General features: G+C 67.3%; 431 protein-coding genes, 6 tRNA genes, 1 other RNA gene and 4 pseudogenes (2 of these 442 only partly in view). 251 read left to right on the top strand and 191 right to left on the bottom strand.

Translation table 11 applies throughout. The features are described 5' to 3' along the window. A protein-coding gene (gene pepN / locus G6N32_RS18215; RefSeq protein WP_115320784.1) for an aminopeptidase N crosses the window boundary here: on the bottom strand, positions 1–2,395 show its 5' portion. 167 nt of this gene lie to the left of the window's left edge; 2,395 of the gene's 2,562 nt are visible here — the first part of the coding sequence; its start codon is at positions 2,393–2,395; its stop codon lies beyond the left edge, outside the window. An 85-nt stretch (positions 2,396–2,480) separates the two neighbouring features. Between pepN and G6N32_RS18210 the strand changes: the two genes are divergently transcribed. From G6N32_RS18210 to G6N32_RS18195, 4 genes are read left to right on the top strand one after another with little or no spacing between them, the layout of a single operon-like run. Continuing rightward, entirely contained in the window at positions 2,481–3,089 is a 609-nt protein-coding gene (locus tag G6N32_RS18210; RefSeq protein ID WP_115320783.1) for a mycothiol-dependent nitroreductase Rv2466c family protein, read from the top strand. 49 nt (positions 3,090–3,138) lie between these two features. Next, on the top strand, positions 3,139–4,548 hold the full coding sequence (locus tag G6N32_RS18205; protein WP_115320782.1) for a purine-cytosine permease family protein: 1,410 nt from the start codon (positions 3,139–3,141) through the stop codon (positions 4,546–4,548). Then, positions 4,545–4,991 (top strand): nucleoside deaminase, encoded by a 447-nt coding sequence (locus G6N32_RS18200; RefSeq protein WP_115320781.1) that lies wholly within the window; start codon positions 4,545–4,547, stop codon positions 4,989–4,991. The genes G6N32_RS18205 and G6N32_RS18200 overlap by 4 nt, the downstream gene beginning before the upstream one ends. Next, the gene (locus tag G6N32_RS18195; RefSeq protein ID WP_115320780.1) at positions 4,988–5,941 is read left to right on the top strand and encodes an isopenicillin N synthase family dioxygenase; all 954 of its coding nucleotides are present in this window, start codon (positions 4,988–4,990) and stop codon (positions 5,939–5,941) included. Before G6N32_RS18200 ends, G6N32_RS18195 begins: the two co-directional genes overlap by 4 nt. On the opposite strand, the gene G6N32_RS18190 is transcribed toward G6N32_RS18195, so the two are convergent. Continuing rightward, positions 5,894–6,826, bottom strand: a complete 933-nt coding sequence (locus G6N32_RS18190; protein WP_410432622.1) for an aldo/keto reductase — start codon at positions 6,824–6,826, stop codon at positions 5,894–5,896. The genes G6N32_RS18195 and G6N32_RS18190 overlap by 48 nt on opposite strands. Before the next feature lie 80 nt (positions 6,827–6,906). Between G6N32_RS18190 and G6N32_RS18185 the strand changes: the two genes are divergently transcribed. The 4 genes from G6N32_RS18185 to G6N32_RS18170 are packed head-to-tail and all read left to right on the top strand — an operon-like array spanning position 6,907 to position 10,459. After that, a complete protein-coding gene (locus G6N32_RS18185; RefSeq protein WP_115320779.1) occupies positions 6,907–7,449 on the top strand; it encodes a TetR/AcrR family transcriptional regulator in 543 nt (180 codons plus the stop codon). A gap of 10 nt (positions 7,450–7,459) precedes the next feature. Continuing rightward, positions 7,460–7,939, top strand: coding sequence for a ribose-5-phosphate isomerase (locus G6N32_RS18180; RefSeq protein WP_115320778.1), 480 nt, complete (start codon positions 7,460–7,462; stop codon positions 7,937–7,939). A gap of 3 nt (positions 7,940–7,942) precedes the next feature. Continuing rightward, positions 7,943–8,734 (top strand): Fpg/Nei family DNA glycosylase, encoded by a 792-nt coding sequence (locus tag G6N32_RS18175; protein WP_115320777.1) that lies wholly within the window; start codon positions 7,943–7,945, stop codon positions 8,732–8,734. A gap of 36 nt (positions 8,735–8,770) precedes the next feature. Further along, the gene (locus G6N32_RS18170; RefSeq protein ID WP_115320776.1) at positions 8,771–10,459 is read left to right on the top strand and encodes a cation:proton antiporter; all 1,689 of its coding nucleotides are present in this window, start codon (positions 8,771–8,773) and stop codon (positions 10,457–10,459) included. 63 nt (positions 10,460–10,522) lie between these two features. On the opposite strand, the gene G6N32_RS18165 is transcribed toward G6N32_RS18170, so the two are convergent. Together G6N32_RS18165 and G6N32_RS18160 are read right to left on the bottom strand one after the other, a co-directional pair. Beyond that, positions 10,523–11,377: a DUF1542 domain-containing protein gene (locus tag G6N32_RS18165; protein ID WP_115320775.1), complete on the bottom strand. Its 855-nt coding sequence runs from the start codon at positions 11,375–11,377 to the stop codon at positions 10,523–10,525. A gap of 51 nt (positions 11,378–11,428) precedes the next feature. After that, on the bottom strand, positions 11,429–12,613 hold the full coding sequence (locus G6N32_RS18160; protein ID WP_115320774.1) for a serine hydrolase domain-containing protein: 1,185 nt from the start codon (positions 12,611–12,613) through the stop codon (positions 11,429–11,431). A gap of 228 nt (positions 12,614–12,841) precedes the next feature. Here G6N32_RS18160 and G6N32_RS18155 point away from each other — a divergent pair, with 228 nt between their 5' ends. Next, positions 12,842–14,470 (top strand): metallophosphoesterase family protein, encoded by a 1,629-nt coding sequence (locus G6N32_RS18155; RefSeq protein ID WP_232077797.1) that lies wholly within the window; start codon positions 12,842–12,844, stop codon positions 14,468–14,470. A 300-nt stretch (positions 14,471–14,770) separates the two neighbouring features. Continuing rightward, entirely contained in the window at positions 14,771–15,025 is a 255-nt protein-coding gene (locus G6N32_RS18150; protein ID WP_147292048.1) for a hypothetical protein, read from the top strand. Positions 15,026–15,169: 144 nt separating this feature from the next. Here the strand turns inward: G6N32_RS18150 and G6N32_RS18145 are convergent, their stop codons facing one another. After that, the gene (locus tag G6N32_RS18145; protein ID WP_115320772.1) at positions 15,170–16,522 is read right to left on the bottom strand and encodes a flavin monoamine oxidase family protein; all 1,353 of its coding nucleotides are present in this window, start codon (positions 16,520–16,522) and stop codon (positions 15,170–15,172) included. 83 nt (positions 16,523–16,605) lie between these two features. Here G6N32_RS18145 and G6N32_RS18140 point away from each other — a divergent pair, with 83 nt between their 5' ends. Next, entirely contained in the window at positions 16,606–17,976 is a 1,371-nt protein-coding gene (locus G6N32_RS18140) for a hypothetical protein (protein WP_115320771.1), read from the top strand. A 92-nt stretch (positions 17,977–18,068) separates the two neighbouring features. After that, entirely contained in the window at positions 18,069–19,382 is a 1,314-nt protein-coding gene (locus G6N32_RS18135; protein WP_115320770.1) for a hypothetical protein, read from the top strand. A gap of 6 nt (positions 19,383–19,388) precedes the next feature. On the opposite strand, the gene G6N32_RS18130 is transcribed toward G6N32_RS18135, so the two are convergent. After that, positions 19,389–20,060: a hypothetical protein gene (locus G6N32_RS18130; RefSeq protein WP_147292047.1), complete on the bottom strand. Its 672-nt coding sequence runs from the start codon at positions 20,058–20,060 to the stop codon at positions 19,389–19,391. 137 nt (positions 20,061–20,197) lie between these two features. Between G6N32_RS18130 and G6N32_RS18125 the strand changes: the two genes are divergently transcribed. Then, positions 20,198–20,908, top strand: a complete 711-nt coding sequence (locus tag G6N32_RS18125; protein ID WP_115320768.1) for a hypothetical protein — start codon at positions 20,198–20,200, stop codon at positions 20,906–20,908. Positions 20,909–20,918: 10 nt separating this feature from the next. Here the strand turns inward: G6N32_RS18125 and G6N32_RS18120 are convergent. Beyond that, positions 20,919–20,992, bottom strand: a tRNA-Gly gene (locus G6N32_RS18120). Between the two features lie 133 nt (positions 20,993–21,125). Between G6N32_RS18120 and G6N32_RS18115 the strand changes: the two genes are divergently transcribed. The 6 genes from G6N32_RS18115 (at position 21,126) to G6N32_RS18090 (ending at position 26,033) form a co-directional block, all read left to right on the top strand. Beyond that, positions 21,126–21,199 (top strand) — tRNA-Pro (locus G6N32_RS18115). 52 nt (positions 21,200–21,251) lie between these two features. Further along, positions 21,252–22,679, top strand: coding sequence for a trigger factor (gene tig / locus G6N32_RS18110; RefSeq protein WP_163789333.1), 1,428 nt, complete (start codon positions 21,252–21,254; stop codon positions 22,677–22,679). Between the two features lie 105 nt (positions 22,680–22,784). After that, complete coding sequence (locus G6N32_RS18105; RefSeq protein WP_115320766.1) at positions 22,785–23,372, top strand: ATP-dependent Clp protease proteolytic subunit; 588 nt, start codon at positions 22,785–22,787, stop codon at positions 23,370–23,372. Beyond that, positions 23,365–24,027: an ATP-dependent Clp protease proteolytic subunit gene (locus tag G6N32_RS18100; protein WP_071943034.1), complete on the top strand. Its 663-nt coding sequence runs from the start codon at positions 23,365–23,367 to the stop codon at positions 24,025–24,027. Before G6N32_RS18105 ends, G6N32_RS18100 begins: the two co-directional genes overlap by 8 nt. A gap of 441 nt (positions 24,028–24,468) precedes the next feature. After that, positions 24,469–25,749, top strand: a complete 1,281-nt coding sequence (clpX, locus tag G6N32_RS18095; protein ID WP_083120235.1) for an ATP-dependent Clp protease ATP-binding subunit ClpX — start codon at positions 24,469–24,471, stop codon at positions 25,747–25,749. Between the two features lie 20 nt (positions 25,750–25,769). Continuing rightward, entirely contained in the window at positions 25,770–26,033 is a 264-nt protein-coding gene (locus tag G6N32_RS18090) for a hypothetical protein (protein ID WP_115320765.1), read from the top strand. Positions 26,034–26,039: 6 nt separating this feature from the next. On the opposite strand, the gene fdhD is transcribed toward G6N32_RS18090, so the two are convergent. The 3 genes from fdhD to G6N32_RS18075 are packed head-to-tail and all read right to left on the bottom strand — an operon-like array spanning position 26,040 to position 29,959. Continuing rightward, the gene (fdhD, locus tag G6N32_RS18085; protein ID WP_115320764.1) at positions 26,040–26,864 is read right to left on the bottom strand and encodes a formate dehydrogenase accessory sulfurtransferase FdhD; all 825 of its coding nucleotides are present in this window, start codon (positions 26,862–26,864) and stop codon (positions 26,040–26,042) included. After that, positions 26,852–29,194 (bottom strand): FdhF/YdeP family oxidoreductase, encoded by a 2,343-nt coding sequence (locus G6N32_RS18080; RefSeq protein WP_115320763.1) that lies wholly within the window; start codon positions 29,192–29,194, stop codon positions 26,852–26,854. Before G6N32_RS18080 ends, fdhD begins: the two co-directional genes overlap by 13 nt. A 36-nt stretch (positions 29,195–29,230) precedes the next feature. After that, positions 29,231–29,959 carry a hypothetical protein gene (locus G6N32_RS18075; protein ID WP_163789328.1) on the bottom strand — a complete coding sequence of 243 codons (729 nt, stop codon included), beginning with the start codon at positions 29,957–29,959 and terminating at the stop codon, positions 29,231–29,233. A gap of 523 nt (positions 29,960–30,482) precedes the next feature. Between G6N32_RS18075 and G6N32_RS18070 the strand changes: the two genes are divergently transcribed. The 3 genes from G6N32_RS18070 (at position 30,483) to G6N32_RS18060 (ending at position 33,839) form a co-directional block, all read left to right on the top strand. Continuing rightward, positions 30,483–32,657: a glutamine synthetase III family protein gene (locus G6N32_RS18070; RefSeq protein ID WP_115320761.1), complete on the top strand. Its 2,175-nt coding sequence runs from the start codon at positions 30,483–30,485 to the stop codon at positions 32,655–32,657. Positions 32,658–32,805: 148 nt separating this feature from the next. After that, positions 32,806–33,174 (top strand): carboxymuconolactone decarboxylase family protein, encoded by a 369-nt coding sequence (locus G6N32_RS18065; RefSeq protein WP_115320760.1) that lies wholly within the window; start codon positions 32,806–32,808, stop codon positions 33,172–33,174. 38 nt (positions 33,175–33,212) lie between these two features. Further along, positions 33,213–33,839 carry a DsbA family oxidoreductase gene (locus G6N32_RS18060; RefSeq protein ID WP_115320759.1) on the top strand — a complete coding sequence of 209 codons (627 nt, stop codon included), beginning with the start codon at positions 33,213–33,215 and terminating at the stop codon, positions 33,837–33,839. 38 nt (positions 33,840–33,877) lie between these two features. Here the strand turns inward: G6N32_RS18060 and G6N32_RS18055 are convergent, their stop codons facing one another. After that, on the bottom strand, positions 33,878–34,210 hold the full coding sequence (locus G6N32_RS18055; RefSeq protein WP_115320758.1) for a rhodanese-like domain-containing protein: 333 nt from the start codon (positions 34,208–34,210) through the stop codon (positions 33,878–33,880). A gap of 368 nt (positions 34,211–34,578) precedes the next feature. On the opposite strand from G6N32_RS18055, the gene G6N32_RS18050 reads away from it, so the two are divergent. From G6N32_RS18050 to G6N32_RS18035, 4 genes are all read left to right on the top strand, one after another. Continuing rightward, on the top strand, positions 34,579–35,958 hold the full coding sequence (locus G6N32_RS18050) for an MBL fold metallo-hydrolase (RefSeq protein WP_115320757.1): 1,380 nt from the start codon (positions 34,579–34,581) through the stop codon (positions 35,956–35,958). Positions 35,959–35,980: 22 nt separating this feature from the next. Further along, positions 35,981–37,183 carry an NAD(P)/FAD-dependent oxidoreductase gene (locus tag G6N32_RS18045; RefSeq protein ID WP_115320756.1) on the top strand — a complete coding sequence of 401 codons (1,203 nt, stop codon included), beginning with the start codon at positions 35,981–35,983 and terminating at the stop codon, positions 37,181–37,183. A 34-nt stretch (positions 37,184–37,217) separates the two neighbouring features. Further along, positions 37,218–37,598, top strand: a complete 381-nt coding sequence (trxA, locus tag G6N32_RS18040; RefSeq protein WP_115320755.1) for a thioredoxin — start codon at positions 37,218–37,220, stop codon at positions 37,596–37,598. Positions 37,599–37,766: 168 nt separating this feature from the next. Beyond that, positions 37,767–38,540: a sulfite exporter TauE/SafE family protein gene (locus tag G6N32_RS18035; RefSeq protein ID WP_115320754.1), complete on the top strand. Its 774-nt coding sequence runs from the start codon at positions 37,767–37,769 to the stop codon at positions 38,538–38,540. A gap of 12 nt (positions 38,541–38,552) precedes the next feature. Here G6N32_RS18035 and G6N32_RS18030 read toward each other — a convergent pair whose 3' ends face one another. The 8 genes from G6N32_RS18030 to iolC all read right to left on the bottom strand — a co-directional run bounded on the left by G6N32_RS18030 (position 38,553) and on the right by iolC (position 46,795). After that, complete coding sequence (locus G6N32_RS18030) at positions 38,553–39,251, bottom strand: dienelactone hydrolase family protein (protein ID WP_115320753.1); 699 nt, start codon at positions 39,249–39,251, stop codon at positions 38,553–38,555. A gap of 26 nt (positions 39,252–39,277) precedes the next feature. Continuing rightward, positions 39,278–40,045, bottom strand: a complete 768-nt coding sequence (locus G6N32_RS18025; protein ID WP_115320752.1) for an SDR family oxidoreductase — start codon at positions 40,043–40,045, stop codon at positions 39,278–39,280. Positions 40,046–40,123: 78 nt separating this feature from the next. Next, positions 40,124–41,155 (bottom strand): Gfo/Idh/MocA family protein, encoded by a 1,032-nt coding sequence (locus tag G6N32_RS18020; RefSeq protein ID WP_115320751.1) that lies wholly within the window; start codon positions 41,153–41,155, stop codon positions 40,124–40,126. An 18-nt stretch (positions 41,156–41,173) separates the two neighbouring features. Beyond that, positions 41,174–42,076, bottom strand: coding sequence for a sugar phosphate isomerase/epimerase family protein (locus G6N32_RS18015; RefSeq protein ID WP_115320750.1), 903 nt, complete (start codon positions 42,074–42,076; stop codon positions 41,174–41,176). Between the two features lie 12 nt (positions 42,077–42,088). Beyond that, complete coding sequence (iolD, locus tag G6N32_RS18010; protein WP_115321379.1) at positions 42,089–44,038, bottom strand: 3D-(3,5/4)-trihydroxycyclohexane-1,2-dione acylhydrolase (decyclizing); 1,950 nt, start codon at positions 44,036–44,038, stop codon at positions 42,089–42,091. A 2-nt stretch (positions 44,039–44,040) separates the two neighbouring features. After that, entirely contained in the window at positions 44,041–44,916 is an 876-nt protein-coding gene (gene iolB, locus G6N32_RS18005) for a 5-deoxy-glucuronate isomerase (RefSeq protein ID WP_115320749.1), read from the bottom strand. Between the two features lie 6 nt (positions 44,917–44,922). Beyond that, entirely contained in the window at positions 44,923–45,801 is an 879-nt protein-coding gene (locus tag G6N32_RS18000) for a Cgl0159 family (beta/alpha)8-fold protein (RefSeq protein ID WP_115320748.1), read from the bottom strand. Further along, positions 45,794–46,795, bottom strand: a complete 1,002-nt coding sequence (gene iolC, locus G6N32_RS17995; RefSeq protein ID WP_115320747.1) for a 5-dehydro-2-deoxygluconokinase — start codon at positions 46,793–46,795, stop codon at positions 45,794–45,796. Before iolC ends, G6N32_RS18000 begins: the two co-directional genes overlap by 8 nt. A 103-nt stretch (positions 46,796–46,898) precedes the next feature. On the opposite strand from iolC, the gene G6N32_RS17990 reads away from it, so the two are divergent. From G6N32_RS17990 to G6N32_RS17980, 3 genes are all read left to right on the top strand, one after another. Continuing rightward, positions 46,899–47,681, top strand: a complete 783-nt coding sequence (locus G6N32_RS17990) for a GntR family transcriptional regulator (protein WP_272871113.1) — start codon at positions 46,899–46,901, stop codon at positions 47,679–47,681. Positions 47,682–47,916: 235 nt separating this feature from the next. Continuing rightward, positions 47,917–49,332, top strand: coding sequence for a DHA2 family efflux MFS transporter permease subunit (locus G6N32_RS17985; RefSeq protein ID WP_232077158.1), 1,416 nt, complete (start codon positions 47,917–47,919; stop codon positions 49,330–49,332). Then, positions 49,329–50,084, top strand: coding sequence for a dihydrofolate reductase family protein (locus tag G6N32_RS17980; RefSeq protein WP_115320746.1), 756 nt, complete (start codon positions 49,329–49,331; stop codon positions 50,082–50,084). Before G6N32_RS17985 ends, G6N32_RS17980 begins: the two co-directional genes overlap by 4 nt. Before the next feature lie 11 nt (positions 50,085–50,095). Here G6N32_RS17980 and G6N32_RS17975 read toward each other — a convergent pair whose 3' ends face one another. Further along, positions 50,096–50,869, bottom strand: a complete 774-nt coding sequence (locus G6N32_RS17975) for a TIM barrel protein (protein WP_172507302.1) — start codon at positions 50,867–50,869, stop codon at positions 50,096–50,098. A gap of 132 nt (positions 50,870–51,001) precedes the next feature. On the opposite strand from G6N32_RS17975, the gene G6N32_RS17970 reads away from it, so the two are divergent. From G6N32_RS17970 to G6N32_RS17960, 3 genes are read left to right on the top strand one after another with little or no spacing between them, the layout of a single operon-like run. Further along, the gene (locus tag G6N32_RS17970) at positions 51,002–51,988 is read left to right on the top strand and encodes a substrate-binding domain-containing protein (protein WP_115320745.1); all 987 of its coding nucleotides are present in this window, start codon (positions 51,002–51,004) and stop codon (positions 51,986–51,988) included. Next, on the top strand, positions 51,988–53,043 hold the full coding sequence (locus G6N32_RS17965; RefSeq protein ID WP_115320744.1) for an ABC transporter permease: 1,056 nt from the start codon (positions 51,988–51,990) through the stop codon (positions 53,041–53,043). Before G6N32_RS17970 ends, G6N32_RS17965 begins: the two co-directional genes overlap by 1 nt. 17 nt (positions 53,044–53,060) lie before the next feature. Beyond that, entirely contained in the window at positions 53,061–53,864 is an 804-nt protein-coding gene (locus G6N32_RS17960) for an ATP-binding cassette domain-containing protein (RefSeq protein WP_276047723.1), read from the top strand. A 1-nt stretch (position 53,865) separates the two neighbouring features. On the opposite strand, the gene G6N32_RS17955 is transcribed toward G6N32_RS17960, so the two are convergent. Genes G6N32_RS17955 through G6N32_RS17935 form a run of 5 tightly spaced genes read right to left on the bottom strand, consistent with a single transcriptional unit; the run spans position 53,866 to position 58,418 of the window. Continuing rightward, entirely contained in the window at positions 53,866–54,372 is a 507-nt protein-coding gene (locus tag G6N32_RS17955) for a nitroreductase family deazaflavin-dependent oxidoreductase (protein ID WP_410432621.1), read from the bottom strand. A gap of 41 nt (positions 54,373–54,413) precedes the next feature. After that, entirely contained in the window at positions 54,414–55,391 is a 978-nt protein-coding gene (locus tag G6N32_RS17950) for a Gfo/Idh/MocA family protein (protein WP_115320741.1), read from the bottom strand. After that, positions 55,388–56,260, bottom strand: coding sequence for a sugar phosphate isomerase/epimerase family protein (locus tag G6N32_RS17945; RefSeq protein ID WP_115320740.1), 873 nt, complete (start codon positions 56,258–56,260; stop codon positions 55,388–55,390). Before G6N32_RS17945 ends, G6N32_RS17950 begins: the two co-directional genes overlap by 4 nt. Then, a complete protein-coding gene (locus G6N32_RS17940) occupies positions 56,257–57,261 on the bottom strand; it encodes a Gfo/Idh/MocA family protein (RefSeq protein ID WP_115320739.1) in 1,005 nt (334 codons plus the stop codon). The genes G6N32_RS17945 and G6N32_RS17940 overlap by 4 nt, the downstream gene beginning before the upstream one ends. Continuing rightward, positions 57,258–58,418 carry a phytanoyl-CoA dioxygenase family protein gene (locus tag G6N32_RS17935; RefSeq protein ID WP_115320738.1) on the bottom strand — a complete coding sequence of 387 codons (1,161 nt, stop codon included), beginning with the start codon at positions 58,416–58,418 and terminating at the stop codon, positions 57,258–57,260. The genes G6N32_RS17940 and G6N32_RS17935 overlap by 4 nt, the downstream gene beginning before the upstream one ends. An 81-nt stretch (positions 58,419–58,499) precedes the next feature. Between G6N32_RS17935 and G6N32_RS17930 the strand changes: the two genes are divergently transcribed. From G6N32_RS17930 to G6N32_RS17900, 7 genes are all read left to right on the top strand, one after another. Then, entirely contained in the window at positions 58,500–59,504 is a 1,005-nt protein-coding gene (locus G6N32_RS17930; protein ID WP_115320737.1) for a LacI family DNA-binding transcriptional regulator, read from the top strand. A 134-nt stretch (positions 59,505–59,638) separates the two neighbouring features. Beyond that, positions 59,639–60,454 (top strand): PfkB family carbohydrate kinase, encoded by an 816-nt coding sequence (locus tag G6N32_RS17925; protein ID WP_115321371.1) that lies wholly within the window; start codon positions 59,639–59,641, stop codon positions 60,452–60,454. 280 nt (positions 60,455–60,734) lie between these two features. After that, entirely contained in the window at positions 60,735–62,681 is a 1,947-nt protein-coding gene (locus G6N32_RS17920; protein WP_115320736.1) for a 2-oxoacid:acceptor oxidoreductase subunit alpha, read from the top strand. Beyond that, on the top strand, positions 62,678–63,754 hold the full coding sequence (locus G6N32_RS17915; protein ID WP_115320735.1) for a 2-oxoacid:ferredoxin oxidoreductase subunit beta: 1,077 nt from the start codon (positions 62,678–62,680) through the stop codon (positions 63,752–63,754). Before G6N32_RS17920 ends, G6N32_RS17915 begins: the two co-directional genes overlap by 4 nt. 9 nt (positions 63,755–63,763) lie before the next feature. Beyond that, on the top strand, positions 63,764–64,342 hold the full coding sequence (gene mobA / locus G6N32_RS17910) for a molybdenum cofactor guanylyltransferase (RefSeq protein WP_115320734.1): 579 nt from the start codon (positions 63,764–63,766) through the stop codon (positions 64,340–64,342). A gap of 758 nt (positions 64,343–65,100) precedes the next feature. Then, a complete protein-coding gene (locus G6N32_RS17905; protein ID WP_115320733.1) occupies positions 65,101–65,436 on the top strand; it encodes a transglycosylase family protein in 336 nt (111 codons plus the stop codon). A gap of 181 nt (positions 65,437–65,617) precedes the next feature. Beyond that, complete coding sequence (locus tag G6N32_RS17900; protein ID WP_115320732.1) at positions 65,618–66,109, top strand: transglycosylase family protein; 492 nt, start codon at positions 65,618–65,620, stop codon at positions 66,107–66,109. 26 nt (positions 66,110–66,135) lie between these two features. Here the strand turns inward: G6N32_RS17900 and G6N32_RS17895 are convergent, their stop codons facing one another. Beyond that, positions 66,136–67,302: an FAD-dependent oxidoreductase gene (locus tag G6N32_RS17895; protein WP_115320731.1), complete on the bottom strand. Its 1,167-nt coding sequence runs from the start codon at positions 67,300–67,302 to the stop codon at positions 66,136–66,138. A gap of 36 nt (positions 67,303–67,338) precedes the next feature. Here G6N32_RS17895 and G6N32_RS17890 point away from each other — a divergent pair, with 36 nt between their 5' ends. From G6N32_RS17890 to proB, 12 genes are all read left to right on the top strand, one after another. Continuing rightward, positions 67,339–69,327 (top strand): S9 family peptidase, encoded by a 1,989-nt coding sequence (locus G6N32_RS17890; protein ID WP_115320730.1) that lies wholly within the window; start codon positions 67,339–67,341, stop codon positions 69,325–69,327. 24 nt (positions 69,328–69,351) lie between these two features. After that, positions 69,352–70,611 carry a saccharopine dehydrogenase family protein gene (locus G6N32_RS17885; RefSeq protein WP_115320729.1) on the top strand — a complete coding sequence of 420 codons (1,260 nt, stop codon included), beginning with the start codon at positions 69,352–69,354 and terminating at the stop codon, positions 70,609–70,611. 44 nt (positions 70,612–70,655) lie between these two features. Further along, positions 70,656–71,249, top strand: coding sequence for a DUF937 domain-containing protein (locus tag G6N32_RS17880; protein ID WP_115321369.1), 594 nt, complete (start codon positions 70,656–70,658; stop codon positions 71,247–71,249). A gap of 62 nt (positions 71,250–71,311) precedes the next feature. Further along, complete coding sequence (locus G6N32_RS17875; RefSeq protein WP_115320728.1) at positions 71,312–73,969, top strand: valine--tRNA ligase; 2,658 nt, start codon at positions 71,312–71,314, stop codon at positions 73,967–73,969. Beyond that, positions 73,966–75,396 (top strand): bifunctional tetrahydrofolate synthase/dihydrofolate synthase, encoded by a 1,431-nt coding sequence (folC, locus tag G6N32_RS17870; RefSeq protein ID WP_115320727.1) that lies wholly within the window; start codon positions 73,966–73,968, stop codon positions 75,394–75,396. The genes G6N32_RS17875 and folC overlap by 4 nt, the downstream gene beginning before the upstream one ends. Then, positions 75,393–75,785 (top strand): DUF4233 domain-containing protein, encoded by a 393-nt coding sequence (locus G6N32_RS17865; RefSeq protein ID WP_115320726.1) that lies wholly within the window; start codon positions 75,393–75,395, stop codon positions 75,783–75,785. The genes folC and G6N32_RS17865 overlap by 4 nt, the downstream gene beginning before the upstream one ends. A gap of 70 nt (positions 75,786–75,855) precedes the next feature. Then, on the top strand, positions 75,856–76,269 hold the full coding sequence (gene ndk / locus G6N32_RS17860) for a nucleoside-diphosphate kinase (protein WP_102805783.1): 414 nt from the start codon (positions 75,856–75,858) through the stop codon (positions 76,267–76,269). 284 nt (positions 76,270–76,553) lie between these two features. After that, positions 76,554–79,484 (top strand): ribonuclease E, encoded by a 2,931-nt coding sequence (gene rne / locus G6N32_RS17855; protein WP_115320725.1) that lies wholly within the window; start codon positions 76,554–76,556, stop codon positions 79,482–79,484. A 158-nt stretch (positions 79,485–79,642) separates the two neighbouring features. After that, positions 79,643–79,954 (top strand): 50S ribosomal protein L21, encoded by a 312-nt coding sequence (gene rplU / locus G6N32_RS17850; RefSeq protein ID WP_115320724.1) that lies wholly within the window; start codon positions 79,643–79,645, stop codon positions 79,952–79,954. Between the two features lie 9 nt (positions 79,955–79,963). Next, on the top strand, positions 79,964–80,227 hold the full coding sequence (gene rpmA / locus G6N32_RS17845) for a 50S ribosomal protein L27 (protein ID WP_036344398.1): 264 nt from the start codon (positions 79,964–79,966) through the stop codon (positions 80,225–80,227). Between the two features lie 85 nt (positions 80,228–80,312). Beyond that, positions 80,313–81,761 carry a GTPase ObgE gene (gene obgE / locus G6N32_RS17840; protein ID WP_115320723.1) on the top strand — a complete coding sequence of 483 codons (1,449 nt, stop codon included), beginning with the start codon at positions 80,313–80,315 and terminating at the stop codon, positions 81,759–81,761. Further along, entirely contained in the window at positions 81,758–82,858 is a 1,101-nt protein-coding gene (gene proB / locus G6N32_RS17835; RefSeq protein WP_115320722.1) for a glutamate 5-kinase, read from the top strand. The genes obgE and proB overlap by 4 nt, the downstream gene beginning before the upstream one ends. On the opposite strand, the gene G6N32_RS17830 is transcribed toward proB, so the two are convergent. From G6N32_RS17830 to G6N32_RS17815, 4 genes are all read right to left on the bottom strand, one after another. Then, positions 82,855–83,691 carry an NAD-dependent protein deacetylase gene (locus G6N32_RS17830; protein WP_115320721.1) on the bottom strand — a complete coding sequence of 279 codons (837 nt, stop codon included), beginning with the start codon at positions 83,689–83,691 and terminating at the stop codon, positions 82,855–82,857. The two genes, proB and G6N32_RS17830, sit on opposite strands and share 4 nt — an antisense overlap. Positions 83,692–83,710: 19 nt before the next feature. After that, on the bottom strand, positions 83,711–84,286 hold the full coding sequence (locus G6N32_RS17825; RefSeq protein WP_115320720.1) for a YdcF family protein: 576 nt from the start codon (positions 84,284–84,286) through the stop codon (positions 83,711–83,713). Between the two features lie 76 nt (positions 84,287–84,362). Continuing rightward, complete coding sequence (locus tag G6N32_RS17820) at positions 84,363–84,620, bottom strand: hypothetical protein (RefSeq protein ID WP_115320719.1); 258 nt, start codon at positions 84,618–84,620, stop codon at positions 84,363–84,365. Between the two features lie 126 nt (positions 84,621–84,746). After that, entirely contained in the window at positions 84,747–85,286 is a 540-nt protein-coding gene (locus tag G6N32_RS17815; protein WP_115320718.1) for a cysteine hydrolase family protein, read from the bottom strand. Positions 85,287–85,385: 99 nt separating this feature from the next. Here G6N32_RS17815 and G6N32_RS17810 point away from each other — a divergent pair, with 99 nt between their 5' ends. Then, entirely contained in the window at positions 85,386–87,428 is a 2,043-nt protein-coding gene (locus tag G6N32_RS17810; RefSeq protein WP_115320717.1) for an NAD(+) synthase, read from the top strand. Here the strand turns inward: G6N32_RS17810 and G6N32_RS17805 are convergent, their stop codons facing one another. Genes G6N32_RS17805 through G6N32_RS17790 form a run of 4 tightly spaced genes read right to left on the bottom strand, consistent with a single transcriptional unit; the run spans position 87,429 to position 90,116 of the window. Continuing rightward, positions 87,429–88,043 carry a cation efflux transmembrane domain-containing protein gene (locus G6N32_RS17805; protein ID WP_115321367.1) on the bottom strand — a complete coding sequence of 205 codons (615 nt, stop codon included), beginning with the start codon at positions 88,041–88,043 and terminating at the stop codon, positions 87,429–87,431. Beyond that, positions 88,043–88,366: an ArsR/SmtB family transcription factor gene (locus G6N32_RS17800; RefSeq protein WP_115320716.1), complete on the bottom strand. Its 324-nt coding sequence runs from the start codon at positions 88,364–88,366 to the stop codon at positions 88,043–88,045. The genes G6N32_RS17805 and G6N32_RS17800 overlap by 1 nt, the downstream gene beginning before the upstream one ends. Before the next feature lie 43 nt (positions 88,367–88,409). Next, a complete protein-coding gene (locus tag G6N32_RS17795) occupies positions 88,410–89,231 on the bottom strand; it encodes an enoyl-CoA hydratase/isomerase family protein (protein ID WP_115320715.1) in 822 nt (273 codons plus the stop codon). A 33-nt stretch (positions 89,232–89,264) separates the two neighbouring features. Then, a complete protein-coding gene (locus G6N32_RS17790; protein WP_115320714.1) occupies positions 89,265–90,116 on the bottom strand; it encodes a ribokinase in 852 nt (283 codons plus the stop codon). A 55-nt stretch (positions 90,117–90,171) separates the two neighbouring features. On the opposite strand from G6N32_RS17790, the gene G6N32_RS17785 reads away from it, so the two are divergent. From G6N32_RS17785 to G6N32_RS17775, 3 genes are read left to right on the top strand one after another with little or no spacing between them, the layout of a single operon-like run. After that, positions 90,172–91,458 (top strand): glutamate-5-semialdehyde dehydrogenase, encoded by a 1,287-nt coding sequence (locus G6N32_RS17785; RefSeq protein WP_115320713.1) that lies wholly within the window; start codon positions 90,172–90,174, stop codon positions 91,456–91,458. A 19-nt stretch (positions 91,459–91,477) separates the two neighbouring features. Beyond that, complete coding sequence (locus G6N32_RS17780) at positions 91,478–92,356, top strand: AAA family ATPase (protein ID WP_102805656.1); 879 nt, start codon at positions 91,478–91,480, stop codon at positions 92,354–92,356. Positions 92,357–92,360: 4 nt separating this feature from the next. Beyond that, the gene (locus G6N32_RS17775; protein WP_115320712.1) at positions 92,361–93,806 is read left to right on the top strand and encodes a vWA domain-containing protein; all 1,446 of its coding nucleotides are present in this window, start codon (positions 92,361–92,363) and stop codon (positions 93,804–93,806) included. On the opposite strand, the gene G6N32_RS17770 is transcribed toward G6N32_RS17775, so the two are convergent. Next, positions 93,803–95,014: a PE-PPE domain-containing protein gene (locus tag G6N32_RS17770; RefSeq protein WP_163789325.1), complete on the bottom strand. Its 1,212-nt coding sequence runs from the start codon at positions 95,012–95,014 to the stop codon at positions 93,803–93,805. The two genes, G6N32_RS17775 and G6N32_RS17770, sit on opposite strands and share 4 nt — an antisense overlap. Positions 95,015–95,164: 150 nt before the next feature. On the opposite strand from G6N32_RS17770, the gene nadD reads away from it, so the two are divergent. Genes nadD through G6N32_RS17745 form a run of 5 tightly spaced genes read left to right on the top strand, consistent with a single transcriptional unit; the run spans position 95,165 to position 98,475 of the window. Then, complete coding sequence (gene nadD / locus G6N32_RS17765) at positions 95,165–95,830, top strand: nicotinate-nucleotide adenylyltransferase (protein ID WP_264028701.1); 666 nt, start codon at positions 95,165–95,167, stop codon at positions 95,828–95,830. Then, positions 95,827–96,210 carry a ribosome silencing factor gene (rsfS, locus tag G6N32_RS17760; RefSeq protein WP_115320709.1) on the top strand — a complete coding sequence of 128 codons (384 nt, stop codon included), beginning with the start codon at positions 95,827–95,829 and terminating at the stop codon, positions 96,208–96,210. The genes nadD and rsfS overlap by 4 nt, the downstream gene beginning before the upstream one ends. Continuing rightward, a complete protein-coding gene (gene gpgP / locus G6N32_RS17755; protein WP_115320708.1) occupies positions 96,207–96,875 on the top strand; it encodes a glucosyl-3-phosphoglycerate phosphatase in 669 nt (222 codons plus the stop codon). The genes rsfS and gpgP overlap by 4 nt, the downstream gene beginning before the upstream one ends. Next, complete coding sequence (gene octT, locus G6N32_RS17750; RefSeq protein ID WP_115320707.1) at positions 96,865–97,608, top strand: diglucosylglycerate octanoyltransferase; 744 nt, start codon at positions 96,865–96,867, stop codon at positions 97,606–97,608. The genes gpgP and octT overlap by 11 nt, the downstream gene beginning before the upstream one ends. Before the next feature lie 3 nt (positions 97,609–97,611). Continuing rightward, positions 97,612–98,475, top strand: a complete 864-nt coding sequence (locus tag G6N32_RS17745; protein ID WP_115320706.1) for a DegV family protein — start codon at positions 97,612–97,614, stop codon at positions 98,473–98,475. Here G6N32_RS17745 and G6N32_RS17740 read toward each other — a convergent pair. Together G6N32_RS17740 and G6N32_RS17735 are read right to left on the bottom strand one after the other, a co-directional pair. Then, the gene (locus tag G6N32_RS17740; protein WP_115320705.1) at positions 98,462–99,010 is read right to left on the bottom strand and encodes a YceI family protein; all 549 of its coding nucleotides are present in this window, start codon (positions 99,008–99,010) and stop codon (positions 98,462–98,464) included. The genes G6N32_RS17745 and G6N32_RS17740 overlap by 14 nt on opposite strands. A 91-nt stretch (positions 99,011–99,101) precedes the next feature. After that, on the bottom strand, positions 99,102–100,160 hold the full coding sequence (locus G6N32_RS17735) for an NAD(P)H-dependent amine dehydrogenase family protein (RefSeq protein WP_115320704.1): 1,059 nt from the start codon (positions 100,158–100,160) through the stop codon (positions 99,102–99,104). A 120-nt stretch (positions 100,161–100,280) separates the two neighbouring features. Here G6N32_RS17735 and G6N32_RS17730 point away from each other — a divergent pair, with 120 nt between their 5' ends. Genes G6N32_RS17730 through holA form a run of 3 tightly spaced genes read left to right on the top strand, consistent with a single transcriptional unit; the run spans position 100,281 to position 103,550 of the window. Continuing rightward, entirely contained in the window at positions 100,281–101,087 is an 807-nt protein-coding gene (locus G6N32_RS17730) for a ComEA family DNA-binding protein (RefSeq protein ID WP_115320703.1), read from the top strand. Next, positions 101,084–102,616 carry a ComEC/Rec2 family competence protein gene (locus G6N32_RS17725; protein ID WP_115320702.1) on the top strand — a complete coding sequence of 511 codons (1,533 nt, stop codon included), beginning with the start codon at positions 101,084–101,086 and terminating at the stop codon, positions 102,614–102,616. The genes G6N32_RS17730 and G6N32_RS17725 overlap by 4 nt, the downstream gene beginning before the upstream one ends. Then, a complete protein-coding gene (holA, locus tag G6N32_RS17720; RefSeq protein WP_115320701.1) occupies positions 102,576–103,550 on the top strand; it encodes a DNA polymerase III subunit delta in 975 nt (324 codons plus the stop codon). The genes G6N32_RS17725 and holA overlap by 41 nt, the downstream gene beginning before the upstream one ends. Position 103,551: 1 nt before the next feature. On the opposite strand, the gene rpsT is transcribed toward holA, so the two are convergent. Further along, positions 103,552–103,812: a 30S ribosomal protein S20 gene (rpsT, locus tag G6N32_RS17715; RefSeq protein ID WP_036344424.1), complete on the bottom strand. Its 261-nt coding sequence runs from the start codon at positions 103,810–103,812 to the stop codon at positions 103,552–103,554. A gap of 149 nt (positions 103,813–103,961) precedes the next feature. Between rpsT and G6N32_RS17710 the strand changes: the two genes are divergently transcribed. Genes G6N32_RS17710 through G6N32_RS17700 form a run of 3 tightly spaced genes read left to right on the top strand, consistent with a single transcriptional unit; the run spans position 103,962 to position 107,466 of the window. Continuing rightward, a complete protein-coding gene (locus G6N32_RS17710; protein WP_172507301.1) occupies positions 103,962–105,650 on the top strand; it encodes a circularly permuted type 2 ATP-grasp protein in 1,689 nt (562 codons plus the stop codon). Further along, positions 105,650–106,627, top strand: coding sequence for an alpha-E domain-containing protein (locus G6N32_RS17705; protein WP_115320700.1), 978 nt, complete (start codon positions 105,650–105,652; stop codon positions 106,625–106,627). Before G6N32_RS17710 ends, G6N32_RS17705 begins: the two co-directional genes overlap by 1 nt. Next, complete coding sequence (locus G6N32_RS17700) at positions 106,627–107,466, top strand: transglutaminase family protein (protein ID WP_115320699.1); 840 nt, start codon at positions 106,627–106,629, stop codon at positions 107,464–107,466. The genes G6N32_RS17705 and G6N32_RS17700 overlap by 1 nt, the downstream gene beginning before the upstream one ends. Here G6N32_RS17700 and G6N32_RS17695 read toward each other — a convergent pair. Continuing rightward, positions 107,406–108,959, bottom strand: coding sequence for a PepSY-associated TM helix domain-containing protein (locus tag G6N32_RS17695; RefSeq protein WP_115320698.1), 1,554 nt, complete (start codon positions 108,957–108,959; stop codon positions 107,406–107,408). The two genes, G6N32_RS17700 and G6N32_RS17695, sit on opposite strands and share 61 nt — an antisense overlap. A 55-nt stretch (positions 108,960–109,014) precedes the next feature. After that, positions 109,015–109,845 carry a ribonuclease Z gene (locus tag G6N32_RS17690; RefSeq protein ID WP_115320697.1) on the bottom strand — a complete coding sequence of 277 codons (831 nt, stop codon included), beginning with the start codon at positions 109,843–109,845 and terminating at the stop codon, positions 109,015–109,017. 219 nt (positions 109,846–110,064) lie between these two features. Between G6N32_RS17690 and glnT the strand changes: the two genes are divergently transcribed. The 3 genes from glnT to G6N32_RS17675 are packed head-to-tail and all read left to right on the top strand — an operon-like array spanning position 110,065 to position 112,909. Continuing rightward, on the top strand, positions 110,065–111,432 hold the full coding sequence (gene glnT, locus G6N32_RS17685; RefSeq protein WP_115320696.1) for a type III glutamate--ammonia ligase: 1,368 nt from the start codon (positions 110,065–110,067) through the stop codon (positions 111,430–111,432). After that, positions 111,432–112,175: a creatininase family protein gene (locus tag G6N32_RS17680; protein WP_115320695.1), complete on the top strand. Its 744-nt coding sequence runs from the start codon at positions 111,432–111,434 to the stop codon at positions 112,173–112,175. The genes glnT and G6N32_RS17680 overlap by 1 nt, the downstream gene beginning before the upstream one ends. Then, positions 112,172–112,909 (top strand): TetR/AcrR family transcriptional regulator, encoded by a 738-nt coding sequence (locus G6N32_RS17675; RefSeq protein WP_115320694.1) that lies wholly within the window; start codon positions 112,172–112,174, stop codon positions 112,907–112,909. Before G6N32_RS17680 ends, G6N32_RS17675 begins: the two co-directional genes overlap by 4 nt. On the opposite strand, the gene G6N32_RS17670 is transcribed toward G6N32_RS17675, so the two are convergent. Further along, a complete protein-coding gene (locus G6N32_RS17670) occupies positions 112,872–113,876 on the bottom strand; it encodes an aldo/keto reductase (protein ID WP_115320693.1) in 1,005 nt (334 codons plus the stop codon). The genes G6N32_RS17675 and G6N32_RS17670 overlap by 38 nt on opposite strands. Before the next feature lie 118 nt (positions 113,877–113,994). Here G6N32_RS17670 and G6N32_RS17665 point away from each other — a divergent pair, with 118 nt between their 5' ends. Then, a complete protein-coding gene (locus G6N32_RS17665) occupies positions 113,995–114,429 on the top strand; it encodes a CBS domain-containing protein (RefSeq protein WP_115321363.1) in 435 nt (144 codons plus the stop codon). Here the strand turns inward: G6N32_RS17665 and G6N32_RS17660 are convergent. Next, positions 114,426–115,022, bottom strand: a complete 597-nt coding sequence (locus tag G6N32_RS17660) for a type II toxin-antitoxin system PemK/MazF family toxin (protein WP_115321361.1) — start codon at positions 115,020–115,022, stop codon at positions 114,426–114,428. The two genes, G6N32_RS17665 and G6N32_RS17660, sit on opposite strands and share 4 nt — an antisense overlap. 4 nt (positions 115,023–115,026) lie before the next feature. Between G6N32_RS17660 and lepA the strand changes: the two genes are divergently transcribed. From lepA to G6N32_RS17645, 3 genes are all read left to right on the top strand, one after another. Beyond that, entirely contained in the window at positions 115,027–116,997 is a 1,971-nt protein-coding gene (gene lepA, locus G6N32_RS17655) for a translation elongation factor 4 (protein WP_232077156.1), read from the top strand. Positions 116,998–117,068: 71 nt separating this feature from the next. Then, entirely contained in the window at positions 117,069–117,755 is a 687-nt protein-coding gene (locus tag G6N32_RS17650) for a sensor domain-containing protein (protein ID WP_163789322.1), read from the top strand. A gap of 56 nt (positions 117,756–117,811) precedes the next feature. After that, the gene (locus G6N32_RS17645) at positions 117,812–118,504 is read left to right on the top strand and encodes a sensor domain-containing protein (RefSeq protein WP_115320691.1); all 693 of its coding nucleotides are present in this window, start codon (positions 117,812–117,814) and stop codon (positions 118,502–118,504) included. 55 nt (positions 118,505–118,559) lie between these two features. Here the strand turns inward: G6N32_RS17645 and G6N32_RS17640 are convergent, their stop codons facing one another. Beyond that, positions 118,560–119,771 carry a multidrug effflux MFS transporter gene (locus tag G6N32_RS17640; protein ID WP_115320690.1) on the bottom strand — a complete coding sequence of 404 codons (1,212 nt, stop codon included), beginning with the start codon at positions 119,769–119,771 and terminating at the stop codon, positions 118,560–118,562. 70 nt (positions 119,772–119,841) lie between these two features. Here G6N32_RS17640 and G6N32_RS17635 point away from each other — a divergent pair, with 70 nt between their 5' ends. Continuing rightward, complete coding sequence (locus G6N32_RS17635) at positions 119,842–120,270, top strand: MarR family winged helix-turn-helix transcriptional regulator (protein WP_115320689.1); 429 nt, start codon at positions 119,842–119,844, stop codon at positions 120,268–120,270. Positions 120,271–120,309: 39 nt separating this feature from the next. On the opposite strand, the gene G6N32_RS17630 is transcribed toward G6N32_RS17635, so the two are convergent. Then, a complete protein-coding gene (locus G6N32_RS17630) occupies positions 120,310–122,316 on the bottom strand; it encodes a glycoside hydrolase family 15 protein (RefSeq protein ID WP_115320688.1) in 2,007 nt (668 codons plus the stop codon). Positions 122,317–122,424: 108 nt separating this feature from the next. Here G6N32_RS17630 and G6N32_RS17625 point away from each other — a divergent pair, with 108 nt between their 5' ends. From G6N32_RS17625 to G6N32_RS17605, 6 genes are all read left to right on the top strand, one after another. Then, on the top strand, positions 122,425–122,619 hold the full coding sequence (locus tag G6N32_RS17625; protein ID WP_115320687.1) for a hypothetical protein: 195 nt from the start codon (positions 122,425–122,427) through the stop codon (positions 122,617–122,619). Continuing rightward, a complete protein-coding gene (locus tag G6N32_RS29300) occupies positions 122,552–122,839 on the top strand; it encodes an Ms4533A family Cys-rich leader peptide (RefSeq protein WP_410432620.1) in 288 nt (95 codons plus the stop codon). The genes G6N32_RS17625 and G6N32_RS29300 overlap by 68 nt, the downstream gene beginning before the upstream one ends. Before the next feature lie 122 nt (positions 122,840–122,961). After that, entirely contained in the window at positions 122,962–123,999 is a 1,038-nt protein-coding gene (locus G6N32_RS17620) for a sulfate ABC transporter substrate-binding protein (RefSeq protein WP_115320686.1), read from the top strand. After that, positions 123,996–124,877: a sulfate ABC transporter permease subunit CysT gene (gene cysT, locus G6N32_RS17615; RefSeq protein ID WP_170310601.1), complete on the top strand. Its 882-nt coding sequence runs from the start codon at positions 123,996–123,998 to the stop codon at positions 124,875–124,877. Before G6N32_RS17620 ends, cysT begins: the two co-directional genes overlap by 4 nt. After that, entirely contained in the window at positions 124,874–125,686 is an 813-nt protein-coding gene (cysW, locus tag G6N32_RS17610; protein WP_115320685.1) for a sulfate ABC transporter permease subunit CysW, read from the top strand. The genes cysT and cysW overlap by 4 nt, the downstream gene beginning before the upstream one ends. Before the next feature lie 22 nt (positions 125,687–125,708). Next, positions 125,709–126,731 carry a sulfate/molybdate ABC transporter ATP-binding protein gene (locus G6N32_RS17605; protein WP_115320684.1) on the top strand — a complete coding sequence of 341 codons (1,023 nt, stop codon included), beginning with the start codon at positions 125,709–125,711 and terminating at the stop codon, positions 126,729–126,731. On the opposite strand, the gene G6N32_RS17600 is transcribed toward G6N32_RS17605, so the two are convergent. From G6N32_RS17600 to G6N32_RS29295, 4 genes are all read right to left on the bottom strand, one after another. After that, the gene (locus G6N32_RS17600; protein ID WP_115320683.1) at positions 126,728–127,486 is read right to left on the bottom strand and encodes a sirohydrochlorin chelatase; all 759 of its coding nucleotides are present in this window, start codon (positions 127,484–127,486) and stop codon (positions 126,728–126,730) included. The two genes, G6N32_RS17605 and G6N32_RS17600, sit on opposite strands and share 4 nt — an antisense overlap. Further along, positions 127,465–128,178 carry a phosphoadenylyl-sulfate reductase gene (locus tag G6N32_RS17595; protein WP_115320682.1) on the bottom strand — a complete coding sequence of 238 codons (714 nt, stop codon included), beginning with the start codon at positions 128,176–128,178 and terminating at the stop codon, positions 127,465–127,467. The genes G6N32_RS17600 and G6N32_RS17595 overlap by 22 nt, the downstream gene beginning before the upstream one ends. 28 nt (positions 128,179–128,206) lie before the next feature. Then, the gene (locus G6N32_RS17590) at positions 128,207–129,874 is read right to left on the bottom strand and encodes a nitrite/sulfite reductase (RefSeq protein ID WP_115320681.1); all 1,668 of its coding nucleotides are present in this window, start codon (positions 129,872–129,874) and stop codon (positions 128,207–128,209) included. A 120-nt stretch (positions 129,875–129,994) separates the two neighbouring features. Beyond that, positions 129,995–130,087: an Ms4527A family Cys-rich leader peptide gene (locus G6N32_RS29295; protein ID WP_410432619.1), complete on the bottom strand. Its 93-nt coding sequence runs from the start codon at positions 130,085–130,087 to the stop codon at positions 129,995–129,997. Between the two features lie 93 nt (positions 130,088–130,180). On the opposite strand from G6N32_RS29295, the gene hemW reads away from it, so the two are divergent. Next, on the top strand, positions 130,181–131,356 hold the full coding sequence (gene hemW, locus G6N32_RS17585; protein WP_115320680.1) for a radical SAM family heme chaperone HemW: 1,176 nt from the start codon (positions 130,181–130,183) through the stop codon (positions 131,354–131,356). A 77-nt stretch (positions 131,357–131,433) separates the two neighbouring features. Here hemW and G6N32_RS17580 read toward each other — a convergent pair whose 3' ends face one another. Together G6N32_RS17580 and G6N32_RS17575 are read right to left on the bottom strand one after the other, a co-directional pair. Next, positions 131,434–131,667: a hypothetical protein gene (locus tag G6N32_RS17580; RefSeq protein ID WP_115320679.1), complete on the bottom strand. Its 234-nt coding sequence runs from the start codon at positions 131,665–131,667 to the stop codon at positions 131,434–131,436. 148 nt (positions 131,668–131,815) lie between these two features. Beyond that, complete coding sequence (locus tag G6N32_RS17575) at positions 131,816–134,044, bottom strand: SulP family inorganic anion transporter (protein WP_115320678.1); 2,229 nt, start codon at positions 134,042–134,044, stop codon at positions 131,816–131,818. Between the two features lie 370 nt (positions 134,045–134,414). Between G6N32_RS17575 and G6N32_RS17570 the strand changes: the two genes are divergently transcribed. Together G6N32_RS17570 and G6N32_RS17565 are read left to right on the top strand one after the other, a co-directional pair. Continuing rightward, on the top strand, positions 134,415–135,194 hold the full coding sequence (locus G6N32_RS17570; protein ID WP_115320677.1) for a response regulator transcription factor: 780 nt from the start codon (positions 134,415–134,417) through the stop codon (positions 135,192–135,194). Between the two features lie 89 nt (positions 135,195–135,283). Then, on the top strand, positions 135,284–136,726 hold the full coding sequence (locus tag G6N32_RS17565; RefSeq protein WP_115321356.1) for a sensor histidine kinase: 1,443 nt from the start codon (positions 135,284–135,286) through the stop codon (positions 136,724–136,726). Here the strand turns inward: G6N32_RS17565 and G6N32_RS17560 are convergent. Next, complete coding sequence (locus G6N32_RS17560; RefSeq protein ID WP_115320676.1) at positions 136,681–137,004, bottom strand: type II toxin-antitoxin system VapB family antitoxin; 324 nt, start codon at positions 137,002–137,004, stop codon at positions 136,681–136,683. The genes G6N32_RS17565 and G6N32_RS17560 overlap by 46 nt on opposite strands. Before the next feature lie 193 nt (positions 137,005–137,197). Here G6N32_RS17560 and hrcA point away from each other — a divergent pair, with 193 nt between their 5' ends. The 3 genes from hrcA to G6N32_RS17545 are packed head-to-tail and all read left to right on the top strand — an operon-like array spanning position 137,198 to position 140,176. Next, positions 137,198–138,235 (top strand): heat-inducible transcriptional repressor HrcA, encoded by a 1,038-nt coding sequence (gene hrcA, locus G6N32_RS17555; RefSeq protein ID WP_115321354.1) that lies wholly within the window; start codon positions 137,198–137,200, stop codon positions 138,233–138,235. A gap of 26 nt (positions 138,236–138,261) precedes the next feature. Next, positions 138,262–139,404 (top strand): molecular chaperone DnaJ, encoded by a 1,143-nt coding sequence (gene dnaJ / locus G6N32_RS17550; protein ID WP_115320675.1) that lies wholly within the window; start codon positions 138,262–138,264, stop codon positions 139,402–139,404. A 13-nt stretch (positions 139,405–139,417) separates the two neighbouring features. After that, positions 139,418–140,176 carry a 16S rRNA (uracil(1498)-N(3))-methyltransferase gene (locus tag G6N32_RS17545; RefSeq protein ID WP_115320674.1) on the top strand — a complete coding sequence of 253 codons (759 nt, stop codon included), beginning with the start codon at positions 139,418–139,420 and terminating at the stop codon, positions 140,174–140,176. A gap of 3 nt (positions 140,177–140,179) precedes the next feature. On the opposite strand, the gene G6N32_RS17540 is transcribed toward G6N32_RS17545, so the two are convergent. After that, complete coding sequence (locus tag G6N32_RS17540) at positions 140,180–141,331, bottom strand: LuxR C-terminal-related transcriptional regulator (RefSeq protein ID WP_410432618.1); 1,152 nt, start codon at positions 141,329–141,331, stop codon at positions 140,180–140,182. A gap of 144 nt (positions 141,332–141,475) precedes the next feature. Here G6N32_RS17540 and G6N32_RS17535 point away from each other — a divergent pair, with 144 nt between their 5' ends. The 6 genes from G6N32_RS17535 (at position 141,476) to era (ending at position 146,987) form a co-directional block, all read left to right on the top strand. Continuing rightward, on the top strand, positions 141,476–142,714 hold the full coding sequence (locus G6N32_RS17535) for a cytochrome P450 (RefSeq protein WP_115320672.1): 1,239 nt from the start codon (positions 141,476–141,478) through the stop codon (positions 142,712–142,714). Continuing rightward, the gene (locus G6N32_RS17530; protein WP_115320671.1) at positions 142,711–143,121 is read left to right on the top strand and encodes a nuclear transport factor 2 family protein; all 411 of its coding nucleotides are present in this window, start codon (positions 142,711–142,713) and stop codon (positions 143,119–143,121) included. Before G6N32_RS17535 ends, G6N32_RS17530 begins: the two co-directional genes overlap by 4 nt. A gap of 81 nt (positions 143,122–143,202) precedes the next feature. Further along, positions 143,203–144,231 carry a PhoH family protein gene (locus G6N32_RS17525; protein WP_115320670.1) on the top strand — a complete coding sequence of 343 codons (1,029 nt, stop codon included), beginning with the start codon at positions 143,203–143,205 and terminating at the stop codon, positions 144,229–144,231. Positions 144,232–144,242: 11 nt separating this feature from the next. Then, complete coding sequence (gene ybeY, locus G6N32_RS17520; RefSeq protein ID WP_115320669.1) at positions 144,243–144,779, top strand: rRNA maturation RNase YbeY; 537 nt, start codon at positions 144,243–144,245, stop codon at positions 144,777–144,779. After that, positions 144,776–146,068: a hemolysin family protein gene (locus G6N32_RS17515; protein WP_115320668.1), complete on the top strand. Its 1,293-nt coding sequence runs from the start codon at positions 144,776–144,778 to the stop codon at positions 146,066–146,068. Before ybeY ends, G6N32_RS17515 begins: the two co-directional genes overlap by 4 nt. Beyond that, positions 146,061–146,987 (top strand): GTPase Era, encoded by a 927-nt coding sequence (gene era, locus G6N32_RS17510; protein WP_115320667.1) that lies wholly within the window; start codon positions 146,061–146,063, stop codon positions 146,985–146,987. Before G6N32_RS17515 ends, era begins: the two co-directional genes overlap by 8 nt. Here era and G6N32_RS17505 read toward each other — a convergent pair. After that, complete coding sequence (locus tag G6N32_RS17505; RefSeq protein WP_115320666.1) at positions 146,984–148,435, bottom strand: amidase; 1,452 nt, start codon at positions 148,433–148,435, stop codon at positions 146,984–146,986. The genes era and G6N32_RS17505 overlap by 4 nt on opposite strands. A gap of 64 nt (positions 148,436–148,499) precedes the next feature. Between G6N32_RS17505 and recO the strand changes: the two genes are divergently transcribed. Genes recO through G6N32_RS17490 form a run of 3 tightly spaced genes read left to right on the top strand, consistent with a single transcriptional unit; the run spans position 148,500 to position 150,580 of the window. Beyond that, a complete protein-coding gene (gene recO / locus G6N32_RS17500) occupies positions 148,500–149,321 on the top strand; it encodes a DNA repair protein RecO (protein ID WP_115320665.1) in 822 nt (273 codons plus the stop codon). Beyond that, positions 149,281–150,195, top strand: a complete 915-nt coding sequence (locus G6N32_RS17495; protein WP_172507300.1) for a decaprenyl diphosphate synthase — start codon at positions 149,281–149,283, stop codon at positions 150,193–150,195. The genes recO and G6N32_RS17495 overlap by 41 nt, the downstream gene beginning before the upstream one ends. Before the next feature lies 1 nt (position 150,196). After that, positions 150,197–150,580 (top strand): hypothetical protein, encoded by a 384-nt coding sequence (locus tag G6N32_RS17490; protein ID WP_115320664.1) that lies wholly within the window; start codon positions 150,197–150,199, stop codon positions 150,578–150,580. A 133-nt stretch (positions 150,581–150,713) separates the two neighbouring features. Here the strand turns inward: G6N32_RS17490 and G6N32_RS17485 are convergent, their stop codons facing one another. The 3 genes from G6N32_RS17485 to G6N32_RS17475 are packed head-to-tail and all read right to left on the bottom strand — an operon-like array spanning position 150,714 to position 152,173. Beyond that, complete coding sequence (locus G6N32_RS17485) at positions 150,714–151,400, bottom strand: GIY-YIG nuclease family protein (RefSeq protein ID WP_232077154.1); 687 nt, start codon at positions 151,398–151,400, stop codon at positions 150,714–150,716. A gap of 48 nt (positions 151,401–151,448) precedes the next feature. Beyond that, positions 151,449–151,871 (bottom strand): Fur family transcriptional regulator, encoded by a 423-nt coding sequence (locus tag G6N32_RS17480; RefSeq protein WP_115320663.1) that lies wholly within the window; start codon positions 151,869–151,871, stop codon positions 151,449–151,451. Further along, positions 151,868–152,173, bottom strand: coding sequence for an ArsR/SmtB family transcription factor (locus tag G6N32_RS17475; RefSeq protein WP_102805607.1), 306 nt, complete (start codon positions 152,171–152,173; stop codon positions 151,868–151,870). The genes G6N32_RS17480 and G6N32_RS17475 overlap by 4 nt, the downstream gene beginning before the upstream one ends. A gap of 128 nt (positions 152,174–152,301) precedes the next feature. On the opposite strand from G6N32_RS17475, the gene G6N32_RS17470 reads away from it, so the two are divergent. Continuing rightward, on the top strand, positions 152,302–153,696 hold the full coding sequence (locus G6N32_RS17470; protein ID WP_272871112.1) for a glycine--tRNA ligase: 1,395 nt from the start codon (positions 152,302–152,304) through the stop codon (positions 153,694–153,696). 7 nt (positions 153,697–153,703) lie between these two features. Here the strand turns inward: G6N32_RS17470 and G6N32_RS17465 are convergent, their stop codons facing one another. Beyond that, positions 153,704–155,716, bottom strand: a complete 2,013-nt coding sequence (locus G6N32_RS17465) for a TPM domain-containing protein (RefSeq protein ID WP_115320662.1) — start codon at positions 155,714–155,716, stop codon at positions 153,704–153,706. A gap of 44 nt (positions 155,717–155,760) precedes the next feature. Here G6N32_RS17465 and G6N32_RS17460 point away from each other — a divergent pair, with 44 nt between their 5' ends. Genes G6N32_RS17460 through G6N32_RS17450 form a run of 3 tightly spaced genes read left to right on the top strand, consistent with a single transcriptional unit; the run spans position 155,761 to position 159,334 of the window. Continuing rightward, positions 155,761–157,029, top strand: a complete 1,269-nt coding sequence (locus G6N32_RS17460; RefSeq protein WP_115321346.1) for a deoxyguanosinetriphosphate triphosphohydrolase — start codon at positions 155,761–155,763, stop codon at positions 157,027–157,029. A 9-nt stretch (positions 157,030–157,038) separates the two neighbouring features. Further along, positions 157,039–158,967, top strand: coding sequence for a DNA primase (gene dnaG, locus G6N32_RS17455; protein ID WP_115321344.1), 1,929 nt, complete (start codon positions 157,039–157,041; stop codon positions 158,965–158,967). Between the two features lie 55 nt (positions 158,968–159,022). Beyond that, positions 159,023–159,334 (top strand): DUF7155 family protein, encoded by a 312-nt coding sequence (locus G6N32_RS17450; protein WP_115320661.1) that lies wholly within the window; start codon positions 159,023–159,025, stop codon positions 159,332–159,334. Between the two features lie 85 nt (positions 159,335–159,419). On the opposite strand, the gene G6N32_RS17445 is transcribed toward G6N32_RS17450, so the two are convergent. Further along, positions 159,420–159,668, bottom strand: a complete 249-nt coding sequence (locus G6N32_RS17445; protein WP_036344477.1) for a hypothetical protein — start codon at positions 159,666–159,668, stop codon at positions 159,420–159,422. A 151-nt stretch (positions 159,669–159,819) separates the two neighbouring features. Here G6N32_RS17445 and G6N32_RS17440 point away from each other — a divergent pair. After that, positions 159,820–159,892 (top strand) — tRNA-Asn (locus tag G6N32_RS17440). Between the two features lie 23 nt (positions 159,893–159,915). Here the strand turns inward: G6N32_RS17440 and G6N32_RS17435 are convergent. From G6N32_RS17435 to G6N32_RS17420, 4 genes are all read right to left on the bottom strand, one after another. Next, complete coding sequence (locus tag G6N32_RS17435) at positions 159,916–160,179, bottom strand: cytochrome C oxidase subunit IV family protein (protein ID WP_115320660.1); 264 nt, start codon at positions 160,177–160,179, stop codon at positions 159,916–159,918. Beyond that, entirely contained in the window at positions 160,179–160,760 is a 582-nt protein-coding gene (locus G6N32_RS17430; protein ID WP_115320659.1) for a cytochrome c oxidase subunit 3, read from the bottom strand. Before G6N32_RS17430 ends, G6N32_RS17435 begins: the two co-directional genes overlap by 1 nt. Continuing rightward, positions 160,757–161,413, bottom strand: coding sequence for a hypothetical protein (locus tag G6N32_RS17425; protein ID WP_115321342.1), 657 nt, complete (start codon positions 161,411–161,413; stop codon positions 160,757–160,759). The genes G6N32_RS17430 and G6N32_RS17425 overlap by 4 nt, the downstream gene beginning before the upstream one ends. Before the next feature lie 97 nt (positions 161,414–161,510). Then, positions 161,511–163,427, bottom strand: a complete 1,917-nt coding sequence (locus G6N32_RS17420) for an acyl-CoA dehydrogenase family protein (protein ID WP_115320658.1) — start codon at positions 163,425–163,427, stop codon at positions 161,511–161,513. 102 nt (positions 163,428–163,529) lie between these two features. Between G6N32_RS17420 and G6N32_RS17415 the strand changes: the two genes are divergently transcribed. Together G6N32_RS17415 and G6N32_RS17410 are read left to right on the top strand one after the other, a co-directional pair. After that, the gene (locus G6N32_RS17415) at positions 163,530–164,258 is read left to right on the top strand and encodes a VIT1/CCC1 transporter family protein (RefSeq protein WP_115321340.1); all 729 of its coding nucleotides are present in this window, start codon (positions 163,530–163,532) and stop codon (positions 164,256–164,258) included. Positions 164,259–164,274: 16 nt separating this feature from the next. Continuing rightward, complete coding sequence (locus G6N32_RS17410; protein WP_115320657.1) at positions 164,275–165,162, top strand: bestrophin family protein; 888 nt, start codon at positions 164,275–164,277, stop codon at positions 165,160–165,162. A 27-nt stretch (positions 165,163–165,189) separates the two neighbouring features. Here the strand turns inward: G6N32_RS17410 and G6N32_RS17405 are convergent, their stop codons facing one another. Together G6N32_RS17405 and G6N32_RS17400 are read right to left on the bottom strand one after the other, a co-directional pair. After that, a complete protein-coding gene (locus G6N32_RS17405; RefSeq protein WP_115320656.1) occupies positions 165,190–166,437 on the bottom strand; it encodes an MFS transporter in 1,248 nt (415 codons plus the stop codon). A 17-nt stretch (positions 166,438–166,454) separates the two neighbouring features. Continuing rightward, the gene (locus G6N32_RS17400; RefSeq protein WP_115320655.1) at positions 166,455–166,931 is read right to left on the bottom strand and encodes a MarR family winged helix-turn-helix transcriptional regulator; all 477 of its coding nucleotides are present in this window, start codon (positions 166,929–166,931) and stop codon (positions 166,455–166,457) included. Positions 166,932–167,067: 136 nt separating this feature from the next. On the opposite strand from G6N32_RS17400, the gene G6N32_RS17395 reads away from it, so the two are divergent. Both G6N32_RS17395 and G6N32_RS17390 read left to right on the top strand, forming a co-directional pair. Continuing rightward, a complete protein-coding gene (locus G6N32_RS17395) occupies positions 167,068–169,134 on the top strand; it encodes a DUF2232 domain-containing protein (RefSeq protein WP_115321338.1) in 2,067 nt (688 codons plus the stop codon). Beyond that, positions 169,131–169,955 carry a CbiQ family ECF transporter T component gene (locus G6N32_RS17390; protein ID WP_115320654.1) on the top strand — a complete coding sequence of 275 codons (825 nt, stop codon included), beginning with the start codon at positions 169,131–169,133 and terminating at the stop codon, positions 169,953–169,955. Before G6N32_RS17395 ends, G6N32_RS17390 begins: the two co-directional genes overlap by 4 nt. On the opposite strand, the gene G6N32_RS17385 is transcribed toward G6N32_RS17390, so the two are convergent. The 3 genes from G6N32_RS17385 to G6N32_RS17375 are packed head-to-tail and all read right to left on the bottom strand — an operon-like array spanning position 169,952 to position 172,879. Next, entirely contained in the window at positions 169,952–171,226 is a 1,275-nt protein-coding gene (locus G6N32_RS17385; protein ID WP_115320653.1) for an ABC transporter substrate-binding protein, read from the bottom strand. The genes G6N32_RS17390 and G6N32_RS17385 overlap by 4 nt on opposite strands. After that, a complete protein-coding gene (locus G6N32_RS17380) occupies positions 171,223–172,035 on the bottom strand; it encodes a carbohydrate ABC transporter permease (RefSeq protein WP_163789316.1) in 813 nt (270 codons plus the stop codon). The genes G6N32_RS17385 and G6N32_RS17380 overlap by 4 nt, the downstream gene beginning before the upstream one ends. Beyond that, positions 172,022–172,879: a carbohydrate ABC transporter permease gene (locus G6N32_RS17375; protein WP_163789314.1), complete on the bottom strand. Its 858-nt coding sequence runs from the start codon at positions 172,877–172,879 to the stop codon at positions 172,022–172,024. The genes G6N32_RS17380 and G6N32_RS17375 overlap by 14 nt, the downstream gene beginning before the upstream one ends. A gap of 62 nt (positions 172,880–172,941) precedes the next feature. Between G6N32_RS17375 and G6N32_RS17370 the strand changes: the two genes are divergently transcribed. From G6N32_RS17370 to G6N32_RS17360, 3 genes are read left to right on the top strand one after another with little or no spacing between them, the layout of a single operon-like run. After that, positions 172,942–174,456: a TldD/PmbA family protein gene (locus G6N32_RS17370; protein ID WP_115320651.1), complete on the top strand. Its 1,515-nt coding sequence runs from the start codon at positions 172,942–172,944 to the stop codon at positions 174,454–174,456. Positions 174,457–174,493: 37 nt separating this feature from the next. Continuing rightward, on the top strand, positions 174,494–175,867 hold the full coding sequence (locus tag G6N32_RS17365; protein WP_115321334.1) for a metallopeptidase TldD-related protein: 1,374 nt from the start codon (positions 174,494–174,496) through the stop codon (positions 175,865–175,867). A 7-nt stretch (positions 175,868–175,874) separates the two neighbouring features. Then, positions 175,875–176,717, top strand: a complete 843-nt coding sequence (locus G6N32_RS17360) for a carboxymuconolactone decarboxylase family protein (protein ID WP_115320650.1) — start codon at positions 175,875–175,877, stop codon at positions 176,715–176,717. On the opposite strand, the gene G6N32_RS17355 is transcribed toward G6N32_RS17360, so the two are convergent. Then, positions 176,699–177,739, bottom strand: coding sequence for a threonine aldolase family protein (locus tag G6N32_RS17355; protein WP_115320649.1), 1,041 nt, complete (start codon positions 177,737–177,739; stop codon positions 176,699–176,701). The two genes, G6N32_RS17360 and G6N32_RS17355, sit on opposite strands and share 19 nt — an antisense overlap. Positions 177,740–177,800: 61 nt before the next feature. Here G6N32_RS17355 and G6N32_RS17350 point away from each other — a divergent pair, with 61 nt between their 5' ends. The 3 genes and pseudogenes from G6N32_RS17350 (at position 177,801) to G6N32_RS17340 (ending at position 179,725) form a co-directional block, all read left to right on the top strand. Beyond that, on the top strand, positions 177,801–178,298 hold the full coding sequence (locus G6N32_RS17350) for a GAF domain-containing protein (protein WP_115320648.1): 498 nt from the start codon (positions 177,801–177,803) through the stop codon (positions 178,296–178,298). Positions 178,299–178,353: 55 nt separating this feature from the next. After that, positions 178,354–178,427 (top strand) — tRNA-Ile (locus tag G6N32_RS17345). Positions 178,428–178,540: 113 nt separating this feature from the next. Next, positions 178,541–179,725: pseudogene (locus G6N32_RS17340) on the top strand (IS481 family transposase). Between the two features lie 189 nt (positions 179,726–179,914). Here G6N32_RS17340 and G6N32_RS28470 read toward each other — a convergent pair. Together G6N32_RS28470 and mbp1 are read right to left on the bottom strand one after the other, a co-directional pair. Then, entirely contained in the window at positions 179,915–180,070 is a 156-nt protein-coding gene (locus G6N32_RS28470) for a hypothetical protein (RefSeq protein ID WP_096311763.1), read from the bottom strand. Between the two features lie 186 nt (positions 180,071–180,256). After that, the gene (gene mbp1, locus G6N32_RS17335) at positions 180,257–180,487 is read right to left on the bottom strand and encodes a microaggregate-binding protein 1 (RefSeq protein WP_115320646.1); all 231 of its coding nucleotides are present in this window, start codon (positions 180,485–180,487) and stop codon (positions 180,257–180,259) included. Between the two features lie 183 nt (positions 180,488–180,670). Between mbp1 and G6N32_RS17330 the strand changes: the two genes are divergently transcribed. From G6N32_RS17330 to G6N32_RS17320, 3 genes are all read left to right on the top strand, one after another. After that, the gene (locus tag G6N32_RS17330; protein WP_115320645.1) at positions 180,671–181,810 is read left to right on the top strand and encodes a zinc-binding dehydrogenase; all 1,140 of its coding nucleotides are present in this window, start codon (positions 180,671–180,673) and stop codon (positions 181,808–181,810) included. 135 nt (positions 181,811–181,945) lie between these two features. After that, positions 181,946–182,572: a cupin domain-containing protein gene (locus G6N32_RS17325; protein ID WP_115320644.1), complete on the top strand. Its 627-nt coding sequence runs from the start codon at positions 181,946–181,948 to the stop codon at positions 182,570–182,572. Positions 182,573–182,747: 175 nt separating this feature from the next. Then, the gene (locus G6N32_RS17320) at positions 182,748–184,118 is read left to right on the top strand and encodes a PE-PPE domain-containing protein (RefSeq protein WP_115320643.1); all 1,371 of its coding nucleotides are present in this window, start codon (positions 182,748–182,750) and stop codon (positions 184,116–184,118) included. Here the strand turns inward: G6N32_RS17320 and G6N32_RS17315 are convergent. Genes G6N32_RS17315 through G6N32_RS17305 form a run of 3 tightly spaced genes read right to left on the bottom strand, consistent with a single transcriptional unit; the run spans position 184,054 to position 189,594 of the window. Next, positions 184,054–187,425 (bottom strand): ATP-binding protein, encoded by a 3,372-nt coding sequence (locus G6N32_RS17315; protein ID WP_115320642.1) that lies wholly within the window; start codon positions 187,423–187,425, stop codon positions 184,054–184,056. The two genes, G6N32_RS17320 and G6N32_RS17315, sit on opposite strands and share 65 nt — an antisense overlap. Next, positions 187,418–188,125, bottom strand: coding sequence for a DUF4194 domain-containing protein (locus G6N32_RS17310; RefSeq protein ID WP_115320641.1), 708 nt, complete (start codon positions 188,123–188,125; stop codon positions 187,418–187,420). The genes G6N32_RS17315 and G6N32_RS17310 overlap by 8 nt, the downstream gene beginning before the upstream one ends. Beyond that, on the bottom strand, positions 188,122–189,594 hold the full coding sequence (locus G6N32_RS17305) for a DUF3375 domain-containing protein (protein WP_115320640.1): 1,473 nt from the start codon (positions 189,592–189,594) through the stop codon (positions 188,122–188,124). Before G6N32_RS17305 ends, G6N32_RS17310 begins: the two co-directional genes overlap by 4 nt. A gap of 1,034 nt (positions 189,595–190,628) precedes the next feature. Between G6N32_RS17305 and G6N32_RS17300 the strand changes: the two genes are divergently transcribed. Both G6N32_RS17300 and purU read left to right on the top strand, forming a co-directional pair. Next, on the top strand, positions 190,629–192,248 hold the full coding sequence (locus G6N32_RS17300; RefSeq protein WP_163789312.1) for a PGRS repeat-containing protein: 1,620 nt from the start codon (positions 190,629–190,631) through the stop codon (positions 192,246–192,248). A gap of 109 nt (positions 192,249–192,357) precedes the next feature. Next, positions 192,358–193,278, top strand: a complete 921-nt coding sequence (gene purU / locus G6N32_RS17295; protein ID WP_115320638.1) for a formyltetrahydrofolate deformylase — start codon at positions 192,358–192,360, stop codon at positions 193,276–193,278. 17 nt (positions 193,279–193,295) lie between these two features. Here the strand turns inward: purU and G6N32_RS17290 are convergent, their stop codons facing one another. The 6 genes from G6N32_RS17290 to G6N32_RS17265 all read right to left on the bottom strand — a co-directional run bounded on the left by G6N32_RS17290 (position 193,296) and on the right by G6N32_RS17265 (position 203,086). Then, positions 193,296–196,163 carry an MMPL/RND family transporter gene (locus G6N32_RS17290; RefSeq protein WP_115320637.1) on the bottom strand — a complete coding sequence of 956 codons (2,868 nt, stop codon included), beginning with the start codon at positions 196,161–196,163 and terminating at the stop codon, positions 193,296–193,298. A gap of 30 nt (positions 196,164–196,193) precedes the next feature. Further along, positions 196,194–199,055: an MMPL/RND family transporter gene (locus G6N32_RS17285; RefSeq protein WP_115320636.1), complete on the bottom strand. Its 2,862-nt coding sequence runs from the start codon at positions 199,053–199,055 to the stop codon at positions 196,194–196,196. Between the two features lie 153 nt (positions 199,056–199,208). Continuing rightward, entirely contained in the window at positions 199,209–200,402 is a 1,194-nt protein-coding gene (locus tag G6N32_RS17280) for an SfnB family sulfur acquisition oxidoreductase (RefSeq protein ID WP_115320635.1), read from the bottom strand. Then, the gene (locus G6N32_RS17275; RefSeq protein ID WP_115320634.1) at positions 200,399–201,223 is read right to left on the bottom strand and encodes an ABC transporter ATP-binding protein; all 825 of its coding nucleotides are present in this window, start codon (positions 201,221–201,223) and stop codon (positions 200,399–200,401) included. The genes G6N32_RS17280 and G6N32_RS17275 overlap by 4 nt, the downstream gene beginning before the upstream one ends. Next, the gene (locus G6N32_RS17270; protein WP_115320633.1) at positions 201,207–202,241 is read right to left on the bottom strand and encodes a taurine ABC transporter substrate-binding protein; all 1,035 of its coding nucleotides are present in this window, start codon (positions 202,239–202,241) and stop codon (positions 201,207–201,209) included. The genes G6N32_RS17275 and G6N32_RS17270 overlap by 17 nt, the downstream gene beginning before the upstream one ends. Continuing rightward, on the bottom strand, positions 202,238–203,086 hold the full coding sequence (locus tag G6N32_RS17265; RefSeq protein ID WP_115320632.1) for an ABC transporter permease: 849 nt from the start codon (positions 203,084–203,086) through the stop codon (positions 202,238–202,240). Before G6N32_RS17265 ends, G6N32_RS17270 begins: the two co-directional genes overlap by 4 nt. A gap of 158 nt (positions 203,087–203,244) precedes the next feature. On the opposite strand from G6N32_RS17265, the gene G6N32_RS17260 reads away from it, so the two are divergent. From G6N32_RS17260 to G6N32_RS17250, 3 genes are read left to right on the top strand one after another with little or no spacing between them, the layout of a single operon-like run. Then, on the top strand, positions 203,245–204,558 hold the full coding sequence (locus G6N32_RS17260; protein ID WP_232077152.1) for a glutamine synthetase family protein: 1,314 nt from the start codon (positions 203,245–203,247) through the stop codon (positions 204,556–204,558). Further along, positions 204,555–205,583 (top strand): LLM class flavin-dependent oxidoreductase, encoded by a 1,029-nt coding sequence (locus G6N32_RS17255; RefSeq protein WP_115320630.1) that lies wholly within the window; start codon positions 204,555–204,557, stop codon positions 205,581–205,583. The genes G6N32_RS17260 and G6N32_RS17255 overlap by 4 nt, the downstream gene beginning before the upstream one ends. Further along, positions 205,580–206,815, top strand: a complete 1,236-nt coding sequence (locus G6N32_RS17250) for an acyl-CoA dehydrogenase family protein (RefSeq protein WP_115320629.1) — start codon at positions 205,580–205,582, stop codon at positions 206,813–206,815. The genes G6N32_RS17255 and G6N32_RS17250 overlap by 4 nt, the downstream gene beginning before the upstream one ends. Before the next feature lies 1 nt (position 206,816). Here G6N32_RS17250 and G6N32_RS17245 read toward each other — a convergent pair whose 3' ends face one another. Next, positions 206,817–207,203 (bottom strand): DUF2237 family protein, encoded by a 387-nt coding sequence (locus G6N32_RS17245; RefSeq protein WP_115320628.1) that lies wholly within the window; start codon positions 207,201–207,203, stop codon positions 206,817–206,819. Positions 207,204–207,291: 88 nt separating this feature from the next. Here G6N32_RS17245 and G6N32_RS17240 point away from each other — a divergent pair, with 88 nt between their 5' ends. Next, positions 207,292–209,994, top strand: coding sequence for a helix-turn-helix transcriptional regulator (locus G6N32_RS17240; protein WP_115320627.1), 2,703 nt, complete (start codon positions 207,292–207,294; stop codon positions 209,992–209,994). 122 nt (positions 209,995–210,116) lie between these two features. Next, complete coding sequence (locus tag G6N32_RS17235; RefSeq protein ID WP_147292045.1) at positions 210,117–211,274, top strand: hypothetical protein; 1,158 nt, start codon at positions 210,117–210,119, stop codon at positions 211,272–211,274. Here G6N32_RS17235 and G6N32_RS17230 read toward each other — a convergent pair. The 4 genes from G6N32_RS17230 to G6N32_RS17215 all read right to left on the bottom strand — a co-directional run bounded on the left by G6N32_RS17230 (position 211,271) and on the right by G6N32_RS17215 (position 215,034). Continuing rightward, entirely contained in the window at positions 211,271–211,999 is a 729-nt protein-coding gene (locus tag G6N32_RS17230; protein WP_115320625.1) for a TVP38/TMEM64 family protein, read from the bottom strand. The two genes, G6N32_RS17235 and G6N32_RS17230, sit on opposite strands and share 4 nt — an antisense overlap. Beyond that, complete coding sequence (locus G6N32_RS17225) at positions 212,000–212,812, bottom strand: acyl-CoA thioesterase (RefSeq protein ID WP_115320624.1); 813 nt, start codon at positions 212,810–212,812, stop codon at positions 212,000–212,002. Further along, positions 212,809–213,300: a winged helix-turn-helix transcriptional regulator gene (locus tag G6N32_RS17220; protein WP_115320623.1), complete on the bottom strand. Its 492-nt coding sequence runs from the start codon at positions 213,298–213,300 to the stop codon at positions 212,809–212,811. Before G6N32_RS17220 ends, G6N32_RS17225 begins: the two co-directional genes overlap by 4 nt. Positions 213,301–213,375: 75 nt before the next feature. Next, positions 213,376–215,034 carry a glycoside hydrolase family 183 protein gene (locus G6N32_RS17215; protein ID WP_115320622.1) on the bottom strand — a complete coding sequence of 553 codons (1,659 nt, stop codon included), beginning with the start codon at positions 215,032–215,034 and terminating at the stop codon, positions 213,376–213,378. Between the two features lie 320 nt (positions 215,035–215,354). On the opposite strand from G6N32_RS17215, the gene G6N32_RS17210 reads away from it, so the two are divergent. Then, the gene (locus G6N32_RS17210; RefSeq protein ID WP_115320621.1) at positions 215,355–215,630 is read left to right on the top strand and encodes a hypothetical protein; all 276 of its coding nucleotides are present in this window, start codon (positions 215,355–215,357) and stop codon (positions 215,628–215,630) included. Here the strand turns inward: G6N32_RS17210 and G6N32_RS17205 are convergent. Next, the gene (locus G6N32_RS17205) at positions 215,614–216,087 is read right to left on the bottom strand and encodes an SRPBCC family protein (RefSeq protein WP_115320620.1); all 474 of its coding nucleotides are present in this window, start codon (positions 216,085–216,087) and stop codon (positions 215,614–215,616) included. The genes G6N32_RS17210 and G6N32_RS17205 overlap by 17 nt on opposite strands. A 91-nt stretch (positions 216,088–216,178) precedes the next feature. Here G6N32_RS17205 and G6N32_RS17200 point away from each other — a divergent pair, with 91 nt between their 5' ends. Continuing rightward, the gene (locus tag G6N32_RS17200) at positions 216,179–217,303 is read left to right on the top strand and encodes a phosphotransferase family protein (RefSeq protein WP_115320619.1); all 1,125 of its coding nucleotides are present in this window, start codon (positions 216,179–216,181) and stop codon (positions 217,301–217,303) included. Between the two features lie 2 nt (positions 217,304–217,305). Here G6N32_RS17200 and G6N32_RS17195 read toward each other — a convergent pair whose 3' ends face one another. From G6N32_RS17195 to G6N32_RS17185, 3 genes are all read right to left on the bottom strand, one after another. Next, entirely contained in the window at positions 217,306–217,593 is a 288-nt protein-coding gene (locus tag G6N32_RS17195) for a hypothetical protein (protein WP_115320618.1), read from the bottom strand. Positions 217,594–217,735: 142 nt separating this feature from the next. Then, on the bottom strand, positions 217,736–220,624 hold the full coding sequence (locus tag G6N32_RS17190; RefSeq protein ID WP_115320617.1) for an MMPL/RND family transporter: 2,889 nt from the start codon (positions 220,622–220,624) through the stop codon (positions 217,736–217,738). After that, complete coding sequence (locus G6N32_RS17185; RefSeq protein ID WP_115320616.1) at positions 220,621–221,052, bottom strand: MmpS family transport accessory protein; 432 nt, start codon at positions 221,050–221,052, stop codon at positions 220,621–220,623. The genes G6N32_RS17190 and G6N32_RS17185 overlap by 4 nt, the downstream gene beginning before the upstream one ends. Positions 221,053–221,388: 336 nt before the next feature. On the opposite strand from G6N32_RS17185, the gene G6N32_RS17180 reads away from it, so the two are divergent. Together G6N32_RS17180 and G6N32_RS17175 are read left to right on the top strand one after the other, a co-directional pair. Then, positions 221,389–221,727, top strand: a complete 339-nt coding sequence (locus tag G6N32_RS17180) for a DUF732 domain-containing protein (protein WP_168214834.1) — start codon at positions 221,389–221,391, stop codon at positions 221,725–221,727. A 10-nt stretch (positions 221,728–221,737) separates the two neighbouring features. After that, the gene (locus G6N32_RS17175; protein ID WP_115320614.1) at positions 221,738–222,193 is read left to right on the top strand and encodes an SRPBCC family protein; all 456 of its coding nucleotides are present in this window, start codon (positions 221,738–221,740) and stop codon (positions 222,191–222,193) included. Here the strand turns inward: G6N32_RS17175 and G6N32_RS17170 are convergent. The 6 genes from G6N32_RS17170 to G6N32_RS17145 are packed head-to-tail and all read right to left on the bottom strand — an operon-like array spanning position 222,190 to position 228,318. Beyond that, entirely contained in the window at positions 222,190–222,930 is a 741-nt protein-coding gene (locus G6N32_RS17170; RefSeq protein WP_115320613.1) for an SDR family NAD(P)-dependent oxidoreductase, read from the bottom strand. The two genes, G6N32_RS17175 and G6N32_RS17170, sit on opposite strands and share 4 nt — an antisense overlap. Positions 222,931–222,945: 15 nt before the next feature. Beyond that, positions 222,946–223,395 (bottom strand): RodZ family helix-turn-helix domain-containing protein, encoded by a 450-nt coding sequence (locus tag G6N32_RS17165; RefSeq protein ID WP_115320612.1) that lies wholly within the window; start codon positions 223,393–223,395, stop codon positions 222,946–222,948. A gap of 12 nt (positions 223,396–223,407) precedes the next feature. After that, a complete protein-coding gene (locus tag G6N32_RS17160) occupies positions 223,408–225,000 on the bottom strand; it encodes an ABC transporter ATP-binding protein (protein WP_115320611.1) in 1,593 nt (530 codons plus the stop codon). Then, on the bottom strand, positions 225,000–225,854 hold the full coding sequence (locus G6N32_RS17155; RefSeq protein WP_115320610.1) for an ABC transporter permease: 855 nt from the start codon (positions 225,852–225,854) through the stop codon (positions 225,000–225,002). The genes G6N32_RS17160 and G6N32_RS17155 overlap by 1 nt, the downstream gene beginning before the upstream one ends. Then, the gene (locus G6N32_RS17150) at positions 225,851–226,792 is read right to left on the bottom strand and encodes an ABC transporter permease (RefSeq protein ID WP_410432636.1); all 942 of its coding nucleotides are present in this window, start codon (positions 226,790–226,792) and stop codon (positions 225,851–225,853) included. The genes G6N32_RS17155 and G6N32_RS17150 overlap by 4 nt, the downstream gene beginning before the upstream one ends. Next, positions 226,792–228,318: an ABC transporter substrate-binding protein gene (locus tag G6N32_RS17145; RefSeq protein WP_115320609.1), complete on the bottom strand. Its 1,527-nt coding sequence runs from the start codon at positions 228,316–228,318 to the stop codon at positions 226,792–226,794. Before G6N32_RS17145 ends, G6N32_RS17150 begins: the two co-directional genes overlap by 1 nt. 254 nt (positions 228,319–228,572) lie before the next feature. Between G6N32_RS17145 and crtI the strand changes: the two genes are divergently transcribed. From crtI to G6N32_RS17120, 5 genes are all read left to right on the top strand, one after another. Then, a complete protein-coding gene (gene crtI, locus G6N32_RS17140; RefSeq protein ID WP_115320608.1) occupies positions 228,573–230,096 on the top strand; it encodes a phytoene desaturase family protein in 1,524 nt (507 codons plus the stop codon). Positions 230,097–230,098: 2 nt separating this feature from the next. After that, complete coding sequence (locus tag G6N32_RS17135; RefSeq protein ID WP_115320607.1) at positions 230,099–231,019, top strand: phytoene/squalene synthase family protein; 921 nt, start codon at positions 230,099–230,101, stop codon at positions 231,017–231,019. Positions 231,020–231,084: 65 nt separating this feature from the next. Further along, positions 231,085–231,810 (top strand): class I SAM-dependent methyltransferase, encoded by a 726-nt coding sequence (locus G6N32_RS17130; RefSeq protein WP_115320606.1) that lies wholly within the window; start codon positions 231,085–231,087, stop codon positions 231,808–231,810. Then, a complete protein-coding gene (locus G6N32_RS17125; RefSeq protein WP_115320605.1) occupies positions 231,807–233,342 on the top strand; it encodes an FAD-dependent oxidoreductase in 1,536 nt (511 codons plus the stop codon). Before G6N32_RS17130 ends, G6N32_RS17125 begins: the two co-directional genes overlap by 4 nt. Continuing rightward, on the top strand, positions 233,339–234,334 hold the full coding sequence (locus G6N32_RS17120) for a Rieske (2Fe-2S) protein (RefSeq protein WP_115320604.1): 996 nt from the start codon (positions 233,339–233,341) through the stop codon (positions 234,332–234,334). Before G6N32_RS17125 ends, G6N32_RS17120 begins: the two co-directional genes overlap by 4 nt. Here the strand turns inward: G6N32_RS17120 and G6N32_RS17115 are convergent. Continuing rightward, the gene (locus G6N32_RS17115) at positions 234,331–235,266 is read right to left on the bottom strand and encodes an NADP-dependent oxidoreductase (protein WP_115320603.1); all 936 of its coding nucleotides are present in this window, start codon (positions 235,264–235,266) and stop codon (positions 234,331–234,333) included. The genes G6N32_RS17120 and G6N32_RS17115 overlap by 4 nt on opposite strands. Before the next feature lie 94 nt (positions 235,267–235,360). On the opposite strand from G6N32_RS17115, the gene G6N32_RS17110 reads away from it, so the two are divergent. From G6N32_RS17110 to G6N32_RS17100, 3 genes are all read left to right on the top strand, one after another. After that, positions 235,361–235,855, top strand: coding sequence for a MarR family winged helix-turn-helix transcriptional regulator (locus G6N32_RS17110; protein ID WP_115320602.1), 495 nt, complete (start codon positions 235,361–235,363; stop codon positions 235,853–235,855). Between the two features lie 44 nt (positions 235,856–235,899). Continuing rightward, on the top strand, positions 235,900–236,970 hold the full coding sequence (locus tag G6N32_RS17105; RefSeq protein ID WP_115320601.1) for an NAD(P)H-dependent amine dehydrogenase family protein: 1,071 nt from the start codon (positions 235,900–235,902) through the stop codon (positions 236,968–236,970). Between the two features lie 85 nt (positions 236,971–237,055). Further along, positions 237,056–238,783, top strand: coding sequence for an Hsp70 family protein (locus G6N32_RS17100; protein ID WP_115321330.1), 1,728 nt, complete (start codon positions 237,056–237,058; stop codon positions 238,781–238,783). Here G6N32_RS17100 and G6N32_RS17095 read toward each other — a convergent pair. Both G6N32_RS17095 and G6N32_RS17090 read right to left on the bottom strand, forming a co-directional pair. Continuing rightward, complete coding sequence (locus tag G6N32_RS17095; protein ID WP_170310600.1) at positions 238,780–239,886, bottom strand: class I SAM-dependent methyltransferase; 1,107 nt, start codon at positions 239,884–239,886, stop codon at positions 238,780–238,782. The two genes, G6N32_RS17100 and G6N32_RS17095, sit on opposite strands and share 4 nt — an antisense overlap. 1 nt (position 239,887) lies before the next feature. Further along, complete coding sequence (locus tag G6N32_RS17090; protein WP_102805551.1) at positions 239,888–240,127, bottom strand: DUF1049 domain-containing protein; 240 nt, start codon at positions 240,125–240,127, stop codon at positions 239,888–239,890. A gap of 101 nt (positions 240,128–240,228) precedes the next feature. Between G6N32_RS17090 and G6N32_RS17085 the strand changes: the two genes are divergently transcribed. Continuing rightward, the gene (locus G6N32_RS17085; RefSeq protein WP_115320600.1) at positions 240,229–240,951 is read left to right on the top strand and encodes an SHOCT domain-containing protein; all 723 of its coding nucleotides are present in this window, start codon (positions 240,229–240,231) and stop codon (positions 240,949–240,951) included. Between the two features lie 11 nt (positions 240,952–240,962). Then, on the top strand, positions 240,963–242,117 hold the full coding sequence (locus G6N32_RS17080) for a zinc-binding dehydrogenase (RefSeq protein ID WP_115320599.1): 1,155 nt from the start codon (positions 240,963–240,965) through the stop codon (positions 242,115–242,117). Here G6N32_RS17080 and G6N32_RS17075 read toward each other — a convergent pair. Then, positions 242,114–242,737, bottom strand: a complete 624-nt coding sequence (locus tag G6N32_RS17075) for an MBL fold metallo-hydrolase (protein ID WP_115320598.1) — start codon at positions 242,735–242,737, stop codon at positions 242,114–242,116. The genes G6N32_RS17080 and G6N32_RS17075 overlap by 4 nt on opposite strands. Continuing rightward, positions 242,734–243,819, bottom strand: a complete 1,086-nt coding sequence (locus G6N32_RS17070) for an S-(hydroxymethyl)mycothiol dehydrogenase (protein WP_115320597.1) — start codon at positions 243,817–243,819, stop codon at positions 242,734–242,736. The genes G6N32_RS17075 and G6N32_RS17070 overlap by 4 nt, the downstream gene beginning before the upstream one ends. Before the next feature lie 69 nt (positions 243,820–243,888). On the opposite strand from G6N32_RS17070, the gene G6N32_RS17065 reads away from it, so the two are divergent. The 3 genes from G6N32_RS17065 (at position 243,889) to G6N32_RS17055 (ending at position 246,301) form a co-directional block, all read left to right on the top strand. Further along, the gene (locus G6N32_RS17065; protein ID WP_147292044.1) at positions 243,889–244,842 is read left to right on the top strand and encodes a tetratricopeptide repeat protein; all 954 of its coding nucleotides are present in this window, start codon (positions 243,889–243,891) and stop codon (positions 244,840–244,842) included. 10 nt (positions 244,843–244,852) lie between these two features. After that, positions 244,853–245,680, top strand: a complete 828-nt coding sequence (locus G6N32_RS17060; protein ID WP_115320595.1) for a serine hydrolase domain-containing protein — start codon at positions 244,853–244,855, stop codon at positions 245,678–245,680. A gap of 108 nt (positions 245,681–245,788) precedes the next feature. Continuing rightward, complete coding sequence (locus G6N32_RS17055; protein WP_036344566.1) at positions 245,789–246,301, top strand: DUF3145 domain-containing protein; 513 nt, start codon at positions 245,789–245,791, stop codon at positions 246,299–246,301. Here G6N32_RS17055 and G6N32_RS17050 read toward each other — a convergent pair. Together G6N32_RS17050 and G6N32_RS17045 are read right to left on the bottom strand one after the other, a co-directional pair. After that, entirely contained in the window at positions 246,298–248,859 is a 2,562-nt protein-coding gene (locus G6N32_RS17050; RefSeq protein WP_115320594.1) for a beta-propeller fold lactonase family protein, read from the bottom strand. The genes G6N32_RS17055 and G6N32_RS17050 overlap by 4 nt on opposite strands. Positions 248,860–248,985: 126 nt before the next feature. Next, complete coding sequence (locus tag G6N32_RS17045) at positions 248,986–250,428, bottom strand: HNH endonuclease signature motif containing protein (protein ID WP_232077150.1); 1,443 nt, start codon at positions 250,426–250,428, stop codon at positions 248,986–248,988. 84 nt (positions 250,429–250,512) lie between these two features. Here G6N32_RS17045 and G6N32_RS17040 point away from each other — a divergent pair, with 84 nt between their 5' ends. Then, positions 250,513–250,947 carry an SRPBCC family protein gene (locus G6N32_RS17040; protein WP_115320592.1) on the top strand — a complete coding sequence of 145 codons (435 nt, stop codon included), beginning with the start codon at positions 250,513–250,515 and terminating at the stop codon, positions 250,945–250,947. On the opposite strand, the gene G6N32_RS17035 is transcribed toward G6N32_RS17040, so the two are convergent. Together G6N32_RS17035 and G6N32_RS17030 are read right to left on the bottom strand one after the other, a co-directional pair. Further along, entirely contained in the window at positions 250,944–251,846 is a 903-nt protein-coding gene (locus tag G6N32_RS17035; RefSeq protein ID WP_115320591.1) for a diacylglycerol kinase, read from the bottom strand. The two genes, G6N32_RS17040 and G6N32_RS17035, sit on opposite strands and share 4 nt — an antisense overlap. Continuing rightward, on the bottom strand, positions 251,843–253,420 hold the full coding sequence (locus G6N32_RS17030) for an FAD-binding oxidoreductase (protein WP_115321326.1): 1,578 nt from the start codon (positions 253,418–253,420) through the stop codon (positions 251,843–251,845). Before G6N32_RS17030 ends, G6N32_RS17035 begins: the two co-directional genes overlap by 4 nt. A 50-nt stretch (positions 253,421–253,470) precedes the next feature. On the opposite strand from G6N32_RS17030, the gene G6N32_RS17025 reads away from it, so the two are divergent. The 3 genes and pseudogenes from G6N32_RS17025 to G6N32_RS17015 all read left to right on the top strand — a co-directional run. Further along, the gene (locus G6N32_RS17025) at positions 253,471–254,052 is read left to right on the top strand and encodes a TetR/AcrR family transcriptional regulator (protein ID WP_115320590.1); all 582 of its coding nucleotides are present in this window, start codon (positions 253,471–253,473) and stop codon (positions 254,050–254,052) included. Further along, a complete protein-coding gene (locus G6N32_RS17020) occupies positions 254,049–255,623 on the top strand; it encodes a glycerol-3-phosphate dehydrogenase/oxidase (RefSeq protein ID WP_115320589.1) in 1,575 nt (524 codons plus the stop codon). Before G6N32_RS17025 ends, G6N32_RS17020 begins: the two co-directional genes overlap by 4 nt. Before the next feature lie 77 nt (positions 255,624–255,700). Further along, positions 255,701–257,044 (top strand): annotated as a pseudogene (locus G6N32_RS17015) (amino acid permease); the annotation flags it as partial. A 57-nt stretch (positions 257,045–257,101) separates the two neighbouring features. Here the strand turns inward: G6N32_RS17015 and G6N32_RS17010 are convergent. After that, a complete protein-coding gene (locus G6N32_RS17010) occupies positions 257,102–258,184 on the bottom strand; it encodes an aldo/keto reductase (protein ID WP_115320587.1) in 1,083 nt (360 codons plus the stop codon). Between the two features lie 118 nt (positions 258,185–258,302). Between G6N32_RS17010 and G6N32_RS17005 the strand changes: the two genes are divergently transcribed. Further along, on the top strand, positions 258,303–259,187 hold the full coding sequence (locus G6N32_RS17005; protein ID WP_115320586.1) for an AraC family transcriptional regulator: 885 nt from the start codon (positions 258,303–258,305) through the stop codon (positions 259,185–259,187). On the opposite strand, the gene G6N32_RS17000 is transcribed toward G6N32_RS17005, so the two are convergent. The 7 genes from G6N32_RS17000 to aceE all read right to left on the bottom strand — a co-directional run bounded on the left by G6N32_RS17000 (position 259,188) and on the right by aceE (position 268,784). Next, complete coding sequence (locus tag G6N32_RS17000) at positions 259,188–260,609, bottom strand: acyl-CoA carboxylase subunit beta (RefSeq protein ID WP_115320585.1); 1,422 nt, start codon at positions 260,607–260,609, stop codon at positions 259,188–259,190. A gap of 54 nt (positions 260,610–260,663) precedes the next feature. Further along, a complete protein-coding gene (gene kasB / locus G6N32_RS16995; protein ID WP_163789308.1) occupies positions 260,664–261,926 on the bottom strand; it encodes a 3-oxoacyl-ACP synthase KasB in 1,263 nt (420 codons plus the stop codon). A 34-nt stretch (positions 261,927–261,960) separates the two neighbouring features. Continuing rightward, positions 261,961–263,211: a 3-oxoacyl-ACP synthase KasA gene (kasA, locus tag G6N32_RS16990; protein WP_115320584.1), complete on the bottom strand. Its 1,251-nt coding sequence runs from the start codon at positions 263,209–263,211 to the stop codon at positions 261,961–261,963. Beyond that, positions 263,208–263,504, bottom strand: a complete 297-nt coding sequence (gene acpM, locus G6N32_RS16985; RefSeq protein ID WP_005144687.1) for a meromycolate extension acyl carrier protein AcpM — start codon at positions 263,502–263,504, stop codon at positions 263,208–263,210. The genes kasA and acpM overlap by 4 nt, the downstream gene beginning before the upstream one ends. A 74-nt stretch (positions 263,505–263,578) precedes the next feature. Beyond that, entirely contained in the window at positions 263,579–264,499 is a 921-nt protein-coding gene (locus G6N32_RS16980) for an ACP S-malonyltransferase (RefSeq protein WP_115320583.1), read from the bottom strand. A 151-nt stretch (positions 264,500–264,650) separates the two neighbouring features. Continuing rightward, a complete protein-coding gene (locus tag G6N32_RS16975) occupies positions 264,651–265,934 on the bottom strand; it encodes a PucR family transcriptional regulator (protein WP_115320582.1) in 1,284 nt (427 codons plus the stop codon). A 60-nt stretch (positions 265,935–265,994) separates the two neighbouring features. After that, complete coding sequence (gene aceE / locus G6N32_RS16970; RefSeq protein WP_115320581.1) at positions 265,995–268,784, bottom strand: pyruvate dehydrogenase (acetyl-transferring), homodimeric type; 2,790 nt, start codon at positions 268,782–268,784, stop codon at positions 265,995–265,997. 148 nt (positions 268,785–268,932) lie between these two features. On the opposite strand from aceE, the gene G6N32_RS16965 reads away from it, so the two are divergent. The 4 genes from G6N32_RS16965 to G6N32_RS16950 all read left to right on the top strand — a co-directional run bounded on the left by G6N32_RS16965 (position 268,933) and on the right by G6N32_RS16950 (position 270,558). Further along, entirely contained in the window at positions 268,933–269,502 is a 570-nt protein-coding gene (locus G6N32_RS16965) for an Rv2240c family protein (protein WP_232077146.1), read from the top strand. Positions 269,503–269,586: 84 nt separating this feature from the next. Further along, positions 269,587–270,015 carry a DUF3052 domain-containing protein gene (locus G6N32_RS16960; protein ID WP_083121930.1) on the top strand — a complete coding sequence of 143 codons (429 nt, stop codon included), beginning with the start codon at positions 269,587–269,589 and terminating at the stop codon, positions 270,013–270,015. Then, positions 270,012–270,470 (top strand): peroxiredoxin, encoded by a 459-nt coding sequence (locus G6N32_RS16955; protein ID WP_115320580.1) that lies wholly within the window; start codon positions 270,012–270,014, stop codon positions 270,468–270,470. Before G6N32_RS16960 ends, G6N32_RS16955 begins: the two co-directional genes overlap by 4 nt. A gap of 13 nt (positions 270,471–270,483) precedes the next feature. Beyond that, positions 270,484–270,558 (top strand) — tRNA-Val (locus G6N32_RS16950). Between the two features lie 7 nt (positions 270,559–270,565). Here G6N32_RS16950 and G6N32_RS16945 read toward each other — a convergent pair. The 3 genes from G6N32_RS16945 to G6N32_RS16935 are packed head-to-tail and all read right to left on the bottom strand — an operon-like array spanning position 270,566 to position 272,894. Continuing rightward, positions 270,566–271,324: an MBL fold metallo-hydrolase gene (locus tag G6N32_RS16945; protein ID WP_115320579.1), complete on the bottom strand. Its 759-nt coding sequence runs from the start codon at positions 271,322–271,324 to the stop codon at positions 270,566–270,568. Then, positions 271,321–272,211 carry an alpha/beta fold hydrolase gene (locus G6N32_RS16940; RefSeq protein ID WP_115320578.1) on the bottom strand — a complete coding sequence of 297 codons (891 nt, stop codon included), beginning with the start codon at positions 272,209–272,211 and terminating at the stop codon, positions 271,321–271,323. The genes G6N32_RS16945 and G6N32_RS16940 overlap by 4 nt, the downstream gene beginning before the upstream one ends. Then, positions 272,208–272,894 (bottom strand): HD domain-containing protein, encoded by a 687-nt coding sequence (locus G6N32_RS16935; RefSeq protein ID WP_115320577.1) that lies wholly within the window; start codon positions 272,892–272,894, stop codon positions 272,208–272,210. Before G6N32_RS16935 ends, G6N32_RS16940 begins: the two co-directional genes overlap by 4 nt. Before the next feature lie 100 nt (positions 272,895–272,994). Between G6N32_RS16935 and G6N32_RS16930 the strand changes: the two genes are divergently transcribed. The 3 genes from G6N32_RS16930 to G6N32_RS16920 all read left to right on the top strand — a co-directional run bounded on the left by G6N32_RS16930 (position 272,995) and on the right by G6N32_RS16920 (position 275,078). Beyond that, positions 272,995–273,954 (top strand): GlxA family transcriptional regulator, encoded by a 960-nt coding sequence (locus G6N32_RS16930; RefSeq protein WP_115320576.1) that lies wholly within the window; start codon positions 272,995–272,997, stop codon positions 273,952–273,954. A 76-nt stretch (positions 273,955–274,030) separates the two neighbouring features. Further along, positions 274,031–274,411, top strand: coding sequence for a VOC family protein (locus G6N32_RS16925; protein ID WP_115321320.1), 381 nt, complete (start codon positions 274,031–274,033; stop codon positions 274,409–274,411). A 67-nt stretch (positions 274,412–274,478) separates the two neighbouring features. Continuing rightward, positions 274,479–275,078: a hypothetical protein gene (locus tag G6N32_RS16920; RefSeq protein ID WP_115320575.1), complete on the top strand. Its 600-nt coding sequence runs from the start codon at positions 274,479–274,481 to the stop codon at positions 275,076–275,078. Here G6N32_RS16920 and G6N32_RS16915 read toward each other — a convergent pair. Then, entirely contained in the window at positions 275,075–275,755 is a 681-nt protein-coding gene (locus G6N32_RS16915; RefSeq protein WP_115320574.1) for a FadR/GntR family transcriptional regulator, read from the bottom strand. The two genes, G6N32_RS16920 and G6N32_RS16915, sit on opposite strands and share 4 nt — an antisense overlap. A 46-nt stretch (positions 275,756–275,801) precedes the next feature. Here G6N32_RS16915 and G6N32_RS16910 point away from each other — a divergent pair, with 46 nt between their 5' ends. Together G6N32_RS16910 and G6N32_RS16905 are read left to right on the top strand one after the other, a co-directional pair. Beyond that, positions 275,802–277,022: a CynX/NimT family MFS transporter gene (locus tag G6N32_RS16910; protein ID WP_115320573.1), complete on the top strand. Its 1,221-nt coding sequence runs from the start codon at positions 275,802–275,804 to the stop codon at positions 277,020–277,022. Positions 277,023–277,034: 12 nt separating this feature from the next. Continuing rightward, positions 277,035–278,015 (top strand): NAD(P)H-dependent flavin oxidoreductase, encoded by a 981-nt coding sequence (locus tag G6N32_RS16905; RefSeq protein ID WP_115320572.1) that lies wholly within the window; start codon positions 277,035–277,037, stop codon positions 278,013–278,015. Here G6N32_RS16905 and G6N32_RS16900 read toward each other — a convergent pair. Together G6N32_RS16900 and G6N32_RS16895 are read right to left on the bottom strand one after the other, a co-directional pair. Next, positions 278,003–279,448: an aldehyde dehydrogenase gene (locus tag G6N32_RS16900; RefSeq protein WP_115320571.1), complete on the bottom strand. Its 1,446-nt coding sequence runs from the start codon at positions 279,446–279,448 to the stop codon at positions 278,003–278,005. The two genes, G6N32_RS16905 and G6N32_RS16900, sit on opposite strands and share 13 nt — an antisense overlap. Before the next feature lie 89 nt (positions 279,449–279,537). Beyond that, positions 279,538–279,774 carry a hypothetical protein gene (locus tag G6N32_RS16895; RefSeq protein ID WP_147292043.1) on the bottom strand — a complete coding sequence of 79 codons (237 nt, stop codon included), beginning with the start codon at positions 279,772–279,774 and terminating at the stop codon, positions 279,538–279,540. 204 nt (positions 279,775–279,978) lie between these two features. Between G6N32_RS16895 and G6N32_RS16890 the strand changes: the two genes are divergently transcribed. Together G6N32_RS16890 and G6N32_RS16885 are read left to right on the top strand one after the other, a co-directional pair. Continuing rightward, positions 279,979–281,418 carry a glycoside hydrolase family 183 protein gene (locus G6N32_RS16890; protein ID WP_115320569.1) on the top strand — a complete coding sequence of 480 codons (1,440 nt, stop codon included), beginning with the start codon at positions 279,979–279,981 and terminating at the stop codon, positions 281,416–281,418. Between the two features lie 140 nt (positions 281,419–281,558). Further along, complete coding sequence (locus tag G6N32_RS16885) at positions 281,559–281,816, top strand: hypothetical protein (protein ID WP_147292042.1); 258 nt, start codon at positions 281,559–281,561, stop codon at positions 281,814–281,816. Here the strand turns inward: G6N32_RS16885 and G6N32_RS16880 are convergent. The 3 genes from G6N32_RS16880 to G6N32_RS16870 are packed head-to-tail and all read right to left on the bottom strand — an operon-like array spanning position 281,807 to position 284,775. Further along, positions 281,807–282,208 carry a VOC family protein gene (locus G6N32_RS16880; RefSeq protein WP_115320567.1) on the bottom strand — a complete coding sequence of 134 codons (402 nt, stop codon included), beginning with the start codon at positions 282,206–282,208 and terminating at the stop codon, positions 281,807–281,809. The genes G6N32_RS16885 and G6N32_RS16880 overlap by 10 nt on opposite strands. 24 nt (positions 282,209–282,232) lie before the next feature. Continuing rightward, complete coding sequence (locus tag G6N32_RS16875; protein ID WP_115320566.1) at positions 282,233–283,942, bottom strand: amidohydrolase; 1,710 nt, start codon at positions 283,940–283,942, stop codon at positions 282,233–282,235. Positions 283,943–283,959: 17 nt separating this feature from the next. Next, positions 283,960–284,775 carry an oxygenase MpaB family protein gene (locus tag G6N32_RS16870; protein WP_197935739.1) on the bottom strand — a complete coding sequence of 272 codons (816 nt, stop codon included), beginning with the start codon at positions 284,773–284,775 and terminating at the stop codon, positions 283,960–283,962. A 45-nt stretch (positions 284,776–284,820) separates the two neighbouring features. On the opposite strand from G6N32_RS16870, the gene G6N32_RS16865 reads away from it, so the two are divergent. Continuing rightward, positions 284,821–285,783, top strand: coding sequence for a cobalamin biosynthesis protein (locus G6N32_RS16865; protein ID WP_115320565.1), 963 nt, complete (start codon positions 284,821–284,823; stop codon positions 285,781–285,783). Here G6N32_RS16865 and G6N32_RS16860 read toward each other — a convergent pair. Genes G6N32_RS16860 through G6N32_RS16850 form a run of 3 tightly spaced genes read right to left on the bottom strand, consistent with a single transcriptional unit; the run spans position 285,737 to position 287,722 of the window. Next, positions 285,737–286,555, bottom strand: a complete 819-nt coding sequence (locus G6N32_RS16860) for an SURF1 family cytochrome oxidase biogenesis protein (protein WP_115320564.1) — start codon at positions 286,553–286,555, stop codon at positions 285,737–285,739. The two genes, G6N32_RS16865 and G6N32_RS16860, sit on opposite strands and share 47 nt — an antisense overlap. After that, on the bottom strand, positions 286,555–287,058 hold the full coding sequence (locus G6N32_RS16855) for a low molecular weight protein-tyrosine-phosphatase (protein WP_115320563.1): 504 nt from the start codon (positions 287,056–287,058) through the stop codon (positions 286,555–286,557). The genes G6N32_RS16860 and G6N32_RS16855 overlap by 1 nt, the downstream gene beginning before the upstream one ends. After that, positions 287,051–287,722, bottom strand: a complete 672-nt coding sequence (locus tag G6N32_RS16850) for an HAD-IA family hydrolase (protein WP_163789306.1) — start codon at positions 287,720–287,722, stop codon at positions 287,051–287,053. The genes G6N32_RS16855 and G6N32_RS16850 overlap by 8 nt, the downstream gene beginning before the upstream one ends. A gap of 44 nt (positions 287,723–287,766) precedes the next feature. Between G6N32_RS16850 and G6N32_RS16845 the strand changes: the two genes are divergently transcribed. Genes G6N32_RS16845 through G6N32_RS16835 form a run of 3 tightly spaced genes read left to right on the top strand, consistent with a single transcriptional unit; the run spans position 287,767 to position 290,731 of the window. Beyond that, positions 287,767–288,915, top strand: coding sequence for a Nif3-like dinuclear metal center hexameric protein (locus G6N32_RS16845; RefSeq protein ID WP_115321316.1), 1,149 nt, complete (start codon positions 287,767–287,769; stop codon positions 288,913–288,915). Then, positions 288,912–289,643 carry a zinc ribbon domain-containing protein gene (locus tag G6N32_RS16840; protein ID WP_115320561.1) on the top strand — a complete coding sequence of 244 codons (732 nt, stop codon included), beginning with the start codon at positions 288,912–288,914 and terminating at the stop codon, positions 289,641–289,643. Before G6N32_RS16845 ends, G6N32_RS16840 begins: the two co-directional genes overlap by 4 nt. A gap of 2 nt (positions 289,644–289,645) precedes the next feature. After that, positions 289,646–290,731 carry a bifunctional RNase H/acid phosphatase gene (locus tag G6N32_RS16835; protein WP_115320560.1) on the top strand — a complete coding sequence of 362 codons (1,086 nt, stop codon included), beginning with the start codon at positions 289,646–289,648 and terminating at the stop codon, positions 290,729–290,731. 1 nt (position 290,732) lies between these two features. Here the strand turns inward: G6N32_RS16835 and G6N32_RS16830 are convergent, their stop codons facing one another. Further along, positions 290,733–291,302 (bottom strand): type II toxin-antitoxin system RelB family anti-toxin, encoded by a 570-nt coding sequence (locus G6N32_RS16830; protein ID WP_115320559.1) that lies wholly within the window; start codon positions 291,300–291,302, stop codon positions 290,733–290,735. 47 nt (positions 291,303–291,349) lie between these two features. Between G6N32_RS16830 and G6N32_RS16825 the strand changes: the two genes are divergently transcribed. Beyond that, positions 291,350–291,970: an SAM-dependent methyltransferase gene (locus G6N32_RS16825; RefSeq protein ID WP_115321314.1), complete on the top strand. Its 621-nt coding sequence runs from the start codon at positions 291,350–291,352 to the stop codon at positions 291,968–291,970. Positions 291,971–291,989: 19 nt separating this feature from the next. Next, an RNA gene (rnpB, locus tag G6N32_RS16820) (RNase P RNA component class A) lies at positions 291,990–292,405 on the top strand. A gap of 9 nt (positions 292,406–292,414) precedes the next feature. On the opposite strand, the gene G6N32_RS16815 is transcribed toward rnpB, so the two are convergent. From G6N32_RS16815 to G6N32_RS16800, 4 genes are read right to left on the bottom strand one after another with little or no spacing between them, the layout of a single operon-like run. After that, on the bottom strand, positions 292,415–293,935 hold the full coding sequence (locus G6N32_RS16815) for a CYTH and CHAD domain-containing protein (RefSeq protein WP_115320558.1): 1,521 nt from the start codon (positions 293,933–293,935) through the stop codon (positions 292,415–292,417). Between the two features lie 35 nt (positions 293,936–293,970). Further along, a complete protein-coding gene (locus G6N32_RS16810; RefSeq protein ID WP_115320557.1) occupies positions 293,971–295,971 on the bottom strand; it encodes a 5-oxoprolinase/urea amidolyase family protein in 2,001 nt (666 codons plus the stop codon). Beyond that, entirely contained in the window at positions 295,968–296,579 is a 612-nt protein-coding gene (locus G6N32_RS16805; protein ID WP_115320556.1) for an urea amidolyase associated protein UAAP2, read from the bottom strand. Before G6N32_RS16805 ends, G6N32_RS16810 begins: the two co-directional genes overlap by 4 nt. Beyond that, positions 296,576–297,310 carry a DUF1989 domain-containing protein gene (locus G6N32_RS16800; protein WP_115320555.1) on the bottom strand — a complete coding sequence of 245 codons (735 nt, stop codon included), beginning with the start codon at positions 297,308–297,310 and terminating at the stop codon, positions 296,576–296,578. The genes G6N32_RS16805 and G6N32_RS16800 overlap by 4 nt, the downstream gene beginning before the upstream one ends. A gap of 150 nt (positions 297,311–297,460) precedes the next feature. Between G6N32_RS16800 and G6N32_RS16795 the strand changes: the two genes are divergently transcribed. Both G6N32_RS16795 and G6N32_RS16790 read left to right on the top strand, forming a co-directional pair. Then, positions 297,461–298,069 (top strand): TetR/AcrR family transcriptional regulator, encoded by a 609-nt coding sequence (locus tag G6N32_RS16795; protein WP_115320554.1) that lies wholly within the window; start codon positions 297,461–297,463, stop codon positions 298,067–298,069. A gap of 10 nt (positions 298,070–298,079) precedes the next feature. Beyond that, positions 298,080–298,862 carry an enoyl-CoA hydratase/isomerase family protein gene (locus tag G6N32_RS16790; protein ID WP_115320553.1) on the top strand — a complete coding sequence of 261 codons (783 nt, stop codon included), beginning with the start codon at positions 298,080–298,082 and terminating at the stop codon, positions 298,860–298,862. Here G6N32_RS16790 and panB read toward each other — a convergent pair. After that, entirely contained in the window at positions 298,859–299,701 is an 843-nt protein-coding gene (panB, locus tag G6N32_RS16785; protein WP_115320552.1) for a 3-methyl-2-oxobutanoate hydroxymethyltransferase, read from the bottom strand. The two genes, G6N32_RS16790 and panB, sit on opposite strands and share 4 nt — an antisense overlap. Before the next feature lie 173 nt (positions 299,702–299,874). On the opposite strand from panB, the gene G6N32_RS16780 reads away from it, so the two are divergent. From G6N32_RS16780 to G6N32_RS16750, 7 genes are all read left to right on the top strand, one after another. Next, a complete protein-coding gene (locus tag G6N32_RS16780) occupies positions 299,875–301,269 on the top strand; it encodes a WS/DGAT/MGAT family O-acyltransferase (RefSeq protein WP_115321312.1) in 1,395 nt (464 codons plus the stop codon). A 58-nt stretch (positions 301,270–301,327) separates the two neighbouring features. Beyond that, positions 301,328–302,872 carry an alpha/beta hydrolase gene (locus G6N32_RS16775; RefSeq protein ID WP_115321310.1) on the top strand — a complete coding sequence of 515 codons (1,545 nt, stop codon included), beginning with the start codon at positions 301,328–301,330 and terminating at the stop codon, positions 302,870–302,872. Between the two features lie 82 nt (positions 302,873–302,954). Continuing rightward, positions 302,955–304,496: an alpha/beta hydrolase gene (locus G6N32_RS16770; protein ID WP_410432631.1), complete on the top strand. Its 1,542-nt coding sequence runs from the start codon at positions 302,955–302,957 to the stop codon at positions 304,494–304,496. Positions 304,497–304,554: 58 nt separating this feature from the next. Beyond that, positions 304,555–305,895 carry a type I glutamate--ammonia ligase gene (gene glnA / locus G6N32_RS16765; RefSeq protein WP_115320551.1) on the top strand — a complete coding sequence of 447 codons (1,341 nt, stop codon included), beginning with the start codon at positions 304,555–304,557 and terminating at the stop codon, positions 305,893–305,895. Positions 305,896–305,957: 62 nt separating this feature from the next. Beyond that, on the top strand, positions 305,958–308,930 hold the full coding sequence (locus G6N32_RS16760) for a bifunctional [glutamine synthetase] adenylyltransferase/[glutamine synthetase]-adenylyl-L-tyrosine phosphorylase (RefSeq protein ID WP_163789304.1): 2,973 nt from the start codon (positions 305,958–305,960) through the stop codon (positions 308,928–308,930). Between the two features lie 26 nt (positions 308,931–308,956). Continuing rightward, positions 308,957–309,619: a PaaI family thioesterase gene (locus tag G6N32_RS16755; protein ID WP_115320549.1), complete on the top strand. Its 663-nt coding sequence runs from the start codon at positions 308,957–308,959 to the stop codon at positions 309,617–309,619. Next, positions 309,616–310,476 carry a TIGR03619 family F420-dependent LLM class oxidoreductase gene (locus tag G6N32_RS16750; RefSeq protein ID WP_115320548.1) on the top strand — a complete coding sequence of 287 codons (861 nt, stop codon included), beginning with the start codon at positions 309,616–309,618 and terminating at the stop codon, positions 310,474–310,476. The genes G6N32_RS16755 and G6N32_RS16750 overlap by 4 nt, the downstream gene beginning before the upstream one ends. Before the next feature lie 27 nt (positions 310,477–310,503). Here the strand turns inward: G6N32_RS16750 and G6N32_RS16745 are convergent, their stop codons facing one another. Further along, entirely contained in the window at positions 310,504–310,800 is a 297-nt protein-coding gene (locus G6N32_RS16745) for a helix-turn-helix transcriptional regulator (RefSeq protein ID WP_115320547.1), read from the bottom strand. Positions 310,801–310,948: 148 nt separating this feature from the next. On the opposite strand from G6N32_RS16745, the gene G6N32_RS16740 reads away from it, so the two are divergent. From G6N32_RS16740 to G6N32_RS16725, 4 genes are read left to right on the top strand one after another with little or no spacing between them, the layout of a single operon-like run. Then, the gene (locus G6N32_RS16740) at positions 310,949–312,430 is read left to right on the top strand and encodes a proton-conducting transporter transmembrane domain-containing protein (protein ID WP_163789301.1); all 1,482 of its coding nucleotides are present in this window, start codon (positions 310,949–310,951) and stop codon (positions 312,428–312,430) included. After that, positions 312,427–314,991 carry a DUF2309 domain-containing protein gene (locus G6N32_RS16735; RefSeq protein ID WP_115320545.1) on the top strand — a complete coding sequence of 855 codons (2,565 nt, stop codon included), beginning with the start codon at positions 312,427–312,429 and terminating at the stop codon, positions 314,989–314,991. The genes G6N32_RS16740 and G6N32_RS16735 overlap by 4 nt, the downstream gene beginning before the upstream one ends. Beyond that, on the top strand, positions 314,988–315,311 hold the full coding sequence (locus G6N32_RS16730; protein ID WP_115320544.1) for a P-II family nitrogen regulator: 324 nt from the start codon (positions 314,988–314,990) through the stop codon (positions 315,309–315,311). Before G6N32_RS16735 ends, G6N32_RS16730 begins: the two co-directional genes overlap by 4 nt. Before the next feature lie 28 nt (positions 315,312–315,339). After that, the gene (locus G6N32_RS16725; protein WP_163789299.1) at positions 315,340–315,951 is read left to right on the top strand and encodes a carbonic anhydrase; all 612 of its coding nucleotides are present in this window, start codon (positions 315,340–315,342) and stop codon (positions 315,949–315,951) included. A 13-nt stretch (positions 315,952–315,964) separates the two neighbouring features. Here the strand turns inward: G6N32_RS16725 and G6N32_RS16720 are convergent, their stop codons facing one another. Together G6N32_RS16720 and glnA (G6N32_RS16715) are read right to left on the bottom strand one after the other, a co-directional pair. Then, positions 315,965–316,372 (bottom strand): DoxX family protein, encoded by a 408-nt coding sequence (locus tag G6N32_RS16720; RefSeq protein ID WP_115320542.1) that lies wholly within the window; start codon positions 316,370–316,372, stop codon positions 315,965–315,967. 121 nt (positions 316,373–316,493) lie between these two features. Continuing rightward, positions 316,494–317,930, bottom strand: coding sequence for a type I glutamate--ammonia ligase (glnA, locus tag G6N32_RS16715; protein ID WP_036344627.1), 1,437 nt, complete (start codon positions 317,928–317,930; stop codon positions 316,494–316,496). Positions 317,931–318,109: 179 nt separating this feature from the next. On the opposite strand from glnA (G6N32_RS16715), the gene G6N32_RS16710 reads away from it, so the two are divergent. Both G6N32_RS16710 and G6N32_RS16705 read left to right on the top strand, forming a co-directional pair. Further along, the gene (locus G6N32_RS16710) at positions 318,110–318,574 is read left to right on the top strand and encodes an RDD family protein (protein ID WP_115320541.1); all 465 of its coding nucleotides are present in this window, start codon (positions 318,110–318,112) and stop codon (positions 318,572–318,574) included. A 36-nt stretch (positions 318,575–318,610) separates the two neighbouring features. Then, a complete protein-coding gene (locus tag G6N32_RS16705) occupies positions 318,611–319,891 on the top strand; it encodes an HNH endonuclease (protein WP_115321307.1) in 1,281 nt (426 codons plus the stop codon). A 1-nt stretch (position 319,892) separates the two neighbouring features. Here G6N32_RS16705 and G6N32_RS16700 read toward each other — a convergent pair whose 3' ends face one another. From G6N32_RS16700 to sucB, 6 genes are read right to left on the bottom strand one after another with little or no spacing between them, the layout of a single operon-like run. Continuing rightward, positions 319,893–321,689 (bottom strand): amidohydrolase, encoded by a 1,797-nt coding sequence (locus tag G6N32_RS16700; RefSeq protein WP_115320540.1) that lies wholly within the window; start codon positions 321,687–321,689, stop codon positions 319,893–319,895. 18 nt (positions 321,690–321,707) lie between these two features. Beyond that, positions 321,708–322,460, bottom strand: a complete 753-nt coding sequence (locus G6N32_RS16695; protein WP_115320539.1) for a DUF4191 domain-containing protein — start codon at positions 322,458–322,460, stop codon at positions 321,708–321,710. Positions 322,461–322,502: 42 nt separating this feature from the next. Further along, positions 322,503–323,435: a lipoyl synthase gene (gene lipA, locus G6N32_RS16690; RefSeq protein WP_115320538.1), complete on the bottom strand. Its 933-nt coding sequence runs from the start codon at positions 323,433–323,435 to the stop codon at positions 322,503–322,505. After that, a complete protein-coding gene (gene lipB, locus G6N32_RS16685) occupies positions 323,432–324,091 on the bottom strand; it encodes a lipoyl(octanoyl) transferase LipB (protein WP_115320537.1) in 660 nt (219 codons plus the stop codon). Before lipB ends, lipA begins: the two co-directional genes overlap by 4 nt. A 13-nt stretch (positions 324,092–324,104) precedes the next feature. Beyond that, positions 324,105–325,025: a TIGR01777 family oxidoreductase gene (locus G6N32_RS16680; RefSeq protein ID WP_115320536.1), complete on the bottom strand. Its 921-nt coding sequence runs from the start codon at positions 325,023–325,025 to the stop codon at positions 324,105–324,107. Positions 325,026–325,029: 4 nt separating this feature from the next. Further along, a complete protein-coding gene (gene sucB, locus G6N32_RS16675; RefSeq protein ID WP_115320535.1) occupies positions 325,030–326,835 on the bottom strand; it encodes a 2-oxoglutarate dehydrogenase, E2 component, dihydrolipoamide succinyltransferase in 1,806 nt (601 codons plus the stop codon). A 165-nt stretch (positions 326,836–327,000) separates the two neighbouring features. On the opposite strand from sucB, the gene G6N32_RS16670 reads away from it, so the two are divergent. Both G6N32_RS16670 and G6N32_RS16665 read left to right on the top strand, forming a co-directional pair. Continuing rightward, positions 327,001–327,336, top strand: a complete 336-nt coding sequence (locus tag G6N32_RS16670) for an oxidoreductase (protein ID WP_115320534.1) — start codon at positions 327,001–327,003, stop codon at positions 327,334–327,336. Continuing rightward, positions 327,336–329,084: an SDR family oxidoreductase gene (locus G6N32_RS16665; protein ID WP_115320533.1), complete on the top strand. Its 1,749-nt coding sequence runs from the start codon at positions 327,336–327,338 to the stop codon at positions 329,082–329,084. The genes G6N32_RS16670 and G6N32_RS16665 overlap by 1 nt, the downstream gene beginning before the upstream one ends. On the opposite strand, the gene G6N32_RS16660 is transcribed toward G6N32_RS16665, so the two are convergent. Further along, positions 329,081–330,604, bottom strand: coding sequence for a leucyl aminopeptidase (locus tag G6N32_RS16660; RefSeq protein WP_115320532.1), 1,524 nt, complete (start codon positions 330,602–330,604; stop codon positions 329,081–329,083). The two genes, G6N32_RS16665 and G6N32_RS16660, sit on opposite strands and share 4 nt — an antisense overlap. 40 nt (positions 330,605–330,644) lie before the next feature. On the opposite strand from G6N32_RS16660, the gene gcvT reads away from it, so the two are divergent. Both gcvT and G6N32_RS16650 read left to right on the top strand, forming a co-directional pair. Continuing rightward, positions 330,645–331,748, top strand: a complete 1,104-nt coding sequence (gcvT, locus tag G6N32_RS16655) for a glycine cleavage system aminomethyltransferase GcvT (RefSeq protein ID WP_172507298.1) — start codon at positions 330,645–330,647, stop codon at positions 331,746–331,748. Between the two features lie 22 nt (positions 331,749–331,770). After that, positions 331,771–332,877, top strand: coding sequence for a branched-chain amino acid aminotransferase (locus G6N32_RS16650; protein WP_115320530.1), 1,107 nt, complete (start codon positions 331,771–331,773; stop codon positions 332,875–332,877). On the opposite strand, the gene G6N32_RS16645 is transcribed toward G6N32_RS16650, so the two are convergent. The 5 genes from G6N32_RS16645 to G6N32_RS16625 are packed head-to-tail and all read right to left on the bottom strand — an operon-like array spanning position 332,874 to position 336,302. After that, positions 332,874–333,317: a pyridoxamine 5'-phosphate oxidase family protein gene (locus G6N32_RS16645; RefSeq protein WP_115320529.1), complete on the bottom strand. Its 444-nt coding sequence runs from the start codon at positions 333,315–333,317 to the stop codon at positions 332,874–332,876. The two genes, G6N32_RS16650 and G6N32_RS16645, sit on opposite strands and share 4 nt — an antisense overlap. Next, entirely contained in the window at positions 333,307–334,056 is a 750-nt protein-coding gene (locus tag G6N32_RS16640; protein ID WP_115320528.1) for an adenosylcobinamide-GDP ribazoletransferase, read from the bottom strand. Before G6N32_RS16640 ends, G6N32_RS16645 begins: the two co-directional genes overlap by 11 nt. 2 nt (positions 334,057–334,058) lie before the next feature. Further along, entirely contained in the window at positions 334,059–335,108 is a 1,050-nt protein-coding gene (cobT, locus tag G6N32_RS16635) for a nicotinate-nucleotide--dimethylbenzimidazole phosphoribosyltransferase (protein WP_115320527.1), read from the bottom strand. Next, entirely contained in the window at positions 335,108–335,635 is a 528-nt protein-coding gene (locus G6N32_RS16630; protein WP_115320526.1) for a bifunctional adenosylcobinamide kinase/adenosylcobinamide-phosphate guanylyltransferase, read from the bottom strand. Before G6N32_RS16630 ends, cobT begins: the two co-directional genes overlap by 1 nt. A 13-nt stretch (positions 335,636–335,648) precedes the next feature. Next, on the bottom strand, positions 335,649–336,302 hold the full coding sequence (locus tag G6N32_RS16625; RefSeq protein WP_179964167.1) for a DUF3043 domain-containing protein: 654 nt from the start codon (positions 336,300–336,302) through the stop codon (positions 335,649–335,651). A gap of 23 nt (positions 336,303–336,325) precedes the next feature. Here G6N32_RS16625 and G6N32_RS16620 point away from each other — a divergent pair, with 23 nt between their 5' ends. Both G6N32_RS16620 and G6N32_RS16615 read left to right on the top strand, forming a co-directional pair. Next, complete coding sequence (locus G6N32_RS16620) at positions 336,326–337,381, top strand: glycerate kinase family protein (protein WP_115320524.1); 1,056 nt, start codon at positions 336,326–336,328, stop codon at positions 337,379–337,381. A gap of 94 nt (positions 337,382–337,475) precedes the next feature. Then, positions 337,476–337,841 (top strand): HesB/IscA family protein, encoded by a 366-nt coding sequence (locus G6N32_RS16615; RefSeq protein WP_102805467.1) that lies wholly within the window; start codon positions 337,476–337,478, stop codon positions 337,839–337,841. Between the two features lie 30 nt (positions 337,842–337,871). Here the strand turns inward: G6N32_RS16615 and G6N32_RS16610 are convergent, their stop codons facing one another. Further along, positions 337,872–338,513, bottom strand: coding sequence for an Rv0361 family membrane protein (locus tag G6N32_RS16610; RefSeq protein WP_115320523.1), 642 nt, complete (start codon positions 338,511–338,513; stop codon positions 337,872–337,874). A 146-nt stretch (positions 338,514–338,659) separates the two neighbouring features. On the opposite strand from G6N32_RS16610, the gene G6N32_RS16605 reads away from it, so the two are divergent. After that, positions 338,660–339,634 (top strand): carbohydrate kinase family protein, encoded by a 975-nt coding sequence (locus G6N32_RS16605; protein WP_115320522.1) that lies wholly within the window; start codon positions 338,660–338,662, stop codon positions 339,632–339,634. Here the strand turns inward: G6N32_RS16605 and asnB are convergent. Beyond that, entirely contained in the window at positions 339,631–341,562 is a 1,932-nt protein-coding gene (asnB, locus tag G6N32_RS16600) for an asparagine synthase (glutamine-hydrolyzing) (protein WP_115320521.1), read from the bottom strand. The two genes, G6N32_RS16605 and asnB, sit on opposite strands and share 4 nt — an antisense overlap. Before the next feature lie 147 nt (positions 341,563–341,709). Between asnB and ctaC the strand changes: the two genes are divergently transcribed. The 4 genes and pseudogenes from ctaC to G6N32_RS16580 all read left to right on the top strand — a co-directional run bounded on the left by ctaC (position 341,710) and on the right by G6N32_RS16580 (position 344,873). Continuing rightward, entirely contained in the window at positions 341,710–342,753 is a 1,044-nt protein-coding gene (gene ctaC, locus G6N32_RS16595) for an aa3-type cytochrome oxidase subunit II (RefSeq protein ID WP_115320520.1), read from the top strand. Positions 342,754–342,763: 10 nt separating this feature from the next. Next, a complete protein-coding gene (locus G6N32_RS16590) occupies positions 342,764–343,183 on the top strand; it encodes a cytochrome c oxidase subunit 4 (protein WP_115320519.1) in 420 nt (139 codons plus the stop codon). A 172-nt stretch (positions 343,184–343,355) separates the two neighbouring features. Further along, positions 343,356–344,181, top strand: a pseudogene (locus G6N32_RS16585) (MmpS family transport accessory protein). Then, complete coding sequence (locus G6N32_RS16580) at positions 344,181–344,873, top strand: DUF2561 family protein (protein ID WP_115320517.1); 693 nt, start codon at positions 344,181–344,183, stop codon at positions 344,871–344,873. Before G6N32_RS16585 ends, G6N32_RS16580 begins: the two are co-directional and overlap by 1 nt. A gap of 236 nt (positions 344,874–345,109) precedes the next feature. Here the strand turns inward: G6N32_RS16580 and qcrB are convergent, their stop codons facing one another. The 4 genes from qcrB to ctaE are packed head-to-tail and all read right to left on the bottom strand — an operon-like array spanning position 345,110 to position 349,417. Beyond that, positions 345,110–346,804, bottom strand: a complete 1,695-nt coding sequence (qcrB, locus tag G6N32_RS16575) for a cytochrome bc1 complex cytochrome b subunit (RefSeq protein WP_115320516.1) — start codon at positions 346,802–346,804, stop codon at positions 345,110–345,112. Next, positions 346,801–347,955, bottom strand: a complete 1,155-nt coding sequence (qcrA, locus tag G6N32_RS16570; protein ID WP_115321305.1) for a cytochrome bc1 complex Rieske iron-sulfur subunit — start codon at positions 347,953–347,955, stop codon at positions 346,801–346,803. Before qcrA ends, qcrB begins: the two co-directional genes overlap by 4 nt. Next, on the bottom strand, positions 347,952–348,761 hold the full coding sequence (gene qcrC / locus G6N32_RS16565) for a cytochrome bc1 complex diheme cytochrome c subunit (protein WP_115320515.1): 810 nt from the start codon (positions 348,759–348,761) through the stop codon (positions 347,952–347,954). The genes qcrA and qcrC overlap by 4 nt, the downstream gene beginning before the upstream one ends. A 44-nt stretch (positions 348,762–348,805) precedes the next feature. Further along, entirely contained in the window at positions 348,806–349,417 is a 612-nt protein-coding gene (gene ctaE / locus G6N32_RS16560; protein WP_083122827.1) for an aa3-type cytochrome oxidase subunit III, read from the bottom strand. A 112-nt stretch (positions 349,418–349,529) separates the two neighbouring features. Between ctaE and trpD the strand changes: the two genes are divergently transcribed. Then, complete coding sequence (gene trpD / locus G6N32_RS28870; protein ID WP_163789297.1) at positions 349,530–350,612, top strand: anthranilate phosphoribosyltransferase; 1,083 nt, start codon at positions 349,530–349,532, stop codon at positions 350,610–350,612. On the opposite strand, the pseudogene G6N32_RS16550 reads toward trpD, so the two are convergent. Next, positions 350,550–352,334 (bottom strand): annotated as a pseudogene (locus G6N32_RS16550) (DEDD exonuclease domain-containing protein); the annotation flags it as partial. The gene trpD and the pseudogene G6N32_RS16550 overlap by 63 nt on opposite strands. Before the next feature lie 157 nt (positions 352,335–352,491). Here G6N32_RS16550 and G6N32_RS16545 point away from each other — a divergent pair. The 5 genes from G6N32_RS16545 (at position 352,492) to G6N32_RS16525 (ending at position 356,735) form a co-directional block, all read left to right on the top strand. Beyond that, the gene (locus G6N32_RS16545) at positions 352,492–352,713 is read left to right on the top strand and encodes a hypothetical protein (protein WP_115320512.1); all 222 of its coding nucleotides are present in this window, start codon (positions 352,492–352,494) and stop codon (positions 352,711–352,713) included. Between the two features lie 177 nt (positions 352,714–352,890). After that, positions 352,891–354,063, top strand: coding sequence for a peptidoglycan hydrolase RipC (ripC, locus tag G6N32_RS16540; protein ID WP_115320511.1), 1,173 nt, complete (start codon positions 352,891–352,893; stop codon positions 354,061–354,063). 34 nt (positions 354,064–354,097) lie between these two features. Beyond that, positions 354,098–354,913 (top strand): hypothetical protein, encoded by an 816-nt coding sequence (locus tag G6N32_RS16535; RefSeq protein WP_115320510.1) that lies wholly within the window; start codon positions 354,098–354,100, stop codon positions 354,911–354,913. Positions 354,914–354,924: 11 nt separating this feature from the next. Further along, on the top strand, positions 354,925–356,073 hold the full coding sequence (locus G6N32_RS16530) for a glycosyltransferase family 4 protein (protein ID WP_115320509.1): 1,149 nt from the start codon (positions 354,925–354,927) through the stop codon (positions 356,071–356,073). An 11-nt stretch (positions 356,074–356,084) separates the two neighbouring features. Next, a complete protein-coding gene (locus tag G6N32_RS16525) occupies positions 356,085–356,735 on the top strand; it encodes a cutinase family protein (protein WP_115321303.1) in 651 nt (216 codons plus the stop codon). On the opposite strand, the gene G6N32_RS16520 is transcribed toward G6N32_RS16525, so the two are convergent. Further along, positions 356,732–357,211 carry a hypothetical protein gene (locus tag G6N32_RS16520; protein WP_174901047.1) on the bottom strand — a complete coding sequence of 160 codons (480 nt, stop codon included), beginning with the start codon at positions 357,209–357,211 and terminating at the stop codon, positions 356,732–356,734. The two genes, G6N32_RS16525 and G6N32_RS16520, sit on opposite strands and share 4 nt — an antisense overlap. Next, complete coding sequence (locus G6N32_RS16515) at positions 357,201–359,000, bottom strand: AMP-dependent synthetase/ligase (protein WP_115320508.1); 1,800 nt, start codon at positions 358,998–359,000, stop codon at positions 357,201–357,203. Before G6N32_RS16515 ends, G6N32_RS16520 begins: the two co-directional genes overlap by 11 nt. A gap of 65 nt (positions 359,001–359,065) precedes the next feature. Here G6N32_RS16515 and G6N32_RS16510 point away from each other — a divergent pair, with 65 nt between their 5' ends. From G6N32_RS16510 to G6N32_RS16490, 5 genes are all read left to right on the top strand, one after another. Continuing rightward, a complete protein-coding gene (locus tag G6N32_RS16510) occupies positions 359,066–359,455 on the top strand; it encodes a polyketide cyclase / dehydrase and lipid transport (RefSeq protein WP_115320507.1) in 390 nt (129 codons plus the stop codon). A 94-nt stretch (positions 359,456–359,549) separates the two neighbouring features. Then, the gene (locus G6N32_RS16505) at positions 359,550–359,984 is read left to right on the top strand and encodes an SRPBCC family protein (RefSeq protein ID WP_115320506.1); all 435 of its coding nucleotides are present in this window, start codon (positions 359,550–359,552) and stop codon (positions 359,982–359,984) included. Beyond that, complete coding sequence (locus tag G6N32_RS16500) at positions 359,985–361,238, top strand: ArsA family ATPase (protein WP_115320505.1); 1,254 nt, start codon at positions 359,985–359,987, stop codon at positions 361,236–361,238. It begins immediately after the preceding gene. Continuing rightward, positions 361,235–361,600 carry a hypothetical protein gene (locus G6N32_RS16495; protein WP_115321301.1) on the top strand — a complete coding sequence of 122 codons (366 nt, stop codon included), beginning with the start codon at positions 361,235–361,237 and terminating at the stop codon, positions 361,598–361,600. The genes G6N32_RS16500 and G6N32_RS16495 overlap by 4 nt, the downstream gene beginning before the upstream one ends. A 106-nt stretch (positions 361,601–361,706) precedes the next feature. Then, positions 361,707–362,450, top strand: a complete 744-nt coding sequence (locus tag G6N32_RS16490) for a lysophospholipid acyltransferase family protein (protein WP_115320504.1) — start codon at positions 361,707–361,709, stop codon at positions 362,448–362,450. Here G6N32_RS16490 and G6N32_RS16485 read toward each other — a convergent pair. Then, positions 362,392–363,702, bottom strand: a complete 1,311-nt coding sequence (locus G6N32_RS16485) for a glycosyltransferase 87 family protein (protein WP_115320503.1) — start codon at positions 363,700–363,702, stop codon at positions 362,392–362,394. The two genes, G6N32_RS16490 and G6N32_RS16485, sit on opposite strands and share 59 nt — an antisense overlap. 148 nt (positions 363,703–363,850) lie before the next feature. Between G6N32_RS16485 and G6N32_RS16480 the strand changes: the two genes are divergently transcribed. From G6N32_RS16480 to G6N32_RS16470, 3 genes are read left to right on the top strand one after another with little or no spacing between them, the layout of a single operon-like run. Beyond that, the gene (locus tag G6N32_RS16480; protein ID WP_232077789.1) at positions 363,851–364,666 is read left to right on the top strand and encodes a hypothetical protein; all 816 of its coding nucleotides are present in this window, start codon (positions 363,851–363,853) and stop codon (positions 364,664–364,666) included. 10 nt (positions 364,667–364,676) lie between these two features. Beyond that, entirely contained in the window at positions 364,677–365,186 is a 510-nt protein-coding gene (locus G6N32_RS16475; protein ID WP_115321299.1) for a polyadenylate-specific 3'-exoribonuclease AS, read from the top strand. Between the two features lie 32 nt (positions 365,187–365,218). Next, positions 365,219–366,607 carry a class II 3-deoxy-7-phosphoheptulonate synthase gene (locus tag G6N32_RS16470; RefSeq protein ID WP_115320501.1) on the top strand — a complete coding sequence of 463 codons (1,389 nt, stop codon included), beginning with the start codon at positions 365,219–365,221 and terminating at the stop codon, positions 366,605–366,607. On the opposite strand, the gene G6N32_RS16465 is transcribed toward G6N32_RS16470, so the two are convergent. Beyond that, complete coding sequence (locus G6N32_RS16465; protein WP_115320500.1) at positions 366,604–367,836, bottom strand: protein kinase domain-containing protein; 1,233 nt, start codon at positions 367,834–367,836, stop codon at positions 366,604–366,606. The two genes, G6N32_RS16470 and G6N32_RS16465, sit on opposite strands and share 4 nt — an antisense overlap. 37 nt (positions 367,837–367,873) lie before the next feature. Between G6N32_RS16465 and G6N32_RS16460 the strand changes: the two genes are divergently transcribed. Then, positions 367,874–368,278 (top strand): Rv2175c family DNA-binding protein, encoded by a 405-nt coding sequence (locus G6N32_RS16460; protein ID WP_115320499.1) that lies wholly within the window; start codon positions 367,874–367,876, stop codon positions 368,276–368,278. Here the strand turns inward: G6N32_RS16460 and G6N32_RS16455 are convergent. The 4 genes from G6N32_RS16455 to G6N32_RS16440 are packed head-to-tail and all read right to left on the bottom strand — an operon-like array spanning position 368,196 to position 372,233. Then, complete coding sequence (locus G6N32_RS16455; protein WP_115320498.1) at positions 368,196–369,761, bottom strand: alpha-(1->6)-mannopyranosyltransferase A; 1,566 nt, start codon at positions 369,759–369,761, stop codon at positions 368,196–368,198. The genes G6N32_RS16460 and G6N32_RS16455 overlap by 83 nt on opposite strands. A 4-nt stretch (positions 369,762–369,765) precedes the next feature. Further along, on the bottom strand, positions 369,766–370,887 hold the full coding sequence (gene idsA2 / locus G6N32_RS16450; RefSeq protein WP_232077141.1) for a bifunctional (2E,6E)-farnesyl/geranyl diphosphate synthase: 1,122 nt from the start codon (positions 370,885–370,887) through the stop codon (positions 369,766–369,768). 36 nt (positions 370,888–370,923) lie between these two features. After that, positions 370,924–371,610, bottom strand: a complete 687-nt coding sequence (locus tag G6N32_RS16445; RefSeq protein ID WP_170310599.1) for an LppM family (lipo)protein — start codon at positions 371,608–371,610, stop codon at positions 370,924–370,926. Between the two features lie 23 nt (positions 371,611–371,633). Beyond that, positions 371,634–372,233 carry a GNAT family N-acetyltransferase gene (locus G6N32_RS16440; RefSeq protein WP_163789568.1) on the bottom strand — a complete coding sequence of 200 codons (600 nt, stop codon included), beginning with the start codon at positions 372,231–372,233 and terminating at the stop codon, positions 371,634–371,636. A 271-nt stretch (positions 372,234–372,504) separates the two neighbouring features. Between G6N32_RS16440 and G6N32_RS16435 the strand changes: the two genes are divergently transcribed. The 21 genes from G6N32_RS16435 (at position 372,505) to G6N32_RS16335 (ending at position 395,641) form a co-directional block, all read left to right on the top strand. Then, the gene (locus G6N32_RS16435) at positions 372,505–372,909 is read left to right on the top strand and encodes an SCO2097 family morphological protein (protein WP_083122832.1); all 405 of its coding nucleotides are present in this window, start codon (positions 372,505–372,507) and stop codon (positions 372,907–372,909) included. A 364-nt stretch (positions 372,910–373,273) separates the two neighbouring features. After that, positions 373,274–373,705: a division/cell wall cluster transcriptional repressor MraZ gene (gene mraZ / locus G6N32_RS16430; protein ID WP_115321291.1), complete on the top strand. Its 432-nt coding sequence runs from the start codon at positions 373,274–373,276 to the stop codon at positions 373,703–373,705. Continuing rightward, a complete protein-coding gene (gene rsmH / locus G6N32_RS16425) occupies positions 373,680–374,876 on the top strand; it encodes a 16S rRNA (cytosine(1402)-N(4))-methyltransferase RsmH (RefSeq protein ID WP_115320497.1) in 1,197 nt (398 codons plus the stop codon). Before mraZ ends, rsmH begins: the two co-directional genes overlap by 26 nt. Further along, entirely contained in the window at positions 374,876–376,051 is a 1,176-nt protein-coding gene (gene ftsL / locus G6N32_RS16420; RefSeq protein WP_232077139.1) for a cell division protein FtsL, read from the top strand. The genes rsmH and ftsL overlap by 1 nt, the downstream gene beginning before the upstream one ends. Beyond that, complete coding sequence (locus G6N32_RS16415; RefSeq protein WP_115320496.1) at positions 376,048–377,967, top strand: peptidoglycan D,D-transpeptidase FtsI family protein; 1,920 nt, start codon at positions 376,048–376,050, stop codon at positions 377,965–377,967. The genes ftsL and G6N32_RS16415 overlap by 4 nt, the downstream gene beginning before the upstream one ends. Before the next feature lie 37 nt (positions 377,968–378,004). Next, on the top strand, positions 378,005–379,546 hold the full coding sequence (locus tag G6N32_RS16410; RefSeq protein WP_115320495.1) for a UDP-N-acetylmuramoyl-L-alanyl-D-glutamate--2,6-diaminopimelate ligase: 1,542 nt from the start codon (positions 378,005–378,007) through the stop codon (positions 379,544–379,546). Then, positions 379,543–381,024, top strand: a complete 1,482-nt coding sequence (locus G6N32_RS16405; protein WP_115320494.1) for a UDP-N-acetylmuramoyl-tripeptide--D-alanyl-D-alanine ligase — start codon at positions 379,543–379,545, stop codon at positions 381,022–381,024. The genes G6N32_RS16410 and G6N32_RS16405 overlap by 4 nt, the downstream gene beginning before the upstream one ends. Next, entirely contained in the window at positions 381,021–382,100 is a 1,080-nt protein-coding gene (mraY, locus tag G6N32_RS16400; protein WP_115320493.1) for a phospho-N-acetylmuramoyl-pentapeptide-transferase, read from the top strand. Before G6N32_RS16405 ends, mraY begins: the two co-directional genes overlap by 4 nt. After that, a complete protein-coding gene (gene murD, locus G6N32_RS16395; RefSeq protein WP_115321289.1) occupies positions 382,084–383,562 on the top strand; it encodes a UDP-N-acetylmuramoyl-L-alanine--D-glutamate ligase in 1,479 nt (492 codons plus the stop codon). The genes mraY and murD overlap by 17 nt, the downstream gene beginning before the upstream one ends. A 14-nt stretch (positions 383,563–383,576) precedes the next feature. Next, positions 383,577–385,244, top strand: coding sequence for a putative lipid II flippase FtsW (gene ftsW / locus G6N32_RS16390; RefSeq protein ID WP_232077788.1), 1,668 nt, complete (start codon positions 383,577–383,579; stop codon positions 385,242–385,244). After that, entirely contained in the window at positions 385,220–386,347 is a 1,128-nt protein-coding gene (murG, locus tag G6N32_RS16385; RefSeq protein ID WP_115320492.1) for an undecaprenyldiphospho-muramoylpentapeptide beta-N-acetylglucosaminyltransferase, read from the top strand. Before ftsW ends, murG begins: the two co-directional genes overlap by 25 nt. After that, positions 386,344–387,807, top strand: coding sequence for a UDP-N-acetylmuramate--L-alanine ligase (murC, locus tag G6N32_RS16380; RefSeq protein ID WP_115320491.1), 1,464 nt, complete (start codon positions 386,344–386,346; stop codon positions 387,805–387,807). The genes murG and murC overlap by 4 nt, the downstream gene beginning before the upstream one ends. Further along, a complete protein-coding gene (locus G6N32_RS16375) occupies positions 387,804–388,745 on the top strand; it encodes a cell division protein FtsQ/DivIB (protein WP_115320490.1) in 942 nt (313 codons plus the stop codon). Before murC ends, G6N32_RS16375 begins: the two co-directional genes overlap by 4 nt. Before the next feature lie 188 nt (positions 388,746–388,933). Continuing rightward, positions 388,934–390,091: a cell division protein FtsZ gene (gene ftsZ, locus G6N32_RS16370; protein ID WP_115320489.1), complete on the top strand. Its 1,158-nt coding sequence runs from the start codon at positions 388,934–388,936 to the stop codon at positions 390,089–390,091. Positions 390,092–390,121: 30 nt separating this feature from the next. Continuing rightward, positions 390,122–390,826: a peptidoglycan editing factor PgeF gene (gene pgeF, locus G6N32_RS16365; protein WP_115320488.1), complete on the top strand. Its 705-nt coding sequence runs from the start codon at positions 390,122–390,124 to the stop codon at positions 390,824–390,826. Beyond that, complete coding sequence (locus G6N32_RS16360; protein ID WP_115320487.1) at positions 390,823–391,569, top strand: YggS family pyridoxal phosphate-dependent enzyme; 747 nt, start codon at positions 390,823–390,825, stop codon at positions 391,567–391,569. Before pgeF ends, G6N32_RS16360 begins: the two co-directional genes overlap by 4 nt. Positions 391,570–391,632: 63 nt before the next feature. Next, entirely contained in the window at positions 391,633–392,313 is a 681-nt protein-coding gene (locus G6N32_RS16355; RefSeq protein WP_115320486.1) for a cell division protein SepF, read from the top strand. Positions 392,314–392,426: 113 nt separating this feature from the next. Beyond that, positions 392,427–392,717, top strand: coding sequence for a YggT family protein (locus G6N32_RS16350; protein ID WP_115320485.1), 291 nt, complete (start codon positions 392,427–392,429; stop codon positions 392,715–392,717). Between the two features lie 205 nt (positions 392,718–392,922). After that, positions 392,923–393,747: a DivIVA-like cell division protein Wag31 gene (wag31, locus tag G6N32_RS16345; protein ID WP_115321285.1), complete on the top strand. Its 825-nt coding sequence runs from the start codon at positions 392,923–392,925 to the stop codon at positions 393,745–393,747. A 26-nt stretch (positions 393,748–393,773) separates the two neighbouring features. Next, on the top strand, positions 393,774–394,226 hold the full coding sequence (locus tag G6N32_RS16340; protein ID WP_115320484.1) for a phage holin family protein: 453 nt from the start codon (positions 393,774–393,776) through the stop codon (positions 394,224–394,226). A 62-nt stretch (positions 394,227–394,288) separates the two neighbouring features. Continuing rightward, on the top strand, positions 394,289–395,641 hold the full coding sequence (locus G6N32_RS16335) for a TIGR01777 family oxidoreductase (RefSeq protein ID WP_115320483.1): 1,353 nt from the start codon (positions 394,289–394,291) through the stop codon (positions 395,639–395,641). A 1-nt stretch (position 395,642) separates the two neighbouring features. Here G6N32_RS16335 and G6N32_RS16330 read toward each other — a convergent pair whose 3' ends face one another. Then, positions 395,643–397,457: a pyruvate kinase gene (locus tag G6N32_RS16330; RefSeq protein WP_115320482.1), complete on the bottom strand. Its 1,815-nt coding sequence runs from the start codon at positions 397,455–397,457 to the stop codon at positions 395,643–395,645. Positions 397,458–397,585: 128 nt separating this feature from the next. Here G6N32_RS16330 and G6N32_RS16325 point away from each other — a divergent pair, with 128 nt between their 5' ends. Further along, entirely contained in the window at positions 397,586–398,392 is an 807-nt protein-coding gene (locus G6N32_RS16325; RefSeq protein WP_115320481.1) for a C39 family peptidase, read from the top strand. On the opposite strand, the gene G6N32_RS16320 is transcribed toward G6N32_RS16325, so the two are convergent. The 8 genes from G6N32_RS16320 to G6N32_RS16285 are packed head-to-tail and all read right to left on the bottom strand — an operon-like array spanning position 398,389 to position 406,207. Further along, positions 398,389–399,102 carry a type 1 glutamine amidotransferase gene (locus G6N32_RS16320; protein ID WP_115321283.1) on the bottom strand — a complete coding sequence of 238 codons (714 nt, stop codon included), beginning with the start codon at positions 399,100–399,102 and terminating at the stop codon, positions 398,389–398,391. The genes G6N32_RS16325 and G6N32_RS16320 overlap by 4 nt on opposite strands. Positions 399,103–399,128: 26 nt before the next feature. Continuing rightward, on the bottom strand, positions 399,129–399,878 hold the full coding sequence (locus tag G6N32_RS16315) for an SDR family NAD(P)-dependent oxidoreductase (RefSeq protein WP_115320480.1): 750 nt from the start codon (positions 399,876–399,878) through the stop codon (positions 399,129–399,131). Next, the gene (locus G6N32_RS16310) at positions 399,875–401,077 is read right to left on the bottom strand and encodes an alkyl sulfatase dimerization domain-containing protein (protein ID WP_232077787.1); all 1,203 of its coding nucleotides are present in this window, start codon (positions 401,075–401,077) and stop codon (positions 399,875–399,877) included. Before G6N32_RS16310 ends, G6N32_RS16315 begins: the two co-directional genes overlap by 4 nt. A 49-nt stretch (positions 401,078–401,126) precedes the next feature. Beyond that, positions 401,127–402,395: a sulfotransferase family protein gene (locus tag G6N32_RS16305; protein WP_115320478.1), complete on the bottom strand. Its 1,269-nt coding sequence runs from the start codon at positions 402,393–402,395 to the stop codon at positions 401,127–401,129. Positions 402,396–402,452: 57 nt separating this feature from the next. Then, positions 402,453–402,857: a RidA family protein gene (locus G6N32_RS16300; protein WP_115320477.1), complete on the bottom strand. Its 405-nt coding sequence runs from the start codon at positions 402,855–402,857 to the stop codon at positions 402,453–402,455. Next, on the bottom strand, positions 402,854–403,888 hold the full coding sequence (locus G6N32_RS16295) for an acetamidase/formamidase family protein (RefSeq protein WP_115320476.1): 1,035 nt from the start codon (positions 403,886–403,888) through the stop codon (positions 402,854–402,856). Before G6N32_RS16295 ends, G6N32_RS16300 begins: the two co-directional genes overlap by 4 nt. A gap of 47 nt (positions 403,889–403,935) precedes the next feature. Beyond that, complete coding sequence (locus tag G6N32_RS16290; protein ID WP_115320475.1) at positions 403,936–404,601, bottom strand: response regulator; 666 nt, start codon at positions 404,599–404,601, stop codon at positions 403,936–403,938. Continuing rightward, positions 404,594–406,207, bottom strand: coding sequence for a sensor histidine kinase (locus G6N32_RS16285; RefSeq protein WP_115320474.1), 1,614 nt, complete (start codon positions 406,205–406,207; stop codon positions 404,594–404,596). Before G6N32_RS16285 ends, G6N32_RS16290 begins: the two co-directional genes overlap by 8 nt. Positions 406,208–406,309: 102 nt before the next feature. Here G6N32_RS16285 and G6N32_RS16280 point away from each other — a divergent pair, with 102 nt between their 5' ends. From G6N32_RS16280 to G6N32_RS16260, 5 genes are read left to right on the top strand one after another with little or no spacing between them, the layout of a single operon-like run. Continuing rightward, on the top strand, positions 406,310–407,299 hold the full coding sequence (locus G6N32_RS16280; RefSeq protein WP_115320473.1) for a Bug family tripartite tricarboxylate transporter substrate binding protein: 990 nt from the start codon (positions 406,310–406,312) through the stop codon (positions 407,297–407,299). Continuing rightward, positions 407,296–407,814 (top strand): tripartite tricarboxylate transporter TctB family protein, encoded by a 519-nt coding sequence (locus tag G6N32_RS16275; RefSeq protein ID WP_115320472.1) that lies wholly within the window; start codon positions 407,296–407,298, stop codon positions 407,812–407,814. The genes G6N32_RS16280 and G6N32_RS16275 overlap by 4 nt, the downstream gene beginning before the upstream one ends. Beyond that, entirely contained in the window at positions 407,815–409,356 is a 1,542-nt protein-coding gene (locus tag G6N32_RS16270) for a tripartite tricarboxylate transporter permease (protein WP_115320471.1), read from the top strand. Further along, positions 409,353–409,739 carry a universal stress protein gene (locus G6N32_RS16265; protein ID WP_115320470.1) on the top strand — a complete coding sequence of 129 codons (387 nt, stop codon included), beginning with the start codon at positions 409,353–409,355 and terminating at the stop codon, positions 409,737–409,739. Before G6N32_RS16270 ends, G6N32_RS16265 begins: the two co-directional genes overlap by 4 nt. Positions 409,740–409,757: 18 nt before the next feature. Further along, the gene (locus tag G6N32_RS16260) at positions 409,758–410,756 is read left to right on the top strand and encodes a TerC family protein (protein WP_115320469.1); all 999 of its coding nucleotides are present in this window, start codon (positions 409,758–409,760) and stop codon (positions 410,754–410,756) included. Here G6N32_RS16260 and G6N32_RS16255 read toward each other — a convergent pair. From G6N32_RS16255 to G6N32_RS16225, 7 genes are all read right to left on the bottom strand, one after another. Further along, positions 410,753–411,274 (bottom strand): hypothetical protein, encoded by a 522-nt coding sequence (locus tag G6N32_RS16255; RefSeq protein ID WP_115320468.1) that lies wholly within the window; start codon positions 411,272–411,274, stop codon positions 410,753–410,755. The genes G6N32_RS16260 and G6N32_RS16255 overlap by 4 nt on opposite strands. A gap of 1 nt (position 411,275) precedes the next feature. Then, complete coding sequence (locus G6N32_RS16250) at positions 411,276–412,538, bottom strand: molybdopterin-dependent oxidoreductase (RefSeq protein ID WP_232077786.1); 1,263 nt, start codon at positions 412,536–412,538, stop codon at positions 411,276–411,278. An 80-nt stretch (positions 412,539–412,618) separates the two neighbouring features. After that, positions 412,619–412,927: a hypothetical protein gene (locus tag G6N32_RS16245; RefSeq protein ID WP_115320466.1), complete on the bottom strand. Its 309-nt coding sequence runs from the start codon at positions 412,925–412,927 to the stop codon at positions 412,619–412,621. A 103-nt stretch (positions 412,928–413,030) separates the two neighbouring features. Further along, a complete protein-coding gene (locus tag G6N32_RS16240; protein WP_115320465.1) occupies positions 413,031–413,270 on the bottom strand; it encodes an anti-sigma factor family protein in 240 nt (79 codons plus the stop codon). Further along, on the bottom strand, positions 413,267–413,902 hold the full coding sequence (locus G6N32_RS16235) for an RNA polymerase sigma factor (protein ID WP_115320464.1): 636 nt from the start codon (positions 413,900–413,902) through the stop codon (positions 413,267–413,269). Before G6N32_RS16235 ends, G6N32_RS16240 begins: the two co-directional genes overlap by 4 nt. A gap of 20 nt (positions 413,903–413,922) precedes the next feature. Continuing rightward, the gene (locus G6N32_RS16230) at positions 413,923–414,639 is read right to left on the bottom strand and encodes a flavodoxin family protein (protein ID WP_115320463.1); all 717 of its coding nucleotides are present in this window, start codon (positions 414,637–414,639) and stop codon (positions 413,923–413,925) included. Positions 414,640–414,695: 56 nt separating this feature from the next. Beyond that, entirely contained in the window at positions 414,696–415,607 is a 912-nt protein-coding gene (locus tag G6N32_RS16225; protein ID WP_115320462.1) for a LysR substrate-binding domain-containing protein, read from the bottom strand. A gap of 92 nt (positions 415,608–415,699) precedes the next feature. On the opposite strand from G6N32_RS16225, the gene G6N32_RS16220 reads away from it, so the two are divergent. After that, on the top strand, positions 415,700–416,368 hold the full coding sequence (locus G6N32_RS16220) for an O-methyltransferase (protein ID WP_115320461.1): 669 nt from the start codon (positions 415,700–415,702) through the stop codon (positions 416,366–416,368). 5 nt (positions 416,369–416,373) lie between these two features. Here G6N32_RS16220 and G6N32_RS16215 read toward each other — a convergent pair whose 3' ends face one another. Both G6N32_RS16215 and G6N32_RS16210 read right to left on the bottom strand, forming a co-directional pair. Further along, positions 416,374–417,192: an alpha/beta hydrolase gene (locus G6N32_RS16215; RefSeq protein ID WP_115321281.1), complete on the bottom strand. Its 819-nt coding sequence runs from the start codon at positions 417,190–417,192 to the stop codon at positions 416,374–416,376. A 102-nt stretch (positions 417,193–417,294) separates the two neighbouring features. Further along, positions 417,295–418,317, bottom strand: a complete 1,023-nt coding sequence (locus G6N32_RS16210) for an alpha/beta fold hydrolase (RefSeq protein WP_115320460.1) — start codon at positions 418,315–418,317, stop codon at positions 417,295–417,297. Positions 418,318–418,399: 82 nt separating this feature from the next. Between G6N32_RS16210 and G6N32_RS16205 the strand changes: the two genes are divergently transcribed. Then, entirely contained in the window at positions 418,400–419,317 is a 918-nt protein-coding gene (locus G6N32_RS16205; protein WP_115320459.1) for a LysR family transcriptional regulator, read from the top strand. Here G6N32_RS16205 and G6N32_RS16200 read toward each other — a convergent pair. Beyond that, positions 419,299–419,384 (bottom strand) — tRNA-Leu (locus G6N32_RS16200). The two genes, G6N32_RS16205 and G6N32_RS16200, sit on opposite strands and share 19 nt — an antisense overlap. Positions 419,385–419,526: 142 nt before the next feature. After that, positions 419,527–420,216 carry a sensor domain-containing protein gene (locus tag G6N32_RS16195; RefSeq protein ID WP_115320458.1) on the bottom strand — a complete coding sequence of 230 codons (690 nt, stop codon included), beginning with the start codon at positions 420,214–420,216 and terminating at the stop codon, positions 419,527–419,529. 114 nt (positions 420,217–420,330) lie between these two features. Between G6N32_RS16195 and G6N32_RS16190 the strand changes: the two genes are divergently transcribed. The 4 genes from G6N32_RS16190 to G6N32_RS16175 are packed head-to-tail and all read left to right on the top strand — an operon-like array spanning position 420,331 to position 424,744. Next, positions 420,331–421,656, top strand: a complete 1,326-nt coding sequence (locus tag G6N32_RS16190) for a M20/M25/M40 family metallo-hydrolase (protein WP_178059274.1) — start codon at positions 420,331–420,333, stop codon at positions 421,654–421,656. 22 nt (positions 421,657–421,678) lie between these two features. Next, positions 421,679–422,209 (top strand): YbhB/YbcL family Raf kinase inhibitor-like protein, encoded by a 531-nt coding sequence (locus G6N32_RS16185; RefSeq protein ID WP_115320456.1) that lies wholly within the window; start codon positions 421,679–421,681, stop codon positions 422,207–422,209. Continuing rightward, on the top strand, positions 422,175–423,683 hold the full coding sequence (locus G6N32_RS16180; RefSeq protein ID WP_179964166.1) for an alpha/beta hydrolase: 1,509 nt from the start codon (positions 422,175–422,177) through the stop codon (positions 423,681–423,683). Before G6N32_RS16185 ends, G6N32_RS16180 begins: the two co-directional genes overlap by 35 nt. After that, a complete protein-coding gene (locus tag G6N32_RS16175) occupies positions 423,677–424,744 on the top strand; it encodes a hypothetical protein (RefSeq protein WP_115320455.1) in 1,068 nt (355 codons plus the stop codon). Before G6N32_RS16180 ends, G6N32_RS16175 begins: the two co-directional genes overlap by 7 nt. Here the strand turns inward: G6N32_RS16175 and G6N32_RS16170 are convergent. Genes G6N32_RS16170 through G6N32_RS16160 form a run of 3 tightly spaced genes read right to left on the bottom strand, consistent with a single transcriptional unit; the run spans position 424,702 to position 427,084 of the window. Continuing rightward, positions 424,702–425,796: a quinone-dependent dihydroorotate dehydrogenase gene (locus G6N32_RS16170; protein ID WP_115320454.1), complete on the bottom strand. Its 1,095-nt coding sequence runs from the start codon at positions 425,794–425,796 to the stop codon at positions 424,702–424,704. The genes G6N32_RS16175 and G6N32_RS16170 overlap by 43 nt on opposite strands. Further along, on the bottom strand, positions 425,796–426,050 hold the full coding sequence (locus tag G6N32_RS16165) for a DUF5703 family protein (protein WP_083122611.1): 255 nt from the start codon (positions 426,048–426,050) through the stop codon (positions 425,796–425,798). The genes G6N32_RS16170 and G6N32_RS16165 overlap by 1 nt, the downstream gene beginning before the upstream one ends. Next, positions 426,047–427,084, bottom strand: coding sequence for a YncE family protein (locus tag G6N32_RS16160; protein WP_115321278.1), 1,038 nt, complete (start codon positions 427,082–427,084; stop codon positions 426,047–426,049). The genes G6N32_RS16165 and G6N32_RS16160 overlap by 4 nt, the downstream gene beginning before the upstream one ends. 135 nt (positions 427,085–427,219) lie before the next feature. On the opposite strand from G6N32_RS16160, the gene G6N32_RS16155 reads away from it, so the two are divergent. The 7 genes from G6N32_RS16155 to mshC all read left to right on the top strand — a co-directional run bounded on the left by G6N32_RS16155 (position 427,220) and on the right by mshC (position 432,687). After that, positions 427,220–427,531: a hypothetical protein gene (locus tag G6N32_RS16155; protein WP_115320453.1), complete on the top strand. Its 312-nt coding sequence runs from the start codon at positions 427,220–427,222 to the stop codon at positions 427,529–427,531. A gap of 46 nt (positions 427,532–427,577) precedes the next feature. Further along, positions 427,578–428,411 (top strand): undecaprenyl-diphosphate phosphatase, encoded by an 834-nt coding sequence (locus G6N32_RS16150; protein WP_115321277.1) that lies wholly within the window; start codon positions 427,578–427,580, stop codon positions 428,409–428,411. Continuing rightward, positions 428,408–429,100, top strand: coding sequence for a histidine phosphatase family protein (locus G6N32_RS16145; protein WP_115320452.1), 693 nt, complete (start codon positions 428,408–428,410; stop codon positions 429,098–429,100). The genes G6N32_RS16150 and G6N32_RS16145 overlap by 4 nt, the downstream gene beginning before the upstream one ends. A gap of 54 nt (positions 429,101–429,154) precedes the next feature. Further along, positions 429,155–429,739 (top strand): Rv2134c family protein, encoded by a 585-nt coding sequence (locus tag G6N32_RS16140; RefSeq protein ID WP_115320451.1) that lies wholly within the window; start codon positions 429,155–429,157, stop codon positions 429,737–429,739. Next, on the top strand, positions 429,736–430,569 hold the full coding sequence (locus G6N32_RS16135; protein ID WP_115320450.1) for an Rv2133c family protein: 834 nt from the start codon (positions 429,736–429,738) through the stop codon (positions 430,567–430,569). The genes G6N32_RS16140 and G6N32_RS16135 overlap by 4 nt, the downstream gene beginning before the upstream one ends. A gap of 17 nt (positions 430,570–430,586) precedes the next feature. Next, positions 430,587–431,348 carry a 3'(2'),5'-bisphosphate nucleotidase CysQ gene (locus tag G6N32_RS16130; protein ID WP_115321276.1) on the top strand — a complete coding sequence of 254 codons (762 nt, stop codon included), beginning with the start codon at positions 430,587–430,589 and terminating at the stop codon, positions 431,346–431,348. 100 nt (positions 431,349–431,448) lie between these two features. Further along, positions 431,449–432,687, top strand: coding sequence for a cysteine--1-D-myo-inosityl 2-amino-2-deoxy-alpha-D-glucopyranoside ligase (mshC, locus tag G6N32_RS16125; RefSeq protein ID WP_115320449.1), 1,239 nt, complete (start codon positions 431,449–431,451; stop codon positions 432,685–432,687). 3 nt (positions 432,688–432,690) lie between these two features. On the opposite strand, the gene G6N32_RS16120 is transcribed toward mshC, so the two are convergent. Together G6N32_RS16120 and G6N32_RS16115 are read right to left on the bottom strand one after the other, a co-directional pair. Further along, the gene (locus tag G6N32_RS16120) at positions 432,691–433,794 is read right to left on the bottom strand and encodes an acyl-CoA dehydrogenase family protein (RefSeq protein ID WP_115320448.1); all 1,104 of its coding nucleotides are present in this window, start codon (positions 433,792–433,794) and stop codon (positions 432,691–432,693) included. 9 nt (positions 433,795–433,803) lie between these two features. After that, complete coding sequence (locus G6N32_RS16115) at positions 433,804–434,979, bottom strand: acyl-CoA dehydrogenase family protein (protein WP_102809019.1); 1,176 nt, start codon at positions 434,977–434,979, stop codon at positions 433,804–433,806. A gap of 137 nt (positions 434,980–435,116) precedes the next feature. Here G6N32_RS16115 and G6N32_RS16110 point away from each other — a divergent pair, with 137 nt between their 5' ends. Continuing rightward, a complete protein-coding gene (locus G6N32_RS16110; protein ID WP_115320447.1) occupies positions 435,117–436,394 on the top strand; it encodes an HNH endonuclease signature motif containing protein in 1,278 nt (425 codons plus the stop codon). Position 436,395: 1 nt separating this feature from the next. On the opposite strand, the gene G6N32_RS16105 is transcribed toward G6N32_RS16110, so the two are convergent. Beyond that, entirely contained in the window at positions 436,396–437,286 is an 891-nt protein-coding gene (locus G6N32_RS16105) for a PAC2 family protein (protein ID WP_115320446.1), read from the bottom strand. Positions 437,287–437,530: 244 nt separating this feature from the next. On the opposite strand from G6N32_RS16105, the gene metH reads away from it, so the two are divergent. Continuing rightward, positions 437,531–441,280 (top strand): methionine synthase, encoded by a 3,750-nt coding sequence (gene metH, locus G6N32_RS16100; RefSeq protein WP_419538668.1) that lies wholly within the window; start codon positions 437,531–437,533, stop codon positions 441,278–441,280. Here metH and G6N32_RS28640 read toward each other — a convergent pair. From G6N32_RS28640 to gnd, 4 genes are read right to left on the bottom strand one after another with little or no spacing between them, the layout of a single operon-like run. Beyond that, complete coding sequence (locus G6N32_RS28640; RefSeq protein ID WP_197935723.1) at positions 441,262–442,980, bottom strand: MGH1-like glycoside hydrolase domain-containing protein; 1,719 nt, start codon at positions 442,978–442,980, stop codon at positions 441,262–441,264. The two genes, metH and G6N32_RS28640, sit on opposite strands and share 19 nt — an antisense overlap. Next, positions 442,866–443,930, bottom strand: coding sequence for a hypothetical protein (locus G6N32_RS28635; protein ID WP_197935721.1), 1,065 nt, complete (start codon positions 443,928–443,930; stop codon positions 442,866–442,868). The genes G6N32_RS28640 and G6N32_RS28635 overlap by 115 nt, the downstream gene beginning before the upstream one ends. Further along, entirely contained in the window at positions 443,927–445,321 is a 1,395-nt protein-coding gene (zwf, locus tag G6N32_RS16090) for a glucose-6-phosphate dehydrogenase (protein WP_115320443.1), read from the bottom strand. Before zwf ends, G6N32_RS28635 begins: the two co-directional genes overlap by 4 nt. After that, positions 445,321–446,334 carry a phosphogluconate dehydrogenase (NAD(+)-dependent, decarboxylating) gene (gene gnd / locus G6N32_RS16085; protein ID WP_115320442.1) on the bottom strand — a complete coding sequence of 338 codons (1,014 nt, stop codon included), beginning with the start codon at positions 446,332–446,334 and terminating at the stop codon, positions 445,321–445,323. The genes zwf and gnd overlap by 1 nt, the downstream gene beginning before the upstream one ends. Positions 446,335–446,411: 77 nt before the next feature. Here gnd and G6N32_RS16080 point away from each other — a divergent pair, with 77 nt between their 5' ends. Both G6N32_RS16080 and G6N32_RS16075 read left to right on the top strand, forming a co-directional pair. Next, the gene (locus G6N32_RS16080) at positions 446,412–447,095 is read left to right on the top strand and encodes an HAD family hydrolase (protein ID WP_115321275.1); all 684 of its coding nucleotides are present in this window, start codon (positions 446,412–446,414) and stop codon (positions 447,093–447,095) included. A gap of 87 nt (positions 447,096–447,182) precedes the next feature. After that, positions 447,183–448,649, top strand: coding sequence for a sugar porter family MFS transporter (locus G6N32_RS16075; protein WP_115320441.1), 1,467 nt, complete (start codon positions 447,183–447,185; stop codon positions 448,647–448,649). Between the two features lie 6 nt (positions 448,650–448,655). Here the strand turns inward: G6N32_RS16075 and G6N32_RS16070 are convergent, their stop codons facing one another. Then, complete coding sequence (locus tag G6N32_RS16070) at positions 448,656–449,243, bottom strand: hypothetical protein (protein WP_115320440.1); 588 nt, start codon at positions 449,241–449,243, stop codon at positions 448,656–448,658. A gap of 54 nt (positions 449,244–449,297) precedes the next feature. Here G6N32_RS16070 and G6N32_RS16065 point away from each other — a divergent pair, with 54 nt between their 5' ends. From G6N32_RS16065 to G6N32_RS16050, 4 genes are all read left to right on the top strand, one after another. After that, complete coding sequence (locus tag G6N32_RS16065; protein ID WP_115320439.1) at positions 449,298–449,579, top strand: phosphoribosyl-ATP diphosphatase; 282 nt, start codon at positions 449,298–449,300, stop codon at positions 449,577–449,579. A 9-nt stretch (positions 449,580–449,588) separates the two neighbouring features. Next, positions 449,589–450,443 (top strand): ATP phosphoribosyltransferase, encoded by an 855-nt coding sequence (hisG, locus tag G6N32_RS16060; protein ID WP_115321274.1) that lies wholly within the window; start codon positions 449,589–449,591, stop codon positions 450,441–450,443. Between the two features lie 69 nt (positions 450,444–450,512). Further along, positions 450,513–450,995, top strand: a complete 483-nt coding sequence (locus tag G6N32_RS16055) for a DUF4126 family protein (RefSeq protein ID WP_115320438.1) — start codon at positions 450,513–450,515, stop codon at positions 450,993–450,995. Beyond that, entirely contained in the window at positions 450,992–452,362 is a 1,371-nt protein-coding gene (locus G6N32_RS16050; RefSeq protein WP_115320437.1) for an FAD-containing oxidoreductase, read from the top strand. Before G6N32_RS16055 ends, G6N32_RS16050 begins: the two co-directional genes overlap by 4 nt. Here the strand turns inward: G6N32_RS16050 and G6N32_RS16045 are convergent. Beyond that, positions 452,355–453,185: a hypothetical protein gene (locus G6N32_RS16045; RefSeq protein ID WP_115320436.1), complete on the bottom strand. Its 831-nt coding sequence runs from the start codon at positions 453,183–453,185 to the stop codon at positions 452,355–452,357. The genes G6N32_RS16050 and G6N32_RS16045 overlap by 8 nt on opposite strands. Before the next feature lie 84 nt (positions 453,186–453,269). Between G6N32_RS16045 and G6N32_RS16040 the strand changes: the two genes are divergently transcribed. The 3 genes from G6N32_RS16040 to gltB form a co-directional block, all read left to right on the top strand. Next, the gene (locus tag G6N32_RS16040; RefSeq protein ID WP_115320435.1) at positions 453,270–453,683 is read left to right on the top strand and encodes an NINE protein; all 414 of its coding nucleotides are present in this window, start codon (positions 453,270–453,272) and stop codon (positions 453,681–453,683) included. Continuing rightward, positions 453,676–454,086: a DUF2752 domain-containing protein gene (locus G6N32_RS16035; protein ID WP_115320434.1), complete on the top strand. Its 411-nt coding sequence runs from the start codon at positions 453,676–453,678 to the stop codon at positions 454,084–454,086. Before G6N32_RS16040 ends, G6N32_RS16035 begins: the two co-directional genes overlap by 8 nt. Before the next feature lie 149 nt (positions 454,087–454,235). Continuing rightward, positions 454,236–455,312: the 5' portion of a glutamate synthase large subunit gene (gene gltB / locus G6N32_RS16030; RefSeq protein ID WP_115320433.1), read on the top strand. It continues 3,486 nt past the right edge of the window; only the first 1,077 of its 4,563 coding nucleotides appear in the window; the start codon lies at positions 454,236–454,238; the stop codon falls past the right edge of the window.

The following is a 455,312-nucleotide window of genomic DNA, read 5'->3' as shown; positions in this document are numbered from 1 at the left end:
TCTGTGCGACCTCGCTGGAGCGCCGCTCCCACACCCCGGGGATCGCCGCGAAGTAGCGCTCGGTGAACGGCTTCAGCAGCGCGCTCTGCCCGGTCTGGACGAACCCGCCGATGATCGCGCGTGCGGTGATGTTCGGCAGGGTGTCGTCCTCGATCACCTGCTGCCACGCCGCATTCTTGACGTCGAGCTGCGGGCGGGCCGCTGCCGCCGCGGCCGCGTGCCTGCGACCGGCGGCGGTCGGATCACGCTGGGCTTCGGCGTCGAGGAACGGTGTCTGTACGCCGTCGCCGTCGATGTCGCCGGACGCGGCGAGTGCGGTGACGATGCGCCACCGCAGATCGGTGTCGATCACCAGGCCGGGTAGATTCACCTCGGCCGGCTCGTTGTCCAGCAGGGTCGCCAGCACCGCGACGTGATGCAGCTGCAGCACCGATGTGCACAGCGCGTTGACGAACGCGAGCTGATGGTCCGACCCCGGGGAGGACTCCCGCGCCAGGTCCAGCAGCCGGTCGGCGAACGCCGGCCACCCGTTGGCGCACGCCCACTGTGGATCGGCGTAGGAATTCAGTGCGGTCTGCGCCTGCAGCAGCAGCCGCTGGGCCACCCCGACCTCGGTCTCGGCCTGCACACCACTCATCACCAGCGCCACGAAATCGCGGGCCTTCAGCTCGGCGTCGCGGGTCATCTCCCACGCCGCCGACCACACCAGCGTCCGCGGCAGCGGCTCCTCGATGTCGGCGATGCGGGTCAGGGCGGTCCGCAGCGAATCGTCGTCCAGCCGCAGCGAGCAGTAGGTCAGGTCGTCGTCATTGACCAGAACCAGCTTGCCGCGTGAAACGCCCTGCAGCGCAGGGACTTCGGTGACGGATCCGGAGATGTCGAGCTCTTCGCGGTGCACCCGGACCAGCTTGCCGGTCGTCGGGTCGTCGTCGTAGATGCCGACCGCCAGGCGGTGCACCCGGGTCTCGCCGGCTCCCGGTGCCGCACCGCCCTGATTGATAGCGAACCGGGTGAACCGGCCCTCGTCGTCGACGTCGAAGTCGGCGCGCACGGTGTTCAACCCGGTGGTCTTCAGCCACTGGCGGCCCCAGTCGGACAGGTCGCGCCCGGAGGCCTTCTCCAACGCACCCAGCAGATCGTCGAACGTGGCGTTGTCGAAGGCGTGCGCGGCGAAGTAGTCACGCAGTCCGGCCAGGAAGTGCTCCAACCCGACGTAGGCGACGAGCTGCTTGAGCACGCTGGCGCCCTTGGCGTAGGTGATGCCGTCGAAGTTGACCTCGACGGCGTGCAGATCCGGGATGTCGGCGGCGACCGGGTGGGTCGACGGCAGCTGGTCCTGGCGGTAGGCCCACGACTTCTCCACATTGGCGAAGGTGGTCCACGCCTGGTCGTACTCGGTGGCCTCGGCCTGGCACAGCACCGAGGCGAACGTGGCGAACGACTCGTTGAGCCACAGGTCGTCCCACCATGTCATCGTCACCAGATCGCCGAACCACATGTGCGCCATCTCGTGCAGCACGGTCTCGGCGCGGCGCTCGTAGCTGTAGCGGGTCACCTTTGACCGGAAGACGTAGTCCTCCAGGAACGTCACCGCGCCGGCGTTCTCCATTGCGCCGGCATTGAATTCGGGCACGAACAGCTGGTCGTACTTGCCGAACGCGTACGGCACCCCGAAGTTGCGGTGGTAGAAGCCGAAGCCCTGCTTGGTTTCGGTGAACAGCCGCTCGGCGTCCATGTACTTGGCGAGCGACGAGCGGCAGAACAGCCCGAGCGGGATCTCGCCGTGCTCGTCGGTGTAGACGTCGTCCCAGCGCGCGTACGGGCCGGCGATCAGGGCCACCAGGTAGGTGCTCATCCGCGGGGTGGTGGCGAAGGTGTGCTTACCGTCTTCGGCGGACACCGTGGCGCCGTTGGAGATCACCCGCCAGTGCGACGGTGCGGTGACCGTCACGTCGAAGGTGGCCTTGAGATCGGGCTGGTCGAAGCAGGCGAACATCCGCTTGGCGTCCGCGGTTTCGAACTGCGAGTACAGGTACACCTCACCGTCGACCGGGTCGACGAAGCGGTGCAGGCCCTCACCGGTGTTGGAGTAGCGGCAGTCGGCGTCGACCACCAGGACGTTGGTCTTCTCCAGGCCCTGCAGCGCGATGCCGGTGGACTCGTCGTATCCGGACACGTCGATGTCGTGGCCGTTGAGCACCGCACTGTGCACGGTGTCGGCGGCCAGGTCGATGTAGGTGTCGGCGCCGGGCAGCGCCTCGAATTCGACGGTGGTCGTGGATCGGAAAGTCGTCTCGGATCCGGTCGTCAGATCGAGCGCGATGGAGTAGTTGCCGACGGTGACCAGAGCAGCGCGCTCGATGGCCTCGTCACGAGTGAGGTTGGGTAGTGCCACGCGTCCAACCTAGCGGCAGTGGGAACAGTGTTCTATTGGAAGGAGTTGAGTTGGAAGTCTGCGTCCATCGCTGGGAGGAGCCCGCATGTCCGAGAAGTCAGTAGCCGGTTTTTGGTTCGATCCGCTGTGCCCGTGGTGTTGGATCACCTCCCGCTGGATTCTCGAGGTCGAGAAGGTTCGCGATATCGACGTCGACTTCCGGGTGATGAGCCTGGCCGTGCTCAACGAAGGTCGGGACCTGCCCGAGGAGTACCAGGAAATGATGAAGAAGGCGTGGGGCCCGGTCCGCGTCGCGATCGCCGCCGAGCAGGCGCATGGCCGCGAGATCCTGTCGCCGCTGTACACCGCGATGGGCACCCGGATCCACGATCAGGACAACAAGGATTTCGATGTCGTGATCGCCGAGTCGCTTGCCGAGGTGGGATTGCCCGCCGAGCTCGCTGAGGCAGCCACCTCCGACAAGTACGACGACGAACTGCGCAAGAGTCATCACGAGGGCATGGACGCCGTCGGCGAAGACGTCGGCACCCCGACCATCCACATCAACGGCGTGGCGTTCTTCGGCCCCGTCCTGTCCCGCATCCCGCGCGGTGAGGAAGCCGGCAAGCTGTGGGACGCCTCGGTCACGTTTGCGGCCTACCCGCACTTCTGGGAGCTGAAGCGGACGCGGACCGAAGCCCCGCAGTTCGACTGAAATTTCCCCTCCGGTTGCGCGCCGGCTCGGTAGGGACAATTTTTAGTCCATGACAGTGGCTGACCCGACCGAGCCGAGCGTGCAATCCGACGGCACCTACCGCGACAAGCTGGTGGCCGTCGAGCCCGGTGGCAACGAGTTCATCGCGCACGAGGATCGGCACGGGCAGCCGCGTCAGCTGTTCTGGACGTGGACCTCACCCAACCTGGAATTCGCGACGATCTTCGTCGGCGTGCTCGCGGTTGCCGTCTACGGAATGACCTTCTGGCAGGCCGTCGCCGGCATTGTGATCGGCACCGGGCTGGGCGCGATCGCGCACTATTTCCTGTCCGCCCGCGGCCCCCTGCACGGCGTGCCGCAGATGGTGTTGGGCCGGTTGGCATTCGGGTTCAAAGGCAATGCGGTTCCGGCCGTGCTCATGTCGGTGACCGCCGGGGTCGGCTGGTTCGCCACCAACAGTGTCAGCGGCGCCTTCGCGCTGTCCACCCTGTTCGGCATCGGGCCGCTGGCGGCACTGGTCATCGTCGTGTTGATCCAGACCGGGTTCGCTTTCTTCGGCCACAATCTCGTTCAGGCCTTCGAGCGCTGGTCTTTCCCGGTGCTGGCGGTGATCTTCGCGGTCGCCTCGGTCGTGATCCTCACCAAGTCCCACTTCGACGCACCCGCGATCGACGGCGGCGTCGGCGGTCTGGGCGGGTTCCTGCTGACCGTGGGTACCGCGTTCGGCTACGCCGCAGGCTGGACGCCCTATGCCGCCGACTACACCAGGTATCTGCCGGCCACCGTGTCGACCGCGCGCACCGGACTGTTCGCCTCGCTGGGGCTGTTCCTGTCGTGCACGATCCTCGAGATCGTCGGCGCCGCATCGGTGACCATCGGGCCGGCATTGTCCGACAACCCCACCGAAGCGTTCACCAGCGAGCTGGCTTCGCCGCTGGCCAAGGCCACCCTGCTGGCCATCGCGGTGGGTGCGATCGCCGCGAATGCGATCAACATCTATTCCGGCGCAATGGCTTTCGTCACCATCGGCGTCAAGCTGCCGCACCATATCGCCCGCGCCCTGGTCACGGTGTTCTTCGGCGTCGCGGGATTCTGCATCGCGTGGTGGGCGCTGGCCGACGCCGCCGCGAGCTACGAGGCCTTCCTGCTGATCATCGCGTACTGGATCGGACCCTGGCTGGGCGTGGTGTTCGCCGACCAGTATCTGCGCCGGGGCCAGCCCATCGCCGGATTCCTCTACGACCGCAGCTACGCCAACTGGGGCGGATTCGCGTCGTTCGGCCTCGGCCTGGTGGTGTCGGTGCTGCTGTTCTCCAACCAGGAGAAGTTCGTCGGCTACATCGCCAGAGCGGTGCCTACCCTCGGTGACATCACCTTCTTCGTCGGCTTCCTGATCGCCGGGGCAAGTTATCTTGTGCTATGCCGATCCAAGATCACCGCCGAACGCACCACGGTATGACGCCGGAAGCGATGCTCGACGTCGCCTACCAGGAGGCTCGAAAGGGCTTGGCGGAGGGCGGGATTCCGATCGGTGCCGCGCTGTTCAGCGCCGACGGGGAGTTGCTGGGCAGTGGCCACAACCGCCGTGTCCAGCAGGGTGACCCGTCGCTGCACGCCGAGACCGACGCGTTCCGCGCGGCCGGCCGCCAGCGCGACTACCGTTCCACGATCATGGTGACGACGCTCTCGCCGTGCTGGTACTGCAGCGGGCTCGTGCGCCAGTTCAACATCGGTGCGGTGCTGATCGGGGAGAGCCGGACGTTCGTCGGCGGCCACGACTGGTTGGCGGAATCCGGCGTCGACGTCACACTGTTGGACGACGAACGCTGTGTGGCGATGATGACCGATTTCATCGCCGAGAACCCGGAACTGTGGAACGAGGACATCGGAGTCGCCGAGTGATCGCCACCATCGACATCTCCCGCTGGTACGCCGGGGGAGAGCAGGCCGACGCTGTCGCCGCCGAACTCGACGCGGGGCTGCAGCAGGCCGGTTTCATCCTGGTGACCGGGCACGGCATCGATCCGGACCTGGCCGCAGGCGTTCGGGCCGCGTCGCGGAAGTTCTTCAGCCTGCCCGACGACGTCAAGCGCCGGTACTCGGTGCCGGTCGGCGGCCACGGCTGGATCGCTCCCGGTGCGGAAGCCAATGCCTACGCCGAGGGCACCGAGACGCCGCCCGACCTCAAGGAGAGCTACAGCCTGGGCGCGGAAACGGCCGTCGGCGACCCCGAGGTCGACCGAATCTGGTTCGCGCCCAACGTCTGGCCCGCCGAGGTGGCCGAGCTGCAGCCGCTGGTCGACTCCTACACCTCGGCCGTGCGCCGGCTGGCCGACGACCTGCTGGCCCTGATGGCGCACGCGCTCGGACTGACCGAGAACCCGTTCGTGGCCCTGGCCGACCGGCCGACCTGGACGATGAACATCAACCACTACCCGCCGGTCAGCGTCGTCGGCGAGCCCGAACCCGGCCAGTTCCGGATCGGCCCGCACACCGACTTCGGCACCGTGACGATCCTGGACCGCGAGCCCGGAGCTGGTGGGCTGCAGGTCTTTTCCGAAGCCGACGGATGGGAAGACGCGCCGTATGATCCCGCGGCGCTGACCATCAACATCGGCGATCTGCTCGAGTACTGGAGCGGACGGCGCTGGCCGTCGGGCCGGCACCGGGTGCTGCCCCCGCAGCCGCACGCACCCGAAGAGGACCTGATCTCGCTGATCTACTTCTACGAGGCCAACTACGACGCCCTCGTCACGCCGCTGGAGCCGCCGGTCGGGCGCGTGCCCGGGTTGTCGCCGGTGACGTCATCGGCGTTCATCAAGGAACGGCTGGACGCCATCACCGTTGGCTGACGTTTGACCGGGAATCGCATCGAGATCGGCAATTTCCCTCTTGCTCAACGTGATAGCGCCGGCATCGGCATTCTCCTCGAGATGCCCGACGGATCCCGTGCCGGGGATCAGCAGAACGTTCGGCGCATGGGCGAGAAGCCACGCCAGACCGACCTGAGCGGGCGTCACGCCACGTTCGGCGGCGATCCGAACCACGACAGTGTTGTTGGCAACCTTGGGGAAACCAGGAAAGCCGGACCCCAGAGGAAAGTACGGGACCCACGCGATGTCGTTGGCCGCGCAAAACTGCAGGCAGTCTTCGTGGGTCCGGTCGAGCAGACTGTAAGCGTTTTGAACACAGGCGATTTCAGCGGCCAGGGCTTGCTGCACTGTCTGCAGCGGGACGTTGCTGATCCCGATCGCGCCGATCTTGCCTTCGTCGCGAAGCGTGATCAGCTCGGCGAGCTGATCGTCGAGGTTGACGACCTGGTCGCCGTCGGCGATCAGTCCGGGCCCGATGTCGGCGCGGCGTAGGTTCACCACAGGAATCTGGTCGAGGCCGAGGCTATCGAGGTCGAGTTCGACGGAAGCGCGCAATTCGGCAGGTTTCTGCGCCAGCGTCAGTGGCACCTCGGCGCCCGGTGCTGCGCGCGCACCGACCTTGCTCACGATCACCACGTCCTCGCGATAGGGCGCGAGAGCACGCCGGATCCGCCGGTTCACCTCGCCGTCGCTGTAGAACGACGCCGTGTCGATGTGGTTGATGCCGAGTTCGACCGCTCGGTGAAGCAACGACACAGCGTCGTCGACGGCGACGCTTTCGAGGCTCATGGCGCCGTACCCGACGCGGGCTACCGAACGATCGCCCAGCCGGGCTGTGCCTCCGGGCTCTGCTGCCGCCATCATGGCGCTCCTCACATGTCATACTCGGCGATGCGGAGGTACCTCCGCTTAATCGACGATAACAAAACGGAGGAGCCTCCGCTATGGCTGAGCGGTCGGACGCGCTGCGCAATCGCGAACGGCTGCTGGCCGCCGCCGCGGCGGCGTTCGCGGCAAACGACGGGCCGGTGTCGCTGGAGGGCATCGCTCGCGATGCCGGCGTCGGGATCGGCACGTTGTACCGACATTTCCCGAACCGGGAGGCGCTCACCGAGGCCGTCTACCGCACCGAACTGGCCGAGGTCGCGGCGTCCGCGGCGAAACTGCTGGACAGGCATCCGCCGACGATCGCGCTGCGCCGATGGATGGACCGGTACGCCGAGTTCGTCGCCGCCAAGCGCGGCATGGCCGAATCGCTGCGCGTGGTCTTCGAGTCCGGCGCCGTGGTGCCCAGTGACACCAGGGCCAGCATCCTGGGCGCGGTCGATCTTCTGCTCACCGCCGGCGCGGCCGACGGCAGTGTGCGTACCGAGGTGCGCGCCGACGACCTCGTCTCCAGCTTGTTGGGCATCACTCTGGCGAGTAGTTCGACCGAGCAGACTCAGCGGATGCTGGACCTTCTCGCGGCCGGGGTGGCTGCCCGTTAGGGTTACGGCCATGCGTGTCTACCTCGGCTCTGACCATGCCGGATACGAACTCAAGCAAGCCGTCATCGAGCACCTGAAAAACGGTGGTCACGAGCCGATCGACTGCGGCGCCTACAGCTATGACGCCGACGACGACTACCCGGCCTTCTGCATCGCCGCCGCGGTGCGCACTGTCGCCGACCCGGACAGCCTGGGCATCGTGCTCGGCGGCTCCGGCAACGGTGAGCAGATCGCTGCCAACAAGGTGCCCGGCGCCCGCTGCGCGCTGGCCTGGAGCACCGAAACCGCATCGCTGGCCCGCGAGCACAACAACGCTCAGCTGATCGGCATCGGCGGCCGCATGCACACCCAAGAGGAGGCGTTGGCGATCGTTGACGCGTTCCTGTCCACCCCGTGGTCGAAAGCGCCACGGCACCAACGCCGTATCGACATCCTTGACGAGTACGAGCGCACCCACGTCGCGCCGCCGGTGCCCGGCGCCCCAGCCTGACCTGTGCCGGAAGGGCATACCCTGCACCGGCTCGCGCGGCTGCATCAGCGCCGGTTCGCCGGCGCCCCGGCGGCCGTCTCGAGCCCTCAGGGCAGGTTCACCGATGCCTCGATCGTCGACGGCCGGGTGTTCACCCACGCGTCGGTCTGGGGCAAGCACCTGTTCCACCACTACGACGGCGGTCCGATCGTGCACGTGCACCTGGGGCTGTACGGCACCTTCACCGAGATGCCGGTGCCGATGCCGCTCCCGGTCGGTCAGGTGCGCATGCGGATCGTCGGCGACGAGTGGGGTACCGACCTGCGCGGTCCGACGGCCTGCGAGGTGCTCGACGAGGCGCAGGTTTCGGCCATCGTGGCCCGGCTCGGGCCCGACCCGCTCCGCCGGGATGCCGATCCGGCGCTGCCGTGGTCCCGAATATCCAAGTCCCGCAAGACTATCGGCGCATTGCTGATGGACCAGAGCGTGATCGCCGGCGTCGGAAACGTGTACCGCAGCGAATTACTGTTTCGGCATCACCTCGACCCGTATCGGCTGGGCCGGGACGTCTCCGAGGCCGAGTTCGCCGATGCCTGGACCGACCTGGTCGCGTTGATGAAGGTCGGCGTGCGGCGCGGCAAGATCGTGGTGGTGCGGCCCGAGCATGATCACGGTGCGCCGTCATACGCCCCGAACCGTCCGCGCACCTACGTATACCGGCGCGCCGGTGAGCCCTGCCGGGTGTGCTCGACCCCGATCCGGACCGCCGAATTGGAAGGTCGCAATGTGTTCTGGTGCCCCACCTGCCAGGTGTGATCAGCGCCGCCGGTCCGCACCCGCGAGAATGCTTGTATGGAACTGATTCTCGTCGTCGTCGGTGCCATCGTCGTCGCGGCGATCGCCAAGAACCGTGGCCTGGAACCCGCGCTGATGATCGTCGTCGTGGGTATCGCCGCATCGTTCCTGCCCGGGTTCACCGCGCCTGAACTGGACTCCCACGTCCTGCTGTCGGTGGTGCTGCCACCGCTGCTGTATTCGGCGGCGCTGGGCTTCTCGTTTCCGGCGTTCATGCGCAACATCAAGCCGATCCTCGGCCTCGGGGTGGGCTTGGTCGTGGTCACCGCGTTCACGGTGGCCGCGGTGTCCGCGACGCTGGTCGTCGTTCCGCTGACGTTCGCGACCGCGCTGGTTCTCGGTGCCATCGTCGCGCCGCCCGACGCGGTCACCGCGGTCGCCGTCGGCCGCAAGCTGGGACTGCCCAAGCGGGTGATGACGATCCTGACCGGCGAGAGCCTGATCAACGACGCCGCCGCGCTGGCGTTGTTCTCCATCGCCGTCGCGCAGGTCGCAGGCACCCACACCTTTATCGCCAACCCGTTGCTGCTGTTCGGCTACAGTGCGCTGCTGGGTCCGATGGTGGGCGTGGCGCTTGGCTACGTGACCCTGTGGATTCGCGAACGCCTCAACAGCGCCAGCTTGGAGACGATCCAAGGTCTGGTGGTGCCATTCGCCGCGTACATCACCGCCGAGCGATTCCATGCCTCCGGCGTGCTGGCCGTGGTGGCTGCCGGGTTCATCGTCGGCAGCGGCACCCTCAGCGCCGGGTACCAGACCCGGCTGCAGGAGCGCTATGTCTGGCACTCCGTCGACGTGCTGCTGGAGGCGTTCGTCTTCGCCTATATCGGTCTGCATCTGCGGTTCGTGCTGGAGGATCTGCGCGACGCCCACGAGTCGCTGGCGGAGATCGGCATCGCGGCGCTGGTGGTGCTGGCGATCGTGCTCGTGATCCGTCCACTCTCGGTGTTCGTGATGTTCGGCCGCGGGGTGCTGTCCCGTCACGTGGACCGCAGGCTGAGTGTGCCGGTCCCCGAACGTGGCCGCGGTGCACTCGGCGTTCGCAAAGCAGACAAACCAAAAGGCAAGTGGCGCTCGATGATCGACCACACAGCGCTGACGTGGCAGGAGAACGTCGTGGTGTCGTGGACCGGCATGCGTGGCGTGGTGACGTTGGCCGCCGCGGCTGGTATCCCGCCGACTGTTGCCAGCGGCGAGCCGTTCCCGGAGCGGGCCACCATCCAGGCGATCGCGTTCGCCGTCGCCGTCGGCACGCTGCTGCTGCAGGGGTGGACGCTGCCGCCGCTGATCCGCCGTCTGCATCTGTCCTCCCGGGAGGACGACCGGATCTACGACCGCGAGGAGACCTACAAAACCGAGCACACCGTGCACATGGCGGCCGACGAGGTGCTGGCCCGGTTCGAGGCCGAACCGCCGGCGGGGCTCGATCCGCACGTGCTCACCGAGATTCGCAACTGGATCGCTCGGCATTCCAAGGATGCCGACGAGATGCCCGACCCCGAGGAACACGATCTGCGCGCGGAGGTGTTCTCGACGCTGTACCGCAATGTGCTTGCCGCACAACGTGCTGCGTTGATCGCCGAACGCGACGAGGGGCGCATCGACGACGAGGCGGTGCGCGCGATGCTCGACCGGCTGGACTTGCAGGAGGCCAGCGTGACCGCCCGGATGGAGAGCCGGATCTAATTCCCCGGGTCGCTACGCTCGCCCCCTCGCCTGCGGCCGGGCGGTACCCCCAGCCCACCGGACCTAGAAGTCGCCGAACCCGCCGCCGAAGTCACCGCCGCCGAAGTCGCCACCGCCCCAGCCGCCGCTGTCGCCGAGGCCGCCGCCATCCCAGCCGCCCCCGTCGCCACCCCAGCCGCCGCCGTCGCCGCCACCCCAGCCGCCGTCCTGACCGCCGGCGTCCAGACCCTGGTCAAAGCCCTGGTCGTAGCCTTGGTCGAAACCCGACCCGAAGCCGTTCTCGAATCCCGAAGCGCCGTAGTCGACGCCGTGCATGCCGGAGAACAGTGCGTCGAACAACAGCACCGATCCGACACCCCAGGCGCCGGCCACCAGTGCCGTCTTCCACCACGGCTCGGAGTACCAGCCCGCCGGCACCGGACGCCCCGCGACCCGGCCGCCGGGATAGTAGTTCGGGGTCCGCTGGCTCGGCGTCGGGGAGGCCTCGATCTCGCGGCCCTCGAACTGCACCTTGCGGTCCTCGGTCACCGCGCCCGCGGCCTTCTGGCCGGACACCGTCTCCAGCTCGGGGCCTGGATCCATGCCCATCGCGGTGCGGGCGGCGCGCACGTAGTACAGCCCTTCGATCGCGCTCTCTTTGGCCAGCATCGCCTGCTTGGCGGTGGTGGCCTGATCGATCTGAGAGGAGGCGGCGGTGAACCGCTCGGAGGCGTCGGCCAGCGCCTGGGTGGCGGCCTCGTTGTTGCCGGACAGATTGAGCACCTGGCCGCCGAGACGCTCGATCACCCGGCGGGCATCGGCCTTGGCGTCGGCCAGCGCGGCCGCATTGCGATTGCCCGAGGCCCGCGACGAACTCACCACCGCCAGCACGATCACACCGATGACGACCAGGATGAGCACGACCAGCACACCATTCATGGCGTCCACAGTACCGATCCTGTGAAAGTGCTCCGGAGAACGAGAATTAGCTCATCGAAGCACGCCGAGGGTGCGGTACACCTCGTCGCTGAGCGCGGTGCTGCGCGGGTCGGCATTGCACTTGGTGGCGTCGAAATAGTTCATCACGTAGGCATATCCGATGCGGTGCTCGAGGTCGACGAAGCCGTAGGAGCCGCCCGAGCCGCCGTGGCCGAAGCTGCGCAGATTGGGGCCGGCCACACCGCGTTGATTGAGCATGTAGCCCAGGCCCCAACCGTGATCGGCGACGCGGGGACCGAGCACGACGTCGGGATCGAAGCCGCCCTGCGACACTCGCACCGCCTCCAGATGATCACGGCTGAGCAGCTTTTCCTGCGCAAGCCCGTTGTAGAACGTGGCCAGACCGAGCGCCGAAACGTGGGCGTTGGTGCTCGGGAACTCACTGACACGCCACCGCTCGAGCTCGTTGGAGCCCAGCTCGTCGTCGGGGACGAAGCCCATCGCGACGGCCATCCCGGCCATCGGATGCTCGGCGAGCGAGGTGGGATACCCCGGTGCCTGGCCGTTGGCCAGGACATCGCGAATGTGGGGCTTGTTGATCATCTCCGCGCAGCGGTGGTGTTCGGCGGCGGGCAGACCGATGTGGACGTCGACACCCATCGGCTCGGCGATCTCGGTCCGCAGATACTGGCCGATCGTGCGGCCGGTGACGCGGCGGACGACCTCGCCGAGAATGAACCCGAAGCTCACCATGTGGTAGCCCTGGGCCGTGCCGGGTGGCCACCACGGTTCGGCGGCGGCCAGCTCGGCGCACACCCGGTCCCAGTCGGCGGTATCGCTCCAATGCATACGGGTGCGAGGTCCGATCACCCCGGAGCGGTGCCCGAGCACCGACGCGATCGTGATGTCCTGCTTGCCGTTCGACGCGAACTCCGGCCAGTACCGGGAGACCGGGGCGTGTAGGTCGAGCTCGCCCCGATCGGCGAGCAGATGCACACACGTGCTTGTCAGCCCTTTGGTGCCGGAGAACACGCTGGCAAGCGTGTCCTGGCGCCACCGTCGGCGCCTGCGGGCATCGGCGTAGCCGCCCCACAGATTGACCACCAGATCCCCGTCGACCCACACGGCCACCGCGGCGCCGACCTCATCGCGGGAGGTGAAGTTCGCCTCGAATGCGTCGCGCACCGCGCCAAAACCCGCGGCGCACGCACCGCCGATGGGGATGTGGTCGCTCAACGCGCCTCCTGGCCGCCGGGTATCGCCTGAATCTACGGCGGTCAGATTAGCCAGCAAAGTTGTGAGGACGATTGGAGCGGAATCGAAACCACCCTGTAATTAGCGCCGATGACGGCGGATGTGTTCACCTGGATTTTCCGGCCGGTTTGGCGTTCTCGCAGGACCGTACGTCACGATCCGGATGTGGAGATTCCCGATACGGGCATTCCGCCGGCTCTCGCGAGCCGGATGACGATGGCCGAGCAGTACGAATGGCATCAGAGCTATCTGCGCGCCCGCCCGGTGTCGCGGCGCAACTTCCTGCGCGGATCGGCTGCCGCGGCCGCCGTGGCGGCGGTGGGGGCCGCCCCGTTCGGGCGACGCGCCTACGCCCAGGATGCGCCGCTGGCGGTGGCCGGCCGACGGGTCGGCTACGGCGCCGACGCATCGAGTCAGCTGCGGCTGGCCGGCCAGTTGTCGCGCAATCCGGGCGCCACCAAGGTCTTCCTCGACCACGGTCCGACGCCCGGGCTCGGCGCGACGGTCGAGGCGGAGGTGCGCAACCTGGTGACCCAGATCCCGGACAGCAGCGGCGGGGTGCTGTCGGCCGAGCAGTTCTACGTCCACGCGCCTGTGGACGGGCTGCCCGGGCGAACCCCGCATTTCTATCGGTGGCGCACCGACGACGGCTTCGTCAGCGACGTCCGGTCCGCGGCTACTGCCATGCCCAGTGCGCGAAATGCGTTGGGCTGGTTCCGGTTCACGATGATGGGGGACCAGGGCACCGACGAGACGCCGCTGGCTCCACCCGGTCTGACCCGCGGTGACTACGACGACAGCTATTACAAATCCGACAACGACCCGACCGTATCGCACACCGGCAACGTGCTCGATCAGATCGTGGCGGCGCGTCCGGACTTCCATGTGCTCGCCGGCGACATCGCCTACGCAGATCCGTCCGGGGCGGGCAAGCCGCCGCAATTCGTCCGAAAGGGTGAGCCGCCCAAAGGTTTCGACAAGTTCAATCCGTACGTCTGGGATGTGTATCTGAACTCCATCGAGGCCAGCGCCTCGACGACGCCGTGGATGTTCGCGACCGGCAACCATGACATGGAAGCGGCCTACCCGGTGCACGGCTACGGCGGCCACCTCGCACGGCTCGACTTTCCGGGCAACGGTCCGTCCGGCTGCCCGTCGGTCTACTCGTTCATCTACGGCAACATCGCGGTGCTCTCGCTGGACGCCAACGATGTCAGCTATGAGATCACCGCCAACCAGGGTTACTCCGGTGGTGCTCAAAATAGTTGGGTGGAAAGGACTTTGGCGGCGCACCGGGCCGACCCCGACATCGACTTCATCGTCTGCTTCTTCCATCACTGTGCCTACTCGACCACCGAGGCGCATGCCAGCGACGGCGGGGTGCGGGCCGCGTGGGCGCCGCTGTTCGATCGCCATCAGGTCGATCTGGTGTTGCAGGGCCACAATCATGTGTTCGAGCGGTCCGATCCGATCCGGGGCGGCACACCGACGCGGGCGGCCGAAGACAATGCGATCGTGTACCCGGAAAGCGATGGCACCGTGTACTACACGGTGGGGTCAGCCGGCCGGCCGCGGTACAACTTCCAGCCCGGTGAACCCGAGAGCTACCGCGGCAACGTGGCACCTGACACGTTCGTTCCCAACAGCTACGTCTGGACGGCCGACGGCCACAAGCAAACCGAAGCGGTCGGCTGGTCGAGGGTGCGGTTCCGCAACTACGCCTTCATCCGGGTCGATGTGCGGCCCGGCAACATGTTGAGCGAGATGGATGTGACAGCCGTCGACGAATACGGCCGCGAGTTCGACAAGCTGACCTACCGCAGGCAGGTACAGACGTAGCCGACAGCGATAGCCGGACGTTCTGACATGTAGCCGAACTCCGCATTCCCCGCCGTACGCAACAGGTGCGCTGAGCAGACCCTGCCGTGTGTCTTCGCCTGGCCGATCAGGCCAGTGGCTTGTGACGCGGCAGTGGGCGACCCGAGCAGTCCCGCCAGAGGGACGGTCAGATCGGCGGCAACGACGGGCGCGGCGGCCTGTTTCTGGGCATTGGTGGTGATGGCGGCGTGGTCCCAGTGGAACGACGTAGATATACCCCATGGGGTATGATTGAGTCATCTGGAAAGAAGGAGGGTCAGGATGGCTGAGAGGCTGACGCAACTGGCCGGCGCACTGGTGGCGATCGCGGTTTCCGCGGTCATCTCGGCTCCGGTCTCAGCTGCTGCTGAGAGCAACTCGACCTGCGTGACAACCGGAGGATCGACCGATTGTCAGGCGCCGGACAATGCCCAGATTTACGCGGCCCCGCACGCCCTGCCCACCTCTGGGGGCCATTCCGATCCCAAGTGGCAGCCGCTTGGTTACAACCCGAAGTGGAATGGCTTCCAGCCTTGAGATCGGGTTCCGCTCGGTCACGCCATGTGTTGGCCGCCCGAGGGCCGCGTCGAACTACACGCCAGTGCACAGTTCGGTTATTCGTGATCCGACCGATGCTGAGCCCGATGTGACGTGGTCGCACTCGCGGCATGCGCGGCCTCGTCAGCCTCCCTTTGCCAGCACCTCCTCGGCCACGCGTTCTCCGGAGCGGACCGCACCGTCCACCCAGCCGTGCATGACTCCGGATGTCTCGGTGCCCGCCCAGTGGATGCGGCCGCAGGGTTCGGTGATGGCCGGCCCGAACTCGGTGAGCACACCCGGCGGGCAGTGGCTGAGCATGCCTCCGCCCGAATATCTTTCGACGCTCCAGTCCTGGTCGAGGTAGGCCACCGGCGTGGCTGCCCGGTGACCGAAGCGCGCCACCAGTTGGGCCAGCACCTCTTTTTTGCGAGCGTCCGGATCCATCTTCGAATACCGGCGGCCTTCTGGCCCCTCGGTGATCACACACATCACCCCGGGCCGGGGCGCGTCGGTGGAGGCGTCGATGGTCAACGTCGCCAGCGTCCCGGGTGCGAATGTCTGACCCGTCAACCCGTCCTGTCTCCAGAACGGTTCGTCATACACGATGTTGATCTTCACCACAGCACCGCTCGGGATGCGCTGGTGCAGGAAGGCCCGGTCCACCGGAAGCATCGGTTCGTAGAGGATGTGGCTGGCGATCGCGATCGGTACGGCCACGATCACCCGCTGCGCGCGAACGGTCATGCCGTCGGCCTCGACGGTGACCCCGTCGTCGTTCTGAATGATCCGCCGCACAGGCTGATTCAGGTGCACTGAGTCTCCGAGCGCGGCGGCCATCTTGCCGGACACCGCGCCCATGCCGCCGATGATGCGAGAATCCTGCGACCCGTCCTTGATTCCGAGCACGAAGGACGGACCGCCACCGGACGCCAACTGGCGCAGCACGAACAACATCGACGTCTCGGACGCTGCCGACGTATACAGGCCGGCGATGGCCGCTTCCAGCAAGGTGTGCGCGGGCTTGGAGAGTGTGCGGTCGCTGAGCCAGGAGGCGTAGGTGATGCGGTCGAGCTTGTCGGCGTTCTTCGCTTCCCACGGCGCCTCGAGGGGGATCGTCTTGCACAGCCGGGTCAGGTCGAGGAAGACCGCGCCCATGTTGAGCGCCGCCCACGGGCTCATCGTCAACGGGATGGTGCCCTCGTAACGGTAGTGCTTGCCGTCGACTACCATCATCGCCTCGCCATCGGTGTACTGCTTGTAGCTGCCGACGCCGAATTCCTTCATCAACCCGTAGATGGCATCCTGGCCCGGTCCGATCCAGGCGCCGCCCCGGTCGATCCAGACACCCTCGGGGCCGTCGACGGTGAAGGTGCGCCCCCCGACCCGATCGCGGGCTTCCAGCAGAGCCACCGATCGGCCCGCCTGGCTGAGTCGCAAGGCGGCAGTAAGCCCGGCAAAGCCGGCGCCGACCACGCAGAAATCCACAGCGGCCATGGCTTATGGTGCGCTTCGCGGTATACATCCTGTGGGCGTTTGGCAAAGTATTGGCCTGCCCGCCACACGGTCCTGGGAGGACGATGAGCACCGATGAGTCCGTACGAACCGCTGTGGTGTTCGTACACGGTTTGCTCGAACGCCGCCCCATGGACGTCTTCGACGATTTCGCCAGGACGGCACTGACGCCGGACGATGGCCGCTGGGACTACGTAGCGCAGCCCATGGAGATCACCGACTCCTACGAGGCACGTCGCTACGTCGCGCCGTCGGGCGTCGACCTCTTTGAATACGACTGGTCGTTCCTGATGACGAGCGCTCGGTATGCGGGCTTCATCGCCGCCTTGGCGCGGGTCGTCTTACGTCGTCCCCGCCACGTGCCCGATCAACTGTTCGGCATCTGGCGTGTGGTCGTGCTGACCGTGCTCATCCCTCTGGCCGTGATCGTGGCGCTGTTCGTCGTAGGAGGGTATTTCCTGCACACCGGGGTGGCCGGCTGGATCATCGGCGTCGCCACCAGCGTGGTGGTCCTGACGGTCGCGTTGACCGTGTTCCGTCTTCTCCCGCGGGCGTTGACCCGCAGCTTTCTGACCACGGGCTTCGTCAACGTCGCCCGCTACTTCGACATAGCGCCGGAATCCCGCGCCGCGCGGCGGGCGATCCGCGGCGGGCTCGTCGACCTGCTGTACACGCTGCAGCAGGGGCGTTATGCGCGGGTGGTCGTCGTAGGGCACGGCATCGGTGGCTACATCGCCTACGACGCCCTCACTGCCTTGTGGGCCGAGATGCACGAGCTGCGGGCCGCGCCAGGTCCGGCCCCGAGCTGGTCGACGGAGGTTGGCGGCTCGACCGACGAGTTCCAACGGCAGCAGTTTTCTCGGTGGCAGGATCTCCGAAGACTGGGAAACCCCTGGCGGATAACCGATTTCGTGACGATCGGGACACCGCTGGCGTTGGCCGACCTGTTTGTGGCCCGGCCGCCGATTCTCGGCGGCTGCGGTCGCGTCGACAGACGGCACGCACTGTTCGGCTCATTGATGCGTCGGGGCGTCGTGTGTAGTTGTCCGCCACTGGACCATCACGCCGGTGAGCCGACGACGCTGGGAGGCTTGTCGCCGTTCGCGGTGACCCGGTGGACCAACATCTGGTTCCCGGTGCGGCGGGGCGCAATTCGTGGCGACTGGTTCGGCGGGGCGCTGGCACCGTTGTTCGGAGCGGGCATCCGCGATATCGCTGTCGGCGGCAACCTCCCCGAACGGTTGACACCCGGGCTCTCGCACACCCGGTATTTCAAGTATCCCGAGCGTGACGCTGAAGGTGACGTGGCATTCGAGCTTCGGAAAGTCCTTGCACTCGGCGACCATTCGGGTCTGGATGTGTCGGTCAGCGCACCCGAACCCGATCCAGCGACAGTCGGCCGGGTGGTGTATCCGTCGTGGCAGCGCAGCATGTGACGTAGATCACTCGAATGCTGTGAACCATCTGTACCGTTCCTGTCGTGAACCGAGGGAGTCGATGAAGACGAATCCCACGGAAGGTCGGGGCGATGGCGCATGCCACAACGATGGTGATCACGGTAACGGCGGTGAACGTACTCGCCACGGCTGCAATGCATTTCCCGGGCGATCCACCGGCAGTAGCACCCGCGTTGCACACCCGGTCCATTGCGGTGGCGGCATCGGTGCACACCGAACCCGCGGCGCCCACGCCCAACCAACTGATCGCGTCCGGTAGCGAAAGTAGTTCGGTCACAACGCGATCGACTGCCGGGGTGGTCGGCTCGCACCCCGAGTCGGCACCGAACAGCACGCTGAAGCGGATCCGGGCGGTCAGCGCGACGCCGAGCCCCGTGCTCGCCATTCATCCCCGGGTGAGCAGTGCGAACCCGGGTGGGCGTCGTCAGGCCACTGCTATCCCGGCACTGCCGACCCCGGAGGCTGTCGCCGGCCAGGTCCGCGCGTTCGTCGCCGTCTACATCAGCAACGGCACCGCCGCTCATCCTGACGCAGGACTATTGATAGGCAACGGATTTGACGGTGGAATCGGCCAGGACGGTGGACGTGGCGGCATGCTGTTCGGCAACGGCGGGCGCGGTGGCGACGGGCTGTTGTCGGTCGAAAACGGCCGGGCGGGCAACGGCGGCAGCGCGGGTTTGTTCGGCAACGGGGGCGACGGCGGCCGGGGCGGCGATTTCACCGGCACGCAGGGAACCGCATCCATCGGTCGTCAAGGGGGTAAGGGCGGCAACGGCGGACTACTGATCGGCAACGGCGGAAAGGGTGGCAACGGCGGCACCGGTCAAAACCTCGATACCGGTGGCGCCAACGGAGGCCGTGGCGGACAGGGCGGCAACGCCGGGGTGCTGGGGCGCGGAGGCGACGGTGGCCAGGGCGGAACGGGCAATGCCGGAACCGGTACCGCCCGCGGGGGAGCGGGCGGCAATGGCGGTCGCGCGGGAAACATCGGGGGCGGCGGTGCCGGCGGCGCCGGTGGAAACGGCTCCAGTAAAGGCAATGCGTTCGGCGGTGACGGGGGCACCGGGGGCGAGGGTGGGCGGATAACCGGCCGGGGCGGCGACGGCGGAACCGGCGGTGCGGCCGGCAGCAATGTCGTCACCAGCACAGCCACCGGTGGCCACGGTGGCAACGGCGGCGACAGCCATGGGATCCGCCAGACCGGCGGCGCCGGCGGCCAGGGGGGCAACGGTCAGTCCATCCCGGGCACCGGCATCGGCGGCGACGGTGGCAGCACCGGCCGCAGTGGGCCCGGCGGCAGGCGAGGCCCGGCCGGATTGGGCGGCGAGGGTGTGGGGAGCACCCCGGGCAGCCATAACGGCAACGCGGGCGCAGGCGCCCCGTAGCCCGCGCTACGAGGAGCGACCGCCGCGCTTGCTGCCGCCCTTGCCGGGCCCCGCTGCGGCGGACGCGGTCGGCTTCTTGGCGCCGCGAACCTTCGCGGCCCCAGAAGCGGTGCGGCCGCTCGACGCGGTGGAACGCCCGGTGCTGCCGGTGGCCCGGGTCGGTGCCTCGACACGGCCGGCCGGCTTGAGCCGCGCCTGCGCCGAGGCTGAGCCGCTGCAACTCTGGCCGGCAAAACACACCGGGAACTTCGGCACTCGCGGAACGTGGAACACCCTGAGCACCGGATTGACGAGGTTGGCGAAGCCGTTCCAGGCGTAGGCCGTGGCGGCGAACGCCACGACGACGCCGCTGAGCCCGATGGCCGCCAGGCCGGGGCCAGGGCCGAGACCAAGGCTGTTGAGGTACTCCAGGATCGACGCCGCGAACGCGAGGAAGTCCGGGGGAGCGGCGCTGTCGTTGGCGGTCTGGCTCGACGATGCCGGCCGGGGCGTGGGCGCCGGAGTGGTGGCGAAGGCGCTGGCGTCGACCACATCGACGGACGCCAAGGCGACCGCGTGAACTTCACTGCGGGGGACAGCGATGCTCGGCGGCGCCGTCACCACGCCGAGGGCAACGATTGCGGCGGCGGCTGCCGCGACATACGGACGAACAATCCTGCTCTGGATTTCGGGGCGCATCATCACCTTTGGTCGTCGGCCACGAACGGCGAATCGATCATGGCACCGGCACATCCGGGCGGAGTCGCTTTGCCGAACAATATTTGCGCATCCCACACTGCAGTTTGGGCGCTCACCGAATTGGACATGATGGGACGGTGAAACTGCTTCCGACACCCGAGGTGGCGCTCGCCGACTCCGACGTCGAAGACGCACTGAGCCGGGCCGTCGCGGTCATCAATCCGCTGCTCGACGTGCTGTGGTGGACCGACCCTCTCGGAATCAAGCGGCAAGACCCGCCGAACGTCGTATCCCGGGTCCTCAACGCGGCTGACCTGCCCGGCACCCTGGCGTGGGACGACCTGGACACCGACGACCGGATCGCGTGGTGGGTGTGGCGGGTCGGTGCGCTGAACACCGTCGTGGTGGCAGTGCCCGGGCTGCTGGGAGTCATCGGACGACGACTGCCGATCCAGGACCTCCTCGGCTTCGCCAACCAGGCCATCGTGCTGTGTGCCGTGGCCCGCGAATTGGGCGTCACCGACTATCGGCGGCAGACCCGGATGCTCGCCTCGGTGCTGTGCGAGCGGGATCTGGCGGTGGTGGTGCACGACCCGGGCCGGGCCTCGGCGATGGCCATCCCGTTCACGCCGCAGGGCATCGCCTCGGCGGTCTGGAAGTTGGTCGGGGTCCTCGATGCCGTCGGCGATGAACTCGGGAAGCGGCCGCACCCTCGGGCGCCGTTCCGGTACCTGGCCATGCTGCCGGGCCTGGGCGCGGTGGCGTCGTACCTCGGCGAAATCGGTGCGCTGTCCCGGGCCGCCAAGCGGGGCCGAAAATGGGTCGACCAGCAAAAACCGCCCGGATAGGGCGGTGAGGTGGAGCGGGCGACGGGAATCGAACCCGCGTAATCAGTTTGGAAGACTGAGGCTCTACCATTGAGCTACGCCCGCATGTTTGCGCGAGCCCAAATGTACCGGTCGACCTGATCAAATCCGAATCGGCCCACCTGGAAGCGCGTCGCCGAGGTCGATTGCCGCTGAGCAGGCACTGGGCCGTAGGATTCGGGCGCAAGAAACACAGCACCGGGGTGTAGCGCAGCTTGGTAGCGCATCCGCTTTGGGAGCGGAAGGCCGCAGGTTCAAATCCTGTCACCCCGACACGCCCAACGAAGTCCCGCACGAGAACAAGACTGAACCGAGGAGTACCGCCGTGAAGAGCACCGTCGAGAAGTTGAGCCCGACCCGGGTTCGCATCAATGTGGAGGTGCCCTTCACGGAATTGCAGCCCGACTTCGACCGGGCATACAAGGAACTCGCCAAGCAGGTCCGGCTGCCCGGCTTCCGCCCGGGCAAGGCACCCGCCAAGCTGCTCGAGGCCCGTATCGGCCGCGGCGCGGTGCTGGAGCAGGTCGTCAACGACGCGCTGCCCAGCCGCTACAGCGAAGCCGTCACCGCCACCGAGGTGACGCCGCTGGGCCAGCCCGAGATCGAGGTCACCAAGATCGAGGACGGCGAAGAGCTGGTGTTCACCGCCGAGGTCGACGTGCGGCCCGAGATCGACCTGCCCGATCTGAGTGCGCTCAAGATCGAGGTCGAGGCGATCGAGATCAACGACGAGGAAGTCGACGCCGAACTGGAGTCGCTGCGCGCCCGCTTCGGCACCCTCAAGGGCGTCGAACGTCCCGCCCAGACCGGTGACTTCGTGTCGATCGATCTGTCCGCCACCGTCGACGGCGAAGAACTTCCCGACGCCGCCACCGAAGGCCTCTCCCACGAGGTGGGCTCCGGTCAGCTGATCGACGGTCTTGACGACGCCATCGTCGGGCTGTCCGAGGGCGAGTCGAAGGTGTTCACCACCAAGCTGGCCGCCGGCGAGCACGCTGGTGCCGACGCCGAGGTCACCGTCACGGTCAAGTCGATCAAGGAGCGCGAGCTTCCCGAGGCCGACGACGAGTTCGCCCAGCTGGCAAGCGAGTTCGACACCATCGAGGAGCTGCGCGAGAACCTCGTCGAGCAGGTGAAGCGCGTCAAGCGCATCCAGCAGGCCGAGAAGATCCGCGACAACGCCCTCGAGCTGCTGCTGGAGAAGACCGAGGTCCCGCTGCCCGAGGCGATCGTGCAAGCCCAGGTCGACCAGACCGTGCACAACGCGATCCACGGTCTCGACCATGACGAGGACAAGTTCGCCGAGACCCTCGAAGCCGAAGGCAGCTCGCGCGAGAAGTTCGACGCCGAGACCCGCGAGGCCGCCGAGAAGGCCGTCAAGACTCAGCTGCTGATGGACGCGATCGCCGACGACCTCGACATCCAGGTCGGTCAGAACGATCTGACCGAGCGCCTGGTGCTGATGTCGCGGCAGTACGGCATCGAGCCTGCGCAGCTGCTGCAGATCCTGCAGCAGAACAACCAGCTGCCTGCGATGTTCGCCGACGTGCGCCGTGGCCTGACCGTCGCCGCGGTGGTCGAGGCGGCCACCGTCACCGACAGCGAGGGCAATGTGGTCGACACCGCCGAGTTCTTCGGCCCGCCGGCCGGAGCCGAGGACGACGAAGTGGTGGCCGACGCTGACGACGTCAACGTCGACGAGGTCGCCGAAGACGCCGAGGCAGTTGAACAGCAAGCCGAGAAGTCCGAGTAACGCCGACAGCGAAAGCGCACTCTCCCGGGAGTGCGCTCCGCTGTGGGTTCGTTAGGGTCGGGTAGAACCAAGTCTGTAGAAAGCAGGTATCAAGTCGTGACTCATATGCGTTCGGGCGCGCCAGGGCTGAACCTCACTGACTCGGTGTACGAGCGATTGCTCGCCGAGCGCATCATCTTCCTGGGGTCCCAGGTCGATGACGACATCGCCAACAGGTTGTGCGCGCAGATCCTTCTGCTGGCCGCCGAGGATCCGACCAAGGACATCAACCTCTACATCAACTCGCCGGGTGGCTCGATCAGCGCCGGCATGGCGATCTACGACACCATGGTGCTCGCGCCGTGCGACGTCGCCACCTACGCGATGGGCATGGCCGCCTCGATGGGCGAGTTCCTGCTCGCGGCGGGCACCAAGGGCAAGCGCTACGCGCTGCCGCACGCCCGGATCCTGATGCACCAGCCACTGGGCGGCATCACCGGCGGCGCGGCCGACATCGCCATCCAGGCGGAGCAGTTCGCGCTCATCAAGAGGGAGATGTTCCGGCTCAACGCCGAGTTCACCGGCCAGACGATCGAGCGCATCGAGGCCGACTCCGACCGTGACCGTTGGTTCACGGCTCAGGAAGCGCTCGAATACGGCTTCGTCGACCACATCATCACCCACGCGAACTTCAACGGAGTGACCAATGCCTGATACAACTCCCTTTTCCCAGGCAGATCCTCGCCTCGCGCCGCAGGGCCGCTACATCCTGCCGTCGTTCGTCGAGCACTCCAGCTGGGGCGTGAAGGAATCCAACCCCTACAACAAGCTGTTCGAGGAACGCATCATCTTCCTGGGTGTCCAGGTCGACGACGCCTCGGCCAACGACATCATGGCCCAGCTGCTGGTGCTGGAGTCGCTGGATCCCGACCGCGACATCACCATGTACATCAACTCGCCGGGTGGCTCGTTCACCTCGCTGATGGCGATCTACGACACCATGCAGTACGTGCGCGCCGACATCCAGACGGTGTGCCTGGGGCAGGCCGCGTCGGCCGCCGCGGTGCTGCTGGCCGCGGGCACCCCGGGCAAGCGCCTCGCACTGCCCAACGCGCGCGTGCTGATCCATCAGCCGTCGCTGGGCGGCGTCATCCAGGGCCAGTTCTCCGACCTGGAGATCCAGGCAGCTGAGATCGAGCGCATGCGGACCTTGATGGAAGAGACGCTGGCCCGCCACACCGGCAAGGATCCGGCCGTGATCCGCAAGGACACCGACCGCGACAAGATCCTGACCGCCGCGGACGCCAAGGAATACGGGATCATCGACACGGTCCTGGAGTACCGCAAGCTGTCCGCTCAGAACGCTTGACCACGGTCGCTGCCGGGCTAAGCCGGTGGCGTCCGATGTTCGCGCCCGCCGCGGCCCACCGGGGTCGCGGCGTTCGCGTCGAGGCCGCCGGCGCGTTCGGCTTCGCGCTCGGCGAACCCGACTCGGTGACGGGCCGCCGGTCCGAGGCCGGACGGTATCGTGGAGAACGGCGAAGACCAGGACGAAACTCCACGGTCGGCGCAGCTCAACGCCTCTCGGTTGGGTAACGGCGGCGACACGCCAGAAACACGGCGGCGCGTTCCGAAGCGACGAGAGCGGCGTCAGGGGATATGTTCACCATCACGCACGAATACCACTGGCGCGATTCGTCTTTATCTGTCGCACCACGACGGAGCAAGCGGGTAGCGTCGGGACAGAGCCCAACGCGGACTTGATAGCAACGATCGAAGACCCGGCGAAGGAAAGTAGGACCCCACCACCATGGCGCGTATCGGAGACGGCGGTGACCTGCTGAAGTGCTCGTTCTGCGGTAAGAGTCAGAAGCAGGTGAAGAAGCTCATAGCGGGGCCGGGCGTCTACATCTGCGACGAGTGCATCGACCTCTGCAACGAGATCATCGAGGAGGAGTTGGCCGACGCCGACGACGTCAAACTCGATGAGCTGCCCAAGCCGGCCGAGATCCGCGAGTTCCTGGAGAACTACGTCATCGGCCAGGACACCGCCAAGCGCACCCTGGCTGTCGCCGTCTACAACCACTACAAGCGCATCCAGGCACAGGAGAAGCACCGTGACTCCCGCGCCGAGCCGGTGGAGCTGGCGAAGTCGAATATCTTGATGCTCGGCCCGACCGGCTGCGGTAAGACCTACCTGGCGCAGACGCTGGCCAAGATGCTCAACGTGCCCTTTGCGATCGCCGACGCCACCGCGCTGACCGAAGCCGGCTATGTCGGCGAGGACGTCGAGAACATTCTGCTCAAGCTGATCCAGGCCGCCGACTACGACGTGAAGCGCGCCGAGACCGGCATCATCTACATCGACGAGGTCGACAAGATCGCCCGCAAGAGCGAGAACCCGTCGATCACGCGCGACGTGTCCGGCGAGGGTGTGCAGCAGGCGCTGCTGAAGATCCTCGAGGGCACCCAGGCTTCGGTGCCGCCGCAGGGCGGCCGCAAGCATCCGCACCAGGAGTTCATCCAGATCGACACCACCAACGTGCTGTTCATCGTTGCGGGTGCGTTCGCCGGGCTGGAGAAGATCGTCTCCGACCGCGTCGGCAAGCGCGGTCTGGGCTTCGGTGCCGAGGTGAAGTCCAAGGCCGAGATCGACACCCAGGACCACTTCGCCGAGGTGATGCCCGAGGATCTGATCAAGTTCGGGCTGATCCCGGAGTTCATCGGTCGTCTGCCGGTGGTGGCCTCGGTGACGAACCTGGACAAGGAATCGCTGGTGCAGATCCTGTCCCAGCCGAAGAACGCCTTGGTCAAGCAGTACACCCGGTTGTTCGAGATGGATGGTGTCGAGCTCGAATTCGCCGACGACGCGCTCGATGCCATCGCCGATCAGGCGATCCATCGCGGCACCGGTGCCCGCGGTCTGCGCGCGATCATGGAAGAAGTCCTGCTGCCGGTGATGTACGACATCCCCAGCCGTGACGACGTCGCCAAGGTCGTGGTGACCAAGGAGACCGTCCAGGACAACGTCCTGCCGACGATCGTGCCGCGCAAGCCTGCGCGTCCCGAGCGCCGCGACAAGTCCGCCTAGGCGTCGTACCGTCTCTTTCTATGAACAGACTCCGCCACCGATCCGCGGTGGCCGCGGTAGCCGTCACTGTTGGCATGCTGGGTATCACCACGGCGTGTAGCTCCAACGAGAAGCCCGCGCCGACTACCAGCACGACGACGACCACCACCACGACGCCGGCCAGCAGCAGCGTGCCTGCGCCGCCGTCTCCGACGGAAAAAGGTTCGGACGGCGGAGGCCCCAACAGCTTCTCGCCGACGGTGAAGGCCCCACCGCCACCGACGGCGATTCCCGGCAACAACTGACCCCGGTCAGTGACGGATGCGGTCGGCCCGACTGTAGACGTTCATCGACTCACCACGCAGAAACGCGACCAGCGTCAGCCCCGACTGGGTGGCGAGGTCGACGGCCAGTGACGACGGCGCGGACACCGCGGCCAGCACCGGGATGCCGGCCATCACCGCCTTCTGCGTCAGCTCGAATGATGCGCGGCCGCTGACCAGCAACACTGTGCCGCTCAGCGGGATGTGCTTGGCTTCCAGCGCCCACCCGATGACCTTGTCGACGGCATTGTGCCTGCCGACGTCCTCGCGGACGGCGAGCAGCGCGCCGCCCGTCGTGAACAGTGCCGCCCCATGCAGACCGCCGGTGCTGGCGAAAACCTTTTGCGCCGAGCGCAATTGGTCCGGCATCGCGGTCAGCACCGAAACCTCGACCGTCGACGGGTCATCGCCGGGGGAGTGCCGGCTGGTCAGTCGCACCGCATCGATCGAGGCCTTGCCGCACACCCCGCACGACGAGGTGGTGTAGAAGTTCCGGGTCACGTCCACCTCCGGCATCGGCACGCCGGGGCGTAGCGTCACGTCGAGGACGTTGTAGGTGTTCACCCCGTCGGCCTCCGCGCCGCGGCAATACCGCACGGTGAGCACGTCGTCGCGATGGGCGATGACGCCCTCGGTGAGCAGAAAGCCCTGCGCCAGTTCGACATCGGATCCCGGTGTTCGCATGGTGACAGTCAGCGGTGTCCCGTTCACCCGGATTTCCAGCGGCTCCTCGACCACCAGTGTCTCCGGACGCTCGGTGGCGGTGCCGTCGTAGACGTGACTGGCCCGCCGCCGCGCGGTCACCCGGCCCATGCCGCGCCGCCCTCGGGGTTCTGGCCGCCCGGTTCGAGCCGGATGACGACCGCCTTCGACACTGGCGTATTCGAGCGGGCGGCAACGTGATCCAGCGGTACGAGAGGGTTGGTCTCGGGGTAGTAGGCGGCGGCGTTACCGACCGGGGTGGAGTAGGGCACGACCAGGAAGTCCTTGGCGCGGCGCTCCTGCAGCTGGCCCGACCCGTCGGTGAACTCCGACACCAGGTCGACGCGGTCACCCTCGGCGAGGCCCAGGGACTCGATGTCGTCGGGATTGACGAACACGACGCGGCGGCCGCCCTTGACCCCGCGATAACGATCGTCCAGGCCGTAGATGGTGGTGTTGTACTGGTCGTGGCTGCGCAGTGTCTGCAGCACCAGACGCCCCGGCGGCACCGGCACCCACTGCATCGGGTTGACCGCGAAGTTCGCCTTGCCCGTCACGGTGGGGAACTCACGGGAATCCCGTGGCGGATGCGGCAATTGGAAGCCGTCGGGCTGACGCACCCGGGTGTTGTAGTCGGCGCAGCCCGGCACCACCGCGGCGATCGCGTCGCGGATCGTGTCGTAGTCGGCGGCGAAACGCTCCCACGGCACCGGGTGATCGGCGCCCAGCACGGTGCGGGCCAGCTGACAGATGATCGCGACCTCGCTGCGTACCTGGTCGCTTGGCGGTGTCAGGCTGCCGCGGGACAGGTGCACCATCGACATCGAATCTTCAACCGAGACAACCTGTTTGTGACCGTTCACCAGGTCGCGGTCGGTGCGGCCCAGGGTGGGCAGGATCAACGCCGTGCGGCCGTGCACCACGTGGCTGCGATTGAGCTTGGTCGAGATCTGCACGGTCAGCGCGCAGGTGCTCAGTGCGGACTCGGTGACCGGGGTGTCCGGGGTGGCCGACGCGAAGTTGCCTCCCATCGCGAGGAACACCGAGGCTCGGCCGTCCCGCATCGCCCGGATTGCGTCGACGGTGTCGAAGCCGTGCTTGCGGGGACTGACGATGCCGAATCGAGTGTCGAGCGCGGCAAGGAACGGTTCGGGCGCCTTCTCCCAGATCCCCATCGTGCGGTCGCCCTGGACATTGGAGTGGCCACGCACCGGGCATACCCCGGCACCGGGCTTTCCGATCATGCCGCGCAACAACAGCAGGTTGGTCATCTCGGCGATCGTGGCGACCGCGTGGGTGTGCTGGGTGATACCCATGGCCCAACACACGATCGTGCGCTGCGACCCCGCGAGCATGCCGGCGACCCGCTCCAATTGCGCGCGGGCGATGCCGGTGGCTTCGGTGACGGTGTCGAGGTCGACCGTGCGGGCTTCGTCGAGATACTCGTCGAATCCATGGCAATGCGCGTCGACGAACTCGCGGTCGATCACGCTGCCGGGGGCGCGGTCGTCGGCCTCGACCAGCAGCCTGCCGAGGCCCTTGAACAAGGCGAGGTCGCCACCGAGGCGGATCTGGACGAACTCGTCGGCGATCGGCACACCGTGGCCGACCACGCCGTGGACCTTCTGTGGGTCCTTGAACCGGATGAGCCCGGCCTCGGGAAGAGGGTTGACCGCGATGATCTTGGCGCCGTTGGCCTTCGCCTTCTCCAGCACGTACAGCATCCGCGGATGGTTGGTGCCGGGATTCTGTCCGGCGATCACGATCACGTCGGCGTGCTCGATGTCGTCGACGGTCACCGAGCCCTTGCCGACGCCGATGGAATCCATCAGCGCGGTGCCCGATGATTCGTGACACATGTTGGAGCAGTCCGGCAGGTTGTTGGTGCCGAAGCTGCGCACCAGCAGCTGGTAGAGAAACGCGGCCTCGTTGCTGGTGCGGCCGGAGGTGTAGAACACCGCCTCGTCCGGGGACGCCAGCCCGGTGAGATGCTCGGCGATCAGCCGGTAGGCGTCATCCCATTCGATCGGGGTGTAGTGCTGCGCACCGGGGCGAAGGACCATCGGGTGGGTGAGCCGTCCCTGCTGGGACAGCCAGTACTCGGGCTTGGCGGCCAACTCGTCCACCGAATGGCGGGCGAAGAACTCGGGAGTGACCCGGCGCTTGGTGGCCTCTTCGGCCACCGCCTTGGCGCCGTTCTCGCAGAACTCGGCCAGCTTGCGGTTGTCGTGTTCCTCGGGCCATGCGCAGCCCGGGCAGTCGAAGCCGTGGCGCTGGTTGATGCGGGCCAGGGTCGACAGGGTGCGCAGGGGACCCATCTGCTCGAGGGCGCGCTGCATGGTGACCGCCACCGCCTTCACCCCGGCGGCCTCGTCTTTTCGTTCGCTGACGGTGACCGCTTGTTCGTCGTAATCGGCGGGGATGTCGCGGCCGTTGCTCATGCCTTCAAATCTAGGCCGCCATGTGGACCGCCGACACTAACGGGCGGACTTGGCAGTCCCCTTGCTACCTGCCGGGCGGGCGTCGCGCGTACCGGAGGCCCGGGCCGAAGGGGCGGGCCGGCTGTTGGCTGTGGCCGTGGCGGGCTCCGCGGCGGGGGCCGAATGCCTTGGGCGCGGGCCGGCGACGCCTCTCGCTGGAGCGGCGGTGGCCCGCTTGGTGGTCGTGTCGACCTTCGTCGTGTCACCGGATACGGGCACGCCGCTCGTGTCGCGGACACTGCGGGCTGCGGATGGGACCGCGATAGCCGAGGCAGATCCGACAGTCATGCTGGCCGAGATGGAGTGCAGCACGTTCCTGACGACGTCGACCATCATGGCTATGCCCTTGGCCGCGGCCGCGAACACCTCGGTGATGCCGGCCTGAACGGCAGCACCGAAACCATCCGAACCCGCTGCGGCAGCGGTCTTGATGAAGGCGTCCACCACCGCCCCGACGACCGGTAACGCCGCCTCGGGAATGGCGGCGAGAACCGTGATGGCACCGCCGATCACGGTGGGCGCCAATGCAATCATCGGGCCGATCTGCGTCAGGATGCCGGAGAGCGGTGAGCTCAGGTCGCCGCCGACCGGCGGGGACAGGAGCAGGCTGACGTTGACCATCGCCTCGCCCAGCGGCGTGCCTTGCGCCAGTTGATCGAGCAGTTCCGTGTTGATGAACTGCATCGTTGCCGCAGCGTCCGGATTGAACGCGGCCAGCGCGGTCATGATCGCCAGAACCTGTGGCAGGCCGAAGGGCAACGACGCGCCGGGAACCGCGGCTGCCGACGTGGGAGGCAATGCGTTCCAGGCGGCGCTGTCCAGGCTGGTGAGGTGAATCGCGTTGGTTCGGATGGCCGCCGATGGCGTCGGCGAACTGTACGGACTGAGTGACGCCGACCCCGCGACGACGGCGCATACGGCTAAAGGTGCGATGACGATTGAGCGAGACATAACTACCCCCAGAGGTTGAATTCAAATCTCCCTGTACCCCGGTATACGACGTTCGAATCCTTGCTGAACAAAAATTTGGGAACTCGTCAATTTTTCTTTTTCAGCCTGTCTACGTGCATAAACCCAGGCTGCACAGGGGAGTTGTTTGCTCAATTTGAGTTTGCGAAAAGTTGTTGCGGATCAGCCCGCATTCTGTCGTTGACGCAGACGTAACGAGATCGGCATGGAAGCGACCTAACGTGGGCCGGTCACACGCCCGCGAGCAGACGCGGGCGTCTTGGGTGCAGAGGAAAGACAGTTGAGCGGAAACGCGGCCCGCCTTCAGGCGATCGTCAATGTCGAGGCGTACGAGCCTCCCCCCTTCAGCTTCGATCCGGGCGAAGCGCCAGGCGAGATCTTCGGCGCCAATGTCTTCACCCTGGCCGAAATGCGGCTGCGGTTGCCGAAGTCGGTGTACAAGTCGGTCGTCGCGACCATCGAGAAGGGCGCGAAGCTCGATCCGGCGGTCGCCGACGCCGTCGCCTCGGTGATGAAGGACTGGGCATTGTCGAAGGGCGCGACCCACTACGCGCACGTCTTCTATCCGATGACCGGTCTTACCGCCGAAAAGCACGACAGCTTCCTGGAGCCTGTGAGCGACGGCGCGACGCTCGCCGAATTCGCGGGTAAGACCCTGATTCAGGGCGAGCCGGACGCGTCGAGCTTCCCGTCGGGCGGTCTGCGCAGCACGTTCGAGGCGCGCGGCTATACCGGCTGGGACGTCACCAGCCCGGCCTACATTCTGGAGAATCCGAACGGCAACACCCTGTGCATCCCGACGGTATTCGTGTCGATGACCGGTGAGGCACTCGACTTCAAGACGCCGCTGCTGCGTAGCCAGCAGGCGATGGGTGCGCAGGCTGAGCGAATCCTGAAGTTGTTCGGCCACAAGGATTTCGACCACATCGTGTCGTTCTGCGGGCCTGAGCAGGAGTACTTCCTGGTCGACCGGCACTTCTTCCTGGCTCGTCCCGACTTGATCAACGCCGGCCGCACGCTGTTCGGTGCGAAACCGCCCAAGGGCCAGGAATTCGACGACCACTACTTCGGCGCCATTCCCGACCGGGTACTGGCCTTCATGATGGACACCGAGCGGGAGCTGTTCAAGCTCGGCATCCCGGCCAAGACCCGCCACAACGAGGTCGCGCCGGGCCAGTTCGAGATCGCGCCGATGTTCGAGCGGGCCAACATCGCCGCCGACCACCAGCAGCTGCTGATGACGACGTTCCGTAACATCGCCAAGAAGCACGGCATGGAGTGTCTGTTCCACGAGAAGCCGTTCGCCGGTGTCAACGGTTCCGGTAAGCACGTCAACTTCTCGATGGGCAACGCACAATTCGGCAGCCTGTTGGTGCCTGGTGATACCCCGCACGAGAACGCCCAGTTCCTGGTGTTCTGTGCCGCGGTGATCCGTGCCGTTCACAAGTTCGGCGGGCTGCTGCGGGTTTCGGTGGCCTCGGCCACCAACGATCACCGCCTTGGCGCCAACGAGGCTCCGCCGGCCATCATCTCGATCTTCCTCGGCGCTCAGCTGGCCGACGTGTTCGAGCAGATCGCCAAGGGAGCGGCCACCTCGTCAAAGGGCAAGGGCGTCATGCACATCGGTGTCGACACGCTGCCCGAGCTGCCGACCGATCCGGGCGACCGCAACCGCACCAGCCCATTTGCGTTCACCGGCAACCGATTCGAGTTCCGGGCGCCGGGCTCGGGGCAGACGATCAACGTCCCGATGATCATCCTCAACACGATCATGGCTGATTCGCTCGACTACATGGCCACCGTGCTGGAGACAGCGGTCGCAGCCGGCGAGAGCTTCGATGAGGCAGTGCAGAAGCTGCTCACCGAGATCATCACCGAGCACGGCGCGGTCGTGTTCAACGGTGACGGATACTCGGAGAACTGGCAGATCGAGGCCGCCGAGCGCGGCCTGCCGAACCTCAAGACGACGCTCGACGCCATTCCGCAGCTGGTGACACCGGAGGCGATCGAGGTCTTCGAGAAGTACGGGGTGTTCAACGCTCGGGAGCTGCACAGCCGCGAAGAGGTGCGGTACGAGACCTATGCCCTGACGGTCAATGTCGAAGCCAAGTTGACACTCGAAATGGGATCGACCGTGATCCTGCCTGCAGCCGTCCGCTACCAGACCGAGCTGGCGCAGAATGTCGCGGCGCTGAAGGCGGCCGGGGTGGAGGCGGACACCGCATTGCTGGAGACCGTGTCCACGCCGATTGCGGAGCTGACCGCTGCGTTGGCCGCACTCAAGGACGCCCTTGGTGCGCACGGCGGCGACACCGCCAAGGAAGAAGCCGAGCACGCGGCGAGCTTGTTGCCGTTGATGGATGCGGTGCGTGCGGCTGCGGACACCTTGGAAGGCGTTGTCGCCGACGACCTCTGGCCGCTGCCGACCTACCAGGAGATGCTCTACATCCTCTGAGTTGGCTGTCGTTTTGGCCGGTGCCGGCGCCTCTGATCTCCGAGGCGTCGGCACCGCCTTTGGACCCTGACCGACGCGTTGACTGTCAACCACATCAGGGCCGAAAGTCTCTGCTGCTCCGTATCTTCGGCGGCCTACGTTTGGGACCATGACGGATCACGGTCACCATTCCGATGTGCTCGCCGAGTTGAACCCACAACATCGGGCGTTACGGCAGATGATTCCCGAGGTATATGACGGGTTCGGTGCGCTGAGCCGGGCCGCTATGGGTACCGGTGCGGTCGAGGCCAAGGTCAAGGAACTGATGGCGATGGTGATCGGAGTCGTCCAAGGGTGCGATGGCTGTATCGCATCGCATGCCCGGGGTGCCGTTCGCGCGGGTGCCACCAGGCAGGAGGCCGCTGAGGTCATCGGTGTCAGCATCATGATGCACGGTGGTCCGGCAACGATTTACGGCGCACGTGCCTACACAGCGTTCTGCGAGTTCGCCGACGCCGCGCAAGGTAGCCCGTCATGACGTCGACGGTCTGCTAGCCGGCCGGTACCCTCGCCGCCATGCGCACCGTCGAGGTCTTCGCCGACATCCTGTGCCCGTTCACCCACGTCGGGCTCAGGACCCTGATCGACCGGCGCACCGAGCGCGGCCTCACTGAACCACGCCTGCGCATCCGATCCTGGCCACTGGAGCTGATCAACGGCAGTCCGCTTGATCGCCACCACGTGGGTGCCGAGATCTCGGCGCTTCGCGCGTCGGTGCGTCCCGACCTGTTCGCGGGCTTCTCCGTCGAGGCATTCCCGGAAACGTCGATGACGGCATATGCGCTGAGCGCTGCTGCCGACCGCGCCGGCGATCCCGTGCTGGTCGAAGAGGTCGGGTTGGCGTTGCGGAATGCGCTATTCGAAGAGGGCCTTGATATCGGGCGGCCCGAGGTCATCGGGCCCATCGCAGCCCGGTTCGGCCTCGAACCGCTTGACGCAGAGACCACGTCCGCTGCGGTCCAGGCCGATTGGGACGCGGGCCGCGCTCGCGGCGTGGTCGGATCGCCGCACTTCTTCACCGAGGACGGCGCGGACTGGTTTTGCCCTGGCCTGGCGATCAGTCGCGATGATGTTGGCAACTTCATCGTTGCCTGGAAGGCCGGCGCGGAGGCCTTCGTCGATCGTGTCTTCACTTCAGCCTGAACGAATTACGACAGGTTGGCAGCATCGAGGCTTCTCGATCAGATAACGGTGCCTGCGGCGCCGTCCTCGCGAATCACCGGGCGCCCGGCGCGCTGCCAGGCCCCCATCCCGCCGGCCAAGTTGTAGACGGTTAGCCCGGCCGCTGCAAGTTTCGTTGCCGCCACGCTGGATCGGTTTCCCGAGCGGCAGACCGCAACGATCGGGGCGGCGGCCTCGAAGAGGTGCGCGTCAAGATCGCCGAGTCGTACGTGAACAGCGCCGGGAGCATGCCCGGCGGTCCACTCATCGTCCTCGCGAACGTCGAGCAGGATGGCGCCGGACCTGTCGACGAGCATCATTGCGCCGCCCGGGTCGATTTCGAATACACCCATCACGGATCACCTTTCAACGATGGAGCCGGAGCTCCGGGATGAACTCCGATGTCGGGCGGGCGACCTACGCGGCGCCCGACATCACCCTTACTATACCCCACGGGGTATACCGGTATCTGATTGCTTTTCCGGACGGGTTTGCCCGCGTGAGCGACCTTGCGTGAGCGCCGGTGGCGCGTCTGTGACGAGTCTCTCGCCGTCTCCGGCGGAGCATTCGGGCAGCTCAGGCGATACCGGAGGGGGCATATCCAAGGATGCGGCCGGAATATCGCCCCGCGGGAATAAGATACCCCCTAGGGTACTTGGAATACCCGTAGGGGTATGGTCCACATGGGCGCTACCGCGTTCCCGAGAGAAAGAAGTCGACGATGATCCTGCAGCAGTACTACCTGGACTGCCTGTCCCACGCTTCGTACCTGATCGGCGACGAAAGCACCGGCCGCGCAGTTGTTGTGGATCCGCAACGTGATGTGGCCGAGTATGTGGCCGACGCGGAGGAGCAGGGACTGACCATCGAATTGGTCATCGAGACGCACTTCCACGCCGACTTCCTGTCCGGTCACCTGGAACTTGCCAAGGCCACCGGCGCGAAAATCGTCTACTCCTCAGTCGCCCAAACAGAATTCGAGTCGATGGGTGTCGCTGACGGTGAACGCTATTCGCTGGGTGATGTGACACTGGAATTCCGCCACACCCCCGGGCATACACCCGAGTCATTGAGCATCGTGATCTACGAGCATGCCGATGACACCGTTCCGTACGGCGTGATGACCGGCGACACCCTGTTCATCGGTGATGTGGGCCGACCTGACCTGCTGGCCTCCATCGGCTTCACCCGTGAGGAACTCGCCGAGAAGCTCTACGACTCCTTGCACGACAAGCTGATGACGCTGCCCGACGCGACCCGGGTGTACCCGGCGCACGGCGCCGGATCGGCGTGCGGCAAGAACTTGTCGACCGACCTGTGGTCGACCATGGGCGATCAGAAGGCGACCAACTACGCATTGCGAGCACCCGACAAGGCGACGTTCATGAATCTCGTCACCGAGGGTCAGCCGCCGGCGCCCGCCTACTTCGTCTACAACGCGATCCTCAACCGCAGGGACCGCGAACTGCTCGACGAGACCAAGATGCCGAAGGCGATGACCTACGACGAGGTCCGCGCCGCCGTCGACAACGGCGCGGTGCTGGTTGACGGGCGCACTCCCGAGGAGTTCGCTCTCGGCCATCTGCGCCGCGCTGTCAACATCGGTCTGGAAGGCCGGTACGCCGAGTTCGCGGGCTCTGTGTTGCCCTCCGATGTCGATATCGTGCTGGTCACCGACCCGGGGCAGGAACTGGAAGGCAAGAACCGGCTCGCCCGCATCGGTTTCGACCGGGTGATCGGTTATCTCGACAAGCCGTTCGAGGCGATGTTCGAGAACCGTGGCGACGTTGCCGTCGCATCCCGATTGACCGCCCAGGCATTCGATCAGCGCGCATCTGAGCTGCCTGATCTGCAGATCGTCGACGTGCGTAACCCCGGCGAGGTCGAAGCCGGCGCGATTCCGCACGCCGTCGCGATCCCGGTCGGGCAGTTGCCCGCCCGGCTCGGCGAACTGGATCCCGCCAAGCCGACAGTCGTCTATTGCGCTGGCGGTTACCGGTCCTCTGTCGCTGCAAGTCTGTTGCGCCAGAACGGGTTTGCCGACGTCAGTGACATCCTGGGCGGCTACGGCGCCTGGGACGAAGCCCACCAAAACGCCTGATCTTCCGAGGAGAACTGCCACCATGACCATCACGGCCAAACATCAAATCCTGATCGTCGGCGGCGGAACCGCCGGCATCACAGTCGCCGCGCGGATGCTCCGCAAGGGCTACACCGACGTCGCCATCATCGAGCCGTCGAGCAAGCACTACTACCAACCGCTGTGGACGCTGGTCGGCGGCGGTCAGGTGAAGGCGCCGACCACTGAGCGCGACGAGTCGTCGGTCATGCCCACGGGTGCGACCTGGATCAAGAACGCCGCCAGTGCCTTTGATCCCGACAACAACACGGTCACCTGCGTGGACGGCTCGACCTACACCTACGACGTGCTCGTTGTCTGTCCGGGCATCCAGCTGGATTGGAACCGCACCGAGGGCCTGGAGGATGCCCTGGGCCGTGACGGGGTGTCGTCGAACTACCGGTTCGACCTCGCGCCGCGCACCTGGGACTTCATCCGCAACATGCGTTCGGGCACCGCAGTTTTCACCGTCCCCTCCGGCGCGATCAAGTGTGCCGGTGCTCCGCAGAAGATCGCCTACCTGGCGGCCGACTACTGGCGGAAACAGGGGGTGCTCAAAGACATTGACATCCACCTGGTGATGCCGGGGGCACGGCCGTTCGGGATTCCGGCGATTGCGGACAGCCTCGACAAGGTCATTGCCGACTACGGCATCACCTTGCACACCAACTCCGAGGTGACGTCCGTTGATGCGGCATCGCGCAAGGTCGGCATCACCAGCGTCGCCGCCGGCGGCACCGATGCCATGCTGCCCTACGACGTTCTGCATGCCGTGCCGCGGCAGTCGGCGCCGGACTGGATCAAGTCCAGCCCGCTGTCGACGGGTGACGCGGCCGGTTATGTCGACATCGACAAGCACACCATGCAGCACGTGCGGTACCCGAACGTGTTCAGCCTGGGTGACGCGGGTTCGTCGCCGAACTCCAAGACCGGCGCCGCGATCCGCAAGCAGGCCCCGGTGGTTGTCGCCAACATCGACGCGTTCTTGAAACACCAGCCACTACCCGCGTCGTACAACGGTTACTCGTCGTGCCCGATCATCACCTCGTCGCACGCGATGCTGCTTGCCGAGTTCGATTACGACCTGAAGCTGGAACCGTCGTTCCCCCTGCTGAATCCGACGACGCCACACCGGGCCTATTGGTATCTGAAGAAATACGGGCTCCCGTTCATGTACTGGAATCTGATGCTCAAGGGCCTGGCCTAACAATTCGATTGCGACACAACGAAAGGACATCACAATGACAATCAAGAAGCTGACCGCTACCGACTTCAAGGCCACGATCGCCGAGAATCCCGTTGTGCTCATCGACTTCTGGGCGTCGTGGTGCGGCCCGTGCCGCGCCTTCGCTCCGGTCTTCGACCGCTCGTCGGAGTCGCACCCCGATGTGGTGCACGCCAAGGTCGACACCGAAGCCGAGCAAGAACTCGCTGCGGCACTGGAGATACGGGCGATCCCGACGATCATGGCCTTCCGCGACGGGATTCTGGTCTACCGCCAGCCCGGTGCGATGCCCGCCGCGGCCCTGGAAGATCTCATCGCCAGGGTCAAGGACCTCGACATGACCGAGGTGCGCGCCAAGATCGCCGCAAGCCCCGTACCGAAATCGCAACCGGCATAGGAGAACACATGTGTTACCCGGAGAAGTGTCCCACGTGCGGAAAGACCGGCTGGGCCGGCTGCGGCCAGCACGCCGACGATGTGATGCGATCGGTGCCCGTGAGTCAGCGGTGTACCTGCGAGCGGAACTGCGCGGCGCAAGTCACACCACGCGGGTGAGTGGAAATCGATGACCGTCGGACTCGCCTTGGCCCTCGGCGCAGTGATCGGCGTCCTGCTGGGTTTACTCGGCGGTGGCGGGTCCATTCTCGCGGTTCCCGCGCTGGTCTACGTGCTCGGGCTGGGAATCGAGCAGGCCATCCCGATGTCGCTCATCGTGGTTGGCACCGCGTCGGCGGTGGGCGCGCTGCCCAAGATCAGGGCCGGACAGGTGCAGTGGCGGCTGGCCGCGATCTTCGCGGCGGCCGGCATTCCCGCCACCTTCGTGGGGACGGCAATCGGTAGACAGCTACCTCAATCGGCTCTGCTCATCGGCTTTGCCGGGGTGATGGTGGTGGCGGGTATCCGGTTGCTGCAGGACAACGGCGACACCGGCACTGCATGCAAGGTCGGCGATTCAGGGATCAACTGGCGTCACTGCGCCCCGAGATCCATCCCCGCGGGATTCCTCGTCGGCTTGCTCACCGGGCTCTTCGGTGTCGGTGGGGGCTTCCTGATCATTCCGGCTCTGGTGCTGATGCTCGGAGTGGAGATCCCGGTCGCCATCGGTACGTCGCTCTTGATCATCGTCGTCAACTCGGCAGCGGGATTGGTCTCACATGTCAGCGCGGGCGGCATCGACTGGGCGATCACCGGCGCGTTCGTCGGTACCGCCATCCTCGGTTCGCTGGTCGCCGCGCACCTCGGTACCAGACTTGACACCCGACGGCTACAGCACTGGTTTGCCTACCTGGTCTTCGCAGTGGCCGGTTACGTGCTCGTCGACACCATCTTCATCCACTAGCTCTCGCCGCCGTCAGTTCAGATGTTCACCGAAGAACGCGAAGATCCGCTGCCAGGCGTCCTCGGCCTCGGGGCGTGAGTAGGCCATCCCGGCAACGCCGGCGATGGCCTGCATCGGCGCGGGGATGTCCCAGTCGTTCATGAAGGAATGTCCGACGTTCGGATACTCCTTGATGTCACGTGGCACATCGTTGGTCGAGAGCAGGTCCTCCAGCTTGTCCGCCGCGCCCTTGAGCATCCAGTCCTTGGCGCCGTAGCTGGCCACGGTCGGGCACGAGTTCGGGATCGCGGAGATGTCCGAGGGCCATTCCCCGTAGTTGGGGGCCGCGGCGTCGAAGTGTCCGGTCGGTGCCAGCACGAGGCAGAACCCGCCGCCCATGCAGAACCCGATGATGCCGACCTTCCCGCTGCACGCCGGATCGGCCGCCAGGTGATCGCGGGCGGCGATGAGGTCGTCGACGGCGGTTCCGTTGCCCTTCTTGAACGCCTGCAGGGTGCGCACCACGCACAGCAGTCGATTGCCCCGGTGATACAGCGCCGGGGTGATGGCGAGGTAGCCGTTGCCGGCAAACCGGTCGGTGATGCGTTTGATGTCACCGGTCATGCCCATTGCGTCGTGCACGATCACGACACCGGGCCACGGTCCGTCACCGTCCGGCCGTGCTTGGTAGGCCGGCAGCGGGCCCGCCGGAGCGGGAAACGTGGTGTCCATGGAAGGGCATCTTGCCCGTTGGGTGATCAACTCCGCCAGGGGTTGTTGCCGGCGTCCCAGGCTTTCTGGATGTCCGGGTAGATCGACGTCTGATCGGTGGGCACCGAATTCTTCGTCATCCGGGTGCGCTCGTCGGCCAGGACTTCGGGTGCGCCGCTCTCGATGGCGTCCATCGTCTGGGCCGCGACGTCCTCGGGTGAGATCTTCGGGCCGTCGATCACCGCGGCCATATCGGTGTCGATGAAGCCGGCATGTACACCGACGACGTGGGTGCCCTGGCCGTGCAGTTCGATACGCAGCGCATTGGTCAGGGCCCACTCGGCGGCCTTGGACGCTCCGTAGGACGCGTTGAAGGGGGAGACGAAGAAGCTGACCACCGACAGCATGTTCACCAGTGCGCTGCCACCTGACTGAGCCGCCAGAACGGGCGCGAACGCGCGCGCCATCGCCAGCGTGCCGAAGTAGTTGGTCTCCATCTCGACGCGGGCGGCATCGGGATCCTCGGCGGTCAGGAATGGCGACTGCAGCATGGCGCCGGCGTTGTTGATCAGCACCGACACGTCGGTGCAGGCTTCCGCCGCGGCGCGCACGGCGTCAGCATCAGTGATGTCCAGGCCGATCGGCACCACTCGCGAATCGTCGAAGGCGACGCTGCCGGGGTTGCGGGCGGCGGCGTAGACCTTGATGGCGCCCCGGTCCAGCAGCGCCTGGGTGAACGCCCGGCCGAGGCCGCGATTGGCGCCGGTGACCAGTGCGATGCTGCCGTCGATGGCTTTGCCGTTGGTTGCGGCCATGGTCTGCTCCTCGGTGTCGGGTTCACCGGGATCAACATCTACTCGCAGCGGCGATATTTCGCGACGTGATCCGTCATCTCAGGCGCCCGCGATCGACTCGCGCGCCACCAGCTGGACCTCAACCGGCTGACCGCTGCGGAGTGACTGCACGCCGGCTTCGCACACCGCTGCGGCGGCGTAGCCGTCCCACGCCGAGGGACCGTCGGTGTAATTCCCGGTTCGGGACCCCTCCCGGACCGCGTCCACCCAGCGCTGGACCTCGGTGTCGTAGGCGGCGCCGAACCGTTCCCGGAAGCCGGGGGTGATCTGCCCGCCCCAGGTGCCCGGCGCGGTCCTGCGGATGAGGCCGACATCCAAACCGATCATGGCGCTTCCCTTTTCGGCAACCACCTCGGTGCGCACCTCGTAGGCGACGCCGGTGGTGACGAACAGCTCGACATCAACGTGCTTGCCCGAGGCGGTGCGCATGATGGCGATCTGCGGGTCGGCCACCCCGTCGGGCGCGCCCGGGTTGGCCGACGGCGTGATGATCTGGATGGCGACGATCTCCTCGTCGAACAGGAACCTCGTCACGTCGACCTCATGCACCAGCGAGTCACGCACGATCATCGCGCTGTCGAAGGACGGCGGCACCGCGGGGTTGCGGTGCGCGCAGTGCAACAGCAGCGGGCGGCCCAGCTCGCCGGAGTCCAGCATTGCCTTCAGGGCGGCGTACTCGTGGTCGAAACGGCGCATGAAACCGACTTGAATGAGCCGCTTTCCGAGCTCGGCCTCACGTTTGACCACCTCCAACGAGGTCTCCGCATCGGTGGTCAGCGGCTTCTCGCACAGCACCGGCTTGCCGTGCTCCAGGCACGCCAGCAGTTGCTTATCGTGGGTGGGTCCGGGAGTGGCCAGCACGACGGCATCGATGTGCGCGTCGGCGATGGCGTCCAGCGGATCGGCGATCACGCGGCAGCCGGGGATGCCTGCGGCGATCTGCTCGGCCTTCTCGGTGAGGTAGTCGTTGACGACGGCGACATGGGCGCCGGAGATCTTCGACGTCAGGCGGGCGACGTGGTCGGCGCCCATGATGCCGACGCCGACTACGGCGACACGAAGATCAGACACGGACGTGAATCTCCTGAACTAGAACCGGACGGACGGGATGCCGCAGGACCCGAGATAGGTGCGGGTGCGCGTGGCGATGGGCAGCGGAGCATCGAGCTCGCACGGGAACATGTCCTGCTCGACGATCGCGAACACGTCGATGCCCAGCTTCTCGATCTCGGCGAGAAGCGGTGGCATGTCGGGGATTCCGCGGGGCGGCTCGGTCATCGCGCCGAGCGTGACGGCCTCGCCGAACGGCAGGTCCTCGGCCTCGACCTTGGCGCGCACCTCGGGGTCGACCTGTTTGAGGTGCAGGTAGCCGATGCGCTCGGGTGCGCGGCGGATGATCGCGATGTTGTCGCCGCCGCAATAGGAGATGTGGCCGGTGTCCAGGCACAGGTTCACGAATTCGGCGTCGGTGCCGTCAAGAAAGCGGTAGACATTCTCTTCGGTGTCGACGTGACTGTCGGCATGGGGGTGGTACTGCGCGTGGACCCCGTACTGCTCGAACATCGCCTTGCCCAGTTCGTTCATGCCCTGGGTCTTCTTGTGCCACTGCTCGCCAGTCAGCGTGCGGTCTTCGAGCACCGCACCCGAGGACGGGTCGCGCCACATCTCCGGGATGACCACGACATGCTTACCGCCAACGGCGGCAGTCAGTTTCGCGACATCCTCGATCTGCTTCCACACCGCGGACCAGGAATTGTCCTGGTGCAGGTGCTCGAAAACCGTGCCGGCGGACAGCTTGAGGTTGCGGGCCGCCAGCTCATCGGCGAGCTGCTGGGGATCGGTCGGCAGGTAGCCGAACGGGCCCAGCTCGATCCACTGATAACCCGCTGCGGCGACCTCGTCGAGGAAGCGGGTGTACGGGGTCTGCCGCGGATCGTCGGGAAACCACACACCCCACGAGTCCGGTGCCGAGCCGACGAGAATGGTGCTCACGGTGCTTTTCTCTCAGCGATCGGACGGTTTGACAAGGGCGCGTTGAACTTTCTTCCAGTCGGCATACCGTTGGTAGGCCGTCTGGGTGGATTCCAGGCTGGAGACCTCGCTGACCGGTACGTCCCACCAGCTGTGACTGTCGGGTGCGTAGATCAACGGGTCGGTCTCCACATGAATGACGGTGGTGCGCTCGCTGCCCTTTGCGACTTTGACCGCATCGGTGAACTCCGCGGCGGTGCCCACCTTGATGACATCGGCGCCCAGACTGGCGGCATTGGCGGCCAGATCGACCGGCAGTGTGTCGCCGTCGAGCCGGCCGCCGGCGCCACGGTATCGATAGGCCGTCCCGAATCGCTGGGAACCCAGTGATTCCGAAAGCCCGCCGATAGAAGCGAATCCGTGGTTCTGTACCAGAACCGGGATGACCTTGATGCCCTCCTGGACAGCCGTCACCAGCTCGGTGGCCATCATCAGGTAGGAGCCGTCGCCGACCATGATGAACACGTCGCGGTCGTCGTCGGCCATCCGTACGCCGATACCGCCGGCGATCTCGTAACCCATGCACGAGTAGCCGTATTCGACGTGATAGCCCCTGCGGTCGCGGGTGCGCCAGAGCTTGTGCAGATCTCCGGGCATCGACCCGGCCGCGCACACCACCACGTCACGGGGATCTGACAGTGTATTGACCAAGCCGATGACCTGGTTCTGGTTGAGCGGCGCACCGTCGTCGCAGGCGTACACCGACGACACAATGTCTTCCCACTCGGCGGCCAGTTCGGTTGCCCGGGAGCGGTATTCGGAACTGACGGCGTAGCCCTTGAGTGCGGAGCCCAGCGCTTCGAGGGCTTCCCGTGCATCCGACACCACACTGACGCCACCCTGTTTCACCGAATCCAGCGAGGCGACATTGATATTGACGAACCGGACATCGGGGTTGTTGAACGCGGTCCGCGATGCCGAGGTGAAATCGCTGTAGCGGGTCCCGATCCCGATGATCACGTCGGCCTCCGCGGCCAGCGCGTTCGCCGCGGTGGTTCCGGTCGAGCCGACGGCCCCGACCGATTGCGGATGATCGAAGCGCAGCGAACCCTTGCCTGCCTGACTCTCGGCGACCGGGATGCCGGTCTGCTCGCAGAACGCGGCCAGAGCGTCTTCGGCTTCGGAGTAGTGCACACCGCCCCCGGCGATGACCAGCGGCTTGGCCGCAGCGGCGATGATCTCCGCAGCCCGCGCAATCACCGAGCGCTCCGGCAGCGGACGGGCGATGTGCCACGTGCGTTCGGCAAACAGCGATTCCGGCCAGTCGTGGGCTTGCGCCTGGACGTCCTGGGGGATCGACACGGTGGCCGCGCCGGTCTCTACCGGATCGGTCAGCACGCGCATGGCGCCCAGCAGTGCGGCGGGCAGCTGCTCAGGTCGCCACACCCGATCGAAGTAGCGCGACAGTGGCTTGAACGCATCGTTGACCGTGACGTCGCCGGAGGACGGCAGCTCGAGCTCCTGCAGCACAGGCGAACTGACCCGGGTGGCGAAGGTATCGGCAGGCAGCAGCAGTACCGGCAGCCGGTTGATGGTCGCCAACGCGGCACCGGTCAGCATGTTGGTGGATCCGGGTCCGACGCTTGCGGTGACGGCCCAGGCTTCGAGGCGGTCCTTCTGCCGCGCATACGCGACGGCAGTGTGGACCATGGCCTGTTCGTTGCGGCCCAGCACGTAGGTGAGACCCGGACTGCGGCCGGCCGCGAGAGATTCGACTTCGTCCTGCAGGAGTGCCTGGCCCAGTCCCGCCACGTTGCCATGTCCGAAGATGCCCAGGCATCCGGCGAAGAACTTCCGGCGTACCCCGTCACGCTCGGCGTACTGGTTGGCGAGGAACCGAATGGTGGCCTGGGCCACGGTAAGTCGCACGGTGCTCTCGGAGTCGGCCAGCTTCTCGGTCGACTTCGGCGCGGTGGATACCACGATCACACTCCTTGCCCGGCGGGGCTGCCCATCGGCAGCCGGGGGTCGACCTGCTGGTGTTCCCAGCTGCCGCGCAGCCAGGTGTGGTTCGGGTCGTCACAGATCAGCCAGGCCCGGTTCGGGCCGGATCCGGCCATCACGTTGAGGTAGTACATGTGGTGGCCGGGGGCAGCGATCGACGGACCGTGATAGCCGTGCGGCACCAGCACCACGTCGCCGGATCGGACCTCTTCGAGCACCTCGATCGGGCGCTGCGGTGTGCCGTAGACGCGGTGATAGCCGAAGCCGGGAGTGCCCGCCGGGCTGTCGGCGATCTCGAAGTAGTAGATCTCCTCGAGCTGCGTCTCGACGTCGGTGTTCTCCTCGTGCTTGTGCGCGGGGTAGCTCGACCAGTTACCGCCGGGGGTGATGACCTCGCAGGCGATCAACGAGTCGGCTTCGAATGTGGTTGCGGTGCCGAAGTTGTGCACCTGGCGGCTGCAGTTGCCGGCCCCGCGCAACTCGACGGCCACGTCGGCTGCCGCGACCCGGCGGTTCGGGAACGAGATGGTGGCGCGTGCCCCGCAGATCGCGAAGCGCCCTTCACCGGTCAGCATGAACGTCTGGTCGATACCGAGGTAGACCATGTCGGCTGGTCCGTCGAAGACCGATTCGCGCCGCGACAGCTCGAATGTTTCTCCGCCACAGGTGATCCTGCCGCCCCCCGATAACGGCAGGATCATCACCTCGGTACCACCGGTGGTCAGCTCGATGGTCTGACTATCGTCCAATTCCACCACGTGCAGCGAGGACTCCGCCCATCCAGCGGACTCGGGCGTGACGTCGACGGTGAACGGCAACTCGGCGCTGCGGGCGGGAATGTAGTACTTGCTGTTCATTCTTTGTCACCTCACCATCGCCACGGCGGTCGCGACCGCGGAGCTCACGTCGTCATCGGCCGGATACAACAGGGTGCGCCCCACGATCAAACCCCGTACCGACGGCAGCGACAATGCCTTCTCCCAACTGGCGAATGCCTCGTCGGGATCGGTGGGGTCGCCGCCCAGCAGGAGAGTCGGCAACGTCGTGGAGTCCATCACCCGCTCCATCTCGTCGACGACCGGCAGCTTCATCCAGGTGTAGGCCGACGTGGAGCCGAGGCCCTGGCTGATGTGGATGGATTTGATCACCGCATCCGGGCTCAGGTCGTTGCGCACCTTGCTGTCGACTCGGCTGGACAGGAACGGTTCGAGCATCGCGATCAAGCCGTGCGCTGCCAGTTCGTCGACGGCTTGCGCGCACGCGGCCAGGGTGGCGACTGTGCCCGGATCGTCGAGGTCGATGCGGCACAACATCTTTCCGCCGTTCATCTTCGCCGCGGCAGTCGATGCGGCGGTGGCGGCGGTCATGCGGTCGTCGAGCTCGAAACAGGCGCCGGCCAGGCCGCCGCGGTTCATCGAGGAGAAGACCACCTTGTCCTCGAGTGCGCCGAGCAGCAGCAGGTCGTCCAAGATGTCCGAGGTGGCCAATACTCCGTCGACGCCGGGATGGGCGAGCGCGGAGCGCAGCCGGTCGAGCAGGTCCGTGCGGCTGTTCATCGCGGTGGGCCGCGCGCCGACGGCCAGGGCACCGCGGGCCGGGTGGTCGGCGGCGACGATCATCAGTCGTCCGTTGCCGCGCACGACGGGCCGGGTGGTGCGCTCCTGCCATGCCCGCGCGATCGCGGCCGGATCGGCGGCACGCAGATCGGTGATATCCGCATAGTCCCTGCAGGCGCTAGACATTGACGGCCTCCACCGCCGTCTGGTCGGCGAGCTCGGCTACCTCGGCGGCGGTCGGCATCGCCGTCGAGCACTCCAGCCGCGACGCAACGATCGCGCCGGCGGCGTTGGCATAGCGCAGCGTCTTCTCCAGCGGCCAGCCGTGCAGTAGGCCGTGGCACAGGCTGCCGCCGAAGCTGTCGCCCGCGCCGAGCCCGTTGACGACGTCGACGTCCACCGGTGGCACTGTCACCGATGCGCTGCGGGTCTTGCCCAGCACCCCGCGCGGGCCCTGCTTGACGATCGCCAGCTGCACGCCGAGGTCGAGCAGTGCGTCGGCGGCCTTGTGCGGATTGGTTTCCCCGACCGCGATCTCACATTCCTCGCGGTTGCCGACAGCGACCGTGACGTGGGCCAGTGCACGCTGAACCTGCGCGGTGGCGGCGGCGGGGGAGTCCCAGAACATTGGTCGGTAATCGAGGTCCAGAACCGTCAACGGGGTGCGGCTGGGCCCATTGCCCGTCGCTTCGCTCGCCCCACGTGCCTCCCAGGCCGCGAAATGCGCACCCCGGCTTGGCTCTTCGGAGAGACCGGTCACCGTGGACCAGTACAGCCGGGCAGTACGCACGGCATCGAGATCGATGTCGGCGGCGGTGATCTGCAGATCGGGCGCCGACGGCTTGCGGTAGAAGTACAGCGGGAAGTTGTCCGGCGGGAAGATCTCGCAGAAGGTCACCGGCGTCGGGTGGTTCGGGTCGACGGTGACGTAGCGGTTGTCCACGCCGAGGCGGCTCAACTCGTCACGGACGAACCGGCCGAACGGATCTGCGCCCGCTCCGGAGATCAACGCGGTGCGGTTGCCCAGTCGCGCGGCGGCCACCGAGACGTTGGCTGCGCTGCCGCCGAGGAACTTGCCGAAGGATTCCACGCGTTCGAGACCGACGCCGATCTGCAGCGGATAGATGTCGACGCCACTGCGCCCGATGGCGAGTACGTCGAACGGTGCGTCAGTGGTCACGTCAGCTCTCTTCAGGGCTCGTTGGGGACTTGTGTACGAGGGTGCCCCGCGTCACAGCGCCATGTCAATACTTTGTCCTGACATTCTATCTTTATCTCAATCGATGCTAGAGTGCAGCTACTGTTGGGTTTTCGAGTTCGAGATCGGAGTCGATGTGCCGTTGACGGTCGAACTGGACAGGTCAAGCCCCGTTCCCCTGTACTACCAGCTATCCCAGGCAATCGAGGCGGCGATACGTAGTGGCGAACTCGCGCCGGGAGACCGCTTCGAAAATGAACTCGCATTGGCCAAGCGGTTGACACTGTCGCGGCCCACCACGCGCCGCGCCATTCAGGAGCTCGTCGACAAGGGCCTTCTGGTTCGCAAGCGCGGCGTCGGAACCCAGGTCGTCCAGAACCCGGTTCACCGCCGCGTCGAACTCACGAGCCTGTTCGACGACCTGTCCCGGGCCGGACAAGAGCCCACCACCCAGCTGCTCGAGTACCACGTCGGCCCGCCCGGTGAGGACGTCGCGCGCGAGCTGAGCCTTGCCGAGGGACGCGAGGTCGCCTGCATCAAACGTCTCCGCTGCGCCAACGGCGAGCCGCTGGCCCTGATGACCAACTATCTGCCGGCCGAGATCGCCCCGGCTGCCGAGGAACTGGAACGCAGCGGCCTGTACCAGTCGCTGCGCGGCCGCGGCGTCCATATCCGGTTGGCCAGCCAGCGCATCGGTGCGAGGGCGGCCAGCCGAAGTGAGGCCCGGCTGCTCGACGAGAAGCCGGGTGCGCCGCTGCTGACCATGGACCGCACGGCGTTCGACGATTCCGGCCGCGCCGTCGAATTCGGTTCACACTGCTATCGCGCCGCCCGGTATTACTTCGACACCACACTCGTCGACCGCTGACGTGCGCCTTTCGCCGAATTCCGGCGAATAGCGGTTCGCCGGTCCGCGTGGCGTACACCACGCACATTCGCGCCGCGATCGTGAGTGCGGCAAACTCTGCGCGGTTGGCTATTCAAGATCAGAATTGAAATCCGCTCGCCGCCTTATGGTTTCGAGAATTTCGATTTGATCGGCCAGGCTGGTCGACGCGTGTGACAATTTGGCTTTCCAGCTGCGTCGAAAACGGCGGGGGACAGTGACAGAGAGCCACTTGTTCCGCGCGCTGTGGGCGCTGATGCTGGGCCTGTTTCTGATCGTCGTCGACTCGACGGTGGTCGCGGTGGCCAACCCGGTGCTCAAGGCCGACTTCGGCGCCGAGTACGGCGCGGTGCTGTGGGTGACAAGCGGTTACCTCCTGGCGTTCGCGGCACTACTGCTGATCGGCGGACGGCTCGGAGACCGATTCGGGCCCAAGCGCGTCTACCTCGTCGGGATGGCGATCTTCAGCGTGTCATCGGTGTGGTGCGGTCTTGCCACATCGGTGGGAATGCTGACCGCCGCCCGCGTCGTGCAGGGCGCCGGCGCCGCGCTGCTGGCGCCGCAGATCCTCACGGCGATCACCCGGATGTTCCCGCCCGAGCGGCGCGGGATGGCGATGAGCGTCTGGGGCGTCACCACCGGGCTGGGCCTGTTCGGAGGTCCCATTCTCGGTGGTGTGCTGATCGATCAGCTCGGCTGGCGATGGATCTTTTTCGTCAATGCACCGATCGGCATTCTCGGGTTGGTGCTGGCGGCGTGGCTGGTTCCGGAGCTGCCCGGCCGGCATCTGCACATGGACATTCTCGGCGTCCTGCTCTCCGGCGCCGGTATCGGCTTGATCGTGTTCGGTCTTCAGGAAGGCCAGCGCGACAGTTGGTCGCCGTGGATCGGCATGCTGATCGTGGGCGGGCTGGTAGTGCTCGCGGTCTTCGTCGGCTGGCAGGCCGTTCACCCGGGCGAACCGCTGATACCGCTGCGGTTGATCCGACACCGGAACTTCATCCTGGCCACTGCCGGGATCGCCGTGGTCAGCTTTGCCTTCGTCGCCTTCATCGTCCCGCTGATGATCTTTCTCGAAGAGGGCTACCGACTTTCACCGGTTCACGCCGCGCTTCTCACCGCTCCGATGGCCGCCGCGACCGTCGTGTTCGCGCCGGTGGTCGGAAGGCTCGTCGACCGCGTCCATCCGCGTGCTGTCGTGATCGTCGGCTTCACACTGCTGGCGATCGCCTTGTTGTGGCTGGCATCGGAGATGACGCCGGCCACCCCGATCTGGCAGCTGGTGTTGCCGCTGGCGACGGTGGGCGTCGCCGGAGCGTTCACCTGGGAACCGCTGGCCGTCATCGCATCCCGCGCACTACCGGACGAGTTGGCCGGTGCAGGTTCAGCTCTGTGCAACACCGCGCGCCACCTCGGGGCGGCGCTGTCGAGTGCCAGTGTGGCCGCACTGACGGCCGGCCTGCTGGCCGGCGCGAGTTCAGATGTGTCGCTGGCCGCCGTCACGTCGCAGTCGATGCTGTTGCCCGCATTCGCCGCCGCGGTGGGCGCAGTGACCGCCCTGTTCTTCGTCGGCCGGCAACACGTGGCGAGTACGGGCGTCTCGGTGCGCCGCGACGTGAGCGTGCCGCTATGACCGCTCTTGCCGGCGCACCACATTCGACACTGCACGAGGCGGAATCGCTCACCGACGATGCCTTGCGCGACCTGCTCGCGTACCCCGACCGGCTCCAGCGTCCCCTGTTCCGGGCCAACTTCATCGCGAGCATCGACGGGGCGGTCACCCTCGAAGGATCGGGCCGAAGACTGGGCACACCGACCGATCGCCGGGTGTTCAGCCGGTTGCGTGAGGTCGCCGACGTGGTGCTGGTGGGTGCGACGACGGCGAAATCCAAACCCTACGAGAACCTTCAGCTCGATCCGGCCGCGCAAGCATGGCGACTGTCGAGGGGCCTGGCAGCCGCCCTGCCGGTGGCCGTGGTGTCCAGTCGCGGTGTCGTCCCGCCCGCGGTGCTCCGCAATGCGGCGGCGCCGCCGGTGGTCTTCGTGTCGTCCGGCGCCGATATTGCGGCGCGGCGACAACTCGTGGAGTCCCGCGCCCATGTCGTCGTGCTGGCGGGCAGCCGAGTGGATTCTGCGGCGATCCGGGACGGGCTCGGCGCATTGGGGCTGCACCGGGTGCTCGTCGAAGGCGGCCCCACATTGTTCTCACAACTGGTGTCGGACAACGAGATCGACGAACTATGTCTGACCACCAGCCCCAAGCTGGTGGTGGGCCCGGCCCGTCGCATCGCCGCGGCCGATCGGCACGTCGAGATCAACATGGCGCGCCGCGGAATCCTGGTCGGCGCCGATGGGACCGTCATCGTCCGGTGGGCGCGCTACTGAGGATCGCGCGGTCAGGAGAACGCGGCGCGGAACGCCGCGAGCGCCTCCGCACTGTCACCGGCTGCCCATGCCTCCAGGCCGATCGTGCCTCGATAGCCCATGTCGCGCAACGCTGTTGCGATCGCGGGGTAGTGGATCTCGCCGGTCCCCGGCTCGCATCGTCCCGGCACGTCGGCCACTTGGATCTCACCGATCGCGGGGCCGCACCGGCGCACCAGCTCCACAAGATTCCCTTCCCCGATCTGGGCGTGGTAGAGGTCGAGCATCATCTTGACGTTCGGGTGGTCGACCCCCTCGACGAGCGCAAGCGTGTCCTTCGCGCGGGCCAGGGGGACACCGGGGTGATCGACGATCGTGTTCAGGTTCTCCACGCAGAACGTCACGCCCGCAGCGGCGCCCAGTTCACCGATCCGCTCCAGCGTGCGCTGCGCGGTGAGCCACATCTGCCCGGTCGCCCGCTGTCGCGGCCGGGCGGCACGACCGTCGACGAGTTCCGCGGTGTGCAGGTTCAGCCGCGGCACGCCCAGCGTCTCAGCGGCTTTGATGCTCAGCTCGGCGGTCTGGACCACCTCGTCGGCGCCCGCCGGGTCGATCAGGTCGCCGTGCAGGTACCCGGTCATCGACGAGAATCGCGCGCCGGTCGCGGCGAGTGCGGCGAGGTCCTTGTCGTGCCAGCTCCAGATCTCCACGGCGAAGCCGAGTTCGTGGATGCGTCGCACCCGCTCGCCGATCGGCAGGTCGGTAAACACCATCTCGGCGCATACCGCCAGGTCAAAGTAGCTCACCCCGGCACCCTAACATTTGACCTGCAGTCCGAATGTCCTAACAAAGTATTGACTTTCTGCTGTGAGCCGTATTACATCGAGGCAAGGGCGTGGCGTGGGCGACGAAGACCGCGATGAAGACAAGGAGTCGGAATGAAGTTCAATCGGCTAGCGGCCGTGGCAGGGGTGAGCGCGCTCGTGATCGGTCTGGCCGCCTGCTCCGCGACCGGCGGCAAACCGCGGGACAACGGCAGCGGTTCGGGCGGCGGCACCGTCGACACGCCACGCATGACCATCGCGATGATCACCCACGAGGCGCCCGGCGACTCGTTCTGGGACTTGGTCCGCAAAGGCGCCGAGACCGCAGCCAAGAAGGACAACATCGAACTTCGCTACTCCAGCGATCCCGAAGCGCCGAACCAGGCGAACCTGGTCCAGAGCGCGATCGACAGCGGCGTCAAGGGTATTGCTGTGACGCTGGCCAAGCCCGACGCGATGAAGGCTGCCGTGCAAAGCGCCGGCTCCAAGGGCATCCCCGTGGTCGCCTTCAACGCCGGCCTGGACGCCTGGCAGGCGATGGGTGTCAAGGAGTACTTCGGACAGGACGGCTACATCGCCGGTCAGGAAGCCGGTAAGCGCTTGCAGTCAGACGGTGCCAAGAAGGTCGTCTGCGTCATCCAGGAACAAGGTCACGTCGACCTCGAGGCCCGCTGCGCCGGCGTGAAAAACACATTCCCGGCCACGGAAGTTCTCAACGTCAACGGTAAAGACATGCCGTCGGTGGAATCAACGATCACCGCCAAGCTTCAACAGGATTCGGGGATCGACACGATTCTGACGCTCGGGGCGCCCTTCGCGCTGACCGCCGTCCAATCGGTGACGAACGCGGGCAGCAAGGCCAAGGTCGCCACCTTCGACACCAACGCCGCACTCGTCGACGCCATCAAGAACGGAAGCGTGCAATGGGCCGTTGACCAGCAGCCGTTCCTGCAGGGATACCTCGCGGTCGATTCGCTGTGGCTCTATCTCAGCAACGGCAACGTGATCGGCGGAAACCAACCGACGCTGACCGGCCCGTCGTTCATCGACAAGTCGAACATCGACGCAGTCGCCGAATACGCCAAGAACGGAAAGCGCTGATGAGTACTCAGTCTGACGTCGCGCCGACGCACAAGGTTGTTCACGACGAACGGGTCAAAGAACGGAACCGGCTGCAGCGCCTTCTGATTCGGCCCGAGATGGGCGCGGGCATCGGCGCCATCGGGATCTTCGTCTTTTTCCTCATCGTGGCCGACCCGTTCCGGCAGGCCTCGTCACTGGCCACCGTCCTCTACGCCAGCTCGACCATCGGGATCATGGCGTGCGGCGTCGCGGTGCTGATGATCGGCGGCGAGTTCGACCTGTCGACGGGCGTCGCGGTGACCTTCAGCTCGCTGGCGGCCTCGATGCTGTCCTACAACCTGCACCTCAACCTGTGGGCGGGCGCGGGCCTTGCGCTGATCCTGGCGCTGGGCGTCGGGTTCTTGAACGGCTTCCTGGTGATGAAGACCAAGATCCCGTCCTTCCTCATCACGCTGAGTACCTTCTTCATGCTCGCCGGTATCAACCTCGCCGTCACCAAACTCCTTGCCGGACAGGTCGCCACGCAGAGCGTGAACGACATGCAGGGCTGGGACTCGGCGCAGAAGGTGTTCGCCTCGTCGTTCACCCTGTTCGGCGTGAGCATCCGCATCACGGTGGTGTGGTGGCTGGTGTTCACCGCGGTGGCCACCTGGGTGTTGTTCAAAACCAAGATCGGCAACTGGATCTTCGCGGTCGGCGGTGACGCCGAAAGCGCCCGGGCGGTGGGTGTTCCGGTGACCAAGGTCAAGATCGGGATGTTCATGTTCGTCGGGTTCTGCGCCTGGTTCGTCGGCATGCACCTGCTGTTCGCATTCAACACGGTGCAGTCCGGGCAGGGCATCGGCAACGAGTTCTTCTACATCATCGCCGCGGTGATCGGTGGCTGCCTGCTGACCGGTGGATACGGCACCGCGGTCGGTGCGGCCATCGGTGCGTTCATCTTCGGCATGACGAATCAGGGCATCGTGTACGCGGGCTGGAACCCCGACTGGTTCAAGTTTTTCCTCGGCGCGATGCTGCTGTTCGCGGTGATCGCCAACAACGCCTTCCGTAATTACGCCGCCAAGAGGTGAGAGAAGTGACTGCGACCATGGATCGACCCACCGAAGAAGCCCCGTCCGGCGGCAAAGTGCCACTTGTCGAGCTCAAGAACGTCGGTAAGACCTACGGCAACATCACCGCGCTCAAAGACATCTCGCTGCGGGTGCATGCCGGTGAGGTGACCGGCATCCTCGGTGACAACGGCGCAGGCAAGTCGACGCTCATCAAGATCATCGCCGGGTTGCATCAGCCCACCGACGGTGAGCTGCTGGTCGACGGCGAACCGACGAAGTTCACCTCGCCCGCCGACGCGCTGGACAAGGGCATCGCCACGGTGTACCAGAATCTCGCTGTCGTTCCGCTGATGCCGGTGTGGCGAAACTTCTTCCTGGGTCAGGAAATTCGTAGGAAGAGTTTCCCGTGGGCGTTGGACGCGAACGCGATGCGGGCCACCACGCTGACCGAGTTGGCGAAGATGGGCATCGAGTTGCCCGACGTCGACGTGCCGATCGGCTCGCTGTCGGGCGGGCAGCGCCAGTGTGTAGCGATCGCGCGGGCGGTGTTCTTCGGGGCGCGGGTGCTGATCCTCGACGAGCCGACGGCCGCGCTCGGCGTCAAGCAATCCGGTGTGGTGCTCAAATACATCACCGCCGCCAAAGAGGCGGGCTTCGGCGTCGTGTTCATCACCCACAACCCGCACCATGCGCACATGGTCGGCGATCATTTCGTGCTGCTCAACCGCGGCCGCCAGAAGCTCGACTGCAGCTACGACGAGATCACCCTGGAGCATCTGACCCAGCAGATGGCCGGTGGGGACGAGCTCGAGGCGCTCTCCCACGAGCTGGGCCGCTGACCTAGCGCGGCGTCAGCGCGAACAGTCGCAGCTCCCGGTCGGTGCGGGTGCGGTAGGCCTGATACATCGGATAGGCCAGGAAGCGTGCCAGGCCGGCGTCCCGCTCGGGCCCGGTCACCAACGTGGCCGTCACCGGGATCTCGATCCCGTTGATGGCGACGACGGCCTCCGGGTCGGCCAGCAGGTTGAGGCTCCAGGCCGGGTGATGCTGCTGGCCGAAGTTGCTGCCGAGCACCAGCAGGCGCTCGCCCTCGCGCAGGTAGCTCAACGCCGACAACCGCGGCTGGCCGGACTTGCGGCCCGTCGTGGTCAACAGCAGTTCGGGCATGGAGGTCGGACCGAACAAGGTGTACTTGCCCTTGGTCGCACGCAGCACACGACGGTCGAGGGGCACGAGTGCCCTGATGACGCGCGAACCCACCGCCGTGGAGGCGAACGCCAAGGCCGGCTTGAACAGCGGCGAGATGTCTTCTCGGCCCCAGTGACCGTCAGGGAAGCGTTGCGGCATACCTGCCATCGTGCCCGATGGCGGGCCGCCGCAGAACCCGTTCAGCGTGGCGACATACCCGCTGCGCGGTAGGCCGCATCCACGTAGTGCATGTTGTGCACGGCGTCCTCGACGCCGATCGGCAGCGGTGCGCCGTCCAGGACGTGGGCGGCGAATGCGTCGAGCTGGTAGGTGTAGGACGCGCGAGTGCCCAGGTGCTCCACCCGTGTTCCGTCCGGCGTGCGGATGGTGATCCGATCGTCCGTGTGCGGTTTGATGAAGTCGTGGGCCAGTGCGTCACCCTTGGTGCCGACAACCTTCATGGTGAACGAAAACGCTTCGGCGGTCATGGTGTTCGCGCTGCAGCCGGTGGCACCGGACGGGAAGCGCAGCTCGACATCGCACCATTCGTCGACGCCGGCGCTGCGTTGAGAAGCGTGGGCGGCGGTGATCGCCGGGCGGCCCAGACCGCGGGCGCCGAGCTGGCGCATGATGTGCAGGCCGTAGCAGCCGAGGTCCATCAGCGCCCCGCCGGCCAGATCCAGCGACCAGCGCGGGTCGTCAGGTGCGGGCGCCGGCATCGCCATCCTGACCTCCACGTGCCGGATCTCACCGAGCTCGCCGTTGGCTGCCAGTTCGAACATTCGCTGGGTCACCGGATGAAACAGGTAGTGGAAGCCCTCCAGCATGCTCACCCCGGCTTCCGCGGCGGCGTCGGCGACCTGTTGTGCCTCGATGTGGTTGCGCGCGAACGGCTTTTCGGTCAGCACCGGTTTGCCTGCCTTGATCGCAGCTAGGTTCCACGGGGCGTGCAGGCTGTTGGCCAACGGGTTGTAGACCACGTCGACCTCCGCGTCCTCGACCACGTCGGCGTAGCTGTCCGCGGTGCGCTCCACCCCGTAGGTGTCGGCGAACCGGCGGGCGCGCTGCGGATCCCGGGCGGCCACCACCACGAGCCGGTGGCCCAGATCCCGGGCCGGCCCGACGATCGCGTTCTCGGCGATCCGGGATGCGCCGAGCACGCCGATGCGCAGGCTCACGCCGGCACGCCGCCAGAGATTTGCTGGAGGTAGGCAACGCTGGCCAGTACGTCCCGCAGGGGGCCTTGGCCCTGCGGCTCGCCGTCGAGGATGGTGTCCTGTTCCAGGACGAACCAGCCGTCGAACCCGTTGTCCCGCAACGCTGCGACGATGCCCGCGATATCGACGTCGCCGGTGCCCAGCGGGGTGTACATGCCCTGGGACACGGCGTCGGTGTAGGTCAGGTCGCCGGACTGCACCCGAGCGGCCAGTGCCGCGTCGACATCCTTGAGATGGGTGTGCGCGATGCGGCCCGGTACCGTGCGAGCCAGCTTCAGCGGGTCGGTGCCACCGATCAACAGGTGCCCGGTGTCCAGACACAGCGAGATCGACGACCCGGCCAGTACCCGGGCCACCTCGTCGCCCTTCTCGACCATGGTGCCGACGTGCGGGTGTAGCACCGCGGTGACACCGCGCTCAGCGGCCGCTGCCGCCAGCCGGTCGAGGTTGGCGAGCAGCGTCGACCACTGCGCGTCGTCCAGATCGGGCCGGGAGTCATACCCGTCGGTGCCGGTCGCGGCGGCCAGCACCAGCATCGAAGCACCAGACGCCACAACGGATTCCAGCACACCGGCCACATCGGCAACCGGGTCGTGGTCGGCGTCGTGCAATACCGCCGGTGCGAAGCTGCCGACACAGCTCAGGCCGTGGCGGCCCAGCAATGCGGTCAGCTCGGCTGGGTCGGTGGGCAGGAAACCTTCCGGGCCGAGCTCGGTGGCCGACAGTCCGGCGCGGCCCATCTCGGACAGCACCCGCTCGGGATCGAGTTGATGACCCCAGCCGGGCACCTCGCACACACCCCAGGAGATGGGGGCTCCGGCGATCTTCACTGACGTACCTCCTCGATGCGGACCGGTGCGCCGCGACGCAGCGACTCGGTGGCGGCTTCGGCGATCCAGGCGACCTCGACGGCGTCGGCCACCGTGGCACCGCGCACCGGGGCGCCCTTGACGACGTCGACGAAGCCGCTCAGTTCGGTGCGGAACGCCTCGGTGAAGCGGTCCATGAAGAAGTGGTGCGGCTGACCGGTCGGAAAATCGTTGTGCGGATCGGCATTCCGCACCGGCACACCCTGGTCCCAGCCGGCGACCACGGTGTCGTTGAACCCGTGCACCTCCAGCCGGCAGTCGTAGCCCCGGCCGTTGTAGCGTGCGTTGGAGATGACGCCGAGTGCGCCTCCGTCGAATCGGACCACGACCGCCGCGGTGTCGACGTCGCCGTATTCGGCGAACAACGGATCGCCTTGCGCGGTGCCGGTGGCGTACACCTCGACGGCTTCCTGGCCGGTGATCCAGCGGACGGTGTCGAAATCGTGGACCGCGCAGTCGCGGAAGATGCCGCCTGAACCGGCGATGTACTCCATCGGCGGGGGAGCCGGGTCCATCGTGGTGCTGCGGACGGTGTGCAGCGTGCCCAGGGCGCCCCGGTCCACCGCGGCCTTGGCCGCTGCGAACGCGGCGTCGAAACGGCGCTGATAACCGATCTGCACCGGAACGCCGGCCCGCACGATGGCCTCGGCGACCCTGGCGCTTTCGGCTGCGGTGGAGGCCACCGGTTTCTCGCAGAACGTCGGCAACCCGCGTTCGACGGCGGCCAACGTCAGTTCGGCGTGCGCCGGGGTGGCGGCGGCCACCACGACGCCGTCGATCCCCGACGACAGCAGAGCGTCGACCGAATCAACGGACCGCACACCGTACTTCGTCGCCACCTGGGCGACCACATCGGGACGCTCGTCGGTGACGACGAGCCCGTCGATCCCGTCGAGCTGGCTCAGAGTGTCGGTGTGGAAGGCCCCGATCCGGCCGAGGCCGATCACGCCGAGGGTGGTCATGGAATTCTCCGTTCGTTCTGGTCGCACAGTGCGACGTCGAGGGCTTCGGGGGACAGATCGTCGGCCAGCGCGGCGAGCACGACGTCGACTTGGCTTGGCGGCGCAAGACTTCCGATCGGTTGGTCGCGGTCCAGGTTGGTGGGGAAGGGGTAACCCTCGGCGGTAGCCACCGCGGCGTTGAGCAGCTCCGCCGCCGATCGGCCCTCGGCCTTCATGGCGCGCAGCGCCGGGTACACCGCACGCACCATCGCGGTGCGGTCCAGGGCTTCCATCGCCCGGCCGAACGGCGACGAGATCTGCAACAGGTTGGCCATCCGCCGGACCGCGGCGGAGGTGTTGGCGCCGGCGCCGTGATAGAGCGCCGGATTGAAGAACACCGCATCGCCCTTGCTCAGCGGGATCTGCACATGATGGGTGGCGAAGTAGTCGACGAACTCCGGTGAAGTGAATGCCACATAGCCGCCCTCGAACAGCTGCGAATACGGCAGCAGCATGGTCGGCCCGCTCTCCAGTGGCATGTCGGTGTGGGCGACTGCGCCCTGCAGCGTCAGGGCCGGCGACAACCGGTGCACGTGCGCGGGGTACTCGCAGAGTTGGCCGGGCGCGACGAACCCGAGGTGGTAGTCGCGGTGCGGAACCTGCGCGGCGCCACCGGGATTGACGACGTTCACCTGAGAGGTGACCTGGTAGCGCGGCCCGAGCCAGGCCTGGCAGACCAGGGCCAGCAGATCGTTGGCGTAGTAGTCGGCGTACGCCTCGGGAGAGTGCAGCGCCAGCTTCTGGGCAGCGTTCCACACCCGGTCGTTGGCGCCCGCGGCTCCGAAGTGATCCCCGGCCGCACCGCCGGCCCGGCGCTGATCGGCGATCAGTGCCGCGAACGCCACGCTGGCGGCGTCGACGACCGCGGGCGGGAAGGCGCCGGTGAACACGACGACGCCGGGACCCTCGGCCAGCGCGGTGATGAGTTCGGCCTGCACAGCCCGTCGGTCGGCACGCGTGATCTCGGCGGCGGAGTAGACGACGACGTTCTGCCGAACCTCGGCGGCATGCGGGTACGCCGAGAGATCGGTCTCACGCTCGGTCAGTGCTTTCAACTCGTCGAGGTGATAGGCCTGCGGCGTCAACCAGGGTTGAACCCGCGCACGCACATCAGCCATGCCGAAAGTCTTGCTGTGACTCAGGCCGCAATCAACACCAGAAAGCCATCAAAAACCCATCAGAACGATAGGCTGCGAAACATGGCGCACCGCTTCAAAGTCCGCGAGATCGCCCAACAGTCCGGACTGTCCGAAGCCACCGTCGACCGGGTGCTCAATGACCGTCCCGGGGTCCGGGCGGCCACCCGCGCCGAGGTGCTGCACGCAATCGACGATCTGGAGAAACAACGATCCCAGTTGCGGCTCAACGGACGTCGCTTCCTGATCGACGTGGTGATGCAGACCCCGCAGCGGTTCTCCGATGCCTTTCGTGCCGCAGTCGAAGCCGAACTGCCTGCATTCGCGCCCGCGATGCTGCGCGCGCGATTTCACCTGTGGGAGTCCGGGGCGACAGACCAGATGGTGGACACGCTGGCCCGGATCAAGGGCAGTCACGGGATCGTGCTCAAGGCGCAAGATGAACCGGAGGTGGCCGAGGCCGTCGACCGTCTGGTGGCCGCCGGCGTCCCGGTGGTCACGTACACAACCGACATTCCGGCCAGTGCGCGCTGCGCATACGTCGGCATCGACAACCACGGAGCCGGGACCACCGCGGCCTATCTGATGGACCAGTGGCTCGGTGACACGCCGGCGGACGTACTGATCACGTTGAGCCGCACGGTGTTTCGAGGCGAGGCGGAACGTGAAGTCGGGTTCCGGACCGCGCTGCGCAAATCCGGCCGCGGCATCGTCGAGGTCGGTGACAGCGACGGTATCGACGCCACCATCGAACGCCTGGTGGTCGATGCCCTCGAGCGCCACCCCGACGTCGCTGCCGTCTATTCCGTCGGCGGCGGAAACACGGCGACGGTTGCGGCATTCGAGAAGCTGGACAGAGTCTGCCGGGTATTCATCGCTCACGACCTCGACGCCGACAACCGGCGGCTGCTGCGCGAAGGCCGCATCTCGGCGGTGCTGCACAACGACCTGCGCGCCGACGCCCGGCTCGCGATGCGGCTGATCCTGCAGCAGCACCGCGCGTTGCCCAGCGAGCCCGCGCGCCCCGTCCCGATTCAGGTGATCACCCCGTATAACCTGCCTGCCTGAACTCGGCGAGTCGTCGATTCGGAGAAACCGCGACTAGCATTCCGCGCCGACGGCGACGATGGATGGCGCCCAACTCACGAAGCCCACAAGGAGACCGACCCGTGTCACGACACCGCGCTGAGCTCGCCGCCGGCGTGACCGTGCTGGGCAACCTGGCCGTCGACGTGATCAACGGCGGCCCGAAGACACCCGGCGGGTGCGCGTCGTTCTCCGGTGTCGCGATGGCAGCCGCGGGTGGCCCGGGCGGGATCGTCGCGCTGGCCGCCGACGAGGACCACTCGCTGTACGAGCCGCTGCTCGACCGGTTCGGGTCGCTGATCCGGATCCTTCCCGCCGACTGCACGAGCGCATTCCGGCTGGACTATGAGGACGTCGATCACCGCCGGATGTCGGTGGAGGCCATCGGCCCGGTGTGGAGTGCCGCCGAGGTGGAGGCGGCGGACCCCGACACGACGTGGGTGCACCTCGCTCCGCTGCTGCGGACCGACTTTCCCGCCGAGACATTGGCTCTGCTCGCCCAGCGCGGCCACCGGGTCGCCTACGACGGCCAGGGTCTGGTCCGGGCCGACCGGCTCGGGCCGCTGGTGGTGGACCGCCACTACCCGCCGGAGCTGCTGGATCACCTCAGCATCCTGAAGCTGGCCGAGGACGAGGCCGTCATCGTCGCCGACGGCCCGTTCGACGAGACCACCGCCGCGCGGCTCGGGGTGCCCGAAATCCTGGTGACCTACGGATCCGAGGGCTGCGACATCTATACCGGTGACACAAGGGTCCGGGTGCCGGCCGCCTGGCGGGTCGACGGCGTGCAGACCACCGGCGCCGGTGACATGTTCACCACCTGTTACGTGGCAAATCGGGCGGCCGGCGCCGATCCGCGCGCCGCGGCCGCCGCGGCGAGTGAACTGGTCGCGGGTGAACTCGAGAAACGCCTCGGGGCGCGCCGCAACTGAGAGCTACCGGCGAGTAGGTGCTTCTCTTAGAGAACGACGTTCTCGGGAAGTGACGAACGACACACTTTTGTCTCACCCCACCGCCGATCCTGTCCATGAGCTGTGCCTTCGATGCAGGCCGCACGGCGTGTCACGGCGGAGCCCCGGTCAGCCATGCCTAAGAAAGTGCAATAATCGGTACTGCGAGTGACAGCAACTCCTGGGCTGTCGATTCCGCCGGCGCGTCCACCCGATAGCGACGCGGGATCTACACCCGGCGGACAAGACGAAAGGCGGGGACGTGGGTCCGAACGGCAACGGGGCTGCGGGCAACCGGCAGAAGCTGGAAAAGGTCGTCATCCGGTTTGCCGGTGACTCCGGAGACGGAATGCAGCTCACCGGTGACCGGTTCACCTCCGAAGCCGCGCTCTTCGGTAACGACCTTGCGACCCAACCGAATTACCCCGCCGAGATCCGCGCGCCACAGGGCACGCTGCCCGGCGTCTCGTCCTTCCAGATCCAGATCGCCGACTACGACATCCTCACCGCCGGCGACCGTCCCGACGTGCTGGTCGCGATGAACCCCGCGGCGCTGAAGGCCAACATTGGCGACCTGCCGCGCGGCGGTCTGGTGATCGCCAACTCCGACGAGTTCACCAAGCGCAACCTCGCGAAGGTCGGCTACGAGAACAACCCGCTCGAAACCGGTGAACTCGACGACTACGTCGTGCAGGCCGTCGCGATGACCACGCTGACCCTCGGTGCCGTCGAGGCGATCGGTGCCACCAAGAAGGACGGCCAGCGCGCCAAGAACATGTTCGCGCTCGGGCTGTTGTCGTGGATGTACGGCCGGCCGATCGAGACCAGCGAGACGTTCATCCGGGAGAAGTTCGCCCGCAAGCCTGATGTCGCCGAGGCCAATGTGCTGGCGCTCAAGGCGGGCTGGAACTACGGCGAGACCACCGAGGCCTTTGGCACCACCTACGAGATCTCCCCGGCCAAGCTCGCCCCGGGCGAATACCGGCAGATCTCCGGCAATACGGCCCTGGCCTACGGCGTGATCGCAGCCGGTCAGCTTGCCGACATCCAGGTGGTGCTCGGCACCTACCCGATCACGCCGGCCTCGGACATCCTGCACGAGCTGTCCAAGCACAAGAACTTCAACGTCCTGACCTTCCAGGCCGAAGACGAGATTGCCGGCGTCGGCGCCGCGATCGGCGCCTCCTACGGCGGGGCGCTGGGCGTGACGAGCACCTCGGGCCCCGGCATCTCGCTGAAGTCCGAGGCCATCGGCTTGGCCATGATGGCCGAGCTGCCGCTTCTGGTGATCGACGTGCAGCGTGGCGGACCGTCGACCGGCCTGCCGACCAAGACCGAGCAGGCCGATCTGCTGCAGGTGATGTTCGGTCGCAACGGCGAGTCGCCGGTTGCCGTGCTGGCCGCCAGCACGCCGTCGGACTGCTTCGAGGTGGCCATCGAGGCCGCGCGCATCGCGCTGACCTACCGGACGCCGGTGATCCTGCTGTCCGACGGCGCGATCGCCAACGGCTCGGAGCCGTGGCGTATCCCGGACATCGACTCCTTCGCGCCGATCGAGACCAACCTCGCCAAGGCCGGCGAGGATTTCCAGCCGTACGCCCGCGACCCCGAGACGCTGGCTCGCCAGTTCGCGGTTCCCGGCACGCCCGGGCTGGAGCACCGCATCGGCGGCCTGGAGTCGGCCAACGGCTCCGGTGCCATCTCCTACGAGCCGGCCAACCACGACCTGATGGTCCGGCTGCGGCAGGCCAAGATCGCCGGCATCACGGTGCCCGACATCACGGTCGACGACCCGACCGGCGACGCGGAACTGCTCATCCTTGGTTGGGGAAGCTCCTTCGGACCGATCGGTGAAGCCTGTCGCCGGGCCCGGCGCCGCGGCATCAAGGTCGCCCAGGCTCACCTGCGGCACCTCAACCCGCTGCCGGCGAACCTCGGTGAGGTGCTGCGGCAGTACAAGAACGTGGTGGTCCCCGAGATGAACCTCGGCCAACTGGCGCTGCTGCTGCGCGGCACATACCTGGTCGATGTGCAGTCGGTGACCAAGGTAGAAGGCATGGCGTTCCTGGCCGACGAGCTGGAAGGCATCATCGATGCCGCACTCGACGGGACGTTGGCTGAAAAGGAAAGCGACAAAGCGAAATTCGCCCGGCTTGCGGCAGCTACCGTGAGTACTGGCACAGATGTTGGCGCAGGAGTGAACGCATGACTGACCTGATCGGCTCGGACCTGCTGGCACCGAGTGTGTCCAAGACGGCGTGGGTGCCGACCACCGACGAGCCGCAGAAGGCCAAGGACTTCACCAGTGACCAGGAGGTCCGCTGGTGCCCGGGTTGTGGTGACTACGTCATCCTGAACACGATCCGCAACTTCCTGCCGGACCTCGGTCTGCGCCGGGAGAACATCGCGTTCATCAGCGGCATCGGCTGCTCGAGCCGGTTCCCGTACTACTTGGAGACCTACGGTTTCCACTCGATCCACGGTCGTGCCCCGACCATCGCGACCGGCCTGGCGCTGGCCCGCCCTGACCTGTCGGTGTGGGTGGTCACCGGCGACGGCGACGCCCTGTCCATCGGCGGCAATCATCTGATCCATGCCTTGCGCCGCAACGTCAACATCACGATCCTGCTGTTCAACAACCGGATCTACGGTCTGACCAAGGGTCAGTACTCGCCCACCTCTGAGGTCGGCAAGGTCACCAAGTCCACCCCGATGGGCTCGTTGGATCATCCGTTCAACCCGGTGTCGCTGGCCCTGGGCGCCGAGGCGACGTTCGTCGGCCGTGCCCTGGACTCCGACCGCAAGGGGCTGTCCGAGGTCTTGAAGGCGGCCGCCCAGCATCGCGGCGCCGCGCTGGTCGAGATCATGCAGGACTGCCCGATCTTCAACGACGGCTCCTTCGACCTGCTCCGCAAGGAAGGCGCCGAGGAGCGGATCATCAACGTCCGCCAGGGCGAGCCGGTGGTGTTCGGCGCCAACGGTGAGTACTGCGTGGTGAAGAGCGGCTTCGGCCTGGACGTCGCCAAGACCGCCGACGTCGCAGCCAGCGACATCGTGGTCCACGACGCCAGCACCGACGACTCGGCCTACGCGTTCGCGTTGTCGCGGCTCAGCGACCAGAACCTCGAGCACACCGTGATGGGAGTGTTCCGCCAGGTCAACCGGCCGACGTACGACGACGCCGCGCGCGACCAGGTTCGGATGGCCCGCGAGGCCACCCCGCACGACCGGCACGCGCTGCAGTCGCTGCTGCGGGGCCGCGACACCTGGACTGTGGACTAGATTCCAACCGTGAGCACGCCCGCCCCGCTGGCCGCTGTTGTCTTGGCTGGTGGGGCGTCGCGGCGGATGGGCCGGGACAAGGCCACGCTGCCGCACCCCGATGGCGACACCACGATGGTGGAGTACACCGTTGCCACGCTGAGTTCCCGCTGCGCACCGGTGTTCGTGATCGCCGCCCCCGGTCAGGCGCTTCCCGCGCTCGACGGGCAGATCTTGCGTGACGAGGTCCGCGGTGTCGGGCCGCTCCTGGCCACCGGTCGCGGGCTGAGGGCGGCCGCGGAGGCCGGGGTGGAGCGCGCGTTCGTCAGCGCGGTCGACATGCCGTTCCTGTCCACCGAGATCATCGACGAGCTCGCCCAGCACCGGGGTGTCGACATCGTCCTGCCGTGGGATGGCCGCGACCATTATCTGGCCGGCATCTACAACACCGCTCTGGCCGACCACATCGACACCTTGGTCGCGGCGGGCGAACGGAGCATGCGAGCGCTGGCCGAATCTGTCGTCACCCAGCGGATCGTGATGCCGGCCAGCCGCGCGCTGGCGAACGTCAATTCACCGGCCGATCTGGCGCAGCAAATCGCCGGATAAACGCCGTCCGGAGCGAATTCGGAATCGGTCGACAATTCGATCCCTGCCGATTTGCCTATCGGGAGTCGGCTGTCCTGGCGGTGCTTCAGGACTTACTGAGGGACAACGCAATTCGGGCACTCGACGGGCGCCGGCAGCCGTACTGTCCGCCCATTTCGGATCGACGCGGGGCCGTCGCGGAATTGCATCATGCCGCCACGGCCGTGACGTCGGCCGCCAGCTAACGACTACCCCGAGCCGATGCTGTTGGGGCAGGTGGGGCGCGGTTTGTTTCCTGGGACCGGCCGAGATCGCAAAGTCCGATGCCTTGCGTTATCAATAACCTGTGTCCGGCGCCACAATTTCTACGTGATAAACGTCACGTAATTTACGGGCGTGTCAACAAAATCGCTGGCCCTGAAACCGCGCGTTGACCTGCACAGACAACTCATAGCATTCGCTCGTAACCATCTCGTGATCTAACCGAGATAAGCGTGTCGTTGATGTGACTTCATTTGTCCTGCTTTGTAGCGTCCTACCCGGTCCCGCAAGGGAGCAAACAACTGCAGATATGACTCCACACATTTGAACCCTGCGTGTGAGCGGGGCCGGGACGGTCGCAACGACCTTCTGTGGATCACCGACAAGCGATTCCGCGGTGATACCGGCCTCCGCTGTCGTGCCCGACCGAGACGGCACGACCCGAAACCCGGCTGTCCTACGGGGCCGCATCCGTCCCTCGGCGGAGGTCTGGCGCGCGTACGGCGAAAGGAAAACTGTTGAACAACGTCCGCAAAACGCTCGCACGGTCCTTCGGCATCGCCGCCATCGGTGGCGCTACCGTCGTCGCCCCGATGGTCCTCGGCACCGCCACCGCCTCGGCGGACGGCATGAACTGGGACGCGGTCGCGGCATGCGAGTCCGGCGGCAACTGGGCGATCAACACCGGGAACGGCTACTACGGCGGCTTGCAGTTCACCCTGGGCACCTGGCGTGCCAACGGGGGTTCGGGTTCGCCGCACCTGGCGTCGCGCGATGAGCAGATTCGCGTGGCCGAGAATGTGCTGCGTACCCAGGGCCGAGGCGCCTGGCCGGTCTGCGGCCGTCGCGGCTGATATCGCGCTCATAAGGGTGGCGCCGGGTCGATGACCCGGCGCCACCCTTATTTCTCGGGCCACTTCCTTATCAAAATTCTCAGAAAAATCAATCGACACGCCCGTAACAACTGCATCACGCGCTGCGATTCACATCACAGCGGCACACCAGTGCCCCCTTTGTCGGGAAGGGACAACACCAATGAGCACTCTGCGCAGGATCATCACCCTCTCAGTCATCTCCGCCGCCCTGGGCCTCGCCGGATTCGTTCTGAGCATCGGAAATGCCAGCGCTGACAGCGGTGTCAACTGGGACGCGGTCGCGCAGTGCGAGTCCGGTGGCAACTGGGGCGCCAACACGGGCAACGGCTTCTCCGGCGGTCTGCAGTTCAGCGACGCCACCTGGAAGGCCAACGGCGGTATCGGCAGCGCGGCCCACGCGTCTCGCGAGGAGCAGATCCGGGTCGCCGAGAACGTCGCCCGCAAGCAGGGCATGGGCGCCTGGCCCACCTGCGGCCAGGCCGCCGGAACGCCCGCCTTCGCCACCCCGGTCGCCGCCGGTGCGGCCCCGGCTCAGGGTGGGGCCTGCGCCAACGTGATGAGCGGCCCGTTCAAGTCCATCGACTTCAACAAGATGTGCCAGGCCTTCCACGACCCGAGCCGCGCGATCGCCAACGCCCTCGGTCTGCGCTGATACCTCGCTGACGACGCCCAGCCGGCTCAGGCCGACTGGGCGTCGTCGCGCGTGGGCAGCCGGAAAGCCGACCGCGCGGCGATCGACGCCAGGTGGCGGGTCACCAGAACCTCCGGCACCACCACGGTCGCCCTGCTGGCCAGTGCGCTCAGCGCTGCGGGGCGCAGATTCAGCACGCGACCGATCAGCCGCGATTCCCCGGCGATCGCGCGGACCCGGCGGCGGCGGAACGATTCGAAGGCGGCGAACGCCCTCGGCAAGTCGGGGGACAGGCCGACGAATGCGCCCAGCACGGCGGCATCCTCCAGGGCCTGGCACCCGCCCTGACCCAGATGAGGTCGCATGGGGTGGGCGGCGTCGCCGACCAGCACCACCGGGCCCACCGCCCAGCGCCGGGCGGTGGTGCGGTCATAGAGGTCGTTGCGCAACACCTCGGCGGGGTCGGTGGCCGCCAGCATCGCCGGGATCGGCGCGGCCCACGACGCGAACTTCTCGCGCAGATACCCGAGCTCGCCCTGCGGCGCCGACGCACCCTCGACCGTGCGCTCGGTGGCGAACCAGTACGTCCGGCCGCCGCCCATCGGCACATGGCCCACCTCGGCACCCGCGCCCATAGTCTCGCCGGCCAGGTCGGGGTCGATCGACGTCGAGGCGACACCGCGCCAAGCTGTGTATCCGGCGTAGCGGTGAAGCAGCGGACCGTTGAGATGGCGCGCCACCACCGAACCGGTGCCGTCGGCGCCGACCACCGCGTCGACGTCGCGGGTCGAGCAGTCCGTCAGATGAAGCCGTATCCCGGCACCGGTCGAGCTGAGCCGGCGAACTCCTACTCCGTCGATGACGGTGCCCGCAGGCAGCGCGCCCGCGAGCACGTCGCGCAGCACCGCCCGCTGCAGCACCACCAGCGGCTCACCCAGCGCGGTGACGATGCGCTCACCGGCCGGGCGGCGCAGCCAGCGGCCGTCCTTCCAGCGGATCGCGCCCGCGGCGATCCGCCCGCCCGCCGCCCGCACCTGATCGCCGAGACCCAGATGGTCGAGAGCGGCCAGGGCGTTCGGCCAGATACTGATCCCCGCCCCGGAACCGGTGTCGGTGCGCTCCTCGATCACCGTGACGGCATGACCGCGCCGCGCCAGCGCGGCGGCGGTGGCGAGTCCGGCGATGCCCGCTCCGACGACTGCGATCTCGGCCATGCCCTGAACCTAACCGGCGTGTGCTACCAACGGGACATGACCTCGGGCCCATTCGACGATCTCGACGACTACATCGCACTGCCCCGGGTTTCCGGGCTGGCGGTGTCGGCCGACGGGTCGCGTGTCGTGACATGCGTCGCCGAACTCAACGCCGCCAAAACCGAATACGTCACCGCGCTATGGGAACTGGACCCGGGCGGTGCCGCCGCGGCCCGGCGACTGACGCGCGGCGCCAAGGGCGAAGCCGGGCCGGCGTTCACCGCCGACGGCGATCTGTTGTTCACCTCGGTGCGACCGAACGCGGACGACGACAAACCGCCGGCCGCACTGTGGCTGCTGCCCGCCGCCGGCGGAGAGTCCGTCCAGCTGGCCGAGCTGCCTGCCGGGATCACTACTGTGCGGACCGCGCGCAGCGCAGCGGCCGTCGTCATCGGTGCCCCGTTGTTGCCGTCGGCCGACACCGTCGACGACGAGCGCCGGCTGCGGAAATTGCGCAAGGACAACAAGATCAGCGCGATTCTGCACACCGGCTACCCGGTGCGGCACTGGGACTCCGACCTCGGCCCGGATGAGACGCACCTGTTCCGCGTCGCGGCGGACGGTGAGCTCACCGACGTCACGCGTGAGCCGGGACCTGCGCTTGGGGAGGCGGATTTCGCGGTGTCCCCGGACGGCACCTTCGCGGTCGCGACCTGGCGGGTGTCCGCGCCGCGCGCCGCCCTGCGATCGGTGCTGGTGCGCATCGACTTGGGGACCGGTGAGCGTTCGGTGATCGCCGAGGATCCCGCCGCCGACCTGGAACACCCGGCCATCTCACCGGACGGCAAGGCTGTGGTGTTCACCCGTGAGACTGTCTCGACCCCGCACCAGGCGCCACGAATCACGTTGTGCCACTTGGATCTACGGTCGGAAGAGTTGACGCAGCTGGCCGCCGGGTGGGACCGGTGGCCGGCGTCGGCGACCTGGTCGTATGACGGCTCCGCGGTCCTGGTCACCGCCGACGACAACGGCCGCTGCCCGATCTTCGAGGTCAGTCTGGACGGCGATGTCCGCCGGATCACCGACGACGACTTCAGCTACTCGAACGTCATCGCCGCACCCGACGGCATCGTCTACGCGCTGCGAAGCTCCTACGCGGCGCCGCCGCACCCGGTGCGGATCGACCCGCACGGGGCGGTCACCGTGCTGCCGTGCGTGGAATTGCCGGAGCTGCCCGGCGAACTGACCGAGACCGTCGCGACCGCCGCCGACGGAACGACGGTGCGGTCCTGGCTGGTGTTGCCGTCCGGCGGCGGGCAGGAACCCGCACCACTGCTGCTGTGGATTCACGGCGGACCGCTGGGCAGCTGGAACGTGTGGTCGTGGCGGTGGAATCCGTGGTTGATGGCGGCCCGCGGATACGCAGTGCTGCTGCCCGACCCGGCGCTGTCCACCGGGTACGGCCAGGACTTCATCCAGCGCGGGTGGGGCGCCTGGGGCGGGCCGCCCTACGAGGATCTGATGGCCGCCGTCGATGCCGCGGTGGCGCACCCGCGCATCGACGCCGGGCGGACGGCGGCGATGGGTGGGTCGTTCGGCGGCTACATGGCCAACTGGGTGGCCGGCCACACCGACCGCTTCGCGGCGATCGTCACCCACGCCAGCCTGTGGGCGCTCGACCAGTTCGGTCCGACCACCGACGGCGCCTACTACTGGGCCCGCGAGATGACACCGGCCATGGCGCAGGACAATTCGCCACACCGCTTCGTCGGGAACATCGCCACCCCGATGCTGGTGATCCACGGCGACAAGGACTATCGCGTGCCGATCGGGGAGGCGCTGCGGCTGTGGTACGAGCTGCTGACCGAATCCGGACTCCCCGCCGCCGACGACGGCACCTCTCCGCACCGGTTCCTGTACTTCCCGTCCGAGAACCACTGGGTGCTGTCCCCGCAGCACGCGAAGATCTGGTACCAGGTGGTCACCGCGTTCCTGGCCGAACACGTCCTGGGAGAGCCGGCGCAGTTCCCCGAAACGCTGGGCTGACCCGCCCCCGGTAAGTTGGCCACCATGACCTCAGCGGAGCGGGAATTCGACATCGTCGTCTACGGGGCCACCGGATTCGTCGGCAAGCTCACCGCCGAATACCTGGCCCGTTCCGGCGGTGACATCCGGGTTGCCCTGGCCGGCCGGTCGCCGGACAAGCTGCTGAAGGTGCGGGAGACGCTCGGCGAATCGGCCCAGAACTGGCCGATCCTGACCGCCGATGCAGCCTCCCCGTCATCGCTGGCCGACATGGCCGCACGCACCCGGGTGGTCATCACCACCGTCGGCCCCTACAGCCGCTACGGCCTGCCTCTGGTCGCGGCGTGCGCCGCAGCGGGCACCGACTACGCCGACCTCACGGGTGAGGCGATGTTCGTGCGGCAGAGCATCGACGACTACCACAAGCAGGCCGTCGACACCGGCGCCCGGATCGTGCATGCGTGCGGATTCGATTCCATCCCTTCGGATATGAGCGTGTTCGCGCTGTACCGGCGGGCGCAGACAGACGGCGCCGGCGAACTCGGGGACACCGACTTCGTGCTGCGCGGATTCTCCGGCGGAGTGTCGGGCGGCACGGTCGCCTCGATGATCGAGGTGTTCCGCGCCTCGTCGAACGATCCCAATACCCGGCGCATGCTCGAGGATCCCTACACCCTCACCCAGGACCGGGCGGCCGAGCCCGAACTGGGCCCGCAGCCGGACCTGCCGTGGCGGCGCGGCCGCGAGATTGCGCCCGAACTGGCCGGGGTGTGGACGACGGGCTTCGCGATGGCGATGTACAACACGCGGATCGTGCGGCGCAGCAACGCGCTTCTGGAGTACGCCTACGGACGCCGGCTGCGTTATGCCGAGTACATGAGCGTGGGCTCGTCGGTCGCCGCGCCGGTGGTGTCGGCGGTGGCCAGCGCGGCCAACAACGGTGTCGTCGCGCTGGGCAGCCGGTTCTTCCGGCTGCTGCCGCGCAGGCTGGTCGAGCGCATCGCCCCCAAGCCCGGAACCGGCCCCAGCGAGCAGGCCCGCGATCGCGGCTACTACCGCGCCGAGACCTACACCACCACCACGACCGGGGCGCGCTACTGCGCCACCATCGCCCAGCAGGGCGATCCGGGATACAAGGCCACCTCGGTGATGCTCGGCGAATGTGGCCTCGCGCTGGCACTCGACCGTGACAAGCTGTCGGATCTGCGGGGTGTGCTGACGCCCGCCGCCGCCATGGGTGACGCCCTGCTGGACCGGTTTCCCGCCGCCGGGATTTCCCTGCAGACGGTCCGCCTCGGCGACTAACGTCAGCTGGAAGTGCCGCACATCCAGCAATGAAGGTGGACATCATGGCCGGGCTCGACGATCTCTACAGCCAGATTCCCGTCGCGGATATCGCCAGCAGGCTCGGTGCGCCTGAGGGTGAAGTGAACCAGGCGATCCAGACCCTGGTGCCCACCCTCATCGGCAGCATCCAGCACAACGTCGTCTCCGACGACATCGACTCCAGCACGCTCGAATCGGCGATCGCCTCGCAGGCCGGTAGCGGCCTGCTCGACGGCGGGGTCAACGTCGACCAGGTCGACACCGGCGCGGGGGAGCAGTTCGTCGCGCGGATCTTCGGCGGCAACGACACCAACCAGGTGGCCTCGGCGCTGGCCGGATCCGGTGCCGGTGGCGGGGACCTGATCAAGAAGCTGCTGCCGATCCTCATCCCGATCGTGCTGGCCTACCTGGGCAAGCAGGCCGGCGGCGGCTCGACCCAGGCCGGCGCGTCCGGCGGCGGGCTCGGTGACGTGCTGGGCAGCATCCTCGGCGGTGCCACCGGCGGGGCCGGGGGCGGGGACAACCCGCTCGGCAGCATTCTGGGCAATGTGCTGGGCGGTAAACAGGGCGGCGCCATCGGCGACATTCTCGGTGGGCTGCTGGGCGGCAAGAAGTAGCGCAGGTCACGACCACACAGGTCGCTCGCCGGGCCGGTCTGCGGCGTTCCTAGACTTATCGGGTGACCACGACTGACGACTCCCGCGCCGACGCCCTGCCCAAGTCCTGGGATCCGGGTGCCGTAGAGGCGGAGATCTATCAGGGCTGGGTCGACGCCGGCTACTTCACCGCCGATGCCACGAGCGATAAGCCCGCGTATTCCATCGTGTTGCCACCACCGAACGTCACCGGCAGTCTGCACATGGGGCACGCGCTGGACCACACGCTGATGGACGCGCTGACCCGGCGCAAGCGCATGCAGGGCTACGAGGTGCTGTGGCTGCCGGGCATGGATCACGCCGGGATCGCGACCCAGAGTGTCGTGGAAAAGCAGCTCGCCGTGGACGGCAAGACCAAAGAGGACTTCGGCCGCGAGTTGTTCGTCGACAAGGTCTGGGATTGGAAGCGCGAATCCGGCGGCACCATCGGCGGCCAGATGCGTGCGATCGGGGACGGCGTCGACTGGAGCCGGGATCGGTTCACCATGGACGACGGTCTGTCCCGGGCGGTGCGCACGATCTTCAAACGCCTCTACGACGCGGGCCTGATCTACCAGGCCGAGCGGCTGGTCAACTGGTCCCCGGTACTGGAGACCGCGATCAGCGACCTCGAGGTCAAGTATGAGGACGTCGAGGGCGAGCTGGTGAGCTTCCGGTACGGGTCCTTGGACGACGAGGGCCCCCATATCACCGTGGCCACCACCCGGCTGGAGACGATGCTCGGCGACACCGCTATCGCGGTGCATCCCGACGACGAGCGTTATCGGCACCTGGTCGGTCAGACGCTGCCGCATCCGTTCCTGGACCGGCAGATCGTCATCGTCTCCGACGCGCATGTCGACCCCGAATTCGGTACCGGCGCAGTCAAAGTCACCCCCGCGCACGACCCGAATGACTTTGAGATCGGCCTGCGGCACCAGCTGCCGATGCCGACGATGCTGGACACCAAGGGCCGGATCGCCGACACCGGAACGCAATTCGACGGTATGGACCGTTTCGAGGCACGTGTCGCGGTGCGCGAGGCGCTGGCCGCCCAGGGTCGCATCGTCGCCGAGAAGCGACCGTACCTGCACAGCGTCGGGCACTCCGAGCGCAGCGGTGAGCCGATCGAACCGCGACTGAGCTTGCAATGGTGGGTGAAGGTCGAATCACTGGCCAAGGCGGCCGGCGATGCGGTGCGTCGGGGAGACATCGTCATTCACCCGAAAAGTCTTGAGCCGCGCTGGTTCGGCTGGGTCGACGATATGCATGACTGGACCATCTCTCGGCAGCTGTGGTGGGGCCACCGCATTCCGATCTGGCACGGCCCCAATGGCGAGCAGGTGTGCGTCGGGCCCGACGAGACCCCTCCGGAGGGCTGGGAGCAGGACCCCGACGTGCTGGACACCTGGTTCTCGTCGGCGCTGTGGCCGTTCTCCACGATGGGCTGGCCCGACCGCACGCCCGAGCTGGAGAAGTTCTATCCGACAAGCGTTTTGGTGACCGGATACGACATCCTGTTCTTCTGGGTGGCGCGCATGGTCATGTTCGGCACGTTCGTGTCGGGCGACGAGGCGATCACGCTGGACGGCGCGCGCGGGCCGCAGGTGCCGTTCGAGAATGTCTTCCTGCACGGGCTGATCCGCGACGAGCACGGCCGCAAGATGAGCAAGTCGAAGGGTAACGGCATCGATCCGCTGGATTGGGTCGAACAATTCGGTGCCGACGCGCTGCGGTTCACCCTGGCCCGCGGGGCCAGCCCGGGCGGCGACCTGTCCATCGGCGACGACGCCGCTCGCGCGTCGCGCAACTTCGCCACCAAGCTGTTCAACGCCACCCGCTTCGCCCTGATGAACGGCGCGGCCCCCGCGCAGCTGCCGGACGTCGCCGAGTTGACCGACGCCGATCGCTGGATTCTTGGCCGCCTGGAAGAGGTTCGCGCCGAAGTGGATTCGGCCTTCGACGGCTATGAATTCAGCCGAGCGTGTGAGTCGCTCTACCACTTCGCCTGGGACGAGTTTTGTGACTGGTATCTCGAGTTGGCGAAAGTGCAGCTCGCGCAAGAGGAGGACACCGCTCACACGACTGCAGTGCTGGCCGCGGTGTTGGACACCCTGCTGAAGCTGCTGCACCCGGTGATGCCGTTCGTCACCGAGACGCTGTGGAAGGCGCTCACGGGTAACGAGTCGCTTGTGATCGCGCAGTGGCCGACCTCATCGGGCATCGCATTGGATACTGTTGCCGCCCAACGCATTGCCGATGTGCAGAAGCTGGTGACCGAGATCCGGCGGTTCCGTAGCGACCAGGGCTTGGCCGATCGGCAGAAGGTTCCCGCCCGGCTGACCGGTCTCGACGCGGCCGGCCTCGGCGGCCAGGTTGCCCCGGTCGCCGCACTGGCGTGGCTGACCGATGCGAGCGCGGACTTCACCGCCAGCGCGCACATCGAGGTGCGGCTGTCGGCCGGCACCGTCAACGTGGAGGTCGACACCTCCGGCACCGTCGACGTGGCCGCCGAACGCCGCAGGCTGGAAAAGGACCTGGCCGCCGCGAACAAGGAATTGGCCGGAACCACAGCCAAACTCGACAACGAGGCGTTCCTGGCCAAGGCGCCCGACGACGTGGTCGCCAAGATCCGCGGTCGCCAGCAGCTGGCTACCGAGGAAGTCGAGCGGATCACCGCCCGGCTGGCTGCGCTGGCATGACCGAGCCGCTGGACTGGCGACACGAGACCCCGTCGCCCACACCCGACGAGATCGCCGCCCTGCTGCAGGTGGAGCACCTGCTCGACCAGCGTTGGCCGGAAACCAAGCTGGAGCCCAGCACCGCGCGCATCGAGGCGCTGATGGAGATGCTCGGCTCACCGCAGCTGAGCTACCCGTGCATCCACATCGCCGGGACCAACGGTAAGACGTCGGTGGCCCGCATCGTCGACGCCCTGCTGACCGCGTTCAGCCGCCGGACCGGGCGCACCACCAGCCCGCACCTACAGTCTGCGGTCGAGCGCATCGCGATCGACAACGAGCCGATCAGTCCGGCGCGCTACGTCGAGGTCTACCGCGAGATCGAGCCGTTCGTGCAACTCGTCGACGCTCAGTCGCAGCAAGACGGTGGCCCCGCGATGAGCAAGTTCGAGGTGCTGACCGCGATGGCCTTCGCCGCCTTCGCCGACGCGCCCGTCGACGTCGCCGTCGTCGAGGTGGGGATGGGCGGCCGCTGGGACGCCACCAACGTCGTCGACGCACCCGTCGCGGTGATCACCCCGATCGGCATCGACCACGCCGAATACCTCGGCGACACCATCGGCGAGATCGCGGCCGAGAAGGCCGGCATCATCGGGGCGCCCCGCGGGGATCTGGTGCAGACCGACACCGTCGCGGTGATCGGTCGCCAAGTCCCCGAAGCGATGGAAGTGCTTCTGGCCCAAGCGGTGAAGTCCGACGCGGCCGTCGCGCGGGAGGACTCGGAATTCGCGGTCCTGGGCCGCCAGGTCGCCATCGGGGGACAGGTGCTGCAGCTGCAGGGCCTGGGCGGGGTGTACTCCGACATCTTCCTGCCGCTCCACGGCGAGCATCAGGCCCACAACGCCGTGGTCGCACTGGCCGCAGTCGAGGCGTTGTTCGGCGCCGGGGCCGACCGCCAGCTCGACATCGACACGGTGCGAGCCGGGTTCGCCGCGGCGGCCAGCCCGGGCCGTCTGGAGCGGATGCGCAGTGCGCCGACGGTGTTCCTCGACGCCGCCCACAACCCGGCCGGCGCCGCCGCGCTGGCCGATGCGCTGACGTCCGAATTCGATTTCCGGTTCCTGGTCGGGGTGCTGTCGCTGATGGGCGACAAAGACGTCACCGGCATTCTCACCGCGCTGGAGCCGGCCTTCGACCAGGTCGTGGTCACCCACAACGGGTCACCCCGCGCGCTGGAGGTGGACGCGCTGGCGCTGCGGGCTGAGGAGATTTTCGGACCGGACCGGGTGGCGCGGGCCGACACACTGCCCGACGCCATCGAGATCGCCACCGCGATGGTGGAGGATTCCGCGGCCGACGAGGGGCTGTCCGGGGCCGGAATCGTCATCACCGGGTCGGTGGTGACCGCAGGGGCGGCGCGCACCCTGTTCGGGAAGGACCCGCAATGACCGAAACCCCGGCGGCTCCGCCGGATCCCTGGAAGAGCTTCCGCGGGGTGATGGCAGGCACCCTCATCCTCGAGGCAATCGTCGTGCTGCTGGCGCTGCCGGTGGTCAGCATGGTCGGCGGCGGGCTCACCGGCTGGTCGACGGCGTACCTGGTGGGCTTCGCGGTGTTCCTGGTCCTGCTGGCCGGCGTGCAGGGCAGGCCGTGGGCCATCTGGTGCAACCTGGCGGTACAGCTGATCCTGGTCGCCGGGTTCTTCGTCTACCCGGCGGTCGGGATGGTCGGACTGCTATTCGTGGCGGTGTGGGCGATCCTGGCGTACCTGCGCGCCGAGGTGCTGCGCAGGCAACGCCGCGGGCTGCTGCCCGGCCAGCAGCAACCCCCCGAATGACGGGTACGCTGTGCGCCGTGTCTGTGCCGGTGACGATGCAGAGCGAAGCGATGAGGAGGAACGGCGCCAGATGACGACCGAGCGGACCCTGGTTCTGATCAAGCCCGACGGCGTGCAGCGGCAGGTGGTCGGGGAGATCATCAGCCGAATCGAACGTAAGGGCCTCACCCTGGCTGCCCTGGAACTCAAGCAGGTCAGCGACGAGCTGGCCCGCGCGCACTACGCCGAACACGACGGCAAGCCGTTCTTCGACTCGCTGCTGGAGTTCATCACGTCCGGCAAGGTCGTCGCGGCCGTCCTGGAAGGCCCCCGCGCGATTGCGGCGTTTCGGCAGCTCGCCGGTGGTACCGACCCGGTCGAGAAGGCCACCCCCGGCACCATCCGCGGCGATTTCGGCCTGGAAACCCAGTTCAACCTCGTGCACGGCTCGGACTCGCCGGAGTCGGCCGAACGCGAGATCAACCTCTGGTTTCCCAACTTCTGAACGCACTTCCCGCGCCACTGTCGTCCGAACCGCCCCCGGGGTGTGGGATACTGGCTCCGGATGAGCCCTCAAAGCCCATCCGGATGAAGACTTACGACGTGCGCGACCACCACCTGGTGAGGCGCCGACCGTCACAGCCGTCATTCAGCCAGGCACCGAATTCGTTCGTTATGAGCCGTTCGGAGCGAGACCAATAAACAAGTCCGGGGAAGTTACCGGGCACATAGCGGAAGCCCTCGCGTGGCCGCGTCGAAATGACGCGCCCGGGGGCTTGAGGAGAATACGTGGCCAACGATGACCTCTATCAGGATCTACCCGAAAACCCCACCTCGTCACAGTGGGAACCCCCGGCGCCAGCCGCGGGTGACGAGTTGCCCGAACGCTTGAGAGTGCATTCGCTGGCTCGGGTGCTCGGCACCACCAGCAGGCGGGTACTCGACGCCCTCAGCGAGCTCGACGGCCGCACCCGCAGCCCACACTCCAGTGTCGACCGCACCGATGCGGTGCGGGTGCGCGACGTGCTGGCAGCGGCTGCTCCCGAGGACACCGCCGGTGAGCCCGTAGAGGCAGCTGCCGTCGTCGCGGAGGAGACCACCCCGGAGGCGGCTTCCGGCGCTCCGGAAATGCCCGACGTCCCCGAGACTCCCGAGATGGCTGAGGAGCCGGAATCGCGGCTGATCCTGGAGACCACGACGGTCGAGACCGTCGAAACCGTCGAGCAGGCGGCCTACATGCCGCTGTTCGTCGCCCCGCAGCCGGTCGAGGTCGAACGCAAGCCACGGGTCGTGGTGAACGAGGACGACGAGGACGACGAGGACGACGACGAGGAATCTGCCGCCGAGTCCGACGACGAAACCGACAGTGACCAGTCCGAACGTCCCGCCAATCGCCGCCGCCGTCGTGGACGGCGCGGTCGCGGTCGCGGTCGTGGTGAGCAGGGCGGCGCCGACGGCGAGAATGCTGACGACTCCGAGGCAGCCGACGAGAGCGCTGAGTCCGGTGACGAGTCCGACAGCGACGACGACGACAGCGACGACGAGACGAGCACCGGTGAGGGCGCGACCCGCAGGCGCCGTCGGCGGCGCCGCCGCAAGGCCGGCGGCGGCGACGATTCGGACAACGGATCGTCCGACGACCCGCCCAACACCGTCGTCCACGAACGTGCGCCACGCGCCAAGGCCGAGCGTGACCCGGACGCGATCCAGGGCATCAGCGGCTCCACCCGCCTGGAAGCCAAACGCCAACGCCGCCGCGACGGCCGCGATGCCGGTCGCCGTCGCCCGCCGATCCTGTCCGAGGCCGAATTCCTGGCCCGCCGGGAGGCTGTCGATCGCGTGATGGTGGTGCGCGACAAGATCCGCACCGAACCGCCGCACGAGGGCGCCCGCTACACCCAGATCGCGGTCATGGAAGACGGCGTGGTTGTCGAGCACTTCGTCACTTCGGCAGCCTCGGCATCCCTGGTCGGCAACATCTACCTCGGCATCGTGCAGAACGTGCTGCCCTCGATGGAGGCGGCGTTCGTCGACATCGGCCGCGGCCGCAACGGCGTGCTCTACGCCGGTGAGGTGAACTGGGAGGCCGCCGGTCTCGGCGGCGCGCAGCGCAAGATCGAACAGGCCCTCAAGCCCGGCGATTACGTCGTCGTCCAGGTCAGCAAGGACCCGGTCGGCCACAAGGGTGCGCGGCTGACCACCCAGGTGTCACTGGCCGGGCGCTACCTGGTTTACGTACCGGGCGCCTCGTCGACCGGGATCAGCCGCAAGCTGCCCGACACCGAACGCCAGCGGCTCAAGGAAATCCTGCGCGACGTGGTGCCCGATGACGCCGGCGTGATCATCCGGACCGCCTCGGAAGGCGTCAAGGAAGAAGACATCCGCGGCGACGTCACCCGGCTGCAGGAACGCTGGACCACGATCGCGGCGGAAGCCGAGCGGGTCAAGGGCAACAAAGCCGGCGCTGCGGTCGCTCTCTACGAAGAGCCTGACGTGCTCGTCAAGGTCATCCGTGACCTGTTCAACGAAGACTTCTCCGGGCTGATCGTCTCCGGCGACGACGCCTGGCAGACCATCAACGACTACGTCAGTTCCGTTGCGCCCGACCTTGTTTCGAAGCTGACCAAGTACGAGCCCGCGGGCGGCCCCGAGGGCCCGGACGTGTTCGCCGTGCACCGCATCGACGAGCAGCTGGCCAAGGCGCTGGACCGCAAGGTGTGGCTGCCCTCGGGCGGCACGCTGGTGATCGACCGCACCGAGGCGATGACCGTCGTCGACGTCAACACCGGCAAGTTCACAGGTGCGGGCGGCAACCTCGAGCAGACCGTCACCAAGAACAACCTCGAAGCGGCTGAGGAGATCGTGCGCCAGCTGCGGCTGCGCGATATCGGCGGCATCGTCGTCATCGACTTCATCGACATGGTGCTGGAGTCCAACCGCGACCTCGTGTTGCGTCGCCTCACCGAAGCGCTGGGTCGCGACCGCACCCGCCATCAGGTGTCGGAGGTGACCTCGCTGGGCCTGGTCCAGCTGACCCGCAAGCGGTTGGGCACCGGGCTGGTCGAGGCGTTCTCCACCACCTGCACGCACTGCAGCGGCCGCGGCATCGTGTTGCATGCCGATCCCGTCGACACCACCCAGGCGGCCGGGCGTAAGTCCGAGTCCGGCAATGGCGGTGGCGGAGGACGGCGTGGCAAGCGAGGCAAGCGTGGTCGCGCCGAAGAGGCGCCGGTGGCCAAGGTGCCCCAGCACAGCTCTGAGCATCCGATGTTCAAGGCGATGGCGGCCGCCAACGGCAAGCACGAGGATGACGAGGCTGAAGAGGAACTCGCCGACGAGATCGAGCGGGAGACCGAGGCTGACGACATCGACGAATCGGACGACACCGCCGAGCAGGTTGCCCGGGAGGTCGCCGACGAGGATCTCGACGATGACTCCGACGACGACTCCGACGACGATGACGACGATGACGATGACGACGACGACGAGTCCGACGACGACGAGTCCGACGACGACGAGATCGACGTCGACCTGGACGAAGACGACGAGGACCTCGACGAAGTCAGCCTGGACGACGACGAGGACGAGGACGACGACGATTCCGAGGATGACCTCGACGACGAGGACGACCAACCGGTCGTGACCTCGGCACCTGCGGCGCCGGCGCGCCGGCCGCGGCGCCGGTCGGCGGCCCGACCAGCGGGCCCCCCGACGTCCTAGGGTGGCGGTTTGACCCTCCCGGTGCTGGTCACGTACCCTTGACCAGTTGTCGCCAGGCGTCCGTCGCCGGTGGCAGCGGGCTCAAGATCCCGCACCCCAAGACCCGCGCACGCAGCCTCGGTTAGCGCGCGCCCGCACAGAGCAGAGCGAAGGACACGATGGCGACGTACGCAATCGTCAAGACCGGTGGCAAGCAGTACAAGGTCGCCGTTGGAGACATAGTCAAGGTCGAGAAGCTCGAGGCCGAGGCCGGCGCCTCGGTGTCGCTGCCGGTCGCCCTCGTCGTCGACGGCGCCACGGTGACCAGCGACGCCAAGGCCCTGGAGAAGGTCGCGGTCACCGGTGAGGTGCTCGAGCACACCAAGGGTCCGAAGATCCGCATCCACAAGTTCAAGAACAAGACCGGCTACCACAAGCGGCAGGGTCACCGTCAGCCGCTGACGGTGCTCAAGGTCACCGGAATCAAGTAGGGAGCTGACATGGCACACAAAAAGGGCGCTTCCAGCTCACGCAACGGTCGCGATTCCAACGCCCAGCGCCTCGGCGTCAAGCGCTTCGGCGGCCAGCTCGTCAAGGCCGGCGAGATCCTCGTCCGCCAGCGTGGCACCCACTTCCACCCGGGCGTGAACGTCGGCCGCGGCGGTGACGACACCCTGTTCGCCACGGCCCCCGGCCTCGTGGAGTTCGGCGTCAAGCGCGGTCGCAAGACCGTCAACATCGTTCGCGCCGCGCGACCGGAGTAGGTCTGCATCGCGAGTGTGAATCCACTGCGAGGTCAGACCCATAACTCGCATCCGATTCACACTCGACGATTGAAAGGACGCTCCGATGCCTCGTTTCGTCGACCGCGTCGTCATCCATGCCCGTGCGGGCAGCGGGGGAAACGGCTGCGCCTCGGTGCACCGGGAAAAATTCAAGCCACTCGGTGGGCCCGACGGCGGTAACGGCGGTCGCGGCGGCAGCGTCGTGCTCATCGTGGACCCGCAGGTGCACACCCTGCTCGACTTCCACTTCCACCCGCATGTCGCGGCCCAGTCCGGCACGCAGGGCATGGGCAGCAACCGCGAGGGCGCCAACGGCTCCGATCTCGAAGTGAAGGTTCCCGACGGCACCGTCGTACTCGATTCCGACGGGCGGCTGTTGGCCGACCTGGTCGGTGCAGGCACCCGTTTCGTCGCCGCCGAGGGTGGCCGCGGCGGGCTGGGGAACGCCGCCTTGGCGTCGCGAGCCCGCAAGGCACCGGGGTTCGCGCTGCTCGGCGAGAAGGGTGAGGAACGCGAACTCACTCTGGAACTCAAAACGGTCGCCGACGTCGGTCTGATCGGGTTCCCGTCGGCAGGTAAATCCTCACTGGTGTCGGTGATCTCGGCGGCCAAGCCCAAGATCGCGGACTACCCGTTCACAACCCTGGTGCCCAATCTCGGTGTCGTGTCGGCGGGGGATCACACGTTCACCGTCGCCGACGTCCCCGGTTTGATCCCCGGCGCCTCGGAAGGTCGCGGTCTCGGCCTGGACTTCCTGCGCCACATCGAACGCTGCGCGCTGCTGGTGCACGTGGTCGACTGCGCCACCCTCGAACCGGGCCGCGACCCGATCTCCGACATCGACGCACTGGAAGCCGAACTGGCCGCGTATCGCCCGACGCTGCAAGGCGATACGACGCTTGGTGACCTGGCCGACCGGCCGCGGGCGGTGGTGCTCAACAAGATCGACGTTCCCGAGGCCAGGGAGTTGGCCGACTTCGTGCGCCCCGACATCGAGGCGCGCGGCTGGCCGGTCTTCGAGGTGTCGACCGTGAGCCGGGAAGGCTTGCGCGAGTTGACTTTCGCGCTGTGGGACATGGTGGCGGCCTACCAGGCGGCCCAGCCCGAGGTGGTGCCGCGCCGCCCGGTGATCCGGCCGGTCCCGGTCGACCAGACCGGGTTCACCGTCGAGGCCGACCCGCACAACTCCGGCGGTTTCGTGGTGCGCGGCGTGCGACCCGAACGGTGGATCGCGCAAACGAACTTCGACAATGACGAAGCCGTCGGCTATCTCGGCGACCGGCTGGCCCGCCTCGGGGTGGAAGACCAACTGCGCAAACTCGGCGCCAAACCGGGCTGCGCGGTCACCATCGGCGACATGACGTTCGACTGGGAGCCGCAGACTCCGGCCGGTGTCGACGTCGTACCGACCGGCCGTGGTACCGATGCCCGGCTGGAGCAGACCGACCGGATCGGTGCCGACGAGCGCAAGGAGGCGCGCCGCCAGCGTCGTGAGCACGGGGACGAAGCGTGAGCCAGTACCGCGACGCCGTGCGCACGGCGCGCAGCGTCGTCGTCAAGATCGGCACCACGGCACTGACCACGAAATCCGGGTTGTTCGACGCCGGCCGGCTGGCGAAGCTGGTCGAGGCGATCGAGGCACGGATGAAGGCCGGCTCCGATGTCGTGATCGTGTCCTCGGGTGCGATCGCCGCCGGGATCGAGCCGCTCGGGCTGAACCGGCGCCCCACCGATCTGGCGACCAAGCAGGCTGCCGCCAGCGTCGGGCAGGTCGCGTTGGTCAACGCGTGGAGTGCGGCCTTCGCCCGCTACGACCGCACTGTCGGCCAGGTGCTGCTCACCGCGCACGACATCTCGATGCGGGTGCAGCACACCAACGCCCAGCGCACGCTGGACCGGCTGCGCTCACTGCATGCGGTGGCGATCGTCAACGAGAACGACACCGTGGCCACCAACGAGATTCGCTTCGGCGACAACGACCGGCTCTCGGCGCTGGTGGCTCATCTCGTCGGCGCCGACGCGCTGATCCTGTTGTCCGATATCGACGGACTCTATGACGCCGACCCGCGCAAGTCCGACGCCCGCTTCATCCCGGAAGTGAGCGGGCCCGACGACCTCGGCGGGGTGGTGGCCGGTGAGGGCAGCCGGCTGGGCACCGGGGGGATGCGGTCCAAACTGTCGTCGGCGCTGCTGGCCGCGGACGCCGGAGTTCCGGTGCTGCTGGCCGCCGCCGACGCCGCTGCCGCCGCCCTGACCGACGCGTCGGTGGGCACGGTGTTCGCGCCGCGGCCGGACCGGATGTCGGCGCGGCGATTCTGGGTTCGCTACGCGGCCGAAGCGTCCGGTGCACTCACGCTCGATCCCGGGGCGGTCCGGGCTGTGGTCAAGCAGCGCCGGTCGCTGCTGGCCGCGGGTATCACCGGGGTGTCGGGCCGGTTCTTCGGCGGCGACGTCGTGGAACTTCGCGACGCCGACGGTGAGATGGTCGCCCGCGGGGTGGTGGCCTACGACGCCGGTGAGCTGACGACCATGATCGGCCGCTCGACCTCGGACCTGCCTGCCGAAATGCGCCGTCCCGCAGTGCATGCCGACGATCTGGTGGCCGTCTAGTTCGCGGAGACCCACCCGGACAGCTCGTCGGCCAGCAACGCCAGCATCGGCGAACAGCCGCTGTCCACGGTGACGGTGGCCAGCGCGTCCCCGCGGGTGGCGCCGCGATTGATGATCGCGATCGGCATGCCCAGCGCGGCGGCGTGCCGGACGAACCGGTAGCCGGAGAACACCGTCAGCGAGGACCCGGCCACCAGCAGTGCATCGGAGTCGTCGACCAGTGAATATGCTTGGGCCACAACATCTTTGTGCACGCTCTCGCCGAAGTAGACGATGTCGGGTTTGAGCATGCCGCCGCACGACGGGCAGTCGATGAACCGGAACGACTCGGTGTCGGTGACCATGGCGTCGGCGTCGGGTGCGACGGCGATACCGCCGAGCCGCTCGGCGCGTTCGGCGAATCCCGGGTTGGCCGCCTCGAGTTCGTCGGCCAGCGCGGCGCGCGACATGGTGTACCCGCAGTCCAGGCACACCACCTGCGCGTAGGTGCCGTGCAGGTTGATGACATTGCGGCTGCCCGCCTTGGTGTGCAGCAGGTCCACGTTCTGAGTGATGATGCCGGTGACCACGCCGGCGCGTTCCAGACGGGCCAGCGCCCGGTGCCCGGCGTTGGGCATGGTCTGGGCCATGTGCCGCCAGCCCAGGTGATTGCGCGCCCAATAGCGCTGCCGGTAGGCCTGACTCGAGGTGAACTGTCGGATCGTCATCGGATTGGCCGGCGGCGAATCCGGGCCGCGATAGTCGGGAATGCCCGAGTCGGTGGAGATCCCGGCACCGGTGAGCACGGCCACGCGCCGGCCCGCCAACAACGAGACCAGTTCGGGGCTTTCCACGCCCTCCAGAGTAGGCGGGCTAGCCGAAGTTGGTCAGCGGGCTCAGTACGTCGTGAGCGAACTGCGTGATGTTCAGCGTCGGGTTGCCGTCCGGATAGCTCACGGTGGCCAGCAGATTGGCGCCGGCGTCGACGAAATCGCCGTCAGCGCGGCCCTGATGGGTCGACGACGTCACCAGGATGATGCCCGAGGTGCCGGCTTTCTTGGCCAGCGGCACCGAGAACTGCGCGTTCTGCACGGTGCTGTTGGCCCGGTCCTCGACGATGATCCGGCTGTCGGGGAAGTTGAGCATCAACAGCATGCGGCGCATCTGGGCGGCTTCGGTCACGCCGTTCTGCGGGTTACCGCCGGTGACGATGATCGGGGAGTGCGGGTACATCTGCGCCACCGCGAGCCCGGTCAGCACCCGGCGTCGCAGGATCATCCGCATCGAGCCGTCCGGCAGCAGGCCGTAACCCAAAACGACGATCGCCGGGTTGGAGAAGTCCTTGGCGGCTACCGGTTCAGCCTGGGCCGCAGCCGGCATGATCTCACCGATCAGCGTGGCGACGACAAGAAGCAGGGAGCCGCAGGCGGCTTTCCATCGACGTCGCACTCTTCCTCCGACCCAGGTCAACTTGCTGCTTGCCTCATCGTGCGAGCGCGAACGGCCGTTACGGAAGCGTCAGGCTTCATAGCCGTTCCATAGCCCGGGACATGGCGGAATACTCCAGAAAGTCGTAGTGGGCGACAAGCCGGCGATGGCTGACATGAGCCTCGTGAGCCGCCCGGTGCGCCGCGATCCAGCGCGAGACCATGCCCGCCTTGGGGTGCGCGGAGATGGTGGCAGCCGTCAGCATCCTCACCTCGTGTTCGGTGATCAGCACGGTCGGCCTGGTGTCGACGACTCGCGGGTGAACAGGCGCGTGAACAGAAAGCGCAGACAACATTTCGATCCCCCGATCTGGCAGGCCGGCGATTCCGGCCGATCAGGCAAACCTACGACCGTGCCGCACCGAACGAGCGCGTAGAGCACTACTCGAAACGGCTCCTGCTCAACCTATTTGGCGGTGCTCTCAGGGCAGGCACTTGGCCGCGGCGACGATCTCGGCGCTCATGTTGCGCTCCATCATGGCGAGGGCGGCCGCCCCGAGCTCGGCGTCGATGTGGGCCACCGTGTCTTTGGGTACCACCACGTCGTAGTGACGGACGTAGGCGTCCAGAGCGCTGTAGAGGATGCACTGTTCGGTGACCTGCCCGGTGAGGATCACTGTGTCGACTTCCAGCCGGGTCAGCAGGTAATCCAGCGGGGTGGCGTAGAAGGCGCTGTGCCGCACCTTCGTCATGACCCGGGCGCCCGCGTGTGGGGCAATCGGGCGGACCAGCTCCGGCCGGACCCCTTCCAGGGCTTTTCGGACAAGGTCACTGGGTTCGGCGGTGAAGTCGCCATAGTTGTCATTGACGTAGATCAACTCGACATCATCACGGTCCCTGGCCTCGGTGATCAGATCGGCCAGGGGCTCGACGATGTCGGTGACGTTGCCGGCCAGCATGTCGGCGTCGGGATGTTGGTAGGCGTTGAGCATGTCGACTACCAAAAGCGCGGTATTGGACATGTCCTGGCGACTACCCCGTCATCGCCCGACGACACGTCGGAGACGTCCGAACGGGTGGTTCCCGTTTCCGCCGCGGGAGTGACGGGCAACAATGGGCCCATGGATTTCTACTCCGCCTACCGGCACGGGTTCGTGCGGGTTGCTGCCTGCACACACCACACGGTGCTGGCGGACCCCGCGGCCAACGCCGAGTCGGTGCTGCGGATCGCGCGAGCCAATGACCAGGACAGCGTCGCGGTGACGGTGTTCCCCGAGCTCACCTTGTCGGGTTACTCGATCGAAGACATCCTGCTGCAGGACTCGTTGCTCGACGCCGTCGAGGTTGCCCTGCTCGACATCGTCGCGGCGTCGGCCGATCTGTTCGGCGTGCTGGTGGTCGGTGCGCCGCTGCGGTATCTGCATCGCATCTACAACACCGCGGTGGTCATCCACCGCGGGGCGGTGCTCGGGGTGGTGCCGAAGTCATATCTGCCGAACTACCGCGAGTTCTACGAACGGCGCCAGGTGGCGGCCGGCGACGACATGGCGGGCACCATCCGGATTGGCGGTGTCGACGTGCCCTTCGGTCCGGACCTGTTGTTCGCCGCCGACGACGTGTCCGGGCTGGTGTTGCACGTCGAGATCTGCGAGGACATGTTCATCCCGATTCCGCCGAGCGCCGAGGCAGCGCTGGCGGGTGCGACGGTGTTGGCGAACCTATCCGGCAGCCCGATCACAATCGGACGGGCCGAGGACCGCAAGCTCCTGGCCCGTTCGGCGTCGGCGCGCTGCCTGGCCGCCTACATCTACGCCGCAGCCGGGGAGGGGGAGTCCAGCACCGACCTGGCTTGGGACGGCCAGACGATGATCTACGAAAACGGCCGTCTGCTGGCCGAATCCGAGCGGTTTCCGAAGGGCGAGCGACGCTCGGTCGCCGACGTCGACCTGGACCTGTTGCGCTCTGAGCGGCTCCGGATGGGCACCTTCGACGACAACCGTCGCCATCATCAGGATCGGTTGACGTCGTTCCGGCGCATCGGGTTCCGCCTCGACCCGCCGAGCGGGGACATCGGGTTGATGCGCGAGGTGGAGCGGTTCCCGTTCGTGCCGAGCGATCCGCTTCGGCTGGAGCAGGATTGCTACGAGGGTTACAACATTCAGGTCGCCGGTCTCGAGCAGCGGCTACGTGCGCTGAACTATCCGAAGCTCGTGATCGGGGTATCCGGCGGCCTGGACTCGACGCACGCGCTGATCGTCGCCGCCCGGGCGATGGACCGGGAAGGCCGCCCGCGCAGCGACATCCTGGCGTTCACCCTGCCCGGATTCGCCACGGGTGAGCGCACGAAGAGTAATGCGATCAAGCTGTCGCAGGCGTTGGGAGTCACGTTCTCCGAGTTGGATATTCGGGACACCGCCACGCTGATGCTGACGGAGATCGGTCACCCTTTCTCCCGCGGCGAGAAGGTGTACGACGTGACCTTCGAGAATGTGCAGGCGGGGCTGCGCACCGACTACTTGTTCCGGATCGCCAATCAGCGCGGCGGGATCGTCCTGGGCACCGGTGACCTGTCCGAACTCGGCCTGGGCTGGTCGACCTACGGGGTCGGCGATCAGATGTCGCACTACAACGTCAACGGCGGAGTGCCGAAAACCCTTATCCAGCACCTGATCCGTTGGGTGATCTCGTCCGGAGAGTTCTCCGATGAGGTCGGCGAGATCCTGCAGTCGGTCCTGGACACCGAGATCACCCCCGAACTGGTGCCGACCGGTGAGGACGAGGAGATCCAGAGCAGCGAAGCCAAGGTCGGCCCGTACTCGCTGCAGGATTTCTCGCTCTTCCAGGTGTTGCGGTACGGCTTCCGGCCGTCCAAGATCGCGTTCCTGGCGTGGCACGCGTGGAGCGATCCCGCCGGCGGAACTTGGCCACCGGGCTTCCCCGAAGGCAAGCGTCCGGCGTACTCGCTCAAGGAGATTCGGCACTGGCTGAGTATCTTCGCGCAGCGCTACTACTCGTTCAGTCAGTTCAAGCGGTCGGCTCTGCCGAACGGGCCCAAGGTGTCGCACGGTGGATCGCTGTCGCCGCGCGGTGATTGGCGCGCGCCGTCGGACATGTCGGCGCGGATCTGGCTGGCCGAGATCGAGCAGGAGATTCCGGAGGACTGATCAGCGGCAGCAGTTGTCGCCGCGCCACGCGTCGCGACCTTCGCGTGCCGCCACACCGGCGATGACGAGGGCGGCGATCGGGTCGGCCCACCACCACCCGGCGACAGAGTTGAGGAGCAGGCCGGCGAGCAGGACCGCCGACAGATAGGTGCACAGCAGGGTCTGCTTGGAGTCGGCCACCGCCGATCGCGAACCGAGTTCTGAGCCTGCCCTGCGTTGGGCCCAGGACAGCAGCGGCATGATGGCCAGGCTGGCCGCCGCCAGTCCGATGCCGATCGGGGAGTGTCGGGGTTCCTGCTGTCCGGCCAGCGCCAGGGTCGCATCGACGGTCACGTAGACCGCCAGTGCGAAGAAAGACAACGCGACGATCCGCAACGCGGTTTTCTCGCGTGCCTCAGGGTCTTTCGCCGAAAATTGCCACGCGATGGCGGCCGCCGAGGACACCTCGATCAGCGAGTCCAGCCCGAAGCCGATGAGCGCCGCAGACGAGACGCGCGCGCCCTCGGTCAGCGCTACGGCCGCCTCGACGAGGTTGTAGGCGATCGTGGCCGCCACCAACAACCGGATCCGGCGCCCGAGTTGCCCACGGCGCGTAGCGGATAGCGCGTCGGCCATCAGCAGCAGTCGTCGGCGGCCGGGCAGCACGCCGGGTCGACCGTCAGCACCAGTCCGATCAGATCGTCGAGAGCGTTGGCGATCCGGGCGTCGGCCAACTCGTAGCGGCTGCGCCGCCCTTCGGGTTCGGCCACCACCAGCCCGCAGCCGCGTAAGCAGGCCAGGTGGTTGGACAGGATCTGACGTGAGACGCCGATCTTCTCGGCCAGATCGGACGGGTAGCCGGGACCGTCCCGCAGGAGAAGAAGAATGTCGGCCCGGGTGGGATCGGACAACGCGGCGCCGAACCGGGCGAGCACATCGCTCTGGGTGAGGCTCTGCATTCCCGCAACAGTACAGCGGGCACTGTATTCAGAACAGGCTGAACTACAGCCTGCCCTCGATACGCAGATCCGGATGTACCCAGTCCGGCGAGCGGCGTTCCTTGAACGCCATGAAACCTTCGATGGACTCCGGCGATCCGAGACTGCGCTGCATGCCGATCCGGTCGTAGAGCCCCAGGTAGTTGTCGATGCTGGACTTGACCACCGACCGTGCGACGGGGGCGGTGCGACAGCACCTGGCGAGGATGTCCCGTGCCGTCTCGGCCAGGTCGGCGTGCGGGACCACCCGGGCGACCATGCCCCAATCCAGCGCCTCGTCGGCGGTCAGCGTGCGGCCGGTGAACATCAGGTCGCGGGTCCGGACCGGCCCGATCAGCCGGGCCAGCATCTGGCTGTAGTAGGTGTCGGCGATCCCGCGGTAGAGCTCCGGCACGCGGAATGTCGCGCGGTCACTGACCACCGCCATGTCGGCGCACAGCGCGATCTGCAGGCCGCCGCCCTGACACAGTCCGTTGACCGCGGCCACCACCGGTTTGGCGGACTGCCGCAGCGTGTCGAACGGCAACGCATCCATGCCCAACGCCGCGCCGAACGTCAGCCAGTTGTCCACCCCGCCGCCGCCCATGTCGCCGCCGGGGGCGAAGACGTCGCCGGTTCCGGTGATGAGCAGGCCGGCCAAATCAGGATCAGCGCCCACGTGGTTGACCGCGTACTTGATGCCGAAGTACATCGCCGGTGTCATGGCATTGCGCGCCTCGGGCCGATCCAGGGTGCACACCCCGAAGGCGCCCTCCCGGGTGAACGTCAAGAACGGAGTACCGAGCCAGTCACCCTCAGGCGGTCGCGGACTGTCGCTGTGTGTCATCGGGTGCAGACTATCGTCCCAACCGTAAAGAATTCAGTACCCGGTGAGGACATCGTCGATCGCCTCGCTGCGCGGTGCACAGTCGCCGGCGCCTGCGATCAGTGTCGCCAGGGCGCCTGCGGCGCAAGCGCGCCGTAATGCGCGGTCATGGCCGGCCGCCCAGCTGGACGCGAGCACCCCCGCGAAGACATCGCCTGCGCCGGTGGTGTCGATCGCCTCGACCTCGGGACTGGGGACGTCAACAACGCCGTGCGGGCCGCGGTACGTCGCACCGCGGGAGCCTCGGGTGACCACGAGATGTTCTGTGGCCCAGGGCCAGTGCGGCTCCTCGGCTTCGTTGACGATGACGACGTCAGTGACGTCGGCCAGCTCGGCCAGCCCCGGATCGGTGCTGACCGGGGAGGCGTTGACCATCACCGTCGCCCCGACGGAACGCGCCTCCCTGGCGGCAGCCACGGCCGTCGCCACCGGCACCTCCAACTGGACGAGCAGCACCTCGCAATCGGCGATGACGGCGCGCGCAGCCGCGTTGAGCGTCAGATGCCCGTTGGCTCCGGGCGCCACGACGATCACGTTCTCGCCGTGGTCGTCGACCAGGATGACCGCCCGGCCGCTGGCAACCGACAACGCCTCCACACCGTCGAGCCGGACGCCGTTGGTGTGCAGATGGGCCCGCAACTCATCGCCGTCCCGGTCGGTGCCGACCGCTCCGACGAACTGCACATCGGCGCCGGCGCGGGCCGCGGCCACCGCCTGGTTGCCGCCCTTACCGCCCGGGGCGGTCACCACTGACGAGCCCAGAACCGTCTCGCCGGCCTGGGGCAACTCAGTCACCCGAAAGAACTGATCGACGTTCACGCTGCCCACCACGCACACTCTTGCCACGCACGTACGTTAGCCCCCACCTGCCGGTTGGTCGGGAGACCGATATCCTGGGCGGATGAGTGTCGAAGCGGAGTCCGCTCCGGCGGGCGGGAGCGCAGCGACCCGGGGTTCAGCTGGCGCGGGGTTGCGCGACCAGGTTCACGACGCCGCCCGTCGGGCCCGGGTCGCCTCACGCACCCTCGGCACGTTGACCACCACGGTCAAAAACCGCGCCCTGCACGCCGCCGCGGACGCCGTGCTGGCCCACGCGGATGCGATCCTGGCCGCCAACGCCGCCGACCTCGACGCCGCGCGAGCTGCGGGCACCGCGGAGGCGATGCTGGACCGGCTGGCGCTCAACCCGCAGCGCATCGACGGCATCGCCGCCGGTCTGCGTCAGGTCGCCGGACTGCCGGATCCGATCGGTGAAGTGTTGCGCGGGCGCACCCTGCCCAACGGGTTGCAACTGCGCCAGCAGCGGGTGCCGCTCGGCGTCGTCGGAATCGTCTATGAAGGCCGGCCCAATGTGACCGTCGATGCCTTCGGACTCACCCTCAAGTCCGGTAACGCCGTGCTGCTGCGCGGCAGTTCGTCGGCCGCCAACTCCAATGCCGCGCTGGTGGCCGCGCTGCGCGGCGCCCTGGCCGCCGAAGGCGTGCCCGAAGACGCGGTCCAGCTGCTGCCCAGCGCCGACCGCTCCAGCGTCACCCACCTCATCCAGGCCCGCGGCCTGGTCGACGTCGTGATCCCGCGCGGGGGAGCCGGTCTCATCGACGCCGTCGTGCGCGATGCCACGGTGCCGACCATCGAAACCGGCGTCGGAAATTGCCACGTCTACGTCCACTCCGCCGCCGACATCGACGTCGCGGAGCGAATCATCCTCAACGCCAAGACCCGTCGGCCCAGCGTCTGCAATGCGGCCGAGACCCTGCTGGTCGACGAGGCGCTGGCCGACACCGCGCTACCTCGCCTGGTCGACGCCCTGAGCCGGGCCGGCGTCACCGTCCACGACAACCCGACCGAGGACGATCTGCGGGCGGAGTTCCTGTCGATGGACATCGCGGTGGCCACCGTGGCCGGCCTCGACGCCGCCATCGAGCACATCAACACCTACGGAACCGGGCACACCGAGGCCATCGTCACCACCAATCTCGAAGCGGCGCAACGCTTTACCGAACGTGTAGATGCCGCCGCGGTGATGGTCAACGCGTCCACGGCATTCACCGACGGCGAGCAGTTCGGCTTCGGAGCCGAGATCGGCATCTCCACCCAGAAGCTGCACGCCCGCGGACCGATGGGTCTGCCCGAATTGACGTCAACCAAGTGGATCGTCTGGGGAGACGGCCACACCCGACCTGCCTGAGCCGACAACAGGAGAATCCGTGACTGAAACCCCGGCCCGCCCGGCTCCGCTGTTCGCCGACATCGACGATGTCGCCAAGCGGCTGGCCGAGACCGGCTACCTGCCCGACACCGCCACCGCCACCGCGGTGTTCCTCGCCGACCGGCTGGGCAAGCCCCTGCTGGTCGAAGGGCCTGCCGGCGTCGGCAAGACCGAGCTCGCCCGCGCGGTCGCCCAGACCACCGGGTCGGGCCTGGTGCGCCTGCAGTGCTACGAGGGTGTCGACGAGGCGCGCGCGCTCTACGAGTGGAACCACGCCAAGCAGATCCTGCGGATGCAGTCCGGGTCGAACGACTGGGACCAGGCCAAGTCCGACATCTTCAGCGAGGAATTCCTGCTGTCCCGCCCGCTGCTCACCGCGATCCGGCGCACCGAGCCCACCGTGCTGCTGATCGACGAAACCGACAAGGCCGACATCGAGATCGAGGGCCTGCTGCTCGAGGTGCTCAGCGACTTCGCGGTCACCGTCCCCGAACTCGGCACCATCACCGCCTCGCGCACTCCGTTCGTGGTCCTGACCTCAAACGCCACCCGGGAGCTGTCCGAGGCACTCAAGCGTCGCTGCCTGTTCCTGCACATCGACTTCCCCGACCCCGATCTCGAGCGGCGGATCCTGTTGTCGCGGGTGCCCGAACTGCCCGAATCACTGGCCGCCGAACTGGTCCGCATCATCGGGGTGCTGCGCGGCATGCAGCTCAAGAAGGTGCCGTCGGTCGCCGAGACCATCGACTGGGGCCGCACCATCCTGGCCCTCGGAATGGACACCATCGACGACGCCACCATCGCCGCGACGCTCGGGGTGGTGCTCAAACACCAGTCCGATCAGCAGCGCGCCACCGGCGAACTCCGGCTGAACTAGCCCGATGGCCGTCCGCAGGGTGCGTCCCGCACAGCCGCTGGCCCCACACGGCTTGCCCGGCCATCTGGTCGGCTTTGTCGAAGCGCTACGCGCCCAAGGCATCTCGGTCGGACCCTCGGAGACCGTCGACGCGGGCCGGGTGCTGACGGTGCTGGGCCTGGGGGAGCGTGAAGCGCTGCGGGAGGGACTGGCCTGCGCGGTGCTGCGGCGCGCCGACCACCGGCAGACCTACGACGCGTTGTTCGACCTGTGGTGGCCTGCCGCGCTGGGCGGGCGCACCGTGCTGGTCGACGAGGACGCCGACGACGAGCCCCAGCAAGGTCTGCCGCCCGAGGACATCGAGGCCATGCGGGAAATGCTGCTGGACCTGCTGGCCGACAATCCCGACATCGGCGACATGGACGAGCGGCTGGTCGCGATGATCGCCCAGATCGTCGAGGCCTACGGCCGTTACACCTCGAGTCGCGGCCCGTCGTACTCGTCGTATCAGGCGCTCAAGGCGATGGGACTCGACGAGCTGGAAGGCCGGCTGCTGGCCGGCTTGCTCGCACCGCACGACGACGACCCCACCCCCACGCAGGAGCAGATCGCCAAAGCCCTTGCCGCGCAGAAGATCGCGCAACTTCGCCGGATGGTGGAAAGCGAGACCAAGCGACGCACCGCCGAACAGCTGGGCCGTGACCATGTCCAGATGTACGGCATCCCGCAGCTGTCCGAGAACGTCGAGTTCCTGCGGGCATCCGGCGATCAGCTGCGCGAGATGCGTAAGGTCGTCGGCCCGCTGGCGCGGATGCTGGCCACCCGCTTGGCGGCCCGCCGCCGCCGGTCCCGTTCCGGTTCCATCGACCTGCGCAAGACGCTGCGCAAGTCGATGTCCACCGGGGGTGTGCCGATCGACGTGGTGCTGCGCAAGCCGCGCCCGGCCCGACCGGAACTCGTTGTGCTCTGCGATGTCTCGGGTTCAGTGGCGGGTTTCAGTCACTTCACGCTGCTGCTCGTCAACGCCCTGCGCCAGCAGTTCTCCCGGGTTCGGGTGTTCGCCTTCATCGACACCACCGACGAGGTGACGCACCTGTTCGGTCCGGACGCCGACCTCGCGGTCGCGATCCAGCGCATCACCCGGGAGGCGGGGGTGTACACCCGCGACGGGCACTCCGACTACGGCAACGCGTTCGTCTCGTTCACCGAGAACTTCCACAACGTGTTGTCGCCGCGCAGTTCGCTGTTGGTGCTCGGCGACGGTCGCACCAACTACCGCAATCCGGCCGTGGACATTCTCGCTCACATGGTCACCTCGAGCCGGCACGCGCACTGGCTGAACCCCGAGCCGCGGCACCTCTGGGGCAGCGGCGATTCCGCGGTCCCGCGCTATGAAGATGTCATCACCATGCACGAATGCCGGTCGGCCAAGCAGCTTGCCGCGGTGATCGACCAGCTGCTGCCGGTCTAGCTCGCCTTCTTCGCCGACGACCGTGCGCTGCCGCCGGTGGGCTTCTTCTTCGGCGCGTCGCTGCCCGAGGAGTCGCTCGACGCGGCACTCTTCTTGGCGCCGGCCGACTTCTTGGCCGGAGTGCCGGCCTTCGGCGTCGTCTTGGCCGTCACCGTGCTGACCGCCGGCTGCTCAGGCGTACTGACCTCCGGCGTGGACGCCGCGGGTTCGGCGGCCGCAGTCGCCGGAACGGCCTTCGGGGCCGTGCTGGCCGCTGCGGGCAGGCTGGGGAAGGCAGGCAGGCTGATCCCCGGTAGCAGCTGGGCCCTCGTCGGCGCGCTGTAATCGGCTCGGTTGTAACCCATTTCGATGAACTTGCGCAGGACCGGATCGATGGCACCCAGAATCGGATCGGGAACGATTCCCTTGAGCGGCATCAGCAGCGGCACCAGCGGGGTCCGAATCAGGTAGTACGTGGTGTCGCCGTGCTGTTGGTAGTACGCGCTGCCGCCGGCCTTCGCGGCCTCGATGTCGGCGGCGGTGAGCTCGGTCTGGGTCTGACCGTGGACGTAGATCATGCCCATGATCGCGTTGATCGTTGCCAGGAGATTCAAGGGGTAGGTGGGGAAGTCGGCCCAGCCGTCGTACTGGCGGGCGACGTCGACCGTCGTGTCGCCGTTGTCCGGAGTCGCCCCGCTCACGCTGATGTCCAGGACCGGAATGTACAGTCCGGCAAACCTTTCCAGAATTCCGCCGTTGGGCCGACTCGGGTTCTCGACGAGGACGAAGGTGTTCCCGGTGCCCTCGGGGTGGGCGGCTTTGTAGCGGGACAGCACCACCGCGCCCTGCGACAGTCCGAAGATGACGTCGCCCTGGGGGTCGCGCGCCTCGACGTTCTTCACGCCCTGCGCAACGGACTGGTTCCAGGTCTTGTCGAAGATGTAGTTGTTCGACACCGGCCAGAAACCGGCGTTGTAGGCGATGTTGCCCGCCGAGGTGGGGGTGGCGGCCGGGGTATCGGTGCCGTCGAGCACGCGGGAGATGAAATCGCGGTACTGCTGGTCGGTGGGGGTCCAGCCGATATTCGTGCCGCGCAGATAATCCACCGTGGCGGCGGTCAGCACCGGTGCCGACGACACCGTCGGCGTCAGGCCCACTGCGACGGCCGCGGCCACAGCCACCACACTGGTCACAGGCACAGATATCCGTCGGCTACCGAGCTTCTTCATCACAGGCCCCCTGATCGGCATAACTCGACTCGGAGAAAAGGCTACCTGATCATTTGTGATATCCCTCACGTGCCTTTGCCAGAGCGCAGAGAGCGCGACCGATCGCGAGCGTGAGGAAACGCATCTGCGCCTCCCGTAAGCTGGTCAATCGTGGTTTCCTCGGCTCGGCGCAGGCTCGGCGTGATGGGTGGGACGTTCGATCCCATCCACAACGGCCACCTGGTCGCGGCCAGTGAGGTCGCCGACCTTTTCGAACTCGATGAGGTGGTGTTCGTCCCCACCGGCCAGCCGTGGCAGAAGTCGCGGGAGGTGACGCCGGCCGAGGATCGCTACCTGATGACAGTCATCGCGACCGCCGCCAACCCGCGGTTCTCGGTGAGCCGGGTCGACATCGACCGCGGCGGAGCCACCTACACCAGCGATACCCTGCGCGATCTGCGCGCGCTGAATCCCGACGCGGACCTGTACTTCATCACCGGGGCCGACGCGCTGGCCTCGATCCTGTCCTGGCAGAACTGGGAAGAGCTGTTCGCGTTGGCGAAGTTCGTCGGGGTCAGCCGGCCCGGTTACGAGCTCAACGGCCAACACATCGTCGCCGCGTTCGACCAATTGCCCGAGGAGGCGCTGAGCCTGGTCTCGGTGCCCGCCCTGGCCATCTCGTCCACCGACTGCCGCCTGCGCGCCGCCAAGAACCGGCCCATCTGGTACCTGGTGCCCGATGGCGTCGTGCAGTACGTGTCCAAACGCCGCCTCTACCGCGACCTGGGCCAGGTGGGCCGTCTATCCGTCACCACAATCGAGGAGACCACCACGTGACCGCGTCCGACGAAGCCGTCCAGATGGCAACCGTGGCCGCACGGGCCGCCGCCGCCAAGCTCGCGCAGGACGTGGTCGTGATCGACGTGTCCGGCCAGCTGGTGATCACCGATTGCTTCGTGATCGCCTCGGCGTCCAACGAGCGACAGGTCAACGCGATCGTCGACGAGGTCGAGGAGAAGATGCGGCTGGCCGGACACAAGCCGGCTCGCCGGGAAGGTACCCGCGAAGGCCGCTGGGTGCTTCTGGATTACGTCGACATCGTGGTGCACATCCAGCACCAGGAGGAGCGCAACTTCTACGCCCTGGACCGGCTGTGGCGGGACTGCCCCTTCCTGAGCGTGAATCTGGATGACGTTGAGGTAGAGGACACTCCATGAGGGTGCGCAGGCTGGTGATGCTGCGCCACGGACAGACGGAGTACAACGCCGGAAGTCGCATGCAGGGTCAGCTCGACAGCGAGCTCACCGACCTGGGCCGGGCCCAAGCTGTCGCGGCCGCCGAGGTGCTGGCCAAGCGTCAGCCGGTGCGCATCGTTTCCTCGGATCTGCACCGCGCCTACGACACCGCGGTGGCGCTGGGGGAGCGCACCGGGCTGCGGGTGGAGGTCGACACCCGGCTTCGCGAAACCCACCTCGGTGACTGGCAGGGTTTGACCCACCATGAGGTCGACGCGGTGTCACCAGGCGCCCGGCTGGCGTGGCGCGACGACGCGACCTGGGCTCCGCACGGCGGTGAGAGTCGCGTCGATGTCGCCAACCGCAGCATCCCGTTGGTCGCTGAATTGGTTGCCGCAGAACGCGAATGGGGCGTCGACGAGCCCGACCGGCCGCTGGTGCTGGTGGCCCACGGCGGGCTGATCGCCGCGCTGTGCGCCGGGCTGCTCGGGCTCCCGGTCGAGAGCTGGCCGGTGCTGGGTGGCATGGGCAACGCGAGCTGGGCGCAGCTGTCCGGACACGGTGCCGACGACGCCGCCTTCGAGGACATCCGTTGGCGTCTCGACGTCTGGAATGCTTCGGCGCAGGTGGCCAACGATGTCCTCTGACGGCAACGGCACCCGTACATTGCTCGTCTTCTGCGACTCCCTGTCCTACTACGGGCCGCAAGGCGGCCTACCCTCCGACGATCCGCGGATCTGGCCCAATATCGTTGCCCGTCAGCTGGGTTGGGATGTGGAACTGATCGGTCGCATCGGGTGGACAAGCCGCGACGTCTGGTGGGCGGCGACCCAGGATCCGCGTGCATGGGCCGCGCTGCCCCGGGCCGGTGCGGTGATCTTCGCGACCAGCGGCATGGATTCGCTGCCCTCGCCGCTACCCACCGCCTTGCGTGAATTGATCCGCTACGTCCGGCCATCCTGGCTGCGCCGCTGGGTGCGCGACGGTTACGGCTTGATTCAGCCGAGACTATCGCCGATAGCGCGCCCGGCGCTGCCGCCTCACCTGACAGTCGAGTATCTCGAAATGACCCGCGGTGCAATCGACTTCAACCGGCCCGGCATCCCGATGGTCGCATCGGTACCGTCGGTGCACATCGCGCCCACCTATGGCATGTCCCATCGCGGCAGGCCCGGCACCGTCGTCGCGATCAATGAGTGGGCGGCGCAGCACGATATTCCGGTGGTCGATCTGAAAGCCGCGGTGGCCGAAGAGGTTCTGGCCGGCCGCGGCAACCCGGACGGTATCCACTGGAACTTCGAAGCGCATTCCGGCGTCGCCGACCTGATGCTCAAGGCCCTCGCTGAAGCAGGGGTCCCACTCGACAACTCGCGCCGCTGATCCATGGCAGTCGTCGTGGTCACCGATTCCTCGGCTCGGCTTCGCAGCGATGATGTCCGCGCCTGCGGTATCCGCGTTGTGCCACTGCACATCCTGGTCGACGGCCGCGACCTGCGCGACGGGGTCGACGCGGTTCCGGCCGATCTGTATCAACGGGGTCATGTGACCACCGCCGGGGCGACCCCGAGTGAACTGTCTGCTGCCTACCGGGAGGCGCTGCGCGCCAGCGACGGTGACGGAGTCGTGGCCGTGCACATCTCCGGTGAGCTCTCGAGCACGCTGGGGGCTGCCGAATACGCGGCCCGCGAGTTCGACGGTGCCGTGCGGGTGGTGGATTCGAAGTCGACGGCGATGGGGACCGGGTTCGTCGCACTGGCCGCAGCGCGTGCCGCGCTCGGCGGAGCTGATCTGGAAACCGTTGCCGCCGCCGCGGAATCGGCGGTGTCCCGGGTGCGGGCCTATATCGTGGTGCAGCGGCTGGACAACCTGCGCCGCAGCGGCCGGATCGGCACCGCCGCGTCCTGGCTGGGCACCGCGCTCGCGCTCAAGCCGCTGCTTCGCATCGACGAGCAGGGCCGGCTGGTGCTGGCCCAACGGGTGCGCACTGCATCCAAGGCGCAGGCCGCGATGATCGAGCAGGTTCTCGATGTGGTGGGTGAGCGGCACGCCGCGCTCGCGGTCCACCACATCGACAATCCTTCCGCCGCAGGAGAATTGGCCGCCACGCTGGCGTCGGCGCTGCCCGGGTGCGGCGATGTGGTCGTCACCGATTTGGGCCCGGTGCTCGGTGTGCACGTCGGAGCCGGCGCGGTGGGAATCGCCGTCGCACTCGATCCCACCCCGCCGGATCGCGTCACGCCTGCTTGAGGGCCTCAATCTCCAGGGTGATGGTCACCTTGTCGCCGACAACCGCGCCGCCGGTCTCCAACGGCATGTCGATGTCGATGCCGAAGTCCTTGCGGTTCAGCACCACTGATGCCTCGAACCCCGCGACCGCGCCGTGCCCCATGCCGGGATTCATCCCGTTGAACTGCACGGGCAGGCTGATCCGGCGAGTCACGCCCTTGAGGGTGAAGTCGCCATCGAGCCGGTAGGCATCCCCGTCAGGGACCACCGACGTCGAGGCGAATGTGGCGGTGGGGTAGTGCTCGACATCGAAGAAATCCGGCGCCCGCAGGTGCGCGTCGCGCTGTTCGTTGCCGGTGTAGACCGAGGCGACGTCGATCTCGGCGGTCACCGACGGCGTGCCGTCGGCCGCCACGGTGACGGTGCCGCTGAACGCGCCGAAGGTCCCGCGGACCTTACTGACGACGAGGTGGCGTACTGAGAAGCTGATCGACGAATGGACGGGGTCGATCGCCCAGGTTCCGGTGAGGTCGGTGGCCTGAACCGCTGCGGTCATCGTGAGGTCTCCTTGATCGGCGGCGCCGTGCCCGGTGCCCGACGCCTCTCACGAAGTAAACGGACCATGGTCCGGTTTCATTCCCTCGGGGTCAGCTGGCGGCGAACCGGCCCGTCACCGGTGGCAGATCGGCCAGCGTCGCGATGCCGGGCTTGGCGGCGACGACAGCGGGCACCGCGTTGGTGACCGGCAGCGCGGTGTAGATCATGCCCAGCCCCATGAAGCCCGGCTCCGGCCAGTTCTTCGGCGGCAGGCAGTGCAGCACCGTGCGCATGTTGGGCACGCCGTAGACCTGGATGACGTGACCGTGCTCCAGCGGCTTGGGCGGCACCACGTGACTGCCCATGATCCAGTTGAACCCGACGCTGACGACATTGCGGTCGCCCACCCAGCCGCGGTGGTAGCCGTACACGCCGCCGACGGTGCCCTCCGGGATCGTCATGAAGCCGAGGTCGCTGTCGCCGGTGGCGGTGGTGAACGTGACGTCGAAAGTCATCCGGTCCAGCTTCGCGCCGATCGCGTCGGCCATCATCGCCGCGGACTCGGCGAACACCTCGCTCTCCACCCGCACACTCTCGGCCAGCCCCTCGGTGGCGGGATCGCAGCCGAAGCCCATCGCGGACTGGGTGCCCGCCGACTCATACGTCGAACAGTCCACCGACTCGGTGATGCGGATCTCGTCGACGCGCTCGCAGGCGCCGGAGAGCACCATGCCGACCATGTTCGTCATCCCGGGATGCGCACCGCTACCGAAGATCGTGGAATTGCCTTGCTCGCATGCCTTTCGGATCCGGGCCAGATCCTCGGGTGACTGCTTGCCGCCGGTGATCCACGCCGCCGACGAACACACGTTGACGCCGGCCTCCAACAGCCTCACCAACTCGTCCACGCTGGGCCACAACGGGTTGTAGCAGCAGGCGTCCGGCTTCGCCGCCAGCAGCGCATCGATGTCGTTGGTGGCGGTGACGCCGGTGGGTTCGGGCCAGCCGGACAGCTCCGCGGCGTCGACGCCGAGCTTGTCGGCGCCGTGCGCGTACACCCCGACCAGTTCCAGGTCCGGCCGGCTGATGATCGCGTGCAGCGACCGGCGGCCGATGTTGCCGGTGGTCCACTGGATCACCCGAATGGGGCGGTCGGTGATGGCGGTCATGGGGTGCTCCCTGGGTGGCGAGGTTCGGACGTGTACACAGTTCCGGATTCATCCACAGGTTCGCACCGCGCAGTCCCGCACAGCGGATCTCCAGTCGCCGTCGCGCCCTACGGTCGCGGCATGCGAACCGATCAGCCGTTGGCCGGCCTGCAACGCCGGCTCCGAGGTGACCCGGCGGGTGAACCGAGCGACGATGACGACGGGGACGACGAGATCTCGGTGCCCAGCTGGATCCCGGACGGGCGCGCCGACCGCGGCGCGAGCTGGCTCGCCGCGATCCGGGCCGATCCCGGCCGTTCGGGCGGCATCGCCCTGGCGGTGATCGCCGTTGTCGCGGTGCTCATCACGGTGTTCGCCCTGATGCGCGACGAGCCACCACCGGTGGTGTCGGCCAAGCTGCCGCCGGTGGAGATGGTGTCCTCGGCCGCCGCGCGGCCCGGGCCGGATCCCAACCAGCCTGTTGTGGTCAGCGTGGTCGGGCTCGTCACCAAGCCCGGCCTGGTGACCCTGGCCCCGGACGCCCGCATCGCCGACGCGGTGTCGGCTGCGGGCGGCGCACTGAACGGGGCCGACACGCTCGGGCTCAACCTGGCGCGCCATCTCACCGACGGAGAACAGATCGTCGTCGGTATCGGCACCCCGGCCGGCCAGCCGACCGCTCTGGGCAGCTCGGTCAGCGGCGCACCGCCCGCCGCGTCCGACCGGCCGGCGGCGCCGGGAAAGGGTGCACCTTCCGACCCGGTCAACCTCAACACCGCCACCGTCGAGCAACTCGATGCGCTGCCGGGGGTGGGGCCGGTGACGGCCGCCGCGATCGTGGCCTGGCGGGACACCAACGGCAAATACACCAGCGTCGACCAGCTCGGTGAGGTCGACGGCATCGGTCCGGCGCGGCTGGAGAAACTACGGCCGCTGGTCCGGGTGTGACGGATCTGGGCGCGCGGCTCGATCTGCGGCTGGTCCCCGCGGCGCTGACGGCCTGGGCGGTCACGGCGGTGTCGATCACGTGGGCGGTCGGGCCGCTGCTGGCCGCGGCCGGCGCGGGCGTCGGGGTCGGCTGGGCGGCGCTGGCCCGATGGCGAGGCGAGCAGGCGCCCGTTTTCCGCACGGCCGGTGTCGCGGTGGTAGGCGCCGCAGTCGTCGGTGCGGGTTTCGCGGTGGCCGCGGCCATGCGCAGCGACGCGGCCCGCGAACATCCGATCGCCCAACGATTCGGCGCGGTCGCGACCGTGACGGTGACGCCGGGGGAGGAGCCTCGCCAACTCGGCAGTGGACGGCTGATGTTCCGTGCCGCCCTCTCCCAGTTCGACGGCGCCGAGATGACCGGCAGTGTGGTGGTTTTCGCTCAAGCGCAGGACTTCGGCGACTTGATGGCCGGCCAGCCGGTCCGCTTCAAAGCCCGCATCAGCAGGCCGACCCGGCGCGACTTGACGGTCGCCGTGCTCAACGCGACCGGACGGCCCACGGTGGGGCGTGCGTCGCCACTGCAGCGGGCAGCCGGGGCGGTCCGTGACCAGTTCGCCCGATCGGCCCGCGACGTGCTGCCCGCCGATCAGGCGGCCATCCTGCCGGGGCTGGTACTGGGCGACACCTCAGCGGTATCAGCTCCCACCGCAACGGAATTCAAGACGGCCGGCCTGACCCACCTCACCGCGGTCTCCGGCGCGAACGTCACGATCGTCTGCGGTGCCGTGCTGCTGTCCGCCGGGCTCGTGGGGCCGCGCGCGGCGGTCGGGCTGGCGGCTGTCGCGCTGGTGGCGTTCGTCATCGTCGTGCAGCCCACGGCCAGTGTGCTGCGCGCGGCCGTGATGGGTGCCATCGCATTGGTGGCCATCGCGAGTGCCCGCAGGCGGCAGGCAGTTCCGGTGCTGGCGGCCGCCGTACTCGGATTGCTCATCGCGGCACCGCAATTGGCCGTCGACGCGGGCTTCGCGCTGTCGGTGTCCGCGACCGCGGCGCTCATCGTGCTGGCCCCCGGTTGGTCGGCTCGGCTGATCGCCCGTGGCTGGCCCAAGCCGCTGGCCGATGCTGTGTGCATCGCGCTGGCCGCGCAGTTGGTCACCGCACCGTTGGTGGCCGCGATCTCGGGCACTGTGAGCGTGATCGGTGTGCTCGCCAATCTGGCTGTCGCCGTGGTGATCCCGCCGATCACCGTGCTGGGTACCGCGGCTGCTGCAGTGTGCTGGCTGTTGCCGGCGGCCGCCGGGCTGCTGATCCGCTTCACCGGTCCGGAGCTGTGGTGGCTGCTGCGCGTCGCGTCCACCGCCGCGGACGTTCCCGGCGCCGCGGTGAGCGTGCCGTCCGGGCTCGGCGGTGTGCTGGCCGTCGCGGGGACGTCACTCGCCGCGCTGCTGGTGTGGCGATGGGTGACGGTCGGTGTCAGCCGCTGTCGGCCGCACGTGAAACGATCATCGGGTGAGCGCGACGGTAGACGGTCTGCATCTGATCCTGGGTGACGAGGAGTTACTGGTCGACCGCGCCATTTCCGAGGTGATGCGGCTGGCCCGCAAGGCCTCCGGCGGCGCGGACGTACCGGTGGACCGGTTGCGTGCGGGTGATGTGTCGGTCAACGAGCTCGCCGAGCTGCTCAGCCCGTCGCTGTTCGCCGACGAGCGAGTGGTGGTACTCGAGTCGGCCGCCGAGGCCGGCAAGGATGCCGTCGAGCTGATCGTGACGGCGGCCGCCGACCTGCCGCCCGGCACGGTGCTGGCGGTCGCGCACTCCGGCGGCGGGCGTGCCAAGGCACTCGCCGATCAGCTGAAGAAGCTCGGCGCGCAGGTGCATCCGTGCGCCAAGATCACCAAGGCCGCCGAGCGGGCTGACTTCGTGCGCGCCGAGTTCCGCAGGCAGAAGGTCAAGGTCGACGACGACACCGTCACCGCGCTGCTCGATGCCGTCGGCTCCGACATCCGCGAGCTCGCGTCGGCGTGCTCACAGCTGGTCGCCGACACCGCGGGTCAGGTCGATGCGATCGCGGTCCGGCGCTATCACAGCGGCAAGGCCGAGGTCTCCGGGTTCGATATCGCCGACAAAGCGGTGGTGGGCGACGTCGCCGGCTCGGCCGAGGCGCTGCGGTGGGCGATGCTGCGGGGCGTCCCGCACGTCGTGCTGGCTGATGCGCTCGCAGAGGCAGTGCACACGATCGCGCGGGTGGGCCCGGTCTCGGGCGACCCGTACCGGTTGGCCTCGGAGCTGGGAATGCCGCCGTGGAAGATCCAGAAGGCCCAAAAACAGTCGCGGCGCTGGTCACGCGACAAGGTGGCGACGGCGATGCGGCTGGTCGCGGCGTTGAACGCCGACGTCAAGGGTGCAGCAGCCGACGCGGACTACGTGCTGGAGGATGCGGTGCGCAAGGTGGCGCAATTGGCCGCCGGAAGCGGCCGGGACTGAATCAGATCTTGTTGAAAGCCTGAGCCAGCGCGGACTTCTTGTTGGCCGCCTGATTCTTGTGGATCACGCCCTTGCTGGCGGCCTTGTCCAACTTGCGGCTGGTCGACACGAGCAGCTCGGCGGCCTTGTCCTTGTCGCCCTCAGCAGCGGCCGTCCGGAACCCGCGGATCGCGGTATGCAGCGCACTCTTCACCGACTTGTTGCGCACCCGGCGCCGCTCGTTGGTGCGGATGCGCTTTTCCTGCGACTTGATGTTGGCCACGCGTTAGTTCCTCGTCTTCAAGCTTGGGGTTCGTCAGTCTTGCCGGGGCCGTCAGGCCCTCGGGCAGCGACTGCTCAGAGTACCAGTGGAGGCCCTGAACTCACAAAATGGAGGTCACTGGCCTGCCGAAACGGTGAACGTGCGGCAGCATGGGACACGTGAGCCTGCGAACCCTGCCTTCGGAAACAAACCGGTCGTCGCGCAACGGGTCGCGACAACCCCGGCGTCACGACCATATCTTCGGCGGCTATAACAACCTCGGCTCCTACGCCAAGGCCTTTGACGAGATGTTCGACAACCAGGGCAACGTCCGTGGGCCGTACAAGGGCATCTTCGCCGAGCTCGCGCCGTCCGACGCCGAAGAACTCGAAGCCAGAGCCGAGGCGCTGGGCCGGGCGTTCATCGATCAGGGCATCACGTTCTCACTGTCCGGCCAGGAGCGGCCCTTCCCGCTCGACCTGGTGCCCCGGGTGATCTCCGCCGCCGAGTGGTCCCGGCTCGAACGAGGCATCACCCAGCGGGTCAAGGCCCTGGAGATGTATCTCGACGACATCTACGGCGACCAGGAAATCCTCCGTGACGGCGTCATCCCGCGTCGGCTGGTCACCTCCTGCGAGCACTTCCACCGCCAAGCCGCCGGCATCAGCCCGCCCAACGGCGTGCGTATTCACGTCGCCGGCATCGACCTGGTTCGCGACGCCCAGGGCACCTTCCGGGTGCTCGAAGACAACCTGCGATCCCCGTCGGGCGTGTCCTACGTCATGGAGAACCGGCGCACGATGGCCCGGGTCTTCCCCAACCTGTTCGCCACCCATCGGGTGCGCGCGGTCGGTGACTACTCCTCGCACCTGCTGCGGGCGCTGCGCAACGCGGCGGCCACCAACGAGGCCGATCCGACGGTCGTCGTGCTCACCCCGGGGCCGTTCAACTCGGCCTACTTCGAGCACTCCCTGCTGGCCCGGCAGATGGGCGTGGAACTGGTCGAGGGTCGCGACCTGTTCTGTCGCGACAACGTCGTCTACATGCGCACCACCGAAGGCGAGCGCCAGGTCGATGTCATCTATCGCCGTATCGACGACGACTTCCTCGACCCCATGCAGTTCCGTCCCGACTCGGTGCTCGGCGTGGCGGGCCTGCTGAATGCCGCACGTGCCGGCAACGTCGTCATCTCCAGCGCGGTCGGCAACGGCGTCGGCGACGACAAACTGGTCTACACCTACGTCCCGACGATCATCGAGTACTACCTCGGCGAGAAGCCGCTGTTGGCCAACGTCGACACGTTCCGCTGCTGGCTCGACGAGGAACGCGAGGAGGTGCTCGACCGGGTCGACGAATTGGTGATCAAACCTGTCGAGGGCTCGGGCGGGTACGGCATCGTGTTCGGCCCGGACGCCTCCGAGAAGGAGCTGGCGACCATCCGTAAAAAGGTGATCGCCGATCCTCGCGGCTGGATCGCGCAGCCGGTCGTCCAGCTGTCGACGGTGCCCACCAAGGTGGGCGACGCGCTGGCACCGCGCCACGTCGATCTGCGGCCCTTCGCCGTCAACGACGGCGAGGACGTCTGGGTGCTGCCCGGCGGACTGACCCGCACCGCGCTGATCGAGGGGTCGCTGGTGGTCAACTCCAGCCAGGGCGGAGGATCCAAGGACACCTGGGTACTGGCCTCGAAGACATCGGTGGCCGCCCGCGAACTCGGCGACGCCGAGGTGGTGCGCAAGATTCCGAAACCCGGCAAGGCGGCGGTCGCCGAGAAGGGCCCCGAGTCGTCCGGTCAGCAGCAACAAGGCCAACAGCAACAGAGCCAACAGCAGCAACAGCAGCAGCAGGTGATGCGCTGATGTTGGCCCGCAACGCCGAGGCGCTGTACTGGATCGGGCGCTACGTCGAGCGCGCCGACGACATCGCCCGCATTCTCGATGTGACAGTGCACCAGCTGCTCGAGGACTCGAGCGTGGACCCCGACCAGACCTCGCGAATCCTGCTGCAAGTGTTGGGCATCGAGCCGCCCAAGCATCAGCTCGACCTCTGGTCGCTGACCGATCTGGTGGCGTTCAGCCGCGACACCGCGGGCGGCTGCTCGATCGTCGAGGCGATCTCGGCGGCTCGTGAAAACGCCCGATCTGCGCGGGAAGTCACATCCAGTGACATGTGGGAGTGTCTGAACACCACCTACAACGCACTCGCCGAACGGGAGCGGGCGGCGCGGCGGCTGGGCCCGCACGAGTTCTTCAGTTTCATCGAGGGCCGGGCGGCGATGTTCGCGGGGCTGGCCGATTCGACGCTGTCCCGCGACGACGGGTACCGCTTCCTGGTGCTCGGGCGGGCCATCGAACGCGTCGACATGACGGTGCGGCTGCTGCTGTCGCGGGTCGGGGACAGCGCCTCGTCACCGGCCTGGGTGACGGTGTTGCGCTCGGCGGGTGCCCACGACACGTATCTGCGTACCTACCGCGGTGTGCTCGACGCCAGCCGCGTCGTCGAATTCATGTTGCTGGACCGGCTTTTCCCGCGGTCGATCTACTACTCGCTCAAACTGGCCGAGCACAGTCTCGACGAACTCATGCATCGTCCGCACAACCGGCTGGGATCCACCGCAGAGGCTCAGCGCCTCCTCGGCCGCGCTCGCAGTGAGTTGGAGTTCATCCGTCCGGGCGTGTTGCTCGAGTCATTGGAAGAACGGCTGGCCGGACTGCAGACAACCTGTCGCGACGTCGGAGAAGCGGTGGCGCTGCAGTACTTCCACTCCGCACCGTGGGTCGCGTGGTCCGACGCCGGGCAGCGTGGTGCGCTGGTCATCGAGGAAGGGGAGATCTGATGTGGCGGATGCGGGTCGTACACGCGACGGGGTACGCCTATAAGTCACCGGTCACCGCGTCGTACAACGAGGCTCGGCTGACGCCACGCTCGGACTCCCGGCAGAACGTCATCCTCAACCGGGTGGAGACCATCCCGGCTACTCGCAATTACCGCTATGTCGACTATTGGGGCACGGCGGTAACGGCTTTCGACTTGCATGCGCCGCACACGGAGTTGGAGGTGACCGCGTCATCGGTGGTCGAGACCGACAAGCCGGAAGCTCCCAGCGATGACGTGACGTGGGACGAACTGGCGTCCGCTGCGGTCCGGGACCGCTTCGACGAGGTGCTCACTCCCACGCACTACACGCCGGCCAGCCGGCGACTCGAGCGGGTCGGCAGACGCATCATCAAGGAGAACGATCCGGTCCAGGCCGTGATCGCCGCCGCCCAGTGGGTGCACAGTGAACTCAGTTACGTTCCCGGCACCACCGGTGTGCATTCGTCGGGTCTCGACGCCCTGCGTGAAGGCAAAGGAGTGTGTCAGGACTTCGCCCATCTGACGCTGATCTTGTTGCGCGGCATGGGAATTCCGGCCCGATATGTGTCGGGGTATCTGCACCCCAACCGCGATGCCGTGATCGGCGACACCATCGACGGGCAGAGTCACGCGTGGATCCAGGCCTGGACGGGTGGCTGGTGGAACTACGACCCGACCAACGATTCGGAGATCAACGAGCAGTACATCAGCGTCGGCGTCGGTCGCGACTACGCCGACGTCACCCCGCTGAAAGGCATCTACTCCGGTGAGGGCTCGACCGATCTCGATGTGATCGTGGAGGTCACCAGGCTGGCGTGATCCGGCGGCGGCCGGCGGGAACTGATGATCGCTTCGGCCACCAGCACCACCAGCAGCGAAATACCGAAGACCGGGAACAGGATTCCGAGAACGACCGCGATCACGGTCACCGAGATCATCGCTTTCTTCGGGGTGTTCGCCCGGGTGGATTCGCTGGCCGGGCCGGGCAGCCCGCTGCGGCCGGTGGGGCGGCGTTTCCACCACATCAGCAGTCCGGTCACCGCACTGAGGAGAACCCCGAGGCAGGCGACGGTGGCCGAAATGCGCGTGAGCCAACCCATCTGGTTACCCATGTGCATGGCGATCCCGAAGCTGGTCAGCCGGGACAGGGCGCCGTCCTGGGCAGCGGTGGCGTTGGTGATGGTGGCGCCGGTGAACTGGTTGAGATACAACGTCCGCTGTTCGGACACTCGTTGTGGCCACCGGTTGACCACCGTGTAGCTGCCGTACACAACCGCCCCGTCCTGCGTCGTATCAGCCGGCGGGAAGATCGAATAACCGGGCACCATGTGCTCGTCCTTCGCGATCCGGTCAATGTCGTTGTAGGACAGCCGGGCTGCGCCCGCGGCGGGCTGCGAGGCATATATCGGGTCGTCGGTGGCGGCCCACGCAATGCGGCGGCCCAGCCGGTCGTAGTCGCCGAGCTTCGCCGGCGTCGAGGGAGCATCGATTTCGGTCGACGGGGTGACCGTCGCGGTCACCGCCCGCCAGTTCTCACCCCAATACCGCGTCCAGGTCATCCCGGACAGGATGTAGCAGATCAGGATGACCGCGACGACGACTCCGGTCAGCGCGTGCACGTCGCGCCACCGCACCCGTCCGCCGGCACGCCACCGCACCCGCAGCAGCGGTTTGGCGGCTTCGATGGCACGCGGCCACCACAGATAGATCCCGCTGCCGAGCAGTACCAGGATCCAGGTCGCGGTGAGCTCCATCCAGAGGTTGCCGATGCCAACCGGGATGGTGGACTCCGGGTATGCGGATGGGTTGATGAGGTGTCCCAGTGACGGCAGTTGGACGTGGGGTCCGTCATTGCCGAACATCCGGTGCAGCTGATTGGCCCAGCCCACCAGCCCGGACAGCTGATCGCGCTGCCCCAGATAGGCCCCCGTATAGGGATCGACGAAAACCTGGATGACGTTGGCTTCGGCTTGTGGGTAGCCCTTGGCATCGGCGGCCGAGAAGTCCACCCGGGTCGAGGCGTGCGGGCCATCCGGCGGGGTGACCGCTTCCAGTGTGCTCCCGGCGTCGGCGTGCTGGGTGGCCGTGGCCACCTGCGCATCGAGGGGAACCGTCTGCGGTCCTTGCTCGACCACGAGCAGGTGCCGGTTGAGCAGCGCATCCAGCGGCTGGCTGTAGAGGATCACCAGGCCGCTGCAGGCCAACACCACCAACACCGGCGCGGCGAACAGCCCAACCCAGAAGTGCAGCCGCCAGATCCGGCGCAGCACAGCCGCGTCAGCGCGGCGCGTCGAAGTCTCTGTCGTCGTCATCGCCCATAAGTCGGGCGACGGCACGGCTTAGTTCCCGACGGCTAGTTCCCGACGGCTAGTTCCCGACGGACACCTGAAGTAGGTCGTTGCCGATCTCGACCGGGCCGCTGAACTCGGTTGCCGCCTTGGCGCGCCACTGGTCCTCCTGGCCGGGCACCAGGGGAGGGACATAGTGGGTGAGCACCAGTGTGCCGACCTCGGCGCGGGCCGCGGTCGCGGCGGCCTGCTCGACCGACGAGTGATAGTCGAGGATGTCCCGGATCCGCTGAACCGGCATCTGCTCGACGAGGTCAGCCCGGATCACGGTGTGCACCAGGGCGTTCGCCCCCTTGGCAAGTTCGTCGAGCCCGGCGCAGGGCACGGTGTCACCCGCCAGCACCACCGCGACCCCGTCGTGCTCGACACGGAAACCCAGAGTCGGCTCGACCGGACGGTGGTCGGTGGGCGCCGCGGTGATCCGAACACCGCCGTCGTCCCACACCTGACCGGAGGTGTACTCGTGCACCTGAATCGATGGAGGTTCGGTGATGTCGGGGTGGTGGCCGATGCGGTAGGAGATGTCGGGTGCCAACGCCGCCAGCGTCGCGTCGACGACGGCCTTGGTGCCGGGCGGGCCGATGATCGGCAGCGGGGTGGGCACGAAGGTGGTGACCCAGCGCGTGGTGATCACATCGGACAGGTCGGTGATGTGGTCGCTGTGCAGATGGGTCAGGAGCAGCGCGGTGATGTTGGCGGCGCCGACGCCGGCCGCGGCGGCCCGCATCAGCACCCCGCGCCCGCAGTCCACCAGGAACAGCGAGTCACCGGCTTTGACCAATGTTGACGGCCCGGCCCGATTGGGGTCGATCATCGGGCTTCCGGTGCCGAGCAGCGTGACGTCGATCATGGCGTTAATTACTACCCTGCCGGCGACAACATCGCGCCTCTTCGGTCGTCAATGACGCTTTTCAATGAGTTATTGATACATGCCAACTGCATCCATTGGTTATCTGGCTTGGTCACTGGCCCCTGAGGCGTCGAGTTTCAATAGGTCATTCACTAGTTGGAAACAGCGCAGTTACAGAGCGTGGCTACGGTGGCGTCGACCGGCTGGGAAAGGGAACAGATGACAAGCACGCTCAACGGGCAGGCGCACACCGACGTCCGCGAGGTCGCCGAGAAGCTCACCGCCGCGGGAGTCCGCTACGCGGCGATCAGTTTCGTCGACATGCACGGCAAGCCGAAGGCGAAGATGGTGCCGCTGGGCCATTTGGAGCAGGCCGCTAACGGGTCGGAAATGTTCACCGGGGCCGCCCTGGACGGGGTGCCGCAGGATGTCAACGATGACGAGGTCGCGCCGCACCCCGATCTCGACGCGGCGATCGTCATGCCGTTCAATCGCGAGATCGCTTGGTTCCCCGGTGATCTGTGGGTCGGTGACACCCCGTTCGAGTCATGCAGCCGTCAAATCCTCAAGCGGGTCACCGCCGAGGCGGCAACGTTGGGTTACACCTTCAACCTCGGCATCGAGACGGAGTTCTTTTTACTGTCGGACCGCAACGGAGTGCCGGAGCCGGCCAGCCCCGACGATAACTTGGACAAACCCTGTTACGACCTGCGGGGCATGTTGCACAACTTCGGCGTGGTGGACGAGATCGTCGCGGCGATGAACGAACTGGGTTGGGATGTCTACTCTTTCGACCATGAGGACGGCAACGGTCAATTCGAGACCGACTTCACCTACACCGATGCGGTGTCGATGGCCGACCGGTTCGTCTTCTTCCGGATGATGGTCGGCGAGATCGCCCGCAAGCACGGACTGTTCGCCTCGTGGATGCCGAAGCCCTTCGCCGATCGAACGGGCAGCGGTGCGCACTACAACATGTCACTTGCCGACGCGGACGGGACCAACCTCTTCGAATCCACCGACGATCCGCACGGCTGCGGGCTTTCCGGGCTCGGCTACCAGTTCATCGCCGGTGTGCTGCGGCACGCCCCGGCGATCTGCGCGGTCATCGCGCCGACGGTCAACAGTTACAAGCGACTGGTCAAGCAGGGCAGCATGTCCGGACTGACGTGGGCACCGATCTTCGCCTGCTACGGCGACAACAACCGCACCAACATGCTGCGGATCCCGCGGGGCGGCGGCCGCGTCGAATGCCGCGCCGCCGACAGCGCCAACAACCCTTATCTGGGCGCGGCGTTGATGCTGGCCGCCGGACTTGAAGGGATTCGGGAGGGGCTCGACCCTGGTGCCCCCAACCGCGACAATCTCTATCGGCTCTCGGAACCGGATCTGATCGAGCGCGGCATCACCTGGCTGCCCCGGTCACTCGGTGAGGCAATCGACGCGATCGAGGCAGACCCGCTGGTGCGCAACGTGTTCGGCACCGCCATGTACGACTCGTTCGTTTCCGAGAAGAAGCTCGAGTGGGATTCCTACAACGCGCACGTCTCGTCGTGGGAGTCCGATCGCTACCTGCGGTTCTTCTGATGAGCAACCGCTGGGAAGACCTCAACTCGGTGCAGATCGCCCACCGGCTTTCCGCCGACCCCGACACGGTGGCGCTGATTCCCGTCGGCGCCACCGAACAGCACGGGCCCCATCTGCCGGTGGGCACCGACACGATCATGGCCACCGCCGTCGCCGAGGCGGCGGCCGGTGAGCACGCTCTGGTGTTGCCCGCGATCGCATTCGGCGCCAGCTTCTTTCACGGCACCGCGCTGCCGGGCACGGTGGCGTTCGACGGGGACCAGACCGCGACGGCGGCAGTGCGGGTCGCCGAGGCCTGTGCGGACTCCGGCGTGCGCCGCGTCCTGTTCGTCAATGGTCACGTCGGCAACAGCGCGCCATTGTGGTTGGCCTGCGACCGATTCCGCAGACACCATCCCGACCGCCGCATCGGCGTCATGCAATGGTGGGACCTGACACCCGACATTGCCCGGCGAGCCACCGAGGACGCGCTCGACTGGCACGCCAATGCCGCGGAAACCTCGCTGATGCTGGCGGTTCGGCCCGAACTCGTGGACGTCGACGCGATGCGCGATGCCGACGATCCCGACCGCACCGCGGGCACGGTGTTCCGCTACCCCGTCCAGCAGGTCTCCACCAACGGAGTGACCGGGTACCCGTCGCGGGCGTCGAAGGCCTACGGTCTGCAGTTGTGGGCGGACGTCGTGGCCGCGGCCCGCGACGTGGTGATGCGCGCGCACAGTGAAGTCCCACCGCTGGGATGACGCAGATTCGGGCGATCGGACGGCCCCGTAACAACGCCGATTCGGCGGCGACGACTTCGCCACGCACCGAGATCGTCAATGCGGCGACCCGGCTGTTCTCCGAAAAAGGTTATGCGCAAACCACGATGAGCGACATCGCACGCGCCGTCGGCCTGCAGCAGTCGTCGCTGTACTACTGGTTCCGCAACAAGGAGCAGCTGCTGGGGGAGGCGCTGCTGGTGAACCGCGCGCCGCTGACGTTCATCGCCGAAGTCGGTGCCGGTTCGGGATCGCCGGCAGTCAAGCTCTACCGGCTGTTGCGGTTCGACACCATCCAGTTGGCGCTCTCGCCGATCGACTTCAACGAGATCCAGCGCATCGCTCATGACCAGCGGGCCGACTTCCATCAGTTCTGGACCGACTACGAACGGCTCAAAGACTGGGTGGCTGACCTCATCGGTGCGGCGATCGCGGAGGGCAAGTTCATCGACTGCGACCGGGAGGAAACGGCCGGGTTGCTGCTGAACTTCGACGAGGGTGCCCAGAAGCGGACCCGCCTGCACATCGACGAGGGCGACCGGGTGGCCGAGGCGGTCCGGGTCGCCGAGCAGGTCGCCATCATCTCGGTTCGTGGACTGCTCAAGCGGCCCAGCGAGATCGGCCGGATCACTTCTGCGGCTGCACAATTCGATGACGCCGCCGTCGCGACCGCCGGCTTCACTCCCGCGCCGATGACACCCAATTCGGATCAATAGACCGGTGGCCGGACACGCTCGCGCCGGCAGCCTCCAGGGCCACCATTTGATCGGGATTGAGCTGCACCGACAGCGACGCGGCGTTCTCGTCGACGCGTGCTGCGCGCCGCGTGCCCGGGATCGGCACCGACGCCACACCGAGGACCTCGGCGCGCTGCCGCAGCCATGCCAGCGCCACCTGCGCGGGCGTCGCGCCCACTTCGTCGGCGATCGAGGTGACCACCTGCACCACAGCAAGATTGGCGTCCAAGACATCATCGGCGAAGCGTGGGATGCGGCTGCGGAAGTCACCGGCCGAGGAGAGGTCGGCTACCGACCGGATGGTCCCGGTGAGGAATCCGCGCCCCAGTGGCGAATACGGCACGAAGCCGACGCCGAGTTCGGCAGCAGCCGGCACCACGTGGCGTTCGACGTCGCGGCTCCAGATCGACCATTCGCTCTGCACCGCGGCGATCGGGTGTACGGCAGCCGCGGCGCGCAACTCGTCAGCGGTCACCTCCGACAGCCCGAGGTGGCGCACCTTGCCCGCCGTGACCAACTCGGCCATGGCGCCGACGGTCTCCTCGATCGGCAGCGACACGTCGCGACGGTGCATGTAATACAAGTCGATCACGTCGGTGCCGAGCCGGCCCAGGCTCTCGTCGACGCAGCGCCGCACGTACTCCGCATCACCGCGGGCCGCGAGCTTGCCGGTCGTCGGGTCGCCGTCGATCCCGAACTTCGTCGCCAGCGTGACCTCGTCGCGCCGGCCGGCCAGTACCTGGCCGATCAGTCGCTCGTTGGCGCCGCCGCCGTACACGTTGGCGGTGTCGATGAAGGTCATCCCGACATCGAGGCAGTGGTTCAGCGTCGCCAGTGACTCGGTGTCGTCCACCGCGCCGTAGACCGGCGTCAGCGCCATGCCGCCGAACCCGATCGCGCTGACCGTCAAGCCGTCGCCCAACTCCGTCTTCGGCAAGGTGCCCATCCAGATCTCCTCGTGTTCGTGGTCGGCCTGTTCTGTCTTAACGCAACCGTTGCGGTTTGCTTCCCCGGCGCTCTCACAAGCCTTAACCTGGTGTGACATCCATCACAAGGGGGTGGCGATGCGTATCGCCGACATCCTTCGCAGTAAGGGAACGACGGTGGCCACGGTCACCGAGACCACCACGGTCACCGGATTGCTGGCCGAGCTGGTCATCCACAACATCGGCGCGATGGTCGTCGTCGGCCGCGACGGCGGCGTGGTGGGCATCGTCTCGGAGCGCGACGTAGTGCGCACGCTGCACGATCACGGCCCGGACCTGCTCCGCAGCGCGGTCGCCGACATCATGAGCAAGGTCCTGGTGACGTGCTCGCCCGACGACCAGATCGACGACCTGAGCGCGCTGATGACCAACAACCGGGTGCGCCACGTCCCGGTGATGCAGGGCGGGCGACTGGTCGGCATCGTCAGCATCGGGGACGTGGTGAAGAACCGGATGGAGCAGCTGCAGGCCGAGCAGCAGCATCTGCAGGCCTACATCACCCAGGGCGGCTAGCTCCAGGAGTATTCGGCGCGCAGCCGAGCCGCGACCAACTCGAAGGTGGACTGATCCAGAATCGCGCCCTCGCGACGGATGCCCTCTTCGGGAACGTCGAGCACCCGGTCCAGCCGTACCCAGCTGGGGCGGCCGTCGTAGTCCCAACCGCCCGAGCCGATCGCGATCCAGTTGCGGTCCCCGGCGTGGTGGGCCTGGCTGGACAGCATCAGACCCAGCAGGGTCCGGCGGTCCCGGCCGACGACCAGCACCGGGCGGTCCTTGCCCTTGGTCGGGTCGTCCTCGTAGACCACCCAGGTCCACACCACCTCGCCGGGGTCAGCCCGGCCGTCAAGGTCGGGTGCGTAGACCAGCCGGCGGGCGCGATGCGCGGTCGGGACACTGTTGTCCGTGACCGGGCGGCCCGCGGTGATCGCGGCGGGCTGGTCGATCGGGGTGGTGCTGGCCACCAGGACTTCGAGGCCCAGCTTGAGGCCCTGCTGGATGGTCCGCGGTACGGCCTGGGGTATCGGCAACTGTCGAATGAACTTGGGCGCCTCGTTGAAGACGAGGTGCTCCGCGAGTCTCTGAAACGTCCTCCACTGCGACGCCATTCTGATGAGCATAGGCGGATCGCGACAGCGTTGCGGCGCGCGATTGTGTCCGGCCGGGCTGAACTCGATACGCTGGACAGACCCGAGGGTCCCCTCGAATCACCACCCGAGCAGGAGATTTCCCATCAGTAGCTTCGCCGACAAGACGTTCACTGCGCCGGCGCAGATTCGGAACTTCTGCATCATCGCTCACATCGATCATGGCAAGTCCACGCTGGCCGACCGGATGCTCGGCATCACCGGTGTGGTCGCCGACCGCGACATGCGCGCCCAGTACCTCGACCGGATGGATATCGAGCGCGAACGCGGCATCACGATCAAAGCGCAGAACGTGCGGCTGCCCTGGAAAGTCGGGGACACCGATTACGTCCTGCACCTGATCGACACCCCCGGTCACGTCGACTTCACCTACGAGGTGTCTCGCGCGCTGGAAGCCTGCGAGGGTGCGGTGTTGCTGGTCGACGCCGCCCAGGGCATCGAGGCACAGACCCTGGCGAACCTCTACCTCGCCCTGGACCGCGACCTGACGATCATCCCGGTGCTCAACAAGATCGATCTGCCCGCCGCCGACCCCGATCGCTACGCCGGCGAGATCGCGCACATCATCGGCTGCGAACCGAGCGATGTGCTGCGGGTGTCCGGTAAGACCGGTGAGGGTGTCCCGGAGCTGCTCGACGAGGTGGTCCGGCTGATCCCCGCGCCGGTCGGGGACGCCGACGCTCCGGCGCGAGCGATGATCTTCGACTCGGTCTACGACATCTACCGCGGCGTCGTGACCTACGTCCGAGTGGTCGACGGCAAGCTCAACCCGCGCGAGCGGATCAAGATGATGTCCACCGGCGCCACCCACGAACTGCTCGAGGTCGGGATCGTCTCGCCCGAACCAAAACCCAGCGACGGTCTTGGCGTCGGCGAGGTCGGCTACCTCATCACCGGTGTGAAGGATGTTCGGCAGTCCAAGGTCGGCGACACGGTGACGACGGCGCGGCACGGCGCCACCGAAGCGCTGACCGGGTACCGCGAACCCAAGCCGATGGTTTATTCGGGGCTGTATCCGGTCGACGGCTCGGATTATCCGAATCTGCGCGAGGCACTGGACAAGCTGCAGCTCAACGATGCGGCGCTGACCTACGAGCCGGAGACGTCGGTGGCGCTGGGCTTCGGGTTCCGCTGCGGCTTCCTCGGCCTGCTGCACATGGAGATCACCCGGGAACGGCTCGAGCGCGAGTTCGACCTGGATCTGATTTCCACCTCGCCGAACGTGGTCTACCGGGTGATCAAGGACGACGGCACCGAATTGATCGTGACCAATCCGTCGGACTGGCCGGAGGGCAAGGTTCGCGAGGTCTACGAGCCGGTGGTGAAATGCACGCTCATCGCGCCCAGCGAGTTCATCGGAACCATCATGGAGCTGTGCCAGTCGCGGCGCGGCGAACTCGGTGGCATGGACTACCTTTCGCCCGAACGCGTCGAGCTGCGTTACACGATGCCGTTGGGCGAGATCATCTTCGACTTCTTCGACGCGTTGAAATCGCGCACCCGTGGGTATGCCAGCCTGGACTATGAAGAGTCCGGTGAGCAGGAGGCGGCGCTGGTGAAGGTGGACATCCTGCTGCAAGGTGAGGCTGTCGACGCGTTCAGCGCGATCGTGCACAAGGATTCGGCGCAGGCCTACGGCAACAAGATGACCACCAAGCTCAAAGAGCTGATCCCGCGCCAGCAGTTCGAGGTGCCGGTGCAGGCGGCGATCGGCTCCAAAATCATTGCCCGCGAGAACATTCGGGCGATCCGCAAGGACGTTCTTGCCAAGTGCTACGGCGGTGACATCACCCGTAAGCGCAAGCTGCTGGAGAAGCAGAAAGAGGGCAAGAAGCGGATGAAGACGATCGGGCGGGTCGACGTTCCCCAGGAGGCGTTCGTCGCCGCGCTGTCCACCGACGGCGGCGACAAGGCCGGCGACAAGGCAAAGAAGTAGGGGATTTCATCACACGCGACCATTATGTCGTTCGGGGGCGATCGATTGCTGGGGCCGTAGTCGGTATCGCCGTGCTCGCGGGCTGTACGAGCACGGTCGACGGATCTGCGGCGCGCCAGGACCAGACCGTCGTCCTGCGCGATCTGTCCGAGGTGCTGCCCACCGGCGCGGAGGTGAGCCGGGCAGCAGGAAATCCGTTGTCCGACAGTGAATCTCCAACCGTCGGTGGGATCGACGCCCTGCCCAACGGAATTCGCGACAATGCCGCCGCCAACCCCATCGAATGTCTGGGGCCGGCGACGCCCTTCATGCGCGTGGTGTACGAGGTGGGTGACGTGCGCCGGGCGGCCTGGCAGGAATTCTCGAACTTCGGTGGCGGCCAGACCGTGTCCAGCGTGGATGCCGGCGTTGTCCAATTCGCTTCCGACACCGAGGCGCAACGGATGTTCGGTGCTTTCGTCAGCCAATGGAAAGCGTGCGAAGGCGCGACGGTGCGCTCCGCGCTGCCCGGTCCCGGGGGCGCCGAGATGCGGCAGAAGGTCACCGACGTCAGAGTCGATGGTCCGATGTTGTCGGCGACGGTGGTCAACTCGGACAATCAGGGGGATGCGACATTCCCCACCGAGCGCGCCATCGGGCTGGCGGCCGATTGCGTGGTGGACGTGGACGCCGCGGTCACCGGCGGTCAGCGACGGTCAGCGGACCGGGCATCCAGCTTGGCCGCAACCATGCTGGACAAGGTCGCCCACGGACGATGATCCGAGGTTGAGTCACCGGATCGGGTCACCCGGGGGACAATGCGTGCGTGAGCCGCATGCTGGTGTTCTGCGCCGCCCTTGTGGTCAGCGCGCTGCTGTCCGGATGTGTGTCCACCGTCGGGGGCACGGCACTGCGCGGCGATAGCGCCGATCTCGAGATGTTCGACGTCCCCACCCTCACCGAGTCCGACCTCGACCGGGTGCTGCTGACTGCGGGCGAGGTGAACGGCATCATGGGTGCCACCGGGATCCGGATGACCGCGTCCTCGCAAAACATGAGCGACAACTCCGACGGAGTGTCGGACGTCGACTGCCTTGCGGCGATCTACGGTGCCGAACAGATGGTGTACCAAGGCAGCGGCTGGTCCGCGGTCCGTGACCAGGTGCTCCAGGAGCCGACAACCGACAACGAGCACTGGGTCGAGCAGATCGCGGTGCTCTACCCGTCGAGTGAGAAGGCGACGGCGTTTGTCGAGAAGTCCCGCACCACGTGGCAGAAGTGCGGAGGCACGTCGATCGACATCGACAACTCCGACGTGCACTCCACCTGGAGGATCGACACCGCGGATGTGAGCGGCGACATCCTGACCCAGGTCTCCACTCAGCGCAACGCCGGCGGATGGGGCTGCCAGCACGCCCTGACCTCGGCGTCCAACGTGGTGGTCGAGGCTTGGGCGTGTAGTAATTCCATCGACGACGAGGCCAGGGCCATCGCCGCGGACATGATCAAGAATGCGGCGAAGAAGTAATCGCGCGACCCTAGAAGGGTTTGCCGTGCAACGGCTCTCGTTCGGTTAGACCGGCTCAGCTGGCCCGGCGGCCGACGAGGAAGGCAGCCAGCGCCAGCACCGCCAGGGTCACCATCACGATTGCCAGCGGCAGGGCGGTGTGCTCTCCGCCCAGGCTGACCAGGGGTGAGACGGCGGCGCCGAGTCCGAACTGCAGCGCGCCGAGGCCGGCCGACCCCGTGCCTGCCGCGCGGGGGACGGCGGCAAGGGCCAGCGCGGTGGCATTGCCGAGGATCAGGCCCTGGGATGCGACGGCCACGAAGATCGGGATGGGAATCAACCATGCCGGTGCCCCGGTGAGGACCAGGCCGAGGAGGACCAGCGTGGCCGCCATGGTCAGGCCCAGACCCACACCCAGCAGCTTCGCGGTGGCGATGCGCTGGTTCAGCCGCGCCGACAGCGAGCTGACGCTGACGATGCCCAGTGCGTTGATGCCGAACGCGACGCCGTACTGCGTCGGGGTGAGCCCGACCATCACCTGGTAGACGAACGGTGAGGCCGAGATGTAGGCCATCATCACCGAGAAGCCGAATGCGAAGGCCAGCGTGTTGGCGATGTAGGCCCGGGATCGTAGTGCTGTCCACGGTGAGATGCCCTGCGCAGCATCGGCTTTCAATTCGGCTCGGCGATGAGCGGGGTGTGACTCGCGCACCACGGCCACGGTTGCGACCAGCATGGCCACCGTGAGGCCGCAGACGACCCAGAGGATGCCGCGCCAGCCGGCCGGGCCGACCAGCAGTCCGCCGGCGAACGGTGCGACCACCGGCGCCACGCCGCCGACGATCATCATCAAGCTGAACGCCCGCCCGGCGCTTTTGCCGACAGCGAGGTCGGAGATCACCGCGCGACCGATGACCATGCCCGCGGCACCGGTGAAGCCTTGAGCGAACCGGGCTGCGATGAGGATGGCGATGTTGGGGGCTGTGGCGGCGACGACGCTGGCCAGCACGCACAGCAGCGCGCCGACGATCAGCGGGTTGCGTCGGCCGAGCCGGTCAGAGAGGGGGCCGAACAGCAATTGACCGAACGTCAGCCCGAGCAGGAACGCCGTCAGGGTCAGCTGCACGGCCGTGGCGCTGGCCTGCAGTTCGGCAGTCATCTCGGGGAAGGCGGGCAGATAGAGGTCGGTGGCGACCGGTGCGACCGCATTGAGCAGGGCAAGTACCACCAGCAGCCACGGCGAGATGGCGGTCTCGTGGGTCTGGGCGTCCCGGGTGGCGGTCGTCATGAAAGAACCTCGTCTAGGTAGTTATGAAGAAATAACTATCAAACAATAACTAATGCGCTAGGATTTGTCCATGGATGGTGAGTTGGCCGATCTCGCCGAGGCGATCATCGGAGTGGCCCGGGAGCTCAAGCTCGGTGATTACGCCGACGTCGTCGAGTTGACGGCGTCGGAAGCGCACGTGATGCGCCATATCGACCACCATCCGGGCGTCACGCCCAGCGACCTCGCCCGGGCAACCGGCCTGCAGCGCAGCAATATGTCCACCGCGTTGCGGAGCCTGGAGAATCGCGGCTTCGTCGAACGCCGCGCCGATCCGCATGACGCGCGCGGCGTGAATCTGTACCCGACCGATCGGGCCGCCGACAACCTCAAGCGCCTGCGTCGGCAATGGGCTCAGCTCATGGAAAGCGGCCTGCGGGGAGATCGGCAGGGTGCGATGGCCGCCAAGGCGCTCCTCGAACGGGTCGAGGCGGCGTTGATGGATGACCGGCTGGGGTGAGGACCTGCGCCTACATCTGCCTATCTGTAGGCCATCCGCCTACATCGGGGCGTTGGCCGGCTGGAACACCCCGGTGCTGTCGGCCTCTTCCTCGGCGCGGATCACGTGCACCACGGCATTGATCAACGCCAGGTGGGTGAACGCCTGCGGGAAGTTACCCAGGTGCCGGCCGGTGCGCGGTTCGATCTCCTCGGCGTACAGATGCAGCGGGCTGGCAAAGGACAGCAGCCGCTCGCACAGATGCCGGGCCCGGCTGACCTCGCCGATCTCGACCAGCGCAGACACCAGCCAGAACGAGCAGATCGTGAACGACCCCTCCTCGCCGGATAGGCCGTCGTCGGTCTCCTCGACGCGGTAGCGCAGTACCAGCCCGTCCTCGGTGAGCTCGTCGGCGATCGCCAGCACGGTGGCCCGCACCCGCGGGTCGTCGGACGGCAGGAACCGCACCAACGGCACCAACAGCAGTGACGCGTCCAGGGCGTCGTCGCCGTAGCGCTGGGTGAGCACGCCGCGGTCGTCGACGCCGTGCGTCAGGATGTCGGCCTTGATCTCCTCGGCGATCGCCCGCCACTGCTGCGCGTAGCTCTTCTCGCCGACCAGCTCGGCCAGCTTGGAGCCGCGATCGAGCGCCACCCAGCACATCACCTTCGACGAGGTGAAGTGCTGCGGTTCGCCGCGCACTTCCCAGATGCCCCGGTCGGGTTCCTTCCAGTGTTTGATCGCCTCTTCGACCTGCTCCTTGAGTACCGGCCACAGCTGATCGGAGATCTGCTCGCGCGACTTGGCGTGCAGATACACCGAGTCCAGCATGGTGCCCCAAATGTCGTGCTGCATCTGGTTGTACGCACCGTTGCCGATGCGCACCGGCCTGGCGTTGTCGTAGCCGGAGAGGTGGTGAAGCTCTTCCTCGACCAGTTCGCGCTCCCCGCCGACGGCGTACATCACCTGCAGCGGGTGCCGTTCGCCATTGTTGGCTCCCGACACGTCGGCGATGAAGGCAAAGAAGTCGTCGGCCTCGCGGTCCAGGCCGAGGGTGTAGAGGCCCCACAACGCGAACGTCGAGTCCCGCACCCAGGCGTAGCGGTAGTCCCAGTTGCGTTCACCCTGAGGCGTTTCCGGAAGCGACGTGGTGGACGCGGCCAGCAGCGCCCCGGTCGGTGAATACGTCAGACCCTTGAGTGTGAGCGCGCTGCGCTGCAGATACGACCGCCACGGATGGTCGGGGAAATCGCCGATGTTGATCCACTGGCGCCACGCCTCGCTGGTCTGCCACATCTTGTCGGCGGCTTCTTCGTACGTCTGCGGCGCCGGGTGCTTCGACCAGGACAGCGCGACGAAGACGTTGTCGCCTTCCTTGAGCCGGGTGCGGGCGCGGGCTTCGCGGCCCTCGAGGCCGATGCGCAGGTTCGTGGTCAGCCGCAGCGTGGGATTCGCGTCGGGATCCGTCCTGGCCCGCGCGATCGCCTCGCCGTAGGCATTGGCCGAGTACTCCCAGGCGGCATTGACCCGGCCGTAGTCGAAGGACGGCTCGCAGTTCATCACCACCTCGACCGTGCCGCTCACACAGCGCACCGTGCGCAGCAGGATGTGCTCGGCATCCCAGTCCATCGGTGTGCGCCGGTGCGTCCGCGACCGGGTTTCGATGTCGTGCCAGGGGCCCATCACGAGTGCTTCACGAACGATCAGCCAGCCGGTGTGCGTCTGCCAGGTGGTCTCCAGGATGAGGCTGCCGGGCAGATAGCGGCGGGCTGCCGGAACCGACACCCCGTAGGGGCCCAGCCGGAAGTGCCCGGCGCCGCGGTCCAGGATCGCTCCGAACACGCTGGGGGAGTCCGGCCGGGGAACGCACAGCCACTCGACGGCGCCCGCCGACGAGATCAGGCAGGTGTTCTCGCAGTCGGACAGGAAGCCGTAGTCCGCGATCGGCGGGAACGGGTTGCGCAGCGCAGCCGGCGAGGCATAAGGCACCGGGGCGGTCACGGACAACGGCGCCTGGACGCGCACGGCGTCGGTGTTCTCACCGGCTGGCTGGGCTTGGAGGACCATCTGGACATCATCGAACGCCGACCGGGTTGCCGTCTACTTATGCCCCGATCCGTGGCTTTGCTGTTACCGCGGCAAAGACCCGCAGACGGCACCGCCTACGCTGGAGCGATGCAGGCAGTGCTGAGCTGGTGGGACGGCGTCGAACTGTGGTTGTCCGGACTGGGTTTCGTGGTGCAGACCATCATCGTGATGCCCGTCGTGCTGCTGCTCGCCTACGGCATCGCGGTGGTGATCGATGCGCTCCTCGGTAACGGCATGCGGCTGGTACGCCGGGTGCGTCACGCCGACCGGCGACAGGAGTGACCGGGATGCCACGTTCCCGCGTCACGCTCGCACTGGTGGTCCTGCTGGTCTTGATCATCGTGCTGTGGCTGGTCAACCGCTGATACCACCGCCGGTCGCCGACCGGAACTCTGTTAAGCTTCGCGCCATGCATTCGGCGACCGGTTACGGCGAGGGCCATATTCTGGCCCTCATTGCCGTTGGCCCGTTGGCTGTTGCTGATGTTGCATGTTGTCGCTGACACCGTTGTGCCCGTCCGCGGTCTGGTGTCGGTGATGGTCGTTGACATTTCGTTGTCCAACATCGCCATTCCGTTGCGACGGGGCTCGATTCGCCCGTAACCCGCAATGAGAAAGGCAAGCAATGCCCAAGATTCACCTTCCCGGTCGCCGGTGGAGTACCGCCGTGGCGTTGGCGACGACCGCAACAGTGCTCGCCGCTTGCGGTGGCGGCTCCAGTGACGTCGCCGGTGGCGGAAGCCAGCCGAAGGCCGACACCACCCTGACCCTGGTGGCGTACGCGGTGCCCGAGCCCGGCTGGAGCAAGATCATCCCGGCCTTCGCCGCCACCCCGGAGGGCAAGGGCGTCGCCGTCACGACGTCTTACGGCGCCTCGGGCGACCAGTCGCGCGGTGTGGTCGACGGCAAGCCGGCCGACATCGTGAACTTCTCCGTCGAGCCCGATGTCACCCGTTTGGTCAAGGCCAACAAAGTGGCCGCAGACTGGAACAAGTCCACCACCAAGGGCATCCCGTTCGGTTCGGTCGTGACGCTGGTCGTCCGTAAAGGAAACCCGAAGAACATCAAGGACTGGGACGACCTGCTTCAGCCCGGCATCGAGGTGGTCACCCCCAGCCCGCTGAGTTCGGGATCGGCCAAGTGGAACCTGCTGGCGCCCTACGCCGCCAAGAGCAACGGCGGCCAGGACGAGCAGGCCGGCCTGGACTTCGTCAACAAGCTGGTCACCGAGCACGTCAAGACCCGTCCGGGGTCCGGCCGGGAGGCCACCGACGTGTTCCTCCAGGGCACCGGAGACGTGCTGATCAGCTACGAAAACGAGGCGATCAACACCGAGCGCCAGGGCAAGCCGGTCGAGCACATCAACCCGCCGCAGACGTTCAAGATCGAGAATCCGGTGGCGGTGGTGACCACCAGTGCGCACCTGGACAAGGCCACCGCGTTGAACAACTACCTGTTCACCCCGGAAGGCCAGAAGATCTGGGCACAGGCCGGCTTCCGTCCCGTCGATCCGTCGGTGGCCGCGGATTTCGCCACCGATTTCCCGACTCCACAGAAGCTGTGGACAATTGCCGATCTCGGTGGCTGGAGCAAGGTGGATCCGGCGCTGTTCGACAAGGACAATGGCACCATTACGAAGATCTACAAGCAGGCCACTGGATGACAGCAGCTATCGAGCCAAATCCGCAGGCGGTCCGGCCCGAGCTCACCCCGAGTGAGCCGGGCGGGCCGCCCGGCTTCCTGGCCCGCAGGCATGGTTCCACCACCCTGCGGGTCGGTGCCGCATCGATCTGGCTGAGCGTCATCGTCCTGCTGCCGCTGGCTGCGATCGTGTGGCAGTCGGCAAAGGGTGGCTGGCACGACTTCTGGGTCACGGTCACCTCCAACGCCGCGCTGGAGTCGTTCAAGGTGACGTTGACGATCTCGATCGGCGTCACCATCGTCAACGCGGTGTTCGGCCTGCTGGTCGCCTGGGTGCTCACCCGCGACGACTTCGCGGGCAAGCGTCTGGTCGACGCCGTGATCGACCTACCTTTCGCGCTGCCCACCATCGTCGCGAGCCTGGTCATGCTGGCGCTCTACGGGCCCAACAGTCCGATCGATCTGCATCTGCAGCACACCAAATGGGGTGTGGGCGTTGCTCTTCTGTTCGTCACGCTGCCGTTCGTGGTGCGTTCGGTTCAGCCGGTGCTGCTCGAACTCGACCGCGAAGTGGAGGAGGCCGCCGCATCGCTGGGCGCGACGAACTTCCTCATCTTCACCAAGGTGATCCTGCCCGCGTTGCTGCCGTCGCTGCTGTCCGGCGCCGGCCTGGCGTTCTCGCGCGCGATCGGCGAGTTCGGCTCGGTGGTCCTGATCGGTGGCGCGGTACCGGGGGAGACCGAGGTCTCCTCACAGTGGATCCGCACGCTGATCGAAAACGACGATCGCACCGGTGCGGCCGCCATTTCGATTGTGCTGCTGGTGGTCTCGTTCATCGTCTTGTTCATCCTGCGGGCCATCGGTTCACGCGCCGCCAAGCGGGAGGAACTGTCGGCATGATCCAGTCTCCACTGGTGCGCTTCCTGACGCGGTACATCGCGCTGGCTTACATAGCTGTGCTCGTACTCGTGCCCGTCGGGCTGATCCTGTGGCGCACGTTCGCGCCCGGCTTCGGCACGTTCGTCGAAAACATCACCACGCCCGCAGCGATTTCGGCTTTGCAATTGTCACTGCTGGTGGTGGCGATCGTGGTTCCACTCAACGTGATCTTTGGCGTACCGACCGCCCTGGTGCTGGCGCGCAACAAGTTCCGCGGCAAGTCGGCGTTACAAGCCGTCATCGACCTGCCGTTCGCCGTGTCGCCGGTGGTCGTCGGCGTGGCGCTGATCCTGTTGTGGGGTAGTGCCGGACTGTTCGGGTTCGTCGAGAACAGCATCGGCCTGAAGATCATCTTCGGTCTTCCCGGCATCGTGCTGGCCAGCATCTTCGTCACTGTTCCGTTCGTGATCCGCGAGGTCGAACCCGTTCTGCACGAGCTCGGCACCGATCAGGAGCAGGCCGCGGCCACCCTGGGATCCAGCTGGTGGCAGACGTTCTGGCGGATCACTCTGCCGTCGATCCGATGGGGTCTGACCTACGGCATCGTGCTCACGGTCGCCCGCACCCTGGGGGAATACGGCGCGGTGATCATGGTGTCCTCCAACCTGCCCGGCACGTCACAGACACTGACCCTGCTGGTCTCCGACCGTTACAGCCGTGGGGCCGAGTACGGCGCCTACGCCGTCTCGACACTGTTGATGGCCGTCGCGGTGCTGGTCCTGGTCGTCCAGGTGATTCTGGACGCCCGGCGGGCCAAGGCGAGCGAGTAATCCCACTAGGAGAACGACTCTCATGACCAATGCCATCACCGTCACCGGTGCGAACAAGCGCTACGGCGATTTCGCCGCCCTCGACAGCGTCGATTTCGTGGTGCCGGCCGGGTCGTTGACCGCACTGCTGGGCCCCAGTGGATCGGGAAAATCGACACTGCTGCGCGCGATCGCCGGACTGGACCAACCCGACACCGGCACCATCACCATCAACGGGCGCGATGTGACCAATGTGCCCCCGCAGCGGCGCGGAATCGGCTTCGTGTTCCAGCACTACGCCGCTTTCAAGCACCTGACCGTGCGGGACAACGTCGCCTTTGGCCTCAAGATCCGCAAGAAGCCGAAGGCTGAGGTCAAGGCGAAGGTCGACGAGCTGCTCGAGGTAGTCGGGCTGGCGGGCTTCCAGACCCGGTATCCCAACCAGCTTTCCGGTGGTCAGCGTCAGCGGATGGCGCTTGCCCGCGCGCTGGCGGTCGACCCCGAGGTACTCCTGCTCGACGAACCGTTCGGAGCGCTGGACGCCAAGGTCCGTGACGATCTGCGGACCTGGCTGCGACGCCTGCACGACGAGGTGCATGTCACGACCGTGCTCGTGACCCACGATCAGGCCGAGGCGCTGGATGTGGCCGACCGGATCGCGGTGCTCAACAAGGGACGCATCGAGCAGGTCGGTTCGCCGACCGACGTCTACGACAGTCCGGCGAATGCGTTCGTCATGTCGTTCCTCGGTACGGTGTCCTCGCTCAACGGAATCCTGGTGCGCCCGCACGATATTCGGGTCGGCCGCAACCCGGAGATGGCCATCGCGGCCGGGGACGGCACGGCCGAGTCGACCGGAGTCACCCGTGCCACCATCGATCGGGTGGTGTATCTGGGCTTCGAGGTGCGCGTCGAATTGACCAGCGCCACCAACGGGGCCCCGTTCACCGCCCAGATCACCCGGGGCGACGCGGAGGCGCTTGGGCTGAAAGAGGGCGACACCGTTTATGTGCGGGCCACCCGTGTCCCGCCGATCGCCGGCGAGGTCCAGGTCGCTGTCAGTTAGGCGGCGAGCCGGTTCGCGACCGCGGTATCGAACCGGTCGAGGACCGTCTCGGCAACCAGTCGGTGCGCGCCAAGTGGGGCGACCATCGACAGGTCGGCGGCATCGGCTATCGCAGCCACCCGGTCGGTGATACGGCCCGGCGCAATGAACCACGGCGCCACCACGATCCGCCGTGCACCGCGCTCACGCAGCAGGTCGATCCCGTCCTGCACCGACGGCTGGGGGCCGGTGGCGTAGGCGACCTGCACTCCCGACCACCGGGTGCCGCGGCCCAACACGTCGGCCAGTGCGGCGGTGCGGGCGTTCGCGGCGGCGTGGGAGGAGCCCACCGCCACCACCAGGACGCCGAGTCCGCGCTCGAATTGATGAATCTGGTGTTGCGCCAACCGTTCCCGCATGACCCTCACCAGCCGCGGATCTTCGCCGAGGGTGTCGGCCTGGATCACGTCGGCGCCGGTGTCGGCGATCATCTCCGGGATGTCGACGCGGGCGTGGTAGGCACTCGCCAACAGCAGCGGGCTGACGACCGCCGGGCCGTCCAGTGTCCGCAGAACATCACTGAGGTTCGGGGCCTGCTTCTCGCAGAACGCGACCCGCACGTCGAGCGCAGGCCGCGCCACCCGGATCTGCTCGGCCACCGCGTAGGTGGTCACCGCAGAGCGCGGATCGGCACTGCCGTGCGCGGTGAGGATCACCGTCGGGCAGGAGCGAAGCGACCCGGGAGATGACACAGTCACGAAACGTGAAGCCCGCATTCGGTTTTCGCCAGGCCCTGCCAGCGACCGCTACGCGGATCGGCGCCCTCGACCGGCTTGGCCGTGCACGGCGCACAGCCGATCGACGGATAGCCCTCATCGACAAGGGGATTCACCAGCACGCCGTTGGCCTGGATGTAGGCATCCATGTCCTCATCGCTCCACGCGGCCAGCGGGTTGATCTTCACCAGCTTGAAGCCTTCGTCGAAGCTGATCAGCGGTGCGTTGGCGCGGGTGGGCGCCTCGACCCGCCGGATGCCGGTGACCCAGGCGGCGTATCCGCCCAGCGCCTTGCTCAGCGGCACCACTTTGCGCAGCCGGCAGCATTCGCCCGGGTTGCTGGCGAACAGGTCCTTGCCCAGCAGCTGATCCTGTTCGGTCACGCTGTGCTCGGGGGTGACGTTGACGACGTGAATGTCGTACACCGCCTCGACCGCGTCGCGGGTACCGATCGTCTCGGCGAAGTGGTAGCCCGTGTCGAGGAACAGCACGTCCACGCCGGGGCGCACCTTCGAGGCCATGTCGACCAGCACCGCGTCCTGCATGTTGGAGGCGACGACGTAGTCACCGCCGAAGTGTTTGTCGGTCCAGGCCAGCAGCTCTACGGCGCTGGCGTTGGCCAGCTCGGCAGCACCCTGTGCCGCCAGCTCGCGAAGCTCGGCTTCGGTCACTCGTTCCACCCCAATGCTCATCTTGTCTCTCCGCTCTTCGCGCGAGCGCTCATCGCAATTCATCCTCTTCAGCCCGGACGACCCACTGGGCGAAACGCTCGCCGTCGCTTCTTTGTTTCACGAAGTTGCGCACGACCCGCTCGATGTAGTCCCCGAGCTCGGTGGAGAGCACCTTGTGCTGACGCAGTTTGCGCCCGAATCCGCTGTCCAGCCCGAGGCTGCCGCCCAGGTGAACCTGGAACCCTTCCTCGGGGCCGTCGCCGTCGTCGATCATCTGACCCTTGAAGCCGATGTCGGCGATCTGGATCCGAGCGCACGAGTTGGGGCAGCCGTTGATGTTGACGGTGACCGGGACGTCAAGTTGGGAGTTGATGTCCTCGAGCCGCTTCTCCAGATCGGGCACCAGACTCTGAGCGCGCACCCGGGTCTCGGCGAAGCTCAGCTTGCAGAACTCGATTCCGGTGCAGGCCATCAGGTTTCGACGCCAGTGCGACGGCGTCGACGGCAGGCCCAGCGCGTCGAGCCCACTGCGGAGCTCGTCGAGCTTGTCGTCTGCAACGTCGAGCACGATCAGTTTCTGGTACGGCGTGAACCGAACACGATTAGACCCTGCGGCCTCAGCCAGGTCGGCGACCTTCGTCAAGATGGTGCCCGACACGCGCCCCGCGATCGGCGCCACGCCGACAGCGTTGAGGCCGTTTTTGAGCCGTTGAACACCGACGTGGTCGATCGGGCGGACGACAGGCTCGGGTGCGGGTCCGTCGACCAGGGGTCGCTTCAGGTACTCCGTCTCGAGGACTTCGCGGAATTTCTCGACGCCCCAGTCCTTGATCAGGAACTTCAGCCGGGCTTTGGCGCGCAGCCGCCGGTAGCCGTAGTCGCGGAACACACTGACCACGGCCTCCCAGACGTCGGGCACCTCATCGAGCGGCACCCACGCGCCGACGCGCTGTCCGAGCATCGGATTGGTGGACAGACCGCCGCCGACCCACAGGTCGAAACCGGGACCGTGCTCGGGGTGATTGACCCCGATGAACGCGACATCGTTGACCTCGTGCACCACGTCCTGCAGGCCGCTGACGGCGGTCTTGAACTTGCGCGGAAGGTTCGAGTACTCCGGCTTGCCGATGTAGCGCTTGACGATCTCGTTGATCGCGGGCGTGCCGTCGATGACCTCGTCGAGAGATTCTCCCGCCAGCGGCGAGCCCAACACCACGCGTGGGCAGTCGCCGCACGCCTCGGTGGTCTGCAGTCCCACCTCGTCGAGGCGGCGCCAGATCTCCGGCATGTCCTCGACCTGGATCCAGTGGTACTGCACGTTCTCGCGGTCGCTGATATCGGCGGTATCGCGGGCGAACTCCGTCGAAATGCCGCCGAGGGTGCGCAGCGCGGCGGTGGTCAGAGCACCACCATCGCTGCGCACCCGCAGCATGAAGAACTCGTCTTCGAGCATGTCGGTGTTCTCGTCACCGGTCCACGTGCCGTCATAGCCCGGCTTGCGCTGCGTGTACAGGCCCCACCAGCGCATGCGGCCGCGCAGGTCGGTCTTGTCGATGCTGGCGAAGCCCTGCTTGGCATAGATGTTCTCGATGCGATCGCGGACGTTGAGCGCGTCGTCTTCTTTCTTGAACTGCTCGTTGGGGTTCAACGGCTCGCGCTCGCCGAGGGCCCATTGGCCCTCACTGCGCGACTTGGGCGTCTTTGTCGGCTGACTCATGAAATGTGCTCCTCGATGTCAAGGAGCTGGCGTTCGAATCGCGCGAATCCACCGGTGAGCTGTTTCCGGCGGCGCAGATCCGGTCGGCCAGCTGAGGTACAGGTGGGCGGGTCTACGGCGTCAAGCCAGACAACAACAGGTACAGACGCGCTTGAAATCCACATGCCGCCGAGCCACCAGTGCCACACGGCGCAGGTTCTGGGGGGCGGACATGCGGGCCATTCTGCCACGAAGAGCTTCGATAGCTCTAACCGGGCCAAATTTTGGCTCGCGGTGAGCAAAAGTCCTCTCTGCGACACTGGAGCGATGTCGGTCCGTCCCGCACCGGCCGCCCTACCGGAACTCGCCCTGACGCCCGGCACGGCGTTCGGCGTCTATGTCCATGTGCCGTTCTGCGCTACCCGGTGCGGGTACTGCGACTTCAACACGTATACGGCTGCCGAGCTCGGCGGCGCCTCGCCGCAGGGCTGGCTGACCGCGCTGCGCTCGGAACTGGAGTTGACCGCCGCCCTGCTGGGGGAAGTGCCTGTCGACACGGTCTTCGTCGGCGGCGGCACCCCGTCGCTGCTCGGTGGCGACGGGTTGACCGCGGTGCTCGACGCCATCCGCGCGAACTTCACGGTGGCCGCGCAGGCGGAGGTCACCACCGAGGCCAACCCGGAGTCGACGTCACCGGCCTTCTTCGCCGACATCCGCGCCGCCGGCTACACCCGGGTGTCGCTGGGCATGCAGTCCACGGCGCGTCGGGTGCTGGCGGTCCTGGACCGGACCCACTCGCCGGGACGGCCGCTGCAGGCCGCGGCCGAGGCGATGGCAGCCGGCTTCGAGCACGTCAACATCGACCTCATCTACGGGACGCCGGGGGAGTCCGACGACGATTTGGCACGTTCGGTCGATGCCGCGCTGAGTGCCGGCGTCGACCACATCTCGGCCTACGCCCTGGTGGTCGAGGACGGTACGGCGCTGGCTCGCCGGGTGCGCCGCGGCGAAGTCGCGGCGCCCGACGACGATGTGCTCGCGCACCGCTACGAACTGCTCGACCAGCGGCTGGCGGCGGCGGGGCTGAGCTGGTACGAGGTGTCCAACTGGAGTCGTCCGGGCGGTGAGTGCAGGCACAACATCGGCTACTGGAACGGTGGGCAGTGGTGGGGTGCGGGTCCCGGAGCGCACGGGTTCATCGGCGACACCCGGTGGTGGAATGTCAAGCACCCCAACGCTTACGCCGAGCTGCTGGCTGACGGGCGGCTGCCGGTGGCAGATTTCGAGCGCCTCGACGCCGATGCCCGTCACATCGAGAACGTGCTGCTGGGAATCAGGTTGCGCACCGGTTTGCCGGTCGCCGCGCTGACCGAGTCCGAACAGTTGCGTGCGGGCCGGGCGGTGGACGACGGGCTGCTGACGCGGGCCGGAGAGCGGTTGCTGCTCACCGACCGTGGCCGGCTGCTGGCCGATGCCGTGGTGCGCGACCTCCTCGACGACTGAGGGCCGGACACGGCAAGGCCGCGGGGGAGCCTTGGGGGGTAGGCGCATCCCGCGGCCTTGCCCGGCATGCCTGCCGGTTAGCCCAGCACCCACATCGGGATTCCGTTGAACCCGAACGCCTGCTGAGGCGAGGTGGCAGGAGGTGTGGCGTGGATCCTTGCGTGGCCCTGCTTCTGGCACATGGTGGCGCCGCCCTTGTCCAGGCAGTCGACCGGATTAGGCGCCGCGCCAGCGCTCGGCGCGAGGCTGACGGCCAGCGCCGCGGCACCGGCGGCGACGAGCGGGGCGAGGTAGCGGAGTTTGATCGTCATTGATCGTCCTTTCTTCTGCCGGGAGAGAAACCTTGGGGGGATTAGGTTTTCATTGATTCTTCCCGATAACTCAACTCTATGCGCTGCGGTCGAGCCAGTCACGAAGTTCATATCAGAGTCAAATCTATTGACAGCCAATTGAACTCAATCATCGGACCGCAATACCGTTGGTCTGCAACGACAGTGCCGACGCTGGCTCGACATGCAGAACTTGGGCACTGCCGATGTCATAGAACAGGCCGATGATCTTCAGTCGGCCCTGCTCGTGCAGATCACGGATCAGCGGGTGACGCACCAGGGTGTCGACCTGGACGGCGACACTGACCATGCTCAGCTGGTCGGCGGTGTTGAAGCCCTGCTCGGCGGCCGATTGCGCTATCGGGTGCCGGCCCTCATCGAAGGCGTCCAGTGCTGGCTGGGCGTACTTCAGCCAGGACCGGAGGTGCTCCTCGCCGGGTGGGTGCTGCGCCGCGACGCCCTGTTCCCGCAACGCGGCATGCATTGCGCTGCAGGCGGAATGACCGCATACGACGATCGATGACACGTTCAACCTGCCAACCGCGAAGGCGATCGCCGCTTCCACGGAGTGATCGTGTTGGTCGGCGGGCACCAGGTTGCCGACGTTGCGCACGGTGAACAGATCACCCGGCCCGCTGCTGGTGATCGCGTTGGGCACGATCCGGGCGTCGGTGCACGTGATGAACAGCGTCTCGGCCGTGTTGGTATGCGCCAATTTCTCCATGTGCGGCCGTATTTGGGGAGCGGTCCTTCGGTGGTACACCTCGAGGCCGTCGAGAACGGACTGGGCTGGGGTGTCGCGCCGTTCGTGGCCGTTCGTGGTGACCGGGTCCTGCCACGAACTCCACGGCACGATGCCGAGCCGCTTGTCGATCATGCCGAAGGCGCGCTGTGGCGGCCCGTCCAGGGCGCTGCTCAGCTCGACGGAGCCGACTTCCTGGATCAGCACGCTGCCGCCGGACGCCTCGTGCTGCCGCTGCCAGTCCTCGATCACCTGGTGTGCGGCGTGGTCGATGAAGTCGACCGAAATCTCCAGTGTGACGCGCACACCCGGTGGCACCGACGCCAACGTCTTGTGCAGCTGGGGCAGCGACAGGAACGTCGCCGACCCTTCGACGGCGACGCGCCAATCGTCGTTGTCGTCGTCATCATCGTCGGCCGGCTGGGCATGGACCCTGGCCCGCGCGACCCGCCAGACGGTCAGCGCGACCGCCAGCGCGAGCCCGAGCAGGACACCTTCGAGCAGGTTGAGGAAGACCACCCCGGTGATCGTCACCAGGTAGACCGCGATATCGCCGGTTCGACGTGCGGTCTTGATGTGGCTGAGCTTGACCAGCTGAATGCCGATCACGATCAGCAGCCCGGCCAGCGCCGCGGTCGGGATCTGCTGGGCCAAACCGGCGAACGGCAGGGCGAAGACCAAAACCCATACACCGTGCAACATCGCCGACGCACGGGTCTTGGCTCCGGCGGCCACGTTGGCCGAGCTGCGCACGATCACACCCGTGATCGGGAGTCCGCCGATCGCACCGGAGACGACGTTGGCAGCGCCCTGTCCAACGAGTTCGCGGTTCAGATTGGACCGCGGGCCGTCCTGCATGCGGTCCACGGCGACCGCGGTGAGCAGGCTTTCGACGCTGGCGATCAGTGCGACGGTTATTACGCCCGTGGCGAACGCGCCCCAGTTGCCCTCCGGCAGGCCCGGCGGCTTCAAGGCGTCGAGCAGTGAACCGTTGAGCTGGATGCGCGGCACATTCATCGCGAACAGCACCGACACAGCGCTGGCGACGACAATCGCGACCAGCGGGCCGGGCACCTTGCGAATCTTCGCCGGCATCCAGCGCCAGCTCACCAGGATCCCGATCACCAACAGGCCGACGGCCAACCCGGCGTGATCAGCGGCGAGCAGCTGACCGGGCAGTTCGGTGATGTTGCGCCAGGCCGAGCTCTCGGAGCTACCGCCCAGCAGGACGTGGACCTGCTGGAGCGCGATCGTGATGCCGATGCCGGCCAGCATGGCGTGCACCACCATCGGCGAGATCGCCAGCGCGGCGCGGCCGACCCGGCTGACTCCCAGCAGTACCTGCACGATGCCGGCGCAGACGGTGATGGCGCAGGTCACAGCCCAGCCGAATTCGGCAACCAGGCCGGCGACGATCACCGTCAGTCCGGCGGCGGGACCGCTGACCTGCAACGGCGAGCCGCCCAGAGCGCCTGCGACCACACCGCCGACGATCGCCGCGATCAGGCCCGCCAGCACAGGCGCGTCAGAGGCGATGGCGATACCCAAAGACAGTGGTAAAGCCACCAGGAAGACCACCAGCGAGGCCGGTAGGTCGTAGCGCAGGAGGGTGGACATCCTGCCTGGGGGATCAGAACCCTCAAGTGGCGCGGTTGAACGCTGCAAGGCCAGACTCCTGTCTGCGTATGCGAGATCTATTAATTGACAGTCGATTCACGAATTTGCGCCGCGGAAGCGAAGCGAATTCACAAGCGCGACAGTAGGTGTGGCGGACGATGGTCTTCAAGGAATCCATATCGGATCCATATCTGCGACCACTCTGCGCGCCCGAGTTGTGACCAAAATGTGTCGCGTCTAACAGATGAGTGCGGAATGCTCTGGCCGCGAACGCAATACAGCAACACCGTCAATAGGACTGCGACCGGGCAAGATATGAAACAGATATGGGGTCCATGACAGATTCATGTGTTGTCACCAGAATTGAAGTATGGCTATCCCGGTCGCACCGTCGTCGTCCCGTCCTCTCCGCCCCCGTCAGGCCATCCTCGGTCAGCTCCCGCGCATCTCCCGCGCCGATGGTTCGCCTATCCGCGTGCTGCTCGTCGACGACGAGCCGGCGCTGACGAATCTGGTCAAGATGGCGCTGCACTACGAAGGCTGGGAAGTGGAGACGGCGGGCGACGGTCGTGACGCATTGTCGAAGTTCCGGGAGTTCGAGCCCGATCTGCTGGTGCTCGACATCATGCTGCCCGACACAGACGGACTGCAGATCCTCAAGATGACGAGGGAGACCGAGGGCTATACCCCGACGCTGTTTCTGACGGCGCGGGACTCGGTGATGGACCGGGTTACGGGGCTGACTGCGGGTGCCGACGACTATCTGACCAAGCCGTTCAGCCTGGAGGAACTGGTCGCCCGGTTGCGGGGCCTGCTGCGGAGGTCCAAGGCCACCACCGCCCCTGAGGACGAGGTGCTGAAGGTGGGCGATCTGGTGTTGGACGGCCCGAGCCGTGAGGTCACCCGGGGCGACGAGCAGATCTCCTTGACCACCACCGAGTTCGAGCTGCTGCGCTACCTGATGCGCAACCCGCGCCGCGCCGTCACGCGCGCCGAGATCCTCGACCGGGTGTGGAACTACGGCTTCGGTGGCCGGTCCAGCATTGTCGACCTCTATATCTCCTATCTCCGCCGCAAAGTCGACGCCGGACGCGAACCGATGATCCATACGGTGCGCGGCGTCGGCTACATGCTGCGGCCGCAGCGGTGAGGCCGGCCACCCACGGCGAAAGGCGATGGCGCCCACGCTCACTGCGCCGGCGGTTGGTCATCTGGGTCTCGGCGATCAGCAGCGTCGCGATGATCGCCATCGGCGCGGTTGCGGTGATGAGTCTGCGCGACGAGGCGATGAGTCTGGCCAACAGTCAGGTGTCCAATTCGCTTGCCGCCTTTAGCTATTCGTACGCCAAAGCCAAGCGGTACGGGGACATGGAGCAACCGCCCGAAGATGGCAGTGCCAGTCACGGCGACTTCGATGAGTTTCCGGGCCAGGGGCCTGGCACGGTGATCGCGATGCTGCGCGACGACAGGGTGGTCTATGCCAGCGCCTTCACCGACGGCGAACCCGTCCCGGCTCCGCCCGACGCACTGCGCGCGTTGGAGAAGATCAACTGGGCCGGCGGCGATCCGCAGACCGTCGACCTGGGCGACATGGGCTCGCACCGGGTCGGGCACCGGGATTTCCCCGGCGGTGAGCGGCTGGTGTCGGCGGTCTCGCTGGATCTGGCGAACAAGACCGTCGCGGGCAAAGGCCTGACCGTGGTGATCCTGGTGATCGTGGCTGTGGCGCTCACCGCGTTGGGAACGATGATCGTGGTGAACTACGCGTTGCGGCCGCTGCGGCGCGTCGCGGACGTCGCTGCCAAGGTCGCCGCCCTTCCCCTGGACCCCACCGACTACCGGATCACCGCCCGGGTGAGCCCGGCCGACACCGACCGGGCCAGTGAGATCGGGGTCGTCGGGCATACCCTCAACCGGCTGCTGACCAATGTCGACACCGCGCTCGGCGACATCGCGGCCTCCGACCGCCGAACACGCCAGTTCCTCACCGACGCCAGCCATGAACTGCGCACACCGCTGGCCGCGATCCTCGGCTACGCCGAGCTGACCCGCCAGGACAGCGACGCGCTGCCGCCGACCACCGAATACGCGCTGGCCCGCATCGAGGCGGAGTCCCGCAGGATGACCTCGTTGGTGGCCGACCTGCTCCTGCTGTCGCGGCTCGACGAGGGCGGCGACCTCGAACTCGAGGATCTCGACCTATGCGACGTCGTCGCCGACGCGGTCAACGACGCCGCCGTGAGCGCCCCGGATCATCACTTCATGATCGACCTGCCCGACGAGGCGATCTGGGTTCACGGTGATCGTGCCCGGCTGCATCAGCTGCTGGCGAACCTGCTCGGCAACGCGCGGGTACACACCCCGGCGGGAGTCACCGTCAGCACGTCGCTCACCACGGGCAGTGACGGGCAGGTGGAGCTCGTCGTGAGCGACGACGGGCCCGGTATTCCCGACGAGATCATGCCCAACCTGTTCGGCCGGTTCGTCCGGGCCGACAAGTCGCGGTCGCGGGACCTTGGCTGCAGTGGACTCGGTCTGGCAATCGTGCTGTCGATCGTAGAAGCGCACGGCGGCACGGTGAACGCGCAATCCCGCCCGGGCAGAACTCAATTCACGGTGCGCCTGCCCGCCGCCGGTCAGCTGGCCGAGAACTGGTCGGCTACGCCGCCGTCCATGTCGTAGACCCGTGCGTGCAGGACGGTGCGATTACGAAGCGCGGCCCGGACCGCGCGGTGCAGGCCGTCCTCGAGGTAGATGACGCCGCGCCACCGGACCGCGTGCGGGAAGAGGTCGCCGTAGAACGTGGAGTCTTCGGACAGCAGGCGGTCCAGTGCCAGCACTGTAGTCGTCGTGACCAGCTCGTCGAGGCGAATCTGTCGCGGCGGAATCTGGGACCAGTCGCGGTAGGTCAGGTTGTGGTCGGGGTATGGCTTGCCGTCCCGAACGCCCTTGAAGATCATCGGGTCGTCGTCCTGCCGGTAGCCGGCCGACCCCGCATCACCATTCGAGCAAGGCTAGTCGCTGGCGGCCGGAACGTCAGCGGTGGGCGAACATCCGTGCGTACGTAATACCGAGGCGGTGGCACTCTGAGTGCGCGGGTGCTAAATGTGCTGTTGATGTCCGTAAAATGGAGACGACTTGGAGGTGTACCAGATGGGAAGTGCTGACGACCGTCGCTTCGAGGTGCTCCGTGCCATCGTCGCCGACTTCGTGGCGACCAAGGAACCGATCGGTTCCAAAGCCCTCGTCGATCGACACAACCTGGGCGTATCCAGCGCCACGGTGCGCAATGACATGGCGGTACTCGAAGCCGAGGGCTACATCACTCAGCCCCACACCAGCTCGGGGCGAGTGCCCACCGAGAAGGGGTACCGCGAGTTCGTCAACCGGATCGACGACGTCAAACCGTTGTCGGGCTCCGAGCGGCGGGCGATCCTTCAGTTCCTGGAATCCGGTGTCGACCTCGACGACGTGCTGCGGCGTGCGGTGAAGCTGCTGGCCCAGCTGACCCGGCAGGTCGCGATCGTCCAGTACCCGACGCTGTCGACGTCGACGGTGCGGCATCTGGAGATCGTGGCGCTGACGCCGGCCCGGCTGCTGATGGTGGTGATCACCGACTCCGGCCGGGTCGATCAGCGAATCGTCGAGCTGGGCGACACCATCGACGACCACCAGCTGGCCCAGTTGCGCGAACTGCTCGGGCAGGCGCTGGAGGGCAAACGGCTGGCCGCGGCGTCGATTGCGGTCGCCGACCTGGCTGCGCGGCTGGACGGGTCGGGCGGACTCGGCGACGCCGTCGGCCGGTCGGCCACGGTGCTCCTGGAGTCGCTGGTGGAGCACAACGAAGAACGTCTACTGATGGGCGGCACCGCCAACCTGACCCGCAACACCGCGGACTTCGGTGGATCGCTGCGTTCCGTCCTCGAAGCCCTCGAGGAACAGGTCGTGGTGCTTCGCCTGCTGGCCGCGTCACAGGAAGCGGGTAAGGTCACGGTGCGCATCGGCCAGGAAACCGAGGCTGAGCAGATGGCCGGAACATCGGTGATCAGCACGACCTACGGCAGCTCGGGCACCGTGTACGGCGGCATGGGTGTTTTGGGACCCACCAGAATGGACTATCCGGGAACTATCGCCAACGTCGCAGCAGTTGCGATGTACATCGGCGATGTCCTAGGACACCGAGCCGGCTAGCCGGCGGGGAATTCGAAAGGTCAACAGTGGCACGGGACTATTACGGCTTGCTCGGGGTGAGCAAGGGCGCCAGCGATCAGGAGCTCAAGCGCGCCTATCGGAAGCTGGCCCGCGAATACCATCCCGACGTCAACCCCGACGAAGAGGCCCAGCACAAGTTCAAGGAGATCAGCGCCGCCTACGAGGTGCTCTCCGATCCGGAGAAGCGGCGCATCGTCGACCTCGGCGGTGACCCGCTGGAGGGCGCCGCGGCAGGAGCCAACGGCTTCAGCGGCTTCGGCGGTCTGGGTGATGTGTTCGAGGCGTTCTTCGGCGGCGGTGGTGCGGCGCGCGGCCCGATCGGCCGGGTGCGGCCGGGATCGGACTCGCTGCTGCGCATGCGCCTGGATCTCTCGGAGTGCGCGACCGGGGTGACCAAGCAGGTCACCGTCGACACCGCGGTGCTCTGTGATGTGTGTCAGGGCAAGGGAACTCACGGCAACTCCACACCCGTGGCCTGTGACACCTGTGGCGGGCGGGGCGAGGTGCAGACGGTGCAGCGATCGCTGCTGGGTCAGGTCATGACCTCGCGGCCCTGCCCGACCTGCCGCGGTGTCGGCGAGGTCATTCCGGATCCCTGCCACCGCTGCGCCGGCGACGGACGAGTGCGTGCGCGCCGCGATATCAGCGTGAAGATTCCGGCCGGTGTCGGCGATGGCATGCGGGTTCGGTTGGCCGCGCAGGGCGAGGTCGGCCCCGGCGGCGGCCCGGCGGGCGACCTGTACGTCGAGGTGCACGAGCAGCAGCACGACATCTTCGTCCGTGACGGCGACGACCTGCACTGCACCGTGTCGGTACCGATGGTCGACGCCGCGCTCGGCACGTCGGTCACCGTCGACGGCATCCTCGACGGGCTGACCGAGATCACCATCGCGCCGGGAACCCAACCCGGTTCGGTGACCACGCTGCGCGGGCACGGTATGCCGCATCTGCGTTCCGGTGTGCGGGGTGACCTGCATGCCCACATCGAGGTGACGGTGCCCGGCAAGCTTGACGCCCGGGCCAAGGAACTGCTCTCCGAGTTCAAGACCCGCAGCCATGCCGAGCCCGAGGTCAAGTCCACGCACGCCGTTGCAGGCAATAGCGGCGGACTGTTCAGCCGGCTCCGCGAAACATTCAGCGGCCGTTAGGCTCCGGCTTCCGTTGGCCGACACACTGTTTTACGCCGACGCCATTCCGGTGGTGGGGCAACGTGCTGTCGTCGACGGCGACGAAGGATTTCACGCCGCCACAGTCCGGCGGATCAGGCCCGGCGAGAAGCTGGTCCTCTCCGACGGTGACGGCACGCTGGCCCGCTGCGAGGTCGAGGAGACCAGCAAGCGCGGATTCTCGGCCCAGGTGCTGGAGCGCTGGACGCGCCCGCGTGCGCATCCGACGGTGACCGTCGCGCAAGGCATTCCGAAGTCGGAGCGTTCGGAGCTCGCGATAGAGCTGGCCACCGAGGCCGGTGCCGACGACTTCGTCGCCTGGCAGGCCGACCGGTGTGTGGCGCGCTGGGACGGTGAGCGCGCCGAGAAGGGCCTGCGCCGCTGGCGGGCGGTGGCCCGCTCGGCGGCGCGGCAGTCGCGGCGGGGTTACATCCCGCCCATCGACGGCCCGGTCGCGACGGCGGCACTGGCCGATCTGGTCGCCGGGCGGGTCGGGTCCGGTGGGCTGGTCCTCGCGCTGCATGAATCTGCCGACCGTCCACTGGCTGAACTGCCGGTGGCTCAAGCGGATTCGATCATGCTCATCGTTGGCCCCGAAGGTGGCATCAGCGACGCCGAACTCGACCGGCTGGCCGAGGCGGGGGCAACCGCGGTGCGGCTGGGGCCGACGGTGCTGCGCACCACGACGGCCGCGGCGGTGGCCCTCGGCGCATTGGGTGTGCTGACCGGACGCTGGTCGGATCAGCGTCGGTAGCGGTCAGGTCGGCTCGGGCCGGGCTGCCAAGCGCGCGTAGATCGACGCCGCCTCGGCGCGGTTACTGGCGTGCAGCTTCCGAAGTACCCGTTTCACATGCGATTTCACCGTGCCGGGGGTGATCACCAGTTCGTCGGCGATCTGCTGGTTGGTGCGCCCGTCGGCCATCAGCCGCAGTACCTCGGCTTCGCGGCGGGTGAGCATCTCGTGCACGCGTGATTCCACTTCCGCGAGCCGGCGGCTGGCCGTGCTGCGCTCGGCGGGTTCGACCTTGCGCAGCTCCAAGTCGGCGTCCTGGAGGGCTTGGGCGGCCTGCTCGGCGGTGGCCAGCGCGCTGCGCACGTCGGCGTGCTGGCGCCGCATCCGCTCCATCAGCACGGTCCGCTCGAATGCGTAGCCGAATCCCTCGGCGAACGCCCACACCGTGTCACGGTCGATCTCGTCGACGGTCCGCCCGGAGTACAACCGGTCGGCGTGCAGGAAGCCGATCACCCGTCCGGTCGGCATCACCGGCGCCGCGACGTAGGAATGGGTGAGCGAGAAGTCGATGATCGGGCGGTTGACCCGCGGATCGTTGCGGGCGTCGCGCACGATTTCCGGTGCATGCCTGCGGATCATCTGCGTCTCGAGGAGCATGTGGTCCAGCGGCGGAGCGACGGACTGGGCGAACGCGACCATCTTCTCGGCGCCCTCGACGTCATCACCGAAGTAGGCCGACTCCATCACCATCTTGCCCTCGTGCACCCGGAACAGCACCGCGCGGTCGAAGCCGCACGACTCGACCAGTTCTCGCGGCGCGTGGTCGACGATCGTGGCGACCTCATCGATGCCGCGCAGCTTCGACAGGCCTTCCTGCACCCGCAACAGCGCCAGCGTCCGGCGCCGGGCGCTGTCCTCGATCAGCTGGCGCTCCAGCAGGGACAGGTCGAGCACCGCTTCCAGCGCGGCGAGCGCTTGTTCGTCGCCGAGTGCTTCGAGCGCCTCGCGGACCAGGGTGGCCTGCGCGTCGACGGTGTCGGCGACGGCGCGCACCGGGTCGTCGGCAGGTTCGACGATGCCGAGCCGGCAGGCCTCGTCATACCGGCGGGAGACCGCACTGACCGGCGCGGCCTTGGATGCCCAGCCGGGGTGGTTGCCGTCGATCAGCGCGGTCACAGGCAGACAGTCAGTGGGAGTGGTCACAGTGAGGCGATGCTCTCACCGCGATCGGGGCGGTGGTGGCAAAACCGCTCGGTCGGGAGTGCAACTGACCTCCATCGGGAGATCGACCAGCCTCATACGAGCAATGAGGCTGTTCGCATGACCTTGACGACGGCCTCTGCCCTGCATCAGCTCACCACTCCGGAGGGGATCGCCAACCCGTATCCGCTCTACGAGCAACTGCGCGATTCCTCGCCGGTGCCGGGGTATCGGGACTGGCCCCCGGGCACGGTGCCCGGCGCCGACGAACCGGTGACCGCATGGGCGTTGTTCCGCTACGACCAGGTGCTCGCAGCGGCGCGGGACAGCGAGACGTTCTCCTCGCGCGACCCCATCCAGGAGGCGTCGTCGGCGCCGAGTCTGATGCTGGTCAACACCGATGCGCCCGCGCACACCGCCGAACGCAAACTGGTCAGCCAGGCATTCTCGCCGCGGCGCATCCGGCGGCTCGAGAACTGGCTCGACGAACTGGTGCCGATCCTGCTCGCCGAGTTCGACGACCGCACCGGCGACGGAGATCGCGACGTGATGGAGTTCGCCGACGAGGTGCCCACGCGGGCGATGGTGCGGCTGCTGGGTCTTCCCGAAGGCGACCACGTCCGATTCAAGAACTGGGCCAACGCGTTCATGCTGTCGTCGGCGATGACTCCCGAAGAGCGGATGGCCAGCAACTTCGAGATGGTCACGGCGTTCACCGAGCGCGTCACTGAAAAGCTTGCGCGCGTTGACGATTCACAGGACATCGAGGACGCCGAGGACCTGATCTCGGCGCTGCTGAGGGCCGAGCTCGACGGTCAGCGGCTCACCCCGGAGCAGGTGGTGCGGTTCTGCGTCACGCTCGTGGTCGCCGGCAGCGAGACGACGACCTATCTCATCGGCAGCGTTCTCGATGCGATGGCGCGCGAACCTGCGGTGACCGCCCGGCTGCGGGCCGACCGTTCGTTGCTGAGCACGTTCATCGAGGAGGTCGCGCGGCTCACCGGGCCGAACCGGCTGTTCCGCATCGCGACCCGTGATGTCGAGATCGACGGTGCCAAGATCCGCAAAGGGGAGTGGGTCGCGTTGTTCTTCGGCTCGGCCAACCACGACCCGGCGGTGTTCGAGGATCCCGCGCGCCTGGATCTGGACCGGCCCAACATCCGCCAGCAACTGGCGTTCGGTCACGGCTTGCACTTCTGCCTCGGTGCGCCGCTGGCCCGGCTGGAGGTGCAGTCGATCGTCAATGCGGTGCTGGACCGTTACTCGGTGATCGGCCTGTCCGAGGAACCGGCCGAGCGCCAGACGGCCAGTCTGCTCACCCACGGCTTCGTCCGCCTGCCGATGCAGCTGAGCCGATGAGCGAGAGCATCAACATCGCCGCCACCCGGGCCATCTACGCGGCGGTCCCGGCCGGTGACCTGGCGACGGCGCTGAGTCACATGGATCCGGACGTCAGGATCACCTACTACGGCAGTGACGCGATCCCGTACGCCGGTGACTACCGCGGCATCGAGGCGGCAGGAGAGTTCTTCAGCACCGTGGGCGCCCACATCGAGATCGTGGCGATGGAGCCGTGGCTGTTCATCGGAGACGGCGACAATCTCGCGGTCTGGGGTCACCAGAAGTTCCTGCGGACGGCCACCGGCCACACCTGGGAATCGGAGTTCGCGCACATCATCACGCTGCGCGATGGCAAGTGGCTGCATTTCCGGGACTTCATGAACTCGGCACTGACCCATCAGGCGTTCACCCAGACTGTGGGTTAACCAGTGGGAGCTGCGGCGGTCGGACGGTAAACTGGTGTTTTCGACCTAACCGGAACCCAGGAAGCAGGCTTCGAAGACCACGTGACGCCCCGCGAGACGACCGCTGCTCGCCCTGATGACAGCCAGGTGCGCAGCAGTATGACTGTTCCGCCCGACCTCGTCGTGGGTCTGCTGGGTTCGGCTGACGAGAATCTGCGCGCACTCGAACGCAGCCTGTCGGCCGATGTCCATGTCCGAGGCAACACCATCTCCCTGTCCGGTGAAGCGGCTGATGTCGCCATGGCCGAACGGGTGATTTCCGAACTCATCGCGGTGGTGGCGGGCGGTCAGACGCTGTCCCCGGACGCGGTGCGCCGCAGTGTGGGGATGCTCGCGGGCGCGGACAACGAGTCACCGGCCGAGGTGCTGACGCTGGACATCTTGTCCCGGCGCGGAAAGACGATTCGGCCCAAGACGCTCAACCAGAAGCGCTACGTGGACGCCATCGACGCCCACACGATCGTGTTCGGCATCGGTCCGGCGGGCACCGGCAAGACCTACCTGGCCATGGCCAAGGCGGTCAATGCGCTGCAGACCAAGCAGGTCACCCGGATCATCCTGACCCGGCCCGCGGTGGAAGCCGGTGAGCGCCTTGGGTTTCTGCCCGGCACGCTGACCGAGAAGATCGACCCGTACCTGCGGCCGCTCTACGACGCGTTGCACGACATGATGGATCCCGCCGCCATCCCGAACCTGCTGAGCACCGGGGTGATCGAGGTCGCGCCGCTGGCCTTCATGCGCGGCCGCTCACTCAACGACGCGTTCATCATCCTCGACGAGGCGCAGAACACCACCGCCGAGCAGATGAAGATGTTCCTCACCCGGCTGGGGTTCGGCTCCAAGATCGTAGTCACCGGTGACATCACCCAGGTCGACCTGCCCGGCGGCGCCAAGTCCGGTCTGCGGGCGGCGATGGATGTCCTCGACGGCATCGACGACATCCATTTCGCCGAACTCACCAGCGCCGACGTGGTGCGCCACCGCCTGGTGTCGGAGATCGTCGACGCCTACGCCAAGGCCGAGCAGCCGGCACTGATGAACCGCTCCCAACGTCGCTCCACGCGGCGCTAGGGGCATCTCACATGACCATCGAGGTATCCAACGAATCCGGCCTCGACGTTTCCGAAGAGGAACTGATCAGCGTCGCGCGCTTCGTGATTCGCCGCATGGACGTCAACCCGGCCGCTGAGCTGTCGATGGTGTTGCTGGACACCAACGCGATGGCCGACCTGCACATGCGCTGGATGGACCTGCCCGGTCCCACCGACGTGATGAGCTTTCCGATGGACGAGCTCGAGCCCGGCGGTCGCCCGGATGCGCCCGAGCCGGGGCCGTCGATGCTCGGCGACATCGTGTTGTGCCCGCAGTTCGCCGCCGACCAGGCCCGCGCCGCCGGCCACAGCCTCGGTCAGGAACTGGCTCTGTTGACCGTGCACGGCGTGCTCCATCTGTTGGGTTACGACCACGCCGAGCCGGACGAGGAGAAGGAGATGTTCGACCTGCAACGGACCCTGCTCGAAGAGTGGGTGGCCGAGCAGGTCGAGGCATACCACCAGGATCGGCAGATCGAGAAGGACCGTCGCCTGCTCGACAAGTCACAGTTCTTCGACCAGCCGTGACGGGATGGAGTGCGCTGCTCGGTGCGATCGCCCTGATAGCGCTGGGCGGTCTGTTCGCCGCGATCGACGCCGCCATCAGCACCGTGTCGATTGCACGGGTCGAGGAATTGGTGCGCGACGAGCGACCAGGCGCCCTGCGGCTGGCCAGGATCATGGCCGAGCGGCCGCGCTACATCAATCTCGTTGTGCTGCTGCGCATTGCGTGCGAGGCCGCCGCGACGGTCTTGCTGGTCGCCTTCTTGTGGGACGACCTCGGGCTGACCTGGGGTCTGGTGGCGGCGGCGGGCATCATGACGGTCGCCAGCTTCGTCGCGATGGGGGTGGGCCCTCGCACCATCGGCAGGCAGAACGCCTACACGATCGCCTTGACGTCGGCGGTTCCCCTGCAGGCGATCTCGGTTCTGCTGACACCGATCAGCCGGCTGCTCATCGTGCTCGGCAACGCGCTGACCCCGGGACGCGGCTTCCGCAACGGACCGTTCGCCTCCGAGATCGAGCTGCGTGAGGTGGTCGACCTGGCGCAGCAGCGCGGGGTGGTGGCCGACGACGAACGCCGAATGATCCAGTCGGTGTTCGAACTCGGCGATACCGCCGCGCGCGAGGTGATGGTGCCGCGCACCGAGATGGTGTGGATCGAGAACGACAAGTCCGCCAGCCAGGCGACCTCGCTGGCGGTGCGCAGCGGGTATTCGCGCATCCCGGTGATCGGGGAGAACGTCGACGACGTGGTCGGCGTCGTCTATCTCAAAGACCTTGTGCAGCGCACCTATTACTCGTCGGACAGCGGCCGCGGCACCAAGGTGGCCGACATCATGCGCCCGGCGGTGTTCGTCCCCGACTCCAAACCGCTCGACGAGTTGTTGCGTGAGATGCAGCGCGACCGCAATCACATGGCCTTGCTGGTCGACGAGTACGGCGCCATCGCAGGCCTGGTCACCATCGAGGATGTTCTGGAGGAGATCGTCGGCGAGATCGCCGACGAGTACGACACCCGTGAGGTGGCTCCCGTCGAAGAATTGGGCGACAACCGGTTCCGGGTGTCGGCTCGCTTGCCGATCGAGGACGTCGGCGAGCTCTATGACATCGAGTTCGCCGACGATCTCGACGTCGACACCGTCGGCGGTCTGCTGGCCCTCGAGCTGGGGCGGGTGCCACTGCCCGGTGCCGAGGTCGTCTCGCACGGGCTGCGTCTGCAGGCCGAAGGCGGCCGGGACCACAGAGGGCGGCTTCGCATCGGCACCGTGCTGGTCAGCCGGATCGAGCCTGAAGAAAGCGACGAGGATGACTGACCCTGCGCAACGTGAATTCCGGTCCGGCTTCGTCTGTTTCATCGGCCGCCCCAACACCGGCAAATCGACGCTGACCAACGCGCTCGTCGGCACCAAGGTGGCGATCACTTCCAACCGTCCGCAGACCACCCGGCACACCATTCGCGGGATCGTGCACCGCCCGGATTTCCAGATCGTTCTGGTCGACACCCCCGGCCTGCACCGCCCGCGCACGCTGCTGGGCAAGCGGCTCAACGACCTGGTCCGCGACACCTACTCCGAAGTCGACGTCATCGGCCTGTGCATTCCCGCCGACGAGAACATCGGACCCGGCGATCGATGGATCTACGAACAGATCCGTGACGTCGCACCCCGCACGACCCTTGTCGTCATCGTCACCAAGATCGACAAGGTGTCCAAGGAGCGGGTGGCCGAACAGCTGATCGCCGTCCACGAACTGGTCGGCGACACCGCAGCCGAGATCGTGCCGGTCTCGGCGACGCGCGGCGACCAGGTCGACGTCCTCATCGACGTGCTGGCCGGTCAGCTGCAGCCGGGCCCGGCGTTCTACCCCGACGGGGAGCTCACCGACGAGCCCGAAGAAGTGTTGATGGCCGAGCTCATCCGCGAGGCTGCTCTGGAGGGCGTGCGCGATGAGTTACCGCACTCCCTGGCAGTGGTGATCGAGGAGATCGAGGAAAGATCAGGACGGCCGGCGGATGATCCCTTGATCGACGTGCATGCGGTGTTGTATGTCGAGCGCGACAGCCAGAAGGGCATCGTCATCGGCAAGGGTGGCGCCCGGCTCAAAGAGGTTGGGACGGTGGCGCGTACGCAGATCGAGAAGCTGCTCGGCACCAAGGTGTATCTCGATCTGCGGGTCAAGATTGCCAAGAACTGGCAGCGCGACCCCAAACAGCTTGGCCGGCTGGGGTTTTAGCTCTCGGTAGGCACCGGGGTGTTCCACCAGATCTCGGGTTGCTTGTTGGCCCACCCGTTGATGGCTTCCAGTTCGGCCGCCAGGGAGATCAGCAGCGGCTCGCTGTTGGCCGGGCCCATCAGCTGCACGCCGATCGGCAGGCCGTCGGAGGTGAAGCCGGCCGGAACACTGATCGACGGCCACCCCAGCAGATTCCACGGGAACGTCACCGGGCAGGCCGCGATCATCGCGCGGTCGGTACCCATCGGCCCGAGGCGGTCGAACCTGCGCGCCGGGGGAGGTGGTTGTGCCGTCGTCGGTGCCAGCACGACGTCGACGGAGCGGAAGATCTCTCCGACGCGGCGGTGCAGCTTGGGCTCGCTGGCGCGTGCGCGGCGCAGCATCGAACCCGACAGCAGCCTGCCCATCCGCATGTTCGACTCGGTGCGGGCGTCGAACGTCACGTCGTCTCCGAGCCGGTCGGCCCACTCCAGCAGCCCGGCGGTGGAGCGGGGCAGGAACGTCAGCGGCAGCCGCAGGCCGTAGTTGGGGTTGCCCGCCATCACGGTGTGACCCAGCAGGCCCAGCTGCTCGGCGATGCCGCTGAGAGCGACCCTGATCTCGGGATGAAGCCTGGCCGGAAAGAACGTGAACGGAAACCGCGTCGACAACGCGATCTTCAGCGGCCCCGGCGCGGCCCCGACGGAGTCGGTCATCCGTACCGGCGGCGGCTTGACCGGGTCGTCGTCGTGGTTCCCCGAGGCGGCGTCGAGCACAAGAGCGGCGTCGGCCACCGTGCGCGCCAGAACTCCGTTGACGGTGATCCCGTTGAACGGGTCGTGAATCGGCCAGGTCGAGATGCGACCGCGCTGCGGCTTGATGCCGACCAGGTGGGTCCAGGCGGCGGGCACCCGGACACTGCCTGCGCCGTCGGAACCGATCGCGGCGGCGACCAGGCCTGCCGCGACGGCGGCGGCACTGCCGCCCGACGACCCACCGGGAGTGTGCTTGCGCGACCAGGGATTACGGGTGTGGCCGAAGGCAGGCCCGCTGGTGAACGGCCATTGGCCCAGTTCGCAGCAGTTCGTCTTGCCGACGATCACCGCGCCGGCCTCGCGCAGCCGGCGGACCACTTCGGAGTCGTGCGTCGCGGGGCGCACCGGTCCGGCGGTTCCGAAGGAGGTCGGAACACCTGCGATGTCGACGTCGTCCTTGACCGCGATGGGGATGCCCAGCAGCGAGGCCTGCTCGCCGGCGGCGCGTCGTCGATCGGCGTCGGCGGCGTCGGCGAGCGCCGACTCGGTCAGCACCACCCGGAAGGCGTTGAGTGTGGACTGGCTGGCGGTGATCGCGCGCAGCGACCGGCGGACCAGTTCGGCGGACGTGACCGTGCCGCTGGCCAACTGATAGAGCTGCTCACCGATGGTCGGAAACCGCGGTGGCCTGCCCAGACTCCGGTGAGCTGTCATGGCGACGTCGAGACTAACGGCGCGCGTCCGCAGTTATGTCGCAATGCGGTGGGAAACTAGTCGGATGCGGCTGTATCGGGATCGGGCGGTCGTGCTGCGCCAGCACAAGCTCGGTGAAGCCGACCGCATCGTCACCTTGCTGACCCGCGACCACGGTCTGGTCCGCGCGGTTGCCAAGGGCGTGCGCCGTACCCGCAGCAAATTCGGTTCCCGGCTCGAACCGTTCGCCCACATCGACGTCCAGCTGCATCCGGGTCGCAACCTGGACATCGTCACCCAGGTGGTGTCGATCGACGCCTTCGCCACCGACATCGTCAGCGACTACGGCCGCTACACCAGCGCCTGCGCGGTCCTGGAGACCGCCGAGCGGCTTGCCGGGGAGGAACGCGCCCCGGCGCCGGCGCTGCACCGGCTCACGGTCGGGGCGTTGCGCGCGGTGGCCGACGGTGCGCGCAGCCGTGAGCTGGTCTTGGACGCCTACCTGCTGAGGGCCATGGGCATCGCAGGCTGGGCGCCGGCACTGACCGAATGTGCCCGCTGCGCGGCACCGGGACCGCACCGCGCGTTCCACATCGCCGCTGGTGGCAGCGTCTGCATGCATTGCCGTCCGTCCGGCTCGACGACGCCGCCGCAGGCTGTGCTGGATCTGATGTCCGCGCTGCACGACGGCGATTGGGAGCTTGCGGAGGCCTCGACGCCGTCGCATCGTAGCCACGCCAGCGGCTTGGTGGCTGCGCATCTGCAGTGGCATCTGGAACGCCAACTGCGTACTTTGCCGCTGGTGGAGCGGGTCTACCGGCGGGCCGCTGACCATGGGATGGAGATGTTCAGGCAGGATGAGCCATATGGCGATGAACCGGGTGACCAGCTCGTGGCGGGGGGCTGAGCGCAGGCGGAAAGAGACCTTTCCGCAGCTGCCCCCGGCGCCCGACGACTACCCGATGTTCCCGGACACCTCTGTGTGGCCGGTCGTGTTTCCGGAGCTGCCGCCCGCGCCGGACGGCGGCCCACGCCGGCCGCCCCAGCACACCTCCAAGGCCGTGCCGCCGGCGATCCCGGCCACCCAGATGCCCAAGCACGTCGCGGTCGTGATGGACGGCAACGGGCGCTGGGCCACGCAGCGGGGGTTGAGCCGCACCGAGGGTCACAAGATGGGCGAAGCGGTGCTGATCGACATCACCTGCGGGGCCATCGAGATCGGTATCCAGCACCTGTCGGTGTATGCGTTCTCCACCGAGAACTGGCGGCGCAGTACCGAAGAGGTGCGGTTCCTGATGGGCTTCAATCGCGAGGTGGTCCGTCGGCGCCGCGAGAACCTCGACGCCATGGGGGTCAACATGCGCTGGGTGGGATCGCGGGCGCGGATGTGGCGCAGCGTGATCAAGGAATTCGACATCGCCGAGAACATGACCGTCGACAACGACGTCATCACGGTGAACTACTGCGTGAACTACGGCGGGCGGGCCGAAATCGCCGAAGCGGCAAAGCAAATCGCGCGCGATGCGGTGGCCGGCCGGGTCGACCCGGAACGGGTGAACGAGGCCACGATCACCGAGCACCTGCACCGGCCCGACATCCCCGACGTCGACCTGTTCATCAGGACGTCGGGGGAGCAGCGGGCAAGCAACTTCATGCTGTGGCAGGCCGCGTACGCCGAATACGTGTTCCAGGACAAGCTGTGGCCCGATTACGATCGGCGCGACCTGTGGGCGGCATGCGAGGAGTACGCCGAACGCAATCGGCGTTTCGGCCGGGCCTGAGATGGGACTCGACGCACGGTTGGCCGATGCGCTGAGCGCGGTCGTGCCGGTCGAGGTGGAGCCGGATGGCGCGCTCACCGTGCGTTACGAGGGCACGTTCGCGTCCCTGCGAACGGTCACCATTGCCGAGGACATCGAGATGGTGTCGGTGACGCAGGTGCTCGGGTGGGATCTGCCGGTCAACGCCGATCTACGCAAACGTGTTGCCGCGCAAGCATCCTCGACGATGTTGGGGACGGTGACGCTCGTCGAGTCCGGCAAGAAGGGCGACATCATGTTGCGCTACAACTTTCCCGGCGACGGTCTGGCCGATCATGCGCTACAGACCCTGGTGCTGATGGTGCTCGCAGGCGGGGCCGATGCTCGCCGCGCGCTCGTCGACTAGCTGTCAGGCGCTTCGTCGAGATCGACACCAGCGCGGGAAAGTTCGAGTAGGTCCCACGCTGACGTCGATGTCGGCGCGGGGGCTCAGCTCCTCGGGACCCGAAGGCTCTGGGTAACACGGTTGTTGTCCGCCTCTAAGCGACACCGTTGTCGCTCACGTGTGCTCCGCCAATTCCCGGATTCCGCAGAACGGGGAGTGACCGTGCTCTCGCCTTTGCTGCGGCTCGGGCATCCGACAGTTGCGAGTGGAATGGGTTTCTGTTGTTCTTATCCAAGTTGAGCGGAAGATCTTGCGTCTCCAGTAAGTGGTCCTCCAACAGCCATGGTTGTGGAGTCGGATACCACGATACGAAAGCGTTTGCGGCCATCCAGCGAGACAGATCCTGCTCGCCGGCTCCGAAGTGGAGACGTTCGCTCGACCCGTAACGTCGCAATTCGATACCTAGGTGCTCGGCCAAAAGGCAGCCGAGCGTGAGGCGAAGCGTTGACCGGGCAGCGTTGCCGCTGTAGTGAGTTCGAATCCGTTTGCGAAGCGATTGACGACTAGCATTTTGTCCATTTTTTGGTGGCGCCTTCGGACTGATGCCGGCGTACAGAAGGGTTCGCGCATCGCGAACCTCGCAATGCGCGACATCGATGTCACCTGGCAATTCGCGAAACCACCATCCGTATACCCCAGCGACCTGCTCGACGAGTGGTGGCTTGGCCATGACCTCGGCCCGGCTGTGAATATTCGCGGCCAGGTAGCGTGCAACGTCATCCGGGGTAGGCACACTTCGATATTGCACGAACGCATCAATCAAGCGCGCTGAAATCGACAACGGTTGTCGCTCAAAGGCGGACGCCACGCATGCCCGCGGCGCGCTAGCTCAGCTCCGGCACTGTGTGCAGGTGCCGAACAACTCGATCGTGTGGCTGACGTCCGAAAAGCCATGCTCGGCAGCCACTTCCGCGGCCCAAGCCTCGACTTCGCGACCGCTGACCTCCACCGCCGCACCGCAACTGCGGCACACCAGGTGATGGTGATGGTCCGCGCCGGCGCAGCGCCGGTAGACCGACTCCCCGGTATCGGTGCGCACCATGTCCACCAGATCGGCCGCCGACAGTGATTGCAGCGTCCGGTACACCGTGGTCAGTCCGATGTTCTCGCCGCGGCGGCGCAGCTCGTCGTGTAACTCCTGCGCCGAGCGGAACTCGTCGACGGTGTCGAGCAGAGCGATGATGGACGCTCGCTGACGAGTCGCCCGCACCCCGCCCGCGCCGGCGCGAGGGCGGACGTCTGCGCCGGTCATGAGTGCTCCTCGCCGGCGTGGCTGATGGCGGCGACGATGATCTCGGCCAGGTGCTCGTCGACCAGTCGGTACATCACTTCCCGCCCGGATCGTTCGCCGGCGACCACGCCTGCCGCCTTCAGGATTCGCAGATGCTGGCTGACGAGGGGCTGCGGCACGTCGAGAGCGTCGACCAGCTCATGCACGCACCGCCGGGACTCCCGCAATTGCAGAACGATCGCGATACGCACCGGGGCGGCCAGCGCGCGCAACAGTTCGCCGGCGCGTTCCAGGAGGGCGGCATGGTCGGTGGCGGTGGTCATTTCGCACCTCCACGTTATTGGAAACGATTTCCAGTTGGTGTCCACTTTTCCATGCACGATCACGCATGTCAAAGGGTCCGCCGAGAGGTCGCTAGGCTATGGGGCTGTTGTCCGTTCACAGAACAGGAGTGGCACCCACCGTGGCGTCCGTCATCGATTCCGTCGTCAACCTGGCCAAGCGTCGTGGCTTGGTCTATCCAGCCGGCGAGATCTACGGCGGGACCAAATCGGCCTGGGACTACGGCCCCCTGGGTGTGGAGCTCAAGGAGAACATCAAACGGCAATGGTGGCGGTCGGTGGTGACCGGCCGCGACGACGTCGTCGGCCTGGACAGCTCGATCATCCTGCCTCGCGAGGTGTGGGTGGCCTCCGGCCACGTCGAGGTGTTCAACGATCCGCTCATCGAGTGCCTCAACTGCCACAAGCGTCACCGCCAGGATCACCTGCAGGAGGCGTACGCGGAGAAGAAGGGAATCGCGGACCCCGAGTCGGTCGCGATGACCGAGATCGTCTGCCCGGACTGCGGCACCAAGGGCCAGTGGACCGAGCCCCGCGAATTCAACATGATGCTCAAGACCTACCTCGGGCCGATCGAGTCCGAAGAAGGCATGCACTACCTGCGGCCCGAGACCGCGCAGGGCATCTTCGTGAACTTCGCGAATGTGGTGACCACCTCGCGCAAGAAGCCACCGTTCGGAATCGGTCAGATCGGCAAGAGCTTCCGCAACGAGATCACCCCGGGCAACTTCATCTTCCGCACCCGCGAGTTCGAGCAGATGGAGATGGAGTTCTTCGTCGAGCCGGCCACCGCGCCCGAGTGGCACCAGTACTGGATCGACACCCGGCTGCAGTGGTACATCGATCTCGGCATCACCCGCGACAACCTGCGGCTCTTCGAGCACCCCAAGGAGAAGCTGTCGCACTACTCGGCAGGCACCACCGACATCGAGTACAAGTTCGGTTTCCAGGGCAACCCGTGGGGTGAGCTCGAAGGCATCGCCAACCGCACCGACTTCGACCTCAAGACGCACTCGCAGCATTCCGGCACCGACCTGTCGTTCTACGACCAGGCCGCCGATACCCGCTACATCCCGTACGTCATCGAACCCGCAGCGGGACTTACCCGTTCGTTCATGGCGTTCCTCGTCGACGCCTACGCCGAGGACGAGGCGCCGAACGCCAAGGGTGGGGTGGACAAGCGCACGGTGCTGCGGCTGGACCCGCGGCTGGCGCCGGTGAAGGCCGCGGTACTGCCGCTGTCGCGGCACGCCGATCTCAGCCCGAAGGCCAAGGATCTGGCCGCGGAGTTGCGCAAGAACTGGAACATCGAGTTCGACGACGCCGGTGCGATCGGCCGCCGCTATCGCCGCCAGGACGAGATCGGCACGCCGTACTGCGTGACCGTCGACTTCGACTCCCTCGAGGATCACGCGGTGACCGTGCGCGAGCGCGATCAGATGACCCAGGAGCGGATCGGCATCGACTCGGTGGTCGACTACCTGGCCACCCGGCTGAAGGGCTAGAAGCGGCCTAGAAGCGGCCACCGCCGCCCAGCATCCCGCCGCCGTCGGAACCGCCTGACGATCCGCCGAAAGTCGTCGACGACCATCCGCCACCGCCGCCGAACCCTCCGCCGAATCCGCCGCGCATGCCGCCGGACAGGATGTTGCCGAGGATGATGCCGCCGATGACGGCACCCATGTTCGACGAACCACCAACGCCGCCATAGTGATTCATGTAGGAGCGCTGCGCTGCCTGGACGTCGTTGTTGGCCAACTGCTGCGCTTGGGCGGCCAGCATCGACGCACCGTTGGCGTGTGCGATTGCCTCTGCGACGTTGGTCTTCCGCTTGGCCTGCGCGGCCTCGAGTTGACGCACCGCCTCGTTGAGGCGGGTGCGCGCCTCGGGCCCGACGCTGCCGCGGCGGGTGTCGACATAGTCGGCCACCGACCGCACCCGCGACTGCGCGGTGAACAGCGCCTGGTCGTAGGAGCGGCCCAGTCGTTCGGCGTTCTCGCGTTCCTCGGCCACGCTGGCCAGTAGCCGGTCCAGGTCGGCGTCGGCCTGGGTCAGTTGCGTGAACGCCCCCAGCGGATCGGCCGATCCGTTGGCCTGGGCCGCGGCCACCGCCGCGACCGCAGCGTCGCGGGCAGCGGTCAATTCGGCGGTGTTGGACAGGCCGCCCTGGGTCAGCTGGGCCACGGCCTGGTTGATGCCCTGCTGAGTGTCGGCGATCGCCGCAGGCAGGGTGGCGACCGCGCGGCGGATGTCGCTGGCCGCGCTGTCGACCGCGTCGAGCATCGAATCAGCCTGTTGCAGAGCGGCTTCCGCGCCGCGAACACAATCCACCAGTTCGCTCTGCTCACCGGCCACCGGTTTGGCCACCAGCTCGCGGGCCCGGCTGATCGAGCTGTCGGCGAAGTCCAGGCGCTCCTTGGCGGCAGCGGCGTTGCGCGCCACCGAGGCCAGCGCCGACTCGGCGAACTCGGTGTGCAGCTGAGTCAACGTGTCCTCGGCGGGATCGATGCGGGCGCTGACGTCGACCAGTTTCTGGGTCAGCGTGTCCAGCCGGTCGGGTGCGTTGATGACGAGGTCGCGCAGCTGATGGAACGCCTGGTTCTGGGCGTCGAGCTCACGGTTGGCCCGGGCAGCGGCGACCACCACCCGGGTCAACAGGTCGCGGCGCTGTGCGGGCGTTTCGGGCACCGCATCGTCGAGCTGCTGGCGCACGTTGAAGGCCTGCTGCAGGGTGGCCTTGGCGTTGTCGACGGCGCGCACGAATGGTTGCGTCTGTTGCTCGCCAAATTCCTCGATAGCCAAGGTCAATTCGTTGGAGCTGGTGCGCACGGCGTTGTCGACGTCGACGACGATCGAGCGGGACAGCTCGTCGAGAGCGTCGAGCGGAACCGAGGCCAGGGCAGCGGGATCGGTGGGGTCGACCCGCTTGGCGGCGGCCACCTCGGCTTCGTGCCGCTTGCGCCGCCGCCGGCGGCTCCACACCAGCAAAACCGCCACCGCCAGGATGATGACGCCCAGAATGATCACCAGCGGCAGTAGCGAGAACCCGCTGCCGCTGCTGGTGCCCTTGGCGGCAAGGCCATCCGCCGCAGCGATCGCGGCGCCCGCCCAGTCGCCGTTGTGCAGCGCGGGCTCGATCTTGTCGTGGCGCAGGTCGTCGATCTTCGCGCCGCCGGCCGCCGCGGTGGGCACCAGGAAGGCGTAGGAGCGCTGCCCGGTCGCGACGGCCAGGATCGCGTCCTGGTTGCTCAGATCGCTGGCCACGCGGGTTTCCTCGGTCCAACCCACCGCACTTTTTGGGGCGAAGGAGTCGACGAACACCACCCACAGGCGCACGTTCCGCTCGCGGTAGAGGCTGTCGACGGCATTCTGGACGCTGGCCAGCTGGCCGCCGGCCAGGACGCCGGCGTTGTCGGTGACGTAATCCGGCAGCCGGAACGGTGGCTCGGCCGTCGCGGCGGGTGCCACCAGGGTGGCGGTGGTCAGGATGGCCGCGAGCAGGCTGAACAGACGTGCGAGGCGCATGACCGTCAAATGTAGTAGGGCCGGTGCTGGCAGACTGTGCGTCGGTGACGACGAATGAGCACGGCCACTACGACGAGGCCGACCGTGAGCGGGTGGTGCACGAGCCGCCGAAGACTGCCGGGCTGCCCGGCACGTCGACGGAGCATCGCACCGACTTCGCCCGCGACCGTGCGCGCGTGCTGCACTGTGCCGCTCTTCGCCGGCTGGCCGACAAGACTCAGGTGGTCGGTCCGCGGGAGAGCGAAAACCCGCGCACCAGGCTGACCCATTCGCTGGAGGTCGCCCAGATCGGGCGGGGGATGGCGCTGCCGCTGGGATGCGACGCCGATCTGGTGGATATGGCCGGTCTGGCGCACGACATCGGACATCCGCCGTACGGCCACAACGGGGAACGTGCGCTCGACGAGTTCGCGGCCGCCTGCGGCGGCTTCGAAGGCAACGCCCAGAACTTCCGCATCCTGACCCGCATCGAGCCGAAAGTGCTTGACGGACAAGGTCGCAGCGTGGGCCTGAACCTCACCCGCGCGGGACTGGACGCCGTCACGAAGTATCCGTGGTTCCGCGAACCGGGCGTGCGCAAGTTCGGCTTCTACGAAGACGACCGGGCGCTGGCGCAGTGGGTGCGGGGCGCCGCGCCGTCGCGACGCCCGTGTCTGGAGTCCCAGGTGATGGATTGGGCCGACGACGTGGCCTACTCCGTGCACGACGTCGAAGACGGAGTGGTGTCTGGCCGCATCGACCTGCGGGTGCTGGCCGACGCCGACGCCGCCGCGGCGCTGGGCGCGTTGGGGGAGTCCAACACGATCGCCGCCGCCGATCTGGAGGCTGCCGGCGAGCGGTTGTCCCAGCTGCCGGTTGTCGCCGGCGTCGGCAAGTACGACGGCACGCTCGCGGCATCAGTCGCGCTCAAGCGGCTGACCAGTGAACTGGTCGGCCGGTTCGCCTCAGCGGCAGTACGGCTGACCCACGAGGTCGCCGGGCCGCAGCCGCTGGTGCGCTACCAGGCCGATCTGCAGGTGCCCGCGACCGTCCGCGCCGAGGTGGCGCTGCTCAAGACGCTGGCGCTGCAGTTCATCATGTCCGACCCGCGGCACCTGGAACTGCAGGCGCAGCAACGGGAACGGATCCACCGGGTGGCGAACTGGCTGCTCGACGGTGCGCCCGCCACACTCGATCCGGTGTTCGCGCCGGAGTTCACCGCCGCCGATGACGACGCGGCGCGGATGCGGGTTGTCGTCGATCAGCTCGCCTCCTACACCGAAGGCAGGGTGGAGCGCATCGACGCGCACATCGCCGGCGGCCCCGCGTCCTAGACTGTGCCGATGACGACAGCGGTGAGCGGAGGTGGAGACCGCAAGGGTCGAATCTCCGACCGCGACATCGCCGCGATCCGTGACCAGGTCCGCATCGAAGACGTCGTCGGCGACTACGTGCAGCTGCGCCGGGCCGGCGCCGATTCGATGAAGGGCCTGTGCCCGTTCCACGACGAGAAGTCGCCGTCGTTCCACGTGCGGCCCAATCACGGTCACTTCCACTGCTTCGGCTGCGGCGAGGGCGGCGACGCCTACGCGTTCATCCAGAAGATCGAGCACGTCAGCTTCGTCGAAGCCGTCGAAATGCTGGCCGACCGGGTCGGCTACACCGTGACCTACAGCGGCGGCGGCACCAGCGTGCAGCGCGACCGTGGCAGCCGTAGCCGGCTGATCGCCGCCAATGCGGCCGCGCAGGAATTCTATGCTGCCGCACTGGAATCCGAGGAGGCCGCGCCCGCGCGGCAATATCTGACCGAGCGCAATTTCGACACCGCCTCGGCCCGCCAGTTCGGCTGCGGGTTCGCGCCGTCGGGCTGGGATTCGCTGACCACGCATCTGATCCGCAAGGGCTTCGAGTTCAAGGAGCTCGAAGCCGCCGGGCTCTCGCGTGAGGGCAGACGCGGACCGATGGATCGCTTCCACCGCAGGCTGCTGTGGCCGATCCGCACCGCCAGCGGCGAGACCGTCGGCTTCGGTGCCCGCCGAATCTTCGCTGACGACCAGATGGAAGCCAAGTACGTCAACACCCCGGAGACCGTGCTCTACAAGAAGTCGAACGTGCTGTTCGGCATCGACCTGGCCAAGCGCGATATCGCCAAGGGGCATCAGGCCGTCGTCGTCGAGGGCTACACCGACGTGATGGCCATGCATCTGGCCGGCGTCACCACCGCGGTCGCGTCCTGTGGCACCGCGTTCGGCGACGAGCACCTGTCGATGCTGCGGCGGCTGATGATGGACGACAAGTTCTTCCGCGGCGAACTGATCTACGTCTTCGACGGCGACGCGGCCGGGCGCGCGGCCGCGCTCAAGGCGTTCGCGGGCGAGCAGAACCTGGCCGGGCAGAGCTTCGTGGCGGTGGCCGCGGACGGAATGGACCCGTGCGACCTGAGGCTGGCGCAGGGCGACGGTGCGCTGCGCGACCTGGTGGCCAGGCGCACGCCGCTGTTCGAGTTCGCGATCCGCACCGCACTGGCCGAGCACGATCTGGAATCCGCCGAGGGCCGGGTCACGGCGCTGCGCCGCTGCGTGCCGATGGTCGCCCAGATCAAGGACCCCACGCTGCGCGACGAATACGCCCGTCAGCTCGCCGGCTGGGTGGGCTGGGACGACGTCGCCCAGGTGATCGCGCGGGTGCGCGAGGAAGCCGGTCACAAGCCTGCGGGGCGCGACTACAAGCGCGCCGCGCCCGCCCGCACCAAGGTCACCGACGCCGGGGCGCGGCGTCCCGATCCGCGCGACCCGACCCTGTGGCCGCAGCGCGAGGCGCTCAAAGCCGCCCTGCAGTATCCGGCGCTGGCCGGCCCGGTGTTCGACTCGCTGACCGTGGAGAGTTTCACCCACCCCGGGTACGCCGCGGTGCGGATCGCGATCGAGGCCGCCGGCGGGACCTCGTCGGGCATCGTCGGCGCCCAGTGGATCGATACCGTGCGCGAACGGGCCGGCGCGCCGCTGACCGAAGGCCTGATCACCGAGCTCGGAGTCGAGGCGATCCGGGTCGAGGAGGAAGAGAAACTGCCGCGATACGTCGGCAGCGTGCTCGCCCGGCTGCAGGAGGTCTGGGTGGGCCGGCAGGTCGCCGAGGTCAAGTCCAAGTTGCAGCGAATGTCGCCGGTGGAGCAGGGCGACGAATACCACGCATTGTTCGGCGACCTGGTCGCGTTGGAGGCCTATCGGCGCAGCCTGCTCGAACAGGCCAGCGGTGACGACCTCACTGCGTGAAAACTCACGTCGGGTTATGGTTAACGTGCTGCTTGTCTCCGGCGAAAGGTCAGATATGACTACCGCGAATACTCGTGCCCGGCGTATCGCCACCTTCGGTGCGCTTGCCGTGGCCGCTGCTGCGGTGCCGGCCCTGGCGGCGCTGACCTCCCCGACCGCGTCGGCGAATCCCGGCGGCACCTGCCTGGCCTGGTTCGGTTCGCGCGGCGACGGGCAGTGCCTGTCGTACTCGAACAACAACGTCAGCATCGGGACGCCGCAGTTCGGCGTCTACGGTCCTGATGCGGGCTCGATGCCCGGTGGCGGTATCGGTGTGAGCACCGGCCCGCTGCTGCCGGGTCAGACCATCAGCATCCCGCTGGGCTAGATTCACGGGCTCTCTCGGGCCGCGAGATTGACCTGAGGGCTGTGATTTTTCGCGATTGACGACCGTGAGGTCGATGTCGTCGTGCCTACTTCTCCGACCGCTGTGGTTCCACCACGGTGGTGTTGGCGTCGATCTCGGTGAGCGTGACCATCTTCGGGTCCGGGTCCGGTGACACCCGGTCGGCGAGCTTGCGGCGGCCTGCGTCGATCACGGTTTTGGTGGCGGGATTGTCGGTGATGGCGCGGTAGGTGCCGACGATCTGCTCGTAGCGCTTACGGCCCGCCTTCGTGCCCAAGACATAACCCACGCCGAGCACGGCCAGATACTGGATCACTGCATTCCCTTCCTAAATCCTCGCCCCTCCATCCTGCCTGACGGACCTGTGTCGGCGCGCGCCCGCCGGTTTGGCATCCGGGGTCCCCGGTAAGCTAGAGTCACTCTCCGGTCCGCATCAGCGCGAAAGCGTTCACGCGGGCTGCAGATAGTCCCCTGTAGCTCAATTGGCAGAGCTTCCGACTGTTAATCGGACGGTTCTTGGTTCGAGTCCAAGCGGGGGAGCAAGAACTCCCAGGGTCAGCGCGTCACAGCCACAGATACAAACCTGACAGCAGCGCCCACAACCCCACGCAGTAGACCTCGAACGCCACCCGCAGCGGGATCGGGGCGTGCCGCAACTCCATGAAGTCCAGGCCCACCAGCCGCACCTTGATCGCCGCGATCGCCAGCACCGCGACGGCCACCAGCGAGCCGGTGCCGTGGTCGGCGCCCAGCGCGAACGACGCCAGCGTGGCGGCCACCAGGATCAGCCAGCTCACGCCGGCCCGGTTACGCATCAAGTGCAGCATCAGCTCACCAGGTAGAGCAGGGGGAACAGGACGATCCACAGCAGGTCGACCAGGTGCCAGAAGCAGCCGCCGCCCTCGACGACGGCCAGCCGGGTCGCCGACAGTTCGGTTCGGCGGGTCTGGGTCATCATCAACGCCAGCACCAGAATGCCGATGCACACGTGCAGCAGGTGCAGCCCGGTGAGGATGAAGTAATACAGGTAGAAATGGTTGACGCCCGCGGTGTGTCCGTCCCGCACCAGCAAGACGTACTCGGTCACCTTCAGCGCCACGAACGCCACACCGCAGCCGGCCGCGATAACCAGTGCTCGTGCGGCGATCTCGCGCGCACCGGTGCGCAGACCGCCGATCGCCGCCACCACGAACAGGGAGCTGGTCAGCAGCACCAGGGTGTTGACCAACCCGATGTTGACATGCAACGTCTTGCGGGCGGCGTCGAATACCTCTGGCGCTTTTGATCTTTCGACCATGAACGTGGCGAAGAAGGCCGCGAACACCAGCATGTCGCCGAGCAGGAAGACCCAGGTGCCCTGTTCGCCCGGGATACGGCGGCCTGCGGTGGTGGGTGCGCCTGCCGTCATGCGTGTTCGGCGCGTTGCTGCGCCTTGATCCCGCGATTGAGCACGTAGGTGGTGCTGAACATCCACACCGTCAGCGCCAGCCCGGGGATGTAGAACGCAAACACTCCGTGCCAGGCCAGCGGCCCGTCGTTGAACACCACGACGACGCAGCCGGGCAACGACAGTAGCGCCACCCACAGGTTCAGGTAGCCGTACCAGCGGGGAAACGTCTGCGGTTCGGTGCTGTCGATGAACGACGCGATCGCCAACGTGATGTTCTGCATGATGATCGTGCCGACGATGCCGATGAACATCAGCCAGAACACGTCGTTGAGCGCCTGGGTGATCTCCGGCGATCTGCTCTCGGGACGGAACGCCGCCGCGGCCAGCACGAGGAACGGAAACAACAGTGCGGGAACGAATATCGTCGCCGCGAACAACTGCGTGATCGACAACATGCCCCATCGTCCTTCGACGCGGCGGATCCGCAGCACGATGGTGGCCAGGAACGGCAGGGCGATCACCGAGGTCAGCAGGCAGCCGGCGATACCGATGCGGATCCAGATCTTGTGGTCGATGAAGAAGTCGGTGACCTCGGTCGGCGACCAGACCGGCGAGATCGGCGGGAACAGCCGCGCCAACCCCGACATGCAGGTCCCATACAGCACGATCATGATCGTTCCGCACCATGCGCCGATGCGCTGCAGCGTGAGCTCCACGGCCGCGACCTTACCGAGTCACCCCGCGGTTTTGTCAAAATTGTCAAAACCGCTAGTCGAGGATGTTCTCCGGGTGCAGCATCTCGGCGTACCGCAACTGTTCGGGGATCCCGAATCCATCGACCAGCAATTCGGCGTGCGGCCGAAGATCGCGGCAGCGCTGGTTGATGCCGCGGGTGACGGCCTTGGCCCGTTCGGTCGACAGGAACCGGTGCTCGACGAACCACGCCTTGTCGTCCTCGATCACCGACAGGGCGTACAGGTCGCACACCATGCCGAGGATGTCGCGGGCCTCGTCGTCCTCGCAGGCGTCGATACCGGCGACGAATGCCTCCAGCACGATGCGGTCGATGTGCGCCTTGGCGGTGTGCAGCACGTGATCCTGGACGGAGTTAAAGGCGTCGAATGCCGACATCTCTTTGGACTTGCGCTGCAGCCGGCGTGCGACCGAGGAGAGCAGGTACTCCTCGCGGTCCTCGAACATCTTGACCTGCGTGCCGCGGTTGAAGAGGCTGCCTTCCTCCTCGTTGTCCTGGCGTGAGTCGACGATCGTCTGCATGATCGTCTCCGCCGCAGTCCTTTTCATCACCCGGTCACCGGCAAAGTTGGCGGCGAAGCGCACCCACTCCACCGGGCTCATGCCCTTGATGTCGTCGGCGTAGGCGGTCAGCAGTTCCTTGGCGACCAGTTGGGTCAACACGTGGTTGTCACCCTCGAAGGTGGTGAAGACGTCGGTGTCGGCGCGCAGCGCGATCAGCCGATTCTCCGCGAGATAGCCTGCACCACCGCATGCTTCGCGCGCTTCCTGGATCGCGGTGCTGGTGTGCCAGGTGTTGGCCGCCTTCAGCCCGGCCGCGCGGGATTCCAGTTCGCGCTGCTCCTCGGCGTCGGGGTTGTCCGCGGTCTGCAGATCGTGCAATCGGGCCACCAGCTCGTTCTGGGCGAACTGCAACGCATAGGAGCGGGCGATCAAAGGGAACAGCCGGCGCTGGTGCACCAGGTAATCCATGATCAACACTTCGTCGTCATCATCCGGTGCGCTGAACTGCTTGCGCTGCAAGGCATACCGCACGGCGATGTCCAGAGCCACCCGCCCGGCCGCCGCCGCGCTACCGCCGACGGTGACCCGGCCGCGGATCAGTGTGCCCAGCATCGTGAAGAACCGCCGGTTCACGTTCTCGATGGGCGACGAATAGGTGCCGTCCGCCGCGACGTCGCCGTACTTGTTCAGCAGGTTGTCGCGCGGAATCCGCACGTTGTCGAACATGATCCGGCCGTTGTCGACGCCGGGCAGGCCGCCTTTGTAATGACAGTCCGATGTCGTGATGCCAGGCAGGTCGTTGCCGTCGTCGTCCCGCAGCGGAACGACGAAACAGTGCACGCCATGCGATTCGCCATTTGTGATCAGCTGCGCGAAAACCGCTGACACCTTGGCGGTTTCGGCTGCGCCGCCGATGTAGTCCTTACGCGACGTCGGCGTGGGGGAGTTGATCACGAACTCCTGCGTCGCCGGATCGTAGGTGGCAGTGGTCTCCAAAGCCTGGACGTCGCTGCCGTGACCGGTTTCGGTCATGCCGAAGCAACCCATCAGGTCCAGGTCGATGATGCGCTGGACGTAGGCCTTGTGGTGACGCTCGGTGCCCAGGTTCTCGACGGCGCCCCCGAACAAGCCCCACTGCACGCCCGCCTTGACCATCAGCGACAGGTCGGACATCGCGAGCATCTCGATGCGGGTCACGGCGGCGCCCACATCGCCATTGCCGCCATGCTCCTTGCGGAAGCCGTCTTCAGCGGCGCCCTTGGCCGCCATGATCTTCATCTGCTCAGCCACCTTCGCGCGAGCGATGACGGTGTTGGGCGTGTAGTGCGGCCGGAAGACTTCGGTGGAAAGTTCGTCTCGCACGGCGTTCTTGACGTCTCGCCAACGGCCGTCAAGCGCGTTCCGCAGGTGCTCCGCAGTGGTGGTCATGGCATGAAGGTATCCCCGCAGCGCATTTGGCAAACGCGGATGTGGCAAACACAGGCCAACCTCAGTGAAAGTGACTCGACGCGCTGGCGTTCAATGGCGCACATGGCCGCGTCCGAGGGGACCCCCGCACCGGGACATCTGCCCCACGACATCGATCACTCCCATCCCGACGTCACCGGAGGCTGGCTGCGTGCGGCGACCTTCGGGGCGATGGACGGATTGGTCTCCAACAGCGCGCTGATCGCCGGTGTCGCGGCCGGCGCCGGGGCGCACACCGTGGTGCTCAGCGGAGTTGCCGGATTGCTCGCGGGCGCGTTCTCGATGGCGCTGGGCGAATATACGTCCGTCACGACCGCCAACGAACAGATCGACTCCCAGGTACTCATCGAGCGGCGATCGTTCGAGCGGCATCCGCACGCCGAACGGGACGAACTCGTGTCGATGTTGATGGACATGGGGATGTCCGAGGCCACCGCGCGTCAGGCCACCGAGGAGATCCATCGCGACGAGGACCAGGCGGTGCACTTCCACCTGTCCCAGGAGCTCGGCGTCGACCCCCGGGAGAAGCCGTCCCCGGTGATCGCCGCGATCTCGTCGTTCGTGATGTTCGCCCTGGGCGCGATCGTGCCACTGCTGCCGTACCTTTTCGGTTCCGAGAAGCTGTGGCTGGGTCTGGCGTGTAGCGGAATTGGCTTGTTGGTGGCCGGTGCGGTGGCCGCGAAGTTCACCAAGGGCTCGCTGTGGCTCGGCGCCGGACGGCAATTGGCGTTCGGCGCCATCGCGATCGCCGCCACCTATGCGGTCGGAAATCTCGTCGACGCCGCCTTGTGAGCAATACGCTGACGCGGTGATTCGTAGCGTCGGGAAGCTCGGCCCGCTGAAGGTGTCGGGTCTGGTGTGGTGGCAGATGCGCTGGGATCTGCTGGCGATCATCGTGGTGGCCGGGATCTTGATCCCCATTCCCGACCCCACCCAGATCGATTACGCCTCGGCGGTGCTCTCGGTGTTGGGTATTGGCGCTTCGGTGTTCATCGGCTTCCGCAACACCACCGCCTACAACCGGTGGTGGGAGGCCCGAACGCTGTGGGGCAACGTCATCATCAACTCCCGGGCCACGTACAACACGCTGTGCTCGGTGGATTCCGGTTCCCCGGAGATGGCCGGCGTGCTGAACCGGATGCGCCGCAGGCAGGTGCGCTATGCCTGGCAGCTCGCCGCGGATCTACGCAAGATTCCCGCTCTGCCGGGCGTCGCCGATCTCACCCCGGAAGATCCCGCCGACATCGGTGCCACCGATCTGATGACCCGGCAAGCGGTCGACATCCAAACCCTTTCGGCGAATGGGCATATCGACAACCAGGCTCGGGTGATGCTGATGGGCGTCAACACCGCGCTGGTGAGCGCCCAAAGCGGGCTGGAACGCATCCGCAACGAGCCGATCCCGCTGCAGTACGAGGTCTTCGTCCGCGGGCTGGCGTGGTTTTTCGCGATCATGGCGTTCAGCAGGCTGGACGGCTCGGCACACGCCTACACCGGGGTGATCATCGGCCTGCTGCTGATGGCGGTGTTCATCGGCGCCGAACGCCTCGGGCACTTCATCGAGCAGCCCATGCAGAACGGGATCTTCGACATCTCGATGTACCGGTTCTGCGGCGTCATCACCGGCGACCTGTTGGGCAGGGACCATCCGCTGGCCCAGCCCAGGGAAAGCGCGAAGGCCACCATCTGGATGTAAGCGCTCAGGCGTTGAGCGACAACGGTTTCAGCTGTCGCTGCCCACGGTCACCGCGGTGGCCTGCTCGGTGATCTCCTCGACGGCATTTTCCTGCTTGTTCCCCGAGTCGCTTCGCTCCTGCCCGCCGGAAGTGTCAATGCCGCTCAGGTGCCGGGCAGTCAGCGCCAGCACCCCGGCGCCCAGCAACACCGCACCGGCGCCGACCCAGAACGGTAGGTGCACGCTGACCCGCTCACCGAGCACGCCGGCCAGCCACGGTGCGACAGCGGCGCCGCCGAAGCGCATGAAGCTGTAGGCGGCCGAGGCGACACCGCGTTCGACGGGCGCAGCCTTCATGACCGTTTCGGTGATCAGCGTGTTGTTGATGCCGATGAACAGGCCCGCGATGACGACGCAGGTGGCCAGGATGGTCTTGTCGTCGGTACCGACGGCCATCACCATCAGAAGTGCCGAGAAGCAGAGCAGATTCACCAACAGCACGCGGACGGTGCCGAAGCGATGCTGCAACCGGGGTGCCACCACCACCGAGGTGAATGCGAGGCACAGACCCCACCCGAAGAAGATCAGCCCGATCTCGTGCGCATTCATGTCGAGTGGGAACGGGGTGAACGTCAGCAATGTGAAGAAGCCGAAGTTGTAGAGCAGCGCGGTGACCGCAACCCCGAGCAGGCCCCGGTGCCGCAGCGCGCGGAACGGATCGGCCAGCGTCGTCATCCGCTGCGGGCGCGGTGTCTCGGGCAGCAGCAGCGTCGTCACGACCAAGGCGATGGCCATCAGCACCGACACCCCGAAAAATGGCCCACGCCAGGAGATTCCACCCAGCACGCCACCGACCAACGGACCGACCGCGATGCCGAGCCCCAGCGCGGCTTCGTAGAGGATGATCGCCTGGGCGACCGAGCCGCGCGCGGAGTTGACGATGGTGGCCAGCGCGGTCGCGATGAACAGGGCATTGCCCAACCCCCACAGCGCCCGCCAGCCGACGATGCCCATCACGGTGTCACTCATACCGGCGAGTCCGGCGCCGGCGATGATGATCACCAGGCCGAGCAGCAGCGTGCGCTTCGGGCCGATACGGCTCGACACCACGCCGGTGACCAGCATCGCCACGCCCATGACAGCCATGTAGCTGGTGAACAGCAGCGACACCTGCGACGGTGTGGCGTTGAGATTGTCGGCAATCGGTTTCAGGATCGGATCGACGAGTCCGATGCCCATGAACGCGACGACGGATGCGAACGCAACGGCCCAGACGGCCTTGGGTTGACGCCACATGAGTGGCTCACTCCTTACTACTTCGGTGACGTGTCGAGGTCGTCGAGCAGGCGATGCAGTGCTCCGACGGCGGTCGACAGAATTTCGCGGTCCTCGTCCGACAGTCGCTCGATGCGCGGATCGATCACCGCGGCGCGGTCGGCGCGGACCTGGGTCAGCATTGTCTTGCCCTCGGGGGTGATGCGAATGCGGACCGCACGCGCATCGTCAGGATCGGTAGTGCGGGCCACCAAGCCGGCATCCTCGAGGCGCCGGACCTGCGTGGTCATCGTCGGCTGCGAGCAGTGGTCGAGTTCAGCCAGATCGGAGATGCGGGCTTCGCCCTGGTCGTCGATCGTGCTGAGCAGGCGGGCCTGCGCCCACGGCAGCGGCAGCCGGATTCGCTGGGTGGCCAGCCGGTTGAGCCGCGCTACGACGGTGAGCAGCTCAGAACCCAAGCCCGCGTGCGACGGGGAAGCCGCGCCGGGGCGCTCCTGGGTAGGCGTCGGACTCATACCGACCATATTTACATAGAAATACTATGTTGTCGCCCGGCCGCCGGGTGTGATTTCTCACAGCTTTCCCACAGGCGGCCCTGGCCGCGGCAGGCCGAACACCCGGGCCGCCCGCCGCGGCTGGCAGAATCGGGTGATGACCGCGACGAGACCGGAGGCGCCTGCGCAGCAGCCCTCCCGACCGTCGCTCGATCACCGCCGAACCGGCTCGCTGACACCCGTGGAGATGGCCCAAGCGTCTGTGATGGCCGCGCTGGCCGCCGCGTTGGCGATCATTTCCGTGGTCGTGCCGTTTGCCGGGGGGCTCTCGCTTCTCACGACCGTGCCGATGGGTCTGCTGGGCTACCGCTACCGCCTGCGGGTGCTGCTCGCGTCGACCGTCGCGGCGAGCGTCGTGGCTTTCCTCATCGCCGGCATCAGCGGCCTCATGGTGGTGGTCAACTGCGCCTACGTCGGTGGACTGGCCGGCATCATGAAGCGGCGCGGGCGCGGCACACCGACCGTCATCGCGGTCGGCCTGGTGGCCGGCGTGGTGTTCGGTCTGTTCATCATCGCCGCGTTGACCGTGTTGGTTCGGCTGCGCACGCTGACGTTCTCGGCGATGACCGCCAACTTCGACGGTGTGGTCTCGGTGATGTCGCGCTTCGAGCCGTTCCGGCCTGCGGCCGAGGATGCGCGGCACATGTTCGGCGTCGCGCTGCAGTACTGGCCGGTGCTGCTGATGTTCTACGCGATGTTCTCCATCATGGTCGTCACCCTGGTCGGGTGGTGGGCGCTGTCGCGAGTGCTGGACCGCTTGCGTGGCATTCCCGACGTGCACAAGCTCGAGCCGCCCGAAGAGTCTGGACCGGTCGCACCGGTTCCGGTCCGTCTGGTCGACGCCAGGTTCCGTTACCCCAACGCCGCGCGGGACGCGCTGCGCCCATTGAGTTTGTCGGTTGACGTCGGCGAGCACGTGGCGATCACCGGCGCCAACGGCTCCGGCAAGACCACGCTGATGCTGCTGCTGGCCGGGCGGAATCCGACCTCCGGCACGATCGAGCGGCCTGGCGCGATCGGACTGGGCAAGCCAGGGGGGACTGCGGTGATCCTGCAGCACCCCGAAAGTCAGGTCCTGGGAACGCGAGTCGCCGATGATGTGGTGTTCGGCCTGCCGCCCGGGACACACACCGATATCGCGGGGCTGCTCGACGAGGTCGGCCTATCCGGCATGGAGGAGCGCGACACCGGCGGATTATCCGGCGGCGAGCTGCAGCGGCTCGCGGTGGCTGCCGCGCTGGCTCGCAAGCCGTCGATGCTGATCGCCGACGAGGTCACCAGCATGGTCGATCAGCGCGGGCGCGAAGCATTGCTGGGCGTGTTGTCCGGCCTGACCGAACGCCACCGGATGGCGCTGGTGGCGATCACCCATTACAACAACGAAGCCGACACCGCCGACCGGATCGTCAATCTCACCGAGTCGCTGGACAACACCGACATGGTCGAAAGCGCCGCCGCGCCAACGACGACGGTCAGTGCTGCGCCGCGCGCCGCCGAACCGGTGTTGCAGCTCGAACATGTCAGCCACGAATACGCCGCGGGTACACCGTGGGCCAAGCCCGCGCTGACCGATGTCAACTTCACCGTCCACGAGGGCGACGGCCTTCTCATCCACGGCGGCAACGGTTCTGGCAAGTCGACCCTGGCTTGGATCATGGCGGGCCTGACCACGCCGACGTCCGGCGCGTGCCTGGTGCGCGGGCGCCCAGCACCCGATTGTGTCGGCGAGGTGGCCATTGCTTTCCAAGCCGCCCGGCTGCAGCTGATGCGCAGTCGAGTCGATCTGGAAGTTGCCTCCGCAGCCGGCTTTTCACCCCACGACACCGCACGGGTGCACGCCGCGCTGGCCAAGGTCGGCCTCGACGCCTCGCTGGCCGGGCGTCGTATCGACCAGCTTTCGGGTGGCCAGATGCGGCGGGTGGTGATCGCCGGGCTGCTGGCCCGCTCGCCGCAGGCACTGATTCTCGACGAGCCACTGGCCGGTCTCGACGCAGCCAGCCAGCGTGGGTTGCTGCGGCTGCTGAGCGATCTGCGCCGCAACAGCGGTCTGACCGTCGTGGTGATCTCGCACGATTTCGTCGGGCTCGAGGAGCTGTGCCCGCGCACCCTTCATTTGCGCGACGGTGTGCTCAGCACCGCGCCGACCGCGGAGGAAGTGTCGTGACGACCGCCCGCCAGCCCCGCCCGGTGGTGCTGCTGCGTCCGGTGCCGGGCACGTCACCGATCCACGAGCTGTGGGCCGGCACCAAACTGGTTGTGGTCCTCGGTTTCTCGGCCCTGTTGGCGTTCTATCCGGATTGGGTGCCGATCGCGCTGGTCGCGATCCTCATCGGCACCGCGATCCGCATGGCCCGCATCCCGCGCGGTGTGCTGCCGTCGGTACCCAAGTGGCTGTGGCTATTGCTGCTCCTCGGCGCGGTGACCGCGGCGCTCGGCGGTGGAGCGCCGGTGCTGCATCTGGCGTCCCACGCCTTCGAACTCGGTGGACTGCTGAAGTTCGTGCGCATCACCGTGGTGGCGATCGTGCTGCTGGCGTTGGGGATGATGGTGTCGTGGACGACGAACGTCGCCGACATCGCGCCCGCGGTGGCGCGCCTCGGCAGGCCGCTGAAGTTCTTCCGCATCCCGGTTGACGACTGGGCGGTGGCACTGGCTTTGTCGCTGCGGGCATTTCCCATGCTGCTCGACGAGTTCCGGTTGCTCTACGCCGCGCGACGGCTGCGGCCGCGTCCGGTGCTGACCAGTCGCCGGGCCCGGCGCCGGCGGTGGGCCATCGAGATGGTGGACCTGATGTCGGCGGGCGTCACGGTGGCGCTGCGGCGTGCTGACGAGATGGGTGATGCGATCACCGCACGCGGCGGAACCGGCACGATCTCCGCGGCGCCGTCGGGTCCCAAGCGCGCCGACTGGGTGGTCTTGGCGATCTGCGGGCTGGTGTGCGTGGTGTCGGTCGGTCTGCAGATGACGGTGCTGGCGGGGATCTAGCGCGCGGCCGCGGTGTTCGCCGCCTGCTGAGCGGTCCGCAACGCCACAGCGACAGGTGTTCTGCCCAGGAACATTTCATCGAAGTAAGGCTTGATCGCCTGATATCCGGCGGCGAAGCCCGGTCCGCCCGGTGCGGCGATGCGCGGGCCGTCGAGCACCCGGAAGAACGGCGTCACGTCGACGCCCTTGGCCGACCAGTAGTCGAAGTACTGCTGCTGGGCCGGCAGCACCGCCGGGATGGCGGCGCCCTGGCGGCCGACGTAGGAGTTGCCACGTTCGCTACCCAGCCAGGCCAGCACCTCGCGCGCCGCTTCGGGGTGGCGGCTGGCGGGATTGCCCGCGGCGACAATGCCGTTGGTCACGCTGACCCTCCCAGCCGGGCCGGCCGGGAGCATCGCCACGCCCCAGCGGAACGTCGCCTGCTCGGCGATCTGGGCCAGGTTGTAGGTGCCCGACTGGAACAGCGCCATCCGCCCGGCCAGGAACTGGTTGCGGGAGAAGTCGCCGTTGTCGTTGGTGTCCGACGCGGGCGGGGAGACCCGGTCGGTGTTGATCAACCCGATGACATAGCGGAACGCCATGGCGGCCTGCGGGTTGTCGAAGGCGAATCGGTCGCGAGAGGAGAACACCCCACCCGCCGAGCCGATGTAGTTGAGGTAGATGGCCTGTAAATCGTTGGCGGCGTTGTACGCCCATTGCCTGCCGTGGGTCAGGCGCGCCAGCAGGGGGCGCAGGGTGTCGATACTCGGGTCGGGATCCCAGCGCAGCGAATTCAGTGCGGCGGTGTCTACGCCGTCGGCGGCCAGAAGGTCGGCGTTGTAGTACAGCGCGATTCCGGCGTCGGTCAGTTGCGGCACGCCCCACAGCGCGCCGCCCCGGGTGAACTGTGCGATGACCGACGGGTCCCAGTCCGGGCTCGGTGCCACCGACATCAGCCGCTTGTTGTCGGCGTATTCGGCGAAGTTGGCGTTGTTGAGCCAGAAGATGTCGTCGGCTCCGCCGCCGGCGACGTCGGTGCGCAAAGTGGTGAAATAGCTGGCGTAGGGGACGACGTCGGTGCGCACCTCGATGTCCGGATGCGTGCGGCTGAATTCGGCGAAGGACTCGGCGTAGGCGGCCGCCACCTGCGGATCCCACACCCGCACGGTGATCACTGTCTTGTCCGACGGTTCGTCTGATCGGCCCAGCACCAGGGCCGCGGAGACCAGCAGTACAGCGACGGCGATCAGCCCGGCCAGCATGCGGGTGGAGAACCGTGGCGGCCAGCTCATTTCAGCCCGGTGACGACGATCGAGCGCACGATCTGACGCTGGAACACCAGGAACAACGCGATCAGCGGGACGATCGCCACCGTCGTCGCCGCCATCACCAGCGTCCACTGCGCGTTGTACTGGGTCTGCAACCCCGCGGTCGCGACGGTCAGCACCCGCCAGGTGCCGCCGCTGGTGATGACCAGCGGCCACATGAACGAATTCCATTGACTGACAACGGTGATCAGCGTCAACGTCACCAGGATCGGCTTGCTGGCGGGCAACACCACGTGCACCAGCACATCAAGGGTGTTGGCCCCGTCCAGGCGGGCGGCGTTGACCAGGTCGGCAGGGATGCCGCGAAAGTACTCGCGCAACAGGAAGATCGCGTAGGGAGAGCCGAAGACGAACGGCAACACCAACGCCCAGAACGTGTTCCGCAGGCCCAGCTCGGCCATCATCAGATACAGCGGCACCACGGTCACCGTCCCGGGGACCATCAACGTTGCGATGTAGACCCAGAACATCACGTCGCGGCCGGTGAACTCCAGGCGGGCGAACGCGTAGGCGGCCAGCACCGAGAACGTCAACTGCGCCAGGGTGATGATCGCCGTCATCAGCGCGGTCACGGCCAACGCGCGGCCGAATCCGGCATCGCCGAGCGCACCGTAGTTGGCGAGCGTCGGCGGGCTCGGCAGCGACAGCGGTGTGCCGGTGGCGAACTGCTGTGCCGAGGTGAACGACGTCAACAGACCCAGCCCGAACGGGGCCAGGGTGATCACTGCACCGGCCAGCAGACCCAGGTAGATCAGCACGTTACGTGAGGTCATAGCTGATCCGCCGGCGAAAGTAGAGATGCTGGACGATCGTCGCGCCGACCAGGATGACGAACAGCACCAGCGCCATCACCGCTGCCCGCCCGATCGCGGCGGCCCCGAACGCCTCGGCATAAATCCGGTGGGCCACCAGATCGGTACGCCCGGCGGGCCCGCCACCGGTCAGTGCGTAGACGGTGTCGAACACCTGCGCCGCGCTGACGACGCCGGTCACCGAGACGAAGAACAGGGTCGGCCGCAGCATCGGCAGCGTGATGTGCCAGAACCGCTGCCAGCTCGTCGCGCCGTCGAGGCGGGCGGCGGCGTGGATCTGCGGCGGGATTGCCAGGATCCCGGCCAAGAAAAACAGCGTCACGTAGCCGACGTTCATCCACACCGTCACCGCGGAGACCACCGGCAACGCCAGCCCGGGATCGGTCAGCCACTCCACGCGGCGCCCCAACAGCGTGCCCACCGCGCCGTCGGTCGGCGCCAGGATCCAATGCCACAGCACCGCGACCGCCAACGGCGAGCACACCCACGGAACCACGTACACGGTGCGGAACACGCCGCTGCCCGGCAGTTCGCGGGACAACAATGCCGCGGCGAACAAACCCAGCAGGATCTGCACCGGAACCACGATCGCGATGAACGCCAGCGTCACCAGCAGGGAGTTGCCGAAGCCGGCGTCAGTGAGCACCGAACGCCAATTGTCCAGTCCCACATAGCGGATGGGGCCCAGCAGGTCCCAGCGGTGCAGACTCAGCCACACCACCACCAGCATGGGCAACAACAGGAAGCAGACGACCCCGAACAGGCTCGGCGCGAGCAGCGCGTACCCCAGCAGGGTCGAACGCATGCGCCGAGTCGTCACCTTGGCCATTAAAGCGGGTCGCCGAGCCGCCCGTTACCGTGTAGCACGTGAGTCCCCGTGACGTTGACGCCGACTTCCTGGCCCTTCCGCGCCATGCGCTCGCCGACGCTGCCCTGTCGGCGGCCCGTGCCGCCGGCGCCAGCTACGCCGATCTCCGGATCCACGCGATCACCAGCGAGGTGGTGCAGCTGCGCGACGGCGAGCTGCAGAGCGCGGTCACCGACCGCGAGATCGGGCTGGCAGTTCGGGTGATCGTCGACGGCACCTGGGGGTTCGCCTCGCACGCCGAGCTGGCTCCTGAGGTCGCCGCGGACACCGCGCGCCGCGCGGTGCAGGTCGCCACCACGCTGGCGCTGCTGAATGCCGAGCGCATCGAGTTGGCGGCCGAACCGGTCTACAACGACGTGACGTGGGTGTCGAACTACGGGATCGACCCGTTCACCGTTGCGACCGCCGACAAGATCGCTCTGCTGGGGGAGTACTCCGGTCGCTTGCTGGCCTCCGACGGGGTCGATCACGTCTCGGCGATGGTGATGACCGTCAAGGAGCAAACGTTCTACGCCGACACCTTCGGTTCGTCGATCACCCAGCAGCGGGTGCGGCTGCAGCCGGCGCTGGACGCGGTGGCCGTCGACGCGGCGGCAGGCAGCTTCGAGTCGATGCGCACGCTGGCTCCGCCGACCGCTCGCGGCTGGGAGGCGGTGGCCGGCGACGAGGTGTGGGACTGGAGTACCGAACTGGCCGAGCTGCCCGGTCTGCTCGCGGAGAAGACCAAGGCGCCGACGGTGGTCGCCGGGCCGACCGATCTGGTGATCGACCCCACCAATCTGTGGTTGACCATTCACGAATCCATCGGGCACGCCACCGAATACGACCGGGCGATCGGGTACGAAGCCGCCTACGCGGGTACGTCGTTCGCCACGCCGGACAAGCTGAACACGATGCGCTACGGCTCCCCGGTGATGACCGTGACCGCTGATCGCACCGTCGAATACGGTTTGGCCACCATCGGATACGACGACGAAGGAGTGGCCGCGCAGAGCTGGGATCTGGTGCGCGACGGTATCTTCGTCGGCTACCAACTCGACCGGGTGTTCGCGCCGCGGCTGGGCCACGCCCGGTCCAATGGCTGCAGCTATGCCGACTCCCCACACCACGTCCCGATCCAGCGGATGGCCAACGTCTCCCTGCAGCCCGGCGTCGAGGACCTGAGCACTGATGACCTGATCTCCCGGGTCGCGGACGGCATCTACATCGTCGGTGACAAATCCTGGTCGATCGACATGCAGCGCTACAACTTCCAATTCACCGGGCAGCGGTTTTATCGGATCCGCGATGGCCGGCTGGACGGACAGCTGCGCGACGTCGCGTATCAGGCCACCACCACCGATTTCTGGAATTCGATGGAAGCCGTTGGCGGGCGCCAGACCTGGCGTCTGGGTGGGGCCTTCAATTGCGGCAAGGCCCAGCCCGGCCAGGTGGCCGCTGTCAGCCACGGCTGCCCGTCAGCCTTGTTCCGCGGGGTGAACGTGCTCAACACGCGCGAGGAGGCCGGTCGATGAGCGCCAGCGAAGAGGCCAAATCGGGGTGGAGCCGCGCATGATCCCCGCCCAGCAGGTCGTCGAATTGGCGTTGCAGGCCGCCAGCCAATCAGGTCGAGCCGATGAAACGATCGTGATCGTCACCGATCGTGCCGAGGCCTCGCTGCGGTGGGCCGGGAACTCGATGACCACCAACGGTGTCTCGACAACAAGGTCGACCACCGTGATTTCGATTGTGCGCAAGGGCAATACGTCGCACACCGGTGCGGTCCGCAGCAGTGACGTAAACCCCGCTGCGATCGCGGTGCTGGTGGCCGCAGCCGAACACGCTGCCCACGCCGCTCCCGACGCCCGCGACAGTGCGCCGCTACTGACCGGCAGCGGTACCCCAGACGACTGGAACGAGTCGATTCCAGAGACCGGGGCCGGGGTGTTCGCCGATGTCGCCGAATCACTGTCGAGCGGGTTCGGGCGCACCGACCGGTTGTACGGCTACGCCCACCACGTCGTCGAGACGACGTTTCTGGCCACCTCGACCGGGCTCCGCCGCCGCTTCACCCAGCCCACCGGAACCGTCGAGATCAACGCCAAACGCGACGGTGCCAGCGCGTGGGCGGGCATCTCCACCCCGTGGTTCACCGAGGTGCCCACCGACACGCTGCTCGACGATCTTGCGATGCGCCTCGGCTGGGCCGACCGGACCGTCGAGCTGCCGGCCGGCCGCTATGAAACCTTGATGCCCCCGTCGGCGGTGGCCGACATGATGATCTACCTCGGCTGGTCGATGGACGGTCGCGGCGCCGAGGAGGGCCGGACCGCGTTGTCGGCCCCCGGCGGCGGAACCCGGGTCGGGGAGAAGCTCACCCACCTGCCGCTGACGATGTACTCCGATCCGTTCGCACCGGGACTGGAATGCGCGCCGTTCGTCGCGGCCACCAGCGGATCGGAGACGATCTCGGTGTTCGACAACGGGCTCGACATCGGGCGGGTCGACTGGATCCGCGACGGCGCCATCAACGCGCTGGCCTACCCCAGGGCCGCGGCCAGCGAGTTCGGGACGTCCGTCGCGGTACCGGCCGACAACCTGCTGATGACCGGTGGCAGCGCCGAGTTGGCCGACATGGTGGCATCCACTGAGCGCGGGCTGCTGCTGACCACGCTGTGGTACATCCGCACCGTCGATCCGACCACCCTGCTGCTGACCGGGCTGACCCGCGACGGGGTGTACCTCATCGAAGACGGCGAAGTCACCGGGGCGGTCAACAATTTCCGCTTCAACGAGAGCCCGCTGGATCTGTTGCGGCGGGCCACCGAGGCGGGCGTGCCCGAGCAGACGTTGCCCCGCGAATGGGGTGACTGGGCGACCCGGGCAGTGATGCCGACGCTGCGAATCCCCGACTTCCACATGTCGTCGGTGAGCCAAGCGCAATAATCGGCAGATGGCCGATGATCTTGACGCTGTCCTGACCCAGCTGGTGGTGCAATCACCGGCAGACCTGCAGCGTCTGGTGGGGCTGATTCGCACCACCTGTGGCGACACGCTTTCGTTGACTCCGCTGCCCGCGCAGACGCCGGTGAGCGCGCCCGAGTCGGACGCCGAGAAGGTGGTGGCCGAGTTCGCCGAGCAGTTCAGCGTCGACGTGTCGGCGATTTCCGATCGTCAGCGGGAGGCGCTGACCGGGGCGCTGGGTGCGGCGAGCTTCGCCGCGGTGATCCAGATGTTCTTCGCCGACTTCCTGCCGCGGGTGCGCAACGGGTTGGAGGTACTCGGCTTGCCGGTCGGCTGGGTGCCCGAGGCGCCGGCGTGGGATCCGGGCATCGACGCCGGTGACGTTCTGTTCAACCAGTTGCTGCCCGGGGTGGCGCGGCTGCGGTCGCTGGACCCGGTGACCACCGAGGTGGTGCGGCTGCGCGGAGCTGTCGCGCACAACTGCCGACTCTGTAAATCGCTGCGGGAAAGCAAGGCGCTGGACGCCGGTGGCAGCGAATCGATGTACGACGACATCGAGCACTTCGAATCCTCCGAGTTGTTGACCGATGCGCACAAGGCGGCGCTGCGTTACGCCGACGCGCTGATCTGGTCACCGGCGCGGATCAGTCCGGCGGTGGCTTCCGGTGTGCGCGAGCACTTCTCGCAGGAGCAGGCCCGCGAACTGACCCTGGACGTGATGCGCAATGCCAGCAACAAGATCGCGGTGTCGTTGAAGGCCGATCAGGCCCGCGTCGACGAGGGCACCGAGCGCTACCTCATCGACGACGACGGTCAGACCGTTTTCGCCTGAGCGAGCGCAGTCAGGGCGGCGTCGACGTCGGCGTCGGTGGTCGCCCACGAACAGACGAACCGGGTGGCCGGCTTGTGCGGGTCGGGGACGTGTACGGCGAAGTGTTGTCGCACCGCAGCCAACGCATGTGCGGGCAGGTCGACGAACACTTCATTGGCATCGGTGGCCGAGGCCAGGTGCAGGCCGAGTTCGATCAAGCCTGAGCTGAGCTTGCGCGCCATGGCGTTGGCGTGGGCAGCCGTCTCGAGCCAGGCGCCGTCGGTCAACATGGCATCGAATTGTGCTGCGACATAACGGTGTTTGCTGGCCAGGTGGCCGATCTGTTTCTGGACGAACTCGATACCGGTGAAGTGTTCGGGACGGCGCACCAGGATCGCGTCGCCGAACAGCATTCCGTTCTTGGTGCCACCCACCGTGACGATGTCGGCGTCGCCAACGGCCTGAAGAGGCGAGACGCCAAGGGCGGCAATGGCGTTGGCAACGCGGGAGCCGTCAACATGGACCAGCAGGTCGAGTTCGTGCGCGTGGTCGACGAATGCCGCGATCGCCTCGGGCTGCCAGACGCGGCCGTTCTCGGTGGACTGGGTGATGGTGACGATGCGCGGTTGGGAGTGATGCACCTCGCCGCGGCGGGTGATACGTCGATCCAGCAGAGCCGAGTCGATGAGGCCGTCCTGGCTGGGCAGCGCGACGAGACTGGCGCCGGAAACCCGCACCGGGCCGCCGGCCTCGTCGAGCAGGCTGTGGGCGACGTCGCTGCAGAGGATTTCGTGCCAGGGCCGGACGGCGGCGGTGAGCGCAATGATGTTCGCACCGGTGCCGGTGAAGGCGAACAGGACGTCGGCGCCGGGGGAGTCGAAGGCGTCCCGGATGCGGTCGGCCGCGCGTTGAGTGATGGGGTCATCGCCGTAGGACATGGCAGCGCCGTCATTGGCGGCCTGGATCGCCTCGAGAGCACGAGGGTGCGCGGGTGCTGCGTTGTCGGAGGCGAAAGCGCTGGAGGGGATCGGCACAGTAACCATCGTGCACCGCGCGGTGAGTGAAACTGTTGCCGCCCGCTGCCTACACCGGAAGACTGGTGCGATGTCTGATGCCGAATCCCACAAGACGGACACCACCGCGGGACTCAAACCGCTGGCCGGCCAACTGGAGAAGATCGCCGAGCTACTTGGGGTGAAGTCGGTTCTGGTGATGCGCTCCGAACCCGATTCGATGGTGGTCGCTGCCACTGCCGGTGAGGCCACCAAGCACTACACGGTGGGGGCGGCCGGCAAGAAGGCCCTCGACGACGCTGCCCGGGTGCCGCTCTACTGCGAGAAGGTGGTCGACGCTGACAGCGCGCTGTTCGTGCGGGATTCGCGCGAGGACGCGACGTTCGCCGGCAATGAGGACGAGACGGAGTTCGGCCTATACAACTACCTGGGCCTACCGGTGCACGACGCCTCGGGAACCGTGGTGGGCACGGTCTGCGTGCTGGACGACTCCGCGCGCGAGTACACCGACTCCGAGCGTGAGCAGCTCTCGGCGTTCCGCGGTGATGTCGAAGCGGTACTGCGCGACGACGGCACCGCCCTGGGCTGAGTCCGACCTTCTGCCGTGGGGCGAGGCGGACATGCGACGATAGGGTCCGCACCAGGGGGCGGTAGCTCAGTTGGTTAGAGCCGTGGACTCATAATCCATTGGTCGCGGGTTCGAGCCCCGCCCGCCCTACATCAGCAATGTGTGACCTCGGTTGATTGTTGACGTTTTGTCTTCGGGTGATGGGCGACAGTGTTTCGGCTGATGCTTTACACCTACTTCGGTTGATCCTTGACACTCCCTAGATGAGGGAGTTGAGCGTGGCTGAGCAGCGGTATCAGGCTGTGTTGGCGGTGATCAGCGATGGGTTGTCGATTTCGCAGGTGGCATCGAAGGTTGGGGTGTCGCGCCAGACGTTGCATGCGTGGTTGGCCCGCTATGAGGCGCAGGGCTTGGAAGGGTTGATCGACCGGTCGCATCGGCCGGTGTCGTGTCCGCATCAGATGCCGGCGCAGGTGGAGGCGGTGGTGTTGGAGCTGCGCCGCTCGCGACCGTATTGGGGACCTCGTCGGTTGGTGTTCGAACTGTCCAAGCGTGGTGTGGTTCCGCTGCCCTCGGAGTCGGCGGTCTACCGCGCTTTGGTCCGGGCGCAGATGATCGATCCGCACCTGCGGGATCGGCGCTCGCGTAAGTGGAAACGGTGGGAACGCGGTGCGCCTATGGAGCTATGGCAGATGGATGTCGTGGGCGGTTTCCCGCTGGCCGATGGCACCAGCGCTAAGGCGTTGACCGGGATCGATGATCATTCCCGGATGCGTGTGCGCGCAGTTGATGGTGCGTGAACGCACTCGGGCGGTCTGTGACGGGTTACGCGCCGCGCTGGCCACTTATGGTGCTCCCGAGCAGATCCTGACCGATAACGGCAAGGTGTTCACCGGCCGGTTCAACCATCCGCCGGTGGAGGTGCTTTTCGATGCGATCTGCCGCGAGCACGGCATCGAGCACCTGCTGACCAGCCGCGGTCTCCGACCACGACCGGCAAGATTGAGCGGTTCCACCGGAGTCTGCGTGTTGAATTCCTCAGCAACGCAGCACCATTCACTAATCTGAAGACGGCCCAAAGAGCCCTCGATGAGTGGGTCGATGACTACAACACCACCCGGCCGCATCAGTCGTTGAAGATGGCCACCCCTGCTGAGCGCTTCACCGCCGGCACCACCACGACCCGCTCGACCACACCACGACAGCACAGCCCCGATCGCAGCAGCAGCGACTGGATCAGCCGAACGGTGACCACCAACGGGGTGGTCTGTGTGTCGTGGCAACAGGTCAGTATCGGCCGCCACTACGCCGGAGCTCGCTGCGATGTCCACGTCGATGGCGAGCTGCTGCGGTTCTTCATCGGCGACGATCTGGTCAAAACCGCCGCCCGCCGCAGCACCGGCGAGGTACGAAACAAGAAGGCCTGCCGCTCCAGCGGCCAGACCTAAAACACAACAAGAGTGTCAAGGATCAACCGAACTAGATCCGTCAAGAATCAACCGACTATGAACAGCCCTACATCAGCAAGGTCATACACGACGATGTCCCGAGACACCTGTCAACAGTGTCTCGGGACATCGGAAGTCGATCAGTGCCCCCGGGCGACCGGCGGCAATCTCAGGCGCCGTGATGCGGCGCTAGAACCAGACTTTTCGGCCGCCGACCGGGCGTCCGACTGCTCCGAGGATCCACAGCACGAGGCCGACTACGACGAGGATCCCACCGATGGTGTAGAGGATCGACAGGCCGGTGAAGTAGCCGATCAAAAGCAGGATGATGCCGAGGACAATCATGTTTCATCCGTTCGTAGAGCTTGTGTAGCGATGTAGTACTGCGCCTAGGGAATTGCCGGATCTGTCATTTTCAAACCGTGCGATCGAACCGGTCCGTGGCTGTACTGAATGTCCTCGCAACACCTGTCGGGGATGCGCTGTGCTGGCAACTTCTGCCGCACAACGCATCCCCGGGTCAGAGCTGATTTACTCGGCGGCCTTCTGGCGCGCCTCGGCGGCTTGCTCGGCGGTACGAGCAGCTTCGGCCTCGGCCTCTTTCTTGGCTACATCGCGGGCAGCCTCAGCCTTGTCCTGCTGAGCGCGGCCTTCTTCGCGCAGGTCGTCCTTGTCGGTGACGATGCCGATGACTTCCTTGGCCTTGCCCTTGACGTCTTCGACGATGCCTTTGACGGCTTCTTCGGGTCCGCTGTCGCCCATGATCGTTCCTTCCGTTCAGGTCAGGTGTACAGCGCTATATACCCGCCATCAGCGAAGGTTCAATCGTCAACTTCTGTGACACCGCGCACCGTCGTGATCGTGAATCGGCGGAAGGTTCCGGCCGGCGTTGGACGTTCCTATGATCTGAACCGTCGATCGTCACCAGAAACGAGGCACCCCCTAATGGTCGAAAATCTGCCCGACAAAGCTCTCGAGCTGCGTTCGCTGGTGACATCCGACGGCACACTCCAACTCTCGCTGGAGGAGGTCGACGTCCCCACGCCCGGTGAGAACCAAGTGCTGGTGCGGGTCGAGGCATCGCCGATCAACCCGTCAGACTTGGGCCTGCTGATCGCGACCGCGGACATGAGCACGGCGACCGTGACCGGCACGCCGGAACGTCCCGTCGTCACCGCTTCCGTACCGGAGCGCTCCCTTGCCGGCCTCGCCGCGCGACTCGACAAGTCCCTGCCGGTGGGCAATGAGGGGGCGGGCACCGTGGTGGCCGCCGGGTCATCCGAAGCGGCCCAAGCCCTCATCGGCAAAACCGTCGGCGTCGCGGGCGGCGCGATGTACTCCCAGTATCGAGTGGTGGACGCACCGATGTGTCTGGTCCTGCCCGACGGCGCCACGGCGCGTGACGGGGCGTCGTCGTTCGTCAACCCGCTGACGGCGCTCGGAATGACGGAAACTATGCGGCGCGAAGGACATTCGGCGCTTGTGCACACCGCCGCCGCATCGAACTTGGGACAGATGCTGGTCAAGATATGCGCCAAGGACGGCATACCGCTGGTCAATATCGTCCGCAAGCCCGAGCAGCAGCAACTGCTCACCTCGCTCGGCGCCGAGTACGTGCTCAACTCGACGTCGCCGTCGTTCACCACCGATCTGGTGGAGGCACTGAAGGCAACGTCGGCGACCCTGGCGTTCGATGCCACCGGCGGCGGGACGCTCGCGAGCGACATCCTGAACGCGATGGAGGTGGCGGCCAGCGCGAAAGCGGGCGAGTACTCGCGCTACGGATCGGACGTCCACAAGCAGGTCTATATCTATGGTGCACTCGACACCAGCCCGACGGTGCTGACGCGGAACTTCGGGATGTCGTGGGGGATCGGTGGCTGGCTGCTGACCCCATTCCTCGCCACGGCCGGCGCCGAGACGATCGGCCGGTTGCGCGCTCGCGTGGCCGCGGAGCTCACCACAACGTTCGCCAGCAACTACACCCGTGAGGTGTCACTCGCCGGCATGCTCAAGCCCGACGCCTTCACCGAATACGTCAAGCGGGCAACAGGGGAGAAGTTCCTGGTCAACCCCCACGCCTGATGCGGTAACGAATAAGTCAAATAACCGCAGGCTGGCGGCTTGGCTCGGTTAGGCTGCCCTCTGGCCCTCCACCGGGGTGTGGCCGGAGGGGAGTTCGCTGTGATGAACCCTGTACGCACGCGAGCAATCGTCCGAGTGACGGCGGCCGCCGTCGCGCTCGGACTGGTCGTCGCAGGCTGCGGTAAGGACGAGGACAAATCGTCGTCGTCGACGACGAGCACGACCACATCCACGACGACGTCGACCACCACCGCTGCTGACACGACCAGCGCCGAGGCCACGACGCCGGCCGGTACGCCGGACTACGCGACGCTGCTGGTGAAGCCGGCCGACATCCCGCAGGTGGGCAACACCCCGTGGGCGGGTGACGCGCCGAAGGTGACGCTGACGCCGGCGCCGCCGGACGTCTCGCAGACCTACACCTCCGGCACCGACGCCATCAATATCTCGGTGATCGTCAGTGACGACGCCTCGCAGGCCGCGACGGGTCTGACGGGTGCCGCCAACAGCGTGCCCAGTCAGGTGACCGGTTCGCCGGTGCCGCTGCCCGCGGTCACCCCGGATGCCACCGTGACCATCGGCACCTCGGTGGACGGCAAGTCGGCGATGGCCGCGTTGCTCTTCACCGTCGAGCGCACCGTCGTGGTGGCGATCTTCAGCAGCGCGCCCGGTGACCTCAACCCGGTGCCGCAGGACTTCGTCGAGGCCGTGGGCAAGGCTCAGGTCGCGGCGATCCAGGAGAACCTGCCCAACCTGAAGTAACTCGGCACCAACCGCAAAAGGTCAGGGGCGTTGCGCCCCTGGCCTTTTTGCGTTGCGTTGCTGCGGTGCGGCCCGACGAGGCGAGTAGCCGTTGGTCAGCGGCAGTGGTGACCAAAGGCCATAGCCGGCCGGACGCGGCGCTGGTCAGATCTGAGTGGTACTGAAGGGGGTCGCCATGGAGAAGGCGAGCCGGCCTGTCGCCACCACGATGATTGCGCTCGGCGGCGCGCTACTCATGGCGCTGATGCCGCTGAATTCGGTCGCAATCGCTTGGGCGGCAACCGCACTGATCATGGGCGGCACCGGCCACCCGCTCAGCGTCCCTCAGGACTCGGCCCAGTACATCGCGAACTATGTGGACAAGGCGCACGGCGTGTACGTGGTGCCGTCGGGACTGTGCACCGGGGGTAGCGTTGGGTGCGTCGACGTTGCGGTTTACACCCCCGAGGAATTTCCCATCGCCACCGGCCTGCACGCCATGCCATTCGACTCATCGGTCGCAATCGGTCTCGCCAATCTCGATGCATGCTTGCGCGGAAAGTCCTGCACCGTAACGGAACCGCCGTTCACTACGACGGGCCCTCGCACCGTGGCCGACACGTCCTACGTGGTGTACGGGTACTCGCAGAGTGCGACGGTCGCCGCCAAAGAGAAGTACGATCTGATCGCCCATCCGCCGCCCGGCGAAACAGTCGGCTTCGTCGTCACATCCAATCCGAACCGGCCCAACGGCGGAATCCTCGAACGATTCGTCGGCGCCCACCTGCCGGTGTTCGGCGTGACGTTCGACGGTGCGATGACCACCAATTCCCCGCAGCCCACGCCACTGACAACGGTTGACGTTGCGCGGCAATATGATCCGGTATCGGATTTTCCGACCAACCCGTTCAACGTGGTGGCCGATCTCAACGTCGCACTCGGCTTCCTGTACTTCCATCCTGAAACGGCGTATTTCTCCGCCACCACAGTTGAACTCCAAGGCCAGCAGCAGGACACGACCTACTATCTGATTCCCGCGCAGACCCTCCCACTTCTGATGCCACTGGAGCAGATTCCGATCATCGGCCCGCCGATCGCGGCCACACTCGACCCACCGTTGCGGGTTCTGGTGGAAGCGGGCTATGACCGCACGATCAATCCGGGCCGGCCGACCCCGGCCCAGTATCTCTACAGCCCGAATCTGATCAAGACGGCCATCAACTTCGTGGCGGCGATACCGACCGGATGGGACAACGGAATCGCCATGGTCACCGGCGACTCGGCGAACAGGCCGTTCCACACGGCGCCTCAAGGCACTTACGGGGTCGGTGGCCCACCGGTGTACGCCGGCGCGATCGATCCCTACGGCCCACCGACGCCGTACACGCCGGCGCCGGTGCGACACACGGCACCGGCAGCGACGAGCCACGCGGTCAGCGCTCGCGTTCGTCCGTCCGCACGCACTGCTCGCTCGAGTGCACGACCCGTGCGGGCTGTGACCGCTACACCCCGGCCGGCACCCGTTCGCGCGCTGCCGAACTCCGCATCTCGGCACGCAAGGTCGTGAAGTCCGAGATCGTCTTGGAGACCACGGTCGCCACCGGGCGCGCGTTGCGGCTGGAGGCCTCGGTCTTGGACACCATGATCACGCTGTCGATGTAGGGCTGGATCGTGGTGGCGTTCTGCACTGTGGCCACGATGACGAGCTGGAAACCGAACTTGCGGAACGCCTGCAGCGCCTGCTGAGCGAACTGCGGGTCCGACTTCGAGAACGCTTCGTCGAGCATCAGCTGCGCGAAAACCGGTTTGTTGTCGGAACTCTCGGGGCTGGCCAGGTTGAAGCTCAAAGCCCCGGCAAGACAGAACGCCATCAGCTTCTCCTGCTCGCCACCGGAGTTGTCGCCCGCGTTGCTGTGTGTGCGGATGAGCTCTTCGGTGCGGACATCCCACTCGGCGCAGTCGAAGGTGAACCTGTTGCGAACGTCGAGTGCGTCACGGGTCCACGCCTTGTCCTCCGGCGCCGTCGACGCCAGCCGGTTGCGCAGCCGCAGGATGTCGGCATATTGATCGAGGATCGCCTGCTTGTCGCCCAGACCCACCTCGGCAATGCGCCGCGAGATCGCCCGAACGATCTCGGTCAGCTCCGCCACCGCGGTCAGGCTGCGCGGCGTGGCCCGCAGCGTCAGCCGGGTGCCGCTGTTGAACTCGACCGCACCCAGACCGGTGTTGACCCGGTCGATCTGCTCGCTGATGCGCCGTGCCTCCTGCTCGGCCACCCGGTGCAGGGTCAGGATCGCATCAGGCGCCTGCTCGGTGACCAGGCGCATCATCCGCTCGTAGGCCTCGGGCAGTTCGCGCTCGTCGATATGCCGGCACAGCGCCACGTAGTCGTGCACCCGCTCGTCGAAGACGTCGCTGTCGTTGGGAATCGCATCGGGGAACGCGGTGTCGAAGGTGTTCAGGATGCGAGCCAGCTCGTCGTATGAGCGCCTGCGGCTTTCGCGTAGTTGCTCGCGCTCGCGCCGGATCGTGTTGAACACCGCCTCGCGGTGCGGCTCGGGATTGAGCACCTCCAACGCCACCGGCACGAGGGCGGCATAGCGGTTCAGCAGCTCGGTCAGCGGTTCGGAGACGAACGCGGGAGCCAGCCGGTCCTGCAGTTCCAGCAGCTGGGTGCGCCGGGCGTCCAGGTCGTCGCGGCGGGTCTGGATGGCCCCTCGCCGCGTCATCAGCGTCTGGATCTCCTCCCAGCACTCGTCGGCGCGCGCGGTCAGCGCCTCGATGTCCGGGTTGTCGGCCAGCAGGAGCTCGAATTGCTCGCGCAGCCGGTCGGCGTGCCCGTCCGCGGTGTCGCTGTCCACCTGATTCCACTGCGGGAACTGTTCGCAAATCGCCTTGCACGCCGCGGCCCGATCGCGCCACTGCTGACGCTGCGCGGCGATCTCGTCGGCCTTCCTGCGGGCCTGCTGATACAGCTCTTCGGCGTTGGCGAGGTCAACGGTCAACGCGTCGATCTTCGCCCGGACATCGCCCTGGTAGATGTAGTCGGCCTGTTTGAGCGGCCGGCGGTCATCCTTGATGGCGAGCCGCTCGGAGTCCTTGTACAGGCCCGTGTCGGTGACCGCGCGACGGAACCGGGAGAACACATCCGGGGTGTCCACGCAGATGTGGTCGCCCGCGGCGGCGATGACGTCGGCGGCCTCGGCCGCGCACGGATGTGTCGGGTCGACGACAAACAGCTTGCCGGCCAACGTGTTCGGCTCAGCGTCGACCGGCTCCGCGCCGACCAGCGAGGCGCGGACGTGGTGCAGCTGCAGTCGTCCGCCCATATTGGTCTCGTTGACGAATCGCAACACCGCCGAATACCGGTCATCGGGCACCAGCAGACGCAGACCCACACCCCGCAGCACCTTCTCCACGGCCACCCGCCACCGGCTCTGGTCGGGCCGCAGGTCCATCAACTCGGCGATGTAGGGCAGCTCGCCGGGTTCGACACCGACTGCCGCACAGATGTGTTCGCGCATGGTGATCGCGAACTCGGGTAGCGCCGACCCCACGTGCTCGACGCGCTTGAGCTCCTTGGCTGCGTCATCGCGGGCGATGCGGGCGGCCTTCTGCGCGTACTCGGCGTCGGTGGATGCCTCCCGACCCCGGTCCAGTTTGGCCAGCAGTTCGGTGACCTCGGTGGCGAGTTCCTCACGCAGATTCCAGAACTCGTCGGCGGTGTCCGGGACGTCGATGTCCTGAGCCGCGAGCATCGCCTCGTAGGCAGCGCGGCGCCGTGACACCTGTTCGGCCTGCGCCTCGGCGCCGGCCACCTGGGACTGCAACGGACCCAGGCTGGCACTGGATCCGCTGATCTGCGCGTTGAGCGAATCACCTTCGGCCTTGGCCAGATTCAGCTGCCGGGTGACGTCCTCGTACTCGTTGCCGAGCTGGTCGATCGTGGCGTCCAGCGACTGGATCTGCGGCCCACACTGCGTGAGCCGGACATGGTCGGTGTACGCACGGACCATCGGCTGATCCACCAGATCGATGATGCCCAGGTCCGAGGACTCCGAGGCGTAACGCTGCTGGATCTTCTCGATGTCGCCGAGGATCTTCCGCTTCTTCTGGGCAACGGCAAGCAGTTCGCGGGCCTCCACCAGCGGATCGATCTGCTTGAGCGCCTCGGGCAGCCGGGTCAGGCTACTCGGCTCGTCGAGCATGAATTCGCGGACGAACTGCTCAAGCCCGCCAACACTTTTCAGTGACTTGGCTTTGCCGAGCAGCTGCTGAGCGGCATCGGACGCCCGGATGCCGATGGTGGCGTACAACTGGGCGAGGTACTGCGACTCCACCTTGGTGGAGAACCGCCACTCGTCGTCCTTGAACACCCCGGAGTCGAAACGTCCTGCCGCCCAGCGGTTACAGACGTCCTCGATGTCGCGATCGCCGTCGGCCAGCACGAACCGGCTCGACGAGTCCGAGCGGGACTCGCCGGTCAGCCACTTCAGGACCAGACCGGTGACCGTGCGCCCGGTGTTGCTGCGGTAGCTGACGGCAATGGCCGACCACGCCGTGCCATCCCCGCGCAAGTACATCACCTTGCTGGCGCCGCCGTCGCTGCGCTGACCCCACGCCCCGCGCACGTACTTGTCGACCGTGCGGCGGCCCGCGCTGGATCCCGCCGCGGTGTTATCGCCGGAGGCGTTGAAATTACGCCGGTTGAACGGCAGGAAGCCCAGCGAAATCGCGTCCAGCAGTGAGGACTTCCCACTGCCCGACGCCCCGGCGATCAGTGCGCCGCCTTCGCTGAACGGGATGTCGTGGTAGCCGTCGAACACACCCCAGTTGATGACCTGCAGCCGCGACAAGTGGAACTGTTCAGCCATCGAGCGCGGTCTCCTGTTCATCGCGGTCCGGTGATGCGCCACCGGACAACAGCATCTCGAACTGCTGCTGTAATTCGGCGATCACCGATGCGGTCATCACGGCGTTGATCACCGGGCTGACGGTGTAGCTGTCTTCGTCGTCGCGGGTCTTGCGCAGGATTTCCAGTCCCGTGAGTCGCGCGATGGCCGCGTCGATGCGGGCGGTGAAGGTCACGGCGTCGCGGTCGACGTCGTTGAGGACACCGGAGAACAGCCCGTGCACCTCCTCGCGGCTGATCAACACGGCTTGGCCGCCGGCGGCGCGGGACATCTGCGCGAGGTGCAGTGCCAGGATCGAGTCGTAGGTGCCCAGCGGCTCGCGGCGCAAAAGCTTGGCGCCCCTGGCGGATTCGTAACGAGCCTGTTCGACGAACGCGACGTCACTACCATCTACCACACGCAGCATCAGGTCGAGCTCGGAGAGCCGAACCGACAGTTGCGCACGGTATTCCAGCACCCAGCTGTACAGATCGGCGTCGGCCTCGGCGCTGATGTAGCGCCGGGTCAGCAGCTGCTGCAGCGCCCAGCAGGCCCGGTCGGGCAGCTCGCTCACATCGCCGTCGAAACGGGGGCGCCGCTGATGCGGGGTACGCGCGGTCTGGTCGACCTGCGGCAGCGAGCTGAAAGCCGTGATGTCCAGCTCGGTGGTGGTGTCGGTCATGCGCTGGCTCCCAACAAGCTGGAGATCGGTTCGGTGAAGATCAGGTGCGGAACCTCCATCTCGCGGTCCCGTCCGTCGAGCGACTGGAACCGGACGGTGACGGGCTCGGCCGCCTTCGAAGGGTGCGGCTGCTTGAGGGCCCACGACCACAGGACGATGACATGGCCGAGGTATGCGGCGTCGAGCATCTCCACAGCGTCGGGAAGCGACACCGGGCCGGTGTCCAGGGCGTTGTTGATCATCTCCGACATCGCCGGCGCGTCGACCTGCGTGGTCAGCGCGGCGAAGCTGGTCAAGTCCAGCTCGCCTTCAGAAGCCTGCGCCGGCCTGGGCGATGACAGGTCACCGATCCGGAAGCTCAAGGCGCCAACCGAACTGATGGCGTGCCGGGCCAGAGGGAGTTCGATGTCGAGTCGGGAGTCGGTGAGCGAGCTCTTGAGCAGGGTGCGGGCGGCGCCGATCGCGTCGCTGAGTTGACGGGCCACACCGCGGCTCTGCTCCAGTGTCCCGAACGCGGTGAACCGCTTGACCCGCTGCGCGCAGCGCTGCTGGATGCGTTCCACCTCGTCGATCTGTTGGCCGACGAGCTCGAAGAATCCGGCCATCACCCTGCGCAGCGCCGGGTCGAGGGCGGGCAGAGCGTGGGCGACGGCAGCGACGTCGGCCTCGAACTCCGCGCGCTGGTCCGGGTCATTGATCATCCGCAGGAAGGCGCGGTGCGAATCGCGGCCCTGAGAGTCCCAGGCGGCCTGGTAGTCGGCGTACATCTGGCGCTGCCGGTCGCGGTAGGCCAGGTTGCTGTCGATCGGTTCGTCGAGAGCCGCGGTGGCCCGCTCGATCATCGAGCCGTACTGGCCGATGTCGGTGATCAGCCGCTCCATCTGCAACGCGATAGCGTGCGCTTCGTCGTACATGTCGGTCATGTCGACGTCGGCGGAGCGGTCCAGCTCCTCGCCGCGCTCCAGTGCGTCGAGTTCGGCCTGCAGAGCCTCGATTTCGGCCTGGATGCCGGCGCGGATCCGGATCGGGTCGTTGCCGACGCGCAGGGCGATCTGCTTCAGGCGTGCGGCGATGCCGTTGATCGAGCCGCCGGTGGCGATGGTGTCCTGGCGGCGCAGCCCGCGCAGGAAATCCAGCGCCCGGCGCGCGTCCTGGGTGAGGTAGCAGAGGTTGCGCTCGATGCCGCTGCGCTGATCGGCCACCCGGTGTAGCCAGCCTTGGCTGGCCCAGCTCTTGATCAGGCCGAGGCCGGACTGTTCACCGCCGGGCCGGCCCAACTCGTCGAAATCGCGCTCGAGCCGCACGACCAGTTCGGTCTCGCTGATCTCGCCCTCGCTGAGGTGGCGCTCCATCAGGGTCGCGTATCCACCCAGGTTGATCGCGGCCAGTAGCCGGATCGTGGGGGAGCTCTGGATCTCGCGGTTGATCTTGAGGAGGTCGGCGGCCGACAGGCCGGTGTCGTCCCCCACGCTGGTCTCCCTCGATGTAGTTGGTCGGACGCTCCAAGATAGGCCACTGCGGGGGTAACTCATCACCGCGCGCGGGGGTGTCGGGACGGTGTTCCAAAAGCCGTGTCACAGGCGTCTCAGGAGTTAAAAACCATCTCTTTGGCCACAGCAGCGTATCCGCCCTGCCGAGTACGCCTGCCCGCGCGTAGGGCGTGCACTGAGGTGAGATTTCGTTTGCTGTGGTACGCGAATCAGCCGGGCACGGGGCGCGTCAAAAACGCCGTAATCGCCACTCGCACTGGTCATTCGAGTTTCAAACCTCTCATTGCGGTCGATATTATTACCCGATTTGCTGCGTAATATCCATGTGAGAGTTGACACATTTTCGGGTGAAGCCTAGGGTTGGCACTAATCAAGTTTTGAGGATCGAATTAGATCAGCTGCTGCTCGGAAATTTGCACAGCTCGAAAAGGATCTCCAATGACGGCCCACAAGCCATCGAGTAAGTTCGGGCATTTCACGTCGACGCCCGCACCACGACAGTGGTGGTCGCAGCTCTAGTTCTGCTGCCTCTCTCGACGTCCGGTTGTGAGTGCGCCAACCGAATCTGCACCGTGACATCGGTGATCAGTTCAATCACGCCCTGCGCGGTATGAACCTCGGGCGCGTGATCGGAAACTATTTCCGCAGTAATTTGGGCCACCGTGGGGTTGGCCTATTCAGGCTTTGCGTTTGAATGCGGTTTCAACGCGCGAAGAATATCCAATAGTGGTGTTTCTTCCCGGGGGGAGTTCGCCCGCAGAGAATTAGGAACTGGGAATTCCTGATCCACAGCCCGTCAATTTATCTGGTCTGAAAAATGGCCCAAAAATCAGTAACTCGAATCAGGAGCAAGACCAATGAGAAAATACATCTATCCTTGTGCAACGGGAATTGCGATCGCCGGTACGGGCGTCGCTCTGGCCTTCGGAGCCGGTGCCGCGCAGGCCGCGCCTGCGCTCGCCCCACCTCTGTCACCGACTGTGAGTGCTGAGTCGGCGACGGGCCTCCAGTGCATGATGGTGGGATCCGGATGTTCGGCAACCAGTGCTCTGCAGGTCAACGCCTCCGCACTCACACTGAACGCACCCACCCCGAATATGCTTGCCGCCGCGATGTTCAGCCCCGGTGGGGTGAATCAACCGCTGTACGGCCTCATCGGAATTGCCGGCCAGATCCCGATTGTGAACATCTTCATCGCTAACGGCACGAATGGCGCCGCGGGCACCGGCGTAAACGGCGGTCGTGCCGGATTGTTGATCGGCTATGGCGGTATCGGCGGTTCCGGCTCGACCGGGTTAGCCGGCGGTAATGGCGGAGCCGGCGGGCTGTTCTTCGGCAACGGCGGCGGCGGCGGCGCCGGCGGAACCAGTGCCGCAGGCGGCAACGGCGGAAACGCCGGGTCCTTGGCCCTGTTCGGACACGGCGGCAGCGGCGGCACAGGCGGCAACGGCTCCGCGGGCACGGCCGGCACGGCAGGTGGCGGCACCGCCGCGAACGGCGTGACCGGTACGACAGGTACGACGATCGGCTCGACGGGCTCGGACGGCGTGAATCCGACCCCGAGTGGCCCCGCAGGCCAACCAGGTGTGGCCGGCGCAACCAACCCGGTCCTCGGTGGTAACGGCACGGCCGGCACCGACGGCAACGGCGGTGGCGAAGGTGGCGCTGGCGGCGCTGCGGACGGAGCTGCACCTGTGACACAAGGTGGCCTAGGTGCCAGTGGTGGCAACGGCACCGCAGGTGCCAACGGTGGCGCCGGTGGCGCCGGCGGTGAGTCGACCAACACCGCTGCTGGCGGAGTGGCGCTGGGCGGTAATGGTGCCAATGGCGGCAACGGCGGAACCGGTAACACCAACGGTGGTGCCGGCGGAGCCGGTGGCGCCGCGACCAGCACCACGGGGGTCGGAACTGGTGGCACGGGTGGCAACGGCGGCAACGGGGGAACCGGTGCGGCAGGTCAGGCCGGCGGAACCGGAAGTGCCGGCGGAGCCGGCACCAACGGCGCCAACGGCACCAACGCCGGAACCAACGGCACTGCGGGTGGACCCGCAGGCGCCGGCGGTAACGGTGGCACAGGTGGCCTCTTCGGTTCGGGCGGTGCGGCCGGCAACGGTGGCACCGGCGGGACCGGCGGCGTGGGCGGCGCAGGTCAAGCCGGCGGTAACGGTGGCACAGGCGGAACGGGTGCTGCAGGCGGGACCGGTGGAGCCGGTGACGCTGGTGGTAACGGTGGCGTCGGCGGTGCCGGCGGTGCCGGGACAGGCGCCGGCGGAACCGGTGTCGGTGGTGTCGGTGGGACCGGCGGCTCGGGCGCTACAGGCGGTCCGGGCGGTGCGGGTGGTACCGGTGGCGCTGGCGGAACCGGCGGAACCGGTGGAACCGGTGCTGCTGGCGGAACCGGCGGAACCGGTGGAACCGGTGCTACAGCCGGAACCCCGGGACGCGGCGGTATCTTCGGCCGCCCGGGCCGTACCGGCACAACGGGCAGCACTGGCGCGACCGGCACCACCGGAGCGACCGGGGCGACCGGAGCCAATGGTGCGACCGGGAACACCGGCGCAACCGGCGCTTCCGGCGCCAATGGGGCCAACGGCACCAACGGTGCCAACGGCGCCAAGGGTGCATCGTCATAACCGGCACGGCATGGCCCCGATAAGAGGCCATTACTGATCGGACACTCGGGGTGTCGGCTATCGCCGGCGCCCCGAGTGCGTCGTCAGGCAGCGAAGGAGGTGGACACACATGGTGTTTCGACATGGTGTGGCGCCGATCAACGGCAGGCATCCGCAGAGCGCGGGGACGCTCTCCACGCAGGACGTCGGCCGGTTGTTACTGCACTGTGCTGATCGCCCTGGACTGGTGGCCGCGGTGAGCGCCTTCCTTGCGCAAGCCGGGGCCAACATCGTCTCGCTGGACCAGCATGCGACGCAGCAGTCCGGCGGAATGTTCATGCAGCGCACAATCTTTCATCTACCCGGATTGTCCACTGCGCGCGACACTGTGGAACGGGACTTCGCCGACCGGGTGGCCTCGAAGTTCGGCATGGAATTCACATTGACCGAAGCTGCCCGACCCAAGCGGGTGGCGATCATGACGTCGACGGCGGACCACTGTCTGCTGGACCTGCTGTGGCGCAACCGCCGTGGCGAGCTGGACATGTCGATTGCCATGGTGATCTCCAACCATCCGAACCTGGCCGATCAGGTCCGCGCTTTCGGTGTTCCGTTCGTACATGTGCCGGCAACCAAAGAGATCCGCGCGCAGGCCGAAGCGCGCCAACTCGAGATGTTGCGCGACAACATCGATCTCGTGGTGCTGGCTCGCTACATGCAAATCGTCTCGCCTTCGTTCCTGGCCCAGGTCGGCTGCCCGCTGATCAACATCCATCACTCGTTCCTGCCCGCATTCGTCGGCGCCGCGCCCTACCGCCGGGCGAAGGAACGCGGTGTGAAACTCGTGGGGGCCACAGCGCATTACGTGACCGAGTCGCTCGACGAGGGACCCATCATCGAACAGGACGTCGTGCGAGTGGACCACCGTCACGATGTCGGCGATCTGACCCGGCTCGGCGCGGACGTCGAGCGCGCCGTGCTCTCCCGTGCGGTGTTGTGGCACTGCCAGGACCGCATCATCCGAAACGGCAATCAGACGATCGTTTTCTGAAAGCGCCGCTGCGATTTCTATCTGAGCAACTCGCCGTGCGGTCTGCTGGACAGCGGCCGCGGCCGCACCACACGAGGCCACCAAAACCACCGCCCGAGCAGTGCGGCGATCGCCGGCGTCATGAATGCCCGGATCACCAGGGTGTCGAACATCAGGCCGAGTCCGATCGTCGTGCCGACCTGTGCGATGACTTTCATGCTGCTGACCGACATCGCCATCATCGTGAAGGCGAACACCAGACCGGCCGCGGTCACTACCGATCCGCTGCCGCCCATCGCCCGGATGATGCCGGTGTTGATGCCGGCGGGTATCTCTTCTTTCATCCGGGCGACCAGCAGCAGGTTGTAGTCGGCGCCGACGGCCAACAGGATGATGACCGCCATTGCGATCACGATGAACTGCAGCGGCATCCCGAGGATGTGCTGCCAGAGCAGGATCGACAAGCCGTAGGACGCTCCGAGGGACAGCACCACGGTGCCGACGATCACGGCCGCCGCGACCAGAGCCCGGGTGATCAGCAGCATGATGATGAAGATCAGCGACAGCGCCGCCAGTCCGGCGATCCTCAGGTCGTAGGAGTTGCCTTCCTCCATGTCCTTGAACGCCGATGCGGTACCGCCGAGGTAGACCTTCGAGCCTTCCAGCGGTGTGCCCTTGATGGCCTCGAAGACGGCGTTCTTGATGGCGTCGATGCGGTCGATGCCCTCGGCCGACATCGGGTCCTGCTCGTGGGAGATGATGAACCGCGCCGCGTGGCCGTTAGGGGAGATGAAGTTCTTCATGCCGCGCTTGATCTCGTCGTTGTCGAAGATCTCCGGCGGTGCGTAGAACGTGTCGTCGTTCAGGGAGTCGTTGAACGCTGCGGCCATGGCCGACGAGCCGTCGTTCATCGCGGCGATCTGATCCTGCATGCCGGACTGGGTGGATTGCAGCGTCAGCATCATGATCCGCATCCGCTTCATCGACTCGATCGATGATCGCATCAGCGGAATCATCTGGGGCATAATCGAATCGAGATCGCGTAAATCAGGGACCAACCGCGCGATGTCGTCGGCCATGGTGTCGACGCCGTCGAGGGCGTCAAACGTCGACCGAACCGCCCAGCACATCGGAATGTCGAAGCAGTGCGGCTCCCAATACAGGTAGCTGCGGATCGGGCGGAAGAAGTCGTCGAAGTCGGCGATGTGGTCACGCAGTGCCGCGATGTCCAACGCTGTCTGCTCGGTCTTGCCGACCATGTCGTGCGTCGTAGCGCTGAGCTGCTCCATCAAACCGATCATCTGGGTCATTGTGTTGATGGTGTCCTGCATGTCCTGACCCTGTACCAGCATATCGGCCATGCGGTCTTGCATGTACGACCGGTTCATCGTCTGCAGCGAGCCGCTGATACTCATCTGAGCTGGAATGGTGCTGTATTTCAACGGTTTTCCGTCGGGGCGAGTAATCGACTGCACGCGGCCGATACCCGGAACGCGCGCGACCGCCTTGGTGATCCGCTCGAGCACCAAGAAGTCTGCCGGGTTGCGCAGGTCCTGGCCGGTCTCGATGAGCAACAGTTCCGGATTCATCCGTGCGACCGGGAAGTGCCGCTCGGCCGCCGCGAAACCCTCGTTGGCTGGCAGGTCGGCAGGCAGGTACTTCCGGTCGTCGTAGTTGGGCCGATAGCCGGGCAACGCGATCAGCCCGATCAACGCGATGAAGACGGTCAGAAACAGCACCCACCCCGGCCAGCGCACTACCACCGCGCCGAGCCTGCGCCAGAACCGAATTCGCATCGCCCGCTTGGACTCCAGCAGCCCGAAGCGACTGGCCACCGTCACGATCGACGGCCCGAGCGTCAGCGCGGAGAGCACCGCAACCACCATGCCGACGGCAAGCGGTATGCCCAGCGTGTGGAAGTAGGGTAGCCGGGTGAACGTCAGGCAGAACGTCGCGCCGGCGATCGTCATACCGGAGGCCAGCACCACGTGCGCGGTACCACGAAACATCGTGTAATAGGCCGACTCCCGGTCCTGCCCGGCCACGCGCGCTTCCTGGTAGCGGCCGATGAGGAAGATGGCGTAGTCCGTCGTCGCGGCGAGCGCCAGCGGTACCAGGATCTGCGTGACGAACGTCGTCAAACCAATCACGTTGTGATACGCCAGGAATGCCACCGCGCCCTGGGTCACCGACAGCCCCATGACGAGCATCACCAGGACGATTCCGACTGTGGTGATCGACCGGTAGAAGAACAGCAGCATGCAGATGATGACGGCGACGGTGGCGATCTTCACCACCTGGATGCTGCGGCCGCCTTCTTTCTGCTGGTCGGTCTGCATCGCCGAACCACCGGTCACGAACGTCTTGACCCCCGGCGGGGGAGGCAGGTCTTTCACGATTCTCTGGACCGCCGCGACCGACGCGTTGCCCAGCGACTCACCCATGTTCCCGGCGAGCGCCACTTGCACGTACACGGCTTTTCCGTCGGAGCTGAGCGCGCCGGCCTCGGTCAGCGGGTCGCCCCAGAAGTCTTGAATGTGCTGCACGTGCGTGGTGTCCGCGCGCAACGTGGTGATCAACTCGTCGTAGTACTGGCGGGCCGCCGCGTCGAGGGGCCGCTGCCCCTCAAGGACGATCATCACCGCGTTGTCGGAATCGGACTCCTCGAAGACCTCGCCGCTGCGCATCAAGGCGATCACCGACGGGGATTCCTTCGGCGACAATGACACCGCCCGCATCTCCCCAACGACGTCCAGCGGCGGCACGAAGACGGTCAGCGCTCCGATGACGGCAAGCCAGCCGAGGATGATCGGTATCGCCAGGCGCCGGATCCAGCGGGCCACCCCGAGTTTCGGCTCGACGGAGGCCTCACCCCGCCGGTGCGGTACCTCGGTCTGAGTCCCCACGGCGTCCAGTCATAGCAGAACCGGAGACAGCTAGCGCAGCAATTGACCGTGCGGACGCTTCGACAGCGGTTTGGGCCGAACGATTTGCGGCCACCAGAACCACGGCCCCATCAGCGCTGCGATCGCCGGCGTCATGAATGCGCGCACCACCAGGGTGTCGAACAGCAGGCCGAGCCCGATCGTCGTGCCCACCTGGGCCACCACGACCATGGCGCTCACCGACATCGAGATCATGGTGAAGGCAAACACCAGGCCCGCCGCGGTCACCACCGATCCGCTGCCGCCCATCGCCCGGATGATGCCGGTGTTGATGCCGGCCGGTATCTCTTCTTTCATCCGGGCGACCAGAAGCAGGTTGTAGTCGGCGCCGACCGCCAACAAGATGATCACGGCCATCGCCATGACCATGAACTGCAGCTCGATGCCCAGGATGTGCTGCCATAACAGCACCGACAACCCGAATGACGCCCCGAGCGACAGCACGACGGTGCCCACGATCACCGCCGCGGCCACGATGGCCCGGGTGATCAGGAGCATGATGATGAAGATCAGCGACAGTGCCGCGACACCGGCGATCAACAGGTCGTACTTGTTGCCCTCCTGCATGTCCTTGAAGGCCGATGCGGTGCCACCGAGGTAGACCTTCGAGCCTTCCAGCGGTGTGCCCTTGATGGCTTCGAAGACGGCGTTCTTGATGGCGTCTATGCGGTTGATGCCGTCAGCCGACAGCGGGTCGTCCTCGTGGGAGATGATGAACCGGACGGCGTGGCCGTTGGGGGAGATGAAATTCTTGATGCCGCGCTTGAATTCGTCGTTGTCGAATATCTCCGGCGGCAGGTAGAACGTGTCGTCGTTCAGTGAATCATTGAAAGCGGCGCCCATCGCTGCCTGGTTCTCGCTCAAAGCTGCCTGCTGATCCTGCTGCCCGGCCTGGGTGGCCTGCTGGGTCAGCATCATGATGCGCATGGTCTTCATCGACTCGATCGACGAGTTCATCAGCGGAATCATTTGCGGCATAACGGCATCGAGCGCATGCATGTCCGGCAACAGTTGCTGGATGTCGTCGGTCATCTTGTCCACGCCGTCGAGAGTGTCGAAGACCGACCGGGTCGACCAGCACAGCGGAATGTCGTAGCAGTGCGGCTCCCAGTACAGGTAGCTGCGGATCGGGCGGAAGAAGTCGTCGAAGTCGGAGATGTGGTCACGCAACTCCGCGATATCCTGCGCCGTCTTGTCGGTCTTGCCCACCATGTCGTGAGTGACGCCGCTCAATTCCTGCATCAGCGCGATCATCTGCGTCATCGTGTTGATGGTGTCTTGCATCTGCTCGCCCTGAACCAGCATGTCGGCCATCCGCTCCTGCATGTATGACCGGTTCATCGTCTGGTTGGTGCCGCCCATGCTCATCTGCGACGGAATCGTGCTGTATTTCAACGGTTTACCGGCGGGGCGTGTGATCGATTGAACCCGGCCGATCCCCGGCACCTTGGCGATCGCCTTGCTGATCTTCTCGATCACCAGGAAGTCAGCCGAGTTGCGCACATCCTGGTCGGTTTCCAGCAGCAGCATCTCGGGATTCATCCGGGCGATGGGAAAGTGTCGCTCGGCGGCGGCGAAGCCCTCGTTGGCCGGCAGGTCCGCGGGTAGATACTTCCTGTCGTTGTAGTTCGGCTGGTAGCCCGGCAACGTGATCAACCCGATCAAGGCGATCATCACCGTCGAGAAGAGGATGGCCGCGGGCCAGCGCACGACGGCCGCCCCGAGGCGACGCCAGAACCGAATCCGCATCGCCCGTTTGGGTTCGAGCAGCCCGAACCGGCTGGCCACCGTGACGATCGCCGCGCCGAGGGTCAACGCCGACACCACGGCGACCACCATGCCGACAGCCAGCGGAACACCGAGCGACTTGAAGTACGGCAGTCTGGTGAAGGACAGGCAGAACGTCGCGCCGGCGATCGTCATGCCCGAGCCGAGCACCACGTGCGCTGTGCCGTGGTACATCGTGTAGTAGGCGTCTTCGCGGCTCTCGCCGACTGATCTGGCCTCTTGATATCGCCCGATCAGGAAGATCGCATAGTCCGTTGTCGCCGCTATCGCCAATGTCACCAATAGCTGTGTCGCGAACGGCGATAGGCCGATGAGGTTGTGGTAGCCCAAGAAGGCGACGGCACCGCGGGTCACCGTCAGGCCCAAGATCAGCATCACCAGGACCAGTCCGACGGTGATGAACGATCGATAGAAGAACAACAGCATGATGACGATCACGCCGATGGTGGTCAGCTCGATGATCCGGATGCTCTTGTCACCGGCATGCTGCTGGTCGGCCTGCAGCGCGGGGCCGCCGGTCACGAAGACCTTGACGCCCGGCGGCGGTGACAAGCCCTTGACGATCTTCTGGACCGCCTCCACCGAATCATTGCCCAGCGTCTCGCCCATATTTCCGGCGAGCGCCACCTGGACGTAAACGGCTTTCGAGTCGGCGCTCAACGCCCCGGCTTCGGTGAGCGGATCACCCCAGAAGTCCTGGATGTGCTGCACGTGCGTGGTGTCGGCCCGCAGCGCGGCGATCATCTCGTTGTAGAAGCGGTGCGCGTCATCGCCGAGGGGCTGATCGCCTTCCAGCACGATCATCGCCGAACTGTCGGAGTCGGATTCCTCGAAGACCTTGCCCGAGCGCATCATCGCGATGACCGACGGCGCCTCCTTCGGCGACATCGACACCGCTCGCAGCTTGCCGACCGCTTCCAGCTGCGGAACCGAGACGTTCAGAACCACGATCAGCCCGAGCCAACCCAGGATGATCGGCACCGCCAAGCGGCGGATCCACTTGGCCAGCGCCGCGCGCTGCGGCGGCTCGTCGTGGATCACGCGTTCTTCGATAGGGGTGCTCACCAGGCCCCCTTCGGCTCAACGCCCCAGCTGGGCACCTCGGTGCTAATCCTCCCGTGCGGCAAAAATACTTAGATAGTCATACCAGACTGCGGGCTTCCTGTGTGAGGTCGGTAACGGCGTTCCAGCCGCTGCCGGGACCGCCGCGGGGCCGATTCAGATCGCTGAATGCAATGGCGGCGGCGTCCCGTGCAGGACCGCGCGGCCGAGGTGCTGGTACTTCCACCGCACCGGGTCGTGCAGCGTGTGGGTACGGGCATTGCGCCAAAAATGATCCAGATTGAGCTCTGCCGCCGCGCTACGGGTTCCGCCGACCTCGAACAGCGCGCCGGACACCTCGTTGGCGGCGTTGTCGGCCAGGATTTTGGCGCCCGCGACGGCCAGCGAGGCCTCGGCCGGGGGCGCGTCGTCGACCTTGGCGCCCGCGACCGCGAGCGCGGCCTCGGCGGCCTGAACAGCAACCGCCAGTTCGCCGAACCGCTGGATCAGCAGGGGATCGTCGGCGGCGTGCGCCACCCCGGCCTCGAACCACGGCCTGCTCTTGTCCCGAACGAAGGACGCGGCCGCCGCCAACGCGCCCCTGGCGATGCCGGTGTCGATCGCGGCGTGCAACAGCTGCGCGAACGCCCCGTACCCGGTCGGGACGCTGACCGCGGGAGCACGTGGGACAAGCGCGGACTGCTCGACGACAACGCCGTCGAAGATGACCGTGCCGCTGGCGGTGGTCCGCTGGCCCAACGCCTGCCAATCGTCGACGATTCGCACTCCGGGGGTGTCGGCGGGCAGGAAGGCGACGTAGTGACCGTCGGCCAAGCCGCTGTCACCGTCCGGGTCGTCAAGACGGGTCAGCACCGCCAGCGTGTCAGCGAACAGCGAGCCGGTGCAGTAGTACTTGGCGCCGTCGATTCGGAACCGGCCGCCGTCGGGCCGGACGGTGGTCGCGATATCGGCGACCGTCGCGCTGCTGCGTTCGGATTGTGCGTTGGCGATTCGTGCGCCGCGCAGGATCAGGGCCGCGTGGTGCCGTAGTTGATCGTCCGACCCGGCCAGTCGCAGCAGATTGATGTACACGAAATGACTGTGCGGGATCTGGGCGATGTTCGGATCCCCGGTCGCCAGGATGCGGACCACCTCGGCGACCGCACTGGCCGGCAGTCCCGCCCCGCCATAGGCGGCGGGCACCGTGATGGCCAGCAGGCCGCTGGCAGAGAGCCGGTCGATCTCGGCGAACGGCAACTCGCGGTCGCGGTCCCGGCCCGCAGCGCCGCTGGCGAAGTCGGCGGCGAGTTCGGCGGCCACCGTGATCGCAGATGTCTCCGAGAGGACCGGACAGGCAGAGATCGCGGTCATGCCGGCTCGACCGCCGCTGCCTTGACCGCTCGACTGACCTCCTGGCGCAGCCGAACGTATTCGGAGCTGCGGCGCAGTTCCTCGGCGTCGATCCCGCTGCGGGGCAGGTCCACCGACAGGTCCAGGGCGACGCGGCCCGGACGGTGGGTGAGCACCACGATGCGCGATCCCAGGAACGCGGCCTCGTCGGCACTGTGCGTCACGAATACGGTGGTGCGGCCGGACTCCGCGCTGACCTGGCGGACGTCCTCCTGCAGCCGCTCCCGGGTCAGTGCGTCGAGCGCTGCGAACGGCTCGTCGAGCAGCAGCAGGGAGGTTTCCGACCGTTCGGAGGCCAGCGCCCGCGCGATCGCGACACGCTGCTGCTGACCGCCGCTGATCTCCCAGATCTTGCGGTGCGCAATGTCTTTCAGGCCGACCCTGCTGAGCAATTCGTCGCGCCGCTCGGGCCGCCGCTCGCGTGGGGTGCCTGCGTACTTCAATGCCAGTTCCACATTGCCGCCGACGGTGCGCCACGGAAACAGCCGCGGCTGCTGGAACACCACGCCGGCTGTCTGGCCCGGGACCGGGCGCCGGCCCGCCACCGTCAGCTCACCGCCGCTGGGTGATTCGAAGCCGGCGATCAGCCGCAGCAGGGTGCTCTTCCCGCACCCCGATGCGCCGACCAAAACCAGAAACGAGCCGGGCTCGACGTCGAGATCCAGCGGCCCCAGCGCCGTCGTGGTGCCGTACCGGTGCTCGACGCCGCGAACGCGGATGCCGCCGTCGGTGTGCGACGCCGATACCGGGGCAGGCACCGTCGCCCTACTGGGCGATGACATTTGGTAGCCCCTGCGTGTAGATGGCGTTCTGGAATGTCGTCAGGGGAGCGGCCGTCGGGATCTGCTTCTGCTCGGCAAGGAACTGCGACGCGCTCTGCAGGTTCGTTGCGATGTTGCCGGGATTGCCCTGGCTGCCCAGCCACTGCGGGGATGCCACCTCTTGCGGCGTCAGGTACACACCCTGCTTGAGCTGACCTTCGACATCAGCCGGCGACAAACCGATCTCGGCGGCAATGGCTTTCGCGGCGGCGGCCGGATCGCTGTGGATGACGGTCAGCGCCCTGGCCTCCTGCTTGCGCCAGATGTCGACGACTTCAGGATGGTCCTTGGCGAACTGGTTCGACACCACACCGAGGTCCAGGGTCGGCTTGCCGTCGGTGGCCAGCTGGCGACTGGTGATCAGATCCTTGCCGGTTTTGCGGAGCTGATCCAACGTCGGCAACCAGGTGTATGCGGCTTCGATATCACCACGTTCCCATGCCGCCAGAATCGCCTGTGGCTGCAGATCGATCAACTGAACATCGCTGGGCGACAGGCCATTTTGGGCCAGCGCGGCCAGCAGACTGTAGTGCGCGGTCGAGGCGAACGGAGTGGCCACCCGCTTGCCCTTGAGGTCGGCGATCGCGTTGATGCCGCTTCCGTTGCGGGCCACCAGAGCCTCGTTGTCACCGGCGACGTCCAGAACGAACGCCACGCTGTACGGGATGTTCAGTGGCGCAGACAGTCCGCGGGCGACGGGGCTGGACCCCAGCGCGCCAAAGTCCAGTTCCTTGGCGATGAACGCCGTGTTGACGTCGGCGCCGGAGTCGAACTTCACCCACTTGATGTTGTAGTCCGGCAGCGCGTCCTCCAGCCACCGGTTGTTCTTCACGATCAGATCACCGCTGGGGAAGGTCTGGTAGCCGAGGCGCAGCGTGGGCTTGCCCGCCTGCGAATTCGAGTGATCAACCGAGCAGCCTGCCATGCTGATCATGGTGATGGCGGCGGCAGCCAGGGTGATGAACTTTTTGTAGGTCATACCTTTCCTCTCCAGGGGACGGCGCGACGCTCGACAGTGCGCAGCAGACCGTCGATCACGAGCCCCGAGATGCCGATCGCGAAGATGCCGACCAGCACGACGGGGGTGTTGTTGTAGTTACTGGCGTCCTTGACCAGGCCGCCGATACCGGGGATGCCGTTGAACAGTTCGGCGGCGACCACCGACGAGTACGCCATGCCGACGGCCAGCCGGATTCCGGTGAAGGTCTCCGGCAGCGCCGACGGGATCACGATGTCGCGCACGACATCCCGGCGTGAGGCCCCAAGCGCGCGGGCTGCTTCCACCAAGCTGACCGGAACCGCGACGACGGCCGCGGTGGTGGCGACGGCCGCGGGGGGCAAGGCCGCCAGTGCCAGCAGCGTGACCTTGGGCGCCTCGTCGATGCCGAGCCAGATGACGAGCAAAAAGAAGTAGGCCAGCGGGGGCAGCGCGCGTAGGAAGGTCAGCCACGGCTCGAGCACGCTGCGCACCCAGGGGATGGAGCCCATGAGCAGACCGAGGGTGACCCCCGCCGCCACACCGATCACGACCCCGGCGGCCACCCGGCGCAGCGTCATGTACAGGTGCTCCCAGAGCAGGTAGCCGGCGTACCCGCGGGTGCCGTCGTGGATGGTCGAGACGTCGATGAAGGCATGCCACACCGTGCTCGGGTACGGGACGAATGTCTGGTTCCAGATCTCACTGGCCGCGGCCAGCTGCCAGACGATGAAGAACACCAGCAGCGACAACGACGGCAGGCCGAGCCGGGTCACCCAGGACGGCCACCGGTTCCCCGCCCGGGAATCGGTGGCCCCGTCCGGTGCGACGTCGACGAAGACAGACATTCGAACACCTTTGCGCGGGCGTCAACATTCTGTGAATGTCTGCGCTCAGCGCGAGTCAAAGTCTCGATGGTTGCGCTCACGCCGACGTTAAATCTGTTGCTCCGCCGGTAGTCCGGGGGAGGGTGTGGGCCACCCGTCGAACCTCAGGAGGCCCCACCGTGACGCAGGACGCCGAGTCCGAGCTGCTGCGCGGCCTGCACGACGGCTCGCTGACCGAGATCGAGGTCGCCTGGAGCGATCCGTTCGGTCACGCGGCCGGAAAGCGGATCCCCGCACAGCAGTTCATCGACCGTGCCAAGCACGGGTTCGCGTTCTGTGAGGCCGCCCTCGGCTGGAACACCGACGGCACGGTGATCGACGGGCTGCGGCTGACCAACTGGGACGACGGCTATCCCGACGTCCATGCGATCCCCGATTTCTCGACCTACAGGCCGCTGCCGTGGCGCACCGGGGTCGGGCACGTGATCTCCGACATCGTCCGCCCGGACGGCACACCCTCGCTGCTCGATCCGCGCGGGGCCCTCCGCCGGGTGATCGCGCGACTGGGGTCACTGGGCTTCACCGCGAAGGTGGGCGTCGAGTTCGAGTTCTATCTGCTGAATACCGACGGCTCACCGATTCAGGACGACATTCACGCCTACTCTCTGGAGAACGCCAACGGGCTGGATCCGCTGCTCTCCGACCTGCACAACACGCTCGGCGCATTCACCCGCTTGGAAGGCATCCAGACCGAATACGGCCCGGGTCAAGTGGAGGCCAACCTGGTCTACACCGACGCCCTGGCCGCGGCCGACGACGGCGCCCGGCTGAAGTACGCCACCAAGGAGGTGGCCCGCAAGCACGGCAAGGTGGCCAGCTTCATGCCCAAGCCGTTCTCGGAGCACTCGGGAAGCTCTGCGCACCTGCACATCTCGCTGTGGCGCGACGACGAACCGGCCTTCGCCTCGGTGGACGGCGAAGAGGGCGAACTTGCCCTGCTCGCGATCGCCGGCCTACTCGAGCACCTGCCGTCGATCGCCTTGTTCGGGGCGCACTCGGTCAACTCGTACCGCCGCTACACGCCTGACTCGTTCGCTCCCGACACGGTGAACTGGAGCCGGGACAACCGCAGCGCGGCCATCCGTTCACTCGTCGAGGATCCCCCGAGCGCCAGCCGCATCGAATTGCGTTCGGGCGCTTCAGATGCCAACCCGTACTGGCTGATCGCCTCGGCGCTGGCGGCGGTGGTGGCCGGCCTGGAAGCCGGCCGCCCGCCGGCGGCAGCCGGGACAGGCAACCTGTACGGCAAGGGGTCTCCACTGCCGGACTCACTCGGTACGTCGCTGGCGTTGGCGGCACAGGACGACACGATCCTGGAGATCCTGGGCCGGGACTCGGTGCTCGACTTCATCTCCATCGCCCGCAGCGAATGGCAGGCCTACACGGCCCACGTCAGTGACTGGGAGCGTCAACGCTACCTGACCACCTCATGAGCGGGCCGCGCTTCGGGGTGTGGGCGCCGGTCTACGGCAACCACGGTGCACGCACCCACCCCGACGATCTTCCGGACGCCAGTTACCGGCGCACCCGCGACCTGCTGGTGCATGCCGAAAGTCGGGGATTCGACGCGACGTTGGTGGCCCAGCATGTGATTCATCCCAGTGACACCGAGAACGATGTGCTGGAAACCTGGTCCACGCTGGCCGGTCTGGCTGAAGCCACCGACCGGATCGAGCTGATCGGGGCGATCAAGCCGCTGTTGTTCAACCCGTTGGTGTTCGCCAAGCTCGCCGCCAACATCGCCGACATCGCGGGCGGCCGGTTGTCGATCAACGTGGTCACCGGCTGGTTCCTGCCCGAACTCGAGGCATTGGGCGTCGATCCGCTGGCTCATGACGACCGGTACGCCTACACCCGGCAGTGGCTGGACACCGTCCTGGAGCTGTGGAGCGGTCAGCATGTGGGGATCGGGGGACAGCAGGGCGGACAGCAGGCCTTGGTGCGGCCGGTGCCCAAAGACGTTCCGCCGGTGTACATCGGCGGCGAGTCGGAGCCGGGCCGGGCGCTGGGCGCCTCCCACGGTGATGTGTACTTCATCAACGGCAGGCCGATCGCCGACACCGTCGCGCTCATCGAGGATCTGCGCGCCCGTCCTCGTGATCGCGGACCGCTGCGATTCGGGTTGTCCGCCTTTGTGATTGCCCGGCCCACCGAGGCCGAGGCGCACGCCGAGGCGGCGCACCTGCAAGCACTGATCGACGCCGAGTCGCGGCCGGAGATCTCCAGCGGCACCGATCCCAACACGGCGATGTACCAGGTGCTCGCCGGCAGCAAGCGCGTCGGTTCCAACGGCGGGACGCTGGCCGGTCTGGTCGGCAGCTACGAGCAGGTCATCGAGCGCATCGATGCCTTCCACGCAGCCGGGATCGAGCTGTTCATGTTGCAGTTCCAGCCGATCGACACCGAACTCGACCGGTTCGCCGACAAGATCATCAGCCATTACCGAGGAGAAGGATGAGCGAGAATCCCCGCCCGGTGGCGCCGCGCCCGAGATTCACCACCGAACCGCACGGCGGGACAACGGCGGAGCGGCTAGGGCGGCTCGCCGACGTGGTCGACGACCTCCGCCACACCGATGCTGCCGCCGAACGCGACCGGGTTCTGCAATACGACGCTGTCGATGCGATCCGCCGAACCGGTGCCTTGGCGCTGCGGGTGCCTGCCCGCCACGGGGGACCCGGCGGCTCGGTACGCGATGTGCTGACCGCCGTCATCCGGATCGCCCGAGGCAGCTCCAATGTGGCACAGGCACTTCGGCCGCATTTCGGGTTTGCCGAGCGGTTGCTGAGTAACCGTGCCACCGAGGCTGACCGCGACGAGTGGTTTCCGCGCGTCAATGCCGGCGTGATCGTCGGCAATGCGATCACCGACGCCAAAGGCAAGACCCCGTCGGGCGCGGACACCACACTGCTCGCCGACGGTGCCGGAGTGCTACGGCTCAACGGCTACAAGTTCTATTCCACCGGAACGCTTTTCGCCGATCTGATCGCGGTCTCAGCCAATGATGCCGAGGGTCGCGACGTGCAGGCGATCGTGCCCGCCGGGCGCGACGGCGTGGAGCTGTACGACGACTGGGAGGGCTTCGGGCAGCGCACCACCGCCAGCGGTGGAACCCGATTCACCAACGTGGAGGTCCGCCCACACGAGGTGATCACGGTGTCCGACGGCAGGCACCTGGGTCAGAGCACGGCGTTCCTGCAGTTGTATCTGGCGGCGGTGGCCGCGGGCATCGCGGCGGCGGCCCGCGACGACGCCGTCTGGTACGTGCAGAACAAGGCGCGTCCGGCGTCGCATTCGCTGGCCGACACCGCCACCGGCGATCCGTTCACACTGCACGCGGTCGGTGAGATCGCCGCGAACGCGTCCGCCGCCGAGGCGCTGGTCCTCCATGCCGCCGACGCCCTCGACACAGTGGTGGACTCCGGTCGTATCGACGACGCGGACGAACTGGCCCGGGTGGCGATCGTGGTCGCCGAGGCGCAGCTGGTCGCCGAGCGGCTGACCCTGGCGGCTGCGGAGCGGATCTTCGACACCGGTGGGGCCTCGGCCACCGCTCGCGCGTTGAACCTGGATCGGCACTGGCGCAACGTCCGAACCGTCTCCACGCACAACCCGCTGGCGTACAAGGCGCACGCGGCGGGCAACTACGCGGTCAATGGGGCGTGGCCGCCCGCCAACGGTTACTTCTGAGCTACAGCGCGCCCAGGTCGTCGGGCACGTCGACCGCGTACTCCTGCAGAGTCTCCAGCGGCACCACGTCCAGCGTCCGCTCGTGAGTGCAGGCCAGCACGACCGGCGCAGCATGCCCGTCGGTGTGGGCGCGTAGCCAGTTCAGCGCTGTGACACACCACCGGTCACCGGGCGTCAGACCGGGAAACCGATACTGCGGCATCGGGGTCGACAGGTCATTGCCTATCGAGCGCTGATGGGCGAGGAATTCGGCGGTCACCACCGCGCAGATGGTGTGACTGCCGGCGTCCTCCGGGCCGGTGGAACAGCAGCCGTCGCGGTAGAAACCCGTCATGGGATCGGTTCCGCAGGGTTCGAGGGGGCCGCCCAGGACGTTGCGATCAGCCATGTGAGCCAGTATCCCGTGGCGCGGGAAGCGACGCGGCTCATCGGGGGTTGTTAGAGGAAATGACAAGTTGCACCGGGTCGGGCCGTCGATGCCACGACCCGTCCTGAGAGGCCGAAACGCCGAACTCGCTGCCGTGGCGACATTGCTGCGGCGGGCCGGTGACGTGCGACAAGGCGCTGTGATCCGGCTGCGCGGCGAGCCCGGCATCGGTAAGAGCACGATGCTGCAGGCGGTCGCCCGGCAGGCGGCCGCGGCCGGTTTCGCCGTCGGCTTCGGTAAGGCCGAGGAATTGGATCAGATCTCGGCAGGTGCCCCGCTGCTGGTCGCGCTGCGGTCCGGCTCGCAGCCGTTGGTGGGAGCCGAGACCTTCGCCGACCTCGCGCCCGTGCATCACCAGCCGGTGTGGCTCGTCGACCGCATCGCTTCGCTGCTCGCCGACATCTCGGTGCGCAGTCCCGTCCTGATCGTCATCGACGACGCGCAGTGGGCCGACCCGGTCACCCGATTCGCCCTCGACACGCTTCCCGCCCGTCTCGCCGAGGCTCCGGTGGTCTGGCTGACCGCCAGCCGTGAGGTCGGTCCCCAGCCCGCCGGTGCGCTGGACGACGTGGACCGGCACGACGTGGAGCTGGGGCCGCTGACCGACGCCGAGCTGGACGCACTGGCGCGCGACTACCTGGGTGGCCCCGCCGAAGGCCTGACACATCGACGCCTGCATGCGTTGGGCGGCAATCCTTTCCTGGCGGTGCAGCTGCTGTCGGGGGTGGCCGCAGCGCGCAGTGCCGGGGCGGAGACCGACGACATCCCGCCGGCGTTCGCCGATGCGATCGACAGCCGCTTGCGCTCGCTCAGTGACGGCACCGCCGAGCTGGTCGAACTCGCGGCCGTGTGGGGCCGGCCGCTGGACCTGTCCGACGCCACCGAGTTGCTCGCCGGCCGGTCCATTGTGGCGATCACGGCGCAGCGGCGTGAAGCTCACGGCCGCGGCCTGCTGGCCGAAGATCGCGACCACATCGCATTCGCCCACGATCTGATCCGGGAAGCGGTCTACGAGACCGTTCCCGCGGCGGTTCGCCGCGCTCTGCATCTGCGATGTGCCCGATATCTGGTGGCGTCGGGCAGGGGAGTGGTCGCGGCAGCGCCGCACGCCCGCGCCGCCGCCCGGGCCGGCGATCATGAGGTGGTGGAAATCCTCCGGGGTGCCGCTGCGCAGACGTCGCTGACCATGCCCTCGGTGGCCGCGCCGCTGATCGTGGAGGCATTCGGATTGCTCGATGCCGAGGACCCGCGGCGTCTGGAGGTCGGCGAACAGTGCGCCGAGGTTCTCATCCGCGCCGAGCGTGGCAACGACGCCGTCGCGGTCATCGATGCGCTACTGATGGAGACATCTGACATCGAAGCGCGAGCTCGCCTGCAATCGCTTGCCGCTCAGGGACTGTGGTTGATGGGTCAGCTTGGTGAAATAGACCGCCGGATCGTCGAGGTTCAGGACCATCCCGCGGTGTCGCCGCAGATGCAGGCCCGTCTCGCCGCGGTGGAGGCTCTGGTGCTCACTCGCGCCGGGACGGCCGCGGCGGCCACCGACGCCGCCGAGGCCGCCCTGGCTCGCGGGCGTGCACTCGGCGATGAGCGAACTCAACTGCTGGCCGTGAAGGCCCTCGCCGAAGCCGGCACCGCCGAGGGCCGACACGGGTCGGCCCGCAGGCACTATCGCGCCCTGCGCGCGCTGGGCGGGACGACCTACCTGGCCGGCGAGGTCCTGGCGCTGCAGCAGCTCGACCGCTTCGAGGAGGCCGAGGAACTGCTCGCTCGTGTACATCAGCTCCACGACCACAGCCTGCCGTCTCTGGTCTTCGCTCAACTCCTGCAGGACTTCAAGCTCGGACGATTCGTCGAAGCCGACGCCGGCGCCATGACGGTGATCCGCCTCTGTGACGACATGGGCACCTATGTCCACAAATTCGAGGCCTGGCTGATCGGCAGTGTCGTCGCGGTGATCCGCGGTGATCTCGCACTGGCCCGGGAACGGCTTCGGCCCGCCGAAAAGACCAGACAGGCCGACGACGCCTTCCGCAAGGCTCCGACCCTGTTGATCAAAGGCCGAATCGCCGGAGCCGAAGGCCGATTCGAGGACAGTGTGCGAATCCTCAAGCCGCTGATGGACTCATTGGCGCAGTCGAGGTCCTGGTGGCCGAGGAGCCCCGAGCTGCTACGTGTACAAGCGGGCATCGCGATAGCCGCCGCCGACGACGAATTCGCTTGGCAGACAGTCGAACGTGCGGGGATCGCTGCCGAACGCAATCCCGGTGTCGCCAGCTTCGAGGGCGTGGCGCTGCAGGTCGAGGGATTCGTCACCGGCGACGCGGGGACGCTACGCAGCGCGGTCAAGATCCTTCGTGAGTCGCCGCGCTCGTTCTTGTTGGCGGGAGCGCTGGCCGATTACGGTGCCGTCCTGGTCGACCAAGGTGACCGGCACACCGCGGTGGCGGCGTTGACCGAAGCGTGGGACCTCTATGCCGAGCTCGGAGCGAACTTCTATCTGCCCGGTGTCGAGCGCAACTTGAGCAGGGCTGGTGCATTCACCGGCAGCGGGGAGAGCCTGACCAGGGCCGAGGAGCGGGTCGCCCAGCTGGTGAGTGAGGGCCACACCAATCAATCCGTAGCGTCCGCTCTCGGTGTGTCGGTCCATACGGTGAACACCCATCTACGTGCGGTGTTCCGCAAGATGGGAGTTCGTTCGCGGGTGCAGCTCGCCAACGCCATGAATGCCAAAGCGGTCGGGCGCAACTGATTTCGTAGGCACAGCCCGGCGGGGTCCCGCTGACGATCTCATCAATTTGTGCGATGGCAGGCCGAACTTACCCAGCAGTAGGTTCCGAATGTCAGTACAACCTCAACTTCTCGGGATATCTCATGCAACGAGCTGTTCGTTCTTCCGTCACGGCGGGTGTGGCGCTGCTCGGCGCCGGCGTCATCGCCGCCTCGCCGATCGCTCCACCGGTGCCTGCCCTTCATCTGCCCGCGCTCCATTTCGACGCGAGCCTCGCGGCGGCAGTCAGCCCGATCGACTCCTACAGAGAGGTCTTCGAGGCGGCGCGTACCAACCTTCAGGCCCTTGTCGACGCGGCCGACCCCGGTGAGGTGCTGAAACAGATCGTCGCGAACCAGACCGCGAGCCTCAGCGCGCTCGGGACGGCCTTGGGCGACGCGGGCAACGGACTATTCACCGCGCTGACCAAGACGTCACCCGACCTGGTGAAGACGGTGCTTACCTCGCTTGCGGCGGGCAATGTGGAGGCGGCAACCAACGCTCTGCTGACCGTCCCTGTGGCAGTGGGCCTGCCGTTGATAAACCTGCTGCCCGCCGTCGAGCAGTTCGTCACCCAGCCCGTTCAGAACCTGATCAACGTTGCCGGGGTATTCCGGGATCCACTGCAGGATGGACTCTACGTCGTCGGCTTACTCGGACCGGTGATCAGCGGCCTGGGGGCTGCCGGCGCCGCCACCCAAAACGTCATCGACGCTGTCCGCACCGGCGACCCGCGTCAGGTCGTCAACGCCATTCTCACCGGTCCCGCCACGATTCTCGACGGTGTACTCAACGGCGGCTTCGGACCCGACCTGGGGCCTCTTGTCAGTCCGGGGCTGTCGGTGCTGGCTGGAGGACTGTTCTCCGCGAGTGGAATCTCGATAGGACCAGACGGCGGAATCATCCTCAACGCCGCAGGCCCCATTTCGACTCTGCAGACACTGGCACACCAGATTGCAGCGGCCCTGAAGCCGGCCGCTATCACGACGGCTGCCGCGGTGAAGACCAAAGAACTGCCCGCCGCGTCGGCCACCGCCGAGACGACGGTGACGACCGACAAGCCGGCTACCGAAAAGCCGAAAACGGATCCGTCGGCACCGACCGACACCAAGGCGCCGACAGACGCCAAGGCATCGGCAAAGCCGTTGCAGCACAAGCCTTCCGTTTCGACTACAACGAAGGACGGCAACGACGGCAAGTCGGGCACGGCCGGCCCGAAGCACCAGCACAAAGCGGGCGGTCGCGGACACAGCGGCCGCTAACCGGGAGTGGGTCCCTCCTCACCCCCGGGGAGGGACCCGCCCTCGCGCCGCCCGCGCCAGCCGCGATAGCCGCGATGGGCGGCGTATGCCCCAATGATCGCGGTGACGCACCACACCGCGATCGCGGTATAGCCCAGCGGCGAGGACAGGTCCGAAATCGACGCGCCCAGTGCGGTATACACGAATGCGCGCGGCGCGGACCCGACGAACGCACCAACCGCCATCTGCCACAACGGCATTCCGAACGCGCCGAATGCGTAGGACGCCAGTGCATCGGAGATCCCCGGCACGAACCGCTGACCCACCACCGCCCACAGGCCGCGGCGCTGGATCTGGGAGTCGATGCGCGCCGACCAGTCGGGGCCGAGCAGAGCTCTGGCACTGTCACGGCCGGCTCGCCTGCCCAGCAGGGCGGCGATGACCGCCGTCAAGACCGTCGACCCGAGAGTGACGAACGTACCCAGCAGCGGCCCGAACAACACGCCGCTGCCCGCTGCCAGCAGCGGGCCCGGAACGAACACGGCGGCCAATCCCGCCGACACCACGACGTACACCAGGGGGGCGGCGGGCCCGGCCGCCGATACCGCGGCGCGTACACCGGCCGGGTCGATGACCCTGGACACCGCAACGAGGTAGAACAGCGTCAGCAGGGCCGCGACGAACAGCACGAGCCGCAGCACGTGCGGCCACCGCCGGGTTGCGGGCGGTTCGGAATCGTCGTGCATTCAGTCTTTGTAGTAGACGATCTGGTGGCTGGTGGCCAGCAGGGTCCCACTGCGGCCCCAGATTTGCGCGGTCTGATCGAAGTATCCGCGGGCGAAACGCTGGGCGTGCGCGCTGGCCAGGACGTAGTCGGTGCCCTGCTCGGCGAGTTCGGCGCCATCGACGTGGAAGTAGGTGGTCAGCGAGATGGTGCCGGCAGGCAGCATCCGGCCGCGGCGCAGGAACACCCGTGGGTAGAAGACATCGGTGAGCGCGCTCAGTGCCGGGAAATCCAGCGTGCGGGCCGGGCGTTGTCGCACCCAGAGCGTCGTCGTCGACGACGCGCTTTCTGCCGCGTCGGTCGGCACAGCGCCCTCGACATAGTGCATGTCATAGTTGCGCATCCACGGGACGGGGCCGGGAACCGTTGTATGCGAGGTGCTTTCAGGATCGGGTACATCGGGCATCGTGAGTTCGGTGTCCGACCAGGCATCCCGGCGGACCCCGAAGACCGCGGTGGCCGTGGTGGTGATTCCGCGGTCCTGGCTGACCTCGGCGATCCAGTGTTGGTTGGTCCGGTTGGTGCGGACGGCACGCACGGCGACATCGAAGGCGCCGTCGCTCACCGGAGCGAGATAGTTGACGGTCAGCGCGATGGGTTCGCCGGTCCGATCCGGGTGCCGCTCGATCGCCCGCACAATCGCGGCGGCCGTCACCCCGCCGAACGGGCCCACCATGTTCGCGTACTCCGGCGTGGTCTGGCCGACATATCCTCCATTGGTGTTGTCCGACAGGCTGATTGCGGTATCGAAGGGGTGGGCCGTGGTGGTGGTCATCTACTCGTCTTTCCGGTCTTGGCAGGGCGGGCGCCGGGGCCCGGCCGCGGTTCTGTGTCATGGGCGGTCAGCGGGGCGTGGTCGTCGCGACATCGCAGAATCAGTTCGACGGGATGGCCGCACTCTCGGTGCACGACCTCGACCGGTGGACCGGCCGCGTCGGCCTCCCACTTGTCGCCCCAGTGCATCAACGCGATCACGGCCGGGAGCAGGTCGCGGCCCTTCTCCGTCAGTCGGTACTCGTGACGCTCACGCTGGCCGGGCTCCTGATAGGGCACCTTCCGCAGCACGCCCGCCGCGACGAGCGTGTTCAGGCGGTCGGTGAGAACCTGGCGGGGGCAGCCGATGCGGCTCTGGAACCGCTCGAAGCGCCGGGCGCCGTACAGCGCCTCGCGCAGAACCAGCAATGTCCACTTCTCGCCGACGATGTCCAGTGCTCGCTTGACCGAACAGTTTTCGGCACTGAACAGGTCGCGGTCGACGGTCACAGCAGTCAGGCTAGCAGAGTTTGAAAAATGGACTCAGGTGGAGTGAACGTCACCCGAAGGTGACGGTCGGTGTACCTAGGCCAGCGAGGCCTTCAGCGACGACAGGTCGGTCTTCATCAGCACGACGTTGTAGTTGCCCCAGAGCGACATATTCCAATACAGCGTGCTGTCGTCCGGATTTCCGTTGCTGTCGACCAGCTTTCCGGTGCCCGACCACGGATGGATCATCGGCGCGTACAGCCCCGGGTACGTCGCGGACGTCGCCACCGTGATCGGTGCCGACCAGGCGTCCTCGGGAGAGTCGGCGTAGCGCATCTTGACGTTGTTGTTGCCGTCGCCGTACATCATCACGTACTTGCCCAGGTACTCGTTGTACTGGACCGACATCTCGCTGACGTTGCCGCCGGTCTTGGCGCCGAACAGGCCACCGAGCATGCCGCCCAGCACGTTCGGGTTGTTCGCCCAGTCGATGACGGGTCCGAAAAGCCCCGCGGAATGGGTGGAATCGCCGATGATCGGCGTGGCCGCGACGGGCTTGCCCGTCACCCAGGTGTTCGTGGTCCCGTTCCAGTACTGGTACTTGGCCAGGTTGTTCACGTCGTCGACGGCGACCCGCGACAGGTAGGCCGAACCTGCGCGCCCGGACGGGGTGCCGAACGCGTAGAGGTACTGGGTGTCGCCCTCGGCGACCTGATCGGCGGGCTGCAGGACATACGCCGCCTGCTGGAAGTTCTGGTTGCCGGGGACGTAGGGCTTCGTCGAGCCGAACCAGCTCGCCGAGCGGATGGTCGACCGCTGCAGCACCCACTTGTCGGTGGCTGGGTCGTACATCGAGATGGCCGAGTAGTTCGTGGTCCAGCGTCCCGGGGTGTCCCACGACTTGACCGACATGTAGTTGACGTACTGCTCGTTGTTCACCGAGATGGCCGACGTCGGGATGACCGTCACCTCGGAACCCAGGAACGGGAACAGCACGCCGGAATTGCGGGGGATGAACTGGTAGGCGTAGCCGGTCTGCAGCAGCGTCAGGCCGTTGGTCAGGTTCTTGTCCTGGCTGAGCAACAAAACATTCGACCGCCAGTCGCCGGTCATGCCCGGCGCGCTGAAGGTGTCACCGAACGCCAGCTGGATGTTGCCGGTCAGCCCGTTCTCCCACATGATGCCGAGGTCGGTGCCGTAGATCCCGAAGCCCTTGGTGTTGTTCGTCTGCGGCCATCCGATGCCGGGGTAGGCGTTGTTCGCCTGACCGGTCACCCAGCCGACCGGATACGACGGGATGACGGTGGGTGCTGTGGCCGCAGCGGCCGCCGCCGCGCTGGCGGCTGCCTCGCGTTTGGAGGTTGCCACGCCCGTGGTATCGGTCGTCACGCCGACGGTGGACAGCAGCGCGGTGACGACCTTCGGCGCGGTCGGCTTCGCCGCGGCCCTGACCGCGCCGGCCTTGGGTGTCGCGGCAGCCTCGGGCGCCTTGGTGGCGCCGCGCGCGGTCAGCTTGTTCGAGGTGCGAGCCGATGATGCGGTGGCCTTGGGCTTCGACGGTCCGGACGAGCCGGTGCCGGATGAACCAGTGCTGGACGAGCTGTGCGACGACGACGATGAGCCCGAGTCGCCCGAGCCGGACCCCTCCGCCCACGCCGCGCCGGCGCCGGCGAGGATCGCCACCCCGACACCCAATCCCACTGCCAGGCCGCCGATGCGGCCCACGTACGCCGAGGCATGATTCGTCGAACCCATCACTGCTTCCCCTTAGAAAACGCTGAGAAGACGGTACCGCACCTGGCAAACTCCGTGGCCGACTCGGAGTCACAAGTCTGCAAACAAATTCACTACGCATGCGATGACGAGAAGCCGCCCGGCTTTGGTGATCACGGTCTGCGGGTCGACACCCCGGCGAACCCGCCGGACGGCATCGCCGGGCCACGAGGAAACATCACCTCGGCACGAATGTTTGCCAATTCCCGTGCTCCGTGGCAAGATCTCCGCTTGAACAGGCATTCAGGCCTATCTAAGGCCCCCGGCGAGGGCGAGATCGCCGCTTTCGGTAAAGGATTCCCATGAATTCGCCCTCTGTTTCCGCCCGTATCGCTGCGGTCATCGGTGGTGCCGCACTCGTCGCCATGGCGTCGTTTGTCGCGTCCTGCAGCAAGAACGAGAACCCGGCCCCGTCGCCTTCGGTCTCGACCACGACGTCACCGAGCCCGTCGGCGACACCCACCGAGAAGGGGCTCAACCCCTCGAACCCCAACAAGTTCAGCCCGACGGTGATCGCTCCGCCGGCCCCCACCGAGTCGGGTGGCAATCACCACCACGGCCTCAACGGGATTGGCTGAGCTCCCGCGCGATTGCGGCGTGATACCGGTCGATATTGGCCGGGTTGACGATTCGGAAGAAGCCGTCGGGCATCGGTTTGTCCTTGGGCGCCTCGATGGTCATCGTGCGAGTGAACAACGTGATGTCCGCTCCTGGCGTGGTGAAGTGGTACTGGACGGTGATGCGCCCTTCCATTCCGCCGCTGCCGTCCCGATCGTGGCCCAGTCGGCCCACCGACGTGAACACCCATAGCTTGGGTCGCACGGCGATCGCCAAGTGCCACGTGAAGATCCGGTCCCCGTCGGGGCCGCCCTCTTCCCATGTATCGCCAACAGTCAGCGGCAGCTTGTCCAGCTTGCCCACGTAGTTGCTGCCGGGGTAAGTCCTGGTCCAGTTGGCGGGATTGGTGACGAAGTCGTAGATCGTCTCCGGTGATTGGCTGAACGCCGTCTCCGAGCTGGTGGTCACGATGCCCAATTGCGTTGCCTTTCATGTCGGCTGTCCGCGCAGTTTACACTTTCTCTCGAATGTGTAACTGCGCGCGGCGCGGCGGGGGTATGGTCCACCGGTGCGTTCTGTTGCACGCTTCGGCGTCCATCTCGGCCGCGGTGTGCGGCGTCTTGCCCTTGACTCCGTCCTCGGCGGCACGCGGTCGTTTCCGCGCCGGATCGCCGACCTGACGCCAACGGTGTTGTCCGAGATCATCGGCCGACCTGTCGACTCGGTAGCCGTTCTCGACGACGCGGCGGGCACGTCGAGCCGTGCCCGCCTCGGCCTCACCGGCGTTGACGTGCCGTCATCGGTGTTCGTGAAGATGACCGCCGCCACCGCCGGAATCCGAATGCTGGGGGAGTTGGCTGGACTCGGGGAGACCGAGGCCCGGTTCTACCGCGAATTGGCACCCGAACTCGGATCGGGGATTCCCCGGTCCTACGGCTCGGCATTCGACGCCCTGACGGGCCGGTACGTGATCGTGCTGGAGGACATGTCCCGCACGCCGTGCGAGTTCCCCGATACCCTGCACCCGCTGTCCACCGACCAGATGGCGCAAGTCGTCGAAGCTCTCGCCGGACTGCACGCGACGTTCTGGGACCGGTTACCGCACAAGCGGGATGGCAGCGGCCAATTCGGCTGGCTGATTGCCCCGTCGGATGACCCGGCCAATGTCATCACGCCCACGGTGATGCGCGCATCCGCGCGCCGGTTGGCCGGCGCGACGACGATACCCGTAGATGCCGGGCGTTACATCTGGGAGAACTTTCCCGCCGTCGTCGAGCTGATCGACCGCGGTCGGCACACCGTGTTGCACGGCGATTCCCATCCCGGAAACACGTTCTTCCGCAACGGACAGGCCGGGTTGCTGGACTGGCAAGTGGTCCGCCGCGGTCATCCGTCGCGCGACCTCGCCTACGCGATCGTGCTGGGCACGCCCGTCCTCGACCGCGGAACTGTGGAGCGCGACCTGCTCGATGCGTATCGGAATGCACTCGCGGGCCGGGGCGGCCCGAGATTCGACAGTGCCGAACTGTGGACGCGATACCGGCAAGCCGTTGTGCACCCGTATCTTTCGGCGCTGGCCACCGCGGGCCTCGGTGGCATGCAGTCCGAAGGTGTTGCCCTGGAGGGTCTACGGCGAGCGGTGACGGCAGTCGAGGAATTGGAGACCGTCACCGTGCTGCAGCAAGCGCGCTGAAGCTACTTGGGGCAGTTGATGGTGACGTAGGCGAGGCCTTGGCTGCCCGCCGACCCGGTGGTGTTGATGTCGGTCACTGTGCATTGCGACAGTGGGGACAGCGGTGCGCCGTTCTCGTACTGCAGCTGCACGTCATAGCCCGCGGCGTCGAGGTCACGGATGGTGGCGGCGGCCGACTCCGATCCCGGTTCCGGGATGCTCGGGGGATCGGCAACGGCCAACGGGGCCAGCACAATCGACGTACCGACACCAATCAGCAGCGTCGCGACGCAGCGCAGTTCGAGCGACATCAAAGTCCTTCCATCGACAGCCGGCCTACAGGGCTGCCGTCAAGGATGACAGCAAAGTCATGGCCGGACTTGCCACTGTGCGAACGGCGGTTGAACAGGTACCGAACAGCCGACGACTCAACAGCTCGGAACGGTGCGCTGATCAGGCGGAGCCGCCACCGGCATTCGCGTCCACCGATCGCCGTTCGGCTGCCTCGGCCGGCGTCGGCCACGGCTGTGCCACCGGGCGCTGACGCACTCGCTGCGGCCACCAGAACCACCGGCCCAGCAGGGCCGCGATGGACGGCGTCATGAACGACCGAACAACGAGCGTGTCGAACAGCAGGCCCAGCGCGATCGTCGTTCCCACCTGGCCGGCCACCCGCAGATCACTGATCGCCATCGAGGCCATCGTGGCCGCGAACACCAATCCGGCTGAGGTCACCACTGACCCACTGCCTGCCATCGCCCGGATGATGCCGGTGTTGAGACCGGCGTGGATTTCTTCCTTGAAACGGGCCACCAGAAGCAGGTTGTAGTCCGAACCGACCGCCAGCAGGATGATGACCGCCATCGCGATGACCATCCAGTGCAGCGGCAACCCAATGATGTGCTGCCAGATCAACACCGACAGACCGAACGACGCACCCAGCGACAGCACGACCGTCCCGACGATCACGGCGGCCGCGACCACGCTTCGCGTGAGAATCAGCATGATGATGAAAATCAGGCCCAGCGCCGCGATCCCGGCGATCAGCAGGTCGTAGTTGGCCCCGTGCTGCATGTCCTTATAGGTCGAGGCGGTACCACCGAGATAGACCCTCGAGCCCTCCAGCGGGGTGCCCTTGATCGCCTCGAATGCGGCGTTCTTGATCTTGTCGATGTGCGAGATGCCTTCCGGCGTCGCGGGGTCTCCCTCGTGAGAGATGATGAACCGCACCGCTTTTCCGTCCGGCGAGACGAACATCTTCAGGCCGCGCTTGAATTCGGGGTTGTCGAACACCTCGGGCGGCAGATAGAACGAGTCGTCGTTCTTCGACGCGTCGTAGGCCTGTCCCAGCGCGGTGGCGTTCTGCTGCATCGCGTCCATCTGATCCTGCAGCCCACCCATCGTCGACTGCATGGTCAGCATGGTGGTCTTCATGTTCTTCATGGTCGCGATCATCGGCGGCATGACCTCGAGCATCTTGGGCATCAGGACGTCGAGCCTGTCCATGTCGACCACGAGTGCCCCGAGATCGTCACTGAGCGTGTCGATTCCGTCGAGCGAGTCGAATATCGACCGCATCGACCAGCAGATCGGGATGTCGAAGCAGTGCGGCTCCCAATAGAGGTAGTTGCGGATCGGCCGGAAGAAATCGTCGAAATCGGAGATGTTGTCCCGGATCTCGTTGGTGTCGGCCACCATCTGCTTGGTCTTGCCCACCATGCTGTGGGTGATCCCGACCATCTCCCTGGTCAGCGCGAGCATGCGCTCCATGGTGTCGATGGTGACCTGTAGCTCGTCACCCATTTTCAGCATGTCCTTCATGCGGTCCTGCAGGTAGGACATGTTCATCGTCTGGTTGGTGCCCTGCATGCTGATGATGAAGGGGATCGAGGTGTGCTCGATCGGGGTGCCGAGGGGACGGGTGATGGTCTGCACGCGGCCGATGCCCGGTATGTGGAAGATCGTCTTGGCGATCCGGTCGACGACGAGCATGTCGGCCGGATTCCGGACATCGTGATCGGTTTCGAGAAGCAGGAGCTCGGGATTCATCCGGGCCTGCGGGAAGTGCCGGTCGGCGGCCGCATAACCCTCGTTGGCCGGAATGTCGTTGGGGAGGTAGTAGCGGTCGTTGTAGTTGGTCTTGTACGACGGCAGGGCAACCAACCCGACCAGTGCCAGCGCGATGGAGGCGACGAGGATCGGCCCGGGCCACCGCACGACTGCCGCGCCGACCCGCCGCCACATCCGGGTGTTCATCTTCCGCTTCGGTTCGAACAGACCGAAGCGACTGCCGACCGTGATCAGCGCTGGTCCCATGGTCAGCGCTGCGACGACTGCGATGAGCATGCCGATCGACAGCGGGAAACCCAAAGACTTGAAGTAGTTCAGCCGGGTGAAGTGCAGTGTCAGTGTGGCGCCTGCGATCGTCAGGCCCGATCCGAGGATCACATGCGCGGTGCCGTGAAACATCGTGTAGTACGCGGTTTCCCGGTCTTCGCCGGCCAGTCTGGCCTCGTGATAGCGGCCGATGAGGAAGATCGCATAATCGGTGGCCGCCGCGATCGCCAGTGTGGTGAGCAGGTTCACCGCGAAGGTCGACAGCCCCATGATGTTGGCGTTGCCGAGGAACGCGATGATCCCGCGGGCCGCGGACAGCTCAAGGAAGACCATCACCAGCACCAGCAGCACCGTCGTGATCGACCGGTACACCAGCAGCAACATGATGAAGATGACGCCGATCGTCACCGCGGTGATGAGCTTGACGCTCTTGTCGCCGGCCGTGTGCTGGTCGTGACTCAGCGCCGACCCGCCCGTGACGTACACCTTGAGACCGGCGGGCGGGGGATTGTCGTCGACGATCTTGCGGACCGAGTCCACCGACTCGTTGGCGATGGCCTCACCGAGGTTGCCGGCCAGATAGAGCTGGACGTAGGCGGCCTTGCCGTCGGCGCTCTGGGAACCGGCGGCGGTCAGCGGATCGCCCCAGAAATCCTGAACGTGCTCAACGTGCTTGGTGTCAGCGCTCAGCTTCTTCACCAGGTCGGCGTAGTAACGATGCGCCTCATCGCCCAGCGGCTGATCGCTCTCCAGCAGCAGCATGACCGAGCTGTTGGATTTGAACTCCTGGAAGTCCGCGCCGACCTTCTTCATCGCCTTCAGCGAGGGGGCGTCGTCGGGAGCCAGCGAGACCGAATGCTCTTGACTGACCACTTCCAGCTGCGGCACCGCGACGTTGAGCACGACCACAAGACCGAGCCAGAACAGCAGGATGGGCACCGAGAACATCCGGATGAACCGGGGGATCGCCGGATTCTTCTTGGGCGGCGCCTGCAAGTCGGTCATGCGGACTTCACCAGGCAGAAGGTCTGGGCGTTGACGCCGGTCGAGGTCTTCTCGTCCTTGAGCACACCATCGACGAGGATGCGGCACCCGATGGTGTCGGTGTCGCCCTGGGCGACGATGTTGGCGCTGGCGGCCGGGGCTGTCGTGGTGAGCGTCAACGACCAGGGCAGCGTGATGTCACGGGCGATCTGCGGTTGCGCGTCCAGGTCGAGGTAGTTGATGGTTGCCACAGCACCTTCGGGGCCAAAGATCTGATAGGTCACTTGCTTGGGGTTGAACGGCTTCGTGTCGTTGGCCAGGCCGCTGCCGGGACGGGTGAGCTCTGTTTTGCCGAAGACACCGTGGAGGCGGAAAACGCCGAACGCGGCGACGGCCACCACAACCACGATGAGCAGCGGTATCCACGCCCGCCTCAGTGCCTTGACCATAGGATTCCCCGACGAGACTACGACGCCGGCACGGCCGGCGCGGTGACTCCTTCGGCGCCGTTCGTGAGCGCGGCCGTCCGTCCCATCTCAACCCCGTTTTCCTGTATGTCGCGACAGCTTAGCTGACTTAACGTAAGAGATTAGCTCACTTAATTGATCGGACAATACCCCCCGGTAGCGGCGCCAACCGATTCTCCCTCGGCGTCCGTGCCCGAGGTCACACCGTCGGCCGAGGACGGCTGTGGTCACACTCGCCGAGGCTGAATTTCAGCGTCACGCGGTCAATTGTGCGGTATGGCTCTTGCGGCACTGGTTAGCTGTCCTACAATCCTGGCCATGAACGTTACGAGGCTTGCCATGGCCGCTGTTGCGGCCGTCGCGGCGCCGATCGTCCTGGCCGCGCCGTCGCACGCCGACCCCGACACCGATTTCGCCAATCAGCTGCACACCTTCGGGATCTACGGGCCTCGTGACTACAACGCCTGGATCGGCAAGATCACCTGCAAGCGTTTGGCCACCGGCCTGGACAAGGACGCCTACGCCTCGGCGAAGTTCCTGGTGACCAACCTCCCGCTCGGTACCAACCAGGGCCAGGCTCTGCAGTTCCTCGGCGCTGCGATCGGCACCTATTGCCCGGACCAGGTCGGCGTTCTGCAGAGGGCTTCCGCGGGCTAGCAGCCGGGCGATGGCAGGTCCCGTCGACCGGGTTGTCGCTCAAGACGTGCCCGGCGCGCCCGACGCGGTGCGAGCCCATTACGTCGATCTGAACAACATCAAGGACGTGCACCCGCTGGTGGTGTCGGTCGACACGCTGTCGCACACCGCCACCGACGACGGCTACGTCCACATCTATCGGGTTCGTGACCGCATCCCGCTGGGGATCGCGACCCTTCCGATCACGTACACCGCGCGCCTCGAGGTGCCCACGTCCGGTCCGGTTCGCACCGAGGCCCGCCAGTTCCCGGCCGTTCGGCTGGACTCGGTGGTCTCCTTCGATCCGATACCCACCGGAACCCGGCTGACCGAACGAATCCGGTTCACCGCGCCCTGGCCGCTGCTCGGCATCACGGTGCGGCAGGCGGTCGACGCGCACACCGAGATGCTGGCCGGTATTCGCCGGCACTTCGAGCAGAGGGTTTAACCCGCCGTCTTACCGTTGTCGACGTTGTAGACCGCGCCGTGAATCGTCGTCGCGTCGTCGCTCGCCAGGAAAGCGATCACCTTCGCCACATCGGCGGGCGCCATCATCCCGCGGGGCGCGGCGATCCGCATGATCAGATCCCAGTCGGCGTCCTCGGGGGTCTTGAACTCGGTCACCTGCGGGGTGAGCATGCCACCCGGGCAGATGACATTCACCCGGAGCTGTTCCTTGGTGTATTCGATCGCCAACGCCTTCGTCATTCCGACCAGCCCGTGCTTGGCCGCGCAGTACGCCGCCGAATACACCTCGCCCTCGATGCCGGCGATCGAGGCGACATTGACGATGTTGCCGCCGACCTCCAGCAGCTTCGGCAGCGCCGCCCGGGTCAGATAGAACGGGCCGTTCAGGTTGACGGCGAGGTCGTAATCCCAGTCCTCGTCGGTGACCGAGGTGGTGCGCCGCATCTGGTGAAAGCCCGCCGCGTTCACCAGCACGTCCAGCCGGCCGAACTGTTCGACGCACTGTGCCACCGCATCCTGACAGGCTTGCGCGCTGGTGATGTCGACCGACGAATACGCGCCGCCGGGAACAGATTCGAACACCGTCGCCATCCGCTCGGCGTCACGGGCGATGCCGAATACCGAGGCCCCCCGTTCGGCGAACACCTGCGCCGTCGCAGCCCCGAGGCCCGATGACGCACCGGTCACCAGAGCGACTTTCCCGTCCAGCTGTGTCATAACCCGACCCTTCGCTCAAGCGTGTACGTCGCGAAGCCCCTTCGCGTTGCGCAGTCCCGAGCAGTTGTAGCACCCAACGCAGCCGACGCAGTCGGTGCATCTCACACAGCCGACACAGGCGGTGCAACTCCGGCATGCGACGCACGCCAGGCACGCCACACATTTGCGCAGCCGCACCGAGAACACGGACAGCACGCTGCCTGCGATCAGCGCGCTGCCCGAGGTGGCCACCGAGCCGACGACGAGGGCGCTGCCGGCGGTGGCGATGGATCCGACGACGGCGGCGCTGCCCGCCGTCGCGATCGAGGCGTTGACCACCGCGCTGCCGACGGTGGCGATGGACCCGGCGACGACCGCGCTGCTGATGGTGCTGACTGATCCGGCCACGACCGCGCTGTCGGTGGTGGCGACCGAGCCGGCCACGGTGGCCGGCTCGGAGGGTTCGATGACGGCGAGTGTTTTCACGCCACGAGCATGTCAGCCTGCGCGCGGTCGTGCTGGCGGTACGGCCGCCAAGAGTGCGCGGGTGTACTCCTGCCCGGGTGCGGCGAGTAGGTCGGCGGCGGGCCGGTATTCGACAACGGCGCCGTCGCGGAGCACCAGCACGTCGTGACTCATCCGCTCCACGACCGCCAGGTCATGCGAGATGAAGAGGTAGGTCAGGTGCAGGTCGCGCTGCAGGTCGGCGAGCAGATCCAACACCCGGGACTGGACCGAGACATCGAGGGACGCCGTTGCCTCGTCGAGGATGACCAGTTCCGGCTCGACCGCCAGTGCCCGGGCGATGCTGACTCGCTGCCGCTGGCCCCCGGACAGCTCATGTGGATAGCGCGATGCGAACTCGCCCGGTAGGCCGACCAGCTCCAGCAGTTCTGCCACCCGCTCCGACCGGGCGTGCTTGCCGCGCTGAATGCCATGCACGACAAGGGGTTCGGCGATCGCCGAGCCTACGCGAGCGCGTGGGTCAAGCGCCGCGAACGGGTCCTGCAGCACCAGGCTGATCCGACGGCGGAGCGCTTTCTCGTCCGCGCCGCGCACCCCGAAAATGTCCACTCCGTCCAGCGTCGCGGTGCCCGAGGTGGGGGTGACCAGTCCCGTCAGGGCGCCGGCCACGGTCGACTTGCCGGACCCGGACTCGCCGACCAGCCCCAGGGTGGTGCCACGGCGGATCTGGAACGAGACGTCCTCGACGGCCGGCTCCCCGTCGAAGTGCACATGCAGTGCGTCGACGTCCAGCAGTACAGCGGCGTCGGCAGGAGCCGACGGCGGCCCGCCGGCGCCGATCAGCGGCCGCGCGTCGAGCAATTCGCGGGTGTAGGGATGGCGCGGGGAATCGAAGATGTCCAGGACCGGCGCCTGTTCCACGGACACCCCGTCCTGCAGCACCGTGACGGCGTCGGCGACCTGCCCGACAAGGCCCAGATCGTGACTGATCCACACCACCGCGGCGCCGAAATCGCGTTGCAGATCCTTGATCAGGGTGACGATCTGCGCCTGCGTGGTCACGTCCAGGGCGGTGGTCGGTTCGTCGGCGACCAGTAGTTCGGGGTTGCAGGCCAGCGCGATCGCCACCATGACCCGTTGCCGCTGACCGCCTGAGAGCTGATGCGGGTAGCTGTCCAGGCGACGCTCCGCCTCGGGCAGTCCGACGGCTTCGAGCAGTTCGAGCGCGCGCTGCCGGGCGCTGCGGCGAGTCAGGTTCTTGTGTGTCTGAAGGGATTCGGTGATCTGGCGCTCCAGCGTCAGCAGCGGATTGAGTGAGGTTCCCGGGTCCTGAAACACGAACCCGATGCGGCCGCCGTGCACGCTGCGCAGCACCCGGGGTTTCGCGCCCACCAGCTGGATCGTGGCCGAATCATCGACGGCGGCAAGCTGACTCGAGCCGGCCGTCACCGCACCCGGGGTGTCGAGCAGGCCGGTGGCCGCCAGCGCGGTCATCGTCTTACCCGACCCGGATTCCCCGACGATCCCCAGGGTCTGCTCGGGCTCGACGTCGAACGAGATGCCCCGCACGATCTCCTTGCGGCCGAGGCGTACCCGCAGGTCGCGCACACTGAGCACGGGTGCCATCAGCCCCGCCTCGCCTCGGTCGACGTGCGCTGCTTGGGATCCAGAACATCTCGAAGCCCGTCGCCCAACAGATTGAACGCCAGCACGATCACGAAAATCGCCACGCCGGGGAACACCGCCACCCACCACGCCAGCGTGACGAACCCCTGCGAGTCGAAGATCATCCGGCCCAAGGACGGCTGCGGCGGTTGCAGCCCCAGACCCAGGAACGACAGAGCAGCCTCCGAGAGGATCGCGAACGCCAGCGACAGCGACGTCTGCACGATGAGCGGCCCGGCGATGTTGGGCAGCACGTGGCGAGCCAGGATGTAGCGGTGCGGGCTGCCCATCGAACGTGACACCGCCACATACGGTTCGACCCGCACGCCGAGTGTGCTCGCCCGGGCTACCCGGGCGAAGATCGGCGTGTAGACGACGCCGATGGCCAGCATGGTGGTGGTCAGCCCCGGACCGAGGACGGCGACAATCGCCAACGCCAACAACAGAACCGGGAACGCGAACATGACGTCGACGCATCTCATCAACACCGTGTCCGCCCAGCCGCCCCGATACCCGGCGAGCAAGCCGACGCCCACCCCGACGACGAGAGCGAATGCGACGCTGACGACGGCGACTTCCAGTGATGCCCGAGTCGCGGCCAGCACCCGGGAGGCGATGTCGCGGCCGAGTTCGTCGGTACCGAACCAGTGCGCGCTACCAGGAGCCTGCAGGGCATTCGGCACATCGACATCGTTGACACCCGACGGAGCCAGCCATGGGGCGCCGAGCGCAGCGATGATGATCGCCAACAGGAGTATCGCGCTGATCAGAGCGACCGGATTACCCAGCAGCAAACGCCAATTCGACCTTCTCATGACAGCCGGATCCGTGGATCGACCACCGCGTACAGCACGTCGACGATCAGGTTGATCAGTAGGAACAGCGCGGCGATCAGCAGCACCGCCCCCTGGATCACCGGATAGTCGCGGGCCGCGACGGCGTTGAACGTCAACCGCCCCAGCCCCGGCCATGCGAAGACCACCTCGACGACGATCACCCCGCCGAGGATCGTCGCCAGCTGGATGCCGGTGATGGTCAGCACCGGGACCAGCGCGTTGCGCACAATGTGCCGGGAGGTGACCACCAGTGGGGCAAGTCCTTTGGACCGGGCTGTTCGTACATAGCCGGCCTCGGCGACCTCCAGCACCGCCGACCGGACATAGCGGGTCATGATCGCTGCGGCCACCAGTCCGACCGTGAGGCCGGGCAAGACGATGTGGCGAAGCCAGCCGCCCGGGTCCTGCAACAGCGGCCGGTACCCGGAGGTGGGCAACCAGCCCAAGGTCGAGGCGAACAGGCCGATCAGCAGGATCGCCATCCAGAAATCGGGGATCGAGACGCCGAATTGACTTGCCACCCGGACGATTCCGTCACCTACGCGGCCGCGATGCAGAGCGGAATAGATGCCGGCGGGCAGTGCGATGAGCAAGGCGATCAGGATGCCGACGAGGGCAAGGGACACCGTGGCGGGCAGCCGCTCGAGCAGCGTCGCGGTCACCGGCTCTCCGTTGCGGAAGCTGACCCCGAGGTCACCGGTCAGCGCCGATGCGGCGTAGGAGAAGAACTGTGCGATCAGCGGGCGGTCGAGGCCACTGGCCGCGCGCAACGCCTGGTAAGCCTCGGGCGTGTAGCGCGTTCCCAGCGCGATGCGCACCGGGTCGCCGGGCACCAGGTGTACCAGCGCGAACACCACGACAAGCACTCCGAACATCACCACCGCCGAATAGAGCAACCGTCGCAGAAGGAACCCGATCACGCCGCCCCACCTCTCGTCAGGTGGGCTGAGCGAAACCTGACGGCGCCGTCGCGGCGGGCGTCATATCCGGCCAGATTCGTCGACCATGCCTGGATGACCGACGGGTTGTACAGGTAGATGTAGCTGGCCTTGTCGGCGATGATCGTCGCGGCGCGCGCGTAGTCGTCCTGGCGGCGGGCGCGGTCGGTCTCTTCGCGCGCCGCGTCCAGCAGTCGGTCGACATCCGGGTCGGAGAATTTCTGCGCGTTGCTCGAGCCGCCGGTGTGATGCTGGGCGTAATAGAAGTCGTCGGGATCGATGTTGCCGAGCCACCCCATCATCAGCATGTCGAAGTGGCCGCTGTTCTGTTCATCGAGCCAGGTTGCGAAATCGACCGTGCGGATGCTGACGTCGATGCCCACCTCCGCGAGGTTGTCGGCGATGATCTGCGCAGCGGTGACCGTCTCCGGGTACTCGCTGGTGACCAGCATGTCCAGCTTCTGCTTGCCGATCCCGGCCTGCCGCAGAAGATCTCGCCCGCGGCCCGGGTCGTGACGATAGTGGTCGTACGGCGTGTACCACGGGTTACCTTGGGGAATCGCAAGCTGATTCGCGGTGGCGGTCCCGTAGCTGGTGGCTTGCACGATCGACGCCCGGTCGATCCCGTAGGCGATGGCTTGCCGTACGCGTTGGTCATTCCACGGTGCGCGTGCTTCGTTGAGTGCGAGATACCAGTAGTCGTTGGACGGTGTGACGGCAAGGTGAATGGAGTCGTCGCCCTTCAGCTGCTCGACCCGCTGCGGCGGAATGGCGTCGGTCCAGTCGATCTCACCGGCTTGCAGGGCAGACAGCGCCGTCGACGGTTCGGAGATGAACCGGAACGTCACGCCCGGAACTTCCGGGGCGCCTCCCCAGTAGCTCTTGTTGGCGGTCAGGGTGATCGAGTCACCGCTTTTGCGGCCGGTGAAGGCAAACGGTCCGGTGCCCACCGGATGCGTCGCGATCTGGCCGCTCTCGACATTACGGCGCTGCACGATCGCCATCCCTTTGAAGCCGCCGAGGTTGGTCAGCAGGTTCGGGGTGGGGTGCGCGACGTCGATGATCACCGTCTGCGGATCCGGCGCCCGCACGTCACGGACCGCGCTGAGCTTGTCGGCGTTGGCGAGTTTCTCGTCGATGATCCGCCGGTAGGAATAGACGACATCAGAGGCGCGCAATGGCGAGCCGTCGTGCCAGCTCACTGCGGGACGGAGGTGAAAGGTCCAGGTGAGTTGGTCGGGGGAGACCTGCCAGGATTCCGCGAGCGCCGGTCGCATCTCGAGGTTGTCGTCGGGCTCGACCAGGGTGTCGAAGACGTTCTCCAGCACCTCGAAGGAAAAGTACGCCGTGCTGCGCTGGGGATCGAGCTGGTCCGGCTCGCCTGCGATCGCCGCCGTGATGTTGCCCGCCGATGGTCCGCCCAGATCGACCCGCGAACCCGTCGAACACGCCGCCAGCAGCCCGATCATTACGAGGGCAGCGGTCATTACCGCTGGTCGTCTCATGATGGGATGCGGGGTTTCCCGAACCGTTGATGGGTAAACGCGCAACTGCGATAATCGGTGCGTATGTGCAGCTAGACGGACTGCGAAATAATTACGCGTGCGTGACCATGTGTCCTCGCTTGCAGCGTGGAGGCCGTTACTCGCATTGAATGGGGGCCAGACCGAAGCCAGTTGATTGCAAGTGCATCCGGTGGGGTATCGCCTAGGGGCTCGGCCGGGGCGATCCAAGCCCTCGGCGTGGAGAGGAGCGATTGATGCGTACCGTCCCGGGCACCACCGATCATGTCGTGGTGGTGGGCGCGGGCCTGTCGGGTCTGTCGGCTGCGCTGCACATTGCCGGTCGCGGGCGATCGGTCACTGTCGTCGAGCGGTATCCGTTCCCCGGCGGGCGGATGGGACAGGCCGACATCGCGGGCTACCGTATCGACACCGGGCCCACTGTGCTGACGATGCCGGACATCATCTCCGACGCTTTCTCCGCCGTCGGCGCATCGATGACCGACCACCTGGATCTGGTTCCGGTGGCTCCCGCGTATCGAGCCACTTTCGCCGACGGATGCTCGCTGGACGTGCACCCGGACGCCGGTGCGATGGCGGCGGCGATCGAAGAGTTCGCCGGCCCGGATCAGGCGGCCGGCTACCAGCGGCTGCGCGCCTGGCTCACCGAGCTCTACCGGTTGGAGTTCGACGGTTTCATCGCGTCCAACTTCTCGTCCCCGCTGTCGCTGCTGACCCCGCAACTGGCCCGACTCGCCGCGATCGGCGGATTCCGCGGCTGGGAACGGATGGTCGGCCGGTTCATCACCGACGAGCGCGTGCAGCGACTTTTCACTTTCCAGGCGCTCTACGCCGGAGTCCCGCCTCAGCAGGCGCTGGCCGCCTACGCCGTGATTGCCTACATGGATACCGTTGCGGGCGTGTACTTCCCGCGCGGCGGCATGCGTGCGGTTCCGGAGGCGATGGCGGCCGCGGCCGAAGCGGCGGGTGTGCAGTTCCGCTACGGGTCCACCGTTGACGGGTTGGAACGCACCGGTTCGCGAGTGACGGCGGTGCGCACCGCCGACGGTGAGCGGATCGCGTGCGACGCGGTGGTACTCACGACCGAGCTGCCGTTGACCTATCAGCTGCTCGGCCGCACCCCGCGGCGTCCGATCAAGGTGCGGCCGGCGCCGTCCGCGGTCGTGGTGCACGTCGGGGTTCCCGCCGTCGGTGAGCGCCTGCTCCACCACAACATCAGCTTCGGGCATCAATGGGCTCGCACATTCGACGAGATCATTCGCGACGGTGTGCTGATGAGCGACCCGTCGCTGCTGGTGACCAGGCCCACCGCGGGCGACCCGAGCCTCGCACCGGCCGGCCGCGATCTGCTCTACGTTCTGGCGCCCGCGCCGAATCTCGAAGTGGGCAAGGTTGATTGGGGTTCGACCGGCGAGCGCTACGCGCGCCAGGTGGTGGCGACTGCCGCCGAACGGCTGATGCCCGGACTCGCCGACGGTGCCGAGATCCTGGACGTCGTCACCCCCGCCGACTGGGCGGCGCAAGGTATGGCAGCCGGCTCGCCCTTCGCGCTGGCGCACACCTTCGCCCAGACCGGTCCGTTCCGGCCGGCCAACATGGTCCGGGGTATCGACAACGCCGTGCTGGCCGGCGGGTCGACCGTGCCCGGTGTCGGCATCCCGACAGCGATGATCTCCGGGCGGCTGGCCGCCGACCGCGTCACCGGTGCTGTCGACGACCCGTCCGCCAGACGCACCATCGTCGGGTCGGGAAGCAGGTAGCGATGATCCACACCGAGTTGCATGCCGCGGGCATCGACGATTCGCGACTGGTCGAGTCCTACCGCTACTGCCGGCGTCTCAACGCCCAGCACGGCCGGACCTACTTCCTGGCCACTCGGCTGCTCGCGCCCTCGCAGCGCCCGCCGGTGCACGCGCTGTACGGGTTCGCCCGCTACGCCGACGACATCCTCGACGACATGGAGATCGACGCCAGCGTCGCCGACCGTGAGCGGCGCCTCGACGAACTGTCGGACAAGTTCTTCAACGGCGACGAGACCGAGCCGGTGCTGGCCGCCGTGCTGCACACCGCCCGCACCTATCAGATCCCTCGGGACCTGTTCGACGACTTCCTGACCTCGATGCGGATGGATCTCACCGTCACCGACTATCCGGATCGCCCGGCGCTGAACCACTACATGCGTGGTTCGGCGGCGGTCATCGGCTTGCAGATGCTGCCGATCCTCGGCACGGTCGGGCCCGCCGAGGAGGCCGCCCCGTACGCCGAGGCGCTCGGGAATGCCTTCCAGCTGACGAATTTCCTGCGCGACGTCGACGAGGACCTCGCGCGCGACCGCATCTACCTGCCCGCCGACGAACTCGCCGCCTTCGGTGTGGACCGCGACGTGCTGACCTGGTGCCACCAGAACCGCCGCACCGATCCGAAGGTGCGCCGCGCGCTGGCCGCTCAGCACGACATCGCCCGCGGTGTCTACCGGCAGGCGCGCAAGGGGATCGCCCTGCTCGCCCCGCAGTCGAGGCCCTGCGTGACGACCGCGTTCACGCTGTACTCGGAGATCCTCGATCGCATCGAAGACATCGACTTCGCGGTGTTCAGCCGACGTGCTTCGGTGTCCATCGGGCGGCGGCTGCAGGTCTTCGCCTCCGGATTGGTCCGGGCCTACCACGCCCGTGGTGCCAACTGATGGATCGAAGGCATGTTGTTATGGGTAAAGCAGCGGCCCCGTCTCGATGATCCAGGAGATCGATCATGACCGTCACCAATCGCGGCCTGGATCGCGCCCAGGTTCCCGGCGCCTTCGACATCGGCGCGCACGCCTACGACAAACTGGTCGGCGCCAATCCGGGCTATCACGACCACCTGCGGATCTCCGCACGACGGATGCGGATTCCGGGTGGCGGGCGCGGTTTGCGGCTGCTGGACGCCGGCTGCGGCACGGGTGCCTCGACGGCCGCACTGCTGGACGCCGCGCCGCATGCCGAGATCGTCGCTGTCGACGCTTCCGCGGGCATGCTCGCCGAGGCGAGCGTGAAGTCCTGGCCGGATTCGGTCCGCTTTGTGCACAGCCCGATCGAGAAGATCGCTGACGCCGGCGTCGACGGTCCCTTCGACGGCATCCTCGCGGCGTATCTGTTGCGCAACCTCGCCGACCCGGACGCGCAGTTGCGGACGTTCCGCGAGCTGCTGCGACCCGGCGGGACACTGGCCGTGCATGAATACTCGGTGCGTGACTCCCGCGTCGCCTCCGCCATCTGGAACGCGGTGTGCTGGGGCATCATCATCCCGTCCGGCTGGCGACAGACCCGCAATGCCACCCTGTATCGGCACCTGTGGCGCAGTGTGAACACCTTCGACGGCGCGGCCGCCTTCCAGCGCCGCTTGACGGCAGCAGGTTTCTCCGGCGTGCACAGCGAGACGATGCCCGGCTGGCAGCGTGACATCGTGCACACCTTCCTGGCGGACGCACCCCGATGATCGACCCTCGTCGCGTCGCCCACCCGGCAATCACCGGGGTGCCGCATGCCCACGCACTGCCCGCCACACCGCACGTCGTCGTGGTCGGCGGCGGAATCGCCGGCCTTTCGGCAGCCACCGGCCTGGCCGAACGCGGTGTCTCCGTTGACCTTCTGGAGTCGCAGCACTATCTGGGCGGGCGGGTCGGCGGCTGGACCGAGCAACTTCCCGACGGTACGCAGGTGGCGAACAACCGCGGCTTCCACGCGTTCTTCCGGCAGTACTACAACCTGCGATGGCTGTTGCGCCGTACCGATCCCGAGCTCGAGCGGCTGCGGGCCGTCGAAGATTATCCGCTGGTCGACGGCGAAGGCCGGCGTGACACCTTCCGCGGGCTGCCGAAGACCCCGCCGTGGAACGCGCTTGCCTTCGCGCTGCGCAGCCCCACCTTCCGGATGCGGGACCTGATGCGGCTCAACGCCGTTGCTGCCGCTCCGCTGGCCGCGGTGTCGGTACCGGAGATCTATGAGCAGCTCGACGGGCTCGACGCGGGCACTTTCCTGACCGACATCAATTTCCCCGTCGCCGCCCGCCACCTCGCGTTCGAGGTATTCGCCCGCAGTTTCTTCGCCCGGCCGGAGCGGCTCTCGGCGGCGGAGCTGGCGACGATGTTCCACATCTACTTCCTGGGCTCGAGCGAAGGATTGGTCTTCGACGTCGCCGCGTCGAATTTCGACACCGCGCTGTGGGAGCCCTTGGGCCAGTACTTGATCGAACACGGTGTTCGGGTGCACCGGGGAGTGGCGGTGGAATCGGTGACCCGCGGCGGCGGCAAGCTGCTGCAGGTGCGCGATTCCACCGGGGCCACAATCGACGCCGACGGTGTGGTGTTGGCCACCGATGTCGCTGCGCTGCAACGAATCGTGGCCGCCTCGCCGGGCCTCGGCGACCAGAGCTGGCGTCACAACGTGGCGCAGATGCAGACCGCGCCGCCGTTCATGGTGCAGCGGCTGTGGCTGGACCGTCCGGTGAATTCCGATCGGCCGGCCTTCCTCGGCACCGGCGGCCTAGACCCTGTCGACAACATCAGCGTGGTCAGCGGCTACGAAAGCGAAGCCGCGGAATGGGCTCGCGCACATCATGGTTCGGTTGTAGAAGTGCATTCGTACTCGGTGGGCGACGCGCCCGCGGTCGACGAGCTTCGGGACCGCATGCTGGCTCGGCTGCACCAGCTCTACCCGGAGACCGCGGCGGCCGGGATCGTCAACGAGACACTGCTGGTGCGTGACGACTGCCCGTTGTTCTCCCCGGGTGCCTTCGCCAACCGGCCGACGGTGGACACCCCGGTCCCCGGTCTGACGCTGGCCGGCGACGGCATTCGCATCGACTTGCCGGTCGCGCTGATGGAGCGTGCCGCCACCACCGGATGGACGGCCGCCAACCACCTGCTGGCCGGTTGGGGGATCTCCGGGCACACCCTGCACACCGTGCCGGTGCACGGACGCTCTCCGCTACTGCGGCGGCTGGCCAGCCGGGAAAGGCGCGCGTCATGAGCTTCCGGTCGCGAATGAAGTCGATTCCGCTGCAAGTGATCCCGAAAGCGAACTGGGCAGGGCAGCGACCCACCTATCAGGACGCCCAGCCGGCACTGATCGCCGCCGCGCTGCGCCGCGCTGAGGACCGGCCCAGTGGCAACTGGTATGTCTTCGGGGCCAGCACCGACGTTCGGGCCAATCGGCCGTTCGGCACCCGAGTCGGTGGACTCGACATCGTCGCGTGGCGAGATCAGCAGCGCCGCTTGCACGTCGGGCCCGCGGCCTGCCCGCACCTGGGTGCGGACCTCGCGACCGGAAAGGTGGAGTGTGGCGGTCTGATCTGCCCATGGCACGGGCTGCGGCTCGAGGGTGGTCGTGAATTCGGCTGGAAACCGTTGCCCGCCTTCGACGACGGAGTATTGGTCTGGGTCCGGCTGGATCGGCTGGGCGGCGAACCGCCGCTCGACGCCCCGGTGATCCCGGTTCGTCCCTCGGGGCCGCGGCTGGCCGCGGTGACCCGCCTGGACGGGGTGTGCGAACCGTCGGACATCATCGCCAACCGGCTCGACCCGTGGCACGGCGCCTGGTTCCACCCGTACTCCTTCACTCAGTTGGAGGTGCTGAGCGCCCCCGCGGTCGACGCCGACGAGGCCGCCGACCGATTCCTGGTGGCGGTGACGTTCCGGATGGGACGCCTGGGTGTCCCGGTGATCGCGGAATTCACCGCGCCGGAGCCGCGCACCATCGTCATGCGGATCGTCGACGGGGAGGGCACGGGCAGCGTCGTCGAAACCCACGCCACCCCGATGGGGCCGGGACGCGATGGGCGTCCACGCACAGCGGTGATCGAAGCCGTTGTCGCGCAATCTGATCGAACCGGCTTCCATCACTCGCTGCGGGTGGCGCCGCTGATCACCCCGTTCATGCGCTTGGCTGCCACCCGGCTGTGGCGCGACGACCTCGCCTACGCCGAGCGGCTCTACGCCTTGCGCGAGGGCACCTCCGGCTAGGCAGGCGTCAGGATCGTCTTGCCGGGCAACCGGCCGGCGTCGGCATCGGCATGCACGGCGGCGATCTCGGCCAGTGGCCGGCGATCAGCGACGTCGATCGTCAGTCGACCGGTATCCACCTGGCCGACGAGGTCGGCGAGTTGGCTGGCGTCGCTGCGGACGAACACCCGTTGGCTGCGCAGCCCACGCGTCGTCGTCTCCGGGCCCGAGGTCATGGTGCCGACGTAGTGCCCGCCGTCGGCCACCAGTGCGGCCAGTGCCTCGGTCTCGTCGGCCGTCGTGCCGATCAGGTTCAGCACCACGTCGAACGGCGCTCCGTCGGCGACCGGGGTGGCGGTGTAGTCGAGGTAGTCGATCAGCTGGTCGGCCCCATGGTGGCGGAGCCGTTCGGCTGCGCTGGCTTTCGTGGTGGCGGTGACCTTTGCGCCGGCCTGATGCGCAAGCTGTACCGCGTAGCCGCCGACCGCTCCGCCCGCACCGTTGATCAGGATGGTCTGTCCAGCCGTCAGGCCGGCCACCTCGAACAGGGCCTGCCAGGCGGTGAGACCGACGGTCGGCAGCGCGGCGGAATCGGCCAGCGGCACCGACGTCGGAGCCGTGGCAAGTGCCTCGGCCGGGGCGAGCACATACTCGGCGGCCGCACCGCGGGCCACCATGGGCAGCAAGCCCACGACCGCGTCGCCGACCTGCCACCCGCTCACACGGTCGCCGAGTTCGGTGATCGTGCCCGCCACGTCGATACCCGGCACGTGCGGGAAGGCGACCGGAAAGACGTCCGACAGGTAGCCGCCGCGGATCCCGGCGTCGACCGGGTTGAACGAGGTTCCGGCGACCTTCACCAGAACCTCGCCCGTCCCGGGTGCCGGCCGCTCGATGTCGCCGTACTGCAGAACGTCGCTGTCGCCGTACCGGTGGTAAAACGCTGCCTTCATGGTGCTCTCCTCGGATTAGTTGCTTCGAACTCGAAGCAGTTACCCAACCTGTAACTTGCTTCGAGTTCGAAACATTCCCGGGTACGATCGGTGAATGGCCGAGGCCCTTCACCCGTCGCAGATGCGCACTTACTTCGCCCTCACCGAGGCGGCGAGCCTGCTGCAGTACGCCGTCCAGCAGCAGCTGCAGGCCGAGGGCGGATTGAGCTACGTCCAGTTCGAGATCCTGGCCAAGCTCGTCGACGCCGGCCGGCCGCTGACGATGACCGAACTGGCTGATGGCGTGGTCTACAGCCGCAGCGGGCTGACCCATCAGGCCGGCGTTCTGCAGGCCGACGGGCTGATCGCCCGTGCGCCCAGCACCGCCGATCAGCGCGCGACCGTCGTGACCATCACCAAGGCGGGCCGCCGCCGCCTCGAGAAGGTCCTTCCCGGCCACATCGACGTCGTGCGCGGACTGCTGTTCGAGACCCTGTCGGCACAGGACGTCCGCACCCTGGGCAACCTCATGACGCGCGTCCGCGACCACATGCGCGAGCAGCCGCCCCGATCCGCCGCGCCGCGTAAGAGCCGCGGGTCCGCGCACTGAGACATCGGCCCTGACGCCGGCGACAACCGGGCTAGCCTCCGTTCATGGCCAAGCGCGTGGTGATCTGGGGTACGGGTTTCGTCGGTCGGATGGTCATTCCGGAAGTGCTGGACCATCCCGACTTCGAACTGGTCGGCGTGGGTGTCAGCAACCCGGCGAAGGTGGGCGTCGACGTCGGGGAGATCTGCGGCATCCCCACCGTGGGCATCGCGGCCACCGACGACGTCGACGCGCTGATCGCACTCAAGCCGGATGCGCTGGTGCACTATGGCCCGACCGCGGCGCAGGCCGATGCCAACATCGATCTGATCGGACGCTTCCTGACCGCAGGCATCGACGTCTGTTCGACCGCGATGACCCCGTGGGTGTGGCCGAAGATGCACCTGAACCCGCCCAACTGGATCGACCCCATCACCCGGGCCTGTGAGGCTGGCCAGTCGTCGTGCTTCACCACAGGCATCGACCCCGGCTTCGCCAACGATCTGTTCCCGATGACTCTGATGGGCCTGACTTCGCAAGTTCGCCTGGTCCGCGCTTCTGAGCTGTTGGACTACACCAACTACGAGGGCGACTACGAGTTCGAGATGGGCATCGGCCGCGAACCCGAGTTCAAGCCGCTGCTGCAGAACTCCGACATCCTGGTGTTCGCCTGGGGTGCGACGGTGCCGATGATCGCCTACGCGGCCGGCATCGAGCTCGACGAGATCACCACCACCTGGGACAAGTGGGTGACCCCCACCGAGCGCAAGACCGTCAAGGGCGTCATCCCGGCCGGCCACGTCGCCGCGGTCCGCTTCACGATCAACGGCGTCTACAAGGGCGAGACACGGATCCAGCTCGAGCACGTCAACCGCATCGGCCAGGATGCCGCCCCGGATTGGCCGTCGGGCACCCAGGACGACGTCTACCGCGTCGACATCCAGGGCACTCCCAGCATCTTCCAGGAGACTGCGTTCAGGTTCACCGACGGTTCCGGGCGCGACGCCGCGACCGCGGGCTGCCTGTCCACCGGGCTGCGCGCACTCAACGCCGTACCGGCCGTCAATGACCTGCCCCCGGGCTGGGTCACCCCGCTGGACCTGCCCCTGATTCCGGGCCGCGGCACCATTCGCTGAGTAACGTCCAGCGGCTTCGGATCGACATCTTTGGTGAATCCGAAGCACGGGGCTACCCGCCTGCCGGGTGCCCGGATTGGACGACATGACAGACCCAACAAGGCCGGCGGTCGGACTGTCGGTCGGCGCTACCACACTGGCCGCTGTCACCCCGGATAACGCCGTCACCGGCCCTGCCGTCGTGACGCTGCCCAGCGGCGCTGTGATCACCGACTTCGTCGACCGCGTCGGCGACCCGGTCGGCATCGTGGCGCCCGACGGCTCGACGCATCATGCAGAGACTTTGCTGGCCGATGCGCTGAGGTCGCTGGCCTACGCCGCGACGAGTGGCCGGCCCCTGCCGCCGACCGCTGCGATCACCTACCCCGCGCACTGGCGGCCGGCCGCGGTGGACGCCCTGCGGCGTGCGATCCGGCAGGTCCCCGAATGGTCGGCCGAGGAGCCGCTGTTCATCCCCGACACCGCTGCCGCGCTGACCGCGCTCGCCGCCAATCCCGGGTTGCCGACCCGCGGTGTGATCGCGCTGTGCGATTTCGGCGGCACCGGCACGTCGATCACCCTCGTCGACGGCGCCACCTCTGCGCCGATCGCACCGACCGTGCGGCACCTCGACTTCTCCGGCGACCTGATCGACCAGGGCCTGCTGGCGCACGTGATCGCGGAACTGTCGGCGGGCGGGACGCTGGACGTGACCGGTACATCGGCGATCGGATCGCTGACCAAGCTGCGGGCCCAGTGCCGGGCGGCCAAGGAGCGGTTGTCGACCGTCACGGTCACCGCGTTGCCCACCGAGCTGCCCAACTTCCGCGGCGACGTCCGGCTCACGCGCACCGAGCTCGACGGTGCGATGGGCCATGCGCTGAACGACTTCGTCGCGGTCCTGCAGGACACGCTGGCCAGGAACGGGGTGCGGCCGAGCCACCTGGCCGCGGTGGCCTCGACCGGCGGCGGCGCGGCGATCCCGGTGATCACCACGAGCTTGTCCGAGCATCTGCGGGTTCCGGTGATCACCACTGCGCGCCCCGCTCTCACCGGCGCGATCGGCGGAGCGCTGCGGGCCGCCCGCGGGCCGGCCGACGACAGCGCGACCGCGCTGGCCCCGGCGGCCCCGGTCGTTCCGGTGGCGCCGTTCGAACCGGCGCCCGGCCCGGCCACCGGAGCCGCGCTGGCGTGGTCGGAGGCGCCCGACGTGCCGGACCTCGAGTCGGCGGTCGAACCGATGCCGCAGGCAGTCGACCGTCCGCTGCTCGATTTCGAGCCGGACCCCGAGCCTGAGGGGGCCGCGGCCGCGACGCCCGCGTGGTACCGGCGCCCGATGCCCGTGGTCGCCGCCGCGCTGTTGGTGATCCTGATGGCCGGTGCGGGAACGGCGGTCGCGCTGAGCGCCGACAGTAGTCCCGACCCCGTGACCCCCACCCCGAGCGTGACCACCACCCCGCAGGCCGCGCCGGCTCCGGCCGCGCCGACCGGCGACCCGACGTCTGCGCCGGTGCAGGACCAGGTGGTGCAGCAGGCTCCCGCGCCGCAGACGGTGGTGCAGGCGCCCGCGCCGGTGACCCAGACCCAAGTCGTGCAGGCGCCGCCTCCTCCGCCGGTCACCACCGAGGCGCCGCCTCCGCCGCCGGTCACCGAGACTCAGACGACGACCGTCGTCACGACCGAGGTGTCCACGCCGCCGCCGGTGACCCAGACCGAGACGCAGACTGTGGCACCACCGACACAGCAGCCTCAGCAGCCGCGGTTCATCCCGACGATTCCGCCGATCCCGACGATTCCCGGTCTGCCGCAGATATTTGTGCAGCCGCCGGGCTAGGCTGCGCGACGCCGCTTCTCCAGCACGACCAGCCCCAGCGGGATGGACATCCGCGCCGGTGCGGCCGCCAGCTGAGCAGCCAGGGCGGCGTGTAACTGGTCGACGAAGTCGCGCCGCCGGGTACTGCGCCGGTCGCGACTCGCCCCGGCCTCGGCGTCCACCGCGGCGGCGAGCGTCGGAAACATCGAACCGCGAAGGAAGTCAGCCCAATTCGCGCCGAAGGCATCGGCGTCCTTGTCGCTCTGGAATTGCGACCAGAACCGATCCTCGCCGTCGAACAGCTCCACGTCCTCGATCGAGAGACCCTCGAATCGGCCGGACGGGTGGAAGGGCGCCCGAAAGTCCTTCTCGTCGCGGCCCGTCGACGGGATCGACATGCGCCGCATTTCCTCGGCGGTGATCAGGCCGTCACGGACGAACTGGTGCAGGGCGGTCATGATGGCGTCGAAGGCGGCCTCGAATCCCGAAGTGCCATCGGGCTTCAGGCCGACGGTCAGCACCAGCAGCCGACCGCCGGGCGCCAGTTCGCGACCGCGGAAGGCGACGAAATCGCGCCAGTCCTCGGCGGCTTGGCGGGCGTAGGCGCGACGGGCCTCTTGGTCGGCGCTGTAGGAGATCTCGACGTGATCGGGGATGGGGACCGGCACTCGGCGCAGCCAATGGATCGCCCAGGAACTCCAGCCCAGCGCGATGCTGTCCGACGGCAGGATCTGGCTGTAGAACGAGCGGCCCACCACCGAGGCATAGGTGGCCGAGTCCTTCTTCAGATAGCTGTCCTGGTCGTCGGCCAGGGTGCTGAACAACGTGGTGAAGTCGTTTCCTGGCACGTCGGTGTGGGCCACCAGGATCGCGTGATCGGAGCGGGTGCGCTTGCGGATGGCGCCGATCGCCGCGCCGATCGGAAGCAAAGAGTTGTACCCCGTTGCCGCCCCGTAGTCGACGATGGCGATGGGTTGCGGCGCCCGCGGGATAGCGACGATGCGCGCGGCGGCCTCGAAACGTGCTGTCGCGGTGCGTAATCCGGCGGCCTGCAGGCGAGATGACTCGGTGTAGGTGTGGCTGCCCATCGGCTGTGGGCGTACCACGATGCTCGATTCGCGCACGTCAGTTCCTGCGGCGGCGGTGCAACAGCAGTCCGACCACAAGACCCACCACCGCCATCGCGGTCAGCAACAGCCACATCGGCGATTCGACGGTGATCCACAGGACGTGCACCCGTTGGCGGTCGCGATTCTGGGCGATGAAGACTGCCGCCAGGACCACCAGGATGATGGCCAGCCAGTAGCGCAGAGCGAAACGCCGCACCACACCGCCGGCGGGCTTACCGTCGTCCTCCCTGGACATCGCAACCTCCCCGTTGTGTCAGAAGCTTGACGTTAGTCGCTGGTCGCGGATTCGGCGGAGAAGTCGGGTCGGTGCGCTTCTGGCGTGACACACTTTCGGCCATGGCCGGCACCAAGACTGTGTCCCGCATCCTGATGACCTCGGGGATCCTGATGATGGTGGTCGGCGCTGTCGGCTTCTTCGTCGTGATGATGCTCAACGCCTTCGTGCTCGACGAATTCGATGCCTACGGTGAGGTGCCCATCCCGGGTTCGGGTCACGTGCAGCTGCCGGCCGGGCAGGCGCAGATCAGCTTTCACACCTCGGTGACCGGTTCGCCGTCGAGCGGATTCCCGCTGCCCACCCTGCGAGTGAACATCGTGCCGCCGGACGGCGTTGCCGACCCGGTGCTGACCGAAGATCACGGCACGTTGACGACGGTCAACAGCGACACCCACATCCGGATCTGGACCGCCGAGATTCCCGCCGCGGGTACCTACCAGATCCGCACCGACGGCCAGGTGAACGGCTACATCAACCCGCGGCTGGCCTTCGGCAAGGAAAGCGGCTCCGGCTACCTGCCGTGGGTCTTCGCCGGCGTGTTCGGGCTGGGCGTGGTGGACCTGATCGTGTCGCTGTTCCTGCGTCGACGGCGGGTCGCCGATCAGCCGTTCGCTTTCGTCGCCGGGCCGTCGCCGGAACCCTTCATCCCGACTTCTCACTACACGCCGTCAGATCAGGGAGTTCGGCTCGAGCAGCTGAAAACGCTCGCGGCACTGCGGGATTCCGGTGCGCTGACCCAAGCCGAGTTCGATGCGGAGAAGCGCCGGATACTCGGCGAGTAGGCTGGGGCGCCGTGAAGGCTGTCAGCTGTGTGCACGGAAATCTGTCGGTGATCGACCTGCCCGCGCCGGAACCGTCCGACGGCCAACTGGTGCTCAACGTCGCCAGCTGTGGCATCTGCGGGTCGGATCTGCACGCCAAGGACCATGCCGACGAGGTGAGTCGCAATACCGAGGAGATGGGCTACCACCACTTCATGCGCAGCGACACCCCGGTGGTGATGGGCCACGAGTTCGCCGGGGAGGTCGCCGAGCGCGGCCGCAAGACGCCGAAGGCGTTCAAGGCCGGAACGCGAGTGGTGTCCTTCCCGCTGGTCCGCGCCCATGGCGGCGTGCACTTGACCGGGCTGTCGCCGCTCGCGCCCGGCGGGTACGCCGAGCAGGTTCTGGTGCAGGCGGCGATGACGTTCACGGTGCCCAACGGGCTGTCCCTGGACATCGCGTCGCTCACCGAGCCGATGGCGGTCGCACTGCACGCGGTTCGCCGAAGCGAGATCAAGAAGCGCGACACCGCCATCGTGATCGGTTGTGGGCCGGTCGGTTTGGGTATCATCTGTCAGCTCAAGACGCTGGGGGTGAGCACCATCGTCGCCAGCGACTTCTCGGCGGGCCGCCGGGAGCTGGCGGCCCGCTGCGGTGCGCACGTCGTGGTCGACCCGAGGGTGGAATCACCGTACGAGAAGGCCGGATCTGTTGGCCTGAGCGATGCCACCGCGCTCTACGAGATGGGCATGAGCGCCATGGAGAAGCTGCGGAAGCTACCGGCATGGCAACACGTGTACCGCGTTGCCGATGCTTTCGGCGCGGCCGGGCCCAAGCGGCCGGTGGTCTTTGAGTGTGTTGGTGTGCCCGGTGTGCTCGACGGGATCATCGGCGCGGCACCGTTGAATTCGCGGGTGGTGGTGGCCGGGGTGTGCATGGGCACCGACCAGTTGCGGCCGTCGATGGCCAACGCCAAAGAAATCGACCTGAGATTCGTATTCGCCTACACGCCACTGGAATTCCGCGACACCCTGCACATGCTGGCCGACGGCAAGCTCGACGCGTCCGCTCTGGTCACCGGCAAGGTCGGGCTGGGCGGCGTCGCGGCGGCCTTCGACGCGCTGGGCGACCCGGAGGTGCACGCGAAGATCCTCGTCGATCCCCGCAGCGCCGTGACGGCTCCCTAGGAGCCGTTCTTGACCCAGTCGTCGTAGTTCACCAGCTCGTCGCCGATCCGCGTGGTGTCGCCGTGGCCGGTGTAGACGACGGTGTCGGCGGGCAGCTTGCCGAGCTTGTCCTTGATCGATCCGAGGATGGTCGGGAAGTCGGAGAACGAGCGACCGGTCGCCCCGGGACCGCCTTGGAAGAGGGTGTCGCCGGAGAACACCGCGCCCAGAGCCGGGGCGTAGAGGCAGGTGGAGCCGGGGGAGTGTCCCGGGGTCGCGATGGCGTGCAGCTCGATGCCGTCGGCCTTGAGTACCTGGCCGTCCTCGAGAGTGCCGAACTGCTTGTCGCCGTGCGTCATCCGCCACAACATGTCGTCGGCCGGATTCAGCAGAATCGGTGCGTCGAGGTCGGCCGACAGCTGCGGTGCGACGGTGATGTGGTCGTTGTGGCCGTGGGTGCACACCACCGCGACGACATGACGGTTGCCGACGGCGTCTTCGATGGCCTTGGCGTCGTGGGCGGCGTCGATGACGATCACCTCGGAGGAGTCACCGACGATCCAGATGTTGTTGTCGACTTCCCAGCTGCCGCCGTCGAGTTCGAAGGTGCCGTGGGTGACCACCCGCTCGATGCCGCTCACAGGATCACCACCGAACGCAGGACTTCGCCGGCGTGCATCTTGTGGAAGGCGTCTTCGATGGCATCGAGGCCGATGCGTTCGGAGACGAATTTGTCCAGCGGCAGGCGGCCTTCGCGGTAGAGGCTGATCAGGGTGGGGAAGTCCCGTTCGGGCAGGCAGTCGCCGTACCAGGAGGACTTGAGTGATCCGCCCCGGGAGAAGAAGTCCACCAGCGGCATCTCGAGTGTCATGTCGGGGGTCGGAACACCCACCAGCACAACGGTTCCCGCGAGATCGCGGGCGTAGAAGGCCTGCTTCCAGGTTTCCGGGCGCCCCACGGCGTCGATCACCACGTCGGCGCCGAAGCCGTCGGTCAGGTCCTGGATGGTCTCCACCGGGTCGAGTTCTTTGGCGTTGATGGTGTGGGTGGCGCCGAATTCGCGGGCCCACTCCAGCTTCTTGTTGTCGGTGTCGACGGCGATGATCTTCTTTGCGCCGACCAGAGCGGCGCCTGCGATCGCAGCGTCACCCACGCCGCCGCAGCCGATGACCGCCACGGTGTCGTCCCGGCCGACGTTGCCGGTGTTCACCGCGGCGCCGAGGCCGGCCATCACCCCGCAGCCAAGCAGGCCGGCCACCGCGGGGTCGGCCTCGGGATCGACTTTGGTGCACTGTCCTTCGTGGACCAGCGTCTTGTCGGCGAAGGCGCCGATTCCGAGCGCGGGCGTCAGCTCGGTGCCGTCGGTCAGCGTCATCTTCTGGGCGGCGTTGTGGGTGTTGAAGCAGTACCAGGGGCGGCCGCGCTTGCAGGCGCGGCACTGCCCGCACACCGCGCGCCAGTTCAGGATGACGAAGTCGCCGGGCTCGACATTGGTCACGCCTTCACCGATCGCTTCGACGGTGCCGGCGGCTTCGTGGCCGAGCAGGAAGGGGTACTCGTCGTTGATGCCACCCTCGCGGTACGTCAGATCGGTGTGGCAGACGCCGCAGGCGATGACATCGACGACCACCTCGCCGGGGCCCGGGTCGGGGATGACGATGTCCACCAACTCGACGGGCTGCTTCTTCGACCGGGAGATCACCCCGCGCACTGTCTGACTCATGGGCCAAACACTAGCGCGACGGATGCCGAATGCGTCGTGCGTGTCCCGTTGGCGAGCTACGGTGAAGACTTGCTTACCGCGATCCGTCAAACCAGGTCCGACCTGCTGGTCACCGCTCGCGCCGCGTACCGCGGCGGCGATTTCGAGACCAGTTATGCGGGCTTCTCCCGGGCTGGTGCCATCGGTCCGCTGACCCTGGACGATCTCGATGCGATGGCGACATCGGCCGGGCGGCTCGGGCACGGCCGCGAGGCGATGCGGATGGGCGAACTCGTCTTCCTACGGCTGGTGCGGACCGACCCGAATGCCGCGGCGGGCAAGGCGGTCGAACTCGGCGCGGCGTGGCTGTCGAGCGGTGAGGTGACCATCGGTCAGGCATGGATCCGCCGGGCGCGCGGACTGCTGGCCGGAGCGCCGGAGACTGCCCTGTCTTCCCGGCTGGCTCATCTGGAAGCCGTGCTGGCGGCGGTCGGCGACGAGGCCGATCTTGCCGCCGAACGGTCGGCGGTGCTGCGGGAGATGACACTGGAGCCCGCGCCCGCGGTCGTCGGGCACGCGTATCACCGCCTCGGCGACATTCGCCGCCGCCGTGGTGACGTGGACGGGGCGTTCGGGGCGTACGCCCGAGCACTCGAATCCGGTGTCGTGCCCCAGCCTGGAGAAGCGCTATTGCGCTGTGCGCTGGGCGATGTGGACACCGCACGAGCACAGGTGCGGGCGGCGATCGCAACGGCTGACGTGCAGGAGTTGCCTCGGCTGCTGCGCGGCGCCATCGAAATTGCTTTGGCTGCAGGCGAAGTGGATGAGGCCGAGGATTATTTGCGTGAGCTGGGGTCTGTCGACGGCGACGACACGGTGTTGCGCGGGGCGGTGCTGGTGCGCCGCGGCCGGTATCGCGAGGCGCTGACGGTGTTGCGGGCCGCTCTGCGAGAGCCGCGGGTGCGGGCGTCGGCGGCGGCGCGGGCCGAGGTCCACGAGTGGATCGAGCGGGCCTACACCGGCCTGCTGACCGCATCCGCGTAGCCTGCTCGGGATGGCGACGCCACTCGACTCGATTGCTGACTGGCCGATTTCGGCCGCCTCCGCCGCCGTGGTGGGCGCGACCGGGGTGCTTGCCGAGTATGGCGACGTCACTCACCAATTCCGGCTGGCATCGGTGACCAAGCCGCTCGCGGCGCGCGCTGCGCAGGTGGCGATCGAAGAGGGCGTGGTGGAGCTGGATACTCCCGCGGGTCCGCCCGGCAGCACGGTCCGACATCTGTTGTCGCACGCCTCGGGGCTGGCGATGCATTCGGCGGAGCTGATGGCCGAACCCGGCAAACGCCGGGTGTACTCGAACTACGGCTTCCAGGTGCTCGCCGAGACGATCGAACAGAACTCAGGGATCGAGTTCGGCCGGTATCTGGCCGAGGCGGTCTTCGAACCGCTCGGCATGGCGGCGTCGCGGCTGGACGGTGGCGCGGCGGCAGCCGGTTACGGCGGGGTGTCGACGGTGGCTGACCTCCAGGCGTTCGCGGCGGATCTGCTGACTCCGACGACAGTGTCGGCTCAGCTGCACGAGCAGGCGATCAGCGTGCAGTTTCCGGGCCTGACCGGGGTGTTGCCCGGGTTCGGGGTGCAGCGGCCCAACGACTGGGGCCTGGGTTTCGAGATCCGGGACAACAAGTCACCGCATTGGACCGGCTTTGCGAACTCGCCGCGGACGTTCGGCCACTTCGGCCAGACGGGCACCTTCATCTGGGTGGAGCCGGACCTGGCGTTGTCGCTGGTAGTGCTCACGGATCGGGATTTCGACGAGTGGGCCAAACCGGTCTGGCGGGCGCTCTCTGATGAAGTTCTGAGAGAGTACGCACCCCACTAGCGCAACACAGGCCTCACAAGGCACAATAGACACGCACGACACTATTGCAACTCGGTTACGCCAGGTCGTTGGGGAAGACGTCCCTCGTAGAGCCGAAGGAGCAAGGTGATGCGTGCGTCGAACCAGTTCGCCGATGCGACGACTGGCGTGGTGTACATCCACGCCTCTCCCGCAGCGGTGTGCCCGCATGTTGAGTGGGCGCTGTCGTCGACCCTGAATGCCAGGGCGAATTTGAAGTGGACCCCACAGCCGGCCATGCCTGGGCAGCTGCGGGCGGTGACCAACTGGGTTGGTCCCGTCGGCACCGGTGCCCGCCTGGCCAATGCGTTGCGCTCGTGGTCGGTCCTGCGGTTCGAGGTCACCGAGGATCCCAGTGCCGGCGTGGACGGCGAGCGGTTCTGCCATACGCCGCAGCTTGGTCTGTGGGCCGGCACGATGAGCGCCAACGGCGACATCATGGTCGGCGAGATGCGGTTGCGGACCCTGATGGCCTCAGGCGCCGACACGCTGGCCTCCGAGTTGGACTCGGTGCTCGGCACCGCCTGGGACGAAGCGCTCGAGCCGTACCGCGATGGTGGCGACGGCGGCGAGGTCAGCTGGCTGAGCAGGGGCGTCGGCTAGTACGTGATGGTGGTGTGAGCCTCGTCGAGGACGGTCCCGCCGAACCGCTGGATGTCTTTGTTGATGTTCTTGAGCGCGCTGCCTGCGGTCTTGATCAGCGTGTCGAATGACTTCGCCGCAGCGACGTAGGTCGGCCCGTCGTGATTGCCGACGCCGAGGGCCCGGCCTATCTCGGTCCCGAGCAGTTTGGTGTCGGTCCAGGCGATAGCGCCCTTGTCGGTCTTGGACGCGTCGTAGGAATCCCACGCCGCCTGCTGGGACCAGTTGATGAGCTTGTCGCCCTTGTCGACGATCGCGAGAGTGCTTTTCTTCGAGCTGCCTCCGACCCCGAGATCTGTCAGGGTCTTTGACAGTGGCGCGCCGTAGGTGACCACCGTTGTGACAGCGTCTTTGTGCGTTCCGGACGCCGCATAGTTCTGCATCTGGATGCCACCGCCGCTGAAGCCGACCAACATGATCTCCGTCGGCTTCCATTCGTCGTACACGGTGTCGATGAAGTTACTGACGTCAGAATCCACCGTGCCGAACGTGACTCCGCTCAGCGCAGCCGCGAGCTCTGCCGCGTCGAGGTTGATCCCGGACGTGTAGACCACCATCCGTTTCGTCTTCTTGTCAGACCCGAGAACCAACTGCGCGCCGATCACGTTGCTGTCGTGCATGTTGCGGAACAGGTTGGATGCGGTGGGCGTCAACGTGATCGGTGTGACCTTCACGGCGACCGGCACGGTGGTGGTACCGCCGTGGGCATCTCGAATCGTGACGGTGAAGCTGTCGGCCTTGATCGCCGCGCTCGCGGTGGACGCGCCGGCGTCCAGTCGCGCCTGCTCGGTCGGGGTGTAGGTGAAGGTGCCCGGCTTGTCGCCGGCGACCAGGCTGCCCCGCGCCGGCGTGGACGTGCTGAAGGTCAAGGTGTCTTTGTCGGCATCCGACGCGGTGACGGTGACGGTGATGGCGCCGGTGATCGAGTCCGGCGTGCCGAGTTTTGCCTTGGCGCCGCTGGGCGCCGAGTTCTTGGGAGTGACGGTCACCGTGACCGGCATGGTCACCGTGTCACCCAGGCTGGTGGTCATCGTCACGGTGAACGTGTCGGTCTTGTCGGCCAAGGTCGCAGTGTTGGCTGAGGCGGCATGCCGGGCGACCGGACTCGGGGTGTAGGTGAAGGCGCCGGTGGTCTTGTTGATCGTGACCTTGCCATGGGCGGGCTGGGTGACGGTGAACGTCAACTTGGCGTTGTTCGGGTTGCGTACGGTGATCTTGCCGGTGATCGCCCCGGTGGACGTGTTCGGCAAGCTCAGCGAGACCGACGTTCCAGTGGTGTCCAGGACGACGACTTGATTGCTGCTCCAGTTCGCGACGTAAACCCGTTTGCCGTCGGGACTGACTGCGACAGCGGGCAATTGGTTTCCCGACCCGGCCGCGAACGTTTCGACGACGGCGTTGGTAGCGGTGTTGATCGCCGAGACCGTCTGGCCGTACTCGTTACTGACGTAGACGCGGTTGCCGTCCGGGCTGACGGCAATCGCAGACGGTCGATTGTCCGCGCCAATTGGGATCGTCTTGCTCACCGCGTTGGTGGCGGCGTTGATCACCGACACCGACCGGGTGCCCCAGATCGCGACGTACACCCGGCTGCCGTCCGGACTGACCGCGACACCGGACGGGGTGTCGCCGATCTCGATCGTGGCGGCGACGGAGTTCGTCACGGTATTGATGACGGAGATCGTGTTGCTGTAATAGTTCGCGACATACGCGCGAGTCCCGTTGGGACTGAATGAGATCGACTCGGGGGCGTCGCCGACGGCGATTGTGGCGGCGACCGTGTTGGTGGCGGTGTTGATCACCGACAGCGAGTCGCCGTTCCGGTTGCTGACGTAGATCCGGGTGCCATCCGGGCTGACGGCCACGCGGGTCGGGTGGCTACCGACCGCGATGGTGTTGGTCACCGTGTTGGTGGCGGTGTTGATCACGGACACCGAATTGGTGTTGCCGTTCGCGACGTACACCCGGGTGCCGTCCGGACTCACGGCGAGGCCTTCGGAGTGCTCGTTGACTGTGATCCGAGTCGCGACGGTGTTGGTGGCGGTGTTGATCACCACCACGGTGTCGCCGTGGTATCCGCTGGTGACATACAGGCGGGCGCCGTCCGGACTGACCGCGACGCCGGCCGGCATGGAGACCGGGATCGGCGCTATCGGTCCGCTGGCGTTGCTTCCCGCCGCGGCCGCAGCGGCGGGGGCAGTGTTGCGTGCGGCGCGGGCTAGGCTTCGCGGAGGCACGGCAGTGGTGGCTACGGCGAGCGCGAGGGTGGTTGAGTCGGGTGGCGGCGGCGCCGGGGCCTTGCGGGACGAACTGGCCGTCAGAGCGGTTGGTGTGGTCGCAGAGTGTGACCGAACGGTCTTGGCTGATGGCTTCGCAGTCTTCTTGGGCGAGTGTGCCGACGCCGCGGTGCTCGATGAGGCACCAGAGTCGGCTTCGTCGGCGTGCGCCGTTGCCATGCCGTTCGCGATCGCGATGCCCATGCCGGCAGCGATCGCACCGGCTCCAAGCCAGCGATACATCGAGTCCCCCAACCCCGTGATCGATCGCAACTCCGCTGGGTCGATATCGTTGCTCTCGTTTGCTGACAGGAACTTATCAGCTAGTGAGCAGATGTGGGGAGTGTGTCAAAGAAAGTTGCGGCCCGGTTAGAACGGTGGCGGCCGGTTGCGTTCGGCGACGCGGGTGTCGTTGAGTCTGCGTTCGGCCGTGATGCGGTGGGCGCGTTGAGCTGCCCGAGTTTTGCGTCGGACGGGCATCATGATGCCGATGGTGGGTGGGGGTTCGCGGTTCGGCGGTGGCAGGGTCGCGGTGGTGGTGTTCCAGGTGGGCATCAACAGGTGACTGCCTGGGCGGCTGGTGTAGGTGCGCCCGGTGGGTGAGGTCCAGTCGATGGTGCCGTCGGGGTGCTGACGATCTGACCAGCCGGGCCAAAAGGTTTTGAGCAGGTGGTGTTTTCGGCACATGCACGCGAGGTTCGACGGGTGGGTGGGTCCGAACGGCCAGGCGACGGTGTGGTCGACATCGCAATACTCTGCGGGTACATCGCAATTCGGAAAACGGCACGTCATGTCGCGCATCCGAACCCATTCATCGAGTGCGGTCGACGGCCGGTACTGGGGTTCGGGCTGATCGTTGGGGCGGCGCAGATGACGCACTTTCGCCCCGGCGCGGATGAGTTCCGCCACTAGTGGGGCGGGCGCAATGCCCCGGTTGCCGGTCAGGACGGCGCTGCCTGTCCGTGGCTGTGGCCGTTCGGGGTCGGCATCGGGCTTTTCGCCGTGCATTGCTGGATCCGGTTCGGCGTCAACCACATCGGCGTCGGCGAGTACGTGCACCACCACGCCGGCTGACCGGCCGTCCTCGCCGGGGGCGGGGCAGTCCGGGTTGCCACACAGGCAGGCCAGCCGATCTCCGCCGGCGCCCAGCACACCCATGGCGTCGGAGCGGCGCTGGGCGATGGTGCGCGGATCGTCGTCGCATACCGAATACGCGATCCGGGTCACGGCGCGCTTCACGATCTCTCCGTCGGTAGCCGAGAGCCGCCCGACGATCTCAGCTGTCCCCGCCGTCGCGTCGACGGTGATGACGATGTCGCGATCTCGTGCCCGCGACCGCACCCGGCGCACGGCACCCGGGTCGTAGCGGTCCACCCAGTAGTCGACCGCGCGCTGCAACTTCAGTGTCGACAAGGCGCCCCAGGTCGTCGCGTCCTCGGCAATAGCCTTGTCCACCAACGTCAAAGCGGCGCGATCTTGGATCAGGTAGGTGCGGTCGGTGATCGCCTCACACATCCGATAGCTCAGCAACCCGGCCAAGAACAGCTCGGCAACCCGCGGCAGCCGATGCCGCAACGACATCGCCATCAGCATTTCCGCAGAGGCTCGGCCAGTCGTCATCCCCAGAGCCGCGGACACCTCGGCCGCGGCGGCGTCCCACTCATCGCAGGCCCAGTGCGCTCGCTCGTCGTCGGCGCAGCGCCGTGCGACCAGTTCCGCGATTACGGCCAGCCGGCCCGCCGCGTTCTGGGCCTCGGCTCGCGCGAAGTCGACGATGGCCTCCACCACCGCCGCATCACTCGCTGTCCGCAACCCACTATCGAACACATGTTCGAGTATGGCAGAAGGGTACGACAAGTCGCATCCGTCTGACCTCAGGCGCCTAACCTGGGTCGCATGGTCCATCTCCACGTCGAGAAGACGATCGCCGCGCCGCCCGATGAGGTGTTCGCCTGGCTGGCCGACCCGGTGAACCTGAAGACCGCTCCGCTGATCCTCACGGCCGACTGGGCACGGGATTCACCGACCCCGGGTCTGGGTGCGATCCGGACCGGCTTTGCGATCGGCTTGTGGTTTCGCGAGGAGATGGTCGCCTACGACCCGCCGCACAGCTACACCTATCTGATCGTCGGATCGGTTCCGGCGTTCGACCACGAGGGCGGAACCTTGACCTTCGCCCCGGACGGCGACGGGACTCATGTCGATTGGGTGAGCACCTACACCCACCCCATTCGTGGCGGTGGCAAGGCGATGGAGGCGCTCACCGCGAAGCTGTTGCCGTGGAATTTCGCTGCGGTCCTGGATGGGTGCGCGAAGGCGCTGGAACGCTAGACGGGTTCCGGAACAAGAAGTTTCAGAGCGGCAGGAACCGCCGAAATCTCGGCGGGCAGCGGGCAGACATAATCGCCATCGGCGTAGGCGTTGATGCCGGGGGAGTCGACCGTGATTGTGCGGGCCCGGTAGGTGCTGACCTCGTCGAGGTTCACATGCGTGCCCTTGAACACCGTGGGAAACAACCGAATCAGCTTGGTACGCGAGGACGCGCGCACGATCGTGATGTCCAGCAACCCATCCGAGTGATCGGCACCCGGGCAGATGAGCATGCCGCCGCCGTAGCTGCGGGTGTTGCCGAACGCGGCCAACGTCAGGTCGGCGATGATCTCGCGCTCGCCGTCCAGCACCAGCCGAAAAGGCAACGGCCGCAACTGAGAAATCTCTGCCACCAGTGCGACGTTGTAGCGCATCCGGCCGTGCGGCCAGCTCATCCGGTTCACCCGATCGCTGACCAACGAGTCGAAGCCCGTCGCGGCGACCGTGCCGAACCACGTGCTGGACTCGTCGGCACCCGTGATATGCCCGAGGTCGACGGTCTCGGTGTGCCCGGCGGCGATCACGTCGACCGCAGCCACCGGGTCGGCCATGGGCAGCCGGTACTCGCGGGCATGGTCGTTGCCGGTGCCGGCCGGCACGATGCCGAGCGGAATATCGGTGCGGGCCAACGCCTGGATCGCCAGGCGGATCACACCATCGCCGCCGATCACCACCAGCGCGTCTGTCTCACGGGTCAGTGCCTCGTCGACCAGTTGACGGGCGTGGGCGGCGTCGCGTCCAACGATTCCGGTCACGTCGATCCCGAGTTCCTGAAAGCGGGCTACCGCGAGCTCGCCGGCATGGGGCGCATTGCCATGACCGGACTTGGGATTCGTCAGGACCGTGACGCGAGAGATCATGGAATCAGCTTGCCCGGGTTCAGGATTCCTGCCGGGTCGACGGCCTGCTTGACCGCCTGCAGCACCTTCACTCCCAGCTCGCCGATCTCCGCCTCCATCCACGGCCGATGGTCCGCGCCGACGGCGTGATGATGGGTGATGGTGCCGCCGGTACGCGAAATAGCTTCAGAAGCAGCGACTTTGGCTGCAAGCCATTGCTTGGTGACGTCGCCTCGCTGGCCCGCGACCACGGTGAAGTACAGCGATGCCCCGGTTGGATACACATGCGAAATGTGGCACATCACCAACGCCGGTGTCCCGCTTTCGGCCAGGGAAGATGTCAACGCCTCCGTGACCGCCGCCTTAAGCACCGGCAGGTTGGACCACGTGGTTGCCGTCTCCAGCGTCTCGCACAACGCTCCTGCCGCCAGCAGCGAGTCCCTCAGATACGGAGCGTCGAAACGGCCATGCTCCCAGGCCCGCGCCGGTGCCTCGCCCAGGGAGGTACCGCCCTGGGCTTCCAGAACCGCGCGGGTCTCGGCGTGCCGGCTCTCGGTGTGTGCGGCGCTGCCCTCGAACAAGGTGATGCCCAGACAGCCGCCGGTGATGCTCTGTTCGCCGATGCTCCCGGTGGTGGCCAGATTCACGCCGGTCTCGGCCTCGTCGGACAACCGCACCACGGTGGGCCCGGTGCCGATCTGGGTGACCGCACGCAGTGCGGCCGCGCCGGTGGCGAAGTCGGGGAACGACCATGCCTCGTAGCGAACGGTTTCCGGGACGGGATGGACTCGCAGGCGCACCCGGGTGATCACACCGAAGACACCCTCGGAGCCGGAGAACAGCTCGCGTAGATCGGGCCCGGCCGCGGTCTCCGGCGCCCGGCCGAGATCGAGCACGCCCACCGGGGTGACCACCGTCAGCCCCCGGATCATGTCGTTGAACCGGCCGTAGCCTGCGGAGTCCTGCCCCGAGGAACGAGTCGCGGCGTACCCGCCGATCGTGGCGAACCGGAAGCTCTGTGGGAAGTGCCCGAGCGAGAAGCCGCGTTCACCGAGCAGTAGCTCGGCGTCCGGTCCGGTCACCCCGGCGCCCAGTTCGGCCTGCATCGAGGTCTCGTCCAACGAGTGCAACGCATTGAGCCGGCGCAGGTCCAGTGAAACGACGGCGGCGAAGTCGCCGCGGATCGGGTCCAGCCCGCCGACCACGCTGGTGCCCCCGCCGAACGGCACCACGGCGATGCCGTGCGTAGAGCAGTAGCGCAGGACGGTGGCGATTTCGTCCTCGGTGCCGGGAAGTAGGACGGCGTCGGGTGCATCCTGATGAGCCTGCTTGCGGCGCAACAAGTCCAGAGTGGACTTACCGCCCGCGTACAACAGCCGGCTGTGGTCGTCGGTGCGGACGTAGTCGGCCCCGACGAACTCTGCAAGCGCATCGCGGTGCGCCTCCGGCAACGCCGACGGTCGCACCTCGACTTCGTCGATCGCGGGTGCGGGGATCTCACTTGCTGTCACGCCGAGAGCCTGCTCCAGCAGTGTCTTGATGCCGTCGGAGAGAGGCTTGGCCGCGTCGGGGTCGCCCCAGGCGTTCCAGGCCATCGGGGGAATAAGGGTGCGGGCGTCATCGCTCATGCGTTACAGTATTACAGATGCTGTCAATCAGTAACGACGAATCGGTGGACATCGGCGACCGGATCATGGCCGCCGCGGCCAGCTGTGTCCGGGACTTCGGAGTCGAGCGGGTCACGCTGGCCGAGATCGCACGACGTGCCGGCGTCAGCCGCCCGACGGTGTATCGCCGCTGGCCAGACACCCGCACCATCGTCGCGTCGCTGCTCACTGAACGAATCACCGGCACCTGGCGAGCCGTCGCACCGGGTGCACCCGGCCGTACCGGACTGGTCGAGCGGATCGTCGAAGTGGCTCGTCGTCTGCGGGACGACGAACTGATCACCTCGGTTCTGCGATCGGCTCCGGACTTGGCGATGACCTATATCGCCGGACGGTTGGGCACCAGCCAGCAGATCCTCATCGACCTGCTCGTCGACGCACTGCGGGAAGCCCAGGCCGACGGCAGCGTGCGGGCCGGCGACGTCCGCCAGTTGTCGGCGATGGTCTTGCTGATCAGCCAGTCCGCGATCCAGTCCGCCCAGATCGTCGAACCCATCCTCGATGCCGACGCCCTGAGCGCTGAGCTGTCGCATGCCCTGAACGGATACCTCGCCCCATGAGTGACCTCACCGCCCTCAACGCCACCCGCCGACGCGCCGACCTGACCGAGCTCGGCGACGGCGCCCACGTCGACGTCGTCGTGATCGGCGGCGGCATCACCGGCACGGGGATCGCGCTCGATGCCGCCAGCCGAGGTCTGTCTGTGCTGCTGGTCGAAAAGCACGACCTCGCGTTCGGCACCAGTCGGTGGAGCTCCAAGCTGGTGCACGGCGGGCTGCGATACCTGGCCACCGGCAACGTCGGCATCGCGCGACGCAGCGCCATCGAGCGCGGCATCTTGATGACTCGTAACGCCCCACACCTGGTGAGCGCTATGCCACAGCTCGTTCCGTTGCTGCCGTCGATGGGACGTGGTCAACGTGCTTTGATCCGAACAGGTTTCGTGGCCGGGGATGCGCTGCGGATCTTGGCGGGTACCAAGTCGTCGACTTTGCCGCGTTCGCGGCGCGTCGGCGTGCCGCAAGCGCTGGACATGGTGCCGACGATCCGCCGTGAGGGTCTCGACGGCGGCTTGCTGGCCTACGACGGCCAGCTCATCGACGACGCCCGATTGGTGGTCGCCGTCGCGCGCACCGCCGCCCAGAACGGCGCACGGATACTGACCCGGGTGTCGGCGGCGACCGCCAGTGGCACATCGGTCCGGTTGGTGGACGAACTCACCGGCGAATCGCTGGATGTGAAAGCCCGCGCGGTGATCAACGCGACGGGAGTGTGGGCCGGCGAAGTGGATACCGCGATCAAGCTGCGGCCCAGCCGGGGAACACATCTGGTGTTCGACGCCGCTTCGTTCGGGAATCCGACTGCGGCGCTGACGATTCCGATCCCCGGCGAGATCAACCGGTTCGTGTTCGCGATGCCCGAACAGCTCGGTCGCGTCTACCTCGGGCTCACCGACGAGGACGCGCCGGGCCCGATTCCCGATGTGCCTGAACCGACTCCGGGTGAGATCCGCTTCCTGCTGGACACGGTCAACACTGCGCTGGGGACAGCCTTGACGGCCGCGGACGTCAAGGGCGCATACGCGGGGTTGCGCCCATTGATCGAGACGGCGGACCGGCGGGCAGGAGCGAAGCGACCCGGGGAAAGTCCGAGCAGGACATCGGATCTGTCGCGCGATCACGCGGTGATCGAATCGTCCAACGGCGTGTTCAGCGTGGTCGGTGGCAAACTCACCGAATATCGGCACATGGCCGAGGATGTCCTCGACCGCGCGCTGGCGGCCCGTGCGATGACCGCGCAGCCGTGCCGGACGCGAAACCTGCCGTTGGTCGGCGCGGCCGCCAATCCCGTTGCCACATTGCGGACGACGAGTGATCTGCCGGGCTCGCTGGTGGCCCGCTACGGCGCGGAATCGCCCAATGTCATCGCGTCGGCACGGTGCAACAGGCCCACTGCCCAGGTTGCCGACGGAATCGACGTCACCCGTGCCGAATTCGAGTTCGCCGTCACCCACGAGGGCGCTTTGAGTGTCGACGACATCCTCGACCGGCGCACCCGCATCGGTCTGGTGGAGGCCGACCGGAACCGCGCGCTCGCCGCCGCTCAGGAGTTCCTGGCCACCGCCAATTGACGGCCGGTGAGAACCGACGCATAAACCGACTCGTAAGTGGGCACTCAACGTCCATTCACGAACCCGGAGGACGCGCCATGGCAGCGACACCAGCCTTGAAAAAGGCCCTCAACCAGCGACAACTACGGATGATCGCGATCGGGGGCGTGATCGGCGCCGGCCTGTTCGTGGGCTCTGGCGTGGTGATCGGGGATACCGGGCCGGGCGCCTTCATCACCTACGCGCTATCCGGTGTGCTGATCGTGATGGTCATGCGGATGTTGGCCGAGATGGCGGTGGCAAACCCGTCGACGGGCTCGTTCGCGGACTATTCTCGCGACGCACTGGGGCATTGGGCCGGGTTCTCCGTGGGGTGGCTCTACTGGTACTTCTGGGTGATTGTCGTCGGGTTCGAGGCGATTGCCGGCGCGAAAATCATCCAGTACTGGCTCGACGTCCCACTGTGGTTGTGTGCGTTGATCTTCATGGTGCTGATGACGGCGACGAACCTCTTCTCGGTCAAGTCCTATGGGGAGTTCGAGTTCTGGTTCGCCGGGATCAAAGTGGCGGCCATCCTCGCCTTCATCGCGATCGGCGCCTGCTTCGTACTGGGCCTGTGGCCCGGCAAGGCGATGGACTTCTCGAACCTCACCAGTCACGACGGCTTCATGCCGATGGGGGCCGGGGTCATCACCGTCGGAATCGTGACGGTGATCTTCTCCATGGTTGGTCCCGAGATCGCCACGATCGCCGCCGCCGAGTCATCGGATCCCGAGAAAGCCGTGGCCCGAGCGTCCAACTCGGTGGTCATGCGGATCCTGGTGTTCTACGTGCTGGCGGTGTTCCTGGTCGTGACGATCGTGCCGTGGAACGACGAGAATTTGTCCGCCTCGCCGTTCGTGGCGGCGTTTACCAAGATGGGCATTCCTTACGCCGACCACATCATGAACGCGGTGGTGCTGACGGCAGTGCTGAGCTGCCTGAACTCGGGGATGTACACCGCATCACGGATGTTGTTCGTGCTGGCCGCCCGCCGCGAAGCTCCCAAGCTTCTGGTCAAGCTGACACCACGCGGTGTGCCGGCCAACGCGATCCTCTTCTCGTCGGTCGTCGGCTTCGCCTGCGTCATCGCCGCTGCGTTCGCTGAGAAGACGATCTTCGCGTTCCTGCTCAACTCCAGCGGGGCGATCATCCTGTTCGTCTACCTGCTGATCGCGGTCTCGCAGATCGTGCTGCGCTACCGCCGCCGCGATGCGGAACTGACACTGAAGATGTGGTTCTTCCCGGTGCTGTCCATCCTCACCGTGGTCGCGATGCTGGCCATCCTGGTGCAGATGTACCTGGACGACAAGCTGCGCTCGCAGCTGGTGCTGAGCCTGCTGTCGTGGGGCGTCGTCGTGGTGCTGTACTTCGTCACCCGACGGTTCAACCGCAATCGTCCCCATGAGGAGCTGCCCACCGTCGAGACCGAGGTGGCGCGAACCTGACCTCGCGCGAACTCAGTACCGAACGGCACTCTGCACCAGCGGGGGATAGACCGTCGAAGACTCGCCGTCCACGGTTGTCCCGGCGAACTGCAGCATTGAACGCGTCGCCCCGTTGACGGCGGCCGGATAGTTCAGTGTCGGTGTGGATATCTCGTCGAGGCGCCGCAGTTGTTCGGCGGTCAATGTCACGTCGACGGCGGACAGGTTGTCCTCGAGATGGCTCATCCGTCGCGCACCGAGGATCGGCACTACCGTGCCGGGTCGTGCTCGCAACCAGGACAACGCCACCGCGGCGGGCGTGGTGCCGATCTCGTCGGCGATGGCGTTGACGGAGTCGATGACCGCGAATTGTTCATCGCTGGGGCCGCCGACATAGCCGGCGCGGATGGAGTCGGCGACGGCCGCACCTCGCCGGTACTTGCCGGACAGGAAGCCGTTGCTCAGCGGGCTCCACGGGACCAGCGCCATGCCCTGGTCAAGAGCCAGCGGAGCCAGCTCGCCTTCGACGGTGCGCGCCAAAAGCGAGTACTCGACCTGCAGTGCGATCAGAGGCGTCCAGCCTCGCAGCACCGCCATCGTCTGGGCCTGGGCGGTCACCCATCCGGGGGTGTTGGAGAACCCGATATAGCGGACGGTGCCCGCGCGCACCAGATCATCGAGCGTGCGCAGAGTCTCCTCGATTGGAGTGTTGCGGTCCCAGTTGTGCATCCAGTACACATCCAAATAGTCAGTTTGCATGCGGCGCGACGTTTCCCGCAGTTGCCCGACGACCGCCGACCGGCCGGCGCCGCCGCCGTTGGGATCGCCGGGGTGAAGATTGGCGAAGAACTTCGACGCCAGCACCACCCGGTCACGCCGGCCCGGTCGATGGGCGAACCAGTCACCGAGGATCTTCTCCGAGTGCCCGTTGGTATAGAAGTTGGCGGTATCGACGAAGTTGCCGCCACGGTCCAGATAGGCGTCGAGGATCCGCTCGGATTCCTCGACGCTGGAACCGGCGCCGCCGGCATCCTCGCCGAAGGTCATCGCTCCGAGCGCGAACGGGCTCACCCGCAACCCTGACCGGCCGAGGGTGAGGTAGTGATTGAGTGGCATGAATCGCTCCTTTGGAGTGGAATCTGATATACCCATCAAAGGAGAATTGCGAGTTCAGCGGTAGAACGATGCTAGCTACCTCTTGCACAATCCGATCAATATTGATGGGATCGGGCCTATGGATGTGCGGCGTGGGCAGTTGGCTGAACTGGGTGGCCTGATTGCCGCGCATGCCCGACCGGACATGCAGACATCGATCAACGGTCTGATGTTGTCGAAGGAGGTGGCGTCGGGGCTCCCGGATTACTCTCTGACCGAACCGCTCGTTGTGGTGATGGCGCAAGGTGGCAAGCGGCTCCTACTCGGCGAAGACCGCTACGAATACCGGGCGGGGCAATGCCTCGTCGTGACGGCCGACCTGCCGGTAACGGGTCGCTTCATCGACGCCGGCGACGGGCTGCCCTCGCTCGGGATGGCGCTGGTGCTACGACCCGCCGTGGTGGCCGAGTTGGTGCTGCAGGCGCCTGGGGTGCGGGCGGCGCGTGGCGCGGGGAGTACGGCGATGTTCACCACCGATGCCGACGCTGATTTGCTCGACGCGGTGATTCGGTTGGTGCGGCTGCTCGACAAGCCTTCGGATGCGCCGATTCTGGCACCGCTGATCGAACGCGAGATCGTCTGGCGGTTACTAGCGGGACCGTACGGCGACACGGTGCGACAGATCGGCATGGCAGACAGCAATCTGTCCTACGTCAGTCGGGCCATCGGCTGGATCCGGCAGAACTACGCCGAACCGATGCGCGTCGAAGAGCTTGCCCGGGTGGCCGGAATGAGCCCCTCGACGTTCCACCGGCACTTCCGGAGCGTAACGGCGATGAGCCCGTTGCAGTTTCAGAAGCGCATCCGACTGCAGGAGGCGCGCTCGATGCTCGTCGCCGCTCCTGGCGACATCGCGGGGGTCGGACATCGCGTCGGTTATGACAGCCCGTCACAGTTCACCCGGGAGTACCGTCGCCTTTTCGGCGCTCCGCCCGGGCTCGACGCCCAGCGCTTGCGCGCGTAGTTACAGCGGGATGTTCTTGTGCCGCCCGCGCCGGGCGGGTGCCTCGGCGAGCGCCTGCGTCAGCTTGCTGCGGGTGTGGGCCGGATCGATCTTCTCGTCGACCACGCCGATCTCGACCGCGCTGTCCACGCCGCCCGCGATCCGCTCATGCTCGGCCGCCAATTCCTCGTGCAGCGCTTCGCGTTCGTGATCCGGAGCAGCGGCCAGCTTCTTCTTGTGCAGGATGCCGACGGCGGCCTTCGCGCCCATGACCGCAACTTCAGCGTCCGGCCAGGCGAACACCTTGGTGGCACCGAGCGAGCGCGAGTTCATCGCAATGTAGGCCCCGCCGTAGATCTTTCGCGTCACCAGCGTGACCCGCGGCACGGTCGCCTCGCCGAACGCGTGCAGCAGCTTGGCGCCGCGGCGCACGACCCCGCCCCACTCCTGGTCGACACCGGGCAGATAGCCGGGCACGTCGACCACGACCACCAGCGGGATACCGAAGGCATCGCACAGCCGCACGAAACGTGCCGACTTCTCGGCACTTTCGGAGTTCAGGCAGCCGCCGAGGCGCAGCGGGTTGTTGGCGATGACGCCGACGGTGCGACCGGACAGCCGGCCCAGGCCGACGACGATGGACGGCGCCCACTTGCCCTGGAACTCTTCGAATGGGGTGTCCGCATCGAGCAGTGCCTCGACCAGCGGATGCACGTCGTAGGCGCGGCGGGCCGATTCCGGCAGTAGCGCGTGCAGGTCGGTGTCACCGGCCTCGGCCTTGGTGCGGTCGAAATGTCCCTGCTGGGAGAACAATCCGACCAACCGGCGGCCGCGCTCGTAGGCGTCGAGTTCGGAGTCGGCGACGATGTGGCACACGCCGGATTTCTTGTGGTGGGTGTCGGGGCCGCCGAGGGAGGCCATGTCGACGTCCTCGCCGGTCACGCTGCGCACCACGTCGGGTCCGGTGACGAACACCCGGCCCTCCTGGGCCATGATGACGATGTCGGTCAGGGCCGGCCCGTATGCGGCGCCGCCGGCGGCGAAGCCGACCACGATGGAGATCTGCGGGATGTAACCCGAGGCGCGGATCATGGCCTCGAAAACCAGGCCCACAGCGTGCAGCGCTTTGACACCCTCGGCCAGTCGCGCGCCGCCGGAGTGCCAGATGCCCACGATCGGGCTCTGCTCCTCGATGGCGGTGTCGTAGGCGGTGACGATGTGCTGGCAGCCCTCCACGCCCATGGCGCCACCCATGACGGTGCCGTCGGTGCAGAAGGCGATCGTGCGCACACCGTTGACGGTGCCGGCGGCGGCGAGCACACCGGAGCGGTCACGCTCGTGCAGCAGCTGCACGCTGCCGTCGTCGAAGAACGTGGACAGCCGCAGCAGCGGGTCGCGAGGGTCGAGTGATTCGCCGACCGTCTCAGGGGCCATGATCGTCATCTAAACCTCCATAGTGCGCGGATGTCGGCCAACGCTGTCGAGAGTCACTGGATTTCAGTACTTCCCGAAGGCGATCGCGACGTTGTGACCACCGAATCCGAACGAGTTGTTGATCGCGTACTGGTAGTTGCCTGGCCGGGGTTCACCGGCCACCACGTCCAGATCGATCTCCGGATCGAGGTTCCGCAGGTTGAGCGTGGGCGGCACGACACCGTCCCGCAGCGCCAACACGGTGAGGATCGACTCCACCGCGCCGACGGCGCCCACCGAGTGACCCAGCGCCGATTTGGGCGCGTAGACGGCCGGCCGGTGCTTGCCGAGCGCATTGTTGATCGCCTTGCCTTCCGCGACGTCACCCACCTGGGTGCCCGTCGCATGGGCGTTGATGTGATCGATGTCGGAGGGCTGCAGACCCGCGAGCTGGATTGCCCGGGTGATCGCGTGTCCCGCCTGCTCACCGTTCGGGTCGGGAGCCACGATGTGGTAGCCGTCCGAGGTGATGCCTGCCCCCATGATCCGCGCGAGGATGTTGGCCCCGCGGGCTTTGGCGTGCTCCTCGGTTTCGATGACCAGGAGCGCACCGCCCTCACCGAACACGAACCCGTTACGGTCTTTGTCGAACGGGCGGCAGGCGCCGGCCGGATCGTCGTTGGTGGTGGACAAGACAATTCGCATCTGAGCGAAGCCGGCGATCGGCACGGCCTCGATCTTGGTCTCGACGCCACCACACACCGCGACGTCGGCTTCGCCGAGAACGATCTGCCGCCAGGCTTGGGCGATTCCCTCCGACCCCGACGCGCACGCCGAGACCGGAGTGATGACCCCGGCCTTGGCCTTGAGTTCGAGGCCGACGGCCGCGGCGGCCGCGTTGGGCATGTACATCTGGACCGCCAACGGCGACACCGCTTTGAGGCCTTTGGCGCGCATCCCGTCATAGGCGAACACCAATTCCTCGGTGGAGCCCATGCCGGTGCCGATCGACACCATCAGCCGCTTGGGGTCCACCTCGGGCGAACCGGCGTTCTGCCACACGCGCCGACTGAGCACCGTGGACATCTTCTGCAGGTAAGACAGCCGACGAAGTTCGACGCGAGTCAGCTCGCCGTCGAACTCCTCGACCAGATGCCCCCCGATACGGACAGGCAGGTCGTACTTCTCGACGAATTCGTCGTCGAGAAGCCGGATCCCGCTCTGCCCGTCCAACAAGCGTTTCCACGTGCTGTCGGCATCAGATGCCAGGGCGGTCGTCATCGCAACACCGGTGACGACCACGTTGGGGAAACCGTTCCCCGTTGACAAACGTGTCAGCCCTGCCATTGCTTCTAGCTGTTCCTTTCCCCCCGGATCGTTGTCAGTAGCGCCCGAATGCCAGCGCGACGTTGTGACCGCCGAACCCGAAGGAGTTGTTGATCGCGTACTGGTAGTCGCCGTAACGCGGTTCTCCCGCAACGACATCCAGATTGATCTCCGGATCCGGAGTCTCGTAGTTCAGTGTCGGCGGAATGACGCCGTCACGAAGTGCGAGCACGGTAAGTGCCGATTCCAGGGCGCCGACGGCACCGATGGAATGGCCGAGCGCCGACTTCGGTGCGTACACCGCGGCCTGCTCACATCCGGCGACCCGGATAGCTGTGGCCTCGGCGGTATCACCGATCGGGGTGGCCGTTCCGTGTGCGTTGATGTGGTCGATGTCCGCCGGCGACAAGCCCGCCGTCTCCATCGCCCGCTTCATCGCAGCGCCTGCGCGCAGACCGTCGGGTGACGGAGCGACCATGTGGAAGGCATCAGAGGTGATGCCCGCACCCATGAGCCGGGCGAGCGGCTTCGCGCCACGGGCCTTGGCGTGCTCCTCGGTCTCGATGATCATCATGCAGCCGGCCTCGCCGAAGACGAACCCGTCGCGATCCTTGTCGAACGGGCGCGACGCACCTGCGGGATCGTCGTTGCGCGTCGACATGGCACGCATCATCGAGAACGCAGCGATCGGCAGCGCCTCAATGGTGCCCTCGACACCGCCGACGACCGCGAAGTCCGCGTCGCCCATCACGATCTGCCGCCACCCGTGGGCGATGGCCTCCGACCCGGATGAGCACGCCGACACCGGGGTGATGACCCCGGCGCGGGCGCCCAGTTCCAGGCCGGCGACTGCGGCCGCACCGTTCGGCATGACCATCTGAACGGCCAGCGGCGAGACCTTGCGGATCCCGCCCTCGTTCATCGCGTCGTAGGTCTCGACGATCTTCTCGCCACCGCCCAGACCCGTGCCGATCACCACCGCGAAGCGGTCCGGGTCGACCTCGGGCTTACCCGAGTTCTCCCACAGCCGTCGCGACAGCACCAGAGACATGCGTTGCACGTAGGAATTGCGACGCAGTTCGACTCGGGTGAGTTGGCTGTCCATGTCCTCGACGAGGTGGCCGCCGATACGGACCGGCAGGTCCCACTTGTCGACGAATTCGTCCTCGAGGATGCGGATGCCGCTGTCGCCTGCCAACAGGCCCTTCCACGTGCTCTCGATGTCCGTGGCGAGCGCCGTGGTGGCCTCGACGGCGGTCACGACAACGCTAGGGAAACCGCCGTTAGCAGTGGAAGGCCTGCTCATTCGCCCGCGAACTTCTCGCGCAGGGCGGCGGCAGCCTCCGGGTTCTCTTCCTCGAGCTTCTGGATGTAGGAGACGACGTCACCGACGGTGCGCAGACCGGCGAGGTCTTCGTCGGGGATCTTCACGCCGTACTTGTCCTCGGTCTGAACGGCGATCTCCACCATCGACAGCGAGTCGATGTCCAGGTCGTCGACGAACGACTTCTCCGGGGTGACCTCAGACGGCTCGATGCCGGTCACTTCTTCGATGATCTCGGCGAGACCGGCGATGATTTCATCCTGAGAGGCGGGCACAGTGGCTCCTTCGTAATCGGTTGTGCTACTTGGGTAGAACGCTTGCTATGTGGTTGTCCTGGGCGGCGAGCTCGTTACAGCTCGGTGAGTCCGTCCAGGTCTGCGGGGGTCTTGATCGCACGGTTGGCGACCCCCCGAAGTTCTCGTTTGGCGATTCCGGCCAGAGTGCCCGCGGGCGGGAACTCGACGATCGCTGAGCCCTCTGCGTTCTCAAAGAGCTGGCGCATGGTGTCGGTGCACAGATCCCAGCGCACCGGGCGGGTGAGCTGCGCGACGAGCTTCTCCATCGCGTCTTGCGCAGACGCTACCGGCTGACCATCGGCATTGCTCAGCAGCGTGGTGGTGGGCTCGCTCGTTGCGACCTCGGCCGCAGCTGCGGCGTATCCGTCGAGCGCGGACGCCATGTAATGAGTGTGGAACGCGCCTGCGGTGGCCAGCTGGCGTACACGTGCCTTGGCTGGCGGATCCTCGGCCAGCTTCTCCAGTGCCGCGACGGCGCCGGCGGCCACGATCTGGCCTGCGGCATTGCGGTTGGCGGGGATAAGGTCGAGGCGGGCCAGCGCTTCCAGCACCTCGGCCTCGTCGCCGCCCAGGATCGCGGACATGCCGGTCGGCTCGACGGCGCAGGCCTTGGCCATCTCAGACCCGCGGACGGCGGCCAGCTTGACGGCGTCGTCGGGGGAGATGACGCCGGCGATCGCGTATGCCGCGATCTCGCCGACGGAGTGACCGGCGACGACGGTCGTGCGCCCGGCCAGTGTGCCGCGCTTGGTCAGCTCGGCATTGGCAAGCAGGGTCGCCGCGACGACCAGCGGCTGGGTGACCGCGGTGTCGGTGATCTCGTCAGCAGTTGCCGTGGTGCCCAGGCGGGCAAGGTCGAGACCGGCGATGTCCGACCAGGTCTTGATCTGATCGGCCGCGCCGGGCAGCTCCAGCCAGGGCTCGAGCATGCCGGGGGTCTGCGAGCCCTGTCCGGGCGCCAGCAATGCGATCACGGGTTCATGAGGCACTCTTTAAGAGAACACTGTGAAACCGGATCTGCACGGTGTAAGAGAATATGAACCTCGTCTTAGGTTTTTGTGGAGTTCCCACAAAAGTGCATGTGATGCGACATCCCCGATACCTCGCCGCGATCTACCGCCCTTATCAGACGCTGCCCGCAGTTCCGACCAACGGCGCTGTGAGTTGTGCGACAGAACTGTTTGCCGTGGTGTTGGGGGGCGCTGGATAGCCCAGCCGTCCCACTGTGGACGCCACCCGCAGGACGTACGCGTCGCGCGGCACGGTGGGATCGCGGCCGGTGAAGTCGGCGATCCGCTTGAGTCGGTAGCGGACCGTGTTTGGATGAACGAACAATTTTCTGGCGCAAGCTTCGATCGCGCCGCCGCTGTCGAGGTAGGCGTCGAGGGTTTCCGACAGCGCCGGTCCGGCGTCGGCGAGGGGTCGCATGATCTCGGTGTGGAGCGCCGCGACCGCCGAGGCGTCACCGAGAAGGGCTCGCTCAGGCAGTAATTCGCGGGCCAGCACCGGACGCGGCGCGCCGGTCCATCCGACGACGGCGTTCATTCCCGAGATGGCCTCGCGTGCGCTGTGGTAGGCCGCGGTGAGCATCGGCGCGGTCGGCCCGATCACCACCGGGCTGTCGGAGTAGGCGTTGATCAGGTCCTTGAAGAACTTGTCGGTGGGCCCGAGCGGGCCGGAGATGATCCCGATCAGCCAGGTGCCGTGCACGTCGGCCAGGGCCGCCCGGTTGTGCCGTGCGGCGATCTCACGGACGTCTTCGCTGGCCAACTCCTCCCGTCCGGGCGGCGGGGTGCCGACGACCACCGTCGCAGGCGCGGTGGTGTCCCAGTTCAGCGCAGCCGCCCGGGACAGCAGTTCCTGGCCGGTGTCACCGCGGACGACGGCGTCGACGACGCTGGCCTCCATCCGGCTGTCCCACGACCCGCGGGCCTCGGCGGCGTCGGCGTAGGAGGCTGCCGCGGCGAACGCCAAATCGCGGCTGTAGCGCAGGATGCCGACCGCCAGCGCGGTGCGCTGTTCGTCGTTGCGGCCCAGGGCGGGGACCGCGACCTCGAAGTACTGCATGCTGACCCGAACCATGTCGACGGTCTGGGCCAGCGCGATCCGCCGGGTCAGGTCCTGGGGGACCAGGGCGAACGCGTCGGCGGTGTAGCCCACATTGCTGAGCGGGTCGCGGATCCACTCGGCGAAGTTGACCACCGCGGTCTGCAGGACCAGCTGGACGCTGGCGCGCTGGGAGGCTTCCAGCTCGCCGAAGAACGGCAGGTGCTCGTTCATCGCCTGCACGGCCTGGGTGGCCAGCCGGCCGGAGTACTGCTTGAGCCGGCGCAACGTCGAATCCGGCACGTTGTCCAGCAGCTCCAGCGCCGACGGCGGCAGGGGCTCCAGGAGCGGGTTGTCACTCACCCCTAAAAGCTACGCCGCTTTTCTGGATGTTCCCACCAAATACGTGGGCGGCGGCTCCGCCTACGCGCTGCCGGTGTCGACGAAGGAGACCTCCGCGGCCATCACATCGTCGATCCGGTACTCCCGCGCCGCGGCGATCGCGACCGACGGGTCGATCTCGCCGTCGCGGGCCAGTGCCTCGAGCACCGCCACCACCACTGATTCGGCGTCGGTGTTGAAGTACCTGCGGGCGGCCGGCCGGGTGTCGGAGAAGCCGAACCCGTCGGTGCCCAGCGTGACGTAGGTGTTGGGCACCCACGGGCGGATCTGCTCGGGCACCGCGCGCATCCAGTCCGACACCGCGACGGCCGGGCCCGCGGTGTCGGCCAGCGCCTGCGTCACGTAGGGCGTCCGCGCCGTCCGGTCCGGGTGGCGGAGCAACTCCTTCTCGACCTGGACGCCGTCGCGGTTGAGTTCACCCCAGCTGGTCACCGACCAGACATCGGCCGCCACATCCCAGCGTTCGGCGAGCATGTCGGCGGCCCGCAGCGCCTCGGGCATCGCGACACCGGACGCCAGGATCTGCGCGACGTTCGTGCGCTTCTGGCCGGCAGCCCGGTACCGGTACATGCCGCGCAGCAGGCCCTCGGGGTCGAAGTGCTCCGGCTCCGCAGGCTGGGCGTACGGCTCGTTGTAGATCGTCATGTAGAAGTAGACGTTCTCCGGGTCCTCGCCGTACATCCGGGCCAGGCCGCTCTCCACGATGTAGGCGATCTCGTAGGCGAACGCCGGGTCGTAGGCCACCACCGCGGGGTTGGTCGAGGCCAGCAGCAGCGAGTGCCCGTCAGCATGCTGCAGGCCTTCGCCGGTCAGCGTGGTGCGCCCGGCGGTCGCGCCGAGTACGAATCCGCGGGCCATCTGATCGGCGGCCGCCCACAGCCCGTCTCCGGTGCGCTGGAAGCCGAACATCGAATAGAAGATGTAGATCGGGATCATCGGCTCGTTGTGGGTGGCGTACGAGGTGCCGACCGCGGTGAACGACGCCGTCGATCCGGCCTCGTTGATGCCCTCGTGCAGGATCTGGCCGACTTCACTTTCCTTGTAGGCCAACATCAGCTCGGCGTCCACGGCGGTGTACAGCTGTCCGTTGCGGTTGTAGATCTTCAGGCTCGGGAACCAGGAATCCATGCCGAAGGTGCGCGCCTCGTCGGGAATGATCGGGACGATCCGGTGCCCGATCTCCTTGTCCCGCAACAGTTCTTTGAACGTGCGCACGGTGGCCATCGTGGTCGCCACCTGCTGCTGACCGGACCCCTTCTTGAGCGCCTTGTACACATCGCGCGGCGGCAGGGTCAGCACCTTGGCCTTGGTGCGGCGTTCGGGCAGGAAGCCGCCGAGCGCGCGGCGCCGGTCGATGAGGTAGCGGATCTCCGGCGCCTCGGGGCCGGGGTGGTAGTACGGCGGCAGGTACGGGTTCTCTTCGAGCTGGGAGTCCGACACCGGAATGCGGATGGCATCGCGGAAGTCCCGAAGATCCTGCAGTGCAAGCTTTTTCATCTGGTGGGTGGCGTTGCGGCCCTGGAAGTGGGCGCCGAGGGAGTACCCCTTGATGGTCTTGGCGAGGATTACCGTGGGCTGGCCCTTGTGTTCCATCGCCGCGCGATAGGCCGCGTAGACCTTGCGGTAGTCGTGGCCGCCGCGCTTGAGGTTCCAGATCTCGCTGTCGCTCATCTCGGCCACCAGCGCCTTGGTCCGCGGGTCGCGGCCGAAGAAGTGGTCGCGCACGTAGGCGCCGTCGTTGGCCTTGTAGGTCTGGTAGTCGCCGTCGGGGGTGGTGTTCATCAGGTTCACCAGTGCGCCGTCCTTATCGGCGTGCAGCAGTGCGTCCCACTCGCGGCCCCAGACCACCTTGATGACGTTCCAGCCGGCACCGCGGAAGAAGGACTCGAGCTCCTGGATGATCTTGCCGTTGCCGCGCACCGGACCGTCCAGGCGCTGCAGGTTGCAGTTCACCACGAAGGTCAGGTTGTCCAGACCCTCGTTGGCGGCGACCTGGATCAGGCCGCGACTTTCCGGCTCGTCCATCTCGCCGTCGCCGAGGAACGCCCACACGTGCTGATCGGAGGTGTCCTTGATGCCGCGGTCGGCCAGGTAGTGGTTGAACCGCGCCTGATAGATGGCGTTCATCGGGCCCAGGCCCATCGACACCGTCGGGAACTCCCAGAAGTCGGGCATCAGGCGCGGGTGCGGGTAGGACGGCAATCCGCCGCCGGGGTGGCTGTGCTCCTGACGGAAGCCATCGAGTTGATCCGCGCTGAGTCGTCCTTCCAAGAACGCACGCGCATATATCCCCGGGGACGCGTGGCCCTGGATGAAGATCTGGTCGCCGCCGCCGGGATGGGCCTTACCTCGGAAGAAATGGTTGAAGCCGACCTCGTACAGCGCGGCTGACGAGGCGTACGTGGAGATGTGCCCGCCGACGCCGACGCCGGGGCGCTGCGCGCGGTGCACCATGATCGCGGCGTTCCACCGGATCCAGGCGCGGTAGCGACGCTCGACGTCTTCGTCGCCGGGGAACCAGGGCTCCAGCTCGGTGGGAATGGTGTTGACGTAGTCGGTCGAGGTCAACGCGGGGATCGCGACCCGCTGCTCACCGGCGCGCTCGAGCAATCGCAGCAGCAGGTAACGCGCGCGGGCGGGGCCCGAACGGGCCAGCAGGTCGTCGAACGACTCCAGCCATTCCGAGGTCTCCTCGGCGTCGATATCGGGCAGATACGACGCGACACCTTCGCGGATCACCCGTACTCGATCGGAATCGCTTGGGCTGCTTGAGTTTTGAGCCAGATCGTGGCGCGCGAACTCGGTGGTCAACTTCAGCTCCTTAGTAGGAGGTGCAGGTTTTGCACCGTCCGCCTTCTATCGTGCCGCAATCGAGGCAGTACCGACGAGTAGTCAACCCAGGGGTTGGTGAATTCTTCGCAGCGCGCCGAGGGGAGCCCGCACCCGGTAACCTGCCGGGGTGCTGATCAGACATGCGCGCGAGCTCCGGATCGGCGGGCTGCTGGTCGGCAGCGCGGCGGCCGTGCTCGCCGGCGTGGTGGGCTGCACCAGCGTGACCGGCGGTGAGCCGTCGGCCAACGGGCGCGACGCTCCGGCCTTCCGGACCTCGATGTCGGTGTCGGTCTCGGAGTCGGCGGCCTCGTCCAGTGCCCGGGAATCCGAACGGCAGGCCTCGCTGACCACGCAGGCCATGCACGACACCTGCGAGACGTTGTCCACCTCCAGCGCCGACGCGATCGACGCGGTCAACGCCTACGTGAGTGCGTTCAACCAGGCCACACCCGACCTCGCGGCCACCGAAGGTCCGGCGGTCGACGCGCTGAACAAGAGCGCCGACGCCGTCGCGGGCAGCATCACCGACGCGATCCCGGCCGAACTCAAGGCCGCGTTCCAGCAATGGGTCGACGGCGCGCACGCCACGGCCAGTGCAATCACCGGACACGCGGGTCCATCAGAGTTCAACACGACCATCCAGAGCCTCAACGACACCAGGTCGAACGCATTGAGTCTTTGCGACGCGACGTATTGATTCCCACCGCAGGGCGAGTAATCGTGGTGGTCGTGCGACGATAGGGCCTAGACAGCCGACCCAGATATCTAGGAGGTTCCGACCGTGGTCGCGGAGGGTGGCCCCCCGAACTACGCCCAGAAGCTGGGCATCGAGAAAGACCAGGTCGTGCAGGAGCTGGGCTGGGACGAGGACACCGACGACGACATCAGGCTCGACGTCGAGGACGCCAGCGGCGGGGAATTGCTCGACGAAGACGCCGACGAGGTGGTCGACGTCGTCCTGCTGTGGTGGCGGGATGGCGACGGTGACCTGGTGGACCGGTTGATGGATGCGATCGCGCCGTTGGCCGACGACGGCATCATCTGGGTGGTGACACCCAAGACCGGTAAACCCGGCCACGTTCAGCCCGCCGAGATCGCCGAGTCGGCGCCCACAGCCGGATTGATGCAGACCAGCTCGGCCAATCTGGGGGACTGGATCGCCAGCCGGCTGGTGCAGCCGAAGTCGAAGGCGGCCGGGAGGCACTCGTGACAGTTGGGGTCGGATCCGACGCCCCTGACTTCACGCTCAAAGACCAGAACGGTCAGCCCGTCACGCTCAGTGGCTTTCGCGGCGCCAAGAACGTGCTGCTGGTGTTCTTTCCGTTGGCCTTCACCGGCATCTGCCAGGGTGAGCTCGACTATGTCCGCGATCATCTGGACGAGTTCGACAACGACGACACCGCCACGCTGACCATCTCGGTCGGCCCGCCGCCGACCCACAAGGTCTGGGCCACCCAGAGCACGTTCTCGTTCCCGGTGCTCTCCGACTTCTGGCCGCACGGCGCGGTGGCGCAGGCGTACGGGGTGTTCAACGAGAACGCCGGCTTTGCCAATCGGGGCACCTTCATGATCGATCGCGACGGCCTCATCCGGTTCGCTGACTGCAGGGAGCCGGGCGAGGCGCGCGATCCGTCGGTTTGGACGCAGGCGTTGGCCGCCGTGTAACCTGCCCGGGCACGGGCGCGTAGCTCAGTGGTAGAGCTCTGGTTTTACACACCAGCGGTCGGCGGTTCGATACCGTCCGCGCCCACCAAGATTTCCTATCTCCACCATGCGGTCCGACCGCGTTCTGCTGGTCCCGAGGTGAGCGAGATCGGGCGGTGCCGGTTCTGACGATCGAGCCAGCGTTGGACGTCACCGGCGGGCATCGGGCCGCCATGTCCGATGTGCAGGGTGTGGGGTCCGAGGTTCAGCGCTGCCTGCAAGCTGTCCAGTGCTTGAACGGGGTCATCGTGGAACGGGGGATTGGAGGGGCGATATTGCAGCAGGCCCAGGAAACCGCCGGTGAGCATGTCGCCTGCAATCAGGTCGCCCTGGTCCAGGAGAACCGACACGGACCCCGGGGTGTGTCCCGGGGTAGGGATGATGCGGGCCTCGACGCCGTGACGTTCGAGTTCGTAGTCGCCGCTCAGAATGAGGTCTGGGTGCAGAGGTCGGGTGACTTCGTTCGGTGGGGGAGTGCGCGTGAAGACGTGTCCGAAGACACCGATGGGCTGGCGCCTGGTGCGATCGGAGTGTCCGGCCAGATACGTCTCAAGGTCGGCTTCGTGAGCCGCGACCGGAGCGCCCGTACGGGTCTGAAGTTCTGCGGCGGCCCCGAAATGGTCGACATGACCGTGGGTGATGATGATGATCTCCAGATCGGTGGGATCGACACCGGCGGCGGTGACGCCCTCCCAGATGCGGTCGCCGCTGCTGGGCATGCCGCAGTCAACCAGAATGGGGCGTCGTCCGATCGAGAGGTACGTGTTGACGAGGTGGTCACCGAGGACCGGGATCTTGACGATTTTCGTTTTCACTGGGCGGAGTTCCTTTGCAAATCAACAGTTTTCAGTTCAGCAGTAGCCTCAACGCGCAGCCCCGTGGCAGGTGAAGCCGCACGCCGTGGACGGAGATCGGCTCGGTGGCGCTCCAGTTGGTCGGCAAGTGCCTTCGGTGCTTCAAGGGGGATCAGATGACCAGACTCGATGACAACGTGCGTGCGCGCAGCCGAGATGAACGGCTCGAGATGCTCGCGTAGGACGTCGACTGGTTCGACGAGATCCTTGCTGCCGGCGACGACGACGGTGTCGACCGAGATGTGCCTTGCCGCCGTCGTGATGTCTTCGGCAATGCCGTGAAGCGGCCATTCCGTCCGGGCCGCCGTCGCACAGGCAAGACTGTCGTCGATGACTGCTGCACGCAACGCGGCCGTCAGTGGGTTTGCAGTCAGAACGTGATCGACAGCGCTGGCCACGGTTTCTGGGCTGTCGTAGGCGTGGGCAAGCTGTCGCTGGAACTGCGGAGTGATCGTGGACGGCGGTTCGGGCGGCGCGGGTGCAACCAGCACCAAACCCGTTACCGCCGAAAGGTTTCGGGCCGCGACCAGCTGCGCAACTTTTCCGCCCATCGAGTGCCCGACGAGTACGACCTCGGCATCGAGTGCATTCACGACGGCGATGGCGTCCTCGGTCAGCTGCGCCAGATCAAAGGGTCCGGGCAAGGTGTTGGAGCGCCCCCAGCCACGGTGGTCGTAAGACGCCACTGGCGTGCGCGGGTCGAGGTGGGCGAGCACCGGTTCCCACGTCCGGGCGCTGCCTCCCCAGTAATGCAGAAACAACAGCGTTGGTCCCTGGCCGGACCGGCGGCCCACCGTCAAGGATCCACCTGCCACCGGTACCCGCAGCTCGGCGGATGCGGGAGTCATGACCGGCTCTCGCGGACCGCGACGGGGCGGTCGTTCCAGCCGGCCGCGTCGACGAGGTCGTGCCAGGTCGCCGATGACTCTGCGGGATACATCAATTCATGGAGATGAGCAGGGAAGCTCATCGGCGGGGCCTTGGCCGGATTTCGATGTGCTTGCTCGGCGATGACTGAGGCCAGGGCATAGCCAAGGCCGTGTCGCGGCCACGCGGCGTGCACGCGGTCGGCGAATCCGTCTGGCAACTGCTGACGGTGAGTGCCGAGGATGTCGGTCCCGATGCCCATGTGCGCCACGGCAGCGATGGGTCCGAACCGGTGGGCCAGGCCGACGCTGGTGTGCAGCGCGATCGCCGTCCATGCAGTGTCGATCCGGGCGACGTCTACCCCTTGTCCTTCAAGGAATCTCGCGGCGGCGTCGGCGCCATCTATCTCGAACCGTTGATCGGTGTTGGCGTACTCGGTGGCGCCGAGGTCGTGCAGAACGCATGTGAGGAAGAGCAGCTCGTCGTCATCGTGATCAGGGGCTTCTCCGAGCGCTGACAGTTCGCGTGCGAACAGGTAGCTGCGCACAGCGTGGTTGTAGACGAACTCGGGAGAGACGTCGTAGGCAAGCCGGCGCGCTGCAGAGGCGGTCGGAGAATCCGGGATGCCGAACCGTGCAGCAGCGGCAACGTCGGGGGTGGTCATTGGTCGGGCCCTTCGTCGAACGAGCGGTATCCGTCAACTGTGCGGCGGCGAGAACGCGCGCACTAGTGGCCAGATAGACAGGTATCGCTAAGATCTGGCCATGATCGTTGGTGTGTTGGGGTGCGACCAGGTGTTGGGCTTCGAACTGATGGTCCCCGGGCAGGTCTTTGGAATGGCCAACGCGTCGTTGGCGGAGACTGGCCACGAGGCGCGTTACGACGTGCGCGTCTGTGCCGCCAACCGAGCCACCACTACCACCCTGGAGTGGGGTGCCGTCGAGATCCGTACGCCGTTCGGGCTTGACGAGGTCGTGGCGGCGGACGTCGTGATAGTTCCCGGGAAGCAGGACTTCCTGGTACCACCTCAACCGGACGTGATCGCTGTCTTGCGCGCGGCCTACGCCGCCGGGGCGCGCATCGGGTCCATTTGTGTTGGAGCCTTCATTCTGGCCGCCACTGGGTTGCTGGACGGAAGGACGGTCACCACCCACTGGCAGTGGGCCGACTCGCTGAGGCGGCGGTATCCCGCCGTCAAGGTCGATCCCGCCGCGATATTCATCGACGACGGACAAATGTTGACCTCAGCGGGTGTGGCCGCGGGCCTCGATTTGTGTCTGCACCTCATCAGGCAGGAGGCTGGGCCCGATCTGGCAGATCGAACCGCGCGCCGTCTGGTCTTGCCGAGTTGGCGCGAAGGTGGCCAGGCGCCCTACATCGAATCGACTCGGCCCGAAGATGATTCACTGCAGGGGATCGTCGAGTGGATGGAGGAGAACGCGGATCAGCCACTGGACCTGGGTAGCATCGCCCGGCACGCGTCGATCAGCGTGCGCAGCCTCAACCGTCACTTCCGAGCGCGTCTTGGTACGACACCGACGCAGCTTCTGCTGCAGATGCGCATCGAGCGGGCACGCCGATTACTGGAGTCCACCCACCTGGCGATGGACAGGATCGCCGAGCAGTCCGGGTTCGCGACCCAGGCGTCGCTTCGCTACCACTTCGTTCGCAGCGTCGGAGTCCCGCCTCAGACCTACCGCAACAATTACCGCCAACATCTATGACAGCGTGACCGTCGAGACAGCGGTCGGCGGTTCGATACTGTCCGCGCCCACCAAGAATTTCCGTAGCATCCGCACCATGCGGCTCGACCATGTCGTTCTCTGGACCAAGGATCCTGCGATCGCGATGGACTTCTACACGCGTGTGGTCGGATTGGAGCCGATTCGCTTCGACGAGTTCCGCGCCGGCGATGCTCCATTCCCGAGTGTGCGGGTCTCGACCGACTCGATCATCGACCTGTCGCCGGACAACGGCGGTGCCCAACACCGCGTCAACCACGTCTGCCTGGCGATGACCAAGGCGGAATACGACGCCCTCATCGACCGCCTTCAGGCCGAAGGCATCGACACCGGCGACCGGCTGGCGCCGACGTTCGGCGCCCGCGGCTGGGGCCCGGAAGGCATGTACTTCCCCGACCCGGACGGCAACGTCATCGAGGCCCGCTACTACGACGACTAGATGTGTGCCCCCAGGGACACCGCAGTTCGTACGTATAGCGTTGCGGTCGGGAAAGGAGAACGGACACATGTGGATCGCTCCAAAGACTGCGGCCGGCGCCGGCGCAGTCGTGGCGCTGGTGGCGTTGTCAGCCGGCTGTAGCGGCAACTCGAGTTCACCGACGCACACAGCAGGCTCGTCGGCGTCGGTGACAAGTAGCGCCGCGGCGCCGAATCCGGGACAGCCGGTCGATTACACAAAACTCTTGATCAAGCCCACCGACATCGAGGCGCCGATGACGTTCACCGCCACGCCGCCCGTTTCGAACCCGGATGGCCGACCCGGAGCAGCGATCACGTTCAGCGGTCCGGAGAATTCCCGGGTCATCACCGACACCGTCCTGGTCTTCGCGGATCCCGCCGCCGCGACCAATGCCCTTGAGTCAGCCAAGAACGCACTCGGCAACTCGGTGAACGGGACACCCAAACCCGTCGACGTCGGCACCGGAGGCACGAAAGTCGAAGGCAATACTCCGGACAAGTCCAGGGGGAAGACGGTGCTGCTCTTCACCGAAGGCAGAGCTTTCGTCACGATCGACTTCGACGCGCCCGCCGAGTTGTTCCCGCCCCCGGAATTCGTCACCCAGCTGGGTCAAAAGCAGGCTGCCGCCATCAAGAGCGGTCTCTAGCGGTCCGAAATGCCGTGGGCCGGAAGCTCACCGATGAGTTCGTCGAGGAACTGGCCGGCTTCGGCCACGGCCCGATCGGTGTCCCGCTCGGCGATGGCCTCGATCAGTGCGGTGTGGCCGACATGCGGGTCCATCGTGCTCGTGATGGCAACACTGTCGGCGACCGCTTCGGTCAACCCGCGGTACAACTCGATGAGCACCGAGTTGTGCGATGCGCGCACGACCGCGAAATGCAACTGCGCGTCGGCCCGGGAGAACTCGGCCCGATCGGCGCCGCCGTGCAGAGCGTCACGCCGGGCGAGCAACTCCCGAAGCTCGGTGAGGTCGTCGTCGGTGCGGGCAGTGGCGGCCAGTCGCGCCCCCTCGACCTCGAGGCACCGGCGCACCTGCAGCACCTCTCGCAGTCTCGACCCGCACATCCGGCTCAGGGCGCCGCAGATCTCGCTGGTGGCCCGAACGTAGGTCCCGTCGCCCCGACGGACTTCGAGGATGCCGCTGTGGGCCAGCGCACGGACTGCTTCGCGCACGGTATTGCGCCCGACGCCGAGCGCCGTTGCCAAGTTCGGCTCGGTGGGGATACGTGTTCCGACCGGCCACTCGCCCGTGGTGATCGATTGCCGCAGCTGGTCGATGGCATGGTCGACCAGCCCGGCGGGGCGTGCGGCGGCTAGCGGCATCACAAACCTTTTCATCCGATCATGGGATGTATGACACGATAGCGCGGTGAGCCGCTACGAGCACGACCTGAGCCTCGAACTGGACGGCGCGTGCGAACTGAGCCCCGCCGGGCGGGTCGCAGGCGGCGCGGTCCTGATCGTCGCGGTCGTCCTCGTCGCGCTGAACCTGCGTCCCGCGGTGACCAGCGTCGGGCCGGTGCTCGGCGACATGCAGCGCGCCCTCGGGGCGTCCGCGGTGTGGGCGGGCGTGCTGACCACGCTGCCCGGATTGTGCTTCGCCGGAGCGGGATTGGCGTCCGCGGCGCTGTCCCGATGGTTCGGCCTCGGCCGGTCCATCAGCCTGGCCCTGGCCACGCTGATCATCGGGCTGCTGGTCCGCGTTCTCGACGGGCCGTACGTGGTCATCGGCGGAACGCTGATCGCGACCGCGGGCATCGCGGTCATCAACGTCCTGATCCCGGTGGTGATCAAGCAGTCGTTCCCCGCCCGGCTCGGACTGATGACAGGCATCTACACCGCAGCTCTGCAGGGCGGCGGCGCGCTGGGGTCCGCCGTCACTCCACCTCTGGAGAACATCTCCGGCGGATGGCGCCCCGCATTGGGCGCGTGGGCCGTGCTGGCCGTGGTGGCGTTGGTGGTGTGGTTGGTCGCCGCGCGCCGGGTCGACAATCCCGCCGGCTCCACCGAGTTCGGCGGCCGCCGGTCACTCATCCGAAACCCCTTGGCATGGACGGTGACGCTGTTCTTCGGAACGCAATCGCTGCTGGCCTACATCATGATGGGCTGGCTGCCCGAAGTGTTCATCGACAGTGGGGTGAGCAAGTCCTCGGCGGGTCTGCTCGTCGGGCTGCTCTCGGTGATCGCCGTGCCGATCAGCCTGGTCCTCGCGCCGATGGCGGCGCGAGCCACCCACCAGAGCGGCTGGATCGCCGGGCTCGGGGCGTGTGGATTCGCCGGTGTAATCGGCATGTTGTTCGCTCCTGACTTCAGTCCGCTGCTGTGGAGCGTGCTGATCGGCATCGGCATGAGCGTGTTCTCGTTGGCGCTGACCGTGATTGGATTGCGTGCGCGTACCCCAGAGGACACCGTCGCGCTGTCGTCCATGGCGCAGGGCTTCGGATATCTGCTGGCCGGTATCGGCCCGTTCCTGTTCGGCACACTTCACGATCTCAGCGGTGGGTGGACGGTGCCGTGGATCATGGTGCTCGGTGTGTACGTGGTTCAGATGGTCATGGGCGTGCTGGCCGGCCGTAACCGCTACGTGTAGAGGAGATGCGCAGTGCTGTCGACGGACTGGTCCCGCGCGATCGGAGTCGACCTGCCGATCGTCAACGCTCCGATGGGCGGTGCCGCCGGTGGCGCTCTGGCGGCCGCGGTGTCCACAGCCGGCGGTCTCGGCATGATCGGGATGGGAAGCTCGGCGACCGCCGAGAAGCTCGCCGTTGAACTTTCGCATGTATCGAATCTCAACCGGCCCTTCGGTATTGGCTTGGTGGATTGGGTGGTGGACCGCGAGGCGGACCTGCTCGATACCGCGCTGGCCGCCCGCCCCTCGCTGCTGTGTATCAGCTTCGGCGACCGGTGGGAGTGGGTGAGCCGTGCGCATGAGGCAGGTGTGCTCGCCGCGACCCAGGTGCCCGACCTGCCCACCGCGCAGCGTGCCGTCGACGCCGGCGTCGATGTGGTGATCGCCCGCGGTAACGAGGGCGGCGGGCATGGGCGGCCGCTCATCGGCACGTTGCCGTTGCTCACCGAACTTCTCGACCACCTCACGGTTGCGGTGCTGGCGGCCGGTGGGATCTCGTCCGGCCGCGGGTTGGCCGCGGTGTTGGCCGCAGGTGCGTCGGCGGCCTGGCTGGGGACCGCCTTCACGGCATGCACCGAATCGCTGCTATCCGACGCGACGCGCGCCCAGCTGTTGGCAGCCAACGGAACCGACACCGTGACCACCCGTGTCTTCGACATCGCGCTGGGCTATTCGTGGCCGCCGTCGCTTCCAGAACGCGTGTTGCGCAACGACTTCAGCGACCGGTGGGATGGTCACGAGGAGTCCCTCGATGCTGACGCCGCCGCTGAGCTGGCCAAGGCCATCGCCGCCGAGGACTTCACCCGCTCGCCGATCAACGCGGGACAGGGCGTCGGGGCGCTGACCGCGGTCCAGACTGCCGCCGAAGTGATCGCCCGGCTGAGTGGCGAAGCGGCCGAGTTGCTGTCGCGTTGGACCACGCCGGACTCTCACACCGCGGCTCAGCCGCGGTAAATCGACTTGATCTCCTGGTAGGCGGCGAGGCCTTCGGGCCCCAATTCCCGCCCGAGCCCACTGGCCTTGACGCCGCCGAATGGTGCTGTCGGATCGGGCAGGTAGTGGTTGACTCCCACCGTTCCCGACCGCACACGTCGCGCCACGGCCAGCCCACGATCCGGATCGGTGGTCCACACCGACCCGCCGAGGCCGTAGGCGTTGGCATTCGCGATCCGCACCGCGTCGTCATCGTCGTCGTAGCCGATGATCGTCAGAACCGGACCGAAGATCTCCTCCCGGGCGATCACGTCGTCGTTGTCGACGTCGGCGAAAACCGTTGGTGCGACAAACCACCCGGTATCGCGCCCCGGCGGTCGGGTGCCGCCCGTGGTCAAGCGCACCCCGCGGGGTGTGGCGGCGGCGATCGCGGACTCGACACGGTCACGCTGGCGCGCGCTGACCAGTGGACCGATTTGGGTGGCCGGATCCAATGAATCACCGACGGTCAACGACGCGGCCAGTGCCGTGACGGTGTCGACGACTTCGGTGTACCGGCTTCGGGGTGCGAGTATCCGGGTCCCGATGAAGCAGGTCTGGCCATTGTTGAGCAATGTTGCGGCGAAGAGCTTTTCGCCGACCACACCCAGATCGAGGTCGGCGTCGTCGAGGATGATGGCCGCCGACTTTCCGCCGAGTTCCAGTGTGACCGGACGCAACAGCTCGCCGCAGGTCCGCGCGATCTGACGGCCGACGTGCGTCGAGCCGGTGAACGCCACCTTGTCGACACCGGGATGGGAAACCAGGTAGGCGCCGGTTCGGCTGCCGCCGGGCACCACGTTGATCACGCCGGGCGGGATGTCGGACTCGGCGACGGCCTCGGCGAACAGGCCGGCGTCGAATACCGTCTCCGGTGCGGGCTTGATGACGAATGTGCAGCCCGCCGCAAGACCCGGCGCGTATTTGAACGCGCTCAGCACCTGCGGGAAATTCCACGGCACGATCGCGGCGGCGACACCGACCGGTGTCCGGGTGATGGTCGTCGAACCGCCCAGCAGGCCAGGGCGTTCGGTGTCGGATTGCTCGGCGCCCAGTTGTGCGTAGTACCGCAGCAGTACCGAGGGGAAGACCGCCTCGAGCCGGCCGGCGATCGCAATCGGCATGCCGTTCTGGGCGCTGACGGCCTGGGCGAGCTGTTTGCTGCGCCGATCGAGGGCATCGGCTAGGGATTCCATCGCCGCGGCCCGTTTGTCTGCGGGCCAGTTCGGCCACCCGTCGCCGGCGTCGAACGCGGCCCGGGCGGCGCCGACCGCCGCGTCGATATCTGCTTCGACGCCGGCGGCGACGGCGCCCAGCCGTCGTTCGTCGTTGGGGGAGATCACAACGATCTCTTCGCTCGAGCTCGGTGTGGTCCACCGGCCCCCGATCAGGAATCTGTTGTGGTGGGTGCTCATGCGGCACAAGGTATTGACCGCCGCGAGGCGTTGGTGTGGCCTTGTGCCGCAATGAGCCCGATCGGGCGTCGGAATTATCCCTTCCGGGGTTACGGCGCGTAGCAGCGTTCGTCGTTGTTGACGTTGATCCAGCAGTTGGGGCTGATGAAGTGCGCGTTGGGGCCGGGCACGTTCAGGACGCAGTTGGGGCCGTCCAGGTGGTAGCCGATTCCGCAGCCGTCGGCTGCGCTCGCGGTGGGGGCGAAGCTCAGGCCGAGGGCCAGCGCGCCGGCGGCGACGGCACTGGCGAGAAGTCCTGTGGCACGCTTCGAGATCTGTGCAGTCATCGTGTCCTCCGAGTTGTCAGTTCTGTGGGGTGTGGTCCGCTCCGATTGAGCGAGGCTCGACACGAATAGTGCGCTCGGCCACATCGCTCGTCTGTCCGCCGAGCGGATGGTGACCGAGACGAATTGTGGATCCACCGATCGGGGGATATCCCCCCATTCGGCGCCCGACCGGCAAATACTGGACGGGCAACGACAGGGGGAACCATGCGTACAGCGGCGTATATCGGGGGAATCGGCGGCTTCGCCGTGGCGTTCGGTGTCGGCGCCGCCATCACGGCGGGCTGTGGCGTCGCCTCGGCCGACTCGGCGCAGTCCGGGTCGTCGGCCACGCACTCGTCGTCGGCCACCCGCTCGACAGTCGGCCATGCGCAACGAACCAAACCCAAAGTCGCCGCAGTGTCCCGGCCGTCAAAGACGCTGCCGGCCAAGCAATCTCGGGTGGTCACGACACGTACGAGCGCTGCCGCCGTCACCACACCACCGGTCACGACCAAAGTCGGCTGGGTGACCGGACCCAACACCGCCACTCCGGGCAGGTTCGGCATCTACGGCACCGATGTCGGCATCATGTGGGACAACGGCATGGCCGGCGACAGGCGTCAGGTGCTGATGATCTTCGGCGACACCTTCAGCGGCCCGAACATGACCGGCAACTGGCGCTCCAACGTGCTGCTGCGCACCACCGATCCGATCAACCGTGTCTTCGCGCCCGGTTCGACCACCGACCCGTTCGCCGGGTCGCCGCTGGCATCGCCGGGGATGTCCAAGCAGGTGATCGCCGGCAGCGCCCGCAATCTGGGGCCGTTCGGCTCACAGGTGACGGTCATTCCGACCGCCGCCATCTCGGTGCCGTACGACAACCAGTACGGCGCACGGCAATACGTCAACTTCATGTCGGTGCGGTCATGGGATTTCGGGGGCGCCTGGACCACCAACTACTCAGCGATCGCCTACTCCGACGACAACGGTCAGAACTGGACGGTGGCGCCGCAGACCGTCCGGGCCGCGAGCTGGCTGCGTTCGTCCACCCCATTCGTCCACGGAAATCAGAACTTTCAGCAGGGCGCCTTCGTGAAGCCGCCCGCGGATTCGCCGGACGCGGGCTACGTGTTCTCCTACGGCACCCCGTCGGGGCGGCTCGGCTCGGCCTATCTGTCCCGGGTCAGTGAGGCCGATATCCTCGATCTGACGAAATACCAGTACTGGAACGGCGCCGACTGGGTGACGGGCAAGCCCGGTGCGGCGGTGCCCACCCTGCCCGCCACCCGGAGTAACCAGTACGCCGGTGGAATCCTCGGCCAGCTGGGCCTGTTCTTCGGCAGCTGGGTGGCCGGCGTCTTCGGAGTGGGCGGCCCCAGCGGGCATGTCAGCGAGCTGTCGGTGCAGTACAACACCTATCTGAACAAGTACGTGGCGATGTACTCGAGCAGCGTCGGCAGCGTGATCATCCGTACCGCCGACACACCGCAGGGCACCTGGTCGGCGCCCACCACGCTGGTGACCTCGGCGCAGTATCCGGGGCTCTACGCCCCGATGATGGACCCGTGGTCCACCGGCCAGGACATCTACTGGAACATGTCGGTCTGGGGCAGCTACAACGTGCTGCTGATGAAGACGACTCTGACGACGCCGGTGTCTGCATAGCGCCGAAGTCCGCTGATCGGAGGACAGCGGAATGATCCGTTCATGGGGCCGCTCGGCGGACAGACAGCGCGGTGACGACGGCCGATAGTTGCGTAAGGGAGGTCCAGCGGGGACTTCGACGAGCGCAAAGGGGTCAGTCGATGAACAGGTTTGCCTTGGTTACCGCCGTGGGCGCCGCGGTGATCGCGGGCTGCATCGGCGTCGCCGGCCCGGCCAGTGCGGCTACCGGTCACGCGTCGACCGGCCACGCATCCGCCGAGTCGGGGCACGTTGGTGCGGAGTTGCCGATCGCTCCGGTTGGTGCCGCTGATTCAGGTCGGGTGGGGCTGGAGTTGCCGATCGCTCCGGTCGGCACCGCCGGGCCGGGGCGGATCCCGATGACTCCCGTTCAGCCCTGAGCTGGCGGCGCAAAGAATTCCAGCGTTATGCCGTCGGGATCGCGAAAGCTCAACCCGGAACCGTAGTGCGCGTCCACGATTCCGCCGTGGCTGATGCCCAGCTCGTCGAGACGGGCTTGCCAGCGTTCGAGGTCGGCACGCTCCGCGCAGCCGAAACCGACATGATCCAGGCCGACGTTGTACTCGCTGAACGGCTGATCTGACGGCGCAGTGGTGTGTTGGTGCACCCCGAACAGGGTTCCGTTGTCCAGCAGGAACACCGCATGGTGGAAGCCGGCGTCGGTGTCCTCGTCGAGTACCGGCTCCGAGCCGATGAGCGCTCGGTACCAGGGCACGCTCACGGACAGGTCGCGCACCGTGACCGCGACGTGGGCAAGAGTGGGAAATGGCATGGGACAACCCTTCTGATCGTGGGCCTAACAACAGCTATGACGGGGATGGTCCATCAAATGTTCATGCGGCTTCGGGTCCGTGCCGCTGATCGCGCCGACGAACGCGCCCAGGTCGATACGCTCGCCGCTCAGCCAGGTGCCGCTCACCGTGGCCTTGTCCGCCAGTTCGGCGGGATCCACCGCGTAGGGATCGGCGGCCAGTTCCACGAAATCGGCGAGCTTACCCACCTCGAGCGAGCCGATGAGGGTGTCGCGGTGCAGAGTCCGGGCGGCGTTGATGGTGTGTGCGCGCAGGGCGTGGTCGAGACTGATGCATTGTTCGGCGCCGTGAACGCTGCCGGCCCGGGTGCGCCGGGTCACCGCTGTCTGGATATTCAGCACCGGGGTCGGCGGTGACACCGATCCGTCGTTGTGCAGTGAGACCACCGCGCCGGAGGCCACCGCGTCGGCGAAGGCCCCCCACGTGCTGCCGTGCTCGTGATCGAAGATCTGTCCGTCCAGCAGATCACCCCAGTAGTAGTACTGGAACGGCGCCATTGAGACGTGCACGCCGAGGCGTGCGGCCCGGTCGAACTGCGTACGGGTGCCCGCCCCGAGATGCTCCAGGCGCCAACGATGGTCGCTACCTTGCAGCTTGTGGCGCTGTAATGCGCCCTCGTAAGCATCCAGCGCCAAGTCGATGGCGAGATCACCGTTGGCGTGGAAGGCCATCTGCCAGCCGCTGGGAGCCGCGACGTCCAGCACGGCATCGAGCTGCTCACGGGAGTAGTTCATCGACTGCGGACCGCCGGCCACCGCCGGGTCGATGCCTGCGGTCCTGGTCACCTCAGTGCTCAGATAGGGAAACGAGATCGCGATGTTACCGATCCAGGGGGAGCCGTCGGTCCAGAGCTTGACGCCCTGCTTGACCAGGAATTGCTCAGTGGCGCTGAATGTTTCGGCATTGTTGTAGGTTTCGGTGGTCGACATCTCCCACATGCTCACCCGAAGCGGGCAGGACGGGGCCGCGGCCAGCGTTTTGTAGGCGCCCTTGAATTTCGGGTCGTAAGTCATGTCGGATGTCGAGGTGTATCCGCCGCGTGACATCCAGGCGTAGTACTCGGCCGCACTGACCAGCGGGTTGCCCAGCGCAGCCAGGATCGGCCCGGCGATCGCGAGCAGCGCAGCCGTCTCGAACCCTTGACCGTCGAGGCTGCCGTCGGGATTTCGGCCGAAGTGGGCGCCGACCGGGTCGGCCGGTGGAGTGACATCCCAGCCCCGCTGCTTCATCACCGCGGTGTTGAAATATGCGCCGTGGCCGGAATTGTCGGTGACCACCGCGAGCCGCTCGCCGAAGATCCGGTCGAGTTCGGGAGCTTTCGGGGAGGGACGCTTGTGCAGCAGTGCGTCGAAGCCGGCGAACAACAGCGGAGTGGCCGGGTCGGTGGTGGCGAGCGCATCGGCGAAGACCTTCTCGACATGCTGCCAGGTCGGTGCGTCCCACGGTGCGATCGAGCGGGCCGGCGGCTGGGTGGCGATACCGCTCATCACCGGGTGACTGTGCGGTTCAACGAATCCCGGTAGCAGCGCGGCCGCACCGGTGTCGATCACGTCGGCGTCCGGGCATGCTGCCTGGCACTGCGCCAACGATCCGACCGCCGCGATCATCCCGTCGGTGACGGCGACGGCCTCCGCGCGCGGCTGCTCGGGATCCATCGTGATGACCGTTGCGGCGGTGAGGATTTTGCTGGACATGTGACCCCTTGCTGGTATCAGACGATCCGCTGTCCCCGGCGCGCCCTGGCTCGCATGTCCCAGAGATACAGCTGATAGCCGAGAATCCAGGCCTGGTGCGGGATCAACCGGTCGGCGAGGCGCAGCGCGGCGAGCAGCCACTCGAAGCGGCGCTGCTGTCCGGCGCTCCACGGCAGCCGCATCATCGTCCGGAATTCGGGTGGCAGGAAGCCGACGGTGGCGAACAGGTTGAACCGGCCGAGGGTCTCCCGGATGGGGAACGGCATGAATGCCATTCCCGCAACGCCTTTCAGATGTTCGCGGACCGGCGGGTCGATGGACAGATCGTCCAGTGACCGCTTCCAGTACTCGTCGAAGGCAGCACGGTCGGCCGGCCACATGCCCTCACGCACCTGCAGCGTGGTGCCGAGCCTGCTGGCGTCGGCGTACACCGCGTCGGCGGCGGCATCGTCGAGCGGGCCGTAGAGGAACTCGTGCTGGTCGACGTAGTAGCGGTACAGGCAGGCCGCCACCCAGAGCTGGAGTTTGGGGTCGAACGCGCGGTAGGACACCGGGCTCGATGCAGTGGAACGGACCTTGGCGTGCGCGGTGTCCACCGCCGAGCGGATCAGCGCGCGGTCGGCGTCGGTGCCGATGGTGGCCGCCGCGAGATAGGTGCCCGTGGTGCGGGCCCGCTTGATCGGATGCTGGTAGACGTTGCCACTGTCCACCGGGCTCTCCAGGACGCCATAGCCGACGGCGGGGTGGGCCAGCTGCATGATGACGTTGGCGGCGGGCGCCAGCACCGCGGCCGGGTTGAGCAAGTCCGAGACCCGCGTCGGGGGTCGCGTCATCGCGGCCTCATCCACGCAGTACATCACGTGTGAGAGAGTGCCGGGGTGTTTGCGCGCAGACGGTACCGCGGTGTCGGCATCCTGACGGCTCAGCTGGCGGATCTGGCTTTCGGCGACCCCGTCCACGGCCATCCGGTGGCGGGGTTCGGTTGGTGTGCAGCCGCACTCGAAAAGCTCACCTACCGCGACAGCCGGGCGGCGGGCGCGGTGCACACCGGTGTGCTGCTCGGCGGGCTGGCCGTAGCGGGCACGCTGGTCCAGCGCGGTACCCGCGGCCCGGCGCTGGCGGCCGTGACCGCCGCTGCCACCTGGGCGTCACTCGGCGGGACGACACTGGGCCGCACCGGCGACAAGCTGGCCGACCTGCTGGCCGCCGACGACATCGGCGGAGCCCGGGCGCTGCTGCCCTCACTCTGCGGCCGCGACCCGTCGGCACTCGACATCGACGGACTGGCCCGGGCGGCTCTGGAGTCGGTGGCCGAGAACACCTCCGACGCGCACGTCGCCCCGCTGCTCTGGGCGGCGGTCGGGGGAGTGCCGGGCGTGCTGGTGTACCGCGGCGTCAACACGCTGGATGCGATGATCGGGCATCGCTCGCCCCGTTATGCCCGATTCGGTTGGGCGGCAGCGCGTCTGGATGACGTCGCGAACTTCGGGGCGGCGCGGGTGGCCGGCGTGCTGGTGGTGGTGTGCGCACCACTGGTCGGCGGTTCACCGGCCGGGGCGCTGCGGGCGTGGCGCCGCGATGCCGCCCGGCACCCCAGCCCGAACGCCGGCGTGGTGGAAGCGACATTCGCCGGAGCGCTGGGCGTGCGCCTCGGCGGCCCCACCCAATATCACCACCAGCTGGAGATCCGCCCGACGCTCGGTGAGGGGCGTGTCCCGGGAATCGAGGACCTGCGTCGCTCGGTGCGCTTGTCCCGGTTCGTTCAGCTCGCCGCTGCGGTGCTCGCGGTCGGCCTCACTGCCGCCGGCCGTACCGGTCGGCGAGCTTGTCCTCGACGGTGACCGGCGCCGACGGATTCTGCGCGCCGGCCGCCTTCTCCCTGCGGCGGGCCTTGATCTCCGAATAGGCGAAGTAGCCCAGCCCGATCGGGGCGACGATGCCGAACGCGATCCACTGGATGCCGTACGACAGAAACGGCCCGGCATCCAGGTGCGGCAGTTCGGCGATGCCGAGCCCACCTGGCTGGTTCTCCACCAATTGCAGATACGAGCCCGCCACCGGCACCCCGGTGGTCGCGCCGGCCAGCTTGGTGTCGATCGCGTAGAGCTGGGTGAAGCCGCCTTCAGTGAACGGCGGCTTGTCGGGCGGCGCGGTCTCCGAATCACGCAGCCGTGCCGTGATAGTCACCGTGCCGGTCGGCACCGGCGCGATGTCGGGCACTTTCGAGCCCTGGACGGCGAGCACATACCCGCGATCGACCAGAACTGTCGGACCGCCGTCGACGATGAACGGCACCAGCACCTCGAACGCCGGCGCACCGCCTACCACCCGCAGCCGGGCGAGCACCTCGGCGGACGGGATGTAACGCCCGGTCGCGGTGACTCGCCGCCACTGATCCTCTGGTGCCGACGAATCCTGGTGCGGCAGAAACGTTGTCACCGGAACCGGCTCGGCATTGAGCGAGGAGGCGATCTGATTGTTCTCACGCGAGGTCTTGGTGTTCTTGCCCAGCTGCCACGGGGCCAGCACGGTGAAGCAGAGGTAGGCGAACGCGACGACGACCAGCGCCAGGGCAATCCAGCCCGGGCGCAGCAGGAACGTCCAGCGCTTCATCAGCCGGTCAAACCGTCGGCGGCCAGTTGCTGGTCGACCCAGGCGTGCAGACCCGGCATAGCCGCGTCGATGACGCTGAACGTCTCCTCGAAATCCGTCGGGCCGCCGTAGTACGGGTCGTCGACGTCGTCGGCATGCGCACCTGAGCGGGGGTCGAACGAGCGCAACAGCCGCACCCGCTCGGGCTCCACCCCGAGGTGGGTCAGCATCCGCAGGTGGTTGCGCCCGAGCGCGACGACCAGATCGGCGGCCAGGTGGTCGTCGTTGACCTGCGCCGCGCTGTGCTCGGTCGGATAGCCGTGCTTGCGCAGGACGGTGTTGGCGCGTTCGTCGGCGGGATCGCCGGCATGCCAGTCGCCGGTGCCGCCGCTGGTCACCCGGACCAGGTGGCCCAGGCCACGCTGCTCGATCTGGTGGGCGAACATCTTCTCGGCCATCGGCGAGCGGCAGATGTTGCCCGAGCAGACGAACGTCACGTGGATGAGCGGGACCTGATCAGACACCGAGCACCTCACGCAACGCCGTCACGGTCGGAACATGAGCGGCCGCGGCCTGCGCCAGCTGCGGTTCGCGGAAGTCGTCGGCGCCGTAGCCCCAGCCCACCACGACCGTGTCGATCCCGTGCTCGGCGGCACCTTCCACGTCGTGGGCGCGGTCGCCGACCATGATCACCCGCTCGGGCAGCGGCTGGAGTTGACCCAGCGCATGGGCAAGCACGTCGGCCTTGCTGGAGCGAACCCCGTCGACGCTGGCGCCGGCGATCACGTCGAAGTACTCGGCCAAGTCGAAGTGCTCGAGGATGCGCTGCGCGGTGGGTTCGGCCTTGGAGGTGGCCACCGCGAGGCGCACCCCGGCCGCCTGCAGGTCGGCCAGCAGCTGCGGAATGCCGTCGAACAGGCTGTTCATCGCCCAGCCCCGGCTGGTGTAATCGGCCCGGTACGCCGCGATCGCCTCGTGGGCGCGCTCGCCGAGGCCGAGTCCGACCAGCGTCTGATGCATCGGGGGGCCGACGATCCGGCCGGTCAGATCCCCCGTGGGTGCCTCGGCTCCCACGGCGGCCAGCGCATGCCGGAAGCTCGCCACAATGCCCTCAGCGGAGTCGGTGAGGGTGCCGTCGAGATCGAAGATCACCAACTGCGGGCGGGTGTCGGAAGCCGTGCTCGTCACCGGTCCATTGTGGCCGATCGCTGCGCACTACTGTTCTTGGCGTGGTGGAGCACACGGCGACGGGCGTCAAACTGGCCGAGATCATCGCCGTGCTCGACGACGCCTACCCGCCCGGTCTCGCGCAGAGCTGGGACTCCGTCGGGCTGGTGTGCGGGGATCCCGACGATGTCGTCGACTCGGTGACGGTGGCCGTGGACGCCACCGCCGAGGTCGCGGCAACGGTCGGCCCGCGCGGATTGTTGCTGGCGCACCATCCGTTGCTGCTGCGTGGAGTGGACACCGTGGCGGCCAGCACGCCCAAGGGCGGGCTGATCCACCAGCTCATCCGGGCCGGTGCCGCGCTGTTCACCGCGCACACCAACGCCGATTCGGCCAATCCGGGAGTGTCCGACGCGCTGGCCGAAGTCCTGGGGCTGACCGTCGACGGCGTACTCGACCCGATCAGTGCGGGTCCCGACATCGACAAATGGGTGATCTTCGTCCCGACCGCGGACGCGAACGCCGTCCGTGAGGCCGTGTTCGCCGCCGGCGCGGGTCACATCGGCGACTATTCGCACTGCAGCTGGAGCGTGGCGGGTGCCGGGCAGTTCCTGCCGCTCGACGGGGCCGCGCCTGCCATCGGAACGATCGGGTCCCTGGAGCGGGTGGACGAGGACCGCGTGGAGGTGGTTGCCCCGGCCCGGCTGCGATCCCGGGTGCTTGCCGCTGTTCGCGCGTCCCACCCGTACGAGGAACCGGCGTTCGACGTGCTGCCGCTGGCCGCCCTGCCGGGCGGGGTGGGTATCGGCCGGATCGGGACGCTGGCCGAACCGCTGCGCTTCGCCGACTTCGTCGCGCGGGTCGGGGCGGTGCTGCCACAGACGACGTGGGGTGTCCGGGCAGCAGGGGATCCGGACGTCCAGGTGTCCCGCGTGGCGGTGTGCGGGGGCGCAGGCGACTCACTGCTGAGCGCGGCCGCCGCCGCCGGAGTGGACGCCTACGTCACCGCCGACCTGCGCCACCATCCCGCCGACGAACACCGCCGTGGCAGTGATGTCGCGCTGGTCGACGTCGCGCACTGGGCCAGCGAGTATCCGTGGTGCGCACAGGCCGCCGCGGTGCTGCACGACCATTTCGGGGAAGCGCTACCGGTCCACGTCTGCGACCTGCGCACCGATCCATGGAACATCGAACCACCGAAAGGCATTTTGTGAAAGCTGAACTGGCACAGCAACGGTCGCTTCTGGAGCTGGCCGAGCTGGACGCCGAGTTGGCGCGGCTGGCCCATCGGGCGGCCAACCTGGTAGAGCAACAGGAGTACGACACCGCCCTGGGTGAGCAGCGGGCGTCCGCGGACCGGTTGGCGGCACTGGCGATCGCGATCGAGGACATCGACGGCCAGGTGGCCCGATTCGAGTCCGAGATCGACGGTGTGCGCCAGCGTGAGGACCGCGACCGCAAACTTCTCGACTCCGGCACCGTCAACCCCAAGCAGCTTGAGGAACTCCAGCACGAACTCGACACGTTGGAGCGCAGGCAGGCCAGCCTGGAGGATTCGCTGCTCGAGGTGATGGAACGCCGTGAGCAGCTGGCCGCTGAGCAGTCCGATGAGCAGGCGAAAGGCGGGGGGCTGCAGGCCAATCTGACCACCGCCGGACACAATCGCGACGAAGCGCTGTCGGATATCGAACGGATGCGCGGCCAGCGTCAGGCCCAGCGCGACGCGATCGTGGCCGGCCTCGACCCCGGCCTGGCCACGCTCTACGAGCGGCAGCGGACCACATCGGGTGTCGGCGCCGCACGCCTGCTGGGCCGCCGCTGTGGGGCCTGCCGCATCGAGCTGGATCGCGGTGAACTGGCCAGGATTTCGGCCGCGCCGGAGGACGAGGTGATCCGCTGCCCTGAGTGTCAGGCGGTCCTGCTGCGCATCGGCGGGGCGTAGCCGTGCGCGTTCTCATCGAGGCCGACGGCGGGTCCCGGGGAAACCCCGGACCGGCAGGCTACGGCTGCGTCGTGTGGTCGGCCGACCATCAGACCGTGCTGGCCGAGCACGGCCAGGCGATCGGCACCACCACCAACAATGTCGCCGAATACCGCGGTCTGATCGCAGGTCTGGAGGAGGCTCGCCGCCTCGGCGCCGATGAAGTGGCCGTATCGATGGATTCGAAGCTCGTCGTTGAGCAGATGTCCGGGCGCTGGAAGGTCAAGCACGCCGCGATGGCCGAGCTGCACCAGCAGGCGCGCGCACTGGCCTCGACGTTCGATTCGGTTACCTACCAATGGATTCCACGCGAGGAAAACTCCTACGCCGACCGGCTGGCCAACGAGGCGATGGACCGCGATCAGCAGTCAAACGTGGCCGACCCGCCGGCCGGTGCCGTGGCCGTACCGCCCGCAGCGTGGACCGGCAACCAGGGCGCCCCGACCCGCATGCTGCTGCTGCGCCACGGCCAGACCGAATTCTCCCGGCAGCGAAGGTATTCCGGGCGCGGCAACCCTGAACTCACCGACACCGGCCGGCGTCAGGCCGACGCCGCGGCGAGCTACCTGGCGGCCGGTGGCGGCGTCGACGTGGTGATCAGTTCGCCGTTGCAGCGCGCCTACGACACCGCGTCGGCCGCTGCTTCGGCGCTCGGCCTGCAGGTGACGGTCGACGATGACCTGATCGAGACGGACTTCGGCGCCTGGGAAGGCCTGACATTCGCCGAGGCCAGGGAGCGCGACCCGGACCTGCATGGCCGTTGGCTGCGGGACACCGGTCTGCGCCCGCCGGGCGGGGAGAGCTTCGTCGATGTCGAGGAACGGATCCAGCGGGCGCGCACCCGGATCATCGCCGAGCATCCCGGGTCCACTGTCCTGGTGGTTTCGCACGTGACGCCGATCAAGACGCTGCTGCGGCTGGCGCTCAATGCCGGCCCGAGCATCCTGCATCGGCTGCACCTGGATCTCGCGTCGCTGAGCATCGCGGAGTTCTATCCCGACGGCAACGCCTCGGTGCGGCTGGTGAACCAGACGTCGTATCTGGCCTGAGCTAATCCCGCATGTGCACGCGTTCGCCGTGCGGTCCGAACAGAACGATGGCCTCCACCGCACCGTCTACGGCGCCGAACCAATGCGGCGTCCAGGTGCTGAACTCCACGGCCTCACCGGACTCGATGACGAAATGCTGCTCGCCAAGGATGAGTTGTAGGCGCCCGGACAGCACGTAAAGCCATTCCTGCCCTTCATGAGTGGGCAATTCCGCCGGCGGGGTACGCCGACGCGGGTTGATCCGGATCTTGAAGGCCTGCGGTCCGCCCGCCCCGCCGTGGCGGGTCAGCGGCCAGTACGTGACCAGATGCCTGGTGTGCGACGCCGCCCGCACCCGGGGGTCGACGGCAGGGGGTGCCCCGAGCAGTTCGTCGGCGCTGACCGACAGCGCCGCGGCCAGCCGGGGGAGGTGGTCGAGGGCCAGCCTGCGTTTACCCGATTCCAGCCGGCTCAGCGTCGAGACGTCGATACCGGCCCGGGACGCGACATCCTCGAGCGTCAGACCCAGCCGGCCGCGCAGTTCCCGCAACCGCCTGCGGACCCGCAGATCGACATCGTTGTTTGCCTGCATGGCAAAAGACATTGCCACTCTCGATGAGCACCGGCAAGCTGATGGACATGACTGCTGATCACCACGCCCACTGGGAGACGCGCTATGCGGAGAAGCCCCGGATCTGGAGCGGGCAACCGAATGCGCGTCTCGCCGAAATGGTCGAACCGCTGACCGGTTCGCGCGCACTGGATCTGGGCTGTGGCGAGGGCGGCGACGCGATGTGGCTGGCCGAGCACGGCTGGCATGTCGTCGCCGTCGACGTGTCCACCACAGCCCTGGCCCGTGCGGCGGAAGACGCGGCAACACGAGGAGTGGCCGACCGCATCGACTTTCAGCAGCACGACCTGACCCAGACGTTACCCGAGGGACCGTTCGATCTGGTGTCGGCGCACTTCTTCCACACCACCCTGGAGATGGACCGCCCGGCAATCCTGCGTCGCGCGGCAGCGGCGGTGGCGCCCGGCGGAACGCTGCTGATCGTCGACCACGGCGGCGCCCCGCCGTGGGCGCCGGCGGAGATCCAACACCACGAGTTCCCGACCCCCGACGAGGTGCTGGCCGGCCTGGCCCTCGACGACACGCAGTGGGAGCGGGTCCGGGTGGGGACCGCCGAGCGCGAGGTGGTCGGCCCCGACGGTCAGCACGGCGTCCTCGACGACAACATCATCGCGCTGCGCCGCAGATGAGCTACCGTGTTCAGGCGAACGAGTTGGCCGGGCGGCCGCGGCTCACCGTGGAACGTGAGTCGAGGAAAGTCCGGACTTCACAGAGCAGGGTGATTGCTAACGGCAATCCGAGGTGACTCGCGGGACAGTGCCACAGAAAACAGACCGCCGCCCACGCCTGATATTTGGGCTAGGGCGGTAAGGGTGAAACGGTGCGGTAAGAGCGCACCAGCATTCCGGGTGACCGGGATGGCTTGGTAAACCCCACCCGAAGCAAGGCCAAGAGGCCGCACCTGGTGCGGCTGCGCAGGCGATCGAGGGCTGCTCGCCCGAGCCTGCGGGTAGGCCGCTCGAGGTACCCGGCGACGGTGTGCCCAGATGGATGGTCGCCACCGTCGCGCCCCGGTCAGCCGGGGCGGGACGGAACAGAATCCGGCTTACAGGCCAACTCGTTCGCCCACCGCGTCAGTGCGATTTCTTGAACGTCTTACGCAGTGCGCTCAGCGCATCGTCGAGCTGTTCGCGGCAGCGGTTCGCGAGGTCGTCCTCCTGCTGATAGAGCAGGCCATAGGTGAACGTGTCCTCGCCTGCGGCGTGCGCCGCCAGCGACTGCTGAGCCAGATGAGTGCGGCTGACCACACTGTCCTGGTGATCGCCGAGCAGGGTCTGGATGGTCTTGGCCCGGTCCGACACCTTGGGTTCGCCGGTGGCCGCGGCGACGTACCGGAGTCGCTTGGCGCCCTTGCGAATTTGGTGCAGCGCCTCGTCGCGGTCCTCGGTGGCCTGCGCGGCGTTCTTGGCCGCCTTGTTCACCCGCTTGTACGCCGAATCGATGCTGACCGGCTTGGGCTCTTCGCCCGGCGCCGCATGCGGCGGCTGCGCGGCCACCAGTGCCTCGAGCGCGTCGAGCAGCCGGAAGTACCGAGTCGAGCGCATCGCGCTCAGCGAGCGCCGCAGCCCGGCCTGATAGCTGCGCTGAGCCCCGGAGACCAGACGCTCATACACCGGGCCGCGGACCAGATCGGCAGGCAGCGTCGCCAGCGCGGCCTCATACCGTTCGGCGAGCACCTCGGCGTCGCGGGCGACGCCCAGCACACCGGCCAGCTGGCGCAACTCGTCGAGGATCCAGGCGTCATCGCTCAATCCGAAGGCGTCCTCCGAAGCCTGCAGCAAGCTGCGGATTTTGCGGCTGGTCACCCGCATCTGATGGACCGAGTCGTAGGTGTCGGCCCGCACCGCGCGGTCCCACACCAACAGCTCGCCGACCTGCTCGGCAACCGCCTGGTGCACCGGATCCCGGGACGCCTCGTTGTCGTCGGGTACCTCGGCTGCCGAACCCGCCGTCTCCAGCACCTTCGCCAGCTTCGATCCGTGGCCGGCCGGGACCGCGCCAGCGTCGAGCAGCCGATTACCCAGCCGCTTCAGCAGGTCACGCCCGCCGTCGACCTCACCGTCGGCCAGCTCCAGCTCCCACTCGTGCCAGCGCTGTTCCTGCCCGGTCTCGCCGCCGCTTCCGAGCGCCCACGCGCTCACCTCGTCGTCGCAGAACTCGGCCAGCGCCGCGCCGTCCCCGTCGTAGAGCATCACCACGTTGCGGGTCGTCGAGATTCGGGCCACCGGGGCCAGCGGGCGGTCCCGCACGATGGCGAGCACGATGTCCAGCAGATCCGTGGGCACCGCGTCGCCGCCCTCGGGGGAGCTGTCCAGCGGCGCGTGCACCTCGGTTCGCGCGTCCGGCCCGGCGGGCAGCTTCAGGTGCCAGCCCGCGTCGGGGCCGCCGGTACGGCGGCGCAGCGTGATCCGATGAGCGTTGAGGTCGCGATCCGGGGTGTCGAAATACACCGCGTCGAGCGATTGCGCGGGCTGCCGCTCCACGCGAGCCACCGCCGAGATCCCGTCGAACGACGGCAGCGTGGCCCCGTCCGGGACATCGAACTTGCGCTCCACCTCGACATGGCGATTCTTTCCCGCAGTACCCGAACCCATACCGCCTAGGGTGTCACATCCAGGTGAACAGAAGGTCAGCTGGCCAACTGCCCGGCGAACTCGCCGGCCTGATCCCAGGCCCGGCGTTCGGCGGTGAACGCCTCGGCCTGCTGGGCCCGGAACTCGGCGATGCCGTCGGCGTTCAGTGTCAGGAAGCGCTGATAGTCCGGCATCGAGAAGGTTCCCTCGGCGATGTCGACGCAACCACGGCCCGCGGCCATGTCGGCGCGCAGGTCCAGCAGTTCCTCGGCGCTGACCGGATAGAAGCCGATCCGGTCGAAATAGCGCAGCAGCCACGGTGTTCCGGGTTCGAACGAGCGCGAGTCCAGCGGATGGCGGTGGTTCCACACCTGGGTGGTGCGGCCGACGAACTGGTAGCCGCCGGGGCCTTCCATGCCGTAGATGCACAGGTAGGCCCCGCCGATCCCGACGGCGTTCTCCGGTGTCCAGGTGCGTGCCGGGTTGTACTTGGTCGTCACCAGCCGGTGGCGGGGATCCAGCGGCGTGGCCACCGGTGCGCCGAGGTAGACATCGCCGAGGCCCAGCACCAGATACTGGGCGTCGTAGACGGTGTCGTGCACCCGCTGCACATCGGCCAAACCGTTGATACGCCGGATGAATTCGATGTTCCACGGGCACCACGGCGCGTCGGCGCGCACGCCATGCATATAGCGTGCAATAGCCTCGTGGGTGGCGGGGTCGTCCCATGACAGCGGCAGACGTACGGTGCGGCTCGGCACCACCAGCTGGTCGGTGGTGGGCAGGGATTCCTCGGTGCGGGCCAGCAGGTCGACCAACTCGGGCGCGCTCAGCACGGCCGGGTCGAACTGAACCTGCAGCGATCGCACGCCCGGCGTCAGTTCGGTCACACCGGGAACCGCACTGGCCGAGAGTGATTCGTACAGAACGTGGACGCGGGCGCGCATCGCCAGGTCGAGCACCATGGGCCCGTATTCGACGAGCACACCGCCGTCGCCGTCACGGCGGACGGTCACGTCGGTGCCCTCGGCGCCGACGAATCGGGTCAGCACACCGTCGTCGGCGTCGCTGGAGGTCGAGATCACCAGCGGCATCGACGCCCGCCGGTCGGCGCCGATACTGCCCAGCGAGGGAGCTCGGTCGGCGCGCACCGGGACGAACCGCACGGTGTCGCCGGGTGCCATCTGTCCGAGCTTCCAGCGGTCGCCGCGCACGACGGTGACCGGGCAGACGAACCCGCCGAGGCTGGGGCCGTCGGGCCCGAGCAGGATCGGGGTGTCTCCGGTGAAGTCCAAAGTTCCTACGCAGTAGGCGTTGTCGTGGATGTTCGACGGGTGCAGACCGGCTTCGCCGCCGTCGGTCCGGGCCCACTGCGGTTTCGGGCCCACCAGGCGGACACCGGTGCGATCGGAGTTGAAGTGCACCGTGTAGTCCGTGCCGACGATCGTCGCCATGTCGGCGCGGGTGAAGAATTCCGGCGCACCGTGTGGGCCTTCGGTGACCGCGAGTTGCCAGCGGTGACCGATCGCGGGCTGTTCGTCGATGGCGGCGCGGGCCGGCCGGGCCGTGGCCGACCCGGGATCGTCACCGATCGTCAGCCGGTCGCCGGCGCGCAGCGGGCGACCATCGTGGCCGCCGAAGCATCCCAATGTGAATGTCGCTGTGCTACCTAGATATTCGGCTTCATGGACACCGCCGGCGATCAGCACGTAGCAGCGCATGCCGGGGCCGTCGATCACCCCGACGTCCAGCACCCCACCCGGCGGTACCGCCACCGACTGCCACTGCGGCACCGGCTCGCCGTCGACGGTGATCGGAGCGGCGGCCCCCGTGACACACACCCGCGCCCCATCGGGGAAACTCAGCGCGGGACCGGCTTTGGTGCATTCCAGGCCGGCTGCTCCTTCGGGATTGCCGAGCACCCGGTTGCCGATGCGAAAGGACAGATCGTCCATCGGCCCCGACGGCGGCACGCCGACATGCCAGTAGCCGACGCGGCCGGGCCAATCCTGAACTGTGGTCAGCAGACCCGGCCGCTGCACTTCGAGGGTGGTCATGAGTCGGTGATCACCATCCGCACCGGGGTGGGGTCGAATCCGTTGCATGGGTTGTTGATCTGCGGGCAGTTCGACACCAGCACCAGGGTGTCGGTGTCGGCGCGCACGGTGAGCGACTTGCCCGGCGCCGACAGGCCGTCGACGATGCCCAGGGTGCCGTCGGCCTCGACGGGCACGTTCATGAAGAAGTTGACGTTGGAGACGATGTCGCGCTTGCCCATACCCCATTTGGCAGCTTCGGCGAGGAAGTTCTCGGCGCAGGCATGTTGATGGACGGTGTGATGGCCGTAGCGCAGGGTGTTCGATTCTTTGGAACAGGCGCCGGCGATGGTGTCATGGTTGCCCACCTCGTCGGCGACGATCGTGACCAACGGCCTGCCGTCGGCAGCCCGCAGCACCGAGCCGGTGGTCAGGAAGATGTTGCGCTGCGCGGCGATCGTGGCCTGCGCGCTGTAGCGCCCGGCCGGGTCGACCCGGTCACCGGTGACGGCGTAGAACAGGGTGTCCACTGCCTGATTGCCGTGCAGGTCGATGATCTGCAGGGACTGGCCGGCCCGCAGGATGGCCGACCACGGTGCGCATGCCGCGACGATCTCGTCGAGAATCATTGTGCTGCCGCCCAAGTGGTCTCGGTGTTGAACAGAGCTCGGAGGTATTCGGGATCGGTGTTCACCGGGGTGGTCAGCTCCTCGTCGGCACGCCAGGCAACGATGTCGAGTCCGGTCACCGCGGGCTGCGGATCCAGTGGGTGGGCGGTGTTGACCACCGCGACGATGACGGGCAGATGGATCAGCAACTCGACGGCCGCGCCGGGGCCGGCCGATCCGGTGAACGTCAGCGCCCCGGTGTCTTCGACTCGGACACCCTTGAACAGCGTCGCCGACGGTGCGACGTCGCGACTGTCCATGCCGTGTTTGAGCGCGGCCAGCAGCATTGTGGGTTGGCCGGCGGCAGGCAACCCGCACAGCAGGTCGTGGTGCCCGGAGCTGTCGGCGACGACAGTCGCCAGCACCCGGCCCTGATCGGACAGCAGCGGATGGCCCACCCCGAGGTAGGCCTGCCACGGGACCTTCATGGTGTCGGCGACGTTGAGGCGCTCCCAGGAGGCGTCGGCCCGGAACAGCAAGAGGTGCGCGCAGGCGCCGCCGTCGGGATCGGCCAGGCGCAGACCGGTACCGCGGCCGAGCACCCGGGTGGCGTAGGACTCCGCGGGCACGGATTCGGCCCAGAGCAGCCGGGCGCCCTCAACACCGTCGGGCAGGACGGGCACCCGCATGCTTGCCTCGCTCGCCAGGGAACGCGCGTGTGAGCGGGCGCCGTCGGTCGACGCGGTTGTCATCGTGGCACTCCTGAGTCAGCCGATTACCTGTCAAGTGAAAGTTTTCTCAAGTGCCGTTCCCGGGGAGTGTCGCCGGTGTAACGACTGGGTTGACTGGATTTCGATCAAGTGACAGGTATTCGCCGCCGACGGTGGGTGCCAGAATGACGTATGCGCAGCCAGGGCCACGACGGGCGCGGCCGGCCCCGGCTCGAACAGGCCCGGCGGCCCGGCAACACCGCCCGCGAGGAGATCCTCGACGCCGCCGCCGAACTGTTCACCACGATCGGATACGCCGGGACGTCGACTCGGCGGATCGCCGACGCGGTCGGTATCCGCCAGGCATCGCTGTACCACCATTTCGCCACCAAGGACGACATCCTCGATGCCCTGCTGGCCGGAACGGTCGACGAGGCTCTGCGGCTGGCCGGCGAGCTGCTGACCGGTCCCGGCCCGGCCAGCGACCGGCTGCGGGCCCTGGTGGTCGCGGACTGCTCGCAGCTGTGTGCCAGCCGCTGGAATCTGGGCGCGCTCTACCTGCTGCCGGAACTGCGCATCGAGCGGTTCGCGCAGTTCCGCGCCAGCCGTGAGGAGTTGCGGCGCCGGTACCGTGCGCTCGCGGCGCAGGTGATCGCCGAGTGCGACGGGATAGCCGACGCCGACGACCTTCCGTTCCGCCTTGTCGAATCGGTGATCAACCGGCGCTCCGACAACGAGGAGTGCACACCCGAGACACCCGCCGTGATCGCCGATGCGGCCCTGCGAATCCTCGGTTGCTAACGTTCCGGCCGTGAGCGACTACCAGACGTTGTCCTTCGATCAGGCCGGTCCCATCGCGCGGATCGTGCTGAACCGGCCCGAGGCCGCCAACGGCATGAACGACGTGATGACCGCCGAACTCGCGCAGGTCGCCGCCCGCTGCGACGTGACCGAGATCAAGGCCGTCGTCCTCACCGGCGCCGGCCGGTTCTTCTGCGCCGGGGGAGACCTCAAGGCGATGGCGGCATCCCCGCTGGGTCCGGGCCGATTCGTCAAAGGCATCGCCGACGATCTGCACCGCGCGATCTCGACGCTGGCCCGGATGGATGCTGTGGTGATCACGGCGGTCAACGGGGTGGCCGCGGGTGCCGGGTTCAGTCTCGCGGTCGCGGGGGATCTGGTGCTGGCCGCCGACACCGCGTCGTTCACCATGGCCTACACCAAAGCCGGGCTCAGCCCCGACGGCAGCTCGTCGTACTTCCTACCTCGCATCATCGGCGTGCGCCGCACCCAGGAGCTCATGCTCACCAACCGGACGTTGAAGGCGGCCGAAGCCGCCGACTGGGGTCTGGTCACCGAGGTCGTCCCCGCTGATGATCTGGAGGCTCGCGCTCAGGTGTTGGCCGAGCAGATCGCCTCTGCGGCAAAGGGTTCCGGTGCTGCGGTCAAGAAGCTGATGCTCACCACGTTCGGCAGTGGGCTCGAGGAGCAGATGGAACTCGAAGGCCGGCTGATCGCAGCGTGCGCCGATAGCGCCGATGGCCGCGAAGGTATCGACGCGTTCCTCAACAAGCGCGCGCCCGAGTTCAGCTAGAAGCTGTGCTCCTCGGCCGGGAACGCACCGGTCGCCACCTCTTCGGCGTATTGCGTTGCCGCGCGGCGCAATTCGTCTCCGACATCGCCGAATCGCTTGACGAACTTGGCGGTCTTGCCGCTGGTGAGTCCGGCCATGTCCTGCCAGACCAGCACCTGCGCATCGCAGTTGGGCCCGGCGCCGATGCCGATGGTCGGGATCGTCAGCTTGCCGGTGATCTGGGTGGCCAATTCGGCGGGAACCATCTCCATCACCACCGCGACCGCACCGGCCTCCTGGACCGCGATCGCGTCGTGGATGGTTTGCTCCGCAGCATCGCCGCGGCCCTGGACGCGAAACCCGCCGAGGGAGTTGACGCTCTGCGGGGTGAACCCGATGTGGGCGACCACCGGAATGCCTGCGGCGCTCAAGGTCGCGATCTGCTCGGCGACCCGCTCACCGCCCTCGAGTTTCACCGCGTGGGCACCGGTCTCCTTCATGAAGCGGGTTGCGGTGCGCAAGGCCTGGGTGGGCCCTTCCTCGTAGCTGCCGAACGGCAGATCGGCCACGACGAGCGCATGCTCCGCGCCGCGAACCACACCACGAACCAGGGGGATCAACTCGTCGACCGACACGGCCACGGTGGTGTCGTAGCCGTAGACGACGTTCGCCGCGGAGTCGCCGACCAGCAGCACGGGGATACCGGCTTCGTCGAAGGCGCGGGCAGTGGAGTAGTCGTACACGGTGAGCATCGCCCACTTGTGACCTTCGGACTTCCACTTCAGCAGGTGGTGGGTGCGGACCTTGGTGCGCGAAACAGGCGACGAGGAGGCGCCGCCGTAGACAGTCTGTTCAGACATCTTTGTCCCTAGTGATCGTCTTTGCCGATCCTCGAGGCCCATCCGGGTCCCCGGGTTCGCTTGACGCCATCAAGTGTGCCACCACCGCACACAAAGGTGAACGAACAGTGAAGTGGACTTTCTCACACCTGGTCTCGGTGGTCCGGCATACGATCGGCGGCATGGTGCAACACCTGCAGCGACTCAGTGGCCTCGATGCCAGCTTCCTCTATCTCGAAACTCCTTCACAGCCACTGCATGTGTGTTCGATCCTGGAGCTCGACGCGTCCACGATCCCCGGCGGTTACAGCTTCGAGCGGCTACGCGACGAATTGGCCTTGCGCGTCAAGGCAATTCCCAGTTTCCGTGAACGCCTCGCCAACAGCTTTCTCAACCTCGATCATCCGGTGTGGGTGGAAGACGAGCACTTCGAGATCGACCGCCATCTGCATCGGATCGGACTGCCCGCTCCGGGCGGCCGGGTCGAGCTGGGGGAGATCTGCGGCCACCTGGCGTCGCTTCCGCTGGATCGCCGTCACCCGCTGTGGGAGACCTGGGTCATCGAGGGTGTCGGCGGAACCGACGCCCGCAACGGCGGACGGCTCGCCGTGCTGACGAAGGTCCACCACGCCGCGGTCGACGGCGTGACCGGTGCCAACCTCATGTCGCAGCTGTGCAGCACCGAACCCGACGCTCTGCCGCCGGACCCGGTCGACGGACAAGGCGACACCAACCAGCTGAGGATCGCGCTCGGCGGGCTGGGCCGGTTCGCCACCCGGCCCCTGACACTGGCCACCAAAGTGCTGCCCGGCACCATCACGACCGTCGTCGACACCATCCAGCGCGCGGTCGGTGGCCGGGCGATGGCGGCCCCGTTCGCGGCACCGCAGACCAAGTTCAACGCCAGCGTCACCGCCCATCGCAACGTCGCGTTCGCCGAACTGGACTTCGAGGACATCAAGACGGTCAAGAACCACTTCGGCGTCAAGGTCAACGATGTGGTGATGGCCCTGGTCGCCGGGGTGTTGCGGCAGTACCTGCTGGACCGCGACGAACTTCCCGAGTCGTCCCTGGTCGCCATGGTCCCGGTGTCGGTGCACGACCGCTCGGACCGGCCGGGCCGCAACCAGGTATCCGGCATGTTCACCAAGCTCGAGACTCACATCGCCGACCCGGCCGAACGGCTCAAGGCCATCGCCGAAGCGAACACCACCGCCAAGGAACACAGCTCCGCGATCGGGGCCACCCTGCTGCAGGACTGGAGCCAATTCGCCGGGCCTGCCGTCTTCGGCATCGCCATGCGGGTCTACGCCCGAAGCAGCCTGACCGAATCGCGCCCGGTGCACAACCTCGTGGTGTCCAACGTGCCCGGCCCGCAGATCCCGCTGTACTTCCTCGGCGCCGAAGTCAGTGCGATGTACCCGCTGGGGCCGATCTTCCACGGCTCCGGGCTGAACATCACGGTGATGTCACTCAACGGCAAACTCGACGTCGGATTGATCAGTTGTCCCGAGCTACTGCCCGATCTGTGGGACCTGGCCGACGACTTCGCCGTCGGCATGAAGGAACTTCTCGACGCCACCAGATGAGCTGCCCCGGCGGGTCGGTGTGCAAGGCACCCCCGCCGAGCATGGCAGCATGTTTGCCATGAGGCTTGACCGGAGATCACGCGCTGTCCGCACCGCCCTGGTGTTCCCCGCCGTGGCCGCGCTCGTCGTGAGCGCCGGCTGCAGCTCCACGGTGTCGGGGATGGCCGTGCTCGCCGGACCGCAGGTCGGGCAACCCGTGCAGTGGGGCCCATGCCGGCTGGCCGGTGGCGGCGGGGGCAACGCATTGCCGATCCCGGCCGGGGCCGAATGCGGCAAGATCGCGGTGCCCGTCGACTACTCCAAGCCGGATGGGCCTGTCGCGACGCTGGCTCTGATCCGCTTCCCGGCGACCGGCCAGAAGATCGGTTCGCTCATCATCAACCCGGGCGGCCCGGGTGAGTCCGGCATCGAGGCCGCATCCAGCATCGTGGAGAACCTGCCCAGCTCGGTGCGGCAGGGCTTCGACATGGTCGGCTTCGACCCGCGCGGTGTCGGCTCGTCGACGCCGGCGCTGTGGTGCAACTCCGACGCCGACAACGATCGCCTCCGGGCCGATCCGCAGGTCGATTACAGCCCCAAGGGCGTCGAACACATCGAGGGCCAGACCAAGGCCTTCGTGCAGCGCTGCGTCGACAAGATGGGCAAGGACTTCCTGGAGAACGTCGGTACCGCCAACGTCGCCAAGGATCTGGATGCGTTGCGCGCCGCCGTCGGCGACGACAAGCTCACCTACCTCGGCTACTCCTATGGCACCCGGATCGGCTCGGCGTACGCCGAGGCGTACCCGGACAAGGTGCGGGCGATGATCCTCGACGGCGCCGTCGACCCCAACGCCGACCCGATCCAGGCGGACATCGACCAGGCCGCCGCATTCCAGCAGGCCTTCAACGACTATGCCGCCGACTGCGTCAAGGACCCGAGCTGCCCGTTGGGCAACGACGCCGCCAAGGCTGTCGACGTCTACCGCAGCCTGGTCGACCCGTTGGTCGACAGGCCGCTGCCGACCTCCGATCCGCGGGGGCTGGGCTACAGCGACGCGATCATCGGCACGATCATGGCGCTCTATTCGCCGAACCTGTGGCGGCACCTGACCCAGGGTCTGACCGAGATGACCAACGGCCGCGGGGACACCATGTTGGCGCTGGCCGACATGTACATGCGCCGGGATGCGAAGGGCCACTACACCAACGCCACCGACGCCCGGATCGCGGTCAACTGCGTGGACCAGCCGCCGATCACCGACCGCCAGAAGGTGATCGAGGAAGACAAGAAGATGCGCGAGGTCGCGCCGTTCATGAGCTACGGCGACTTCACCGGGCACGCCCCGCTGAGCACCTGTGCCTTCTGGCCGGTGCCACCGACCAGCACGCCGCACGCGGTCAAGGCGCCGGGGCTGCCGCCGGTGCTGGTGGTCTCGACGACCAACGATCCGGCGACGCCGTATCAAGCGGGCGTCGACCTGGCCAAGCAGCTCGGCGGAGCGCTGCTGACCTTCAACGGAACTCAGCACACCGTGGTCTTCCAGGGCAACACCTGCGTCGACAACTACGCTGCCGCATATCTCGTCGACCTGAAGCTGCCCCCGCCCGGCGCCACGTGCTGACGTCAAATACCCGCTATCTGACCGCATCTGAGATCGGAGTGTGACCGGCTCGCCGTCATACCGACCGCGCAACCGTGGGACGATGTTCGCCATGCGACGCACGAGCCGGCTCGGCTCGGCTGCGTTCTTGGGTTCTCTCTGTGTTTCACTGGCGGCCGGTGTCATGGCCCCGCCGGCTGTTGCCGCGCCGAACCCCGGAGCCGGTCAGACGACAGCGCCACAAGTTACCTGGGGAAGCTGCCAGCGCTTCCTGGGCGACAACGCCCAGGACCTGCCGAGCGCACAGTGCACCGCCGTGCCCGTGCCGATCATCGCCGCCGATCCCACTGGGCCACAAGCACAGTTGGCGGTCATCAAGGTCCCGGCCAGCGGCCAGCGCATCGGCGCGCTGTTCGTCAACCCGGGTGGGCCCGGCGCCTCGGCCGTCGACTCGGCCGCCGGCATGGCGTTCGCGTTGGCCGGCAGCCCGATCACCGAGCACTTCGACATCGTGGGATTCGACCCGCGGGGGGTCGGCTACTCGACGCCGTCGGTGCGCTGCCGCACCGACGCCCAGTTCGACGCCTGGCGGAAGAACCCGATGGTGGACTACAGCCCCGCCGGGGTGGCTGCGATCGAACAGATCAACCGCGACTACGTCAAGGAGTGCGCGGACAAGATGGGCACCGCGTTCCTGGCCGGCGTCGGAACCGATTCGGCCGCAAAGGATATGGACACCGTCCGCCAGGTCCTCGGCGACGACCGGATCAACTACCTCGGGTTCAGCTACGGCACCGAGCTGGGTACCGCGTACCTGGAGAAGTTCCCCGACCGGGTTCGCACGATGGTGCTGGACGGGGCCATCGATCCCGCCCAGAACACCGTCGACTCGATCATCGAACAGATGACCGGCTTCCAGGTGGCGTTCAACGACTACGCCGCCGACTGCGCCAAGTCGGCGGGCTGCCCGCTCGGCACCGACCCGGCGCACTGGGTGGACCGGTACCACCAGCTGGTCGATCCGCTGGTGAGCAAGCCGGCCCCGACATCCGACCCGCGTGGCCTGAGCTACCAGGACGCCATCACCGGCACCTTCAACGCGCTCTACACCCCGCAGTACTGGAAGTTCCTCACCAGCGGGCTGTTGGGATTGCAACGCAAGACCGACGCCGGTGATCTGTTGATGCTGGCCGATGAATACGAAGGCCGCGATCCCTACGGCCACTACAGCAACGGGCAGGACGCGTTCAACGCCGTCCGCTGTGTCGACGGTCCCACGCCGACCGATTCGGCAACGTGGGCCGACATCGACCGCCGCACACGCGAGCTGGCACCGTTCCAGGCCTACGGTCAGTTCACCGGTCTGGCGCCCCGCGACATCTGCGCGTTCTGGCCGGTGCCGCCCACCTCGGCACCGCATCCCGCCACGCCCGCGCCGCCCGGCAGCGTCGTCGTCGTCTCCACGACGCACGACCCGGCCACGCCGTACGAGGCGGGGGTCAACCTGGCGCGAGAACTCAACGCACCGTTGATCACCTTCGACGGCACTCAGCACACCGCCGTGTTCAACGGGAACCAGTGCGTCGACACAGCGATCGTGAACTACTTCGTCGACCAGACGGTGCCGGGCAATCTGCGCTGCTGATGACGACTGCAGCAGCGCCGTAACACGGAATTAACACCCGCTGCATACGCTCGGCTTCATGGACCGCCAGAAGGAATTTGTGCTGCGCACGCTGGAGGAACGCGATATCCGGTTCGTCCGGCTGTGGTTCACCGACGTGCTCGGCTTCCTGAAGTCGGTCGCGATCGCGCCCGCCGAGCTGGAAGGCGCGTTCGAAGAGGGCATCGGCTTCGACGGATCGTCGATCGAGGGCTTCGCGCGGGTCTTCGAATCCGACACCGTCGCGCGCCCGGATCCGTCGACGTTCCAGGTGCTGCCGTGGACCACCAGCGCGGGCCAGCACCACTCGGCGCGGATGTTCTGCGACATCACGATGCCCGACGGCTCGCCGTCCTGGGCCGACAGCCGCCACGTGCTGCGCCGTCAGCTCGCCAAGGCGAGCGACCTCGGGTTCTCCTGCTACGTGCACCCCGAGATCGAGTTCTTCCTGCTCGAGCCGGGCCCCTACGACGGCTCGGTGCCCGTCCCCGCCGACAACGGCGGCTACTTCGATCAGGCCGTGCACGATTCGGCGCCGAACTTCCGCCGGCACGCCATCGACGCGCTGGAGCAGATGGGCATCTCGGTGGAGTTCAGCCACCACGAAGGCGCGCCCGGCCAGCAGGAGATCGACCTGCGCTATGCCGACGCGCTGTCGATGGCCGACAACGTGATGACGTTCCGCTACCTCGTCAAGGAGGTTGCACTCGGCGAGGGCGTGCGGGCGTCGTTCATGCCGAAGCCGTTCGCCGAATATCCGGGCTCGGCGATGCACACCCACATGAGCCTGTTCGAAGGTGAGAACAACGCCTTCCACAGTCCCGACGATCCGCTGCAGCTCTCCGACGTCGCGAAGTCGTTCATCGCCGGGATCCTCGAGCACGCCAGCGAGATCAGCGCGATCACCAACCAGTGGGTCAACTCCTACAAACGCCTGGTGCACGGTGGCGAGGCGCCGACCGCGGCGTCGTGGGGTGCGTCCAACCGCTCCGCACTGGTGCGGGTGCCGATGTACACCCCGAGCAAGGCGTCGTCGCGCCGCATCGAGGTACGCAGCCCCGACTCGGCCTGCAACCCGTATCTGGCGTTCGCGGTGCTGCTGGCGGCCGGGCTGCGCGGCATCGAGAAGAACTACGTCCTGGGGCCGCAGGCCGAGGACAACGTGTGGACGCTGACCCCTGAGGAGCGCCGCGCGATGGGTTATCGCGAGCTGCCGTCGAGCCTGGGCATCGCCCTGCAGGAGATGGAGGGCTCCGAGTTGGTCGCCGAGGCCTTGGGCGAGCACGTCTTCGACTACTTCCTGCGCAACAAGCGCGCGGAGTGGGAGGAGTACCGCAGCAACGTCACGCCGTACGAGCTGAAGGCGTACCTGTCGCTGTAGGCCGTTCCGGAGGGTAGGAGCGTCGCGCCGCCGGGAATCGCTGTTGCGATACCGTCGTGCACGTGGCCAAACCAGCGACGCAGCGCCCGCGCGTACCCAGCGTGGGCCGACTCGGTCTGGTCGAGCGATCCGCGCCTGCCGATCTGGCCAGGCTGGGCTGGGACACCGACGACCATGTCGAGCTGTTGTGGTCGCTGTCGCGTGCACCCGACTCCGACTCCGCCCTGCAGACGATGGTCCGGCTGGCCGATGCGCTGGATGATGACTGGCCACAGCTCAATTCCGCGCTACTGAAGGACCGTGGTCTGCGCGGCCGGTTGTTCGCGGTGATCGGCTCGTCGCTGGCTCTGGGTGACCACCTGGTCGCCAATCCCCAGTCGTGGCATCTGCTCTCCGGTGAGGTCACGCTGCCCGAACCCGCCGAGCTGCGGCGGCTGTTCGACGGCCGCATCGCCGAATTCGGTACGGACCCAATGACGGTCATGCCGGCGCTGCGCGTGCTCTACCGTGACCGCTTGCTGGTGCTGGCGGCACTCGACACCGCCTCGACGGTGGAGAACGAGCCGGTGCCCGCGTTTTCCACGATCGGTGAACATCTCGCCGACATCGCCGACGCCGCCATGGGTGCGGCGTTGAAGGTGGCCAGCGCGACGGTGTGCAAGGACGGGGCTGAGCCGCCGCGGCTCGCGGTGATCGCGATGGGCAAATGCGGTGCGCGCGAACTGAACTACGTCAGCGACGTCGACGTCATCTTCGTGGGTGAGGACGCCGGCTCGGTGAGCACCCGGATCGCCGGGGAAATGATCCGGCTTGCGTCGGACACCTTCTTCGAGGTCGACGCCGGCCTGCGTCCGGAAGGCAAGCAGGGCGCCCTGGTGCGGACCCTGGAGTCGCACCTCGCCTACTACCAGCGGTGGGCCAAGACCTGGGAGTTCCAGGCGCTGCTCAAAGCCAGGCCGGCGGTCGGCGACGCCGAGCTGGGGGAGCAGTACATGGCGGCGATCATGCCGATGGTGTGGACTGCCTGCGAGCGTGACGATTTCGTGCCCGAGGTGCAGGCCATGCGCCGCCGGGTGGAGGCGCTGGTGCCTGCCGACCTCCGCGACCGGGAGATCAAGCTCGGGACGGGCGGGCTGCGCGACGTCGAATTCGCAGTCCAGCTATTGCAATTGGTGCATGGGCGCACCGACGAGTCCCTGCACGTCGCCTCGACCGTGCCGGCACTGGCGGCCCTGGCTGCCGGTGGCTATGTCGGGCGTGATGATGCCGCCAACTTGACCGCGTCGTACGAATTCCTGCGGCTGCTCGAGCATCGACTGCAACTGCAGCGCCTCAAGCGAACTCACACGCTGCCGCCGCCGGACGATGACGAGTCGCTGCGCTGGCTGGCCCGAGCCGCGCATATCCGCCCTGACGGCACCCACGACTCGCTGGGCGTGCTGCGGGCGGAGCTCAAGCGCCAGAACGTGCGGGTGTCGCGGTTGCACGCCAAGCTGTTCTATCAACCGCTGCTGGAATCGGTCGGTCCGTCGGTGGAAGGCCTTGCCGAAGGGTTGAGTCCGGAGGCCGCCGAACGACAGCTGGCCGCGCTCGGGTACGAGGGCCCGCAGACCGCGTTGACCCACCTCAGTGCCCTGGTCAATCAGAGCGGTCGGCGCGGCCGGGTGCAGTCGGTGCTGTTGCCGCGGCTGCTGGACTGGCTGTCGGACACTCCAGATCCGGACCGTGGGCTGCTGGCCTATCGGCGGATCAGCGAGGCGCTGGCCGAACAGCGTTGGTATCTGGCCACTTTGCGTGACGAGAGCGCGGTGGCCAAACGCTTGATGCGGGTGCTGGGCACCTCGGCCTACGTGCCGGAGCTGTTGATGCGGGCGCCGGAGGTCATCCAGCAGTATGCCGACGGTCCGTCCGGTCCCAAGCTGCTCGACGTCGACCCGGAGGTTGTCGGCCGGGCGTTGGTCGCCTCCAGTGGCCGCCATGTCGATCCGATGCGGGCGATCGCGGCGGCGCGCACCCTGCGGCGCCGGGAGCTGGCGCGAGTGGCATCGGCGGATCTGCTCGGCATGCTCGAAGTCCGCGAGGTGTGTGCGGCGTTGACCTCGGTCTGGGTGGCCGTGCTGCAGTCGGCGCTCGAGGCGGTGGTACGCGCGAACACCCGCGACGGCGGTGCGGCTCCGGCCAGGATCGCGGTCATCGGGATGGGCCGGCTCGGCGGCAGGGAGCTGGGTTATGGGTCGGACGCCGACGTGATGTTCGTGTGTGAGCCCAATCCCGGCGTGGAGGAGGCCCGTGCCCTCAAATGGTCGGTGCTGATCGCCGAGCAGGTGCGCGCGTTGCTCGGAACCCCCAGCGCTGACCCGCCTTTGGAAGTCGACACCAACCTCCGGCCGGAAGGGCGCCAGGGTCCGCTGGTGCGGACGCTGTCTTCGTATGAGGCTTATTACGCGCAATGGGCGCTGCCGTGGGAGGTCCAGGCGCTGCTGCGTGCGCACCCGGTCGCCGGCGATCAGGATCTCGGACTGCGTTTTGTGTTGATGGCAGACAAGACGCGTTACCCGGCCGGCGGAGTGTCGGCCGAAGCCGTGCAGGAGATTCGGCGGGTCAAGGCGCGGGTGGACGCCGAACGGCTGCCGCGCGGCGCCGACCCCAACACCCACACCAAGCTCGGCCGCGGCGGTCTGGCCGATGTCGAATGGACCGTTCAGCTTCTCCAGCTGCGCCACGCCCACGAGGTGCCCTCGCTGCACAACACCTCGACGCTGGAGACCCTCGATGCGATCGGCGCCGCCGAACTGTTGGGTGAGGACGACGTCGACCTGTTGCGGCAGGCCTGGCTGACCGCGACCGCGGCGCGCAACGCGCTGGTTCTGGTCCGCGGCAAGCCGACCGACCAGCTGCCCGGGCCGGGCCGGCAGCTCAACGCGGTCGCGGTGGCCGCGGGCTGGCACAACGACGACGGCGGAGAGTTTTTGGACAACTACCTTCGGGTGACACGGCGGGCAAAAGCCGTGGTTCTCAGGGTGTTCGGAAGTTAAGGGTCTGGGAAGTTAAGGGTCTGGGGATGGATTTTGAGTTTGGCGTCATCAGCGCCGACGAGTTTGACCGGGTGAAGGCGTTGCACGAGCCGCTGGCGGAGTCGTTGCGCAGGCTCATCGATGCCAGCCTGCACAGCGGGGCCGACGCCGAGACCATTGCGCAGGCCAGGCAGACCATCGACGAGGTGAGCGAGATACTCGAACGCACCCCGACCGACCGGCCACGGATTTTGCGCCACGAGGAGTCCGGTCTTCCGGTGGTGTGGCGCAATCCTGCTGTCGGGCGGCACAATCCGCTCGCGCCGCCGATGATCACCCATCACGAGGACGGCCGGTGCTGGACCGAGTTCACCCTCGGGCCGGTGTACGAGGGGCCGCCCGGGTTGGTGCACGGCGGCATCTGCGCGCTACTGCTCGACCAGCTCCTGGGCGAGGCGGCCACCAGCCAGCTCAGCAAGCCGAAGTTCACCGGCACGATCACGCTCAAGTACCTGCGAGGCACACCGCTGGGACCGTTGCGCGGTGAGGCATGGCTCGAACGAACCGAAGGCTACAAGACCTACGCGCGCGGATTCCTCAGCGACGCAGAAGGACCGACCGTAGAAGCAGAAGGAGTGTTCATCATGCCGGTGTGGGCGAGGGAGTCCGGCGGGCAGGAGCGCAGCGACTCGGAGGTAGTGGCAGGGTGAAATTCTATGTGAGCGTTGCGTTTCTGGAGACCCGCGAGATCGTAGAGATCGCGAAGGCCGCCGATGATCTGGGCTACGAGGGCCTTGGCATCCCCGACCATGTGGTGAACCTGGAAACGCTGTCCACTCCGTACCCGTACACGAAGGACGGCGAGCGGCGCTGGCAGCCGTTCACCGACTGGCCCGACCCGTGGGTGCTGGTCGGTGCGCTGGCGCAGGCCACGCAACAGATCAAATTCGTGACGACGGTATACATCCCCGGGATGCGGGATCCATATTCGGCTGCGAAATCCATTGGGACTGCGGCATATCTGGCCGACGGCAGGGTGGAGCTCGGTATCGGCGTCGGCTGGTGCGAAGAAGAGTTCACCCTGATGGGTCAGCAGTTCGCCAAGCGCGGCAAGCGAACCGACGAGATGATCGAGCTGATGCGCGCGCTGTGGCAGCCGGGCTGGACCGAGTTCGACGGCGAGTTCTACAAGACTCCGCGACTGGAGATGATGCCGACGCCGCCGCACATCCCGATCTACAGCGGGGGATTGTCGGACATCGCGCTGCGCCGAGCAGCCCGGCTCGACGGCTGGATCGGCGACCTCATCAGCCTCGACCAGGCGATCCTGCGCGTCGACAAGCTGCGCGAGCTGCGCGCCGAAAAGGGGCTCGGCATGGACGGATACGAGATCCTCACACCCCTGACCGATGCGTTCACGATTCCGCATTACGAGCGTGCCGCGGCAGCGGGAATCACCGGCATCGTGACGATGCCGTGGATGTTCTACTCCGGGCCGGACGCCTCGACCGCCGAGAAGATCGACGGGATGCGGCGCTTCCGAAAGGATCTGGCGCTGGACGCCTGACGTCGGGATGGGCGGTCGGGCTGCTGGTCAGCCCGCGACTTCGGGGCCCTTCGGCTCGTGCAGCACCGCCAGGATCTCGCCGATGCGATGGCCCCGTTCGACGGGGTGTCTCAGGGGGCGATCGGCCCGGATGCGGTAGTAGTTCCGTCGGCCTTCGCGCAGCCGGTCCAGGTAACCGGCCTCGACCAGGTCGCTGACGATGCGCTGCGCAGCGCGTTCGGTCACGCCGACGCGTTCGGCGACGTCCCGCAGGCGGATCCCGGGGTCGCGGGCGATGCACAGCAGAGTGTGAGCGTGGTTGGTCAGGAACGTCCACTCCGCCATACGCGAATCCTAGTTCGGCATTGGCAACACCAGAAATCTCCCGCGCCTGTTCAGCTGACCAAAACACACTCGGATCCCAAGACACAAGTTTCACGAAGCTTGACATACGTATTCCAATACACGTAATTTGTGTCGCATGTTGGTCGATGTGAGCACGCTTCTCCCCGCAGTGACTGTGACGCCCGGGCTGTTCGCGCTGGTAGCGGCCCTGCTGGTCGGCCGGCGATACCGCTGGCTCGGATACGCCGGGGCGTCCATCGCCGGACTCGGCTTCCTCATCGCCTGCCTGCTGGCCGTGTTCGCCGCTCGCGGGATCGGTGTCGACCGGGTCGCCGCGGTGTTGCTGCTTCTCGTCTTCGGCGTGAGCACGGTGGTCCAGGCGTTCGCGATCCGCTACCTCGCCGGCGATCCCCGGGCGGTCAGGTTCACCGCGGGTGCGTCCCTGCTGACGTCCGCCTCGGCCGGGATGGTCACCGCGACGACGCTGCCCGGACTCGCAGTGGGCTGGACCCTGGTCGGTGTCGCACTCTGCCTGCTGCTGGGGATGTACTGGCATCTGCCCGCCGCCCGGGACGGGGTTCGACGGACCGCCATCGCGTTCTTGATCGGTGACCTCGCCCTGTGGGTCGCGGTCGTGATCGTCACCGCACGATGGGGTGTCTCGGACCTGCGTGCGCTTGCCGGCGAGTCGTTCACCGGGCCGCTGGTCCCTATCGTCGGCTGCCTCGCGGTGGTCGCCGCCCTTTCCCGCTCTGCGCAGGTGCCCTTCCACAAGTGGCTGCCGGCTACCCTGGCGGCGCCGACGCCGGTCTCCGCCCTCTTGCATGCGGGCGTCGTCAACGCCGGCGGCATCCTCCTTCTCCGCCTCGCCCCTCTGGTCTCGGGTGATGTCGCCCGCGCGCTGACCATCGTGGCGGGCGCGACCACCCTGGTGTACGGGGCGGTCGTCATGCTGGTGAAGCCTGATATCAAAGGGGCGCTTGCGAATTCGACGATGGCGCAGATGGGCTTCATGATCCTGACCTGCGGACTGGGCCTGTGGGCCGCGACGATCTTCCATCTGGTCGCGCACGGGTTCTACAAGGCGACCCTGTTTCTGTCCTCCGGATCCGCCGTCGCTGCGCGTCGCCGCGCGGTCTTCAATCCGCTCCCGCCGGTGATGACCGGTCGCCGGCGACTGCTCAACGGGGTGCTCGCGGTCATCCTTCCGGGTGCCGCGCTCTATGCGGCGACGCTGGTGATCCCCTTGTCGGCCGACGGGCAGCACGCTGAGCAGGCGCTCTTGATCTTCGCCTGGGTCACCGGTGCCGCCGCCACGTGGGGTTGGCTGGGCCACCGCAGCGGGCCGCCAGGCCTTGTCACGGTGATGGCGGTGCTGCCGCCCGTGGCCATCGCCTATCTCGGGCTGGTCTACGCCGCAACGCATTACCTGGCTCCCGCGCTGCCCGCCGCGACGCCGTCGGCACTGTCCTGGCCCATCCTCGCCGCCTTGGTCACCACCCTTGCCGCGGTGGCCGCGGTGCGCTGGTCCCCGGGAACGTCACTACACCGCGCGATATACGCCAGAGCGCTCAGCGCCGGATACATCTCATCGTCACTGCCCGCCCAGTCGAGAGGAGCACGTTCGTGACCGCCACGGAATCGACCACCATCGAGGCCCGCCGAGCCCGCCTGCGCAGTGACGTCGCACTTGCCGCCCGGGTGTTGCCCACGCACTACCCGCTGGAGACGTTCATCGCGGTGAATCCGCTCGCAGGGCTGGAGAACATGCCCTTCGAGCAGGCGATCCGGCGCGCCGGCGACTTGTATGGCACGCCAGGCACGTTGCGCATCAAGTACTTCCGGCAGATGCATGAAGCTGGGCGAGTCACCGACGCCGACCTGGATGCGATGCTGCTTCGCCGTTATCCCAATCTCGCCGGCGCCGAGCCGCTGCGGCTCGGCGGGCACGACCTGCGCCCACTCGAATTGATGAGGGCCGATCTCCTGTACGGCGTGGGCAGTCTCGAACCGTTGCGCCGCTACCGGACTCGCTCTGAGGAGCTCGCCCCGCAGGTGACCGACACCGTCGACGCGCAGACCGCGAAGTGGTGCACGGCGTTCTTCGGCGAAGGGGCGTGGCCGATGCCGGGACGGGAGAACGGTTTCTACGCGGCGTGGCGGGCGTTGGCTCCCGGTGATCCTTCGCTGAAGCGCGCTGTGCGAGCGCGCCTTCGCCGGACACCAGAGCGTGCGGAAGACGCCGCGCTGGCGGCACTCGATGCCCTCGGCGTGGGTGACGACCGGCGCATCGCCTACCTGCAGGCGCATCTGTCCCGACTGCCCGGGTGGGCCGCGCACATCCACTGGGGTAGCGGCAAGTCGGTGGGAATCGATCTCACGGCCTACGTCGCTATGCGACTGGCATACGAGAGCGCTCTGCTCGCCGGTGATCACCAGGCCCTCGCTGTGGATCAGCCGGTCGCGACACCGCCGTCGGCGCGGGAGCGGGCTGTCCACGTGGCCGCGGTTCTGGGGCTCGCCGGAGTCACCGACGACGAACTATCCGTGGCCGCTCGGGTTCTCGCGGCGATGCCGGTGACGGCACGAGAGCTCCTCTGGCAGAGTGCCTTTGAGTACCACTACCGCGATGAGCTGCTTCGTGCGCTCGATGTCAAGGCCGATGATCGGCACCGCGGGAGCATCCACACTCAGGTGGTCACCTGCATCGACACCCGCTCTGAGGGGCTGCGACGCCACCTGGAGTCGCTGGGCGGATATCAGACGCTGGGGTTCGCGGGGTTCTTCGCGGCCGCCATCCGGTTCACCGACCTGATGGGTGGAGCTGCGAGTGACCTCTGCCCGGTCCTCATCGCGCCGAGCCACGACATCTCCGAACTCCCCACTGCCGACGGTGCGCACGAGGCGCACCGCCGGGTCTCGGGAGCGCGGCACCTGGCTGGTGCCGAGGCGGCATTCCATGCGGCCAAAGAGGCGGTGGCAGCGCCTTTTACGCTCGCCGAAGCGGCCGGCTGGGCCGCGGCCCCGCTCGCCGCGGCGAAGACACTGACGCCCGCGGTCAGCGGCACGATCCGCCGGCGTCTACACGCCATGGCGGTGCCGGAAGCGGCGACGGTACTCAGCGTCGACGCCATACCGCAGGCCGAGCGCGTGCTGTTCGCCAACGTCGCACTCGCCACGATGGGTTTGGTCGACGGTTTCGGCCGGCTGGTGGTGTTCTGCGCACACGGGAGCACATCGGAGAACAATCCGTACCAGGCAGCCTTGGACTGCGGTGCGTGCGGAGGACAGGCCGGCGGTCCCAACGCCCGGACCGCGGTGGCGATACTCAACCAACCCGAGGTGCGTCGGGAACTTCGCGGTATGGGAATCGACATCCCGGACCAAACATGGTTCGTCGCAGCCCAACACGACACGACGTCAGATCGGATCCGGATACTGGACTGTCACCTGGTTCCGGTGACGCACCACGAGGACGTCGCGCGATTGAAGGACGATCTGGCCCGCGCCGGAGCCGCACTGGCAGCCGAACGCTGCGCGACGCTTCCCGGTGCGCGCGCCGCGCGAACGCGGCAGCGGGCGGCGCGTCACGTCACCACCAGATCGGTTGACTGGGCGCAGGTTTACCCCGAATGGGGGTTGGCCGACAATGCCGCGTTCATCATCGGCCCCCGCGAGATCTCCGCCGGCCTCGACCTCCAACGGCGGACGTTCCTGCACTCCTATGACGCCGACGTCGACAGCGATGGCAGCGCCCTGGAGACCATCATGACCGCCCCCCTCGTCGTCGCCCAGTGGATCAACTGCCAGTACTACTTCTCGGCAGTCGCACCCGATGTCTTCGGAGCCGGCACCAAGACCGTCCACAACGTAGTCGGCAGCGCCGGCGTGATCAGTGGGCACAACGGTGATCTGCGACTGGGACTGCCCTGGCAATCGATTGCCGACGGCAGTCGCCTGCGGCACGAGCCGATGCGTCTGCTCGCGGTGATCCAGGCTCCGCTGGCACGGATCGACACGATCATCGACCGCAACCCAATCCTGCAGCGGTTGTTCGGAAATGACTGGGTCGGCCTTGCCGCCAGGCCTTGCGCAGGGGATTCCTGGCAGCAGTGGACCCGCACAGGGTGGCGGCCGTGGTTCGAATCCGATTCCCTACCAATGGTTCCCGATGAAGAGAGGGTCTCATGACTACATCAGCACTCACCAAGATGATCAAGGTCGAGGTGGTAGTTCCCGGCAGCGACGCCGCCGCTGTTCGGGAATTGATCCAGAGCGTCGGCGCCACCGGGTACACCAGCGTGTCCGGCGTCTCAGGGCTCGGCCACCACGGCTACCGGCAGGGCAAGCTGCTGTTCAACCAGCAGGCGGCACTGGAACTTCTGATCACTGTGGTCCCGGACGGCAAGGCCGACGCGTTGCTCACCGGGCTCCGCTGCCTGCTCGACGCGTCGCCCGGAGTGATGTTCGTGACCGAGACCTATGTCAGCCGGCCCGAGTACTTCTGCTGAATCCGTATCACCGAGAAAGGATCACAACATGTCCAACCCACTGAACACCTGGCAACATCTGCGCGCAGGCAACGAGATGTTCTTCGTCCCGGTCCGAGGCGGCCAGGCCAAGCTGTCCCTTCGAAACCCGGTGGCCGCGGTATTCCGTTGCGCGGATGCGGCTGTCGGGAGCGAGATGATTCTCGGCCAGAGCTGGGGCTCGCTGGTCGATGTCAGCACCTGGGGTCATGTCATCGACGACGGTGTGCTGGCCACCATGGAGTGCGCCGTCGAAACGCTGGAAGTACCGCTGATCGTGGTGCTCGGCCATTCGGACTGCCGCGCTATGCGAGCCGCGATGAGGGCGTGGGACGACGCGGTGATTCCCGAGGGCGCCACCCGGATTGCTGTCCAGCAAGCACTGTCGTCGATTGTGCGCCGCGGTGTCAGTGCGGACTCCGTCGACGCGGTCACCGCCGCGCACATCGTCGAAACCGGCGTGGCGCTGATGGAACGATCGCCGATCATCTCTCAGCGGATCGACGCGGGAAAGTGCGGCATCGTCTGTGCGACAACCGATCCGGTGACCGGCCAGCTGCGCACCTACGCAACCATCGGACCGGTCGGTGAAGTGCCCGACACGCTGCTGGAATGCGTGTGACAGGCGCTGACGGTCAGCGGCGGAACCGGCCGCCTTGCACGGCGAACGCGCCGGGGCCTGCGAAGGCCAGCAGGAACAGCGCAAAGCAGTACAGAACGGCGAGCTCGCCGTCGTTCTGAATCGGCAACAGGCCGTGCGGCTGGTGCTGGGTGAAATAGGCGAACGCCATCTCGCCGGAGCCGATGAGTGCGGCGATGCGCGTGAACAGGCCCAGCGCGACGAGCAGGCCGACAACCAGCTCGATGACGCCGGCCCACCAGTACGGCCAGCTCCCGATCGGGGCGGCGCCGCCCTGGGAGATGGGCCAGCCGAAAAGTTTCACCGCGCCGTGGAGAGCGAACAGGAGGCCGATGACAATCCGGAAGATTCCGAGGACGGGGGAGTGGTAACCGCCGAGTCGCGCGTCAAGGGTTTGTGCCATGCGACGACCATACTATTCGGACTACGGTCCGGATAGTTCTCCCCCGTTAACTCTCAACGAAGGAGCCCACCCGCCCCGTGAAGGGGTGAGTGGGCTCCGTCGGTCTTACCGCGGCGTCGATTTAGACGTCGTAGTAGAGCGCGAACTCGTACGGGTGAGGCCGGATCTGAACGGGCATGATCTCGTTCTCACGCTTGTAGGAGATCCACGTCTCGATCAGGTCGGTCGTGAAAACGCCTCCCTCGGTGAGGTATTCGTGATCGGCCTCGAGACGGTCGATGACCGCGGACAGGGACGTCGGCGCCTGCGGGATGTTGGCGGCCTCTTCCGGCGGAAGCTCGTAGAGGTCCTTGTCGACCGGCGTCTGCGGCTCGATCTTCTTCTTGATGCCGTCCAGGCCGGCCATCATCATCGCCGCGAACGCCAGGTACGGGTTGCCCGAGCTGTCCGGTGCACGGAACTCGAGGCGCTTGGCCTTCGGGTTGTTGCCGGTGATCGGGATACGCACCGCGGCCGACCGGTTGCGCTGGCTGTACACCAGGTTGATCGGCGCCTCGTAGCCCGGCACCAGGCGCTTGTAGGAGTTCACCGTGGGGTTGGTGAACGCCAGCAGCGACGGCGCGTGGTGCAGGATGCCGCCGATGTAGTGACGGGCGATGTCCGACAGGCCGGCGTAGCCCGACTCGTCATGGAACAGCGGCTTGCCGTCCTTCCACAGCGACTGGTGCACATGCATGCCCGAACCGTTGTCGCCGAACAGCGGCTTCGGCATGAACGTCACGGTCTTGCCGGCTGCCCACGCCGTGTTCTTGACGATGTACTTGAACAGCAGCACGTCGTCGGCCGCATGCAGCAGCGTGTTGAACTTGTAGTTGATCTCGGCCTGACCGGCGGTGCCCACCTCGTGGTGGCCGCGCTCGATCGTGAAGCCGGCGTTCTGCAGGTTGGTGGTGATGTCGTCGCGCAGGTCGACGTAGTGGTCGTACGGCGCCACCGGGAAGTAGCCACCCTTCGGGCGCACCTTGTAACCCCGGTTGGCCGAGCCGTCGGCCTCGAAGGGCTCGCCGGAGTTCCACCAGCCGGATTCGGAGTCGACCTCGTAGAAGGTGCCGTTGATCTTGGAGTCGAAGCTCACCGAGTCGAAGATGTAGAACTCGGCCTCGGCGCCGAAGTAGGCGGTGTCGGCGATGCCGGTGCTGATCAGGTAGTTCTCCGCCTTGCGGGCCACGTTGCGCGGGTCGCGCGAGTAGGCCTCACGGGTGAAGGGATCGTGCACGAAGAAGTTGAGGTTGAGCGTCTTGGCGGCACGGAACGGGTCGATGCGTGCGGTGACGGGGTCCGGAAGCAGCAGCATGTCGGACTCGTGGATCGACTGGAAGCCGCGCACCGACGAACCGTCGAACGCCAGGCCGTCCTCGAAAACGCTCTCGTCGAACGCTGAGGCGGGGATCGAGAAGTGCTGGACCACGCCAGGCAGATCGCAGAACCGGATGTCGACGTACTCGACTTTTTGGTCCTTGATCAGCTTGAACAGGTCGTCAGCTGTCTTTTCTGCCACTTACTAACTCCTTCGGTGCAGCCGGTTTGACGCAGATATCGGCACGTGGGTTTGTTAACCCGCGGCTGACGCTATGGATCTGATGTTGCACGGTCGTCAAGCTCATGTTGCGCCGACGTTACGCAATCGACCTGCGGCGCTGGACAGGGGGCTGCCGGGAGTCCGCATATCCTGGGGCCATGGCGCGCGAACTCGGATCTTGGCTGTCCGGACCGGAACCGGTGAAGCCGGGTGACGACGCCGGGTGGCCGGGCCAGGAGTTGGGCCTGCCGGAATCCGGGCCTCGGTCGCTGGCGCGGATGGGCCGGCGTTTTCTGGCACTGCTGATCGACTGGCTGATCGGTTACGGGCTCGCGGCGCTCGGGATGTCGTTGGGACTGATCAGTGTCTCGGTGCTGTCTACCGCCGTCCTGGCCATCTGGTTCGTGTTAGGTGTGCTGTCGGTGCGGCTGTTCGGGTTCACCCCGGGGCAGTACGCGCTCGGGTTGATGGTGATCCCGGTCGATAACCGCCAGCACGTCGGCAGTGGCCGGGCGATCGCGCGAGGCCTGCTGCTCGCCTTGGTGATCCCGGGACTGTTCACCGACGCCGACGGGCGCGGTCTGCAGGACCGGCTGACGATGACGGCGGTCGTCCGGCGCTGACCGTTCTTGTCGGGGGTCGATGGCATCATCGAACACATGTTCGATGAATTGTGGGATATCGACCCTCGCGACCAATCGGGACTGGTCCGGGGGATCGCGGAGCTGGAGCGGCTCAAAGCCGCGGCAGCTGCGGGGCAGGCGCGGCTGACCGCCGCGCTGGATGCCGCCCGGCGATCGGCCGAGGAGGCGGCTGGGGTTCCAATCCGGAAGCGGGGCAGGGGCCTCGCTTCCGAGGTGGCTCTGGCTCGAAGTGATTCGCCGGCCCGCGGTGGGCAGCATCTCGGTTTCGCCAAGGCGCTGGTGTACGAGATGCCGCACACGCTGGCGGCGCTTGAGCGTGGAGTGTTGTCGGAATGGCGGGCCACGATCGTGGTGCGGGAGTCGGCGTGCCTGGATGTCGAGGATCGCCGGCGGCTCGATTCCGAATTGTGTTCGGATCCTGATGCATTGCTCGGAGTGGGGGACGCAGCTCTGGGGGCGAAGGCGAAAGCGATCGCCTACCGGTTGGACCCGCATGCTGTGGTCGACCGGGCCGCGAAGGCCGACGCTGAACGCACGGTCACGATTCGCCCCGCCCCGGACACGATGACGTATGTGACGGCGCTGCTGCCGGTGGCTCAGGGCGTGTCGGTGTATGCCGCGCTCAAGCGCGAGGCCGACGCCAGCTGCGACGCTCGCTCGCGCGGTCAGGTGATGGCCGACACGTTGGTCGAGCGGGTGACGGGACGGCCTGCCGATCAACCGGTTCCGGTGGCGGTGAACCTGGTGGTGTCCGATCAGATGCTGCTCGGGGCCGAACAGGGTGCGGCGGTGATCGCCGGTTACGGCTCGGTGCCTTCGGCGGTGGCACAGCAGATGGTCATGGACGCGGTGACCGATGAGCGATCACGCGCCACGCTGCGTCGGCTGTACGCCAACCCGGACAGCGGCGCACTGGTCGCCATGGACTCGCGATCGCGGTTGTTCCCGAAAGGCTTGGCGGACTTCATCGAGATGCGCGATCAGCGGTGCCGAACCCCCTACTGTGACGCGCCGATTCGGCATCGCGACCATGCGATACCGCACTCCCGTGGCGGTGCCACCAGTGCGGAGAACGGGCAAGGCCTCTGCGAGGCGTGCAACTATGCCAAGGAGTCGCCAGGCTGGCAGGTGAACGCCGCCATTGGCGAGAACGGCGTCCACACAGCGGAATTCATTACGCCGACCGGCGCGCACTACCACTCCGCCGCGCCACCGATGCCTGGCACGCCGAAGATTCCGAGGAGCTCCGCGGAGGTGTATCTCAACGGAAGGTTGCTGCAGGTGATCGCCGCCTGAGCTACACCTGGTGGCGGACCTGTCCGTTCATCATCGTCATCGTGACGGCCGCACGGTGGATGTCGTGCGGGTCGATCTCGAAGATGTTGGAATCCAGCACGATCAGATCGGCACGCTTGCCCACCTCGACCGAGCCGACCTTGTCGTCGAGCCGGATCTGATAAGCGGCACCCATCGTGTTGGCGTGCACAGCTTCGGCGACGGTGAGCTTCTGATCGGCCGGCGCCAGCACCGGCGCATCGGGCTGGCCGATCAGCTGGCGGGTCACCCCGATCTGGATGGAATCGAGCGGTTTGTAGGTGGAGAAATAACCGGCCGCCGGCCAGTCGGTGCCCAGCGAGATCCGGCCGCCGGACCGCAGGATGTCCTGAGCGCGATAGAACAGCTCTTGGCGGGGTTGTCCGTATCGCGCCGCCATGTTCTGCACGGTGTCCGGGTCGGCCGACATCCAGTTGGCCGAAAACTGGCCCGTCACACCGAGTTTGCCGAACCGCTGGCTATCGGGATCCTGGACGTACACCAGATGGGCGATGGTGTGCCTGCGGTCACGCGGCGGGTTGACTGCAATCGCCGCCTCGATCGAATCCAGCGCGGTGCGGGCCGTGCGCTCACCACAGGCGTGCACATGGACATCGAAACCGGCCGCATCGACCTCGCGTACCAGTTGGCGCCACTGATCCTCGGTGAACGGCGAGCCCCCGATCGAATCGGGTTTGTCCGCATACGGCTCGATGAGCCATGCGGTGTATCCGCCCTGGGTGCCATCGCCGACGATCTTCACCGCGCCGACGGTCACCAGTTCGGTCGAGATCCGGTTGCGGATGTCGGTCAGCTTCGCCACCGCATCGTCGACCGGCGGGGCTTTCACGCTGTAGGACGCCACCACCCGGAACGGCAACCTGCCGTGCTGCTCCAGCTCGGCGTACAGGCCGATCACCGCGCCCTGATCCTCACCGATCGGCGGCACCCCGGCATCGAAGACCGAGGTGATCCCCGCCGCGGAAGCCTTCGGCAGCCACGACTCCAGCAGCGTCTGCATCGAGTGCGGCGATATCGGATCGACGGCGTTCACCAGGCTCAGCACCGCGTCGACTTCGAGGAGATACCCGGTGGGATCGCCGTGCTCGTCGCGGGCGTAGTAACTGAACCCGGGAATCGGGTCCGGGGTGTCCCGGCCGACGCCGGCGATCTGCAGCGCCTTGCTGTTGGCCCACATGCTGTGGCCGTCGATCGCGAAGAAGAATCCGGGCCGGTCCGGCAGCACCCGGTCCAGCTCCTGGCGGGTGGGCCCGTCGGGCCCGAACATGTCGACTCGCCAACCGAATCCGCGTACCGGGCCGTCGGGGTGCTGTGCTGCGTACTCGGCGATCGCGGCCAGTGCGTCCGCCCCGGTGGGCACCTGCAGGTCCACGCCACTGGTCAGAAACGCGCCGAGGAACGGATGGATGTGACCCTCGACGAACCCCGGCAGCATCAGCTTGCCGTCAAGGTCGACGACGCGGGTGTCCGGGCCTTCGAGCGCCGCCGCGCCTGCGTCGTCACCCACATAGGAGATGGTGTTGCCCGTGACCGCCACCGCCTGCGCCCACGGCTGTGCGGGCGACACGGTGTAGATCCGGCCTGCTCGGAACACGACATCGGCGAACGTCGTCACGCCGGTCGCGGGCTGTTTACCGCCGCAGGCAGCCGCGGCCGTGGCGACCGCCGTCACCGCCGCCGCACGCAGCGCGGTGCGCCGCGTCAGAACCCCCGAGCCCAGCGCACTGAAATGCGGTGCCCACTCACACGCGGTACAGATGACATCCCCCGAATCTGGTCAACGCCTGCGGACGGTGCGTTGCACGCCCTTCATCTTGGCCTGGGCGGGCAGCGGGCCCTTGGGCATGGCGGCCGGACCCATCCGAGAACCCAGGGCGACGAGCTTGGACTCCAGTGAGTCCATCTGCTTGACGGTGATGTTGGCAGGCAGCTTGGTCAGGTGACGCTCCAGCTTCGCCAGCGGCACCTCGCCCTCGCCGTTGCCGACGATCACGTCGTAGATCGGGACGTCGCCGATCAGTCGCGCGGTGCGCTTCTTCTCCTGCGCCAGCAGCGGCCGGACCCGGGCCGCGGAGCCCTCGGCCACGAAGATCACGCCCGGCCTGCCGATCACCCGATGCACGGCATCGAAGTGGCCGGTGGCCGCAACCCCCGGCGTCACCCGCCACTTGCCGCGCAAATTGTCCAGCGCCCAAGCCGCGGCACCGGTCTGCCCCTCGGCCTTGCGGAACACCGACTTCTGCGCGCGCCGTCCGAAGATGATGAACGCCACCAGGGCGCCCAGCACGACGCCGAGCACGATCAGCAGGTACAGCGTGATCCCGCCGGCCAGCACGCCGGCGGCCACCGACGCGGCCACGATCAGCACGAACGCGCCGATCATGTAGGGGAGCAGTCGCTTGTCTTCCTTGCGCTGCATTTGGAACGCCTGCCACAACTGGGCGCGGCGCTGCTTGGCTGCGGCCTTGCTGGCAGCCTTCGCCTCGGCCTTGGCTGCCTTGTCCTGGGCAGCGTTGCGGGATTTCGCCATAACTACCAAGAATACGGGCCCGCGATCAGCGTGACGCCGCGGTCACCGCGCGAGCTTGTGCGCCGCCGCTGCCTGCTGATACAGCCGGCCGGCCCGGTAGGAGGAGCGCACCAGCGGTCCGGACAGCACCCCGGCGAATCCCAGCCCCTCGGCGTAGGCGGCCAGCTCGACGAACTCCTCGGGCTTGACCCACCGCTCCACCGGGTGATGACGCACCGACGGTCGCAGGTACTGGGTGATCGTCACGATGTCGCAGCCCGCGCCGTGCAGGTCGGCCAGCGCGGTGTGCACCTCGTCGATGGTTTCGCCCATGCCGAGGATCAGGTTGCTCTTGGTGACCAGCCCCGCTGCGCGGGCAGCCGTCAACACATCGAGGCTGCGCTGGTAGCGGAACGCCGGGCGGATCCTCTTGAAGATCCGTGGCACCGTTTCCACGTTGTGCGCGAACACTTCTGGGCGCGAATCGAACACCTCACGCAGCAAGGCGGGCTCGCCGTTGAAGTCCGGGGCCAGTAGTTCGACGCCGGTGGCCGGGTTGAGCTCTTTGATGGCGCGCACCGTCTCGGCGTACAGCCACGCCCCGCCGTCGGGCAGGTCGTCGCGGGCCACGCCCGTCACCGTCGCGTAGCGCAACCCCATCGCGGCCACGCTCTCGGCCACCCGGCGCGGCTCGTCGCGATCCAGTTCAGCGGGCTTGCCGGTGTCGATCTGGCAGAAATCGCAGCGGCGGGTGCACTGCTCACCGCCGATCAGGAACGTCGCTTCGCGGTCTTCCCAGCACTCGAAGATGTTGGGACAGCCCGCTTCCTCGCATACGGTGTGCAGCCCTTCGCGGCGCACGAGGCTCTTCAGCGCGGTGTACTCCGGACCCATGCGCGCACGGGTCTTGATCCACGGCGGCTTACGCTCGATCGGGGTCTCGGCATTGCGGACCTCCAGGCGCAGCAGCTTGCGGCCTTCCGGAGTGACTGTCACGACGTCAAGCTTACGGGCAGGCGGCCGTCGAGGGCGTCGCTCACCGCGTCGGCGACGGAGGCGCGAACGTCGTCGACACTGACGTGACGCCCCAGTTCAGCGCTCAGCGAAGTCACCCCGGCGTCAGAGATTCCGCACGGCACGATCGCCGAGTACGCGCCCAGATCGCAGTCGCAGTTCAGCGCGAAACCGTGCAGCGTCGTTCCGCGGGCCACCCGGATGCCGATCGCGGCGATCTTGCGGTTTCCCTCCACCCAGACGCCGGAGCGCCCCTCGACCCGGCCGGTCTCCAGGCCCAATCCGGCGCATACCGAGATCAGCGATTCCTCAAGGCGCCGAACATAATTCACCACATCCAGCGGCTCGGCCAGCCCGATCACCGGATAGCCGACCAGCTGGCCGGGGCCATGCCAGGTGATCTTCCCGCCACGGTCGGTGTCGACGACGGGGGTGCCATCCATCGGTCGCTCGTGGGCTTCGGTGCGCTTACCGGCGGTGTACACCGCCGGGTGCTCCAGCAGCAGCATCGTGTCGGGGCCGCCGGCCACCCGGGCAGCGGCCAACTCGCGCTGCAACTGCCAGGCGTCCTGGTAGTCGACGGTGCCCAGCTGGCGCACCTGCATGCCCGCTGAGCTCGATCGAATGGATTCCCGCACCCAATCGACGCTACTACCCCTGAGCGGACGTCGTGGCGTAGGCCAGCGCCTCGCCGATGGTGTTGTGGTGGAAGACGAACCCGGCCCGTTCCAGGGCGGCGGGGATCGCCCGCTGCCCGTCGAGCAGCCCCTCATCGGCGAACTCGCCGAGCAGGGCGCGCAGGGCGAACCCGGGCACCAGCAGCGGCGTCGGCCGGTTCAGCGCCCGGCCGAGCGCGGCGGTGAACTCCGAATTGGTCACCGGAGCGGGTCCGGTGAAGTTCACCGGGCCCGACAGGTCGCTGTTGTTGATCGCGAACAGCAGCGCGCGGATCTCGTCCTCGAGACTGATCCACGGCATGTACTGCCTGCCGTTGCCGATCCGGGCCCCCAGTCCGAGACTGAACAGCGGCCGAAGCCGGGCCAGCACACCGCCGCCGGGGGAGAGCACCAGTCCGGAGCGGGCGAGCACCACCCGAGCGCCGGCATCCTCGGCGGCCAGCGCCGCGGCCTCCCAGTCCAGACAGAGCCGGGACAGGAATCCGCCTCCGGCCGGGGCGGTTTCGTCGACGACCCGGCTGCCGGTGTCGCCGTAGTACCCCACCGCGCTGGCGTTGATCAGCGTCGGCACCCCGGCGTCGGCGACGGCCGCGGCGATCACCTCGGTGGGGCCGATGCGGCTGTCACGCAGGCTCTGTTTGAACGAACCCGACCACCGCTTGTCGCCGACGTTGACGCCGCAGAGGTTGATCACCGCGTCGACGCCCTCCAGGCCCGACGGATCGAACTCGCCGCTGTCGGGATTCCAGTGCAGTTCGTCGCCGTTGGCCGGCGCCCGGCGCACGATGCGCAGCACGCGATGGTCGGCAGCGCGCAGCGCCGACACCAGTGCCGAGCCGATCAGGCCGGACGAACCGGCGATCGCGACGACGAGCCCGCCCGTTGGTTGGCTCATCGCGTCACAACCCCAGGTCGGCCTCGAATGCCCCTTCTTCGAGACGCCGCTTGACGGTGGTCAGGAATCGGCCGGCATCCGCGCCGTCGATCAGCCGGTGATCGTAGGTCAGCGGCAGGTAACAGATGGAGCGCACGCCGATCGACTCGTTGCCGGAGTCGTCGACGATCACCCGGGGCCGTTTGACGATCGCACCGGTGCCCAGCATCGCCGCCTGCGGCGGGACCAGGATCGGGGTGTCGAACAGCGCGCCCTGGCTGCCGATGTTGGTGATCGTGAACGTGCCGCCGGACAGCTCGTCGGGCTTGAGGTTGCCGCTGCGGGCCCGGTCGGCGATGTCGTGGATGGCGCGCGCCAGCCCGGCCAGCGACAGATCGCCGGCGTTGTGCACCACCGGGGAGAGCAGGCCCTGCTCGGTGTCCACCGCGAAGCCGAGGTTCTCGGCGTCGTAGTAGGTGATCTCCTTGGTGTCCTCGTTGTAGCTGGCGTTGATGTTCGGGTGGGCCTTGAGTGCGTCGATCACCGCACGGGCGATGAACGGCAGGTAGGTCAGGTTGACCCCCTCGCGCTCGGCGAAGCTCGTCTTCGCCTTAGCCCGTAGCGCCACGATCTTGGTCATGTCGACCTCGTGGGTCTGCGTCAACTGCGCGGTGGTCTGCAGCGATTCGCGGGTCTTCTTGGCGGTGATCTGCCGAATCCGGTTCGCTTTCTGCGTGGTACCGCGCAGATGCGCCAACGGTGACGGTGCCGCCGCGGCGGCCGGGGCGGCAGCTGCGGGTGCCTTGGCTGCCGGAGCGGCGGGTGCGGCCGGGGCTTTCTTGGCTTCCGCGGCGGCCAGCACATCCTGCTTGCGGATGCGCCCGCCGACACCGGTGCCCTTGACGCCGGCGAGGTCGATGCCGTTCTCGGCGGCCAGCTTTCGCACCAGCGGGGTGACGTAGGGGCTGCCGTCGGCGGCGTCGCCATCATCGGCGGCTGCCGGCGCGGGGGCCGCCTTGGGCTCGGGCTTCGGCTCCGGTTTGGGTTCGGGCTTCGGTTCCGGTTTCGGTTCGGGTTTGGGTTCGGCCTTCGGTTCCGGTTCCGGTTCGGGTTTGGGTTCGGCCTTCGGCTCCGGCTTGGGTTCGGGTTTAGGTTCGGGCTTCGGCTCGGACTGCGGCGCTGCGCCGGCATCCCCGATCTTGCCCAGTTCGCCGCCGACGGCGACGGTGTCGTCCTCCTCGGCCGTGATCGACAGCAGCGTCCCGGCCACCGGTGACGGGATCTCGGTGTCGACCTTGTCGGTGGACACCTCGACCAGCGGCTCGTCGACCTCGACGGAATCGCCGACCTTCTTCAGCCACCGGGTCACAGTGCCCTCGGTGACCGACTCGCCGAGTTCGGGCATCAGCACCGGCGTCGCCGAACCGGACGACTCCGAGGATCCCGACGACTGCGCGGGTTCGGGCTCCGGCTCCGGTTCGGGCTCGGCCTGGGTCTCCTCGGCGGCCTTCTCATCCTCGGCCGGGGCCTCAGACGACTCGGCCGGAGCTTCAGACGACTCGGCCGGAACCGCGGACGACTCCGATTCCTCACCGGCTTCGCCGATCACCGCGAGCTCGCCGCCGACCTCGACGGTGTCGTCCTCTTGCGCAACGATCTTGGTCAGCACGCCGGACGCGGGAGCGGGAATCTCCGTGTCCACCTTGTCGGTCGACACCTCGAGCAGAGGCTCGTCCACCTCGACGGTGTCGCCCTCTTGCTTCAGCCACCGGGTGACGGTCCCCTCGGTGACGCTCTCACCGAGTGCCGGCATCTGGACGGAGACGGCCATTGTGTTGACTCCCTCGAACGGTCAGTCGTGCGGGTCGGACTTCTGGCATACCACAGCGTCGTGTACCCATCCTGTCATTGCCGAGCCACCCGCACGCACTCAGGGCGACGTGTGATTTCTCTGGCACCATCGAAGGCAAGGGCCGCCGGAAGGAGTGCATCGGAGTTGGGGCTGTTCGACAGGTTCCGGGTTAATCGCCGGGCTGAATCCGGGCTTGCCGCCGACCGGCGGCACTTGTACGAATGGGCCGGGCAGCGCACCGGGGTGGAGGCCTACGTCGAGCCCGAGACCAGCGTGACCCCGATGACGGTGGTCCTCGTGGCGGCTGACGGTGAATGGACCCGTCGCCCGGCCGACGGCGCGGCAGGCGCCCGCCGACTCGGTGAAGAGCTCGGAATTCCTGTCTACGACGTGCAGAAAGTCGGGTATCCGCAGCGGATGCGCGACTATGACGCTCGGCGGCGGATCGAACGCCGCCGCCAACGAGACCTGGAGGCGTGATGACCATGCGCTATGTCGACAGCACCGACGGCACCCGCCTGGCGGTCTACGAGGAGGGCAATCCCGACGGCCCCACGGTCGTGCTGGTCCACGGCTATCCCGACTCGCACGTGGTGTGGGACGCGGTCGTGCCGCTACTGGCCGAGAAGTTCCGGGTGATCCGCTACGACAGCCGCGCCGCCGGAGCGTCCTCGGGGCCGAAATCATTCTCGAAGTACACGATGCCCAACTTCGCCGACGACTTCGACGCCGTCGTCGCCGAGCTCAGCCCCGGCCAACCCGTGCACGTGCTCGGTCACGACTGGGGCTCGGTTGGCATGTGGGAGTACCTCGGACGGGCCGGTGCCAGGGACCGGGTCGCGTCGTTCACCTCGGTGTCAGGGCCGAGTCTGCACCACCTCATTCGTTACGTGCGCGACGGGCTGAAGACGCCGTACCGGCCAAAGCTGTTCGTGCGCGCGCTGTCTCAGCTGCTGCATCTCTTGTACACGGCTGCGCTGTCGGTTCCGGTGCTGGCGCCGGCGGCCATGCGGCTGGGCTCCGGGCTCATGCGGGCCGGCCTCACCCGCGGCATTCCGAAGGACCTCGTGCACCACGGCGGGACGTTCGCCGCCGACGCCGCCAGGGGCACGAAGATCTACCGGGCCAACGCTCTGCCCGCGCTCATCCACCGTCCGCTCGACTTCTACGTCGACGTTCCCGTGCAGCTGATCGTGAACATCGACGACCCCTTCGTGCTGCCCCACGTCTACGACGACACCGCCCGGTGGGTCCCGCGGCTGTGGCGCCGCGACCTGCGCGCCAAGCACTGGTCCCCGTTCACCCATCCGCAGGTGCTGGCCACCGCGGTCACCGAACTGGCCGACCACCTCGACGGCAAGCCGCCCGCCCGTGCACTCTTGCGAGCCCAGGTCGGCCGGCCGCGGAAGGACTTCGGCGACACCCTGGTCTCGGTCACCGGGGCCGGCAGCGGGATCGGCCGCGAAACCGCGCTGGCCTTCGCCCGGGACGGCGCCGAGTTGGTGATTAGTGATATCGACGAGGCCGGCCTGAAGGACACCGCGGCCACGATCGGCGCACTCGGCGGGATCGCGCACCCGTATGTGCTCGATGTCTCCGATGCCGACGCCGTCGAGCGGTTCGCCGACGAGGTGTGCGCCGCCCACGGCGTGCCCGACATCGTCGTCAACAATGCCGGCATCGGGGTGGCCGGAGCCTTCTTGGACACTCCTGCAGAGCAATTCGACCGCGTGCTCGACGTCAACCTCGGCGGCGTGGTCAACGGTTGCCGCGCCTTCGCCCGCCGGCTCGTCGAGCGTGGCACCGGCGGCCACATCGTCAACGTGGCGTCGATGGCGGCCTACTCGCCACTCAAGGGGCTCAACGCCTACTGCACGTCCAAAGCGGCGGTGTACATGTTCTCCGACTGCCTGCGGGCCGAATTGTCCTCTGCTGGAATCGGATTGACCACGATCTGCCCCGGCATCATCAACACCAACATCGTGTCGGCCACCGAGATGATCGCACCCTCGGGTAAGCGGGCTGCCGTCGCGACCCGGCGCGCGCAGCTGGAGGACATGTTCGCCCGGCGGGGGTACGGCCCGGACAAGGTTGCCAAGGCCATCGTTACCGCGGTCAAGAAGGACAAGGCCATCCGACCGGTCACCCCCGAGGCATACCTGCTCTACGGGACGTCGAAGGTGTTGCCGCAGGGGATGCGCAGCATCGCCAGGGCCGGCGTGGTCTAGCCGTTCGCGGCGATATCTTCCAGGACGGCGAACATCGTCCGGGTCGGCACCCCGGTGCCACCCTTGGGCGTGTAGCCCCACGGGCCGGAAGTGTTGTACGCCGGCCCGGCGATGTCGATGTGCGCCCACTGCACGCCGTCGGCGACGAACTCCCGCAGGTACACCCCGGCGACCAGCATGCCGGCGAAGCGCTGCGAGCTGACGTTCGCCAGATCGGCGACAGACGACTTCAGGTCGTCCTTCAACTCGTCGGGCAGCGGCATCGGCCAGGCGTTCTCGCCTTCGGCCTGCGAGATCCGGGCCACCCGGTCGCGGAACTCGTCACTGCCCATCACACCCGGCGTGCGGCCACCCAGCGCAACAGTCTGCGCGCCGGTCAGCGTCGAGGTCTCGATCAGGTAGTCGGGCTCGTCCTCGCAGGCCCGCACGATCGCGTCGGCCAGGATCAGCCGGCCCTCGGCGTCGGTGTTGAGCACCTCGACGGTGATGCCCCCGTACTGGGTCAGCACGTCGCCGGGGCGCTGCGCGGTCGACGACGGCATGTTCTCGGCCATCGGCACGGTTGCGATCACGTCGATCGGTAACCCCTGCTTGGCGGCCAGCACGACGGTGGCGATCACCGCCGCTGCGCCACCCATGTCGGAGGTCATGTGGTGCATCGACGCGGCCGGCTTGATGGAGATGCCGCCGGTGTCGAAGGTGACGCCCTTGCCCACCAGGGCGACGGTCTTGCCGCCCTTGCCCTTGGCGCCGCGATAGGCCAGCCGCACCAGCCGCGGCGGGCGCGAGGATCCCTTGCCCACCCCGATGATGCCGCCGTAGCCGGCCTTGGCGAGCGCCTTCTCGTCGAGGACCTCGACTTTCAATCCGGCGGATTCGCCCAAAGCCTCTGCCCGCTTGGCGAATTCGCCGGGGAACAGGTGGCTGGGCGGGGTGTTGACGAAATCGCGTGCGGTGGCCACCGCGGTGGCGATCGCGGTGGCCCTGGCGGCGTCCTTCTTGGCGCCGGCCGCGGTGCTCAGCGCGATGATCTTGCTCAACGCCGGTTCCTTCGGCGCGGTCTTCGCGCTGCGGAACTCGGTGAACCGGTAGCTGCCCAGGATCAGGCCCTCGATCGCGGCTTCCAGATGTAGCTCGGTCAGCGTGGTGATGACGGTGTCCACTCCGGACAGCGAGCGGGCGGCCACCCCGGCCGCACGACGGATGACGTCGGCCGGCCAGTCGTCACGCGGGGCGCCGAGCCCGACGGCCAGCACGCTGCCGACCGCGAGCGACGGCACATGCAGGCGCGTGACCTGCTCGGCGCCGCCCTTGGCGCCAAGCGCACGCAGGACCACCCCGATCTCGCCGATCGCCTCGGCGTCCAGGAACGGCCCGCCGACGACTGTGGGGGAGCCGTCCCCGGCTTCCCCTCCCATACCGGTGACGACCGGAACGATCAACACCGCCGACTGCGCGCGCTTGGGCAGCGAAGTCGCGACGGTGACAGTGGGGGCCGCGTATCCAGGTTCGGTGCTCACGAGGATTCACAGTAGACGCGGGGCACTAGTGTTGTTGGCCGTGACCGACACATCGGATCTGTTGCTTGGACCGCTCGACACTGCGCACCGGGAGCTGGGTGCCACCTTCGCCTCGTTCGGCGGCTGGCTGATGCCGGTGTCTTACGCCGGCACGGTCGGCGAGCACACCGCCACCCGGGAGGCCGTCGGCCTCTTCGACGTCAGCCACCTGGGCAAGGCCTCGGTCGTCGGCCCGGGGGCGGCGGAGTTCATCAACTCCACGCTGACCAACGACCTGCGCCGGATCGGTCCCGGCAAGGCTCAGTACACCCTGTGCTGCAGCCCGGACGGTGGCGTGATCGACGACCTGATCGCCTACTACGTCAGCGACGACGAGATCTTCCTGGTGCCCAACGCCGCCAACACCGCTGCTGTCGTCGCCGCTCTGCAAGCGGCTGCGCCAGAAGGTATTTCGATCACCGATGAGCACCGCTCGTATGCCGTGCTGGCTGTCCAGGGTCCGCGATCCGCCGACGTGCTGGCCGCGCTGGGCCTGCCCACCGACATGGACTACATGGGCTACGCCGACGCCACGTACTCCGGTGTGCCGGTACGGGTGTGCCGCACCGGATACACCGGCGAGCACGGCTACGAGCTGCTGCCGCCGTGGGACTCCGCACCGGTGGTGTTCGACGCGCTCGTCGCAGAGGTGCAGTCCGCAGGCGGACAACTCGCCGGCCTGGGCGCCCGCGACACCCTGCGCACCGAGATGGGTTATCCGCTGCACGGTCACGAGCTGTCACTGGACATTTCGCCGCTACAGGCCCGCTGCGGCTGGGCGATCGGCTGGAAGAAGGACGCGTTCTTCGGCCGCGACGCGCTGCTGGCCGAGAAGGAAGCCGGCCCCCGCCGGCTGCTGCGCGGCCTGCGTGCCACCGGCCGCGGCGTGCTGCGCCCCGACCTGACCGTGCTGAACGGCGCCGTGCCGGTGGGCGTCACGACGTCGGGCACGTTCTCGCCGTCGCTGAAAGTCGGTATCGCACTTGCCCTCATCGACACCGACGCCGGGATCGACGACGGCGCGCTGGTCACCGTCGACGTGCGCGGGCGTCCCCTGGAGTGCGAAGTGGTCAAACCCCCGTTCGTCGAGGTCAAAACTCGCTAGCGGCCCGGTCTACAATCGCCGTATGACCAACGGCCCCCTCGAGTTCACGGTTGAGCACAACGCGAATCCGGCGACCGATGAGGTACGGGCTGAGATTCTGGCCGACCCCGGCTTCGGGCGGTTCCACACCGACCACATGGTGTCGGTGCTCTACACCGACGAACTGGGTTGGCACGACGCCCGCGTCGTGCCGTACGGCCCCATCGAACTCGACCCGTCGGCCATCGTCCTGCACTACGCGCAGGAGATCTTCGAAGGGCTCAAGGCCTATCGGTGGGCGGACGGCTCGATCGTGTCGTTCCGTCCCGAGGCCAACGCCGGACGGCTGCGCGCCTCCGCTCGCCGGCTCGCCATCCCCGAGCTGCCCGAGGAGCTCTTCGTCGAATCGCTGCGGCAGCTGATCGCCGTCGACAACCAGTGGGTGCCGCCCGCCGGTGGCGAGGCGTCGCTCTATCTGCGGCCGTTCGTGATCGCTACCGAACCCGGCTTGGGCGTGCGGCCGGCCTCCGAATATCGCTACCTGGTGATCGCGTCGCCGGCCGGCGCCTACTTCAAGGGCGGGATCAAACCGGTCAGCGTCTGGCTGTCCACCGAATACGTGCGGGCCAGCCCAGGCGGCACCGGCGCGGCGAAGTTCGGCGGCAACTACGCCGCCTCGCTGCTCGCGCAGGCCGAGGCCGCCGAGCACGGGTGCGATCAGGTGGTGTGGCTCGACGCGATCGAACGCCGCTACATCGAGGAGATGGGCGGGATGAACCTGTTCTTCGTCTTCGGCAGCGGCGGGTCGGCGCGGCTGGTCACCCCGGAACTGTCCGGCTCACTGCTGCCGGGCATCACGCGTGATTCGCTGCTGCAACTGGCCAGCGACGCCGGGTTCGCCGTCGAGGAACGCAAGATCGACGTCGAGGAGTGGCGCAAGGGCGTGGCCGCCGGCGAGATCACCGAGGTGTTCGCCTGCGGCACGGCCGCGGTGATCACCCCGGTCTCGCACGTCAAGTTCGGTGACGGCGAGTTCACCATCGCCGACGGGCAGCCGGGCGAGGTGACGATGGCGTTGCGGGACACCCTGACCGGCATCCAGCGCGGCACCTTCGCCGACACGCACGGCTGGATGGCCCGGCTCAGCTAGTCCGGCGGGGCTTCGACTCGCTCGAATCGACCGGTCTTGGCGCCCAACCTGATCCGATACACCGATCCTCGGCGCAAACTCGAGTGGTCGGGCGGAGGCTGCCCCTCGGGCAAGGTCAGCAGCGGCATGATCCGCTCGACGAGCAGGGCCAAGCCGGCGTCCCAGTCCGGTCCCTGGCACTCCTCGAAGATTCCCCACGCGATGACGCTGCGCCAGTTCGACAAGTCGTCGACCTGCTCGACCTCTACGCAGACTTGCGGATGGGTGCGCATCGCGCGCAGCTTGGCGCCGTCCATGGCGTGGCCGTAGACGTAGGTGCCGTCATAGACGTAGGTGACGGGAACGACGTATACCTGCCCGTCACTGATGCAGCCGAGCCGCGCGATCACCTCGGCGTGCAATATCTCCTCGATCTGCCGATCGTCGAGCTCACCGAGCATGGATCACCAAACCAAGTACCGTCAGCGTCGTCGTCAGCTCGATCACCGCACCAAGCACATCTCCGGTGATACCACCGAATCGGCGCACGCAGTGCCTTGTCAGAGCAACCGAGGCCGCCAGCGCCGCCAGCACGACAACCGGGCCCTGCCAGAGTCGGGGTGTTGCCACCGTGGCCAGCCCGGCGGCCAGGACTGCCCAGGTGAGCGCGATAACCAGCGGCTGAGTGCCTGCGACCTGTCCGCCCAGCGAGCTGCCGCTCGCCGCGGGCACGCCACGCCGACAGGCCAGCACCGCGGCGACCCGTCCGGTGACCACCGCAGTCACGACCGCGAGCGCGCCCATCCAGCCCGACGGGGCCGCGGCGAACCCGAGCGCTTGGGCGGCCACGACCACGACGACCGCCGCCACCCCGAACGGCCCGGCTGTGCCGTCGCGCATGACCTGCAGTGCGCGCTCGGGTGGTCCGTAACAGCCCAGCGCGTCCACGGTGTCGGACAGACCGTCGATGTGCAGACCGCGAGTGATGAGCAGCAGCGCGGCAACGGTGAGTAGCCCGGACAGCGCCTGGTGTGTGCCGAACGCCCAGTCACCGGCCCATAGGACCGCGGCGGCCCCCGCGCCCAACACCGCCCCGACCACCGGCAGTGCCGTCATCGTCGAGCGGCCGAACCCGCCTCCCCGCAGGGGAACCGGAACCACCGTCCCGAACGCGAAAGCGCCCGCCAGCGAACGGAACACGCTCAGTCCGCGGCGCGATCGGAGACGCCGGCATCGGAGAATGTCGCCATCGAGGCCAGTGTCGCGACAGCCGCCCGCAGCACCGGAAGGGCCACCGCCGCGCCGGTGCCCTCACCGAGGCGCAGACCGAGGTCGATGATCGGGACCAATTCCAGGTGGGCGAGTGCCAGCGTGTGCGCGGGCTCGGTCGACCGGTGTCCCGCCTGCCACCAGGCCCGCGCGCCGGGGGCCATCCGGTCGGCGACCAGAGCCGCCGCCGTCACCACGACGCCGTCCAGGAGCACCGGTGTGCGCCGCACCGCGGCCTGCGCGCAGAAGCCGGCCATCGCCGCCAGGTCCGCACCGCCGCAGGTACGCAGCAGCCCGACCGGGTCGGGCCGGAACTGGCGGGCGCGGAACATGGCGTCGCGCACCGCGGCGACTTTGCGGGACCATGCCGCGTCATCGATACCGGTGCCGCGGCCGACCACCGCCACCGGCTCGGTGTCGGTCAGCGTGGCGATCAATGCCGTTGCGGCCGTGGTGTTTCCGATGCCCATGTCGCCCGCGATCAGCAGGTCGGCGCCAGCGTCCACCTCATCGTCGGCGAGCCGGCGGCCGGCCTCCAGCGCGGCCGCCACCTCCTCGGCGCTCAGCGCGTCCTCGACCGCGATGTTGCCGCTGGAGCGGCGCACCTTGTGCGTGCCGATCTCGTCGCTCAACGGCTGCTCGCAGTCCACCGCGATGTCGACGACCCGCACCGACGCGCCCGCCACACCGGACAGCACGTTGATCGCCGCGCCGCCTGCATCGATGTTGGCCACCATCTGCGCGGTGACCTCCGGGGGATACGCCGACACCCCGGTCCGGGCGACACCGTGGTCGCCGGCGAACACCACGACCCGGGCGCGTTCGAATTGCCTTGGCGGACAGGAGCCTTGGCAGGCGGCCACCCAGACCGACAGGTCCTCCAGGCGGCCCAGCGCGCCCGTCGGTTTGGTGAGGATGTCCTGGCGGCGCTTGGCCGCCGCGGCGGCACGGGAATCTGGCGGGGAGACCGCGGGGAAATCCATCAGCTCAGCGCTTTCGTCGATTTGACCCAGACCGGTAATCCCGCAACCACCAGGACCACCTGTTCACAGCACTGGGCGAGTTTTTGGTTGAGTGTGCCGAGTTCGTCTGTGAAGCGCCTGCCAGACGCCGTCGCCGCAACCACCGTCAACCCCACCTCGGGGCTGACCAACGCCAGCCGTCCGGTGAACGTCTCGACCGCGCCGACCAGATCGTCGACGTCGGGTGTCACCGAGCCGCCGTCCCAGCCCCGGCGATCGAAGGTGGCGGTCAGCCAGCTACCCAAATCGTCGACCATGGTCGCCGTCACCGAATCGTCGCGCAAAACGGCTGCCACATCGTCGGTTTCGACGGTGCGCCAGGATTCCGGCCGACGCTCGCGGTGCGCCGCCACTCGGCGTGCCCAGGACGGATCGGAGTCGGCGAGAGCACCGGTGGCGACATAGCGCACCACGGATTCGTCGGCCAGTGCCGTCTCGGCCCATCGCGACTTGCCCGACCTGATTCCGCCGAGCACCAGGGTGCGCACCGCCTGGCGGGACTCAGACAACCTTGGCGCCGCGCTCGACCTGCGGTCGCGGCGCGCGCATACGGCGGATCTGGGAAGCCCGGCCCGCCGCGTACATCCCGAGCTTGAAGGCGCCCTCGTCGTTGTCCGGGAACTTGGCGTCGACGGCCTTCTTGACCTTGCGGCCCAACAGGACTCCGTCGATCGCCATGACCGCCATCAAGACCAGCATTGCGGGAGAGATGAACAACTGGACCTGCGGCACCGCCAGCATCACGAAGATCAGGCCCAGCGCGGACGGCATGAACAGCCCCAGCACGTTGCGCCGGGCGTCGACGATGTCGCGCGCATAGCGGCGCACCGGCCCCTTGTCGCGGGCCAGCAGGTACGCCTCGTCGCCGGCCATCATCCGCTCACGCCGATCGTTCATCGCCGTGCGGCGCTGATCTTTCTCGGCGCGGCGCTCCTCTTTGGTGAGGGTGGCGCGCATTTCCTTGCGGCGCTTGCGTGCCTCGGCGGTGGTCATCGGTGCGGGGGCGACCGGTCCGCGGCGCTTGGCCGTCGCACTGCGCTTCGGGGTCGGCTTGCCCTTGGGCGCGGTGGTGCCGGCCACCACGCCGGCCTCGTCGACCTCGACCGGTTCGGCCTTGGCGGCACCTTCATCGTTCTTGCGGCCCAGCAGCTTCACGCCTGCCAGGTTACCCTGCACGAATGCGGGTGCTGATCGCGCCGGACTGCTACGGCGACAGCCTGACCGCCGTCGAAGCCGCCCAGTCCATCGCGGCCGGGTGGCGTGCTGCCAGGCCCTCCGACGAACTGGTCTTGGCGCCCCAATCCGACGGCGGCCCCGGCTTCGTCGGGGTACTGGCCGAGAGGCTGGGCGAGGTTCGTCACACCCGGGTCTCCGGGCCGCTGGGCGAGGACGTCGACGCAGACTGGGTCGACGATCGCGCCGCGTCGGCCGCCTACATCGAATGCGCCCAGGCCTGCGGCCTGACGCTGCTCCCCGGACCGCCCACCCCGGACAGCGCGGTCGGCGCCCACAGCCGCGGGGTCGGCCAGCTGATCGACGCCGCGCTACAGGCCGGCGCCGAGACGATCATCGTCGGGCTGGGCGGCAGCTGCTGCACCGATGGCGGCCGCGGGATGATCGAGGCGCTCGGCGGACCGGAGCAGGCCAAGGCCAAGCTGGCGCACGTCGATCTGATCGCCGCCACCGACGTCGAGCACCCGCTGCTGGGTCCGATGGGCGCGGCGCGGGTCTTCGGCCCTCAGAAAGGCGCCGACCCGGACACCGTCGAGATCCTCGAGCAGCGGATGACGGCGTGGGCCGCCACCCTCGATGCGCTGGCAGGGACGACGATCAGCCCACTACCCGGCGCGGGCGCGGCCGGGGGACTGGGGGCCGCACTGCTGGCCCTGGGCGCACGCCGCGAATCCGGAGCGGCCGTCATCGCCGAGCACACCGGGCTGGCCGACGATGTCGCGGCCGCCGAGGTGATCGTCACCGGGGAAGGGCGCTTCGACGACCAATCGCTGCACGGCAAGGTGGTCAGCGCACTCGCCGGCGGGGCGCGGGCCCGCGGTGTGCCGGTGATCGTGCTGGCCGGTCAGGTCACCTTGGCGCCCGCCGATCTGACCGCGGCGGGAATCACCGCGGCGCACGCGATCGCCGACTACGCCGGGTCGGTGCAGGTCGCCATCGAGGACGCCGCCGCTCAGCTCACCGGCCTGGCCCGCCAGACCGCGGCCGCCCTGGCCGGCTGAGGACGGGCCCATCGACTCGGGAATAGCGCCCGGACAAGGTACCGTTGACGAAGTGGGTAAAGCCCGCAAAGACATCTGCTTTTAGGGAGACGCAATGACTGTTTCCGATCAGTCGACCGAGACCACGACCGAGACCCACGGCGCGATTCTGACGGAAGCCGCGGCCGCCAAGGCCAAGTCGCTGTTGGACCAGGAGGGCCGCGACGACCTGGCGCTGCGGATCGCCGTGCAGCCCGGTGGCTGCGCCGGCCTGCGCTACAACCTGTTCTTCGACGACCGCACCCTCGACGGTGACCTGGTCAGCGAGTTCGGCGGCGTCAACCTGACCGTCGACCGGATGAGTGCCCCCTACATCCAGGGCGCGACCATCGACTTCGTCGACACCATCGAGAAGCAGGGCTTCACGATCGACAACCCGAACGCCACCGGATCCTGCGCCTGCGGCGATTCGTTCAACTGACCAAGCGCTGACCGCAACGGCCGTCCAGTCTCAGTACTGGGCGGCCGTTCGCAGTAGATACGAGCACACCAGCAGCTGATTGCCCTGGCGGAGCAGCTGAGCCACGCCCTGCTCCTCGCCGCGATTTCCGCGGCTCCCGGACGACGCCACCTTCATGGTGAACAACACCTGCGCCTGATAGTTGGACCACGGGACGATCGAATCGATCGAGGTCACCTCGGCGCCGGCGAACTGCCTGCGAAATGCGTCACTGGCCAGTTTGGCCAGGGCCAGGTCGGACTTGCGGTCCTTCACCCCGTCGTACATGCCGCACAGGTTGTTGCGCGCGATGGTCTCGGTGTCGCCCTTGGACAACGCGGTCAGGTAGCTCGAGATCGACGACTTGGCCGCCGCCTCGGTGAACCCGCCCGCGGCCGTGGTGGACTCCCCGGTGCGGATCGTCAGGACCGCGGCCACGACGGCGGCCACGACCACCACGGTCAGCAAGCCCAGCCACAGCGCCGTGCGGCGCTTGCGCGGCGCCGGCGGGTAGGGCACCGGGGGAGGCAGGGCGCCCGGGTAGACGCCGGGATAGGGCACCGGCGGGATCGCGCCGGGCGGGCCGAACGGCTGCTCCGGGTACGGCTCGCCCTCGGCCCCGGCCTGCTGATGCGGCGGAATCGGGCCAGCCATCGATAACTCTCCTGCGGTCGGTGGAGGCCAAAACTTCGAGCACCCGCCGCGGCGGGGCTGATGCCGGGCCATATAGTCGGCTCTTGTACGCAGGCTAGCGCACGTCCTCGGTGCTGGTCCCACTAGCGAATGAAGGGCGGCGATTCGTGACGATCGCGGTGACCGGATCCATTGCCACCGACCACCTGATGCGGTTTCCCGGGCGGTTCTCCGAGCAACTCCTCGCCGAGCACCTGCAGAAGGTCTCGCTGAGCTTCCTGGTCGACGACCTGGTGGTGCACCGCGGTGGTGTCGCGGGCAACATGGCCTACGCGATGGGCTTGCTGGGCGGCAGTCCGCTCCTGGTGGGTGCCGTCGGCTCCGACTTCGACGAATACCGGCAGTGGCTGGAAGCACACGGCGTGGACACCTCAGGGGTGCTGGTGTCGAAGACCGCCTACACCGCCCGGTTCGTCTGCACCACCGACGAAGATATGGCCCAGATCGCGTCGTTCTACCCCGGGGCGATGTCGGAAGCCCGCGACATCAAGCTCGCCGACCTCGTAGAGCGAAGCGGCGCACCGGAATTGGTGATCATCGGCGCCAACGATCCGGAGGCGATGTTCCTGCACACCGAAGAGTGCCGCACGCTGGGCCTGGCGTTCGCCGCCGACCCCAGCCAGCAGTTGGCCCGGCTCTCCGGTGACGAGATCCGCCGGCTCATCGACGGCGCCACCTACCTGTTCACCAACGACTACGAGTGGGATCTGCTGCTGCAGAAGTCCGGCTGGTCCGAAGCCGAGGTGATGAACCAGATTCAGCTGCGGGTCACGACCCTCGGCGAAAACGGCGTCGACCTCGTCGGCCGCGACGGGACCTTCATCCACGTCGACGTGCTGCCCGAGACGCAGAAGGAAGACCCGACCGGTATCGGCGACGCCTTCCGCGCCGGATTCCTGACCGGCCGCGGTGCCGGCCTGAGCCTGGAGCGTGCCGCGCAACTGGCCTCGCTGGTTGCCACCCTGGTCCTGGAAGCGCCGGGTCCGCAGGAGTGGACCTGGGACAAGTCCGCCGGGATCGCGCGGATCAAGGACGCCTACGGGGCCGAGGCCGCCGAAGAGATTGCCGCCGCGCTGGCTTAAAGCTGCACGGGGTAGTGCGGTTCGCCGATCACCGGCACCACGCTCTGCTCGACGAAGATCGCATGCCACAGCATGAAGATCAGCACCGTCCACAGCCGCCGGCTGTGATCGCCCTCGCCGGCGCGGTGCGCGTCGAGCATGGCGCGGACGGCGGTGCGGTCCACGAGATGGCCGGCCTGCGAGGCCTCGATCATCCCGTACGCCCAGTCCATCAACTCGCCGGATCGCAGCCAGTGCCGGATCGGCACCGGGAAGCCCAGTTTGGCGCGGTTGAGCACATGCGCGGGCACGATCGGCTCCAGCGCGCGGCGCAGCGCGTACTTGGTGGTGGTGCGGGTGATCTTCTGGTCGAACGGCAGCCGGGAGGCGACCGCGAACACTTCGGGGTCCAGGAACGGCACCCGCAGCTCCAGCGAGTTGGCCATCGTCATCTTGTCGGCCTTGACCAGAATGTCGCCGCGTAGCCAGGTGAACAGGTCGATGTGCTGCATGCGGGCGACCGGATCCCAGGCGTGCGACTCGGCGTAGATGGGCGCGGTGACGTCGGTGTGCGTCCAGTCGTCGCGGAACCCGGGCAGCACCGCGCGCAGTTGTTCGTCGGAGAAGCTGCGGGCGTTGCCGTAATAACGCTCCTCCAGCGTCAGCGAGCCACGGTGCAGCAGGCTCTTGCCCCGCATACCGTCGGGCAGCGGCTTCGACGCCCGGCCCAGTGACTTGCGGACCGGCCGGGGGAGATAGTCGAACGGCTTGAGCGACAACGGTTCCCGGTAGATCGTGTAGCCGCCGAAGAGCTCGTCGGCGCCCTCGCCGGACAGGACCACCTTGACGTGTTTGCGCGCCTCGCGGGCGATGAAGAACAACGGCACGAGGGCCGGGTCGGCCACGGGTTCGTCGAGATACCAGACGATTTCGGGCAGCGCGGCCACGAACTCGGCCTGGCTGACCACCTTGGCCACGTGCCGCGCACCGATCGCCTCGGCCGAGGCCACCGCGACGTCGACCTCGGAGAAGCCTTCGCGCTCGAAGCCGGTGGTGAAGGTGATCAGGCGCGGGTTGTGCCGGATCGCCAGCGCGGCGATCGCCGTCGAGTCGATACCGCCGGACAGGAACGCCCCGACCGTCACGTCGGCACGCATGTGCTTGGCGACCGAGTCCTCCAGGACCGCGGTGATCTCGTCGTAGCGGGCCTGCTCACCGCCTGCCGTGAACGCTGCGGCAGTGAACCGCGGTACGAAGTAGCGACTCACCCGCGGCTGCTCGCCGGGACGGATGACCGCGTAACAACCTGACTCCAGCCGGCGTACGCCGCGGTGCAATGTCTCGGGCTCGGGGACGTACTGCAACACCGTGTAGTGCTGGACCGCCCGAACGTCCAGCCCCTCGTCGAACCCGATCTCGGCGGCCAGCCCGAGCAGACACTTCTTCTCGCTGGCGACCGCGGTACCGGCCGACCCGGTCGCCATGAACAGCGGCTTGATCCCGAAGGGGTCGCGGGCGCAGAACAGCTCGCGGTTCTTGGTGTCCCACAGCGCGAACGCGAACATGCCGCGGAGCCGGCCGAGCGCCTCGGTACCCCAGTGGTGATACGCGGCCACGATCGCCTCGCCGTCACCGTCGGTGGCGAAGACGGCGCCGAATTCGGCGCTCAGCGCCTCCCGCAACTCGAGGTAGTTGTAGATCTCGCCGTTGAACACCAACACGTAGCGGTCGGGCTCTCCCGGCGGACCCCAGCGCAGCGGCTGGTGGGAGTGGGCGATGTCGATGATCGAGAGCCGGTTGAAGCCCAGCACCACCTGATCATCGGACCACGTGCCCGGTTCGTCGGGACCCCGGTGGCGCATCAGGTGCGACGCGCCCGCCACCGCCTCGACGATGGGTTCGGTGACAGGGCTTGCAGGGCCCGTAACCAGGGCAAGCAGTCCGCACACCGGCCCCAGTATGCCGTAACTGGCGGATGTGTCGGGCTGGGTGTTCGGGCGTGGTCTACGCTGCGTAGTATTCGATGCGCGGAAAGTTCCCGCGACGACGAAAATGCGGTGTGGGCCCCAGCAGTCCCCGATACAGGAGGCGCCAACGTGAAGACCCGCGGTTCCCGGTTCCGGGTGCTGGCGCTAGCCGTCACCTTTGGTGCGCTGGCGCTGACCCTCAGCGGGTGCAGCTGGCAAGAAGTGTTCGGTCTGGGCTGGCCCAAGGGCATCACTCCGGAGGCGCACACCAACCGTGACCTTTGGGTCTGGTCGGTCATCAGCGCCTTCGTGGTGGGCGCCATCGTGTGGGCCCTCACCTTCTGGGCGATGGCCTTCCACCGCAAGAAGAAGGGCACCCCGGACGATGCGCCGCTGCCGCGCCAGTTCGGCTACAACATGCCGCTGGAGCTTGTGCTCACGGTCATCCCGTTCCTGATCATCTCGGTGCTCTTCTACTTCACCGTCGTGGTGCAGGAGAAGATGATGCACCGCGATCCCAATCCCGAGGTCGTCATCGACGTCACCGCCTTCCAGTGGAACTGGAAGTTCGGCTACCAGAAGGTGGACTTCAAGGACGGCACGCTCGACTACGAAGGTGCCGACCCGGCCCGCAAGGCCGCGATGGTCTCCAAGCCCGAGGGCGTCGACGAGCACGGTGAGGAGCGGGTCGGCGCGGTGCGCGGCCTCAACCCCCAGGACCGCACGTACCTGAACTTCGACAAGGTCGAGACCGAGGGCACCAGCAACGAGATCCCGGTGCTCGTGCTGCCGGCCGGCAAGCGGATCGAGTTCCAGATCGCCTCCGCCGACGTCATCCACTCGTTCTGGGTGCCGGAGTTCCTGTTCAAGCGTGACGTCTTCCCGAACCCGGAAGCCAACCACACCGAGAACAAGTTCCAGATCTCCGAGATCACCGAGACAGGCGCGTTCGTCGGGCGCTGCGCCGAAATGTGCGGCACCTACCACTCGATGATGAACTTCGAGGTCAGGGTGGTCTCGCCCAACGACTTCAAGGCCTACCTGCAGCAACGCATCGCGGGCAAGACCAACGCCGAGGCGCTGCAGTCGATCAACCAGCCACCGTTGGCGACCACCACGCACCCCTTCGACACCCGTCGGGGCCAGCAAGTGATCCCGCAGGCGAGCAAGTAGGGGACCGCAGATGCACATTGAAGCCAGGCTCTTCGAAATCCTGACCGCGTTCTTCGTCCTCGCCGCTGTTGTCTACGGCGCGCTGACCGCGATCTTCCAGTACGGCGGCATCGAGTGGGCGGGCACCACCGCGCTGGTGCTCACCGCAGGTCTGTCACTGATCACCGGAACCTTCTTCCGGTTCGTGGCGCGCCGCCTCGATACCCGCCCCGAGGATTACGAGGACGCTGAAATCAGCGACGGCGCAGGGGAGTTGGGCTTCTATGCGCCGCACAGCTGGTGGCCGATCCTGATCGCACTGGCGTTCTCGACCGCTGCCGTCGGTGCCGCGCTGTGGCTGCCCTGGCTGATCGCGGCCGGTGTGGTCTTCGTGATCGCGGCCGTGTGCGGTCTGGTGTTCGAGTACTACATCGGCCCCGAGAAGCACTGAGCCGGCGCGAAGGTCACAATCGAGACATCACTTGGCTCATCAGGCGCGCTGCGTCGTATCCGGCCCGGCGGTTGGGTAGGGTTTTGCCAGGGCAACGGGAGCCGTCGGCGCGCTGTGTGTCAATCCTTGGCCCGCGTGCCGCGGTGATGTAGTCGAAAGAGGACAGGCGAGCATGAGCGGGCCGAATCCGCCGGATGAGGAGTCGGGCGAGGTGGGTGAGACACCCACCGGTACAGGCTTTGAGGCCTATTCTGCGCCCGAGTCCGAGCAATACACGGCAGGCCCATTCATCGCGCCGGATCCCGCGCTGTACGACTATGACAGCTACGAGGCGGGTACCGAATACATCGAGGACCCGCAGCCACCGAGATGGCCATGGGTCGTCGGGATCACCGCCATCGTCGCCGCCATCGCCTTGGTGGTGTCGGTCTCGTTGTTGGTGACCAGCACCGATACCAACAAGCTGGCGACTCCGGCGACGACGACGACCGTCAAGCCGCCGCCGGTCCAGGACGAGATCACCACGACGACGCCGCCACCCCCACCGCCCCCGCCGACCACCACGGAGCCGCCGCCTCCGCCGCCCCCCGAGACGGTGACGGTGACGTCGGAACCGCCTCCGCCACCCCCCCCCCACCACCCCGCCAGCGACGACGGAGGCACCACCGCCCGTGACCACAACGACAGCTCCGCCGGCGCCGGCCACCACGTCGACGCCGCCGCCCGGACCGCGTCAGGTCACCTATTCGGTGACCGGCACGAAGGCGCCCGGCGACATCATCTCGGTGACCTACGTCGACGCCTCGGGCCGCCAGCGCACCCAGCGCAACGTCTACATCCCGTGGTCGCTGACGGTGACACCCATCTCGCAGTCCGACGTCGGCTCGGTTCAGGCCTCCAGCCTGTTCCTGGTGAGCCGGCTGAACTGCTCTATCACCACCAGTGACGGCGTGGTGCTGTCGTCGAACCAGAACAACGCCGCGCAGACGAGTTGCTGATGACTACAGACACAGACACACAAGACCGCCGGTCACCGGAGACCGTGGACCGGCTGCTGGTCGGGGTGTGCGGCGCGATCTGGCTGGTGCTGCTCGCGGTGACGGTGATCGCCATCGTCGCCCTGGTCGACATGAGCCGCGGTCACTCGGCGAACGCAGGCGGCTCCGACACCCCCTGGCTGCTGTACAGCATCATCATCGTGTCGGCGGTGATCATCGTCGGCGCGATTCCGCTGCTGATCCGGGCCCGGCGTACCGCACTCAGTGATTCGCGCCTGACACCGGAACCTGCCAAGGCCGCGCCACCACGACCCACGTCCGCGCCGGCTGCCCCCGCACGCGGAACCGAGGCGCCCACGGAGAAGCTCAAGGTCTTCGGCTCGACTGTGGACCCCTACGAGCGGTACCAGCCGGACTTCGCCCAGTCGTCGGCGTCGCGGCGGGCAGATCCGCTGATCCCGGCCACCGAACTGGACCGGCTGTGGCTGCGCTGCACGGTGATGCTGGCCGGCGCGATCGGCCTTGCGCTGGTTGGGGTGTCGACCGCGACGTACCTGATGGCGGTGGACAACGACACCGCGGCCTGGGTGGCACTCGGCCTCGCCGGAGTCATCACCGTCGCGATGCCGGCCATCCCGGTGACCTACCTGCGTCAGCTGCACGGCGCGGTGGAAGAGGAAGTGTCGGCGTAGTTTCGCGCTCACTGCGTTGGCGGACGCCTCATCGGGTCTGCGGTGGACGTGGGCAATTGTGTGCGGTACGCGCCCTGGGCGCAGTCTCGATGCGCTGGGCGCAGACTCGAGTGCGGCAGTAAATCATCGAGTGAGCAGTGAGGTCGCATATCCGTGCGCTGGATGAGACGTCGACGCTCACTGACTCAGACAAGAGAACCCCGGGCCCTGTGGACCCGGGGTTCTCTTGGTTGATGCTAGTGGTGGTGGCCGTTGCCACTTCCGTTGCCGTTGCCATTTCCATTGCCGCTGTACTCGCTGTCCTGCCATTCGCGCAGGGCGGTGAGCGTGCGGTGCTCGGCGGCGTGTTCGGCCTCGTTGAGCGCTGCATCCTCGGATGCCGGATCGGCGGTGAGGAAGCTGCCGTGGCCGGTTCGGCCGCCGGAGCCCAACTTGTTCATCCGCTTGGGCAGAGCCGCTCCCTGGTACTCCAGCGGGAGCGGGTGGCCATGCTCGTCGACCGGGCCGAGCGGCTGGTGCAGCTCGACATAGGCACCGTGCGGCAGGCGCTTGATGATGCCCGTCTCGATGCCGTGCTCGAGCACGTCACGGTCACTGCGCTGCAGGCCGACCGCCCAGCGGTAGGCGATGAAGAACACCAGCGGCGGCAGCACCAGCGAACCGATACGGCCGATCCACGTCGTCGCGTTCAGCGAGATGTGGAACTTCAGCGCGATGACGTCGTTCATCGCGGCCAGCGTCCAGACCATGTACAGCGAGATCGCCATCGCACCGATCGCGGTCCGCGTCGGAGCGTCACGCGGGCGCTGCAGCAGGTTGTGGTGCGCGGTGTCCCCGGTGAACTTCTTCTCCAGGAACGGGTAGGCGATCAGCAGCCCGAACACCAGGCCCATGACCAGCGCGACCCAGAACGCCGCCGGGATGGTGTGGTGGCCGAGGTAGAGCTCCCACGGCGGGAAGATACGGGCCAGGCCTTCCGTCCACATCATGTAGAAGTCGGGCTGGCTGCCTGCCGACACCTGAGACGGCTTGTAGGGGCCGAGCTGCCAGATCGGGTTGATCTGCAGCAGGCCGCCCATCAGTCCCAGGATGCCGACGGTCACCGCGAAGAACGCACCGGACTTGACCGCGAAGACCGGCATGACCCGCACGCCGACGACGTTCTTCTCGGTGCGGCCGGGCCCGGGGAACTGGGTGTGCTTCTGGAACCACACCAACGCCAGGTGAACACCGATGAGCGCCAGGATGATTCCGGGGATCAGCAGGATGTGCAGGGCGTACATCCGGGGGAGCAGGGTGCCCACCGCGCTGCACTGGTAGCCCACCCCACCGCAGGGGAAGTCACCGCCGAACAGCGCCCAGTGCAACCAGGTTCCGACGATCGGCACGCTCATGGTGATCGACGACAGCGCCGCACGAAGGCCGATGCCGGACAGCAGGTCGTCGGGCAGCGAGTAGCCGAAGTACCCCTCGAACATGGCCAGGATCAACAGCAGCGAGCCGATGACCCAGTTGGCCTCGCGGGGCCGACGGAAGGCGCCGGTGAAGAAGATACGAGCCAGGTGCACCATGATCGACGCGGCGAACAGCAGCGCGGCCCAGTGGTGGATCTGGCGGACGAACAGACCGCCGCGGATCTCGAAGCTGATGTCGAGGGTCGAGGCGTACGCCTTCGACATCTCGATGCCCCGAAGCGGTTGGTAGACACCCTGATACGTGACTTCGGCCATCGACGGGTCGAAGAACAGCGACAGGTACACGCCGGTGAGCAGCAGCACGATGAAGCTGTACATCGCGATCTCACCCAGCAGGAACGACCAGTGCGTGGGGAAGACCTTGTTCAGCTGCCGTCGAACCGCGGCGGACGGGTGGTACCGGGAGTCGATGGCGTCGCCCTGCTTGGCCAGGGCATCGTTGAGTTTCGGACTCATGATGTGCGCTCCCAGAATGCGGGTCCGACGGGCTCGGCGAAGTCGCCGTTGGCGACCAGATACCCGTCCTTGTCAATGGTGATCGGCAACTGCGCCAACGCGCGCGCAGCCGGACCGAAGATCGGCCGTGCGAAATGCAGTGCGTCGAACTGCGATTGGTGGCACGGGCACAGGATGCGGTAGGTCTGCTGCTCGTACAGCGAGGCCGGGCAGCCCAGGTGCGAGCAGACCTTGGTGTAGGCGAACAGGTCGCCGAAGTTGAAGCTCTCCTGGCCCGCCCGCTTGACGACCTTGGGCATGTCGACCGGCTTGATGCGGATCAGCATCACCGGATTGCGCACGCCCATCGCGATTTCGGACAACCGCTCATGACTTTCGACCGTGGTGCCGTCGCCGTCGCTCTCACGCCACGGGAACACCGTCTCCATGCCGCCGGCGTCGATGTCCTCGGGCCGCAGCTTCACGAACGGCGACTCGCCCGGCAGGCCGGTTGCCCGCGCCAGGAAGATGGTCTCGCCGGTGAACCGCGGGGTCCACCCCGAGGTCCACAGCACTGCCTTCTTGCCTTCGGCGGTGGGAACCACCGGCTTCCACGGGTTCTTGATCAGGCCGCCGATGAACGCCACCAGCGTGCCTGCCCCGAACGCGCCCATCCCGATTCCGAGCGAGAGCCCGACGAGCTTGCGCCGCTTGATCGTCGAGCCCTCGAGTGCGTCGGTGAGGTTGGCGACGACGGTCTTGCGCGCGATCTCCGAGGAGGCGCCGTCGTGGCGCTCCTGGACCGAGATCTCCTCGGGGATGAACTTCTTCTGGTAGAGCACCGCGCCGATGCCGATAGCGAGGATCGACATGCCGAAGGTGAGCCCGTAGAGCGGGGTGGCCAGCTCGGACAGCGACCGCTCGTTCGAGCCGTCCCACTGCCACGGCCAGAACAGGAACACCAGCAGCAGCGCCAGACCGAACAAGCCGCCGAGCAGCAGCCAGATCGATACCAGACGCGCAGCACGCTTCTCGGCCTTGGTTCCCTCAACCGGCCAGCGAGGCTCCTTGAGGATGGTCTCGACACCGTCGATCCGGCCGCCGAGTTCGACCAACTCCTCGCGCGACATCGCAGCGAGTTGCTCGTCGGTGGGCTGATTCACGTCACTCATGAAGATCTCGCTCCGATCCACAGCGCCGCCGCGATGACGGCGACCATGCCGATGATCCAGGCCGCCATGCCCTCAGATGAGGGGCCGAAACCGCCGAGGCCGTAGCCGCCGGGATCCGGCGCGCGAGTAGCCATCCGCACGTAGGCGACGATGTCCTTCTTCTCCTCGGGAGAAAGCTGGCGGTCGCCGAACTTGGGCATGTTCTGCGGGCCGGTCAGCATCGCGGTGTAGATCTGGGCCGGGGTGGCCGGCTCGAGTTCAGGCGCGTACTTACCCGACGACAGGGCGCCGCCCTTGCCGGTGAAGTTGTGGCACGAGGCGCAGTTGAGCCGGAACAGATCGCCGCCGCGGGCGACGTCGTTTCCGAGCAGTGAGTGGTCGGCGATCTGGCCGTTGGCGTCGCGGGGGACCAGCGGTCCGCCGCCGTTGGCCTGAACGTAGGCGCCGAGCGCGTCGATCTGGGCCTCGTCGAAGATCGGGTCCTTGCGCGGAGCCTGGGCTTCGCCGCGCATCGCGGGCATGCGGCCGGTGGACACCTGGAAGTACACCGCCGCCTCGCCGACGCCGATCAGGCTCGGGCCGCGGCCCTCGACGCCCTGCAGGTTGGCGCCGTGGCAGGTGACACACGAGGTGTCGAACAGCTGCTTGCCGGTGCGCAGCAGTGCGGACTGCGATTCGTCGGCCACTGCGACCTGCGGGGTGGGTGTCAGCGTGGCGGCCAGGCCACCGGCGACACCGAGCCCGACCAGCAGCAGTACCGCTCCGGTCAGGCGGCGACGAAGCCGGCGACGCGACTTGTCACTCATCGGAGACTTCGGCTGCCCCGATCTCTTGAGCATCGAACCCCTTCTCATCGGATGAAGTAGATCGTCGCGAACAGGGCGATCCACACGATGTCGACGAAGTGCCAGTAGTAGGACACGACGATGGCAGCGGTCGCCTGCGCAGGCGTGAACTTGCTCATCGTGGTCCGCAGCAGAAGCAGGATGAACGCGACAAGACCGCCGATGACGTGCAGGCCGTGGAATCCGGTGGCGAGGTAGAACACACTGCCGTAGGAGCTGCCCGCGATCGTCGTGCCGTGGGTGACGAGGTGGTAGTACTCGTAGGCCTGGCCGGCGACGAAGAAGGCGCCCATCAGGAAGGTGATCACGTACCAGCGGCGCAGCCCGTAGACGTCACCTCGCTCGGCCGCGAACACACCCATCTGGCAGGTGAACGACGACGCGATCAGCACCAGCGTCACCGGAACCGCCTGATACAGGTTCAGTTCGGTGGGCGGCGGCGGCCATACCCCGCCGGCCTGAGCACGGGCAGTGAAGTACATCGCGAACAGTCCAGCAAAGAACATCAGCTCACTGGAAAGCCATACGATGGTGCCAACACTGACCATATTCGGCCGGTTCAGCGAATGTACGCGCGATGTGATCGCAGTTCCCGAAGTGCCAACAGCGCTCGTCACAACAAGAAGTATGACGCTTTGTAGTTGTCGAGGTACAGCCAGGGGGCCAATTGGTCACATCTGTCTGAAAACTGACGTGTGGACAGGCCCTGCGGCATGGGAACATCGGCGCGTGACTCACCCTCATTCCTCGCCCGGCGACGACTCGCCGGAGACGTCATGGCCGCAGGTCCTGGACCGGTTGACGGCCAGTCTGGAGCTGACGCCCGGACAGGCGGGCTGGGCGATGGACCAGATCATGAGCGGCGTCGCGACACCGGCTCAGATCGCCGCCTTCGGCGTGTCGATGAAGATGAAGCGGCCGACCGCCGCCGAGGTGCGTGAGCTCGCCGACACCATGCTGCGATACGCCCGCATGGTGCCCACCGCCGAGATCGGCACCGACACCGTCGACATCGTCGGCACCGGCGGCGACCGCGCCAACACCGTGAACCTGTCGACGATGGCGGCGATCGTGGTGGCCGCCGCCGGCGTTCCCGTCGTCAAGCACGGCAACCGCGCGGCGTCGTCGAAGAGCGGCGGTGCCGACATGCTCGAGGCGCTCGGGGTGCGCATCGAACTCGGTCCCGACGAGGTCGCCCGCTGCGTGGCCGAAGTGGGGATCGGGTTCTGTTTCGCGCCGGTGTTCCACCCCTCCTACAAGTTCGCCGGTCCGCCGCGCCGCGAGATCGGCACCCCGACGGTGTTCAATCTGCTTGGGCCACTGACCAATCCGGCCAGTCCGCGGGCGGGCCTGATCGGGTGCGCGTTCGGCGATCTGGCCGAGGTGATGGCCGGGGTGTTCGCCGCCCGCCGCAGCAGCGTGCTCGTGGTGCACGGCGACGACGGTCTCGACGAACTGACCACCACGACCACGAGCACGATCTGGCGGGTTCAGGCAGGCACCATCGACAAGCTCACCTTCGACCCGATGGGATTCGGTTTCGCCCGGGCCCGAATCGAGGAGCTGGTCGGCGGCGAGGCCGAGGAGAACGCCCAGGAGGCGCGCGAGGTGCTCGGCGGCGCCAAGGGGCCCGTGCGGGACGCGGTCATCCTCAACGCCGCGGGGGCGATGGTCGCCCACGGCGGACTATCCAGCCACGCCGAATGGCTGCCGTGCTGGGAGGACGGGCTGGCCCGCGCCGCGGCGGCGATCGACTCCGGTGCGGCCGAGCAGCTCCTGGCGCGTTGGGTGCGGTTCAGCCAGCAACTCTGAGTCGAGCCGCTGCGCCTGCTCGGCGGCCAACCGCGCCGATCGCGCGGCCGCGGCCCACTCGGCCCACGGTCCGGCCGAGGCCAGCGGCGACGTCAAACCCGTTGTGGCGCTGACGATTCGTACGCCGGGAGCGTTGAGCCAGCGGGCGATCAGCGCGGTCTCTTCGACCAGCGCGCCGCCCAGCGGCGCCGGCTTGGGAAGCACCACCTGCGCGCCTGTCTGCAGGGCTTCGACCACGGGCATCGGCGGGACACGACGGGGAGCGACGCCTGCTCCGGCCAGCTGCCCGTGCCGGATCACCGCGAGCTGCCAACCGCCCGCACCGTCCGGCGCGGCGGCGACGAGTTCTTCGACGGCACTGAGCGACCGCAGGCGCTGGCCCCGCCACAGCACGTCGACGGCCGCCGCGATGTGGTCACGCAGCCGCGCGGCGCTCTCGTAGCGGGACTTCTGCGCCAGGGCGCCGACCTGGTCGACCGCCGCACCGAGCGCAGCGTTGTCCAGGCCCTCGATCAGCGCGGCCGCCAGCTGTGGCGCGGCCGCATACTGCTCGGCGGTGATGCCGCGCGGGGCCGGGCAGGGGGAGACCTCGCGCTCGGGACACGACGGTCCGTGCTCGGCCGCGCGGCCGATACGGCTGGTGCAGGTGCGCAGACCAGTGAACCGGGCGATCAGCTCGGCGGTGTCGAGGGCGTCGGCCCGCGACCGGAACGGGCCGATCGCGCGGTCGTGACGCGGCTCGCGGACCACCGAGAGCCGCGGGAACGCCTCGTCGGTGGGCGCGACCCACCACCAGCGGTGCGGAAAGCGGGACCGGCGGTTGTACGGCGGAGCGTGCGCGGCCAACAGCCGCAGTTCGCGTACTCCGGCTTCCAGCGCGTGGGCGCATTCGACATGGTCGACCGCCGTCGCCAGGGCCACCATCTCCTTCATCCGTCCCCGGGGGTCGGCGCCGTTGAAGTACTGGCCGACCCGGCGGTGAAGATCGGTGGCGGTGCCGATGTAGAGCACTTCGCGAGCAGGCCCGCGGAACAGGTACACCCCCGGCCGGTGTGGCAGGTTGCGGGCCAGAATCCGTTTACTCCGTTGGGCATTCGAGATGTTGGGCAGATATCCGCGCAGATCGGTGTAGGTGTGCACGCCCTGGTTGCCGACCCGTTCGATCAGCGCGTGCAGCACGTCGACGGTGGCACGGGCGTCGTCGAGCGCACGGTGGGTCGGCTTGGTGGCGGAGCCGACCAGCGCGGCCAGTGTGGACAGCCGCACGCTGGGCGCCTCCTCGCGGGTCAGCACGCGGCGGGCCAGCCGCACCGTGCACAGCACCGGCGGACGGGGCCAGGGGATGCCGCACTGTTCGGCAGCGGAGCGCAGGAAGCCGATGTCGAACCCCGCGTTATGGGCGACCAGCACGGCGCCACGGGCGAATTCGAGGAACATCGGCAGTACGGCGGCGATGGTCGGCGCGTCGTGGACCATCGCGGTGGTGATCCCGGTGAGCTGGACGATCTGCGGCGGGATGGAGCGCTGCGGGTCCACCAGGGTGGCGAATTCGCCGAGCACCTCACCGCCGCGGACCCGGACCGCACCGATCTCGGTGATCGCATCGCGGCGGCCGTCGGCCGACGCCGTGGCCCGCCCACCGGTGGTCTCCAGGTCGACCACCACGAACGTGGTCTCCCGCAGCGAGATATCGGCGCTCGCGTCGACGTCGGCGAAGCTCATTTGAGCATCGATCGGTGTGGCCGCCACAACGACTGACGGTAAGCAGCCCCACCGACAGGGCGGCGGCGACACTCCGCCGGGTGATCGGCATTCCAGCCGCCGGACTTGTCGGTGGCCGGCGATAGCGTGCGGCCAACTCGATAGAAGGAGTCCCGAGATGGGAATGGAGCCAGCCGAACCGGTCGTCATCGACTGCGACGACTGTGCGGTGCGCGGCCCTGGCTGCCGCGACTGTGTGGTGAGCGTATTGCTCGGTGTCCCGGAAACTTTGCTGGAAGACGAACGAGCAGCCCTGGAGGTGCTCGCCGAGGCGGGCTTGGCCCCGAAGTTGCGGCTGGTGCCGATCAACCGAACGCCAGGGCGGGGGCTGGCCAGCTAGCGCCGGGGCGGCGTCCTGCTAGGTTGGTTGGCAGGTTGTGACTGGTGTGGCTTGGGTGGCTGAGAGTCTGCTGAATTTCCGCCCCACGTTTGGACAACGCCGATGCCATTTCGTAACCTATTCGAGACCTAAGGCACTCGATGCATCAACGTCGACGGCACTTAAAGGAACGCAATTTTGAGCTCTGACCGCATATACCTGACTAAACGCGTTCTGAAACGCCCTCTAGTTGGTGGGATTGCGGGCTTCCTCGTTCTGTCCGCCGTTATCTCCGGCGCCTCGCACGCCGATCCTGCCGAAGACGGTGTGGCCAAGCTGAACGAACTGTCACGACAGGCAGAACAGCTCACCGAGTCGATGCATTCCGCTCAGCTCGATCTTGACAAGAAGCTGCAGGCGGAAACGGTTGCGGAAAAGAAGCACACCGACGACCTCGCCGCAGCTGACAGTGCAAAGGCCCAGTTGGCGACCTACCAGGGCGCCGTCGACAAATTTGCTGCAGCGGTCTACATGGGCGGCCGCACCGACGGCTTGAACGCCATCCTGACCGCCGAGTCGCCCCAAGGCCTGATCGACAAGATGGCCGTGCAGCGGGTGATGGCCACCGAGATGGCCGCCCAGATGCAGAGCTACCGCCAGATGAACGACCAGCTGCGCCAGGCCGAAGCCGAATCCGCCAAGTCGGCGGACGAGGCCAAGACGGCGGCCGAGCAGGCCGCCGCGGTCCGCGCCGACCTGCAGCGCAAGCAGTCCCAGCTGCAGGTGCAGATCTCGGTCGTGAAGTCGCGCTACCAGACGCTCACCCCGGAGCAGCGCACCGCACTGGCCGCTCCCGGACCGCCGCCGCCGGCTGACATCCTGGCCGCTCCGGCGCCCGAGGGCTTGCCGCCGCTCAACGATGTGCCGCCGCCCGATGCGCTCCCGCCGGCCCCGGACGCCCCGCCGCCGCCGGACGCCGCCCAGGTGATCCCGATGGCCGCAGTCCCGACCCCCGGCGCGGGTGGCGAACAGGGCGCCGTCGCCGTCCAGGCTGCGCTGACCCGGATCGGAGATCCCTACGTGTGGGGTGGATCGGGTCCCAACCAGTTCGACTGCTCGGGTCTGGTGATGTGGGCCTTCCAGCAGGCCGGGATCTTCCTGCCGCATTCCAGCCAGGCGCTGGCCGCAGGTGGTCAACCGGTTTCGATGGATCAGATGCAGCCCGGCGACGTCGTGAACTACTACTCCGACGCCTCGCACTCGGCGATCTACATCGGCGACGGGATGATGGTCCACGCCTCGACGTTCGGTCGGCCGGTGATGATCTCTCCGGTCAACAACGCCCCGATCTACAACGTCCGTCGCTACTGACGCATCCCGGGGGCGGCGCGCACTCGCGGCCGTCCTGGCCGTCGTCCTCATCGCCGAGCTGCTCGGTGGCTCTGCACTGGTAGCTGCTCCCGCGGCCAATCCGCCCTCGCCGCGCTCGGCCGTTCCCGCACCGTCGCCCCTGATCGTCGGCGACGGCCGCACCGTGCGACTGCTCAGCCTCGGGGGAGACCGCACCGACGGCCTGCTCACCCGGATCGCCGGCGACATCGGCGACGCCGTCGCCGCCGTCGAAAAGTTCTGGGGCACCGACTGGGATCGCGAGATCGTCATCATCGCCACCGGCTCGCAGCAGGAGTTCCTTGCCCAGGCCGGCCTGGATCCGCGCGGTCAGTGGCAGGACATCGCGGCGGTCTCGGTCGCCGACCACGTCGACTTCGCACATCATCGGGCCAGTGGGCAGCGGATGGTGTTCGCCCCGGATGCCGTCGCGATGAGCGATCAGTCACTGCGAATCGTGTTGACCCACGAGCTGTTTCATCTCGCCGCCCGCGCCGACACCGCACTGGACGCCCCGCGCTGGCTGGTCGAAGGGGTGGCCGACTTCGTGGCTCGCCCGCCGACGCCGCTGCCGACGGGTGCGGCGGCGGACACCGCGCTACCTGCCGACGCCGAGCTGGACGCCGCCGGGCCCGAGCGTGCGCACGGCTACGACCGGGCCTGGTGGTTCGCCCGGTTCGTGGCCGACACCTACGGCGTCGACGCGTTGCGCCGGCTCTACACCGACGCGTGCGGGCCTGGCCACGGCGACTTCGCGACGGCAGTGCGCCGCGCGCTGAACACCGATATCACCGAGCTACGTGCCCGCTGGGCGCAGTGGCTGACCGGCTAGCGTGTACGGCGATGACGCGAGTCCTGCTGGTCACCAATGATTTTCCACCCCGCCGGGGCGGTATCCAGTCCTACTTGGAGCAGTTCGTCGAACGCCTCGCCGAGGATGGCGAACACCAGCTCACGGTCTACGCCCCGACGTGGAAGGACGCCCAGGCCTACGACCAGGCGGCCGGCTACCGCATCGTGCGCCATCCCGGCACGCTGATGCTGCCCGAGCCCGGTGTGGACCGCCGGATGCGCGAACTGATCCGCGAGCACGACATCGACACGGTGTGGTTCGGGGCCGCCGCTCCGCTGGCGCTGCTCGCAGGCCGGGCCCGCGGTGCCGGCGCGCGCCGGGTGGTGGCCAGTACCCACGGCCACGAGGTGGGCTGGTCGATGCTGCCCATCGCGCGTTCCGCGCTGCGCCGCATCGGCGACACCACCGACGTCGTGACGTTCGTCAGCCACTACACCCGCGGCCGGTTCGCCTCGGCGTTCGGCCCGAACGCCGCACTGGAGCACCTGCCCCCCGGCGTCGATACCGACCGGTTCCGTCCGGACCCCGCGGCGCGGGCCGACTTGCGCGGCCGCTACGGCCTCGGCGAGCGGCCCACCGTGGTCTGCGTGTCGCGGCTGGTGCCGCGCAAAGGCCAGGACATGCTCATCAAGGCGCTGCCCGGCATCCGCCGCCGGGTGCCTGACGCCGCGCTGGTGATCGTCGGCAACGGGCCCTACGCCGACGACCTGGACAAGCTCGCCGCGCAGGTGGGCGTCACCGACGATGTGGTGTTCACCGGGGCGGTGCCCAGCGCCGAGCTGGCGGGCCACTACGTGCTGGGTGATGTCTTCGCAATGCCTTGCCGCACAAGGGGTTCCGGGCTCGATGTGGAGGGGCTCGGCATCGTGTTCCTGGAGGCGTCGGCTGCGGGCGTTCCGGTTGTGGCCGGTGACTCCGGTGGTGCGCCCGAGACGGTGAAGGACGGCGAAACGGGTCGGGTGGTGGACGGGCGTTCGGTCGAGGAGATCACCGAGGCCGTGTCGGGCATCCTCGACGACCCCGCGCTCGGCGCGCGGCTGGGGGAGGCCGGCAGGCGGTGGATCGAGTCGGACTGGAACTGGGCGGCGCACGCCGCGCGGCTTTGCGAACTCCTGCGCGTGGCCGACCACGCCATGTGACGATGCTCAAGATGAGCAGAACCCGGGCCGCCGCATTCGGAGCCGTTGTGGCCGTCGTTGCCACCCTGGTGGGCCCGGCCGGCACCGCCGCGGCCGACGACTGCCCCGACGTCGAGGTGATCTTCGCCCGCGGCACCGGTGAGCCGCCCGGCCTCGGGCGGGTGGGACAGGCCTTCGCCGACGCGCTCGCGCCGCGCCTGGACGGGCGCAGCATGGGCACCTACGCGGTGAACTACCCGGCCAGCTTCAACTTCCTCGCCGCGGCGTCCGGTGCTGACGACGCGGCCGCCCGCATCGCGGACATGGGTGCGCGCTGCCCGCAGACCACTCTGGTGCTCGGCGGGTTCTCCCAAGGGGCGGCGGCGGTGTCGATGTTGGCCGGCGTCCCGCCGGTGGGACAGCGGATCGGCAGCATCGGTTCGGCTCCGCCGCTGCCGCCGGCTGCCGCCGGACAGATCGCGGCCGTCGCGGTGTTCGGCAACCCGGGGGCCCGGTTCGGCTCGCCGCTGTCGAACACCGGCCAGTTCGCCGGCCGCGCCATCGACCTGTGCAGCGGCGGCGACCCGATCTGCTCGCCGGGCCTCGACCGCGCCGCCCACAGCAACTATGAGCTGCCGCCGTACCCGGACCAGGCGGCCGGCTTCGTCGCCGGGCTGCTCTAGGTGCCGGTACCCGGGCAGCCGTCGAATGCGTTACCCGTCCAGTCCGGATGTGCCTTCATGTTCTCCGCGCACCACTGCGCGCCGTCCTCGGTCGTGCTCTTCCACTCGTAGGACTTCTCGTCCCTGAGTGCCTGCTGGCCCTGCGGGCTGGCTGCCGAGTTGCCGGGTTTGCCCGCAGTCGCGACGGCGGCATTGCAGTTCAGGAAGAGCAACATGGTGTTGTTCACCTGCTGGAAGTTGCTGCCCTTGACCCAGGGCGCCTTCTGTGACCGGGTGACGATGCACTCCTCGGTGGGCAGTTCGGACCCGACGCGTCCTCCGACGACGACGGTCATTCCGGACCCGCTCAACGCGCCGGCGGCGTCGCTGTAGGTCTCGCCTGCGTAGGCGTCCGCCGACGCGACTCCGCACGAGAACACCGACGCCGTCAGAGCGAACGCGCCGATGGCACCGGCAACCAGGAACCTACTTCGCATAGATCGCTCCGATCTCGTCGGCGAACTTCTCCGCCACCACATTGCGCTTGACCTTCAGGGTCGGGGTCAATTCACCGGTCTGCACGGTGAAGTCTTCCGGCAAAATTCGGAACTTACGAATCGATTCGGCATGGGACACATGCTGATTCGCGTCCTTGACGGCCAATTCGATCTCGGCGACCAGATCGGGATCGGTGCGCAGATCACCCACCGAGGCGCCGGCGCCCTTGCCGTGCTGGGTCTTCCATCCGTCGAACGCCTCGGGGTCGATGGCGATCAGCGCACCGATGAACGGCTGGTTGTCGCCGACGGCCATCGCCTGGCTGATCAGCGGATGGGCGCGCAGGGCGTCTTCGAGCACCGCGGGGGCGACGTTCTTGCCGCCCGCGGTGACGATGATCTCCTTCTTGCGACCGGTGATCGACACGAAGCCGTCAGCGTCGATGCTGGCCAGATCCCCGGTGTGGAACCAGCCGTCGACGATCGCTTCACCGGTCGCCTTCTCGTTGCGCCAGTAGCCGTCGAACACGACGCCACCTCTGACCAGGAGCTCGCCATCCTCGGCGAGCGCCATGCTGTTGCCCGGCACCAACTTTCCGACCGTACCGACCTTGAGTTCACCGATGCGATTCACCGTGATCGCCGCGCTGGTCTCGGTCAGCCCGTAGCCCTCGTAGATGGACAGCCCCGCTCCGCGGTAGAAGTGGCCCAGTCGCTTGCCCAACGGCGCGCCGCCGGAGATCGCGGCGTGGCAATCACCACCGAGGGCGGCCCGCAGCTTGCTGTACACCAGTCGGTCGAACACGGCGTGGCCGAGCTTCAGCAGCAGGTTGGGACCGTTGCCGGCCAGGGCTTCGCTGTACGCGATCGCGGTCTTGACGGCCAGCTCGAAGACCGGGCCCCGGCCGCTGTTGCGGGCGTTCAATTCGGCTGTGTTGTAGACCTTTTCGAACACTCGCGGCACGGACACCACGATCGTCGGCTTGAAGGACTGCAGCATCGGCACCAGGTTCTTGATGTCGCTGGTGTAGCCGAGCGTCACCTTGTTGGCGAACGCGGTCATCGACAGGGCGCGGGCCAGCACATGCGCCAACGGCAAGAAGACCAGCAGCCGCTCGTGCTGGCGCAGCAGCGTCGGGAAACATGTTGTGGTGCCGCGGGTTTCGAAGAGCAGATTCGCATGGGTGAGTTGGACGCCCTTGGGCCGGCCGGTGGTTCCGGAGGTGTAGATCAGCGTCGCCGGGTCGGCCGAACGCAGCGCCGCCAGCCGGCGCTCCAGCTCTGCGGGGTCCGCACCGGTGGCGGCCGTGGCCAGCTCCTCGAGCGCGGTGGGGCCCGAGGACTCGATCCGCAGCGTCTTGCGAAGGTCCGGCAGCTCGTCGGTGAGTTCGGAGACCATCTGCGCGTGGGACTCGGTCTCGGTGAACACCAGCACAGCACCGGAGTCCTGGAGAACCCAGCGGACCTGGTCGGCCGACGACGTCTCGTAGATGGGCACCGTCACCCCGCCGACCGAGAGGATCGCGTAGTCGAGGATCACCCACTCGTAGCGGGTCGCCGACAGGATCGCCACCCGGTCGCCGGCCTGGACGCCTTCGGCGATCAATCCCAGCGCCGCCGAGCGGATCTGGGCGGCTACCTCTGCACACGTGACGTCGGTCCAACGGCCGTCGACCTGCCGCTGGACAATCACATAGCCCGGATCGGTGCGCTCGTGGTCGTACACCGAACTGACGACATTGTCGTGTTCGCCGATGGTGAACGACGCCGGAACGGTGTACTCACGCATGGCAACAGCGTAGTCACCGGCAACCAGGCACCCTGTCCACGGACCCGATATGTGAAGCTGTTGGCATGAACAGCATCCAGGTCGCCGACGAGACGTTTGTCGCGGCAGATCCGGCGGCGGTCGGGCGTGCGGTCGCGGACCGGGCGAGCTGGCGGCGGTGGTGGCCGGACCTGCGCCTCGAGGTCGTCGAGGACCGTGCCGACAAGGGCGTGCGGTGGACGGTGACCGGCCCGCTGACCGGCACCATGGAGATCTGGCTGGAGCCGGTCCTCGACGGCGTGCTGCTGCACTATTTTCTGCACGCCGAGCCCTCCGGGGTCGCGGCCTGGCAGCTGGCCAAGATGAACCTCGCCAAGCTCACCCATCAGCGCCGGGTGGCCGGTAAACGGATGGCGTTCGAGGTGAAATCCACTCTGGAGGCGTCCCGCCCGGTGGGCGTCGCACCCGGCACCTGATATCAGGTCAGACCCTCCGGCGGGAGGGTACCTTTGTGGCCGAGGGAGCGGACCCCGTCGGGTCACGCAGCGCAAGCGATGGGAATTGGCAACAGTGGCTGACAAGACGGCGCAGACCATCTACATCGACGCGGACCCCCGCACCGTGATGGATGTCATCGCCGATATCGGGTCCTACCCGCAGTGGGTCTCCGAATACAAGGAAACCGAGGTCATCGAGTCCGACGACGCCGGTTACCCGCTGGTCGCGCGACTGGTTCTGGACGCCGCTGTTCTCAAAGACACCATGGTCCTGGCCTACGAGTGGCCTGCCGACCGCAAATCGGTGCGCTGGTCGTTGGTGTCAAGCTCGCTGTTGCGGGCACTCGACGGCGCATACACGTTGCAACCCAAAGGTTCTGGAACCGAGGTCACTTACGAGTTGTCGGTGGATCTGATGATCCCGATGATCGGCCTGCTCAAGCGCAAGGCCGAGCGCAGACTGACCGACACCGCGCTCAAGGATCTGAAGAAATGGGTCGAGGGCTGAGTGACTGATTCGGCCCGGATCAGTTTCTTCGTCGGCAAAGGCGGTGTCGGCAAGTCGACGCTGGCCTCGGCGACGGCGGTCCGGGCGGCGCTCGCCGGTCAGCGGGTGCTGGCGGTATCCACTGATCAGGCCCACTCGCTCGGCGATGTTCTCGGGGTGGTGGTCCCGCCCACCGGGGCCCGCGAACCGGTGCGGATCCTCACCGAGGAGGGCACCGATGACACCGCGGGCGGCCACCTCGACGCGCTGGCACTGGACACCCTGGCCCTGCTCGCGGACAGATGGCGTGCCGTCGCGCCGGTGCTCGCCGCGAGATTCCCGGAGTCCGACATCAAAGACGTTGCCCCGGAGGAGCTTTCCGCGCTGCCTGGAATCCAGGAGGTGTTAGGGCTGGCCGAGGTGGCCGCTCTGGCCGACTCCGGCCGGTGGGACTACGTCGTCGTCGACTGCGCCTCGACCGCCGATGCGATGCGGATGCTGACACTGCCTGCCGCCTTCGCGATGTATGTCGAGCGGGCCTGGCCCCGGCATCGCCGGCTCAGCGCCGCCGTCGACGGTGTGCACGCCGCGGCCACCGTCGCTGTGGTCGAGAGCATCAGCGGCGCCGTCGAAGGGTTGTCCGCCCTGCTCACCGATGCCGAACGGGTCAGCGCCCACCTGGTGCTCACCGCTGAGCGGGTGGTGGCCGCCGAGGCCGTCCGCACCCTGGGCTCACTGGTGTTGATGGGTGTGCAGGTCACTGAACTGATCGTGAATCAGGTTCTCGTCCAAGATGATTCATACGAGTACCGCAATCTTCCGGATCACCCGGCGTTCGGCTGGTACGCCGAGCGGATCTCCGAACAGCACTCGGTGCTCGACGAGCTCGCCGCCACCATCGGCGACGTCCAGCTGGTGCTGGCCCCTCACCTGGCCGGTGAGCCGATCGGCGCCAAGGCCCTCGGGCACCTGCTCGACAGCGTCCGGCGACGCGACGGCTCGGCACCGCCCGGGCCGCTCAAGCCGGTGGTGGACCGTGAATCGGGTTCAGGGCTCGATGCCGTCTACCGCATGCGGCTAGAGTTGCCGCAAATCGATCCGGGCACGCTGACGCTGGGCCGGGTCGACGACGACCTGATCATCGGCGCCGCGGGGATGCGGCGCCGAGTACGACTGGCGTCGGTTCTGCGGCGGTGCATCGTGATGGATGCGGCCCTGCGCGGCACCGAGCTGACCGTGCGATTTCGACCCAATCCGGAGGTGTGGCCCGCGTGAATGGCCCGCATCCCGACCTGGGACCCGAACTGCGCGCCCTGGCCCAGGCGATCCTCGACCGGCTCGACCCGGCCGTGCGGGCCGGTGCCGCAATGGCATCCGGTGGCGGGCAGGGCAAGTGTCAACAGGTGTGGTGCCCGGTGTGTGCGCTGGCTGCGCTGGTCAACGGCGAACAACATCCGCTGCTGACCGTGGTCGCCGAGCACAGCGTGGCGCTGGTGACGGTGATCCGCACGATCATCGCCGAGGACGGCGCGAGCCCAGCAGGCCCCGACGACACACCCCCGGATCGGCCTGGCTCGGATTCGCCCGAGCGCCCCGCCAGCCGCTACCAACACATTCCGGTCAGCGTCGAGGACTGACGGTTGCCGCGCCCTGATGATCCGGTGAGAACCGGGTGTGACCTGTGGTCGGTGTCCGCGGACCTGGGTAGAGTTGCACGAAAGCGTGCGGTGATCGGGAGGCTCCATGTGGTACTGGCTGTTCAAGTACATCTTCATGGGCCCGTTGCTGTCCCTGTTAGGTAGGCCGAAAGTCGAAGGGCTGGAACATGTTCCAACCAACGGCCCGGCGATCCTGGCAAGCAATCACCTGGCGGTGGCGGACAGTTTCTACCTCCCGCTGGTGGTCCGGCGGCGGATCACCTTCCTGGCCAAGTCCGAGTACTTCACCGGCACCGGGATCAAGGGCTGGTTCACCCGGTGGTTCTACACGGTGGCCGGCCAGGTCCCGATCGACCGCACCGACGCCGACGCCGCACAGGCTGCGCTGACCACCGCCGAGCGACTGCTGTCGCAGGGCAAGCTGATGGGGATGTATCCCGAGGGCACCCGCTCGCCGGACGGGCGGCTGTACAAGGGCAAGACCGGACTGGCTCGGCTCGCGCTCGAGACGCAGGTCCCGGTGATTCCGGTCGCGATGATCGGAACCGACGTCGTGAACCCGCCGGGATCCAAGATGTGGCGGTTCGGCCGGGTGACGGTGCGCTTCGGCAAGCCGATGGACTTCTCCCGGTTCGACGGACTGGCGGGAAACCGGTTCATCGAGCGGGCTGTCATCGACGAGGTCATGTACGAGCTGATGGAACTCTCCGGTCAGGAGTACGTCGACATATACGCCGCGACGTTGAAGAACAGCGAGGAACCCGCGGACCCTAAGCAGGGTGGACCAGGTCAGCCACCGGCGCGGTTCCCGGAGTCCGCCGCAGGTTAGCGACCGGTGTGGTCACCGTCAGCCCCGCGACGACGATCATTGCCAAGGCCCACCACACGTAGGACATCCCGAGCAGCTGGCGCCACCACGACGCCGACTCCTCGTGGTGCTGGGGCAGCAACTCCAGCGGAATCCACACCATCAACGCCACGCCGACGGCGGTGACCACGCCGAGCGCGATGTTGCGCCGCCGATAGGCGGCCACCGCGGCGGTGATCACGGTCGGCAACGCCCAGACCCAGTGGTGTGACCAGGACACCGGCGAGACCATCAGCCCGAACAGGGCCACGCACATCAACGCCAGCGTCGATTCATCTCCCGACTTCCCGCCATCCGCGGGGGCAGCGGCCAGCACCCGCCGGACCGCCCAGATGGTCAGGCCAAGGACGGCAAAGCAGGCCAGCGTCCACAGGATGAAGTGGGTGCCCTTGTCCAGGCCGAGGCGGGCCAGCGCGCCCGCGATGTTCTGGTTGGTGTTCAGCGCCGCGCTACCGATCCGGTCGGTGTGGCGGATCGTGGTGGTCCAGTACTCCAGCGAATCGCGCCAGGCCAGCGCGCAGCCCAGCAGGCTGGCCGCGACGAACGTGCCGGCCGCGGTCAGCGCGGCGCGACCGTCGCGCCGCAGCAGGAAGTACAGCAGGAAGACCGCCGGGGTCAGCTTCAGCGCGATCGCCAGCCCGAGCAGCATCCCGCGCGGCCAGGGAGTGCGGCGCGGGACGCAATCGGCGATCACCAGCGTCATCAGCACCACGTTGATCTGGCCGAATGCGAAGTTGGCGTCGATGGGTTCCAGATACATCACCGCCAGCGCCACGATGCCCGCCGACAACCAGGCCCGGCGCAGCCAGGCCGGCTCCCGGGTCAGCGTCGAGGCCGGCCACACCGCCAGGCGGGTCAACACGATCCAGGTGGACACCAGCACCAGGACCAGGGTGATGGCGGTGATGATCACACTCGCCGCCGACAGCGACACCCAGGCGAACGGGCTGAACACGATGGCCGCCAGCGGGGGATAGGTGAACGGCAGCCCCAGCCCGATCGTGGTGCGGAACGTCGCATCACCGGAGTACAGGGACTGGCCGTGCAGCCAGGCCTGGCCGCCCATCCGGTAGACCTCGATGTCGATCCGGTAGGGGATATGCCCGAACAGCAGCCAGCCGGCGTAGACCAGGAGCGCGACGATCGCGACCTGCGCCACCCGCCACCCGGCGACCGCCCAGGGCCGTGCCGAACTGCCCACGTCGCTACTCATGTCGCAAACCAGACTATCTCCGGCGCCGCGACGCGCCGGGGGATATCCCGGCCGTGCCGGGCCCATCGGCGCGCGTCGGCGCGTATCTTCACGTCCCGTGCCCTTCCACCTGCAGTTCGACGTCGTCGCCCCCGGGCGCGTGCCGTTGATGTGGTGTCTGATCGCGTTCATCCTCACGTTCTTCGTGACCCGCACGATCGTCCGCTACATCCGGCACAACGCCGGCAACGACGCTCCCCGCAAATGGTGGCAGCCGCGCAACATCTCCGGCCACGGCGGCCTGCACATCCACCACGCCGTGTTCGGCATCATCTTGGTGATGATCTCCGGGGTCGCGATGGTAACCATGGCCACCGAGGGTGGAACCGGCGAGTTCACTGCTGCTGCAATCGTTTTCGGTATCGGTGCGGCACTGGTCCTCGACGAGTTCGCGCTCATCCTGCATCTGGAGGACGTCTACTGGGCCGAGGACGGCCGCGCCTCGGTGGACGCGGTGTTCGCCGCGATCGCCGTGGCAGGCCTGCTGATCATGGGTTTCAACCCGCTGTCGTTCTTCGACATCGGGATCTGGCGCGCCGACGATTCGGTCGGTGCGCGCACGCTGGTCGTGGTGCTCGCCGCGCTGACGCTCGCACTGGCGGTGGTGGTGCTGCTCAAGGGCAAGGTGTGGACCGGCCTGATCGGGATGTTCATCACGCCGCTGCTGTTCATCGGAGCGATCCGGCTGTCCCGGCCGCACGCGCCGTGGGCGCGGTGGCACTACCAGGACAAGCCCCGCAAGATGCACAAGGCCCTGGAGCGGGAACGCTACATGCGCCGCCCCGTCGTGCAGGCCAAGCTGTGGTTGCAGCACATCATCGCCGGTGAGCCGAGCTTCCCGGCCGATGCCGAGGTCGACGCCGAGCTCGACAAGGAGATTCACGCCGCGCCCGCGCCGGCACACCGGGCCGAGACGAAGGGATAGGGTGCGGCCGGTGCGGTTCTTCTACGACACGGAGTTCATCGACAACGGTCGGATCATCGACCTGATCTCGATCGGCGTCGTCGCCGAAGACGGACGCGAGTTCTACGCGATCTCCACCGAGTTCGACCCCGACTCCGCGGGCCGGTGGGTGCGCACCAACGTGCTGCCCAAGCTGCCCAGCCCGTCGTCGCAGCTGTGGCGCTCGCGCCGCCAGATCCGGGAGGGCCTGGAGGAGTTCCTCGGCATCGACGGCGACGAGCCGATCGAACTGTGGGCCTGGGTGGCCGCCTACGACCACGTCGCGCTCTGTCAGTTGTGGGGGCCGATGACCAGCCTGCCGCCCCAGATCCCGCGGTTCACCCGCGAGCTGCGCCAGTTCTGGGAGGACCGCGGCAGCCCGCGGATGCCACCGCGACCGCACGACACCCACGACGCCCTGGTCGACGCCCGCCACAACCGGCGCCGGTATGTGCTGATGACCACCGGCATCGACCTGGGTGTGACGCCGGTCAGCCGGTAAAAGGGGATGCGCGGCCCGGTTACCATGGACGGGTGAATTGGACCGTTGACGTACCGATCGAGCAGTTGCCGTCGCTCCCGCCGCTCCCGGCTGACCTGCGCGGACGGCTCGACGCGGCGCTGTCGAAGACGGCGTTGCAGCAGCCCAGCTGGGATCCCGAGCAGGCCGCCGCGATGCGTACCGTCCTCGAGAGCGTGCCGCCGGTCACCGTGCCGTCGGAGATCGAGAAGCTGAAGTCGCAGCTGGCCGATGTGGCCCTGGGCAAGGCGTTTCTGCTGCAGGGCGGCGACTGCGCCGAGACCTTCGTCGACAACACCGAGCCGCACATCCGCGCCAACATCCGCACCTTGCTGCAGATGGCCGTCGTGCTCACCTACGGCGCGAGCATGCCGGTGGTCAAGGTGGCCCGGATCGCGGGCCAGTACGCCAAGCCGCGTTCCTCGGACACCGACGCGTTGGGGCTCAAGTCCTACCGCGGTGACATGGTCAACGGTTTCGCCCCCGACGCCGCGGTGCGCCAGCACGATCCGTCGCGGCTGGTCCGCGCCTACGCCAACGCCAGCGCCGCGATGAACCTGGTGCGGGCGCTGACGTCGTCGGGCTTGGCATCGCTGCACGCGGTGCACGACTGGAACCGCGAGTTCGTCCGGACCTCGCCGGCGGGTGCCCGCTACGAGACGCTGGCCGGCGAGATCGATCGTGGCCTGCGCTTCATGACGGCCTGCGGTGTCAACGACCGCAACCTGGACACCGCCGAGATCTACGCCAGCCACGAGGCGCTGGTGCTGGACTACGAGCGCGCCATGCTGCGGATGGATGCCGACGCGGTCGGTGGCCCGAAGCTGTACGACCTGTCCGCGCACTACGTCTGGATCGGCGAGCGCACCCGTCAGCTCGACGGCGCCCACGTGGCCTTCGCCGAGGTGATCGCCAACCCCATCGGTGTCAAGATCGGCCCGACCACCTCACCGGAACTGGCGGTGGAGTACGTCGAGCGGCTCGACCCGAACAACGAGCCCGGCCGTCTCACGCTGGTCAGCCGGATGGGTAACGGCAAGGTGCGCGATGTGCTACCCGCGATCATCGAGAAGGTGCAGGCGTCGGGCCATCACGTGATCTGGCAGTGCGACCCGATGCACGGCAACACCCATGAGTCCTCGACCGGCTACAAGACGCGGCACTTCGACCGCATCGTCGACGAGGTGCAGGGCTTCTTCGAGGTGCACCGGGCGCTGGGCACCCATCCCGGCGGCATCCACGTCGAGATCACCGGCGAGAACGTCACCGAATGCCTCGGCGGCGCGCAGGACATCTCCGACACGGATCTGGCCGGCCGCTACGAGACGGCGTGCGATCCGCGACTGAACACCCAGCAGTCACTGGAGCTGGCGTTCCTGGTCGCGGAGATGCTGCGCGACTAGCCGATCAGGCCTTGAAGGTTGGTCCCCAGGGCCCAACCGGCCGCGGCCATACCGCCGGTCAGCAGCAGCACGATCAGGGTCCAGAACATCAGCGCCCGACGGGCGCGCTGCCGTTCCCAGATGAATTCACCGATGTCGATACCGGCGAATTGGCTTGCCAGTTCCGAATTTTCGTCGTCCTCGGCGGCGGGCTGCCAGTCCTGCGGGTCACGAATGAGCTGGCGGGTGGGATTCTTGACGGCCGGTGGCGGCGGCAGCGGCGGCGCGGTGTGCGCGAGCGCCGCCTGCGGGGCCGGGTGGAAGTCGACGGTGGGCCGGCTGTGAAAAGCGGTGGCCGCGGCGTGCTGAGCGGAGTTCTTCGGTGCAGGCACCCGGAACTTCGGCAGCGCCAATTCCACGGCGATCGCGTCCAGGTCTTCGGCCATCTCCGCCGCGTCGGCGAACCGCTCGTCGGGGTTGCGGGCGGTGGCGTGCGCGATGAACTCGTCGAACTGGGGCGGCACCCCGCTGATCGCCGCGCTGGGCGGCGGCACGTCGTGGTCCATCCGCTGGTATGCGACAGTCAGCGGATTGTCTCCGGTGAACGGCGTTGCGCCGGTGATCAATTCGTAGGCCAGGACGCCGACGGCGTAGACGTCGCTGCGTGCGTCGGCCGCTCCGGTACTCACCTGCTCGGGGGACAAGTAGGCCGCGGTGCCCAGAATCACGCTGGTCGAGGTGATCCCGGCTTCGGCCACCGCGCGAACCAACCCGAAGTCGACCAGCTTGACCTCGCCGTCATCGGAGATCAGCACGTTCTCGGGTTTGACGTCGCGGTGCACCAATCCGGCGCGATGCGCGGTGGCCAGTCCGCCGAGCACCGGGCGCAGCACCGCCGCCGCCGCGTGCGGGGGCATCGGCCCGCGCTCGCGCAGCAACTCGCGCAGCGTGCCGCCCTCGATCAGCTCCATCACCAGGAAGGGGTGGCTGCCGTCGAGACCCTGGTCGTAAACCGCGACCAACCCCGGGTCCTTCAGCCGGGCCACCGCGCGGGCCTCCCGCTGGAAGCGGGTCAGGAACTGGCTGTCGCCCGCGTACCGCGCGTCCATCACCTTCAGCGCGACCGGCCGGTCCAGGCGCACGTCGAGACCGCGATACACGGTGGACATGCCGCCGGTGGCGATCTTGGCGTCGACGCGGTACCGGTCTTCCAGCAACACGCCGTTGAGGGGGTCCGACGTCACCGACACATGGTATGCCGAGGCCGAACAGTTCTAGACTGGGCCGGTGAGCAGCATTCCCGCCGGCGAAGACGTGCTGGATCCCGACGAGCCCGTCTACGATCTGTCGGCGGTCGCCGACTTATTGCACATCCCGGTGACCAAGGTGCATCAGCAGTTACGTGAAGGCCATCTTGTCGCGGTGAAACGCGGCGGGGTCCCGATGATCCCGAAGGCCTTCCTCAACGCCGAGGGTGAGGTGGTCAAAAGCCTGCCCGGCCTGCTGGCGGTACTGCGCGACGGCGGCTACCGCGACACCGAGATCCTGCGCTGGCTGTTCACCGCCGACCCGTCACTGACCATCACCCGAGACGGATCGCGTGAAACCGTCAGCAACGCTCGCCCGGTTGATGCGCTGCACGCTCATCAGGCTCGTGAGGTGGTTCGCCGCGCCCAGGCGATGGCGTACTGACCTTCAGCGAATACCAGGCTGCCAGAGCACACGCGGTGGCCAGCAGCACATGGATCCACGAGTACATCCCGTGTGAACCGTCCGGTTTGAAGATCACCATGATCCACGTCGAGAACCCGGCGATCAGGGCGATCGCGGTGCGGGACTGCGCCAACGCCGACAGCACCGCGAGCGGCCAGGTGTAGTACCACGGCAGCGCTGCCGGGACGAAGAGCACGACCACCAGCATGGCCCACGCGATGCCGGTCAGCGCCTCGCGGTCGTCGTGCCGAAACCGCCACCACAGCAGCGGAAGTGACACCGCGATGATGACGATTCCGGCGATGCGGGTGGCGTCGAGAACGGCGTAGAAGTTGACCGGCATGAACAGTCCGCCGATCGCGTTGGTGAGGTTCGCGACCGCCGTCGGGATGGTCAGCCAGTTGATGATCTTCACCGAACCGGCCAGCGCGGTGAGCCAGCCCAGACCCACCCCGGCCACCCACGACAGCACCGCGAACACCGCGACGAAGATCGCCACCGACGCCGCCGATGCCGTTGCGAAAGCTCTTGGCGCGCTGTACTTATTCCGGTCCCGCAGATGCCGCATCCACACCCACACCATGAACGGCAACGCCAGCACCGCGGTGGCCTTGACCGCGACGGCGATCGCGATCAGCGCCGCCCCGGCAGCGTGATGGCGGGCGAACGTCAGCGCGATGCCGGCCATCATCAGCCCGACCATCAGCATCTCGTTGTGCACGCCGCCCATCAGGTGAATGATCACCAGCGGGTTGAGCGCGCAAATCCACAGCGCCACCGCGCCGTTCGCGCCGATGTGACGGGCCACCCGGGGCGCCGCCCAGATCAGCAGCGCCAGACCGGGGAGCATGCACAGTCGCAACAGCATCGTGCCGGCCACCACATGGTCCCCGACGACGGTGGTGACGAATCGGGCGACCAGGATGAACGCCGGACCGTAAGGAGCGGTGGTGGTCGTCCAGATCGGACTCACGTTGTCCAGCAACGAGTTCTGGTTCTCCACCGGTCCGACGGCGTACGGGTCGAGACCGTCGCGCAGCAGTGCGCCCTGCGCCAGATACGAATAGGTGTCCCGGCTGAACAGCGGCACGCTCAGCAGCAGTGGCGCCAGCCAGAACCCGGCGGTCGCGATCATCGCGAACTCGCTGACCTCGTTGTCCGGATCGACAACTCTGCGGCCCACCCACAGCCACGCCACAAGCATGAGTACGACGCCCACCCACAGCAGCACCGACGACACCACCAGGCCGTGGCCGAATCGCAACCAGGACAGGTGCATCGACTCCAGAAGCGGGTCATGCTGGCGGGTGCTGCCCGCGCCGAGCCCGCCGAGGGTGAGCAGGATCGCGCCGAGGAAACCGAGCAATGCCGGGCGGCCCTCGTCGGCGGCGGTGAACGCCGCCAGGCGCGCGAGGCCGCCCCGGCTGGTCGGTGTGGTGGGTGAGGGTGAGGTGGCGGACATGGGCCTAGGCGGACCGGTTGGCGGCCAATCTGGCGAGTTCGGTCAGACCAGCCTTGGCGGGTGCGTTGATCGGCGCGCTCTCCAGCAGGGTCAGCGCCCGATTGGTCAGCAGTTCGATGCGGTCTTCGACCGCGGCCAGCGCACCCACCGACTCGATCACGTCACAGAGTTGGCGCACGTCGGCGTCGGACAGCTCGGTACCGATCCCGGCACGCAGCCGGTCCGCGGCGGCCGAATCCGACTCGGTGGCCCGCTGCACGGCCTCGGCGAGCAGCACGGTGCGCTTGCCGGACCGCAGGTCGTCGCCGGACGGTTTACCGGTGACGGCGGGATCGCCGAACACGCCGAGAACATCGTCGCGCAGCTGGAACGCCACACCGAGGTCGGTGCCGAGTTCGTAGAAGATCTGCTGGACATCAGGCCGGTCGGCGGCGGCCGCGGCGCCGAACTGCAGCGGTCGCGAGATCGTGTACGACGCGGTCTTGTACGTGTTGACGTTCATCGCCGACTCGATGGACTCGGCACCGCTGGATTCGGCGACGATGTCGAGATATTGGCCGCCGAGCACCTCGGTGCGGATGTCCGACCACACCCGCCGGACGCGCCGCCGGCCGTCGTCGTCCAGATCCGCTGCGGCGATGATGTCGTCGGCCCACACCAGTGACAGGTCACCCAGCAGGATCGCGGCCGAGCGGCCGAATTGCTCGCAGGAGCCCCGCCAGCCGCTGCTGCGGTGCACGTCGGTGAAGTGGACGTGGACCGTCGGCCAGCCGCGTCGCGTCGCCGAATCGTCGATGACATCGTCGTGCACCAGCGCGCAGGCATGCAGTAGCTCCAGCGCGGAGAACAACCGCAGCGCATTGTCATCGACCGGCAGGTCGGGGTCGGCGGTGACGGCGCGGTAGCCCCAGTAGGCGAAGGCGGGCCGCACCCGTTTGCCGCCGCGCAACACGAAGTCCTCGAGGGCACCGATCAGCCCGTCGTAGTCGGTGCCGATATAGGCGGCCTCGGCGCGGCGGCCGGCCAGGTACTTCCGAAGTTGATCGGTGACGGCGCCGGCCAGCTGGACGGCAGACGGAGCTGCTTCGACGCTCAGCGCAGCGCCCCTTTCTGTGTACGACCGCACCTGGGAGATCCGGGTGCAACCAGACTAGAACGTCGGCTAGTTGTCGGCCTGATCGGAGTTGGCGAATCGCGGGGAACGGTCCCTGCTGACCCAGGCCAGGCTGCCGATGACGCCGCTCACGACCAGCGCGCCGAGCCCGAGCCAGAGCGCTGCGCCGGTGAAGGACCTGGTACTGGGGTCGGTGGCGCGGGCCTGGGCACTCATCGTCGACACCACACCAGGCTTGAGCTTCCACTCGACGACGTCGGTGTCGAGGCGGTCGCCGTTGGTCGAGGTCACCTCGCCGGGGAAGGAAACCGTCAGCGAAACGTCAGCGTCGGTGTCGGTGACGCTGGTGAGGTCGACGCGGCCTTCGAGGATCACCAGATTGCCTGCCCGGCGCAGCGAGATGTCCACCCCGGCGGCCTCGCGGTTGAGGTTGGCCAGCTGTGGCACCTCGGAGAAGCTGAGGTTGGAGAACACCGCCTCGGAGCCGACGAAGTCGTCGGATTCGTACTTCGACACCGAGATCTTCTGGCTGAACGGCACATTGAGGTCGAACTGCGGCCCCTGGTCGTCCGAGTCACGGGCTTTGGCGGCGGCGATGATCTGACCGGAGACCTGGTCGTCCGGGGACACCGTGATCGAGGCGTGGACTCGCACACAGCCGACCGCCAAGGGGGCGACGATGAGCAGCAACAACGCCAGGGCGCGTAAGCGCAGGCGGCGGGATCGGTCGCGCACGTGGGTATCGTGCCAGATCCGCGCTACAGCGGGAGGCTACGACCCAGAATCGCGAACGCCCGCGGATCACCTGCGAAGTGGTAGCCGCGGATCACGTCGGTGAAGCCGAGTCGGCGATAGAGCCGCCAGGCGCGGTTGGCCTCGCCGACGATCTCCGGGGTCGACAGCAGTACGTGGGACTCGCCCCGGTCGGCCAGCAGCCGCCGGGCCAGCGCCTCACCCAGTCCGCGACCTTGGGCGCTCGGGTGGATGTGAAGCTCGGTCAGCTCGAAGTAGCTGCTGGTCAGCCGGCCGATCTCCTCGGCGGGCACGCCGATGCGGTGCAGCCCGGCCACCACCTGCTGCTGCCACCACTGGTCGGGCGCGCCGCAGTAGCCATAGGCGATACCGAGCAGGGGAGCGGCCGACAGTTGCGCGGCGCCGGGCTCCGCGGCGGGTGCGGTGTCGGCTTCCACGGCTGCGACGGCTTTCCACCCCTGCCTGCGGGTGTGCTCGAGCCACATCGCCGCCCGCTGGCCCTCGGTGCCGCGCGGGTAGCGCATGGCGTCGACGTACACGCTCAGAGCGTCGTGAAGACGCTGCGCCATGTCGGTGGGCGACAGATCGATGAGGAAAGTCGCCAACGCCACGATGCCTTTCTGTCGGTCGATGGATCCGGGGTGCATGGCCATTATCGGTGCACTCGCGGCCCGGCTCTGCCGGTGCTGTGGTGACCAGGCCCTTACGCGGTGATGGCGAGGACAGAACAACGCCTGGACACAGCTACAATCGGGTGGACCAACTAGGTGGTACGCCGCACATCTAGCTCGTATCATTTGGTTAGTCGCCCCGTAGATTGCTGGGCAGCCAAGTTTTATCGGAATCGTGACCGGCCGTGTCGGCAAGGAGGGACGAATGCCACTCTCCGATCATGAGCAGCGCATGCTCGATCAGATCGAGAGCGCTCTCTATGCCGAGGACCCCAAGTTCGCCTCGAGTGTGCGGGGCGGAACTCTGCGGGCCCCCTCCACGCGCAGACGGCTGCAGGGCGCCGGCCTGTTCGTGATCGGTCTGGCGATGCTGGTTGCCGGGGTTGCGTTCAAGGCCACGATGATCGGAAGCTTCCCGATCCTGTCGGTGATCGGCTTCGTGGTGATGTTCGGCGGCGTGGTCTTCGCGATCACCGGCCCGCGCGTCGCAGGCGGCCGGGATCGCTCGGGCCCGCCGTCGTCCGGTTCGCGTCAGCGCCGGCCCAAGGGTGGCGGCGGATCATTCACCAGCCGCATGGAGGATCGCTTCCGGCGTCGTTTCGACGAGTGACGGTCAGCGTCTCCAACACGGGGTAGCCACGTCGGCTGCCCCGTTTTTGTTTGCCTGGACCCCGATCCGGCCGTTCGCCCTCCGCGATACCGACACCAGGGCTGTTGATCCGCCATCGGAGTGACCGTGGTGTCGATCTCGACGCGCGCCGATAACCCCCACTTCGCCCCACCGGCCGTTGAGCTGCGCTTTTGTGGGCCGAGTCGACGGCCGAAGTGCCCGGGTCGGGGGGTAGGTGGCAGAGAGTGGTGGATAGGGAGGAAAAACCGGCCATTATGTGGAGCAAAGTGGGGGATTGTGGGGTATTGTGGCGGTTATCGGAGCGACGGCTCCGGGGGCGTGAGGGCAAGGAGATGTGCACAGCATGTTTCTCGGCACGTACACGCCCAAGCTCGACGACAAAGGGCGGCTGACATTGCCCGCCAAGTTCCGCGACGCACTGGCAGGAGGGTTGATGGTGACCAAAAGCCAAGATCACAGCCTTGCCGTCTACCCGCGGGCGGAATTCGAACAGCTGGCCCGGCGGGCTTCGCAGACCTCGCGCAGCAATCCGGAGGCACGTGCGTTCCTGCGCAACCTGGCGGCCGGCACCGACGAACAGCACCCCGACTCCCAAGGCCGGATCACGCTGTCAGTGGACCACCGGCGCTACGCCAACCTGTCCAAGGAATGCGTAGTGATCGGCGCCGTCGACTTCCTCGAGATCTGGGACGCCCAAGCCTGGCAGGAATACCAGGAGACCCACGAAGAGAACTTCTCCGCGGCCAGCGATGAAGCACTCAGCGACATCATCTGAGCTGGCCGCCCAGCCGGAGGTAGCCCGTGCATCGTGGTCTCTGCCCGAACCGACCCTGACGTACTTCCCCAACGCCAGGTTCACCTGTTCGGACAGGGACCTCGATGCAGGGGTCCGCTCGGCCCCAACTGGTGCGGCGCACCGCGATCTACCCGGAGGTCCCGTCGTGGTTGACGAATCCGACCCCGAATCAGGGCACGGGCACATCCCCGTCCTGCTGGATCGGTGCGTCGAGATCCTCGGCCCGGCGCTGACCGGTCCGGATGCGATCCTCGTCGACGCGACCCTGGGTGCCGGCGGCCACTCCGAGCGCTTCCTGACCGAATTTCCCGCGCTGCGCCTGATCGGGCTGGACCGTGACCCAGGCGCCCTGGCCGGTGCCCGAGAGCGGTTGGCCCCGTTCGCCGATCGGATCACCCTGGTCCACACCCGCTACGACGGGATCGCCGATGCCCTTGCCGAAGCCGGCCGGGAGGCGACCGAATCCATCGACGGTGTGCTGTTCGACCTCGGTGTCTCCTCGATGCAGCTCGACCAGGCCGAGCGCGGATTCGCCTACTCCAAGAACGCGCCCCTGGACATGCGGATGGACACCGACGCCCCGCTGACCGCCGCGGAAATCCTCAACACCTACGGCCGTGCCGAACTGACCGACATCCTGCGCCGCTTCGGCGAGGAGAAGTTCGCCCATCGCATCGCGGGGCTGATCGTGGAACGTCGCCAGCAGGCGCCGCTGACCACCACCGGCGAACTCGTCGAGATCATCTACAAGGGCATCCCGGCCCCGGCACGCCGCACCGGGGGGCACCCCGCGAAGCGGACCTTCCAGGCCTTGCGGATCGCGGTCAATGCCGAGCTGGACTCGCTGACGGCGGCCCTGCCCGCGGCGCTGGCCGCGCTGCGCCCCGGCGGCCGGATCGCAGTGATGTCCTACCAGTCGCTGGAGGACCGGATCGTCAAGACGACCTTCGCCGCGGCAACCGCCTCCCGGTCGCCGGCCGGCCTGCCCGTCGAATTGCCCGGCTATGAGCCGGAATTCAGCGCGATCACCCGCGGCGCCGAACGCGCCGACGCTGCGGAGATCGAACGGAATCCACGCAGTGCGCCGGTTCGGCTACGGGCACTGCAACGCGTGATGTCGGCCAACCGGGGACGGGGAGGAAACAGCTGATGAAGGTGGGGCGTAAGCCAGCCGGCCCGGCGGATCACGCAGGGGTCAAACGGGACGGGGCCAAGCGGGACAAGAGCGAACCGACCAAGTCGGCCAGGAAGAAGGCAGGCGCAGGCGCGGCCACCGCGCGTCGCCGCGGCACCGAGGTGCCGGCACGGGGTGGACGCGCATCGGCCCGCCGGCCGCACGAACCGCGTGCACTGCGGCAGCGGCCGCAGACCGCGCCGGTCGCCCGGCCTGCCGAACGCCCAACCCGGGCCAAGAACGTCAGTCAAGCCAAGGCGCGCGCGAAGGCACGGAAGGCGAAGGCCCCCAAGGTCATTCGGCCGCCACTGCGCGACCGGCTGATCGCCCGGCTGGCCGACATCGACCTGCGTCCGCACACGCTGGTCGCCAAGGTTCCGTTCGTGGTGCTGGTGATCGGGGCACTGGGCCTCGGGCTGGCCGTCACGCTGTGGCTGTCCACCGACGCCGCTCAGCGGTCCTACCAGTTGGGTACCGCCAGATCCACCAATGAGGCGCTGTCGCAGCAGAAGGAAGCCCTCGAACGCGACGTGCTGGAGGCGGAGTCCGCGCCCGCACTGGCCGAGTCCGCGCGCAATCTGGGCATGATCCCGTCGAAGGACACCGCGCATCTGGTGCAGGATCCGACCGGCAACTGGACCGTGGTGGGCAAGCCGAAGCCGGCCGAAGGTGTCCCGCCGCCGCCGTTGAACAGCAAGCTGCCCGACGACAAGCCGCTACCGCCCGCCGCACCCGTGCCGCCACCGGCGGCCGCGCCGAAGCCGGGAAGTTCCCCCGAGGTTCCGGTGCGTGTCGCAACCACTCCGCTCGGTGGGCTGCCGTTGAATGGTGCGATGCCCTTCGGCGTTCCCTTGGCCACCTTGCCCGGCACGGTTCTGGCGCCCGGTGCTGTTCCGGTACCCGGTATTGGCGCACTTCCCCCCGCCGCGGCGCAGGCGCCGCTGCCCGGCACGCTGGCGGTGCCGGCTCAGGCGCCCGCGCCTGCGGCCGCACCGGCGCCGGGCCTCGTGCTGGCACCCGTGCCGGCGCCGGCTGATGCCGCACCGGCGGCAGTCGCACCGCCCGCGGCCGCACCGCCCGCAGTCGCGCCTGAGGCCCCGGTTGCGCCCCCGGTCGATCCGCCTGTTGTACCCGCCGGAGCCGGTCAGTGAGTCGCCGGGACTCCACACGGCAGCGCACCTCGTCGGCCAAGGCTCAACCGGATACCGGCCCCGGCCGTCCGGCAAAATCGCGCCGCACCCGTGAGATCGTCGAAAGCGGCTCCCGCACTGCATCATTCGTATTCCGCCATCGCGCGGGCAACATCGTCATCTTCCTCGCCCTCGGCGTGGCCGCCACCCAGTTGTTCAACCTGCAGGTGCCTCAGGCCAACGGGCTGCGTGCCGAGGCCGCCAGCCAGCTCAAGGTGACCGATGTCGAGAAGGCGGTTCGCGGCAGCATCGTCGACCGCAATTTCGACAAGCTGGCCTTCACGATCGAAGCCAGGGCACTGACCTTCCAGCCCGTCAAGATCCGCAAGCAGCTCACCGAGGCCAAGGAGAAGTCGCCGGCCGCGCCGGATCCCGACAAGCGGCTGACCCAGATCGCCACCGAGGTCGCAGGCAAGCTGGGCAACAAGCCCGATGCGGCCACCCTGCTCAAGAAGCTGCGCAGCAACGAGACGTTCGTCTATCTGGCCCGCGCGGTCGATCCGGCGATCGCCGATGCCATCATCAAGAAGTTCCCCGAGATCGGCGCCGAACGCCAGGACCTGCGCCAGTATCCCGGTGGCGCCTTGGCGGCCAACATCGTCGGCGGCATCGACTGGGACGGCCACGGACTGCTCGGCCTCGAAGACTCGATGGACGGCAAGCTGTCCGGCACCGACGGTTCGATCACCTACGACCGGGGCTCCGACGGTGTCGTCATCCCCGGCAGCTATCGCAACAAGCACGACGCCGTCAACGGCTCCACCGTCCAGCTGACCCTCGACGACGACATCCAGTTCTACGTCCAGCAGCAGGTCCAGATGGCCAAGGACGCCTCCGGCGCCAAAGACGTCTCGGCGGTGGTGCTGGACGCGAAAACCGGTGAAGTGCTGGCGATGTCGAACGACAACACCTTCGATCCCAGCCAGGACATCGGCAGGCAGCAGGACAAGCAGCTGGGCAACCTGCCCGTCACCTCGCCGTACGAGCCGGGATCGGTGAACAAGATCGTCACCGCCTCCTCGGTGATCGAGTACGGGCTGTCCAACCCCGACGAGGTGCTGCAGGTACCCGGCTCGATCAACATGGGTGGCGTCACCGTCGGCGACGCGTGGAGCCACGGCGTGATGCCCTACACCACCACCGGCGTGTTCGGGAAGTCGTCGAACGTCGGCACCCTGATGCTCGCGCAGCGGATCGGGCCGGAGCGCTACTACGACATGCTCGGAAAGTTCGGTCTGGGGCAGCGCACCAATGTGGGTCTGCCGGGTGAGAGTTCGGGCCTGGTGCCGCCGATCGACCAGTGGTCGGGCAGCACGTTCTCCAATCTGCCCATCGGGCAGGGCCTTTCGATGACCTTGCTGCAGATGACCGGGATGTACCAGGCGATCGCCAACGACGGCCTGCGTATTCCGCCGCGGATCGTCAAGGCCACGGTCGCCGCGGACGGCACCCGCACCGAGGAGCCGCAACCCGCAGGCATCCGCGTCGTCTCGCCGGAGACCGCCCGCACGGTGCGCAACATGTTCCGCGCGATCGTCCAGCGCGACCCGATGGGCTACCAGCAGGGCACCGGCGCACCGGCCGCTGTCGACGGCTATCAGATCGCAGGCAAGACGGGAACCGCCCAGCAGATCAACCCGGCGTGCGGCTGCTACTACAGCGACGTCTACTGGATCACCTTCGCAGGCATGGCGCCCGCCGACGACCCTCGCTACGTCATCGGCATCATGATGAACAACCCGCAGCGCAATCCGGACGGTTCACCGGGTCACTCGGCTGCGCCGCTGTTCCACAACATCGCGGCCTGGCTGCTGCAGCGCCAGAACGTCCCGCTCTCGGCGGATCCCGGCGCGCCGTTGATCCTTCAGGCCACATAACCGGCTCACCGTGCCGGCTGGGTAGGGTGAGCACCCAATGACCAACGCCCTGCGGCCCCGCGCCACGCCGGCGCTGACCTTGCCGACGCTGGCCGCCCGCGTCGGCGCGGTTCCGGCTTCCGGCGGTACGACACCCGATGTCCGGATCACCGGAATCACCCTGCGCGGCCAGGACACGGTGGCCGGTGACCTGTTCGCCGCGCTGCCCGGCTCCTCGGCCCACGGCGCGCAATTCACCGCGGCCGCGGTCGACGGCGGCGCCGTCGCGGTGCTCACCGACGCCGAAGGTGTCGCCGTCATCCACCGCCTGCTCGGCGAACCCGCACCCATCCCGGTCCTGCTGCATCCGCAGCCCCGGGCGGTGCTGGGGGAACTGGCCGCCGCGGTCTACGGCCACCCGTCCGACCGCGTTGTGGTCGTCGGCGTCACCGGAACCTCCGGCAAGACCACCACTACCCACCTCATCGAGGCGGGCCTGCGATCGGCCGACCGCGTACCGGGGCTCATCGGCACTGTCGGTGTCCGGATCGCCGGGGATGACGTGCCCAGCGCATTGACCACCCCGGAAGCCCCGGCGCTGCAGGCGCTGCTGGCCGTGATGGCCGAGAAGGGCGTCGACACCGCCGTGATGGAAGTCTCCAGCCACGCCCTCGAACTCGGCCGTACCGACGGCATCCGGTTCGCCGTCGGCGGTTTCACCAACCTGTCCCGCGACCACCTCGACTTCCATCCCACGATGGCCGCCTACTTCGAAGCGAAGGCGCGGTTGTTCGACCCGGCCTCACCGGCCCACGCCGCGATGTCGGTGATCTGTGTCGACGACGACGCCGGCCGCGACATGGCCCGCCGGGCCGACGATTCGGTGACCGTGTCCGCCGACGGGCACCCGGCGGATTGGCGGGCCGAGGACATCACGGTGCTCGACGGCGGCGCCCAGGAGTTCACCGCCGTTGACCCCGCCGGGGTGCATCACCGGCTGCGGATCCGCCTGCCCGGGCGCTACAACGTCGCCAACGCGCTGCTGGCGCTGGCGATGCTCGACGCGATCGGGGTGTCACCCGAGCAGGCCGCGCCGGGGTTGCGTGCTGCGGCTGTGCCCGGCCGGCTGGAGCCGATCGACCGCGGGCAGGACTTCCTGGCAGTCGTCGACTACGCCCACAAGCCTGGCGCGCTGCAGGCGGTGCTGGAGACCCTCAAGCCCGCGCAGGGCCGGCTGGCGGTGGTCTTCGGCGCCGGCGGCGACCGCGATCCCGGCAAGCGGGAACCGATGGGCCGCATCGCTTCCGGGCTCGCCGACCTGGTGATCGTCACCGACGACAACCCTCGCAATGAGGACCCCGCGACGATTCGGGCCGCGATCATGGCCGGTGCCCGCGGTGCCGACGGCGCTGAAGTCATAGAGATCGGCGACCGGCGCGCGGCGATCCGGCATGCGGTGAGCTGGGCCCGCAGCGGTGACGTCGTGGTGATCGCAGGCAAAGGACACGAAAAGGGGCAGACCGCGGCCGGCCGGACCCGTCCCTTCGACGACCGCGCCGAACTCGCGGCCGCCCTCGACGCGCGGGGAGCGGGCACATGATCGCGATGTCCGTCGCCCGGATCGCGGAGATCGTCGGCGGCGAGCTCGCCGACATCAGCGTGGACGCGGCTGCCGAGCGGATCGTCAGCGGGACCGTCGAATTCGATTCACGCGCGGTCGGTCCGGGTGGGCTGTTCCTGGCATTACCGGGTGCCCGCAGCGACGGGCACGACTTCGCCGAGGCCGCCGCCGCCGCGGGTGCGGCCGCGGTGCTCGCGGCCCGGCCCGTGGGAGTACCCGCGATCGTGGTGCCACCTGCGGTGGCCGCCGACGCGGGAGCCGGGGTGCTCGAACACGACGTCGACGGCTCCGGCGCCGCCGTGCTGGCCGCGCTGTCGAAGCTGGCCGCGGCGGTCGCGGCCGAACTCGTCGCGGGCGGGCTGACGATCGTCGGGGTCACCGGGTCGTCGGGCAAGACGTCGACCAAGGATCTGATCGCCGCGGTGCTGGGCCCCTTGGGTGAGGTGGTCGCCCCGCCCGGCTCGTTCAACAACGAACTCGGTCTGCCCTGGACGGTGCTGCGGGCTACCGAGGACACCGACTACCTGGTCCTGGAGATGTCGGCCCGCCACCTCGGCAACATCGCCGCGCTCGCCGCGATCGCGCCGCCGTCGATCGCGGTGGTGCTCAACGTGGGCACCGCGCATCTCGGCGAGTTCGGCTCGCGTGAGGTCATCGCCGCCACGAAAGGTGAACTGGTAGAAGCAGTTCCGGCCTCGGGCGTGGCGATCCTGAACGCCGACGATCCGCTGGTGTCGGCGATGTCGACCCGGACCGCAGCCCGGGTGGTGCGGGTCGGGCAGTCCGAGGCGGCCGACATCCGCGCCGAGAACATCGAGCTCGACGACCTGGCCCAGCCGCGCTTCACTCTGCTGACCCCGGCCGGCTCCGCCGAGGTGCGGCTGGCCGTGCATGGCGAGCATCAGGTCGGCAACGCGCTGTCGGCGGCGGCGGTGGCGCTGGAATGTGGTGCGACTCCGGAGCAGGTGGCCGCCGCGCTGGCGACCGCGGGCCCGGCGTCGCGGCACCGGATGGAGGTGCACACCCGCGCAGACGGCGTCACCATCGTCAACGACGCCTACAACGCCAACCCCGACTCGATGAAGGCCGGGCTGCGGGCGCTGGCCGTGATGGCCCGCTCGGGCGAAACCCGCCGCAGTTGGGCGGTACTCGGCGAGATGGCCGAACTGGGGGATGAGTCGATAACCGAGCATGATCGTGTCGGCCGGCTGGCTGTGCGCTTAGATATCAGTCGACTCGTCGTCGTCGGAACCGGGAGGCCCATGAGCGCCATGCACCACGGGGCGGTCATGGAGGGATCCTGGGGTTCGGAATCCACCATGGTCGCCGATGCCGACGCCGCGCTGGCGTTGTTGCGGGCCGAACTGCAGCCCGGTGACGTCGTCCTGGTGAAAGCGTCGAATTCGGCAGGCCTCGGCTCGCTGGCCGAAGCACTGCTCGACGAGGGCGTGTCATGAGACTGATCCTGATCGCCGTCGCGATCGCGCTGGCGGTGTCGATCCTGCTGACCCCGGCGCTGATCAAGCTGTTCACCCGCCAGGGCTTCGGCCACGAGATCCGCGAGGACGGTCCGCCGAGCCACAAGACCAAGCGCGGCACCCCGTCGATGGGCGGCGTGGCGATCCTGGTCGGCATCTGGGCCGGGTACTTCGGCACCCACCTGGTCGGCCTCGCACTCGACGGTGACGGCCCGTCGGCATCCGGCCTGCTGGTACTCGGTCTGGCCACCGCGCTCGGTGCGGTCGGCTTCGTCGACGACCTGATCAAGATCCGCCGTTCCCGCAACCTCGGCCTGAACAAGACCGCCAAGACCGTCGGGCAGATCACCGCCGCCGTGCTGTTCGGCATCCTGGTGCTGCAGTTCCGGAACTCCGACGGACTCACGCCGGGCAGCCCCGAGCTGTCCTACGTGCGCGAGATCGCCACGGTCACGCTGAGCCCGCTGCTGTTCGTGCTGTTCGCCGTGGTGGTGGTCAGCGCCTGGTCCAACGCGGTGAACTTCACCGACGGACTCGACGGGCTGGCCGGCGGCAGCATGGCCATGGTCAGCGCCGCGTACGTGCTGATCACGTTCTGGCAGTACCGCAACGCCTGCGCGACCGCCCCCGGACTGGGCTGCTACAACGTGCGTGACCCGCTGGATCTGGCGCTGTTGGCGGCGGCCACCGCCGGGGCGTGCATCGGCTTCCTGTGGTGGAATGCCGCGCCGGCCAAGATCTTCATGGGCGACACCGGATCGCTGGCGCTGGGCGGGATGATCGCGGGCCTGTCGGTGACCAGCCGCACCGAGGTGCTCGCGGTCGTGCTCGGCGCGTTGTTCGTCGCCGAGGTCACCTCGGTGGTGGTGCAGATCCTGGCCTTCCGCACCACCGGGCGACGGGTGTTCCGGATGGCACCGTTCCACCACCACTTCGAGTTGGTCGGTTGGGCGGAGACGACGGTGATCATCCGGTTCTGGTTGCTCACGGCGATCGCCTGCGGCCTCGGTGTCGCGCTGTTCTACGGCGAGTGGCTGTCTGCCATCGGGGCCTGAGGTGCCCGGGCTCGAGCCGCTGACCTCGGGGGCGCAGGTGCTGGTGGCCGGCGCCCGGGTGACCGGCCGTGCGGTGGTGTCGGCTCTGGCGTCGCTGGACGTACACATCTGGGTGTGCGACGACAATGCCGAAGCATTGAAAGCGTTGGCCGACAACGGTGTTCATGCGATCACCCCGGCTGAGGCGGTGGTGTCGATCAGCGATTTCGCCCTGGTGGTGACCAGCCCGGGCTTCCCCCCGACCGCGCCGGTGCTGGCCGCGGCCGCCGGGGCCGGACTGCCGATCTGGGGTGACGTCGAGCTGGCCTGGCGCCTTGATGCCGCGGGCCACTACGGCCCGCCCCGGCGCTGGCTGGTGGTCACCGGCACCAACGGCAAGACCACCACGACCTCGATGCTGCACGCCATGCTGGTCGCCGACGGCCGCCGTGCGGTGTTGTGCGGCAACATCGGCGACCCGGTTCTCGACGTGTTGGGCGAGCCCGCGGACGTCCTGGCCGTGGAGTTGTCCAGCTTCCAGTTGTTCTGGGCGCCGTCGCTGCGCCCGGAGGCAGGCGCGGTGCTCAACGTCGCCGAAGACCACCTGGACTGGCACGGGTCGATGGCGGCCTACGCCGCCGCGAAGGCCCGGGTGCTCGACGGCCGCGTCGCGGTAGTCGGTCTCGATGATCCGGTCGCGAGCGGTCTGCTGCCCGGGGCGGCCGCATCCGTGAAGGTCGGGTTCCGGCTGGGGGAGCCGGACAGCGGGGAACTCGGCGTCCGCGACGGCATGCTCGTCGACCGCGCGTTCGCCGACGATCTGGAACTGGCCCCGGTCGAGTCGATCTCGGTGGCGGGCCCGGTCGGTGTCCTCGACGCGCTGGGCGCCGCGGCGCTGGCCCGCTCCGTCGGCGTCGCACCCGCCTCGATCGCCGACGCGCTGACCACCTTCCGGGTCGGGCGGCACCGCGCCGAGGAGGTGGGAGTCGTCGACGGGGTGGCCTACGTCGACGACTCCAAGGCCACCAACCCGCACGCCGCGCAGGCGTCGATCACCGCCTATCCGCGGGTGGTGTGGGTGGCCGGCGGCATGCTCAAGGGCGCGTCGGTCGACGACCTGGTCGCCCGGGTGGCGGACCGGTTGGCCGGTGCGGTGCTGATCGGCCATGACCGCGCGGTGGTTGCCGAGGCGTTATCGCGACACGCGCCCGATGTCCCCGTCATCGAGGTCGTGACGCGGGAGGATGCTGTGGTGCATGAGACCAATGAGTCAGGTGTTACTCATGAGACTCGAGTGGTCGACGCCTCCGCTCCGGGCCTGGGCGCCCGGGTGATGACCGAGGTCGTCGCCGCCGCCGCGAGCCTGGCCCACACCGGCGACACGGTGTTGCTTGCCCCCGCCGGCGCGTCGTTCGACCAGTTCGCCGGCTACGCCGACCGGGGCGACGCGTTCGCCGCCGCCGTGCGCGCCACGGCCCGGTAATCGCCGTGCCCACGATCCTGTCCCGGCTGCGCCGTCGCGGCTCGGCCGACACCGCGGACACCACTGCCGTTGACGCCGACGCCGACGAGGTCGACGGCGCGGCACCCGACGCCGAGGCCACCACCACGCCGGTAGCCTCCACCGCGGCACCCGCCAAGCACCGGTTCGAGGTGCACCGCAGGTTCGGCGCCTGGCTGGGCCGGCCGATGACGTCGTTCCACCTGATCATCTCGGTGGCCGCGCTGCTGGTCACGCTCGGCCTGACGATGGTGCTGTCGGCCTCGGGTGTGCACTCCTACGACGAGGACGGCTCGCCCTGGGCGATCTTCGGCCGCCAGGTTCTGTGGACCGTCGTTGGTCTGGTCGGATTCTGGATCGCCCTGCGGGTGCGGGTCAGTTTCCTGCGCAACACGGCGTTCTCTGCGTTCGCCGTCACGATCGTGATGCTGGTGCTGGTGCTGATCCCGGGCATCGGCCACGAATCCAACGGTTCCCGTGGCTGGTTCGTCGTCGCCGGGCTGTCGATGCAGCCGTCCGAGCTCACCAAGATCGCGTTCGCCATCTGGGGTGCGCACCTGTTGGCGACCCGGCGCCTCGAACACGCGTCGCTGCGCGAGTTGCTCATCCCGCTGATTCCCGCCGCCGTGATCGCGCTGGCGCTCATCGTCGCCCAGCCCGACCTCGGACAGACCGTGTCGCTGGGCATCATCCTGCTGGCACTGCTCTGGTACGCCGGCCTGCCGCTGAAGGTCTTCGTCACCTCACTCGGCGCCGCCGTCGCGGCCGCCGCCGTGCTGGCGGTCTCCGAGGGCTACCGGTCCGACCGCGTGCGATCGTGGCTGGATCCCGGCGCCGACGCGCAGGGCTCGGGTTACCAGGCCCGGCAGGCCAAGTTCGCGCTGGCCAACGGCGGCGTCTTCGGCGACGGGCTCGGTCAGGGCACTGCCAAGTGGAACTATCTGCCCAACGCCCACAACGACTTCATCTTCGCGATCATCGGCGAGGAGCTCGGCTTCGTCGGCGCCTTCGGGCTGCTCGCCCTGTTCGGGTTGTTCGCCTACACCGGTATGCGCATCGCCCGCCGCTCGGCCGACCCGTTCCTGCGGCTGCTGACCGCGTCGGCCACCATGTGGGTGGTCGGCCAGGTGTTCATCAACGTCGGCTACGTCATCGGCCTGCTGCCCGTGACCGGAATCCAGCTGCCACTCATCTCTGCCGGTGGAACATCAACGGCGACAACACTGTTCATGATCGGCCTGATGGCGAACGCAGCCCGTCACGAACCGGAGGCGGTGGCCGCTCTGCGCGCGGGCCGCGAGGACCGGATGAACCGCATCCTGCGGCTGCCGCTGCCCGAGCCCTACGTGCCTTCCCGGGTGGAGGCGGCGCGCGACCGGTTGCGCAGCAGGCCGAACGCCGCCAAAGCCGCCAAGCCCGCACGGCCGGCCCGCCCGGCCCGGCCGGAGCGCAAACCGGCCAAGAAAACGGCCCGGACAACCCGGTCCACCCGCGACCGTGCCGCGCTACCTGCCGCGTCAACTGGTAAAACGAGGACGGCCCAGCGACCCACCCGACGCTCAGGGCATCATGGTGACGCTCCGCGTAACAGCGCGCAGCAGCCGAATCAGGGAAGCAGTCGGGCACGGCGGTCCCGCACATTGGAAGGTCAGCGTTACGGGTGAGTGACTCGGTGTCGGTTGTGCTTGCCGGTGGAGGCACCGCCGGGCATGTCGAACCGGCCATGGCGGTGGCAGACGCGCTCAAAGCGCTGGACGCGGATATCCGGATCACCGCACTGGGCACCGCACGCGGTCTGGAGACCCGGCTGGTTCCCGCCCGCGGCTACGACCTGGAACTCATCACCCCGGTGCCGCTGCCCCGCAGAGTGAACGGCGACCTGATGCGCCTGCCGCTGCGGGTGCGCCGCGCGGTGCGGGAAACCCGCGCGGTGCTCGACGACGTCGCCGCCGACGTGGTGATCGGGTTCGGCGGCTACGTCGCTGTCCCTGCCTACCTGGCCGCACGTCACCGGGTTCCGGTTGTCGTGCACGAGGCGAACGCGCGCGCCGGTATCGCCAACAAGCTCGGCGCCCGGAGTGCCCGTAAGGTGCTGGCCGCCGTGGCTGATTCGGGACTGCGGCACGCCGAGGTGGTGGGTATGCCGGTGCGCGCGTCGATCGCCTCGCTTGATCGGGCCGGGCTGCGCGCGCAGGCCCGCGAGTACTTCGGCTTCGCCGACGACGCCACCGTGCTGCTGGTGTTCGGCGGCTCGCAGGGCGCGGCCTCGATCAATCGCGCGGTGTCGGCGGCCGCGGCCGATCTGGCCGCCGCGGGCATCGCGGTGCTGCACGCCCACGGCCCCAAGAACACCCTCGACCTGCGCAACACCCAGCCGGGCGAGCCGCCTTACGTCGCCGTGCCGTACCTGGACCGGATGGACCTCGCCTACGCCGCCGCCGACCTGGCGATCTGCCGGTCCGGCGCCATGACGGTGGCCGAGGTGTCGGCGGTCGGATTGCCCGCGGTCTACGTCCCGCTGCCGATCGGCAACGGCGAGCAGCGGCTGAACGCGCTGCCGGTGGTCAACCCCGGCGGTGGGCTGCTGGTCGAGGACGCCCAGTTGACGGGTGACTTCATCGCCGGCGAGGTGGTCGGCCTGCTGACCGACCCGCCGCGACTGCAGGCGATGACGTCGGCCGCCGCGCGGGTCGGACACCGGGATGCTGCACAGCGCGTCGCCGAGGTGGCCCTCGACGTCGCACACGGTGGAAAGGGTCGCCGATGAGCGCGCCGACGGGTCCCCGGGAGCTGCCGCCGGAACTGCAGCGCGTGCACATGGTCGGCATCGGCGGCGCGGGGATGTCGGGTATCGCACGGATCCTGCTGGACCGTGGGGGACTGGTATCGGGCTCGGATGCCAAGGACTCTCGCGGCGTGGTGGCGTTGCGGGCCCGCGGCGCGGTGATCAGCATCGGTCACGACGCGGCCAATCTCGACCTGCTGCCCGGCGGCCCGACCGCGGTGATCACCACGCACGCGGCGATCCCGAAGACCAATCCCGAACTGGTCGAGGCCCGCAAGCGGGCGATCCCGGTGATCCTGCGCCCGGCGGTCCTGGCCAAACTGATGGCCGGTTCCCGCACGCTGATGGTGACCGGCACGCACGGCAAGACCACGACCACCTCGATGCTGATCGTCGCGTTGCAGCACGCCGGTCAGGATCCGTCCTTCGCCGTCGGCGGTGACCTCGGCGAGGCGGGCACCAACGCGCACAACGGAAGTGGCGACTGCTTCGTCGCCGAGGCCGACGAGAGCGACGGCTCGCTGCTCGAGTACACCCCCGATGTCGCGGTGGTGACCAACATCGAGGCCGACCATCTCGACTTCTTCGGCACCGCCGACGCTTACACCGCAGTGTTCGACGCGTTCGTCGAACGCCTCGCTCCCGGCGGCGCGCTGGTCGCCTGCGCGGACGATCCCGGGTCGGCTGCACTGGCCGAACGCAGTGCGGCCCTTGGGGTTCGGGTACTGCGCTACGGCGAAGGCCCGGCGGACGGACTGGCCGGTGCGCTGATCGGTTGGGAGCAGCACGGCACCGGCGCGGTCGCCCACATCCAGTTGGCCGGTGAAGCTCATCAGCGGGTGCTGCGCCTGGCGGTCCCGGGCCGGCACATGGCACTCAACGCGCTGGCCGCGCTGCTGGCCGCGGTCGAGGCCGGTGCGCCGATCGACGACGTGCTCGACGGGTTGGCCGGGTTCGAAGGGGTACGCCGGCGCTTCGAGCTGGTCGGCACGGCCGACGGGGTCCGGGTCTTCGACGACTATGCCCATCACCCGACCGAGGTCAGGGCCGCGCTGACTGCGCTGCGGGCGGTCGCCCAGCAGGACCGGACCGGTCACCCCACCATCGTCGGCGCGCGCAGCATCGTGGTGTTTCAGCCGCATTTGTATTCGCGCACAAAGACTTTCGCACAAGACTTCGGCAGTGCGCTTGATACCGCCGACGAGGCGTTCGTACTCGACGTCTACGCCGCGCGTGAGCAACCGATCGCCGGGATCAGCGGCGCGACGGTGGCCCAGCACGTCAGCGTGCCGGTGCACTATGTGGCGGACTTCTCGGCGGTGGCCGCGCAGGTCGCCGCCTCAGCCCGCCCGGGTGACGTCGTGGTCACCATGGGCGCCGGTGATGTCACGATGCTGGGGCAGGAGATCCTGACGGCCTTGCAGGCCAAGGGGAATCGATGAGCGAGCCCGAGCCGGGGGAGGGTGGCGGCGAAGACGCGCCCATCCTGCCCAAACCGACGAATGGCAGCGAAAGTGCGAGTGACGACGAGCAAAACGTCGATCTCGGCGAAGAGAATCAGGTCGTCGAAGGTCCCCGCATGCGGGAACGCCGCGAGCGTGCCGAGCGGCGCGCGGCGCAGCTGCGTGCCACCGCGATCGAAGAGGCGCGCCGGGAGGCCAAGCGCCGGGTTCGCGGCGAGGCCACCGAAGCGCCGAAACCGGTGGGCAAGAGGACCGTTCGCGGTCTGCGGCTGTTCGTCTGGCTGATCGTTCTCGCGATCATCAGTGTGGGGCTGGGGTTGATCCTCTATTTCACGCCGGTCATGTCGGCGCGCTCGCTGGTGATCACCGGGATCGGTGCGGTGACCCGCGAGGAGGTCGTGGACGCGGCGAAGGTTCAGCTGGGCACGCCACTGCTGCAGATCAACACCGACCAGGTGGCCGATCGGGTGGCCGGCATCCGGCGGGTGGCCAGCGCACGGGTGCAGCGTGAGTATCCGTCGACGTTGCGGATCACGATCGTCGAGCGGATCCCGGTGGTGGTGAAGGACTATCCGGACGGCCCGCACCTGTTCGACAAGGACGGGGTGGATTTCGCGACGGCGCCGCCGCCGCCCGGCCTGCCGTACATCGACGTCGACAATCCAGGTCCGAGCGATCCGCCGACGCGGGCCGCGCTCGAGGTGATGACGGCGTTGCGCCCGGAGGTGGTGGGTCAGGTCAGCCGGGTGGCCGCGCCGTCGGTGGCGTCGGTGACACTGACGCTGACCGACGGGCGCACCGTGGTGTGGGGGACGACGGATCGCACCGAGGAGAAGGCGGAGAAGCTCGCCGCACTGCTGACCCAGCCGGGCAAGGTGTACGACGTCTCGAGCCCGGATCTGCCGACGGTCAAGTAGCCGGTCGGCGCAGGCCGGGTGAGGAAATTCGCCGACGACACCCCGGCGCGCCTCCCACATCCAGACACCACCGGCCATACCGTTCTGGTTGCACGGCACTACTTGACATAACTCTAAGCCTCTGGTTGAGGTTGAGGGTTTGCCAGAAGGGCCGAAGACCGGATCCCCACCTGGGAGGAAGACAGACGATGACCCCCCCGCATAACTACCTCGCCGTCATCAAGGTCGTTGGCATCGGCGGCGGCGGCGTCAACGCCGTCAACCGCATGATCGAGCAGGGACTCAAGGGCGTGGAGTTCATCGCGATCAACACCGACGCCCAGGCGCTGTTGATGAGCGACGCCGACGTCAAGCTCGACGTCGGCCGTGAATCCACCCGCGGTCTCGGCGCCGGCGCCGACCCGGAGGTCGGCCGCAAGGCTGCCGAGGACGCCAAGGACGAGATCGAGGAACTGCTGCGCGGCGCCGACATGGTGTTCGTCACCGCAGGTGAGGGCGGCGGCACCGGCACCGGCGGCGCACCCGTGGTGGCCACCATCGCCCGCAAGCTGGGCGCGCTGACCGTCGGTGTGGTGACCCGGCCGTTCTCCTTCGAGGGCAAGCGCCGCTCCAACCAGGCCGAGAACGGCATCCAGGCGTTGCGCGAGAGCTGCGACACCCTGATCGTCATCCCCAACGACCGGCTGCTGCAGATGGGCGACGCCCAGGTCTCGCTGATGGATGCCTTCCGCAGCGCGGACGAGGTACTGCTCAACGGTGTCCAGGGCATCACCGACCTGATCACCACCCCCGGCCTGATCAACGTCGACTTCGCCGACGTCAAGGGCGTCATGAGCGGGGCGGGCACCGCCCTGATGGGCATCGGCTCGGCCCGCGGTGACGGCCGCGCGCTCAAGGCCGCCGAGATCGCGATCAATTCCCCGCTGCTGGAAGCGTCGATGGAAGGCGCCCAGGGCGTGCTGCTGTCGGTGGCCGGCGGCAGCGACCTCGGTCTGTTCGAGATCAACGAGGCCGCCTCGCTGGTCCAAGAGGCGGCGCACGCCGAGGCCAACATCATCTTCGGCACCGTGATCGACGATTCGCTCGGTGACGAGGTGCGCGTGACCGTGATCGCCGCAGGCTTCGAGTCGGCCACCCCGAGCCGCAAGCCGGTGGTCGGTACCCCGACGACCGGCCAGGGGATCGTTCCCGGTGCGGCGGGCAAGCTCAGCTCCTCGCTCTTCGATCCGAGCGACCCGGCGAGCGTGCCGGTGCACACCAACGGCGCGACGGTGCGGATCGGTGGCGGTGACGACGGCGGAATCTCCGACGACGACGTCGACGTGCCGCCGTTCATGCGGCACTGACGCTGTCCGCACTGCCGCAATACTGGGTTTGTGACAGTCATCCGTCGCGTGACCACCACCCGTGCCGGTGGTGTTTCGGTCAGACCGTTCGACACCTTCAATCTCGGTGACCACGTGGGCGACGATCCGAAAGCGGTGGCCGCCAACCGGAAACGGCTGGCCGCCGCGATCGGGCTACCGGAGGACCACGTGGTGTGGATGAATCAGACCCACAGCGATCACGTCGCCGTCGTCGATGGTCCGCGAGCCGACGCCGTGGACGACACCGACGCCCTGGTGACGACCACGCCGCGGCTCGCCCTGGCCGTGGTGACCGCCGACTGCGTGCCCGTGCTGATGTCCGACGCCCGTGCCGGAGTGGTGGCCGCCGTCCACGCCGGCCGGGTCGGTGCCGCCGACGGTGTGGTGCTGCGAACCCTGGAGACCATGCTGTCCAGCGGTGCCCACACCGAGGACATATCGGTGCTGTTGGGCCCGGCCGTCAGCGGCGCCAACTATGAGGTGCCCGAACAGATGGCCGCCGACGTCGAAGCGCGACTGCCCGGCAGCCGTACCCGCACCGCGAAAGGCACGCCGGGCCTGGATCTGCGGGCCGGGATCGCCCGGCAACTGCGCGACGCCGGGGTGAACGCCATCGACGCCGACCCACGCTGCACGGTGGCCGACACCAAGCTGTTCAGTCACCGCCGCGACGCGCCGACCGGTCGGCTGGCGTGTCTGGTGTGGATGGAATGACGAGCCCCACGGACCGGGAGGCCGAACTCGCCACGGCCCTGGCCGCGCTGACCGACCGGCTGGCGGCCGCAGCGCACGCCGCCGGTCGCGACGTCGCCGAGATCGAGCTGCTGCCGATCACCAAGTTCTTCCCGGCGACCGACGTCGCCATCCTGTGGCGGCTGGGCTGCCGGGTGTTCGGTGAATCCCGCGAACAGGAGGCCTCGGCGAAGATCGCCGAGGTGGCCGACCTCACCGGGGCGAGCGACCTTCGCTGGCACATGGTCGGTCAGATCCAGCGCAACAAGGCCAAAGCGATTGCGGCATGGGCGGATACGGTCCACTCGCTGAGCACCGCCAAGGTGGCCGCGGCGCTGGACCGGGGTGTGGCGCTGGCCATCGAGGAGGGGGTGCGCAGTGCACCCATCAGCGTGTTCGTCCAGATCAGCCTGGACGGGGACACCTCGCGCGGCGGTGTGGACATCGGCGATCCGGGCGCCGTCGACGAGCTGTGCGCCCTGGTTGCCGAGGCCGGCGGATTGCGGCTGGCCGGGCTGATGGCCGTCCCGCCGCTGGGTGCCGATCCCGATGCGGCATTCGCGGCGCTGGCCGACGAACACCGAAGGATATTGCGCAATCATCCTGGTGCGACAGCGTTGTCGGCGGGGATGTCGGGCGACCTGGAGGCGGCGGTGCGACACGGATCTACCTGTGTGCGTGTCGGAACCGCGCTTATGGGACAACGTCCTCTAACGTCTCCCTGAGTAGTCACTCCAGTCACATCTTCATCACAGACACCGCACTTCACGCTTCAGAAGGGTCCAGCGATGAGCACTCTCCACAAGGTCAAGGCTTACTTCGGTATGGCCCCGATGGACGACTATGACGACGAGTACTACGACGACGATGACCGCGGCGCTCACCGCGGTTACGCCCGCCGTGAGCGCTTCGCCGACGACGACTACGAGCGCCCGGGCCGCTTCGACGACCGCGATCCGCGGATGGGTCGCGAGTACGAGGATCTTCGGGACCCGCGCGAGGCGGACTACGCACCGACCGGCGGCTTCCGCGCCGCGTACGGCGACGAGCCGCGGTTCCGTCCGCGTGAGTTCGAGCACCCCCACGACATGCCGCGCTCGTCGCGGTTCGGCTCGCTGCGCGGTTCGACCCGCGGCGCACTGGCGATGGACCCGCGCCGGATGGCCGAGCTGTTCGAAGCAGGCAGCCCGATGTCGAAGATCACCACGCTGCGGCCCAAGGACTACAGCGAGGCCCGCACCATCGGCGAGCGCTTCCGCGACGGCCAGCCGGTGATCATGGACCTGGTCTCGATGGACAACGCCGACGCCAAGCGGCTGGTCGACTTCGCCGCCGGTCTGGCGTTCGCCCTGCGCGGGTCGTTCGACAAGGTGGCAACCAAGGTGTTTCTGCTGTCGCCGGCCGACGTCGACGTCAGCGCTGAGGAGCGCCGGCGGATCGCCGAGGCGGGTTTCTACAGTTACCAGTGACCACGTGGACGAACGACGCCGCAGGCCTTAGGTAGGCTGACTGCGTCGCGCTGGCCTCACACCAGCGATGTCGGCAATGTCACATCCGCTGTTTGATTAAGGACCGGCTTTAGTTGTCGCTGTTCTTCGAAATTCTTGGCTTCGCGCTGTTCGTGTTCTGGCTGCTGTTGATCGCCCGGGTCGTCGTCGAGTTCATCCGGTCGTTCAGCCGGGATTGGCATCCGCGTGGACTCACCGTGGTGATCCTCGAATTGATCATGACGGTCACCGATCCGCCCGTGAAGCTGCTACGTCGGCTTATCCCGCAGCTGACCATCGGTGCGGTCCGGTTCGACCTGTCGATCATGGTGCTGCTGCTGCTCGCGTTCATCGGAATGCAGCTGGCATTCGGCGCAGCGGCCTGAGCGCGGCAACCTACCCCAACCGGCCGCGAAATGCGATTAGCCACGCCGTGGAAGCGGTATCCAGAAAATTGAAATTAGCTCTTAATTAGGCAACCGGCGGTTCTGGTGTGACAGGATGGACGCCAGTTACAGTACGGACCGACGAACGTTCGACACGTTCTAGACTTTGCACCCGTTCAACCGTTCAGACCCGAGGGGGCAGATGATGCCACTTACACCGGCCGACGTGCACAATGTGGCGTTCAGCAAGCCGCCCATCGGCAAGCGAGGCTACAACGAGGACGAGGTCGACGCCTTCCTCGACCTGGTGGAAAACGAGCTGACCAGGCTCATCGAGGAGAACTCGGATCTGCGCCAGCGGGTCGCCGAGCTCGACCAGGAGTTGTCGTCCGCCCGCTCCGGCGGCGCGGTCCCGCAGCCCACGCAGGCCATTCCGATGTACCAGCCCGAGCCGGAGCCCGAGCCCACCCCGGCTCCCGCGCCGCAGGCGGCTCCCGCCCCGGCGCCGGCGCCGAGCCCGGCCGCCAGCGAGGAGCAGGCGATCAAGGCTGCTCGCGTGCTGGCCCTGGCCCAGGACACCGCCGACCGGCTCACCGGCACGGCCAAGGCCGAGGCCGACAAGCTGCTCGCCGATGCGCGCACCAACGCCGACCAGATCCTGTCGGAGGCCCGCCACACCGCGGAGACCACGGTCGCCGACGCCAAGCAGCGCGCCGAAGCACTGCTCAGCGATGCGCAGAACCGCTCGGAGACCCAGCTTCGGCAGGCGCAGGAGAAGGCCGATGCTCTGCAGGCCGATGCCGAGCGCAAGCACACCGAGATCATGGGCACCATCAACCAGCAGCGGACTGTCCTCGAGGGACGGCTCGAGCAGCTGCGGACGTTCGAGCGCGAATACCGCACCCGGCTCAAGACCTACCTGGAGTCCCAGCTCGAGGAGCTGGGCCAGCGCGGATCGGCCGCACCGGTCGATTCCGGCGCGACCAGCGACGGCGGTGGGTTCAACCAGTTCAACCGGGGCAATAACTGAGCGCTGCACGCGCTGGAGGTTGATCGATGCTGATCGTTGCGCTGGTGCTGGCGGTGATCGGCCTCGCGGCCCTGGTCACCGCGGTCGTCACCAGCAACGAGCTGGTCGCGTGGGTATGCATCGCGGCCAGCGTCGTCGGAGTGATCCTGCTGATCGTCGACGCGATCCGGGAGCGCCAACAGCGTCGTACCGGTGACGACGAGCCCGCGCCGGTGACGACGTCCGACGAGTCGGTGGAGTCCTCGGCTACCGCCGAGACCACCGCCTACTCGGAAACCGACGAGACGGTCGACACGACCTATTCGACGTTCGACGCCGACTATCCCGAGGACGAGGGGCCGGCTGCGGCGGAGCCCGAGACGGCCGAGGACGTCGCCGAGGAGCCTGCCGAGACCACCGACGAAGCCGCATCTGACGACGCCGACCCGGTCGCGGACGAGCCCGAAGAGCAGAAGTCCGGCGAGTCCGGCTCACGCTGACCTTTTCGTGACCCCGGCGGTGTGCGCGGTCAATCGTGTGCCCGCACGGGTAAAAGAGACCCATGGGCATCCACTACTCGAGCATCGTCGACCATCCTGTCGATGAGGTCTTCGCCTGGCACACCCGGCCCGGCGCGATGCGGCGGCTGGTCCCGCCCTGGCAACCGATGCAGGTCATCGCCGAAACCGAGTCGCTGGCCGACGGCCGCGCGGTCCTCGGGCTGCCCGGCGGCCTGCGCTGGGTGGCCCGGCACGATCCCGCGGGCTACGACCCGCCGCACCAGTTCGTCGACGTGCTGTCCTCGGACGGACTGATGACGCTGCCGCCGCGAATCATCGGCTGGTGGCGGCACACCCACTCCTTCGCCGACGCAGGCAACGGCCGCACCGAGATGCGTGACGAGGTGGACACCACGGTGCCGGGCGCTGCGCTGCGCTCGACGTTCGTCTACCGGCACCGGCAGTTGGCCGACGACCTCGCCGCACACCGGGATGCCCGGCACGCCGGTGCCGGCCAGTTGTCCGTCGCCGTGACCGGATCCACCGGCCTGGTGGGAACCGCACTCGCCGCGCTGCTGACCACCGGCGGCCACCGGGTGATCCGGCTGGTGCGCCGCGAGCCGGTCCGGCCCGACGAAAGACGTTGGGAACCACATGCTCCCGCTCCCGACCTGCTGGCGGGGGTCGATGCTGTCGTCCACCTCGCAGGGGAGTCGATCGCCGGGCGCTTCACCGAGGCCCATCGCCGCGCCATCCGCGACTCCCGCATCGAGCCGACCCGCAGGCTGGCCGAGTTGGCCGCCGGTGCGCGGGTGGGCGCGTTCGTCAGTGCTTCGGCGATCGGGATCTACGGCTACGACCGCGGCGAGGCCGTGCTGTCCGAGGACAGTGCGCGCGGTGACGGTTTCCTCGCCGACGTGGTCGCCGACTGGGAGGCCGCCACCGAGCCCGCCGCGGACGCGGGGGTCCGGACGGTCTGTGTGCGCACCGGCATCGTGCAGGCCGCGCGGGGCGGCACGTTGCGGTTGATGCGTCCGCTGTTCGCCGCCGGCCTCGGCGGCCGGTTGGGCAGCGGCGAGCAGTGGCTGTCATGGATCGGTCTCGACGACCTGCTCGACATCTACTACCGCGCCCTCTACGACGAGGCGATGGTGGGCCCGGTCAACGCGGTCGCGCCGAATCCGGTGCGCAACAAGGCATATACCAAGGCGCTCGCGGCGACGCTGCACCGCCCCGCGGTACTGCCGGTGCCGTCGCTCGGTCCGCGGGTACTGCTGGGTAAGCAGGGCGCCCGGGAATTGGCCGAAGCGAATCAGCGGGTGCTACCGGCCAAGCTGACCGCGCTGGGCCACCGATTCCGGCACCCCGAGGTCGACGGCGCGCTGGCCCACGAACTCGGGCACGACCCCGGCTGACTCAGTCGGTGGCCCGCCACGACTGCAGACTGCGCAGCAACGAACTCTTCTTGTGCTCGTGGCCGGCCATCCGCCCCAGCACATCGTCGAGCGTGACGACAGCGTCGGTGATGTAGGGACCTTTGTTGAGCATCACGCACTCGGCGCGTTCCGCCATTGCCGCATCGGTGATTTCGGCCCGGGACGGAAGGCCGGTGGTGGCGAGTTGCTCTAGCACCTGGGTCGCCCAGATCACCGGCAGGTGGGCGGCTTCGCAGAGGCAGAGCGTCTCCTCCTGCAACTCCGCCATCCGTTCGTAGCCGACCTCGACGGCCAGATCGCCGCGGGCGATCATCACCCCGACCCGGCGCCGGCGCATCGCGGTCAACAGCAGTCGGGGCAGATGTTCGAACGCCAGCCGGGTTTCGATCTTGAGCACCACGCCGAGATCGCGGTCGCCGAGGCGGTCCAGTTGCTCGAACAGCCGGATGACGTCGGCGGGTTCGCGGACGAACGACAGTTCGACGAAGTCGGCCAGCTCGACCACCGTGGCCAGATCCGCGATGTCCTTGTCGGTCAGTGCCGAGATGGGCAGGTCGGTGTCGGGAACGTTGATTCCCTTGCCGGCCCGCAGCTTTGCCGTGCCGTGCGCGGGGCGCTCGATGCGCACGTCGAGGGTGTCGGCATTCACCGCGACCACCACCCCGCCGAGTTTCCCGTCGTCGAAGAACACCCGTTCGCCCACCTCGGCGGTGTCGAACACCTCCGGCAGCGTGCAGCCGATCCGCGGCGGCTGGCCCTCGTCGACCGGTGCGGGCGTGCAGTCGCGGGTGACCCGCACGACGTCGCCGGCGGCCAGTCGCAGGCTCTGCTCGACAGCAGGCAACTCGCCGACTTTGGTGGAGTCTTTCCTTCCGGCCTTCAGCACCGTGCCGCTGCCCACATACGTGGTCTTCTCGGTGGTGACGACGAAGCCGCCGGGTGCGGCGGCGGCCAGCAGCAGTCGTCGCTTCGATCCGCGGGTGTCGCGCAGCACCAGCTCGTCGCCCTCGGTGCGGTTGGCCAGCCAGTCCGCTTTGACCGGAAGGGTGACCAGGTCCGGCTCCGGCGGGCGGACCGGCCGTCGCGCCGAGGTCAGCCAGCCGCGCCCGGCGGCCACCACCTGACCCTCGGCGTTGCGGGTCGGCCGAAGGCGCACCACCCTGGGCCCCGGCTCCAGCGGGCCGGTGCGCAGTTTGGGCCCGCCCAGGTCCATCGCCACCAGGCAGGTCCGGCCGGCCGCCGCCGCGGCGGCACGGACGTTGGCCGCCATGGCTTTCCAGGCGATGGCGTCGTCGTGGGCGCAGTTGATCCGGGCGATCCGCATGCCGGAGTCGATGAGGGTGCGCGACAGGCCGGGATCGGTGGCCGCCTCCGAAGGCAGGGTGACCATGATCCGGGCCGCGCGGTCCTCGGCGGCGGGGCCGAGCAGCTCGGTGGCGTTGCGCTCGAGAAGTCGGCTGCCCTCGGCGACCTCCACACAGACTTGGTCGTTCGGTGTCCAGCCCTGCCCGCGCATCGCCGCGATCGCCGCCGAGACCAGGCGCAGCGTCGCCTGGACGTGCGCTTCGCTGCGGCCCAGGGAGGAAAGCCCCAGAGCTGTCAGCTGCTGCTGGGTATCGCGGAGGTCGACCTGCCGCATCGCCCAGTAGTGCACCAGGTTCGTTGCGCTGCAGCGATTTTCGTCGGCCACCGGGTCGGTCCACGGCTGCCATCGCAGCTCGGCATCGGCAAGCTGGGCCAGCAGCGCGTCAACATCGCTGTGCAACCTGGCCAGCTGCTGCGCGTCTGTGGGCATGGTTCGGCACGCTAGTCACTCCAGGTTGCGTTTGGGTGAACGGTTGCCCGTCGGCAACAGCAACATCCTGAGCTGGCCCATGTTACCTTCGCCCAATGCGAAAACTGGGCTGTTCAGCGGCAATTGGCATGTTGCTGCTGGCTGGCTGCTCGGCGGCAAGGCCGACGGCGGACGCACCACCGCTGGCTCCCGTGGCCACCTCTGCCGCCGCAGCGACGACGTCCGTGGCCCCGACGAAGCGGGTATCGAACTGGGGCTGTCACGGGGTCGATCCGGCGCCACCCACTCCCATCGCGGCGCCGCCGCAGTCCAAGGTTCGCGCCAAGAACGGCCCAGATTCTCAGCCGGCGGGCCAGGTCTACGGTGACCCGGAGGCCGCCAGCCGGTACTGGGCGCAGCAGAGCCAGAGCGATTGCGGCCTGATGGCGACCCGACTGGTCGTCGCCGAGGAGACCGGTGACGCGCCCACCGAAGCGCAGATGATCGATCTGGCCAAGAAGACGCCGAGCGAATGCAGCCCCGGGCAACCGGTCTACGACGACAGCTTCGATCCATCGGATGGCGGGACCGGCCACGGGACGTGCACAGCGGACCTGATGCTGCTGCTCAAGCACTACGGCATCGACTCCAAGTACAGCAACGACAGCGAGGCCACGGACACCGGCGTCGCAACAGGCCTGGACGCGCTGAAGGGCTATCTCGGCGACGGGAAGCAGGCGATCGTCTGCGTGAACTCCTCGACCATCTGGGACGGCGCGGGCAAGGGCAGCGATTGCGGTCATCTGGTGACCGTGGCAGCGATCGACACCGCTGCGGATCTGGTGTATCTCGGCGACAGCGGGGGCGACGACACCCAGGGCGAGAAGGTCAGCATCGACACCTTCGAAACCGCCTGGGCCGCTGGCGGTCACGAGCTGGTGGTGGCCGGTAGCTAGCGGGCGACCTTCGCGAGGAATCCGCGCACCAGCTGCCGGAGCCGCCGCGCGGCATCGTCGACATGGGTAGTGGTGTCGGCGCGCAGGTCCTCGGTGCGCAGCCCGAGCCGGGTGAGATCACCGTCCCCGCGGGTCCGGTCATCGTCGATCCACAGCTCCAGCAGCTTGTGGTCGAGTTCGGGGTGGAACTGTAGACCCAGAGCCGTGCCATGCACGAAAGCCTGTGTGGCGCGGCTATTCTGGGCGACGATGCTGGATCCGGGCGGAGCGGTGAAGCGGTCGAAATGCCACTGGAACCACGGCCCGGCGTCGGGCACCAGTTCGGGGTCGCTGCTGTGCACCTGATGCCAGCCGATCTCGGGATCGGGGGAGCGTTGCACCGAACCGCCGAGTGCGGTCGCCACCAGCTGGCCGCCGAAGCACACTCCGAGCACGCCGACACCGGAGTCGACGGCGCGCCGCACGACGTCGATCTCGCCGGCCACCCACGGCAGCCGTTCGTCGTACACCGCCCACCGCGAGCCTAGCGGCACGATCACGTCGTAGCGGGTGGGGTCGGGGAAGGTCACGTCGACGGTTGGGTCGCCGGCCCGCTCCGCCGGGACGACCTCGAATGTGTCGACGTCGAAACCGAGTTCGGTGAACGTCTCGCCGAGCAGCGCTTCGGGGGCGATCGGATCGTTGTGGATGAACAGGACCTGACGGGGCACCCGCATACGGTACGGCAGGTGGGCGGCTACACGCAGTCCGAGGCGCCGTCGACGACCAGCACTGCGCCGTTGATGTAGCTGCTCTGCGCCGTGCACAGGACCGCGACGGCCGGTGCGACCTCGTCGACCCGGCCCATCCGCCCGGCCGGGATGTGGGCGATTTCGGTTGCCAGGATCTCCGGGACCGCGTGCATCGGCTCGGTCATCGCGGTCTCGATGGTGCCCGGCGCGATCGCGTTGACCCGGATGCCGTACTTGGCCCACTTGACCGCCAGGTTGCGGGTGATGTTGATGATCCCGGACTTGGCCGCCCCGTATCCGGGGACCATGGTGACCGCGCGCAGTGCCGACATGGAGGCGAGGTTGACCACGCTCGCCCCACCCTCCGCGGTCGACGCCGCGAGCGCCCGACGCAGCCCGACGGTGAGCCGGTAGGGCCCGGTGAGGTTCAGCGCGACGGACGCGGCGAACCCGTCGGGGGCGGATTCGTCCAAGCCACCCGGGAAGTTGGCGCCGGCGTTGTTCACCAGCACGTCGAGCGCCGTGATGCTTTCGGCCAGGCTGTCAACGGATGCGTTGTCGGTGAGCACAAGTTGCCGATAGGTCATCCCGGCCAGGTCGGTGTCGTAGTCGGCGGCAGCGGGTTTGGTGCCCGTCACGGTGACGGTCGCGCCGGCGTCGCGCAGCAGCACGGCCACGGCGTGGCCGATGCCGCTGGTAGCGCCGGTGACCAAGGCCCGGGTTCCGGTGAAGTCGAAGCTCAGCTGGGCGGTCATGTGTACCTTTCGATCTGCTTGGTCAGCCAGGCGCTTTCCCAGAAGTTGACGCTGTCGGCCAGGAGTTGCTCGTGGGCGTCCTTGAGCACCGCCCGCGCCGCGGCGTCGCCGGGTGCGGTGTGGGTGACGAGTTCGGCGAGGTGGATGGCCTCCAGCGGGCGGCCGTCGGTGAGGTGGCGCCGGGCCCGGGTGGTGAGGGCCTCGGCGCCGGCGAGTTCCACCAGATCCGCGCTGACGGCCTCGGGTCCGGTCGGATACAGCTCCGTCGTCGACCGGTGGTGGAACCACCCGGAGTAGTTCTCCCAGATCGCCCGCACATCCCAGGCCACCTTGCCGTAGCCCTGGCCGACCTGCAGGTGGTCGGGCAGGGTGATCTCGCGCATCAGGGTCCGGACGTCTTTACCGGCGTTCATCCCGGCCACCGTCTCGTCGTGCAGGTACTGCACGGCATCGCGCAGCCGGGTCAGCTCGGCGTCGATCAGGTCGGCCCCGCGGATGGGGTCGAAATGTCCGGTGAGCAGTACCTCGGGTTGCAGTGATCGGACCCGCTCGATGGTGTCGATCACGGTCAGCGCATCCCGGTAGCGGTCGCCGCGCATGGTGACCAGATTGGGGATGTGGCCGAAAATGGGTCCGAAGGTGTTGCTGCACAGGCAGATCCGCTCATCGGGTAGCCAGATCACCATCGAGTCGGTGGTTTCCCCGCCCGGAGTGGCGATCAGCTCGAAGCGGCGGTCTCCGACGGTCAGTGACAACCGGTCGTCGACCACGATGTCGGCACACCCGGCGCTCTGGGCCGGCAGCCTCTTGCCGAACCGCTGCTGGATCCTGGCGATACCGCCGGCCAGTCTGTCGGAGAACGCGAACGCACTGCGATTGGCCCGGTAGGGCAGCAGCCGCTCATTGTCGTCGCGCCATTGCTCCCAATTCGCCTGTGCCACCACCGTGGTGTCCGGGTCGCGCAGGGTGTCCAGCCCGCCGACGTGGTCGTAGTGGCCCTGGGTGATCAGGATGTAGCGCACCGGGGAGGAATCGACGGCGTCGAACACCGCGCGGTGCACCGGGCCTTCGAATCCCATCCCGGTGTTGACGATCACCCGGCCGTCGGAGGTGGTGAGCAGGTAGGCGTTGGTCAGTCCGGGCGAGCACCAGATGCCGGGGGCGACTTCCTCGGCGTGTTCGGCGGCGGCAGGCGCCATGGCGTCGGCGCCGGGCCTGCTGCGGTAGAGGGGTTCCACGACGGTTCCTTCAGATCTCGGGGCGGACGTCGAAGCGCTCGAAGTAGAACGCGAACCGCGACCGCAGGTCATCGGGCTCGACACCGAAGTGCCGCCTCAGGTCGTAGGGGATGCGGCCCTTGGCGCCGCGGCGGTTGTCGTCGATGTAGGCGCCGAATCGCTTGGCCACCTTGGGCGGGACGTCGATACCCGCTTGCCCGTAGAGCGCGGTGAGTACCGGCATCTCGTTGCCGTTGAGGTGATGGAAACCGATGTCGACGCTGCGGTCGGCGGGCACCAGATCCCGGTCCCGCACGCATGCGCTGAGCAGGCGGTGGATCCGGTCACTCCAGTAGTCGACCAGCCAGTCCGGGTCGATGCTGGTGCGGCGTAGTCGATCCGAGTACGCCATCATCGTGATCGCCGATTGGATCACCGCGACCGGGTCACGATGGGTGAAGGCGACGGTGGCATCGGGGAAGGTGGTCATCAGCGGACCGAGCTGTTCGGCGTGCTGTGGTGATTTGAGCACCCAGGTGCGCGGCCCACGCAGAAAGGTCAGCGCCTGCAGGATCTTCTTCAGGTAAGCGTAGTGGCGGACCTGGTCGAGGCCGAGGTAGAAGTCCCGCCAGCCCGGCACGCGGGCGTGCCATTCGAGGACATAGCCGGCCATGTCGAGGTCGAGGAGTTCGACCTCCTCTTCGATGGCCTCGGGGAATCGGTCGTGCATCGCCGCGACGTACGGGGTGCTGGCCATCAGTGCCTCGTGCTCGGCCTTGACGCGGGTGTAGCGGGGATCGACACCGAACACGTCGGGTCCCTGCCCGAGCGCAGGGATCGGATCCTCGGCCTCCCAATACGGCAGGGCGCGCCTGCGCCGATCCTGGGCGATCAAGTTGACCAGGTGAGTGGTGCCCGAGCGCGGCATGCCGACCACGATCAGCGGCCGCTCGATCGGGATGGATTCGATCTCGGGGTAGCGCTTGAGCAGGTCGGTCAGCGACAGCCGGTTGCGGATCTTACGAATCACCCTGGCGCGCAGGCTACTTCGGATCAGCTGGCGCAACCCGGTGTCGGACTCGATGGCCGCCACATGGGCGGCCAGCCGGTCGGCGAAACCATCGTCGTCGGCCAGGTCATCGCTGCCTGCCTGCTGCACCGCTTGGGCGAGCATCTCGTCGATGTCGAAGGTGACGTGCTGCGACTCGGTGTAGTCGAGGATCTGCCGCTGCGTGTCGGTCAGCACCGGGTCGGTGAGGTCGTCGAGGTTCAGAGTCTCCAGTGCTGACCGCGTCGCCATGACCACGCACCTTAATCCCCGGTGCGGCTCCCGGTCGGGGGTTCTCGCTGGCCGGGATCAGGCCCAACCGTCGGCGCGCCAGCAGACCCAGTCGATCTCGACCAGGGCACCCACGGCCAGACCCGTCGTTCCGACGCAGGTTCGGCTCGGCAGCCGGTCCGGGAACCACGGCGCGTAGGCGGCATTGAAGGCGGCGTAGTCGTCCCAGTCGAGCAGAAACGCCCGCACCGAGACCACGTCGGCCAGGCCACCGCCACACAGTTCGGTGACCCGCAACAGGTTGGTCAGTACCTGATCGGTCTGGGTCGCGACATCCTCACCGACCACCGTGCCGCTGGTGTCGGTTGGCATCTGGCCGGTGACGTAGAGGGTTTGGCCTGCGGCGGTCGCGTGGGCGAACGGCGCCACCGCGGGGGGAACACCGTCGGCCGGGGTGAACGTGAACGCCCGAATACCGGTCATGCAGCGGGATTCTGCCACCGTGGGAAACAACGCTTGTCGATTCGGCCGTGGACGCCCTGACGCTGGTCGACCACCTGGGTCACGGTGAAGTCCACCGCCACCGACATGAACGAGTACGCGTCGGCGCGCGACAACCCGAAGTGACAACGCAGCAGCTGCAGTGTGCGCAGCGTCGCGCATTTCATCGCCGCGTCCAGGCTCTCGCCGAAGCCGTGCACCAGCAGTTCGGTCGCGGTCTCCAGGACCGGGACGGTGAACGGCAGATCGCGGCGAATCGTCAAGCGCAACAACCCGTTCAACGACGACTCCAGCGCGGTTCCGCTGACTTCACCGTCGCCTTGTGAGACATGCGGGTCGCCGACCGAGAGCAGCGCGCCGGGCACCTGGACGGGGTAGTACATCCGGCCGCCCGCACCGATGCGCCAGTTGTCGACGTTGCCGCCGTGATCGCCCGGTGGCACCGAGGAGACGCGCACCGGATCGGCCGGCGCCACACCCATGGTGCCGAAGTGTGGCCGCAGTGGCACCACGACTCCCGGCAGCGCGGGCTCGCGGGTCGCGGGGTCGGGTGCCACGATCGTGCCCGGCTCGTTGGCCAGCGGGGTCGCCGTCCAGTCGTAACCGAACAGTGCCCGTCCCAGCAGCGCGTTGACATCGAGTTCGTAGATGGTGACCCGTTCCACGGGGATCTCGTCGTAGAGGTAACCCCAGTGCCCGGCCAGGTTGGATCCGTATGGCAGGCGTGGGGTGGCTTCCAGGATGTCGACCTGGAGCACGTCACCCGGTCGGGCGCCGGTCACGGCGATCGGTCCGGTGAGGATGTGCGGTCCCGGTCCGCGGTCCTCGACGTCGGCGAACACCCGTGAAATGCCCTCGTCCATCAGCAGATCGGGGGCGTCGCCGGCATGATGGGTCAGCGTCTCGATCGCCACCAAATCACCGGATTCGACGGTCAGTGCGGGCGCCTGCCGAGGGTCGAAGAAGCCCCACTGCACCGTCTGCGCGGTCGCCGGGAGGTGGTGGGATGCCATAAGCGACAGATCATGCCAGCAGCCCGGCCCGGGCGCGCGCCGAAGAATTACCCTGCGTGATAGCGCCGCTCGGGCCGCCCCGCCCCGTACTGCAATCGCAGTCCCACCGCACCGGTGGTGAGGAAGTGTTCGAGGTAGCGGCGCGCACTGACCCGGGAGATGCCCACCAGATCAGCGCATTCGGCTGCCGACAGCTCGCCTGCTCCGCGGACAGCGTCGAGGACCAGCCGCGCGGTCTCGGCGCCGAGCCCCTTGGGCATCGGCGGTGAGTCGCCCGAGGATGGGGCGTGTCCGAACAGGGTGTCGACGAAGTTCTGGTCGATGCCACGGTCTGCGCCGAGGGCATCGGCGCGGGCGGCGAATGCCACCACTTTGGTTCTCAACTGGTCGAATTCGAACGGCTTGATCAGATAATCGGCGGCGCCACCGTCGAGAGCGCCGCTGACGGTGTCCAATTCCCGTGCGGCGGTGATCATGATGACCCCCACCGGATCACCTTCGGCACGCAAGGTCTGCAGCACCTGCAGGCCGGTCATGTCGGGGAGGTAGACGTCGAGCAGGATCAGATCCGGGCGCACGGTGCGGGCGGCATCCAGTGCGGCGGCGCCGGTATGCGCCACCCCGACGGTGTGGAATCCCTCGATGCGGTCGACGAAGCGCCGGTGGATGTCGGCGACCATGAAATCGTCGTCGACGACCAGCACCTCACGCATGACTCACCGACTCGACCCGCGGCAGCCGGGCGACGAACAAGGCGCCGCCGCCGTCGGCGTCGTGCACCTCGGCGGTCCCGCCGTGCTGCGCGGTGATCAGCCGCACCAAGGCCAGGCCGATACCGCGACCGCCGGGAACATCCGGTTTCGACGTCACACCCCTGGAGAAGATCTGGCTGCGATGTGCTTGCGGCACACCGGGTCCGGAGTCGGCGACCTCGATGGTCAGGCCGTCGGCGTCGTCGATCCTGACCTCGACGCGCGAGGCGGCGGTGCCCTCGGATACGTCGACGGCATTGTCGATCAGGTTCCCCAGCACGGTGATGACGTCAGTCGCCAGCGCCGGGCTCAGCGCCGCCAGGTGCGAGTCGTCGGCCAGGTGCAGCGCCACGCCACTCTCGGCGGCCAGTGTGGTCTTCGCGATCAGCAGCGCGGCCACGGCAGGATCCGAAATATGCTGTGTCACAGCGGCATCGATCTCGGCCCGGCGGCGGGTCAACGCGCCCACCAGATCCCGCACCGAGTCGTACTCGCCGAGCTGGACCAGCCCGGAGATGGTGTGCAGTTGGTTGGCGAATTCGTGGGTCTGCGCTCGCAGGGTGTCGGTGACGCTCTTGTGTGAGGACAGCTGGCCCTGCATCGACGCCAGCTCGGTGCTGTCGCGCATGGTGGTGACCGTACCGATGCGCTGACCCTGGCTGGTCGCCGCCCGCCGGTTGAGCGCCAGCACCCGATTCGGCGTGGCGATGACCACGTCGTGGCCGTCCTCGCCGGAGACCAGGAAGTCGGCAACGGCCGGATCGATGCCGGCGTCGCGGACCCGGCGGTTGACCGCGTCGGCGCCGATCCCCAGCAATTCCTGCGCGCTGTCGTTGACCACCGTGATCACCCCGTCGGTGTTCACCCCGATCACACCCTCACGAATGCTGTGCAGCAACGCTTCTCGATGTTCGGCCAGCCCGGCGATCTCGGCGACCTCCAGACCTCGGGTGTGCCGTTTGATCCGACGCGACAACAACCACGAGGCGATCAGGCCCAGCGCCGCTCCCAGGCCGAGGTAGGCCAGCAGCCGCTCACCCGCTCCGCTGAGCAGTTGCCAGACCGAGGGGTAGGGCTCGCTGACCGACACCACCGACAGCACCGCCCCGTCGGTGGACAGGATGGGGACTTGGCCGGCCAACGTGTGGCGGCCGTCGATGTCGAGGTCGCCGAACCAGGCTCTGCCCTCGACGACCCGACTGGGGCCGAAGTCCGCGGTGCGGCCCACCCGTGACGGGTCGGTGGACACTCGCACGCGCCCGGATGGGTCGATGATCTCGGCGAGCCCGGCCCCGGACAGCGCCACCGCGCGGTCGACATCCGGCGCCAGGATTTGGGACGCGAAGGGATCGGAGTACCGGTCCCGCACGAGCGGTGTGGACGCCACGTTCTCGGCGACCGCGATCATCCGCTGCCCGCGCACGTCGCGGAACTCCTTGGTCGACTGGGCGATCGACACCGCGCCCACCGCGACCAGCACGACCGCCACCACGAGCAATTGGAAGGCGAGGAACTGGCCCGCGAGGCTACGGCCGCTACGTACCAGCGATGACCACAACGACCACAACTTCCTCTGCGTCCGAAAGAGTGACTGCCGTCACTTCCTCGACCAGTATTGCTGAACATCACATGTGGACGAACTCTTCCCACCAGGAAACGGGGTCGACGAATGGTGCGACGACGCACGAAGCGGTTCGCGGTGATCGCCACCGTACTGGCCGTGACCCTGCTGCTCGCCGGGTGCGGCGTGACGCGGGGCGACGACCCGTCCGGTCTGCACCGGCTGCGGATGATGGTGCCGAACAGCCCCGGTGGCGGCTACGACCTGACCGCGCGCACGGCAGTGAAGATCATGGAGGACCGCGACATCACCGGCCGCGTCGAGGTGTTCAACGTCCTCGGCGCCGGCGGCACGGTCGCGATGGCACGGCTGATGAATGAGCGCGGCAACAACGACCTGATGATGACGATGGGCCTGGGGGTCGTCGGCGCCACCTACACCAACGGTTCCAAGGTCAAAGCCTCCGATGCGACAGCGATCGCCAAGCTGATCGAGGACCCGGGCGCGATCTTCGTGCCGGCCGATTCGCCGTTCAAGACGGTGCAGGACTTCGTCACCGCCTGGAAGGCCGATCCGAGCACGATGACGATCGGTGGGGGATCCTCCCCGGGCGGGCCCGATCACCTGTTCCCGATGGAAGTCGCCAAGAAGGTCGGCGTCGACCCGAGACAGGTCAACTTCATCACCTACGACGGCGGCGGAGACCTGCTGACCGCGCTGCTGGGCAAGAAGATCACCGCGGGAACCTCCAGCCCCGGTGAGCTCATAGACCAGATCGAGGCAGGTCAGCTGCGGGTGCTCGCGGTGTCCAGCGAGCAACGCGTCCAGGGCATCGATGCGCCGACGCTCAAGGAGTCCGGCATCGATCTGACCTTCGCCAACTGGCGCGGTGTCCTTGCGCCGCCGGGTATTTCGGACAGCGCCAAGAACGACATGGTCAACGCGCTCGAAGAGATGCATGGCACGACGGAATGGAAAGAGGCGTTGGCCAAGAACGGGTGGACGGACGCCTTCGTGACCGGTGCGCAGTTCGAACAATTTCTCAAAGACCAGGACAACCGGGTCTCGTCGACGCTGACCGAATTGGGGCTGCTGTGAGCATTGATGAGAAACACGCACAGCCGGACAGCCGGTCCGATTATGCGCAGTACATCGTGGTCGCCGTCCTGGCGATCGTCGGCGGATTCCTGGTCTACAGCGGACTGACCCTGGACGAGGGTTTCGCCAAGGTGGATCCCGTTGGGCCCAAGTTCTTTCCGTTGGTCATCGGGGTGGCCGCACTGGTGCTGGCGGTGATCCTGGCTGTCGCCATCCCGCGGGGCAGCAAGGGCGAGGCCGACGCGGGCGAGGACATCGATCCCGAAGCGCCGGGGGACTGGCGCACCGTCGGACTGCTCGTCGCGCTGTTCGTCGCGATGATCCTGTTGGTCAACCCGGTGGGCTGGGTGATCACCAGTGCGCTGTTCTTCGCCGGTGCGGCAACGATTCTGGGTGCCAAGCACTACGTGCGCAACATCGTCATCGGTGTCGTCCTCGCACTGGCCAGCTTCTACGCGTTCTATTCCGGGCTCGGAATCCCGCTGCCCGCAGGCATCTTGGACGGGATTCTGTAGATGGACAACGTCAACTGGCTGCTGCAGGGGTTCGCCGAGGCGGCGACCCCGATGAACCTGCTCTACGCCGTGATCGGGGTGCTGTTGGGCACCGCGGTCGGGGTGCTGCCCGGCATCGGACCCGCCATGACGGTGGCGCTGCTGCTGCCCATCACCTACAACGTCAGCCCGAGTGCGGCGTTCATCATGTTCGCGGGCATCTTCTACGGCGGCATGTACGGCGGATCCACCACGTCGATCCTGCTGAACACCCCGGGGGAGTCGTCGTCGGTGATCACCGCCATCGAGGGCAACAAGATGGCGAAAGCGGGCCGGGCCGCGCAGGCACTGGCCACCGCGGCGATCGGCTCGTTCGTCGCGGGCAGTATCGGTACCGCACTGCTGGCCGCGTTCGCGCCCGCGATCTCGCGGTTCGCCGTCACCCTCGGCGCGCCGTCGTATCTGGCGATCATGCTCTTCGCGCTGGTGGCGGTCACCGCGGTGCTGGGGTCGTCGAAGCTGCGCGGCGCCATCTCGCTGGTGCTCGGCCTGGCGATCGGCATCGTCGGCATCGACTTCCTGACCGGGCAGCCCCGGGCCACGTTCGGTATCCCGCAACTGTCCGACGGTATCGACATCGTGGTGATCGCCGTCGCGATTTTCGCCGTGGGAGAGGCACTCTGGGTGGCCGCGCATCTACGGCGCAGGCCAGCCGACGTGATTCCGGTCGGGCGGCCGTGGATGGGCCGCGATGACTGGCGGCGGTCCTGGAAGCCGTGGCTGCGCGGCACCGCGTTCGGGTTTCCGTTCGGTGCGCTCCCCGCGGGCGGCGCCGAGTTGCCCACCTTCCTGAGCTACATCACCGAGAAGAAGTTGTCCAAGCATCCGGAGGAGTTCGGCAAGGGCGCCATCGAAGGGGTGGCCGGACCCGAGGCCGCCAACAATGCCTCCGCCGCAGGCACTCTGGTGCCGATGCTGTCGTTGGGCCTGCCGACCAACGCCACCGCCGCGGTGATGCTCACCGCGTTTGTCTCCTACGGCATCCAGCCCGGGCCAACGCTGTTCAGCAAGGAACCGCTGCTGATCTGGACGCTGATCGCCAGCTTGTTCATCGGCAACTTCCTGCTGCTGGTGCTCAACCTGCCGCTGGCGCCGCTGTGGGCAAAGCTGCTGCGCACGCCGCGGCCGTACCTGTATGCCGGCATTCTGTTCTTCGCCACGCTCGGGGCGTTCGCGGTGAACATCCAGCCGCTGGATCTGGCATTGCTGCTGCTGTTCGGTGTTCTCGGACTGATGATGCGCCGGTTCGGGCTTCCAGTGCTGCCGCTGATCATCGGCGTCATTTTGGGTCCGCGCATCGAACGTCAGCTGCGCCAGAGCCTGCAGCTCGGCGGTGGAGACTGGTCGAACCTGTTCACCGAGCCGGTCGCGATCGTCACCTACGTATGTATGGCCGTGCTGCTGATCATCCCGCTGGTGCTGAGGCTGCTGCACCGCGACGAAGAGACGCTGCTGGTGGTCGAGGACGACAAGGATCAGAGAGAGAAGGCGCAGACGTCATGATCGTCGTGGGATACACCAACGACCAGCACGGCCTGGCGGCGGTGGATGCCGGCATCGCCGAGGCCACCCTGCGCAACACGGACCTGCTGGTGATCAACTCGACGCCGGGGGACTCCTACGTCGACGCCGCGTTCGCCCAGCCCGGGCAGGTGCACACCATCACCGAACGCCTGCGCGAGAGCGGGGTGCGCTACGAGCTGTCGCAGCCGGTCGGGGTGTACGCCGCCGACGCGCTGCTGCAGGCGATGGAGCGCCCCGATGCCGAGCTGCTGGTGATCGGTCTGCGGCACCGCAACCCTGTCGGCAAACTGCTCCTCGGCAGCGTCGCGCAACAAGTGCTGATGGAGTGCCCGAAACCTGTCCTCGCGGTCAAGGCTGGCTAATACCGAATAATAGATGTCATGGACATCAGCGGTTCGGTCTGGTTCATCACGTGCGCAGTCATCCTCGGGCTGTTCGTGTTCGACTTCTTCGCCCACGTGCGGGTGCCGCACGAACCGACGTTCAAAGAGTCCGCGATCTGGTCGTCGGTGTACATCGGCCTGGCGATTGCGTTCGGATTCGTCGTGTGGTGGCTGTGGGGCGGGACGTTCGCCGGCGAGTACTTCGCCGGGTACGTCACCGAGAAGGCGCTGTCCGTCGACAACCTCTTCGTGTTCACGATCATCATGGCCACGTTCGCGGTGCCGCGGCAGTTCCAGCAGAAGCTGCTGCTGATCGGGATCGTGCTGGCGCTGGTGATGCGGGCCGGGTTCATCGCCATCGGTGCCGCGGCCATCAGCACGTTCAGCTGGGTGTTCTACCTTTTCGGGCTCTTTTTGGTGCTCACCGCGATCAAGCTGGCGAAAGAGGCCGGTCACGAGAAGGAGGTCGAAGAGAAGCGCGACAGCCGCATCATCGCCCTGGTGCGGCGTCTGGTCCCGACGACCGAGGACTACGACGGAGACAAGTTCCTCACCAAGGTCGACGGTAGCCGCGCCGTCACACCGATGTTGTTGGCGCTGATCGCAATTGGCTTCACCGACGTGCTGTTCGCACTCGACTCGATCCCGGCGATCTACGGGCTGACCGAGCAGCCCTACATCGTGTTCACCGCCAATGCGTTCGCCTTGATGGGGTTGCGGCAGCTGTACTTCCTGATCGGCGGTCTGCTGGACCGCCTGGTGTACCTGTCTTACGGGCTGGCGCTGATCCTGGCGTTCATCGGCGTCAAGCTGGTGCTGCACGCCCTGCACGAGAACACCCTGCCGTTCATCAACGGCGGCGAACACGTCATGGTCCCCGAGATCTCGACGGGCATGTCGATCAGCGTGATCGGGGTGGTGCTGCTGGTGACGACCCTGGCGAGCCTGATCAAGACGCGGGGACGCACGAGCACGCCTGATTCGGTATCGGACTAACTCGCCGAACGGGAGGCCGCAGTCGGCTTTGCCGCCGCGCGTGCCACTCGTACGCCGTACGCAACCGCGCTCGCCCCGAACAGCGCTGCCGTCAGCAGGAGCCAGCGTCCTAGATAGGGAGCTTGGGTCAAACCGGTGGCCGCATGAAAGTTCGATGCGCCCTGCTCGATGATGCCGGGCAGGAAGACGACCAACGTCAACGCCGCACCCATCAGAGGCACACGTACGTAGTTGATCAGAGGTACACGGCTCGTGGTGGTGGCACGACGGTGACGGCGTGCGGCCACCAGAAAGCGATCGACGAGCGAATAGACCGGGAACAACACCAGATCGTGAGCGACGATGGCGGCGGCGAACCAGACCGCGATGGACTGCCACCAGGTGGTGGGGTTCCACAGCTGTGCAGGACCCACGGTGACGAGAACATAAGTGAATAACGCGAATCCGGCTGTCAAGGTGAGCAGATGGAACGGATGCGAGCCATAGACCTCGCGGAACACCGATGGGAACGAGGACATGTCACCCCGCCCTGAAATCGATCGTCGTGACCCACTTGGTGCTGTGCACGCCGGGCAGGGCAGGGACGATGATGCGCGCCGGGTACCCATGATCGGGGGACAGGTCGGCACCGTTGACTTTCAGCGCCAACAACGAATCCTGGGCCGACACCTGATTTGCTTGGAGCGTCGCCTGGTTGAAGCCGTACCGCTCGAGGGAACGGACGTAGGCCGAGACCGGATTGGGCACCCCGGCCAACACGGCCAGATTGCGCAGCGGTACGCCTGTCCAGCGCTGGGTGCTCGACCAGCCCTCCACACAGGCGATCGGCAAGGTGGCGGTGTGTTGCGTCATCGCCAGCAGCGCAGCACGATCGAGCACCACCGCACGCGGTCCGCCGGTCAAGGTGAGCCGCCAGGCGTCGCCTGTGGCGCGCGGATCGATCAGCGATGCGGCGAAAGTCTTGTTCACTTCGAAGTCGTTGGGCCCGTTGCCCAGGTCCCGGCCACGCGGCAGGAGAAGCGCCAGATGCCGCGTGAACCCGCCGATCGTCTGCCCGGCGGTGATCACCGCCATGAACACCGCGCCGGAGCCGACGAGAAGCAGTGCACCGCGTCGGCTCATTGTCGCAGGCGCCGGGTCAACAGCGACCAGCCCGTCGGGATCCGTTGGTTCCGGCCAGGTTTCGGCTGTCGAGGTGGCCAGCACCTGACGAAACGGTAGCGAGCGCAGACCGGCCCACATCTTCGGGAGCTTGATGGCAAGGTGGACGAGGAATCCCGCGATGAAGACCCAGGCACCGAAATAGTGCGCGGTGTAGAAGCTGAACCCGAAGATGTAGTCGTACTGGATGTTCAGTACGCCGGTCACAATTTCGAAGAGGATCCCGCCGACCAGCATGATCAGCGACAGGCGTTCGAGCAGCTGGGCCAGCGATCGCGAGGGCGGCCAGGAGAAGAAGCGCGGGATCACCGACCACAACTTCGCCAAGATGACCGGGATCAGAATCAGGCCCAGTCCCACATGCAGACCCTGGGTGAGCCGATACAACCAGGACGGGTCGGTCGGCCAGTTGAATGTCGGTAGTTTCAGCAACCCGACATCGACGGGAATCGCCTGTCCGAACTGGGGACCGTAGGCGATGTACGAGAGCAGGCCGGTGATGATGACTACCGGCAGGGTGATCAGCAGAACCAAGCCGAGTACCGAGGTCAACCACGGGCCACGCAGCGGGCTACGCCATCGGCGGAGATGGTGGGCGCCGGGTGGCGGATGCTTGTCCATAGTGCGCCACAACGCTCTTGGGAAACCGTAACCGCCGGTGTCGGCGGGCGGTTCGTCGCGGTCGTCGCCGTCCATGTGTACTAGTTGCCGATCGGGCAGGAGAGGTCTACGTAGGCCACGCCGGGGTTGGCGGGATCCATGCGCATCGTCAGAGCGCCGTCGGCCATCATCATGACGGTCAGGCCGTGCACGCCGTTGACGGTGCACCGGGACAGCGGCATGGTCGTCGAGGGTCCGTTGAACTGCACGCTGTAGCCCTGGTCTTGCAGAGCTTTGACAACGTCTGCCGCCGATCCGCTGGTGATCGGGACGGCCGTCGCAATGCCTGCAGCGCATAAACCTACGCCAACGGCGAGGCCGAGCGCGGCAGCGGGAAGGGCGATCTTCACGGGGAACTCCTGCGGGTCGTGCGCCGTGTTGGCCGAGGCGCGAGATGGTACGACCTTGAGTCACACGCGAAGACGGATGCGTTACACCGATGCGCAGACGCGGTCAGCGCCAGTCGCGGAACGCGTTGAGCAGCTTGGCCCGGAAGTCAGGATCGACGTGTTCATGGCTGATTCGGCCGACCGTCTCGATGGTGACCCGGAATTGCTGCAGGTAGTTCTCGCACCCGTCGCAGTCGAGTAGGTGCATGTCGAAGCGTGACCTGGTCGTCGGGTCCAGCGATCCGTCGAGGTATGCGGTGACGAGTTCGACCAACTCGCTGCAGTCCATGCCCTCGGCGTTCATCGCGCCCCCCGCACGTAGTCCTCGAGCGCCTGCCTGATCGCCGCGCGGCCACGATGCAGCAACACCCGCTGGTTCGCGACACTGAGGTCCAGCAGTGTGCACACCTCTCCCGAGTCGAATCCAAGCAGGTCTCTCAAGGTGACGACCATACGTTGCCGTTCGGGGAGCTTGTCCACTTCGCGACGCGCAAGATCGAGAAACTCCGCTGCCAACACACTGCCTTCGGGAGTGTCGGGAAACGGGACAGGTGCCCGGTCGTCCTTCCAATGTCCGGGCCACTCCGGGTCCCCTGCAGGACGGAATCTGTTCGGATCGACGGTGCCTCCCGCTGCGGCCACCTCGGCATCGGAATGCCGTTGATCTCGGATGCCGCGGGACTTGGCGATGTTGATCATCACCGTGAAAAGCCAAGTGCGAAGCGATGATCGGCCTTCAAACTTCTCGATGCCTTTGATCAGCGCGATCCAGGTTTCCTGAACCACCTCTTCGGCCGATTCGTGGGTGCGGACATAGCCGCGTGCCACCCGCAGCAACGCGGGAGTGTAGCGATCGACGAGCCGGGCGAAGGATTGCTCGTCGCCCGCCCGCAGTGCTGCGACGAGTGCCGTCTCGTCGTCTTCCGTCCCGGCCATCGAGACGGAATGCTATCCGCTCAGCGGTATTCCGGATTGGCGAAATCATAGCGGCACCCCGCGTCCCAGCCCGTCCGGACGTTCCCGTAGGCCGGTACGCCGCCGGCGCTGCGCAGCAGTTGCGCCAGGTGCATCAGATTCCAGGTCATGAATGTGGTGTTGCGGTTGGTGAAGTCGTTCTCCGGGCCGCCCGAACCCGGATCGAGGTAGGACGGTCCGGGACCTGCTTCACCGATCCATCCCGCGTCGGCCTGCGGGGGAATCGTGTACCCGATGTGCTGCAGGGTATAGAGCACGTTCTGGGCACAGTGCTTCACCCCGTCCTCGTTGCCGGTGATCAGGCACCCGCCGACGCGGCCGTAGTACAGATATTGCCCGGCGTCGTTGAGCAGGTGCGAACCGCCGTAGAGCCGCTCGTGCACCTTTTTCATCACCGAGCTGTTGTCACCGAGCCAGATCGGTCCGGCCAGCACCAAAATATCAGCGGCTAGGACCTTTTCGAACAGCTCCGGCCAGTCGTCGGTGGCCCACCCGTGTTCACGCATGTCGGGCCAGACGCCGGTGGCGATGTCGTAGTCCACGGCTCGTACCACGTCGACCGCCACGCCATGTCGAGTCATGATCGAGGTGCTGATGTCGACCAAACCCTGAGTATTGCTCGGCTCGGGTGACCGTTTGAGGGTGCAGTTGATGAACAACGCGCGCAGACCGGTGAAGTCGTACTCGGGGTCACCCATCGGGCCTGCTCCTTTCGTCGCTGCTGCCACTGCAGTGCCCCGGGCGATCGAGACCGTTACACGGTTGTCTGGAGCGCCTCCCGGAGGCACTGCCGGAGCCAGCGGTGCGCACCGTCGGCGTCGTGGCGTGGATGCCAGGCCATGCTGACAGTCAACGGCGGCAGGTCAAGTGGAATCGCAAAACTGGCGAGATTCAGCGCTTCCATGGCGTAGCGGCCCAGCCCGGCCGGCATCATGGCGACGAGGTCGCTACTGCGGACCAGGAACAGACCACCGGCGGGAGTGGGTGCGCATACGACGACGCGGCGTTGCAGGCCTTGCTCGGCGAGCAGGTCGTCGACCGGTCCGCGGAGTCGTCCCCTGCGGGAGAACACGACATGCTCGGCGTCGGCGAAGCGTTTGGCGGTGACGCGTCGTTTCAGTAGGGGATGTCCCGCACGGACGACGCCGACCATCCGCTCGGTGACCAGGTCCTCAACGCGAATCTCCGGGTCCAGGTGACCGGTCTGCCCCACTTCGAGGTCGACGCCGCCGTCACGCAACGAGTGCGTGTCCTCATGACTCTCGCCGACGAACCGCAGTGTCACACCGGGCGCTTCGGTACGCACTCGCGTCAGCAACCGCTCGGCGACGGTGCTGAGCATTCCGATGTCGCCCATCTGCAACGAGAACGTACGCGACAGGCGTCGAGGATCGACGATCTCCGGTGAGGCGAAAAGTGCTCGGGCGCGGGCGATCACGTCGTGAACCTCGACCTGCATTGCGAGCGCCCGCGGTGTCGGAACCAGCTGCCTGCCTGCTCGTACCAGCACCGGGTCGTCCAGCCTGCGGCGCAACCGCCCCAGCGTGCGACTCATGGCGGGAGCAGATGTGTGCAGGCGCTCGGCGGCCAGGCCGACGCTGCGTAACTCGAGCAGCGCGTCGAGCGCCAGCAGCAGATTCATGTCGAGGTCGCTCGTGGATTCCATTTCGGATAATCCTTACCTATCAATCATGCACTGGAGGTAATGCACCCCCAAGGATACGTTGGGGTCATCGATCTGATTGGAAGGAACCCACGATGACCAACTCTCTGACAACTGCCCCGATTTCTGTTGTGCTGCAACGCCTCTTGTCGAATGAGCAGGCCGGCGACGACGCTGCGGTTGCGGCTGTTCTCGACGGCGCGAGCTCACCATGGGATCTCGACGCCGGCCAGCGTGCCGAGATGTTCAAGGACGTCTACATGTCGGTATCCGGCATCGGCGGCCGGCTGCTGTACCTGCTGGCCAGGGCTACCGGTGCGCGCAATGTGGTCGAGTACGGCACGTCGTTCGGGGTATCGACGATCCATCTAGCGAGTGCGGTCCACGACAACGGCGGCGGCCTGGTGATCACCACGGAAATGCAGCAGGACAAGGCCGACGCCGCGTTGCGGAACTTCGCGGAAGCCGGTGTCGGGGATCTGATCGAACTGCGCCTCGGCGATGCCCGCGAGACATTGGCGGACCTGCCGCACGTACCGGATCTGGTGCTGCTGGACGGCTGGCCCGATCTTGCGATCGACGTGCTGCGCGTGCTCGAACCGAACCTGCGCGCCGGCACGCTGATCCTGGTTGACGATGTGACGGCTGATTTCGGCCGCGACGTCCATGGCGCGCTGTTCGACTACCTCGGGGACGAGGCGAACGGCTACGCGACGATGACGCTGCCGATCGCCGACGGCATCGCGGTGGCTGTCCGACTGTAGGGCGGCTACTCGACGGCGCGTCGAACGTGCTCCACGATGTGCGCGTAGCTTCGCCGGGTGACGTCGGCCGCGTCGCTCATGATGTTGTAGCCGTGGTCGACGCCGGGCACCTCGTAGTACTCCGCCAAGGCGCCGACGGCGTCGAGTTGGGTGGCGTATCGGCGTGCTTCGTCCCGCAGGCGGTCGTGCTCGGCGGTGACGATGAGCGCAGGTGCGATACCGGCCAGTTCGGCGGCGTTGCCTTCCCATGCCGGCGAAGCCAGTCGGTCGCGGCGCTGGGCTGGATGTGGGATGTACGCGGTGTCGAAGACCTCGCCCATCCACGGCTTCATCACCGCGCGGGGGCCGAGCGCCGAGGGTTTGTCGCGGGTTGGTGTCACCAAGTCCAACGGGGCGTAATGCAAGACCTGCAAAGCGATATCCGGTCCGCCGTTCTCGAGGGCCAGCCGTGCCACTGCGGCGCTGAGGCTGCCGCCCGCGCTCTGACCACCGACGCAGAGTCGGCTTCCGTCCCAGTCCCGACCCGGGTCGGCGGCCCAGCACGCGATGTCGTAGAGCTGGTGCGGGGCGGCGGGGAAGCGGTGGCCGGGCGCAAGCACGTAGTCGGTGTTGATCACGACCGCGCCGGAGTTGGCAGCCAGATACCGGCACCACGGATCGTCCTGCTCCCGGTGTCCGACCACGAAGCCGCCGCCGTGGACGTTGATGTACACCGCCGGCTGCCCGGCGCCGGGGGATGGGTGATACACCGTGGCCGGTGTCGGCCCATATCTGGTGGGAATCGTGATCTCGGCGGTGCGGCCGGCGATCTCCGGAAACCGCACCGCGGTCTTCGGGGCCGGATTGACCGCCGCGGCGAACACGCGCGCGAGCGTGTCAGCCACCAATGGAAGGGATAGCAGCGACATTCGACGATGGTCCTCGAGCTAGTGGTTGATCATGCGGTCGACATCGACGACGGCCGCGGCGAATTCCGCCGGCGCCTCCTGAGGGACATTGTGTCCGATCCGGTTCAGGACGCGGTGCTGGTATGGGCCGGTGTAGATGTCGCGATACGCAGTGCCGTCTTTGGCGGCGCCGTCGAAGTCGCTCGCGATGGTGATCGCGGGCGCCGTGATGCGGGGCTTGCCGGCAAGCCGTTGTTCGTCTGCGTCGTAACGGGATTCGCCTGCGGCGAGGCCAAGGCGCCAACGGTAGTTGTGGATCACGATGTCGACATGATCCGGGTTGTCGAATGCCGTGGCCGACCGGTCGTAGGCGGCGTCGTCGAACTGCCACAGCGGTGAGGCGCTGGACCAGATCAGCCGGTTGAATGCCGTGGTGTTGCGCCGGTAGCCGAGTTCGCCACGTGGCGTGGCGAAGTAGTACTGATACCACCAGCCGTGTTCGGCCTCGGGAGGCAGCGGTTCGCGGTTGGCGGCCAGATCGACGACGATGTAGCCGCTGACCGCGACGAGTCCGGCGACGCGCTGCGGCCACAGCGACGCCACGACGTTCGCGGTGCGACCGCCCCAGTCGTAGCCGCCGAGGATCGCAGTGTCGATGCGCAGCGCGTCCATCAGCGCGATCACATCGGCGCCCAGAGCTGCTTGCTGACCATTGCGAAATGTGTCCGTCGACAAGAATCGGGTCGACCCGAAGCCGCGCAGGTACGGCACGATGACGCGGAAGCCTTGGCCGGCAAGGATCGCCGAGACGTCGGCGTAGCTGTGGATGTCGTAGGGCCAGCCATGCAGCAGGATGACCGGTCGCCCGTCGGCGGGCCCGGCCTCGGTGTAGCCGACGTCGAGCAGACCCGCCTTGATCTGCTTGATCGGGCCGAGCTGGTGTTGCGGCGAGCGCGGTGGTGTCGCGTCGGTGCGCGCCGGGGTCGTGCACGCCGAAAGCAGCGCCGCACCGCCGGCGACCGCCGTCAGCCGGCCGAGGCTTCGTCTGCTGATGCTGTTCATATCTGTAGTTCACGCGATCCATGTCATCGCGTCCAACGATTTCTGTCGATGTCTGTCATCTATGAGACAGATACTGTGGGGTGTGGAATTACGCCAGATCGAACATTTCGTGTTCGTTGCCGAGGAGATGAGCTTCACCCGGGGTGCGCACCGGGCACACATCGTGCAGTCGGCGTTGTCGTCGTCGATCGCCAGGCTCGAACGTGAGCTCGACGTCCAGCTTTTCGACCGATCGCGCCAGCGAATACGTCTCACCGCCGCCGGTGAACGCTTTCGGTCGCACGCTTACGACGTGCTGAAGGCGAGCCGACTGGCTGCCGAGTCGGTTGGTGATTTCTCCGGAAAGCTCTCGGGCACAGTCGAATTCGGGTCACTGATCTCGTCGGGGCCGGTGGATGTGGCCGCTGCTCTCGGGCGGTTTCACCGGGCCCATCCGTTCGTGGGGCTGCGGTTGCGGCTGAGTCAGACCGGGGCGTCGTCGTACCTGTCGGCCCTTCTCGAGGGATCGCTGGATCTGGCGCTGGTGTCGGTTCCCGACCGTCACCCGCCGCAGCTGGATATGCGGTTGCTGTTCGAGGAGCCAATGGTTTTCGTGTGCCGCACCGACAGTAACCTGGCGCGCAGGTCGCGGCTCGACCTCGCCGATGTCGCGGCGGAGGATCTTGTCGGTTTTCCGCCGGGCTTCGGACTGCGCGGCCTGATCGACGGTGCGCTGCACGCTGCCGGGGTCAGCGCGCGTACGCAGTACGAGGTGCCCGCCGGGTTCGCCGCGATCACCGAGTTGGTGCGCAACGGCCTGGGCACCGCGTTCATGCCTCGTTCGGAGGCTCGGCGGTTGGATGGACTGGCGTCGGTCGAACTGGCCGATCCGGTTGTGTGGCAGGTGTACCTGGCGTCTCGGCCTGCGGAGCAGCTGACGGCGGCAACCAGCGTGCTGGCCGAGACACTTCTCCAGGCTGCCGCCGACGTACGGAAGAAGAGTGTCCGAGGGGGGACTTGAACCCCCACGCCCGTTAATAGGGCACTAGCACCTCAAGCTAGCGCGTCTGCCATTCCGCCACTCGGACTCAGTGAGCAGCTAAGGCTAACGGATCGAGGTCCGCAGCCCAAAACGAGCCCCCAACGGCTGGAATCTCCCGCCGAGCGTGACGCCAGGGTGACGTTCGCTGCCGAATCGCGCCCTGGCGTTACATTCGGCGCGTCAGCAGCTCACGCGCTCGGCAGCCGTCCGGCGATCTGGCCGGCGATCGCGCTGGCCGCCGCCGTCGGCCCGTCCAGGCTGCATGCTTCGACGTCCACGGCGACATTGCTGTGCACCGTCAGGGCTCGCTGGCAGGCCCACCGCTGCGGGCTCTGCTGCACCCGCGACACCGCGAGCACGTCACGTTCGGTGCTGGGCTGCCCCACCGACCACACCTGCGGAGGCCCGATCGGCTGGGCGTAGTTCAGCTCCCGGTTGGAGCACGCCGCCCAGCTGCGCTGCGACGCGGTGAAGAAGTCGGCCGCGGCTTGCGCACTCGGGAAGGAGACCACTGCCTGGACGGCGTAGTGCTCCCACGCCGGCGCTGTCGGCGCCTCGCGCAGCACCTGGCCGTGCACGGCCGTCGACCCGCTGCTCGCATACACCCCTTGCTGTGCGGCACCGGCGATGGCCAGGCAGTTCACGTCGGCGAAGTGCGCGCTGTCGTTCCACGCCTTGCTCACGTCGGTGGTGACGACGACGTCGTCGCTGGCCAGTGCCGCGCCCACGTCGGGTGCTGACAGCAGGAGAGCAGGCAGGGCGTCCGGGCTGGTCAGCGGCGCACGTTCGGCCGGCTGCGCGCTGCCCGCGGTGACAGCCGAGCAGCCGCTGACCGACAGGCACAGCAGCGCCGCGATCGCGGGCAGGCGGGGAGTCATCCGCTAAATCAAACCCTAAATCGGCGTGTTGCGCGAGTGGTTCTTGGGAAACATGTGGTAGGGGCTGACCTCCGCGCCGCCGGGTGCCCGGCGCCAGTGGTAGGAAAGGGGACTGTGACACAAGCCGTCGACGAGGTCGTTGATCTCGTCAGTTCCCTGATCCGGTTCGATACCTCCAACACCGGCGATTTGGCGACCACCAAGGGTGAGGCGGAGTGTGCCCTCTGGGTCGCCGAGCAACTCAGCGCCGTCGGCTACGCCACCGAGTACATCGAGTCCGGAGCGCCGGGCCGCGGCAACGTCTTCGCCCGCCTGCCCGGGGCCGACCGCAGCCGGGGTGCGCTGCTCATCCACGGCCATCTCGACGTGGTGCCCGCCGAGCCCGCGGACTGGAGCGTGCATCCCTTCTCCGGCGCCGTCGCCGACGGCTACGTGTGGGGCCGCGGTGCGGTCGACATGAAGGACATGTGCGGCATGATGATCGCGGTCGCCAGGCACTTCAAGCGTGCCGGCATCGTGCCGCCCCGGGATCTCGTGTTCGCGTTCGTCGCCGACGAGGAGCACGGCGGCACCTACGGCGCGCAGTGGTTGGTGAACAACCGGCCCGACCTGTTCGAGGGCATCACCGAGGCCATCGGTGAGGTGGGCGGCTTCTCGCTCACCGTGCCGCACAAGGACGGCGGGGAGCGCCGGCTCTACCTCATCGAGACCGCCGAGAAGGGGCTGTCCTGGATGCGGCTGACCGCCCGCGGCCGCGCCGGGCACGGCTCGATGGTGCACGACGACAACGCCGTCACCGCGGTCGCCGAGGCCGTCGCCCGTCTGGGGCGGCACCAATTCCCGCTGGTGCTCACCGATTCCGTGCAGCAATTCCTCACCGCCGTCGCCGAGGAAACCGGCTACAGCTTCGATCTGGACTCGCCCGATCTCGACGGCACGATCGCCAAGCTCGGCGGCATCTCGCGCATCGTCGGCGCGACCCTGCGTGACACCGCGAACCCCACCATGCTCAAGGCCGGGTACAAGGCCAACGTCATCCCGCAGACTGCCGAGGCGGTCATCGACTGCCGGGTGTTGCCCGGCCGGAAGGAAGCCTTCGAGCGGGAGATCGACGAGCTGATCGGTCCGGACGTCACCCGCGAGTGGGAGCGGGACCTGCCGTCGTATGAGACCACGTTCGACGGCGACCTCGTCGACGCGATGAACGACGCGCTGCTTGCCGTCGACCCGGAGGCGCGCACCGTGCCCTACATGCTGTCCGGCGGAACGGATGCGAAAGCCTTTGCCAGACTCGGTATTCGGTGTTTCGGCTTCATCCCGTTGCGGTTGCCGCCCGAGCTGGACTTCGCGGCACTGTTCCACGGCGTCGACGAGCGGGTACCCGTGGACGCATTGCAATTCGGCACCCAGGTGCTCGAACACTTCTTGAAGAACTGCTGACAACCGAAAGGAAGCCCGTCACATGGCATTTCCCTACAATCCCTACGAATTCCTGCCCGAGCTGCCCAGTTTCACCCTCACCAGCACCGACTTCGCCGACGGTGAGCCGTGGAAGAACGCTCAGGTCAGCGGAATCATGGGCGCCGGTGGTGAGGACGTCTCGCCGCAGCTGAGCTGGTCGGGGTTCCCGGAGGAGACGCGCAGCTTCGCCGTCACCGTCTACGACCCGGACGCTCCGACCGCATCCGGCTTCTGGCACTGGGCGGTAGCCAACCTCCCGGCGACCGTCACCGACCTGCCGTCCGGTGTCGGGGACGGTTCGGTGCTGCCCGGTGACGCCCTGACCCTCGTCAACGACGCCGGTATCCGCCGCTTCCTCGGCGCCGCCCCGCCGCAGGGGCACGGTTATCACCGCTACTACGTGGCCGTGCACGCCGTGAAGGTGGAGAAGCTCGAGCTGACCGAGGACGCCAGCCCGGCTTACCTCGGATTCAACCTGTTCATGAATTCCATTGCGCGTGCGGTTATTCACGGCACGTACGAGCAGAAGTAAGCTCCGCGCGGCGCTGGCCGTCGTCACGCTGGTAGCCGGCTGCAGCACGGCGGTCGAGGGCACGCCGCAGGCAACGACGCCGGCACTGGGTCCACCGGTGCCGGTGGCGTGGTCGCCGTGCCGCACCGCCGGCGCCGAGTGCGGCGAGGTCGAGGTGCCCGTCGACTACGCAGAGACTGGCGGGGCAATCGCGCATCTGGCGCTCATCCGTTTTCCGGCGACCGGCCAGAAAATCGGTTCGCTGGTCGTCAATCCCGGCGGCCCCGGCGGGTCAGGTGTCGACGCGGCCATCAAACTGGTGAATTCGCTACCGCCGCAAGTACGTCAGCGCTTCGACTTCGTCGGATTCGACCCTCGCGGAGTGGGTTCATCGACTCCGGCGCTGCTGTGTAACTCCGATGCGGACAACGATGCGGCCCGGGTAGATCCGCAGGTGGATTACAGCCCCTCCGGCGTTGCCCACATCGAGGACACCCGCAAACAGTTTGCCCAGCGCTGTGTGGACAAGATGGGCACAGGATTCCTGGCCAATCTCGGCACCGTCAACGTCGCCCGGGACCTCGACCGCATCCGGGTGGCGCTGGGCGACGAGAAGCTGACCTACCTGGGGTATTCGTACGGCACCGAGGTCGGAGCGACCTATGCCGAGGCCTATCCCGACAAGGTTCGCGCGATGGTTCTCGACGGCGCGGTGGACCCCGACGCCGATCCGATCCAGGCCGGCGTCGATCAGGCCGCGGGCTTCCAAAAAGCATTCGACGATTTCGCCGCGGACTGCGTCAGCGACGGCGGCTGCCCGCTCGGCGCCGACCCCGCCAAGGCCGTCGATGTCTACCACGAGCTGGTGGATCCACTGGTCGCCGCGCCCGCGGACACCGACGATCCGAGAAAGCTGAGTTACAGCGATGCGCTGACCGGGACGATGATGGCGCTGTACTCACCGAAGATGTGGACGACGCTGAACCGCGGTCTGGCCGAGCTGGCTCAGGGACGTGGCGACATCCTGCTCACGCTGGCCGACGCGTACCTGGGCCGCGACAGCCAAGGCCACTATGCGAATACCAATGACGTTCAGAATGCGGTCAATTGCGTCGACATGCCGCCCAACACCGACCGGGCCAAGGCCATCGACAGGGACCGGCGGTTACGGCAGGTGGCGCCGTTCGGCACCTACGGGCAATTCACCGGCAACGCGCCGCTGGACGTGTGTGCGTTCTGGCCGGTGCCGCCGTCCAGCGGCCCGCACACCGTGTCCGCGCCGGGCCTTCCGCCGGTGTTGGTGGTCTCCACCACCCGCGATCCGGCCACGCCCTATCAAGCGGGCGTCGAGCTCGCCAGACAGCTCGGGGCAGTGCTGCTGACGTTCGACGGCACCCAACACACAGTCGTGTTTCGGGACCAGCCCTGTGTCGACGCCTATGCCGCGGCGTACCTGATCGACCTCGCCCTTCCGCCGAAGGAGGCTCGGTGCTGACAGTTCGCATGAAAACTCTCGCCATGGTCGTCGCCGCCGCGCTGGTGGCCGGATGTGGTTCTGGCGCAACCAGTACACCCTCGCCCAGCAGGCAGGCCCCCGCCCCGGCCGGCGCGACGTACGAGGCTTACCGCGACAGCTACACGGTGCCGTGGGTCGGGTCGCCGGACTTCACGAACCTGCGAAGCACGCTCAAGGTCGAGGCCTCGGTCAACGGTGGCCCGGCGTCGCCGTTCACCGTGGACACCGGGTCGGTGGGCGTGGTGGTGCCGGCCGCGGAGGTGCCGAATATTCCTGCCGACTCGCCGCCCGGCAGCCTCACCTACAGCTCGAGTGGGTTGGAGCTGACCGGAGTGTGGGTGACAGCGTCAGTGTCGTTCCCACAGGCCGTCGACGCCACCGGTGCCGGTGCGGTGGCCCAGGCACAAGTACCGGTGCTGGCGGTGACCAGCTCGACATGCCGTGGCGGCGGGGTGAATTCGGGCCGCTGCACGGGGGCGATCCCGCACATGCTCGGCGTCGGGTTCGGCCGCGGAACCACCGCCCGCGCCGCGCCGACCCACAATCCGTTCCTGAACCTCGCCGCGATGACGGCCGGGACGATGCGGCGCGGGTACCTCATCGGCCGCGCCGGCCTGTCACTCGGCCTGACGGCCGCCACGGTGACCGGTGCCTGGACCATGCAGCAACTGGCCAGTGCCGGCGCTCCGGCGGAGGGCTCGCACAACGACTGGCTGACCCCGACGGGTGGCTTCCAATCAGGTTCAGGGCCAATCCATTCCGGCAAGGTTCTGGTCGATACCGGTCTGCTGGACATGATCGTGGAGGCCGACGGTCTACCGTCGAATGGAACAGTGCCCGCCGGCACCGGGATGACGATCACCGTGGGCGATCTGCGCTACAGCTTCGCGGTCGGCGACGGAGGACCGCAGACGCCGACCGAGGTGCACCGCGCCCCTGCCCGACATGGAACATTCGTGAACACCGGGCTGCGGGCACTGGGCCACTACGACCTGCTCTACGACGCGGACGGCGGAATCTTCGGATTACGGCCGGAGTGAGCCGACCCCACGGCCTCCGCCAGCGATGAGAAGCCGCCGGTCTGCAGTCGGGCGGCGATGCCGTCGTGAATCTCCTTGGCCCACAAGCCACCACCGTAGATGAACCCGGTGTAGCCCTGCAGCAGTGACGCCCCGGACGTGATGCGCTCCCACGCGTCGTCCGCGGTCTCGATGCCGCCCACGCTGATCAGCACGAGGTCGCTGCCGACCCGGCTGTACAACCGCCGCAGGATCTCCAGGGACCGGCGCGCCACCGGTGGTCCGGAAATGCCGCCCGGCCCCAGCTCGTCGACACCCGGGGTGCGCAGGCCGGCTCGCGAGACCGTGGTGTTGGTGGCGACGATCCCGGCCAGTCCCAGCTCGACAGCCAGGTCGGCGACGGCGTCGACGTCCTCGTCGGAGAGGTCCGGCGCGATCTTGACCAGGACGGGTGTCGAGGTCTCGGCCAGCACGGCCGACAGGATGGGCCGCAGCGATTCGACGGCCTGCAGGTCGCGCAGTCCGGGTGTGTTCGGCGAGCTGACGTTGACCACCAGGTAGTCGGCCAGCGGGCCGAGTAGCCGTGCGCTGGCGCGGTAGTCGTCGGCGGCCAGCTCGGGCGGGGTGATCTTCGACTTGCCGATGTTGACCCCGACCGGCGAGTCGGGGCGATAGCGGGCCAGCCGTAGAGCCAAGTGTCCGGCGCCGTGGTTGTTGAAGCCCATCCGGTTGAGCAGGGCCCGGTCCTCGGGGAGGCGGAACAGTCGCGGCAACGGATTGCCGGGCTGGGCACTCGCGGTCACCGTGCCGACCTCCGCGTAGCCGAATCCCAGCGCGTCCCAGGTCTTCAGCCCGAGGCCGTCCTTGTCGAACCCGGCGGCCAAGCCCATCGGGCCGGGGAACCGCACCCCGAATACGGTGCTCGTCAACACCGGATCGCGGGGTGCGAGTCTGCGGCGCAACGGTCCGCGGGTGGCGTTGGTGGCCGTGACTGCGCGCAGCGACCCGAACACGAACGTGTGGATGCGTTCGGCAGGCACCAGGAAGAATGCCCGCCGCAGCGCGTCGTACATCACAGCTCGGGCTGATCGGTGGTCTGGCCGTTGATACGAGACTTCTTGCGTCGCAAGAGGACTCGACGGCTACCGTCGGTGTAGAGGCGCACCCGGGTCAACTCCCAGCCCCGGTACTCGGCTTCGATCGACAGTCGGGTCGACGCACTGATGCGGGTGACATCGGGCGGCAACCGCAGGGGAATCCACTCGTAGTCATCGGAGAGTTCGACTTCCCAGCTCGCCGGCATCCGGCCGCGATACGCCGCGCTCACCGGGCGCCCGCCGCATTGCGGATCACCTGCACGCCCGCGCCGGCGGCCGACACCACATAGAGCGTGTCGGACGTGTCGTCGAAGGCCAGCGAGTTCGGTTGCTGCACGGTCGGGTAACGCACTTTCTCCACAGGAATACCAGTCGTTAAATCGTAACCAACAACCATGTTCGACGCGGTCTGCGAAACCCAGGCCAGATTCCGTGATCCGGCCAGGCCGTACGGCGCGTCGGGAACCGGGTAGGCCTGCCGCTCGATCAACGGGTCGACGCCGAACACCAGCAGTTGTCCGCCACGGGTATCGGTCACCAGGACGCGGCCCAGCGGGTCGGCGACCATCGTGGTCGCGCCCTGGCCGGCACGCAGCGCCTGCTGGGTGCGGCCGTCGGCGTTCAGTGATGTCACCGAGGTCTGGCCGCGGTCGAGGACCACGGCATTGTTTCCTTCGGCGACCACGGCGTCGACCCGCGCGAAGATCTTCACCTTTTCGGCGACCGCCGTGTCCGAGCCCAGGGTGTAGGCGGTGCCGTCGGCACTGCCGAGCACCAGACGGCCGTCCGCGCGGCGCGCGATCGCGGTGAAGTCGGTGTCGGTCTCCTCGTTGATCGACACCGGGCTGGCCGTGCCTGAGGCCAGGTCGACGGTGACGTAGCCACCCCTGGTCGACAGGAACGCCGTGCCCTGCCCGTCGCCGGCGATCGCGGTGGCCGGGCCGGGCAGGGTGAGCTCGCGGGGAACGCCGGTGGAGCTGAACAGCGTCAGCGTCGCCGCCGCCTGCGGGTCGGCACCCGGGGTCAACACCGCCAATGAGCCGGTGCGCTCGTCGAAGACCGCGGCGTCGGGATTTCCGCCCAGTGGCAGAACCTCACCGGCGGGACGGGTCGCCGGTGGCGGGGAGATCGCGGGGGTGGCCGGCTCAATCGTGGGAGGCGTCGACGCCAGCGGATTGGACGAACAACCGGCCATGACGGCGACGCATGCCAACAAGATGGCAGTTGACCTGCGCAAACCGGCGGGGTTTACGTTTTTTGCCAACGGGTAGCCCCCGGTTGTGTTCAAGATCGAGCGACTGAGTCGCTTCCTGTCGATCACGAAGTCTAGGCGGGCGGTGGGAAGACAAATTGACATGATTGTCTTCTCAAGTCCCGTAACTCGCGTTATGGTGACCTCATGACGCTGGCCGTGACTCGGGAGTCCGCTGGGCGGGAATTCGCTATCGAGGACATTTCCACTGGTGTGTTTGCCAGCGGTTTTGGTCAGCTCGGGGACGGTCGCAGCTTCTCTTTCCGGGTGCACCGCGGGCAGCTCCTCGTGGAGGTCTACCACCCGCGGTTGGCCGGCCCGGTGCCGCTCGAAGAGGACGTGGTGGCCACCGCGGCACGCGGCCTCACCGACTTCGATGTGGACGACGAGCGCAGCCTGACCGCCGCCGTGCGGGACGCTGTCGCGCACGCTGTGCCGGTAGCCCGCCCTTCACGCTGAACCACCAGCTCTATCCAGTACGGTCGGCGACGTGAATGTCGCGTCGATGTCGTGGTTGCAGGTCGTGGTCCTGTCGATCGTCCAGGGCCTGACCGAGTTCTTGCCGATCTCGTCATCGAGTCATCTCGCGATCGTGTCGCGGGTCTTCTTCTCCGCCGACGCCGGTGCATCGTTCACCGCGGTGTCCCAGTTGGGCACCGAGGCCGCTGTGGTCATCTATTTCGCCCGCGACATCTGGCGGATCCTGAAGGCCTGGTTCAACGGGCTGTTCGTCAAGGCGCACCGGGACAACATCGATTACCGGATGGGCTGGTACGTCATCATCGGCACGGTGCCGATCGTGGTGATCGGCCTGGCGTTCAAGGAAGCGATCCGCGGCGAGGTCCGTAATCTCTGGGTGATCGCCACCGCTATGCTGCTGTTCTCGGCTGTGATCGCCGCCGCCGAATACTTCGGAAAGCAGACCCGCCACGTCGAGCAACTGACGTGGAAGGACGGCCTGATCGTCGGCGTCGCGCAGTGTCTGGCCCTCATTCCGGGGGTGTCCCGGTCCGGCTCGACCATCAGTGCCGGCCTGTTCCTTGGCATTGATCGCCCGCTGTCGGCGAGATTCGGCTTCCTGCTTGGCATTCCGGCCGTGTTGGCCTCGGGCCTGTTCTCACTTCCCGACGCATTCCATCCGGTGACCGAAGGCATGAGTGCCTCCGGCCCGCAATTGCTGGTGTCGGTGATCATCACGTTCGTCGTCGGCTATGTGGCGATCGCCTGGCTGCTGCGCTTTGTCGCCACCCACGCGATGTACTGGTTCGTGGGCTACCGGGTGGTGCTGGCGCTGGTTGTGATGGCACTTCTGAGTACAGGCGTGGTGGCGGCCAGTTGACCGTCATCCTGCTGCGCCACGGCCGTTCGACGTCCAACACCGCGCACACACTGGCCGGCCGGACCGAGGGCGTCGAACTCGACGAGAAGGGCCAGGCCCAGGCCGGCGCCCTCGTCGCCAGGGTCAACGGGCTGCCGATCAAGGCACTCGTGCGCTCCCCGCTGCTGCGCTGCCGCCTCACCTTGGAGCCGCTGGCCGCCGAGCTGGACCTCGAGCCGGTGGTCGACGACCGGCTCGCCGAAGTGGATTACGGGCAGTGGACCGGCCGGGCGCTGAAGGATCTGGTGAAGGAGCCACTGTGGGCGGTGGTTCAGCAGCAGCCCAGCGCGGCCGTCTTCCCCGACGGTGAGGGCCTGGCGCAGGTTCAGGCCCGCGCGGTGGCCGCGGTACGCGAACACGACCGCCGGCTCGCCGAGGAGCACGGTCACGACGTGCTGTGGATCGCCTGTACGCACGGCGACGTGATCAAAGCTGTCGTCGCCGACGCACTCGGCGCCCATCTGGACAGCTTCCAGCGAATCACCGCCGATCCGGCGTCGATGAGTGTCATCCGCTACACGCCGTATCGGCCATTTGTCGTGCACGTCAACCACACCGGCGCCGAGCTCGCGTCGGCGCTGAGTGCGCCGCCGCCGGCCGAGGACGACAAGACCGCCGGGGACGCCGTCGTCGGTGGGACCGCCGACTGAACCCGCTGCCGCCGATTACGGCTGGCTGCTTCCAGCCGGTATTTTGGACATAACATGGCCCGCGCAATTCACGTCTTCCGTACACCCGACCGCTTCGTCGCCGGGACCGTTGGGCAGCCCGGAAACCGAACCTTCTATCTCCAGGCCGTTCACGACACCCGGGTCATCTCCGTCATCCTGGAGAAACAACAGGTCGCGGTGCTGGCCGAACGAATCGGCGCGCTGCTGGTCGAGATCAACCGCCGGTTCGGCACCCCGTTGCCGCCGGAGAAGGACGTCGACGATCTGAGCCCCCTGATCACGCCGGTGGACGCGGAGTTCCGGGTCGGCACGATGGGCCTCGGATGGGATTCCGAGGCGCAGACCGTCGTCGTCGAACTGCTGGCGGTCAGCGACGTCGAATTCGACGCGTCGGTGGTGCTCGACGACGCCGAGGAGGGCCCGGACGCGGTGCGGGTTTTCCTCACGCCCGAGTCGGCCCGCCAGTTCGCCTCCCGCTCGACGCGGGTCATCTCGGCCGGACGTCCACCCTGCCCGCTCTGTGACGAGCCGCTGGACCCGGAAGGCCACATCTGCGTGCGCACCAACGGATATCGGCGCGGCGCGTTCGGCGAGTCCGACGACGACTTCGACTCGTGAGCGCCGCCGACGAGGCCTCGGCCCGCGACGCGCTGCGCTGCGGTGAGCTGACCATCCTCGGGCGGATCCGCTCGGCGAGTAACGCCACCTTCCTGTGCGAGGCCACCGGGCCCGCGGGGCCCGATCACCCGGTGCACTGCGTCTACAAGCCGGTCGCCGGTGAGCAGCCGCTGTGGGATTTCCCCGACGGCACCCTGGCCGGCCGGGAAGTGGGCTCGTATCTCGTCTCGGCCGCGCTCGGCTGGAACATCGTGCCGTACACCATCATTCGGGACGGCCCGGCCGGCCCGGGGATGGTGCAGCTGTGGGTCGACCAACCCGGCGACAGCGACAGCGACGACGCCGAATCCGACGGACCCGACCTGGTCGACATCTGCCCGCCGGGATCCATTCCGCCGGGCTATCTTTCGGTGCTGCGCGCGTACGACTACGCCGGCAACGACGTCACGCTGGTGCATGCCGACGACGGCCGGCTGCGACGGATGGCGGTGTTCGACGTCATCGTCAACAACGCCGACCGCAAGGGCGGCCACATCCTGGCCGGCGTCGACGGCCGGGTATACGGCGTCGACCACGGGGTGTCGTTGCATGTCCAGGACAAGCTGCGCACCGTGCTCTGGGGCTGGGCCGGCAAGCCGATCGATGACGAGGCACTGGCGGCGATCGCCGACCTCGGTGAGCAGCTGGCCGGCCCGCTCGCCGACCAGCTGCGCGAACACATCAGCCCGGCCGAGGTGGCGGCGTTGCGGCGGCGGGTCCGGATGCTGGTCGCCGAGCCCGTCATGCCCGGACCCGACCGGCACCGGCCGATTCCGTGGCCGGCCTTCTGACCGGAGATACTGACCTGATGACCATGACCGACGCTGCGCTGGCGGCCTCTCTCGCCGAGGAGGCGGGCCGGCTGCTGCTGTCGGTACGTGACGAGGTCGGTTTCGACTTCCCGCCCGCGCTCGGTGACGCCGGCGATGTGCGCGCCAACGCCCTGATTCTGCGCAGGCTGCGCGCCGAGCGTCCCGGCGACGCCGTGCTCTCCGAAGAGGCCTACGACGATCTGAAGCGCCTGCAGGCCGACCGGGTGTGGATCATCGACCCGCTCGACGGCACCCGCGAGTTCTCCATGCCCCGCCGGACGGACTGGGCCGTGCACGTGGCCCTCTGGCAGCGGACCGGGGGACCGGACGGCACGATCACCGACGCCGCCGTCGCGCTGCCCGCGATGGGCGAGGTGTACCGCTCCGACACGGTGACCACCCCGCCGCCACCGCCGCCCGGCCCGATTCGGATCACCGCCAGCTCAAACCGGCCGCCCGCGGTGCTGTGGCGGCTCCGGGATCGCCTCGACATCGAGTTTCTGCGGATCGGATCGGCCGGCGCCAAGGCGATGGCCGTGGTGCGCGGTGATGCCGACGCCTATATCCACGCCGGTGGTCAGTGGGAGTGGGACTCGGCTGCACCCGCCGGGGTCGTGCAGGCCGCCGGTCTGCACGCCACCCGGATCGACGGGTCGCCGCTGCGCTACAACCGGCCGGACCCCTACCTGCCCGATCTGCTGATGTGCCGGGCCGAGGTCGCCGACCTCCTGCTCGATGCCATGTGGCTGGCCAGTTAGGGAATCAAACATGCCGCCGCGTTGTCTCTCTAACGCGAGACAGCCGGTCACCACACCACCTGAGAGCGCCGTGAACAGCGAACCCCCTAGAGTCGAGGCCATGCAGTCCTGGTCGGCCGTCGACATCCCACAGCTGCCCGGTCGCGGGCCGGCCCTGCGGTTGTACGACACCGCCGACGGCCAGGTCCGTCCGACGTCGCCGGGGGAGACCGCGACGATGTACGTGTGCGGCATCACGCCCTACGACGCGACGCATCTGGGCCACGCCGCGACCTACCTGACGTTCGATTTGGTGTACCGGGTCTGGTTGGACAGCGGCCATCAGGTCCATTACGTGCAGAACATCACCGACGTCGACGACCCGCTGTTCGAGCGGGCCAATCGCGACGGTGTGGACTGGCGCGAGCTGGGCGCGCGGGAGATTCAGTTGTTCCGCGAGGACATGGCCGCCCTGCGGGTACTGCCGCCGCGCGACTATGTCGCCGCCACCGACGCGATCGGTGAAGTGGTCGAGTTGGTGGAGAAGATGCTGGCGTCCGGGGCGGCCTATGTGGTCGACGACGACGAGTTCCCGGACATCTATTACCGCGCCGATGCCACCACCCAGTTCGGTTATGAATCGGGCTATGCCCGCGACACGATGATGCGGCTGTTCGCCGAACGCGGCGGCGACCCGGACCGGGCCGGTAAGGCCGACCCGCTCGACGCGCTGTTGTGGCGCGCCGCCCGCCCGGACGAGCCGAGCTGGCCCGCGCCGTTCGGTCCCGGCCGGCCCGGATGGCATGTGGAGTGTTCGGCGATTGCTCTGAGCCGCATCGGGTTTGGTTTCGACGTGCAGGGTGGCGGCAGCGACCTGATCTTCCCGCACCACGAGTTCTCCGCCGCGCACGGTGAATGCGTGATCGGGGAGCGCCGGTTCGCGCGGCACTACGTTCACGCGGGGATGATCGGCTGGGACGGGCACAAGATGTCCAAGAGCCGCGGCAATCTGGTGCTGGTGTCCCGGTTGCGCGAGCAGGGTGTGGACCCCGCGGCCATCCGGTTGGGCTTGCTGGCGGGGCACTATCGCAGTGACCGGTCGTGGAGCGAGGCGGTGCTCGACGATGCCAACGCCCGCCTGCACCGGTGGCGGTCAGCCGCGGCCTTGCCGGCCGGCCCGGATGCCGCCGACGTCGTCGGACGGCTGCGCCAGTATCTTGCCGACGATCTAGACACTCCCAAAGCCCTTGCCGCCGTGGATGGTTGGGTCACCGACGCGCTGGAGTACGGCGGTCACGACGACAGCGCGCCGACCGCGGTCGCTGCCGCGGTCGACGCGCTGCTGGGCGTGGCGCTCTAGTTCCTACAGAGCGACAGCGCCGTAGTTGCCCACCTGCGAGCTGAGGAACCGCAGCTGATCGGTCGCCGACCCGAGGGTCTGGTCGATCGCGGTCAGCCGGGCGGCGTAGTGGGCCACCGGGTATTCCGCGGTCACGCCGATACCGCCGTGCATCTGGATCGACTCCTGGGCGATGTGCTTGCCTGACTTGCCGATCTGCATCTTGGCCCGGGCCGCGACCACGGGATCCAGCCGGCCGTCACTGATGCACATCGCCGCGTAGTAGTTCATGCTGCGGGCCAGTTCGAGCGACACGTACATGTCGGCAGCGCGCTGGGTGAGCGTCTGGAACGTCTTGAGCGGCACGCCGAACTGCTTGCGGGCGTTCAGGTACTCCGTGGTCATCCGCAGCGATTCATCCATGGCACCGACAGCTTCGGCGCACAGGGCTGAGGAGTAGCGGATCAACGTCGCGTGGATGCGATCGCTGACATCGCCGCCGTCGCCGAGCGGCTGCGCCGGGGCGTCGGTGAAGTCGATCTCGGCGCCGCGCTGCCCGTCGAAGGTCCGGTAGCCGCGGCGGGTGGTTGCCGCGGCGTCGACGAGGAACGCGCCGATGCCGCCGTCGGGCAGGGTCGCGGTGACGACCAGCGCGTCGGCGCTGTCGCCGGCCAACACCGGGTTCTTGCGGCCCGTAATGGTCCAGGAGTCACCGGTTTTGGTTGCGCGCGTGGATAATTCGTCGAGCCCGCGCAGTCCCTTCTCGGTGTGAGCCAGCGCCAGCAGCCGTTCCCCGGCGGCGACCTCGTCGAGCTGAGCGCGCTGAGAGTCGCTGCCGAGTTCGGCGATCAGGCCACCCGGGATCAGCGCGGCCGCGGCGACCGGCTCGGGTGCCAGGCGGCGGCCCAGCTCGGTCATCACGACGATGATCTCGATCTGGCCGGATTCTTCGGGCTCGAATCCCAGTCCGAGGATGCCGATCTCGGCCAGCTGGCGCCACACGTCGCGGCTCCAGCCCAGCTCGGAGTCGACGGTCTTGTTGCGGGTCTCGATGTCGTAGGTGCGGGAGAACACCTCGCGCGCGGTGTCGCGGAGCAGTTCTTGTTCGTCGGTCAAATCAAAGTTCATGGCCGGTCCTCACAGTCCCAAGATCGTCGAGGAGATGATGGTGCGCTGGACCTCGTTGCTTCCGCCGTAGATCGAGGTCTTGCGGTAGTTCAGGTATTTCGGCGCGGCGTGCTGAGCCCACAGCGGGGATTCGATGTCGGCGCCGCCGTCGAACGGCAGCGCATCCGGTCCGGCGACTTCCACTGCCAGTTCGGTGACGGCCTGCTGCAACTGGCTGCCGCGCAGCTTCAGGATCGAGGAGGCCGGGTTCGGCTTGCCGGTGCCCTCGTCGCCGCTGACTCGCAGCTGCGTGAGTTCCAGTGCCAGCAGCTCGTTTTCGATCTCGGCGACTTTGGCTGCGAACAGTGGGTCATCGAGCAGGCTGCCCGCGCCGACCTTGGTCTGGGCGGCATTCTCCTTGACGTCGGCGAGCCACAGCTTGGTGGTGCCGATCCGGGCGATGCCGGTTCGCTCGTTGGACAGCAGGAACTTGGCGTAGCTCCAGCCCTGGTTCTCCTCGCCGACAAGCTGATTGGCGGGCACCCGGACGTCTTCAAAGAACACCTCGTTGACCTCGTAGCTGCCGTCGATCAGCTTGATCGGCCGCAGCGTGATGCCCGGGGTGTTCATCTCGACCAGGATGAAGGAGATGCCGGCCTGCTTCTTCGGGGCATCCGGGTTGGTGCGGGCCAGCACGAAGATCCAGTCGGCGTACTGGCCGAGCGTCGTCCAGGTCTTCTGGCCGTTGATGACGTAGTCGTCGCCGTCGCGCACCGCGACGGTCCGCAGCCCGGCCAGGTCGGAGCCGGCTTCGGGCTCGGAAAAGCCCTGGCACCACCAGATGTCGAGGTTCGCGGTCGGCGGCAGGAAGCGTTCCTTGATCTCCTGCGAACCGAAGTGCGCGATCACGGGCCCGACCATGCTGGCGTTGAAGGCCAGCGGCTCGGGGACGCACGCCATGCGCATCTCGTCGGCCCAGATCTGGCGCTGCAGCGGGGTCCAGTCCTTGCCGCCCCACTCAACCGGCCAGTTGGGCACACCCAGCCCGGCCTTGTTGAGGATCCGCTGCGTGGTGATCGCGTCGTCGGGGAAGTTCAGGCTGTCCGTGCGAGCCCGTTCGCGGATGTCGGCGGGGACCTGGGTGGTGAAGAACTCGCGGAGTTCGTCGCGGAACTTTGCGTCCTCGTCACTGAGTGCCAGCTTCACGAGCGCAACCTCGATTCTTGTTACTCGGCAGTATCTATTGCTCGATCCATTGCACGGTAGCGCAGCCCTACCAACTGGTCGGCAGGACCACCCCTGAGTGATCCATTCTTGTCAGTGGCTGGTTATAAAATTCGAACATGAGTTCGATTACCGAGGCGCTGGATGCGCTGGATGCGGTGATCGAGCGTGTGGGTGCCGCAGACATCGAGGAGTTGCCCCCGCCCGAGCGATTCGTGGCTCTGGAACGGTTGGAGCACGCCGTGCGCCGTCAGGTCGCGATATCCCACGAGCAGGTCACCCATTTGGAGCGCTACGAGGGGTGTCCGCCGGTGCCGGTCGTGTTGGCCGATGTGTTGCGGATCAGCCGCTCGGCGGCCAAGCGTCGGGTGCGTGATGCCGAGCAGTTGGCGCCACGTCGGTCGTTGACCGGTGAGCAGTTGCCGCCGCTGTTGGCTGCGACGGGGAAGGCCTGGGAGGCCGGGGTTCTCGACGGGGAGCATGTGCGGGTCATCCAGAAGTTCTTGCGCGAGCTACCCGATCACGTCGGGCCGGTCGAGATCGAGAAGGCCGAGCGCACCCTGGCCGAGCACGCCCAGACCATGCGGCCCGATCAGCTGGAGAAGATCGCCGAGCGGCTGGCCATCCACCTCAACCCCGATGGGAAGTACTCCGAGGAGGACCGGGCCCGCAAGCGCGGGTTCGTGTGGTGCGGCGGCCAACGCGGCGACGGGATGAGCGTGGGCAAGCTGGTGGCCGATCCGCAGTTGCGGTCGATGCTGGAGGCGTGGTTCGCGAAATTCGCCGCACCCGAACCCGACGATCTGCGTAGCCACAGCCAGCGTCAACACGACGCGCTGACCACTCTGGTGCAGAGCAGGCTGGGGGATCCGAAACTCGGCCAGCACAACGGACTTCCGGTCACCGTCATCGTCACCACGACCCTGCAGGAGCTGCAGGCTGGTGCCGGTCACGCGGTCACCGCGGGCGGAACCCTGCTGCCGATCACCGATCTGATCCGGATGGCCACCCCGGCCCACCACTACCTGGCGGTCTTCGACGGCGTCACCGGGCAGTCGCTGTGGCTAGGCCGGTCCAAGCGACTGGCCTCAGCAGACCAGCGCATCATGTTGCTGGCCAAATACCGCGGCTGCACCGCACCCGGATGCACCGTCAACGGCTACAACAGCCACGTCCACCACGCGGCCAAAGACTGGAAACACGGCGGCAGCACCGACATCGACGACCTCACCCTGGCCTGCAAGTGCGACAACCTCTTGGTCGAGAACCACGGCTGGACCACCCGGCAACTCCCCGACGGCCACACCGAATGGATCCCGCCACCGAACGTGCCACTACGCGGCGGCACCAACACCTATCACCACCCCGAGCGACTGCTCGGTGAGGACGACCCCTGAGCTACCCGCGGAAGCCCGGACCCCGCCGGCGCAGGTACCGCTCGAACTCGGCGGCCAGCGCGTCGCCGTCAACCTTCGACAGCGCCTCGTTCACGTCGACCTCGGCGTCACCGCGTTGTTCCAGGGAGGCCACGTACTCGGCGATCTCCTCGTCCTCGGTGGTCATCTCGGTGACGGCCTGCTCCCACTCCTCGGCCTGAGCAGGCAGGTCGCCCAGCGGCACCTCGATATCGAGCACGTCCTCGACGCGGCGCAGCAACGCGACGGTGGCCTTCGGGTTGGGCGGTTGCGACACATAGTGGGGCACCGCGGCCCAGAACGTCACCGCCGGGATGCCGGCCGCCACGCAGGCGTCCTGGAACACCCCGGCGATCCCCGTGGGGCCTTCGTAGCGGGTTTCCTCGAGGCCGAAGAACTTCGCGGATTCGGGGGAGTAGGCCGCTCCGGAAACCGGGACGGGCCGGGTGTGCGGGGTGTCGGCCAGCAGCGCCCCGAGGATCACCACCGTGTCCACGTTCAGCTTGTCGGCGATGGCGAGCAGCTCGGCGCAGAAGGTGCGCCACCGCATGTTGGGTTCCACCCCGTGCATGAGCACGATGTCGCGGTCCGAACCAGGCGGCCGGCAGTGGGAGATCTGCATCGACGGCCACACCAGTTCGCGGGTCACGCCGTCGACCTGGCGGATCACCGGGCGATTCACCTGGTAGTCGTAATACGCCTCGTCGTCGATCTCGACGATCGTGTCGGCCTCCCAGATCGCGTCCAGGTGCTCGAGCGCGTCGCTGGCGGCGTCGCCGGCGTCGTTCCAGCCTTCGAAAGCCGCGACGATGATCGTGTTCTGCAATTCGGGCAGATCCGGGCCTTTCGCGCCGCTGAAATTCGAGGCTGTCACAACCTCAGCCTAAGGCTTGCTCGGCTTCGATGAGCCTTCTCGGACCGACTACCCTGGCGTGTTGACGTGTGCTAACGGAAGCGCCATCGCAACGCCGTTGTTGCAGGAGTGGGCGTCCAGAAGTCGATTGCAGGACGACGTAGACTTTTCACCGTCGAGAGGCGTTGCAACGGATGCGGCGAGTAGCTGGTATCCGCCACGCTCGGCAGAGTCAAGGACGCCTTCCGTCATGGAAGGAATGTTTGTGAGCACCCCTGAGTCGAACGGCTTCGAGCCGAACCTCCGGCCCGATGTCACCGACGAATTGACGGCCGCGCTACGCCAACGGATCGTCGTGATCGACGGGGCGATGGGCACGGCGATCCAACGCGATCGGCCCGACGAAGCCGGTTACCGCGGTGAGCGCTTCGCCGACTGGCCGAGCGATCTCGTCGGCAACAACGATCTGCTCACGCTCACCCAACCGCACATCATCTCCGGCATCCATCGCGAATACCTCGAGGCGGGTGCCGACATCCTCGAGACCAACACATTCAACGCGAACGCGGTCTCGCTCTCCGACTACGGCATGCAGGAACTGAGCTACGAGCTCAACTATGCCGGCGCGGCGCTGGCCCGCACGGCGTGCGACGAATTCAGCACGCCCGACAAGCCCCGCTACGTCGCCGGGGCGCTGGGGCCGACCACCCGGACCGCGTCGATCTCACCGGACGTCAACGACCCCGGTGCCCGCAACGTCTCCTACGACCAGTTGGTCTCCGCCTACCTCGACTCTGCCAGGGGCCTGGTCGACGGTGGCGCCGATCTGCTCATCGTCGAGACGATCTTCGACACCCTGAACGCCAAGGCCGCCATCTTCGCCATCGAGACGCTGTTCGAGGAGCGTGGCCGGCGCTGGCCGGTGATCATCTCCGGCACCATCACCGATGCGTCCGGCCGCACGTTGTCCGGTCAGACCACCGAAGCGTTCTGGAACTCCATCCGGCACGCCAAGCCGCTCGCGGTGGGGCTCAACTGTGCGCTGGGTGCGCCGGAGATGAGGCCCTATCTCGCCGAAATGTCCCGCATCGCGGACACCTTCGTGTCTTGCTACCCAAATGCCGGTCTGCCCAACGCCTTCGGCGAGTACGACGAATCGCCGAAGCGTCAGGCCGGTTACGTCGCCGATTTCGCCGACGCCGGTCTGGTCAACATGGTCGGAGGTTGCTGTGGGACGACGCCGGCCCACATCGCCGAGATCGCCAAGGTCGTCGACGGCAAGCCGCCGCGCGAGGTGCCCGAGATCGAGGTGGCCACCCGGCTTTCGGGTCTGGAGCCGCTCAACATCACCAAGGACTCGCTGTTCGTCAACATCGGTGAACGCACCAACATCACCGGCTCGGCCCGGTTCCGCAACCTGATCAAGGCCGGGGACTACGACACTGCCCTGTCGGTAGCCCTGCAGCAGGTCGAGGTGGGCGCGCAGGTCATCGACATCAACATGGACGAGGGCATGATCGACGGCATCGCCGCGATGGACCGGTTCACCAAGCTGATCGCGGCCGAGCCGGACATCAGCCGCGTTCCGGAGATGATCGACTCGTCCAAGTGGGAGGTCATTGAGGCCGGCCTGAAGAACGTGCAGGGCAAGCCGATCGTCAACTCGATCTCGATGAAGGAGGGCGAGGAGAAGTTCATCCGCGAGGCGCGACTGTGCCGCAAGTACGGCGCCGCCGTCGTGGTGATGGCCTTCGATGAGCAGGGCCAGGCCGATAACCTGGAGCGCCGCAAGGAGATCTGCGGGCGCGCCTACCGAATTCTGACCGAAGAGGTCGGCTTCCCCGCCGAGGACATCATCTTCGACCCGAACTGCTTCGCGCTGGCGACGGGTATCGAGGAGCACGCGACCTACGGCATCGACTTCATCGAGGCGTGCGCCTGGATCAAGGAGAACCTGCCCGGAGTGCACATCTCCGGCGGTATCTCGAACGTCTCGTTCTCGTTCCGGGGCAATAACCCCGTGCGCGAGGCGATTCACGCGGTGTTCCTGTTCCACGCCATCAAGGCCGGCCTGGACATGGGCATCGTCAACGCCGGTGCGCTGGTGCCCTACGACTCGATCGACCCCGAGCTGCGGGACCGCATCGAGGACGTCGTGCTCAATCGCCGCGAGGATGCGGCCGAGCGGCTGCTGGAGATCGCCGAACGGTTCAACAGCACGGAAAAGGGTGAGGACCCGAAAGCCGCGGAATGGCGCAGTCTGCCGGTGCGCGAGCGGATTACGCACGCTTTGGTCAAGGGAATCGACGCACATGTCGACGACGACACCGAGGAGCTGCGGGCTGAGATCGCCGCCGGGGGCGGTCGCCCGATCGAGGTGATCGAGGGCCCGTTGATGGACGGCATGAACGTCGTCGGTGACCTGTTCGGCTCGGGCAAGATGTTCCTGCCTCAGGTGGTGAAGTCGGCCCGGGTCATGAAAAAGGCAGTGGCATACCTGCTGCCGTTCATCGAGGAGGAGAAGGTCAGTTCCGGCGCCGCAGCCGGAAAGGACACCAACGGCACGATCATCATGGCGACCGTCAAGGGCGACGTTCACGACATCGGCAAGAACATCGTCGGGGTTGTGCTGCAGTGCAACAACTTCGAAGTCATCGACCTCGGTGTCATGGTGCCTGCCCAGAAGATCCTGGATGCGGCCAAAGAGCACGAGGCCGACATCATCGGGCTGTCCGGTCTGATCACCCCGTCGCTGGACGAGATGGCCAACTTCGCCGTCGAAATGGAACGCCAGGGTCTGCAGATCCCGCTGCTGATCGGTGGCGCCACGACCTCTCGCGCCCATACCGCCGTGAAGATCTCGCCGCGTCGCAGCGGCCCGGTGGTCTGGGTCAAGGACGCCTCCCGCTCGGTGCCCGTCGCCGCCGCGCTGCTCGACGACAAGCAGCGGCCGGCTCTGCTGGAGGCCACCGAGAAGGACTACGCATCCCTGCGCGAGCGGCACGCCCAGAAGAACGAGCGGCCGATGCTCACCCTGGAGAAGGCACGCGCCAACCGGACGCCGATCGAGTGGGACGGTTACACGCCGCCGGTGCCGGCCCAGGGCCTCGGCGTACGGGAGTTTCTCGACTACGACGTCGCCGAGCTCCGCGAATTCATCGACTGGCAGCCATTTTTCAACGCCTGGGAGATGAAGGGCCGATTCCCCGACATCTTGAACAACCCGGCTTCCGGTGAGGCTGCCCGCAAGCTGTACGACGACGCCCAGCAGATGCTCGACACCGCGATCAAGGAGAAGTGGCTGACCGCCAACGGCGTGATCGGCTTCTTCCCGGCGAACGCCGTCGGCGACGACATCGAGGTCTACACCGACGAAAGCCGCAGCCAGGTGCGCACGACCTTGCGCAACCTGCGGCAGCAGGGCGAGCACCGCGACGGCATCCCGAACCGGAGCCTCGGCGATTTCGTAGCCCCCAAAGAAACGGGTCTCCGGGACTACGTCGGAGCCTTCGCCGTCACAACGGGTCTCGGCATCCAGGACAAGATCGCGGAGTTCAAAGCCGCGATCGACGACTACAGCGCGATTCTGCTGGAGTCGATCGCCGACCGGTTGGCGGAGGCGTTCGCCGAACGCATGCATCAGCGGGTCCGCAAGGAGTTCTGGGGTTATCAGCCGGACGAGCAGCTGGACAACGACGCGCTGATCGGCGAGAAGTACGTGGGAATCCGTCCCGCGCCCGGCTACCCCGCCTGCCCGGAGCACACCGAGAAGTTGACGCTCTGGGAATTGATGGACGTCAAGGAGCGCACCGGCATCGAGTTGACCGAGTCGATGGCGATGTGGCCCGGTGCGGCGGTCAGCGGCTGGTACTTCTCGCATCCGCAGTCGCAGTACTTCGTGGTGGGCCGACTGGCCCAGGATCAGGTCGCCGACTACGCCAAGCGCAAGGGCTGGACCTTGGCCGAGGCCGAACGCTGGCTGGCGCCGAACCTTGGCTACAACCCGGAGGACTGACGCCGGAAATACAGGCCGCCCCGGAACGCAAGCAGCACAGCGACGGTCGCGGTCCAGCCGGTCTGGTGGCTGGCGCCCAGACCGCGGCCGCTGTCGCCGTCGAAGTACTCATGGAACGGGATCAGGTCGCGCCAGTGCGGGTCGGTCTGGAAGTACTCGTTGTCCCCGAACACCGCTCGCCGGCCGTTCTCGTCGCGAACCAGAAGACCGGTGAGCTGGCGGGCCAACCGGTCGGCCACCACGTGCAACGTCACCTCGTCTGCCGATCCCGCGGGATCGGGAACGCGGTAGGTATCGCCGAGGAACCGGGCGTAGGAGTTCAGCGCCTGGACGACAAGGAAATTGGTCGGCAGCCAGACCGGACCGCGCCAGTTCGAGTTGCCGCCGAACATCCGGCTACGTGATTCGGCGGGCTGATAGTCGACGACGTAGTCGGTGCCGTCGATGTGGTAGGTGTACGGGTTGTCGCGGTGGTACCGCGACAGTGACCGGATTCCGTTGGGGGACAGGAACTGCTCGGGGTCCAGGAGCCGTCGCAGGATATGCGTGAGCCGGTCCTCGTGGATGACGCCGATCATCAGGTGCGTGCCGTCACCGCCGCTCATCACCAGCTTGACGTCGTCGTCGGTGTGCTCGTAGGTCTTGGCCAGTGCCCCGAGGCAGTTCCGCAGTATCGAGGTGACTTCGGTCGCACTGGTCGGGATGGCGATCGCCGCGAACAAAGGAACGATCGCCTGGATCGAGAACACCTCCAGCGATTTGCTTGTCCCGTCGGGCATTTCGATGACGTCGTGATAGAAGTTCGTCTCGTCGTTCCAGAAGCTGACCCGGTAGGTGCCCTTCTCCAGCGAGTTGGCCACCAGCCAGGCATCCCACACCCACCGGCTGAACATGTCGGTGTAACTCGGGTCCGTCTGGGACAGTTCGATCGCCATCTCCAACAGATGGAAGATCAGCGCCGCCATCCACGCGGTGCCGTCGACCTGGGCGAGCTCCCCGCCGGTGGGCAGCGGCTCGTCGCGGTCGAACACCCCGATGTTGTCCATGCCGAGGAACCCGCCGCCGAACACACCGCGGTTGGTCTCGTCCTTCTGATTGAGCCACCACATCGCGTTGAGGGTGGCTGACCGGTATGCGGTGGCCAGGAAATCGAAGTCCCCGACCCCGCTGCGAAGCTGATCGAGTTGGTAGACCTGCCAGGCCGCCCACGCATGTACCGGGGGGTTGGTGTCACCGAACTTCCATTCGTAGGCCGGGATCTGGCCGTGCGGATGTTGTGCGGTCGACCCGTGCAGCACCAGTACCTGCGCCTTGGCGAAGTCGGGATCGATGAGCGCCATCGCGACACAATGGAAGGCCAAGTCCCAGGCGGCGAACCACGGGTACTCCCACGCGTCGGGCATCAGGATGACATCGCTGATCGCGAAGTGCTGCCAATCGTGGTTGCGCGCGCTCCAGCGTTCGCGTGGCGGTGGCGGCTGGTCCGGGTCCCCTTTGAGCCAGCGCCGCACCGCGTAGTTGTAGAACTGTTTGCACCACAACAGCCCGGCGAAGGCCTGCCGCTGGACCAGCCGTTCGTCGTCGCTCAGATCCGGTGCCGCGACCTGGTGATAGAACTCGTCGGCCTCCCGTCTGCGGTCCGCCAGCACGGCATCGGCGTACTCGGGTGTGCGAACGGTATCCGTGGTCGCGAAACACACTGTGACGATGCAGCTTTCGCCGGGTTGCACAGTGGTTGCGACGATCGCGGCGACCTTGCTGCCCTCGGCGGGTCGACGGCTCCGCCGATGCCGTCGACCAGGTAATCGTTGATGCCGTCCTTGGTGGTGGCCGATGCGTTGGGCGAGGAGAACAGCAGGCGGTTGTTGGTCTCGTTCTCGCAGAAGACCAGTCGCGGAGTCTCCCCGCAGGAGCTGGTCACCGTGTACCACCGCTGCCCGAGCTTGGGATGCGAGGTGCGCGCCGCGCCGTCGCCGCAGGCGGTGATCCGTGGCCGGTCCTGGTTCGGATCCCAGGACCAGGTGTTGCGGTACCACAGCTGCGGAAGCACGTGGATCGGCGCGGCGTCCGGTCCGCGGTTGGTCACCGTGATGCGGCAGACGACGTCCTCCGGCCCATCTTTGGCGTAGACCACCTCGACGTCGAAATAGCGCTGCTGCAGCCATTGTTCACGCAACGCCTCGAACAGTTCGTACTCGTCGTCGTCGGGTCCGCGCTGCTGATTCGTGCGCAGCAGATCGTCGTAGGGGAATGCGGCCTGCGGGTATTTGTAGACCAGGGACGCATAAGCGTGGGTGGGCAGGTTGTCGGTGTAGAACCAGTAGTCCTTGACGTCCTCGCCGTGGTTGCCCTCTTCGTTGGCCACCCCGTAGGGCCGTTCCTTGAGGATGCGGTCGCGGCCGTTCCACAGCGCGACGCCCAGGCAGATGGTCTGCTCGTCGTCGCACCAGCCGGCCAGGCCGTCGTCGCTCCAGCGGTACGCCCGGCTGCGGGCGTGGTCGAACGGAAAGTAGGCCCAGGCATCGCCGTCGGCGCTGTAGTCCTCTCGCACGCTGCCCCATGCGCGCTCGCTGAGGTATGTTCCCCAGCGGCGCCATGGCGCCACCCCGGCCTGCGCCTCGTCGATGCGGGTCTGCTCGGCCGTGCTCACTGGTGCGCTGGCAGCCAGGGCTGACGCCAAGCGGGGTATCCGGCAACCAGCGCGTCGGCTCCCGGCGGTCCCCACGAACCCGGCTGGTAGATCTGCACCGGCGGTGGTGATTCCAGCAATGGCTCGACGATCCGCCAGGTCTCCTCCACGCCGTCTTCCCGGATGAACTGGCTCGAGTCGCCGTGCATGGCGTCTCCGAGTAGTCGCTCGTACGGTTCGGGAGCTGCGGCCATTTCGTCGGCGAACACCAGGCAGAGGTTGACGGCGCGGCTGGCGTCGACGCCGGATTCTTTGGCCTGGAGCACCAGGTCGACGCCGGGGTTGGGGTCGATCCGGAAGATCAGCTCGTTCTGCTCGTCGATCTTGGGCAGGAACGGCAGTTCCGGCGGCCGCTTGAAAATCACCCGAATCTCGGTGGCGCGCACCGGAAGAGCCTTGCCGGCCCGGATGAAGAACGGCACGCCCGACCAGCGCCAGTTGTCGATGTGGAGCTTCAATGCGGTGAACGTCTCGGTCTGCGAATTGGGCGCGACACCATCGATCTCGAGGTATCCGGCGTACTGGCCGCGCACATAGTGCTCGGGGTCGGCGGGACGGATGGACTTGAACAGCTCGACCCGCTTGTCCCGGAACCCGTCTGGGCCACCGCTGGACGGCTCGGAGGCGATCAGCCCGATCAACTGCAACAGATGGTTCTGCACGACGTCGCGCAATGCCCCGACCGGATCGTAGAAGTGGCCGCGATCCTCCACGCCGAAGTTCTCCGCCATGGTGATCTGCACGGCCTCGATCCGGTCGCGGTTCCACAGCGGCTCGATGATCGAGTTCGAGAACCGGATATAGCGGATGTCCATCGCCGGTTCTTTGCCGAGGAAGTGGTCGATGCGATAGATCTGCCACTCCTGCAGATGGGCACTCAACTGATCATTGAGGGCCTTCGCGGACGAAAGGTCGTGTCCGAACGGCTTTTCCACCACGACCCGGGCGTTGTCGGTCAGGCCGGCACCGGCGAGGCCGTCCACCACACGCCCGAACAGCGACGGCGGGATCTCCAAATAGAAGACCGGATTGCTGCGTCCCTTGATGGCCTCGGCCACCTTGCCGTAGGTCGCCGCATCGGCGAAGTCGCCGGACACCATCGACAGCCGGGCCGCGAATCGGGCGAACACCTGGTCGTCCACCGCCTCACCGGTGGCCTCGATCGCGGCGCGGGCGTGTTCACGCAGGGTGTCGGCGGACCAGTCGTCCAGCGCGACTCCGACAATCGGGCACGTGAGCAGGCCGCGCCGTTCCAAGCGGTACAGCGACCGGAACGTCATCTTCCTGGCCAAGTCGCCGGTGATGCCGAAGATCACCAAAACATCTGCGGCAGTTCCACTTCGGTCGGACATCACTTCTTCTCCGCGTGGCCGCCGAATTCGCTGCGCATCGCCGAGCAGATCTGGTCGGTGAACTCGCCGAGCCGGCGGGACTGGAAGCGCTCATACAGGGCGGTGGTGATGACCGGAGCGGGGATACCTTCGTCCACCGCGGCCAGCACCGTCCACCGTCCCTCCCCGGAATCCGATACCCGCCCGGAGAACTGGTCGAGGTCGGGCGAGGCGGCGAATGCGTCCGCGATCAGGTCCACCAGCCAGGATCCGACCACCGATCCGCGACGCCAGACTTCGGCGACTTCGCCGACGTTGATGTCGTACTGATAGGCCCACGGGTCACGCAGCGGAGTGGTCTCGGCGTCGACCTGTCGATCCACTGTGCCAGCGTTGGCGTGCTTGATGATGCTCAGTCCTTCGGCGATCGCGGCCATCATCCCGTACTCGACACCGTTGTGAACCATCTTGACGAAGTGCCCGGCGCCGTTGGGCCCGCAGTGCAGGTAGCCCTCGGGAGCGGTCCCGGTGGCATCCGCAGGCCTGCTCGGGGTGGGCTCCGCTGTGCCGATCCCCGGCGCGATGGTCGTGAAGATCGGATCGAGGCGTTCCACCACATCGGTCTCGCCGCCGATCATCAGGCAGTAGCCGCGGTCCAAACCCCACACACCGCCGCTGGTGCCGCAATCGACGTAATGCAGACCACTTTCGGCGAGCTTCTTCGCCCGGGTGATGTCGTCCCGGTAGTACGAGTTGCCGCCGTCGATCACGGTGTCACCGGGCGAGAGCAGCGGAATCAGAGCGTCGAGAGTCTGCTCGACGATCGCGGCGGGCAGCATCAGCCAGATCGCCCGGGGGCTGTCGAGTTGTGCGACGAAGTCCTCGAGGCTGGCCGCTCCGGTGGCGCCTTCGCCTTCCAGTTCGCTGACCGCGGCGGGGTTCACGTCATACACGACGCACGTGTGTCCGCCCCGCATCAACCGGCGAACCAGGTTCGCGCCCATCCGTCCCAAGCCGACCATGCCGAGTTGCATGACGCCACCCTAGTGATCCGTCGCAGCAAACTCGCCGGATTCGAAGTCATGGCCTGGTACATGGCACAATCGTGGGCGTGCGAGCGGTGTTATGGGACATGGACGGCACTCTCGTCGACTCCGAAAAGCTCTGGGATGTCGCGATCAACGAGCTGTACACCCGCCACGGCCGGGTCTTGTCACCGGAGGTTCGTGACGCCACGGTGGGCGGCTCGGCCGACGGGGTGATCCGGATTGTGTTCGCCGACCTGGGTCTGGACCCGCATCCGGGGCACATGGCCGAGGTCGCCGACTGGATGCACGAGTACGTCGGGGAACTGTTTTCGACCGGCCTGCCGTGGTGTCCGGGCGCCCGGGAACTGCTCGACGCGCTGCGCGCCGAGGACGTGCCGATGGCGTTGGTGACCAACACGCGCCGGGATCTGACCGAGAACGCACTGAACAGCATTGGCAGGCACTACTTTTCGGCCACGGTGTGCGGTGACGAGGTACCCGAGGGCAAACCCGCGCCCGACATCTACCTGCGTGCGGCCGATCTGCTCGGGCTCGCCGCGGGCGAGTGTCTGGCAATCGAGGACTCGGTCACCGGCACCGCCGCCGCCGAGGACGCCGGATGCCCGGTGCTCGTGGTGCCCAACGAAGTCGACGTGCCCGCCACCCCTGGCCGACAGCACGTTTCGTCGCTCGCCGGGGTGGGCATCCCGCAGCTGCGAAAGATCTACACGGACCTGCGGCTGGGGCTCGGCGAACGCTCGGCGTGAACGGCTGACCGATATCGGCGTGGTGCGGCTGCGACTGTGCAATCGTAGTTGCCACCAGATTTCGCAGTGCTGCGGAAAGGACGCCTCATGGCTGGCCAAGGACCCACCAGCGACTCACCGACAGGACTCGAGGACGAAGACTTCTCCTCGGGTGGCACTGCCGTTCGGATAGCCTCGGTAGCCGCCCTGGGCGGCCTGCTGTTCGGCTACGACAGCGCTGTGATCAACGGTGCGGTCGACTCGATCCAGGAAGACTTCGGCATCGGTAACGCCGAGCTCGGCTTCGCCGTCGCATCGGCATTGCTCGGCGCCGCGGCCGGAGCTATGTCCGCGGGCCGGATCGCAGATCGCATCGGCCGCATCTCGGTGATGAAGATCGCGGCGGTGTTCTTCCTCATCAGCGCCATCGGCACCGGGCTGGCGCCCAATGTGACGACGGTCGTGATCTTCCGGATCGTCGGCGGGATCGGCGTCGGCATCGCCTCGGTGATCGCGCCGGCGTACATCGCCGAGACCTCCCCGCCGCGCATCCGCGGCCGGCTCGGCTCACTGCAACAGCTGGCCATCGTCTCGGGCATCTTCCTGTCGTTCGTCGTGAACTGGCTCCTCCAGCACGCCGCAGGCGGCCCGAACAAGGAACTGTGGCTGCACCTCGACGCCTGGCGGTGGATGTTCCTGGCGATGGTGATCCCCGCGGTTCTGTACGGCGCGCTGGCGTTCACCATCCCCGAGTCGCCGCGGTATCTGGTGGCCAGCCACAAGATCCCCGAGGCTCGCCGAGTGCTGAGCATGCTGCTGGGTGAGAAGAACCTGGAGATCACCATCAGCCGCATCCGCGAGACGCTGGAGCGGGAGGACAAGCCCTCCTGGCGCGATCTGCGCAAGCCGAGCGGCGGCCTGTACGGCATCGTCTGGGTTGGCTTGGGACTGTCGATCTTCCAACAGTTCGTCGGCATCAACGTGATCTTCTACTACTCGAATGTGCTGTGGCAGGCGGTGGGCTTCGACGCCGACCAGTCGGCCATCTACACCGTGATCACCTCGGTGGTGAACGTCGCGACCACCCTGATCGCCATCGCCCTGATCGACAAGATCGGCCGAAAGCCGCTGTTGTTGATCGGCTCGTCCGGCATGGCCGTCACCCTCATCACGATGGCCGTCATCTTCGCCAACGCGACTCTGGTGGACGGAAAGCCGAACCTGCCGGGTGCGTCCGGGGTCATCGCGCTGATTGCCGCGAACCTCTTCGTGGTGGCCTTCGGCATGTCCTGGGGCCCGGTTGTCTGGGTCCTGCTCGGCGAGATGTTCCCGAACCGCATCCGTGCGGCCGCCCTCGGCCTGGCCGCGGCGGGACAGTGGGCGGCGAACTGGTTGATCACGGTCACGTTCCCCGGCCTGCGCGAACACCTGGGCCTGGCGTACGGGTTCTACGGGCTGTGCGCGATCCTGTCGGGGCTGTTCGTGTGGAAGTGGGTCATGGAAACCAAGGGCGTCTCGCTCGAGGACATGCACGCCGAAGTCCTGCACGAGGACAAGCCTGCGCGCTCCGGCTAGCCGAGGTCACGGGACGTCGGTGTACTGCCAGTTCGCCCCGGTGTTGGAAAAGGTGAAGCCTTTGCCGCTCTGCTCGCTCACGCACGAGATGCCGGTCTGCTGCTGAACATTGCAGCGAAATCCGGCGGCCGCGAGAATTTTGTTGAACGGCAACGTCTTCGGCGCGCCCGATGGCTGGGTGAATTGGTCGGTCGGGACCGAGGCGAACTGGGGATCCCCTTGCGTGGACACCGTGATCGAGTTGGGTGCCATGCTCTGCCCGTCGGCGTCGGTCACCGTATCAGGCGCACCGGTCACGCCGATGCGTCCGGACCCCGAGCTCGACTGGCACCCGGCCCAGGTACGGGGGACGATCACGCAGCGCCAGCTGCCGCTCGGGCTGGTGAAGTAGTAGCCCGATCGGACGTCGTCGGTCCTGGTGTAGAAGTCGAACGCATTGACCAGTTTGTCATTGCTGGGACGTGCTGAACTAGTGGCAGCCGGTGGCGGATCCGTTTGCTCGCTGGTCTCTTTGGTGGTGACGATCGGGTTGGAGCAGCCGGCCAGCGCCACGGCGGCGGCGCACAGGACGAACAGTGGCCGGGATCCTCGCACGAGATGCCAGCCTAGTGGCCGACCGGAAACCGCCGTGACGGCGGCTGCACCCGCATGGAACAATCGCAGGCCGTGAAGACCTTCGAGGAACTGTTCGCCGAACTGGGGGAGCGGGCCCGCACCCGACCGGCGGGCAGCGCCACCGTCGCCGCGCTGGACGCAGGTGTGCACACCCTCGGCAAGAAGATCCTCGAAGAGGCCGGCGAGGTATGGCTGGCCGCCGAGCACGAATCCGACGAGGCGCTGGCCGAGGAGATCAGCCAGTTGTTCTACTGGGCGCAGGTGATGATGGTCGCCCGTGGCCTGACCCTCGACGACATCTACTCCAAGCTCTAGGTGGCTGACATGCTGCGCGTTGCCGTCCCCAACAAGGGCGCACTGTCCGAGTCCGCTGCCGAGATCCTCTCGGAAGCCGGCTACCGGCGGCGCACCGACCCCAAGGACCTCACTGTCATCGACCCGGCCAACGGCGTCGAGTTCTTCTTCCTGCGGCCCAAGGACATCGCGATCTACGTCGGCTCCGGGCAGCTCGACTTCGGGATCACCGGCCGTGATCTGGCTGCCGAGTCCGACGCCCCGGTGACCGAGCGGCTGGCCTTGGGCTTCGGCTCATCCAGCTTCCGCTACGCCGCACCGGCCGGGCGGGAATGGACAGTCGCCGACCTGGCGGGCAAGCGGATCGCCACCGCGTACCCCAACCTGGTCCGAAAAGACTTGGCGAACAAGGGAATCGAGGCCACCGTCATTCGCCTCGACGGGGCGGTGGAGATCTCGATCCAACTCGGCGTCGCCGACGCGATCGCCGACGTGGTCGGTTCGGGCCGGACCCTGAGGCTGCATGATCTGGTGGCTTTCGGTGAGACACTGTGCGATTCGGAAGCGGTGCTGATCGAACAGGCCGGCAATGGCGACGGCCCCAACCGGGCCGCGTGCGACCAGTTGGCGGCCCGCGTCCAGGGTGTGGTGTTCGGCCAGCAGTATCTGATGCTCGACTACGACTGCCCGCGTTCGGTGCTCGACCGTGCCACCGAGGTCACCCCCGGCCTGGAGTCGCCCACCATCGCGCCGCTGGCAGACCCGGACTGGGTGGCGGTGCGTGCCCTGGTCCCGCGTCGCGACGTGAACGCGATCATGGACGAGCTTGCCGCCATCGGGGCCAAGGCGATTCTGGCCTCTGACATCAGGTTCTGCCGCTTCTGAGGTTGGCCCGGCCGGGCGGGCGGCTGCGTGTTAGCGTCCCTTTAGTTGCCACCGGCCCGAAGGACCGCCATGACGCACGTACTCGTTCTGTTGCTGGCCCTACTGATCGGCGTGGTCGCCGGACTGCGCGCGATGACCGCGCCGGCGGTCGTGGCGTGGGGCGCTTTTCTCGGGTGGATCGACGTCACGGACAAATGGTCCTCATGGGTGGGCAGTTGGATCACGGTGGCCGTGCTGACGGTCCTGCTGTTGGTCGAACTCGTCACCGATCAGCTGCCGAAGACGCCCAGCCGCAAGAGCACCGCGCAATTTCTGACCCGCCTGCTCACCGGTGCGTTCGCGGGCGCGGTGATCGGCAGCGCGTTCTTTCACACGTTCAGTTCCCTCGGGGCCGGCATCATCGGCGCCGTTCTCGGCACCCTCGGCGGCTACGAAGCACGCTCACGGCTGGTGGCAGCCAACGGCGGCCGTGATCTGCCGGTGGCGATCGGCGAGGACGTGATCGCAGTGAGCGGTGGCTTCCTGGTTGCGTATCTGGTCAGCCTGCTGTGACCGCCCACTTCGACGCGATCATCGTCGGCGCCGGACAGGCCGGCCCGCCGTTGGCCGGACGATTGACGGATGCCGGTCAGACCGTCGCGGTGATCGAACGCAAACTCGTCGGCGGAACGTGCGTCAACTCCGGCTGCATACCGACCAAGACCCTGGTCGCCAGTGCGCATACCGCCCACACCGCGCGGCGCGGTGCCGACTACGGGGTGTCCACCGGTGACGTGTCGGTCGACATGGCAAAAGTGAAGGCGCGCAAGGACGGAATCGTGCTGGGCGACCGCAGTGGCGTCGAGTCCTGGATCGAGGGCATGCCGGGCTGCACGCTGATTCGAGGACATGCCCGCTTCGAGGACCCGCATACCATCCGCGTCGGGGACGAGGTCCTGACAGCCGAGCGGATCTTCCTCAACGTCGGAGGCCGGGCGGTGGTGCCGGAGCTGCCGGGCCTCGCCGACATCGACTACCTGACCAATGTCGGCATCCTGGAGCTCGACACGATTCCCGACCACCTCGTGATCGTCGGCGGCAGCTACATCGGGCTGGAGTTCGCCCAGATGTACCGCCGGTTCGGCGCTCGGGTCACCGTGCTCGAACGGGGGCCCAGGCTCACGCCGCGCGAGGACGAGGATATCTCCGCGGCCATCGAGGACATCCTCACCGCCGAGGGCATCGCCGTCGTCACCGGCGCATCCGATCTGCGTTTCACCAAGCGGGACAACGGTTTCGAGGTGACTCCGTACGATGGGGCGAAGCCCATCGCCGGCTCACACCTACTGGTGGCCGTTGGCCGCCAACCCAACACCGACGACCTCGGCCTGGACCGGGCCGGTGTCGAGGTCGACGGTCGCGGCTACATCGTCGTCGACGACCAACTACGAACCAGTGCCGAGCACATCTGGGCGATGGGGGACTGTAACGGCAAGGGGGCCTTCACCCACACCTCCTACAACGACTTCGAGATCGTCGCGGCCAACCTCCTCGACGACGATCCGCGCCGGGTCAGCGACCGGGTGCCGACCTACGCCCTTTACATCGACCCGCCGCTGGGCCGGGCCGGCATGACCGTCGAGCAGGTGCGTAAGTCCGGCCGTCGGGCCCTGGTCGGGCGGCGTCCGATGACCAGAGTCGGCCGCGCGGTGGAAAAGGGTGAGACGCAAGGTTTCATGCAGATCGTCGTCGATGCCGACACCGAGGAGATCCTCGGGGCGGCGGTCCTCGGGGTCGGCGGCGACGAGGTCATCCATTCGATCCTCGACATCATGTCCGCCAAGAAGCCCTACACGGCGATCTCGCGCACCATGCACATCCACCCGACCGTCAGCGAGTTGGTGCCGACCATGCTGCAGGAGATGGAACCGCTTACTTAGCGGCAGGTCTCCGCTTGCTCCCGGCAACACCTTTGGCTGCAGTGTGTTTCGCGCCCGTCGCGGTGGCCGGCGGGGTGGCGGCAGCGCCGCCCGCTTTGACTCCGTTGATGTTGAAGCCGGGTCCGGACTTCAGCAGGAACTGGTTGCTGGTGAACAACGCCCCGGCGATTGCCACCGGGCCGTTGCCCGCCTGAACCTTGTTGTTCGAGCCCAGCACACTGAAGACGGAATTGGCCGTGCCTTGGGGCGTTGTCGTGACGAACGCGTTGTACGTCCCGAGATTGGTCGCGCTGCTGAGCGTGCCGAACGCGTGGACAAAGCTCTGGTCGCCGGTGTTGAAGGCGGCGTTGCCGGTGCCGAAACTCAGCACTTCCGACCCGCCACCGAACAGGTTCACCGCGACGTTGGCGACGCCAAGGGCTTCGGCGTTGGAGCTTCCGATGGAGACCGCGAGATTCAGCACCTCCGTCTCCGCGGCGCCGGCGTGGGTGTCGGCGTTCGGCCCCGCCGATAACGCCAGGCCCAGACTGGTGGCGACCGCTTTGCTGCCATTGCCCAGCGCCGTCGCCGATCCGAACCAGCCGAACGCGCCGGCGAAGGCCCCGTCGCCGAGGGCGAGTGCGGCGCCGAGGCCGCCCTCGGCGCGTGCTGAGGCCCCCGACCCGAGCGCGATCGCAATCGTGGTCGGACTGCTGGTGCACTGCGCACTGTTGCCGAAGCCGAACACCGACGCGCAGCTGGCCTCCGCTGTCCCGCAGCCGAGCCCCATGGCCATGGTTCCGGCGGTCAATGCGCCGAGTGCGATCGAGAAGTAGCGGTTCATGACCTGGGACCTTATTGGCCGGATGCATCATGAACTGACGTATCCGTAAAATTTCTGCCCTTCTGGGTTGGGCGCCGCTCTGGCATGCTGTGGGGCATGACTGAGCCGCAGTTCGGAGGCACCGAGGGCGCACCGCCGCCCAACTACCAGGCCCCGCCGAATTACCAGGCCCCGCCGAATTACCCGATGCCGCCGCAGTATCCGGGCCCGGGTGGCTACGTGGACCCCTCGGCACCGTTCGGCCGCCATCCGGTCACCGGCGAGCCCCTGTCGGACAAATCCAAGATCGTCGCCGGGTTGCTGCAGCTGCTCGGATTGTTCGGCCTGGTGGGGATCGGGCGCATCTACCTCGGCTACACCGGACTGGGTATCGCCCAGCTGCTCGTCGGCCTCGTCACCTGCGGCATCGGCGCGGTCATCTGGGGGATCATCGACGGCGTCATGATCCTGACCGACAAGGTGCGCGACCCGCAGGGACGTCCCCTGCGTGATGGGTAGCGTCGACCACCGTCGCAGAACCCGGCTCTACACCGGGGTCGCTACCGGTGCCCTGGGGATCGGTGCGCTCACCTACGTCGGCATTGCCGACCCGCACCGGCCCGGCTCACTGTTTCCGCCGTGCCCGTTCCGGTTGCTCACCGGCTGGAACTGTCCGGCGTGCGGTGGCCTGCGGATGACACATGACCTGCTGCACGGCGACGTCGCAGCAGCGGTCGTCGACAACGTGTTCCTGCTGGTCGGTCTGCCCTTGCTGGCGGTCTGGGTGATCTGGCGGATCCAGCGAGGGGAACGGGCGTTTCCGCTGTCGGCGATCAGCGTGATCGCCGTCGCGGCGATCAGCTGGACGGTCATCCGGAACCTGCCCGGCTTCCCGCTGGTGCCCACACTTATTGGGCAGTGATGCCCACACCGCGCTGATACACTCAGTGCTGAAATTCATCGGGCCGGTGCAGTCCCAGACATCACACGTCAGACTGCGGTAAGGCCAATCACCACGCGCATCGCGCACACCAGCTTTCCGCCGCATGACCGACCGCGGAGGAGCGTGGAATGCTGTTCTCGGCACTTCCCGAAGCGCAGGGTCTCTACGACCCCCGGCACGAGTCCGACTCGTGCGGTGTGGCGATGGTGGCCGACATCCAGGGCCGACGGTCACACCAGATCGTCGCCGACGGGCTGACGGCGCTCGAACACCTCGAACACCGCGGTGCCGCCGGTGCAGAACCCAACAGCGGAGACGGCGCCGGAATCCTGCTGCAATTGCCGGTCGAGTTACTTTCCGCCGTCGCCGAATTCGACCTTCCCGCGCCAACGGTGAACGGCTGCAACACCTTTGCCGCAGGCATCTGCTTTCTGCCGATGGATCCGGCCGCTAGGCAAGCCGCGATCGGCCGGGTCGAGGCCATCGCCGAGGAGGAGGGCCTCGAGGTCCTCGGGTGGCGCGCCGTGCCGGTCGACCCTGACGGCGCCGAAGTCGGCGCCACCGCGCTGGGCTGCATGCCGCACATGTCGATGCTGTTCGTCGCAGCTCCCGAACGAAACGGTCACCGGGCCGGCGGGATCGACCTCGACCGCCTGGTCTACCCGCTGCGCAAGCGCGCCGAGCAGGGGCCCGACAGCGTCTACTTCCCGTCGCTGTCCAGCCGCACGATCGCCTACAAGGGCATGCTCACCACAATGCAGCTGCCGCAATACTTTCCCGATCTGCGCGACGACCGGTGCCGCAGCGCGATCGCGATCGTGCACAGCCGCTTCTCCACCAACACGTTTCCGTCCTGGCCGCTGGCGCATCCATTCCGGTTCGTGGCGCACAACGGTGAAATCAACACCGTGCGGGGCAACCGCAACCGGATGCACGCCCGGGAAGCGATGCTGGCCAGCGCCATGATTCCCGGTGACCTGAGCCGGCTTTCACCGATCTGCACTCCCGATGCGTCGGATTCCGCGTCCTTCGACCAGGTGCTCGAGCTGCTGCACCTCGGCGGCCGCAGTCTGCCGCACGCCGTGATGATGATGATCCCCGAGGCGTGGGAGAACAACACCACTCTTGCTCCGGCCCGCCGGGCGTTCTGTCAGTACCACGCATCGCTGATGGAGCCGTGGGACGGACCGGCCTGCGTGACGTTC

Source organism: Mycolicibacterium aichiense, assembly GCF_010726245.1.
Classification (GTDB): Bacteria; Actinomycetota; Actinomycetes; order Mycobacteriales; family Mycobacteriaceae; genus Mycobacterium; species Mycobacterium aichiense.
Note: the sequence above shows the minus strand (reverse complement) of the source record. Positions and strands in the feature narration are given on the sequence as shown.

Excerpts from the sequence above, each read along its gene's own strand:
- G6N32_RS18210 (WP_115320783.1), top strand. The coding sequence starts at position 2,481 with ATGTCCGAGAAGTCAGTAGCCGGTTTTTGGTTCGATCCGCTGTGCCCG.
- G6N32_RS18205 (WP_115320782.1), top strand. The coding sequence starts at position 3,139 with ATGACAGTGGCTGACCCGACCGAGCCGAGCGTGCAATCCGACGGCACC.
- G6N32_RS18200 (WP_115320781.1), top strand. The coding sequence starts at position 4,545 with ATGACGCCGGAAGCGATGCTCGACGTCGCCTACCAGGAGGCTCGAAAG.
- G6N32_RS18190 (WP_410432622.1), bottom strand. The coding sequence starts at position 6,826 with ATGATGGCGGCAGCAGAGCCCGGAGGCACAGCCCGGCTGGGCGATCGT.
- G6N32_RS18185 (WP_115320779.1), top strand. The coding sequence starts at position 6,907 with ATGGCTGAGCGGTCGGACGCGCTGCGCAATCGCGAACGGCTGCTGGCC.
- G6N32_RS18180 (WP_115320778.1), top strand. The coding sequence starts at position 7,460 with ATGCGTGTCTACCTCGGCTCTGACCATGCCGGATACGAACTCAAGCAA.
- G6N32_RS18170 (WP_115320776.1), top strand. The coding sequence starts at position 8,771 with ATGGAACTGATTCTCGTCGTCGTCGGTGCCATCGTCGTCGCGGCGATC.
- G6N32_RS18165 (WP_115320775.1), bottom strand. The coding sequence starts at position 11,377 with ATGAATGGTGTGCTGGTCGTGCTCATCCTGGTCGTCATCGGTGTGATC.
- G6N32_RS18155 (WP_232077797.1), top strand. The coding sequence starts at position 12,842 with ATGACGATGGCCGAGCAGTACGAATGGCATCAGAGCTATCTGCGCGCC.
- G6N32_RS18150 (WP_147292048.1), top strand. The coding sequence starts at position 14,771 with ATGGCTGAGAGGCTGACGCAACTGGCCGGCGCACTGGTGGCGATCGCG.
- G6N32_RS18145 (WP_115320772.1), bottom strand. The coding sequence starts at position 16,522 with ATGGCCGCTGTGGATTTCTGCGTGGTCGGCGCCGGCTTTGCCGGGCTT.
- G6N32_RS18140 (WP_115320771.1), top strand. The coding sequence starts at position 16,606 with ATGAGCACCGATGAGTCCGTACGAACCGCTGTGGTGTTCGTACACGGT.
- G6N32_RS18135 (WP_115320770.1), top strand. The coding sequence starts at position 18,069 with ATGGCGCATGCCACAACGATGGTGATCACGGTAACGGCGGTGAACGTA.
- G6N32_RS18130 (WP_147292047.1), bottom strand. The coding sequence starts at position 20,060 with ATGCGCCCCGAAATCCAGAGCAGGATTGTTCGTCCGTATGTCGCGGCA.
- G6N32_RS18105 (WP_115320766.1), top strand. The coding sequence starts at position 22,785 with ATGCGTTCGGGCGCGCCAGGGCTGAACCTCACTGACTCGGTGTACGAG.
- G6N32_RS18100 (WP_071943034.1), top strand. The coding sequence starts at position 23,365 with ATGCCTGATACAACTCCCTTTTCCCAGGCAGATCCTCGCCTCGCGCCG.
- clpX (WP_083120235.1), top strand. The coding sequence starts at position 24,469 with ATGGCGCGTATCGGAGACGGCGGTGACCTGCTGAAGTGCTCGTTCTGC.
- G6N32_RS18090 (WP_115320765.1), top strand. The coding sequence starts at position 25,770 with ATGAACAGACTCCGCCACCGATCCGCGGTGGCCGCGGTAGCCGTCACT.
- fdhD (WP_115320764.1), bottom strand. The coding sequence starts at position 26,864 with ATGGGCCGGGTGACCGCGCGGCGGCGGGCCAGTCACGTCTACGACGGC.
- G6N32_RS18080 (WP_115320763.1), bottom strand. The coding sequence starts at position 29,194 with ATGAGCAACGGCCGCGACATCCCCGCCGATTACGACGAACAAGCGGTC.
- G6N32_RS18075 (WP_163789328.1), bottom strand. The coding sequence starts at position 29,959 with ATGACCGCGCTGGCCGCGTTCAATCCGGACGCTGCGGCAACGATGCAG.
- G6N32_RS18065 (WP_115320760.1), top strand. The coding sequence starts at position 32,806 with ATGACGGATCACGGTCACCATTCCGATGTGCTCGCCGAGTTGAACCCA.
- G6N32_RS18060 (WP_115320759.1), top strand. The coding sequence starts at position 33,213 with ATGCGCACCGTCGAGGTCTTCGCCGACATCCTGTGCCCGTTCACCCAC.
- G6N32_RS18055 (WP_115320758.1), bottom strand. The coding sequence starts at position 34,210 with ATGGGTGTATTCGAAATCGACCCGGGCGGCGCAATGATGCTCGTCGAC.
- G6N32_RS18050 (WP_115320757.1), top strand. The coding sequence starts at position 34,579 with ATGATCCTGCAGCAGTACTACCTGGACTGCCTGTCCCACGCTTCGTAC.
- G6N32_RS18045 (WP_115320756.1), top strand. The coding sequence starts at position 35,981 with ATGACCATCACGGCCAAACATCAAATCCTGATCGTCGGCGGCGGAACC.
- trxA (WP_115320755.1), top strand. The coding sequence starts at position 37,218 with ATGACAATCAAGAAGCTGACCGCTACCGACTTCAAGGCCACGATCGCC.
- G6N32_RS18035 (WP_115320754.1), top strand. The coding sequence starts at position 37,767 with ATGACCGTCGGACTCGCCTTGGCCCTCGGCGCAGTGATCGGCGTCCTG.
- G6N32_RS18030 (WP_115320753.1), bottom strand. The coding sequence starts at position 39,251 with ATGGACACCACGTTTCCCGCTCCGGCGGGCCCGCTGCCGGCCTACCAA.
- G6N32_RS18025 (WP_115320752.1), bottom strand. The coding sequence starts at position 40,045 with ATGGCCGCAACCAACGGCAAAGCCATCGACGGCAGCATCGCACTGGTC.
- iolB (WP_115320749.1), bottom strand. The coding sequence starts at position 44,916 with ATGAACAGCAAGTACTACATTCCCGCCCGCAGCGCCGAGTTGCCGTTC.
- G6N32_RS18000 (WP_115320748.1), bottom strand. The coding sequence starts at position 45,801 with ATGTCTAGCGCCTGCAGGGACTATGCGGATATCACCGATCTGCGTGCC.
- G6N32_RS17990 (WP_272871113.1), top strand. The coding sequence starts at position 46,899 with ATGCTAGAGTGCAGCTACTGTTGGGTTTTCGAGTTCGAGATCGGAGTC.
- G6N32_RS17980 (WP_115320746.1), top strand. The coding sequence starts at position 49,329 with ATGACCGCTCTTGCCGGCGCACCACATTCGACACTGCACGAGGCGGAA.
- G6N32_RS17970 (WP_115320745.1), top strand. The coding sequence starts at position 51,002 with ATGAAGTTCAATCGGCTAGCGGCCGTGGCAGGGGTGAGCGCGCTCGTG.
- G6N32_RS17965 (WP_115320744.1), top strand. The coding sequence starts at position 51,988 with ATGAGTACTCAGTCTGACGTCGCGCCGACGCACAAGGTTGTTCACGAC.
- G6N32_RS17960 (WP_276047723.1), top strand. The coding sequence starts at position 53,061 with ATGGATCGACCCACCGAAGAAGCCCCGTCCGGCGGCAAAGTGCCACTT.
- G6N32_RS17955 (WP_410432621.1), bottom strand. The coding sequence starts at position 54,372 with ATGCCGCAACGCTTCCCTGACGGTCACTGGGGCCGAGAAGACATCTCG.
- G6N32_RS17940 (WP_115320739.1), bottom strand. The coding sequence starts at position 57,261 with ATGACCACCCTCGGCGTGATCGGCCTCGGCCGGATCGGGGCCTTCCAC.
- G6N32_RS17935 (WP_115320738.1), bottom strand. The coding sequence starts at position 58,418 with ATGGCTGATGTGCGTGCGCGGGTTCAACCCTGGTTGACGCCGCAGGCC.
- G6N32_RS17930 (WP_115320737.1), top strand. The coding sequence starts at position 58,500 with ATGGCGCACCGCTTCAAAGTCCGCGAGATCGCCCAACAGTCCGGACTG.
- G6N32_RS17915 (WP_115320735.1), top strand. The coding sequence starts at position 62,678 with ATGACTGACCTGATCGGCTCGGACCTGCTGGCACCGAGTGTGTCCAAG.
- G6N32_RS17900 (WP_115320732.1), top strand. The coding sequence starts at position 65,618 with ATGAGCACTCTGCGCAGGATCATCACCCTCTCAGTCATCTCCGCCGCC.
- G6N32_RS17895 (WP_115320731.1), bottom strand. The coding sequence starts at position 67,302 with ATGGCCGAGATCGCAGTCGTCGGAGCGGGCATCGCCGGACTCGCCACC.
- G6N32_RS17890 (WP_115320730.1), top strand. The coding sequence starts at position 67,339 with ATGACCTCGGGCCCATTCGACGATCTCGACGACTACATCGCACTGCCC.
- G6N32_RS17885 (WP_115320729.1), top strand. The coding sequence starts at position 69,352 with ATGACCTCAGCGGAGCGGGAATTCGACATCGTCGTCTACGGGGCCACC.
- G6N32_RS17880 (WP_115321369.1), top strand. The coding sequence starts at position 70,656 with ATGGCCGGGCTCGACGATCTCTACAGCCAGATTCCCGTCGCGGATATC.
- folC (WP_115320727.1), top strand. The coding sequence starts at position 73,966 with ATGACCGAGCCGCTGGACTGGCGACACGAGACCCCGTCGCCCACACCC.
- G6N32_RS17865 (WP_115320726.1), top strand. The coding sequence starts at position 75,393 with ATGACCGAAACCCCGGCGGCTCCGCCGGATCCCTGGAAGAGCTTCCGC.
- ndk (WP_102805783.1), top strand. The coding sequence starts at position 75,856 with ATGACGACCGAGCGGACCCTGGTTCTGATCAAGCCCGACGGCGTGCAG.
- rplU (WP_115320724.1), top strand. The coding sequence starts at position 79,643 with ATGGCGACGTACGCAATCGTCAAGACCGGTGGCAAGCAGTACAAGGTC.
- rpmA (WP_036344398.1), top strand. The coding sequence starts at position 79,964 with ATGGCACACAAAAAGGGCGCTTCCAGCTCACGCAACGGTCGCGATTCC.
- obgE (WP_115320723.1), top strand. The coding sequence starts at position 80,313 with ATGCCTCGTTTCGTCGACCGCGTCGTCATCCATGCCCGTGCGGGCAGC.
- G6N32_RS17820 (WP_115320719.1), bottom strand. The coding sequence starts at position 84,620 with ATGTTGTCTGCGCTTTCTGTTCACGCGCCTGTTCACCCGCGAGTCGTC.
- G6N32_RS17815 (WP_115320718.1), bottom strand. The coding sequence starts at position 85,286 with ATGTCCAATACCGCGCTTTTGGTAGTCGACATGCTCAACGCCTACCAA.
- G6N32_RS17810 (WP_115320717.1), top strand. The coding sequence starts at position 85,386 with ATGGATTTCTACTCCGCCTACCGGCACGGGTTCGTGCGGGTTGCTGCC.
- G6N32_RS17805 (WP_115321367.1), bottom strand. The coding sequence starts at position 88,043 with ATGGCCGACGCGCTATCCGCTACGCGCCGTGGGCAACTCGGGCGCCGG.
- G6N32_RS17800 (WP_115320716.1), bottom strand. The coding sequence starts at position 88,366 with ATGCAGAGCCTCACCCAGAGCGATGTGCTCGCCCGGTTCGGCGCCGCG.
- G6N32_RS17795 (WP_115320715.1), bottom strand. The coding sequence starts at position 89,231 with ATGACACACAGCGACAGTCCGCGACCGCCTGAGGGTGACTGGCTCGGT.
- G6N32_RS17785 (WP_115320713.1), top strand. The coding sequence starts at position 90,172 with ATGAGTGTCGAAGCGGAGTCCGCTCCGGCGGGCGGGAGCGCAGCGACC.
- G6N32_RS17775 (WP_115320712.1), top strand. The coding sequence starts at position 92,361 with ATGGCCGTCCGCAGGGTGCGTCCCGCACAGCCGCTGGCCCCACACGGC.
- G6N32_RS17770 (WP_163789325.1), bottom strand. The coding sequence starts at position 95,014 with ATGAAGAAGCTCGGTAGCCGACGGATATCTGTGCCTGTGACCAGTGTG.
- gpgP (WP_115320708.1), top strand. The coding sequence starts at position 96,207 with ATGAGGGTGCGCAGGCTGGTGATGCTGCGCCACGGACAGACGGAGTAC.
- octT (WP_115320707.1), top strand. The coding sequence starts at position 96,865 with ATGTCCTCTGACGGCAACGGCACCCGTACATTGCTCGTCTTCTGCGAC.
- G6N32_RS17745 (WP_115320706.1), top strand. The coding sequence starts at position 97,612 with ATGGCAGTCGTCGTGGTCACCGATTCCTCGGCTCGGCTTCGCAGCGAT.
- G6N32_RS17740 (WP_115320705.1), bottom strand. The coding sequence starts at position 99,010 with ATGACCGCAGCGGTTCAGGCCACCGACCTCACCGGAACCTGGGCGATC.
- G6N32_RS17735 (WP_115320704.1), bottom strand. The coding sequence starts at position 100,160 with ATGACCGCCATCACCGACCGCCCCATTCGGGTGATCCAGTGGACCACC.
- G6N32_RS17730 (WP_115320703.1), top strand. The coding sequence starts at position 100,281 with ATGCGAACCGATCAGCCGTTGGCCGGCCTGCAACGCCGGCTCCGAGGT.
- G6N32_RS17710 (WP_172507301.1), top strand. The coding sequence starts at position 103,962 with ATGGGACACGTGAGCCTGCGAACCCTGCCTTCGGAAACAAACCGGTCG.
- G6N32_RS17705 (WP_115320700.1), top strand. The coding sequence starts at position 105,650 with ATGTTGGCCCGCAACGCCGAGGCGCTGTACTGGATCGGGCGCTACGTC.
- G6N32_RS17700 (WP_115320699.1), top strand. The coding sequence starts at position 106,627 with ATGTGGCGGATGCGGGTCGTACACGCGACGGGGTACGCCTATAAGTCA.
- G6N32_RS17695 (WP_115320698.1), bottom strand. The coding sequence starts at position 108,959 with ATGACGACGACAGAGACTTCGACGCGCCGCGCTGACGCGGCTGTGCTG.
- G6N32_RS17690 (WP_115320697.1), bottom strand. The coding sequence starts at position 109,845 with ATGATCGACGTCACGCTGCTCGGCACCGGAAGCCCGATGATCGACCCC.
- glnT (WP_115320696.1), top strand. The coding sequence starts at position 110,065 with ATGACAAGCACGCTCAACGGGCAGGCGCACACCGACGTCCGCGAGGTC.
- G6N32_RS17680 (WP_115320695.1), top strand. The coding sequence starts at position 111,432 with ATGAGCAACCGCTGGGAAGACCTCAACTCGGTGCAGATCGCCCACCGG.
- G6N32_RS17675 (WP_115320694.1), top strand. The coding sequence starts at position 112,172 with ATGACGCAGATTCGGGCGATCGGACGGCCCCGTAACAACGCCGATTCG.
- G6N32_RS17670 (WP_115320693.1), bottom strand. The coding sequence starts at position 113,876 with ATGGGCACCTTGCCGAAGACGGAGTTGGGCGACGGCTTGACGGTCAGC.
- G6N32_RS17665 (WP_115321363.1), top strand. The coding sequence starts at position 113,995 with ATGCGTATCGCCGACATCCTTCGCAGTAAGGGAACGACGGTGGCCACG.
- G6N32_RS17660 (WP_115321361.1), bottom strand. The coding sequence starts at position 115,022 with ATGGCGTCGCAGTGGAGGACGTTTCAGAGACTCGCGGAGCACCTCGTC.
- lepA (WP_232077156.1), top strand. The coding sequence starts at position 115,027 with ATGAGCATAGGCGGATCGCGACAGCGTTGCGGCGCGCGATTGTGTCCG.
- G6N32_RS17645 (WP_115320691.1), top strand. The coding sequence starts at position 117,812 with ATGCTGGTGTTCTGCGCCGCCCTTGTGGTCAGCGCGCTGCTGTCCGGA.
- G6N32_RS17640 (WP_115320690.1), bottom strand. The coding sequence starts at position 119,771 with ATGACGACCGCCACCCGGGACGCCCAGACCCACGAGACCGCCATCTCG.
- G6N32_RS17635 (WP_115320689.1), top strand. The coding sequence starts at position 119,842 with ATGGATGGTGAGTTGGCCGATCTCGCCGAGGCGATCATCGGAGTGGCC.
- G6N32_RS17630 (WP_115320688.1), bottom strand. The coding sequence starts at position 122,316 with ATGGTCCTCCAAGCCCAGCCAGCCGGTGAGAACACCGACGCCGTGCGC.
- G6N32_RS17625 (WP_115320687.1), top strand. The coding sequence starts at position 122,425 with ATGCAGGCAGTGCTGAGCTGGTGGGACGGCGTCGAACTGTGGTTGTCC.
- G6N32_RS29300 (WP_410432620.1), top strand. The coding sequence starts at position 122,552 with ATGCGCTCCTCGGTAACGGCATGCGGCTGGTACGCCGGGTGCGTCACG.
- G6N32_RS17620 (WP_115320686.1), top strand. The coding sequence starts at position 122,962 with ATGCCCAAGATTCACCTTCCCGGTCGCCGGTGGAGTACCGCCGTGGCG.
- cysT (WP_170310601.1), top strand. The coding sequence starts at position 123,996 with ATGACAGCAGCTATCGAGCCAAATCCGCAGGCGGTCCGGCCCGAGCTC.
- cysW (WP_115320685.1), top strand. The coding sequence starts at position 124,874 with ATGATCCAGTCTCCACTGGTGCGCTTCCTGACGCGGTACATCGCGCTG.
- G6N32_RS17605 (WP_115320684.1), top strand. The coding sequence starts at position 125,709 with ATGACCAATGCCATCACCGTCACCGGTGCGAACAAGCGCTACGGCGAT.
- G6N32_RS17600 (WP_115320683.1), bottom strand. The coding sequence starts at position 127,486 with ATGCGGGCTTCACGTTTCGTGACTGTGTCATCTCCCGGGTCGCTTCGC.
- G6N32_RS17595 (WP_115320682.1), bottom strand. The coding sequence starts at position 128,178 with ATGAGCATTGGGGTGGAACGAGTGACCGAAGCCGAGCTTCGCGAGCTG.
- G6N32_RS17590 (WP_115320681.1), bottom strand. The coding sequence starts at position 129,874 with ATGAGTCAGCCGACAAAGACGCCCAAGTCGCGCAGTGAGGGCCAATGG.
- G6N32_RS29295 (WP_410432619.1), bottom strand. The coding sequence starts at position 130,087 with ATGTCCGCCCCCCAGAACCTGCGCCGTGTGGCACTGGTGGCTCGGCGG.
- hemW (WP_115320680.1), top strand. The coding sequence starts at position 130,181 with ATGTCGGTCCGTCCCGCACCGGCCGCCCTACCGGAACTCGCCCTGACG.
- G6N32_RS17580 (WP_115320679.1), bottom strand. The coding sequence starts at position 131,667 with ATGACGATCAAACTCCGCTACCTCGCCCCGCTCGTCGCCGCCGGTGCC.
- G6N32_RS17575 (WP_115320678.1), bottom strand. The coding sequence starts at position 134,044 with ATGTCCACCCTCCTGCGCTACGACCTACCGGCCTCGCTGGTGGTCTTC.
- G6N32_RS17570 (WP_115320677.1), top strand. The coding sequence starts at position 134,415 with ATGGCTATCCCGGTCGCACCGTCGTCGTCCCGTCCTCTCCGCCCCCGT.
- G6N32_RS17565 (WP_115321356.1), top strand. The coding sequence starts at position 135,284 with ATGATCGCCATCGGCGCGGTTGCGGTGATGAGTCTGCGCGACGAGGCG.
- G6N32_RS17560 (WP_115320676.1), bottom strand. The coding sequence starts at position 137,004 with ATGATCTTCAAGGGCGTTCGGGACGGCAAGCCATACCCCGACCACAAC.
- hrcA (WP_115321354.1), top strand. The coding sequence starts at position 137,198 with ATGGGAAGTGCTGACGACCGTCGCTTCGAGGTGCTCCGTGCCATCGTC.
- G6N32_RS17535 (WP_115320672.1), top strand. The coding sequence starts at position 141,476 with ATGACCTTGACGACGGCCTCTGCCCTGCATCAGCTCACCACTCCGGAG.
- G6N32_RS17530 (WP_115320671.1), top strand. The coding sequence starts at position 142,711 with ATGAGCGAGAGCATCAACATCGCCGCCACCCGGGCCATCTACGCGGCG.
- ybeY (WP_115320669.1), top strand. The coding sequence starts at position 144,243 with ATGACCATCGAGGTATCCAACGAATCCGGCCTCGACGTTTCCGAAGAG.
- era (WP_115320667.1), top strand. The coding sequence starts at position 146,061 with ATGACTGACCCTGCGCAACGTGAATTCCGGTCCGGCTTCGTCTGTTTC.
- G6N32_RS17505 (WP_115320666.1), bottom strand. The coding sequence starts at position 148,435 with ATGACAGCTCACCGGAGTCTGGGCAGGCCACCGCGGTTTCCGACCATC.
- recO (WP_115320665.1), top strand. The coding sequence starts at position 148,500 with ATGCGGCTGTATCGGGATCGGGCGGTCGTGCTGCGCCAGCACAAGCTC.
- G6N32_RS17495 (WP_172507300.1), top strand. The coding sequence starts at position 149,281 with ATGGCGATGAACCGGGTGACCAGCTCGTGGCGGGGGGCTGAGCGCAGG.
- G6N32_RS17490 (WP_115320664.1), top strand. The coding sequence starts at position 150,197 with ATGGGACTCGACGCACGGTTGGCCGATGCGCTGAGCGCGGTCGTGCCG.
- G6N32_RS17480 (WP_115320663.1), bottom strand. The coding sequence starts at position 151,871 with ATGACCGGCGCAGACGTCCGCCCTCGCGCCGGCGCGGGCGGGGTGCGG.
- G6N32_RS17475 (WP_102805607.1), bottom strand. The coding sequence starts at position 152,173 with ATGACCACCGCCACCGACCATGCCGCCCTCCTGGAACGCGCCGGCGAA.
- G6N32_RS17465 (WP_115320662.1), bottom strand. The coding sequence starts at position 155,716 with ATGCGCCTCGCACGTCTGTTCAGCCTGCTCGCGGCCATCCTGACCACC.
- dnaG (WP_115321344.1), top strand. The coding sequence starts at position 157,039 with ATGACGACAGCGGTGAGCGGAGGTGGAGACCGCAAGGGTCGAATCTCC.
- G6N32_RS17450 (WP_115320661.1), top strand. The coding sequence starts at position 159,023 with ATGACTACCGCGAATACTCGTGCCCGGCGTATCGCCACCTTCGGTGCG.
- G6N32_RS17435 (WP_115320660.1), bottom strand. The coding sequence starts at position 160,179 with ATGCTGCACTTGATGCGTAACCGGGCCGGCGTGAGCTGGCTGATCCTG.
- G6N32_RS17430 (WP_115320659.1), bottom strand. The coding sequence starts at position 160,760 with ATGACGGCAGGCGCACCCACCACCGCAGGCCGCCGTATCCCGGGCGAA.
- G6N32_RS17425 (WP_115321342.1), bottom strand. The coding sequence starts at position 161,413 with ATGATCGTGCTGTATGGGACCTGCATGTCGGGGTTGGCGCGGCTGTTC.
- G6N32_RS17420 (WP_115320658.1), bottom strand. The coding sequence starts at position 163,427 with ATGACCACCACTGCGGAGCACCTGCGGAACGCGCTTGACGGCCGTTGG.
- G6N32_RS17415 (WP_115321340.1), top strand. The coding sequence starts at position 163,530 with ATGGCCGCGTCCGAGGGGACCCCCGCACCGGGACATCTGCCCCACGAC.
- G6N32_RS17405 (WP_115320656.1), bottom strand. The coding sequence starts at position 166,437 with ATGTGGCGTCAACCCAAGGCCGTCTGGGCCGTTGCGTTCGCATCCGTC.
- G6N32_RS17400 (WP_115320655.1), bottom strand. The coding sequence starts at position 166,931 with ATGAGTCCGACGCCTACCCAGGAGCGCCCCGGCGCGGCTTCCCCGTCG.
- G6N32_RS17395 (WP_115321338.1), top strand. The coding sequence starts at position 167,068 with ATGACCGCGACGAGACCGGAGGCGCCTGCGCAGCAGCCCTCCCGACCG.
- G6N32_RS17385 (WP_115320653.1), bottom strand. The coding sequence starts at position 171,226 with ATGAGCTGGCCGCCACGGTTCTCCACCCGCATGCTGGCCGGGCTGATC.
- G6N32_RS17380 (WP_163789316.1), bottom strand. The coding sequence starts at position 172,035 with ATGACCTCACGTAACGTGCTGATCTACCTGGGTCTGCTGGCCGGTGCA.
- G6N32_RS17375 (WP_163789314.1), bottom strand. The coding sequence starts at position 172,879 with ATGCGTTCGACCCTGCTGGGGTACGCGCTGCTCGCGCCGAGCCTGTTC.
- G6N32_RS17365 (WP_115321334.1), top strand. The coding sequence starts at position 174,494 with ATGATCCCCGCCCAGCAGGTCGTCGAATTGGCGTTGCAGGCCGCCAGC.
- G6N32_RS17360 (WP_115320650.1), top strand. The coding sequence starts at position 175,875 with ATGGCCGATGATCTTGACGCTGTCCTGACCCAGCTGGTGGTGCAATCA.
- G6N32_RS17355 (WP_115320649.1), bottom strand. The coding sequence starts at position 177,739 with ATGGTTACTGTGCCGATCCCCTCCAGCGCTTTCGCCTCCGACAACGCA.
- G6N32_RS17350 (WP_115320648.1), top strand. The coding sequence starts at position 177,801 with ATGTCTGATGCCGAATCCCACAAGACGGACACCACCGCGGGACTCAAA.
- G6N32_RS28470 (WP_096311763.1), bottom strand. The coding sequence starts at position 180,070 with ATGATTGTCCTCGGCATCATCCTGCTTTTGATCGGCTACTTCACCGGC.
- mbp1 (WP_115320646.1), bottom strand. The coding sequence starts at position 180,487 with ATGGGCGACAGCGGACCCGAAGAAGCCGTCAAAGGCATCGTCGAAGAC.
- G6N32_RS17330 (WP_115320645.1), top strand. The coding sequence starts at position 180,671 with ATGGTCGAAAATCTGCCCGACAAAGCTCTCGAGCTGCGTTCGCTGGTG.
- G6N32_RS17320 (WP_115320643.1), top strand. The coding sequence starts at position 182,748 with ATGGAGAAGGCGAGCCGGCCTGTCGCCACCACGATGATTGCGCTCGGC.
- G6N32_RS17315 (WP_115320642.1), bottom strand. The coding sequence starts at position 187,425 with ATGGCTGAACAGTTCCACTTGTCGCGGCTGCAGGTCATCAACTGGGGT.
- G6N32_RS17310 (WP_115320641.1), bottom strand. The coding sequence starts at position 188,125 with ATGACCGACACCACCACCGAGCTGGACATCACGGCTTTCAGCTCGCTG.
- G6N32_RS17300 (WP_163789312.1), top strand. The coding sequence starts at position 190,629 with ATGATGGTGGGATCCGGATGTTCGGCAACCAGTGCTCTGCAGGTCAAC.
- purU (WP_115320638.1), top strand. The coding sequence starts at position 192,358 with ATGGTGTTTCGACATGGTGTGGCGCCGATCAACGGCAGGCATCCGCAG.
- G6N32_RS17280 (WP_115320635.1), bottom strand. The coding sequence starts at position 200,402 with ATGACCGCGATCTCTGCCTGTCCGGTCCTCTCGGAGACATCTGCGATC.
- G6N32_RS17275 (WP_115320634.1), bottom strand. The coding sequence starts at position 201,223 with ATGTCATCGCCCAGTAGGGCGACGGTGCCTGCCCCGGTATCGGCGTCG.
- G6N32_RS17270 (WP_115320633.1), bottom strand. The coding sequence starts at position 202,241 with ATGACCTACAAAAAGTTCATCACCCTGGCTGCCGCCGCCATCACCATG.
- G6N32_RS17265 (WP_115320632.1), bottom strand. The coding sequence starts at position 203,086 with ATGTCTGTCTTCGTCGACGTCGCACCGGACGGGGCCACCGATTCCCGG.
- G6N32_RS17255 (WP_115320630.1), top strand. The coding sequence starts at position 204,555 with ATGAGCGGGCCGCGCTTCGGGGTGTGGGCGCCGGTCTACGGCAACCAC.
- G6N32_RS17250 (WP_115320629.1), top strand. The coding sequence starts at position 205,580 with ATGAGCGAGAATCCCCGCCCGGTGGCGCCGCGCCCGAGATTCACCACC.
- G6N32_RS17245 (WP_115320628.1), bottom strand. The coding sequence starts at position 207,203 with ATGGCTGATCGCAACGTCCTGGGCGGCCCCCTCGAACCCTGCGGAACC.
- G6N32_RS17240 (WP_115320627.1), top strand. The coding sequence starts at position 207,292 with ATGCCACGACCCGTCCTGAGAGGCCGAAACGCCGAACTCGCTGCCGTG.
- G6N32_RS17235 (WP_147292045.1), top strand. The coding sequence starts at position 210,117 with ATGCAACGAGCTGTTCGTTCTTCCGTCACGGCGGGTGTGGCGCTGCTC.
- G6N32_RS17230 (WP_115320625.1), bottom strand. The coding sequence starts at position 211,999 with ATGCACGACGATTCCGAACCGCCCGCAACCCGGCGGTGGCCGCACGTG.
- G6N32_RS17225 (WP_115320624.1), bottom strand. The coding sequence starts at position 212,812 with ATGACCACCACCACGGCCCACCCCTTCGATACCGCAATCAGCCTGTCG.
- G6N32_RS17215 (WP_115320622.1), bottom strand. The coding sequence starts at position 215,034 with ATGGGTTCGACGAATCATGCCTCGGCGTACGTGGGCCGCATCGGCGGC.
- G6N32_RS17210 (WP_115320621.1), top strand. The coding sequence starts at position 215,355 with ATGAATTCGCCCTCTGTTTCCGCCCGTATCGCTGCGGTCATCGGTGGT.
- G6N32_RS17195 (WP_115320618.1), bottom strand. The coding sequence starts at position 217,593 with ATGTCGCTCGAACTGCGCTGCGTCGCGACGCTGCTGATTGGTGTCGGT.
- G6N32_RS17190 (WP_115320617.1), bottom strand. The coding sequence starts at position 220,624 with ATGACCGACTTGCAGGCGCCGCCCAAGAAGAATCCGGCGATCCCCCGG.
- G6N32_RS17185 (WP_115320616.1), bottom strand. The coding sequence starts at position 221,052 with ATGGTCAAGGCACTGAGGCGGGCGTGGATACCGCTGCTCATCGTGGTT.
- G6N32_RS17180 (WP_168214834.1), top strand. The coding sequence starts at position 221,389 with ATGAACGTTACGAGGCTTGCCATGGCCGCTGTTGCGGCCGTCGCGGCG.
- G6N32_RS17175 (WP_115320614.1), top strand. The coding sequence starts at position 221,738 with ATGGCAGGTCCCGTCGACCGGGTTGTCGCTCAAGACGTGCCCGGCGCG.
- G6N32_RS17170 (WP_115320613.1), bottom strand. The coding sequence starts at position 222,930 with ATGACACAGCTGGACGGGAAAGTCGCTCTGGTGACCGGTGCGTCATCG.
- G6N32_RS17160 (WP_115320611.1), bottom strand. The coding sequence starts at position 225,000 with ATGGCACCCGTGCTCAGTGTGCGCGACCTGCGGGTACGCCTCGGCCGC.
- G6N32_RS17155 (WP_115320610.1), bottom strand. The coding sequence starts at position 225,854 with ATGAGAAGGTCGAATTGGCGTTTGCTGCTGGGTAATCCGGTCGCTCTG.
- G6N32_RS17145 (WP_115320609.1), bottom strand. The coding sequence starts at position 228,318 with ATGAGACGACCAGCGGTAATGACCGCTGCCCTCGTAATGATCGGGCTG.
- crtI (WP_115320608.1), top strand. The coding sequence starts at position 228,573 with ATGCGTACCGTCCCGGGCACCACCGATCATGTCGTGGTGGTGGGCGCG.
- G6N32_RS17135 (WP_115320607.1), top strand. The coding sequence starts at position 230,099 with ATGATCCACACCGAGTTGCATGCCGCGGGCATCGACGATTCGCGACTG.
- G6N32_RS17130 (WP_115320606.1), top strand. The coding sequence starts at position 231,085 with ATGACCGTCACCAATCGCGGCCTGGATCGCGCCCAGGTTCCCGGCGCC.
- G6N32_RS17125 (WP_115320605.1), top strand. The coding sequence starts at position 231,807 with ATGATCGACCCTCGTCGCGTCGCCCACCCGGCAATCACCGGGGTGCCG.
- G6N32_RS17120 (WP_115320604.1), top strand. The coding sequence starts at position 233,339 with ATGAGCTTCCGGTCGCGAATGAAGTCGATTCCGCTGCAAGTGATCCCG.
- G6N32_RS17115 (WP_115320603.1), bottom strand. The coding sequence starts at position 235,266 with ATGAAGGCAGCGTTTTACCACCGGTACGGCGACAGCGACGTTCTGCAG.
- G6N32_RS17110 (WP_115320602.1), top strand. The coding sequence starts at position 235,361 with ATGGCCGAGGCCCTTCACCCGTCGCAGATGCGCACTTACTTCGCCCTC.
- G6N32_RS17105 (WP_115320601.1), top strand. The coding sequence starts at position 235,900 with ATGGCCAAGCGCGTGGTGATCTGGGGTACGGGTTTCGTCGGTCGGATG.
- G6N32_RS17100 (WP_115321330.1), top strand. The coding sequence starts at position 237,056 with ATGACAGACCCAACAAGGCCGGCGGTCGGACTGTCGGTCGGCGCTACC.
- G6N32_RS17090 (WP_102805551.1), bottom strand. The coding sequence starts at position 240,127 with ATGTCCAGGGAGGACGACGGTAAGCCCGCCGGCGGTGTGGTGCGGCGT.
- G6N32_RS17085 (WP_115320600.1), top strand. The coding sequence starts at position 240,229 with ATGGCCGGCACCAAGACTGTGTCCCGCATCCTGATGACCTCGGGGATC.
- G6N32_RS17070 (WP_115320597.1), bottom strand. The coding sequence starts at position 243,819 with ATGAGTCAGACAGTGCGCGGGGTGATCTCCCGGTCGAAGAAGCAGCCC.
- G6N32_RS17060 (WP_115320595.1), top strand. The coding sequence starts at position 244,853 with ATGGCGACGCCACTCGACTCGATTGCTGACTGGCCGATTTCGGCCGCC.
- G6N32_RS17055 (WP_036344566.1), top strand. The coding sequence starts at position 245,789 with ATGCGTGCGTCGAACCAGTTCGCCGATGCGACGACTGGCGTGGTGTAC.
- G6N32_RS17050 (WP_115320594.1), bottom strand. The coding sequence starts at position 248,859 with ATGTATCGCTGGCTTGGAGCCGGTGCGATCGCTGCCGGCATGGGCATC.
- G6N32_RS17040 (WP_115320592.1), top strand. The coding sequence starts at position 250,513 with ATGGTCCATCTCCACGTCGAGAAGACGATCGCCGCGCCGCCCGATGAG.
- G6N32_RS17035 (WP_115320591.1), bottom strand. The coding sequence starts at position 251,846 with ATGATCTCTCGCGTCACGGTCCTGACGAATCCCAAGTCCGGTCATGGC.
- G6N32_RS17030 (WP_115321326.1), bottom strand. The coding sequence starts at position 253,420 with ATGGCCTGGAACGCCTGGGGCGACCCCGACGCGGCCAAGCCTCTCTCC.
- G6N32_RS17025 (WP_115320590.1), top strand. The coding sequence starts at position 253,471 with ATGCTGTCAATCAGTAACGACGAATCGGTGGACATCGGCGACCGGATC.
- G6N32_RS17020 (WP_115320589.1), top strand. The coding sequence starts at position 254,049 with ATGAGTGACCTCACCGCCCTCAACGCCACCCGCCGACGCGCCGACCTG.
- G6N32_RS17010 (WP_115320587.1), bottom strand. The coding sequence starts at position 258,184 with ATGCCACTCAATCACTACCTCACCCTCGGCCGGTCAGGGTTGCGGGTG.
- G6N32_RS17005 (WP_115320586.1), top strand. The coding sequence starts at position 258,303 with ATGGATGTGCGGCGTGGGCAGTTGGCTGAACTGGGTGGCCTGATTGCC.
- G6N32_RS17000 (WP_115320585.1), bottom strand. The coding sequence starts at position 260,609 with ATGACGATCATGGCCCCTGAGACGGTCGGCGAATCACTCGACCCTCGC.
- kasB (WP_163789308.1), bottom strand. The coding sequence starts at position 261,926 with ATGGCAGGGCTGACACGTTTGTCAACGGGGAACGGTTTCCCCAACGTG.
- kasA (WP_115320584.1), bottom strand. The coding sequence starts at position 263,211 with ATGAGCAGGCCTTCCACTGCTAACGGCGGTTTCCCTAGCGTTGTCGTG.
- G6N32_RS16940 (WP_115320578.1), bottom strand. The coding sequence starts at position 272,211 with ATGACTCCCGCATCCGCCGAGCTGCGGGTACCGGTGGCAGGTGGATCC.
- G6N32_RS16935 (WP_115320577.1), bottom strand. The coding sequence starts at position 272,894 with ATGACCACCCCCGACGTTGCCGCTGCTGCACGGTTCGGCATCCCGGAT.
- G6N32_RS16930 (WP_115320576.1), top strand. The coding sequence starts at position 272,995 with ATGATCGTTGGTGTGTTGGGGTGCGACCAGGTGTTGGGCTTCGAACTG.
- G6N32_RS16925 (WP_115321320.1), top strand. The coding sequence starts at position 274,031 with ATGCGGCTCGACCATGTCGTTCTCTGGACCAAGGATCCTGCGATCGCG.
- G6N32_RS16920 (WP_115320575.1), top strand. The coding sequence starts at position 274,479 with ATGTGGATCGCTCCAAAGACTGCGGCCGGCGCCGGCGCAGTCGTGGCG.
- G6N32_RS16915 (WP_115320574.1), bottom strand. The coding sequence starts at position 275,755 with ATGCCGCTAGCCGCCGCACGCCCCGCCGGGCTGGTCGACCATGCCATC.
- G6N32_RS16900 (WP_115320571.1), bottom strand. The coding sequence starts at position 279,448 with ATGAGCACCCACCACAACAGATTCCTGATCGGGGGCCGGTGGACCACA.
- G6N32_RS16895 (WP_147292043.1), bottom strand. The coding sequence starts at position 279,774 with ATGACTGCACAGATCTCGAAGCGTGCCACAGGACTTCTCGCCAGTGCC.
- G6N32_RS16890 (WP_115320569.1), top strand. The coding sequence starts at position 279,979 with ATGCGTACAGCGGCGTATATCGGGGGAATCGGCGGCTTCGCCGTGGCG.
- G6N32_RS16885 (WP_147292042.1), top strand. The coding sequence starts at position 281,559 with ATGAACAGGTTTGCCTTGGTTACCGCCGTGGGCGCCGCGGTGATCGCG.
- G6N32_RS16880 (WP_115320567.1), bottom strand. The coding sequence starts at position 282,208 with ATGCCATTTCCCACTCTTGCCCACGTCGCGGTCACGGTGCGCGACCTG.
- G6N32_RS16875 (WP_115320566.1), bottom strand. The coding sequence starts at position 283,942 with ATGTCCAGCAAAATCCTCACCGCCGCAACGGTCATCACGATGGATCCC.
- G6N32_RS16870 (WP_197935739.1), bottom strand. The coding sequence starts at position 284,775 with ATGACGCGACCCCCGACGCGGGTCTCGGACTTGCTCAACCCGGCCGCG.
- G6N32_RS16860 (WP_115320564.1), bottom strand. The coding sequence starts at position 286,555 with ATGAAGCGCTGGACGTTCCTGCTGCGCCCGGGCTGGATTGCCCTGGCG.
- G6N32_RS16830 (WP_115320559.1), bottom strand. The coding sequence starts at position 291,302 with ATGCAGGCAAACAACGATGTCGATCTGCGGGTCCGCAGGCGGTTGCGG.
- G6N32_RS16825 (WP_115321314.1), top strand. The coding sequence starts at position 291,350 with ATGACTGCTGATCACCACGCCCACTGGGAGACGCGCTATGCGGAGAAG.
- G6N32_RS16815 (WP_115320558.1), bottom strand. The coding sequence starts at position 293,935 with ATGGGTTCGGGTACTGCGGGAAAGAATCGCCATGTCGAGGTGGAGCGC.
- G6N32_RS16810 (WP_115320557.1), bottom strand. The coding sequence starts at position 295,971 with ATGACCACCCTCGAAGTGCAGCGGCCGGGTCTGCTGACCACAGTTCAG.
- G6N32_RS16805 (WP_115320556.1), bottom strand. The coding sequence starts at position 296,579 with ATGATTCTCGACGAGATCGTCGCGGCATGCGCACCGTGGTCGGCCATC.
- G6N32_RS16800 (WP_115320555.1), bottom strand. The coding sequence starts at position 297,310 with ATGACAACCGCGTCGACCGACGGCGCCCGCTCACACGCGCGTTCCCTG.
- G6N32_RS16795 (WP_115320554.1), top strand. The coding sequence starts at position 297,461 with ATGCGCAGCCAGGGCCACGACGGGCGCGGCCGGCCCCGGCTCGAACAG.
- panB (WP_115320552.1), bottom strand. The coding sequence starts at position 299,701 with ATGTCTGAACAGACTGTCTACGGCGGCGCCTCCTCGTCGCCTGTTTCG.
- G6N32_RS16775 (WP_115321310.1), top strand. The coding sequence starts at position 301,328 with ATGAGGCTTGACCGGAGATCACGCGCTGTCCGCACCGCCCTGGTGTTC.
- G6N32_RS16770 (WP_410432631.1), top strand. The coding sequence starts at position 302,955 with ATGTTCGCCATGCGACGCACGAGCCGGCTCGGCTCGGCTGCGTTCTTG.
- glnA (WP_115320551.1), top strand. The coding sequence starts at position 304,555 with ATGGACCGCCAGAAGGAATTTGTGCTGCGCACGCTGGAGGAACGCGAT.
- G6N32_RS16755 (WP_115320549.1), top strand. The coding sequence starts at position 308,957 with ATGGATTTTGAGTTTGGCGTCATCAGCGCCGACGAGTTTGACCGGGTG.
- G6N32_RS16745 (WP_115320547.1), bottom strand. The coding sequence starts at position 310,800 with ATGGCGGAGTGGACGTTCCTGACCAACCACGCTCACACTCTGCTGTGC.
- G6N32_RS16730 (WP_115320544.1), top strand. The coding sequence starts at position 314,988 with ATGACTACATCAGCACTCACCAAGATGATCAAGGTCGAGGTGGTAGTT.
- G6N32_RS16725 (WP_163789299.1), top strand. The coding sequence starts at position 315,340 with ATGTCCAACCCACTGAACACCTGGCAACATCTGCGCGCAGGCAACGAG.
- G6N32_RS16720 (WP_115320542.1), bottom strand. The coding sequence starts at position 316,372 with ATGGCACAAACCCTTGACGCGCGACTCGGCGGTTACCACTCCCCCGTC.
- G6N32_RS16710 (WP_115320541.1), top strand. The coding sequence starts at position 318,110 with ATGGCGCGCGAACTCGGATCTTGGCTGTCCGGACCGGAACCGGTGAAG.
- G6N32_RS16705 (WP_115321307.1), top strand. The coding sequence starts at position 318,611 with ATGTTCGATGAATTGTGGGATATCGACCCTCGCGACCAATCGGGACTG.
- G6N32_RS16695 (WP_115320539.1), bottom strand. The coding sequence starts at position 322,460 with ATGGCGAAATCCCGCAACGCTGCCCAGGACAAGGCAGCCAAGGCCGAG.
- G6N32_RS16680 (WP_115320536.1), bottom strand. The coding sequence starts at position 325,025 with ATGAGCCAACCAACGGGCGGGCTCGTCGTCGCGATCGCCGGTTCGTCC.
- sucB (WP_115320535.1), bottom strand. The coding sequence starts at position 326,835 with ATGGCCGTCTCCGTCCAGATGCCGGCACTCGGTGAGAGCGTCACCGAG.
- G6N32_RS16665 (WP_115320533.1), top strand. The coding sequence starts at position 327,336 with ATGACCATGCGCTATGTCGACAGCACCGACGGCACCCGCCTGGCGGTC.
- G6N32_RS16650 (WP_115320530.1), top strand. The coding sequence starts at position 331,771 with ATGACCAACGGCCCCCTCGAGTTCACGGTTGAGCACAACGCGAATCCG.
- G6N32_RS16645 (WP_115320529.1), bottom strand. The coding sequence starts at position 333,317 with ATGCTCGGTGAGCTCGACGATCGGCAGATCGAGGAGATATTGCACGCC.
- cobT (WP_115320527.1), bottom strand. The coding sequence starts at position 335,108 with ATGGATTTCCCCGCGGTCTCCCCGCCAGATTCCCGTGCCGCCGCGGCG.
- G6N32_RS16620 (WP_115320524.1), top strand. The coding sequence starts at position 336,326 with ATGCGGGTGCTGATCGCGCCGGACTGCTACGGCGACAGCCTGACCGCC.
- G6N32_RS16615 (WP_102805467.1), top strand. The coding sequence starts at position 337,476 with ATGACTGTTTCCGATCAGTCGACCGAGACCACGACCGAGACCCACGGC.
- G6N32_RS16610 (WP_115320523.1), bottom strand. The coding sequence starts at position 338,513 with ATGGCTGGCCCGATTCCGCCGCATCAGCAGGCCGGGGCCGAGGGCGAG.
- G6N32_RS16590 (WP_115320519.1), top strand. The coding sequence starts at position 342,764 with ATGCACATTGAAGCCAGGCTCTTCGAAATCCTGACCGCGTTCTTCGTC.
- G6N32_RS16580 (WP_115320517.1), top strand. The coding sequence starts at position 344,181 with ATGACTACAGACACAGACACACAAGACCGCCGGTCACCGGAGACCGTG.
- qcrB (WP_115320516.1), bottom strand. The coding sequence starts at position 346,804 with ATGAGTCCGAAACTCAACGATGCCCTGGCCAAGCAGGGCGACGCCATC.
- qcrA (WP_115321305.1), bottom strand. The coding sequence starts at position 347,955 with ATGAGTGACGTGAATCAGCCCACCGACGAGCAACTCGCTGCGATGTCG.
- qcrC (WP_115320515.1), bottom strand. The coding sequence starts at position 348,761 with ATGAGTGACAAGTCGCGTCGCCGGCTTCGTCGCCGCCTGACCGGAGCG.
- G6N32_RS16545 (WP_115320512.1), top strand. The coding sequence starts at position 352,492 with ATGGGAATGGAGCCAGCCGAACCGGTCGTCATCGACTGCGACGACTGT.
- G6N32_RS16530 (WP_115320509.1), top strand. The coding sequence starts at position 354,925 with ATGACGCGAGTCCTGCTGGTCACCAATGATTTTCCACCCCGCCGGGGC.
- G6N32_RS16525 (WP_115321303.1), top strand. The coding sequence starts at position 356,085 with ATGAGCAGAACCCGGGCCGCCGCATTCGGAGCCGTTGTGGCCGTCGTT.
- G6N32_RS16520 (WP_174901047.1), bottom strand. The coding sequence starts at position 357,211 with ATGCGAAGTAGGTTCCTGGTTGCCGGTGCCATCGGCGCGTTCGCTCTG.
- G6N32_RS16515 (WP_115320508.1), bottom strand. The coding sequence starts at position 359,000 with ATGCGTGAGTACACCGTTCCGGCGTCGTTCACCATCGGCGAACACGAC.
- G6N32_RS16510 (WP_115320507.1), top strand. The coding sequence starts at position 359,066 with ATGAACAGCATCCAGGTCGCCGACGAGACGTTTGTCGCGGCAGATCCG.
- G6N32_RS16490 (WP_115320504.1), top strand. The coding sequence starts at position 361,707 with ATGTGGTACTGGCTGTTCAAGTACATCTTCATGGGCCCGTTGCTGTCC.
- G6N32_RS16485 (WP_115320503.1), bottom strand. The coding sequence starts at position 363,702 with ATGAGTAGCGACGTGGGCAGTTCGGCACGGCCCTGGGCGGTCGCCGGG.
- G6N32_RS16480 (WP_232077789.1), top strand. The coding sequence starts at position 363,851 with ATGTGGTGTCTGATCGCGTTCATCCTCACGTTCTTCGTGACCCGCACG.
- G6N32_RS16455 (WP_115320498.1), bottom strand. The coding sequence starts at position 369,761 with ATGTCCGCCACCTCACCCTCACCCACCACACCGACCAGCCGGGGCGGC.
- G6N32_RS16435 (WP_083122832.1), top strand. The coding sequence starts at position 372,505 with ATGCCACTCTCCGATCATGAGCAGCGCATGCTCGATCAGATCGAGAGC.
- mraZ (WP_115321291.1), top strand. The coding sequence starts at position 373,274 with ATGTTTCTCGGCACGTACACGCCCAAGCTCGACGACAAAGGGCGGCTG.
- rsmH (WP_115320497.1), top strand. The coding sequence starts at position 373,680 with ATGAAGCACTCAGCGACATCATCTGAGCTGGCCGCCCAGCCGGAGGTA.
- ftsL (WP_232077139.1), top strand. The coding sequence starts at position 374,876 with ATGAAGGTGGGGCGTAAGCCAGCCGGCCCGGCGGATCACGCAGGGGTC.
- G6N32_RS16410 (WP_115320495.1), top strand. The coding sequence starts at position 378,005 with ATGACCAACGCCCTGCGGCCCCGCGCCACGCCGGCGCTGACCTTGCCG.
- G6N32_RS16405 (WP_115320494.1), top strand. The coding sequence starts at position 379,543 with ATGATCGCGATGTCCGTCGCCCGGATCGCGGAGATCGTCGGCGGCGAG.
- mraY (WP_115320493.1), top strand. The coding sequence starts at position 381,021 with ATGAGACTGATCCTGATCGCCGTCGCGATCGCGCTGGCGGTGTCGATC.
- murC (WP_115320491.1), top strand. The coding sequence starts at position 386,344 with ATGAGCGCGCCGACGGGTCCCCGGGAGCTGCCGCCGGAACTGCAGCGC.
- G6N32_RS16375 (WP_115320490.1), top strand. The coding sequence starts at position 387,804 with ATGAGCGAGCCCGAGCCGGGGGAGGGTGGCGGCGAAGACGCGCCCATC.
- ftsZ (WP_115320489.1), top strand. The coding sequence starts at position 388,934 with ATGACCCCCCCGCATAACTACCTCGCCGTCATCAAGGTCGTTGGCATC.
- G6N32_RS16360 (WP_115320487.1), top strand. The coding sequence starts at position 390,823 with ATGACGAGCCCCACGGACCGGGAGGCCGAACTCGCCACGGCCCTGGCC.
- G6N32_RS16355 (WP_115320486.1), top strand. The coding sequence starts at position 391,633 with ATGAGCACTCTCCACAAGGTCAAGGCTTACTTCGGTATGGCCCCGATG.
- wag31 (WP_115321285.1), top strand. The coding sequence starts at position 392,923 with ATGCCACTTACACCGGCCGACGTGCACAATGTGGCGTTCAGCAAGCCG.
- G6N32_RS16340 (WP_115320484.1), top strand. The coding sequence starts at position 393,774 with ATGCTGATCGTTGCGCTGGTGCTGGCGGTGATCGGCCTCGCGGCCCTG.
- G6N32_RS16335 (WP_115320483.1), top strand. The coding sequence starts at position 394,289 with ATGGGCATCCACTACTCGAGCATCGTCGACCATCCTGTCGATGAGGTC.
- G6N32_RS16330 (WP_115320482.1), bottom strand. The coding sequence starts at position 397,457 with ATGCCCACAGACGCGCAGCAGCTGGCCAGGTTGCACAGCGATGTTGAC.
- G6N32_RS16325 (WP_115320481.1), top strand. The coding sequence starts at position 397,586 with ATGTTGCTGCTGGCTGGCTGCTCGGCGGCAAGGCCGACGGCGGACGCA.
- G6N32_RS16315 (WP_115320480.1), bottom strand. The coding sequence starts at position 399,878 with ATGACCGCCCAGCTGAGCTTCGACTTCACCGGAACCCGGGCCTTGGTC.
- G6N32_RS16310 (WP_232077787.1), bottom strand. The coding sequence starts at position 401,077 with ATGGCGCCTGCCGCCGCCGAACACGCCGAGGAAGTCGCCCCCGGCATC.
- G6N32_RS16305 (WP_115320478.1), bottom strand. The coding sequence starts at position 402,395 with ATGGCGACGCGGTCAGCACTGGAGACTCTGAACCTCGACGACCTCACC.
- G6N32_RS16300 (WP_115320477.1), bottom strand. The coding sequence starts at position 402,857 with ATGACCGGTATTCGGGCGTTCACGTTCACCCCGGCCGACGGTGTTCCC.
- G6N32_RS16295 (WP_115320476.1), bottom strand. The coding sequence starts at position 403,888 with ATGGCATCCCACCACCTCCCGGCGACCGCGCAGACGGTGCAGTGGGGC.
- G6N32_RS16290 (WP_115320475.1), bottom strand. The coding sequence starts at position 404,601 with ATGCGTGAGGTGCTGGTCGTCGACGACGATTTCATGGTCGCCGACATC.
- G6N32_RS16280 (WP_115320473.1), top strand. The coding sequence starts at position 406,310 with ATGGTGCGACGACGCACGAAGCGGTTCGCGGTGATCGCCACCGTACTG.
- G6N32_RS16270 (WP_115320471.1), top strand. The coding sequence starts at position 407,815 with ATGGACAACGTCAACTGGCTGCTGCAGGGGTTCGCCGAGGCGGCGACC.
- G6N32_RS16265 (WP_115320470.1), top strand. The coding sequence starts at position 409,353 with ATGATCGTCGTGGGATACACCAACGACCAGCACGGCCTGGCGGCGGTG.
- G6N32_RS16260 (WP_115320469.1), top strand. The coding sequence starts at position 409,758 with ATGGACATCAGCGGTTCGGTCTGGTTCATCACGTGCGCAGTCATCCTC.
- G6N32_RS16255 (WP_115320468.1), bottom strand. The coding sequence starts at position 411,274 with ATGTCCTCGTTCCCATCGGTGTTCCGCGAGGTCTATGGCTCGCATCCG.
- G6N32_RS16250 (WP_232077786.1), bottom strand. The coding sequence starts at position 412,538 with ATGGACAAGCATCCGCCACCCGGCGCCCACCATCTCCGCCGATGGCGT.
- G6N32_RS16240 (WP_115320465.1), bottom strand. The coding sequence starts at position 413,270 with ATGAACGCCGAGGGCATGGACTGCAGCGAGTTGGTCGAACTCGTCACC.
- G6N32_RS16235 (WP_115320464.1), bottom strand. The coding sequence starts at position 413,902 with ATGGCCGGGACGGAAGACGACGAGACGGCACTCGTCGCAGCACTGCGG.
- G6N32_RS16230 (WP_115320463.1), bottom strand. The coding sequence starts at position 414,639 with ATGGGTGACCCCGAGTACGACTTCACCGGTCTGCGCGCGTTGTTCATC.
- G6N32_RS16225 (WP_115320462.1), bottom strand. The coding sequence starts at position 415,607 with ATGGAATCCACGAGCGACCTCGACATGAATCTGCTGCTGGCGCTCGAC.
- G6N32_RS16220 (WP_115320461.1), top strand. The coding sequence starts at position 415,700 with ATGACCAACTCTCTGACAACTGCCCCGATTTCTGTTGTGCTGCAACGC.
- G6N32_RS16210 (WP_115320460.1), bottom strand. The coding sequence starts at position 418,317 with ATGAACAGCATCAGCAGACGAAGCCTCGGCCGGCTGACGGCGGTCGCC.
- G6N32_RS16195 (WP_115320458.1), bottom strand. The coding sequence starts at position 420,216 with ATGACTCCCCGCCTGCCCGCGATCGCGGCGCTGCTGTGCCTGTCGGTC.
- G6N32_RS16185 (WP_115320456.1), top strand. The coding sequence starts at position 421,679 with ATGGCATTTCCCTACAATCCCTACGAATTCCTGCCCGAGCTGCCCAGT.
- G6N32_RS16170 (WP_115320454.1), bottom strand. The coding sequence starts at position 425,796 with ATGTACGACGCGCTGCGGCGGGCATTCTTCCTGGTGCCTGCCGAACGC.
- G6N32_RS16155 (WP_115320453.1), top strand. The coding sequence starts at position 427,220 with ATGACGCTGGCCGTGACTCGGGAGTCCGCTGGGCGGGAATTCGCTATC.
- G6N32_RS16150 (WP_115321277.1), top strand. The coding sequence starts at position 427,578 with ATGTCGTGGTTGCAGGTCGTGGTCCTGTCGATCGTCCAGGGCCTGACC.
- G6N32_RS16140 (WP_115320451.1), top strand. The coding sequence starts at position 429,155 with ATGGCCCGCGCAATTCACGTCTTCCGTACACCCGACCGCTTCGTCGCC.
- G6N32_RS16130 (WP_115321276.1), top strand. The coding sequence starts at position 430,587 with ATGACCATGACCGACGCTGCGCTGGCGGCCTCTCTCGCCGAGGAGGCG.
- mshC (WP_115320449.1), top strand. The coding sequence starts at position 431,449 with ATGCAGTCCTGGTCGGCCGTCGACATCCCACAGCTGCCCGGTCGCGGG.
- G6N32_RS16120 (WP_115320448.1), bottom strand. The coding sequence starts at position 433,794 with ATGAACTTTGATTTGACCGACGAACAAGAACTGCTCCGCGACACCGCG.
- G6N32_RS16110 (WP_115320447.1), top strand. The coding sequence starts at position 435,117 with ATGAGTTCGATTACCGAGGCGCTGGATGCGCTGGATGCGGTGATCGAG.
- zwf (WP_115320443.1), bottom strand. The coding sequence starts at position 445,321 with ATGTCCGACCGAAGTGGAACTGCCGCAGATGTTTTGGTGATCTTCGGC.
- gnd (WP_115320442.1), bottom strand. The coding sequence starts at position 446,334 with ATGCAACTCGGCATGGTCGGCTTGGGACGGATGGGCGCGAACCTGGTT.
- G6N32_RS16075 (WP_115320441.1), top strand. The coding sequence starts at position 447,183 with ATGGCTGGCCAAGGACCCACCAGCGACTCACCGACAGGACTCGAGGAC.
- G6N32_RS16065 (WP_115320439.1), top strand. The coding sequence starts at position 449,298 with ATGGAACAATCGCAGGCCGTGAAGACCTTCGAGGAACTGTTCGCCGAA.
- hisG (WP_115321274.1), top strand. The coding sequence starts at position 449,589 with ATGCTGCGCGTTGCCGTCCCCAACAAGGGCGCACTGTCCGAGTCCGCT.
- G6N32_RS16055 (WP_115320438.1), top strand. The coding sequence starts at position 450,513 with ATGACGCACGTACTCGTTCTGTTGCTGGCCCTACTGATCGGCGTGGTC.
- G6N32_RS16045 (WP_115320436.1), bottom strand. The coding sequence starts at position 453,185 with ATGAACCGCTACTTCTCGATCGCACTCGGCGCATTGACCGCCGGAACC.
- G6N32_RS16040 (WP_115320435.1), top strand. The coding sequence starts at position 453,270 with ATGCTGTGGGGCATGACTGAGCCGCAGTTCGGAGGCACCGAGGGCGCA.
- G6N32_RS16035 (WP_115320434.1), top strand. The coding sequence starts at position 453,676 with ATGGGTAGCGTCGACCACCGTCGCAGAACCCGGCTCTACACCGGGGTC.